350 protein-coding genes, 2 tRNA genes and 4 pseudogenes are annotated in these 368615 nt (G+C 64.5%); 144 read left to right on the forward strand and 212 right to left on the reverse strand.

Annotated elements, in window-relative coordinates; translation table 11 throughout:
- Positions 1–78: 78 nt before the first annotated feature.
- From AC1RDS_RS01755 to surE, 24 genes are all read right to left on the reverse strand, one after another.
- On the reverse strand, positions 79–267 hold the full coding sequence (locus AC1RDS_RS01755; RefSeq protein ID WP_492226647.1) for a hypothetical protein: 189 nt from the start codon (positions 265–267) through the stop codon (positions 79–81).
- Positions 268–371: 104 nt separating this feature from the next.
- Complete coding sequence (locus AC1RDS_RS01760; RefSeq protein WP_287877661.1) at positions 372–896, reverse strand: phosphoribosyltransferase; 525 nt, start codon at positions 894–896, stop codon at positions 372–374.
- A 52-nt stretch (positions 897–948) separates the two neighbouring features.
- Positions 949–2322, reverse strand: coding sequence for an adenylosuccinate synthase (locus AC1RDS_RS01765; RefSeq protein WP_348683546.1), 1374 nt, complete (start codon positions 2320–2322; stop codon positions 949–951).
- Positions 2323–2334: 12 nt separating this feature from the next.
- Positions 2335–3498: an ATP phosphoribosyltransferase regulatory subunit gene (locus AC1RDS_RS01770; protein WP_348683548.1), complete on the reverse strand. Its 1164-nt coding sequence runs from the start codon at positions 3496–3498 to the stop codon at positions 2335–2337.
- Between the two features lie 91 nt (positions 3499–3589).
- On the reverse strand, positions 3590–3775 hold the full coding sequence (locus tag AC1RDS_RS01775) for a DUF2065 domain-containing protein (RefSeq protein ID WP_026436286.1): 186 nt from the start codon (positions 3773–3775) through the stop codon (positions 3590–3592).
- Positions 3776–3793: 18 nt separating this feature from the next.
- Positions 3794–4702 (reverse strand): protease modulator HflC, encoded by a 909-nt coding sequence (hflC, locus tag AC1RDS_RS01780; RefSeq protein ID WP_287877668.1) that lies wholly within the window; start codon positions 4700–4702, stop codon positions 3794–3796.
- A gap of 9 nt (positions 4703–4711) precedes the next feature.
- Positions 4712–6076: an FtsH protease activity modulator HflK gene (gene hflK / locus AC1RDS_RS01785; RefSeq protein WP_348683552.1), complete on the reverse strand. Its 1365-nt coding sequence runs from the start codon at positions 6074–6076 to the stop codon at positions 4712–4714.
- Positions 6077–6129: 53 nt separating this feature from the next.
- Complete coding sequence (gene hflX / locus AC1RDS_RS01790; RefSeq protein WP_492226693.1) at positions 6130–7266, reverse strand: GTPase HflX; 1137 nt, start codon at positions 7264–7266, stop codon at positions 6130–6132.
- Between the two features lie 99 nt (positions 7267–7365).
- The gene (gene hfq / locus AC1RDS_RS01795; protein ID WP_005795570.1) at positions 7366–7620 is read right to left on the reverse strand and encodes an RNA chaperone Hfq; all 255 of its coding nucleotides are present in this window, start codon (positions 7618–7620) and stop codon (positions 7366–7368) included.
- A 104-nt stretch (positions 7621–7724) separates the two neighbouring features.
- Positions 7725–9068 (reverse strand): ribosome biogenesis GTPase Der, encoded by a 1344-nt coding sequence (der, locus tag AC1RDS_RS01800; protein ID WP_092700766.1) that lies wholly within the window; start codon positions 9066–9068, stop codon positions 7725–7727.
- A 13-nt stretch (positions 9069–9081) separates the two neighbouring features.
- Positions 9082–10248: an outer membrane protein assembly factor BamB gene (gene bamB, locus AC1RDS_RS01805; protein ID WP_092700769.1), complete on the reverse strand. Its 1167-nt coding sequence runs from the start codon at positions 10246–10248 to the stop codon at positions 9082–9084.
- A complete protein-coding gene (locus tag AC1RDS_RS01810) occupies positions 10245–10931 on the reverse strand; it encodes a YfgM family protein (protein ID WP_092700772.1) in 687 nt (228 codons plus the stop codon). Before AC1RDS_RS01810 ends, bamB begins: the two co-directional genes overlap by 4 nt.
- Positions 10932–10949: 18 nt before the next feature.
- Positions 10950–12215, reverse strand: a complete 1266-nt coding sequence (gene hisS, locus AC1RDS_RS01815) for a histidine--tRNA ligase (protein WP_244273747.1) — start codon at positions 12213–12215, stop codon at positions 10950–10952.
- A gap of 149 nt (positions 12216–12364) precedes the next feature.
- Entirely contained in the window at positions 12365–13636 is a 1272-nt protein-coding gene (ispG, locus tag AC1RDS_RS01820; protein ID WP_092700778.1) for a flavodoxin-dependent (E)-4-hydroxy-3-methylbut-2-enyl-diphosphate synthase, read from the reverse strand.
- A gap of 8 nt (positions 13637–13644) precedes the next feature.
- The gene (locus AC1RDS_RS01825; RefSeq protein WP_244273745.1) at positions 13645–14577 is read right to left on the reverse strand and encodes a helix-turn-helix domain-containing protein; all 933 of its coding nucleotides are present in this window, start codon (positions 14575–14577) and stop codon (positions 13645–13647) included.
- Positions 14570–15406 (reverse strand): type IV pilus biogenesis/stability protein PilW, encoded by an 837-nt coding sequence (pilW, locus tag AC1RDS_RS01830; protein ID WP_092700782.1) that lies wholly within the window; start codon positions 15404–15406, stop codon positions 14570–14572. The genes AC1RDS_RS01825 and pilW overlap by 8 nt, the downstream gene beginning before the upstream one ends.
- Before the next feature lie 26 nt (positions 15407–15432).
- Positions 15433–16554 carry a dual-specificity RNA methyltransferase RlmN gene (gene rlmN, locus AC1RDS_RS01835; RefSeq protein ID WP_348683558.1) on the reverse strand — a complete coding sequence of 374 codons (1122 nt, stop codon included), beginning with the start codon at positions 16552–16554 and terminating at the stop codon, positions 15433–15435.
- Between the two features lie 84 nt (positions 16555–16638).
- A complete protein-coding gene (ndk, locus tag AC1RDS_RS01840) occupies positions 16639–17064 on the reverse strand; it encodes a nucleoside-diphosphate kinase (RefSeq protein WP_092700787.1) in 426 nt (141 codons plus the stop codon).
- 86 nt (positions 17065–17150) lie between these two features.
- A complete protein-coding gene (locus AC1RDS_RS01845) occupies positions 17151–18662 on the reverse strand; it encodes a pseudouridine synthase (protein WP_431603998.1) in 1512 nt (503 codons plus the stop codon).
- A complete protein-coding gene (gene scpB, locus AC1RDS_RS01850) occupies positions 18659–19399 on the reverse strand; it encodes an SMC-Scp complex subunit ScpB (protein ID WP_092700790.1) in 741 nt (246 codons plus the stop codon). The genes AC1RDS_RS01845 and scpB overlap by 4 nt, the downstream gene beginning before the upstream one ends.
- A gap of 153 nt (positions 19400–19552) precedes the next feature.
- Positions 19553–20548, reverse strand: a complete 996-nt coding sequence (locus AC1RDS_RS01855) for an RluA family pseudouridine synthase (RefSeq protein ID WP_348683655.1) — start codon at positions 20546–20548, stop codon at positions 19553–19555.
- Positions 20549–20628: 80 nt separating this feature from the next.
- Positions 20629–21489 (reverse strand): peptidoglycan DD-metalloendopeptidase family protein, encoded by an 861-nt coding sequence (locus tag AC1RDS_RS01860; protein WP_092700794.1) that lies wholly within the window; start codon positions 21487–21489, stop codon positions 20629–20631.
- An 11-nt stretch (positions 21490–21500) separates the two neighbouring features.
- Entirely contained in the window at positions 21501–22265 is a 765-nt protein-coding gene (locus AC1RDS_RS01865; protein WP_026436304.1) for a protein-L-isoaspartate(D-aspartate) O-methyltransferase, read from the reverse strand.
- Positions 22265–23047 carry a 5'/3'-nucleotidase SurE gene (gene surE, locus AC1RDS_RS01870; RefSeq protein WP_348683561.1) on the reverse strand — a complete coding sequence of 261 codons (783 nt, stop codon included), beginning with the start codon at positions 23045–23047 and terminating at the stop codon, positions 22265–22267. Before surE ends, AC1RDS_RS01865 begins: the two co-directional genes overlap by 1 nt.
- Before the next feature lie 126 nt (positions 23048–23173).
- Between surE and AC1RDS_RS01875 the strand changes: the two genes are divergently transcribed.
- The 4 genes from AC1RDS_RS01875 to AC1RDS_RS01890 all read left to right on the forward strand — a co-directional run bounded on the left by AC1RDS_RS01875 (position 23174) and on the right by AC1RDS_RS01890 (position 29125).
- Positions 23174–24148, forward strand: a complete 975-nt coding sequence (locus AC1RDS_RS01875; RefSeq protein WP_348683563.1) for an NADPH:quinone oxidoreductase family protein — start codon at positions 23174–23176, stop codon at positions 24146–24148.
- A gap of 233 nt (positions 24149–24381) precedes the next feature.
- Positions 24382–25956, forward strand: coding sequence for an alkaline phosphatase D family protein (locus AC1RDS_RS01880; RefSeq protein WP_092700803.1), 1575 nt, complete (start codon positions 24382–24384; stop codon positions 25954–25956).
- 162 nt (positions 25957–26118) lie between these two features.
- Complete coding sequence (locus AC1RDS_RS01885) at positions 26119–27954, forward strand: gamma-glutamyltransferase family protein (RefSeq protein WP_348683564.1); 1836 nt, start codon at positions 26119–26121, stop codon at positions 27952–27954.
- A gap of 124 nt (positions 27955–28078) precedes the next feature.
- Positions 28079–29125: an Ldh family oxidoreductase gene (locus AC1RDS_RS01890; protein WP_348683566.1), complete on the forward strand. Its 1047-nt coding sequence runs from the start codon at positions 28079–28081 to the stop codon at positions 29123–29125.
- Between the two features lie 24 nt (positions 29126–29149).
- On the opposite strand, the gene bioD is transcribed toward AC1RDS_RS01890, so the two are convergent.
- The 6 genes from bioD to AC1RDS_RS01920 form a co-directional block, all read right to left on the reverse strand.
- Positions 29150–29839 carry a dethiobiotin synthase gene (gene bioD / locus AC1RDS_RS01895; protein WP_348683568.1) on the reverse strand — a complete coding sequence of 230 codons (690 nt, stop codon included), beginning with the start codon at positions 29837–29839 and terminating at the stop codon, positions 29150–29152.
- Entirely contained in the window at positions 29836–31053 is a 1218-nt protein-coding gene (gene bioF, locus AC1RDS_RS01900) for an 8-amino-7-oxononanoate synthase (RefSeq protein ID WP_348683570.1), read from the reverse strand. Before bioF ends, bioD begins: the two co-directional genes overlap by 4 nt.
- The gene (gene bioA, locus AC1RDS_RS01905) at positions 31043–32359 is read right to left on the reverse strand and encodes an adenosylmethionine--8-amino-7-oxononanoate transaminase (RefSeq protein WP_092697017.1); all 1317 of its coding nucleotides are present in this window, start codon (positions 32357–32359) and stop codon (positions 31043–31045) included. Before bioA ends, bioF begins: the two co-directional genes overlap by 11 nt.
- Before the next feature lie 224 nt (positions 32360–32583).
- A complete protein-coding gene (locus AC1RDS_RS01910) occupies positions 32584–34230 on the reverse strand; it encodes an acyl-CoA synthetase (protein ID WP_348683572.1) in 1647 nt (548 codons plus the stop codon).
- A 46-nt stretch (positions 34231–34276) separates the two neighbouring features.
- A complete protein-coding gene (locus tag AC1RDS_RS01915; protein WP_492226648.1) occupies positions 34277–35977 on the reverse strand; it encodes a diguanylate cyclase domain-containing protein in 1701 nt (566 codons plus the stop codon).
- Between the two features lie 3 nt (positions 35978–35980).
- Positions 35981–37054 (reverse strand): ABC transporter substrate-binding protein, encoded by a 1074-nt coding sequence (locus tag AC1RDS_RS01920; protein ID WP_244273606.1) that lies wholly within the window; start codon positions 37052–37054, stop codon positions 35981–35983.
- Between the two features lie 65 nt (positions 37055–37119).
- Between AC1RDS_RS01920 and dnaG the strand changes: the two genes are divergently transcribed.
- Positions 37120–39090: a DNA primase gene (dnaG, locus tag AC1RDS_RS01925; protein ID WP_092697020.1), complete on the forward strand. Its 1971-nt coding sequence runs from the start codon at positions 37120–37122 to the stop codon at positions 39088–39090.
- Between the two features lie 265 nt (positions 39091–39355).
- Positions 39356–41719 (forward strand): RNA polymerase sigma factor RpoD, encoded by a 2364-nt coding sequence (rpoD, locus tag AC1RDS_RS01930; protein ID WP_092697021.1) that lies wholly within the window; start codon positions 39356–39358, stop codon positions 41717–41719.
- Positions 41720–42006: 287 nt separating this feature from the next.
- Here the strand turns inward: rpoD and AC1RDS_RS01935 are convergent, their stop codons facing one another.
- The 3 genes from AC1RDS_RS01935 to AC1RDS_RS01945 all read right to left on the reverse strand — a co-directional run bounded on the left by AC1RDS_RS01935 (position 42007) and on the right by AC1RDS_RS01945 (position 45293).
- The gene (locus AC1RDS_RS01935; RefSeq protein ID WP_092697022.1) at positions 42007–43026 is read right to left on the reverse strand and encodes a tripartite tricarboxylate transporter substrate binding protein; all 1020 of its coding nucleotides are present in this window, start codon (positions 43024–43026) and stop codon (positions 42007–42009) included.
- A 69-nt stretch (positions 43027–43095) separates the two neighbouring features.
- Positions 43096–44307, reverse strand: a complete 1212-nt coding sequence (locus tag AC1RDS_RS01940; RefSeq protein ID WP_287877708.1) for a CaiB/BaiF CoA transferase family protein — start codon at positions 44305–44307, stop codon at positions 43096–43098.
- A gap of 23 nt (positions 44308–44330) precedes the next feature.
- On the reverse strand, positions 44331–45293 hold the full coding sequence (locus tag AC1RDS_RS01945; RefSeq protein WP_287877768.1) for a hydroxymethylglutaryl-CoA lyase: 963 nt from the start codon (positions 45291–45293) through the stop codon (positions 44331–44333).
- 123 nt (positions 45294–45416) lie between these two features.
- Here AC1RDS_RS01945 and AC1RDS_RS01950 point away from each other — a divergent pair, with 123 nt between their 5' ends.
- The 3 genes from AC1RDS_RS01950 (at position 45417) to AC1RDS_RS01960 (ending at position 47414) form a co-directional block, all read left to right on the forward strand.
- Positions 45417–46331, forward strand: a complete 915-nt coding sequence (locus AC1RDS_RS01950) for a LysR family transcriptional regulator (RefSeq protein ID WP_092697023.1) — start codon at positions 45417–45419, stop codon at positions 46329–46331.
- 281 nt (positions 46332–46612) lie between these two features.
- Positions 46613–46921 (forward strand): winged helix-turn-helix transcriptional regulator, encoded by a 309-nt coding sequence (locus AC1RDS_RS01955; protein ID WP_024814563.1) that lies wholly within the window; start codon positions 46613–46615, stop codon positions 46919–46921.
- 136 nt (positions 46922–47057) lie between these two features.
- On the forward strand, positions 47058–47414 hold the full coding sequence (locus AC1RDS_RS01960; protein WP_092697024.1) for an FKBP-type peptidyl-prolyl cis-trans isomerase: 357 nt from the start codon (positions 47058–47060) through the stop codon (positions 47412–47414).
- A gap of 87 nt (positions 47415–47501) precedes the next feature.
- Here the strand turns inward: AC1RDS_RS01960 and AC1RDS_RS01965 are convergent, their stop codons facing one another.
- From AC1RDS_RS01965 to ppsA, 4 genes are all read right to left on the reverse strand, one after another.
- Entirely contained in the window at positions 47502–47984 is a 483-nt protein-coding gene (locus AC1RDS_RS01965) for a hypothetical protein (RefSeq protein ID WP_092697025.1), read from the reverse strand.
- Positions 47985–48153: 169 nt separating this feature from the next.
- Entirely contained in the window at positions 48154–50253 is a 2100-nt protein-coding gene (locus AC1RDS_RS01970; RefSeq protein WP_092697026.1) for a VC_2705 family sodium/solute symporter, read from the reverse strand.
- On the reverse strand, positions 50246–50569 hold the full coding sequence (locus AC1RDS_RS01975) for a DUF4212 domain-containing protein (protein WP_348683658.1): 324 nt from the start codon (positions 50567–50569) through the stop codon (positions 50246–50248). Before AC1RDS_RS01975 ends, AC1RDS_RS01970 begins: the two co-directional genes overlap by 8 nt.
- Before the next feature lie 50 nt (positions 50570–50619).
- Positions 50620–53010 (reverse strand): phosphoenolpyruvate synthase, encoded by a 2391-nt coding sequence (gene ppsA / locus AC1RDS_RS01980; protein ID WP_348683580.1) that lies wholly within the window; start codon positions 53008–53010, stop codon positions 50620–50622.
- A 191-nt stretch (positions 53011–53201) separates the two neighbouring features.
- Between ppsA and ppsR the strand changes: the two genes are divergently transcribed.
- Positions 53202–54023, forward strand: a complete 822-nt coding sequence (ppsR, locus tag AC1RDS_RS01985) for a posphoenolpyruvate synthetase regulatory kinase/phosphorylase PpsR (RefSeq protein WP_092697029.1) — start codon at positions 53202–53204, stop codon at positions 54021–54023.
- Between the two features lie 182 nt (positions 54024–54205).
- Here the strand turns inward: ppsR and AC1RDS_RS01990 are convergent, their stop codons facing one another.
- Positions 54206–55105 (reverse strand): LysR family transcriptional regulator, encoded by a 900-nt coding sequence (locus AC1RDS_RS01990; RefSeq protein ID WP_092697030.1) that lies wholly within the window; start codon positions 55103–55105, stop codon positions 54206–54208.
- 104 nt (positions 55106–55209) lie between these two features.
- Between AC1RDS_RS01990 and AC1RDS_RS01995 the strand changes: the two genes are divergently transcribed.
- The 3 genes from AC1RDS_RS01995 (at position 55210) to AC1RDS_RS02005 (ending at position 58270) form a co-directional block, all read left to right on the forward strand.
- Positions 55210–56184, forward strand: coding sequence for a Bug family tripartite tricarboxylate transporter substrate binding protein (locus AC1RDS_RS01995; RefSeq protein WP_092697031.1), 975 nt, complete (start codon positions 55210–55212; stop codon positions 56182–56184).
- A gap of 44 nt (positions 56185–56228) precedes the next feature.
- The gene (locus AC1RDS_RS02000) at positions 56229–57068 is read left to right on the forward strand and encodes a substrate-binding domain-containing protein (protein ID WP_092697032.1); all 840 of its coding nucleotides are present in this window, start codon (positions 56229–56231) and stop codon (positions 57066–57068) included.
- A gap of 140 nt (positions 57069–57208) precedes the next feature.
- Positions 57209–58270, forward strand: a complete 1062-nt coding sequence (locus tag AC1RDS_RS02005; RefSeq protein ID WP_348683584.1) for a porin — start codon at positions 57209–57211, stop codon at positions 58268–58270.
- Between the two features lie 127 nt (positions 58271–58397).
- On the opposite strand, the gene ahpF is transcribed toward AC1RDS_RS02005, so the two are convergent.
- Complete coding sequence (gene ahpF, locus AC1RDS_RS02010; RefSeq protein WP_348683586.1) at positions 58398–59966, reverse strand: alkyl hydroperoxide reductase subunit F; 1569 nt, start codon at positions 59964–59966, stop codon at positions 58398–58400.
- 170 nt (positions 59967–60136) lie between these two features.
- Positions 60137–60700, reverse strand: a complete 564-nt coding sequence (gene ahpC, locus AC1RDS_RS02015) for an alkyl hydroperoxide reductase subunit C (RefSeq protein ID WP_026436333.1) — start codon at positions 60698–60700, stop codon at positions 60137–60139.
- Positions 60701–60923: 223 nt separating this feature from the next.
- On the opposite strand from ahpC, the gene bfr reads away from it, so the two are divergent.
- Positions 60924–61400 (forward strand): bacterioferritin, encoded by a 477-nt coding sequence (bfr, locus tag AC1RDS_RS02020; RefSeq protein WP_026436334.1) that lies wholly within the window; start codon positions 60924–60926, stop codon positions 61398–61400.
- Between the two features lie 160 nt (positions 61401–61560).
- Here the strand turns inward: bfr and AC1RDS_RS02025 are convergent, their stop codons facing one another.
- On the reverse strand, positions 61561–63477 hold the full coding sequence (locus tag AC1RDS_RS02025) for a B12-binding domain-containing radical SAM protein (protein ID WP_244273607.1): 1917 nt from the start codon (positions 63475–63477) through the stop codon (positions 61561–61563).
- A gap of 435 nt (positions 63478–63912) precedes the next feature.
- Between AC1RDS_RS02025 and AC1RDS_RS02030 the strand changes: the two genes are divergently transcribed.
- The 5 genes from AC1RDS_RS02030 to AC1RDS_RS02050 all read left to right on the forward strand — a co-directional run bounded on the left by AC1RDS_RS02030 (position 63913) and on the right by AC1RDS_RS02050 (position 68864).
- A complete protein-coding gene (locus AC1RDS_RS02030; RefSeq protein WP_348683588.1) occupies positions 63913–65100 on the forward strand; it encodes a PepSY-associated TM helix domain-containing protein in 1188 nt (395 codons plus the stop codon).
- Positions 65097–65354: a hypothetical protein gene (locus tag AC1RDS_RS02035; protein WP_348683590.1), complete on the forward strand. Its 258-nt coding sequence runs from the start codon at positions 65097–65099 to the stop codon at positions 65352–65354. The genes AC1RDS_RS02030 and AC1RDS_RS02035 overlap by 4 nt, the downstream gene beginning before the upstream one ends.
- A 5-nt stretch (positions 65355–65359) precedes the next feature.
- Positions 65360–67600 (forward strand): TonB-dependent receptor, encoded by a 2241-nt coding sequence (locus AC1RDS_RS02040; RefSeq protein WP_348683591.1) that lies wholly within the window; start codon positions 65360–65362, stop codon positions 67598–67600.
- A gap of 204 nt (positions 67601–67804) precedes the next feature.
- Complete coding sequence (locus AC1RDS_RS02045) at positions 67805–68287, forward strand: hypothetical protein (protein ID WP_092697039.1); 483 nt, start codon at positions 67805–67807, stop codon at positions 68285–68287.
- A 256-nt stretch (positions 68288–68543) separates the two neighbouring features.
- A complete protein-coding gene (locus AC1RDS_RS02050; RefSeq protein WP_348683593.1) occupies positions 68544–68864 on the forward strand; it encodes a VF530 family protein in 321 nt (106 codons plus the stop codon).
- Between the two features lie 49 nt (positions 68865–68913).
- Here AC1RDS_RS02050 and AC1RDS_RS02055 read toward each other — a convergent pair whose 3' ends face one another.
- From AC1RDS_RS02055 to AC1RDS_RS02065, 3 genes are all read right to left on the reverse strand, one after another.
- Positions 68914–69873, reverse strand: a complete 960-nt coding sequence (locus AC1RDS_RS02055) for an alpha-E domain-containing protein (RefSeq protein WP_348683595.1) — start codon at positions 69871–69873, stop codon at positions 68914–68916.
- The gene (locus tag AC1RDS_RS02060; RefSeq protein ID WP_348683597.1) at positions 69867–71330 is read right to left on the reverse strand and encodes a circularly permuted type 2 ATP-grasp protein; all 1464 of its coding nucleotides are present in this window, start codon (positions 71328–71330) and stop codon (positions 69867–69869) included. Before AC1RDS_RS02060 ends, AC1RDS_RS02055 begins: the two co-directional genes overlap by 7 nt.
- Positions 71331–71438: 108 nt before the next feature.
- Positions 71439–73880: a DNA internalization-related competence protein ComEC/Rec2 gene (locus AC1RDS_RS02065; protein ID WP_348683660.1), complete on the reverse strand. Its 2442-nt coding sequence runs from the start codon at positions 73878–73880 to the stop codon at positions 71439–71441.
- 250 nt (positions 73881–74130) lie between these two features.
- On the opposite strand from AC1RDS_RS02065, the gene AC1RDS_RS02070 reads away from it, so the two are divergent.
- A complete protein-coding gene (locus AC1RDS_RS02070) occupies positions 74131–74589 on the forward strand; it encodes a RidA family protein (RefSeq protein WP_026436342.1) in 459 nt (152 codons plus the stop codon).
- A 340-nt stretch (positions 74590–74929) separates the two neighbouring features.
- Here the strand turns inward: AC1RDS_RS02070 and parC are convergent, their stop codons facing one another.
- Genes parC through AC1RDS_RS02085 form a run of 3 tightly spaced genes read right to left on the reverse strand, consistent with a single transcriptional unit; the run spans position 74930 to position 80120 of the window.
- Positions 74930–77284 carry a DNA topoisomerase IV subunit A gene (gene parC / locus AC1RDS_RS02075; protein ID WP_092697042.1) on the reverse strand — a complete coding sequence of 785 codons (2355 nt, stop codon included), beginning with the start codon at positions 77282–77284 and terminating at the stop codon, positions 74930–74932.
- Between the two features lie 15 nt (positions 77285–77299).
- Positions 77300–78106, reverse strand: coding sequence for a lytic transglycosylase domain-containing protein (locus AC1RDS_RS02080; RefSeq protein WP_348683662.1), 807 nt, complete (start codon positions 78104–78106; stop codon positions 77300–77302).
- A gap of 31 nt (positions 78107–78137) precedes the next feature.
- Complete coding sequence (locus tag AC1RDS_RS02085; protein ID WP_287877740.1) at positions 78138–80120, reverse strand: DNA topoisomerase IV subunit B; 1983 nt, start codon at positions 80118–80120, stop codon at positions 78138–78140.
- Positions 80121–80242: 122 nt separating this feature from the next.
- Here AC1RDS_RS02085 and AC1RDS_RS02090 point away from each other — a divergent pair, with 122 nt between their 5' ends.
- The 6 genes from AC1RDS_RS02090 (at position 80243) to AC1RDS_RS02115 (ending at position 85143) form a co-directional block, all read left to right on the forward strand.
- The gene (locus AC1RDS_RS02090; protein WP_092697044.1) at positions 80243–81460 is read left to right on the forward strand and encodes an MFS transporter; all 1218 of its coding nucleotides are present in this window, start codon (positions 80243–80245) and stop codon (positions 81458–81460) included.
- 29 nt (positions 81461–81489) lie between these two features.
- Positions 81490–81645 carry a hypothetical protein gene (locus AC1RDS_RS02095; protein WP_159433762.1) on the forward strand — a complete coding sequence of 52 codons (156 nt, stop codon included), beginning with the start codon at positions 81490–81492 and terminating at the stop codon, positions 81643–81645.
- 77 nt (positions 81646–81722) lie between these two features.
- Positions 81723–82274: a class I SAM-dependent methyltransferase gene (locus tag AC1RDS_RS02100; protein WP_092697045.1), complete on the forward strand. Its 552-nt coding sequence runs from the start codon at positions 81723–81725 to the stop codon at positions 82272–82274.
- A gap of 34 nt (positions 82275–82308) precedes the next feature.
- On the forward strand, positions 82309–83205 hold the full coding sequence (dapA, locus tag AC1RDS_RS02105; RefSeq protein ID WP_092697046.1) for a 4-hydroxy-tetrahydrodipicolinate synthase: 897 nt from the start codon (positions 82309–82311) through the stop codon (positions 83203–83205).
- A 43-nt stretch (positions 83206–83248) separates the two neighbouring features.
- Positions 83249–84340, forward strand: coding sequence for an NlpB/DapX family lipoprotein (gene bamC, locus AC1RDS_RS02110; protein ID WP_092697047.1), 1092 nt, complete (start codon positions 83249–83251; stop codon positions 84338–84340).
- Positions 84341–84354: 14 nt separating this feature from the next.
- On the forward strand, positions 84355–85143 hold the full coding sequence (locus AC1RDS_RS02115) for an MBL fold metallo-hydrolase (RefSeq protein WP_092697048.1): 789 nt from the start codon (positions 84355–84357) through the stop codon (positions 85141–85143).
- 174 nt (positions 85144–85317) lie between these two features.
- Here the strand turns inward: AC1RDS_RS02115 and AC1RDS_RS02120 are convergent, their stop codons facing one another.
- From AC1RDS_RS02120 to AC1RDS_RS02130, 3 genes are all read right to left on the reverse strand, one after another.
- Positions 85318–85611 carry a hypothetical protein gene (locus tag AC1RDS_RS02120; protein WP_092697049.1) on the reverse strand — a complete coding sequence of 98 codons (294 nt, stop codon included), beginning with the start codon at positions 85609–85611 and terminating at the stop codon, positions 85318–85320.
- 199 nt (positions 85612–85810) lie between these two features.
- The gene (locus AC1RDS_RS02125) at positions 85811–86329 is read right to left on the reverse strand and encodes a hypothetical protein (protein WP_092697050.1); all 519 of its coding nucleotides are present in this window, start codon (positions 86327–86329) and stop codon (positions 85811–85813) included.
- On the reverse strand, positions 86326–87465 hold the full coding sequence (locus AC1RDS_RS02130) for a cupin domain-containing protein (RefSeq protein ID WP_287877754.1): 1140 nt from the start codon (positions 87463–87465) through the stop codon (positions 86326–86328). Before AC1RDS_RS02130 ends, AC1RDS_RS02125 begins: the two co-directional genes overlap by 4 nt.
- 54 nt (positions 87466–87519) lie before the next feature.
- Between AC1RDS_RS02130 and AC1RDS_RS02135 the strand changes: the two genes are divergently transcribed.
- Positions 87520–88044 (forward strand): FKBP-type peptidyl-prolyl cis-trans isomerase, encoded by a 525-nt coding sequence (locus tag AC1RDS_RS02135; RefSeq protein WP_287877756.1) that lies wholly within the window; start codon positions 87520–87522, stop codon positions 88042–88044.
- A 43-nt stretch (positions 88045–88087) separates the two neighbouring features.
- Here AC1RDS_RS02135 and AC1RDS_RS02140 read toward each other — a convergent pair whose 3' ends face one another.
- The 3 genes from AC1RDS_RS02140 to coaBC all read right to left on the reverse strand — a co-directional run bounded on the left by AC1RDS_RS02140 (position 88088) and on the right by coaBC (position 90610).
- Positions 88088–88618: an outer membrane lipoprotein gene (locus tag AC1RDS_RS02140; RefSeq protein ID WP_287877758.1), complete on the reverse strand. Its 531-nt coding sequence runs from the start codon at positions 88616–88618 to the stop codon at positions 88088–88090.
- A 207-nt stretch (positions 88619–88825) separates the two neighbouring features.
- Entirely contained in the window at positions 88826–89272 is a 447-nt protein-coding gene (dut, locus tag AC1RDS_RS02145) for a dUTP diphosphatase (RefSeq protein WP_092697053.1), read from the reverse strand.
- A gap of 120 nt (positions 89273–89392) precedes the next feature.
- Positions 89393–90610 (reverse strand): bifunctional phosphopantothenoylcysteine decarboxylase/phosphopantothenate--cysteine ligase CoaBC, encoded by a 1218-nt coding sequence (gene coaBC, locus AC1RDS_RS02150; RefSeq protein WP_348683604.1) that lies wholly within the window; start codon positions 90608–90610, stop codon positions 89393–89395.
- A 91-nt stretch (positions 90611–90701) separates the two neighbouring features.
- Here coaBC and pyrG point away from each other — a divergent pair, with 91 nt between their 5' ends.
- From pyrG to AC1RDS_RS02175, 5 genes are all read left to right on the forward strand, one after another.
- Positions 90702–92360, forward strand: coding sequence for a CTP synthase (gene pyrG, locus AC1RDS_RS02155; RefSeq protein WP_092697055.1), 1659 nt, complete (start codon positions 90702–90704; stop codon positions 92358–92360).
- 11 nt (positions 92361–92371) lie between these two features.
- Positions 92372–93229, forward strand: a complete 858-nt coding sequence (gene kdsA / locus AC1RDS_RS02160; RefSeq protein WP_092697056.1) for a 3-deoxy-8-phosphooctulonate synthase — start codon at positions 92372–92374, stop codon at positions 93227–93229.
- Between the two features lie 97 nt (positions 93230–93326).
- Complete coding sequence (gene eno, locus AC1RDS_RS02165; protein WP_092697057.1) at positions 93327–94613, forward strand: phosphopyruvate hydratase; 1287 nt, start codon at positions 93327–93329, stop codon at positions 94611–94613.
- Between the two features lie 123 nt (positions 94614–94736).
- Positions 94737–95015 (forward strand): septum formation initiator family protein, encoded by a 279-nt coding sequence (locus tag AC1RDS_RS02170; RefSeq protein ID WP_026436361.1) that lies wholly within the window; start codon positions 94737–94739, stop codon positions 95013–95015.
- Positions 95016–95032: 17 nt separating this feature from the next.
- Entirely contained in the window at positions 95033–95572 is a 540-nt protein-coding gene (locus AC1RDS_RS02175) for a hypothetical protein (protein ID WP_348683606.1), read from the forward strand.
- Here the strand turns inward: AC1RDS_RS02175 and hslO are convergent.
- Positions 95538–96530, reverse strand: coding sequence for an Hsp33 family molecular chaperone HslO (gene hslO, locus AC1RDS_RS02180; protein WP_092697059.1), 993 nt, complete (start codon positions 96528–96530; stop codon positions 95538–95540). The genes AC1RDS_RS02175 and hslO overlap by 35 nt on opposite strands.
- 37 nt (positions 96531–96567) lie before the next feature.
- Positions 96568–97092, reverse strand: a complete 525-nt coding sequence (locus tag AC1RDS_RS02185) for a gamma carbonic anhydrase family protein (RefSeq protein ID WP_092697060.1) — start codon at positions 97090–97092, stop codon at positions 96568–96570.
- Between the two features lie 84 nt (positions 97093–97176).
- Here AC1RDS_RS02185 and AC1RDS_RS02190 point away from each other — a divergent pair, with 84 nt between their 5' ends.
- Together AC1RDS_RS02190 and AC1RDS_RS02195 are read left to right on the forward strand one after the other, a co-directional pair.
- Positions 97177–97980 carry a ferritin-like domain-containing protein gene (locus AC1RDS_RS02190; protein WP_348683609.1) on the forward strand — a complete coding sequence of 268 codons (804 nt, stop codon included), beginning with the start codon at positions 97177–97179 and terminating at the stop codon, positions 97978–97980.
- 415 nt (positions 97981–98395) lie between these two features.
- The gene (locus AC1RDS_RS02195; protein WP_348683611.1) at positions 98396–99679 is read left to right on the forward strand and encodes an EAL and HDOD domain-containing protein; all 1284 of its coding nucleotides are present in this window, start codon (positions 98396–98398) and stop codon (positions 99677–99679) included.
- 50 nt (positions 99680–99729) lie between these two features.
- Here AC1RDS_RS02195 and AC1RDS_RS02200 read toward each other — a convergent pair whose 3' ends face one another.
- The 3 genes from AC1RDS_RS02200 to AC1RDS_RS02210 all read right to left on the reverse strand — a co-directional run bounded on the left by AC1RDS_RS02200 (position 99730) and on the right by AC1RDS_RS02210 (position 102728).
- A complete protein-coding gene (locus AC1RDS_RS02200; protein WP_492226649.1) occupies positions 99730–100716 on the reverse strand; it encodes a Bug family tripartite tricarboxylate transporter substrate binding protein in 987 nt (328 codons plus the stop codon).
- Between the two features lie 69 nt (positions 100717–100785).
- Positions 100786–101685 (reverse strand): site-specific tyrosine recombinase XerD, encoded by a 900-nt coding sequence (gene xerD / locus AC1RDS_RS02205; protein ID WP_092697064.1) that lies wholly within the window; start codon positions 101683–101685, stop codon positions 100786–100788.
- An 80-nt stretch (positions 101686–101765) separates the two neighbouring features.
- Positions 101766–102728 (reverse strand): tripartite tricarboxylate transporter substrate binding protein BugE, encoded by a 963-nt coding sequence (locus AC1RDS_RS02210; protein ID WP_092697065.1) that lies wholly within the window; start codon positions 102726–102728, stop codon positions 101766–101768.
- 124 nt (positions 102729–102852) lie between these two features.
- On the opposite strand from AC1RDS_RS02210, the gene AC1RDS_RS02215 reads away from it, so the two are divergent.
- Positions 102853–103758 (forward strand): AEC family transporter, encoded by a 906-nt coding sequence (locus tag AC1RDS_RS02215; protein ID WP_348688370.1) that lies wholly within the window; start codon positions 102853–102855, stop codon positions 103756–103758.
- A gap of 142 nt (positions 103759–103900) precedes the next feature.
- Here the strand turns inward: AC1RDS_RS02215 and queG are convergent, their stop codons facing one another.
- Positions 103901–104980 carry a tRNA epoxyqueuosine(34) reductase QueG gene (gene queG / locus AC1RDS_RS02220; RefSeq protein ID WP_492226650.1) on the reverse strand — a complete coding sequence of 360 codons (1080 nt, stop codon included), beginning with the start codon at positions 104978–104980 and terminating at the stop codon, positions 103901–103903.
- On the opposite strand from queG, the gene tsaE reads away from it, so the two are divergent.
- The 4 genes from tsaE (at position 104963) to AC1RDS_RS02240 (ending at position 107775) form a co-directional block, all read left to right on the forward strand.
- The gene (gene tsaE, locus AC1RDS_RS02225; RefSeq protein ID WP_431604000.1) at positions 104963–105490 is read left to right on the forward strand and encodes a tRNA (adenosine(37)-N6)-threonylcarbamoyltransferase complex ATPase subunit type 1 TsaE; all 528 of its coding nucleotides are present in this window, start codon (positions 104963–104965) and stop codon (positions 105488–105490) included. The two genes, queG and tsaE, sit on opposite strands and share 18 nt — an antisense overlap.
- Positions 105487–106968 (forward strand): N-acetylmuramoyl-L-alanine amidase, encoded by a 1482-nt coding sequence (locus tag AC1RDS_RS02230; RefSeq protein ID WP_492226651.1) that lies wholly within the window; start codon positions 105487–105489, stop codon positions 106966–106968. Before tsaE ends, AC1RDS_RS02230 begins: the two co-directional genes overlap by 4 nt.
- Before the next feature lie 37 nt (positions 106969–107005).
- Positions 107006–107338 carry a cupin domain-containing protein gene (locus tag AC1RDS_RS02235; RefSeq protein ID WP_094098366.1) on the forward strand — a complete coding sequence of 111 codons (333 nt, stop codon included), beginning with the start codon at positions 107006–107008 and terminating at the stop codon, positions 107336–107338.
- A 197-nt stretch (positions 107339–107535) separates the two neighbouring features.
- A complete protein-coding gene (locus AC1RDS_RS02240; protein ID WP_094098367.1) occupies positions 107536–107775 on the forward strand; it encodes a YMGG-like glycine zipper-containing protein in 240 nt (79 codons plus the stop codon).
- A gap of 68 nt (positions 107776–107843) precedes the next feature.
- Here the strand turns inward: AC1RDS_RS02240 and AC1RDS_RS02245 are convergent, their stop codons facing one another.
- Positions 107844–108491 (reverse strand): DedA family protein, encoded by a 648-nt coding sequence (locus AC1RDS_RS02245; protein ID WP_094098368.1) that lies wholly within the window; start codon positions 108489–108491, stop codon positions 107844–107846.
- A 94-nt stretch (positions 108492–108585) separates the two neighbouring features.
- On the opposite strand from AC1RDS_RS02245, the gene mutL reads away from it, so the two are divergent.
- From mutL to AC1RDS_RS02280, 7 genes are all read left to right on the forward strand, one after another.
- A complete protein-coding gene (gene mutL / locus AC1RDS_RS02250) occupies positions 108586–110565 on the forward strand; it encodes a DNA mismatch repair endonuclease MutL (protein ID WP_492226652.1) in 1980 nt (659 codons plus the stop codon).
- 100 nt (positions 110566–110665) lie between these two features.
- On the forward strand, positions 110666–111328 hold the full coding sequence (locus tag AC1RDS_RS02255) for a response regulator (RefSeq protein ID WP_114655391.1): 663 nt from the start codon (positions 110666–110668) through the stop codon (positions 111326–111328).
- Positions 111325–112710: a sensor histidine kinase gene (locus AC1RDS_RS02260; protein WP_348683621.1), complete on the forward strand. Its 1386-nt coding sequence runs from the start codon at positions 111325–111327 to the stop codon at positions 112708–112710. Before AC1RDS_RS02255 ends, AC1RDS_RS02260 begins: the two co-directional genes overlap by 4 nt.
- Positions 112711–112847: 137 nt before the next feature.
- Positions 112848–114014 carry an efflux RND transporter periplasmic adaptor subunit gene (locus AC1RDS_RS02265; protein ID WP_492226653.1) on the forward strand — a complete coding sequence of 389 codons (1167 nt, stop codon included), beginning with the start codon at positions 112848–112850 and terminating at the stop codon, positions 114012–114014.
- Positions 114014–117079 carry an efflux RND transporter permease subunit gene (locus AC1RDS_RS02270; protein WP_492226654.1) on the forward strand — a complete coding sequence of 1022 codons (3066 nt, stop codon included), beginning with the start codon at positions 114014–114016 and terminating at the stop codon, positions 117077–117079. Before AC1RDS_RS02265 ends, AC1RDS_RS02270 begins: the two co-directional genes overlap by 1 nt.
- Complete coding sequence (locus tag AC1RDS_RS02275; protein ID WP_111865392.1) at positions 117076–117432, forward strand: DUF3240 family protein; 357 nt, start codon at positions 117076–117078, stop codon at positions 117430–117432. The genes AC1RDS_RS02270 and AC1RDS_RS02275 overlap by 4 nt, the downstream gene beginning before the upstream one ends.
- Entirely contained in the window at positions 117429–118757 is a 1329-nt protein-coding gene (locus AC1RDS_RS02280) for a TolC family protein (RefSeq protein ID WP_492226655.1), read from the forward strand. The genes AC1RDS_RS02275 and AC1RDS_RS02280 overlap by 4 nt, the downstream gene beginning before the upstream one ends.
- Before the next feature lie 207 nt (positions 118758–118964).
- On the opposite strand, the pseudogene AC1RDS_RS02285 reads toward AC1RDS_RS02280, so the two are convergent.
- Positions 118965–119375, reverse strand: a pseudogene (locus AC1RDS_RS02285) (glycerophosphodiester phosphodiesterase family protein); the annotation flags it as partial.
- 446 nt (positions 119376–119821) lie between these two features.
- Here AC1RDS_RS02285 and gdhA point away from each other — a divergent pair.
- From gdhA to AC1RDS_RS02315, 6 genes are all read left to right on the forward strand, one after another.
- The gene (gene gdhA, locus AC1RDS_RS02290; protein ID WP_492226656.1) at positions 119822–121165 is read left to right on the forward strand and encodes an NADP-specific glutamate dehydrogenase; all 1344 of its coding nucleotides are present in this window, start codon (positions 119822–119824) and stop codon (positions 121163–121165) included.
- A gap of 120 nt (positions 121166–121285) precedes the next feature.
- Entirely contained in the window at positions 121286–122419 is a 1134-nt protein-coding gene (locus AC1RDS_RS02295) for a PilT/PilU family type 4a pilus ATPase (protein ID WP_492226657.1), read from the forward strand.
- A complete protein-coding gene (locus AC1RDS_RS02300) occupies positions 122416–124845 on the forward strand; it encodes a GspE/PulE family protein (RefSeq protein ID WP_492226658.1) in 2430 nt (809 codons plus the stop codon). Before AC1RDS_RS02295 ends, AC1RDS_RS02300 begins: the two co-directional genes overlap by 4 nt.
- Positions 124846–124850: 5 nt before the next feature.
- Positions 124851–126083 carry a multidrug effflux MFS transporter gene (locus AC1RDS_RS02305; protein ID WP_492226659.1) on the forward strand — a complete coding sequence of 411 codons (1233 nt, stop codon included), beginning with the start codon at positions 124851–124853 and terminating at the stop codon, positions 126081–126083.
- Entirely contained in the window at positions 126080–127081 is a 1002-nt protein-coding gene (gene miaA / locus AC1RDS_RS02310) for a tRNA (adenosine(37)-N6)-dimethylallyltransferase MiaA (protein WP_492226660.1), read from the forward strand. The genes AC1RDS_RS02305 and miaA overlap by 4 nt, the downstream gene beginning before the upstream one ends.
- On the forward strand, positions 127078–127731 hold the full coding sequence (locus AC1RDS_RS02315) for an ABC transporter ATP-binding protein (protein WP_094098375.1): 654 nt from the start codon (positions 127078–127080) through the stop codon (positions 127729–127731). Before miaA ends, AC1RDS_RS02315 begins: the two co-directional genes overlap by 4 nt.
- A gap of 26 nt (positions 127732–127757) precedes the next feature.
- Here the strand turns inward: AC1RDS_RS02315 and AC1RDS_RS02320 are convergent, their stop codons facing one another.
- The gene (locus AC1RDS_RS02320) at positions 127758–128186 is read right to left on the reverse strand and encodes an Hsp20/alpha crystallin family protein (RefSeq protein WP_086912959.1); all 429 of its coding nucleotides are present in this window, start codon (positions 128184–128186) and stop codon (positions 127758–127760) included.
- A 164-nt stretch (positions 128187–128350) separates the two neighbouring features.
- Here AC1RDS_RS02320 and AC1RDS_RS02325 point away from each other — a divergent pair, with 164 nt between their 5' ends.
- Both AC1RDS_RS02325 and AC1RDS_RS02330 read left to right on the forward strand, forming a co-directional pair.
- Positions 128351–130993, forward strand: coding sequence for an ABC transporter permease (locus tag AC1RDS_RS02325; protein WP_094098376.1), 2643 nt, complete (start codon positions 128351–128353; stop codon positions 130991–130993).
- A gap of 186 nt (positions 130994–131179) precedes the next feature.
- Complete coding sequence (locus AC1RDS_RS02330; protein WP_094099186.1) at positions 131180–132310, forward strand: lipocalin-like domain-containing protein; 1131 nt, start codon at positions 131180–131182, stop codon at positions 132308–132310.
- A gap of 49 nt (positions 132311–132359) precedes the next feature.
- On the opposite strand, the gene AC1RDS_RS02335 is transcribed toward AC1RDS_RS02330, so the two are convergent.
- Genes AC1RDS_RS02335 through AC1RDS_RS02355 form a run of 5 tightly spaced genes read right to left on the reverse strand, consistent with a single transcriptional unit; the run spans position 132360 to position 137046 of the window.
- Entirely contained in the window at positions 132360–133355 is a 996-nt protein-coding gene (locus AC1RDS_RS02335) for a branched-chain amino acid ABC transporter permease (protein ID WP_094098377.1), read from the reverse strand.
- A 12-nt stretch (positions 133356–133367) separates the two neighbouring features.
- The gene (locus AC1RDS_RS02340; protein WP_092697083.1) at positions 133368–134252 is read right to left on the reverse strand and encodes a branched-chain amino acid ABC transporter permease; all 885 of its coding nucleotides are present in this window, start codon (positions 134250–134252) and stop codon (positions 133368–133370) included.
- Positions 134253–134289: 37 nt separating this feature from the next.
- Entirely contained in the window at positions 134290–135489 is a 1200-nt protein-coding gene (locus tag AC1RDS_RS02345) for an ABC transporter substrate-binding protein (protein ID WP_092697084.1), read from the reverse strand.
- 59 nt (positions 135490–135548) lie between these two features.
- A complete protein-coding gene (locus tag AC1RDS_RS02350) occupies positions 135549–136274 on the reverse strand; it encodes an ABC transporter ATP-binding protein (protein ID WP_092697085.1) in 726 nt (241 codons plus the stop codon).
- Position 136275: 1 nt separating this feature from the next.
- Positions 136276–137046 (reverse strand): ABC transporter ATP-binding protein, encoded by a 771-nt coding sequence (locus AC1RDS_RS02355; protein WP_024814489.1) that lies wholly within the window; start codon positions 137044–137046, stop codon positions 136276–136278.
- Positions 137047–137301: 255 nt separating this feature from the next.
- Between AC1RDS_RS02355 and AC1RDS_RS02360 the strand changes: the two genes are divergently transcribed.
- Positions 137302–139116: an ABC transporter transmembrane domain-containing protein gene (locus AC1RDS_RS02360; protein ID WP_348683634.1), complete on the forward strand. Its 1815-nt coding sequence runs from the start codon at positions 137302–137304 to the stop codon at positions 139114–139116.
- A 47-nt stretch (positions 139117–139163) separates the two neighbouring features.
- Here AC1RDS_RS02360 and AC1RDS_RS02365 read toward each other — a convergent pair whose 3' ends face one another.
- The 23 genes from AC1RDS_RS02365 to AC1RDS_RS02475 all read right to left on the reverse strand — a co-directional run bounded on the left by AC1RDS_RS02365 (position 139164) and on the right by AC1RDS_RS02475 (position 160957).
- Positions 139164–139634 (reverse strand): DUF1178 family protein, encoded by a 471-nt coding sequence (locus AC1RDS_RS02365; RefSeq protein WP_348683636.1) that lies wholly within the window; start codon positions 139632–139634, stop codon positions 139164–139166.
- 24 nt (positions 139635–139658) lie between these two features.
- Positions 139659–139964 carry a DUF2818 family protein gene (locus AC1RDS_RS02370; protein WP_092697088.1) on the reverse strand — a complete coding sequence of 102 codons (306 nt, stop codon included), beginning with the start codon at positions 139962–139964 and terminating at the stop codon, positions 139659–139661.
- Positions 139965–139983: 19 nt separating this feature from the next.
- Positions 139984–141477 carry an NADH-quinone oxidoreductase subunit NuoN gene (nuoN, locus tag AC1RDS_RS02375; protein ID WP_092697089.1) on the reverse strand — a complete coding sequence of 498 codons (1494 nt, stop codon included), beginning with the start codon at positions 141475–141477 and terminating at the stop codon, positions 139984–139986.
- Positions 141478–141501: 24 nt separating this feature from the next.
- The gene (locus AC1RDS_RS02380) at positions 141502–142977 is read right to left on the reverse strand and encodes an NADH-quinone oxidoreductase subunit M (RefSeq protein WP_092697090.1); all 1476 of its coding nucleotides are present in this window, start codon (positions 142975–142977) and stop codon (positions 141502–141504) included.
- Positions 142978–142990: 13 nt separating this feature from the next.
- Positions 142991–145030 carry an NADH-quinone oxidoreductase subunit L gene (nuoL, locus tag AC1RDS_RS02385; protein ID WP_287875919.1) on the reverse strand — a complete coding sequence of 680 codons (2040 nt, stop codon included), beginning with the start codon at positions 145028–145030 and terminating at the stop codon, positions 142991–142993.
- Positions 145031–145058: 28 nt separating this feature from the next.
- Positions 145059–145367, reverse strand: a complete 309-nt coding sequence (nuoK, locus tag AC1RDS_RS02390; protein ID WP_287875917.1) for an NADH-quinone oxidoreductase subunit NuoK — start codon at positions 145365–145367, stop codon at positions 145059–145061.
- On the reverse strand, positions 145364–146032 hold the full coding sequence (locus tag AC1RDS_RS02395; RefSeq protein WP_287875915.1) for an NADH-quinone oxidoreductase subunit J: 669 nt from the start codon (positions 146030–146032) through the stop codon (positions 145364–145366). The genes nuoK and AC1RDS_RS02395 overlap by 4 nt, the downstream gene beginning before the upstream one ends.
- Before the next feature lie 52 nt (positions 146033–146084).
- Positions 146085–146597 (reverse strand): NADH-quinone oxidoreductase subunit NuoI, encoded by a 513-nt coding sequence (gene nuoI, locus AC1RDS_RS02400; protein ID WP_092697092.1) that lies wholly within the window; start codon positions 146595–146597, stop codon positions 146085–146087.
- A 12-nt stretch (positions 146598–146609) separates the two neighbouring features.
- Positions 146610–147692, reverse strand: coding sequence for an NADH-quinone oxidoreductase subunit NuoH (nuoH, locus tag AC1RDS_RS02405; RefSeq protein WP_092697093.1), 1083 nt, complete (start codon positions 147690–147692; stop codon positions 146610–146612).
- Complete coding sequence (gene nuoG, locus AC1RDS_RS02410; protein ID WP_092697094.1) at positions 147689–149824, reverse strand: NADH-quinone oxidoreductase subunit NuoG; 2136 nt, start codon at positions 149822–149824, stop codon at positions 147689–147691. The genes nuoH and nuoG overlap by 4 nt, the downstream gene beginning before the upstream one ends.
- A gap of 15 nt (positions 149825–149839) precedes the next feature.
- Positions 149840–151195 carry an NADH-quinone oxidoreductase subunit NuoF gene (nuoF, locus tag AC1RDS_RS02415; protein ID WP_092697095.1) on the reverse strand — a complete coding sequence of 452 codons (1356 nt, stop codon included), beginning with the start codon at positions 151193–151195 and terminating at the stop codon, positions 149840–149842.
- On the reverse strand, positions 151192–151683 hold the full coding sequence (locus tag AC1RDS_RS02420; RefSeq protein ID WP_092697096.1) for an NADH-quinone oxidoreductase subunit NuoE family protein: 492 nt from the start codon (positions 151681–151683) through the stop codon (positions 151192–151194). The genes nuoF and AC1RDS_RS02420 overlap by 4 nt, the downstream gene beginning before the upstream one ends.
- Complete coding sequence (locus AC1RDS_RS02425; RefSeq protein ID WP_092697097.1) at positions 151680–152933, reverse strand: NADH-quinone oxidoreductase subunit D; 1254 nt, start codon at positions 152931–152933, stop codon at positions 151680–151682. Before AC1RDS_RS02425 ends, AC1RDS_RS02420 begins: the two co-directional genes overlap by 4 nt.
- A 27-nt stretch (positions 152934–152960) precedes the next feature.
- On the reverse strand, positions 152961–153569 hold the full coding sequence (locus tag AC1RDS_RS02430; protein ID WP_092697216.1) for an NADH-quinone oxidoreductase subunit C: 609 nt from the start codon (positions 153567–153569) through the stop codon (positions 152961–152963).
- A 10-nt stretch (positions 153570–153579) separates the two neighbouring features.
- Positions 153580–154059, reverse strand: coding sequence for a NuoB/complex I 20 kDa subunit family protein (locus tag AC1RDS_RS02435; RefSeq protein WP_007849129.1), 480 nt, complete (start codon positions 154057–154059; stop codon positions 153580–153582).
- Between the two features lie 24 nt (positions 154060–154083).
- Entirely contained in the window at positions 154084–154443 is a 360-nt protein-coding gene (locus tag AC1RDS_RS02440) for an NADH-quinone oxidoreductase subunit A (RefSeq protein ID WP_287875892.1), read from the reverse strand.
- A 73-nt stretch (positions 154444–154516) separates the two neighbouring features.
- Positions 154517–154601, reverse strand: a tRNA-Leu gene (locus AC1RDS_RS02445).
- A gap of 113 nt (positions 154602–154714) precedes the next feature.
- A complete protein-coding gene (gene secG / locus AC1RDS_RS02450; protein ID WP_287875890.1) occupies positions 154715–155101 on the reverse strand; it encodes a preprotein translocase subunit SecG in 387 nt (128 codons plus the stop codon).
- A 41-nt stretch (positions 155102–155142) separates the two neighbouring features.
- Positions 155143–155886, reverse strand: a complete 744-nt coding sequence (gene tpiA / locus AC1RDS_RS02455) for a triose-phosphate isomerase (RefSeq protein ID WP_092697099.1) — start codon at positions 155884–155886, stop codon at positions 155143–155145.
- Positions 155883–156875 (reverse strand): NAD(P)H-quinone oxidoreductase, encoded by a 993-nt coding sequence (locus AC1RDS_RS02460; RefSeq protein ID WP_092697100.1) that lies wholly within the window; start codon positions 156873–156875, stop codon positions 155883–155885. The genes tpiA and AC1RDS_RS02460 overlap by 4 nt, the downstream gene beginning before the upstream one ends.
- A 91-nt stretch (positions 156876–156966) precedes the next feature.
- Positions 156967–159213 carry a polyribonucleotide nucleotidyltransferase gene (gene pnp / locus AC1RDS_RS02465; protein ID WP_287875885.1) on the reverse strand — a complete coding sequence of 749 codons (2247 nt, stop codon included), beginning with the start codon at positions 159211–159213 and terminating at the stop codon, positions 156967–156969.
- 207 nt (positions 159214–159420) lie between these two features.
- Positions 159421–159687 carry a 30S ribosomal protein S15 gene (gene rpsO, locus AC1RDS_RS02470; RefSeq protein ID WP_034712472.1) on the reverse strand — a complete coding sequence of 89 codons (267 nt, stop codon included), beginning with the start codon at positions 159685–159687 and terminating at the stop codon, positions 159421–159423.
- 112 nt (positions 159688–159799) lie between these two features.
- A complete protein-coding gene (locus tag AC1RDS_RS02475) occupies positions 159800–160957 on the reverse strand; it encodes a pyridoxal phosphate-dependent aminotransferase (RefSeq protein WP_092697102.1) in 1158 nt (385 codons plus the stop codon).
- 89 nt (positions 160958–161046) lie between these two features.
- On the opposite strand from AC1RDS_RS02475, the gene AC1RDS_RS02480 reads away from it, so the two are divergent.
- From AC1RDS_RS02480 to ribD, 8 genes are all read left to right on the forward strand, one after another.
- Positions 161047–161337 (forward strand): hypothetical protein, encoded by a 291-nt coding sequence (locus tag AC1RDS_RS02480; RefSeq protein ID WP_431604001.1) that lies wholly within the window; start codon positions 161047–161049, stop codon positions 161335–161337.
- A gap of 130 nt (positions 161338–161467) precedes the next feature.
- Positions 161468–162049 carry a GspH/FimT family pseudopilin gene (locus tag AC1RDS_RS02485; protein WP_348683641.1) on the forward strand — a complete coding sequence of 194 codons (582 nt, stop codon included), beginning with the start codon at positions 161468–161470 and terminating at the stop codon, positions 162047–162049.
- A 112-nt stretch (positions 162050–162161) separates the two neighbouring features.
- The gene (locus tag AC1RDS_RS02490; protein ID WP_348683643.1) at positions 162162–162647 is read left to right on the forward strand and encodes a type IV pilin protein; all 486 of its coding nucleotides are present in this window, start codon (positions 162162–162164) and stop codon (positions 162645–162647) included.
- On the forward strand, positions 162644–163162 hold the full coding sequence (locus tag AC1RDS_RS02495; protein ID WP_348683645.1) for a GspH/FimT family pseudopilin: 519 nt from the start codon (positions 162644–162646) through the stop codon (positions 163160–163162). The genes AC1RDS_RS02490 and AC1RDS_RS02495 overlap by 4 nt, the downstream gene beginning before the upstream one ends.
- Complete coding sequence (locus AC1RDS_RS02500; RefSeq protein WP_348683647.1) at positions 163156–163872, forward strand: prepilin-type N-terminal cleavage/methylation domain-containing protein; 717 nt, start codon at positions 163156–163158, stop codon at positions 163870–163872. Before AC1RDS_RS02495 ends, AC1RDS_RS02500 begins: the two co-directional genes overlap by 7 nt.
- A complete protein-coding gene (locus AC1RDS_RS02505) occupies positions 163872–165212 on the forward strand; it encodes a pilus assembly PilX N-terminal domain-containing protein (protein WP_081679658.1) in 1341 nt (446 codons plus the stop codon). The genes AC1RDS_RS02500 and AC1RDS_RS02505 overlap by 1 nt, the downstream gene beginning before the upstream one ends.
- Positions 165212–166795 carry a PilV family protein gene (locus AC1RDS_RS02510; protein ID WP_155885253.1) on the forward strand — a complete coding sequence of 528 codons (1584 nt, stop codon included), beginning with the start codon at positions 165212–165214 and terminating at the stop codon, positions 166793–166795. Before AC1RDS_RS02505 ends, AC1RDS_RS02510 begins: the two co-directional genes overlap by 1 nt.
- A gap of 124 nt (positions 166796–166919) precedes the next feature.
- Positions 166920–168026 (forward strand): bifunctional diaminohydroxyphosphoribosylaminopyrimidine deaminase/5-amino-6-(5-phosphoribosylamino)uracil reductase RibD, encoded by a 1107-nt coding sequence (gene ribD, locus AC1RDS_RS02515; RefSeq protein WP_287875865.1) that lies wholly within the window; start codon positions 166920–166922, stop codon positions 168024–168026.
- 43 nt (positions 168027–168069) lie between these two features.
- Here ribD and selD read toward each other — a convergent pair whose 3' ends face one another.
- Positions 168070–169134 (reverse strand): selenide, water dikinase SelD, encoded by a 1065-nt coding sequence (selD, locus tag AC1RDS_RS02520; RefSeq protein WP_287875863.1) that lies wholly within the window; start codon positions 169132–169134, stop codon positions 168070–168072.
- Between the two features lie 57 nt (positions 169135–169191).
- On the opposite strand from selD, the gene mnmH reads away from it, so the two are divergent.
- From mnmH to AC1RDS_RS02535, 3 genes are all read left to right on the forward strand, one after another.
- Positions 169192–170241, forward strand: coding sequence for a tRNA 2-selenouridine(34) synthase MnmH (mnmH, locus tag AC1RDS_RS02525; RefSeq protein ID WP_287875860.1), 1050 nt, complete (start codon positions 169192–169194; stop codon positions 170239–170241).
- A 254-nt stretch (positions 170242–170495) separates the two neighbouring features.
- Positions 170496–171698 carry an ammonium transporter gene (locus AC1RDS_RS02530; RefSeq protein WP_287875857.1) on the forward strand — a complete coding sequence of 401 codons (1203 nt, stop codon included), beginning with the start codon at positions 170496–170498 and terminating at the stop codon, positions 171696–171698.
- A gap of 162 nt (positions 171699–171860) precedes the next feature.
- Positions 171861–173753 (forward strand): phospholipase D family protein, encoded by a 1893-nt coding sequence (locus AC1RDS_RS02535; RefSeq protein ID WP_348683650.1) that lies wholly within the window; start codon positions 171861–171863, stop codon positions 173751–173753.
- Positions 173754–173760: 7 nt separating this feature from the next.
- Here the strand turns inward: AC1RDS_RS02535 and AC1RDS_RS02540 are convergent, their stop codons facing one another.
- Positions 173761–174714, reverse strand: a complete 954-nt coding sequence (locus AC1RDS_RS02540) for a tRNA dihydrouridine synthase (protein WP_287875852.1) — start codon at positions 174712–174714, stop codon at positions 173761–173763.
- 393 nt (positions 174715–175107) lie between these two features.
- Here AC1RDS_RS02540 and AC1RDS_RS02545 point away from each other — a divergent pair, with 393 nt between their 5' ends.
- Positions 175108–175623: a hypothetical protein gene (locus AC1RDS_RS02545; protein ID WP_092697114.1), complete on the forward strand. Its 516-nt coding sequence runs from the start codon at positions 175108–175110 to the stop codon at positions 175621–175623.
- 40 nt (positions 175624–175663) lie between these two features.
- On the opposite strand, the gene AC1RDS_RS02550 is transcribed toward AC1RDS_RS02545, so the two are convergent.
- The 3 genes from AC1RDS_RS02550 to AC1RDS_RS02560 all read right to left on the reverse strand — a co-directional run bounded on the left by AC1RDS_RS02550 (position 175664) and on the right by AC1RDS_RS02560 (position 177965).
- Complete coding sequence (locus AC1RDS_RS02550; RefSeq protein ID WP_287875849.1) at positions 175664–176812, reverse strand: methyltransferase; 1149 nt, start codon at positions 176810–176812, stop codon at positions 175664–175666.
- Between the two features lie 9 nt (positions 176813–176821).
- Entirely contained in the window at positions 176822–177340 is a 519-nt protein-coding gene (locus AC1RDS_RS02555) for a GNAT family N-acetyltransferase (protein WP_024814453.1), read from the reverse strand.
- Between the two features lie 121 nt (positions 177341–177461).
- Complete coding sequence (locus tag AC1RDS_RS02560) at positions 177462–177965, reverse strand: hypothetical protein (RefSeq protein ID WP_492226661.1); 504 nt, start codon at positions 177963–177965, stop codon at positions 177462–177464.
- Positions 177966–178182: 217 nt separating this feature from the next.
- Between AC1RDS_RS02560 and AC1RDS_RS02565 the strand changes: the two genes are divergently transcribed.
- Together AC1RDS_RS02565 and AC1RDS_RS02570 are read left to right on the forward strand one after the other, a co-directional pair.
- Entirely contained in the window at positions 178183–178833 is a 651-nt protein-coding gene (locus tag AC1RDS_RS02565; protein ID WP_348683195.1) for a response regulator, read from the forward strand.
- Entirely contained in the window at positions 178820–180670 is a 1851-nt protein-coding gene (locus AC1RDS_RS02570; RefSeq protein ID WP_287875836.1) for a hybrid sensor histidine kinase/response regulator, read from the forward strand. Before AC1RDS_RS02565 ends, AC1RDS_RS02570 begins: the two co-directional genes overlap by 14 nt.
- Here the strand turns inward: AC1RDS_RS02570 and AC1RDS_RS02575 are convergent.
- The 5 genes from AC1RDS_RS02575 to AC1RDS_RS02595 form a co-directional block, all read right to left on the reverse strand.
- Positions 180642–182090, reverse strand: a complete 1449-nt coding sequence (locus tag AC1RDS_RS02575; protein WP_287875834.1) for a coniferyl aldehyde dehydrogenase — start codon at positions 182088–182090, stop codon at positions 180642–180644. The genes AC1RDS_RS02570 and AC1RDS_RS02575 overlap by 29 nt on opposite strands.
- 60 nt (positions 182091–182150) lie before the next feature.
- On the reverse strand, positions 182151–182492 hold the full coding sequence (locus tag AC1RDS_RS02580; RefSeq protein WP_287875832.1) for a hypothetical protein: 342 nt from the start codon (positions 182490–182492) through the stop codon (positions 182151–182153).
- 105 nt (positions 182493–182597) lie between these two features.
- Complete coding sequence (clpB, locus tag AC1RDS_RS02585; RefSeq protein WP_287875830.1) at positions 182598–185204, reverse strand: ATP-dependent chaperone ClpB; 2607 nt, start codon at positions 185202–185204, stop codon at positions 182598–182600.
- Positions 185205–185413: 209 nt separating this feature from the next.
- Positions 185414–185890: a molybdenum cofactor biosynthesis protein MoaE gene (locus tag AC1RDS_RS02590; RefSeq protein ID WP_092697121.1), complete on the reverse strand. Its 477-nt coding sequence runs from the start codon at positions 185888–185890 to the stop codon at positions 185414–185416.
- Positions 185891–185916: 26 nt separating this feature from the next.
- The gene (locus AC1RDS_RS02595; RefSeq protein WP_026436456.1) at positions 185917–186147 is read right to left on the reverse strand and encodes a hypothetical protein; all 231 of its coding nucleotides are present in this window, start codon (positions 186145–186147) and stop codon (positions 185917–185919) included.
- 74 nt (positions 186148–186221) lie between these two features.
- Between AC1RDS_RS02595 and AC1RDS_RS02600 the strand changes: the two genes are divergently transcribed.
- Both AC1RDS_RS02600 and AC1RDS_RS02605 read left to right on the forward strand, forming a co-directional pair.
- On the forward strand, positions 186222–186476 hold the full coding sequence (locus tag AC1RDS_RS02600; RefSeq protein ID WP_287875827.1) for a hypothetical protein: 255 nt from the start codon (positions 186222–186224) through the stop codon (positions 186474–186476).
- 9 nt (positions 186477–186485) lie between these two features.
- Positions 186486–186821, forward strand: a complete 336-nt coding sequence (locus tag AC1RDS_RS02605; RefSeq protein ID WP_287875824.1) for a hypothetical protein — start codon at positions 186486–186488, stop codon at positions 186819–186821.
- A 51-nt stretch (positions 186822–186872) separates the two neighbouring features.
- Here the strand turns inward: AC1RDS_RS02605 and AC1RDS_RS02610 are convergent, their stop codons facing one another.
- The 7 genes from AC1RDS_RS02610 to AC1RDS_RS02640 form a co-directional block, all read right to left on the reverse strand.
- Positions 186873–187199: a c-type cytochrome gene (locus AC1RDS_RS02610; protein WP_287875821.1), complete on the reverse strand. Its 327-nt coding sequence runs from the start codon at positions 187197–187199 to the stop codon at positions 186873–186875.
- A gap of 264 nt (positions 187200–187463) precedes the next feature.
- Positions 187464–187718, reverse strand: coding sequence for a molybdopterin converting factor subunit 1 (moaD, locus tag AC1RDS_RS02615; protein ID WP_287875818.1), 255 nt, complete (start codon positions 187716–187718; stop codon positions 187464–187466).
- Between the two features lie 79 nt (positions 187719–187797).
- On the reverse strand, positions 187798–189015 hold the full coding sequence (locus tag AC1RDS_RS02620) for a molybdopterin molybdotransferase MoeA (RefSeq protein ID WP_431603993.1): 1218 nt from the start codon (positions 189013–189015) through the stop codon (positions 187798–187800).
- Positions 189012–189581, reverse strand: coding sequence for a molybdopterin-guanine dinucleotide biosynthesis protein B (mobB, locus tag AC1RDS_RS02625; protein WP_348683190.1), 570 nt, complete (start codon positions 189579–189581; stop codon positions 189012–189014). The genes AC1RDS_RS02620 and mobB overlap by 4 nt, the downstream gene beginning before the upstream one ends.
- 109 nt (positions 189582–189690) lie before the next feature.
- Positions 189691–191121 (reverse strand): threonine synthase, encoded by a 1431-nt coding sequence (gene thrC / locus AC1RDS_RS02630; protein WP_092697127.1) that lies wholly within the window; start codon positions 191119–191121, stop codon positions 189691–189693.
- Between the two features lie 13 nt (positions 191122–191134).
- Positions 191135–192496: a homoserine dehydrogenase gene (locus AC1RDS_RS02635; RefSeq protein WP_092697128.1), complete on the reverse strand. Its 1362-nt coding sequence runs from the start codon at positions 192494–192496 to the stop codon at positions 191135–191137.
- 69 nt (positions 192497–192565) lie between these two features.
- A complete protein-coding gene (locus tag AC1RDS_RS02640; RefSeq protein WP_092697129.1) occupies positions 192566–193795 on the reverse strand; it encodes a pyridoxal phosphate-dependent aminotransferase in 1230 nt (409 codons plus the stop codon).
- A gap of 158 nt (positions 193796–193953) precedes the next feature.
- Here AC1RDS_RS02640 and AC1RDS_RS02645 point away from each other — a divergent pair, with 158 nt between their 5' ends.
- The 4 genes from AC1RDS_RS02645 (at position 193954) to AC1RDS_RS02660 (ending at position 197290) form a co-directional block, all read left to right on the forward strand.
- Complete coding sequence (locus AC1RDS_RS02645; RefSeq protein ID WP_092697130.1) at positions 193954–194334, forward strand: Mth938-like domain-containing protein; 381 nt, start codon at positions 193954–193956, stop codon at positions 194332–194334.
- Positions 194335–194469: 135 nt separating this feature from the next.
- Positions 194470–194955, forward strand: coding sequence for a peroxiredoxin (locus AC1RDS_RS02650; RefSeq protein ID WP_026436445.1), 486 nt, complete (start codon positions 194470–194472; stop codon positions 194953–194955).
- A gap of 182 nt (positions 194956–195137) precedes the next feature.
- Positions 195138–196901, forward strand: coding sequence for a PhoH family protein (locus AC1RDS_RS02655; RefSeq protein ID WP_348683187.1), 1764 nt, complete (start codon positions 195138–195140; stop codon positions 196899–196901).
- 2 nt (positions 196902–196903) lie between these two features.
- Entirely contained in the window at positions 196904–197290 is a 387-nt protein-coding gene (locus AC1RDS_RS02660) for a hypothetical protein (protein WP_348683185.1), read from the forward strand.
- Positions 197291–197366: 76 nt separating this feature from the next.
- On the opposite strand, the gene dnaB is transcribed toward AC1RDS_RS02660, so the two are convergent.
- The 5 genes from dnaB to rpsF form a co-directional block, all read right to left on the reverse strand.
- A complete protein-coding gene (gene dnaB / locus AC1RDS_RS02665) occupies positions 197367–198785 on the reverse strand; it encodes a replicative DNA helicase (RefSeq protein ID WP_092697133.1) in 1419 nt (472 codons plus the stop codon).
- Between the two features lie 179 nt (positions 198786–198964).
- Complete coding sequence (rplI, locus tag AC1RDS_RS02670) at positions 198965–199417, reverse strand: 50S ribosomal protein L9 (RefSeq protein WP_026436441.1); 453 nt, start codon at positions 199415–199417, stop codon at positions 198965–198967.
- A gap of 12 nt (positions 199418–199429) precedes the next feature.
- A complete protein-coding gene (rpsR, locus tag AC1RDS_RS02675) occupies positions 199430–199711 on the reverse strand; it encodes a 30S ribosomal protein S18 (RefSeq protein WP_005795932.1) in 282 nt (93 codons plus the stop codon).
- Positions 199712–199728: 17 nt separating this feature from the next.
- Positions 199729–200019, reverse strand: a complete 291-nt coding sequence (gene priB / locus AC1RDS_RS02680) for a primosomal replication protein N (RefSeq protein ID WP_092697134.1) — start codon at positions 200017–200019, stop codon at positions 199729–199731.
- 19 nt (positions 200020–200038) lie between these two features.
- Positions 200039–200416, reverse strand: a complete 378-nt coding sequence (rpsF, locus tag AC1RDS_RS02685; RefSeq protein WP_026436440.1) for a 30S ribosomal protein S6 — start codon at positions 200414–200416, stop codon at positions 200039–200041.
- 229 nt (positions 200417–200645) lie between these two features.
- On the opposite strand from rpsF, the gene grpE reads away from it, so the two are divergent.
- The 16 genes from grpE to accD all read left to right on the forward strand — a co-directional run bounded on the left by grpE (position 200646) and on the right by accD (position 219562).
- Entirely contained in the window at positions 200646–201197 is a 552-nt protein-coding gene (gene grpE / locus AC1RDS_RS02690; protein ID WP_348683182.1) for a nucleotide exchange factor GrpE, read from the forward strand.
- Positions 201198–201278: 81 nt separating this feature from the next.
- The gene (dnaK, locus tag AC1RDS_RS02695; RefSeq protein ID WP_026436438.1) at positions 201279–203225 is read left to right on the forward strand and encodes a molecular chaperone DnaK; all 1947 of its coding nucleotides are present in this window, start codon (positions 201279–201281) and stop codon (positions 203223–203225) included.
- Between the two features lie 87 nt (positions 203226–203312).
- Positions 203313–204458, forward strand: a complete 1146-nt coding sequence (gene dnaJ / locus AC1RDS_RS02700) for a molecular chaperone DnaJ (protein ID WP_026436437.1) — start codon at positions 203313–203315, stop codon at positions 204456–204458.
- Positions 204459–204676: 218 nt separating this feature from the next.
- Complete coding sequence (locus AC1RDS_RS02705; RefSeq protein ID WP_026436436.1) at positions 204677–206041, forward strand: MBL fold metallo-hydrolase; 1365 nt, start codon at positions 204677–204679, stop codon at positions 206039–206041.
- 140 nt (positions 206042–206181) lie between these two features.
- Positions 206182–207108 (forward strand): LysR family transcriptional regulator, encoded by a 927-nt coding sequence (locus AC1RDS_RS02710; protein WP_092697136.1) that lies wholly within the window; start codon positions 206182–206184, stop codon positions 207106–207108.
- A gap of 48 nt (positions 207109–207156) precedes the next feature.
- Positions 207157–208578: a 3-isopropylmalate dehydratase large subunit gene (gene leuC, locus AC1RDS_RS02715; protein WP_026436434.1), complete on the forward strand. Its 1422-nt coding sequence runs from the start codon at positions 207157–207159 to the stop codon at positions 208576–208578.
- A gap of 11 nt (positions 208579–208589) precedes the next feature.
- Positions 208590–208715 carry an entericidin A/B family lipoprotein gene (locus AC1RDS_RS02720; RefSeq protein ID WP_026436433.1) on the forward strand — a complete coding sequence of 42 codons (126 nt, stop codon included), beginning with the start codon at positions 208590–208592 and terminating at the stop codon, positions 208713–208715.
- 11 nt (positions 208716–208726) lie between these two features.
- Positions 208727–209377 carry a 3-isopropylmalate dehydratase small subunit gene (gene leuD, locus AC1RDS_RS02725; RefSeq protein ID WP_026436432.1) on the forward strand — a complete coding sequence of 217 codons (651 nt, stop codon included), beginning with the start codon at positions 208727–208729 and terminating at the stop codon, positions 209375–209377.
- Between the two features lie 90 nt (positions 209378–209467).
- A complete protein-coding gene (leuB, locus tag AC1RDS_RS02730; protein WP_026436431.1) occupies positions 209468–210538 on the forward strand; it encodes a 3-isopropylmalate dehydrogenase in 1071 nt (356 codons plus the stop codon).
- A 313-nt stretch (positions 210539–210851) separates the two neighbouring features.
- Positions 210852–212009 carry an aspartate-semialdehyde dehydrogenase gene (gene asd / locus AC1RDS_RS02735; protein WP_026436430.1) on the forward strand — a complete coding sequence of 386 codons (1158 nt, stop codon included), beginning with the start codon at positions 210852–210854 and terminating at the stop codon, positions 212007–212009.
- Positions 212010–212296: 287 nt separating this feature from the next.
- Complete coding sequence (locus AC1RDS_RS02740; RefSeq protein WP_026436429.1) at positions 212297–214819, forward strand: motility hub landmark protein FimV; 2523 nt, start codon at positions 212297–212299, stop codon at positions 214817–214819.
- 62 nt (positions 214820–214881) lie between these two features.
- On the forward strand, positions 214882–215688 hold the full coding sequence (gene truA / locus AC1RDS_RS02745; RefSeq protein ID WP_034712444.1) for a tRNA pseudouridine(38-40) synthase TruA: 807 nt from the start codon (positions 214882–214884) through the stop codon (positions 215686–215688).
- Positions 215685–216446: a phosphoribosylanthranilate isomerase gene (locus tag AC1RDS_RS02750; RefSeq protein ID WP_051248881.1), complete on the forward strand. Its 762-nt coding sequence runs from the start codon at positions 215685–215687 to the stop codon at positions 216444–216446. Before truA ends, AC1RDS_RS02750 begins: the two co-directional genes overlap by 4 nt.
- A complete protein-coding gene (gene trpB, locus AC1RDS_RS02755; RefSeq protein WP_026436426.1) occupies positions 216424–217701 on the forward strand; it encodes a tryptophan synthase subunit beta in 1278 nt (425 codons plus the stop codon). Before AC1RDS_RS02750 ends, trpB begins: the two co-directional genes overlap by 23 nt.
- Complete coding sequence (trpA, locus tag AC1RDS_RS02760) at positions 217698–218519, forward strand: tryptophan synthase subunit alpha (protein ID WP_026436425.1); 822 nt, start codon at positions 217698–217700, stop codon at positions 218517–218519. Before trpB ends, trpA begins: the two co-directional genes overlap by 4 nt.
- 170 nt (positions 218520–218689) lie before the next feature.
- A complete protein-coding gene (gene accD, locus AC1RDS_RS02765; RefSeq protein WP_026436424.1) occupies positions 218690–219562 on the forward strand; it encodes an acetyl-CoA carboxylase, carboxyltransferase subunit beta in 873 nt (290 codons plus the stop codon).
- Positions 219563–219660: 98 nt separating this feature from the next.
- Here accD and AC1RDS_RS02770 read toward each other — a convergent pair whose 3' ends face one another.
- The gene (locus tag AC1RDS_RS02770; protein ID WP_026436423.1) at positions 219661–220212 is read right to left on the reverse strand and encodes a YggT family protein; all 552 of its coding nucleotides are present in this window, start codon (positions 220210–220212) and stop codon (positions 219661–219663) included.
- A 77-nt stretch (positions 220213–220289) separates the two neighbouring features.
- Between AC1RDS_RS02770 and AC1RDS_RS02775 the strand changes: the two genes are divergently transcribed.
- The 3 genes from AC1RDS_RS02775 (at position 220290) to AC1RDS_RS02785 (ending at position 223350) form a co-directional block, all read left to right on the forward strand.
- Entirely contained in the window at positions 220290–220928 is a 639-nt protein-coding gene (locus AC1RDS_RS02775) for an LON peptidase substrate-binding domain-containing protein (RefSeq protein ID WP_026436422.1), read from the forward strand.
- Positions 220929–221122: 194 nt separating this feature from the next.
- Complete coding sequence (gene lysS / locus AC1RDS_RS02780) at positions 221123–222667, forward strand: lysine--tRNA ligase (protein WP_026436421.1); 1545 nt, start codon at positions 221123–221125, stop codon at positions 222665–222667.
- A 20-nt stretch (positions 222668–222687) separates the two neighbouring features.
- Positions 222688–223350 carry a mechanosensitive ion channel family protein gene (locus tag AC1RDS_RS02785; RefSeq protein WP_348683176.1) on the forward strand — a complete coding sequence of 221 codons (663 nt, stop codon included), beginning with the start codon at positions 222688–222690 and terminating at the stop codon, positions 223348–223350.
- 15 nt (positions 223351–223365) lie between these two features.
- Here AC1RDS_RS02785 and nagZ read toward each other — a convergent pair whose 3' ends face one another.
- From nagZ to AC1RDS_RS02885, 20 genes are all read right to left on the reverse strand, one after another.
- Entirely contained in the window at positions 223366–224457 is a 1092-nt protein-coding gene (nagZ, locus tag AC1RDS_RS02790; RefSeq protein WP_348683175.1) for a beta-N-acetylhexosaminidase, read from the reverse strand.
- A 69-nt stretch (positions 224458–224526) separates the two neighbouring features.
- The gene (gene acpS / locus AC1RDS_RS02795) at positions 224527–224928 is read right to left on the reverse strand and encodes a holo-ACP synthase (RefSeq protein WP_348683173.1); all 402 of its coding nucleotides are present in this window, start codon (positions 224926–224928) and stop codon (positions 224527–224529) included.
- Positions 224929–224987: 59 nt separating this feature from the next.
- On the reverse strand, positions 224988–225764 hold the full coding sequence (locus AC1RDS_RS02800; protein WP_348683171.1) for a pyridoxine 5'-phosphate synthase: 777 nt from the start codon (positions 225762–225764) through the stop codon (positions 224988–224990).
- A 2-nt stretch (positions 225765–225766) separates the two neighbouring features.
- Positions 225767–226531: a DNA repair protein RecO gene (gene recO / locus AC1RDS_RS02805; RefSeq protein ID WP_348683169.1), complete on the reverse strand. Its 765-nt coding sequence runs from the start codon at positions 226529–226531 to the stop codon at positions 225767–225769.
- A gap of 12 nt (positions 226532–226543) precedes the next feature.
- Positions 226544–227548 (reverse strand): GTPase Era, encoded by a 1005-nt coding sequence (gene era / locus AC1RDS_RS02810; RefSeq protein ID WP_287875720.1) that lies wholly within the window; start codon positions 227546–227548, stop codon positions 226544–226546.
- The gene (rnc, locus tag AC1RDS_RS02815) at positions 227545–228228 is read right to left on the reverse strand and encodes a ribonuclease III (protein WP_092697145.1); all 684 of its coding nucleotides are present in this window, start codon (positions 228226–228228) and stop codon (positions 227545–227547) included. The genes era and rnc overlap by 4 nt, the downstream gene beginning before the upstream one ends.
- Positions 228229–228591 (reverse strand): DUF4845 domain-containing protein, encoded by a 363-nt coding sequence (locus tag AC1RDS_RS02820; RefSeq protein WP_092697146.1) that lies wholly within the window; start codon positions 228589–228591, stop codon positions 228229–228231. It lies immediately after the preceding gene.
- A 35-nt stretch (positions 228592–228626) separates the two neighbouring features.
- On the reverse strand, positions 228627–229601 hold the full coding sequence (gene lepB, locus AC1RDS_RS02825) for a signal peptidase I (protein ID WP_287875714.1): 975 nt from the start codon (positions 229599–229601) through the stop codon (positions 228627–228629).
- Positions 229601–231409: a translation elongation factor 4 gene (lepA, locus tag AC1RDS_RS02830; protein ID WP_026436411.1), complete on the reverse strand. Its 1809-nt coding sequence runs from the start codon at positions 231407–231409 to the stop codon at positions 229601–229603. The genes lepB and lepA overlap by 1 nt, the downstream gene beginning before the upstream one ends.
- Before the next feature lie 511 nt (positions 231410–231920).
- Positions 231921–233333: a DegQ family serine endoprotease gene (locus AC1RDS_RS02835; RefSeq protein ID WP_431603994.1), complete on the reverse strand. Its 1413-nt coding sequence runs from the start codon at positions 233331–233333 to the stop codon at positions 231921–231923.
- 336 nt (positions 233334–233669) lie between these two features.
- Complete coding sequence (locus AC1RDS_RS02840; protein ID WP_287875949.1) at positions 233670–234293, reverse strand: sigma-E factor negative regulatory protein; 624 nt, start codon at positions 234291–234293, stop codon at positions 233670–233672.
- A 69-nt stretch (positions 234294–234362) separates the two neighbouring features.
- The gene (gene rpoE, locus AC1RDS_RS02845) at positions 234363–234989 is read right to left on the reverse strand and encodes an RNA polymerase sigma factor RpoE (protein ID WP_092697222.1); all 627 of its coding nucleotides are present in this window, start codon (positions 234987–234989) and stop codon (positions 234363–234365) included.
- Between the two features lie 637 nt (positions 234990–235626).
- Positions 235627–236871 carry a beta-ketoacyl-ACP synthase II gene (fabF, locus tag AC1RDS_RS02850; RefSeq protein ID WP_092697150.1) on the reverse strand — a complete coding sequence of 415 codons (1245 nt, stop codon included), beginning with the start codon at positions 236869–236871 and terminating at the stop codon, positions 235627–235629.
- A gap of 47 nt (positions 236872–236918) precedes the next feature.
- Entirely contained in the window at positions 236919–237158 is a 240-nt protein-coding gene (acpP, locus tag AC1RDS_RS02855) for an acyl carrier protein (RefSeq protein WP_003058049.1), read from the reverse strand.
- Between the two features lie 103 nt (positions 237159–237261).
- On the reverse strand, positions 237262–238008 hold the full coding sequence (gene fabG, locus AC1RDS_RS02860; RefSeq protein WP_092697151.1) for a 3-oxoacyl-ACP reductase FabG: 747 nt from the start codon (positions 238006–238008) through the stop codon (positions 237262–237264).
- Positions 238005–238955 carry an ACP S-malonyltransferase gene (gene fabD, locus AC1RDS_RS02865; protein WP_092697152.1) on the reverse strand — a complete coding sequence of 317 codons (951 nt, stop codon included), beginning with the start codon at positions 238953–238955 and terminating at the stop codon, positions 238005–238007. The genes fabG and fabD overlap by 4 nt, the downstream gene beginning before the upstream one ends.
- A gap of 57 nt (positions 238956–239012) precedes the next feature.
- Positions 239013–239990 carry a beta-ketoacyl-ACP synthase III gene (locus AC1RDS_RS02870; RefSeq protein WP_348683165.1) on the reverse strand — a complete coding sequence of 326 codons (978 nt, stop codon included), beginning with the start codon at positions 239988–239990 and terminating at the stop codon, positions 239013–239015.
- Positions 239990–241042, reverse strand: a complete 1053-nt coding sequence (gene plsX, locus AC1RDS_RS02875) for a phosphate acyltransferase PlsX (RefSeq protein ID WP_287875699.1) — start codon at positions 241040–241042, stop codon at positions 239990–239992. Before plsX ends, AC1RDS_RS02870 begins: the two co-directional genes overlap by 1 nt.
- A gap of 108 nt (positions 241043–241150) precedes the next feature.
- Positions 241151–241333 carry a 50S ribosomal protein L32 gene (gene rpmF, locus AC1RDS_RS02880; protein WP_005794249.1) on the reverse strand — a complete coding sequence of 61 codons (183 nt, stop codon included), beginning with the start codon at positions 241331–241333 and terminating at the stop codon, positions 241151–241153.
- A 100-nt stretch (positions 241334–241433) separates the two neighbouring features.
- Positions 241434–241985 carry a YceD family protein gene (locus AC1RDS_RS02885; RefSeq protein WP_026436402.1) on the reverse strand — a complete coding sequence of 184 codons (552 nt, stop codon included), beginning with the start codon at positions 241983–241985 and terminating at the stop codon, positions 241434–241436.
- A gap of 25 nt (positions 241986–242010) precedes the next feature.
- Between AC1RDS_RS02885 and AC1RDS_RS02890 the strand changes: the two genes are divergently transcribed.
- Together AC1RDS_RS02890 and AC1RDS_RS02895 are read left to right on the forward strand one after the other, a co-directional pair.
- Positions 242011–242610: a Maf family nucleotide pyrophosphatase gene (locus AC1RDS_RS02890; protein ID WP_092697155.1), complete on the forward strand. Its 600-nt coding sequence runs from the start codon at positions 242011–242013 to the stop codon at positions 242608–242610.
- Complete coding sequence (locus tag AC1RDS_RS02895) at positions 242607–243422, forward strand: SAM-dependent methyltransferase (protein WP_092697156.1); 816 nt, start codon at positions 242607–242609, stop codon at positions 243420–243422. Before AC1RDS_RS02890 ends, AC1RDS_RS02895 begins: the two co-directional genes overlap by 4 nt.
- Positions 243423–243548: 126 nt before the next feature.
- Here AC1RDS_RS02895 and AC1RDS_RS02900 read toward each other — a convergent pair whose 3' ends face one another.
- The 4 genes from AC1RDS_RS02900 to AC1RDS_RS02915 are packed head-to-tail and all read right to left on the reverse strand — an operon-like array spanning position 243549 to position 246708.
- The gene (locus AC1RDS_RS02900) at positions 243549–244598 is read right to left on the reverse strand and encodes a S49 family peptidase (protein WP_092697157.1); all 1050 of its coding nucleotides are present in this window, start codon (positions 244596–244598) and stop codon (positions 243549–243551) included.
- Positions 244599–244601: 3 nt separating this feature from the next.
- Positions 244602–244979 carry a Rieske (2Fe-2S) protein gene (locus AC1RDS_RS02905; protein WP_348683159.1) on the reverse strand — a complete coding sequence of 126 codons (378 nt, stop codon included), beginning with the start codon at positions 244977–244979 and terminating at the stop codon, positions 244602–244604.
- A 39-nt stretch (positions 244980–245018) separates the two neighbouring features.
- Positions 245019–245690 (reverse strand): HAD family hydrolase, encoded by a 672-nt coding sequence (locus AC1RDS_RS02910; protein ID WP_092697159.1) that lies wholly within the window; start codon positions 245688–245690, stop codon positions 245019–245021.
- Positions 245691–245697: 7 nt separating this feature from the next.
- Positions 245698–246708, reverse strand: coding sequence for an RluA family pseudouridine synthase (locus AC1RDS_RS02915; protein WP_348683157.1), 1011 nt, complete (start codon positions 246706–246708; stop codon positions 245698–245700).
- Positions 246709–247291: 583 nt separating this feature from the next.
- On the opposite strand from AC1RDS_RS02915, the gene AC1RDS_RS02920 reads away from it, so the two are divergent.
- From AC1RDS_RS02920 to queF, 4 genes are all read left to right on the forward strand, one after another.
- Positions 247292–250330 (forward strand): Rne/Rng family ribonuclease, encoded by a 3039-nt coding sequence (locus AC1RDS_RS02920; RefSeq protein ID WP_348683156.1) that lies wholly within the window; start codon positions 247292–247294, stop codon positions 250328–250330.
- Between the two features lie 119 nt (positions 250331–250449).
- Positions 250450–251235: a peroxide stress protein YaaA gene (gene yaaA / locus AC1RDS_RS02925; RefSeq protein ID WP_092697162.1), complete on the forward strand. Its 786-nt coding sequence runs from the start codon at positions 250450–250452 to the stop codon at positions 251233–251235.
- 36 nt (positions 251236–251271) lie between these two features.
- Positions 251272–252183 (forward strand): 2OG-Fe(II) oxygenase, encoded by a 912-nt coding sequence (locus AC1RDS_RS02930; protein ID WP_348683154.1) that lies wholly within the window; start codon positions 251272–251274, stop codon positions 252181–252183.
- 66 nt (positions 252184–252249) lie between these two features.
- Positions 252250–253095, forward strand: coding sequence for an NADPH-dependent 7-cyano-7-deazaguanine reductase QueF (gene queF, locus AC1RDS_RS02935; protein ID WP_348683152.1), 846 nt, complete (start codon positions 252250–252252; stop codon positions 253093–253095).
- Between the two features lie 12 nt (positions 253096–253107).
- Here the strand turns inward: queF and AC1RDS_RS02940 are convergent, their stop codons facing one another.
- From AC1RDS_RS02940 to AC1RDS_RS02950, 3 genes are all read right to left on the reverse strand, one after another.
- Entirely contained in the window at positions 253108–253374 is a 267-nt protein-coding gene (locus AC1RDS_RS02940) for a hypothetical protein (protein ID WP_092697165.1), read from the reverse strand.
- Between the two features lie 116 nt (positions 253375–253490).
- Positions 253491–254696: a Y-family DNA polymerase gene (locus AC1RDS_RS02945; RefSeq protein WP_348683198.1), complete on the reverse strand. Its 1206-nt coding sequence runs from the start codon at positions 254694–254696 to the stop codon at positions 253491–253493.
- Positions 254697–254834: 138 nt separating this feature from the next.
- Positions 254835–255782, reverse strand: a complete 948-nt coding sequence (locus AC1RDS_RS02950) for a DMT family transporter (protein ID WP_492226662.1) — start codon at positions 255780–255782, stop codon at positions 254835–254837.
- Positions 255783–255865: 83 nt separating this feature from the next.
- On the opposite strand from AC1RDS_RS02950, the gene AC1RDS_RS02955 reads away from it, so the two are divergent.
- Positions 255866–256747, forward strand: a complete 882-nt coding sequence (locus AC1RDS_RS02955) for a LysR family transcriptional regulator (protein WP_092697167.1) — start codon at positions 255866–255868, stop codon at positions 256745–256747.
- A gap of 13 nt (positions 256748–256760) precedes the next feature.
- Here AC1RDS_RS02955 and AC1RDS_RS02960 read toward each other — a convergent pair whose 3' ends face one another.
- From AC1RDS_RS02960 to amaB, 5 genes are all read right to left on the reverse strand, one after another.
- Positions 256761–258446 (reverse strand): thiamine pyrophosphate-binding protein, encoded by a 1686-nt coding sequence (locus AC1RDS_RS02960; RefSeq protein WP_092697168.1) that lies wholly within the window; start codon positions 258444–258446, stop codon positions 256761–256763.
- A gap of 27 nt (positions 258447–258473) precedes the next feature.
- Positions 258474–259700, reverse strand: a complete 1227-nt coding sequence (locus AC1RDS_RS02965) for a pyridoxal phosphate-dependent aminotransferase (RefSeq protein WP_092697169.1) — start codon at positions 259698–259700, stop codon at positions 258474–258476.
- A complete protein-coding gene (locus AC1RDS_RS02970) occupies positions 259697–260614 on the reverse strand; it encodes an amino acid ABC transporter substrate-binding protein (RefSeq protein WP_092697170.1) in 918 nt (305 codons plus the stop codon). The genes AC1RDS_RS02965 and AC1RDS_RS02970 overlap by 4 nt, the downstream gene beginning before the upstream one ends.
- A gap of 50 nt (positions 260615–260664) precedes the next feature.
- Entirely contained in the window at positions 260665–261855 is a 1191-nt protein-coding gene (locus AC1RDS_RS02975) for an NAD(P)/FAD-dependent oxidoreductase (RefSeq protein WP_348683149.1), read from the reverse strand.
- Positions 261856–261999: 144 nt separating this feature from the next.
- The gene (gene amaB / locus AC1RDS_RS02980) at positions 262000–263547 is read right to left on the reverse strand and encodes an L-piperidine-6-carboxylate dehydrogenase (RefSeq protein WP_287875631.1); all 1548 of its coding nucleotides are present in this window, start codon (positions 263545–263547) and stop codon (positions 262000–262002) included.
- 250 nt (positions 263548–263797) lie between these two features.
- On the opposite strand from amaB, the gene AC1RDS_RS02985 reads away from it, so the two are divergent.
- On the forward strand, positions 263798–264715 hold the full coding sequence (locus AC1RDS_RS02985) for a LysR family transcriptional regulator (RefSeq protein WP_287875628.1): 918 nt from the start codon (positions 263798–263800) through the stop codon (positions 264713–264715).
- A gap of 131 nt (positions 264716–264846) precedes the next feature.
- Here AC1RDS_RS02985 and AC1RDS_RS02990 read toward each other — a convergent pair whose 3' ends face one another.
- The 5 genes from AC1RDS_RS02990 to argH form a co-directional block, all read right to left on the reverse strand.
- A complete protein-coding gene (locus AC1RDS_RS02990) occupies positions 264847–266010 on the reverse strand; it encodes an alpha-hydroxy acid oxidase (RefSeq protein ID WP_348683147.1) in 1164 nt (387 codons plus the stop codon).
- Positions 266011–266199: 189 nt separating this feature from the next.
- Positions 266200–268476 (reverse strand): diguanylate cyclase domain-containing protein, encoded by a 2277-nt coding sequence (locus AC1RDS_RS02995; protein WP_287875625.1) that lies wholly within the window; start codon positions 268474–268476, stop codon positions 266200–266202.
- 21 nt (positions 268477–268497) lie between these two features.
- Positions 268498–268674, reverse strand: a complete 177-nt coding sequence (locus AC1RDS_RS03000) for a biosynthetic peptidoglycan transglycosylase (RefSeq protein ID WP_159433765.1) — start codon at positions 268672–268674, stop codon at positions 268498–268500.
- A 126-nt stretch (positions 268675–268800) separates the two neighbouring features.
- Positions 268801–269784: a Bug family tripartite tricarboxylate transporter substrate binding protein gene (locus AC1RDS_RS03005; protein ID WP_092697176.1), complete on the reverse strand. Its 984-nt coding sequence runs from the start codon at positions 269782–269784 to the stop codon at positions 268801–268803.
- Positions 269785–269939: 155 nt separating this feature from the next.
- Entirely contained in the window at positions 269940–271400 is a 1461-nt protein-coding gene (gene argH / locus AC1RDS_RS03010) for an argininosuccinate lyase (protein ID WP_287875620.1), read from the reverse strand.
- A 51-nt stretch (positions 271401–271451) separates the two neighbouring features.
- Here argH and AC1RDS_RS03015 point away from each other — a divergent pair, with 51 nt between their 5' ends.
- Together AC1RDS_RS03015 and AC1RDS_RS03020 are read left to right on the forward strand one after the other, a co-directional pair.
- Entirely contained in the window at positions 271452–272600 is a 1149-nt protein-coding gene (locus tag AC1RDS_RS03015; protein ID WP_287875618.1) for a sensor histidine kinase, read from the forward strand.
- Positions 272597–273346 carry a LytR/AlgR family response regulator transcription factor gene (locus AC1RDS_RS03020; protein WP_026435897.1) on the forward strand — a complete coding sequence of 250 codons (750 nt, stop codon included), beginning with the start codon at positions 272597–272599 and terminating at the stop codon, positions 273344–273346. Before AC1RDS_RS03015 ends, AC1RDS_RS03020 begins: the two co-directional genes overlap by 4 nt.
- 87 nt (positions 273347–273433) lie before the next feature.
- Here AC1RDS_RS03020 and AC1RDS_RS03025 read toward each other — a convergent pair whose 3' ends face one another.
- Together AC1RDS_RS03025 and AC1RDS_RS03030 are read right to left on the reverse strand one after the other, a co-directional pair.
- Positions 273434–274312 (reverse strand): ZIP family metal transporter, encoded by an 879-nt coding sequence (locus AC1RDS_RS03025; protein WP_348683144.1) that lies wholly within the window; start codon positions 274310–274312, stop codon positions 273434–273436.
- Between the two features lie 43 nt (positions 274313–274355).
- Positions 274356–274517 (reverse strand): hypothetical protein, encoded by a 162-nt coding sequence (locus AC1RDS_RS03030; protein ID WP_431603992.1) that lies wholly within the window; start codon positions 274515–274517, stop codon positions 274356–274358.
- A 176-nt stretch (positions 274518–274693) separates the two neighbouring features.
- Between AC1RDS_RS03030 and AC1RDS_RS03035 the strand changes: the two genes are divergently transcribed.
- On the forward strand, positions 274694–275584 hold the full coding sequence (locus AC1RDS_RS03035) for an NAD-dependent epimerase/dehydratase family protein (RefSeq protein WP_348683142.1): 891 nt from the start codon (positions 274694–274696) through the stop codon (positions 275582–275584).
- A gap of 81 nt (positions 275585–275665) precedes the next feature.
- On the opposite strand, the gene AC1RDS_RS03040 is transcribed toward AC1RDS_RS03035, so the two are convergent.
- The 6 genes from AC1RDS_RS03040 to polA form a co-directional block, all read right to left on the reverse strand.
- Entirely contained in the window at positions 275666–276166 is a 501-nt protein-coding gene (locus AC1RDS_RS03040) for a flavodoxin family protein (RefSeq protein ID WP_348683140.1), read from the reverse strand.
- 4 nt (positions 276167–276170) lie between these two features.
- Positions 276171–276803, reverse strand: a complete 633-nt coding sequence (locus AC1RDS_RS03045; protein ID WP_348683138.1) for a glutathione S-transferase family protein — start codon at positions 276801–276803, stop codon at positions 276171–276173.
- Positions 276804–276931: 128 nt separating this feature from the next.
- Positions 276932–277807 (reverse strand): glutathione-dependent disulfide-bond oxidoreductase, encoded by an 876-nt coding sequence (gene yghU / locus AC1RDS_RS03050; RefSeq protein WP_348683136.1) that lies wholly within the window; start codon positions 277805–277807, stop codon positions 276932–276934.
- Positions 277808–278035: 228 nt separating this feature from the next.
- Positions 278036–278341 carry an AzlD domain-containing protein gene (locus AC1RDS_RS03055; RefSeq protein ID WP_348683135.1) on the reverse strand — a complete coding sequence of 102 codons (306 nt, stop codon included), beginning with the start codon at positions 278339–278341 and terminating at the stop codon, positions 278036–278038.
- Positions 278338–279060 carry an AzlC family ABC transporter permease gene (locus tag AC1RDS_RS03060; protein ID WP_348683133.1) on the reverse strand — a complete coding sequence of 241 codons (723 nt, stop codon included), beginning with the start codon at positions 279058–279060 and terminating at the stop codon, positions 278338–278340. The genes AC1RDS_RS03055 and AC1RDS_RS03060 overlap by 4 nt, the downstream gene beginning before the upstream one ends.
- 241 nt (positions 279061–279301) lie before the next feature.
- Positions 279302–282094, reverse strand: a complete 2793-nt coding sequence (gene polA, locus AC1RDS_RS03065; protein WP_348683131.1) for a DNA polymerase I — start codon at positions 282092–282094, stop codon at positions 279302–279304.
- A gap of 158 nt (positions 282095–282252) precedes the next feature.
- Between polA and AC1RDS_RS03070 the strand changes: the two genes are divergently transcribed.
- From AC1RDS_RS03070 to AC1RDS_RS03085, 4 genes are all read left to right on the forward strand, one after another.
- On the forward strand, positions 282253–282672 hold the full coding sequence (locus AC1RDS_RS03070; RefSeq protein WP_092697226.1) for a hypothetical protein: 420 nt from the start codon (positions 282253–282255) through the stop codon (positions 282670–282672).
- 119 nt (positions 282673–282791) lie between these two features.
- Positions 282792–283151, forward strand: a complete 360-nt coding sequence (locus AC1RDS_RS03075) for a hypothetical protein (protein ID WP_348683129.1) — start codon at positions 282792–282794, stop codon at positions 283149–283151.
- A 56-nt stretch (positions 283152–283207) separates the two neighbouring features.
- A complete protein-coding gene (locus AC1RDS_RS03080) occupies positions 283208–284158 on the forward strand; it encodes a homoserine kinase (protein ID WP_092697187.1) in 951 nt (316 codons plus the stop codon).
- Positions 284159–284259: 101 nt separating this feature from the next.
- Positions 284260–285102 carry a BPSS1780 family membrane protein gene (locus tag AC1RDS_RS03085; protein WP_348683127.1) on the forward strand — a complete coding sequence of 281 codons (843 nt, stop codon included), beginning with the start codon at positions 284260–284262 and terminating at the stop codon, positions 285100–285102.
- A 200-nt stretch (positions 285103–285302) separates the two neighbouring features.
- Here the strand turns inward: AC1RDS_RS03085 and AC1RDS_RS03090 are convergent, their stop codons facing one another.
- Genes AC1RDS_RS03090 through AC1RDS_RS03110 form a run of 5 tightly spaced genes read right to left on the reverse strand, consistent with a single transcriptional unit; the run spans position 285303 to position 288311 of the window.
- Positions 285303–285752 (reverse strand): phage virion morphogenesis protein, encoded by a 450-nt coding sequence (locus tag AC1RDS_RS03090; RefSeq protein ID WP_348683126.1) that lies wholly within the window; start codon positions 285750–285752, stop codon positions 285303–285305.
- A 3-nt stretch (positions 285753–285755) separates the two neighbouring features.
- Positions 285756–286628, reverse strand: a complete 873-nt coding sequence (locus tag AC1RDS_RS03095; protein ID WP_348683124.1) for a phage head morphogenesis protein — start codon at positions 286626–286628, stop codon at positions 285756–285758.
- Positions 286629–286632: 4 nt separating this feature from the next.
- Entirely contained in the window at positions 286633–287508 is an 876-nt protein-coding gene (locus AC1RDS_RS03100; RefSeq protein WP_348683123.1) for a phage portal protein family protein, read from the reverse strand.
- Between the two features lie 2 nt (positions 287509–287510).
- Positions 287511–288083, reverse strand: a complete 573-nt coding sequence (locus tag AC1RDS_RS03105) for a phage protein Gp27 family protein (protein ID WP_348683122.1) — start codon at positions 288081–288083, stop codon at positions 287511–287513.
- Positions 288084–288086: 3 nt separating this feature from the next.
- Entirely contained in the window at positions 288087–288311 is a 225-nt protein-coding gene (locus AC1RDS_RS03110) for a hypothetical protein (RefSeq protein ID WP_492226663.1), read from the reverse strand.
- 1 nt (position 288312) lies between these two features.
- Between AC1RDS_RS03110 and AC1RDS_RS03115 the strand changes: the two genes are divergently transcribed.
- The 8 genes from AC1RDS_RS03115 to AC1RDS_RS03150 are packed head-to-tail and all read left to right on the forward strand — an operon-like array spanning position 288313 to position 299009.
- Positions 288313–289947 carry a hypothetical protein gene (locus tag AC1RDS_RS03115; protein ID WP_348683119.1) on the forward strand — a complete coding sequence of 545 codons (1635 nt, stop codon included), beginning with the start codon at positions 288313–288315 and terminating at the stop codon, positions 289945–289947.
- Positions 289944–290342, forward strand: a complete 399-nt coding sequence (locus tag AC1RDS_RS03120; RefSeq protein WP_348683118.1) for a hypothetical protein — start codon at positions 289944–289946, stop codon at positions 290340–290342. The genes AC1RDS_RS03115 and AC1RDS_RS03120 overlap by 4 nt, the downstream gene beginning before the upstream one ends.
- A 4-nt stretch (positions 290343–290346) precedes the next feature.
- On the forward strand, positions 290347–293928 hold the full coding sequence (locus tag AC1RDS_RS03125) for a hypothetical protein (protein WP_348683116.1): 3582 nt from the start codon (positions 290347–290349) through the stop codon (positions 293926–293928).
- 18 nt (positions 293929–293946) lie between these two features.
- Entirely contained in the window at positions 293947–295125 is a 1179-nt protein-coding gene (locus tag AC1RDS_RS03130; RefSeq protein WP_348683114.1) for a hypothetical protein, read from the forward strand.
- Positions 295126–295128: 3 nt separating this feature from the next.
- Positions 295129–296493 (forward strand): hypothetical protein, encoded by a 1365-nt coding sequence (locus AC1RDS_RS03135; protein ID WP_348683112.1) that lies wholly within the window; start codon positions 295129–295131, stop codon positions 296491–296493.
- Entirely contained in the window at positions 296490–296897 is a 408-nt protein-coding gene (locus AC1RDS_RS03140; protein ID WP_348683110.1) for a hypothetical protein, read from the forward strand. The genes AC1RDS_RS03135 and AC1RDS_RS03140 overlap by 4 nt, the downstream gene beginning before the upstream one ends.
- A gap of 2 nt (positions 296898–296899) precedes the next feature.
- Positions 296900–298795 carry a hypothetical protein gene (locus tag AC1RDS_RS03145; RefSeq protein ID WP_348683109.1) on the forward strand — a complete coding sequence of 632 codons (1896 nt, stop codon included), beginning with the start codon at positions 296900–296902 and terminating at the stop codon, positions 298793–298795.
- Complete coding sequence (locus AC1RDS_RS03150; RefSeq protein ID WP_348683107.1) at positions 298788–299009, forward strand: hypothetical protein; 222 nt, start codon at positions 298788–298790, stop codon at positions 299007–299009. Before AC1RDS_RS03145 ends, AC1RDS_RS03150 begins: the two co-directional genes overlap by 8 nt.
- A gap of 313 nt (positions 299010–299322) precedes the next feature.
- On the opposite strand, the gene AC1RDS_RS03155 is transcribed toward AC1RDS_RS03150, so the two are convergent.
- The 3 genes from AC1RDS_RS03155 to AC1RDS_RS03165 all read right to left on the reverse strand — a co-directional run bounded on the left by AC1RDS_RS03155 (position 299323) and on the right by AC1RDS_RS03165 (position 305396).
- The gene (locus AC1RDS_RS03155; protein WP_348683106.1) at positions 299323–301533 is read right to left on the reverse strand and encodes a PhoX family protein; all 2211 of its coding nucleotides are present in this window, start codon (positions 301531–301533) and stop codon (positions 299323–299325) included.
- Positions 301534–301776: 243 nt separating this feature from the next.
- Entirely contained in the window at positions 301777–302916 is a 1140-nt protein-coding gene (locus AC1RDS_RS03160) for an FUSC family protein (protein ID WP_348683104.1), read from the reverse strand.
- Positions 302917–302942: 26 nt separating this feature from the next.
- Complete coding sequence (locus tag AC1RDS_RS03165) at positions 302943–305396, reverse strand: UvrD-helicase domain-containing protein (RefSeq protein WP_348683102.1); 2454 nt, start codon at positions 305394–305396, stop codon at positions 302943–302945.
- 31 nt (positions 305397–305427) lie between these two features.
- On the opposite strand from AC1RDS_RS03165, the gene AC1RDS_RS03170 reads away from it, so the two are divergent.
- From AC1RDS_RS03170 to AC1RDS_RS03185, 4 genes are all read left to right on the forward strand, one after another.
- Positions 305428–306183, forward strand: a complete 756-nt coding sequence (locus tag AC1RDS_RS03170) for a hypothetical protein (protein ID WP_348683100.1) — start codon at positions 305428–305430, stop codon at positions 306181–306183.
- 167 nt (positions 306184–306350) lie between these two features.
- Positions 306351–307328, forward strand: coding sequence for a GMP reductase (locus AC1RDS_RS03175; RefSeq protein WP_287875590.1), 978 nt, complete (start codon positions 306351–306353; stop codon positions 307326–307328).
- 107 nt (positions 307329–307435) lie between these two features.
- Complete coding sequence (locus tag AC1RDS_RS03180; RefSeq protein WP_092697193.1) at positions 307436–308323, forward strand: NAD(P)-dependent oxidoreductase; 888 nt, start codon at positions 307436–307438, stop codon at positions 308321–308323.
- 83 nt (positions 308324–308406) lie between these two features.
- Positions 308407–308482: transfer RNA gene (locus AC1RDS_RS03185), tRNA-Lys, on the forward strand.
- Positions 308483–308681: 199 nt separating this feature from the next.
- Here AC1RDS_RS03185 and AC1RDS_RS03190 read toward each other — a convergent pair.
- The 3 genes from AC1RDS_RS03190 to AC1RDS_RS03200 all read right to left on the reverse strand — a co-directional run bounded on the left by AC1RDS_RS03190 (position 308682) and on the right by AC1RDS_RS03200 (position 312583).
- Complete coding sequence (locus AC1RDS_RS03190; protein WP_492226664.1) at positions 308682–309518, reverse strand: KilA-N domain-containing protein; 837 nt, start codon at positions 309516–309518, stop codon at positions 308682–308684.
- 855 nt (positions 309519–310373) lie between these two features.
- Entirely contained in the window at positions 310374–311474 is a 1101-nt protein-coding gene (locus tag AC1RDS_RS03195) for a hypothetical protein (RefSeq protein WP_492226665.1), read from the reverse strand.
- 158 nt (positions 311475–311632) lie between these two features.
- Positions 311633–312583 carry a metallophosphoesterase gene (locus AC1RDS_RS03200; protein ID WP_492226666.1) on the reverse strand — a complete coding sequence of 317 codons (951 nt, stop codon included), beginning with the start codon at positions 312581–312583 and terminating at the stop codon, positions 311633–311635.
- A gap of 79 nt (positions 312584–312662) precedes the next feature.
- Between AC1RDS_RS03200 and AC1RDS_RS03205 the strand changes: the two genes are divergently transcribed.
- Together AC1RDS_RS03205 and AC1RDS_RS03210 are read left to right on the forward strand one after the other, a co-directional pair.
- Entirely contained in the window at positions 312663–313367 is a 705-nt protein-coding gene (locus AC1RDS_RS03205; protein ID WP_492226667.1) for an NUDIX hydrolase, read from the forward strand.
- A 291-nt stretch (positions 313368–313658) separates the two neighbouring features.
- Complete coding sequence (locus AC1RDS_RS03210) at positions 313659–314000, forward strand: EAL domain-containing protein (RefSeq protein ID WP_492226694.1); 342 nt, start codon at positions 313659–313661, stop codon at positions 313998–314000.
- 253 nt (positions 314001–314253) lie between these two features.
- Here AC1RDS_RS03210 and AC1RDS_RS03215 read toward each other — a convergent pair.
- The 5 genes and pseudogenes from AC1RDS_RS03215 to AC1RDS_RS03235 all read right to left on the reverse strand — a co-directional run.
- Positions 314254–314430 (reverse strand): annotated as a pseudogene (locus tag AC1RDS_RS03215) (IS5/IS1182 family transposase); the annotation flags it as partial.
- Between the two features lie 64 nt (positions 314431–314494).
- Positions 314495–315454: an NAD(P)H-dependent flavin oxidoreductase gene (locus AC1RDS_RS03220; protein ID WP_492226668.1), complete on the reverse strand. Its 960-nt coding sequence runs from the start codon at positions 315452–315454 to the stop codon at positions 314495–314497.
- Positions 315455–315485: 31 nt separating this feature from the next.
- Positions 315486–316637 carry an acyl-CoA dehydrogenase family protein gene (locus AC1RDS_RS03225; RefSeq protein WP_492226669.1) on the reverse strand — a complete coding sequence of 384 codons (1152 nt, stop codon included), beginning with the start codon at positions 316635–316637 and terminating at the stop codon, positions 315486–315488.
- Positions 316638–316649: 12 nt separating this feature from the next.
- Positions 316650–317435, reverse strand: a complete 786-nt coding sequence (locus tag AC1RDS_RS03230; RefSeq protein WP_492226670.1) for an enoyl-CoA hydratase-related protein — start codon at positions 317433–317435, stop codon at positions 316650–316652.
- A gap of 13 nt (positions 317436–317448) precedes the next feature.
- Positions 317449–318216, reverse strand: coding sequence for an SDR family oxidoreductase (locus AC1RDS_RS03235; RefSeq protein WP_492226671.1), 768 nt, complete (start codon positions 318214–318216; stop codon positions 317449–317451).
- Positions 318217–318339: 123 nt separating this feature from the next.
- On the opposite strand from AC1RDS_RS03235, the gene AC1RDS_RS03240 reads away from it, so the two are divergent.
- The gene (locus AC1RDS_RS03240) at positions 318340–319017 is read left to right on the forward strand and encodes a TetR/AcrR family transcriptional regulator (protein ID WP_492226672.1); all 678 of its coding nucleotides are present in this window, start codon (positions 318340–318342) and stop codon (positions 319015–319017) included.
- Between the two features lie 12 nt (positions 319018–319029).
- On the opposite strand, the gene AC1RDS_RS03245 is transcribed toward AC1RDS_RS03240, so the two are convergent.
- The 7 genes from AC1RDS_RS03245 to AC1RDS_RS03275 all read right to left on the reverse strand — a co-directional run bounded on the left by AC1RDS_RS03245 (position 319030) and on the right by AC1RDS_RS03275 (position 326432).
- Positions 319030–320250, reverse strand: coding sequence for a CaiB/BaiF CoA transferase family protein (locus AC1RDS_RS03245; RefSeq protein ID WP_492226673.1), 1221 nt, complete (start codon positions 320248–320250; stop codon positions 319030–319032).
- Positions 320251–320276: 26 nt separating this feature from the next.
- Positions 320277–321047: an enoyl-CoA hydratase/isomerase family protein gene (locus AC1RDS_RS03250; RefSeq protein WP_492226674.1), complete on the reverse strand. Its 771-nt coding sequence runs from the start codon at positions 321045–321047 to the stop codon at positions 320277–320279.
- Positions 321048–321050: 3 nt separating this feature from the next.
- Entirely contained in the window at positions 321051–322202 is a 1152-nt protein-coding gene (locus AC1RDS_RS03255) for an acyl-CoA dehydrogenase family protein (protein ID WP_492226675.1), read from the reverse strand.
- A gap of 30 nt (positions 322203–322232) precedes the next feature.
- Complete coding sequence (locus tag AC1RDS_RS03260; protein WP_492226676.1) at positions 322233–323411, reverse strand: acyl-CoA dehydrogenase family protein; 1179 nt, start codon at positions 323409–323411, stop codon at positions 322233–322235.
- Between the two features lie 6 nt (positions 323412–323417).
- Positions 323418–324395 (reverse strand): Bug family tripartite tricarboxylate transporter substrate binding protein, encoded by a 978-nt coding sequence (locus tag AC1RDS_RS03265; protein WP_492226677.1) that lies wholly within the window; start codon positions 324393–324395, stop codon positions 323418–323420.
- A gap of 66 nt (positions 324396–324461) precedes the next feature.
- Positions 324462–325247: an enoyl-CoA hydratase/isomerase family protein gene (locus AC1RDS_RS03270; RefSeq protein ID WP_492226678.1), complete on the reverse strand. Its 786-nt coding sequence runs from the start codon at positions 325245–325247 to the stop codon at positions 324462–324464.
- 3 nt (positions 325248–325250) lie between these two features.
- Entirely contained in the window at positions 325251–326432 is a 1182-nt protein-coding gene (locus AC1RDS_RS03275; protein WP_492226679.1) for an acyl-CoA dehydrogenase family protein, read from the reverse strand.
- A 162-nt stretch (positions 326433–326594) separates the two neighbouring features.
- Between AC1RDS_RS03275 and AC1RDS_RS03280 the strand changes: the two genes are divergently transcribed.
- The 5 genes and pseudogenes from AC1RDS_RS03280 to AC1RDS_RS03300 all read left to right on the forward strand — a co-directional run.
- A complete protein-coding gene (locus tag AC1RDS_RS03280; protein WP_492226680.1) occupies positions 326595–327368 on the forward strand; it encodes an enoyl-CoA hydratase/isomerase family protein in 774 nt (257 codons plus the stop codon).
- Positions 327369–327659: 291 nt separating this feature from the next.
- A pseudogene (locus AC1RDS_RS03285) lies at positions 327660–328184 on the forward strand (IS5 family transposase); the annotation flags it as partial.
- Positions 328163–328318, forward strand: a complete 156-nt coding sequence (locus tag AC1RDS_RS03290) for a DUF4113 domain-containing protein (protein WP_492226681.1) — start codon at positions 328163–328165, stop codon at positions 328316–328318. The pseudogene AC1RDS_RS03285 and the gene AC1RDS_RS03290, both read left to right, overlap by 22 nt.
- A complete protein-coding gene (locus tag AC1RDS_RS03295; protein ID WP_492226682.1) occupies positions 328288–328473 on the forward strand; it encodes a DDE-type integrase/transposase/recombinase in 186 nt (61 codons plus the stop codon). Before AC1RDS_RS03290 ends, AC1RDS_RS03295 begins: the two co-directional genes overlap by 31 nt.
- A gap of 18 nt (positions 328474–328491) precedes the next feature.
- A pseudogene (locus AC1RDS_RS03300) lies at positions 328492–328659 on the forward strand (integrase core domain-containing protein); the annotation flags it as partial.
- A 50-nt stretch (positions 328660–328709) separates the two neighbouring features.
- Here AC1RDS_RS03300 and AC1RDS_RS03305 read toward each other — a convergent pair.
- From AC1RDS_RS03305 to AC1RDS_RS03350, 10 genes are all read right to left on the reverse strand, one after another.
- Complete coding sequence (locus AC1RDS_RS03305) at positions 328710–328985, reverse strand: hypothetical protein (protein WP_492226683.1); 276 nt, start codon at positions 328983–328985, stop codon at positions 328710–328712.
- On the reverse strand, positions 328982–329407 hold the full coding sequence (locus AC1RDS_RS03310; protein WP_492226684.1) for a DUF5681 domain-containing protein: 426 nt from the start codon (positions 329405–329407) through the stop codon (positions 328982–328984). Before AC1RDS_RS03310 ends, AC1RDS_RS03305 begins: the two co-directional genes overlap by 4 nt.
- Positions 329408–329477: 70 nt before the next feature.
- Positions 329478–330443, reverse strand: a complete 966-nt coding sequence (locus AC1RDS_RS03315) for a DnaB-like helicase C-terminal domain-containing protein (protein ID WP_492226685.1) — start codon at positions 330441–330443, stop codon at positions 329478–329480.
- On the reverse strand, positions 330431–330772 hold the full coding sequence (locus AC1RDS_RS03320; protein WP_492226686.1) for a hypothetical protein: 342 nt from the start codon (positions 330770–330772) through the stop codon (positions 330431–330433). Before AC1RDS_RS03320 ends, AC1RDS_RS03315 begins: the two co-directional genes overlap by 13 nt.
- Complete coding sequence (locus AC1RDS_RS03325; RefSeq protein WP_492226687.1) at positions 330769–331521, reverse strand: LvrA C-terminal domain-related protein; 753 nt, start codon at positions 331519–331521, stop codon at positions 330769–330771. Before AC1RDS_RS03325 ends, AC1RDS_RS03320 begins: the two co-directional genes overlap by 4 nt.
- The gene (locus tag AC1RDS_RS03330) at positions 331521–331775 is read right to left on the reverse strand and encodes a hypothetical protein (protein ID WP_492226688.1); all 255 of its coding nucleotides are present in this window, start codon (positions 331773–331775) and stop codon (positions 331521–331523) included. The genes AC1RDS_RS03325 and AC1RDS_RS03330 overlap by 1 nt, the downstream gene beginning before the upstream one ends.
- A 247-nt stretch (positions 331776–332022) precedes the next feature.
- Positions 332023–332412, reverse strand: coding sequence for a hypothetical protein (locus AC1RDS_RS03335; protein ID WP_492226689.1), 390 nt, complete (start codon positions 332410–332412; stop codon positions 332023–332025).
- Positions 332412–332651 carry a hypothetical protein gene (locus tag AC1RDS_RS03340; protein WP_492226690.1) on the reverse strand — a complete coding sequence of 80 codons (240 nt, stop codon included), beginning with the start codon at positions 332649–332651 and terminating at the stop codon, positions 332412–332414. Before AC1RDS_RS03340 ends, AC1RDS_RS03335 begins: the two co-directional genes overlap by 1 nt.
- Before the next feature lie 123 nt (positions 332652–332774).
- Complete coding sequence (locus tag AC1RDS_RS03345; RefSeq protein ID WP_492226691.1) at positions 332775–333542, reverse strand: hypothetical protein; 768 nt, start codon at positions 333540–333542, stop codon at positions 332775–332777.
- 109 nt (positions 333543–333651) lie between these two features.
- Positions 333652–334977, reverse strand: coding sequence for a tyrosine-type recombinase/integrase (locus AC1RDS_RS03350; protein ID WP_492226692.1), 1326 nt, complete (start codon positions 334975–334977; stop codon positions 333652–333654).
- 443 nt (positions 334978–335420) lie between these two features.
- Between AC1RDS_RS03350 and AC1RDS_RS03355 the strand changes: the two genes are divergently transcribed.
- Positions 335421–336656, forward strand: coding sequence for a multidrug effflux MFS transporter (locus AC1RDS_RS03355; RefSeq protein WP_092697194.1), 1236 nt, complete (start codon positions 335421–335423; stop codon positions 336654–336656).
- A gap of 272 nt (positions 336657–336928) precedes the next feature.
- Here AC1RDS_RS03355 and AC1RDS_RS03360 read toward each other — a convergent pair whose 3' ends face one another.
- Both AC1RDS_RS03360 and orn read right to left on the reverse strand, forming a co-directional pair.
- Entirely contained in the window at positions 336929–338815 is a 1887-nt protein-coding gene (locus tag AC1RDS_RS03360) for a DEAD/DEAH box helicase (protein WP_026435879.1), read from the reverse strand.
- Positions 338816–339135: 320 nt separating this feature from the next.
- Positions 339136–339714 carry an oligoribonuclease gene (orn, locus tag AC1RDS_RS03365; RefSeq protein WP_026435878.1) on the reverse strand — a complete coding sequence of 193 codons (579 nt, stop codon included), beginning with the start codon at positions 339712–339714 and terminating at the stop codon, positions 339136–339138.
- Between the two features lie 38 nt (positions 339715–339752).
- On the opposite strand from orn, the gene AC1RDS_RS03370 reads away from it, so the two are divergent.
- Genes AC1RDS_RS03370 through rsgA form a run of 3 tightly spaced genes read left to right on the forward strand, consistent with a single transcriptional unit; the run spans position 339753 to position 342355 of the window.
- Positions 339753–341060 carry a M48 family metallopeptidase gene (locus AC1RDS_RS03370; RefSeq protein ID WP_026435877.1) on the forward strand — a complete coding sequence of 436 codons (1308 nt, stop codon included), beginning with the start codon at positions 339753–339755 and terminating at the stop codon, positions 341058–341060.
- Positions 341057–341392 carry a 4a-hydroxytetrahydrobiopterin dehydratase gene (locus tag AC1RDS_RS03375; RefSeq protein ID WP_026435876.1) on the forward strand — a complete coding sequence of 112 codons (336 nt, stop codon included), beginning with the start codon at positions 341057–341059 and terminating at the stop codon, positions 341390–341392. Before AC1RDS_RS03370 ends, AC1RDS_RS03375 begins: the two co-directional genes overlap by 4 nt.
- A gap of 18 nt (positions 341393–341410) precedes the next feature.
- Positions 341411–342355: a ribosome small subunit-dependent GTPase A gene (rsgA, locus tag AC1RDS_RS03380; RefSeq protein ID WP_026435875.1), complete on the forward strand. Its 945-nt coding sequence runs from the start codon at positions 341411–341413 to the stop codon at positions 342353–342355.
- 41 nt (positions 342356–342396) lie between these two features.
- Here rsgA and AC1RDS_RS03385 read toward each other — a convergent pair whose 3' ends face one another.
- The 6 genes from AC1RDS_RS03385 to rpsP all read right to left on the reverse strand — a co-directional run bounded on the left by AC1RDS_RS03385 (position 342397) and on the right by rpsP (position 346466).
- Positions 342397–343383, reverse strand: a complete 987-nt coding sequence (locus tag AC1RDS_RS03385; protein ID WP_026435874.1) for a CobD/CbiB family protein — start codon at positions 343381–343383, stop codon at positions 342397–342399.
- Positions 343384–343441: 58 nt separating this feature from the next.
- Positions 343442–344161, reverse strand: a complete 720-nt coding sequence (locus tag AC1RDS_RS03390) for a CoA pyrophosphatase (RefSeq protein ID WP_026435873.1) — start codon at positions 344159–344161, stop codon at positions 343442–343444.
- 94 nt (positions 344162–344255) lie between these two features.
- Positions 344256–344642, reverse strand: a complete 387-nt coding sequence (gene rplS, locus AC1RDS_RS03395; protein WP_026435872.1) for a 50S ribosomal protein L19 — start codon at positions 344640–344642, stop codon at positions 344256–344258.
- Between the two features lie 140 nt (positions 344643–344782).
- Positions 344783–345541, reverse strand: coding sequence for a tRNA (guanosine(37)-N1)-methyltransferase TrmD (trmD, locus tag AC1RDS_RS03400; protein ID WP_092697199.1), 759 nt, complete (start codon positions 345539–345541; stop codon positions 344783–344785).
- A 29-nt stretch (positions 345542–345570) separates the two neighbouring features.
- Complete coding sequence (gene rimM, locus AC1RDS_RS03405; protein WP_026435870.1) at positions 345571–346140, reverse strand: ribosome maturation factor RimM; 570 nt, start codon at positions 346138–346140, stop codon at positions 345571–345573.
- A 74-nt stretch (positions 346141–346214) separates the two neighbouring features.
- Positions 346215–346466 carry a 30S ribosomal protein S16 gene (gene rpsP / locus AC1RDS_RS03410; protein WP_010463504.1) on the reverse strand — a complete coding sequence of 84 codons (252 nt, stop codon included), beginning with the start codon at positions 346464–346466 and terminating at the stop codon, positions 346215–346217.
- Positions 346467–346610: 144 nt separating this feature from the next.
- Here rpsP and AC1RDS_RS03415 point away from each other — a divergent pair, with 144 nt between their 5' ends.
- Both AC1RDS_RS03415 and AC1RDS_RS03420 read left to right on the forward strand, forming a co-directional pair.
- The gene (locus tag AC1RDS_RS03415; RefSeq protein WP_092697201.1) at positions 346611–347132 is read left to right on the forward strand and encodes a GNAT family N-acetyltransferase; all 522 of its coding nucleotides are present in this window, start codon (positions 346611–346613) and stop codon (positions 347130–347132) included.
- Positions 347133–347223: 91 nt separating this feature from the next.
- Entirely contained in the window at positions 347224–347670 is a 447-nt protein-coding gene (locus AC1RDS_RS03420; RefSeq protein ID WP_092697202.1) for a TM2 domain-containing protein, read from the forward strand.
- Positions 347671–347749: 79 nt separating this feature from the next.
- On the opposite strand, the gene AC1RDS_RS03425 is transcribed toward AC1RDS_RS03420, so the two are convergent.
- The 8 genes from AC1RDS_RS03425 to AC1RDS_RS03460 form a co-directional block, all read right to left on the reverse strand.
- Positions 347750–348760 (reverse strand): inorganic phosphate transporter, encoded by a 1011-nt coding sequence (locus AC1RDS_RS03425; protein WP_026435867.1) that lies wholly within the window; start codon positions 348758–348760, stop codon positions 347750–347752.
- A gap of 18 nt (positions 348761–348778) precedes the next feature.
- Positions 348779–349426 (reverse strand): DUF47 domain-containing protein, encoded by a 648-nt coding sequence (locus tag AC1RDS_RS03430; RefSeq protein ID WP_026435866.1) that lies wholly within the window; start codon positions 349424–349426, stop codon positions 348779–348781.
- Positions 349427–349591: 165 nt separating this feature from the next.
- Positions 349592–349954: a DMT family protein gene (locus AC1RDS_RS03435; RefSeq protein WP_026435865.1), complete on the reverse strand. Its 363-nt coding sequence runs from the start codon at positions 349952–349954 to the stop codon at positions 349592–349594.
- Positions 349955–350137: 183 nt separating this feature from the next.
- A complete protein-coding gene (locus AC1RDS_RS03440; RefSeq protein ID WP_026435864.1) occupies positions 350138–350866 on the reverse strand; it encodes an ABC transporter ATP-binding protein in 729 nt (242 codons plus the stop codon).
- Positions 350867–350868: 2 nt separating this feature from the next.
- Positions 350869–351651: an ABC transporter ATP-binding protein gene (locus tag AC1RDS_RS03445; RefSeq protein ID WP_092697203.1), complete on the reverse strand. Its 783-nt coding sequence runs from the start codon at positions 351649–351651 to the stop codon at positions 350869–350871.
- A 22-nt stretch (positions 351652–351673) separates the two neighbouring features.
- On the reverse strand, positions 351674–352750 hold the full coding sequence (locus AC1RDS_RS03450; RefSeq protein ID WP_026435862.1) for an ABC transporter permease subunit: 1077 nt from the start codon (positions 352748–352750) through the stop codon (positions 351674–351676).
- 12 nt (positions 352751–352762) lie between these two features.
- Positions 352763–353692, reverse strand: a complete 930-nt coding sequence (locus AC1RDS_RS03455) for a branched-chain amino acid ABC transporter permease (protein WP_026435861.1) — start codon at positions 353690–353692, stop codon at positions 352763–352765.
- 313 nt (positions 353693–354005) lie between these two features.
- Positions 354006–355319: a replication-associated recombination protein A gene (locus AC1RDS_RS03460; RefSeq protein WP_092697204.1), complete on the reverse strand. Its 1314-nt coding sequence runs from the start codon at positions 355317–355319 to the stop codon at positions 354006–354008.
- Between the two features lie 102 nt (positions 355320–355421).
- Between AC1RDS_RS03460 and AC1RDS_RS03465 the strand changes: the two genes are divergently transcribed.
- Positions 355422–355817 (forward strand): DUF488 domain-containing protein, encoded by a 396-nt coding sequence (locus AC1RDS_RS03465; RefSeq protein ID WP_092697205.1) that lies wholly within the window; start codon positions 355422–355424, stop codon positions 355815–355817.
- A gap of 120 nt (positions 355818–355937) precedes the next feature.
- Positions 355938–356558 (forward strand): uracil-DNA glycosylase family protein, encoded by a 621-nt coding sequence (locus AC1RDS_RS03470; RefSeq protein WP_348683093.1) that lies wholly within the window; start codon positions 355938–355940, stop codon positions 356556–356558.
- A gap of 42 nt (positions 356559–356600) precedes the next feature.
- Here AC1RDS_RS03470 and lolA read toward each other — a convergent pair whose 3' ends face one another.
- Both lolA and AC1RDS_RS03480 read right to left on the reverse strand, forming a co-directional pair.
- A complete protein-coding gene (gene lolA, locus AC1RDS_RS03475) occupies positions 356601–357233 on the reverse strand; it encodes an outer membrane lipoprotein periplasmic chaperone LolA (RefSeq protein ID WP_026435857.1) in 633 nt (210 codons plus the stop codon).
- 38 nt (positions 357234–357271) lie between these two features.
- Positions 357272–359605 (reverse strand): DNA translocase FtsK, encoded by a 2334-nt coding sequence (locus tag AC1RDS_RS03480; RefSeq protein ID WP_026435856.1) that lies wholly within the window; start codon positions 359603–359605, stop codon positions 357272–357274.
- A gap of 323 nt (positions 359606–359928) precedes the next feature.
- Here AC1RDS_RS03480 and trxB point away from each other — a divergent pair, with 323 nt between their 5' ends.
- From trxB to rpmG, 3 genes are all read left to right on the forward strand, one after another.
- Positions 359929–360882: a thioredoxin-disulfide reductase gene (gene trxB, locus AC1RDS_RS03485; protein WP_026435855.1), complete on the forward strand. Its 954-nt coding sequence runs from the start codon at positions 359929–359931 to the stop codon at positions 360880–360882.
- Positions 360883–361143: 261 nt separating this feature from the next.
- Positions 361144–361377, forward strand: coding sequence for a 50S ribosomal protein L28 (gene rpmB, locus AC1RDS_RS03490; protein WP_010463481.1), 234 nt, complete (start codon positions 361144–361146; stop codon positions 361375–361377).
- An 11-nt stretch (positions 361378–361388) separates the two neighbouring features.
- Positions 361389–361559 (forward strand): 50S ribosomal protein L33, encoded by a 171-nt coding sequence (gene rpmG, locus AC1RDS_RS03495; protein WP_008904999.1) that lies wholly within the window; start codon positions 361389–361391, stop codon positions 361557–361559.
- A 127-nt stretch (positions 361560–361686) separates the two neighbouring features.
- On the opposite strand, the gene AC1RDS_RS03500 is transcribed toward rpmG, so the two are convergent.
- Complete coding sequence (locus AC1RDS_RS03500) at positions 361687–362901, reverse strand: DesA family fatty acid desaturase (RefSeq protein WP_026435854.1); 1215 nt, start codon at positions 362899–362901, stop codon at positions 361687–361689.
- Positions 362902–362981: 80 nt separating this feature from the next.
- Complete coding sequence (locus AC1RDS_RS03505; RefSeq protein WP_026435853.1) at positions 362982–364256, reverse strand: RsmB/NOP family class I SAM-dependent RNA methyltransferase; 1275 nt, start codon at positions 364254–364256, stop codon at positions 362982–362984.
- 186 nt (positions 364257–364442) lie between these two features.
- Between AC1RDS_RS03505 and AC1RDS_RS03510 the strand changes: the two genes are divergently transcribed.
- Positions 364443–364703, forward strand: a complete 261-nt coding sequence (locus AC1RDS_RS03510) for a DUF1653 domain-containing protein (RefSeq protein ID WP_026435852.1) — start codon at positions 364443–364445, stop codon at positions 364701–364703.
- Positions 364704–364724: 21 nt separating this feature from the next.
- On the opposite strand, the gene purN is transcribed toward AC1RDS_RS03510, so the two are convergent.
- Positions 364725–365306, reverse strand: a complete 582-nt coding sequence (gene purN / locus AC1RDS_RS03515; RefSeq protein WP_026435851.1) for a phosphoribosylglycinamide formyltransferase — start codon at positions 365304–365306, stop codon at positions 364725–364727.
- 20 nt (positions 365307–365326) lie between these two features.
- Here purN and AC1RDS_RS03520 point away from each other — a divergent pair, with 20 nt between their 5' ends.
- From AC1RDS_RS03520 to AC1RDS_RS03530, 3 genes are all read left to right on the forward strand, one after another.
- Positions 365327–366028, forward strand: a complete 702-nt coding sequence (locus AC1RDS_RS03520; RefSeq protein WP_026435850.1) for a YceH family protein — start codon at positions 365327–365329, stop codon at positions 366026–366028.
- A 46-nt stretch (positions 366029–366074) separates the two neighbouring features.
- Positions 366075–367256 (forward strand): acyl-CoA dehydrogenase family protein, encoded by a 1182-nt coding sequence (locus AC1RDS_RS03525; RefSeq protein ID WP_026435849.1) that lies wholly within the window; start codon positions 366075–366077, stop codon positions 367254–367256.
- Positions 367257–367385: 129 nt separating this feature from the next.
- Entirely contained in the window at positions 367386–368501 is a 1116-nt protein-coding gene (locus tag AC1RDS_RS03530; RefSeq protein WP_026435848.1) for an acyl-CoA dehydrogenase family protein, read from the forward strand.
- Positions 368502–368615 lie beyond the last annotated feature (114 nt).

A 368615-nucleotide genomic window follows, 5' to 3' on the forward strand; every position in this document is an offset into this window, starting at 1 on the left:
GCCATCAAACGCCCACGCTTATCGGCTGTATGTTTTTAATGAACCAGATCACAAAGCGCCAAAGCTGCTTCATCATCCTCACTCCGCTGCGATCAGCAGAGCCTCAAATTCTAGCACGGTTTTTAAAGAACCGTCAAACTTTCGAAAACTTTCTCCCTCCAGATCCCAGCCGCTTGCAGCAACCAGATCCACCGAGCGAAGCCTTGAATTATATACCGGGTTTTTACCCAGACCAACCCAAAACCATCTTCTTTTTTTCCTCTGCATCCAGAGCCCTCACGAAGAGAGCTCACGGCAGCGAAGCCATAGACTATAGCACGGAAATGAGGCGGAAATTTCCCGCCCACAGTGCACTCAGCAATACCAACCCATCACACCTTCCACTTCTCCAGCAGTTTGTCGGGTCCCAAGGCGTCGTAGCCTTCAAAGGGCTGATGGATCCATGGATTGGTTGGCAGGAACTCCACCGAATAGTCTGGCGTGAAGGTTGACATGCCCTTGGTCCAGATGACCGCACTGCGCAATTCCGAGATGGGGGCATAGTTCGTCTTCAACATGTCCATCACCGCGTGCAGCGTGTGGCCAGAATCTGCCAGATCGTCCACCAACAACACACGTCCGGCTATTTCACCTTTGGGTGTAGTGATGAAACGTGCGATATCCAGATGCCCTTGAACCGTGCCCGCTTCAGCTCGGTAAGAACTCGTAGACATGATTGCCAAAGGCTTGTCAAAGATGCGACTCAGGATGTCTCCTGGACGCAAACCACCACGGGCCAGACAGAGGATGGTCTCAAACTCCCATCCAGATTGATGGACCTTGAGCGCCAGCTTCTCGATGAGATTGTGGTACTCGTCATAGCTTACGTAAAGGTGTTTGCCGTCTTCCGTCAACATACTTGCTCCTGAATCAATAGCTGGCAACGCTTTAAATTTAACTATCCAGGGGCTATGCCACGTAGGGATGGCGCATCAGGATGGTGTGGTCACGATCCGGACTGGTAGAGACCATGGCAATTGGCACGCCGGTGACTTCAGCGATACGCTCCAAGTATTGCCGTGCACTCAATGGCAGCTTGGCATAGTCCGTCACGCCAACCGTGGACTCACTCCAACCTGGCAACGTCTCATAAACGGGCTGGCAACGCGAAATGTCATCCGCTCCCATCGGCAGCAGGTCGATCAGCTCGCCGTCAAGTTCATAACCGGTGCACAGCTTCAACTCCGACAGGCCATCCAGTACGTCCAGCTTCGTGATGCAGAGGCCTGACAGGCCATTGACCTGCGCGCTGCGCTTGAGCAATGCAGCGTCAAACCATCCGCAACGACGACTGCGCCCAGTCGTTACACCCTTCTCCGCCCCCACCGTGCTCATGTGGTAACCCGGCGTGCCGGGCTTCTCCCAGTCCAGTTCGGTAGGGAAGGGACCGCCTCCCACGCGTGTGCAGTAAGCCTTGGTAATGCCGAGGATGTAATGCAGCATGCCGGGCCCGACACCAGAGCCCGCCGCAGCGTTGCCTGCAACGCAGTTGCTGGAGGTCACATAGGGATAGGTACCATGGTCCACGTCGAGCAAGGTACCCTGCGCACCTTCAAACAGCAGATTTGCGCCCGACTCGTGCGCATTGTTGAGCTCCCGCGAAACGTCCGCCATCATGGGCTTGAGCAACTCGGCATGGCGCATGGCTTCGGCGTAGACTGCATCGAACTGCACTTCACCGTCGCGCATATAGGGCTGAAGAGCATCACCAAAAACGAACTTGCCAGATCCCAGGAAAGTCGCCAGCACGTGGTTATGCAAAGAGAGCAGTTCGCGCAATTTCACAGCAAACCGCTCTGGGTACTTGAGATCCTGGACCCGCAGGGCACGGCGGGCAATCTTGTCCTCATAAGCGGGGCCAATTCCCCGGCCCGTAGTGCCGATTTTCTCCGTACCGCCTTGCTCGCGGGCGGCCTCTCGGGCAACATCCAGCGCCGCATGAAATGGCAAGATCAGCGGGCAGGCCTCACTGATGCGCAAGCGCGAGCGCACCTCGACACCGGCTTTCTCAAGCCCCTCGATTTCCTCGAAAAGCTTGGCAGCAGACAGCACCACCCCGTTGCCGATGTAGCACTTGACTCCAGGCCGCATGATGCCACTGGGGATCAGATGCAACGCAGTCTTCACGCCGTTGATCACCAACGTGTGCCCTGCGTTGTGCCCTCCCTGAAAACGGACAACGCCCTGTGCGCTTTCCGTCAACCAGTCCACCAGCTTTCCTTTGCCCTCGTCACCCCACTGGGTACCGACCACGACCACATTGCGACCTTTGGTTGCTTTCATCTCAAACCCAATTCAATTGTCAATTGCTTCAATAGCTTGCACGACCCATTGACCCGAGGCCAGAACCAGCTCTCGATCGCAATGGAACTCATCAACTTCGCTTTCGTGCCCCGGCAGCACGCAAACCACGGTTTCACCACGATTGCGCAGCGCCGAAATGGCCGCATGAACATCGCCCGAATCGCCCCAGGGCGCACGAATGGCAGCCTTCAGTGCGCGCGGGGACACCACGCCGACCACCTGCTTGATGTCAAGGCTGAACCCAGCGGCAGGCCGGTTGCGCCCAAATACGGCACCCACTTCGTCATAGCGACCACCGCGCACCAGGGCATCGCTGGCTCCGGGAGCATAGATGGCAAAGCGCGCCCCACTGTAATAGGCATAACCCCGCAAATCGGCCAGATCAAAAGTGACACGAACCCCCTCGAGGCGGGATGCCAACAACTTCAAGTTGGATAGCAGTTCGCGCACACCAGGTGTGCGCTTGAGGGCCTGTTCTGCCTCAACCAAAATACTTTCATCGCCATAGAGTTGCAACAACGCCAGCAACCCCTCGCGCGATGCCACGGGAAAATCGCGGGCCAGAAAAGCCAACTCGCCGGCATCCTTGGTGGCCAAGGCTGCGTGAATGGCCTGAAGCAGGTTGCCATCCACCGTCACGCCTGCAAGCAAGCTACGAACGATCCGAACATCGGCAAGATCCACGGTGGTGTCCTGCACATTGGCGACCCGCAAGCAATGCAGCGCCAGCAGCAGCGCCTCAAGGTCTGCCTCCAGCCCGGCATGGCCATAGATTTCTGCACCGAACTGCAGCGGCTCGCGCGTCGCATGGGGACGGTCAGGCCGCGTGTGCACCACCGGGCCGCAGTAGCAGAGTCGGGTGACCCCCTTACGATTGAGCAGATGCGCATCGATGCGGGCAACCTGGGGTGTGGTGTCGGCACGCAACCCCAAGGATCGGCCTGAGAGCTGATCCACCAACTTGAAAGTCTGCAGACCGAGTGCCTCACCGGTTCCCGTCAGCAGAGACTCCAGGTGCTCCAGCAGCGGCGGCATGACAAGCTCATAGCCATAGCAACGGGCCGTATCAAGCAGCCCGCGACGCAATTCTTCGATGTGCCGCGCTTCGGACGGCAAGACATCGGCAATATGATCCGGCAGGACCCAAGCAGACATGGAAATGGGAAGGCTGTTAAAAACGTGATTCTACCGGCAGCGGTGAAACACACCGAGCGCGGCCATGGTCGCGGGATTGAGGTCCGCAGAATCAGACCAGCAGCATGGCGATGCCAGAAACGATGCACAGCAGTGCAAAAAACCGAATCTGGCCGTCGCGCAGCTGCACCATCTGCGTAAAGACACGGCGCCAGCCGGCAGGTGACACGAACGGCAAAAGCCCCTCGATCACCAACACCAACGCCAGCGCGGTCCAGAGACTATCGTTCAATTCCACGTGGCTTGGCCGGTGGCGTTACTTGCGCGCCGGCTGGACTGCAGGGGAAGCAGACCCGCCTCGAAAAGCCTTGAAAAAATCAGATGAGGACGGGTCCAGCACCATGACGTCGCTCTTCTTGCTGAAGCTGGCCTTGTAGGCTTCCAGGCTGCGATAGAACTGGGCAAATTGAGGATCACGGCCAAACGATTCGGCATAGATGCGTGCCGCCTCGGCATCCCCTTCACCCTTGACCTTTTGTGCATCGCGATAAGCATTTGCAATGGTGATCTCGCGCTGACGATCGGCATCGGCACGAATCTTCTCCCCCTCCGCCGCCCCCGTCGAACGCAGCTCATTGGCCACGCGCTTACGCTCTGCCTCCATCCGGCGATAAACGGATTCGGTGATCGCCTCGACGTAGTCCACCCGGGTGATGCGAACATCCACCACATCCACCCCCCACGGTTTGGCGCCGCGGACGGTTTCCAGGACTTCGCGCTTCACATCGGCCATCAGGTTCTCGCGCTTGAGCGACAACAGTTCCTTGACCGTCCGCTTGTTGATTTCCTCCTGAAACGCATTGCGCACCACCCGATTGAGCTGCATGGCCCCAGCAGTCTCATCCAGACCAACGTTGCGGATGTATTCGGTGGGTTCAGAAATTCTCCAGCGCACATACCAGTCAATGACCACACGCTGCTTCTCAGCCGTCAGCATGGGCTCGGTGTCAGTGCTGTCGAGGGTCAACAACCGCTTGTCAATATAGGACACGTTCTGAAAAGGTGGCGGCAACTTGAAGTTCAGCCCTGGTTCCGTAATGACCTCCTTGATCTGCCCCAAGGCATACAAGATGCCAAACTGGCGCTGATCCACGACGAAGAGCATCGAGCTCATCAATGCGAGCACTACCAAGACGGTAGAAGCAATAAATCCAACTCTGTTCACAAGATGCTCCTAGCGGGTTTCGCGGTCACGCGTACGACTGCTGTCACGCGTACGGGAATCGTTCGGCAAACTGCCAGCCGGTGCCGACGGAGGCACCGCCAAGGCCCCGCCAGCGCCGGGAGTCTCGACCGAACCGGATGATTGCGAGACACCCTGCATGATCTTGTCCAACGGCAGATAGAGCAGGTTGGATCCCTGCCGCGACTCCACCAGCACCTTGGTCACGTTGCCGTAAATCTGCTGCATGGACTCCAGATACATGCGGTCGCGCGTAACCTGTGGGGCTTTCTGATATTCCGCCAGAACGGAAGAAAACCGTTGCGCATCGCCCTGTGCCTGGGCCACGATGCGGGCCTTGTATGCAGCCGCCTCTTCCTTCAACCGGGAAGCTGAACCGACTGCACGAGGAACCACATCGTTGGCATAGGCCTCGGCTTCATTTTTCGCCCGCTCCCTTTCCTGTCCGGCCTTCAACACATCATCAAACGAGGCCTGCACCTGCTCTGGCGGACGCACGCCCCCCTGCTGCAGATTGATGCCGACCACCTCCACACCCACCTTGTAACGGTCGAGTATGGTCTGCATCAGCGCGCGCACCCGCGGCGCAATCTGATCGCGCTCTTCGGCCAGGGCGGTATCCATGCGCATCTTGCCCACCACTTCACGCACGGCCGTCTCCGCCGCCTGCACCACCGCATCTGCCGGATTCTTGCTCTCGAAGAGCCAAGCCCTGGCATCGCTCAGGCGGTACTGAACGGCGAACTTGATTTCGACAATGTTTTCATCTTCAGTCAGCATGGCCGACTCACGCAGGCCCGTGCTCTTGATCACATTGTCCCGCCCCACATCGGCAGAGCGAATCTGGGTCACAAAAACCAGTTCGTGGCGTTCAATCGGATAGGGAAGGCGCCAGTTAAAACCCGCCCCCTTGGTGCTTTGGTACTTGCCAAAGCGCGTGATGACTGCCTGCTGGCCTTCCTGGACAATGAAGATGCCGGTTCCCATCCAGATCACAAACACAATGCCGGCGATAAGACCAATGCCCATGCCCGCATTCTTCATATCCGGCTGAAAACCACCACCATTGCCGCCACCAGGGCCCCGAGATCCACCGCTCTTGTTGCCGAACAGCCCACCCAGCTTGCGATTGAGGTCGCGCCACAATTCGTCCAGATCAGGTGGCTGCCCCTTGGATCCAGAGTCGCGCCCACTGCCGCCTCCCGAAGGCTGCACAGGGGGACGCTCGGGCTCAGGACGGTTGCCATCCTCGGCCTTGTCCTCGCCACGCCCCCATCGGGGATCGTTCAAATTGAACATCCCACGGATGCGGTCTGGGAGCATTGCCCAGCGTGGGTTACGGTCTTGAAAATTCATGCGCAAAGTCTCTGGTTCTCTGGTGATATCGATGCAACCGGCATTGTGCCCAATCAGGGTGCCTGGGTCGGGAATTCAGCGAGATCGACTGGGGTCATGTCGGCTTGGACTGCAAGCACGGTCTGGGCCAATTTTTGCCGAAGTACATCAAGACCTTCTCCGCTGCGCGCACTGACAAACAGGCGGTCCACAGGTCGGCCATCCAGTTCGTACATATCCTGCAACAAGGCGGGACGCTGCTCCGGCGCAATGGCATCGAGCTTGTTGAATACCAGCAACTGGGCAATGTCGGCAGCGCCAATTTCGTGCAGTACCCGTTGAACTTGATCGATCTGCTCGGGGAAGTTGGGATTGGACGCGTCCACGACATGCAACAGCAAGTCCGCATCCACCGCCTCTTGCAGCGTGGCCTGGAAGGCATCCACCAGTCCGTGTGGCAAGTCGCGAATAAAGCCGACGGTATCTGACAGCGACACGGATCTACCAGCCTCCCCCAGATACAACTGCCGTGTCGTGGTATCCAACGTGGCGAACAGCTGATCGGCGGCATACGCCCTCGCCTTCACCAAGGCATTGAACAAGGTGGATTTTCCGGCGTTGGTGTAACCCACCAAGGAAATATTGAAAGTATCACGCCGCTCTCGCTGGCGTCGCTGCGTCGAGCGCTGGCGCTTCACCTTGACCAGGCGTTCCTTGGTCCGCTTGACCGCGTCGCTGATCATGCGACGATCCAGCTCAATCTGGGTTTCGCCCGGCCCCCCGCGCGCACCAATCCCACCACGCTGACGCTCCAGGTGCGACCAGCGCCGAACCAGTCGAGTGCTCAGGTATTGCAGACGCGCCAATTCCACCTGCAGCTTGCCCTCGTGGCTTCGGGCCCGTTGGGCAAAAATTTCAAGGATCAGCAGCGTCCGGTCGTTGACAGGCAACTCAAGGTGGCGCTCCAGATTGCGCTGCTGTGCGGGACTCAATGCCTGATCAAAGAGCACCTCCACTGCACCATGCATCTGTGCGAGCATGCGGATCTCATCCGCCTTGCCCGAACCGACAAACAGCGCAGCATCGGGCGCCTTGCGCTTGCAGGTCAGCCGTGCAACAGGCTCCAGCCCGGCAGTCTGCGCCAGCAGCCCCAACTCCTCAAGGCTGGCATCAAAATGAGGCAGACCAAAATCGACTCCCACCAGAAGCACTGGAGTACGTGGAGCATTGATCGAATCAGAGGAACTCAAATGAACCGGCCCATCTTCGTGGCTGGTCTTTGTTGACCGGCCGTGCAGCACCGCGCCCAATCAGGCGCCGCTGTTTTCAGCATCCGGGGTGTCTGCTGTTGAAAAATTGACCGCACGTCCCGGCACAATCGTGGAAATGGCGTGCTTGTAGACCATCTGGGTCACCGTGTTGCGCAGCAGCACCACGTACTGGTCAAACGACTCAATTTGCCCCTGCAGCTTGATGCCATTCACCAGATAAATGGATACGGGCACGTGCTCCTTGCGCAGAGCGTTCAGGAAAGGATCTTGCAGAAGTTGGCCTTTATTGCTCACGATATTCTCCGTGTTCAAGTGTTGTTGTAAACCATCACCTTACCACAGCACGCACTGCGGCAAAGTGGATGCCACAGAATCCCTCTGGCACCCACGTTCTTGACTTAACTGTCGTCTTTGTCAGCGAAGGGGTTGTGAGATGTCTTCATTTCTATGCGCAGCGGTGTTCCCACCAAATCGAATTCCTTGCGGAAACGCCCTTCCAGGAAACGCTTGAAAGCATCCGTCACATGTTCCAGGGAATTCCCGTGGATCACAATCACCGGCGGATTCATGCCCCCCTGGTGTGCGTATCGCATCTTGGGGCGGAACATGCCCGCGCGCTTCGGTGCTTGAAACTGCACCGCCTCCAGCAGCACACGCGTCAGTACCGGCGTAGACATCTTGCAGGTCGCCGCTTTGTGCGCCTGGGCGATAGAAGCCCACAAGGGACCCAAGCCTTGTCGCTTTTTGGCAGAAATGAAATGTATAGCTGCAAACTTCAAGAACGTCAGCCGGGTTTCAATGGACCGCTCAAGCAATTGGCGCTGGTAGTCATCAACGGCATCCCACTTGTTGACGGCCAGAACCACCGCCCGCCCACTCTCAAGGATGTACCCAGCAATATGCGCGTCCTGGTCTGTGACTCCCTGGGTGGCATCCAGCAACAGCAGCACTACATTTGCCGATTCGATCGCCTGCAGGGTCTTGACCACCGAGAACTTCTCGATAGCCTCGAACACTTTCCCCTTGCGACGCAATCCGGCAGTGTCGACCAATTCGAACCGTTGTCCATTGCGCTCAAAAGGCACCGTAATGGCATCGCGCGTGGTGCCCGGCATGTCAAAGGCAACCAGACGCTCTTCACCCAGCCACGTATTGATCAGGGTTGACTTGCCCACGTTGGGGCGGCCGGCCACCGCCAGCTTTATCGTACTTTTATCTAGGTCCTGATCGGTATCGTCAGGCTCCGGCAGATGAAGCGGCTCCAGGGCCAGATCCACCAGCCCACGAATCCCCTGACCATGGGCCGCGGACACCGGGTAAACGTCACCCAGGCCCAATTCGTAGAACTCTGCCAGCTGAACGCCCTGCACCATACCCTCGGCCTTGTTCGCCACCAAAACACACGGTTTGCCAAGCCTGCGAAGATAATTTGCGATATCGTGGTCCTGCGCTGAAACACCCGCGCGTGCGTCCACCACAAAGATCACCACATCGGCTTCCGCCACAGCCTGCTGCGTTTGCTTGGCCATCTCGCGATAGATGCCGCTGGATGCGTCCGGCTCGAACCCCCCGGTGTCGATCACGATGTACTCGTGCTTGCCTTGCTTGCCGTTGCCGTAGTGCCTGTCGCGCGTCAACCCGGCAAAGTCGGCCACGATGGCATCTCTCGACTTTGTGAGGCGATTGAACAACGTGGATTTCCCGACGTTCGGACGCCCCACGAGGGCGATAACTGGCTTCATTGAAAATAACCCATCAATCAGGACGGAAGCCATATATCCCGCCATTGCGGGTGACAGCCACCAAGGTATCCGCAGCAACAACCGGAGCGGCGGCGATGCCGGAGGCATCTGTGGTCAATCGATTCAACGGGCCGCCATCATCGCGAGACAGCAGATGCAAGAGCCCGGCATCATCCCCTACAACAACCGACCGCCCCAAAAGCAGCGGCGCCGTCAGCTTTCGAAACTTGAGCCGATCCGATGTCCAGGCACGCGTGCCATCGGCTCGGCGCCAGGCAAGCACCACACCATTGCTCTCAGTTCCAAAAATGAGTTCACCGTTGCCGTGAATACCCTCTGTTCCCGCCGCAAGCTGCGTCCAAGCCACGATGCCACGCGCCGTATTCACGCACCCCACGGATGCTTGAAATGCGCGCGCGCAGACACTATCGCCGACACGTGAAACACGACCGACCAAGTCCACGAGACGCTCCACATCGTTCGTACCACGGGCACTGGCCAGAGGGGCTTCCCATCGCACACTGCCATTGTCCGGATTGAGGCCCACCAATCGGCCCGACAATCCGACCACCAGCGTATCACCGACCGCCAGGAGCACCCCGGATTGACGCAATACCAAGGGCTCTCCGGGACGGGACTGGGTCCACAAACGCCCCCCCGTCGCAGCATCATAGGCAGCAACCGACCGGTCGGCAGACAACACAAAAATGCGGTTTCCCGCCACCAGCGGAGCAGTAAAGGTTTGTGTCTGCAAAGGCTTGCGCCATAGCTCGCGCCCTGCCTCCATTGAGACCAGCATGTTGCTGCGGGAAACAACGGCAGTCCATTTGCCGTCGCTGCCCACCCCCGCCGACAAGGGTTCACCCAGTGAGGCACGCCAGAGATCCGCCCCCGATCGGGCATCCAGAGCAACCACCACGCCATCCGCCGATGCGACGGTCACTACATGGCCAGCAGCGTGAACATCCAGAGGCAGCCCTGCAACGCTACCGATGCGCGCCGTCCAAACCTGGCGAACGCCCAGAACGGGAACATTGGGGCCAAGATCCGCAGGCACGGGCTTGGAACTGCCACCCCAGAGCGAGCAACCACTCAGCACTGCCCCTGCCAAAAGCACGGATGCCACATGCTTGACACGCAAGATCGACAACGGAGAAAGCGAGGGTAAAACAAATCTCATTTTTTGACCTTGTCGGATGTAACGGCCACGGCGACAGCGTCTTGAGGATGAACTCCCAATGCGTTGAGCTTGACCTCCACCAGGCGGCGGTACTCCACGCGATCGTCAAAAGCCTTGAATGCGCGGCTGTACTCGGCAATGGCTTGCTCCTGCTTTCCCTGCAGCAGCAAGATATCACCCTTGCGATCAGCGACCACCGCATCGAACTCGGCCGGAAATGCTCCCGAGACTTGCTTGAGTGCTCCATCCAGATCCTTCTGATCCATGAGCACGCTGGACAGGCGCAACCTGGCAATCGCCTTGTAGCCATCATCACCGGCATTTTCGACGACCCAGGTTAAAGCGTCCTTCGCCCCCGTAGCGTTGCTGGCATCGAGCATGGATTTGGCAAGCACCAGCCCTGCCTGCGCAGTCTGCGTCGTTCCTGCATATTTAGAGCGTAGATCACCAAGCGCCTGCTCCATGCGAGCCTGGTCGCCGGCGCGGGAAGCCACATCGACTGCATCAAAAAGTGCCGCGGCCTGCGTTGACTGGCGATTCTGCCAATACTGGTAACCATTCCAGGCGGCGAGAGAGCCAAATACCAGCAGCACCAGGGAACTGATCAATGTTCCCCAGGTGTTCCAGAAATGCTTGAGTTGATCAAGTTGTTCTTGTTCTTCGAGATCGAGATGATTGGCCATGAATATGCTTGCTTGAAATTAACTGGAAAATTGCAGGGTGCTGGCCCATTCGGACACACTATCCAGGCAGTGCTCCGTCTGCGCACCACTGCCATCTCGCAATGACTTGCACAAAACCATGCCGCGCGCCAGCTCATCCGATCCAAAAACGAGCGCATGCCGGGCGCCACTGGCGTCTGCCTTCTTGAACTGGGATTTCATGCTTCCCATGCCTTCACCCGACGCAGGGGCACCATGCATCTGTACGCTGACACCGTGCGCCCGCAAGCGCTCCAGCGTCGCAATGGCCACCGGCAAAGCGGCCGCATCCGGAATGACCGCGTAAACATCCGGGGTCACCGGTGGAATGGCGCTGCCCTGTTCCTTAAGAAGTTCCAGCACACGCTCGACCCCAAGGGCCCAGCCAACAGCAGGCGCGGCCTTGCCTCCTATCTGCTCAATAAGATAGTCGTATCGTCCGCCACCACAAATAGTGCCCTGGGAACCCAACTGGTCCGTGACAAACTCAAACACCGTCAGATTGTAGTAATCCATGCCACGCACCAAACGTGGATTGACCCGCCAGGAAACGCCATTCGCATCCAAAATGGCCTTGACCACGTTGAAGTGCTGCAAAGACGCTTCACCGAGAAAATCAATCAACCGCGGTGCCGCTTCCACGATCTGCTGCATCGCCGGGTTCTTGGTGTCCAGAATCCGCAACGGGTTGCTATGCAGTCGCCGTCGTGCCTCGTCATCCAGAGCATCGACATGGCGTTCCAGATAGGCAATCAAAGCGGCCCGGTGGGCCTTGCGTTCGTCCGGTTGGCCCAGACTGTTGATCTCCAGGCGCACATTGTGAAGACCCAGCTCTTTCCATAATGCATTGGCCAACAGAATCAATTCTGCATCCAGTTCCCCACCGGGAAATCCGAGCGCTTCCGCCCCGATCTGATGAAACTGGCGATACCGCCCCCGCTGGGGACGCTCGTGGCGGAACATGGGGCCCATGTAGTACAAACGCTTGCCACCGTCGTACAGCATGGAGTGTTCAGCAACAGCGCGAACGACTCCGGCCGTCGCCTCCGGCCGCAAGGTCAATTGCTCGCCATTCAAGCGGTCCTCAAAGGAATACATTTCCTTTTCGACGATATCGGTGACTTCCCCCAGCCCACGAACGAACAGCGACGTCGGCTCGACAATCGGCGTGCGAATATTGCGATAGGCATACCGCTCCATGAGCGAACGCACCTTGCTCTCCAGCCATTCCCACCGTGCGGAGTCGGGCGGCAAGATGTCGTTCATGCCTTTGACAGCGGTTAGCTTTTCAAGCTTCGACACAGGGGTTCCTTTTTCAGTACGCACTGCGGTATTTTCTTTATGGAGATGGAAGGATAAGAAACAGGGCGCGCCAAGGACCTGCAGGCCAACCGCGCCGGAACCGCGCTCACAAACTACGCGGTCGAAGACACTGCCCCGAACCGCTTCTCGATGTAGTTTTCGACGATCTGGTGGAATTCATTGGCGATGTTGTCGCCACGCAGGGTGAGGGCTTTTTCCCCATCAATGAACACCGGGGCAGCAGGTGCTTCACCGGTACCGGGAAGGCTTATGCCGACATCAGCGTGCTTGCTTTCACCCGGGCCATTCACGATGCACCCCATGACCGCAATCTTCAGATTTTCCACACCGGGATAACGCACGCGCCACACAGGCATCTGCGCGCGAAGGAAATCATCAATCTGTTTGGCAAGATCCTGGAAAGTGGTGCTGGTCGTACGGCCGCAACCAGGGCATGCCGTCACGCTGGGGACGAAAATCCGCAGACCCAGTGACTGCAGGATCTCCGATGCCACCACAACCTCCTGCGTCCGCGCTTCACCCGGTTGGGGGGTGAGCGAGACGCGAATGGTGTCGCCGATGCCCTCCTGCAGCAAGATCGACAACGCGGTGGTAGATGCCACGGTTCCCTTGGTACCCATGCCCGCTTCCGTGAGCCCCAGATGCAGCGCATAGTCGCAACGGCGCGCCAATTCACGGTAAACCGAGATCAGATCCTGAACGCCACTGACCTTGCACGAGAGGATGATCTGATTGCCGTCCAAGCCCATGTCTTCGGCACGACGCGCGGACTCCACGGCTGAAGTGATCAGGGCCTCGTACATCACCTGGCGCGCATCCCATGGTTGGGAGCGACGGCTGTTGGCATCCATCAGGCTTGCCAGAAGTTCCTGGTCAAGACTGCCCCAATTGACACCAATACGAACCGGCTTGCTCCACCGCATTGCCGCTTCGATCATTTGACCGAACTGGCGATCACGCTTGTCTCCCTTGCCGACGTTGCCCGGATTGATGCGGTACTTCGACAATGCCTGGGCACAATCCGGGAAATCTGTCAAAAGCCGATGGCCGTTGTAATGAAAGTCGCCGACCAGGGGAACGCTCTCCCCCATGCGATCCAGTTGTTCCCGGATATAGGGGACCGCTGCCGCAGCCTCCGGCGTGTTGACGGTAATCCGAACAAACTCGGACCCCGCCTGGGCCAGTTCCTTCACCTGGATAGCTGTGCCGATAGCATCCACCGTATCCGTATTGGTCATGGACTGGACGCGCACAGGAGCATCGCCGCCCACTGTGACGACACGAGATCCCCACACCACCCTCGCCTGCCTGGAGCGCCGAAGGGCAGGTGTTGACACGGCGATCGGCGCTGTATTGGTATCCATTGTTTCCACTATCTCACCTCGAAGCGAGCGACATTCTCACGGGACACGGAGCCCAGCTCATAAGGCTTGCCACGCACAAAAACCTCGGTAGCATCCGCTCGTCCGATGACTACCGCCAGAGGCAGCGCACCCGACACAGAAACCAGCTCGTCGGGTGCCAAATTGCGCTGAAATACCACGGCACCTGTCGCATCCCGAACCTGTATCCACGACTCTCTGCGCGCCTTGAAGGCAAGCACACCAGCAGGTGTATCGACAGCAGACGCGGGAACAGCAGATGCTTCAGCGGAAGACATGGCAGGAACAGGTGGTGCTTCCTCCGCCGACTCCTTGGAGTCACCGGCAAAAGCCGTGACCTCCACGCCAGAAGTGGCACTCGCCGGCGCGGAAACTGCAGTGGCTGGGCGCTCCTGCGCCACATCCACCGCAGGTGTGGAAATCACGGCATCTGGCGCTGGTTGCTTGAACAATGCCAGCAGGTCAGCTTCAAGGCTGCGGGGCAAGAAAATCATCAGCGCTGCCCCGATCAGCAGCATGCCCACCGCCCACACCAGCGTTTTCGAGCGTGGAACGACAAACGGCGTAGACGATGATTTGCTTCGGAAGCCCTTGACGGTCGCATTCAGCCCCCCGTCATTGTTGGACAGCCTGGGACTTTCTCCTTGAGGGAGAAGCGCCAGAACCGGCTCAGGGTTGATCTTCAGGGTACGGCAAATGCTGGACGCCAAAGCCCGCACAAATACGATGTCCGGGAGTGCAGAAAAATCATCCGCCTCCAGGGCTTCGAGCTTTCCCACAGGAACCTTCGTGGCTCCCGCCAGAGCAGCAATATGCACTCCGGCAGCTTCCCGGGCCTCCCGCAACAACGCGCCCGCCGTCACCCCTCGCGCATATTGGTCATGCGATTCAGACCCCGACTGCTCGCCCATCAACTCACTCATTGAATGCCCCGCGTTCATACGCGCCCCACTCGCGCGACTCAGGGAACCGCTTGCGCAACTGGTCTGCAAGCTGCCGCGCGGCCACCGTGTCCCCCAAGGCACGCTCCACCTTGATCCCGAGCCACAAAGATTCCGAGTTGGCATATTCGCTGTTGTTCAGGCGCCGAATGTAAAACTGCGCACGACTCAACTCATTGCGTCGCAGCAGCAACGCAGACAGGTGGTACCCCACCACGGGATTTGCAGCATCCAGTTCATAGGCCTTGATCAGGGACTGCTCGGCTTCTGCATACTGTGCTGCACCCACCTGGCACAGTCCTCTGGCCATCAGCGTCTTGCCGCGGGCAGCATATGCAGGGTTGTCCAGCGCACGGACAAACTGCTGATCCGCTTCTGCATATTTTTTCTGCTGGCATAAAAGCCAGCCAAAGTTATGCAACAAATTGGGGTCGCCTGGACGCAATGCCTGCGCCCGGCGAAAGCTTTCTTCCGCCTGGGCGAAATCGTTGAGCCGCAAATAGATAAGACCACGCAGGTTGTAGGCGTCCGCATAGTTGGCATCAGCCGCAAGCGACTGCTTGACCTCGTCCAGGGCCACGGCAGTTTGCCCCATCTCGAAATAATTCGATGCCAGCTCCAGGCGAATTCGTGCACGGCGCCTTGCATCAGGTTCGTCGGACGGTGTCACCAGATCCGCAGTGGAGTCCGAAGCAGAGGCGCCCCCATTGGCCGCACAGCCGCCAAGAGCAAAACAAAAGCCCAGGACACCACAAGCCATCAGCATCCAGTGCCGATATTGCCGCCAGCGACCACCAGTCGATCCCACCATGTAGCGCTTCCTTGATAAGTAGCGACCTAAGTCACCTGTTTGAGCACGATTGTGCGTTGCTTTGCCATACGCTCCACCACACGTGTGCGGTCTTGCACATCGCCTGCCAATTGACCGCAGGCAGCATCGATATCATCCCCGCGCGTCTTGCGCACTGTCGTGACAATGCCCGCTTCGCTCAGCACCTTTGCGAAGATTGCCACCTGTGCCTGGGAAGAACGCTTGAGCCCTGATGCCGGAAATGGATTGAACGGAATCAGATTGAATTTGCAGTGGATCGCCCTGCCAATCGATGGCTTGACCAGTTCAATCAGTTGATGGGCATGCTCGATCTGGTCGTTCACCCCATCCAGCATGCAATATTCAAATGTGATGAAGTCCCTTGGCGCATGCTCGAGATAACGGTGACACGCCTCCAGCAACTCCTGGATCGGGTACTTGCGGTTTATCGGCACCAGATAATCGCGCAAGGCATCACTGGGCGCGTGCAAGGACACAGCCAAGGCCACAGGACAGTCCTGCGACAATCGATCCATCATGGGAACGACACCCGAAGTAGACACCGTTACACGCCTGCGCGACAGGCCATAACCATGGTCATCGAGCATGACCCTCAACGCCGGCACAAGGGCCGCATAGTTTTGTAGCGGCTCCCCCATCCCCATCATCACCACATTGGTAATGATGCGGGAAGAAGAGCCAAAGCGGGTGCGCAAGGCGTGCTCGGCAAACCACAACTGCGCAACGATCTCACCCGTGGTGAGATTGCGGCTGAAGCCTTGATGGCCTGTCGAGCAAAATCGGCACCCTACTGCACAACCGGCCTGCGACGATACGCAGAGTGTTCCCCGATCATCTTCAGGAATGAACACGGATTCGACGGCATTGCCGCCACCCACGTCAAACAACCATTTGACCGTGCCATCAGCCGAAACATGTTCACTGATGACTGGCAGGGCCTGCACATGAGCACAGCCCTTCAACTTGGTCCGCAATGCAACGGCCAGATCGCTCATGCCGTCAAAATCGCTGGCGCCCCGCTGGTGAATCCAGCGGAAAAGCTGTGTCGCACGAAAACGCTTTTCCCCGAGCTGACCACAAAAACCGATCAACCCATCCAAGTCAAAATCCAGAAGGTTGGTTGTCATGGCAGCCGCGCCCTCAGTCGGTCGCAACTGTCCCCAGCACTTGATTTCTCCAGCGAGACCAGAACGAGTGTGGGGACAATCATGTCAGCGCGAGTAGACGTTCATGCCGGCGAAGAAGAAGGCGATTTCCACTTGAGCGGTCTCAGGGGCATCGGAACCATGCACGGCATTGGCATCAATGCTGTCTGCAAAATCAGCGCGAATGGTGCCGGCCTCGGCCTTCTTCGGATCCGTTGCACCCATCAATTCGCGATTCTTCAGGATCGCGTTCTCACCTTCCAGCGCCTGAATCATGACGGGGCCGGAGATCATGAAATCCACCAGATCCTTGAAGAAAGGACGTGCCTTGTGCACAGCATAGAACTGCTCAGCTTCCAAGCGGGAGAGGTGGGCCATGCGGGCAGCGACAACCTTGAGGCCGGCGGCTTCAAAGCGGGCATAAATCTGGCCAATGACATTCTTGGCAACTGCGTCGGGCTTGATGATGGAGAGAGTACGTTCGATAGCCATATTGATTTCCTGGTGTGATGTTGCTGTGATTTTTGCCCATAGGGCAAAGCTTTTGATTCTAACCGGGCAAGAAAACGCCGGCAGGTCTAGCGATTGCCTCCGCGACGGGATCCACCACCCATACGGCGCTGATCCTGACGGTGGCGCGACAGACTGTCTACACCAATGTAGCCCACCGATGTTTTCATGGGATCGGGTTGTGCACTCCCGCGCTGGCGATCCGGGTTGCCGCCGCGCACCCCCGGATCATCCGATCGACGAGGCCCCTGGCCGCGCGCCTTGCCCCCTCCGCCACCGGCACCTGCAGAACGCTTGCGAGCATCGCCCACGCGTTGCTGCCCCCCACGTCCGCGCCCCCTGTTGCCGCGCTCTGCGCCGCCAATGCCTTCCTCGCCACCCACTCCTCTGGCTTCTGAGCGTCCCGCCCCGGCAGCCTGCACCAGGGCGCGGATGTCGCTCTCATCGAGTTCCAGCCAGGCCCCCCGCTTAAGCCCACGGGGCAAGACCATTGCTCCATACCGGATCCGGATCAGGCGGCTGACCGCATGGCCCACGGCCTCCAGCATGCGACGCACCTCGCGATTGCGCCCCTCGGAGATGGTGACGCGATACCAGCAGTTGGAACCCTCCCCACCGCCGTCCTCGATCGAGCCAAACGCGGCCATGCCGTCGTCCAGCCGGACACCATCCAGCAATTGCTGTTTTTCTTCGTTGCTCAAGGCACCCAGAACGCGTACGGCATATTCCCGCTCCAATCCGAATCGGGGATGCATCAGCTTGTTGGCCAACTCACCCGAACTCGTGAACAAAAGCAGCCCCTCTGTATTCAGATCCAGTCGACCGACCGACTGCCATTTCCCCTGCTGCAACCGGGGAAGCTTGCGGAACACGGTCGGACGGTTTTGTGGATCATCGTGGGAAACCACCTCCCCGACGGGCTTGTGATACGCGATGACACGCGCCGGCGGAGGATCGATGCGGTAACGAATCGGCTTGCCGTTCACCTTCACCTGATCGCCAAACTGCACGCGCTGACCGATGTGTGCCGGCTCGTTGTTCACCGAAATTCTTCCCTCGAGAATCAACTGCTCCATCTCGAGGCGAGAACCCAACCCTGCCTGTGCCAGCACCTTGTGAAGCTTGGGTGTTTCTGCCTGGGGCAATAAAACGCGCTTGGGGGCCACGTCCTCGCTGTTGACCTCGTCGGCATCGAAACGCCCGGAAATGACGTCTTCGAACTGGTAGCCACCCGCCGCAGAGGGGGGGGATCGCTTGCCGCGCCCAGCGCCTCCCGCGTGGCGCGGATTTGCCGGGGGCCTGGTGCCGGTCTCGCTGTGATCTTCCATCACTGGCGATTCCGCAACCTGAAACGCCACTTCCGCGCTCTTCAGCGGGACCGACAACACCGCAGCAGGCTCCGGTTCCACCGATTCTTTGGCGAGCGCAGCATGGGCCGCCACTGCCTCGACGGCACCATCCGCTGGCACCGCTTTCTTGCGAGAGGTTTTTCGTGCCGCAGATTTTTTCTGCAGCATTGCCGCCTCGGAATTCTCCATCTCATGCGGCATGTTCTGTACATCGGAAGTGGAATCGTTCATAAATTATTTCCCGAGACACCCCCGGGGGCATCCTCTTGTTCATCGTGGAGATTGGTCTCCACACTTGGCCTGGCCTGCATCTCCTGCAACGCTTCCTGGCGCTCCAGCCCCGGCAACTGATCGCTCACCGACGAAAAAACCTCGGGGATGCCGCCTCCATCCATCTCCAAAGCTCCCTGCAGGCTGGCTGCCGAGGCCATTGCCTCCAGTACCGAGGCACTGCCGGTGGGATCATCCAGTACAGGCAACTGATCCAGTGACTGCAAGCCCAGATCATCCAAAAACTGGCGCGTGGTCGCAAACAACGCAGGCCGGCCCACTGTTTCGCGGTGGCCAATGACCTCCACCCAACCCCGGTCCTCCAGCTGCTTGACGATCAGGCTGTTGACGGTGACCCCCCGAATGTCCTCAATATCCCCACGCGTCACAGGCTGACGGTACGCGATGATGGCCAGTGTCTCCAGCGTGGCACGCGAATAGCGCGGAGGTTTTTCCGGATGCAGCTTGTCCAGGTATTCACGCATCTCGGGACGGCTTTGAAATCGCCACCCGGAGGCCACCTGCACCAGTTCAACGCCCCGCAATGCCCAGTCCTGCTGGAGTTCCTGCAACAGGACTTTCAGCGTGTCCGCCCCCAGTGCATCATCAAAAAGTACACGCAGCTCCCGTACCGCCATGGGCTGCGCAGCGCAGATCAGGGCGGTTTCGAGGACCCGTTTGGCATCCACCGTATTCATGGTTCAGCGATTCCGGGAAAAATTGGGCCACACAGCGTTTGCAGGCACTACACCAACTGCAGGAGTCGATCCATGGTGCACCAGAAAGACACTCTGGAACAAAGCACCGCGCGGCGGGAAACCGCCTTCGGGCGAATGCGGTCGGGCAGACCGTCAGGGCGGATTGTAGCCCAGCCCCCACTGGGACAGCGCCTGCTCCATATCGGGCGGCAACGGCGCCTGGAACTCAAGCGCAAGGCCTGAGACCGGATGCTGGAAACACAGCCGGTAAGCGTGCAGTGCCTGACGCTCCAACCCCGCAGCGGGAGCCCCACCATAAAGAACGTCCGCCACCAGGGGGTGCCCTATGGATGCCATGTGCACCCGAATCTGATGCGTGCGTCCCGTATGCAAGGTGCACTCCACCCAGCAACCCATGTCGTTGCCCGCAAGCCATCGCACATCGGTGCGCGCGGGTTTGCCGGCATGGCTGTCCAGATTGACCACGGCCATGCGCAAACGGTTGCGTGGGTCGCGCCCTATGGCGGCCTGCACCGTGCGGTTGCGAGGCCCCGTCCAGGGCCGGTGCGCCAGCGCAAGGTACTGCCGGTGCACGGTGCGCTGCGCAATCATGCGCACAAGTGTGTCCATCGTTGCCCGATCCCGGGCAACCACCATCAGGCCACTGGTGTCCTTGTCCAGCCGGTGCACGATGCCAGCGCGGGGCACCAGATGCGCCTTTTCGTCGCGTGCCAGCAACCCGTTCAGCAAAGTTCCGCCCCAGTTGCCCGGGGCGGGGTGAACCACCAGTCCCGCCGGCTTGTTGATCACGAGCAGATGTTCGTCCTCATAAACCACGTCGATAGGTAGCGATTGCGGTCGAAACGCCTGGCTCTGCAGCGTCGGGCGCAGCTCGATCACGAGCGGATCGCCCGCCTTCACCCGCGCAGCAGCCTTGGTCGCCGTATGACCACTCAGGGAAACAAGCCCCTGCGACAGGAGCTGCTGGAGATAGCTGCGGGAAAATTCGGGCACGAGCTCGACCAGCGCACGGTCCAGGCGTGCGCCATGCTGGGCGACGCCCACCTCCAGATGGCGCAGTTCGGATTCGGCCTCGGCAAGGCCACTGAATTCGTCCGAGAAGCCTGCGTCCTCCGCACTCTCTGGCAACCCATCTCCCTGCGCGATTACCAACGCCGGTTTTTTGTTCGATCCCCCCTTGTGGAGCGCATCAGACACAGCAGACAAGCTCAGCGCGCCGGCAGGTAGCGGACAGGGTCCACGGGTTTGCCCTGGCGGCGAATCTCGAAATGAAGCTTCACGCGATCAGCATCCGTGCTGCCCATCTCCGCGATTTTCTGCCCGCGCCGCACGGTCTGGTCTTCCTTGACCAGCAACGCCTGGTTGTGTGCATAGGCCGTCAGGAAGGTGTTGTTGTGCTTCAGGATGACGAGATTGCCGTACCCCCGCAAACCGGCGCCCGCATAGACCACCCGCCCGTCGGCTGCGGCGAGAACCGGGTCACCGGCTTTGCCTGCAATATCGAAGCCCTTGTTACGGGCCTCATCAAACCCCGCCAGCAGGGAGCCAGAGGCCGGCCAGATGAAAGGAACATCATCCTCCGACGAGGCGGCTGCATGCGCAGGCGCAGGGACGGGTGCTGGCACGGGCGCTGCAGTGCTGGCGGCCGGCCTGGGCGCACTGGCGGCCGAAGAAGGGGTGACAGCTGCGGAGGCAACAGGACGCGTCACCACGCCCGTCTCTGCGACGGCAGCCGAGGGCGGCACGACGCGCAGCACCTGCCCCACTTCGATCAGATTGGCATTGTCCAGGTTGTTCCAGCGTGCAATGTCTTTCCAGCCCTGACCATTTTCAAGGCCGATGCGAATCAGCGTATCCCCTGCCTTGACAGTGTAATAACCCGGTTTTCCAGCGTTCTCGGCGCCCGGCAAGGGCTTGGCGGATGCAACAACCACCCCGGGAGAGGAGGATGCCGAAGACGCTCCACGGTCCTCCACAGGAGCCTTCGTCATCCGGGTTCCGCAGCCGACAAGCACCAGCGCCGTCAACACGGCGGAAACACCAACGACATGACTACGCGATACCAACATAAGCATTCCCTTCAGGCAATCCCCGATTTTAGGGGGACAAAATGAACCGGCTCGAGAACGCTTTGTTTCAATCCGTGCGCGGTTTTGTCGATCACAAGCAACACTTGCTGGCCACCGGCAAGCGCCATGGGCGCAACGAGGCGCCCTCCCACGGCCAACTGGTCGCACCAGGCCTGCGGCACTGCCTCGCCACCGGCCGCCGCAATGATGGCCGCATAGGGCGCACCCTTGGCATAACCCTGCATGCCATCGCCAAACAGCAAATGCACGTTGGCCAGCCGCAGGTGGCGCAGGTTGTCACGGGCCTTTTCGTGCAGGCCGCGCAGCCGCTCGACCGAATACACCTCGCGTGCAACATGGCTGAGCACCGCGGCCTGGTAACCGCAACCGGTGCCAATTTCCAGCACCCGACCCAGCCCGCCAGCGCGCGCGCCGTCGGCCCCCAAAAGCAGCTCGCACATGCGTCCCACCACGCTCGGCTTGGAGATGGTCTGGGCCAGGCCAATGGGCAGACTGGTGTCTTCGTACGCCTGGTTCACCAGCGCACTGTCGACAAAGCGGTGCCGCTCCACAGTGGACATGGCCTGAAGCACCACCGGCGAGGAAATACCGCCTGCAGCAAGCTTTTGCACCATGCGGGCGCGCACCGCTGCCGAGTCCAACCCGACCCCCTGGGGCGCTGCGGGGGCACTGGCGCGCATCGGCATGGGTGCGACTCTGGAGGGAGCCCCCCCCGAACCATCCAGGCGCGCAGGAAAACCGGGCCTGCGCTGCATCACCATTGCGGGGCCGCTGGTCCAGCAGCCACCAGGCGGGACGCGGTTTGCGCCCAATAGCCAAGATTGTCATGGTCCGTCAGGTCCACTTTCAAGGGAGTGACCGACACATGCCCCTGGGCCGTGGCGTGAAAATCGGTACCCTCGGCGTCGTCCTTGGCCGCGCCAGCCCCGCCAATCCAGTACATCACCTCCCCGCGCGGGCTTTCCTGGACGATCACGCGCTCGGCCGCATGGCGGCGCCCCAGTCGGCACAGCTTCAGGGGGCGCAACGCCTGCAGCGGCATGTTCGGGATATTGATATTGAGCAGCCAGGGCGCTTCGGCCACCAGGTTCTGCGCCACCATCTGCGCAACGATTTCGCGGGTTTTGTGCGCCGCCGCCTCGATCTCGCCCCAGCCCTTGTCCACCTGCGAAATCGCCATGGCCGGAATGCCGAAAAGATACCCCTCCATGGCAGCACCGACCGTGCCCGAGTAGATGGTGTCGTCACCCATGTTGGCGCCGTTGTTGATGCCGGACACCACCAGATCGGGGCGGTAGCCGAGCAGCCCCGTGAGGGCGATGTGCACGCAGTCGGCCGGCGTGCCATTGACGTAGCGAAAGCCGTTGGCGGCCTGGTGCACATACAGCGGCGAATGCAGGGTCAGGGCGTTCGACTTGGCACTGTTGTTGTGCTCGGGCGCCACCACCTCGACGTCTGCGATGGTCTTGAGCGCGTCATACAAGGCCACGATGCCCGGTGCCTGGTAGCCGTCGTCGTTGGATAGGAGAATCTTCATGGTCACTGTGCGGGGTTGCAACGGATTGTAGGTGGCACCCAGCCAGGATGCGCCCGTCGCTCGTGGGACATCGCACGCCCTTGGGCCACCCCTATCATGCAGGCCACCATTGACAGGAGACATCCCATGCACGCTTGGCTTTGCACCAACCCCACCGGCGTTGACGCGCTCGCCTGGACCGAACTGCCCACGCCCACGCCCCAAGCGGGCGAGGTGCTCATCGAGATCAAGGCGGCCAGCCTGAACTTTCCCGATCTGCTGATCGTGCAGAACAAATACCAGATGAAGCCGCCTCTGCCCTTCGTGCCGGGCTCCGAATACGCGGGCGTGGTGCAGGCGGTGGGCGAAGGCGTCACGCACTTGAAAGTCGGCCAGAACGTGGCCTGCCTCTCGGGAACGGGCGGCTTTGGCACGCACACCATCGCTCCGGCGACCCTGTGCATGCCCCTGCCAGAGGGTTTCTCGTATGTGGATGCCGCCGCCTTCATCATGATCTACGCGACCTCGCACCATGCGCTGGTGGACCGGGCCCAGCTCAAGGCCGGCGAGACGGTGCTGGTGTTGGGCGCCGCAGGCGGTGTGGGCACCGCCGCCATCCAGATCGCCAAGGCCATGGGCGCGCGCGTGATCGCGGCGGCCTCCAGTGCCGAAAAATGTGCGCTGTGCACGTCCATCGGCGCCGACGCCACTATCAACTACAGCCAGGAAAACCTGCGGGACGCGATCAAGGCCCTGACCGGCGGCAAGGGGCCGGACGTAATCTACGACCCCGTGGGCGGTGATTTCGCCGAGCCGGCCTTCCGCTCCATCGCGTGGCGCGGCCGCTACCTGGTGGTGGGCTTTGCCTCGGGCCCCATTCCGGCGCTGCCGTTCAACCTGGCGCTGCTCAAGGGCGCCTCCATCGTGGGGGTGTTCTGGGGCGACTTTGCCAGGCGCGAGCCCCAGGCCAATGCCGCCATGATGGTCGAGCTGGCCCAGTGGTACGGCCAGGGCAAGATCAAGCCCGTGATCGACCGCACCATGCCCATGGCCGAGCTGCCCGCAGCCTACGCCCACATGGGCTCGCGCGGCGTGATGGGCAAGCTGGTCATGGTCAACTGATGAATCACCAGACCAGGGGACTGCACGAAAAATTGCCGGCATCCGCCACCCGGCCTTTCCGGAAGGGCCGCTGCAGCACATTCTGATTCAGCGCCTGCTGGCCCCGCTGGGCGAGAGCGAAACCAGCACCGCGGCCCTTCAGCGCGCCAACAAGAGCATGTACCTGGCCAAGCGCTCGGGCAAGAACCGCGTCATGGCCGCCTGAACCCGCCCCACACCACCCACCCGCTGCCATGACACCCCTGCAACGCCGCGCCTTCCTGCAGTACGCCAGCGGGGCCGCCGCCGCCGGCACCCTGCCCCGCTGGGCCTGGAGCAACAGCCCGGTGCAGCACGACCCCTTTGCGCTGGGCGTGGCCAGCGGCGATCCCACATCGGAGGGCGTGGTGCTCTGGACGCGGCTGCAGCCCACGCCAGACCACCCATTCACTGCGCAGCTCACCGTGCACTGGGAACTGGCCGACGACCCGGCCTTTCGGCACATCGTGCAACGCGGCCAGGCCACGGCGCTGCCGGCCCTGGGCCACAGCGTGCATGTGGAGGTGACCGGCCTCGCCCCGGCGCGCTGGTACCACTACCGCTTCATGCTGGGCGATGCCGTCAGCGCCTCGGGCCGAACCCGCACCGCGCCCGCGGCCGACGCCCTGGACGCCCATCTGCGCATCGCCTTTGCGTCGTGCCAGCGCTGGGAACACGGCCACTACGCCGCCTGGCGCCACCTGTGCGCCGACCAGCCCGACCTGGTGCTGTTCCTGGGCGACTACATCTACGAATACGCGACGCCCCCCATCACGACAGGGCTGGCCCGCGTGCACGCGCTGCGGTACGCCAGCACCCTGGCCGACTTCCGCGACCGCTACGCACTGCACAAGAGCGACCCCGCCCTGCAGGCGGCCCATGCCGCGTGCCCCTGGGCCGTCACCTGGGACGACCACGAGGTGCAGAACGACTACGCCAGCGCCCAAGGCAAGGGCAGCCAGGGCGATCCTGCAGCCTTCCTGGCCCTGCGCAGCGCCGCCTGGCAGGCGTTCTACGAAAACATGCCGCTGCGCGCCGCCAGCCTGGCGTCGCCCGACTTCGGCACGCTGCAGGTGTACCGGCGCCTGCGCTGGGGCCGGCTGGCGAACGTGCATCTGCTCGACACCCGCCAGCACCGCTCCTGGCAGGCCTGCCGGGCGACTGACACGGGCGGTGCTGCTGCCGTGCGCCCCCAGGACTGCGCAGCCCTGGCCGACCCGCAGCGCAGCCTGCTGGGCGCCACCCAGGAGCAGTGGCTGGATGCAGGCCTGGCCGCCGACGCCCGGCACGACCGCACCCGCTGGAGCGTGATGGCCCAGCAAACCCTGTTCTCGCCCCGCCGCTACCCCTCGGGCGTCGTTTCCACCGACAGCTGGGACGGCTACCCCGGCGCCCGCGCGCGCCTGTTGCAGTCGCTGGCCCGCCACGCGCCACGCAACAGCGTGCTGCTGGGGGGCGACATCCACCAGAACTACGTCTGCAAGGTCCAGTCCGAGGCGGCGGGCGGCCAGCCATCCAGCCCGGAGGTGATCGCCAGCGAGTTCTGCGGCACCTCGATCAGCTCGCGCGCGGGCACCACGCAGGACAAGGTCGATGCCATTGCCCGCCACAACCCGCATGTGCTGCTGGCGCGCAGCGACCAGCGCGGCTACGGCCTGGCCGACATCACCCCGCAGCGCTGGACCACCACCCTGCGCGTGGTGGACGACCCGCTGCGCGCCGACAGCGGCGCATCCACGCAGGCACGCTTTGTGGTGGAAGACGGGCGGGCGGGGCCAGTGCCAGCCTGAACCACGGCGCTCATTAATTAATAGCTTCTTGCGCAACCCTATCAGGAGCCGCAAGCCAAAAACACTCATCATCTGCGCGTCTGTTCCGTAATGTAATAACGGCGCCGGCCGGCGCGGCAGCCCGGTACCATGGGTTTTCCGCCCACCCAAGGAGATCCCAGGATGCCCAAGCCCCCCGCCCTCCGCCTCGTGCTGATTGCCGCCGCTGCCGTGCTGGCCGCTTGCAGCAGCGCTCCTCCGCTGGCCTACACCGTTCCGGACCAGCCCGAAGGCTCGTCGGGCTACACCGACAAACCGGGCTGGGCCGCCGAGAAGTTCGCCGTGGCTGCCGCCAACCCGCTGGCTACCGACGCGGGCTACCAGGTGCTCAAGGCTGGTGGTTCGGCCATCGACGCGGCCATTGCCGTGCAGATGGTGCTGACGCTGGTCGAGCCCCAGTCGAGCGGCATTGGCGGTGGCGCCTTCCTGCTGCACGCCGCAGGCGCCCGGGTCGAAGCCTATGACGGGCGCGAAACCGCACCGGCGGCGGCCACCGACAAGCTCTTCCTCGGTGTGGACGGCAAACCCCTGCCCTTCAACGATGCCGTGGTGGGCGGGCGCTCGGTGGGCGTGCCGGGCACGGTGCGCATGCTGGAGCTGGCCCACAAGGAACATGGCAAGCTGGCCTGGGCCCAGCTGTTCCAGCCCGCCATCCAGCTGGCCGAGGGCGGCTTCAAGGTCAGCGCGCGGCTCAACGCGCTGCTGGCCAACGACAAGTTCCTGGCGCAAGACCCCGTGGCCGCCGCCTATTTCTACGACGCCGCAGGCAAGCCCTGGCCCGTGGGCCATGTACTGAAGAACCCCGAGCTGGCCGCCGTGCTGCGGGCCATTGCACGGCAGGGTTCCAAGGCCCTGCATGAGGGCGACGTGGCCCAGGCCATCGTGGCCAAGGTGCGCAAGCATCCCACCAACCCGGGCCCGCTCAGCCTGGCCGACCTGGCCGGCTACCAGCCCAAGAAGCGCGAAGCCCTGTGCACCAGTTACCAGGTCGCGCCCCACGACTACCGCGTGTGCGGTTTTCCGCCACCGAGCTCGGGGGCCATCGCCATCGGCCAGATCCTGGGCATCCTCAGGAACACCGACGCGGCCGCGCTGCCCCTGCAAGAGGGCCTGCGCGGCCCGGCGCCCGGTGCCGACTGGCTGCACCTGTACACCGAAGCAGCGCGCCTGGCCTTCGCCGACCGCGCGCAATACGTGGCCGACCCCGATTTCGTGCAACCCCCCGGCGGCAGCTGGATGAGCCTGCTGGAGCCCGGCTACCTGGCCCAACGCGCCAAACGCATTGGCACGCAGAGCATGAAGGTGGCACAGCCCGGCACCCCGGGCAGCGTGCGCACCAGCCATGCCCCCATGCCCGACCAGCCTGAATACGGCACCAGCCACATCAGCATCGTCGACGCCTTCGGCAACGCCGTGGCCATGACCACCACCATCGAGGACCAGTTCGGTTCGCGCCAGATGGTCACGACCAACGCCGCGCGCCCTGGCGGCTTTCTGCTCAACAACGAGCTCACCGACTTCAGCTTTGCCCCCACCGATGCACAGAGCCAGCCCATTGCCAATCGCGTGCAGCCGGGCAAGCGCCCGCGCTCGTCCATGGCGCCCACGCTGGTGTTCGACCAAGCCAGCGGCGAACTGCTGATGAGCGGCGGCAGCCCCGGCGGCGCGGCCATCATCCACTACACGGCCAAGACGCTGTATGGCGTGCTCAACTGGGGGTTGATGCCCCAGCAGGCCATCAACCTGCCCAACTTCGGTTCGTTCAACGGCCCCAGCCTGCTGGAGGAAAACCGCTTCCCGCCCGCCACCGTGGAGGCCCTGCGCGCCCGCGGCGCCGAGGTGCGCGAGATGAACATGACCAGCGGCCTGCAGGCCATCACGCGCGGCCAGGTGCATGGCAAGAAGATGTGGCTGGGCGGTGCCGACCCACGGCGCGAAGGCGTGATGATGGGCGACTGAAAGCAATCAGCATTCAAAGAGGCTCTAGCGATTACCCATAAGCGCAAGATGCGACTCAAAACATAGCAAAAAAATCCGTAGACAACCGCCACGACCATGGCGGGCTGCCTCCACCACCCTGCCCATGCCCCACACCACCGCCCCCGCCACCCAGCACATTGCCTTTGCCGAACTGCAAGACCTGCTCACCCAGATCTTTCTGCGCCACGGTACCTCGCCCGAAGTGGCGGCGATCCTGGCGGCCAACTGCGCCAGCGCGCAGCGCGACGGCGCCGCCAGCCACGGCATCTTCCGCATCCCCGGCTACCTGTCCACGCTGGCCAGCGGCTGGGTCAACGGGCGGGCCGTGCCGCAGGTGCAAGACGTGGCGCCCGGCTATGTGGCGGTCGATGCCGGCAACGGCTTCGCCCAGCCGGCCCTGCAGGCCGCGCGCAGCCTGCTGATCGAGAAGGCGCGCCACAACGGCATTGCGCTGCTGGCCATCCGCAACTCGCACCACTTCGCCGCGCTCTGGCCCGATGTGGAGCCGTTTGCACGCGAAGGGCTGGTGGCGCTGGCCTTTGTCAACAGCATGGCCTGCGTGGTGCCCACGGGCGGGCACAAGGCCTTGTTCGGCACCAACCCCATCGCCTTCGCCGCGCCGCGCGCGGGGGGCGACCCGCTGGTGTTTGACCTGGCCACCAGCGCCATCGCCCACGGCGACGTGCAGATCGCCGCGCGCGCAGGCCACCGCTTGCCCGAGGACTATGGCGTGGACCGCCATGGCCAGCCCACGCGCGACCCTGCCGCCGTCCTCGATGGCGGCGCGCTGCTGCCGTTTGGCGGCTACAAGGGTTCGGCCCTGTCGATGATGGTCGAGCTGCTGGCCGCGGCGCTCACGGGCGGCAACTTCTCGTTTGAGTTTGACTGGTCGCAGCATCCCGGCGCCAAGACGCCCTGGACAGGCGAGCTGCTGATCGTGATCGACCCATCGAAGGGCGCCGGCCACTCTTTCGCGCAGCGCACCGAAATCCTGGTGCGGCACATGCGCGCCGCCGGCCAGGACCGCCAGCCCGGCGACCGCCGCTACCAGCAGCGTGCGCAATCCGATCGCCATGGCATTGCGATCGGCTGCGAGGAACTGGCCCGGCTGCACGGCCTGGCCGCGGCGCCGCTGCCGCCGGCCGGTTAAGCGCCAGACCCGTCTGCCTGTCGGCTATGGCGCCTGCAGCAACGCCAGCGCCTGCGGCAGATGGGCCGCGATGGCCGGCGCACTGGGGTCTGGCAGGCGGGGCACATGGCCCAGGAATGGCGCCACAAGGCCTTCCTCCAGCGCAGCCAGGTTGTCGGCCACATGGGGCATGGCCGCGTCCACGGTGTTGGCCACCCAGCCGGCCAGGCGCAGGCCGCGTGCGCGCACGGCCTCGGCCGTGAGCAGCGCATGGTTGATGCAGCCCAGGCGCAGGCCCACCACCAGCACCACCGGCAGCCCCAGGTCCACGGCCAGGTCGGCAGTGTCCCAGCCGGGAACGAGCGGCACACGGAAACCACCCACGCCTTCGACAAAGGCCATGTCGGCCCGCGCCGCCACGCCGCGCACGGCGGCCAGCAAGGCGTCGCGGGCAATGGTGCGGCCCTCCAGGCGGGCGGCAATGTGCGGTGCGCAGGGCGTGCGCAGCTGCAGCGGACCCACTTCGTCATCGCGCAGGCCCATGTTGCTGGCCGCACGCAGGCGCAGCACGTCTTCGTTGACCCAGCGGCCGTCCACACAATCCTGCCCCGCCGCCAGCGGCTTGATGGCGGCGGCGCGCAGACCCGCCTGCGCCGCCAGGTGCGTGAGCGCGGCGGTGATGGCGGTTTTGCCGATTTCGGTGTCGGTACCAGTGACAAAAAAACCGCGCGTCATGCCAGCTCCTTAGCGGCCTCGGCCAGCGCCGCCAGCAGGCGGTCGATGTCGGCCGCGGTGTGGGTGCCGCACAACGTGATGCGCAGGCGCGCCGTACCCGGCGCCACGGTGGGCGGGCGGATGGCCGGCACGCGCAGGCCGGCGCGGTCGAGCACGGCCGCCACGCGCAGCGCGGCGGCGTTCTCGCCGATGATGAGCGGCTGGATGGGGGTGTCTGAAGCCACCAGCCGCCAGCCCAGTTGGGGATGGCGCGCCAGCAGGTCACCCACCCCGGCGCGCAGCTGCGCCTGCAGGCGCACGAGATTGGCGCGGCGCTGCGCGCCCTCGTCACCGGCCATCAGCGCCAGGCTTTGCAGCAGCGCATGCGCCACGGCGGGCGGCGCGGCGGTGGTGAAGATGTAGGCCCGCGCGGCCTGGATCAGGTATTGGATGACGGTAGGGTGCGCGGCCACGAAGGCACCGGCCACACCGGCCGCCTTGCCCAGCGTGCCGACCATGATCAGCCGCTCGCTGCGCAGACCAAAGTGCGCCAGCGTGCCGCGCCCCTGCGGCCCCAGCACGCCAAAGCCGTGGGCGTCATCCACCACCAGCCAGGCGTCGTGCCGTTCGGCCAACGCCAGCAGTTTGTCGAGCGGGGCCACGTCGCCGTCCATGCTGAACACCGCGTCGGTGACGATCAGCTTGATGCGGGCCGTGCAGGCGCCCAGCAGCGCGTCGAGCTGGGGCACGTCGCAATGCGCATAGCGCTGCACCGGCGCCTTGGCCAGGCGCGCGCCGTCGATCAGCGAGGCGTGGTTGAGTTCTTCCGAGAAGATCACCGCATCGGCATCACCCAGGGCCGTGAGCACTGCCAGGTTGGCCATGAAGCCGGTGCAGAAGAACAGCGCCTCGGCGTTCGGGATGGCGGGCGCCACGGCCGCCGCCAGGGCGCGCTCCAGCGCCGCATGCGCGCTGGAGTGCCCGCTGATGAGGTGCGACGAGCCCGAGCCTGCGCCATACAGTCGCGCGCCCTCGGCCAGGGCCTCGGCCAGCGCGGGATGGGCGGCCAGGCCCAGGTAGTCGTTGCTGCAGAACATCAGCAGCTCGCGGGATTGCCCATCGGCGCCGCGCACGCGCTGCACCGGCGCGGTGGCGCTCTCGGCCTCGCGCAGCACGCGCGTCAGATCCTTGGCGGCGATGGCCTGCAGCTTCTGGTTCAGGTGGTCAAGCAGCATCCAACACCTCCGCCAGCGTGGCCATCACGGCCTGGAACAAAAACTGCGCCGTGGGCGCGTCAATAAGGTAGGGCGGCATCAGGTAGACGGTGCCGCCAATGGGGCGGATCAGCAGCTCGTGCGCGCGCGCCGCCAGGTGAAAGCGCTCGGCAAACCGCTCACCGGGCTCGCGCACGTCGAACGCCAGGATCATGCCGCGCTGGCGCAAATGGGCCACGCGCGGGTCGCTGGCCAGCGGCGCGAAGGCCTCGGCCAGCAGCCGGGCCTGCGCGCGGTTCTTCTCCAGCACCTGGTCGGCTGCGAAGCGGTCGAGCACGGCATTGGCCGCCGCGCAGGCCAGCGCATTGCCGGTGTACGAATGCGAGTGCAGAAAGCCGCGCCCCACCTGCTCGCTCCAGAAGCTCTGGTACACCGTTTCGGTGGTCAGCACCAGCGACAGCGGCAGCGTACCGCCGCTGATGCCCTTGGACAGCGTGATGAAGTCGGGCCAGCCGCACTCGCCCTGCTCGAACGCAAAGAAGGTGCCGCTGCGCCCGCAGCCCACCGCGATCTCATCGGCGATCAGGTGGATTTCGAACTCGTCGCACAGCGCCCGCACGGCGCGCAGGTACGAGGGCTCGTGCATCGCCATGCCGGCGGCGCACTGCACCAGCGGCTCGATGATGAGGGCGGCCACATGGCCGCGCCGCTCTGCCAGCACGCGGCGCAGATCGGCCAGCGCGCGGGCCTCGGCGTCCGGGTCCTGGCGTGCATCGGGCGACTCGACGATGTGGGCGCGCATCAGCAGCGGGTCGTAGGCATCGCGGAACACTGCCACGTCGGTCACGGCCAGCGCGCCGATGGTTTCGCCGTGGTAGCCGTTGCGCAGGCAGACGAACTCGCGCTTGTCCGCCAGGCCCCGGTTGCGCCACGAATGAAAGCTCATCTTCAGCGCGATCTCGACCGCCGAGGCGCCGTCGCTGGCAAAGAAGGCGTGGCCCAGCGCGCCACCCGTCAGGGCCGCGAGTTTTTCGGCCAGCTCGACCGCGGGCGCATGGGTGCAGCCTGCCAGCATGACATGGGGCAGGGTTTCGAGCTGGTGCGTGATGGCGGCGCGGATGCCGGCATCCGAGTGCCCGAACAGGTTCACCCACCAGGAGCTGTTGGCGTCGAAATAGCGCCGGCCTTCCAGGTCGAAAAGCCAGGGGCCTTCACCCCGGGCGATGGCCAGCGGCGGCGTGACGGCGGCACGCGCCATCTGGGTACAGGGGTGCCACAGCGCAGCAAGGCTGCGCGCGGCGAGATCGGGGGAGTGCAGGGACGTCAATCAACAACTCGCTCGCCCGGGCTTGCGGGCAGGGATGGGACGAAAAAACCGCGGCAAGTATCGCACCCGGCTTGGCTGCAGGGGATGCCGCCAGATCTGCCCACCACTGCCGACTGCCCGGCATTGGAGGAAAAATGGCTTCAACGCTTGTTCAGAAGGCGCCAATAGCTATGAAAACGGAGCACCTTCGAATGCCCCTGCCGTGGCTGGCCGCCGTGCAATGGTCAGACGTCGATGGCCGCGGCCGAGCCCGCCTGCTTGCGCAGCTCGAACTTCTGGATCTTGCCCGTGGCGGTTTTGGGGATGTCGCCAAACACCACGGCGCGCGGCACCTTGAAGCCGGCCAGGTGCTTCTTGCAGTGCTGCACGATGTCTTCGACCGTGGTCTGTGCGCCCGCCTTCAATTCGACGAAGGCGCAGGGCGTTTCGCCCCACCTGGCGTCGGGCTTGGCCACCACAGCGGCGGCCAGCACGTCGGGGTGGCGGTAGAGCACGTCCTCGACCTCGATGGACGAGATGTTCTCGCCGCCCGAGATGATGATGTCCTTGCTGCGGTCCTTGATCTTGATGTAGCCGTCGGGGTACTGCACGGCCAGGTCGCCGCTGTGGAACCAGCCGCCGGCAAAGGCTTCCTCGGTGGCCTTGGGGTTCTTGAGGTAGCCCTTCATGGCGATGTTGCCCCGGAACATGATCTCGCCCATGGTCTCGCCATCCCAGGGCACGGGTTGCAGGGTTTCGGGGTCGAGCACCCGGGCTGCGCGCTGCAGGTGGTAGCGCACGCCCTGGCGGGCGTTGAGGCGGGCGCGCTCGCCGATATCGAGGTCGTTCCAGGCTTCGTGCCGGGCGCACACCGTGGCCGGGCCATAGACCTCGGTCAGGCCGTAGACATGGGTCAGGTCGAAGCCCATCTTCTCCATGCCCTCGATCATGGAAGCCGGTGGCGCGGCGCCGGCCACCATGGCCTTCACGCCGGCAGGCACACCCTCCTTCATTGCGGCCGGCGCGTTCACCAGCAGGCCGTGCACGATGGGCGCGCCGCAGTAGTGCGTGACACCATGGTTGCGGATGGCATCGAAGATGGCCTGCGCCTCCACGCGGCGCAGGCACACGTTGACGCCTGCGCGCGCCGCCACCGTCCACGGAAAACACCAGCCGTTGCAGTGGAACATGGGCAACGTCCACAGGTAGACGGCGTGCTTGGGCATGTCCCACTCCAGCACGTTGCTGATGGCATTGGTGGCCGCGCCCCGGTGGTGGTAGACCACGCCCTTCGGGTTGCCGGTGGTGCCGCTGGTGTAGTTGAGCGCGATGGCATCCCACTCATCGGTGGGCAGCTCCCAGGCGAATTGCGGGTCGCCGCCGGCCAGAAATTCCTCGTAGGTGGTGGTGCCGAGTTTCTGGCTGGCGGGGCCGTAGACAGCGTCCTCCACGTCGATCAGCAGCAGCGGCGCCGGGTTCTGGCGCAGCGCCAGGGCCTTGGCCATGACGCCGGCGAATTCGGGGTCCACGATCACCGCCCTGGCCTCGCCGTGGTCGAGCATGAAGGCGATGGCCTCGGGATCGAGGCGCGTGTTCAGGGCATTGAGCACGGCGCCCGCCATGGGCACACCAAAGTGCGCCTCGACCATGGGCGGCGTGTTGGGCAACATGACGGCCACGGTGTCGTTCTTGCCTATGCCGGCGCGCTGCAGGCTGCTGGCCAGCTGGCGGCAGCGCGCATAGGTCTGCGCCCAGGTCTGGCGCAGGCTGCCGTGCACGATGGCCAGGCGGTCGGGGTAAACCTCGGCGGTGCGCTCGATGAAGCCCAGCGGCGACAGGGGCGCGAAGTTGGCTTCAGTGCGGGGCAGGTGCTGGTCGTAGATGGAGGTCATTGCGCTTCACAAGGAAAAAATGAACAGGAGCTAGACAGGCCACGCCTCAGGGGTGGTTGCTGCGGCTTTGCTTGACACGGTACATGGCCGCATCCGCGCTGGCCAGCAGCGATTGTGCGTCGGGCGCATCGCGTGGGAAAAGGCTCATGCCGATGCTGGCGCGCACCCGCAGCGATTTTCCGAACAGTTCCAGCGTTTGCCCAAAGGCCTGCTGCAGTTTCTCGGCAATCTGAAGCGCAGCTTCTTCGGTATCGACGTTCTCGCACAGCACGGTGAACTCGTCGCCTGCCAGGCGAGCCACCGTATCGGCCTGGCGCACGGCCGAGACGATGGCACGGCCCGTGGCCTGCAGCACCTCATCGCCCGCTGCATGGCCCAGGGCGTCGTTGATGGACTTGAAATCGTCCAGGTCCACAAAGAACAGCGCACACGCCCGTCCGCTGCGCCTTGAGAGCTCCAGCGCCTGCGCCAGGCGCTGCTCGAACATGCGCCGGTTGGGCAGCCCGGTGAGGAGATCGTGATGGGCCAGGTGCGCCATGCTGTCCCGGCTGGCGTTGAGTTCGGCGATCTGGCGGGTGATCTGCTGCTCCATGTCGCTCAGGCTGCGCGCCAGTTCACCCACCTCGTCCTGCCGCTCGACCGGCAGGGCACCGTGGGGCTCTCCCCGCGAAAAGGCGCGGGCCGCGCGCACCATGGTCTGCAGGGGCCTGGTCACCGCCCGGGACACCAGCGCGGCCAGCAGCATGCCCACCGCGCTCAGGACCAGCAGCATCTTGAGGATGCCGCGCCCCAGCTCGAGCACTTCGTCCTGCACCACGGCCATGGGCTGCGAGAGCCCCGCCACCAGGAAGCGGTCTTCGTCCGAATCCCCGACGGGCAAGCGGGTGAACGAGAACACGCGCGGTTCGGCACCATCCGCCTGCGCGTCCATCATGAGTTCGTGGGTGCGCCCTTCGATGATCTGCGCCACCGGCGCCAGGGTGTCCTGCAGAAGGATGCGTTGGCCACGATCGAAACCGAAGGTCTGGGTCGGATCGGGGTGCACCAGAATGTCGCCCCAGCGGTTGCACAGGTAAAACCCATAGTTCTCGGGCAGGCTTTTCCTGAAGTAGGCCAGGGAGGGGCTGGCCGCCACGCGCACTACCACCACGGCCTCGACGGTCCCCCAGCGCACCACGGGCGATGCCATGTTGAAGATGGGTTGCTGCTGCTCTTCGGTGGCATCGCCTTCGTGGTTGATGCCGAACTCGCTGAAGTACACCGCGCCCGAACGCAGCTTGAGGGTTTCGAAAACAAAGGGGAAATGGGCTTTTTCCTGCAGCGCGGCCTGGGGCGCCTCCACCAGGTCATCGCCCAGCCGGTCAACCCGCAGCAGCTCCAGGCCATGGTCGCGGGCACTGATGAGCCGGATCTGCAGGTACGAGGGGTGCGCAGCCAGGCTCGCCTTGAACACTTCGGCCAGCAGGCGGCGGTCGCGCACAGAAGGTGCATGCGGCGGCTGCGCCGTGCGCGGCTCGGTGGCCACGGCCGCCGCGGCCGCCAGCAAGGTGGCATCGCGCGCCACGGCCGAAAAACCGGCTTCGAGGTGGCGCGTCAGCACCTGCGTGGTGGCCAGCAGCGAGCGCTCGGCCCGCTCACGCAGCAGGTCGCGCGCGGCAGCATAGGTGTAGTAGCCCGCCAGCACCGCAGCCAGTACGCTGAAGGAGGCCAGAATCCAGCCCAGGCGCGACGCGATGCCCCAGCGCATGGCTCAGAACCCCTCGGGGCGCTCGCCCGATACGATGCGCCGCCAGAGCCGGGTGCGCTGCCCTTCGCTCTCCACCGGCTCCAGCCACACTATCGGGCTCGCCGCAGCGCCCGCCGCGCCGCCGGGAGGCTCCTGCAAGGTGTTGGCCAGCCCCTGGCGCCGGGTCAGTACACCGCTCACCGCCGGCTCAAGCATGTAGTCGATCCACCGGGCTGCCAGTGCGGGCTGGGCAGAGCGGCGCGTGATGGCCCAGCAGTCGAGCCAGGCCAGGGCCCCTTCCTTCGGGATGACATAGCCCACGTCGAGCCCCGCGTCGCGCAGCAGCTTGAGTTGCTGCTGGCCATAGTTGGCATGCATCACCGCGATGCGGTGGCGGCGGAACAGCTCCACCGACTCCTCGGGCACCGAATAGAACGACAGCACGTTGCGGCGAAGCGCCACCAGGTCGCGGGCCAGACCGCCGAACCGCGCCGCATCGATGTGAAAGGGCGCCAGCCCCCGGCGCTGGGCGGCCAGCGAGAAACTGTGGCTGCTACCGTCGAACGCCAGCACCCGCCCCTGCCAACGCGGATCCCACAGCACGTTCAGCGAGTCTGGCGGCACGCCGAACTGCCGACGGTCGTAGATCAGGCCCATTTCGGAATAGGTGTAGGGCAGCGCATACACGGCCCCTTCGCTGGTGATGCCGGGAATCGATGCCAGTTGCCGAAACCGGGGCAACTGGCGCCCGGCATTGGCAATGTCCTTCATCGGCAGCGGAATGAGGCGCTTTTGCGCGACCAGGCTGGCGATCTCGACCGTGTTGGCGGCCACTACGTCGTAGCCTGGGCCTGCCGGATCGGCCAGCTTGGCACGCAGGCTGTCGTCCGAGCCCACGGTGGTGATTTCGACGCGCACGGCATGGCGCTTTTCAAAGGCGGCCACCACATCGGCGTCGGCGTACCCGGGCCATGACAGGACGCGCAGCACCGGCGCCCCCGACGCGCACAGCGGCAGCCAGGCAACGGCTGCCGCGCGCAGCCACACGCCCAGCCGCGCTGCGGCACTGCGTGTCCACGGGGTCCCCGTTGTTGCCATGGAGATGTCTCGGCTTCGCCAAATGTTAACGAGTGTAACCACACTTTGCGCAGACAATAAGCCCCGTGTCGATTCCCCAATCTTTCATTCAGGAACTGCTTTCGCGCGTGGACGTGGTGGACATCGTGGGCCGCTACGTGCAGCTCAAGAAGGGCGGCGCCAATTTCATGGGGCTGTGCCCCTTCCACGGCGAGAAATCGCCCTCCTTCAGCGTCAGCCCCGCCAAACAGTTCTATCACTGCTTTGGCTGCGGCAAGAACGGCAACGCCATCAGTTTTCTCATGGAGCACGCCGGCATGGGCTTCATCGAGGCCGTGCAGGACCTGGCCCAGCAGGTGGGGCTGCAGGTGCCCGACGATGACATCTCGCCGCAGGAAAAAGAGCGCGCCGCCGCTGCCCGGCAAAAGCAGGCCACGCTGACCGATGTGCTGGAAAAAGCCGCCGAGGCCTATCGCCGGCAGTTGCGCATATCGCCCCGGGCCGTGGCGTATTTCAAGGGACGCGGGGTGTCGGGTGCGGTAGCCAAGCGCTATGGTCTGGGCTATGCCCCCGAAGGCTGGCGCAGCCTGGCCAGTGTTTTTCCGCACTACGACGACCCGCTGCTCGAAGAAAGCGGGCTGGTCATCGTCAATGACGAAGATGGCGGCAAGCGCTACGACCGCTTCCGTGACCGGGTGATGTTTCCCATCCGCAACGTCAAGGGCGAGTGCATCGGCTTTGGCGGCCGGGTGCTGGGCGATGACAAACCCAAGTACCTCAACTCGCCCGAAACCCCGGTGTTCCACAAGGGCCGCGAACTCTATGGCCTGTTCGAGGCCCGCGCCGCCATTCGCGAACAGGGTTTTGCGCTGGTCACCGAGGGCTACATGGATGTGGTGGCCCTGGCGCAGTTGGGATTCCCCAACGCCGTGGCCACGCTGGGCACGGCCTGCACACCCGAGCATGTGCAAAAGCTGCTGCGCTTTACCGACGCGGTGGTGTTCAGCTTTGACGGCGATGCCGCGGGCCGCCGGGCGGCCCGCAAGGCGCTCGACGGTGCCCTGCCCCATGCCAGCGACACGCGCAGCATCAAGTTTCTGTTCCTGCCGCCCGAGCACGATCCCGACAGCTTTGTGCGCGCGCACGGCTCCGATGCCTTTGCCCGCCACATTGGCGATGCGGTGCCTTTGAGCCGCTTCCTGATCGAAGCCGCCAGCGAAAGCTGCGACCTGGGCACGGCAGAAGGCCGCGCCCACATGGCGAGCAATGCCCGCCCCCTGTGGAGCGCGCTGCCCGAGGGGGTGCTGCGGCGCCAGGTGCTCACCGAACTGGCACAGCTGGCCCAACTGGAAGCCCACGACCTGTCCGACCTCTGGAGCAAGACCGCCGCCCAGGAGGCAGCACGCCACCCTGGCACCGTGGCCTCGCACCGCCATGCCGCCACCCCCACGGACGAGCCCCCGTGGGGCGCGCCTGCCGATGCCGGCTGGCAATCACCCGGCGGCTACGACTCGCCCCCGAAGCCACCCTTTCGCAAGGGGGGCGACTGGAAAGGCGGCAGCTGGAAAAAAAAGGACGCCGCGCCCTGGCCGCCCCAGCCACGCCTGCCACGCACGCCCACCGCCAGCCGGGCAGACCACGCCGCACGGCTGCTGTTGTCGCACATGGCGTTTCTGGAAGAGTTGACGCACGACGACCACGCGGCGCTGTGTGCCCAGCCTGCCCCGCATGGCCCGCTGTTCAGCTGGCTGGAAGGACAGTTCCACGAGCATGGGCCGCAGGCCTGGGCCTTGCTGCGGGAAAGCCTGCGGGGCAACCCCTGTGAAGCCCTGGCGGTGAAGGTCATGACCGGCTCGCACGCGCAGACCGAGGGCGATCTGCACGAATTGCGGCTGGAACTGCGGGATCTTCTGAACCGCATGCTGATCGAAGACATCAACGCCCAGCAAAAAAACCTGATCCTGCAGGCGGCGCAAGACCCCACGGCACTGGAGCGCTACCGCGCGCTGGAACAGCGGCGCAACGTACTGCAAGGCATATTGCCCCGCACCCCTTGAAATACCGGACAGTCGGTATAATGTAGGGTTTTTCGGCAAGAGCGACAGCAGCACCTCCGAGCCGGGCCACCGTGACAAACGCGCACCTATGCGCTGATGGGCCCACTTATCGCAAGGACTGCACACCAAATGTTCGCCCAGACATCTTGCCCCTGAGGGCCTCCCCTCAAAACGTGAAGCCACCCCAGCTTTGCGTTGCCACCCGCGCCGGGACCTGAGGCGCTTGCGTTTTCTTTGTGTCCGTTTTTGATTCTGAGGTTGTTCCATGCCCGCTCAAAAGTCCGCGAAGCCGCCCAAGTCCGCTCCAGGCACCGCCGCAAAGGCTGTCTCCAAAACCGCTGCCACAGCACCGGCCCAAGCCGCGCCCCGCAAGGCCGTTGCTGCGGCCCCTGCCGCGGCTGCCAAGAAAGTGAAAACCGTGCCCGTGAAAAGTTCTGCCGAGCTGACCAAAGCTGCCGATGAATTGCTGAAGAAGAAGCCTGCCCGCGCCGCAGCCGCCGCGTCCGACGGTGACGAGGCCCCCAAGAAACGCCCTGGCCGTCCGGCCAAGGCCGCAGATAGCGCCGAGGCCAAGACCCCCGCCAAGCGCGGTCGCAAACCCAAGGCAGCAGCGGGCGAAGTGGGCAGTGACGACGCAGACCTGTCGGATATCGAAGCCGACCTCGAAGGCGAAGTGGAGGCGGAGGCCGCCCCCACGGCCGAAAAGGTCAAACCCCTGCGCATGAAGATCAGCAAGGCGAAGGAACGCGCCTTGATGAAGGAATTCGGCCTGGACGAAACCGTCCTGTCCGAAGAAGACATGGCCAAGCGCCGTGCGCGCCTGAAGACCCTGATCAAGCTGGGCAAGACGCGCGGCTACCTCACGCACGTTGAAATCTCCGACCACCTGCCCGACAAGCTCGTGGATGCCGAAACCCTCGAAGCCGTCATCACCACGCTGAACGACCTGGGCGTGGCGGTGTACGAGCAGACGCCCGACGCCGAAGCACTGATCATCACGGACAACGCCCCCGCTGGCGCCACCGAGGAAGAAGCCGAAGAGGCCGCCGAAGCCGCCCTGTCCACCGTGGACAGCGAGTTCGGCCGCACCACCGACCCCGTGCGCATGTACATGCGCGAAATGGGCACGGTGGAACTGCTCACGCGCGAAGGTGAAATCGAGATCGCCAAGCGCATCGAAGGCGGCCTGATGGCCATGATGGAGGCGATCAGCGCATCGCCCGCCACCATCGCCGAAATCTTGAACATGGGCGAGGAGATCCGCGAAGGCAAGGTTGTCATCTCGACCATCGTGGACGGTTTCTCCAACCCCAACGAGGCCGACGACTATGTGGCCGAAGAAGACTTCGACGAATTCGACGAAGCCGATGACGACGACGGCAAGGGCGGCTCCAAGGCCCTGACCAAGAAGCTCGAAGAACTCAAGAAGCAGGCGCTGGAGCGCTTTGACAAGCTGCGCGAGCTGTTCGAGAAGGTCCACCAGATCTATGACAAGGAAGGCTACGGCACGCCCGCGTATGTCAAGGCCCAGGCGGCCCTGTCGCAGGAGCTGATGACCATCCGCTTCACGGCCAAGACCATCGAGAAGCTGTGCGACATGGTGCGCGGCCAGGTGGACGATGTGCGCAAGAAAGAACGCGAACTGCGCCGCATCATCGTGGACAAGTGCGGCATGCCCCAGGAAACCTTCATCAAGGACTTTCCGCCCAACCTGCTCAACCTCAAGTGGGTGGAAAAGCAGGCCGCTGCCGGCAAGCCCTGGTCGGCCATCATGGCGCGCAACATCCCGCCCATCCAGGACCTGCAGCAAAAGCTGACCGACCTGCAATCGCGCGTGGTCGTGCCGCTGGTCGAGCTCAAGGGCATCAACAAGCGCATGAACGAGGGCGAAGCCACCTCGCGCGATGCCAAGAAGGAAATGATCGAGGCCAACCTGCGCCTGGTGATCTCGATTGCCAAGAAGTACACCAACCGCGGCCTGCAGTTCCTCGATCTGATCCAGGAAGGCAACATCGGCCTGATGAAGGCGGTGGACAAGTTCGAATACCGCCGGGGCTACAAGTTCTCGACCTACGCCACCTGGTGGATCCGCCAGGCGATCACAAGGAGCATTGCCGACCAGGCGCGCACCATCCGCATCCCGGTGCACATGATCGAGACCATCAACAAGATGAACCGCATCAGCCGCCAGCACCTGCAGGAGTTCGGCTTTGAACCCGATGCGTCCATCCTGGCGGCCAAGATGGAGATCCCCGAGGACAAGATCCGCAAGATCATGAAGATCGCCAAGGAGCCGATCTCCATGGAAACGCCGATCGGCGACGACGACGACAGCCACCTGGGCGACTTCATCGAGGACGGCGCCAACACCGCCCCCATCGAAGCCGCCATGCAGGCTGGCCTGCGCGATGTGGTCAAGGACATCCTGGATGGCCTCACGCCGCGCGAAGCCAAGGTGCTGCGCATGCGCTTCGGTATCGAGATGACCAGCGACCACACGCTGGAAGAAGTGGGCAAGCAGTTCGACGTGACGCGCGAACGCATCCGCCAGATCGAGGCCAAGGCGCTGCGCAAGCTCAAGCACCCCAGCCGCTCGGACAAGCTGCGCAGCTTCATCGATTCGCTGTAATACGGTCTCGCATTCAAGCGGATAACTAGGCGGGAAGCCGCAGACAGTGCTCTAGCACGGCAAGGCGAACCAACGAAGTTATACGTTTGAAGGCAAAACCGTATCAGCCGTACCACCACAGCCCTGGCAACAGGGTGTGCCTTCAGGCGCCCCGGCCACCACTGTGGTGCCGGGGCGTCATGTTTTGGGAGCGACACAGCGCTGTGTACAGGTCCTGCCAGAGATTCCCCATGAAAGGCCTTTGGCGCTTGATGGATGAGCGCCATCAGTCCTATAAAAAGGAGCAGTCAGTCCAGCTTGAGCCCTGACTGCTTCACCAGCCGGGCCATGCGGCCAATCTCGCTGCGAAAGAATGCCGCCGTGGCGTCTGGCGGGGGGCTTTGCAGCTGGTAACCCTGTGCCAGCAAGGCATCGCGCACCTCCGGCGTGGCCACCGCGCTGCGCACCCCATGGTAGGCGCGCTCCACCTCGGCCTTGGGCAGACCGGCCGGCCCGACCACGGCCACCCAGCCGTCGAGCACGTAGTGGGACAGCCCCTGCTCGGCCATCGTCGGCAGATCGGGCAGCAGCGGTGAGCGGACGCTGGACGACAACCCGATGGCCCGCAGCGCGCCCGCCTTCACATGGGGCGCGGCAACGGCAATGGCAATGAACGCCATCTGAATCTGCCCACCCAGCACATCGGCGGTCAGCGGCCCCATGCCCCGGTAGGGAATGTGCTTGATGTCCACCTGGGCCTCGTGCACGAACATCTCGGCGGCCAGGTGCAGGATGGTGCCGTTTCCGGACGATCCGTAGTTCAGCGCGCCGGGTTGGGCCTTGGCCAGGGCGATGAGTTCGCGCAAGTTCCTGGCCGCCACCGATGGATGGGCCACCAGCACGAACGGCGTGGCGCCGATCATGGTGATGGGCGTGATGTCGTCCACGGCATCGTAGGGAATGTTCTTGAACACACTGGGGTTCACCACATGGTTGTTGGACACCATGCCCAACACCGAACCATCCTTGGGCGCCTTGACGATCATCGAGGTGCCCGTGATGCCACCCGCACCGGGATAGTTTTCCACCACCACGGGCCGCGCCAGCGCCTTGCCCAGGCTGGGGCCCAGCACGCGGGCCACACCGTCCACCCCCGAGCCCGCGCTAACGGGCAGCACCATGCGCAGCGGTTTGTCAGACCCTTGGGCCCAGGTCAGCGCCGGGGCCACGGCGCCGGCCACCGCGGCCGCCAGCAGCGTGCGGCGCGCAATGCCGTCTCGATGGAAGGAAGGAGGAAAAAGGCTGTGCGCCGGTGGCTGTGTCGTCATGGTTGTCTCCATCGTTGTCATTGGAATGCTGTCGCACGGGCCCGTGCATGGCCCTGGCGCCGAGGCAGCTCAGGCCACTGCCCCCTGGGCTTGCAGGGCCTGGACCTGATCGGGCGTGTAACCCAGCTGCTCCATCAGCTCGGCCGTGTGCTGCCCCAGCACGGGCGGCTGCAGGCGCACTCCCAGCCGCTGGCCGTCCATGCGCAAGGGGAACAATGTGGTGCGCGCCGTCTGCCCTGCCCGCTCGCCGTCGGGCAAGGTGATATCGGCCAGGCCTCCGGTGGCTTGGAGGTGCGGGTCATCGAATAGCTGCTCAGGCCGCAGGATGGGCGCAAACGGCAGGCCGTTTTTCTCGAAGATGGCTGCCAGCTCGGCAGCGCTGTGCCCGGCCAGGCGCTGGCGCAACGCTGGCATCAGCGTGGGGCGTGCGCGCACGCGGTCGTTGTTGGTGGCCAGCAGCGGGTCGGCCTTGAGGTCTGCAAACCCCATGGCGTCACAAAAGGTGACCCACTGCGCGTCGCTCACGGCGGCCAGGAAGATCTGCTCATCGTCTTTCACGCTGAAGACGTCGTACAGCGCCCATGACGAGATGCGGTCGGGCATGGGTGCCGCAGGCTGGCCGGTAACGGCGTACTGCATCATGTGCTGGCCGACCAGGAACACGTTGTTCTCGAACAGGGCCGAGTCCACCTCCTGCCCGCGCCCGGTGATGCCGCGCTGCATCAGGGCCGCCATGGCACCGATGGCGCCGAACATGCCTCCCATGATGTCGTTGACGCTGGTGCCGGCGCGCAGGGGATCGCCGGGGCGGCCCGTCATGTAGGCCAGGCCGCCCATCATCTGCACCACCTCGTCCAGCGCCGTGCGGTGCTCGTAGGGGCCGGGCAGAAAACCGGTGTGGTTCACATAGATGAGGCGCGGGTTGAGCTGGCTCAGTGCGGCGTAGTCCAACCCGTATTTGGTCATCACACCGGGCTTGAAGTTCTGCGCGACCACGTCGGCCGAGGCCGCCAGCCGGCGCGCCGCCTCCAGCCCCTCGGGGCTGCGCAGGTCGAGCGCAATGCTCTTCTTGTTGCGGTTGAACATGGGGAAGAAACCCGCGCCCGCGCCCAGCAGGTGGCGGGTGCGGTCGCCCTCCACGGGCTCGACCTTGATGACCTCGGCCCCCAGGTCGGCCAGCACCATGCCGCAGGTGGGGCCCATGACCATGTGGGTGAACTCCACCACGCGCAGGCCTTCGAGCGGCAGGCGGGGAGATGGTGCGGGTTGTGTGTCGTTCATGTTCAGCGCATTCATAAGGAAAATCAGGCCGCCTGCAGCGCGACGGGTGCGGCATTCTGCGGCAGCCCCGCCTGCCACAGCGCGCCATGCAGCGTTTCGCCCGCCAGCCACCCCGCCACGCGCTGGCGCAGGGCCAGCAGCGCAGCCACGTCGATGCCGGTGGCCACGCCCATGCGCTCCAGCATGAAGGTCAGGTCTTCGGTGGCGACGTTCCCGCTGGCGCCGGGGGCGTGGGGGCAGCCGCCGATGCCGGCCAGGCAGGCATCGAACCGGCCAATACCTGTCTGCCAGGCCGCGTAGACATTGGCCAGGCCCATGCCGCGGGTGTCGTGGAAATGGGCGCACCACAGGCGCTCGCCGACCAGGGCGCGGGCCTTCTCGAACAGGCGCCGCACGCTGGCCGGGTCGGCATAGCCCACGGTGTCGGCCAGACTCACGCGGTCGGCACCGGCGTCAAGCAGGGCTTGCATCAGGCGCAGCACCTCACCCTCGGCCACCTCGCCCTGCAGCGTGCAGCCAAAGGCCGTACCCACGCCGCCCTCGATCAGCGTGCGGCTGCCGGCAGCGTCGCGCGCAGCGCGGATGCGCGCCACCTCGGCCACCACCTCGTCGGGCGTCTTGCGCAGGTTGGCCAGGCTGTGGGCGTGGCTGGCGGACAGCGGCACGATCATGAGATCGGCCCCGCACTCCAGCGCACGTTCGGCCCCCTTGAAATTGGGTACCAGCACCGAGGCCAGCAGGCCCGGCAGGGTTTTGGCGTGGGCCAGCACTTCGGCGGTATCGGCCAGTTGCGGCAGCAGGCGGGCGGGCACGAACGAGCCCACCTCGATCTCGCGCTGGCCGGCCGCGTAGGCGGCATCGATCCATGCGAGCTTGCGCGCGGTGGGCAGCACCGTGGCAATGCTCTGCAGGCCATCGCGCAACCCGACCTCGCGGACAACCGCCCGGGCAGAGCCAGAGGCCAAAGAAGAAGTCGATGATGGGATGTGGCTCACACTAAGTCTCCAGGCAGACGGGGTTGTGGGATTCTAGAAATTCCCACAAGAATCAGAAAATACATTTTGGAATCCTTATGATTCCCAAATGGAATATCAAAAAGCACTGCCCCCATGCGCCACCTGGACCTGCTGACCCTGCGGCTGTTTGCCGCCGTCTGCGAGCAGCGCAGCATCGCCCGCGTGGCCGAGCAGGAGTCCATCGTGGGCTCCGCCATCAGCAAGCGCCTGGCACAACTCGAAGACACCGTGGGCACACCCCTGCTGGTGCGCAAGCGGCGTGGCGTGGTGCCCACCCCGGCGGGTGAAACCCTGCTGGAGCATGCCCGCACCATGCTGGCCAGCATGGGCCAGATCGAGCGCGACATGGCGGCGTATGCCACCGGCATCCGGGGCCATGTGCGCATGCTGGTGACGGCCTCGGTGATGGCCGAGTCGCTGGCCGACGATGTGGCCGCCTTTTTGCAGCACCCGGCCCACCGCGACATCCAGGTGAGCATGGAGGAGCGCGTGAGCCCGGACGTGGTGCAGGGCATTCACGAGGGCAGCGCATCCATCGGCATCTGCTGGGATGCCGCCGACCTCTCGGGACTGGAAACCTGCGCCTACCGCAGCGACCACCTGGCCATCGTGGCCCATGAGTCCCACCCGGTGGCGCAGGCGGCCAGTGTCTGTTTCGCGGAGGTGCTGGGGTACGAATTCGTCAGCATGCCGGCCCTCAGCGCCGTCCAGGTGCTGCTGGCGCGCGCCGCTGCCGTGGAAGGCAAGACCCTGGCACACCGGGTGCTGGTGTCCAATTTCGACGCAGCCCTGCGGGTGGTGAGCGCCAACCTGGCCATCAGCGTGGTGCCGCGCGAGGTGGCCGAGCCCTTTGCCAGGACAGCCGCAGTGCGCATCGTTCCACTGGGCGACGCCTGGGCCCGCCGGAGCTTTGCCGTCTGCTACCGCAGCAGCCAGGCGTTGACCCCCTGCGCGCGCCTGCTGGTGGACCACCTGGCGCGCGCGGGCCACGCCGGCATCCCGTACTGAGGGCCCCGGAGGCCCGCCGCACCAGCGAAAGCAGCCCGGACGCGTACCATTTCAGGCCGCCGACCCGCCCCGTCGACCCGGTTCCGGCTTCGTGGCCCGCATGCAACACTTTAAAATGATTTGGGGCTTTCCTGAAGGTTGGATCATGTGTACTGTGCCTTTTGAGCTACCAAACTTGTAGCAAAAGAGGTTACGCGCTATAGTCGCAGCGCTCCCTCGGACGTGGTGCCTGTCGCGCCGCCCCGAACTTTGACCCACCACTCGCGCGAGGAGAAACATCCATGAGCTCCAAAGAGAATGCCGCCATCAACCAGCTGTTTGAACGGCTCGAATGCCGTTATGCACTGCGCGTGCTCTGGGCCTTGCGGGATGGCCACCCCCAGACCTTCCGTCTGCTGCAAGACAGCGTGGGCGGCATCACACCCAACACGCTGAACACCCGCATCAAGGAATTGCGCGAGGCCGGCTTTGTCGACCATGGCAGCGACGGCTACACCGTCACCCCCTCGGGCGCCGATCTGCTCAAGCGCCTGTCCGACGTGCAGGCTTTTGCCACCCGCTGGGTGGCGGGCCGTGCCAAGAAGGCCTGAAGCAGCGTCCATCCGCCGAGCCGGGTGGCCCCGCCCGCTCGCCAAGCCTTCGCTAGAATATGGAATAAATGGCTGCCAACGCTCTACAAAAATGCATTGGCAGCTATATTTTTAATAGCATTCAAGGAATTTCATCATGGCACTGACCACCACTGCATCCGGCCTGCAATACGAAGACACCGTCGTCGGCGAAGGCGCCGAAGCCACCAAGGGCCAGAACGTCTCGGTGCACTATACCGGCTGGCTGTACAACAACGGAGAGCAAGGTGCCAAGTTCGACTCCAGCCGCGATCGCAACGACCCCTTCGCCTTCTCGCTGGGCGCCGGCATGGTCATCAAGGGCTGGGACGAGGGGGTGCAGGGCATGAAGATCGGTGGCCAGCGCACCCTGATCATTCCCGCTGCACTGGGCTATGGCGCGCGCGGCGCCGGTGGGGTGATTCCTCCCAATGCCACGCTGAAATTCGATGTGGAACTGCTGGGCGTGCGCTGAAGCAGCACCCCGCCCTTTCACTTCAGCAAGCGGCCCGCGAGGCCGCTTTTTTGATTCCGCCCGTTGAAACCTGACCCAAGAGCAGCATCAGCTGAACAAGGCTTTTTCCAGCCGGGCAAATTTGGCATCGCCGACGGCATCCCGGATCTTGGGAGCCAATGCCGCCAGGTCATCAAAACTGCCCGCCCCCTCCACGGCCAGATTTAAGCGAAAACCGCGCAAACCCAAGCCAGCGGTCAATTCGGTGGCAATGAGGTAGGCGGCCTGGTAGCGCTCTGTATCAGACCGGCCACTGACCTCGTCCGACAACTCCAGCGACGACGAGATGCCATCACCGCCTGCCAACGACAACCCGGTAACCGCCAGCCCGGTGATCGGCTCCAGCAGCCCTTGCGCCAACATGGTCTGCACGTCTTCCTGGGTGATCCCCATCCCAGCAGTGGCTGCAAGCACGTCACGGGTCGTTCGTTTGCCATCAAACAAAATGAAAGCGGTGCGCTGGCGAGATGTCAGCCCCCCTTGCCTGTCTTTCAGAGACTCCTGACCCGCTTGCGTTTTAACCAGTACCATGTGCCTCCTTCAAAGGTGGGATGACACGGCACCGGCGGTGCGTGCAATCTTTTGAAACAGTCTCGCAGGTTTGCCGCGTTTTGACATCGGGGGTTTCCATCAAGCAGGCACCTCGACAAACCGGCAATGGCCGCCGGCCAGGCCTTCACCGTGCGCAGGCAACTGGCCCTCACATCTCGGAGCGCACCACGGGCAGCGCGGGAGCCGGTCGCGTGATGCGGCTCACCACGGCGGCCACGATCAGCCCCGCAGGCACTCCAAACACCCCCGCAGAAATGGGTTGGATGCCAAACCACAGGCCATCCGCGAGCAGCCAGCCCACCCATGCGCGCATGGCGGCAACATGCGAAAGCATGTAGTACACCGCAACGCCCAGCCCGGCGAGCATGCCGGCCACCGCGCCCTGGCGCGTGGTGCCACGCCAAAAGATGCCCAGCACCATTACCGGCACAAAAGCCGATGCCGCCAGGGAAAACGATGCCGAAACGAGCGGCAGAATTTCGGCCGGCTTGAGCGCCGCCACGAATGCCGCCGCCAGCGCCACGGACAGCAAGGTGAACTTGGTCAGGATGACGCGCTGCTCGGGCGATGCCTCCCTGGGGGCGCCGCGGTAATAGAGGTCGCGCACCAGCGCATTGCTGATGGTCAGCAGCAGCCCATCGGCCGTGGACAGCGCCGCAGCCAGCCCGCCCGCCGCCACCAGGCCCGACACCACATAGGGCAGCCCCCCCAGCTCCGGCGTGGCCAGCATGATGAGATCGGCCCCCAGGCGGATCTCGCCAAACTGCACCAGGCCGTCGCCGTTCACGTCTTCCACCGACAGCAGCGACGCATCCACGCGCGCCCATTGCGCCATCCAGCTGGGCAAGGTATCGAAGCTGCTGCCCACCAGGTTCTGCATGACCTCGAACTTCACCAGCACCGCCAGCGCCGGCGCGCTGAGGTACAGCAAGGCAATGAAGAAAAGCGACCAGGCCACCGATGAGCGTGCAGCCGCCACGGTGGGGGAGGTGTAGTAACGGGTCAGCAGATGCGGCAGCCCCGCCGTGCCCACCATCAGGCAGAACATCAGTGCCAGAAAATTGCGCCGGGTGAGTTCATACTCCTGCCGCTCGTGCGGCGAGCCGTCAGGGTTGCCCGCATAGGCCTGGCTGTGCAGCGGCAGCCCCCCCAGGGGCCGGGCACGCTCGTAGTTTTCGCGCATCTCACGCGTCCAGCGCTCGCGTGCCGATACCGCATCGCGCGGCAGTGCGACCAGTTCCCGGCTGGCAGAAACGATCAGGCCCACATCGGCATTCTGGTCGCGCAGGGTACGAACACGCTCACGCGCCTTTTCGCGCTCACGCTCCAACGCACCTTCAACGTCCTTGAGGCGCGCCTCGTAGTCCTGGGCCCGCCGCAAATAGGCCACCACCACCTGGTGCTCTGCCGGCGAATCGAGCAGGCGTTCCTCCAGATCGGCAATCTTGCCCAGTTGCGTGCCATAGACCAGCGGTGCCAGCGGGTTGCCCAGCTGCTTGTAGGCCAGCCACGACACGGGGATCAGGAAAGCCAGCAGCAGCACCACATATTGCGCCACCTGCGTCCAGGTGATGGCGCGCATGCCCCCCAGGAACGAGCACAGCAGCACGCCCCCCAGCCCCAGCATGATGCCGATCTCGAACTGCACCCCCGTAAGGCGCGAGGCAATCAGGCCCACACCGTAGATCTGGGCCACCACATAGGTGAAGGAGCACAGCACCGCCGCCAGCGCCGCAATGATGCGCGGCCAGCGGCCACCAAAGCGCACATGGAAAAAGTCGGGCACCGTGTAGAGACCCATCGCACGCAGATGGGGGGCGATCAGCATGGCCACAAGGCAGAAACCGCCAGTCCAGCCCAGCAGGTAGGCCAGCCCACCGGCCTGGCCGCGTGTGCCAGAAAAGCCCTGCAGGTACAGCGCACCCGACAGGCTGATGAACGAGGCCGCGCTCATCCAGTCGGCCGCCGCTGCCATGCCGTTGTACACCGGCGGAATCCGCCGCCCCGCCACGTAATACTCTTCGGGATCGGTGGTGCGCCCGTACACCCCGATGCCGGCATAGACCATCACCGTGAGAAACAGGAAGATCGGACCGATCCAGTGCCGCGACAGCCCCTGCTGCTCGGCCCAGGCCATCAGAATCAGAAACGCCGCCACCCCCACCACATACAGGGCAAAGATGCGGTGCAGGCGCCACAGGTAGGCCTTGTCATCGCCCCCTTGTCCCGCGCCCCCGGGCTCAACCATGGGATGGGGCCCGCTCGGTGGTTAGCGCGGCCATCCGCGCGGCGTCCTGGCGCTCAAACCGGTTCATGGCCCAGCAATAGACCACCACGATGGCAATGAACATCAGCACCGCACCCTGTGCAGCAATCCAGTGGCCCAGCGGCCAGCCTGCCACGACGAACGCTTGCAGATCGCGGGCGAAGTAGGCGGCCACGAAAGACACCAGCGCCCACGCCAGCAGCAGCCCCCCCTTGAGCCAGAGGTGGCGCACATCGTGCATGTCTGGCGGGAAGGGGCCCGCCAGTTCGGGTTCGTGGATTTTTTTCAGGGGCTGCATCCAGGGCGTGCTCGCATACCGCGGGTCGGACAAGGGCAGCCCCTGCGCACTCAGCGTGCCAGCTGCTGCCAGGTGGCGATCACGCTGTCAGGATTGAGCGAAATCGACGAGATGCCTTCCCTGGCCAGCCACTGCGCAAAGTCCGGGTGGTCGCTGGGGCCCTGGCCGCAGATGCCGATGTACTTGCCCTGGGCCAGGCAGGCCTTGATGACCTGGTGGATCAGCGCCTCGACAGCCGGGTCGCGCTCGTCAAAGTCCTGCGCCAGCAGCTCCAGACCCGAGTCGCGGTCCAGGCCCAGGGTGAGCTGGGTCAGGTCGTTGGAGCCGATGGAGAAACCATCGAAGAACTCCAGGAAGCGTTCGGCCAGGATGGCGTTGCTGGGCACCTCGCACATCATGATGACCTTGAGGTCGTCCTTGCCACGCTGCAGGCCGTGGGTGGCCAGCAGCTTGGTCACGCGCTCAGCCTGGCCCAGCGTGCGGACAAACGGCACCATCACCTGCACGTTGGTCAGGCCCATGTCGTTGCGCACTCGCTTCAGGGCTTCGCATTCCATCGCAAAGGCTTCGCCGAAGTCCTCGCTGATGTAGCGGGCCGCACCGCGGAAGCCCAGCATCGGGTTCTCTTCCTCGGGCTCGTAGCGGCTGCCGCCAATGAGCTTGCGGTATTCATTGGACTTGAAGTCCGACAAGCGCACGATCACGGGCTTGGGCCAGAAGGCGGCGGCAATGGTGGCCACGCCTTCGGCCACCTTGTCCACGTAGAACGCGCGCGGGCTGGCATGGCCCCGGGCCACGGATTCGACGGCCTTCTTCAGGTCGGCATCGATCTGGGGGTAGTCCAGGATGGCCTTGGGGTGCACCCCAATATTGTTGTTGATGATGAACTCCAGCCGCGCCAGGCCCACGCCTTGGTTGGGCAGCAGGGCAAAGTCAAAGGCCAGCTGGGGGTTGCCCACGTTCATCATGATCTTGGTCTGGATGGCAGGCATCTCGCCGCGCTGCACTTCGGTCACCTCGGTTTCGAGCAGGCCGTCGTAGATGCGGCCGGTGTCGCCCTCGGAGCAGCTCACCGTGACCAGCGTGCCATCCTTCAGGCGCTCGGTGGCGTCGCCGCAGCCCACCACGGCCGGAATGCCCAGTTCGCGCGCGATGATGGCGGCGTGGCAGGTGCGGCCGCCCCGGTTGGTGACGATGGCGCTGGCGCGCTTCATCACGGGCTCCCAGTTGGGGTCGGTCATGTCGGTGACCAGCACGTCGCCGGGCTGCACCTTGTCCATCTCGGAAATGTGGTGCACCAGACGCACGGGGCCGGTGCCGATCTTCTGGCCAATGGCGCGGCCCTCGGCCAGCACGGCGCCGTGGCCCTTGAGCTTGTAGCGCAACTCGACCTGGCCCTTGGCCTGACTCTTCACTGTTTCAGGGCGGGCCTGCAGGATGTAGAGCTGGCCGTCGGTGCCGTCCTTGCCCCATTCGATGTCCATGGGGCGGCCATAGTGCTGCTCGATGACCACGGCATAGTGCGCGAGTTGCTCGACATCGGCATCGGTGAGCGAATAGCGGTTGCGCTGCTCGGTGGGCACGTCGGTGGTCTTGATGAGCTTGCCGCTCTGCGCCTTTTCATCGGGCGTGGCAAACACCATCTGGATCAGCTTGCTGCCCAGGTTGCGACGGATCACTGCCTTCTTGCCCGCCTTGAGCATGGGCTTGTGCACATAGAACTCGTCAGGGTTCACGGCGCCCTGCACCACGGTTTCACCCAGGCCGTAGCTGCTGGTGATGAACACCACGTCTTCAAAGCCGCTCTCAGTGTCGATGGTGAACATCACGCCGGCGGCGCCCAGGTCGGAGCGCACCATGCGCTGCACGCCGGCCGACAGGGCCACCACATCGTGCGCAAAACCCTTGTGCACGCGGTAGCTGATGGCGCGGTCGTTGTAGAGGCTGGCGAACACCTCCTTCATCTTGTGCAGCACTGCGTCGATGCCATGCACGTTCAGGAAGGTTTCCTGCTGGCCGGCAAACGATGCGTCGGGCAGATCCTCGGCCGTGGCGGACGAGCGCACGGCAAAGCTGGCTTCGGGATTGCCTTCGGACAGGGTGGCAAAAGCCTCGGCAATGGCCTTTTGCAGATCGGCAGGGAAAGGCTGGGCCTCGACCATGGCACGGATCTCGGCGCCCACGGCAGCCAGGGCGCGCACGTCTTCGGTGTCGAGCGCTGCCAGCTTGGCGCTGATGCGGTCGGCCAGGCCCTCAAAGGCCAAAAATTCGCGGAACGCGTGGGCCGTGGTGGCAAAGCCCGTAGGCACCCGCACGCCATGGGGCAACTGCGAGATCATTTCGCCGAGGGAGGCGTTTTTGCCGCCTACCGCCTCGACGTCGGTCATTCTCAGGTTTTCAAACGGTACGACCAGGGCGGTCGGGCTGAAAAGTGCAGACATGGGAAAGCTCCAGAAGTTAAAACCGGGTCTGCGCGCCCGCCCGACAGGAGCAGGGAGGGAGCGGCCATGCACGGGCTGCAGCTTTCTGGTTGTGGTTGTGGGCCGACCGGGTGCATGGTGAGAATTGGATAATTGACGCAATTGTAGGCGGGCCGCACCGGCAACCGCCCGACGCTCTTGAAAAGGCCCCCATGCACTCGCGCACCGTATTCTTTGTGTCGGACGGCACCGGCATCACCGCCGAAACGTTCGGCAACGCCATCCTGGCCCAGTTCGAACTGGTGCCGCGCCGCGTGCGCCTGCCCTTCGTGGACACCGAGGACAAGGCCCATCAGGCGGTGCGCCAGATCAACCACACCGCCGAGCTGGAAGGCAAGAAGCCCATCGTCTTCACCACGCTCGTGAACATGGAGGTGCTCAAGGTCATCCAGGAGGGCTGCAAGGGCATGCTGCTCGACATGTTTGGCACCTTCGTGCACCCGCTGGAAGAAGAACTGGGTGTCAAGTCGCACCACCGGGTGGGCCGTTTCAGCGATGTGAGCCGCAGCAAGGAATACACCGACCGCATCGAGGCCATCAACTTCAGCCTGGCGCACGACGACGGCCAGAGCCACCGCGACCTGGCCGGCGCCGACGTGATCCTGGTGGGCGTGAGCCGCAGCGGCAAGACCCCCACCAGCCTGTACCTGGCCATGCAGCATGGCCTGAAGGCTGCCAACTACCCGCTGATCCCCGAAGATTTTGACCGCCGCCAGCTGCCGCCCGCGCTGATGGAGTTTCGCAAGAAGATCTTCGGCCTGACGATCAGCCCCGAGCGGCTGTCCGAGATCCGCAGCGAGCGCCGCCCCGACTCGCGCTACGCCAGCCTGCAGAACTGCCGCCACGAGGTGGCCGAAGCCGAGGCCATGATGCGCCGCGCCGGCATCCGCTGGCTGTCCACCACCACCAAATCCATTGAAGAGATCGCCACCACCATCCTGCAGGAGCTGCAGCCGGACCGGCTGGTGTATTGATGCGGCCGTGCGCGGGTCCCCGAGCTGCGCCGCGCAGCCGCCCGGCATGGCCGAACGGCGGCGCAATGCACCACGCGTGTGAGCCCCGGGCCGGGCAGTGGGTCCACCGTCTTTCACCCGATGGACCGGCTGCCCCGGGCCCCATCGGCGCACCCGCCCCCGTGTCGCGCCCCGCGCGCCCTTCAACCACCTGAATGCAGCTGGACCAGGCGTTGGCGCAAGGCTTCTGCAGCGGGAGCCAGCACGCGGTCGCGCCGCTGCAGCAATCCCAAGGTACGCCAGAGGTCGGGTTCTATCAGCGGCACGCCGCACACCTGGGGGTGCTCCGCCGGTAGCGCCAGTTGCGGCAGCACGGCCAGGCCCAGCCCGGCTTCCACCAGGGCCAGCGCTCCGGCAACATGATTGCACTCGTACCAAGCGACAGGTTGCTGGGGCAGATCGGCCGTGGCCTGGTCCAGGAGCAGCCGGTTGCTGCTGTCACGCGAGACCGACACCAAGCGCTGCCCCGCCAGTTCAGCCCATGCCACCTCCTTGCGCCCGGCCCAGCGGTGACCCCGCTGCATGGCCAGGACGTAGCGCTCGCGCATCAGTGCCTCGAAACGCAGTGCCGACTCCTGGCTGCCGGTAAAGCTCAGCCCGAAATCGGCGTCTCCCCGCACCACAGCATCGAGCACCTGGTTGGCGCTTTCGTCGATGACGTGCACCTGGACCTCCGGCTGCGCCACCGCGAAGGCCCGTAGAACACGGGGCAGCAGATGGCTCGCCACCGACGGAATGCAGGCGATCGCCACCCGCCCGCGGCGCAGATGGACCTGGTCATTCACGCGCTGCACCGCTTCATCCAGGCCCGCCAGGGCCGTGCGCGCCTCGTGCAGAAACTCCTGCCCCACCGCCGTCAATTCCACGCTGCGGGTCGTGCGCTCCAGCAACCGGACACCCAGAGCCGCTTCCAGCCGCTCGACGCGGCGGCTGAGGGCCGGCGGCGACAGGCACAGGGCTTCTGCCGCCAGGCGAAAGCTCGCCTTCTCTGCAGTGACCACGAATGCCTGCAGTTCACCCAGATCGAATTTGATGCGCAACATGCAATAGTCCTGTCATAAATTGCAATTCACAGATTATTGCGTCCTACCTAGACTGGCGTCCTTTCGCAAGGCCGACCGTGCATCGGCCACTTCTGGAATCCACCATGCAACGACGCTCCCTGATCGTGGCCGCCGCCCTGGCCACATGCCTCCCCCTGGTCCACACCGCCTCCCAGGCCCAGGACTTTCCTCCCAAGAAGCCCGTGACCCTGGTGGTCGGCTTTGCCGCCGGCGGTTCAGCGGACATCGCGGCGCGGTTGATCGCCAAGAAGCTGGGCGAGAACATCGGCCAGAGCGTGGTGGTGGACAACAAGCCCGGCGCGGGGGGCAACCTGGCCCACGCCCAGGTCGCCACGGGCCCGTCGGATGGCTCGGTGTTGCTGTTCGGCTCCATTGGCCCGCTCAGCATCGCCCCCCATTTCATGAGCGTCCGCTACGACCCGCTCAAGGATCTGGCGCCCATCACCATGGGCGTGAGCTTCCCCAACGTGCTGGTGGTGCCCGCCAGCACCGGCATCAAGACCCTGGGCGAATTCGTGGCCAAGGCCAGGCGCGAGCCGGGCAAGTTCGACTTTGCCTCCACCGGCCCCGGTTCGGCGGCGCACCTGGCCGGTGAACTGCTCAACGACGTCGCCAAGATCGACACTGTGCACGTGCCCTACAAGGGCGGCGCCCCTGCGCTGCAGGATGTCCTGGGAGGGCGTGTGACCGCGTTCTATGCAGCGCCCCCCACCGCCCTGCCCCACATCGAGTCGGGCAAGCTCATTCCATTGGCCACCACTGGACTGACGCGTCCTGCCTATCTGCCCAACGTACCCACGGTGGCAGAGAGCTTTCCGGGCTTCAACGCCACGAACTGGTATGCATTCGTGGCTTCGGCCAAGACACCCAAGCCCCTGCTGGACCGCTGGAATGTCGAACTGGTGAAGGTGCTCAACACCCCCGAAGTGCGCGAGAACATGCTCAAGCATGGCCAGACCGCATCGCCCAGCACCCGCGATGAGCTGGGCAAATTCATCGCCGCCGAATACAGCAAGTGGGGCCGCATCATCCACGAGCGCAAGATAACCGCCGACTGACATAGCGGCCCGCAACCCCTACGACATCAATCAGGAGACATGACATGCAAACCTTCAAGCCAGACACTGTGAGCCCCATCGAAATGCCCCGCCGCCGGGTGCTGAGCGCCCTGCTCGGCGCCGCGTTGAGCCTGGGCCTGGCCCTGGGAGCGGCAACGCCCTCCAGCGCCCAGGCGGCAGAAATCCGCGTCGTCACCTCGGGCGGTTTCTCCGCTGCCTACGACCAGCTGATTCCCCTGTACGAGCAGGCCACCGGCCACAAGGTGGTCACTGCACGGGGCGCTTCGATGGGCAAGGCACCCGACTCCATCCCCAGCCGCTTCGCCCGCGGCGAGCAGTTCGACATCGTCATCCTGGCCGACTCGGGGCTGGAGGCCCTGGTGGCGCAGGGCAAGGTGCAGCCCGGCAGCCGCGTGGACCTGGCCCGTTCCATGATCGGCATGAGCGTGCGCAAGGGCACGCCCAAGCCCGACATCAGCACCGTGGAAGCCCTCAAGCAGACCCTGCTGAACGCCAGGTCGATCGCCTATTCCGCCAGCGCCAGCGGAACCTACCTCTCGAACGAACTGTTCCCGCGCCTGGGTGTGGCCGAGCAGATCAAGGACAAGGCCACCAAGATCTACAGCGAGCGCGTGGGCGCGGTGGTGTTGCGTGGCGACGCCGAGATCGGCTTCCAGCAGGTCAGCGAGCTGCTGCCCTTCAAAGAGCTGGAGTTCGTCGGACCGCTGCCGGACGAAGTCCAGCAGCGCGTTTTCTTCTCGGCGGGCGTGGCCGCGGGCGCAGAGAACCCCGACGCGGCGCGGCATCTGATCCGTTTCCTGGCAGCACCGGCGGCAGCCCCCATCGTGCGCAGCACCGGCATGGAGCCTGCGGCCGCCCGCTGACACTGCGTCGACAGCGCTTCAGCCCCTTGCTCCGCGCGCCGGGCGTGCGCACCGGCAGCGCTCGCCCAACGACCTCCCCCCACTGCACCGCCCTCCGGGTGCGGCGCACCGCCGCGCCCCTCACAACGACAAGGAGACCCATGAAACCCCAACACCTGGCATGGCTGGCCGCACTGGCCACACCCGCGCTCACCCTGGCGCAGGGCAGCACCACCCTGTACGGCATAGCCGATACCGGCGTGCGCCGCACCGCCGGCATGACCGCCGCCAATGCACCCAGCACCGCCTCTGCGACCAGCCTGGCCAGCGGCGTCAACAACACCAGCCGCTTCGGATTCCGGGGCCGCGAAGAACTGGGGGGCGGTCTCTATGCACTCTTCAACTTCGAAACCGGTCTGAACATCGACAGCGGCAGCACCGCCAACGCCAAGTTCTTCGACCGCGCCGCCATCGTCGGCCTGGGCGGCGCCTGGGGCCAGGTCACGGCGGGCCGGCAGACCAACTTGCTGGCCGATGCCGTGAGCCCCGTTGACGCGGCGGGCATGCGCTTCGCTTCGTTCAACCCCAACATCGCCACGGCGGCCTTGAGCAGCCATGGCCTGGGCGTTGAATATGGCACGGCAGGTTCTTCCAGCGGCTCTTACCGGCTGGACAACGCCCTCAAATACACAGGCCGGTTCGGGCCCGTCACCGCACGCGCCATGTACAGCTTCGGAGAAAACGCCGGGAGCACCTCGGCCCAGTCCTCGGCAGGAGCGGGCCTCGCCTATGCCGCAGGGGATTGGACCGTCTCGGGCGCCGTCCAGCGCTTCAAAACGGCAGGCAACCTGTCGTTGCAGGCCTTCACGCTGGGCGCCGCCTACCAGCTGGGCAGCGTGCGCCTGGCCGCCAACACCGCGCGCAGCGAAGCCGACACGTCCACCACGGCGCGCACGGAACAGCGGGTGCAGTCAGCGGGGGCGACATGGTCGGTGACCGGTGCGGTGGACCTCACCGCCGCCGTGTACCGCCTGGACCGGCAGCGAACCGGCAAGCGGGAAGACGGCTACACCCGGGCCCTCCTGTTTGCCGAGTACAAGCTTTCGCGCCGCACCAAACTGTATGCAGAGCTGGACCGCACCCAGTGGCGCGACGGCTTCCAGGGCGCCGCCAACAGGGACCGCGCCACCGGCATCACCACCGGCGTGCTGCACACCTTCTGACCGGGCTCCAGACCCGGGCATTCAGAGCAAAAAAACGGCGGGACTGCTCCTCACAGCCCCGCCGCTTCCAACGGGATGGCTTCCCGCGCTCACCACATAAGCGCTACCGGCCGATTTCTTCTGAAAATCAAGCTGGCACGCTGGTGCGGATCAAATGATCGAACGCGCTCAGCGCGGCTGTGGCGCCGGCGCCTGCAGCAATCACGATCTGCTTGTAGGGCACCGTGGTGCAGTCACCCGCGGCAAACACGCCGGGCACGTTGGTCTGGCCCTTGGCATCGATCTCGATCTCGCCAAACTTGCTCAAGGCCACCGTGCCCTTGAGCCAGTCGGTGTTGGGCACCAGGCCGATCTGCACGAACACGCCGGCCAAAGGCACCAGATGTTCTTCGCCCGTGGCGCGGTCCTTGAATTTGAGGCCGTTGACCTTGCCGTCGGCGCCCGTGATTTCGGTGGTCTGCGCGTTGGTGTGGATAGTGACGTTGGGCAGGCTTTGGAGCTTTTTGACCAGCACGGCGTCGGCCTTGAGCTGGTCGGCAAACTCCACCAGCGTGACGTGCGCCACGATGCCGGCCAGGTCGATGGCGGCCTCGACACCCGAATTGCCGCCGCCAATCACCGCCGTGCGCTTGCCCTTGAACAGCGGGCCGTCGCAGTGCGGGCAGTAGGCCACGCCCTTGTTCTTGTACTCGGCTTCGCCGGGCACGTTGACGTTGCGCCAGCGCGCGCCGGTGGACAGGATCACGCTCTTGGCCTTGAGCGAGCCGCCGTTGGCCAGTTGCACCTCGATCAGCCCGCCCGGCTGCGTGGCCGGAATCAGCCTGTCGGCGCGCTGCAGGTTCATGATGTCCACGTCGTAGGCGCGGGTGTGGGCCTCCAGCGCGGCGGCAAACTTGGGGCCGTCGGTCTCGATCACCGAAATGTAGTTCTCGATGCCCAGCGTGTCGTTGACCTGGCCGCCAAAGCGCTCGGCGGCCACGCCGGTGCGGATGCCCTTGCGGGCGGCGTACACGGCGGCGGCGGCGCCAGCGGGGCCGCCGCCAATGATGAGCATGTCGTAGGGGGCCTTGGCCGACAGCTTGGCCGCGTCACGCGCGGCGGCTCCGGTGTCGAGCTTGGCCACGATCTCCTCCACCGTCATGCGGCCCGAGGCGAATTCCTGGCCGTTCAGGTACACCATGGGCACGGCCATGATGCCGCGCTCGGTTACTTCCTGCTGGAAGGCGCCGCCTTCGATGACCGTGGTCTTGACCTGGGGGTTGAGGATGGCCATGAGCGCCAGCGCCTGCACCACGTCGGGGCAGTTGTGGCAGGTCAGGCTCATGTAGACCTCGAAGTTGAAGTCGCCTTCCAGGGCCTGGATCTGCTCGATCACGTCCGCCTCGACCTTGGGGGGGTGGCCGCCCGTCCACAGCAGGGCCAGCACGAGGGACGTGAACTCATGGCCCAGCGGCAGGCCGGCAAAGCGCAGCTGGCTGGTGCTGCCCGTGCGCTGCAGCGTGAACGAGGGCTTGCGGGCATCGTTGCCGTCGGTGCGCAGCGTGATCTTGTCGCTGCGCAGCGACTGGATGGTTTGCAGCAACTCCAGCATCTCGCGGGAGGTGTCGCTGTCGTTCAGGGATGCCACCAGCTCGAACGGCTGCTGCACGCGTTCCAGGTATGCCGAAAGTTGGGTCTTGAGTTGTTCGTCGAGCATGGTGGTGTCCTTGTAGATTCGAGTGGCAGAGGGTGTGTGCTCAAGGCGCTTGTGGCGCCGCCCGCACAAAAAACGGACGTAAAAAAGCCGGACGGCATGGCGCGGGCGCCACAGCGTGGTCCGGCTTGGGAGCGCCTCCCAGGCGCTCCGCCGTCAAACAGTCTTGTGGCTTAGATCTTGCCGACCAGGTCCAGCGATGGAGCGATGGTCTTTGCGCCTTCGTTCCACTTGGCGGGGCAGACTTCGCCGGGGTGGGCGGCGGTGTACTGGGCAGCCTTGAGCTTGCGCAGGGTTTCCTTCACGTCGCGGGCGATTTCGTTGGAATGCACTTCCATGGTCTTGATCACGCCATCGGGGTTGATGATGAAGGTGCCGCGCAGCGCCAAGCCTTCTTCGGCAATGTGCACATCAAAAGCGTTGGTCAGCTGGTGCGTGGGGTCGCCCACCAGCGGGAACTGGGCCTTGCCCACGGCGGGCGAGGTTTCGTGCCACACCTTGTGCGAGAAATGCGTATCGGTGGTGACGATGTACACCTCGGTGCCAGCCTTCTGGAATTCAGCGTAGTGCTCGGCAGCGTCTTCCACTTCGGTGGGGCAGTTGAAGGTGAATGCGGCGGGCATGAAGATCACGACCGACCACTTGCCCTTCAGGCTCTCTTCGGTCACGGTGATGAACTTGCCGTTGTGAAAGGCTTCGGTCTTGAAGGGCTGAACTTGGGTGTTGATCAGGGACATTGCTGCTTCCTTGGTGGTTGGTTGACTGAACAGGACTGAAGTCTAGGCTTTTCAAACAAATCAATCCAATTAATTGAATTCATTGAATCAATTGGTTATTGCTATTTTATGACAAGGCCGCAGGCTGCTTCGCCACCCCGCCGCTCCTCGCAGGGGCTTGTGTTGCGCGCGTGCTGCCGGGCCGCGACAATCATTGCCGGAACAACCCACCAAGGAAACCACCATGAAGGGCGACACACAGGTCATTGGCCATCTGCAGGCCCAGCTCAAGAACGAGCTCACGGCCATCAACCAGTACTTTCTGCACTACCGCATGCTCAAGCACTGGGGTTTTGACAAGCTGGCCAAGAAGGAATATTCCGAATCCATCGGCGAGATGAAGCACGCCGACTGGCTGATGGACCGCATCTTCGTACTCGACGGCCTGCCCAACCTGCAGGACCTGGCCAAGATCCAGGTGGGCGAAGATGTGCCCGAAATCCTGGCCTGCGACCTGCGCGCCGAACAAGGCGCCCAGGCCACCATCAAGGACGGCATCGCCCACTGCGAAACGGTGCGCGACTATGTCTCGCGCGACCTGCTGCAAAAGATCCTGGACGACACCGAGGAACACATCGACTTCCTCGAAACCCAGATCGACCTGATAGCCAAGGTGGGCCTGCCCAACTACCTGCAGTCGCAGATGGGTGAAGTGGAGTGACGCTGCGCCGGCGTTGCTGATGCGACGCCTTGGTGCGCCCACACGCCCCGCGTTTCAAGTGCTGCAGGCCCACAGCGCTTGCGGATCAGGCGCAAGCGGCTATCGAAAAAGCGCATTGCCGAGACAGGGCGCCGGATCGGCGCACCCGCCCGCAGTCCGGTCACCGGCGCTCGCGCAGTGCCCGCTCGATGCGGTTGCGTTGCACGGTGGTCTTGGGCACCTTGAAGGGGAACCAGCTGCGCACGTCCTCTTCGAGCCCGATGCCGTGCATGTAGTTGTAGATAGCCTTCTTGAGCGCGCCGCCCAGGGCGTCGTGGTCCACGCCCGTGGGGTCGTGAAAGCCGATGTCGTTCTTGGCAAAGCTCACCGGCGGCAGCGGCTGCAGGGTCACGCCAAAGTCTTCGGGGTGCTGGCCCACCGGTGAGTGCACGGTGCAGGCAAAGCGGTGGAAAAAGCCGCTTTGAATACAGCCATTGGCAAACAGCTGGCGCACGTATTCCAGCGCATCCACGGTGTCCTGCACCGTCTGCGTGGGAAAGCCATACATCAGGTAGGCGTGCACCAGAATGCCGGCTTCGGTGAAGGCCCGCGTCACGCGCGCCACCTGGTCCACCGACACGCCTTTTTTCATGAGATTCAGCAGCCGATCGGACGCCACTTCCAGCCCGCCCGAGATGGCGATGCAGCCGCTGTCGGCCAGCAGGTTGCACAGCTCGGGGCTGAAGGTTTTTTCGAATCGGATATTGCCCCACCATGAGATGCCGGCATTGCGTGCGATGAGCTCGGTGGCCAGCGCCTTCAGGGCCTTGGGCGGCGCCGCTTCGTCCACGAAGTGAAAGCCGGTCTGCCCGGTTTCGCGCACGATGGATTCGATGCGGTCGGCCAGCACGGTGGCCGAGGCGCCTTCGTAGCGGCCGATGTAGTCCAGGCTCACGTCGCAGAAGCTGCACTTCTTCCAGTAGCAGCCATGGGCCACGGTGAGCTTGTTCCAGCGACCGTCGCTCCACAGCCGGTGCATGGGGTTGAGCATGTCGAGCAGCGAGAGGTAGCGGTCCAGCGGCAGGCCGTCCCAGGTGGGCGTGCCCACTTCGGCGAACGCCACGTCAGGTTCATGCAGGTTGATGTAGCGCACCGCGCCGGTCTCGACCTCGCGCACAAAGGTGCGCACCAGCCGCTGGCGGCCGCGCTGGCCCTGCAGATGTTCCAGCAGCGCCAGCAGAGGGCGCTCGCCCGCATCCAGCGTCACGTAGTCGAAGTGGTCGAACACGCGCGGCTCGGTCAGCTCGCGCAGTTCGGTATTGACGAAGCCACCGCCCAGCACCGTGACGATGTGCGGGTGGTGTGCCTTGATGGTCTGGGCAATGCGGAAAGCCGCATAGGCGGAGCCGGGGAACGGCACCGACAGCAGCACCACGGTGGGCGCGTGGCGCTGCACGGCAGCCAGCGTCAGATCGCGCAGGGTGTCATCCACCAGGTTGGGCGGCGCGGCCAGCGCCTGCGCCAGCGGCTCGAAGGTGGGCTGGCTGCCCGCCAGCGACTCGGCATAGCGCACGAATTCAAAGCGCGGGTCGACCGCATCGCGCAGCACATCGGCCAGGTCGTTCAGGTACAGCGTGGCCAGGTGCTTGGCGCGGTCGTGCAGGCCCAGGGCGCCAAAGGCCCAGCCCAGCGGGTCGCCGCCCTCGTCATCCACGTACACATCCAGTGACGCAAAGCGCGGCCCCTCGGGCAAAAAGTTGCGCCCCACGATGCGGTGCGCCAGGGTTGAATCACGCCCCTGCAAAAAAGCGATGGCGGGCGCGATGGTGGCCACGTAGCGATCGCGCTGCGCCACAAAGCTCTGCACCGCAGGGCTGTGCCTTGGCGCGGGCAATGCGTCCACCTGCGCCGCCACCGCGCGCAGGCCTGCGGGCGACAGCAGTTGCAGCACCAGAGCCAGCGCCAGGTCTTCCTGCACCGCCGCCACCCCGCGCGAACGCAGGAACCCCGTGAGGTATGCGGTGGACGGATACGGGGTGTTGAGCTGCGTCATCGGCGGGATGACGGACAGGACACGAAGGGCAGGCTGGGCAGGCATGGGGGATGGACAGGGTGGCCGCCAGTGCGTGGCGGGTGCGGAAGCGGGTGCTGATTATCGGCGCCCTCACCCAACGACGCCGCCAGGCCCCGCAAGCCATGGCATCCCGTGCGGAAACAGGGCCGAGCCACGGCGCCTCTCGTGCGCCAACACGGGCGGCCGCAGCCAGGCCGTTGCTTGTTTGCTACGCCACGACAATACAAATGAGATCAATTATCATTTGTATCGTAAAATTCGGTTTCCGCAAGCCACAGCCGCCCCGGCTGGAGCCAGCACCCACCCTGCCGAGACTTTTCGGGTTGCCTGGCTTGAACCACTCCATTGCCCCCACGGACCTTCGGTCTGCATCCCTGCCAGCCCGCGATCGGGCCGTGCAGGCGCGGGCAAGGGATTCGCGCAAGTGTCCGCCAAACCGTTAGCGCAAACCGCCCCGCCATGCTTTCTCCCGTCGCCATCCGTCGCTGGTCCTGGGTCCATCAATGGTCCAGCCTGGTGTGTACCGTGTTCATGCTGCTGCTGTGCCTCACGGGCCTGCCGCTGGTTTTTCACCACGAAATCGGGCACCTGCTGGACACCGAGGTCGAGACGCCGGCCATGCCCGCCAACACGCCGCGAGCCAGCCTCGACCAGGTGCTGGCCGCCGCACAGGCACTGCACCCGCAGCGCGTGGTGCAGTTCGCATCACAACCCGAGGACGGCGATGCGCTCTGGTTCGTCACCCTCACCCCCACGCCCGCGCCCACCGACGACTTCAAGTCGATCGCCGTGGACGCCCGCACGGGTGCCGTGCTGTCCGAGCGGCCGGTGGGCGAAGGCTTCATGCATGTGATGTTCCGCCTGCATGTGGATTTGTTCGCGGGGCTGGCGGGCAAGCTCTTCCTGGGGCTGATGGGCTTGCTGCTGCTCGTGGCCATCGTCACGGGCGTGGTGCTGTATGCGCCGTTCATGCGCAAGCTGCGCTTTGGCGAGGTGCGGCAGCACCGGTCCACCCGTGTGAAATGGCTCGACCTGCACAACCTGCTGGGCATCGTCACGCTGACATGGGCGCTGGTGGTGGGCGCCACGGGCATGGTCAACACGTGGGCTGATCTGGTCATCCAATACTGGCAGCACGACCAGCTGTCGGCATTGCTCAAGCCGTATGAAGGCCAGCCCATCGTGCCCGCCATCGAGCGCGGCCCGCTCCAGCACTCGCTGGAGGCGGCACAAGCCAAGGCGCCGGGCACCAGGCTGTCGTTCATTGCGTTCCCGGGCACATCGTTTTCCAGCCCGCACCACAACACGTTCTTCCTGCGCGGCAACACGCCCCTTACCTCGCGCCTGCTGCAGCCGGTGCTGGTGGATGCGCGCACGGCGCAGGTCACCGCGGCCCCCCAATTGCCTTGGTATGTGACGGCGCTGCTGGTCTCGCAGCCTCTGCACTTTGGCGACTACGGCGGCATGCCGATGAAGATTATCTGGGCGCTGCTGGACATTGCCACCATCGCGGTGCTGGGCAGCGGCCTGTACCTGTGGGTGCGCCGCAAGGCCCCGGCTGCGGCAACGCAGACCCCGTCCACGCCGCCCGGCAAGGGCCAGCCCCTGGTGGCCACGGCACTCACCCACGGCAAGCACACGGCATGAAAAAGTCGTCCTTTCTCGCCATGTGGGGTTGGCCCCTGGCCCTGGCCGTCTTGTCGGCCTCGGGTCTTGCAAGCGCCCTGGTGTCCGACACCTGGGGCGACTGGTGGTCCTGGCTGGGCCTGGGCCTGCCTGTGGCCGTAATGGGCTGGCACGCCTGGCCCCGTTCACGTGCCCTGCCCGCCCCGGTCGCTCCTGCATCGCATCACCGCTGCGGCGCCGACAACGCTTGCACACCTCACTCAACCCACCGCTGATCACCATGCGCAATTTCCACCTCTCTTCGCCATCCCGCAAACGCCCGGTCTTCGCCCCGACTCCCGCCGCCATCGCTGCCGCCATGCTGTGCGTGCTGGCGCTGCCCTCGGCGCAGGCCCAGACAGCGTCCACCACCACCGCGAACGACGACAAGACCTTGTCCACCGTCACGGTGAACGCCAGCGCCGACGCATCGGCCCAGGGCCTGTCGCCCGCCTACGCCGGCGGCCAGGTGGCACGCGGCGGCCGCGCGGGCGTTCTGGGCACGCGCGACGCCATGGAGACGCCGTTCTCCATCACCAGCTACACCAACGAACTCCTCCAGGACCGCCACGCCCGCAGCGTGGGCGATGTGCTGCAAAACGACCCCACCGTGCGCGTGGCGCGGGGCTTTGGCAATTTCCAGGAGGCCTACTTCATTCGCGGCTTCATCCTGGATTCGGACGACACCGCCTACAACGGCCTGTACAGCCTGCTGCCGCGCCAGTACATCGCCACCGAACTGTTCGAGCGTGTGGAAGTGCTGCGGGGCGCCTCGGCGTTTCTGAGCGGCGCCAGCCCCGGTGGTGGCGGCATTGGCGGCAGCATCAACCTGCTGCCCAAGCGTGCCCCCAATGAGCCGTTGAACCGCGTGACCTTTGGCGTGGGCAGCGGCGGCCAGACCCAGGTGGCGGCCGACATCGCTCGCCGCTTCGGTCCGGACGGCAGCACCGGCATCCGCGTGAACGCAGCCTCGCACCAGGGCGGTACCGCCGTGAACGACGAAGACGCCCGGCTCGGCCTGCTGGCCGTGGGCCTGGACTGGCGCAGCCGCGACGTGCGCCTGTCGGGTGACATCGGCTGGCAGGACCACAAGCTCCAGCGCACCCGCACCAACGTGACCCTGGGCCCCTCCGTCGCCAGCGTGCCCGCGGCGCCCGACAACCAGACCAATTTCGCCCAGCCCTGGAGCTATTCCAACGAGCGCGACACCTTCGGCACGCTGCGCGGCGAATGGGACATCAGCACCAGCGTGACCGCCTGGGCCGCAGCCGGTGCGCGCCGCAGCGAAGAAGCCAACGCGCTGGCCAACCTCACCGTCAACAATGCCGCGACGGGCGCCGCCACCACCTACCGCTTCGATAACACCCGCAAGGACAGCGTGAACACCGGTGAACTCGGCCTGCGCGGCAATCTGCAGGCGGGCGGCGTGGGGCATGAATGGGTGGCGGTGGCCTCGGCATTCAGCGCCGAGAAGAAAAACGCCTACGCCATGGACTACGCCAACACCCAGGCCACCAACCTGTACGGCCCCGTGGCCACCAGCCTGCCCGCCTTCAGCGCCAACGCCTTCCGGGGCGGCGATCTGTCCAACCCGCTGCGCACCGGCATCACGCGCCTGACCAGCTTTGCCGTGGGCGACACCCTTGCGCTCATGGACCAGCGCCTGCTGCTCACGGCCGGCCTGCGCCACCAGAAGATCGACATCGGCAACTACGCCTATGGCACCGCCGCACTCACCGACCGCTACGAGCAAAGCCGCACCAGCCCGCTGCTGGCTGGCGTGTTCAAGCTGGACAAGAGCGTGTCGCTTTACGCCAACTACGTCGAGGGCCTGAGCCAGGGGCAAACCGCGCCCAGCACCGCCGCCAACCGGGGTGACATGCTGGCACCCTACGTCTCCAGGCAAAAGGAAGTGGGCGTGAAATACGACGGCGGCCGCGTGGGCGGCAGCCTGGCCTTCTTCAGCACCGACAAGCCCCGCGCCTACCTGGACAGCAACAACGTCTTTGGCACCAACGGCAAAGACCGCCACCAGGGCCTGGAGCTGGCCGTGCAGGGCGAGGCCACCAAGGGCCTGCGGCTGCTGGGCGGCCTGACCTGGCTGGACGCCAAGCAGCAGACCACCGGCTCGGCCACGACCGATGGCAAGCGCGTGATCGGCGTGCCCAAGCTGCAAGCCAACCTGGGCGCCGAATGGGATGTACCCGGCGCGCCCGGCCTGGCCCTGGACGGCCGCGTGGTGCACACCGGCGCCAGCTATGCCAACGCCACCAACACCCTGCGCGTGTCCGGCTGGAACCGCCTGGACGTGGGCGCCCGCTACCTCACCGAAGTGCAAGGCCGCCTCGTCACGCTGCGTGCCCGCATCGACAACCTGACCAACCGCAACTACTGGGCGTCCGCCGGTGGCTACCCCGGCCAGGGCTACCTGGTGGTGGGTGCGCCGCGCACGTTGTCGATCAGCGCCAGCGTGGATTTCTGACGCGGCCTGCCCATTGGACTATTCTTGTTGAATAGGGGCGCCTCCCGGACGATCATATGGTCGCCTGTGGAACAGGTCCGGGGGCTCCTGATACCACGGCTTCATGGCTGTTGAACCGGTGGGTCTTGAGCACATCGGTGATGCGCCCAGCCACCACATCGATAGACTTCACATGGCCCATGGTCGCCAGTATGCTGGCAGCGTATGGCTACCGTGAAAGAAAACGACATGATGGCTTTATTGCGCAGAACGGTTGTGGGCTTATGGATCGTGTTCGCTGGAATCGGCGTGACATGGGCAGAAGATATAGCTGCCACAGTGGAGCCACCTGTTGTGAAGGCGCAAGAGCCGGAGGCATTTCTGGTGGTGCTCAATATCAGCGGCCCCACTTTGCTGGCCAGCAACCAGGACATCACAGACAACGGAAAGGAACTGGTCAGCCTGCCGCGCAACACATACAAGCGTTTGAGCATCGCGCCTGGCCCGCATGAATTCCGATTCAAACCTTTTCCGTCCGGCAAGCGTGTCGCCCATCTGGAAGCGCAGGCGAGCAACACGTATTACCTGGTGGTGGGCTACAGCCCTGGCAAGTCGTGGGCCTTTCCGCTGGGGGGCGACCCCATGACCATCAAGGTCGTGAGCGAAGAAGATGCGACGCCATTGATGAAGGAAATGATTGCTCAATGATTCGCTCTTGAGGCCAGCATGACCAACGTGCGCCCCAACCCGCGCGGCCGCCTGAGCGTGAACCGGGAACGGCGGGAGCGGGGTTGATCACCCCTCCGGGTCTGGCAGATTTTCACGCACGCTGCCCCGATATCTGGAACGCCCAAGCATCCCCTGGACATCGAACCGGGCTGCTCAATTGCTCCAGAACGGGCCCCTGCTGCAGTGCGTCACATGCGCCAGCGCCATGTTCTGCATTCGCCTTATGCTTGCGGCCATGAATGCCCCAGCGCCCCTCCCCATCCCGGACCCCGACAAGCCCGCAGCCGACATCGCGGCGCCTCCCGGTGCGCGCCCCACCCAGGCCCACAACCCCTTGCATGGCGTGACGCTGGAAGCCATGGTGGTGGCACTGGCCGACTATTTTGGCTGGCAGGGGCTGGGCGAGCGCATCCCGGTGCGCTGCTTCCAAAGCGACCCCAGCGTGTCATCGAGCCTGAAATTCCTGCGCAAGACGCCCTGGGCGCGCGCCAAGGTCGAGAGTCTTTATCTCTTCATGCTGCGCGAGCAGCGGCGCAACGCGCAAGACACCCCCTGAAGCTCCCGGCGCAAACACTGGCGCCTGGGGAGTGGCGGAACCGGATGCCTCAATCGGCTGCCGCCACCAGAAAGTCGCGGCTGATCCCCCCGCCCAGGTCATTCACCCGGTCCAGAAACTGCGTGAGATAGGCGTGCAGGCCGGTGGCCAGGATTTCGTCGATGCGCCCGTATTGCAGGTCTGCCAGCAGCCGCCCGGCACAGCGCTGCGTCTCGGCGGATTGCCCGTTGGCCACCATGGCCAGGTTGTCCACCACCTCGCGCAGGCTGGCATGCAGCGAGCGCGGCATGTCGCGGCGCAGGATCAGCAGGTCGGCCACCCGCCCCGGCGTGATCACGTCGCGGTAGACCTTGCGGTACACCTCGAAGGCGGACACGCTGCGCAGGATGGCGCTCCAGTGGTAGAAGTCCTTTTCCTGGTTGCGCTCGCTGGCGCGGCCGAAAAAATCGCTCTCGACCGCATGGAACTTCACGTCCAGCAGCCGCGCCGTGTTGTCGGCCCTCTCCAGGAAGGTGCCCAGGCGCAGGAAATGAAAGGCCTCGTCCTGCAGCATGGTGCCCAGCGTGACCCCGCGCGAGAGGTGCGAGCGGTACTTGACCCACTCGAAGAACTGCGCAGGATCGCGCTCGAAGGCGCCGCCTTCGAGCTGCCGGGCCAGTTCCAGCCAGGTCTGGTTCTGCGTTTCCCAGACTTCCGTGGTGAGTGCCCCGCGCACCGCCCGCGCGTTCTCGCGCGCTGCCCGCAGGCACGACAGGATGGAGGACGGGTTGTTGCCATCGCACACCATGAATTCGAGCACCTTGGCGGGGGCGACCTCCCCATGCTTTGCGGTGTAGGCCGGAATCAGTTCGCTGATCGACAGCAAGCCCAGCCAGCCCTCCTGGGCAACAGCGGTGGACTGCGGCAGCAGCGATGTCTCGTAGCTCACATTGAGCATGCGGGCGGTGTTCTCCGCCCGCTCGGTATAGCGAGACATCCAGAACAAGTGGTCGGCAGTGCGGCTCAGCATGTTTCCTCCCCTTCCTGTCCCAGTACCCAGGTGTCCTTGGTGCCGCCGCCTTGCGACGAGTTGACGACCAGCGAGCCCTCCTGCAGCGCCACGCGCGTGAGGCCGCCGGCCACCATCTGCACATCGCGCCCGCTGAGGACGAAGGGGCGCAGATCGATGTGGCGCGGAGCGATGCCGCTGTCCACATAGGTCGGGCAGGTGGACAGGCTGAGCGTGGGCTGGGCGATGTAGCCCGCCGGATTGGCCAGCAGGGCGCGGCGAAAGTCCGTGATTTCTGCCTGCGTGGCGGCTGGGCCGATGAGCATGCCGTAGCCCCCGGCGCCATGCACTTCCTTCACCACCAGCTCGGGCAGGTGCGCCAGCACATGCCGCAGATCGTCGGGCTTGCGGCACATCCAGGTGGGCACGTTTTGCAGGATCGGCTCTTCCCCCAGGTAAAAGCGGATCATTTCGGGCACATAGGGGTAGACCGATTTGTCATCGGCCACGCCCGTCCCCACGGCATTGCAGATGCCCACGTTGCCCGCGCGGTAGGCGTCCATGAGGCCGGCGCAGCCCAGCGTGGAGTTGCGGCGAAACACCTGCGGATCGAGGAAATCGTCGTCCACGCGCCGGTAGATCACATCCACACGCCGCAGGCCGCGCGTGGTGCGCATGTACACAAACCGGTCCTTGACCACCAGGTCCTGCCCCTCCAGCAGTTCCACCCCCATCTGCTGCGCCAGAAAGGCATGTTCGAAATAAGCGCTGTTGTGCATGCCGGGCGTGAGCACCACCACCGTGGGCGCGGCCACCGTGGGCGGGGCGCTGGCCCGCAGGGTTTCGAGCAGCAGGTCGGGGTAATGCGCCACCGGGGCCACCGCATGCGCGCTGAACAGCTCGGGAAAAAGCCGCATCATCATCTTGCGGTTTTCCAGCATGTAGGAGACACCCGAGGGCACACGCAGGTTGTCTTCGAGCACGTAGTACACGCCATCGCCCCGGGCGTCGGCGGCCCGCACGATGTCGATGCCGGCAATGTGCGCATAAATGTTGCGAGGCACCTGCACACCCACCATCTCGGGGCGGTATTGGGCGTTGTTCAGCACCAGGTCGCTCGGAACAACGCCGGCGCGCAGGATGTCCTGGCCGTGGTACAGGTCATGGATGAAGCGGTTGAGCGCCGTGACCCGCTGCACCAGGCCGCGCTGCACCTGCGTCCATTCATGCTCCGGAATGATGCGGGGAATCAGGTCGAACGGAATGAGCCGCTCGCTGCCCGCGCCACTCTCGTCCTTGGCGCCGTAGACCGCAAACGTGATGCCCACGCGCCGGAAGATCATTTCGGCCTCGGCGCGCCGGGCCTGCATGGCGTCTGCCGGCTGGCGCGCGAGCCATTGGCCATAGCGCTTGTAGTGCTCGCGCACATCGCTGCCGTCAAAGGGCAGCATGGCGTACATCTCGTCGAATTTCTGCATCGGCGGGCCTCCTGGAAACCAGGATAGCAAGTTGCGCACCCACCACCTCTGTTCCATGACAAACCATGCAACCAGACCGCCCGCGCAGGCGTCGGCGCCTGACGCCGGTCAGGGTGCGAGGGTGTGCTGCCAGTAGCGCCGCCCGGTATCCCGCTCGCAGCGCACCTGCCGGGGCTGCAGCGACTGCCAGGTGGCCGCACCGCAGCGCGCGGACTCCACCACCCGGATCTGCCGCTCCTGGTAGCGCCCCAGCACCTCGGGAGCCGGGTGGCCAAAGCGGTTGCGGTAACCGGCCTGCACCAGGGCGGTGCGCGGCTGGACAGCGTCCAGAAACGGCGCGCTCGACGACGTCTTGCTGCCATGGTGCGGCACCAGCAGCAGATCGGCGGCCAGCGGTGCGGCGCCCGCCACCAGGGCCTGCTCCTGGGCCTGCTCGATATCCCCGGCCAGCAAGGCCACGGCGGGCTGCGGCCCCTGCGTTGCGATGCGCAACACGCAACTGGCAGCATTGGTGCGTGCGGCGCCCGTGGCGCGGGCGCCGTCGCCCACCGCCGGGTGCAGCACCTCGAAGGCCACGCCGTCCCAATCCCAGCGCTGACCCGCCACACAGGGCGTGACCGGGCGCAACGCCTGCAAGCCATGCTCGGCCTCGATCGATCCCGTCACGGCGGCCTGGGGTTGCTGGGCCAGCACGGCCGCCGCGCCGCCCGTGTGGTCGGAATCGCGGTGGCTCAGCATGAGCAGGTCCACCCGCTCGCCTAAAGCGCGCAGCAGCGGCACCAGCACCCTGTGGCCCGCGTCGCTTTCACGGCTGAAGCGGGGGCCGGCGTCGTACAGCAGCGCATGGGTGGCGGTGCGCACCAGCACGGCATTGCCCTGGCCGATATCGGTCGCGAGCACCTCAAACTCGCCCGGCGCAGGCCGCGCCGGTTGCCACCACAACGCGGGCACCAGCAGCGGCAGCGCCAGCGCGCGCACCGCCCAGGGCAGGCGCATGGCCAGCACGGCGCCGCCCATCACGGCCGCCACGCCCGCCCACAGCGGCGCCATCGGCACAAACGCTACCGCAAAAGGCCAGGCCGCCAGCCATTGCAGGAAAACAGCCAGGGGCTGAACCGCCCACGCGGCCAGGCTCCACAGCGGCGCCCACAAGACGCCCGCGAGCGCCAACGGAGTCACCACCAGCGTGACCCACGGAATGGCCAGCAAGTTGGCCGCAAACCCCACCAGCGACACCTGGCCAAACAGCAGCAGTGTGAGCGGCGTCAGTGCCAGCGTGACGACCCACTGCTCTCTCAAAAGTGCATAGAAATGGGCTCTAGCGCCCGTACCATCATCGCCACCGGCTATCGGATCCGTCGCAAAAAGCACCGCCACAGCGACAAAACTCAGCCAGAATCCCGCCTGCCACAGCGCCCAAGGGTCCGCCACAACCACCACAGCGCAGGCCAGCAGCCACACCTGCGGCCAAGGCCAGCGGCGCCCGCTCAGGCGCAGCGCGGCAATGGTGGCCAGCATCAGCACGGTGCGCTGCGCGGGCACGCCCCAGCCACTGAAGAGCGCATAGCCAGCGGCCAGCAGGACACCCGCCAGCAGCGCCGCAGAGGGCGCCGGCAGCGCCAGGCACCAGCGCGGCACACGGCACCACAGCCACCGCACCACCAGTGCCGCCAGCCAGGCAAACAGGGTGATGTGCAGGCCCGAAATACTCATCAGGTGCGCCACGCCGGTGGCGCGGAACACATCCCAATCGGCACGGTCAATCGCGCGCTGGTCGCCCGTGACCAACGCTGCCACCACTCCCGCAACACGCCCTGGGCCCTCGTCGCCAGCAGCGGCATGGCCGGCGAGGCGGGTCACGATGGCGTCCCGCACGGCCTGGCGCGCGCGCTCGACAGGGTGCCGCCAGGTGCTGCCCAGCCGCACCGGCGGCACATCCTTCGCGCCGGTGCGCACATAGCCCGTGGCCTGCACGCCCTGCTCCCACATCCAGAGTTCGAAGTCGAACCCATGGGGGTTGCGCGCACCGTGGGGGGCTTTCAGACGCACCGTCATTTCCCAGCGCTCGCCGGCCCGCAGTGGTGGCGGCTGCCGCCCTGCATCGGCAGGCTGCGCCCACCCCTGCGCCGGCTCGCCGTACCACGACACATCCACCAACGGCGGCAGCTTCACCACCGTGCCTTGCCACAAGGCAGACTCGATCTCCAGGCGCAGGCGCACACCCGCTTCATTCACCTGCGGCATGGTGGCGACCACGCCGGTCACGCGCAGGTCGCGCCCCTCCAGCCCCGGTGCCAGCGCATGGGACGCATAGGCACCGGCACGCAGCCCACACAGCGCAAACAAGGCCAGTGCCCCCGCACAGGCCGCAAAGCCCAAGGCCCACCACCGGGCCACGCGCCGCCCGGCAGCCAGGCGATACGCCACCCGCAATACCCTGTGCGAGCCACTGAGGAGCCACGCCACAACCGCCAGGGCCAGCATCACCCCATAGGCCCGCCCATTCCAGAGCAGGGGCTGCTGCAACTGCAGCGCCGCACCCACCAGCATCCCCAGCAAGCACGCCGGCAAGCGCCAAGCGCTCCGCGCGAAACTCTCCTCTGGCGGATGGGGCGCAGCAGGACGGATGGCGCAGGGCGCAATGGGTGGCATGGGCACATGCTAAACCCACCTTCCATCGCAGAAATGGGCGGTTTTCGCGCAGGCTTGTGCAACACTGGCGCCCTCTGCACCGAAATCCAGGCGCCGCACTCTATTGCACGCCTGACCGGACTTTCCCTTCACCCCTCCGAGGAAAACCATGAGCGTTTACGACAAGCTGAAAGAACTCCAGATCACCCTGCCCCCCGTGTCGGTGCCTGCGGCCGCCTATGTGCCTTATGTGCAGACCGGCAACCTGGTGTTCCTGAGCGGCCATATCGCACGCAAGGACGGCAAGCCCTGGGCCGCCCAGTTTGGCCGCGACATCACCACCGAAGAAGGCAAGGCCGCCGCCCGGGCCGTGGCGATCGACCTGATGGGCACGCTGCACGCAGCCTGCGGGGGGGACCTCAACCGCGTCCAGCGCATCGTGAAGGTGATGAGCCTGGTCAACTCCACCGGCGACTTCACCGAACAGCACCTGGTGACCAATGGCGCCAGTGAGCTGCTGGGCCAGGTCTTTGGTGAAAAAGGGGTGCACGCCCGCAGCGCCTTTGGCGTGGCGCAGATTCCCATGGGAGCGTGTGTGGAAATCGAATTGATCGCCGAACTGGCCTGAAAGACGGAGCGTACTGTGATCAGTCCGCGCCAAAAGGCACTCATACGGTCTCGCATTCAAGCGGATAACTAGGCGGGAAGCCGCAGACAGTGCTCTAGCACGGCAAGGCGAACCAACTATCGTTTACGTTTGAAGGCAAAACCGTATCAGCCGCCAGGAGCCGCCGCCAGGCTGCTCGCCTGATGGGCGCTGCTGGCACTTTGCTGGACGGTGCTGGTGAACGGCTCCATGGCGACCGCCGCTGCCTGCAGGGTGCCGGAACCCGCGCTTTTGTTTTTCTGCAACCCCCGAGCGCTCCCGTTGGGCGTCCCATTCCGGCGAAAAAGCCGGCGCACAGCCACTATTCGACGCGCGTCACGGATGCGGGCTTGAAGCCTAAATCTGCGACCTTGCCCTTGCGCCCCCGTGCGGCGCGGGCATTGTTGAGCGAGCGGATTTCCAGCGTTTCTTCCCGCGCCTTGCCGCCCCGCCCCACACCCTCGATGCGGATGCTGCGCGTGTAAGCGGCAGCCCCCGCCAGCTGGTCTTTGGGCTCCAGGTCGATCAGCACCAGGCCGCGGCCACCGTTGGCCATGGTCTTGAGTTCGCTGATCTCGAACGTCAGGATACGCCCCCCCGCCGAGGCGCAGGCCACATGCGTGGCGGCGGGCAGCGGCTGTCCCCCGGTGCTGCCCGCCGCATGGGAAGGAGGGCACACGCTCTCGCCATCACCCAGGGTCATGAAGGACTTGCCACCCTTCTGGCGCGACACCAGGTTTTCCACACTGGCCAGAAAGCCATAGCCACCCGAATTCGACAACAGCAAGGTGGCGCTGGCCGGGCCGGCGAAGTAATGCAGCAGCTGCGTACCCGATTCCAGCTCGATCAGGGTGGTCACAGGCTGCCCGTCACCTCGCCCGCCGGGCAGTTGCGCCACCGGCACCGAATAGACGCGGCCATTGCTGCCAAACACGATGAGCGGGTCCACGGTGCGGCATTCGAACGTGGCGTAGAGCCCGTCACCCGCCTTGAAGGCAAAGCTGGCCGCCTCGTGGCCATGGCCGTTGCGGGCACGCACCCAGCCCTTTTGCGAGACGACCACCGTCACCGGCTCGTCCACCACCTTGACTTCGGCCACGGCCTTCTTCTCGGCCTGGATGAGTGTGCGGCGCGCATCGGCAAAGGTCTTGGCATCCTGCTCGATCTCCTTGGCCATGGTGCGGCGCAGCGAGCCGGGGTTGTTCAGAATGTCTTCGAGCTTGCCCTGGCTTTCGCGCAGTTCTTTCAGCTCCTGCTCGATCTTGATGGCTTCGAGGCGCGCCAGCTGGCGCAGGCGGATTTCGAGAATGTCCTCGGCCTGCCGGTCGCTCAGGCTGAAGCGCGCGATCAGCGCGGCCTTGGGTTCCTCGGCCGCGCGGATGATGGCGATCACCTCGTCGATGTTGAGCAGCACGGTCTGCCGCCCTTCGAGGATGTGGATGCGGTCCAGCACCTTGGCCAGCCGGTGCTGGCTGCGGCGGGTGATGGTGGTCTGGCGGAACGCAATCCACTCCTCCAGCATCACGCGCAGCGACTTCTGCACCGGCTTGCCATCGAGCCCCACCATGGTGAGGTTGATGGGGGCCGAGGTCTCCAGGCTGGTGTGGGCCAGCAATGCGGTGATCAGCTCCTGCTGCGGCGTCTTGCCCGTCTTGGGCTCGAACACCAGGCGCACGGGGGCATCCTTGCTGGATTCGTCGCGCACCACGTCCAGCACGGCCAGCATGCTGGCCTTGAGCTGCGTCTGGTCCTGGCTCAGTGCCTTCTTGCCCGCCTTGACCTTGGGGTTGGTGATTTCCTCGATCTCTTCGAGCACGCGCTGCGTGCTCACGCCGGGCGGCAGCTCATTGACTACCAACTGCCATTGGCCACGGGCCAGTTCTTCGATCTTCCAGCGCGCCCGCACCTTGAGGCTGCCGCGGCCCGTGCGGTAGGCGTCGGCAATGTCGCCCGCGCTGCTGATGATCTGGCCGCCGCCCGGGTAGTCGGGCCCGGGCACCAGGGCCAGCAGCTCTTCCTGGCTGAGCGAAGGCGTCTTGATGAGCGCGATGCAGGCGTCGGCAATCTCGCGCAGGTTGTGGCTCGGGATCTCGGTGGCCAGGCCCACGGCGATGCCGCTGGCGCCATTGAGCAGCGCGAACGGCAGACGCGCGGGCAGCTGGCGGGGTTCTTCCGTGCTGCCGTCGTAGTTGGGCATGAAATCCACGGTGCCTTCGTCGATCTCGTCAAGCAGCAGGCTGGTGATGCGCGACAGGCGCGCCTCGGTGTAGCGCATGGCGGCGGCGCCATCCCCGTCGCGGCTGCCGAAGTTGCCCTGGCCGTCGATCAGCGGGTAGCGCTGGGCAAAGTCCTGCGCCATGCGCACCAGTGCGTCGTAGGCCGACTGGTCGCCATGGGGGTGAAAGCGCCCCAGCACATCGCCCACCACGCGGGCACTCTTGACGGGCTTGGCCGCCGTGCTGCGCGTGGGGCCGCTGTAGCCCAGGCCCATGCGGTCCATCGAGTACAGGATGCGCCGCTGCACGGGCTTGAGGCCGTCGCACACATCGGGCAGCGCGCGGCCCTTGACGACGGACAACGCATATTCCAGATAGGCGCGCTGGGCATAGCCCGCCAGATCCAGGGAGTCACCCCCGTCGCCAGCGGTGGTGAAATCGAGAGTGGGTTGATCGCTCATTCGTTCGGGTTCGGTTCAATCACGTTCTGGTGCGAAGTCACGCGTGTCTGGAAGCTTGTCCCGGCCCACGGCGCCGCCCGGGAGCTCCATGCGCACGCGGCCCGGAGCAGCGCGCTGGGCCAGCACGGTCGTTGGCGGCTTGAGCTGGGCATACAGGCCAAGCACGGTGCGCACATAGTTCTGGGTTTCCTTGAAGGCCGGAATCTGGTTGCCCGCCTTTTTCACCGCGCCCTCGCCCGCGTTGTAGGCGGCCAGGGCCAGGTCCATGCGGCCGGGAAACAGATCGAGCAGGTAGCGCAGATAACGGGTGCCGGCAGACACATTCACGGCCGGGTCGACGAGTTTCTGCGCCACGGTCCGGCGGGCGTCCGCCGCCACGCCGAAGCGTCCCGCCGTGGCCGGCATCACCTGCATCAGGCCAATGGCGCCCTTGGGCGAGACGGCGCCGGCGTCAAACCCCGATTCGGTGGCAATCAGGGCCTGCAGCAATTCATAGTCCACCCCCTGGTGGCTGGCCGATGCGCGCAGGTGGTGCCTCACGCGCTGGTAGTCGGGCGAGATGTCAAAAAACGCCAGCAAACGCGCACTGGCCGCGGGCAGCGCCCCCGGCACAGGCCGCACCGCACCCTGCGGCCCATCGCTCGATGAATCGAATTGCGTGCCGCGAAAGAACAGCTGGTAACGCGCATCCGTCTGCTCTGCGGCGAAGTGGGTCACGCCGCGTTCGTCCACAAAGGCCCACAGGTCTGCATGCGCCGGTTGTTGCGCTATCCATAGCAGCAGCACAGCCAGAAAGCGCAAAAGGCCTGAAGAACGATGCATCATGGACATGGCAAGTACCGGCAATGCGTGGTCAGATATCCACTTCCACTGCATCGCCATGCAGCTCCATCAGCTCGCGCCGCGAAGCGGCCTCGCCCTTGCCCATGAGCTTGGTGATGAGCCCTTCCGTGGCAGAGAAATCCGTGCCCCCCAGCTGCACGGGCAGCAGGCGGCGCGTGTCGGGGTTGAGCGTGGTTTCCCACAGCTGCTCGGCATTCATCTCGCCCAGGCCCTTGAAGCGGCTGATCTGGCATTTTTCGCGCGGCACGCCGTCTTTCGCGCATTTGTCGAGAATGGCGGTGAGCTCGCCTTCATCGAGCGCATACATCTTGGCCGCGGGCTTCTTGCCGCGCGCGGGAACATCCACGCGAAACAGCGGCGGGCGCGCCACATAGATATGGCCGGCCTCGATGAGCTTGGGGAAATGCCGGAAAAACAGCGTGAGCAGCAGCACCTGGATGTGCGAGCCATCCACGTCCGCATCACTGAGGATGCACACCTTGCCGTAGCGCAGGCCCGACAGGTCGGGTGAATCGTTGGGTCCGTGCGGGTCCACCCCCATGGCCACCGAGATGTCGTGGATCTCGTTGTTGGCAAACAGCCGGTCGCGCTCCACCTCCCAGGTGTTGAGCACCTTGCCGCGCAGCGGCAGCACGGCCTGGTTTTCCTTGTCGCGGCCCATCTTGGCGCTGCCACCGGCCGAGTCACCCTCGACCAGGAACACCTCGTTGTAGGCGATGTCGCGGCTTTCGCAATCGGTGAGTTTGCCGGGTAGCACAGCCACGCCCGAGCCCTTGCGCTTTTCCACCTTCTGGCCGGCCTTCTGGCGCGTCTGCGCGGCCTTGATGGCGAGTTCGGCCAGCTTCTTGCCGTATTCGACATGCTGGTTGAGCCAGAGTTCGAGCGCGGGGCGCACAAAGCCGCTCACCAGCCGCACCGCATCGCGCGAGTTCAGGCGCTCCTTGATCTGGCCCTGGAACTGGGGGTCCAGCACCTTGGCACTGAGCACATAGCTGGCGCGTGCAAACACATCTTCGGGCATCAGCTTCACGCCCTTGGGCAAAAGACTGTGCAGCTCGATGAAGCTCTTGACGGCGTTGAACAGGCCATCGCGCAGGCCACTCTCGTGCGTGCCGCCGGCGCTGGTGGGAATCAGGTTGACGTAGCTTTCGCGCACGGGCTGGCCGTCTTCGGTGAAGGCCACGCACCACGAGGCGCCCTCGCCCTCGGCAAAGTTGTCGTTGCCACTATCGGCAAAGCCCTCGCCCTCGAAGAGCGGGATCACCGGGTCGCCGTTGAGCGTCTGCTGCAGGTAGTCGCGCAGGCCGCCCTTGTATTGCCAGGTTTGCGTGTCCCGCGTCTTCTCGTTGACGAGCGAGACCGACACGCCCGGCATCAGCACCGCCTTGCTGCGCAGCAGGTGGGTGAGCTCGCCCAACGGCAGGGTGCTCGATTCAAAGTATCTGGCATCGGGCCACACGCGCACCGAGGTGCCCTGCTTGCGCTCGCCGGCCTCCAGGGGACGGGCCACCAGGGGCTCGATCACGTCACCCGCCGAGAACACCAGGCGCGCCACCTGCCCTTCGCGGTGGCTGCAGGCTTCCAGGCGCGTGGCCAGGGCGTTGGTGACGCTCACGCCCACGCCATGCAAGCCGCCCGAGAAGCTGTACGCGCCGCCCTTGCCCTTGTCAAATTTGCCGCCAGCGTGCAGGCGGGTGAAGACCAGCTCGATCACCGGGGCCTTTTCCTCGGGGTGCAGGCCAAACGGAATGCCACGCCCATCGTCCTCGACGCCCACCGAACCATCAGCGTGCAGCGTGACCTTGATCTTCTTGCCATAGCCGGCCAACGCCTCGTCGGCGGCGTTGTCGAGCACCTCCTGGATGATGTGCAGGGGGTTGTCGGTGCGGGTGTACATGCCCGGGCGTTGCTTGACAGGCTCCAGCCCCTTGAGCACACGGATCGAACCCTCGGAATATTCGCTGGCGGACACAGAAGACGGTTTGGCAGACATGGGGCGGATTGTAGTGCCGCAGCCGTGCATGAACTGGATGAATACCCAGTCATGGAATCCCACACCGTCCCAGGTCATGCAGGTGTCAGGCAGATGCGTGCGGTATTCGCTACATTCCCCGCATGCCTACGAATCCTCCCAAACTGTCCATGTTCCAGGTGCTGGCCTGCGGTGCCGCCATCGTGACGTTGTCCATGGGCATCCGCCACGGCTTCGGGCTATGGCTGCAACCCGTCACCCAGGAAATGGGCTGGACGCGGCAGTCGTTTGCGCTGGCCATTGCCATCCAGAATCTGTCCTGGGGCCTGATCGGCATTTTTGTTGGCATGGTGGCCGACCGTTTTGGCGCCTTTCGCGTGCTGGTGGGCGGCGCGGCGCTCTATGGCCTGGGTCTGGCCGGCATGGCGCTGTCTCCCACGCCCACCCTGTTTGCGCTGACTGCGGGTGTGCTAATCGGCGCGGCCCAGGCCGGCACCACCTACGCCGTGATCTACGGGGTGCTGGGCCGCCAGATCGCACCCGAAAGGCGTTCCTGGGCCATGGGCGTGGCGGCGGCGGCCGGCTCGTTCGGGCAGTTTCTGATGGTGCCGGTGGAGGGCTGGCTGATTGCCAGCCTGGGCTGGCAGCAGGCGCTGCTGGCACTGGCGCTGATGGTGCTGCTCATCGTTCCGCTGGCTTTCGGCCTGCGCGAGCCCGGATTTCACGGATCGGCACCCGCTCGACGCGACCAGACCATTGCCCAGGCGCTGGGCGAGGCGTTCCGCTACCCCAGCTTCCTGCTGCTGACGGCGGGGTATTTCGTATGCGGCTTCCAGGTGGTCTTCATTGGCGTGCACATGCCAAGCTACCTGCGCGACCATGGGCTCTCGCCCCAGGTGGCCAGCTATTCACTGGCGCTGATCGGGCTGTTCAATGTGTTCGGCACCTACATTGCGGGCACGCTGGGCCAGCACATGCCCAAGCGCAGGATTTTGGCCTTCATCTACTTTGCGCGGGCTGTGGTCATCACCGTTTTTCTGCTGGTGCCCCTGTCGCCGCTGTCGGTGTATGTGTTTTCCGCCGTGATGGGGGCACTGTGGCTGTCCACCGTGCCCCCCACCAATGCCACCATTGCGCAGATTTTTGGCGTGCAGCACCTGTCCATGCTGGGCGGTTTTGTCTTTTTCAGCCACCAGGTCGGCAGCTTCATGGGCGTGTGGCTGGGCGGGTACCTGTATGACCGCACGGGCAGCTACGATGTGGTGTGGTACATCGCGATCGGGTTGGGAATTTTTGCGGGACTGGTGAATCTTCCCGTCAAGGAAGCTCCCATCCGCCGCGCCGCGCCGCTGCCCGCCTGACCACACCCGTTCCTCCGCACAATCCGTCCATGGCCCTGCACAACCCCACTCCACGCCTTGCATTCCGCACTGCCCGGCTGCTGGGCTGGGTGGTCGCTGTGCTGGCCTTGCTGGCGGTGTTTGCGCTGTACACCGCGCCAGGCTTCATGGTCATGCTGTCAGACCAGCTCTGGGCATGTTTCTGAGAATTTCAAACCTTCTAGGCCACGAGCGCTCATGAATCAATCGCCAGCAGCTCTTATTGCAATAGCAAACATTTCCCATGCACGGCACTGAAGCCCCTTCAGACTGGGTGCGCCGCTGGTCTCCCCTGGCCCCGCCGGGCAGCGCGGTGCTGGACGTGGCCTGCGGCGCGGGCCGCCACCTGCGGTGGATGCACGAACGCGGCCACCCCACGGTGGGCGTGGACCGCTCCGCCGATGCCGTGGCCGCCTGCGCGGCCTGGGGCGAGATCCACTGCGCCGACATCGAAGCGGGTCCCTGGCCCTTTGCCGGCCGACAGTTTGGTGCGGTGATCGTCACCAACTACCTCTGGCGCCCGCTGCTGCCCCTTCTGGTGGACAGCGTGGCCCCCGGCGGCGTGCTGATCTATGAAACCTTCGCCAGCGGCAACGAAACCGTGGGCCGCCCTGCGCGCGCCGACTTTCTGCTGCGCCCCGGAGAGCTGCTGGCCGCCTGCGCGCGCCTGCGCACCATTGCCTACGAAGACGGTTTTGTGGACGCCCCCGCGCGTTTCGTGCAACGCATTGCGGCCGTGCGCGAAATCGAGCACCCAGGCCAGCCCGTCCGATACCGCCTGGACCTTCCGGTCTAGTTAGAATGCCCTTTTACCGTTTACCACTGCGGACATGACCTCTTCTTCCGTGCCCCTTACCGGCAGCATCGTCGCCCTTGTCACCCCCATGCACGAGGACGGTAGCGTGGACTACCCTGCCCTGCGCAAACTGATCGACTGGCACATCGCCGAGGGGACCGACTGCATCGGCGTGGTGGGCACCACGGGTGAATCGCCCACGGTCAACGTCGAAGAACACTGCGAAATCATCCGCGTGTCTGTGGAGCAAGCGGCCAAGCGCGTGCCCATCATGGCCGGCTGCGGCGCCAACTCCACCGCCGAGGCCATCGAGCTGGCCAAGTTTGCCCGCGGTGTGGGGGCCGACAGCCAGCTGCAGGTCGTGCCCTACTACAACAAGCCCACGCAAGAAGGCCAGTTCCAGCATTTCAAGGCGATTGCAGAGGCCACGGGCGACCTGCCCATCGTGCTCTACAACGTGCCCGGCCGCTCGGTGGCCGATATGCAGCACGACACCGTGCTGCGCCTGGCCCAGGTGCCCGGCATCATCGGCATCAAGGAAGCCACGGGCAACATCGAACGCGCCCAGTGGCTGATCCGCGACCTGCCCAAGGGCTTTGCCGTGTATTCGGGCGATGACCCCACCGCTGTCGCCCTGATGCTGTGCGGCGGCCACGGCAACATCAGCGTGACCGCCAACGTGGCGCCCCGCCTGATGCACGAGCTGTGCGTTGCAGCACTGGCCGGCAATGCACGGCGCGCCATGGAAATCCAGTTCCAGCTGATGCCGGTGCACAAAAACCTGTTCATCGAAGCCAACCCCATCCCCGTCAAATGGGCCATGGCCCGCATGGGTCTGTGCGCAGGCACCATGCGCCTGCCCATGACGCCCCTGAGCCAGGGCAACGAATCCACGGTCGAAGCAGCCCTGCGCGCCAGCGGCCTTCTGTAAGCCGCCCGTCCCCCGACACTTGAGACACTCTGAGGATTTCCGCGTGAATCACACCGCACGACTGGGCCTGCTGGGCCTTGCCATGGTCCTGTCCGCCTGCTCCGTCCTGGAAAGCGACAAGATCGACTACAAAAGCGCCACCCAGGGGGCCACGCTGGAAGTGCCGCCCGATCTGACACAACTGTCGCGGGACAACCGCTACGCGGTGCCCGGCACGACCGTCTCTGCGGCAGCATTCCAGGCAGGCCAGAGCGCGAAAACATCGAACACATCCACCGCAGCAGCCACCAAAATTGGCGACGTGCGCATCGAACGCAATGGCAACCAGCGCTGGTTGGTGATCGACCGACCGGCCGACCAACTGTGGGAGCCCGTGCGTGAATACTGGCTGGAGAATGGTTTCAACCTGGTTGTCGATCAGGCCGACTTGGGCATTCTGGAAACCGACTGGGCGGAAAACCGCGCCAAGCTGCCGCAGGACGTGATCCGCGCCACCCTCGGCAAGGTTTTTGATTCGCTGTATTCCACCGGCGAACGTGACAAGTTCCGCACACGCCTGGAGCGCAATGCCGCAGGCGGCACCGAAATCTATGTCACCCACCGCGGCATGGTGGAGGTGTACACCAGCGCGGCCAAGGACAGCACCGTCTGGCAGCCCCGCGCCGCCGATCCCGAACTCGAAACCGAATTCCTGCGCCGCCTCATGGTCAAGCTCGGTGTGAGCCAGGAGCAATCCAAGGCGGTGGCGGCAGCGCCCGCACTGAAGGCGGCCACGGTGCGCATGGCCTCGGTGAACAACGTTCCCGTGGTGCAGATGGACGAGGGCTTTGATCGCGCATGGCGCCGGGTAGGCTTGGCCCTGGATCGCACCGGTTTCACCGTGGAAGACCGCAACCGCAATGACGGTCTGTACTTTGTGCGTTATGTCGCTCCAGGAACCGACAAAAAGGAGCCCGGCTTCTTCAACAAGCTGCTGGGCGGCGGCTCTGCCGCAACACCACCGCTCAAGTACCAGGTGGTGGTGCGCAGCCAGGGCGACGCCACCACGGTTTCCGTGCTGAACGAGGCCGGCGCTCCCGAATCGTCTGCCAACGCCGAGCGCATCCTGCGCGTGCTGGCAGACGACCTGAAATAAGAGCCTGACTGCCAATGCTGCGCTTTCGCAGCTTGGGCAGCGGCAGCTCAGGCAACGCCACTGTGGTGGAGGCAGGCGACGGATCACAGATTCGCCGCCTGCTGGTGGATTGCGGCTTCGGCATCCGGCAGCTGGCCACGCGGCTTGGCGCTGCGGGTCTGGGCATCGACCAGATCGATGCCATTTTCATCACGCACGAACATGCCGACCATGTGGGTTGCGCCAAAGCTTTGGCGTTGCGACACCGTATTCCCGTATGGATGAGCGCCGGCACCCACGCGGCACTGGGTTTTCCCGATCTGGATGGGCTGCTGCAGGTGGCCTACGACATGGCGCCGATCGACCTCGGTACCCTGTGCGCATTGCCCTTCACCGTGCCACACGATGCACGGGAACCGCTGCAATTGCGCTGCACCGATGGCGCCTCTCACCTGGGTCTGCTCACCGACCTGGGCCACGCCAGCAGCCATGTGCTGCAGCAACTGCAGGGTTGCCACGCACTTTTGCTGGAAGCCAACCATGATCCGGACATGCTCGAGGCATCCGGCTACCCCGCCTTTCTCAAGCGGCGCATCGGCGGCGAGCACGGACATCTGGCCAACCATGCGGCCGCCAGTATCCTGACGGCCGTTCGGCACGCAAGCCTGAATCGGGTGGTGGCGGCCCACCTCAGCGCTCAGAACAACCAGCCCTGGCTGGCACAACAGGCGCTGGCGCAGGCGCTGGACTGGCCGGCTCAGGCTGTGGACGTTGCCTCGGCCGTCGCAGGCACTGAATGGATCGACGTCACGCTGTCCCGCTAAGCGATGGATTCACACCCATCAGGCGGTTGGCGGGCAATACACACACCACTGTTGCGGGAATAGCCCCCCTGAACACGGAGGCCACCCACAAAAAAGCCCCGCACCTGCAGAGGTCGGGGCTTTCGGCTTCAGACACTCCAGCAAAGCTGGAAACCTCTGAAATCGTTTCTGGCTTTACTTGGCAGCAGAAGCGGCGTTGGTGGCTGCAGTAGCAGCAGCATCCACAGCAGCCTTGGCATCGGATGCGGCAGTGGCGGCTGCGTCCACAGCGGTCTGGGCGCCAGTGGCGGCCGTGGCGGCAGCGTCAGCAGCAGCCTTGGCAGCGTCTACAGGAGCAGATGCGTCAGCGGCGGGAGCCGGAGCTTCCACAGGAGCTGGGGCAGGAGCAGCAACGGGCTCTTCTTTCTTGCCACAAGCGGCAAGGGCAGCAGCAGCGATCAGAGTAGCCAGAACGAGGGATTTCTTCATTTCAATTTTCCTAAATAGACAGACAAAGAACCGGAATTGCCACCACGATCAGCTTCGACATCTGTTGACGCGTTGGTGGAATGCATTTGCATGCGTTTCAGCGCAGTCGGAAATTATATTGGGGATTCGTCAATACCGACTAACACTGACTGAGCGCAAGCAATGCATTCAATCTTTCAGATACACATCAGTATTAACGCTACAAGCCCAAAGTGGTTGACGGAAAGCCAGGAGAACTTTTACTCCGCAGCCACTCATTGAGCGATTCACGCAGCAAAACGCGCCGATCCGGTTCGAACCCGCTGACCCCCACACAGTGCAAGGGATCAATCCGGTGCAGCACCCAGGCGGGAGACCACAAAACACTGGGAAGGTCCAGCGGATCTGCCGACGGGCTGCGCCGGCAGGTAATGATGTGATCCCAGGTGCCGCGCCAGCGCACAAAGCGCGCATGCCGCCGAATCACCTCATCAAACGTGCAGGCCAGCATGGTGAATCGCCGGCCACTGCGCGCCCACTGCTGCAATGACTCGATCACGGCGAGTTCACCCAACGGCCAGTCATGGAAATTGGCATCACTCACCACGATCTCCGTCCAGCCGTCGCGGGCAGCCGTAGCCAGACCATTGCGCACCAACTGCATGAAGGCATCCCGACCGCTGAACCGCCCCGAAGGCAAGTCAGGCAGCGCAGGAGCTGAGGGCGCCGCATCGGTCATGGGGTTTCCTTGGCCTCTTGACAGGCATGGGCCCAGCCGGCGTCGCACCAGGCAGACAACAGCTCCAGGGCATCGTCACTCGCACGCGCCAGATCGCGGCTTTGCAGCCGGCGCTGATCCGCCAGGCGCCGCATCAGCGTGGCGTCACGGCCTGCCGCACGATAGCTTTCGCCATTGATGAAAACGTGGTGCGCGTCATACATCATGCGGGTGCGCCGATCCAGCGCAACGCCCTCCAGCATCACCCCTGCGTCATTCGCCTCGAACCACACGCTGGGCTTGGGCTCGGTCAGGTACTCCCCCAGCGCGCGCTCCAGCACCAGTGGCTCGCTCAACGCGCGTTGCAGGGCCTCGCGGGCAAAGTCGTGCAGCCGATCCGGGATGGCGGCAGGCTGCTCCACCGCTTCCTGGCCCGCGTCGCGGTACAGCACGGGCGCGTCCTCCTCGCCCGCATCTTCCGCCACCCGCGTCAGGAGTTCCTGGGCCAGCTCTGCACGGGCCGGAGCACGGAACCCGATCGAGTAGGTCATGCACTCCCCTTCGGCGACACCGTCATGGGCATACCTGGGCGGAAGGTACAGCATGTCCCCGGGTTCCAGCACAAACTCCTGCTCGGGCTCGAACTGCGCCAGCACTTTCAGTGGAATATCGTCCCGCAGGCTCAGGTCTTTCTGGCGCCCGATGCGCCAGCGGCGGCGCCCGTGGGCCTGCAGCAAAAATACATCGTAACTGTCAAAATGCGGGCCCACGCCTCCACCGTCACTGGCGTAGCTGATCATCAGATCATCGAGCCGCGCCTCCGGAACAAAACGGAATTGCTGCATGAGGGCATGCACCTGGTCGTTGTGCAGATCGACGCCCTGCACCAGCAAGGTCCAGTCAGGCTGCTGGAGGACAGGCAATGCACGGCGCGAAAACGGTCCGTGGCGCAGCTTCCAGACATCCTTGACCTTTTGCACCAGCCGGGATTCCACACCCTCCTGTGCAGCCAGGGCAAAGAGACCGGCACGCAACACGGGCGGCTTGAATCCGGGGATGGCCTGGCGTACCAGCAAGGGCTTTCTCTGCCAGTGCCGCTGCATGAATTGCGTGGGGGTCAGGCCACCAAGGAGGGTGAGGGGTTGCTGGCTATCCATGAATACCTGTCCGCCCCATGACAGGGCCATTGATCAAACTGCGACAATTCTCCTATGGAAATTACCCAACAATGCGTGGTCGCACTGACGTGGACCCTGAAAGACACCCTCGGCGAAGAACTCGACGTGCTCGATGACCCTGTCGAATTCCTGGTGGGCGGCGATGACCTGCTGCAACGGATAGAGGAAGCCCTGCAAGGCCACGGCCCTGGCGCCACACTTGCGCTCCACCTCGAACCCGAGGATGCCTTTGGCGACTTCGACGATCAATTGCTGTTCCTGGAATCCCGCAACCTCTTCCCCCCCGAAATCGAAGAAGGCATGACGTTCGACGGCAGCGCGCTGCCGGAAGGCGTCAACCCTTCCGCACCCCGCAGCGGGCTCTACACCGTGACGGAAATCTATCCAGACCATGTGGTACTGGACGGAAACCACCCTCTTGCCGGCATTGCACTGCGGCTGCAACTCACGGTGCGGGGGGTGCGCGAAGCCACCGAAGACGAGATTGGCAAAGGCACTGCAGGCACGGGCTTCTTTCGGATTCAGCCCCAGGCGCCTGGCAACTCGCTGCTGCATTGAATGCCACGGCGGCCGGCTGCGGCCGCCGTGGTGTGCCTGCTATTTACAGCCGGGAAATCTGGCCGTTGTAGAGACGCACCCGGTCACCAGGGCGCAGATCGCCCGGATGGCTCACGTCATAGGAACGATAGCCCCCCTGGTCGAGCTGAATCGAGATGCGGTAGCCCTGTACCTCTGCGCCACCGGCATCGCGGTTGCGCCCTTCGATGGCATTGCCTGCCAATGCGCCACCGACCGCGCCCACCGCTGTGGCGGCAGTGCGGCCCGAGCCCCCACCCACCTGGTTGCCCAGCACCCCGCCCACCACGGCGCCCAGCACGGCACCGACACCGGTGGTCTGCCCCTGGCTGCGCGCCTGCAGCACTTCAATGTTGGCCACACGTCCATACTCGGTGCCCATGGGCTGGTTCGAATAGACCGGCGCATTGCTCTGGTAACCCCCGGAGGAATATCCGCCCGAAGGGTATTGGGTTGGGTATTGCGAGGGGTAAGGCTGCTGCGGCGCACATGCGGCCAGCGCTCCCAGCAAAAGGGCAGAGCCTGCCAGCGTGGCGAAACGTGTGATCTTGCGCATAGGGGTTCTCCTTGAAATATTCCAGTGGTGGCAGGCCGTGGTGAAGTCATTGCCCCTGGCCACCCGGTGAATCGATTGAAGCATGGACCCGAGGTTCCCCGGGACGGTGAAGTACGAACGCAAAGGTCGGCCTGGAGCTCTGCACCGCGTAGGAATGCGCCGACACACCGATGGTACAAAAACGGCCCCAGGGCCACCCGTCGCCACTCACCCCTTGCCGGTGGAGCCGTAGCCGCCCTCGCCGCGCGTGGTGGCCTCGAACTCGGTCACCACATTGAACCGCGCCTGCACCACAGGAACAATCACCAGCTGGGCCAACCGCTCCATGGGCTCCAGCGTGAAGGGCACCGTGCTGCGATTCCAGGCACTGACCATGAGCTGCCCCTGGTAATCGCTGTCGATCAGACCCACCAGATTGCCCAGAACGATGCCATGCTTGTGCCCCAGCCCCGAGCGGGGCAGGATCAGCGCAGCGTAACCGGGGTCTCGGATGAACACGGCGATGCCCGTGGGCACCAGATGCCAGGCATTGGGGGCCAGCACCAGGGGCGCATCCAGGCAGGCCCGCAGGTCCAGGCCCGCGCTGCCCGGCGTGGCATAGGCCGGCAACTGTTCGGCCATGCGCGGATCGAGAATCTTGACGTCAATCTTCACTTCTTGCTTTCTGATGCGTAGTGGTGGGAGTGCGGGAACATTCGGCGCCCGTCCGTGAGCGCTCGCCCCGCATGAGGGCCACAGTGCCGGCGGCGCGCGCCACGGCCTGCGCTTGCGGATTCACTCGGGAGGCAGGCGCCGGGCGATCTCGGCAATCAGCTGTTGGGCCAGTACACGCTTGGAGGCCCGGGGCAGCTCGCGATGCCCCTGCGCATCCACCAGCAGCAGGGCATTGTCGTCCTGCCCGAAGGTGGCGGGGCCGATATTGCCCACCAGCAGCGGCACGCCCTTGCGCTGGCGCTTGGCCGTGGCGTGCTGCAGCAGATCGTGGCTTTCGGCCGCGAACCCGACGCAATACAGGTCGCCCACCAGCGCATGCTGCGACCTGGCCACGGTCGCTAGGATGTCGGCGTTTTCAACAAAACCCAGCACCGGCATCTGGCCCGGGCCATCCTTCTTGATCTTCTGGGTGGAGGGCATGGCAGGCCGCCAGTCGGCCACTGCCGCTGTCGCGATGAAAACGGAAGCTGCCTGCGCACGCTGTTCAACCGCCGCAAGCATTTCCTGTGCCGATTGCACATCCACGCGGTGCACACCACGGGGCGTTGGCAGATGCACGGGTCCCGCGACCAAAGCGACCTCGGCGCCCGCCTCCCGGGCGGCACGCGCAATGGCAAAGCCCATCTTGCCGCTCGACAGATTGGTAATGCCGCGCACCGGATCGATCGCTTCGAAGGTCGGGCCCGCCGTGATCAGCACCTTGCGGCCCGACAGCAGCTTGGGCGCAAAAAAAGCCACCAGCTCGTCCAGCAGCTCCAGGGGTTCGAGCATGCGCCCGTCGCCCGTCTCACCGCAGGCCTGGTCGCCATGGCCCACGCCCAGCACCACGGCGCCATCCTGTGCCACCTGGGCCAGGTTGCGCTGGGTGGCCGGGTGGGCCCACATCTCGCGGTTCATGGCCGGCGCCAGCAGCAGCGGCACGCGCCCCGTGGGCCGCGCCAGGCACAGCAGGCTCAGCAATTCATCGGCCCGCCCCTGTGCCAGGCGCGCCACGAAATCGGCGCTGCACGGCGCAATCACAATGGCATCGGCCTCGCGGCTCAGGTTGATGTGGGGCATGTTGTTGGCCTCGCGCGTGTCCCACTGCGAGCCATAGACCGGCCGCCCCGACAAGGCCTGCATGGTCACCGGCGTGATGAATTGCTCCGCCGCCTCGGTCATCACCACCTGCACGGTGGCACCCTCCTTGATGAGCTGGCGGCACAAGTCAGCCGCCTTGTAGCAAGCCACGCCCCCGCTCAGACCCAGAACAATGTGTTTGCCAGCAAGCTCATTCATGGACGCGAATTTAGCAGACGGCAGAAGGCCCCGCCGTCCCCGCTTGCCGGGGGGCCATCTATAATCCCGATTTCCCACCACCAAAAAAGACATGACCAAATTTGTCTTCGTCACCGGCGGTGTGGTGTCTTCCCTCGGTAAGGGAATCGCCTCAGCCTCCCTTGCCGCGATCCTCGAATCGCGGGGACTCAAAGTCACCCTCATCAAGCTTGACCCCTACATCAACGTAGATCCGGGCACCATGTCGCCGTTCCAGCACGGCGAGGTTTTCGTGACCGACGACGGCGCGGAAACCGACCTCGATCTGGGCCACTACGAGCGTTTCATTGAAACGCGCATGAAGAAGTCCAACAACTTCACCACCGGCAAGATTTACCAGTCGGTGCTCGAAAAAGAGCGCCGTGGCGACTACCTGGGCAAGACCGTGCAGGTCATCCCGCATGTCACCAACGAAATCCAGGAATACATCAAGCGCGGTGCCGGCATTGGCACCGAGGATGCGGTGGACGTGGCCATTTGCGAAGTGGGTGGCACCGTGGGCGATATCGAATCGCTGCCGTTCCTTGAAGCCGTGCGCCAGTTGAGCCTCAAGCTGGGCCCCAACAACTCGGCTTTTGTGCACCTCACCTACCTGCCCTGGATTGCCGCGGCCGGCGAGCTCAAGACCAAGCCCACGCAGCACACCGTGCAGGAGCTGCGCAAGATCGGCATCCAGCCCGACGCCCTGCTGTGCCGTGCACAGAAGCCGGTGCCCGAAGAAGAGCGCGAGAAGATTTCGCTGTTCACCAACGTGCCCGAATGGGGTGTGATCAGCATGTGGGATGTGGACACCATCTACAAGGTGCCCCGCATGCTGCACGAGCAGGGCCTCGATGGCCTGATCTGCGACAAGCTGCGCCTGAACACCCCGCCCACCAGCCTCAAGCGCTGGGACGAGCTGGTGTATGAAACCGAACACCCCCGGGGCGAAGTCACCATCGCCATGGTAGGCAAGTACGTGGATCTGTCGGACAGCTACAAGTCCGTCAACGAGGCACTGCGCCACGCGGGCATGAAGAACCATGTGCGCGTGAAGATCGAGCACCTGGACTCCGAAACCATCGACCACGCCAACGCCGCTGAAAAACTGGCCCGGTACGACGCGATTCTGGTCCCCGGCGGCTTCGGCAGCCGCGGAGTGGAAGGCAAGATCAGCACGGCCCAGTTTGCCCGCGAGCACAAAGTGCCCTACCTGGGCATCTGCCTGGGGATGCAGGTGGCCACCATCGAATACGCGCGCCATGTGGCGGGCCTGGCCAACGCCAACAGCACCGAGTTCGATCCCACAACGCCCCACCCCGTGATCGCCCTGATCACCGAGTGGAAGGATGCGGACGGTACCATCAAAAAACGCGACGAAAACTCGGACCTGGGCGGCACCATGCGCCTGGGCGCGCAAAGCTCGGATGTGCAAAAGGGCTCACTGGCCCACAGCATCTACGGCGACGTGGTGACCGAGCGCCACCGCCACCGTTACGAAGCCAACGTGAACTACCTGGACCAGCTGCGCAAGGCGGGCCTGGTGATTTCAGCCCTGACGCAGCGCGAGCAGCTCACCGAAATCGTCGAGTTGCCCAGCGCTGTGCATCCCTGGTTCATCGGCGTGCAGTTCCACCCCGAGTTCAAGTCAACGCCCTGGAACGGCCACCCGCTGTTCAACGCCTTCATCGAGGCGGCCGTGGAACACCAGAAGCAAGCGGCGCAAGCCTGAGGGAAACTACCATGCAACTGTGCGGATTCAACGTCGGCCTCGACCAGCGCTTCTTCCTGATCGCGGGCACCTGCTCCATCGAAGGCCTGCAGATGTCGCTGGACGTTGCCGGCCAGCTCAAGGAGGCCTGCACTGCGCTGGGCATTCCCCTGATCTACAAAGGCTCGTTCGACAAGGCCAACCGCTCGTCTGGCACAAGCCAGCGCGGCGTGGGCCTGGAAGCGGGCCTGAAGATCCTGGACGAGGTGCGCCGCCAGTTGCAGCTGCCCATCTTGACCGATGTGCACGACGCATCCCAGGTGGCCGAGGTGGCCAGCGTGGTCGATGTGCTGCAAACGCCCGCCTTCCTGTGCCGCCAGACGGATTTCATCCGCGCCGTGGCGCAAAGCGGCAAGCCGGTGAACATCAAGAAGGGCCAGTTCCTCGCGCCCTGGGACATGAAGAACGTCATCGACAAGGCCCGCGCGGCTGCGGCGGAGGTGGGCCTGTCGGAAGACCGCTTCCTCGCCTGCGAGCGCGGCGTGAGCTTTGGCTACAACAACCTCGTGGCCGACATGGCCAGCCTGGCCGAAATGCGCAAGTCCGGCGCGCCCGTGGTGTTCGACGTGACCCACTCGGTGCAAAAACCCGGCGGCCTGGGCGCCGTGAGCGGCGGCGCCCGCGACATGGTGCCGGTGCTGGCCCGCGCCGGTGTGGCTGTGGGCGTGGCGGGCCTGTTCATGGAAACCCACCCCAAGCCGGCCGAGGCCTGGTCGGACGGGCCGAACGCCGTGCCGCTCAAGCACATGAGGGCCCTGCTGGAAACCCTGGTGGCGCTGGACGACGTGACCAAGAAGAGCGGGTTCCTTGAGAACCACTTCGACGCCTGATTGGCAGTATATTTTTGGTAGCTAGAAGCGATTACCCCATAAGCGCTACAGGCCAAGATGGCCTGAAAAATTTTAAACTTCCCATCCAAGGAAAACCATGAGTGCCATTGTTGACATCGTAGGCCGCGAAGTGCTGGACAGCCGCGGCAACCCCACCGTCGAATGCGACGTGCTGCTTGAGTCGGGCGTGATGGGCCGTGCCGCCGTGCCCTCGGGCGCATCCACCGGCTCGCGCGAAGCCATCGAGCTGCGCGACGGCGACAAGAGCCGCTACCTGGGCAAGGGCGTGCTCAAGGCCGTGGAACACATCAACACCGAAATCTCCGAAGCCGTGCTGGGCCTGGACGCTTCGGAGCAAGGCTTTCTGGACAAGACCCTGATCGACCTCGACGGCACCGAGAACAAGAGCCGCCTGGGCGCCAACGCCATGCTGGCCGTGTCGATGGCCGTGGCCCGCGCTGCGGCCGAAGAATCGGGCCTGCCGCTGTACCGCTACCTGGGCGGCATGGGCAGCATGCAACTGCCCGTGCCCATGATGAACGTCATCAACGGCGGTGCGCACGCCAACAACAGCCTGGACCTGCAGGAATTCATGATCATCCCCGTGGGTGCACCGAGCTTTCGCGAGGCCGTGCGCTGGGGCGCCGAGGTGTTCCACGCGCTGAAAAAGATCATCCACGACAAGGGCATGAGCACCGCCGTGGGCGACGAAGGCGGCTTTGCGCCATCGGTGGAAAACCACGAAGCGGCCATCCAGCTCATTCTGCAGGCCATCGAAGCCGCCGGCTACACGGCAGGCGAGCAGATTGCCCTGGGCCTCGATTGCGCGGCCAGCGAGTTCTACAAGGACGGCATGTATGTGCTCGAAGGTGAAGGCGGCCTGAAGCTCACCGCCCAGCAATGGACCGACATGCTGGCATCATGGTGCGACAAGTACCCCATCATCAGCGTCGAAGACGGCATGCACGAAGGCGACTGGGACGGCTGGAAGATCCTGACCGAACGCCTGGGCAAGAACGTGCAGTTGGTGGGCGACGACCTGTTCGTCACCAACACCAGGATCCTGAACGAAGGCATCGACAAGGGCATCGGCAATTCGATCCTCATCAAGATCAACCAGATCGGCACCCTGACCGAAACCTTCGCCGCCATCGAGATGGCCAAGCGCGCCGGCTACACCGCCGTGATCTCGCACCGCTCGGGTGAAACCGAAGACAGCACCATCGCCGACATCGCCGTAGGCACCAATGCCGGCCAGATCAAGACCGGCTCGCTGTCGCGTTCGGACCGTATCGCCAAATACAACCAGCTGCTGCGCATCGAAGAAGACCTGGGTGAAATCGCCCACTACCCTGGCCGCGCTGCGTTCTACAACCTGCGCTGAAGCATGCCAAGCGCCTGGCTCCGCTGCGCTCGCCCCACGGCCCCCGTACGCCCTGTGGCGGTGGGGCAGTGGCTGGGTGCAACGGATGGCACACACCTCCTTTCCAGGCGTACCATTTAAGCCATGGTGTCCCGTCTGGTTCCCGTTGTCCTGCTGGCCCTGCTGGCAGCCCTGCACGCCCAGCTCTGGCTGGGGCGGGGCAGCATTCCGCGCGTGCAGGAGATGCAGCGCCAGCTGGCCACGCAGACAGCCGCCAACGACCAGGCCCGCCAGGCCAACGAACGCCTGAACTCCGAGGTGCACGACCTCAAGGAGGGGCTGGACATGGTGGAAGAAAAGGCACGCAGCGAGCTGGGCATGGTCAAGCCCAACGAGGTCTACGTGCAATACACACCCCGCTGAACCGCCAGGCCGTCATCTTGCCTGCGCCGCAGACCATTGCCCTGCTGGGGGCCCCCGGCACCGGCACGGCCGAACTGGCCGAGGCCCTGAACCTCCGTCTCGCCGATGCCGCGCTCACGGCCCAGGCCATTGCACTGGCAGATGCCCCGCATCTGCCCGACGCGATGCGCCACACCCTGCACGGCGCCGCCATCACCTTGCTGATGGGCCTGGACGCGCCCTGCCCCGCACCCGAGCAAGCGCGGCGCGAGGCTTTCGACGCACGCCTGCGCGCCCTGCTGACAGATGCGGCCGTGCGCTACCAGGTGGTGTACGGCCAGGGGGCCCAACGCATCGACAATGCATTGCACGCTATTGAAGCCGTAGCAACAAAAGCACGATCAAAAAGCGCAAGAAACCAGCTTGACGACAAGCCCATGCGCCTGCGCGCCTGGGATTGCGAGAAATGCAGCGACCCCGACTGCGAGCACCGCCTGTTCAGCAACCTTGCCGGCCGGGGCACTGCCAAGCGCATCGCAGGGCTTACTGGATTCCGGGAGACACCGGAGGCTGGCTGACGGCCGGCGAGACAAAGATCTGCGCCGCATCCACCGCGTCGAAGCGGTACTGCTGCCCACAGAATTCGCAGCCCACCTCGACATCGTCGCGCTCGGCCAGAATGCTCTCGATCTCGTCCCGGCCCAGGTTGCGCAGCATGTTGCCCACGCGTTCGCGGCTGCAACTGCAGGCAAAGCGGGGCCCGGTTTCACCCTGCTGCGGCTCGAAACGCAGCAGCTTTTCTTCCCAGAAGAGGCGGCGCAGGATGGTGTCCACATCCAGGGTCAGCAGTTCCTCCCGGGTCAGGCTCGATGCCAGGTGGGCAATGCGGTTGTAGTCCTCGTTGCGGCCGATCTGGTCTTCATTCTCGCGGTGCGTCAGGCCTGCCGCCAGGTTGCCCTCACCCTTGAGGGGCATGCGCTGGATCAGCAGGCCGGCCGCCACGGTGTCGTTGGCCGCCAGCACCAGCACGGTATCGAGTTGCTCGGACTGCAGCATGTAGTGCTGCAGCACATCCGACAGGCGCTCAAGCTTTTCATGCTGATCGCCATGCAATGGCACCACGCCCTGGTAGGGTTGCTGGCCCGGGTGGCGGTCCTTGGGGTCGAGCGTGATGGCGCAGCGCCCGCCGCCCGCCACATTGAGCATCTGGCTCAGGCGCGCACCGTCGGCCACGGGGCCGTTGACCGTGGCGGTGGCACGCAGGCTCAGGTCGGACTGCACCTCGGCCACGGCCAGCTTGACCGGGCCGTCGCCAAACACCTGCAGCACCAGTGCACCGTTGAACTTGATGTTCGACTGCATCAGCACGCCGGCAGCGGCCATTTCGCCCAGCAGCTCGCGCACAGGCGCGGGATAGGGGCCGGTGGCGGTGTTGCTGGCGCGGCGCTGCAGGATGTCGGTCCAGGCCTCGGTCAGGCGCACCAGCATGCCGCGCACGGGCATGCCATCGAAAAGAAACTTGTGGAGTTCAGACACGCAGGGGATTCCCGGAGAAATAAATCGGCAGCGGCATTCAGCCGATTCTGTGCAGGCCGTTTTGAAAGCGGCGTGCGTTGTCCATGTAGTGCCGGGCACTCTGGCGCAAGCCCTCGATCTGCTCGGGGCTGAGTTCGCGCACGGCTCGGGCAGGGCTGCCGATGATCATGGAACCATCCGGAAACTCCTTGCCCTCGGTCACCAGCGCGCCCGCGCCCACCAGGCAGTTCTTGCCGATCCTGGCGCCGTTGAGCACGATGGCGCCGATGCCGATCAGTGTTTCGTCGCCAATGGTGCAGCCGTGCAGCATGACCTGGTGGCCCACGGTCACGCGCTCACCCACCACCAGCGGCTTGCCGAAGTCGGCATGCAGCACGCTCGCGTCCTGGATGTTGGAACCCGCACCGATGGTGATGGCCTCCGTATCGCCGCGCACCACGGTGCCAAACCATACGCTGGCGTCCTCGCCCAGCGTGACGTTGCCGATCACCTGCGCACTGTCGGCCACCCAGGCCGAATCCGCCACACGGGGAGCCGCGCCATCCAGTTCGTAAATCGCCATGCACCATACTCCGTAAAAATGGATCTGCCTGTGGGTGACAGAGCATGTGCTCTGGCCCGCAGTGCAGGGCCTAGAATTGTAAGGATGGAGCTTCGCCAACGTGCACTGCAGGTCTTGTGCCTCTCAGACCCAGAACAAAAAACGGCCGCAGCAATTGATCTTCATGCGCAAGCAGCTACGTTTTCAATAGCAAAACAAACCCCCACTGTCCCGGTGGATGCCTGCGCCCTGCCCGGCCATCCCGAGCGCCCGGCATTGCTGCGTCACACCGAGGTCGCTCGCCGCTCCCCGGCCACGGCCGAAGGCCGCGCCGTTCTCATCCACGCCATCGCGCACATCGAGTTCAACGCCATCAACCTGGCCCTCGATGCGGTCTGGCGTTTTGACGGCATGCCGCAGGCCTATTACCTCGACTGGTTGCGCGTGGCGGCCGAAGAGGCCAGGCACTTTCGGCTGCTGCGCGACCACCTGCGCCGACAGGGCCATGACTACGGCGATTTCCCGGCCCACCAGGGCCTGTGGACCATGTGCGAGAAGACCCAGCACGACATCGTGGCCCGCATGGCCCTGGTGCCGCGCACCATGGAAGCGCGCGGGCTCGATGCCACGCCGCAAATACAGCGCAAGCTGCGCCAGGTGGGCACGCCCGATGCCCTGGCAGCCGCAGGCATCCTCGACACCATCCTGCACGATGAGGTGGGCCACGTCGCCATTGGCAACCACTGGTACCGCTGGCTGTGCGCGCGCCAGGGGCTGGACCCCGAAACCCTGTACGGCGAGCTGGTGCGCCAGTACGAGGCGCCGCGGCTCAAGCCACCGTTCAACGAGGCCGCGCGCCGCAGCGCGGGCTTTACCGAAGCCGAATTGCTGTGGTTGCAGCAGGGCTGATCGAACCACCCCGATCACCGGTTTTTCCACCATCGCCAGAGGCCGCATCTGCCCTCCTGCGCGGTCACCGAAGCGCTGGTGGGCAAGAAGCCCATCTTTGTCAATGGCACCCACGAAAGCCTGACGGGGGCCACCTCGAATGGGTGGACCCCGACAAGGTCATGCTCGAAATATCCCCTGTACCACACCGCTGGCGCCGAGGTGGCAATTCGTTCCTGGGATACTGGTTCGCCCGCCCCGCGCTCACCGAGGCCCAACCGCTCCCGGCCTCGCAGGCCGGCATCACCCGTGCATCAACCTGGCCCATCTGCAGGCACTCGCCTGGGCGGACCAGCGCACGGATTGATCTCCCGGGCAACGGCCCCGGTCTAGAATGCCCCGGAACCTCTCCCGCAACCCCTGACCAGCGACACCCATGTCGAGCACCCACGAACAAGACATCCCGGCAGCCGCAGTCACCGCATCCGATGGCACAGAGAACGAAAATCTGGCCATCATCGCGCGCCAGGCCATCGTGGATGCCAACCGTGCGGTCTATGGCTACGAGCTGTTCGACCGCACCACGGCATCGAACTCCCACACCGCCGCCAGCGATGCCGCACTGCTGTTCAACGCCCTGTCGCATGCCGGCACCGAAGCCCTGGTCGGCAAGAAAACGGTGTTCATCAACTGCACGCACGAAAGCCTGGCAGGCGGTCATCTGGAGCTCATCCACCCCGACAAGGTGGTGCTGGAGGTTCCCCCGCTTGCCGATAGCGCCACGGCCGAGGACATCGAAGCCCGGGTTGCCACGCTGGACGCCCTGCGCACCCGCGGTTTCCGGCTGGCCTTCGACCAGAACGTGCTCAAGCCCAGCTACGTCTCGTGGTTGCCGCTGGCAGGCTTCATCAAGCTGGACATGCAGGCCTTCCAACCCGAACTGGCGGGCCCGCTGGTCAAATTTGCCAGTATCCACAGCCAGGCCACGCTGGTGGCGGAGAAAGTGGAAACCTCCGAGCAGTATCAGCTGATGGCGGACCTGGGGGTCCAGCTGTTCCAGGGCTACTGGTTCGCCAAGCCCTCGCTGGTCAAGGCCACCACCATCCGCCCCTCCCGGGCGACCATCATCCAGTTGATCAACCTGGTGCACAAACAGGCCAGCACCGCTGAAATTGAAGACCTGCTCAAGAAAGACCCCACGCTATCTTTCAACCTGCTGCGCTTCATCAACTCCTCGGGTTTTGGCCTGTCGTGCGAGGTCACCTCGTTCCGCCATGCGGTCATGATCCTGGGGCTCAAAAAACTGTTCCGCTGGGCCGCCTTGCTCATGACCACCTCGCGCGCGGGTGGCGCGCCGCCAGCCATAGGCACCACGGCGGTAGTGCGGGGCCGGCTCATGGAACTGCTGGCGGCCGAACTGCTGACCCCCGAAGAATGCGACAACGCCTTTGTCGTGGGCGTTTTCTCGCTGCTCGATGTGATGCTGGGCGTGCCGCTCGAAAAAGCCCTCGCCTCGGTGGCATTGCCAGAGCCCGTGACGGATGCGCTGCTGCATGGCACGGGCGTGTTTGCGCCGTTTCTTGAACTCACGCAGGCCTGCGAAAGCGGCGACGAAGTGGCATTCGCCAAGGCAGCAGAGGCCCTGCACCTGTCCAACCGCCAAGTCAACTGGGCCCACCTGCAGGCCCTGACCTGGGCCGAGAGCCTGGGCGAAGAGTAATCCGGCGGCAGCGCCGCCCGGACGGAACCGCAGCGGCTTGAGCCCCGGGCTCAGTTGCCCTGGATACCTGCACTGCGGATGATGCGGGCGTTGTTCTCGGATTCCAGCGCGATCTGGCGGGCAAACTCGGCCGCCGTTCCACCCGTCGGCACGTTGTCGGTGGCATCGAGCTTGTTGCGGATGTCGGGCTGCGCCAGCGCCTTGTTCAGCTCGGCATTGAGCCGGGCCAGCACGGCGGCAGGGGTTTGCGCCGGCGCATAGATGCCGAACAGCGACGACATGTTCGCGGCCGGCAGCCCCAGCTCCGCCAGCGTGGGCACATCGGGCAGGCTGTCGAGCCGTGCGGGCGCGCCCACCGCCAGGGCCTTGAGCTTGCCCGACTTCACATGCTGCAGCACGGCCGGGCCGGCATTGGTGGAAAGCACCTCGAACTGCCCGCCGAGCGCATCGTTCATCTGCTGGCCACCCCCTTTGTAAGGCACGTGGGTGATCTGCACCTGGGCGCTGGCCATGATCTGCTCCAGCATGATGTGGCCCAGCGAGGCCGGGCCCGAGGTGGTCCAGCGAATCTCGCCAGGTTTGGCGCGCGCGGTGGCCAGCAGATCGCGGAAGTCGCGCGCCTTGCTGGCGGGCGTGCCCAGCAGCAGCACCGGCGAATACATCACGCGGACCACGGGGGCGATGTCCTTTTTCGGATCAAAGGGCGACTTGCCCAGGTGCGGGTTGAGCGCCAGCGGACTGATGGAGGCAAAGCCCAGGGTGTAGCCGTCAGGGGCGGCCTTGGCCACCGCATCCACGCCAATGCTGCCGCTGGCGCCGGCCTTGTTTTCAATCACCACCGGGGTGCCCAGCTGCACTGCCAGCTTGTCTGCCAGTGCGCGCGCCACCGTGTCGCTCACCCCTCCCGCGGGGTAGGCCACCACGATGCGGATGGGTTTGGCAGGCCAGGCTGCCGCTTGCGACTGGGCGTGGCCCAGGGGCGCCAGGGCGCTCAGGCACAGAGAGGCCAGCAGGCGGCGACGGCTTTGGAATGGCATTGCGGGGCTTTCAAAAATCGGGAAAAGAGCGATTTTCGCGCAGATCACGGGGCTGCGCCCGCGCACTTTTCACCCCCGTGGATGGTGGCGTTCGTGCAGCGCCTTCAGGCGCTCGCGCGCCACATGGGTGTAGATGGTGGTGGTGGAGATATCGACATGGCCGAGCAGCAGCTGCACCACCCGCAGGTCTGCGCCATGGTTGAGCAGATGGGTGGCAAAGGCATGGCGCAGCGTATGCGGCGACAGCGGCACCGTGATGCCCGCCACCGCGGCCCATTTCTTGACGATCATCCAGAAACTCACGCGCGTCATGCCGGCGCCGCGCTGGGTGACAAACAGGTCCTCGGTCTGCTGGCCGCCCAGGATCACGCCACGCGATTCCTGCAGGTAGCGCTCGATCCATAGCCGGGCCTCCTCGCCAAACGGCACCAGACGTTCCTTGCTGCCCTTGCCCATCACCCGCAGCACGCCTTCATTCAGGCCGAGTTGAAAGGTCTTGAGCGTGACCAGCTCGGTCACGCGCAGGCCGCTGGCGTACATCAGCTCCAGCATGGTGCGGTCGCGCAGGCCCAGCGGGGTGCCCACGTCGGGGGCGTTCAGCAGGGCCTCGACCTGCGCCTGCGACAGGGTTTTGGGCACGCGCAGCGGCTGGCGCGCCGCCTCCAGCCGCACCGTGGGATCGGCGCGGATGCGCCGCTCGCGCAGCGCCCAGTGGAAATAACGCCGCAGCACCGTCAGGCGCCGGTTGGCCGACGTGGCCCGCGTCTGGGCATGGCGCTCGGCAAAATAGGCCTGCAGGTGGTGCTCGGCCGTGCCATCCAGCGCCAGCGCGGGCTGCTGCTGCGCCAGCCAGGTGGCATACAGCGTGAGGTCACGTCGGTAGGCCGCCAGCGTATTGCGCGCCAGGCCATCCTCCAGCCACAGGGCATCCACAAAGGTATCGATGGCGGTCAGGCTGGCGGCAAGCATGTAAGAACCTGTTCAAAAAACCATAGCACGTAAAAAAGCCGCCCGGGGGTGCGGGCGGCTACAGGGGGCAAGGTGGGGGATTATTCCAGCGTGAGTTTCTGCTTGGCCACCACGTCCTTGTAGACCGCGTACTCGGCCTTGATCTGCGCGCTGAACTGCTCCGGCGTGTTGCCCACGATGAGCGAGCCCGTGTCTTCGATGCGTTTCTTCACGGCCGGATCTTCCAGCGCCTTGCGCACGGCGGCATTGACCTTGTCGACGATATCCTTGGGCAGCCCCTTGGGGCCCACGATGCCGTAGTAGGCCATGCGGTTCACCGGCTCCAGGCCCAGCTCCTTGAAGGTGGGCACATTGGGCAAGGCCGCCACGCGCTGGGGTGCGGCCACCACGATGGGCACCAGGCGGTTCTCCTTGATGAAAGGCAGCGCCGAAGGCAGGTTGTCAAAGATCATGGGCACCTGGCCGGCCACGGTGTCGTTCAGTGCGGGGCCTGCACCGCGGTAGGGGATGTGGGTCACGAAGGTGCCCGAGAGGTTCTTGTACAGCTCCATCTGCAGGTGGCCGATGCCGCCCGTGCCCGACGAGGCATACGAGTATTTTCCAGGCGACTTCTTGACCTCGGCCACGAACGACTTGTAGTCCTTGGCTGCGAAGCTGGGGTGCACCGCAATGATGTTGGGCGTGGCCGCGATGTTGATGATGGGCGTGAAATCGGTCAGCGGGTTGTACGGCGTCTTGGGGTTGATGGCCGGGTTGGCCGCCGTGGTGGACACCGTGGCCACGCCGAGCGTGTAGCCATCGGGTGCCGACTTGGCCGTCTCGTTGGCGCCCACGATGCCGCCGCCGCCCGACTTGTTTTCCACGATCACGCTCTGGCCCAGCGCACGGCCCAGCGGGTCGGCAATGACGCGGGCGATGATGTCGGTGGTGCCACCGGGTGCAAAGGGCACCTGCAGCTTGATGATCTTGGTGGGATAGCCCTGGGCCGCGGCGGTGCCAGCAGCGGCCGCGAGGGTGAGAGCGAGCCATTGACGACGATGCATTCAGTTCTCCTTTGTGAGGGTGACAGACCGGCCAATGGTATGCGCAATACGTGTACGCCTCGCCCATGGATTCCCCATAGGGGCTAACCCGCAGCCAACGGCCCCATCAGGTATTCTCGGCGCCGTGAATTACGCCCAGCTCCTTCTCCCCGACTTCACCCTCATCCTCTTTGGCTACCTGGTCTGCCGCTACACCGCCCTGAACCGTTCGGTCTGGCAGCCGGTGGAGAGCCTGGTGTACTACCTGCTGTTTCCCGTGCTGCTGTTCCAGTCCATCGTGAAAAGCCCGGTGGACGTTCGGGCCGCCTCCGGCCTGATCGGCGCGGGGGTGCTGTCGGGCCTGGCCGGCATTGCACTGGCCTACAGCCTGCCGCACTGGCCCTGGCTCGGCAAGCGGCTGGACGCCCGTGACCATGCGGCCAGCGCCCAGGTGGCGTTCCGCTTCAATTCCTTCATCGGCCTGGCGCTGGCCGAGCGGCTGGCCGGGGCGCAAGGCCTGCTGATGATTGCCGTGCTGATCGGTGTCTGCGTGCCCCTGTTCAACGTGGCGGCCGTGTGGCCCATGGCACGCCACGGCCAGCACGGCTTTGCACGCGAGCTGCTGCGCAACCCGCTCATCGTCGCCACCGCATCGGGACTGGTGGCCAACCTGCTGGGCTTTCGCATCCCCGTGTGGCTGGAACCCACCGTGAGCCGCATCAGCGCTGCCTCGCTGGCGTTGGGGCTGATGGCAGCAGGCGCGGGCATGCAGTTCGGCCTGCTCACGCGCAGCAAGATGCTGAGCACCGCCGTGCTGTCCATCCGCCACCTGGCGCAGCCGCTCATTGCCTTCGGCATGGCGCGCCTGTTCGAGCTCAACCCGGTGCAGACCACCGTGCTGCTGGCTTTTTCCGCCCTGCCCACCGCGTCCACCTGCTACGTGCTGGCGGCGCGCATGGGCTACAACGGGCCCTATGTGGCAGGTCTGGTGACGCTTTCGACCCTGCTGGGCATGGTCAGCCTGCCCTTTGCGCTGGGGTTTTTGCGATGAATGTCCAGGCATGCACACCCGACTCACGCCGCCCCAGCCCCCGCACGCCGGCACGCTGCCAACCACGGTGCTACTGGCCAAGGAATGAAATTCCCGTTTTGATAGCTGCCAGCGCTGACCCGACCAGCGCCAGCGGCACTTGTCATTCAAGCCCCAGCGCCCAGGCCACATGCTCGCGCACCAGTGCGCTGGCGTCCTCGGCCCGCGACTGCAGCGCCGCACGCAAGGCCTCGTCGCCCGTGGCGTGCAGCGCGTTGCCCAGCGCCACGGCCACGTTGCGCAGCCAGCGCTCATGGCCGATGCGGCGGATGGGGCCGCCCTCGGTCATGCGCAAAAAGGTGGCCTCGTCCCAGGCAAACAGGTGCACCAGCTGCTGGCCGGCCAGCCCCTTGCGCTCGTCAAAATCCGGCAGGCGGCTGACCTGGGCGAACTTGTTCCAGGGGCAGATCAGCTGGCAGTCGTCGCAACCATAGATGCGGTTGCCCATCAGCGGGCGCAGCTCCACAGGGATCGGCCCCGCGTGCTCGATGGTGAGGTACGAGATGCAGCGCCGCGCATCCAGCCGGTGCGGCGCAATGATGGCCTGCGTGGGGCACACATCGATACAGGCGCTGCAGCTACCGCAGTGCGCGCTGACAGGCTCGCTCGGCGGCAGGGCCATGTCCACGTAGATCTCGCCCAGAAAAAACATCGAACCCGCCTCGCGGTTGAGCACCAGCGTGTGCTTGCCGCGCCAGCCCTGGCCGCTGCGCGAGGCCAGTTCGGCCTCCAGCACCGGCGCCGAATCGGTGAACACGCGGTGGCCGAAAGGGCCTATGGCCTCGGCAATGCGGTCGCTGAGCTTTTGCAGGCGCGCGCGCAGCACCTTGTGGTAGTCGCGCCCCCGGGCATACACCGACACAATGCCCTCCTCGGGGCGTGAAAGGCGTGCCAGCTCGATGGCCTGCCAGCCCTCGGGCGCCTGCACTGGCGTAACGCGCGGCAGGTAGTCCATGCGCGCGGTGATCACGCTCACGGTGCCCGGCACCAGTTCGGCCGGGCGGGCGCGCTTGAGGCCGTGCGCCGCCATGTAATGCATGTCGCCATGGAACCCTTGCGCCAGCCATTGCATCAACCCGGGCTCGGACGCGGACAAATCCACCCCCGCCACGCCAATTTGGGAAAATCCCAGTTCGCGGGCCCAATCCCGCAATTGAGGAACGAGTTGACTGTTGCACCACATATCGGCCGGATTGTAGAAACTGCCACCGCCGAGGCTCCCGCCAACACCCCGCGCGTGCTGACCTGGCACAGCGAGGACGACACGGCAGCCTTTGCCCGCGCCCTGGCAGCACAGCCCCTGCTGGCCAATGCCTTCCTCACGCTGCATGGCGACCTGGGCGCCGGCAAGACCACCCTGGTGCGCCACCTGCTGCGCGCCCTGGGCGTGCAGGGGCGCATCAAGAGCCCCACCTACGCCGTGGTCGAGCCGCACGAAGCCCCGGGCCTGGCGATCTGGCACTTTGACTTCTACCGCTTTGACGACCCGCGCGAATGGGAAGATGCGGGTTTCCGGGATATTTTTGCCAGCCCGGGCCTCAAGCTGGCAGAATGGCCAGAGAAGGCTGCAGCACTTACCCCGCCTGCGGACCTTGCTATACACATTGAAGCAATTGATGACACCGAAAGGCAAGTCACGCTGCATGCCCCCACCCCCCTGGGCCGCAGCCTGCTGCAAGGAATGACCGCATGACCCCTGCCACCGGCCAGCCACGGCCTGCAAAGCCTTCCGTCCCATCGCGCCGCACCGTGCTGCAGGCCGGCAGCCTGGTGCTGCTGCTGGGCACGCAGCAGATAGCGCGGGGCGCCACGATCGTGGCGGTGCGCGTGTGGCCCGCGCCCGAGTATTCGCGCGTCACCATCGAATCCGATGGGCAACTGACCACCAAGCAGTTGTTCGTCACCACCCCACCCCGCCTGGCAGTGGACATCGAAGGCATCGACCTCAGCCCCGAGTTGCGCGAACTGGTGGCCAAGGTCAAGGCCGACGACCCCAACATTGCCGGCATCCGCGTGGGCCAGAACACACCAGGGGTGGTGCGCCTGGTGATCGACCTCAAGCAAGCCGCCATGCCCCAGGTCTTCACGCTGACGCCCGTGGCCGCCTACGGCCACCGGCTGGTGCTGGACCTGTACCCTGCACAGCCCGTGGACCCGCTGGAAGCCCTGATTGCCGAGCGCCTGCGGGATACACCTGCTGCCCCGGCTGTGGCCACAGCGCCCGCCGGCACCCGGGCAGGCGGGGCGCCACACGCCACCGCCACCGCCGCAGCCTCGCCCTCTGCCGAGACAGACCCCCTGGGCGAGCTGATGACCCAGCGCGCCACGCGTGCGCTGCCACCCGAAGCGCCCCCGGCCGTGGTCACCGCCACGGCCCCCGTCCCGGCACAGCCCACCACACCGCCGACACGCAGCACTGGCAGCTCCCGGGCCAGTACCCAGCAGACCGACCGCATCATCATCGTGGCGCTGGACCCCGGCCATGGCGGCGAAGACCCCGGCGCCATCGGTCCGGCCGGCACCCGCGAGAAAGACGTGGTGCTGCGCGTGGCCCACTTGCTGCGCGACCGCATCAACGCCACCACCGTGGGCGGCAACCCCATGCGCGCCTACCTTACGCGCGATGGCGACTACTTCGTGCCGCTGGGCACCCGTGTCGAGAAAGCGCGGCGCGTGCAGGCCGACCTGTTTGTCAGCATCCACGCCGACGCCTTCACCACGCCCGCAGCGCGCGGTGCCAGCGTGTTTGCACTGAGCCAGGGCGGCGCCTCCAGCACCGCTGCGCGCTGGCTGGCGAACAAGGAAAACCAGGCCGACCTGGTGGGTGGCCTGAACGTGCAGTCGAAAGACCGGCATGTGCAGCGCGCCCTGCTCGACATGAGCACCACGGCGCAGATCAACGACAGCCTCAAGCTCGGCACGGTGCTGCTGGGCGAGATCGGCAATGTGGGCAAGCTGCACAAGCCCCGGGTAGAGCAGGCGGGCTTTGCCGTGCTCAAGGCCCCCGACATTCCGAGCGTGCTGGTCGAGACCGCCTTCATCAGCAACCCCGAGGAAGAAGCGCGCCTGCGCAGCACCGCCTACCAGGTGCAACTGGCGGATGCGCTGATGCGCGGCATCACGCGCTATTTCGCCAAGAACCCGCCGCTGGCGCGCAGCCGGTCAGTGTAGGGATGATCCGTTGACACGGCTGCACAGGGAGACCCCCATGGCACTCACCCACACCCCTTCTGGCCAGGTCGTCAGTGTGCTTCCACTGGGCGATGGCCTTGCACAGGCCACCTCCAGCGCCATCCTCAAGGCGGGCCAGCTGGAAGTCATGCGCGTGGTGCTGCGCGCCGGCAAGAGCATGCGCGAGCACCACACCCCCGGTGAAGTGACCGTGCAGTGCATTGAAGGCGCCGTGGAGTTCAAGGCCGGCAGCACCACGCACATGCTGCGTGCGGGCGATCTGGTGCACCTGCAGCCGCGGGCCCTGCACGCCCTGACGGCCGTGGAGGACGCCTCGCTGCTGGTCACCATCTGCCTGGCCCCGGGCTGACGAACCAGCGCGCCCCAATGGGCACACTGGGCTCCGGGCCGCGCTCACCGTCCCCTTGTCCTACACCGGCTGGCCGGTGCTTCCTACAGCGCCAGATTCGATGGCGCGCGATAGTGGGCTTGTGCCCCGTGGCGGCTCTGACTGCGATGTCAGCCCCCCGGTTGTGCCACACATCAACAAAGCCAAAGGATCCCTCAATGAACGTCCGTCTTACCGTTATCGCTTCTGTCGTTTGCGCTGCCACCCTCGCCCTGGGCGGCTGCGCCTCCAATCCTTCCAGTGCCCAGATCGGCACCGGCGTCGGCGCCGTCGTGGGCGGGGTTGCCGGCAATGCCGTGCTTGGCGGAACGCTGGGCACCGTGGGCGGTGCCGCAGCCGGCGCCCTCATCGGCAATGAAATCGGCAAAGACCGCGATCAAAGCCAGCCCCGCCGTTAATCCATCGGCCTGACAAGAAAAAGTGCCTGGCGCGGAATGATTCCGCGCCAGGCACTTTTTTTTGTCTGTCAGGCCGCGTTGGGTTTGCGGCCGGCGCGCCAGGCGCCAAAGATCGCGATCAGCCCGGGAACAAGAATCAGGGCCCAGATGATCTTGTCCAGGTTTTCCTTCACCCAGGCAAAGTTGCCAAAGAAATACCCGGCAGAGCAGATCCCCAGCACCCACAGCAGGGCTCCGCCCACGTTGAAGGCCGTGAACTTGCCGCGCCCCATCTGCGCCACGCCGGCCACGAACGGGGCAAAGGTGCGAATGAACGGCATGAAGCGCGCAATCACGATGGTGATGCCGCCATAGCGCTCGTAAAAATCATGGGCCTGGTTGAACGCCCGACGGTTGAACCAGCGCGAGTCTTCCCACTGGAACACCTTGGGGCCGAAATACCGGCCAATCGAGTAGTTGCACTGGTCGCCCAGGATCGCCGCCGCAATCAGCACGGCGCAGGCCAGCGGAAAACTCATCATCCCCGCCCCGCACAGCGCGCCCACGATGAACAACAGCGAGTCGCCTGGCAAAAAGGGCATGACCACCAGCCCGGTTTCCACAAACACGATCAGAAACAGCAGGGCATACACCCAGGCCCCATAACTGGCGACAAAGGCTTCGAGGTATTTGTCGACATGCAGGATGAAGTCGATCAGAAAAGACACAAATTCCATGGGGGTTCCGGCAAAACGAGGCAGCGCGCATTATCCCCACCGCCCGGCGCCGCCCGCCCGATGCCCCTGCAAGGCCCCGCCCTAAAATCGCCCGGTGAACGACACCTTGCCCTCCCCAAAGCCCCGCCGCCCCATCCGCGACCTGCCCGACGAGCTCATCAGCCAGATCGCCGCTGGCGAGGTGGTGGAGCGCCCGGCCTCCGTGGTGCGTGAACTGGTGGACAACGCGCTCGACTCGGGCGCCACGCAAATCACCGTGCGCCTGCTAGCGGGCGGCGTGCGGCTGATCGCCGTCGAAGACGACGGCTGCGGCATTCCCCAGGATGAGCTGCCCATCGCCCTGCGCCGCCACGCCACCAGCAAGATCACCAGCCTGAGCGATCTGGAAACCGTGGCCACCATGGGTTTTCGGGGCGAAGCGCTGGCGGCCATCGGCTCGGTGTCGGAAATGGCGCTGCTATCGCGCCCCGCGCACCAGCCGGGCGCCTTTTTGCTCGATGCCCGCAGCGGCGAGCTGCGCCCGGTGGCACGCGGCACCGGCACCACGGTGGAGGTGAAAGAGCTGTTTTTCTCCACCCCCGCGCGCCGCAAGTTCTTGAAGACCGACGCCACCGAGCTGGCCCACTGCATCGAATCGGTGCGCCGCCACGCGCTGGCGCGGCCCGATGTGGGCTTTGCCATCTGGCACGAGGGCAAGCTGGTGGAGCAGTGGCGCGCCACCTTCGTGCCCGGCGACGCCCACCTGCAGGACGCCCTGGCGCGCCGCCTGGCCGACGTGCTGGGCGAAGACTTCGTGGCGCAGTCGGTGGCCGTGCAGCACCGCGCCGGCCCCGTCACCGTCACGGGCCGCGCAGGCCTGCCCGACGCCGCCCGCTCGCGCGCCGACCAGCAATACTGCTATGTCAACGGCCGCTTCGTGCGCGACAAGGTGCTCACGCACGCGGCGCGCAGCGCCTACGAAGACGTGCTGCATGGCCACAAGCAGCCGGTGTATGCGCTGTATGTGGAGATCGACCCGGCCCGTGTGGACGTGAACGTGCACCCCACCAAGATCGAGGTGCGCTTTCGTGACAGCCGCGAGGTGCACCAGGCCGTGCGCCACGCGGTCGAAAACGCGCTGGCCGCCCCGCGCGCCGCAGCGCTCGCCGCCGGGACCGCTGCCGCCCCCGAAACAGATACCGCCCCCGGTGGCGCCGACGATTTCAAGCCAAAACAGCCGCTAGCGCATATTTGGCAAGCGCAAGCAGCTATCAAATTTGAAGAACGGGGCCACCATGTGGCTGACCTGCAGGCCCTATGGGGGCCCAGGAAAGAAACGGTTCCTGCTGGCAATGCAGGCGTTGCCTTCATCAACCCGGGCCCGGTGGCGCCAGGCACGGGCCCGGGCGCGGCGAGCGGCACAGCGCAGCCCGCCTATCGCGCACCGACAACGGCGGATGCGGCTGGGTCTGCGGGCCGCGATAGCGACGAAGCCACCTGGCCGCTGGGCCGCGCGGTGGCCCAGCTCCACGGCGTGTACATCCTGGCCGAGAACGCAAAGGGCCTGGTGGTGGTGGACATGCACGCCGCCCACGAACGCATCGTCTATGAGCGCCTGAAGGCCCAGGTGGACAGCGGCGCCCGCATAGCCAGCCAGCCGCTGCTGATTCCTGCCACCTTTGCCGCCACGCCCGAAGAAGTAGCTACCGCCGAAGCGTCGGCCGAGGTGCTGGCCACGCTGGGCCTGGAGGTGGTGCCCTTCTCGCCCAAGACCTTGGCCGTGCGCGCCGTGCCCACCACCCTGGCCACAGCGTCAGGGTTTGGCGACCCGGTGGAGCTGGCCCGCAGCGTGCTGGCCGAGCTCGCCGCCCATGACGCCAGCACCGTGGTGCAGCGCGCGCGCAATGACATCCTGGGCACCATGGCTTGCCACGGCGCCGTGCGGGCCAACCGCAAGCTCACCATCGACGAGATGAACGCGCTGCTGCGGCAGATGGAAACCACCGACCGGTCGGACCAGTGCAACCATGGCCGCCCCACCTGGCGGCAGCTGTCGATGCGCGAGCTGGACGCCCTGTTTTTGCGGGGCCGGTAAGCACGGCGGCTTCAGCCTGCCTTCAGGTCGCTGCGGCACCATGCGGGGCGCTAGCCCCGCTCTGCGGTGGCTGGTCCGATCACGACCTCGGGAGACCCCTTTGCGCATACTGCTGATTGAAGACGATGCCCCGCTGGCAGGGGCGCTGATGGCCTTCCTGAACGCCCGCGGCTTCGTGTGCGAATGCGCTGGCAGCCTGGCCAGTGCTCGTGCCCTGCTGCCCGCGGCGCACTGGGCGGCCGTGCTGCTCGACTGGCAACTGCCAGACGGCGAAGGTCTGGCGCTGCTGCCCCAGCTGCGCCGCGCCCTGCCGGACAGCGCGGTGATCATGCTCACCGCACGCGACCAGATCACCGACCGCATCCGCGGCCTCGATGCCGGCGCCGACGACTACCTCGTCAAGCCCTATGACCCCGACGAGCTGCTGGCGCGGCTGCGTGCCGTGGAACGCCGCCGCAGCGGAGCGGGCAGCGCGGTGCTGCAGCTGCAGGGTTTGTCGATCGACCTTGCACGCATGGTGGTCCTGCTCGACGGACACCCGGTGGAGTTGACGGCCAAGGAATGGGCCCTGCTGCGCGTGATGGCCCTGCGGCCCGACCGGATCCACACCCGCGAGAGCCTGCAGGATGCGCTGTACGGCCTGGATGCCGATGCCAGCAGCAACACGCTGGAGGTCTTCATCAGCAACCTGCGCCGCAAGATCGGCCGCGACCGCATCCAGACGCTGCGCGGGCTGGGCTACAAACTCAACACCAGCGCATGACCATGGCCCGCGCCCGGCATAGCCTTTCCCGCGCCCTGACCCGGGCCCTGCTGCCCTGGATCGCCATGCTCTGGGTGGCCACCAGTGCCGCCGTGGGCTGGTACATGCAGCACGAACTCACCGAACAGCTCGATGCGGGCCTGGTCGAGAGCGCCGAGCGCCTGCTGGACCTGGCGGCGCACGACGCGCGCAACCACCAAAACCCCTCAGAGCGCGATGGCACGCTGTATCGGCTGGAAGTTCCCCACAGCAACCTGAGCGGGGCCCACCACGATGTGCTGTTGTACCAGGTGGTCAATGACCGCAACGAGCTGCTGCTGCGTTCGGCAGACGCCCCGCTCACCCCACTGCCGGTGCCCTTGAACACGGGCTTTTTCGATACGCCCAAACTTCGCACTTACACGCTGGCACATCCATCGCTTCCTATGTTCATCCATGTAGGCGACCCGTTGGCACACCGTAGCGCCGCACGCACCCAGGTCCTGCTCGGGCTGCTGGTGCCGCTGCTGGTCATCCTGCCCCTGCTGGGGCTGCTGATCCGCGCCGTCACGCAGCGCGCGCTGGCGCCCGCAGGCACGCTGGCGGCCGAGTTGCAGCTGCGCGACGGCAACCACCTGGCCGCCTTGCCCGGCCAGGGCCTGCCCGACGAGCTGCAGACCATTGTGGACAGCGCCAACCACCTGCTCGCCCGCCTGTCCGACGCGCTCGATACCGAGCGCGCCCTGGCCGCCAATGCCGCTCACGAATTGCGCACCCCGCTTGCCGCCGTGCGCCTGAACCTGCAGACCGCCCTGGGGCATGTGCCCACCGGCATGGCTTATTCCGACATCCAGGGCGCGTTGCAGTCACTGGATCGCCTCAGCCGTCGCTGCGAGAAGCTGCTGCAGCTCTCGCGCGCCGGATCGGGCGCGGCGCTGGCGCAGGGCCGCGTCAACCTCGGACAGGTCGCTGCAGCCGTGGCGCAGGAGTTCTGGTCGGATGGCACCTTGCTGCAGCGCCTGCAACTGGTGCTGCCCGAAGACGATGACGTGTGGGTGCGCGGCGACTTCGACGCCCTCGCCATTGCCCTGCGCAATCTGGTGGAAAACGCGGTGCGCTACGCCCCCCATGGCCCCATCGTGCTGGAGGTGGCGCTACCGGCCACCTGCAGCGTGCGCGACAGCGGGCCAGGCCTCACCACAGAGCAGCTCGGGCTGTTGCAGCAGCGCCATTACCGCGAAGGGCACACTGCCAGCGCGCTGTACACGCCTGGTTATGGCCTGGGGCTGTCCATCGTGACCACCATCGTGGCGCGCCAGGGCGGCACCTGCACACTGCACTCGCCCCCACCCGGTCATGGCACGGGACTGCAAGTGGATTTGCACCTGCGCGCCGACCGCTGACCGCCGGGAACGCCCTTCTCCATTCCGAAGGTGGACAGACGGCCAGGCGGCTGACGGCAGGAGTTCATGCTCCCTTCAGGTAGGCACGGTATCGTTCATCCGAACTCGCTGCCCCAGCGACGAAAGGTTGACATCCCATGCCCCTGCACTCCCGCGCACACGCGCCCACACGCCCCATTTTTCGCAACCCACTCAGCGCAGCCATTTTGTGCTTTTGCGCCTCTCTGAGCGTGGCGGCAGGCCCTGCGGCCAGCCCCTCGGCACCTGCCAGCCACCCGGCGATCGCCTGGACCGCCGCACAGGCTCAAGCGGCTGGCGTGGCCACGCAGGTGGTGGGCAGCAGTGGCGCGGGTGCCGCTGCCGGCCTGGTGCTGCAAGGCACCGTGGAACTGCCCCCGCAGGCCACAGAGCTGCTCAGCACCCCCGTGGCCGGCGTGGTGCAGCAGGTGCTGGTGGGCGCTGGCCAGAAGGTCAGGGCCGGCGAAGCCGTGGCCCGCCTGTTGAGCCCCGAGCTGGTGGCATGGCAGCGCGATCTGCTCCAGGCCCAGGCCCAGGCGCGGCTGGCGGCCAGCAAGCTCGAACGCGACGAAAAACTGCACGCTGAGGGCATCATTGCCGGGTTGCGTGTACAGGAAAGCCGCACCCAGAACGAACTGGCCCAACTGGCTCTGCGCGAGCGCCGTCAGGCCCTGCAAATGGCTGGCGCCAGCACCACCAGCACCACGCTGCAGCCGGGCCTGACCCTGCGTGCCAGTGCGGCGGGCACGGTGCTGGAAGTCACCGCCACCCCCGGCCAGCGCCTGGATGCCGGGATGCCCGTGGCCAAGGTGGCGCGCGGCGGCCAATGGTCCATTGCCCTGCAGGCCACACCCGATCAGGCCCACAACCTGCGCACGGGCGACCTTCTTGCCGTGCAGGGCTGCAAGGCACCCGCACGCCTGGCCGCCATCGTGCCGCAGGTGAGCGCGGGCAACCAGGCCGTGCAGATGCGGGCCGACTTCACCGCGGCCGAAGACTGCCTGCGCGCCAATCAGTTCGTGCAGGTCACCGTGGCCGGGCGCACCGACACCCAGGCGGCAGGCAACCTCAGCCTGCCGGCCCAAGCCGTGGTACGCCACGAGGGGAAGGCCTATGTGTTCGTGCAAACCCCCCAGGGGTTTGTGCCCACGGCGGTGGTGCTGGGCACCGAGGGGGCGGGCCAGACGCTGGTGCGCTCGGGCGTGAAAGCGGGTGACGTGGTCGCCGTGCAAGGCCTGGCCGCGCTCAAGGGAGCGTGGCAGGGCATCGGCGGCGGAGCCCAATGATGCTGTCACGCCTGATTGCCTTTTCACTCTCGCAACGCCTGCTGATGGGCATCCTGTCGCTGGCGCTGCTGGCCGCCGGTGTCATGGCCTTGCGCAACCTGCCAATCGACGCGTTTCCCGACGTATCGACCACCCAGGTCAAGATCATCCTCAAGGCCCCCGGCATGACTCCCGCCGAGGTCGAGGCACGCATCGTGGCCCCCATCGAGCAAGAACTGCTGGGCATACCCAGCCAGGTCATGCTGCGCTCGCAAAGCAAGTACGCCATTGCCGACATCACGCTCGACTTTGCCGATGGCACCGACATCTACTGGGCCCGCCAGCAGGTCAGCGAACGCCTGTCGGGCGTCATGGGCGACCTGCCGCCCGGCCTGTCGGGTGGGCTGGCGCCCATCACCACGCCGCTGGGCGAGATGTTCATGTTCAAGGTCGATGGCGATGCCAGCCTGGCGGAGCGGCGCAAGCTGCTGGACACCGTCATCCGCCCCCGCCTGCGCGGCATTCCTGGCGTAGCCGACGTGAACACGCTGGGCGGCGAGGTTCAGACCTTTGAGGTGGTGCCCGATGTGGCGGCGCTGGCCGCCCGCCGGGTGTCGCTGCAGCAGCTGCAGGATGCCCTGGCCGCCAACAACCGCAACGATGGCGCCGGTCGCCTGTCGAGCGGCGAAGAATCACTGCTGGTGCGCAGCGACGGCAGCATCCGCAGCCTGGACGATGTGCGCACCATTGCGGTGATCCAGCGCAACGGCGAAGCGGTGCGCGTGGGTGATGTGGCCACGGTGCAACTGGGCGCGCTGACGCGTTATGGCAGCGTTACCCAGGACGGCAAGGGCGAGGCCGTGGAGGGACTGGTGCTGGGCCTGCGCGGCGCCAACGCGCAAAAACTGGTGCGCGATGTCAAGGCCCAAATCGCCGAACTGGAACCCACCCTGCCCCCGGGCGTAAAGATCGTGCCGTTTTACGACCGGGGCAACCTGGTCGAACGCGCCGTCTCTACGGTCACCAAGGCCCTGGGCGAAGCGATTGTGCTGGTGCTGGTGCTGCTGCTGCTGTTTCTGGGCAACCTGCGCGCGGCGCTGGTGGTGGCCCTGATCCTGCCCTTGTCGGCCCTGGCCACCTTCGTGCTGATGCAGCAATGGGGGCTGTCGGCCAACCTGATGTCGCTCGGCGGCCTGGCCATTGCCATTGGCATGCTGGTGGATGCGGCCGTGGTGGTGGTGGAGAACATCGAGGCGCGGCAGGCCGAAACCGGCATATCGCGCCTACACAACCTTTACCGCGCCACGCAGGAAGTGGCCACGCCGGTGAGTGCGGGCGTGGTGGTGATCATGATCGTGTTTCTGCCGCTGCTGACCCTGCAGGGGCTGGAGGGCAAGCTGTTTGGCCCGGTCGCGCTGACCATCGTGTTTGCGCTGGGCGCCTCGCTGTTGCTGTCGCTCACGGTGATCCCGGTGCTGGCATCGGTGGCCCTGCGAACGGGTCACCATGCCGCACCCTGGCTGGTGCGCAAGCTCGAAGCGGGCTATGCCCCGCTGCTCGATGCCGCGCTGCGCCACTCCCGCGTGGTGGTGGTGGCCTCGGTCCTGGCACTGGCGGGCGCGCTGGCACTGTTTCCGCTGATCGGCAAATCGTTCATGCCGTCGCTGGATGAAGGCGACATCATCATGCAGGTGGAAAAGCTCCCCTCCATTCACCTGGCGCAGTCGGTGGCCACCGATCTGGCACTGCAGCGGCGCATCCTGGAAGCGGTTCCTGAGGTCAAGAACATCGTTGCGCGGGTCGGTTCCGATGAACTCGGCCTCGATCCCATGGGGCTCAACGAAACAGACAGCTTTCTGGTGTTGCAGCCCCGCGAGCAATGGCGCTTCAAGACCAAGGAAGAACTCATCGACGCCATCCGGCAGGCTGGCGAGGCGATTCCGGGCGTGAACCTGAGCTTCACCCAACCCATTGAAATGCGCACCTCGGAGATGCTGTCGGGCGTGCGGGGCGACCTGGCGGTCAAGATCTTTGGCCCCGATACCCAAGAGCTGGCGCGCCTGGCCGGTGAAATCGTCCAGACCCTGCAAGCGCTGCCGGGCAGCGAGGATGTGATCACCGCGCAAAACGGCGGCGTGCAGTACTACCGCATCGACATCGACCGCCAAGCGGCAGGACGCCTGGGCATGACGGTGGACCAGATCCAGAACGACCTGCGCGCCCTGGTCGAAGGACAGAAAGTGGGCGTGGTGATGCAGCAGGCGCGCCGTGTGCCGCTGGTGGTGCGTGGCAGCGAGGACCTGCGCATCTCACCCCAGCAGTTTGCCCAGCTGCGCCTTCCGACGCCCGATGGACAGGCCGTGGCGCTGAGCCAGCTGGCCCGGCTGGAGGTGACCGATGGCCCGGTCAAGATTGAGCGCGAGCAGTCGTCACGCATGTCGGTCGTGCGCGCCAATGTGCGGGGCCGGGATCTGGTGGGTTTCGTGGCCGATGCCCAGGCAGCCGTGGCCCAGAAGGTGCCCCTGCCTGCGGGCTACCGCATCACCTGGGGCGGCCAGTTCGAAAACCAGCAGCGCGCTGCTGCCCGCCTGGGGCTGGTGGTGCCCGTGGCACTGGCCCTGATTGTGGGCGTGCTGTTTGCCACACTGGGCAGCCTGCGCCAGGCCGTGCTGGTGTTTGCCAATATCCCGCTCGCTTTGGTGGGCGGCGTCGTGGCGCTGGTCATTTCGGGTGAATACCTGTCGGTGCCGGCATCGGTGGGCTTCATTGCGCTGATGGGTATCGCCGTGCTCAACGGACTGGTGATGGTGACTTGCTTCAACCAGCTGTCGGCACGCGGCATGCCCATCCAGGAAGTAGTGCGCCAGGGCGCTCTGCGCCGCCTGCGCCCGGTGCTCATGACGGCCAGCATCACGGCCCTAGGGCTGATTCCGCTGCTGCTAGCCACCGGTCCGGGCTCGGAGATCCAGCGCCCGCTGGCGATTGTGGTGATTGGCGGGCTCGTCAGCTCCACACTGCTCACGCTGGTGCTGCTGCCCATTCTGTACCGCCGTTTCTCGGCCCCCCAACCCCAGCTGGCCTCATGAATACGCCTACCCTCACTCCCACCCCGCCATCCCGCAGTACGCCCGATTGCCTGCTCACATTGGCCGTGCCCAAGGCCCTCGAAGAGGAGATCCTCGACGCACTCCTGTCGCTGCCCACACTGGCACCCGGTTTCACGGTCGTGCCCGGGCAAGGCATCGGCCGGCATGTGGAGCTGGCATCGACCATGGAACAGGTGCAGGGCCGTGCCCGCCGCGTGTTGGTGCAAGTGGCCATGGAGCAGGCCCAGGTACAGCCCCTGATCGACACCCTGCGGGCGGCATTGCCCAGCCCCCAGGTCGCCTACTGGGTGGTTCCGTTATTGACTTTTGGAAGATTTGGAGACCTGCCATGACGCGATTGCAACCTCGTTCCCCGCTCGCCATGCTGCGGCGCACCGCTGCGGCGGTGTGCCTGGCCTGGGCCGGCGCCGCAGGGCTGAGCGTGGCGATGGCCCAGACGCCTCCCGCGCTCACCCTGCCGCCCGTGCTGCCACCCGCAGAGACGGTGATGCAGGTGCTATCGCAACTGCCTCAGGTGCGCGTGGCCAGCGCGGGCGTTCCCCTGGCCCAGGCGCGAAACCAGCGCCTGGAAGCGGGGCCCCACGACTGGGTGGCCAAGGCGGGCACCAACCGGCGCACCGAACGCCAGGGCCCCAGTTTTTCCGAAGCCGATGTGGCCCTGGAGACTGGGCTACGCTGGCCCGCCAAGGCCGCCGCAGACCGGCAACTGGGCGCCACCGAAATCCAGTTGGGCGAGCTAGCCCTGGCCGACGCCTGGCACGAGGCCGCGCGCGGCCTGATGGCGGCATGGTTTGATGCTCTGCGCGACATGCGCACCGCCTCCGTACTTCAGGACCAGGCCCGGCTGGTCACCCAGCAAATGGCCAGTACCGAGCGGCGCGTGGCGGCTGGCGAGGCCGCCACACTGGAGCTGCTGGCAGCCCAGGCCGAAGCCGCCCGGATAGACGCCCTGGCTGCACGGGCGCAAGGGCAACTGCAGGTGCGGCTGCAGACACTGGAGCGCCTGTACCCGGGCCTGCCAAAACCCGTGGACATGGCCCCCACCGGCAGCCCAGCCGGGACGACCACCTCGGCCGCCGCAGATTTCACGGCCGCCGAGTGGGCCTCCAAAATTCTGGACGACAACCACGAGCTGGAACTGGCACAGGCCAAAGCGCAACAGGCCCGCCAGCAGGCACAACGCACCGCGCTGGAACGGCATGGCGACCCCACCGTAGGCGTGCGGGCCAGCCGCGAGCGCGGCGGGCAGGAGCGCGTGCTGGGCGTTTACGTGTCGATCCCCCTGGGCAACGCCGGGCGCAGGGCCGATGCACAGGCAGCACTGGCACAGGCCGAAATGGCCGAACAGGAGCTGGCGCAAAAGCGGGTGCGCATAGAAGCCGAAGCTTGGCGCACCGCCAGTGAACTGGAGCAGACCCGCCACACTCGGGTGCAACTGCAACGCGCACAGCGGCAAATCGAGCGCAGCGCCCAGCTGCAGGCACGCGCCTACACGCTGGGCGAGAGCCCGCTGGCGGATCTGCTGCTGGCACGGCGCAATGCACTCGAAGCCCAACTGGCCGCCGATTCGGCAGCGCTGGATGAAATGCAGTCCCATGCCCGGCTGCTGCTGGATTCGCACAGCCTCTGGAGGGCGCCCGGTGCCCACGGACACTGACATCGCCCGCATGCCATCGGCAAGCGGGCGACCATGTCACAACCGCCCCGATGCTGACGGGCACCTGCGGCGAGTCAGGTGGACGTTATTTTTGTGAACAAACCGCAGCAGGCGCTTTATTCATAAGCACTGAATGCTTTTATTTTCATAGCAATCCAGCGGCGCACGGCTGCGCTCAGCCCTGCGGACAATCGGACAACGACCTGATCAACGGTTGCGTGCCGCGACGGCGTGGTCCGCAAAGTCGCTAAATACGCCATCCACGCCCAGCTGGTAGAACAGCTGGTATTCGGCCTTGGGGTCACCCTTGAAATCCGATGCCAGGCGCTTGGCCTCGCTGCGGAAGGTGTAGGCATGCACGAACAGGCCGGCGGCGTGGGCGTTCTTCACCACCTCTGTGGGCGCCATCATCACGCGGTCGCGTTCGTCGATCTTGCCGTCACCATTGAGGTCTTCCGGCTTGCCATCGTGGTTGGCGTCCACCTGCCTGGAAGGGATGAGATGTGGCTTCCATGGGCCTACGCCGTCGGCATAGGTCTTCACTTCCTTCAGCCCCGCGGGGGTGAGCAGGCTGGCAAAGGTGCGTGCATCGCCCGCCACGGCCAAGTCATAAGACCGGTGACGTCTTCGTGGTGATGCCCTACCTGACCAGGATGGTCAGCCGCCTGTCTTCCAGCTTCAGGCCCAGATTGACGTGGTGGGTGGCCGATCACCAACGGCCCGTCGCCGCTGAGCGTGGGGTCATTCGACTCACCGCTGCCGCTGCACGCCACCAGCGCGGCGGCCACTGGCGGCAGCAGAACGGCGGCATTTGCGGCTTGTTGTTGATGCATGTCGTCCAGCCCTCTCGTAGGTTGTTGAAGCGGACCGCTGTGGTACGGCATGGAGACAAACGCCTGACGTACACGCACCAAAATCGACCATCAGAACGCACCAAAAACTGGCAACACACGCAAGCAATGCCCCAACACCGTGCGCTGCCATGCATGAGCGCATGTCTTTTTGACATAATTCGATGCTGCAACGCCGCATTCTTCGTTTTTTTGCACAGAAAGCCCTTTTTCATGAAGTACGACTCCGTAGACAGCTTCCTCGCGCAGGTCGCACAGCGCAACCCTGGCCAACCTGAATTTCTGCAGGCTGTCACCGAAGTCATGGAAAGCCTGTGGCCCTTCATCGAAAAACACCCCCGCTACGCCGAGCACGGCCTGCTGGAGCGGCTGGTGGAACCCGAGCGGGTGGTGATGTTCCGCGTGTCGTGGGTGGACGACCATGGCAGCGTGCAGGTCAACCGCGGCTACCGCATCCAGCACAGCATGGCCATTGGTCCCTACAAGGGCGGCCTGCGTTTTCACCCCTCGGTGAACCTGTCGGTGCTCAAGTTCCTGGGGTTCGAACAGACCTTCAAGAACGCGCTGACCACGCTGCCCATGGGCGGCGGCAAGGGCGGCTCCGATTTCGACCCCAAGGGCAAGAGCCCCGGCGAAGTGATGCGTTTTTGCCAGGCCTTTGTGTCGGAACTGTTCCGCCATGTCGGCGCCGACACCGATGTGCCGGCCGGTGACATTGGCGTGGGAGGCCGCGAGGTGGGCTACATGGCCGGCATGTACAAGAAGCTCAGCAACCGTGCCGACTGCGTGTTCACGGGCAAGGGCCTGTCGTTTGGCGGCTCGCTGATCCGCCCCGAGGCCACCGGCTACGGCACCGTTTACTTTGCGCAAGAGATGCTCAAGACCCGTGGCCAGTCGTTTGACGGCAAAACAGTGTCGGTGTCCGGATCGGGCAACGTGGCGCAGTACGCCGTGGAAAAGGCCATGGCCCTGGGGGCCAAGGTGGTGTCGGTGTCCGACTCGAGCGGCACGGTGTACGACAAGGACGGCTTCACGGCCGAAAAGCTGGCCATCCTGATGGAAGTGAAGAACCACAAATACGGCCGCGTCAACGACTACGCCCAGCTGGTGGGCGCAGAGTTCCAGGCCGGCAAGACGCCATGGCATATCCCCGTGGACGTGGCCCTGCCCTGCGCCACGCAAAACGAGCTCAACGCTGCCGATGCCGCCACCCTGATCAAGAACGGCGTGCTGTGCGTGGCCGAAGGCGCCAACATGCCTTCCACCATCGAAGCCGCCAAGGCGTTTGAAGCCGCTGGCGTGCTGTACGCACCCGGCAAGGCCTCGAATGCCGGTGGCGTGGCCACCTCGGGCCTGGAAATGAGCCAGAACGCGGCCCGCCTGAGCTGGCCCGCCGAAGAAGTGGACGCGCGCCTTCTGCAGATCATGCAGGGCATCCATGCCGCCTGCCTGAAATACGGCCAGCGCGCCGATGGATCGATCAGCTACATCGACGGTGCCAACATCGCCGGTTTTGTGAAGGTGGCCGACGCCATGCTGGCACAGGGCGTGGTGTAAGCCACCCACGCGCATTCGCGCACCCAACCCAAGGGGCTTCGGCCCCTTTTTTATTGCTCGGGGGTGATGGCAGGCTATGCTCCCATTCGATACAAATTGCCACGAATCACGGGACTCACAGTGGAAATATTCAGCTTTCTGAACGCCATGGTCGAAAAGGGCGGTTCCGACCTGTTCTTCAGCGTGGGTGCGCCCGTCAACCTCAAGATTGAGGGCGTCACGCATCCGCTGAAAATGCCTGCGCTGCACCCCGGGCAGGTCAAGCAGCTGGCCTATTCGGTCATGAACGAAAAGCAGATCAGCGAGTTCGAGGCCAGGATGGAGATGAACCTCTCCATCTCGGCCGAAAACCTGGGGCGCTTTCGGGTGAATGTGTTTGTACAGCGTGGCGAGACCGGCATGGTGATTCGCTACATCAAGAACAAGATTCCGCCGCTGGCCGCGCTGGGCCTGCCGCCGATCCTTGAAAAACTCGTGCTGCGCAAGCGCGGGCTGGTGCTGGTAACCGGGGCCACGGGCTCGGGCAAGTCCACCACGCTGGCCTCGATGATCAACTACCGCAATGAAAACGTGACGGGGCACATTCTCACCATCGAGGACCCGCTGGAGTTTCTGCATGCCCACAAGCGTTCGGTGGTGGACCAGCGCGAAGTTGGCATCGACACCCTGTCATACGAAGAGGCTCTCAAGAACGCGCTACGCGAAGCACCCGATGTGATCATGATCGGCGAAATCCGCGACCGCAACACCATGAAACAGGCCATTGCCTATGCGGAAACCGGCCACCTGTGCCTGTCCACGCTGCACGCCAACAACGCCAACCAGGCGATGGAACGGGTCATCAATTTCTTCCCCGAAGACGCCCACCACCAGCTGCTCATCGACCTGAGCCTGAACCTGGCGGGCGTGGTGTCGCAGCGGCTGATTCCGGGCCTGCACGAAAAGCTGGTGCCGGCGGTCGAAGTGATGCTCAACTCGCCCTACATCGCCGATTTGATCGCCAAGGGAGAGTTCTCGGGCATCAAGGAGACCATGGGGCGCAGCACCGAAATCGGCATGTGCACCTTCGACCAGGCGTTGTACGCGCTCTACACGGACGGACGGATTTCGCTGGAGGAGGCGCTGCACAATGCCGATTCGCGCACCGATCTTGCGCTGCGCGTGCGCCTCTCGGCGGGCATCAGCACCGCAGATGCCGGGGATCTTTCCATCGACACATCGTCTCCCATGCAATCGGCATCCCGCCTCTCATGAGTTACCCATCGCGCATGCAGCACTGGCCGTTTCCGCCGTTTTTCCGCGACGGCCGGCCCGCAGACGCGATCACGCAGGCCGAGGCCATTCTTTTCACCACCCATGGTGAAACGCGGCATGGTGTGCTGGAGCGGTTCGAGCCGGATGCGCAACGCGCCACCCTGGCCCTCAACAATGGGCAAGGCACTCTTGATCTGCACTTTTCCACCATCAAGAGCATCCAGCTGATGCCCCCAATTGCGCTGACGGCCGACGAGGAGCTCACTGCAAGCTACCGGACGGCTGGTGGCCACGAGGTCAACACGGCATCGCGCCCCTTCACCGTTCATTTTGCGGATGGAGAGCACTTGCGCGGCGACACCAAGGGCTTTGTGAAGACCCGTCACGGCCTTTTCTTCTTTCTGATCACAGACTCCGGCCATTGCGTACGGATCTTCATCCCCGCCACGGCACTGCAGAGCTACCAGGTAGGCGGTCTGCTGGGCCAGCACCTGATCCGCTCCCAATTGGTCAGTGCGGCCACGGTGCAACAGGCGCTGACCGAACAGGAGCGACGGCGCAACGAAGCACAACCGGGCACAGCGGCGGCAGCAGGCCCCATCCGGGATCCGCAGCAGCTCACCGAACAGGTCGCGAAAATCGGCAGCTTCGTGCCGATGCGGCTGGGCGATCTCCTGATCAACCAGGGCATGGTGAACGACAACCAAATGCGCGAAGCCCTGGGACTAATGAAGCGGAACAAGCGGCACCTGCTGGGCAACATTCTGGTCGAGATGGGAGTGTTGAGCCGAGCCCAGCTGACCGATGCGGTGGCCGAACAGTTCAGCATTCCCCAGGTGGCGCTCGACGGGTTTGTGATCCCGCCTGAGGTTCTGCGCCTGGTGCCCAAGGAATACGCGGTAGAGCACCAGGTGCTCCCCCTCCTGGTGAGTGACAAGAGCCTCGTGGTGGCCGTGGAGAGCCCGGTGGACGCAGACTACCTCGACGAACTGCGCTTTTCGGCACAAAAGCAGGTGGTCCCGGTCATTGCGAACCCTGAGGAGCTGTCCAAGCGCATCACGTTCGAGTATTCGAAGGTCGACATGGACGGCCCCGATCTGTCCATCGAAGAAGAGTTGCGACAACTTTCCCAGCGGCTCAGTGCCAATGACACGGCCCCCGGCCGTGGGGATCTGCAAAGGCAGGTGTCAGACAACGACAGTCTCGTGGTCCGCCTGGTCAACAAGACCATCTTGGACGCGCAGGCGCGCGGGGCCTCCGACATCCACATCGAAGCCTACCCCGAAGAACAGCCTACGCTGATCCGTTTGCGCGTGGACGGTGATCTGATGGAGTACATGCGCATACCGTTCGTGCTGCGTGCTGCCTTGCTGTCGCGCATCAAGATCATGGCCAACCTCGATATTTCCGAGCACCGCCTGCCGCAGGACGGAAAGATCGACTTTTCGCGCTTCGGCCACAGCAAGCTGGAATTGCGGGTGGCCGTGCTGCCCACCACCAACGGGCTGGAAGACATCGTGATGCGCCTGCTGGCATCGTCCAAGCCCATTGCTCTGGACAAGCTGGGCATGGATGGACAGCTGGTCGAGCAGCTGCAAAAGATGGTGCATCGCAGCTACGGGCTCATTTTGGTGTGCGGCCCCACGGGCTCGGGCAAGACCACCACCCTGCACTCGCTCATGGCCGAGGTGAACCACCCGGACACCAAGATCTGGACAGCCGAGGACCCCATTGAAATCACGCACCAGGGACTGCGCCAGATCCAGATGCACCCGCGCATCGGGCTCACCTTTGCGGCCGCCATGCGGGCCTTTCTGCGGGCTGATCCGGATGTGATAATGGTGGGCGAAATGCGCGACAGCGAAACCGCGCATATCGCCATTGAAGCATCGCTCACCGGCCACATGGTGATGTCCACCCTGCACACCAACAGCGCCCCGGAAAGCGTGATCCGCATGCTGGACATGGGGCTCGATCCTTTCAATTTTGCCGACGCCCTGGTGGGCGTGCTGAGCCAGCGCCTGGCACGCCGCCTGTGCCCTGCCTGCAAACAGCCCTACACCCCCACATGCGAGGAGTTGAAGCAGCTGGCCCGCGACTATGCCTCAGGAACCCGACTCGATCCCGAGCGGGTGCTCGGCGACTGGCAACAACGCTTCGTGCCCTCGGGCCAGTCGGACTGGGTGTTGTACAAGGCGCAGGGGTGCAGCCATTGCGACCACACCGGCTACAAGGGCCGCGTAGGCATTTACGAGCTGATGGCTGCATCGCCCGAGATCAAAAAGCTCATCCAGACACGCGCCCCCGTGGACCAGTTATTCGAGGCCGCCACTGCGCAGGGCATGTTGCGCCTGCTCCAGTATGGATTTCTCAAGGTGCTGGAGGGCGTGACCGACCAGCGCAGCGTTCGCGGCGCTTGCTCCTGATGCCCATGTCTGCCACCTCCAACACCGCAGCGCCAACGGCTGCCCCCATCCACCCCGGCCTGGCCGTACTTGTGCTGGCGCTGCTGCTGGGCCTGCAGCCGGTCACCACCGACCTGTATCTGCCCGCGCTGCCAACCATCAAGGCGCAACTGCAGGCCAGCATGGCGCAATCGCAGCTCACACTCACGGCGTTGCTGCTGGCGTTTGGCTGCTCGCAACTGGTGTGGGGGCCGCTGTCGGACCGCTGGGGGCGCCGCCCCATCCTGCTGATAGGGCTGGTGGCCTACGTGCTGGCCGCGCTGGGCTGCGCGCTGGCGCAATCGATGGAAGCGCTGATCTTCTGGCGCACCGTGCAGGGCGCCGCCATGGGCGCCGGCGTGATGGGCGCGCGCGCCGTGGTGCGCGACCTGTATGCCCCGGTGGAAGGGGCGCACGCCATGTCGCGCGCCCTCACGGGCCTGGGCATCATTGCCTGCCTGAGCCCGCCGCTGGGCGGTCTGCTGGCGGGCCACCTAGGCTGGCGCGCCACGATGGCAGCGCTGGGCTGTTTTGGCGGCTTGGCGCTGCTGCTGATCCTGCTGCGTTTTGAAGAAACCCTGGCCCGCCCCAACCCGCTGGCGCTGCACCCCACACACTTGCTGCGCACCTGGGTGCAGATCCTGCGCCACCCCACGTTTCTGGCTTTTTCGGCCACCACCACGTTCACCTATGCAGGCCTGTTCACCTACCTGGCAGCCTCGTCGTTCACCTTCATCCAGGTGCTGGGCTGGAGCCCCACGGCCTATGGCCTGCTGCTGTCGTGCAACGCGGCGATGTACATCACCGGCACGGTGCTTTGCCGACGCCTGCTGGTGCGCTGGGGGCTGCGCCGCAGCATGGCGCTGGCCGGACTGCTGAGCGCCACGGGCGGCACGCTGATGGGCGTGGCTGCCCTGGCAGGCGTGCAAAGCGGCTGGGCCTATGCCCTGCCCTTTCTGCTGTACCAGATCGCGCATGGCATCCACATGCCCTGCAGCCAGAGCGGCGCCGTGGGCCCCTTTCCAAAAGCCGCCGGCACAGCCGCCGCGCTGAACGGCTTTGTCATGATGCTGGTGGCGTTTGGCATGGGCCACTGGCTGGGCCAGCGCATGGACGGCACGGTGCTGCCGCTTGCCCTGGGCGTGTGGTTCTGGAGCCTGTGCCTCGCGCTCGCCGCCTGGACGCTGGTGCAGCAATTCGGGGAGCCGGCCAAGGCATGAACACACCGCTGCCCACCATCGCCATCGCGGGGCCCACGGCCTCGGGCAAGACGGCCGGCGCCCTGGCATTGGCCGCCGTGCTGGCGCCGCGCCTGCCGGTCGAGATCATCAGCGTAGATTCGGCCCTGGTCTACCGGGGCATGGACATTGGCACCGCCAAGCCCACGCGCGCCGAGCTGGCCGCCGTGCCCCACCACCTGATCGACATCCGCGACCCGTTGCAGGCCTATAGCGCGGCCGAGTTCGTGCAGGACGCCCAGCGGCTCATCGGCGAGATCCGCGCGCGCGGCGCCCTGCCCCTGCTGGTGGGCGGCACCATGCTGTATTTCAAGGCCTTGTTCGATGGCATTGACGACATGCCCCCCGCCGACCCTGCCGTGCGCGCGCGGCTGGAGGCCCAGGCCGCGGAACAAGGCTGGCCTGCCCTGCACGCCGAACTGGCCCGCGTGGACCCCGCTACAGCCGCCCGCCTGGCGCCCGCCGACAGCCAGCGCATCCAGCGCGCGCTGGAGGTGTGGCATGTCTCCGGTCAGCCCATCTCGCACTTTCACACTACAAAAAAGAGAGCTACTAGCGCAGACCCCATAAGCGCTACGGCCATTTTTTCCCTTGAACCCGACCACCGCGCCTGGCTGCACGAGCGCATCGCCCTGCGCTTTGACGCCATGCTGGCGGAAGGCTTTGTAGACGAAGTGCGCCAGTTGCGCGCCCGCGGCGACCTGCACCCCGACCTGCCCTCCATGCGTTGCGTGGGCTACCGCCAGGCCTGGGAGGCACTGGACGCCCAGGCCGCTGCCGGCCCCGCATCGCCGCTCGACCTGGCCGGCCTGCGCGAGCGTGGCATTGCCGCCACCCGCCAGTTGGCCAAACGCCAGATCACCTGGCTGCGCAGCATGCCACAGCGCCACGCCATTGCCTGCGACCAGCCCGATGCCACCGGCCGCCTGGTGCAGGCCATGCTGCAGCGCCTGGAGCGCACGGAGCACGCCGCACCATGAGCAGCGTTCTACACGTCGAGGCCCTGGCCAAGCATTACGGCGGCACGCCGGTGTTTGCCAACGTGCAGTTCACCGTGCAGTCGGGCGAGTTTGTGGCCATCGTGGGCGATTCGGGCGTGGGCAAATCCACCCTGCTCAACTGCCTGGCGGGGCTAGACCGGTGGGACGCGGGGCGCATCAAGCACGGCGGCACCGACCTGGCGCCGCTGGATGAAACGCAACGCGCCCTCTGGCGGCGCGCCCATGTGGGGTTTGTGTTCCAAGCCTTTCATGTGCTGCCGCATCTCGATGTGGCGCAGAACGTGGCCTTGCCGCTGATGCTGCTGGGCCGCACCGAGCCCGATCGGGTGCAGCACATGCTGGCGGCCGTGGGCCTGGCCGGCCTGGGCGAACGCCTGCCGCAGCAACTGAGCGGTGGCCAACTGCAGCGCGTGGCCATTGCCCGCGCGCTGGTGCACCGCCCCGCCCTGCTGCTGGCCGACGAGCCCACGGGCAACCTCGACCCCACCACCGCCGCGCGCGTGATGGACCTGCTGCTCGCTCAGACGCGCGAGCATGGCGCCTCGTTGGTGCTGGTCACGCACTCGGACACCGCCGCCGCGCGCGCCGACCGGCGGCTGCGCCTCACCGCCGACGGCATCGCCGGCTGAGCAGCCCGCCAGCCGCCGCCCAGCGCTTATTCGATCGAAAGCCGCTGCGCGCTGCCGCCCTGCTTCTTGGGCAGCGTGAGCGTCAGCACGCCGTTGTCGTATTTGGCCTTGGCCTGGGCGGCATCCACATCCACAGGCAACTGAAAGCTGCGCGCCACCGAGCCGAAATAGCGCTCGGAGCGCAGCACCTTCTCGCCCTCGGTCTTCTGGTCATGCTGGCGCACCTCGGCGCGCAGGCTGACCACATTGCCGTCGATCGAGACCTGAATGTCTTCCTTGGGCACGCCCGGCACCTCGGCCTGCACGGTGTAGCCGCCATCGGTTTCCTTCACGTCCACCTTGATCTGCGTGGGCGATGGCACGCCTTCGCCATGCAGTGGGCGCACATAAAAGCCGGGGGCGATGTCCTTGAAGAAGTCATCGAACAAACTGCCACGGGTAACCAGAGAATTCATGGTGAAGCTCCTGAACGTGAGGGTTGGACAACCGGGCCGGCAAGGAAGCGCTGGCCCCGTTCCCAAAATACGCGCTGCCTTGCCTTATTTCAAGAGCCAGACCGGCAGGGTTTGATCTGCATCAACAGCCTGCCTTGCCGACGCTGCGCCGTCACAATCGGGTCATGCTTGCTCTGCTTCGCACCTTCTCCTGGCAGGAGCTGCGCCACCACCCCTGGCGCAGCGCCGCAGCGGTGGCTGCCGTGATGCTGGGCGTTGCGCTGGCGTTTGCCGTGCATGTGATCAACAGCTCGGCCCTGGACGAGTTCTCGCAGGCCGTGCGCGCGGTGAACGGCCAGCCCGATCTGGAGCTGCGTGCCATGCAGGGCCCGCTGCCCGAAGCACTGTATGGGCAGCTGGCCAACCACCCGCAGGTGCTGCGCGCCAGCCCATGGCTGGAGCTTTCCACGCTGGCCCAGGCGAACCCATCGGAAGCGACACCGCAGGGCACCTCACCCGCCCCGGCGCGCGTGGTGCTGCGGGTGGTGGGCGCGGATGCGCTGCTGCTGCCTGCCGTGGCGCCGGCGCTCATGCCGCGCGCCTTCGCAGGCAGCGAACGGCTGGCCATGCTGGCGCCGGCCACGGTGTTTCTCAACGCGGCGGCCTTGCAGGCGCTGGGCTTGGCGACGAACGGCAGTGGCGCGGCAACGCTGCGGCTGCACACGGGCCTGCCAACTTCAACGTCGTACACGGTGCGCGTGGCCGGCACCGTGGCTGCGGGCGGTGCGCCGCTGGCCGTGATGGACATCGGCGCCGCGCAAGACCTGTGGGGCCAGGCAGGGCGCCTGACCCGCATCGACCTGCAACTGCAACCGGGCACCGACCGCGCCGCGTTCCAGCAGGCGCTGCGGTCAATGCCCGGCTGGCCGGCCAACACCATGCTGGCCGAGCCTGGCGATGCAGTGCAGCGCATTGGCAACCTGTCGCGCGCCTACCGCGTCAACCTCACCGTGCTGGCGCTGGTGGCCCTGTTCACGGGGGCGTTTCTGGTGTTTTCGGTGCTGGCCCTCAGCGTGGCGCAGCGCGCGCCCCAGTTTGCGTTGCTGGCGGTGCTGGGCGCCACGCCACGCCAGCGTCTGGCGCTGGTGCTGGCCGAGTCGGCCCTGCTGGGGCTGGTGGGCAGTGTCGCCGGCATTGCGCTGGGCACGGCACTGGCGGCCACCGCGCTGCAACTGCTGGGGGGCGACCTGGGGGGTGGCTACTTTGCCGGCGTGCAGCCATCGCTGCAATGGAGTACCCCGGCAGCGCTGCTCTATGGCACGCTGGGCGTGGCCGCCGCGCTGGTGGGCGGCTGGTGGCCCGCCCAGTCGGCCCGCCATTTGCCGCCCGCGCAAACGCTCAAGGGCCTGGGCGCCGCAGCCGGTCGGGGCTCTGGTGCCACGGTCGGTATTATTTTGATAGCTGGTGGCGCTTTACTGGCAAGCGCTCCACCCATTTTTGGCATTGCACTGGCCGCTTACTTCGCCATTGGTCTGCTGCTGGTGGGCGGCATTGCCTTGCTGCCGTGGGGCATGGCCTGGCTGCTGCAGCGCCTGCGCCCGCTGGTGGCCGGCCGTCTGATGCTGGTGCTGCCCCTGGAGCGCGCGCGCCGCATGCGGGGCACGGCTGCCATCGCCGTGGGCGGCGTGGTGGCCAGCCTGAGCCTGGCCGTGGCACTGACGGTGATGGTGGCCAGCTTTCGCGGTTCGGTCACCGAGTGGCTCGATGCGGTGCTGCCGTCCCCGCTGTATGTGCGCTCGGCCCTGAGCGCGGCGGGGGGCGAGGCAGCCTTGTTGCCCCCCGGGTTCGACGAGGCCGTGGCGCAGCTGCCCGGTGTGGCCCGCGTGCAGCCCCTGCGCGCCAGCCCGCTGCAGCTGGACGCCAAGCGCCCCGCCCTCACGCTGCTGAGCCGCCCGCTGGCCGGCGACCCGGCCCGCTGGCTACCCCTGGTGGGCGCGGCGCTGCCGGTGCCCGCAGGCCGCACGGGCGTCTACATCAGCGAAGCGGTGGTAGACCTGTATGGCCTGAAGCCCGGCATGGAGTGGCCTGCACTTTCAAGGTCTTTCAGCCCTCTGGCGCAAGAAGGACAATCGCAAGCAGCTATATTTTTCATAGCAGGCGTATGGCGCGACTATGTTCGCCAGTCGGGCGCCGTGGCCATGGACCGCACCGACTACCTGCGCCTGACGGGCGATGCGCGTGCCAGCGACCTGGCGCTGTGGCCGCGCGATGGCACTGACCTGGCGCAGTTGCAGCAGGCGATTCGTGCGCTGGCCGCGCCTGGTGCTGCAACAGAGGCAGAAATGGGTGCGGGCGCAGCAGGGCTGGAGTTCGTCTCGTCCGGCGACATCCGCGAGCGCTCGTTGCGCATCTTCGACCGCAGCTTCGCCGTCACCTACTGGCTGCAGGCCGTGGCCATTGGCATCGGCCTGTTTGGCGTGGCGGCCAGCTTCAGCGCGCAGGTGCTGGCGCGGCGCAAAGAGTTCGGCCTGCTGGCCCACCTGGGCCTCACCCGCCGGCAGATCCTGGCCGTGGTGGCCGGTGAAGGCGCGGCATGGACCGGCGTGGGCGCGGCCGTGGGCGTGCTGCTGGGCCTGGCCGTGGCGTTGGTGCTGGTGCATGTGGTCAACCCGCAAAGCTTTCACTGGACCATGGAGCTGCGCGTGCCCGCTGCCCGCCTGCTGGCACTGTGCGCCGCCGTGGTGGCTTCGGGCACCCTCACCGCCTGGCTGGCGGGCCGGGCGGCAGCGGGACAGGATGCGGTGCTGGCGGTAAAGGAAGACTGGTAGCGCCAGCCAGGCGCCCCCCCGTCAGCCCGGTGCATCGGCGGCGCAGCCATTGGGCCACAATCGACACCATGCCTGCGCAGTCCCACACGTTCGACACCATCGGGTTGACCCGCTCTGGGGGCTATTGCACCGCCACCGGCCAGCGCCTGGATGCCCGGCAACCCTGACGCGCCCACCGCACCTGCCATGTCCTTCCCATCGCCTCCATCACTGTGCACCCGCCGCCAATGGCTTGCGCTGACCTTGGGAGCGGGTCCAGCGATTGCGCATGCGCTGCCAGCCCGGGCGCTCAACTTTCCGCGCGACCATGGCAGCCACCCCGATCTGCACACCGAATGGTGGTACCTCACGGGCCATGCGCAGGCGGCAGGCCGGTTGTGGGGGTTTCAGGTGACGTTCTTTCGCTCGCGCGTGGACACCACGCAAGGCCTGCAGTCGGCCTTTGCCGCCAAGCAGCTGCTGTTTGCCCACGCGGCCCTGACCGACGTGAAAGGCCAGCGCCTGCACCACGACCAGCGTATCGCCCGCGCTGGCTTTGGCGTGGCGCAGGCCAGCGAGGCCGACACGGCCGTCCGGTTGCGCGACTGGTCACTTGCCCGAGCCGCACTGCCCTCCAATAACTCCTCTGCCGGCAGCCGGTACACGGCGCGGGTCGAGGGCGAAGGTTTCGGGCTGGACCTGCAATGCGATACCGCACAGCCACCGCTGCTGCAGGGCCGCCAGGGCCTGTCGCGCAAAGGCCCCGAAACCAGCCAGGCCAGCTACTACTACAGCCAGCCGCAACTGGCGGTGAGCGGCGCCATCGTGCTGAATGGACGGCGCATGGGCATTGAAGGCGACACCACCAACAGCAACCCATTTGCCAACCGCGCCTGGCTGGACCATGAATGGAGCGATGCGCTGATGCACCCCGAGGCCGTGGGCTGGGACTGGATCGGCATGAACCTGCACGATGGCAGCGCGCTCACCGCGTTTCGGCTGCGGCGTGCCGACGGCTCTGCGCTGTGGGCTGGCGGCTCGTTTCGCCCGGCCGGGCGGCCAACCCAGGTGTTTGCCGACAACACCGTGGCGTTTGTCGCGCAACGCCACTGGACCAGCCCCTCGAGCGGCGCCCGCTACCCGGTGCAATGGCGGGTGGAAACCCCCGCCGGCCAGTTTGGCGTGCAAGCCTTGGTGGACAACCAGGAGCTCGACAGCAGCGGCTCCACCGGGGCGATTTACTGGGAAGGCCTGTCAGAGTTGCGCAATGGGGCGGGCGCGGTGATCGGCCGGGGCTATCTGGAGATGACGGGATACAAAAAGCCGCTGCGCTTGTGAGGCGCAGCAGCTTCTATCAAACCGGCCAAAAAAGGCGACTCAGCGAAACTCAGCCCTTGCTGCCTTCCTTGCGACGAACCAGCCAGGCAATGATCTCGCCCATGATGCCGCGGCGGAATGCCAGCACGCAGATCACAAAAATCAGGCCCGTCACCATGGTGACCGACTCACCCAGCGTGTTGAACCACTCGACGCTGGTCAGCGTGGCCAGGAATTGGCCGATCTCGCCGAGCTTGTTCTCCAGCAACACCACCACGGCCGAGCCCACCAGCGGCCCCGACAGGGTGCCCAAACCGCCCACGAGCGTCATGAGCACCACGTGGCCCGATGCCGTCCAGTGCACATCGCTCAGTGTGGCAAAGCCAAGCACCAGGGTTTTGAGCGAGCCGGCCAGCCCCGACAGCGCAGCAGAAAGCACAAACGCCAGCAGCTTGAAGCGGTTGGTGTCGTAGCCCAGCGAAATGGCGCGTGGCTCGTTTTCCTTGATGGCCTTGAGCACCTGGCCGTAGGGCGAGTGCACGGTGCGCACGATCAGCAAGAACGCAGCCACCACAACCACCAGCACCACGTAATACATGGTCATGTCATTTTGCAGGTCGATCAGGCCAAACAGCTTGCCGCGCGGCACGCCTTGCAGACCGTCCTCACCACCGGTGAAGGGCATCTGCAGGCAGATGAAGAACAGCATCTGCGCCAGCGCCAGCGTAATCATCGTGGAGTAGATGCCTACGCGGCGAATGGCGAAGAAGCCAACGACCAAGCCCAGCAGCGCACCGCTGACCGTGCCCAGCAACAGGCCGACTTCGGGAGTAAATCCCCACACCTTCATGGACTGGCCCGCCACATAGGCCGAGCCGCCCAAAAAGGCCGCATGGCCGAAGGACAACATGCCGGTGTAGCCGAGCAGCAGGTTGAAGGCCGAGGCAAACAGTGCAAAGCACATCAGCTTCATCACGAACACCGGGTAGGCGCCGAGCAACGGGGCCACCAGCAGGCCGATGAACAACAGGCCGTAGCCGATAGCGGAAAGGTTCTTGGAATTCATGTGGGCAGCCCCTTATTTTTCTTTGCCGAACAGGCCGGCGGGGCGAATCAGGAGAACGATGACCATGATGACGAACACCACGGTTGACGAGGCTTCGGGATAGAACACCTTGGTGAACCCTTCGACGATGCCAAGGCCCAGACCGGTGAGGATGGAGCCCATGATGGAGCCCATGCCGCCGATCACCACCACGGCAAACACCACGATGATGAGGTTCTGCCCCATTAGCGGCGACACCTGGTACACCGGCGCGGCCAGCACACCGGCAAAGGCGGCCAGTGCAGCACCAAACGCATAGGTCAGCGTGATCATCAGCGGCACGTTGACGCCGAACGCTTCCACCAGGCGCGGGTTTTCTGTGCCCGCACGCAGGTAGGCGCCCAGCTTGGTCTTCTCGATCACGTACCAGGTGGCAATGCACACCGTAATCGATGCCACCACCACCCAGGCACGGTAGTTGGGCATGATCATGAAGCCCAGGTTGGTGGCGCCTTCGAGCAACTCGGGCGTGTCGTAACCCAGGCCCGAGACGCCATAGATCGAGCGAAAGACACCCTCGATCAGCAGCGTCAGGCCCAGTGTGAGCAGCAGGCCATACAGATGGTCCAGCTTGTAGATCCAGCGCAGCAGCAGCCGCTCGATCACCACCCCGAACACCCCCACCACCAGCGGCGCCAGCACCAGCATCAACCAGTAGTTGATGCCAAAGTAGTTCATGGCCATCCAGGTAATCACAGCCCCCAGCATGAACAGCGCACCGTGCGCAAAGTTGATGACGTTGAGCAGGCCGAAAATCACGGCCAACCCGAGGCTGAGGATTGCGTAAAACGAACCATTGACCAGCCCCAAAAGGAGCTGGCTCAAGAGGCCCGGCAATGAGACACCAAAAATTTCCATGGCAGGCGGCAGGTGGGAAGAGGTTCAGGTTAGCGGGTTATTTCCAGAGCGCGCACTTGCTGTCGGCCTTGGTGGTGAACACCTGGTCACCCGGGATTTTCTTGATGATGTTCAGGTAGTCCCAGGGCTTCTTGGAGTCGGCCAGGGCCTTCACCTGCACCAGGTACATCTCATGGACCATGCGGCCGTCAGGGCGAATCACACCGCCCTTGGCGTAGAAGTCGTTGATGGGCGTCTTCTTCATGTATTCCATGACCTTGTCGGCGTCCGTGCTCTTGACCGCTGCCACCGCCTTCAGGTAGGTGGTGGTGGCAGAGTAGTCAGCAGCCTGAACGTCGGTAGGCATGCGCTTCATCTTGGCAAAGTAGCGGTCAGCAAACTTGCGCGACTCGTCGTCCTTGTCCCAGTACCAGCTCGTGGTGTGCAGCAGGCCTTCGGTGTTCTTCAGACCCAGGCTGTGGATATCGCTCAGGAAAACCAGCAGGCCGGCCGTCTTCATGCTCTTGTTGATACCGAATTCCTTGGCGGCCTTGATGGAATTGATGGTGTCACCACCCGCGTTGGCCAGCCCCAGGATCTGGGCCTTGGAGTTTTGCGCCTGGAGCAGGAACGAAGAGAAGTCGGAGGCATTCAGGGGATGGCGCACTGCACCTGCGACCGTGCCGCCCTTGGCCTTGACCACGGCCGTGGTGTCGTTTTCCAGCGAATGGCCGAACGCATAGTCGGCCGTCAGAAAGAACCAGCTCTTGCCGCCGCTGTCCACCACCGCACCGCCTGTGCCCTTGGCCAGAGCCACGGTGTCGTAGGCGTAGTGCACGGTGTAGGGAGTGCATTGCTCGTTGGTCAATGCAGAGCTGCCAGCGCCGTTGTTGAAGTAGACGCGCTTTTTCTCCTGCGCCACCTTGGCAGTCGCCAGGGCGGTGCCGGAGTTGGTGCCGCCGAAGACCATGGTGACACCTTGCGTGTCAATCCATTCACGGGCTTTCGAAGCGGCAATGTCGGCCTTGTTCTGGTGGTCGGCCGTGAGCAGCTCGATGGGCTGCCCCAGCACCTTGCCACCGAAGTCATCGATGGCCATCTGGATGGCGGTTGCGCCGCCCTTGCCTTCCACGTCCGAATACAGGCTGGACATGTCGGTGATGAAACCGATCTTGACTTTCTCCTGCGCATGGACGGCCGAAGTGGCCAAGCCGGCTGCGCCCAGCATCAGTGCCAATGCTTTGAGTTTGCTTTTCATGGATGTCTCCTGTTGTGGTGAGAGGGATTGCGAAAAACGGGACGTAGCGGCCTGGCCGCTCAGACACCGAGAAGGTCGTTGAGCACCGGCATTTTTTCTTCCAGCTCGCTGGCACCGAATTTCTCGACGATGCGGCCGTGCTCCATGACATAGAAGCGGTCGGCCAGTGGCGCGGCAAAGCGGAAATTCTGCTCGACCATGACCACGGTGTAGCCGCGCTCGCGCAGCGTGATGATCATGCGGGCCAGCGCCTGCACGATGACGGGGGCCAGGCCTTCGGAGATTTCGTCCAGCAGCAGCAGCTTGGCACCGGTGCGCAAAATGCGTGCTACCGCCAGCATCTGCTGCTCACCGCCCGACAGGCGGGTGCCCTGGCTGTTGCGGCGTTCGGCCAGGTTGGGAAACATGGCGTAAATTTCATCGATCGACATGCCCGGCGTCCCCGTCTTGAGGACGGGCGGCAGCAGCAGGTTTTCTTCGCACGACAGGCTGGAGAAAATGCCCCGCTCTTCGGGGCAATAGCCCACACCCAGATGCGCGATGCGGTGCGTTGACATGTGGATGGTCTCCACACCATTGATCTTCACGGAGCCCTTGCGCGCCCCGGTGAGGCCCATGACGGCCCGCATGGTGGTGGTGCGCCCGGCGCCATTGCGCCCGAGCAAGGTCACCACTTCGCCGGGCTGCACCACGATGTCCACGCCGTGCAGCACATGCGACTCGCCGTACCAGGCTTCGAGGTTGCGGATTTCGAGCGCGGGGGTATTGGAGGCAGTGGTCGCCATTTCAGTGGGCTCCCTGCAGTTGGCCGTCGGTCGTGCCCATGTAGGCTTCCATCACTTGGGGGTTGTTCGATACTTCGGCGTAAGGCCCCTCGGCCAGCACGGCGCCACGCTGCAGCACCGTGATGCAGTCGGCAATGGTGGACACCACCTTCATGTTGTGCTCCACCATCAGGATGGTCCGGCCAGCCGACACTTTCTTGATGAGCTGCGTCACACGGTCCACATCCTCATGGCCCATGCCCTGCGTGGGCTCGTCGAGCAGCATGAGCTCGGGCTCCATGGCCAGCGTGGTGGCGATTTCCAGGGCGCGCTTGCGGCCATAGGGCAGATTCACCGTGAGCTCATCGGCCAGGTCTTCCAGCCCCACTTCGGTAAGGAGTTCCATGGCGCGGGCATCGAGCTGGCGCAGGCTGCGCTCGCTGCGCCAGAAGTGAAAGGCCGTGCCCAACTTGCGCTGCAGCCCGATGCGCACGTTTTCCAGCAGCGTCAGGTGCGGGAACACCGCCGAGATCTGGAACGAACGGATCACGCCACGGCGTGCGATCTCTGCGGGCTTTTCACGGGTGATGTCCTGACCGTTGAACCGGATCAGACCCGAGGTCGGCTCCAGAAATTTGGTCAGCAAGTTGAAGCAGGTGGTCTTGCCGGCACCATTGGGCCCGATCAGGGCGTGGATGGAGCCGCGGCGCACCGACAAGGTCACATTGCTGACCGCGGTGAAGCCCTTGAACTCTTTGGTCAGGCTTTGGGTTTCAAGAATGACGTCGCTCATTGCGCCTTGATCGCTCCATGGGGATGCTGAGGAAAGAGCCTTGCCACAAGGTCTCCGTGGGTTCTTATGTTGCATCGCATCGTAAGTCCCGACGTGGGGATGCAGATACTGGGACAAATGCCTATGTATAAATGCCTACGCCCTGCGTGCCCCTTGCCTCGCGAGGCCCGCAGCGCACGGCGTGCTCCACCCACTCCAGAAAAAGGGCTGCATACCCCGGGCGCAACGCCCCTCGGCGCAGCCTACACTGGCCCGATGGCAACACCCTCCCCCCTGCATGCGCGAGGCGCTCCGCGCTCCCTGTCGGGCCTGCTTCCTTTTCTACGGCCCTACCGCGCCCGCATTGGCCTTTCGCTGGTCTTTCTGGTGCTGGCAGCCGTTGCCACGCTGGCCTTTCCCCTGGCATTGCGCAACCTGATCGATGGTGGGCTGCTGGCATCGGACCACGGCAACCAGACGATGGCGCTGCGCGGGCATTTTCAGGCGCTGTTTGCCGTCGCCATTGCCCTGGGCATTTTTTCAGCCGCACGCTTTTACATGGTGAGCTGGCTGGGCGAACGGGTGACCGCGGATCTGCGCAATGCCGTGTACAGCCATGTGCTTGAGCAAAGCCCGCAATTCTTTGAAACCACGCAGACTGGCGAGGTGCTGTCGCGGCTGACGACCGACACCACCCTGGTCCAGACCGTGGTGGGTTCGTCACTTTCGATGGGGCTGCGCAATGCCGTCATGGGCGCGGGCGCACTGGTGATGCTGGTGTGGACCAATCCCTACGTGATGTCGGTGGTGCTTCTGCTCTTGGTGCTGGTGGTCTTGCCCAGCATGTGGATAGGACGGCGCGTGCGGCGCCTCTCGCGCGACAGCCAGGACCGCGTGGCCGACTCCAGCGCCATCGCGGCCGAGGTGCTGAACGCCGTGCCAGTGGTGCAAAGCTATACGGCCGAAGCGCGCGAATCCTTGCGTTTCGCCGACGCTACCGAAAACGCCTTTCAGGCTGCCGTGCGCCGAACGCGTGCGCGCGCCTTCCTCGTGGCATTCATCATCATTGCCAACGCAGGCCTGCTGCTATGGGGTTTCTACCGGGGTACGCAGGCGGTGCTGGACGGGCACATGACAGCGGGCCACCTGGGGCAGACGGTGGTGTACGTCATCTTGCTGGCGGGTGCCGTGGCGGTACTGGGAGAGGTCTACGGCGACCTGCTGCGCGCCGCAGGAGCCACGGAGCGCCTGATGGAACTGATCGCCAGCAAATCCCCCGTCACGGAGCCCGTGCTGCCCCGGCCGCTGCCAACGGGAGTCCGGGGGCTGAGCGTGGATTTTGAAGCGGTGAATTTCCACTACCCCTCCCGGCCCGATCAGCCGGCCCTGCAGGCCTTCACACTCCACCTCGAACCGGGTGAGACTGTCGCCCTGGTAGGCGCCAGCGGAGCCGGGAAAACCACGGTGTTTCAGTTGCTCCAGCGCTTCTACGACATCGACCAGCACCCGGACGAAGCTTCGCATGGGCGCATTGCGGTCAATGGCGTGGACATCCGGCAACTGGGACTCCAGCAATTGCGTGCCCACATTGGCACGGTGCCCCAGGACGCGGTGATCTTCTCGGCGTCTGCCTTTGACAATATCCGGTACGGTCGCCCCGATGCTTCAACGGATGAGGTGATCGCCGCGGCACGGGCGGCTTTTGCCCACGACTTCATTGAAGCACTACCCGAGGGGTATTCCACCTTTCTCGGAGAGCGCGGCGTTCGCCTTTCCGGCGGGCAACGCCAACGGATCTCGATTGCACGTGCGCTGCTGAAGAATCCCCCCTTGCTGCTGCTGGACGAAGCCACCAGCGCACTGGATGCGGAAAGCGAGCGCATGGTGCAGGCCGCCCTCGACTCTGCGATGCAGCGGCACACCGGCCAGCGGACCACCCTGGTCATTGCACACCGCCTGGCCACGGTGCAAAACGCCGACCGGATCGCGGTGCTGGAAAACGGCCGCATCGTCGAACAGGGAACCCATGCCGCGCTGCTCACCCAGGGCGGCGCCTATGCCCGCCTGGCAGCGATGCAATTCACGGCGTGATCGATCAGCATCGACATCGGCCATGTCGATTCACCCGGACCAGAGCCTTATTGCAAGGTTTCCTTGGCCGCTTCAGGCAACAGCAGCGGCAGCACCGCAATGCCCTCATCGAGCAACTGCAATGTCTCTTGGTGTGAAGCCTGGCCTCGTATGGCCCGCTCCTCGACCTCGCCGCGGTGGATGCGCCGGGCCTCTTGCGCAAACTGTGGGCCCACGTCTTCCGTATGGGCCATGACTTTGCGCGCCAGCGACAACCAGGCAGCCTGCAGATCCACACCAGATACTTCAGCAGGGTTGCGGTCAGCAGAGGCGTCCGCAACCGGTGCAACAGGCTCGACCGTCGGTTGCCGGGCGCCCAGATTCAGCCTGGGGGCGCTCAGCCTTTTGGCGATGTGGGAGTCCGAGCACATCGGGCATTGCACGAGTGCCTCACGCAACTGCCGCTGAAACTCATCCTCGGACGAGAACCACCCCTCAAAGACATGGCCCTGCCCACAATGCAGGTCAAGCACCTTCATGCCAGCAAGCTCTCAACCGCCGCATCAGCCGTGGCGGCGCAGCAGATAGCGGTAAACAAAACCGGGAAATGCCAGCGTGAGGAAAAGGGTGCCCGTGACGGCATAGAACTCCCACCCCTGCGGAGCAATCTGTCCGGCACGGCGCTCCAGCAAGAGGGCCATGCCTCCCACCAGGAAATACAGCGCCACCAGTTCCACCAGCCGCACCGGCAAAGACTTCTTTGGCTGCTTCAACGGACCGATCACCATCAGCCTGTGGTTGATAAACGGAAGATTGGCCGCGAAGAATGCAGCAACGATGATGAGCCAGATAGCGCCAGTTTGCGACACGGAAATACCCTGCTCGAACTCAGGTCGCCAGGGCCCGCACGATGGCATCGGCACACAAGGCCATCAAGCCACCAGGCAGCAAACCCAGTCCCAGTACCAGCGCGCCATTGACAGTCAAGACAACCCGAACATCCAAGGGTGCGGATACGCTGGTCGCCGTCAGGGGCGCATCAAAATACATCACCTTGACAACGCGCAAATAGTAGAAAGCACCGATCAGGGACATCACGACGGCAAACACGGCCAGCGCAATATAGAGCCCTTGCCCCGATGCCACCAATGCCTGCAATACCGACAACTTGGCGTAAAAACCCACCAGTGGCGGAATGCCCGCCATGGAGAACAGGCAGACGGCCATCACGCCGGCATACAGCGGACTGCGCTGGTTCAGGCCCGCCAGATCCGCAATCTCTTCGCTTTCAAAGCCTTCGCGGGCCAGCAACAGGATCACGCCAAACGCAGCCAGGGTGGTCAGAACATAGCTCACCACGTAAAACATGGCGGAACTGTAGGCACTCTCCACAGCGGCGGCATCCACATTGCCGTTGATCACACCCGACAACAGGCCCAGCAAGACAAAGCCCATCTGTGCAATGGTGGAGTAAGCCAGCATGCGCTTCAGATTGGTCTGCGCAATGGCGGCCAGGTTACCCACCAGCAGCGAGCCAATGGCCAGCACCGCAAGCATCTGCTGCCAATCGATGGCCAGGGGCAGCAACCCATCCACCAGCAGCCGGATGGCGATCGCAAATGCGGCGAGCTTGGGCGCGCCACCGATCATCAGTGTCACGGCCGTGGGCGCACCCTGGTAAACATCGGGAATCCACATGTGGAACGGCACCACACCCAGCTTGAAAGCCAGGCCTGCGACCACGAAGACCAGTCCGAACACCAGCACCTGGTGCCGGATCTGGCCGGAATTGACGGCCTTGAACACTTGCCCGATATCGAGCGATCCCGTGGCGCCATACAGCATCGACAGACCATAAAGCAGGAAACCGCTGGCCATGGCACCGAGCACGAAATACTTCATGGCGGCCTCAGTGGCCGTTGCGTTGTCCCGGCGCAATGCCACCAGGGTGTAACTGGACAGGGTCAGCAGCTCCAGGCCCAGGTAGATCACCAGAAAGTTGTTGCCGGAGATCATGATGGACATGCCCAGCAACGCCAGCATCGACAGGGTGAAAAATTCACCACCACGCAACATGTCACGATCGGCAGCGTAAGGGCGCCCGTAGACCAGCGTCACCATCATGGCCACGGTGGCGAAACATTTGAGCCAGTTGCCCATGGCATCACTGACGACCATGTTGCCGAAACCGTAGAACGTGTTTCCGCTGCTGGCATACAGCCCCTGCAGGGCGGCAACCACGGCCAGCGTGAGCATGGTGAGGACATAAGTACCGGTACGGCGTGGGCTGCGGACCCCCAGGTCCACCAGCATGATCACGCAGGCCATGACCAGCAGCACGATCTCGGGGTAAACGGCAAGCCAGCTGATGTTGTCAATCATCTCGAATCTCTCAGTTCAGTCTGGTCAGTTCAGCTTGGACAGGGCCACATGCTTGAGCAACTCCGCCACAGAGGTGTCCATCACGTCGGTGAAGGGGCGTGGATAAAGGCCCATCGCCAGCACGGCAATCGCCAGCAGCGACATCACGAGGAATTCACGGCTGTTGATATCGGAGAGCTCCTTGACGTGATCGTTGGCAACAGGGCCCAGATAGACCCGCTTGAACATCCAGAGCGTATAAGCGGCGCCAAAGATCAACGCCGTGGCGGCTGCGCCACCGATCCAGAAATTGGCTTTCACCGCACCCAGGATCACCATCCACTCGCCCACGAATCCGGCGGTTCCCGGCAGTCCGCAATTGGCCATGGCAAACAGCAAGGCAAATGCCGTGAAGTTCGGCATGGTATTGACGACGCCACCATAAGCAGAAATTTCGCGGGAATGCACCCGGTCGTACAGCACGCCAATCGAAAGGAACATGGCACCGGAGACAAAGCCATGCGCAATCATTTGCACCAGACCGCCCGAAACACCCAGATCATTGAAGATGAAGAAACCGAGCGTGACAAAACCCATGTGCGCCACGGAGGAGTAAGCCACCAGCTTTTTCATGTCCTTCTGGACCAGTGCCACCAGGCCCACATAAATCACGGCCACCAGGGACAGCGCAATCATGAGCCAAGCCCATTCGCGCGACGCATCCGGCGCAATCGGCATGGAGAAACGCAGAAAACCGTAGGCTCCCAGCTTCAACATGATGGCCGCCAGAACAGCGGAGCCACCGGTGGGGGCTTCCACGTGCACGTCGGGCAGCCAGGTGTGGACCGGCCACATGGGTACCTTGACCGCAAACGCGGCGAAGAAAGCAAAGAAAAGCAGCGTCTGCGCGGTGGCGCTGAGCGGCAACTGGTGCCATGCAGCGATGTCGAAACTGCCACCCGACTGGTTGTACAGGAAGATGAGCGCAATCAACATCAACAGCGAGCCGAGCAGCGTGTAGAGGAAGAACTTGAACGCCGCGTAGATCTTGTTGGGCCCGCCCCAGATACCGATGATCAGGTACATCGGAATCAGGGTTGCCTCAAAGAACACGTAGAACAACAGGCCGTCAAGGGCGCAGAACACACCGATCATCAACCCCGAAAGGATCAGAAAGGCACCCATGTACTGGTTGACGCGCTCGGTGATCGACTCCCAGGATGCGATCACCACGATGACCGTGATAAACGCGGTAAGTGGCACAAACCAGAAGGAAATGCCATCCACACCCAGGTGGTAATGGACATTGAAACGCTCAATCCAGGTGGTCTTTTCGACAAACTGCATGGCCGCAGTACCCAGCTTGAAGCCATCGTACAGAGGCAGCGTTACCAACAAGCCGATGATGGCGCCAATCAGCGCGACCCAGCGGACGGCACGGGCGTGTTCATCCCGCCCGACCGCCAGCAGCAGAACACCAAAGACGATTGGCGTCCAGATTGCAAGACTCAACAGACCCATTTTGTTCTTTTCCTTATTTGATGAGCTGCAGGAAATAGTCGCGCCAGACAAACCAGGTCATCAGCGCAAACACGCCCAGAATCATCACCAGGGCATAGTGGAAGATGAACCCGGTCTGCATCCAGCGCACCACGCCGGAAATCCAGCCCACCAGCTTCCACGATCCATTGACCAGGGCACCATCAATGATGGCGCGGTCTCCCACTTTCCACAGACCCGAGCCGAGGGCGCGTGCACCACGCGCCAGGATGTTCTCGTTGAGCCAGTCCAGGTAGTACTTGTTTTCCAGCAGCGCATAGAGCGGCTGCACGCGTGCCTTGATGGCCGTGGGCAAAGCGGGATTGACCATGTACATGTAGTAGGACAACGCCACACCCGCCAGCGCCAGCCAGAACGGGGCCGTCTGCAATCCATGCAGGGCCATGGCCATGGGACCGTGGAAGATTTCGGCCAGTTTGGCCATGGCGGGATGCTTGACTGCATCCACAAAAATCACGTCCTTGAAGAAGTCGCCAAACAGCATGGGCTGGATGAACATGAAACCCACCACGACAGACGGGATAGCCAGGAGAACCAGCGGTACCGTGACCACCCATGGCGATTCGTGGGGCTCATGGTGCTCGCCATGACCATGTCCATGATCGTCCGCATGGTGCGCATCTGGATTCTGGTCAAAGCGTTCCTTGCCATGGAACACCAGGAAATACATGCGGAACGAATAGAACGCCGTGATGAAGACACCTGCCAATACGGCAAAGTGGGCAAACCCAGCAGCTGGCAGGTGGCTGAAATGGACGGCCTCGATGATGCTGTCCTTGGAATAGAAACCCGAGAACAGGGGTGTGCCGATCAGCGCCAGCGAACCGAGCAGCGAAGTAATCCAGGTGATGGGCATGTACTTGCGCACGCCGCCCATCCAGCGGATGTCCTGGTTGTGGTGCATGCCCATGATGACCGAACCAGCGCCCAGGAACAAAAGCGCCTTGAAGAACGCGTGGGTCATCAGGTGGAACACGGCCACCGAGTAGGCCGAGGCCCCCAGGGCCACCGTCATGTAGCCGAGTTGCGACAAGGTGGAATAAGCCACCACGCGCTTGATGTCATTCTGGATGATGCCCAGAAAGCCCATGAACAGGGCCGTGATGGCGCCAATGACCAGAATGAAATTGAGCGCCGTATCCGACAGTTCAAACAGCGGCGACATGCGGGCCACCATGAAAATGCCGGCCGTCACCATGGTTGCCGCGTGAATCAGAGCGGAAATGGGGGTTGGACCCTCCATCGAATCGGGCAGCCACACATGCAATGGAAACTGGGCGCTTTTGCCCATGGCACCAATGAACAGGCAGATACAGATGACCGTGATGAGCATCCAGTCGGTTCCCGGGAAGGACAGACCACCCAGTTCAGCCGTTTTGCCAAACACCTCGCCGTAATTGAGGGTGCCGGTATATGCCGCTATCAATCCAATGCCCAGAATGAATCCGAAGTCACCCACACGATTGACCAGGAAGGCCTTCATGTTGGCGAAGATGGCAGAGGGCTTGTTGAACCAGAAACCAATCAGGAGGTACGAGACCAGACCCACCGCTTCCCAGCCAAAGAAAAGCTGCAACAGGTTGTTGCTCATGACCAGCATGAGCATGGAGAACGTGAACAGCGAAATGTAGGCAAAGAAACGGTTGTAGCCGTCGTCCTCTTCCATGTAGCCGATGGTGTAGATATGCACCATGAGCGACACGAAAGTCACCACCACCATCATCATGGCGGTAAGACTGTCGATGAGGAAGCCGACTTCCATCTTGAGCCCGCCCACGACCATCCAGGTGTAGAGCGTCTCATTGAAGCGTGCGCCATCCAGAGCCACGCTCTTGAGCGTCATGGCCGACAGGATGAAGGCCACCAGCACACCCAGGATGGTCAGCGTGTGGCTGAGGCGTCGGCCGATCCAGTTGCCACCAAAGGTGGTGCCAAGGATGCCGGCCAGCAAGGCGCCCGCCAGCGGCGCCAGCGGAACCGCCAGAAGCGTTGAAGCAGAAAGGGTTTGACTCATTCTTGAGAACCTTGGGAATGCGTGCGACTCAACCCTTGAGGGTGTTGAGGTCGTCCGCGTTGATGCTGGTCTTGTTGCGGAACAGCAGCACCAGAATGGCCAGACCGATGGCCGACTCGGCCGCAGCCACCGTCAGGATGAAAAACACGAAAACCTGGCCGTGCATGTCGCCCAGATAGTGCGAGAACGCCACGAAGTTCATATTGACCGCAAGCAACATCAATTCGATCGCCATCAGCAAAACGATCAGGTTCTTGCGATTCAGGAAAATACCGATCACGGCAAGGGCGAACAACATGGCGCCCAGTGAAAGAAAGTGGCCCAGCGTCAATGTCATGCTTTTTTCTCCTCGCCCGCAGGCTCACTGGCGACTTCGGGGGCGGGTTTCTGGGTTGCCGCCAGCTTCACCACCTGCAGACGATCACGCGCCCGCACCCTGATCTGCGTCGAGGGGTCGATCGCCTTGGTGTCCTTGCGCTGACGCAGCGTCAAGGCAATGGCGGCAATCATGGCCACCAGCAAAATGACGGCGGCAATTTCCACGGGATACAGATATTCCGTATAGAGCAATTTGCCCAGCGCCTTGGCGTTGGAGTAGGGAACCACCTGCCCCGCCGCATCCAGCACGACCGCGACGGCCTTGGGTTCATCCATGCCCCGAAAGCCACCCATGAGAACTGCCGCCATTTCCAGGGCGATCATGGCGCCCACGAAGGCGGCCAGCGGAAAATGCTTCCAGAAACCCTTGCGTATCGTATCGATGTGGATATCCAGCATCATCACCACGAACAGGAAAAGCACCATGACCGCCCCCAGATACACCAGGACCAGCACGATGGCGAGAAACTCCGCCTTGAGCAGCAACCAGATCGCAGCAGCCTGAGAGAAGGCCAGGATCAGGTTCAGCACCGCATGCACGGGATTGCGCGCGGTAATCACCCGGAATGCTGCGAACAGCAGCACCACCGAGAAGAGATAGAAAAAACCAGTCTTGGCGTCCATGAATCGGTTCTTTGTAGAAAGTCTGGCCTAAGGAACTCGCATCAGTACCGCATTAGCGGTACTTGGCGTCAGCGGCCTTGGCCGCAGCGATTTCACCTTCGTAGCGGTCACCCACCGCCAAAAGCATGTCTTTGGTGAAATACAGATCGCCCCGCTTCTCCCCGTGGTATTCGAGGATGTGCGTTTCAACGATCGAGTCCACCGGGCAGCTCTCTTCGCAAAATCCACAGAAGATGCATTTGGTCAGGTCGATGTCGTAACGCGTCGTGCGGCGCGATCCATCCTCACGCACATCCGACTCGATGGTGATGGCCATCGCAGGGCAGACAGCTTCACACAGTTTGCAGGCAATGCAACGCTCTTCACCGTTGTCATAGCGGCGCAATGCATGCAGCCCCCGGAAACGCGGCGACAAAGGCGTTTTTTCCTCGGGGAACTGCACCGTCACCTTGCGGCGAAAGGCGTAGCGTCCGGTCAGGGCCATGCCCTTGACCAGCTCCACCAACATGAAGCTCTTGAGAAAGTCTTTGAACGAAAAAGGTGCAGCAGCAGCAACAGCAGTCATTTGTGTCCCCGCTTATTTCCAGATATTCCACGGCGAGAGCAACCACCCGCCAACAATGAGCAGCCACACCAGCGTGACCGGAATGAAGATTTTCCAGCCCAGACGCATGATCTGGTCGTACCGGAAACGGGGGAAAGTCGCCCGGATCCAGATAAACATCGACACCACGGCAAAGGTCTTCAGACCCAGCCAGATCCAGCCCGGAATCCAGTTGAACAGCGCGCTGTCAATGGGAGACAACCAGCCACCGAGGAACATCAGCGCGGCCAGAATGGACACCAGCCACATGCTGGCGTATTCGGCCAGGAAGAAAATGGCAAAACCCATGCCCGAATACTCAACCATGTGTCCCGCCACAATCTCGGCCTCTCCCTCCACCACGTCAAACGGGTGGCGGTTGGTTTCTGCCACGCCGGAGATCAGGTACACCAGGAAAATCGGCAGCAGGGGCAACCAGTTCCACGACAGGAAACCCAAACCCTTGTCGGCGGCCATGCCACGCCCCTGCCCCATCACGATTTCGGTCAGGTTCATGCTGCCAGACACCATGATCACCACCAGGAAGCAAAAGCCCATGGCGATTTCATAGCTGACCATCTGCGCCGAAGCCCGCAATGCTCCCAGAAAGGCGTACTTCGAATTGGACGCCCACCCGGCAATGATCACGCCATAGACTTCGATGGAAGTAATGGCCATCACCAGCAGCAGGCCCGCATTCACATTGGCCAGAGCGACGTCTGGGCCAAAGGGAATCGCCACCCAGGCCGCCAGTGCGGGCATGATGGCCATGACCGGCCCCAGCACAAAGAGGCCTTTGCTCGCCGCGGTAGGCTGGATGATTTCCTTGGTCAGCAGCTTCAAGGCGTCCGCAATCGGCTGCAGCAGTCCGAAGGGGCCGACCCGGTTGGGACCATGGCGAACCTGCATGAAGCCCAGCAGCTTGCGCTCCCACAGCGTCAGGTAGGCAACCGCACCCATCAGCGGCGCCAGGATCACCACAATTTTCAGCAGGATCCAGAGTACGGGCCAGACGATGGCAGTCCACCAGCCATAGCTCAACAGGTTCAAACCTGCGTTGTGGATTGCATCAATCATGCCGCGACTCCTTCCTGCGCACGACGTGCATCCGCCGTCAGTTGCAACGAAGTGGCCCGTCGCACCAGTCCGTCCAGCTGGTAGATGGACGCCACGACCGGCTCACCCACTGCAGAGTTGGCAGCCTGTGGCAGCATGGCCTGGGCGTTATTCAACAGCGCAGATGACACCGTTGCCGTGCCACCTGCCGGAGTGCCGGTCGCCTTGGCAAGCACATCCTGGGACGTCTCGAAATCAAAACCCGGAACGTTCAGCAGATTGGCCAGCACCCGCAGCACCTTCCAGGCAGGCCGGGTTTCACCCAACGGCCGGACGACTGCATGGAAACTCTGCAAACGGCCTTCGGCGTTCACAAAGCTGCCCGATGTCTCGGTAAATGGTGCAATCGGCAGCAAGACATCGCTGAAAGCCATGTTGGCCTTGAACGGGCTCAGCGTGACCACCATATCGGTCTTGGCAAGCGCCTGACAAGCGGCTTCACCACCGGCCGCATCAAAGGCGGGCTCGGTATTCAGCAGGATGGCAGCTTTCAGGCTTCCACCAAGCATCTGGCCGGCATTCTGACCACCGTTGACAGGCATGGCACCGGCAAACTGTGCTCCCACCGTGTTGGCAGCCTCCGTGAGGTAACCCACCGTGGCGCCCGCCTGTTCACCGATCCACTGCGCCAGCGCCAGCAAGCGGCTGGCATGTGCATGGTGCGCAGCTGCGTTCCCGAGCAAGATGGCCTTGCGCTCGCCACCCAGCAGGGAACGGGCGATGGCCAAAGCCGAGCCGTCCACCGGAGCGGTCCCATCGGGAGCCGGTATGCCTTTTTCCTGGGCAATGGCGGCGGCAACGCTGGCGAGCGCCTGTTCCCATGCGCCGGACTGCTGCACCAGCGTGTGTGCCACGGGCATGGCCCAGTCATAAACTTCAGAATTGATGGCACTGACCGCACAACCATGGCGCGCTGCCTGGCGAATACGCTGTGCAAACAGCGGATGGTCCTTGCGCAGGTTGGAGCCGACCACCAGCACACGCTGCAAAGTGGAAAGCGATGCGATGGAGGTGCCCAGCCAGCGAATTCCGGCTGGTGCCGGGAATTCGGCATTGCGCAGCCGGTAGTCGATGTTCTCGCTGCCCAGTCCACGCACCAGGGAGCCTGCCAGATACAGCTCTTCCAGCGTGCTGTGCGGGCTCACCAGGGCGCCAATAGCGCCAGCGCCATGGTCGTTGCGAACGCAGCGCAAACCGTTGGCGACATATTCGAGTGCCGTCTGCCAGTCCACCTCTTGCCAGGTGCCGCCCTGCTTGAGCATGGGCCGGGTCAGGCGTTCGTCGCCGTTGAGCGCTTCATACGAAAAGCGGTCGCGGTCCGCAATCCAGCATTCGTTGACCTCTTCGTTCTCAAACGGAACGACGCGCATGACCTTGTGATTCTTCACCTGGACAATGAGGTTGGCGCCGGTGGAGTCATGGGGGCTGACCGACTTGCGGCGCGAAAGCTCCCAGGTGCGGGCGCTGTAGCGGAAAGGCTTGCTGGTCAACGCACCCACCGGGCAGATGTCGATCATGTTGCCCGAGAGCTCGGAATCGATCGTTTCGCCCGTCACGGTGGTAATCTCGGAGTGTTCACCCCGATGGATCATGCCCAGTTCCATGACGCCAGCCACTTCCTGGCCGAAGCGCACACAGCGGGTGCAGTGGATGCAACGGCTCATCTCCTCCATGGAGATCAGCGGGCCCACATCCTTGTGGAGCACCACGCGTTTTTCCTCTTCGTAACGCGACGAGGAAGCACCATAGCCAACGGCCAGATCCTGCAGCTGGCATTCCCCGCCCTGGTCGCAGATGGGGCAATCGAGCGGGTGATTGATGAGCAGAAACTCCATCACCGACTTCTGCGCCTGAATGGCTTTGTCGGTCTTGGTGCGCACGATCATGCCTTGCGTCACCGGAGTGGCGCATGCAGGCATGGGCTTGGGCGCTTTTTCGACGTCCACGAGGCACATGCGGCAATTGGCCGCAATCGACAATTTCTTGTGATAGCAGAAGTGGGGAATGTAGGTGCCAGCCTTTTCGGCAGCATGCATCACCATGGAGCCCTCGGTGACTTCTACCTTCTGACCGTCCAGTTCAATTTCAACCATATGCTTTTCTCGCGATCAGGCAGAGGGCGCAGCCTGAGGGGTCTTGTTCCGGATCAACGCTTCGAACTCGGGGCGGAAGTGCTTGATCATGGCGCGCACAGGCATTGCCGCAGCATCGCCCAGGGCGCAGATGGTGCGTCCCATGATGTTGCTGGCCACGGAATCGAGCACCTCCATGTCGGCAGGACGACCCTCACCACGATGGATGCGGTCCACCAGACGCCAGAGCCAGCCCGTGCCTTCGCGGCATGGCGTGCACTGTCCGCACGACTCATGCATGTAGAAATAGGACAGGCGCTTGAGGGACTCCACCATGCAGCGCGAATCGTCCATGACGATGACGGCACCCGAACCCAGCATGGAGCCGGCCTTGGCAATGGAGTCATAGTCCATGGTGCATTCCATGATGATGGATGCCGGCAACACGGGTGACGACGAGCCGCCAGGAATCACGGCCTTGAGCTGGCGCCCCGTCCGTACACCACCCGCCAATTCGAGGAGCTTGGCAAACGGCGTGCCCATGGGCACCTCGTAATTGCCGGGACGCTCCACATCGCCACTGACCGAGAAGATCTTGGTACCACCGTTGTTGGGCTTGCCGCAGGCAAGGTAGGCTGCGCCACCGTTGCGGATGATCCACGGCACCGCCGCAAAGGTTTCGGTGTTGTTGATGGTCGTGGGCTTGCCATAGAGGCCGAAGCTGGCCGGGAATGGCGGCTTGAAGCGGGGCTGCCCCTTCTTGCCTTCCAGCGATTCGAGCAAGGCCGTTTCTTCGCCGCAGATGTACGCGCCAAACCCGTGGTGCGCATGCAGCTGAAAACTAAAGCCGCTGCCCAGGATGCCGTTGCCCAGATAACCCGCAGCGCGCGCCTCTTCCAGCGCGGCCTCGAAGCGCTCGTAGACCTGGAAGATTTCACCGTGGATGTAGTTGTAGCCCACGCTGATACCCATCGCGTAGGCAGCAATGATCATGCCCTCGATCACGATGTGCGGGTTGTACATCAGGATGTCGCGGTCCTTGCAAGTACCTGGCTCACCCTCGTCCGAGTTGCACACCAGGTACTTCTGCCCGGGGAACTGCCGTGGCATGAAGCTCCACTTCAGGCCGGTGGGAAAACCCGCACCGCCACGACCCCGCAGACCGGACTCCTTCACGGTCGCAATCACCTGGTCCTGCGTGAGCCCCTCACCACCATCCTTGCCCAGGATGGCGCGCAGCGCCTGGTAGCCACCACGCGCTTCATAGTCCTTGATACCCCAGTTGGAGCCATTCAGGTCGGCGTAGATCTGGGGCGCAATGTGGCGGTCATGGAAGCAGGTTTCGACACCTGCCGCCTGGAATTGTGCAAGCACCTGGGCAGCCGTCGTCATTGCTTGGCCTCCACTGCACGCAGGCTGTCAACCAGTTGGTCGAGCTTGTCATTGCCCATGAAGCTGCACATGTTGCGGTCGTTCACCAGCATCACGGGCGCATCGGCGCAGGCACCGAGGCACTCGCATTGCTGCAGGGTGAACAGGCCGTCCGACGTGGTTTCCCCCATGGAAATGCCCAGCTTGTGCTCAAGGTGCTCCAGCGCCTTGCCGCCGTCACGCAACAGGCATGGCAGATTGGTGCAGACGTTGAGCTTGTACTTGCCCACCGCCTGCTGGTTGTACATGTTGTAGAAGGTGGTGACTTCGTGCACGGCGATCTGCGGCATGCCGAGGTACTCGGCAATACCCGCTTCACTGGCTTCGCTGACATGGCCCTGCTCCTGCTGCACGATGGACAGGCAGGCCATCACGGCCGACTGCTTCTGCTCCGGCGGGTACTTGGCCACTTCTCGCGCGAATCGCGCTTTGGTCGCTTCGGTAATCATCGATCAATCTCTCCGAACACGATATCCATGGTCCCAATGATGGCCACGGCGTCCGCAATCATGTGGCCCCGGGCCATTTCATCCAGCGTGGCCAGATGCGCAAAACCGGGGGCACGGATCTTCAGGCGATAGGGTTTGTTGGCACCATCGCTCACCAGATAGATGCCAAATTCCCCCTTGGGATGCTCCACTGCCGCATAGGCTTCGCCCTCGGGAACATGGAACCCTTCAGTGAACAGCTTGAAATGGTGGATCAGCTCTTCCATGTTGGATTTCATGGATTCGCGATCAGGCGGTGCAATCTTGTGGTTGTCGGTGATCACTGGCCCCGGGTTGGCACGCAGCCAGTCCACACATTGCTTGATGATGCGGTTGGACTCGCGCATTTCCTGCATGCGCACCAGATAGCGGTCATAGCAGTCGCCCGTCTTGCCCACAGGCACGTCGAAGTCCATGCGGTCGTAAACGTCGTAGGGCTGCGTCTTGCGCAAATCCCACGCAATGCCGGAGCCGCGCAGCATGGGACCGGTCATCCCCAGATTCAGCGCCCGCTCGGGCGTCACCACGCCGATACCCACGGTGCGCTGCTTCCAGATGCGGTTGTCGGTGAGCAGGGTTTCGTACTCGTCCACACAACCCGGGAAGCGCTGGGTGAAGTCGTCAATGAAATCAAGCATCGAACCCTGGCGGTTCTTGTTCATGGCCTCCAGGGCCTTGGCATTCTTGATCTTGCTGACCTTGTACTGCGGCATGCTGTCCGGCAGATCACGGTACACACCGCCGGGCCGGAAATACGCCGCATGCATGCGCGCACCGGACACGGCTTCGTACATGTCAAACAGGTCTTCGCGCTCGCGGAAGGTGTAGATCAGGATGGTGGAGCTGCCGCAATCGTTGCCATGCGAGCCGAGCCACATCAGGTGGTTCAGCAGACGCGTGATTTCAGCAAACATCACACGGATGTACTGCGCGCGCAGCGGCACTTCGATGCCCAGCAGTTTTTCAATCGCCAGGCAGTAGGCATGCTCGTTGCACATCATCGAGACGTAATCGAGCCGGTCCATGTAAGGCAGCGACTGGATATAGGTCTTGTGCTCGGCCAGCTTTTCGGTAGCCCGGTGCAGCAGACCAATATGCGGGTCGGCGCGCTGCACCACTTCGCCATCGAGCTCCAGCACCAGACGCAGCACACCGTGCGCGGCCGGGTGCTGCGGACCAAAATTCAGGGAATAGTTCTTGATTTCCGCCATGATGGATCACGTGAGACGCCCAGCGGCTCAGTGCAGGCCTCCGTACTTGTCTTCGCGAATAATGCGGGGCGTGATTTCCCGAGGCTCGATGGACACGGGCTCATAGACCACGCGCCGCTGCTCGGTGTCGTAGCGCATTTCCACATGCCCGGACAGCGGAAAATCCTTGCGGAAGGGGTGGCCGATGAAGCCATAGTCGGTCAGGATGCGGCGCAGGTCGCTGTGGCCATCGAACACGATGCCGAACAGGTCAAAGGCCTCGCGCTCGTACCAGTTGGCCGAGTTCCACAGATCGGACACCGACGCCACCACCGGAAAATCATCGTCCGGGCAGAACACCTTGACGCGCACGCGCTGGTTCAGGCTGACGGACAGCAGGTGCGACACCACGCCATAGCGGGCACCCTCGTTCACGGCGTCGGCATAGGCAGAATAGTCCACGCCACACAGGTCGATGAGCTGCTCGAAGCGGCAACCCTCGGCATCGCGCAACACGCGCATGGCATCCAGGTAATCAGCAGCAGCCACCACCACCGTGACTTCGTCCAGGGCCACCGTGATTTGGAGCGCCCGGGCGCCCAGGGCCGCAGCAATGTTGTCTTGGAGTTTTTCCGGCCGAATGGCAACAGCAGTCATCATCAACCCTTCAGACACGAGCAATGGTGTTGGTGCGGCGGATCTTCTGCTGCAACTGGATGATGCCGTAGATCAACGCTTCGGCCGTGGGCGGGCAGCCAGGCACATACACGTCCACCGGCACGATGCGGTCACAGCCACGCACCACGGAATAGCTGTAGTGGTAGTAGCCACCGCCATTGGCGCACGACCCCATCGACAGAACCCAGCGCGGCTCCGACATCTGGTCATACACCTTGCGCAAAGCCGGTGCCATCTTGTTGCAAAGCGTGCCGGCAACAATCATCAGATCGGACTGTCGCGGGCTGGCGCGGAACACCTCGGCACCAAAGCGCCCGATGTCGTAGCGCGCAGCGGCGGCATGCATCATCTCGACCGCGCAGCATGCCAGACCAAAGGTCATGGGCCACAGGGATCCGGTCTTGGCCCAGTTCACCACGGAGTCGTAGCTCGTGGTGATGAAGCCTTCCTTCATCACGCCTTCAATCATTGCATCAGTCCTTGTGAAGCCCGCTCATTCCCAGTTCAGGGCGCCTTTTTTCCACTCGTAGGCAAAACCCACGACCAGGATGGCCAGGAAGATCACCACGGCGACAAAGCCGGTAATCCCTACCTCCTGCAGCGACACGGCCCAGGGAAACAGGAAGGCGATTTCCAGATCGAACAGGATGAAAAGAATGGCCACGAGGTAGTAGCGCACATCGAATTTCATGCGCGCATCCTCGAAGGCTTCGAAGCCACATTCGTAAGGGGAGTTCTTCGCCGTGTCCGGGCGATTGGGGCCCAGCACATACCCCAGGGCCAGGGGAACGACACCTACGGCGATGCCGACCAAGATAAACAAAAGGACGGGGAGGTACTGTTCGAGGTTCATCTGGAGGATGTGCTCACCGCTGTGGCCTTGCCCGTCAGAACCCTGGCCGGGTCATGCAGGCAGGCCTTTGTTTTGGTGCCGTCGGCGAGACTCGAACTCGCACAGCTTTCGCCACTACCCCCTCAAGATAGCGTGTCTACCAATTTCACCACGACGGCTGATTTTTCATCTGGATGGCATGAGGAACCTTGCGGTTTTGGCTTTCCAGACAATCCGGAATTCTACTCCGGAAAAACCCTGCTCCGGAGCCAGAAAACCAATTTAGTGCAGTTTATTTCGTCGGGATCTGCGCTGCACCCGAGGCGGGCGCTGCAGGCGCAGGAACCACCGCATTCGATCCTGCCGTCGCAGGCGCTTCCACCGAAGCCGCGGGAACCACTGCAGCCGGCGTTTCCAGCACGCTGCCCGAACTGGCGGGACGCACATTGCCAAAATAAGCCAGCGCCAGCGTCGCCACGAAGAACACCGTGGCCAGCACGCCCGTGGTGCGCGAAAGGAAGTTGGCACTACCACTGGCACCAAACAGGCTACCCGAGGAGCCGCTGCCAAAAGCGGCCCCCATGTCGGCACCCTTGCCATGCTGGACCAGGATCAGGCCAATCATGCCCAGCGCCGTCAGCATCTGCACACCCAAAATCACATTCACAAGCACATTCATTCTCTGTTCACTCCTGATTTAATCGCTGCCAGCGCAATCCCTTATTGGGCGGCAGCAATAATTTGCAAAAAGTCTTGGGCCTTCAATGCCGCACCGCCCACCAGGCCGCCGTCGATATCTGCTTGCGCCAGCAACTGCGCTGCATTGGCGGCGTTCATGCTGCCGCCGTACAGCAGGCGAATGCGGTCCGCATGTTCACTGGCGGCGGCCAACTGGGCCCGCAGCACGGCGTGCACCTGCTGGGCCTGCTCTGGCGAAGCCGTGCGCCCGGTTCCAATGGCCCAGACGGGCTCATAGGCCACCACGATTTCGCTGATGCAATGGCCGTTGAGATGGATCACCGCCGCCAGCTGGCGCTTCACGACCACCTCGGTCTGGCCAGCCTCCCGCTCGGCCAGGGTTTCACCCACGCAAACAATGGGCGTGATGCCCAGCGCCAGCGCCCGCTGCGCCTTGACGGCCACCACGGTATCGCTCTCGCCGTGGTACTGGCGGCGCTCGGAGTGCCCCACCAGCACATAGCGCACACCGAATTCCTTGAGCATGGCTGCCGAGGTTTCGCCCGTGTAGGCGCCCGCCTCATGCACCGAGACATCCTGCGCAGCCAGCGCCAGCGCCGACCCCGCCGCGATGCCCGCCACCTGCGCCAGATAAGGTGCCGGCACCGCCACCGCCACGTCGCAGGCGGGTTGCCCCATGCCAGCGATCAGGGCGCGCACCAGCGCGTCGTTGGCAGCCAGGCTGCCATTCATCTTCCAGTTGCCTGCGATGAGTTTCTTTTTCATGATGACCACGTCAAAACAATCTTGCCGATGTGCCGGTTGGACTCCATCAGCGCATGGGCCTGCGCGGCATCCGCCGCAGCGAAAGTGCTGTGAATGACCGGGCGGACCGTGCCCGCCGCGATCAGGGGCCAGACATGCTCACGCAGCGCGCGCGCAATGGCACCCTTGAACGCCACCGGGCGCGGCCGCAAGGTCGAACCCGTGATGGTCAACCGGCGCCGCAGCACCAGCCCCGCGTTGAACGCACTCTTGACCCCGCCCTGCACGGCGATGATGACCAGGCGACCGTCCTCGGCCAGGCACTCCACCTCGCGCGCCACATAGTCGCCGGCGACCATGTCCAGCACCACATCCACGCCCTTGCCGGCGGTGATGCGCTTGGCCTCCTCGACAAAGTCCTGCGTCCTGTAGTTGATGGCATGGTGCGCGCCCAGCGCCAGGCAGGCCGCACATTTTTCATCGCTGCCCGCCGTCACGATCACCGTGGCACCCAAGGCGCGCGCCAGCTGGATGGCCGTGACGCCAATGCCGCTGGTGCCGCCCTGCACCAGCAGGGTTTCGCCCGGCTGCAGGCGTCCGCGGTCGAACACATTGCTCCATACCGTGAAGAAGGTTTCGGGCAAAGAGGCCGCCTCGATGTCGCTGAGCCCGGCGGGCACCGGCAGGCACTGCTCGACCGGCGCCACGCACCACTCGGCATAGCCGCCACCAGCCACCAGCGCGCAAACGCGGTCGCCCACCTTCAAACCGGCCTTGGACAGAGCGACAGCATCGCCGCTTTCCACAACACCCGCCACTTCCAGCCCCGGAAGGTCGGAAGTACCCGGTGGCGGCGCGTAATGGCCCAGACGCTGCAACACGTCGGGCCGGTTGATGCCACTCGCACTGACGCGGATCAGCAACTCGCCCGTCCCCGCCTGGGGCATGGGGCGCTCGCCCAGGCGCAACACCTCTGGAGCACCAAAGGCCGTGATTTCTACAGCGCGCATACCGGAACCCTTCGCACGTCCATCTGAATGATTTTGACCTCCAGCACTTGTGCAACAAGTGCCAGAAGCTCCTATATCAACAGCAGATCAATCAACCGTTCAGCTGGCCCGCGCTGCCTTCGGAAGACACCGCTTGCTGCTGCTGTTGCTGCTGCTCGGCGGGCTGGCGATCACGGCCACCATCGCGGCGCTCGCCACCGCGGTCACCCCGCTCGGCCGGAGCCGGACGATCACTGCCGCCGGCTGGACGTTCGGCCAGGGCCTTCATCGACAGCTTGACGCGGCCCTTTTCGTCGGTCTCCATGACCTTGACCTTGACGATCTGGCCTTCGGTCAGGTAGTCGCCCACGCGCTCGACGCGCTCGTGCGCAATCTGGCTGATGTGCAGCAGTCCGTCCTTGCCGGGCAGCAGGTTGATCAGCGCGCCGAAGTCCAGGATCTTGGTGACCGGGCCTTCGTAGATCTTGCCGATTTCGACTTCGGCCGTGATCTGCTCGATGCGGCGCTTGGCTTCGTCGGCCTTGGCGTTGTCGGTGGCGGCGATGGTGATGGTGCCGTCTTCCTCGATGTTGATCTGGCAGCCGGTTTCTTCGGTCAGCGCACGGATCACGGCGCCGCCCTTGCCGATCACGTCACGGATCTTCTCGGGGTTGATCTTCATGGTGTAGAGCTTGGGCGCGAAGTTGCTCACCTCGGTCTTGGCTTCGCCCATGGCTTCCTGCATCTTGCCCAGGATGTGCACGCGCGCTTCCTTGGCCTGAGCCAGTGCCACCTGCATGATTTCCTTGGTGATGCCCTGGATCTTGATGTCCATCTGCAGCGCCGTGATACCGGCGGTGGTGCCTGCCACCTTGAAGTCCATGTCGCCCAGGTGATCTTCATCGCCCAGGATGTCGGTCAGCACGGCAAAGCGGTTGTCTTCCTTGATCAGGCCCATGGCGATACCGGCCACATGCGCCTTCATGGGTACGCCCGCGTCCATCATCGACAGGCAGCCGCCGCAGACCGAAGCCATCGACGAGGAGCCATTGGATTCGGTGATTTCCGACACCACGCGCATGGTGTAGGGGAACTCTTCCTTCGTTGGCAGCACGGCGACCAGCGCGCGCTTGGCCAGGCGGCCGTGGCCGATTTCGCGGCGCTTGGTGCTACCCATGCGGCCCACTTCGCCGGTGGCGAAGGGAGGCATGTTGTAGTGCATCATGAAGCGGTCTTCATACTCGCCAGCCAGCGCGTCGATGCGCTGCGCATCGCGCTCGGTGCCCAGCGTGGTCACCACCAGCGCCTGGGTCTCGCCACGCGTGAACAGGCTGGAACCGTGGGCGCGGGGCAGCACGCTGCTGCGGATTTCGATGGGGCGCACGGTGCGCGTGTCGCGGCCATCGATGCGGGGCTCGCCCGCCAGGATCTGGCTGCGCACGATGCGCGCTTCGATGTCGAACAGCATGCCTTCGACCTTGACGCTGTCGAACACGACACCGGCTTCCTTCAGGTCGGCCATGACCACGGCATAGGCCTCGCGGCAGGCGTGCGTGCGGGCCTGCTTGTTGCGGATCTGGTAGGCAGCGCGCAGCTTGCCTTCGGCCAGCTCGGTCACCTTGGCGATGAGCGATTCGTCCTTGGCGGGGGCTTTCCAGTCCCACACGGGCTTGCCGGCCTCGCGCACCAGCTCGTGAATGGCGTTGATGGCCACATTGCCTTGCTGGTGACCGAACACCACGGCACCCAGCATGATTTCTTCGGACAGTTGCTGCGCCTCGGATTCGACCATCAGCACGGCCGCTTCGGTACCGGCCACGACCAGGTCCATCTGCGAGCTCTTGCGCGCCGTCTGGCCGGGGTTGAGCACGTATTCACCGTTGATGTAGCCCACGCGCGCAGCGCCGATCGGGCCATTGAATGGGATGCCCGAGATGGCCAGCGCGGCGCTGGTGGCAATCAGGGCGGCAATGTCGGCGTCCACTTCGGGGTTCAGCGACACCGTGTGGATGACCACATGCACGTCGTTGTAGAAACCTTCGGGGAACAGCGGGCGGATCGGGCGGTCGATCAGGCGGCTGGTCAGGGTCTCGTGCTCGCTGGGCTTGGCTTCGCGCTTGAAGAAGCTGCCGGGGATCTTGCCAGCGGCGTAGGTCTTCTCGATGTAGTCCACCGTCAGCGGGAAAAAGTCCTGCCCCGCCTTGGCCACCTTGGAGGCCACCACGGTGGCCAGCACCACGGTGTCGTCGATGTTCACCAGCACGGCGCCGCCGGCCTGGCGGGCGATTTCGCCCGTTTCCATGATGACGGTCTTGTCACCCCATTGGAAAGATTTGGTGACCTTGTTGAAAATGCTCATGTTCAGCTCCTGTTTTAATAGCTGGCAGCGTTCTGCCAGATTGGCTTGGAGAGCAATTCAGAACACGATGCCATTCCAGTGAACCTGCCCGCCACCCGCGTGGTGCAAGGCCATTGGAATGACACAGCTTCGCTCTGTTTTGCGGCTCCGAAGTAAAAAACGCCTGAGCTAGCGGACTAACCCAGGCGTTTTGGCATGCAAATCAGATTACTTGCGCAGACCCAGCTTGGCGATCAGCGCGGTGTAGCGGTCGGCGTCCTTGGCCTTGAGGTAATCCAGCAGCTTGCGGCGACGGCTCACCATGCGCAGCAGGCCACGGCGACCATGGTGGTCCTTGGCATGCGTCTTGAAGTGGGGCATCAGTTCGTTGATGCGGGCGGTGAGCAGGGCCACTTGCACTTCTGGGCTGCCCGTATCGTTGGCAGCGCGTGCATTGGCCTTGACGACTTCGGCCTTGATGGAGGATGCGATCATTGATTTTTCCTTGATGAAGACCTGCAGCAAAGCCACAGGCCAATAGTTTTTACTTGCGCCTGCGGCTGGAACGGCCATGGGCGTGCGTCTTGCACCGTGCAAAACCTGCGGATTATAACCCGAGCCAGTTTTTGAGTCGCTCCACCCCCTGCACCAGGCGCTGCGGGTCCTTGGAGGCAAAACACCAGCGCAGCCAGCCCTGGGCCTCCTCGCCAAAGGCATTGCCGGGCGCCAGGCCCAGCCCCGCCTCGGCCACCAGGCGCTTGGCCGTGGCCAGCGAGTCGCCATGCCCAGGCAGGCGAAAGAATGCATACATCCCACCGCGTGCGCTGGCCACCTCCACGCCGGGCAGGGCCTGCAAAAGCGGCACCAGGGTGTCACGGCACTGCTTCAGGTGCGCCACCACGCGCGGCGTGATCGCGTCCGCATGCTGCAGCGCCGCAATACCAGCCCGCTGGGTGAACACGCTGGCACACGAGGTATTGAACTCGACCAGCTTGCCCATGTGGTGCGTCATGGAGGGCGGCATCACCAGCCAGCCCAGGCGCCAGCCTGTCATCAAAAAACTCTTGGAAAAACTGTGCACCACCACCAGGCGGTCCTCGGGCTCGGCCAGGTCCAGGAAACTGGGGGCACAGCCGTTGGCCGTGGGCTCGTAATACAGGCGTTCATACACCTCGTCGGCCAGGATCCAGGTGCCCGTGGTGCGGCAATGCGCCAAAATGCCTTGCTGCTCCTGCGCCGTCAGGGTCCAGCCCGTGGGGTTGTTGGGCGCGTTCACCACCAGCAATTTCGTGGCCGGCGTGATGGCGGCCAGCAATTCAGCCATGTCCAGCGCCCAGGCACCGCCCGGCTGGGGGCGCAGTGAAACACAGCGCAAATCCGCCCCCATGATCAAGGGCTGCGCCGTGAGATTGGGCCACACAGGTGTGACCGCCACCACCTCATCGCCTGCGTCCACCAACGCCTGCACCGCCAGCATCAGCGCATTGACGCCACCCGACGTGATGGCAATGCGGTCGGCACCCACCGGCCGGTGCAGCCGGCTGGTATAGGCCGCCACTTCGGCGCGCAACTCTGGCAAGCCCAGGTTGTGGGCATAAAACGTTTCCCCCCGCTGCAGCGAATCGATGGCTGCCTGGCGCACCACATCGGGCGTACCCTCGTCACTCTCGCCAAACCAGAAGGCCAGCACATCGCTGCGCCCCATGCCAGCGTTGGCCACTTCACGGATACGGGATTCTTCGAGGTTCAGCAGGGCGTGGCGCATGGCAGGATGGACGTGGAGAATGTCAAAGCCGCATCGTACGGGATGCCGGCCGCGAACCACCCGATCCACCCGACAGCCATGGAGCACGCATGTCCCTCAACCATTGCAACAAAGTCCCGCCAAGCCCCTGGGAGAGCGCCCTCCTGTGCGTCTGCATGGCACTGGGCCTGATGACCCCCTCCTTTGGCGTACAGGCAGCGTCCAAAAAGAACGCCGCAGAAACCGTCGCCAGCGAATCCGTCAAAAAGAAGGGTTCAGTGAAGGTGAAGCACCAGCGCAGCGCGTCGGAAGAAAGCACCGCCGAGCGCGACCGGCGCCTGTACCGGGAATGCAAGGGGTTGCCCAATGCAGGGGCGTGCCTGGGGTACACCCGGCGCTAAAGCACGGCCCTAAAAGCATGCTCACCACCTGAGCATGCGCAAAACCGTTGCACCACGGTAGCCAAAGACACAGTAAATCCATAGCATGCGCTGCAGGCCTCGCAACACCCCCATACAGGAAGTCGCCGCCATGCCGTTGAACCGCCAAACCACCCGCCGCCCCGCGCTTGCGGCCAGTGCCAAAACCAGCCGGCTCCAAGGCTTCAGCCTGGTAGAGGTGATGATCGTGCTCAGCATCGTGGCCATCCTCATGGGGCTGGCCGCTCCGGCATTTCAGGGGCTACAGGAATTGCGCCGCCTTGAAGGCCACGCCGCAGAGCTGGCCACAGACATCCAGCACATCCGCAGCGAGGCCGTGACCAAAAACCGGCAAATGCACCTGCGCTTTGGGTCTGACGCGGCAGGCACTTGTTATTTATTGCACAGCGGCAACACCGGCACCTGCACCTGCACCAGCGCCGGGGCCGCGCAATGCACCGACCCCGCCAACTCGCCCGTGAAAAGCGTGGGCCTGGCTTCCAGGGAGGGCGTGCGCCTGCAGGCCAATGTCACCACCATGCTGTTCGACCCGGTTCGCGGCACTACAACCCCAGCAGGATCGGTCAACCTGATCGCCGACAGCGGCAAAACCATCCGGCATGTGGTCAACATCATGGGGCGTACCAGAACCTGCTCGCCCCAGGGCAGCGTCAGCGGCTACACCACTTGCTGAAGCCAGCGGCCACCCGTCAGCCAACCAGGAAACCCGATAGGCGGCCCGGCACAATCGACCAACGGCACATTCGAAACATTTTTTTCGAAACCTTACGCGGCAAAATGGGGGCATGAAAACCTCTATCGCACCACAGGTACGTCGCCAATCCCCCAAGCCCAATGGGTTCACGCTGATCGAACTGATGATCGTCGTGGCGGTTGTGGGCATTCTTGCAGCCGTCGCTTACCCTTCGTACGCCGAATATGTCAGAAAAAGCCGCAGGTCGGATGCCATGGCAGCTATTTCCAAAGTCCAGCAGGCTCAAGAAAGATGGCGCGCTAATAACGCCAGTTATAGCGCCGACGTTAGCTCTTCGCCCACGGGCTTGAAGTTGGTATCTAACGCCACCGTAGCGTCAAGCTACAACCTCCCCTCCGGCTACTACTCAATTGGGATCAGCGGCCAGTCGGCCACCGGATACACCGTTACAGCAACGGCTATAGGCGCCCAAGCCAGTGATGCCAAGTGCACCACGCTAACTGCGACTTTGGCAAATGGCACTATTACCTATGGAAAAACTGGGACAGGTACAGTAGAAACCTGCTGGAACCAATGAAGCGCCCTATTAAAAATCCCAACGCCAAGGGATTCACACTCATTGAGTTGTTGATATCTGTGGCAATGATTGCAATCATTGCGTCTCTTGCAGCACCATCATTTACTACCATGATAGCCACGCAAAGAATCAAAGGTTTGGCAAATGAAATAATGACAGACCTATCTTTTGCAAAAATGGAGTCCGTACAGAAAAATCAATGTATTGCCGTTGATTTCAGTGCACAAGGCTACACCATAACTCAGTTGACTACATGCACCACAACGACAGGGGCAACGATTAAGACCGTCAACAACATTTCGGCCAGCAACAATTCTTTCTCCCCTTCTTCAGGCACCACCTATTTGGGAATAAAGTTTGAACCTGTCAGAACCACTGCGACCATTACCGGCACGGATCTTGTCATATCCAATACCAACGCAAGCACGCGCTCATTAAAAATAGTGGCAAACACAATGGGTCGAGCAGAAATATGCAGCCCAAGTGCAACCATCACAGGATTCAAACCATGCTAAAAAACCCGCTGAAACGCTCCAGACAGAAAGGGTTTAGTCTGGTAGAGAGCATGGTAGGCATCACGCTGGGATTATTTGTAGTGACCGGCGCTTTGGTGCTCATGTCAACTATGACAAAAAATAATCGCGACCTGATGATGGAAACCCGATTGGTTCAAGACTTGCGCACCAGCTCTGATCTGGTCGCAAGAGACATCCGCCGCGCAGGATACTGGGCAAGTGCCGCAGATGGTGTTTATGTACCACCTAGTGCAGGCAGCCCGGTGGCTGCTGCGTCCTTACCTCAAAATCCCCATCAAAATCTTATTCCTGGCAGTTGCGATACTTCAACTCTGCCAACCCCAGTCAGTTCGCCAGCATCTGGTACTGCGCTTACCGCCATGTGTTATTACATAGATGCGGGAATGTATGGCTTTAAGCTAGATGCAACGACGGGTGTTTTGTATGCGTTTGTTGCAGGCAATACCCCGCAAGCGCTCAGCGATCCCAACACCGTCAAAATTACCCAATTCAACCTGATTGCTTCACCTTTGCAAATATCCCTACCTGGCAATTGTGCAGCAGCCTCAGTTCCCAACCCACCTCAAGTGGTTGTTCGCCAATTTGAAGTGGAATTGCGTGGGCATCCACCATCAGACCCTACGTTGGTTCGCGGCGTAAGAACCAAGGCAAGAGTTCGAAATGATGCAGTCAGCGGGAGTTGCAGTTAATGAATAATCACACCAACAGGCAGATTCTTTGCATGCCTGGAAAAAATCAGCACAGATATGAACGCGGAGCAGCATCTGTTGTCGTGGTTGCATTACTTCTTCTGATCATGGCCATCGTGGTCGCTTTTGCCAATCGAACCATAATTTTTGAGCAAAAAACATCGGCCAATCAGTACCGTGCCACGCTGGCCTTCGAAGCTGCTGAAGCGGGTCTTGCATGGGCTCAGGCAATGCTCAACGAGCAAAAATATATTACTACAGCCTGTACGGAGACCACAACACCGGGTAATGAAAGATTTAAAAATCGTTATCTTAATATCCAACCAGATACCACTATAGAGTTTACATACGTTAACTCTGTCACTCCACCAGCACCCATAGCTGCTTGCATTTACAACCAAGCAGGCGGCAGCATGAATTGCAGTTGCCCTGTACGGGCAGGCCCCTACCCCAACCCACCCATACTTCCTCCTACAAATACGCCGAACACACCCAACCCCTCCGTACCCACAGCAGGCTCAGGATATAACCTACGGTTTGATATTTCTTTCGAAAGCAACACAAGAACAGGAACGGTGAACATTATTTCTCAAGGCTGCACGTTACCATCTGGCGCTGCAGCATGCGCTGGCGGCGACGCCAGTGCAACCGTCAGAGCAACCTTGGGCCAAATCTCTGGATTAGCGACTCCGCCAGCCTCACCACTTACCGCACGAGGCAATGTCAGCATTGGAAACGCCGCCCTAGGCGTCAGCAATCCAGACCCTAACACCAACGGCGTCACGATCAATTCTGGCGGCACCATAGACGCCGCAAGCGCGATAATTACCACCGTACCGGGCACACCGCCCAAAGCGACGCTGGTAGGGAATGATGCTTCTTTGCGGGATAAAACGGAGGACAACTTATTCTCCTCATTTTTTGGCATGAGCAAAGACGCATACAAGAGCTTAAGCTACGTATTACCGTGTACCGCATGCACTGATACTGATTTAATTGCCGCCTACAATGCAGGCGAAAGGCAAATCTGGGTACCAGGCTCAATGACCATCAATGCGAACTCTACAATCGGAACATCCACAGATCCTTTTGTCATGGTCGTTGACGGTGCGGTCAATATCAGTGGTGGCCCTCAAATTTCCGCCGTAATCTACTCCACCGCTGCCACCTGGAACTCCACTGGCGGTGGCAGCGCATTGTTTCGCGGCGCCATCATTTCCGAAGGCGACTACACCGGCAACGGCACCCCGAATTATTACTATGACCCAGAAGTCATGAGAAAAATTCGATCAAGTGCAAAATCATTTGCGCAAGTACCTGGCAGCTGGAGGGATTTTTAATGATTAGAATAAATAAAAGCAGCCATGGCAAGCATGGCATCACCACCCAACAGCGCGGTATCGCACTGATTGAAGCCATGGTGGCGTTGCTGATAGTTTCTCTTGGCGCACTCGGCTTGGTAGGAATGCATTTATTCCTGAACCGCAATGCCGACGTCGCCAAGCAACGCAGCGAGGCAGCCAGGCTGGCGCAGGCCCAGATGGAAGAAATGCGCGTTTACAGGACCATAGGAACAAGTTCTGATGCATTGTTCTGGACAAATATCATTAAAAATGACACAAGCGCTGCCCCTGTAACAACCGGTACGGCCAGCAATCCATACACCTCCAATACGACTTACGCTCTACAGCGCAGCGTCCCTGCTTCAGACCCGTCCGCCGGCAAATACAAGGAAGTTCAGGTACGGGTCACTTGGCTGGACCGCAGCGGTGAAAATCAAGCTATTGTTTTTAGAAGCGTGATGAATGGAGTTGATCCGTCCACCGCGGTATCGCTATCGCTTGTCCCCAACGGTTCCAATGTGCGCGACACCTTGGGTCGTAACGTGAGCATCCCCATTCCATCGAAAAATCTTGGCGATGGCACCAGCGTTTTCAAACCCCGCTCGGACGGTGCTACCGCCATTGTTTTTGACAACACTACCGGATTGATCAAAAAAATATGCAACAGAATAACATCAACAACACGGACCGCACAAATCACACTTTCAGATGTCGCCAGTTGCGATTCCCAAACCGGCTACTTGTTAAGCGGTTATATACGTTTTAAGGATGGAAGTTTCAACACCAATTTCGATCCAGTGAGTGCCAATGATCCCGTACCAACCAAAACTACTTGGGAGGTTGGCATGACCATGAATGATGTTGCGCCAGCGACCGGAAAACAAGGTTTGCTGTCCCTTTTGGCAAAAACTTCACCTGCCTGGACGAGCAACATTTCTAAAAATAAATACTCGACCCTACCCACCTGTTTTGCCGAACCATTAAAAACCATATCATTCACGGCATCGGTCAACTACAGCTTCACCAATGATGGCGCTACAACCTCCTCGACGAGCACCAAGGTCTATTTAACCGTGCCGGTGGGAACTGAATTAACACCAGCAGCCATTGCCGAACACACTACATACCCGCAAACCGCCATTTCAAATATCGTCGATCAGAACGAGCGCTTTATTGGTTACTCTTGTATTATTTATCCTATTGACTTGGACAACAATCCATTAACAGCAAATGCATGGACCGGCTTAACCAAGTTGATCGTCACAGGTACAGACACAGCTGCCAGCGCCTCTATAGGCACTACTTACAAGGTATGCCGATTCAGCGCAGACTACAACCTTAACGGCTATGTTTGGACGCCAGCAACACCATTACCTGACACAGCAACCACTGAGAGTGTCGATAAAATTGACAACGAGGAGCATCCCTATGCCTACCTCAATGTGCAAAGATCTCTCAGTAATCAGAATTTTCTGGTGATTGCTGGAAATCAAAATTGCCCATCGGGTTCCGCTGTCGAGGTGAATGGCACTGGCAGTGAGGTTTATACAGACACCACGACCGTATTGCACCAACCTTAATTATAAAAAGCGAGCAGCTGATTGCGTGCGCACCCCAGACTTGACCCTGCGTGGCGCACGCAACACAAAAATCATCGTTACAAAATGCCAAGGCCCATAGCGCCTGCATTACCATCACCGCGCAATGACTACACCAGCGCACTTCACCTCCCAAGCGCTTGGGCTCGCCGCCCAGGCGCTTTTTCTTTCCAACCCCAACCCCCGCGTGGGCTGCGTGCTGGTGGCGCCCGATGGCCGGGTGATTGGCCAGGGTTTCACCCAGCAGGCCGGTGGCCCGCACGCTGAAGTGGTGGCGCTGCGCGATGCGGCGGCTGCCGGGCAGGATGTGCGGGGCGCCACGGCCTACGTCACGCTGGAACCTTGCGCCCACCAGGGCCGCACGGGGCCTTGCTGCGACGCGCTGGTGGTGGCGGGCATTGGCAAGGTGGTGGCCTCCATTGCCGACCCCAACCCCCTGGTGGCCGGCCAGGGTTTTGCGCGGCTACGCGCTGCGGGCGTGGCGGTGGAGGTGGGGCCGGGTGCAGCCGAGTCGCGCGAACTCAACATCGGGTTTTTCAGCCGCATGGTGCGGGGCATACCCTGGGTACGCCTCAAGGCGGCGGCGTCACTCGACGGCACCACGGCATTGCACAACGGCACCAGCCAGTGGATCACCTCACCCTCTGCGCGCGCCGATGGCCATGCCTGGCGCGCGCGGGCCTGCGCGGTGCTCACAGGCATTGGCACGGTGCTGGACGACAACCCGCGCCTGAATGTGCGCGAGGTGCCAACCCCACGCCAGCCGCATGTGGTGGTGGTGGACAGCCAGTTGCAAACCCCGCCGGATGCGCGCCTTTTCATGGCCGGCCGCACTTGCATGATCTACGCAGCCACCCAGAATGATGGCAAAAAGGCCGCACTGGAAGCGCGTGGCGCCACGGTGGTTTATTTACCCAACCCACAAGGCAAAGTGAGCTTGCCCGCCATGCTGCGCGACCTGGCCCGGCGCGGCGTGAACGAGCTGCATGTGGAAGCCGGCAACAAGCTCAATGGCTCGTTCGTGCGCGAAGGGCTGGTGGACGAGATGCTGGTGTACCTGGCGCCCACCTTGCTGGGACCAGGCCTGGGCATGGCCCATGTAGGTCCGTTCGATACCTTGGCGCAAGGCCTGGCCATGGATTTCACTTCGGTAGAGCGGGTGGGGCCGGACATCCGCCTCGTGGCCCGCGTGCGCGGGCGCGACGCTTTTTAAGCGTAGCGGTGCAGGGCCTTGGGGCCTGCACCGCCTGCCCGGCTCACCGGCAAACCAGCTGGCTGCCCTGCCCTGGCGCCCGCACCTGCATGCCACCGATGGCGGCAGCCGCTGCAAAGCCGGCCTGATGAAAAGTGTCGAGCACGCGCGCCAGCGCATCAGGGCTGCAGCTCACCAGCAGGCCGCCGCTGGTCTGGGGGTCGGTCAGCAGGTGGCGCTGCCATTCGGGTGCACCGGGCGCCCAGGCCACATCGGCGCCATAGGCGGCCCCGTTGCGTGCCGAGGCCCCCGTGACCACGCCCTCGGCCGCAAACCGCGCCGCGGCCTCAATGATCGGCACCTGGGCCAGCTCCACCTGGGCTGAAAGCCCCGAGCCCCGGCACACCTCCAGCAGGTGGCCTGCCAAGCCGAAACCGGTGACATCGGTCATGGCGTGCACGCCATCCAGCGCACCCAGGGCAATGCCCACCCGGTTGAGCTGTGTGGTGTAGCGCAGCATGTCGGCGTAGCCGGCAGCATCCAGCAGGCCTTTTTTCAGTGCCGCCGAGAGAATGCCCACCCCCAGCGGCTTGCCCAGCACCAGCACATCGCCCGCCTGCGCGTCGGCATTGCGGCGCACGCGCTGCGGGTGCACCAGGCCCAAACCCACCAGGCCATAGATGGGTTCGAGCACGTCGATCGAATGCCCGCCCGCGATGGGGATGCCGGCGTCGCGGCACACGGCGGCTCCGCCTTCCAGCACACGGCCAATCACTTCGGGCGGCAGCTGGGCAATGGGCATGCCCACCAGGGCCAGCGCCATGATGGGTGTGCCGCCCATGGCGTAGATGTCGGACAGCGCATTGGTGGCGGCAATGCGGCCAAAGTCATAGGGGTCGTCAACGATGGGGGTGAAGAAATCGGTGGTGGCCACCAGCGCCTGGCTATCGTTCAGGCGGTAAACGGCCGCATCGTCGCTGGTTTCGGTACCCACCAGCAGTTCGGGCGGGACGATGCCCTGCGGTGCGCGTGCCAAAATCTCCTGCAGCAGGCCCGGCGCTATCTTGCAACCGCAACCGCCGCCGTGCGAGAACTGGGTAAGACGAATGGGTTTTGAATCAACAGTCATGGTGCGCGCGATTGTGCCAGCCGGCCGCCGGCCCGCGCGGGGCAAGGGCCTGGCGCCATGAGCCACCGCGGTCCCGTGCGCGTGGCGGATCGCCATGCATTTCACACCCTGATCGATGCGCGCTCGCCCGCCGAATACGCACTCGACCATATTCCCGGCGCCATCAACTGCCCGGTGCTCGACGATGACGAGCGCCGCATCGTCGGCACCATCTACAAGCAGCAAGGCGCCTTTGAGGCGCGGCGCGTGGGCGGCGCCATGGTGGCAGCCAACCTGGCGCGGCATTTGCAAACGCAGTTTGCCGACCAGCCCGCCAGCTGGAAACCCCTGGTGTACTGCTGGCGCGGCGGCATGCGCAGCGGCTCGATGGTGACCTGGCTGCGCCTGGTGGGCTGGGACGCCCAGCAGCTGGCCGGTGGCTACAAGGCGTGGCGCCGCCATGTGATAGACCGGCTGGCCGAACTGGCGCCGCAGCTGCCCCTGCGTGTGATCTGCGGCCCCACCGGCAGCGCCAAGACGCGCGTGCTGCAGGCCCTGGCCGCGCGCGGCGCGCAGGTGCTCGATCTGGAGGCCTGCGCCCGCCACCGGGGATCGGTGCTGGGCGCCTGGCCGGGGGTGGAGCAGCCCTCGCAAACCGCCTTCGAGACCACCCTGCTGCATGCACTGGAGCCCCTGGATCTGCAGCGCACCATCTATGTCGAGGCCGAAAGCAGCAAGATCGGCCGCCTGGCGGTGCCCCAGCCCCTGGTGCAGCGGTTGCGCGCCAGCCCCTGCATCGAGATCGCCGCCAGTGTGCCGGCGCGGCTGGATTTTCTGCTGCGCGACTACGCCAACCTGGGCGACGACCCGGTCCTGCTGGCCCGCCAGCTGGGTTTGCTCAAGGAGTTGCACGGCAAGCAGGTGATTGCACGCTGGCAGGACTGGGCCGCAGCAGGTGCGCTGGCCCCGCTGTTTGCCGAGCTGGTGGCCTTGCACTACGACCCGCTCTATGCCCGCTCGCAAAGCACGCACCTGCACCAGTGGGCCACGCGGCACAGCCTGGCCAGCGACGATCTTTCTGCGGCCGGCATTGATGCCCTGGCCGAGCAGCTGCTGGCGCTGGGTTGACTTCCCCGGCACCGGGCTGTGCTACAGCCTCCACTGGCCATCAAAAAAGATCGCCTTTCGCGCTTGCCAGTAAAGCGCCATAGCCATTTTTCATCATTGTTTTTGCGCTTGCCTCAAGCAATGCCCCATGATGGGGCGAACCGGCGGTGCACCTCCATGGTTTTTTTGGCGCGTTTATTGCTTAATTTTGGTGCAAGTCTGGCGCCTGCGTCCGGATTGCACCAGAACAGATCAATTCAGAGCACGAGGAAGTTATGAATGCACACCAACAGGGCGGCGATGCCTTGTTCATATTGCTGGGCGCCATCATGGTGCTGGCCATGCACGCCGGTTTTGCGTTTCTGGAGCTAGGCACCGTGCGCAAAAAGAACCAGGTCAATGCCCTGGTCAAGATCCTGGTGGATTTTTCGGTGTCCACGGTGGTGTATTTCTTGGTGGGCTACGGCGTGGCCTATGGCACGCATTTCTTGGTGGGCGCGGAGACGCTGGCCCAGCAAAACGGCTTTGCACTGGTGAAGTTCTTTTTCCTGCTCACCTTCGCGGCGGCGATTCCGGCCATTGTGTCGGGCGGCATTGCAGAGCGTGCCAAGTTCTGGCCCCAACTGCTGGCAACAGCCGCCATCGTTGGCTTTGTGTACCCGTTTTTTGAAGGTATCGCCTGGAACGAGCATTTCGGCATCCAGGCTGGCATTGCCGCCCTGACCGGCGCCGCCTTCCATGACTTTGCCGGCTCGGTGGTGGTGCACGCCGTGGGTGGCTGGATTGCCCTGCCCGCCGTTCTGCTGCTGGGGTCACGCGCCAACCGCTACCGCAAGGATGGCGCCATCTCGGCCCATCCACCCTCCAACATCCCTTTTCTGGCGCTGGGTGCGTGGGTGCTGGTGGTGGGTTGGTTTGGTTTCAATGTGATGAGCGCGCAAACGCTGGACAAGCTGTCGGGGCTGGTAGCGGTCAACTCGCTGATGGCCATGGTGGGCGGCACGCTGGCCGCGCTGGTGCTGGGCAAGAACGACCCCGGCTTCGTGCACAACGGCCCGCTGGCCGGCCTGGTGGCTGTTTGCGCGGGTTCCGACCTGATGCACCCGCTGGGTGCGCTGGTGGTGGGCGGCGTGGCCGGCAGCATCTTTGTGGTGATGTTCACCCTCACCCAGAACCGCTGGAAGATCGACGATGTGCTGGGCGTGTGGCCCCTGCACGGGCTGTGCGGCACCTGGGGCGGCATTGCCGCAGGCATTTTCGGCAGCAAGGCCTTGGGTGGGCTGGGCGGTGTCAGCCTGTGGGCGCAACTCATGGGAACGGCCATGGGCGTGGTGTGGGCGCTGCTGGGCGGTGCACTGGTGTATGGTGTGCTGAAGGCCACGCTGGGCCTGCGGTTATCGCAGGAAGAGGAGTTCGACGGTGCCGACCTGTCGATCCACAAGATCAGCGCAACGCCGGACCGCGAAGTGAGCTGGTAAGCCTGCAGCCGCCAGGGCCCGGATGCGCCGTGCCCCGAGAGCTTGGTTTGGTGTGTTGAAACGACGGCGCCACGTCTGACATCCACCGGGCGCGCGGCCCGCTACGCTGGGGCGCACCCCGTTGGGAGTGCCCGCCACCGATTCACGCCGCTACGCCCGCCCATGACCCTCGCCCTTGTTTTCGGTTTTCTTCCCGCGCTGCTGCGCCGGCACCTGCCGCCATGGTGGGCTGCCCTGCTCATTCTTGCGCTGAGCGGTTGCGCCGAATTGCCCAAGAATGTGCAGCGCCCTGTTTCCACGGCGCTCGAAGCCACCGCCGGCACCGCACTGGCCACGCTGGTGAACGAGCGCCGCGCTGCGGCAAATGCGCGCTTTGAATCAGGCTTTGTGCTGCTGGCCGGCCCCCAGGCGGCCTATGGCAGCCGCCTGGCCCTGGTGGAAGCGGCGCAGAAAACGCTGGACCTGCAGTACTACGCCATCCACGCCGACGCCAGCACCGAGCGGCTGCTGCTGGGTGTGATCGCCGCCGCCCGGCGCGGCGTGCGCGTGCGCGTGCTGCTGGACGACTTTCACAGCACCGGAAAAGACGCACAGGTGATGCGCCTGGCCTTCGAACCCAATATCGAAATGCGCATGTTCAACCCGGTGGCGGGCGCCCGCAACTCCACCGTGTGGCGCATGGTCAGTGCCTTGGGCGATTTTTCGCGGGTGCAGCAGCGCATGCACAACAAGCTCTTCATCGCCGACAACACCATGGGCGTGGCCGGCGGGCGCAACCTGGGCGATGCCTATTTCGGCCACGACACATCGGGCAACTTTGTCGACCTCGATGTGCTGGCGGCCGGCCCCATCGTGCAGGATCTGTCGCGCAGCTTCGACAGCTACTGGAACAACGAGCGCGCTTACCCTGTGCAGTCGCTGATCACGCCCAAAGAGCTGGACGCCCTGCGCTCGTCGCTGGCCACCACCGACCAGGAGCCAGGCACCCACGCCGGACCTACCCCGGTGCGCGCGGCCGCCTCCAGCCCGTTGGCCGCGGCTTCCACCCCGGTGGCACCCGACGCCGACACGGCCGCCAGCCAGGCCCGGCGCAGCCGGGTCTGGGACCAGCAGCCGCTCGACTTGAAGGCCGCACGCTTGGTGTGGGCCCCCGCCGTGGTGCTGGTGGACAAGCCAGCCAAGATTCCGGCCGAGTCCTCCGCCGCCATTCAGCCGCTGTTGCCCCAGCCCGCCACGCCCTCGCCGGGCATCACGGTGGCGAAGGCGGTGGCCCAGCAGCGCAACGCCAAAGCCCCCCGCCCCGGCAATGCCGCCGATGCGCCCGCCGGCGATGTCGCAGGCGCAGCACAGAGTGCTTCGGCTGACGATCTGGACGGCGGGGAAGACACGGTGGTGGACGGCCTGCTGCAGCTCATGGGCCAGGCCCGCAGCGACCTGCTCATCGTTTCACCCTATTTCGTGCCCGGGCCCGAGATCACCGCCGCCTTTGCCGCAGCGCGGGCCCGGGGCGTGCGGGTGCGTGTGCTGACCAATTCGCTGGCGTCGAATGACGCGCCCATCGCCCATGTCGGCTACGCGCGCCACCGCAAGGCGCTGCTGGCCATGGGCGTCGAGCTGTACGAGATGCACAGCGAGGCTACCGACCTGCGCCGGGCCTTCAGCGCCACGGGCGGCAGTGGTGGCAGTGGTGGCAGTGGTGGCAGTGGTGGCAGCACCGGGTCTTCGCGCGCCATGCTCCACTCCAAGCTGCTGATCATGGACAACCGGCTGCTGGCCGTTGGCTCCATGAACCTGGACATGCGCTCGCAAAAGCACAACACCGAGATCGCGCTGCTGATCCGCAGCACCATGCTGGCACGCCAGGCCGGCACCAGCATCGAGCAGGCGCTGCGCACGGCCGCATGGCAAGTGGAGCAGCAGGCCGGCGGTGGCCTGGTCTGGCGGGCGCCGCAAGGCAGCAAGCTGCCGGACGCCACCGCCGATCCCGACACCAGCCTGCCGCTGCGGCTGATCCTGTGGCTGCTGGGGCCGCTGGCCCCCGACCATCTGCTGTAGCCCGGCCTCAAGGCTGCAAGCCAGCCACCCAGGCGGTGATGGCGCGCTGATCGGTCATGGTGCGCACCTGCTGAAAGGCCTGCTCGGCCTGCGGGTAGCGGCGGCGCAGCAGATTGAGCCATTGCTTGAGCCGGCCGGCCCGCTGGCGTGGCTCCAGGTCGTTGCACACCAGTTGCCAGAACGCTGCCAGCTGCGGCAGCAATGCCGGCCACTCCACCGGGTCGGTGCCGGACTGGCCCCGGTCTGCAGCGCGGATGGCGCGGGCCAGGCCGGGGTCGGCCACCATGCCACGGCCCAGCATGAGGGCGTCGCAGCCCGACACCGCGCGGCAGCGCTGTGCATCGGCCACGGTCCAGATCTCGCCATTGGCCACCACGGGGATGTGCACGGCCGCGCGGATGGCCGGAATCTGCTCCCAGTAAGCGGGCGGGCGGTAGCCATCGGCCTTGGTGCGCGCGTGCACCACCAGCTCGCTGGCGCCACCGGCTTGCATGGCCTGCGCACACTCGCGCGCCAGGCTCGCATCGTTGAAGCCCAGGCGCATCTTGGCCGACACCGGCAGGTGGGCCGGCACGGCGCGGCGCACGGCGGCCACCAGCGTGGCAATGCGCTCGGGCTCCTGCAGCAGCGCCGCGCCGCCGCCGTGGCGGTTGACCACTTTGGCCGGGCAGCCAAAGTTCAGGTCGATCCCCTCGGGCCCCAGCGCGGCCAGGTGGGCCGCGTTGTCGGCCATGCACGCCGGGTCGGAGCCGAGCAGCTGCGCGCGCACCGGCACGCCCGCCAGCGTGCGCCCGCCATGGCGCAGCTCGGGCAGGTAGCGCAGAAACACCTTGTCGGGCAGCACGGTGCCGGTGACGCGGATGAACTCGGACACGCAGCGGTCCACGCCGCCCACGCGGGTCAGTACATCGCGCAGCACAAAATCCAGAAGCCCCTCCATGGGGGCGAGCAGCAGGGTCATGGGACGATCCACCCGCCAGGGCGGGTCGGAGGATTTTCAGAGGAAATTGACAGCAAAACAGGCCATTGCGCCTATGTAGAAAGCGTCAAAAGCTACTATAAATATAGCAAAGCAACACCCCGCCGAAGGCCGCGGCAGAGCCCGCCATTGTGCGGCAGCCCGGCGCGGAGCCCGGCCGGCCGGCCATGCCGGGCACTAGGCACTAGGCACTAGGCACTAGGCACTAGGCACTAGGCACTAGGCACTAGGCACTGGGCACTGGGCACTGGGCACTGGGCACTGGGCACTGGGCACTGGGCACTGGGCACTGGGCACTGGGCACTGGGCAGGTCATGACAGCGTCATCGCGCGCTGCTGGAATGCGTGCACTCCCCTTCCGTGATCCGCGCGCCCATGTTGCTCCAACGAACCGAAAAAGCCCGCCGTGAACTCTCGCCCGGCGTTCGCACCCTGAGCCTGCGTGAACGCTCGCTGCTGTTGCTGGCGGACGGCAGGCCCCTGGCCGAACTGCAGGCCATGTACAACGGAATCGGCGCGCAGATGGTGGAGCACCTGCTGCACGAGGGCTACCTCACCGATCTGGCCACCACCGACGCCACAGGCACTGCCGCCCCCGCGCCACCAGCGCCCCCCGAGCCGACCGAAGCCCTGCGCTCCCTGGCGGGCACGCGCATGTACCTGTTCGATCTGTCCGAGCGCCTGTTTGCCCGCCGCGACCCCGATCTGGCCCGCGCCTACCACGCGGCCCTGCGCGCAGCGCGCGACCGCCAGAGCATGCTGGAAGTGGGCGAATCCCTGATCGCCGAGGTGGCCAAGGTGGCCGGTCAGGAGCGCGCCCACGGCATCCGCGAACGCCTGGAGCAGCTGCAGCCGCCAGAACGCGCGCTGTCGGCCGCCATGAGCGACTGAGCGGGCAGCGCAGCCCCGTCACCCCATCGGTTGGGATCGATCAGGCCGCCGCCAGACGCCACAGGGAGGTGACTTCCGCCGCGCGGGCCGCGTGCAGGGCATCGCTCGCGTCGACCGCCTTGGCGTGGCGCGGGCGCATGTCCGCGCGGCCCAGCACCTGCAGGCCGGCCGCGGCGATCCAGCCCAGCAGCTGTTCGCGCGAGCGCAAGCCCAGGTGCTCGGCCAGGTCCGACAGAATCAGCCAGCCCTCGCCGCCAGGCTCCAGGTGATCGGCCAGCCCCGCCAGAAAGCCCCGCAGCATGCGGCTACCCTCGTCGTACACGGCATGTTCAATGGGCGAGCTGGGGCGTGCAGGCACCCACGGCGGATTGCACACCACCAGCGGTGCGCGCCCGGCGGGGAACAGGTCCACCGGCTGCAGCTCGACCTGCGGCAGCACGCCCAGGCGCTGCAGGTTGTCACGGGCACAGGCCAGCGCGCGCGGCGCGTTCTCGGTGGCCACCACGCGCTGCACGCCGCGGCGCACCAGCAGGGCCGACAGCACGCCCGTGCCCACGCCGATGTCAAAGGCCAGCGCCTTGGACGGCAGGGTTGCGGCTGCCACCAGGTCCACATATTCGCCGCGCACGGGCGAAAACACCCCGTAATGCGGATGGATGCGGTTGTTCGGCGCGGCGCCCAGCGCGGGCACCTCCACGCCCTTCTTGCGCCACTCGTGCGCTCCCACCAGGCCCAGCAGCTCGCGCAGCGAGGCCACCGAGCGCTCGCCCGTAGCCGGACCCCAGGCTTCGGTGCAAGGCTGGCGCAGGTCGGGCGCACGGCGCAGCGCAATGCCGTAATCACCCTCCAGCGGGATCAGCAAGGCCGACAGCACGCGTGCGCGCTGGGCCTGCGCCTGGCGGTGCAGGTGAAACACCTCGGCCGCCGTGGCTGCCGCTATCTTCTGGGCGGCCTTGGCCGTCGCCTTGGGTGGCTTGCGGTCCACCCGCCGCATGAGGGCCTGCAGCAGCATGCGGGCGTTCTGGAAGTCGCCCTGCCACAGCAGGCCGGTGCCTTCACAGGCGAGCCGATAGGCCGTGTCGGCAGGCAGCGTGTCATCGGCCACCACCACGCGGCGCGGTGCAGCCGCCCCGCTTTCGGAGCGCCAGCGGGCTTCGTGGGTCTGGCCCGAGTCGCTCCAGGAGATCATGGGATGGCCTTAGTTGATGGGGCGCTTGAGGCGCACTTCCTCGATCTTCACGCCGCCCACCACGGCCGTCTTGGCGGTGGAGAGTTCGCGCTTGAAGCCGGCCATTTCATGGAAGCGGATGGCGCGTTCGTTGCGCAGGGGCACCCATGCGGTCACGTTGGTGCAGCCTTCTTCGTGCAGGCCGTCGCGGGCAGCGTCCCACAAGGCCAGGCCTACGCCCTGGTTCCAATGGGTGGGCGCCGCGTAGATGGCCCAGATTTCACCGGTGGTGGGGCGGGATTTTTCATCGCGCGAGCGGTCATAGCCGACAAAACCGACGATCTTTTCACCATCGATGGCGACCTGCACCTGGGGTTCGCAATACTCGATGGCCTCGCGCCAGTAGGCTTGGCGCTTTTCGACCGACATGGATTTCAACTGCTCGTCTGGCACCAGACCTTTGTAAGCCTCTTGGGCGGATACGGTGTGGATCTGTGCAATGGCTTTGGCATCGCGAAGCGTGGCGGGACGAACCTGGATACTGGACATGGAAAAACCGAACGAAAACAGGGAGTGGAAAAACAAAAAGGACCGGCATTGTCGCCGAAACGCTTTTTCACCCTGCACCGCCGGTTAATCCGGGGGCCCGCACAGGCCCCTGCACCCGCCCTCAGGCAAGCGCCAGCGCAGCCGCGCGCGCACCCTGCGCCAGGGCCCGCTTGTTGCGCGGACGCGGCACTTTCACGGCCGGCGGCACCCCGTTGATGGCGCCCAGGCCCAGCACCAGCGTCACACTGAGCGAGGCGTCCTCGCGTTCATCCGGTGCGTAGGGGCGATAGCTGCCGTTGCCGGGGCCATGGCTGCGCTGCACGGCATGGAACACCATGCGTGCTCCCTCGCGGCTGGTACCCAGGGGCACCACGCGCAAACGCGCGCCGTGATCGAGGGTCAGGCCCATGTGGCCGGGCCGGTTGATCAGGTCGGTGCGGATGGCGCGCCAGGTCTGCCCGTCGTCCAGCGAAAACTGCCAGGTGCCCGCCTGCGTATCCAGGTATTCAATGACCACGCCGACCGATGGAAGCAGATGGGGGCAGTTTTCCTGGACCAGCCGGGCAACGGTGTTGCCCCCCACGCCAGCACCCGCAACCGTTGCCACGGCGCGCGGCTGGGCCATGTGTGGGTGGGTTGCGGAAGCTCCGGCGGCAAAATGCAAAGCACTGGCACTCATGATGAACCTCTTTTTGGACAACCAGGACAGGATCGGTGGTACGTTGCGGCCCAGCTGCGAGCCCTCACAACGCCTGGACCAAAGTCTAGAAAGCGCACGCCGGTGCGTCCATCGCACAAATGGACTAGGCCCACGCCCGGGCGTTGTGCGCAATACTCGCCACATGCCCGCCAGCCTGCTGCTTGTTGACGACCACACCCTGTTTCGCACCGGGCTGCGCCTGATCGTGCAGGACCATCCCGCGGTGGCCTGCATTTCCGAGGCCGGCACGGTGGCCGAGGCCTGCGCGCTGCAGCTGGACGACGCGGACCTGGTGCTGCTGGATATCCAGATGCCCGGCATGAGCGGCCTGGACGGCCTGCGCCTGTTGCGCCAGGCCTGCCCCCGGGCGCGCATCGTGCTGGTATCCGCCAGCGTGGCACCCGACGCCGTGTACGAGGCCCGCATGCGCGGCGCCGACGGCTTCCTGCCCAAGTCGGCCAGCGGCGAGGACATTCTGGAGGCGATCACCTGCGCCCTGTCGGGCGCGCCCTGCTTCCCCCCCAACAGCGGCAACGCCGCCACCACCCGTGCCCCGGCCGCGCCCTCGCTGACGGCACGCCAGCTCGATGTGCTCGCGCTGCTGTGCACCGGCAAGCCCAACAAGGTGATTGCGCGCGACCTGGGGCTGAGCGAGAACACGGTGCGCGTGCATGTGGCCGCCATCTTTGCGCAGCTGGGCGTCAACAGCCGCAGCGCAGCCTTGCTGGCGGCGCAGCGGCTGGGCCTGTCGCTGCCGCCACTGCAGACGCTGCCTGACCATGACGCCGGCTGAAGCGCTGGGCATCGCGTTGCGCTGGCCCTGGCCGTCGCTGCGCTGGGAGCGCGATGATGTCCTGCGCGAGCAGGTCGCATTGCTGCGGCAGAACTTTCCCATGACCCTGCTGGCCTCGCTGGCCACGGCACTGGGCACCCTGTGGGTAATGGGCGGCGGGGTCGACGGGCAGGCGCTCGCCGCCTGGCTGGTCTCGCACCTGCTGGTGGTGGCGGGGGTCTATCTCGCGCTGCGCAGCATGGACCCAACCCACGCACCGGCCCGCCCGTCGGCCTACAAGCTGATGGCCTGCATGGCCTGCATGGGGCTGAGCTGGGGCAGCCTGGGCCTGGTGGTGATGCAATGGGGCAACGCCGACAGCGTGATCTATGCGATCGGCATCATCAGCACGGTGTCATCCGGCGCCCTGGGGCTGGGGGCGCCGCTGTACCGCGCCTACCTCACCTACCTGAGCTGCGCCATCGGCGGCGTGCTGCTGGCCATTGCCATGGCGGGCGGGCCGGTGCTGTGGCCGGCGCTGGTTCTCACGCTGGTGTACTACGGCCTGACCTGCATGCAGGCCAGCACCACCGACACGGCCACCCGCCGCAGCATTGCCCTGAAGCTGGAAAACGTGCGCCTGGTGGGCGAGTTGCGTGCCGAATCCCAGCGCGCCCTGGCGGCCCAGAAGACTGCCGAAAAGGCCGACCGCGACAAATCCCGCTTCCTGGCGGCAGCCAGCCACGACCTGCGCCAGCCCCTGCATGCCATGGGCCTGTTTCTGGAGAGCCTGCAGCGCAGCCCCCTGAACGAGCACCAGCAGACGGTGCTGGACCATGCCCATGCCGCATCCAGCGCCGCGGCAGAAATGCTCACCACCTTGCTCGACTACTCACGGCTGGAGGCGGGTGTGGTCAAGGTACGCCCGGCGGCATTTGCCGTGCAGCCCCTGCTCACGGCCCTGGAGCAGGAGTTTGGCGTGCAGGCCGACAACGCGCGCCTCGTGTACCGCACGCGCGAGACTTCGGCGGCCGTCCACGCCGACCGCGCGCTGGTCGGCCTGGTGATGCGCAACTTCATCTCCAATGCGCTGCGCTACACCGCCCGGGGCGGCGTGCTGATTGCATGCCGCCGGCGCGGCCAGCGCGTGGCCCTGGAGGTGTGGGACACCGGGGTCGGCATTCCCCAGCACCAGTGGGATGACATTTTTCAGGAGTTCCTCCAGCTCGACAATCCGGAACGCGACCGGCGCAAGGGACTGGGTCTGGGCCTGGCCATCGTGCACCGGCTGGTGCGCGAGATGGGCACCACGGTCGAGCTGCACTCGCAGCCGGGCCGGGGCTCGGTGTTTCGCCTCTGGCTGGATGCGTGGGACGGCGCACTGGAAGATGAAGCCGCGCCACCACCCGACGACCACAGCCTGGAGGGCCTGCATGTGCTGGCCATCGACGACGACGAAGCGGTGCTCCTGGGCATGCAGTCGCTGCTGCAAAGCTGGGGCTGCCGCTGCACCGTGGCCGGATCGGGGGCGGAAGCGCTCGCGCGCCTGGGCGAACGCCGGCCGGATCTCATCATCACGGACTTCCGGCTGCGCCACGAGGAAACCGGCAAGCAGGTGCTGCAGGCCCTGCGCACCCGTCTGGGCATTGCGGTGCCGGCCATCATCATGACGGGCGACACTTCGCCCCAGCGCCTGCGCGATGCGCAAAGCACCTCGGCGCTGCTATTGCACAAGCCCGTGTCCACCGGCCAGCTGCGCGAGGCCATGGTGCAGCTGCTGGCCCAGGGCCAGGAGCGCCCCGCCACCCGAGGCACATTGACAGCGGCGCTTACAGCCAGCGGCGCAACAGCCCCATGATGCGGTCGAACCGCGGGCCGTACGGCGGATAGAGCAGCGAACCCATGGCCCAGCGCGACTGCACCAGCACCGACTTCTGGTGGCAAAAGCGCAGGAAACCCTGCTCGCCGTGGTAGGCGCCCCAGCCGCTGTCGCCCACGCCGCCAAAGGGCAGGTTGTCGTGGGCGAAGTGCATGAGCGTGTCGTTCACCGTGACACCGCCACTCACGGTACGGCGCAGCACATCGCGCTGCACCGCTTCACTGCGGCCAAACCAGTACAGCGCCAGTGGGCGGGGCCCCGCATTGATGTGGGTGATGGCATCGTCCAGCCGGTCGTACGAGATCACGGGCAGGATGGGGCCAAAAATCTCCTCCTGCATCAGGCCCATGCCCGACGTGGCGCCAAACACCAGCGAGGGCGCCATCTGGCGGCTGGCCCCGTCGCCCAGTGTGCCCACGGTGGCGGCCACAGGCTTGCCTGCGGTGGGATCGATGGTGTGCACCTCTGCGCCCTGCGTCTGGGCCTGCTGCAGCAGGGTGCGCAGCCGCGCATAGTAGCGCGGCGTGATGATGGAGGCGTAATCGGGGTTGCCCTCGATGCTGGGAAACAGGCGCGCCACCGCGGCCTGGTAGGCCTGCAAAAACTCGGCCTCGCGCCCGCGGGGCAGCAGCACGTAATCGGGGGCAATGCAGGTCTGGCCCGCATTGAGCAGCTTGCCGTGGGCAATCTTGAGCGCGGCGTCCTGCATGTCGCAATCGGCGTCCACGATGCACGGCGACTTGCCCCCCAACTCCAGCGAGGTGGGCGTCAGGTTCTGCGCTGCCGCCTGCGCCACCTTGCGCCCCACCGCGGTGGAGCCAGTGAACACCAGGTGATCAAACGGCAGTGAGGCCACCAGTTGCGCCGTGGCCGCATCGCCCTGTACCACGCAAAACTCATCCGCCGCAAAGAACTGCGCCACCAGCAGGGCCAGCTGTGCCGATGTGTGAGGCGTGAGCTCGCTGGGCTTGAGCATGACGCGGTTGCCCGCCGCCAGCGCCGTGATGGCGGGCGCCAGCGCCAGTTGCACGGGGTAGTTCCAGGGAGAAATCACACCCACCACGCCCAGGGGCTGGCGCGCGACCCAGCCCCGCGCAGGCTGCAAAAAGAAGGGCGTGCGCACCCTCTGGGGTTTCATCCAGCGCGCCAGGTAGCGCAAGGTGTGCGACAGCAAGGTGCGCAGCACGAAAAAATCGGCCATCTCGGTCAACCGCGGCGAGCGCATGCCGAAGTCGGCCTGCACGGCGGCGACCAGCACGGGGCCGTGCTCGTCGAGCATCTTCTGCATGCGCAGCAAGCGCTCGCGGCGGACCAGCAGGGGCACGTCAATGTGCTCGCGGCTGGCCTGGTGTTGCAGATTGAATTGGGCGCGGATGTCGTCAGGTGTCATGGCAGCCATCATAGAAGACGGCCCCCCTGCCTGAAACGTAAGAACCTGTGCCTTGCCAGCTTGCCGGCTTTACCGCAAATCGGCTGGTTCGCGCGGTTCGCGCGGCTCCACGTCCACCACCTCGCCGGCCCCCGGCAGCACGCCCGCGCGGCGCGAGGGCGTACCGGCAGCGGGCGCGGTGGACCAGCGCTCGGTGGAGCGGTACACCGTGCGCCAACCCGTGCGCGGGTCCACCCGCATGGTCCAGGGCACAACGGGCCGGCCGGTAAGGCGCGCCCAGACCGCCCGCAGCCCCCACGCCAGTGCGAGCACCAGCACAGCGGCCAGCAGGCTCAGAAACATCACCAGCCCGGCCACCACCACCACGGCCCGGATGAGCCAGCGGGTCAGGCCCACCACAAAATCATTCAAACAACCTCCTCAGGCATCCACCAGTTCTTTGCATTCAATAGGCCATCAGCGCTTATTTACAAAGCGCCAATAGCTATTTTATTTATAGCGCCCTGATTCCATCCATCACGCCGACGCGAATGCGCCGAAGTGAAAGACGCCGGGCTCCCGCACCGGATCGACATCGACCGGGATCACGCTCTTGGGCGGGAAGCGCCCTTCCAGCAGCAGTTTGGACAGCGGGTTCTCGATGCGCTGCTGGATCGCCCGCTTGAGCGGCCGCGCACCAAACACCGGATCGAACCCCACCTTGGCCAGCTCTGCCAAGGCGGCGTCAGACACCTGCAACTCCAGGTCCATCTTCGCCAGCCGGGTTTGCAGCAACTGCAGCTGGATCTTGGCGATCGATGCAATGTGCTGCGCATCGAGCGCATGGAACACCACGGTCTCGTCGATGCGGTTCAAGAACTCGGGGCGGAAATGGTTCTTGAGCTCGCCCCAGACCGCATCCTTGATGTCCTGCGAGTCCTGCCCCACCATGGCCTGGATCAGATGCGAGCCGATGTTGCTCGTCATCACGATCACCGTGTTCTTGAAGTCCACGGTGCGGCCCTGGCCATCGGTCAGGCGGCCATCGTCCAGCACCTGCAGCAGCACGTTGAACACGTCGGGGTGGGCCTTTTCCACCTCGTCGAGCAGCAGCACGCTGTAGGGCTTGCGGCGCACGGCCTCGGTGAGGTAGCCGCCCTCCTCGTAGCCTACGTAGCCGGGCGGCGCGCCGATCAGGCGGGCCACGGAATGCTTTTCCATGAACTCGCTCATGTCGATGCGGATCAGGTGCTCCTCGCTGTCGAACAGGAAGCCCGCCAGCGCCTTGCACAGCTCGGTCTTGCCCACGCCCGTGGGGCCGAGAAACAGGAACGAGCCCGTGGGACGATTCGGATCGCTCAGGCCCGAGCGCGAACGGCGGATGGCGTTGGCCACGGCGGCAATGGCCTCCTGCTGGCCCACCACGCGCTCGTGCAGCTTGGCTTCCATCTGCAGCAACTTGTCTTTTTCGCCCTGCATCATCTTGGCCACGGGGATGCCGGTGGCGCGGCTCACCACCTCGGCGATTTCCTCAGCGCCCACCTGGGTGCGCAGCAAACGGTTGGCCTGGGCCGCACCGTCCTTGCCTTCTTCCTTGGCCTGGGCTTCCTTGAGCTGCTTTTCCAGATCGGGCAGCTTGCCGTATTGCAGCTCGGCCACCTTGTTGAAGTCACCCTTGCGCTTCAATTCCTCGATCTGCAGCTTGACCTGCTCGACCTGCTCGCGCACCTGCTGGCTGCCCTGGGCCTGGGCCTTTTCGGATTGCCAGATTTCGTCGAGGTCGGCGATCTCTTTTTGCAGGGAGGCGATTTCTTCCTCGATCAGCTCAAAGCGCTTTTGCGAGGCCTCGTCTTTTTCACGCTTGACGGCTTCGCGCTCGATCTGCAACTGGATCAGGCGCCGGTCCAATTTGTCCATGACCTCGGGCTTGGAATCGAGCTCGATCTTGATCTTGCTGGCCGCCTCGTCAATCAGGTCGATCGCCTTGTCGGGCAGGAAGCGGTCGGTGATGTAGCGGTGCGAGAGTTCCGCCGCAGCCACGATGGCCGGGTCGGTGATCTCCACGCCGTGGTGCACCTCGTACTTTTCCTGCAGGCCGCGCAGGATGGCAATGGTGGCCTCCACCGTGGGCTCGCCCACCAGGATTTTCTGGAAGCGCCGTTCCAGCGCCGCGTCTTTCTCGATGTACTTGCGGTACTCGTCGAGCGTGGTCGCGCCCACGCAGTGCAGCTCGCCGCGCGCGAGCGCCGGCTTGAGCATGTTGCCGGCGTCCATCGCGCCCTCGGCCTTGCCCGCCCCCACCATGGTGTGCAGTTCGTCGATGAAGACGATGGTCTGGCCCTCGTCCTTGGCCAGCTCGTTGAGCACGGTTTTCAGGCGTTCCTCGAACTCACCGCGGAACTTGGCACCGGCCAGCAGCGCCGCCATGTCGAGCGACAGCACGCGCTTGCCCTTGAGCGATTCGGGCACCTCGCCGGCCACGATGCGCTGGGCCAGCCCCTCGACGATGGCCGTCTTGCCCACGCCGGGCTCGCCGATGAGCACGGGGTTGTTCTTGGTGCGGCGCTGCAGCACCTGGATGGCACGGCGGATCTCATCGTCGCGGCCGATCACCGGGTCGAGCTTGCCGATGCGGGCGCGCTCGGTCAGGTCGATACAGTATTTCTTCAAGGCCTCGCGCTGGCCCTCGGCCTCGGCGCTGTCCATCTTCTGGCCGCCGCGCACGGCGTCAATGGCGGCCTCCAGGCTCTTGCGCGTGAGGCCGTTTTCCTTGGCGATGCGCGCGGCCTCGCCCTTGCTGTCGATCACGGCCAGCAAAAACAGCTCGCTGGCGATGAACTGGTCGCCGCGCTTGATGGCCTCCTTCTCGGTGGCCTGCAGCACGCGGCCCAGCTCGGGCCCGACCTGCACCTGGTCCTGGCCCTGCACCTGGGGCAGGCGCTTAACGGCCGCTTCGGCCGCTGCCAGCAGGCCGGGCACATTGACGCCCGCCCGCTGCAGCAGCGCCTTGGGGCCGTCGTCCTGCTGGAGCATGGCCACGAGCATGTGCACGGGCTCGATGTAGGCGTGGTCGTTGCCCAGCGCAATGCTCTGGGCATCGCTCAGGGCTTCATGGAACTTGGTGGTGAATTTGTCGAGACGCATGGGTCAATGTCCTCCGAATTGCAGAGCACTTGGGGCAGGGGCTGCCTGATTTCAAGGCAGTGCCCTGCCTGCCGGTTGCGCTGTGTCAATGCACCATTCAGAAGCCATCGCCCCTGAAAACTACTTTTTTGATAGCTGCCAGCGCTTTACCAATCGCCATCAAAGGCCAATTTCATCCAAATTCTCCATGTCGAACAACGCCCAGGGCTTCAGGCATTGCTCGCCGTGATGCCCCAGCGTGCCAGGGCGGCGTCGTCGCTCACGCGCGCATCCACCCAGCGTGCGCCCTGGGGCGTTTCTTCCTTCTTCCAGAACGGTGCCTGGGTCTTGAGGTAGTCCATCAGGAACTCGCAGGCCTGAAAACTCTGGCCCCGGTGCGCGCTGGTTACGGCCACCAGCACGATCTGGTCGAGCGGCTGGAGCAGCCCGACGCGGTGGATCACGCGGGCACCCAGGATGTCGAAACGCCGCAAGGCCTCGTCCACCATGGCTTCGATGGATTTCTCGGTCATGCCGGGGTAATGCTCCAGCTCCATGGACGACACCGCGTCCCCCTCGTTCCTGTCGCGCACCGTGCCAATGAAACTGCATACCGCACCCACGCCCTTGTTCTCCCGGCGCAGAGCGGCGATTTCACAGGACAGGTCGAAGTCCTCGGTCTGGATGGAAACGCGGGGCAGGTTCATGGCAAAACGACTTTCATGCGACAGATTCACGGCGAGCGGTGCAGCCGGGGTGCGGCCAGCAATGCGCGCTCTTCCTCCACCACCTTGTTCAGTTGCGCGAGCGCGGGCGAGGGCGGCAATTGGGCCAGCAGGGTTTGCAGGCGCGTGACATCCGCCACGGTGGGGGCCACCTTGATCTGCGCGATGGCGGCGGGCAGGTTGCCGCCCCGCACCAGCGCCAGCACCTTGGCGGGCCATTCACTTTTATTGCGTGCCATAGATTGTGAAACAGGTTTGTCTGTACGATTCGCCCGCACTGTACCCGCACTGCAACCCCCTGCACCTGATTACCATGGCCACCCAAACGATTCAGACCGATCTGTACAAGCTCTATCCGTCCCCGCGCAACACGGTCCGCGATGTGTTCGAGTGCCAAGTCTTCGTACCCCACCCCTACGCCATCATCGACCTGGCGGCCATGGAACTGGCCGGCAAGACCACGCTGTTTGCCGCCTGCCGCCTGTCGGACATGAAGATGGGGCAACTGGTCACGTTCGCGCTGGCGGCCGACCAGGCCAAATTCGAGCGCCTGTTCACCCCCGACTGAACCGTGCCCATGGACGACGACAACCAGATCCACGTGCCGCCCTCCTTCCTGGCGGTGTACACCGACGCCCGCGGGCGCCTCACCGGAAAGGCCGATGAAGTGCGCAGCCGCTACGAGCTGTGCGAAGACCTGGCGGGCCACCTGGTGGAACACGCCCAGACGCTGTACCACGTGCAGGCGCCCTCCGAGGCCGAGATCCTGCGGCGCATCCATGCGGGGCTGTGCACGGCGGAATCGGGTGTGTCAGTGCCCGAAGCCACCTGGATCGTCACCCGGCTGGCCGAGTTGCTGGCGTGGCAGTGCCCTGAACTGGCCCCGGCGAAGGATGCAACGGTGAGCGACTGACGGGTGGCGCCGCCACGCCATCCCAGCGCCCCAGGTTGCTGCGTGCAGCGATCAGAGCGACAGAATCCATTTGACGAGCTGTTTGGCCTCAGCCTCACTGACCAAGGGCCGCTCGGAATCGTCGGGCATCTTGGCGATGCCCCAATGCCGACCGCTCCCGCCGTCACTGCCCTTCCGAATGGTGGCCACCAAGGTTTTCTCGGCACTCCGATCACCTTTCCACCGAACCGCAATCTTCTGGAATGCAGGGCCCGCGCCATCCTTGGTGATCGAGTGACACTGCATGCATTGTTTTTCGTCAGCGAGCTGGGGGTTGGCCCACGCAGAAAAGCCCATACCCAGCAAACCTGCGACGACGAGGAGGTGGAACGTCTTCATAAATATCCCCTTGCGGTTTGGCGACATGCCACATGCAAGATATTCCTGACGCAACCGCACGTCAATTGGCCCGCAACCAAATGCCATCGCAGTATTGACATACGTCAAAACAACCCAGGGGTATACGCAGGCCGACTTTCGGGGGCGGCGGCCGCTAGCAGACTGCAGGCCATGGTGCACCCGGATACCGCCCACACCATTCAACGGCGGCACAGTGCCGAAACACAGCCGGTCTGGCCGATCCGGCTCCCCCGGCTACCCCGGCTACCCCCCCGTCACGGGCGGGAAAAACGCCACCTCGGCGCCATCGACCAGAGCCGCCGACTCTTCGCTCAAGGCCTGGTTGAGCGCCATGCGCACCGCACGGCCACGTGCAAGGCTGGTGGCATGGGCACCACCGCGGGCAATGAGCTCGTCGCGCAACGCGCCCAAGGTGGTGGCCGTGGTTTGCACCGACTCTTGCCCCGCGCCGATGGCCTCGCGGATGGAGGCGAAATAGCGCACTGTGATCTTTTTCATCGCTGGGCCGCCCCAAGATGAAAAGCGGCCCCCTCGGGGGGCAGCGAGCGCACGAAGTGGGAAGCGTGGGGGCACATGTTCATGACAGCAACTCCGAAAACGCGATGAACCGCACCATGTCGCCCGGTGCGATCGTCTGGCCGGCCGGGTTGTCCACCACGCCATCGCCCCAGGCGGCCGAGGTGAGTACGCCCGAGCTCTGGTTGTCGAACAGGTCCAGCCCGCCCGTGGCGTTGTGCCGCACGCGCAGGAATTCGCGGCGTTTGTCGCCCTTGGGCCAGGTGAAATCAGCGCGGACAGCCATGGATTGGGGCGCAACATCCTGCACGCCCTGCAGCCGCAGCACAAATGGCCGCACCAGCAGCGCGAAGGTCAGAAAACTCGACACCGGGTTGCCGGGCAGGCCCATGAAGTGCGCTGCACCCACGCGGCCATAGGCGAACGGCTTGCCGGGTTTCATGGCGATCTGCCACAGATCGAGCGTGCCCAGCGATTCGACGGCGGGCTTGATGTGGTCTTCCTCGCCCACGCTCACGCCGCCGCTGGTCAGGATCAGGTCGTGTGCGTTACTGGCTTGGCGCAAGGCGGCTATGGTGGCGTCGCGTCGGTCGGGCACGATGCCAAAGTCGGTCACCTCGCAGCCCAGGCGCAGCAGCATGGCGCGCAGAAAGAAACGGTTGCTGTTGTAGATGGCGCCGGGGCGCATCTGCTCGGGCGGCACGTCGCCGGGCATGACCAGTTCATCGCCGGTGGAGAACAGTGCCACGCGCGGGCGGCGGGCCACCTGCAGTTGCGCCAGGCCGATGCTGGCGGCCAGGCCCAGCTCGGCCGGGCTCAGGCGGGTGCCGGCCTGCAGCACCACGGCACCGCGCGTGATGTCTTCGCCGGCACGGCGAATCCACTGGCCCGGGCGGGGCACGGCGTTGACGCGCACACTGCCATCATCGAGCGCTTCGCAGTCTTCCTGCATCAGGATGGCATCGGCGCCTGCAGGCACGGGCGCACCGGTGAAGATGCGCGCAGCGGTGCCGGGCTGCAGCGGCTCGCCCGCGCTGCCGGCGGCAATGCGCTGCGACACAGGCAGCGCAAGGCCCATCGCCACGACATCGGCGCAGCGCACGGCATAGCCGTCCATGGCGCTGTTGTCGTTGGGAGGCACCTGCAGCACCGAGGAGCAACCCTGCGCCAGCACGCGGCCGTCGGCATCAAAGGTGGTGACAGTGTCGGTGCCCGCCAGCGGTGTGGCGTGGCCCAGCAGCTCGGCCAGCGCCTCATCCAGCGGTTTCAGGGGTTTCATTGGGGGACGCATGGCAACAGGTCTCCGTGCAGGTCCCACCGGTAGTCAAAGCGGTCGGCATGCTGCAGCAGCCAGTCCACCACCTGATCGGGGGCATTGAGGTCGAGCACGGGCCGTTGCGTGGGTACGGGCAGGTTGTGCGGGGCGTCGGTGGCGATGGCGACCACAAAGTCGTCGTCGGGGTACCGCACGGGCTTGGCCGCGCGGCCGGGCTCGGGTGCGCGCCAGACTTCGATCTTGAGCAGATCGCTGTCCTTGAAGCCCTCCACCAGCACCCAGTCCACGCCCTGGTACAGCTCTGCCAGCAGGTGGTGCACGCTGAGCGTGGCGGGCTGTTCGAACTCGCGCACCAGCATCAGGCGCTTGTCGGAGGCGGCCACCACTTCGAAGGCCCCGGCTTCGCGGTGGCGGTAAGTGTCCTTGCCAGGGTGGTCGATGTCGAAACTGTGGTGGGCATGCTTGACCACCGACACCCGCAGTCCCCGCAGGCGCAGCTCGGGGATGAGCTGCTCGACCAGCGTGGTCTTGCCACTGCCAGAGAAACCGGCAAAGCCTACAACCTTCATCCAATGCTCCTGTGAATAGCTATGCTATTTATAGCTGCCAGCGCTTATCAGAAAATCGCCAGGGGCATTTTTTACTCAAAACCCTGATATCCCGCACTTCCGACAGGGATCACTGGCAATGCCGCTCGATGTAGGCCTTGACCCGTTCCACATCGGCCGGCATGACCTGAACACGCTTGGGCAATGCCTCGATGCCGGCAAACCTGGCGGGCCGCTCGGGCGCATGGCCCAGGGCCTCCTGGATGGTTTCGGCAAACTTGATGGGCAGCGCCGTCTCCAGCACGATCATCGGCACCGCCGGGTCGCCCCGGTGCTCGCGCGCCACCTTCACGCCATCGGCGGTGTGGGTATCGATGGTCACGCCAAAGCGGTGGTAGGTGTCCTTGATCGTGGCCAGGCGGTCGGCGTGCGTGCTCCTGCCGCTTTCAAAGCCGTATTTGGCGGCGGCATCGGCAAACAGCGGGTCGGCGCTCAGATCGAAGCGGCCATAGGTCTGCAAGGCAGCGCTGAACAAGGCCTTGGTGCGCTGGCCATTGCGCCCCAGCAGGTCAAAAATGAAACGCTCGAAGTTGCTGGCCTTGCTGATGTCCATCGAGGGGCTCGACGTTTCGTGCGTGTCGGCACTGCCGCGCACACGGTACACGCCGGTGCGAAAGAACTCGTCGAGCACATCGTTTTCGTTGGTGGCCACCACCAGCCTGGCAATCGGCAGGCCCATGCAGCGCGCCACATGGCCGGCGCAGATGTTGCCAAAGTTGCCGCTGGGCACGGTGAAGCTGACCTTCTGGTCGTTCGTTTCCGTGGCCTGGATGTAGCCCGCGAAGTAGTACACCACCTGCGCCAAGAGGCGCGCCCAGTTGATGGAGTTGACCGTGCCGATCTTGTACTGGCGCTTGAAGTTAAGGTCATTGCTGACCGCCTTGACGATGTCCTGGCAGTCGTCGAACACGCCTTCGATGGCGATGTTGTGGATGTTCTCGTCCTGCAGGCTGAACATCTGCGCCTGCTGGAACGCGCTCATGCGGCCGTGCGGACTGGTCATGAAGACGCGCACGCCCTCTTTGCCGCGCATGGCATATTCGGCCGCGCTGCCGGTGTCGCCGCTGGTGGCGCCCAGGATGTTGAGCTCTTCGCCCCGGCGCTTGAGTTCATATTCGAACAGATTGCCCAGCAGCTGCATGGCTATGTCCTTGAATGCCAGCGTGGGGCCATTGGACAGGGCTTCGAGCCACAGGCCGTCTTCGAGGTGGCGCAGGGGCACGATCTCGCCCGTGCCGAAGACTTCGGCGGTGTACGTCTTGGCGCACAGGGCTTTCAGGTCGGCGGCGGGAATGTCGTCGATGTACAGCGACAGGATCTGGAACGCCAGCTCGGCGTAGCCTTGGCTTTGGTACGCCTTGCGCAGGCGCGTGAGGGCGGCATCGTCGATCTGCGGGTAATGCTCGGGCAGGTACAGCCCGCCATCGGGCGCCAGGCCTTCAAGCAGGATGTCGCAGAAATGCTTGCGGTCGGGATGGCCGCGCGTGGACAGGTACAGCATGGCAATCTCGCTCTTAATTCAGCTCTTCCTTGCGGATGCGCGTGATGGGGGCCAGCACCGTGGGGAGCTGCTGCATCTGGGCGATGGCATCGTTCATGGTGCCTTCGCGCGTGTCGTGCGTGAGGATGATGAGGTCGGTTTGCGTGGAGCCCTCGCCGCCCACCTCGTCGGCCTCGCGCTGCAGCACGGCGTCGATGCTGATGCCGGCGCCAGCCAGGATGCCGGTGACCTTGGCCAGCACGCCGGCCTGGTCGGCTACGCGCAGGCGCAGGTAGTAGCTGGTGACCACTTCACTCATGGGCAGCACCGGCAGCTCGCTCATGGCCTGGTCGAGGGTGTGGGGCTGGAAAGCCAGGTGCGGCACGCGATTGAGCGGGTCCACGGTGTGCAGGCGGGTGATGTCCACCAGGTCTGCAATCACGGCACTGGCCGTGGGCTCGGAGCCCGCGCCCTTGCCGTAGTACAGCGTGGCACCCACGGCGTCGCCCTGCACCACCACGGCGTTCATAGCGCCTTCCACGTTGGCAATCAGGCGCTTGGCAGGCACCAGGCTGGGGTGTACGCGCAGCTCGATGCCCCCGACGGCTTTGCCGGTGGCATCGGTTCTTTCCACGCGCTTGGTGATGCCCAGCAGCTTGATGCGGTAGCCCAGCTGCTCGGCGTACTTGATGTCGGTGGCGCTGAGCTGGGTGATGCCTTCGACATAGGCCTTGTCGAACTGCACCGGTATGCCAAAGGCAATGGCACTCATGATGGTGGCCTTGTGCGCGGCGTCCACGCCCTCGATGTCGAAGGTGGGGTCGGCCTCGGCGTAGCCCAGGCGCTGCGCTTCCTTCAGCACCACGGCAAAGTCCAGGCCCTTGTCGCGCATCTCCGACAGGATGAAGTTGGTGGTGCCGTTGATGATGCCGGCCAGCCACTGGATGCGGTTGGCGGTGAGGCCCTCCCGCAGCGCCTTGATGATGGGGATCCCCCCGGCCACGGCGGCTTCAAACGCCACCATCACGCCCTTGGCCGATGCGGCGGCGAAGATCTCGGTGCCGTGCACGGCCAGCAGCGCCTTGTTGGCGGTGACCACATGCTTGCCGGCGGCAATCGCCTCGAGCACCAGCGCCTTGGCCACACCGTAGCCGCCGATCAGCTCGATGACGATGTCGATGTCGGGATTGGCAATGACGGCGCGCGCGTCGTTCACCACCTGCACGCCCTCGCCCACCACTTTTCTGGCGCGCTCCACGTCGAGGTCGGCCACCATGGCGATCTCGATGCCCCGGCCGGCGCGGCGGCGGATTTCTTCCTGGTTGCGGTGCAGCACGTTGAAGACGCCGCTGCCGACGGTGCCAATGCCCAGCAGGCCTACTTGGATCGGTTTCATGAAAAATTTACCAGTCAAAATGATTGCAGCGCTTTACCCATCAGCGCAAGCAGCTATCAAAAAAGAGTCTCAGTTGGTGCCAGACCGCTTGCGGTACTGCTCCAGGAAGCGCGCCACGCGGCCAATGGCCTCGCGCAGGTCATCCTCGTGCGGCAAAAACACGATGCGGAAATGGTCGGGCCAGGCCCAGTTGAAGCCCGTGCCCTGCACCAGCATGACCTTGGTTTCCTGCAGCAATTCCAGGAAGAACTGCTGGTCGTCCTTGATTGGATAAATCTCCGGATCGAGGCGCGGAAACATGTACAGGGCAGCCTGCGGCTTCACGCAGGTGACCCCCGGAATGGCGGTGATGAGCTGGTAGGCCAGGTCGCGCTGCTTGCGCAGGCGCCCGCCCTCGCCCACCAGCTCGTTGATGCTCTGGTAGCCGCCCAGCGCGGTCTGCACGGCCCACTGGCCAGGCACATTGGCGCACAGGCGCATGTTCGAGAGCATGTTCAGGCCCTCGATGTAATCGCGGGCGGGCTTCTTGTCGCCCGACACCACGAGCCAGCCGGCGCGGTAACCGCACGAGCGGTAGCTCTTGGACAGCGAGTTGAAGGTGAGCGTGAGCACATCTTCGCTCAGCGAGCCAATGGCCGTGTGCTTGGCGCCGTCGTACAGCACCTTGTCGTACACCTCGTCGGCAAAGATCACCAGGCCATGCTCGCGGGCGATGGCCACAATGCCCTTGAGCAGCGCGTCGGAGTACAGCGCGCCCGTGGGGTTGTTGGGGTTGATGACGACGATGCCCTTGGTGCGGGGCGTGACCTTCGCGCGGATGTCATCGAGGTCGGGCATCCAGCCATTGGCTTCATCGCACAGGTAATGCACGGGCGTACCGCCCGACAGGCTGGCCGCCGCCGTCCACAGCGGGTAGTCGGGCGAGGGCAGCAGCAGTTCGTCACCGGTGTCGAGCAGCGCATTGGTGGCCATGACGATGAGTTCGCTGGCACCGTTGCCCAGGTAGATGTCGTCCAGCGTGACGCCCTTGATGCCCTGCTTCTGTGTCTCGTGCATCACGGCCTTGCGCGCCGCAAAGATGCCCTTGCTGTCCGAATAGCCTGCCGAATTGGGCAGGTTGCGGATCATGTCCTGCTGGATTTCCTCGGGGGCATCGAAGCCGAACACGGCCAGGTTGCCGATGTTGAGCTTGATGATCTTGTGACCGTCCTCCTCCATCTGCCGGGCCGCGTCCATGATGGGCCCCCGGATGTCGTAGCAGACGTTGGCGAGCTTGGCGGATTTGTGGACGGTTTTCATGGGCTGACGTTGGAATGCGATGGAGCCAGAGACCTGACAGCGCCCCGGGCGCTTTGGCGAAACCTATAATTTGACCACAGATCGCCGGCGACCCCGAGGCCACAACGCCCCCCGTAAAGCCCCAACCCACGGCCCGCGCCCACCCACCCCGTCCTTGCATGAAATTCCAGCCCGAACCTTCCACCGCGCAGACCATCCGTGCCTACGGCCCCGGCTGGATCGGTGTGGATACGGAAAAGATCACCACCAGCATCATCCTGGGTTCGGGCGGCCTGCGCCTGGCCTGGCCATGCACCCGCTTTGAAGACCTGACACCCGAGCATTTCGCCCAGCTGGCCACCCTGGAGGCGGAACTGATCGTCTTTGGCAGCGGCACACGCAACCGCTTTCCGCCACCCGCCTGGCTGCAGCCGCTGATGGCCCGGCGACTGGGCCTTGAAACCATGGACACCCCCGCTGCCTGCCGCACCTACAACATTCTTGCCAGCGAAGGCCGCAACGTGGTGGCGGCGCTCATTCTGGAAGCGCCAGGGTCTTAGGGGGCGGGGTGGCAGCTTGGTTCTCGGGCGTTTTCAGGGTAAAATCTCGGGTTGCGGTCGGGGGCACCACCAAAAGCAATAACACCCCAGCTCCCCCGGCTTTTCAACGACTACATCCTGAGAGATTGAAGTGCCATGGCGATCGTTGTCAACAAACCCCTCCCTGAATTTGAAGCCAACGCGACTGGTGGAATCAAGGTGTCCAACACCTCCCACCTCGGCCAGATTGTGATTCTGTACTTCTACCCCAAGGACAACACCCCTGGATGCACCACGGAAGCCATGCAGTTCCGTGACCGGTACAAGGACTTCGTCAAGGCGGGTGCAGCCGTTTTCGGCGTATCGCGCGACAACATGAAGTCGCACGACGAGTTCAAGGAAAAGCTGGAGCTGCCGTTTGAGCTGATCGCCGACACCGAAGAAAAGATGTGCCACATGTTCGGCGTGGTCAAGAACAAGATCATGTACGGCAAGAAGGTCAAGGGCATCGAGCGCAGCACCTTCCTGATCGGACCCGATGGCATTCTGCACAACGAATGGCGCGGTCTCAAGGTGCCGGGCCACGTGGACGAAGTGCTCAAGGCCGTCAAGACCATCAAGGCCCTGAAAAAGGCCGCCTGAAATTCACCGTTGCAAGCCTGCCGACACGGACTGCGGACGCCTTCCGCAATCCGACACGGTGAATGGGCATAATGGTTCGATGCTTCTGAAATCAGCAACGCTTTTTTCTCCCTCCAAAGCCGCCTTGGTCTCCAGGCGGCTTTTTGCTTTCTGAACACCCCACTGCCCGAGACCCCGCCACCATGCCCCTGCCCCCCGCCCCCAGCCGGCGCGCCGCCCTCCTCGCGCCCGAAGCCTACAAAGCAAGCGCCCGCGCCCGCCCCGTCGAAAATCTGCTTCCCGACCCAGAGACAGTGGCCGTCCCCGCCAGCCGGAGTGGACGCAAGAGCGCACGCAACGATGGGGCGCCCATCGAAATGGGCGCGGCCCCTGCCCTGATCCAGGTCGAGACCCGGTCGCGCACGCCGGAACCCGCACGCCCGCCCGCCGCGGCCCCTGCGCCCGCTGCGCGCAGCTCTGCCAGCACACGCGGCTCGCGCAGCCCCGGCAGCAAGACCACTGCCAGCGCGCCCGCAGCAGCCGGTGCTTCCCGCAGCAAAAAGGCGGCACCGCAGGGCCCTGCGAAGCTGTTCGTGCTGGACACCAACGTGCTGCTGCACGATCCGACCAGCCTGTTCCGCTTTGAGGAACACGACATCTTCCTGCCCATGATCGTGCTGGAAGAGCTGGATGGCCACAAGAAGGGCATGACCGAAGTGGCCCGCAACGGCCGCCAGACCAGCCGCACCCTGGATGCCCTGGCGGGCGTGCAAGGCGCCGACATTGCGCACGGACTCAAGCTCGACTCCACAGGCCAGCGCGCTGCAGGCGGCCACCTGTTCTTTCAGACGGCCCCGCTCGATTACAGCCTGCCCACCAGCCTGCCGCAAGGCAAGGCCGACAACCAGATCCTGGGCGTGGTGGAAGCGCTACGCAAGCTGCACGCCCCGCGCGAAGTGGTGCTGGTGTCCAAGGACATCAACATGCGCGTCAAGGCGCGCGCCCTGGGCCTGAACGCCGAGGACTACCAGAATGACAAGACGCTGGAAGACGGCGACCTGCTCTACTCTGGCGTGCTGGCCCTGCCCCCCGACTTCTGGGCCAAGAGCGGCAAGAACGTGGAAAGCTGGCAAAGCGGCGCGAGCACCTATTACCGCATTGGCGGCCCGATCGTGCCGCAGCTGATGATCAACCAGTTTGTGTACTTCGAGGCTCCGGGCGAGCCCAGCATGTTTGCCCGGGTCAGCGAGATCCGCGAGAAAACCGCGGTGCTGCAGACGCTCAAGGACTATGGCTCGACCAAGCATGCGGTGTGGGGCGTGACCACGCGCAACCGCGAGCAGAACTACGCCATGAATCTGCTCATGGACCCCGAGGTCGATTTCGTCACACTGACCGGCACGGCCGGCACCGGCAAGACCCTGCTGGCCCTGGCCGCGGGCCTGACCCAGGTGCTGGACGACCGCCGCTACACCGAAATCATCATGACCCGCGCCACCGTGAGCGTGGGCGAGGACATCGGCTTTCTGCCCGGCACCGAAGAGGAAAAAATGGGCCCCTGGATGGGCGCGCTCGACGACAACCTCGAATTCCTGGCCAAGGGCGATGGCGGCAACGCGGGAGAGTGGGGCCGCGCCGCCACCAACGAGCTCATCCGCAGCCGCATCAAGATCAAGAGCATGAACTTCATGCGCGGGCGCACCTTCCTGAACAAGTACGTGATCATCGACGAGGCGCAGAACCTGACGCCCAAGCAGATGAAGACGCTGATCACCCGCGCCGGTCCCGGCACCAAGATCATCTGCATGGGCAACCTGGCGCAGATCGACACGCCCTACCTCACAGAAGGCTCGTCGGGCCTGACCTACGCCGTGGACCGCTTCAAGGGCTGGCCGCACAGCGGCCACATCACGCTGGCGCGCGGCGAGCGTTCACGCCTGGCGGACTTTGCCAGCGAGGTGCTGTAACCATGGCGGTGGGCTGGGTTACCGCCCTCAAGCTGGTTCCCTGGGGCGATGTCCTGGAGGCAACGCCCCAGATCCTGCAGGCAGCCAAGAAGCTGCTGGGCACCACGCGCCAAGGTACTGCGGATGCCGCTGTAGGCAAACTGGCGGCTGCGGACGGCACAGCCGCTCCCCCGGTCGCCCTGCAACTGCAGCAGTTGCGCGAGCGCGTGGCGCGGCTCGAACTGGAGCAGCAGGAATCAGCCCTGTTGATCCAGTCCCTGGCCGAACAGCATGCGCAGGTGGTGCAGGCGGTCGAGGCACTGCGCCTGCGCAACCGGCGCCTCACGGTAGCCGTCGCCATACTGGGGGCGTTGTGCGTGGGCCTGCTGGTGTGGGCTCTGCGGCCATAGCATCGCTCGCAGCACCCAACCGCTTCTACTTTGATAGCCGCTAGCGCTTATGCATAAGCGCTAGCGGCTATTTTCATTAGAAATCGTCGCCCGACCCCATCGCCAGGCTTTCGAAGCGCGTCTGCGACTTCTGGAAGAACAGCTTCACGGTGCCGGTGGGGCCATTGCGCTGCTTGCCAATGATGACCTCGGCCACATTCGGCTCCTTGCTGTCCTTGTTGTAGTAGTCGTCGCGGTAGATGAACATGATGATGTCCGCATCCTGCTCGATGGCGCCCGACTCGCGCAAATCACTCATCATGGGGCGCTTGTCGGTACGCTGCTCCACCGAACGGTTGAGCTGCGACAACGCGATCACCGGGCACTGCAGCTCCTTGGCCAGCATCTTCAGGCCGCGCGAGATTTCGCCCAGCTCGGTGGCCCGGTTCTCGCCCTGCGAGCCGCTGGAGCCGCTCATCAGCTGCAGATAGTCCACCACGATCAGGCCCAGCTTGCCGCACTGGCGCGCCAGGCGCCGCGCATTGGCGCGCAGCTCCGACGGCGTCAGGCCCGGTGTTTCATCGATGTGCAGCGACACGGTGCGCAGTTTTTCGATGGCCTCGGTCAGGCGCGGCCATTCCTCGTCGGAGAGCTTGCCGGTGCGCAGGTTGCCCTGGTTGATGCGGCCAATCGAGCCCACGATACGCACGGCCAGCTGCGCGGCGCCCATTTCCATCGAGAAAATGGCCACGGGCAGGCCTTCGTTCAGCGCCACATGCTCGGCAATGTTCACGGCAAACGCTGTCTTGCCCATGGATGGACGCGCCGCCAGCACCACCATGTCGCCGGCCTGCAGACCCGAGGTCATGCGGTCGAGGTCGATGAACCCGGTGGGCACGCCGGTGATGTCGTTCGGGTTGTCGGCCATCTCCTGCACGCGGTCGAGCAGGTCCACCACCAGCGTGTCCATGGCCTGAAAGCCCTGCTTCATCCGCGAGCCTTCCTCGCCGATGTTGAAGATCTTCTGCTCGGCCTCGTCCAGGATCTTATCGACCGGACGCCCCTGCGGATTGAACGCATTGGTGGCGATCTCGTCGCTGGCCGTGACCAGCTTGCGCAGGATGGCGCGCTCGCGCACGATCTCGGCGTAGCGCCGGATGTTGCTCGCGCTCGGCACATACTGCGCCAGATTGTTCAGGTACCCCAGGCCACCGATTTCCTCGGCCTTGCCCAGCCCCTGGAGCTGCTCGTACACCGTGATCACGTCGGCGGGCTTGCTGCCATTGATCAGACCGCCGATGGCGGCATAGATCAGCTTGTGCTCGTAGCGATAAAAGTCGCCATCCTTGAGCAGGTCGCCCACGCGGTCCCAGGCGTTGTTGTCCAGCAGCAGCCCACCGAGCACACTCGATTCCGCCTCGATCGAGTGCGGTGGCACGCGCAACTGGGCAATTTCGCGATCCGGCAGGGGTGGAGCAAAACCGTGGTCTTCGAGCGGGGGAAAAACAGCGGACATGGGGTTCCTTGGGACAGGCGTTCAATGCTAGCGCAGAGCAGCCTGGCGGGATGGGGACAAGCCTGTGGATAACCAGGTGACAGACTGTGGATGGCCCTGTATGGGCGTACCGCACCAAAAACAAAAGCCGCCCGAGGGCGGCTTTTGCACAACGTCACGAAATGACGACGGGGCGACGATCAGGCGGTTTCGCCGTAGACCGACACGTTGACTTCCACCACCACATCGGTGTGCAGAGCCACGCTGACAGCCGTTTCGCTGACAACCTTGATAGGGCCGTTGGGCAGGCGAACCTGGGCCTTCACAACCTTGTAGCCTTGCTTGTTCAGCTCTTCGGCGATGTCATGGTTGGTCACGGAACCGAACAGACGGCCGTCCACGCCCGCCTTTTGCGTCAGCTTGACGGTGGTACCGGCCAGCTTTTCGCCTTCAGCCTGGGCTTGTGCCAGCTTGGCAGCGGCTGCCTTTTCGAGTTCGGCGCGCTTGGCTTCGAACTCGGCCTTGTTGGCTTCGGTGGCGCGGCGTGCACGGCCCGAAGGAATCAGGAAGTTGCGGGCGTAGCCGTCTTTCACCTTGACGATTTCGCCGAGGTTGCCGAGGTTCACAACCTTGTCGAGCAGAATGATTTGCATGGGTTGTGCTCCTTAGATCTTGTGCTGGTCGCTGTAAGGCACCAGGGCCAGGAAGCGGGCGCGCTTGATGGCGGTGTTCAGCTGGCGCTGGAAAATGGCGCGCGTGCCGGTCAGGCGTGCGGGAATGATCTTGCCGTTTTCGGCGATGAAATCGCGCAGCGTGTCGACATCCTTGTAGTCGATTTCCTCAACACCGGTCACCGTGAAGCGGCAAAAGCGCTTGCGCTTGAACAGCAGGGACTGGGTGTTGCGCTTTGGGCGCTTGTCTTTGTTGAACTTCTTGAACGTGGCCATTGCGGACCCCTTGAAAATTAATTTTGTTGAATATCCTGGATGTGGAGCACTGCGTTCTTGCCATTGCGCGGTGTGGCCAGAAATCCACTGAAAGTCCAGAGACTTCCGATGTTCTGCCGGGCCAACCGTTCGGCCATTGCACCAAAGGCAACGGCTTTCATGGCAGCCTTGACGTCCCGGGGCTGGCCTGCTTCGGTTTGCTGGGACTCGTGTTCGAGTCGCAGGGCGATGGCAGGCAATCCAGCGGGGGTGTAGCGCAGGGCCTCGGCCTCAGCGATACATGCAGTCAAGACAACGCGGTTTTCCACTCCCGTGAGGGCTGGAAGATCAGCGGTCGTTGGCCGCTGCGTACTCGGCCTGGCTGACCTTGCGGGCTTCTTCGCGCTCGACGGTCTTCATCATCGAAGACGGGCCGGTCTCGGCCTTCTTCTTCTGAACCGTCAGGTGGCGCAGCACGGCGTCGTTGAACTTGAAGGCGTGCTCCAGTTCAGCCATCACGGCCTGGTCGGCTTCGATGTTCACGCACAGGTAGTGGGCCTTGGCCAGCTTGTTGATCAGGTACGCCAGTTGACGGCGGCCCCAGTCTTCCACGCGGTGCACCTTGCCACCGCCAGCGGTGATCATGCCCTTGTAGCGCTCCAGCATGGCTGGAACTTGTTCGCTTTGATCCGGATGGATCAACAAAATGATTTCGTAATGACGCATGCATACTCCTTTTGGGTAAGACCACCCACTGCGTCTCGAAGTGGTGTGGCAAGGCAAAGCCGGCAATTATAACCAGCATGTTTGCGCTTGTACACTCCCGGCCTGATCCATGCGTTCCTTCGGTGTCAGCGGACATGGATAAAGCGCCCTGGCGCTGCCGCAGGCCTTGAAATACGGGCCACCCGCCCCATCCTTGTCGCGTATCCGTACGTTTCATAAAAATTCCGACATGCCAGATAACAGCCAGTCCTCCACCCTCCCAAGCAATCCCGCCCCCGAAGAAGCCGAGGCCGCCATGGCCGCCAACGCTTCTGATGAAATGGCCCGCCTGCAGGGCGAGCTGGCCGAACTCAAGGCCAAGAGCGCCGATCTGGCCGACCAGTTCCTGCGCGCCAAGGCCGAGGCAGAGAACGCCCGCCGCCGCGCGGAAGACGATGTCTCCAAGGCCCGCAAGTTCGGCATCGAGAGCTTTGCCGAAAGCCTGCTGCCCGTCTGCGACAGCCTGGACGCCGCCCTGGCCATCCAGAACGCCACGGCCCAGCAACTGCGCGAAGGATCCGACGCCACGCTGCGCCAGCTGCAAGCCGCCCTGGAACGCAACAAGGTGCAGGCCATCAACCCGGCCGCCGGCGACAAGTTCGATCCGCACCAGCACCAGGCCATCAGCGTGGTGCCGGCCGAGCAGGAGGCGAACACCGTGGTGGCCGTGCTGCAAAAAGGCTATGTGATCGCCGAGCGCGTGCTGCGCCCCGCCCTGGTGACCGTGGCCGCCGCCAAATAATTTCACGGAACCAGCTTGAAGCCCTTCAAGTTATCCACAAGTTACTAGCTATCCAACCATTCCAACATTGCGGAGAAGAACATGGGAAAAATCATCGGTATCGACCTGGGCACCACCAACAGCTGCGTGTCCGTCATGGAAGGCAACACCACGCGCGTGATCGAGAACTCGGAAGGTGCCCGCACCACGCCGTCGATCGTGGCCTACCAGGAAGATGGTGAAGTGCTGGTCGGCGCCTCGGCCAAGCGCCAGGCCGTGACCAACCCCAAGAACACGCTGTACGCCATCAAGCGCCTGATCGGCCGCAAGTTCACCGAGAAGGAGGTGCAAAAGGACATCGACCTGATGCCCTACAAGATCACGGCCGCCGACAACGGCGACGCCTGGGTGGAAGTGCGCGGCAACAAGATCTCGGCCCAGCAGGTCAGCGCCGACATTCTGCGCAAGATGAAGAAGACCGCCGAAGACTACCTGGGCGAGCCCGTCACCGAAGCCGTGATCACCGTGCCCGCCTACTTCAACGATGCCCAGCGCCAGGCCACCAAGGACGCCGGCCGCATCGCCGGCCTGGAAGTCAAGCGCATCATCAACGAGCCCACCGCTGCAGCCCTGGCCTTCGGTCTGGACAAGCAGGAAAAGGGCGACCGCAAGATCGCCGTGTACGACCTCGGTGGCGGCACGTTCGACGTGTCCATCATCGAAATCGCTGACGTCGATGGCGAAAAGCAGTTCGAAGTGCTGTCAACCAACGGCGACACCTTCCTGGGTGGCGAAGACTTCGACCAGCGCATCATCGACTACATCATTGCCGAGTTCAAGAAAGAGCAAGGCGTGGACCTGTCCAAGGACGTGCTGGCCCTGCAGCGCCTGAAGGAAGCCGCCGAAAAGGCCAAGATCGAGCTGTCCAACAGCGCGCAGACCGACATCAACCTGCCCTACATCACGGCCGATGCCTCGGGCCCCAAGCACCTGAACATCAAGCTCACGCGTGCCAAGCTCGAAGCCCTGGTGGAAGAGCTGATCGAGCGCACCATCGCCCCCTGCCGCACCGCCATGAAGGACGCCGGCATCAGCGTGTCCGACATCAACGACGTGATCCTGGTCGGCGGCATGACGCGCATGCCCAAGGTGCAGGAGAAGGTCAAGGAATACTTCGGCAAGGAACCCCGCAAGGACGTGAACCCTGACGAAGCCGTGGCCGTGGGCGCGGCCATCCAGGGCCAGGTGCTGTCGGGCGACCGCAAGGACGTGCTGCTGCTGGACGTGACGCCATTGAGCCTGGGCATCGAGACTCTGGGCGGCGTGATGACCAAGATGATCACGAAGAACACGACCATCCCCACCAAGTTCGCTCAGACCTTCTCCACCGCCGACGACAACCAGCCGGCCGTGACCATCAAGGTCTACCAGGGCGAGCGCGAGATGGCCAGCGGCAACAAGCTGCTGGGCGAGTTCAACCTGGAAGGCATTCCACCTGCATCGCGCGGCACGCCGCAGATCGAGGTGTCGTTCGACATCGACGCCAACGGCATCCTGCACGTGGGCGCCAAGGACAAGGGCACAGGCAAGGAAAACAAGATCACCATCAAGGCGAACTCCGGCCTGTCCGAGGACGAGATCCAAAAGATGGTCAAGGACGCCGAGCTGAACGCCGCCGACGACAAGAAGAAGCTCGAACTGATCCAGGCCCGCAACCAGGGCGAGGCTGCCGTGCACAGCGTGAACAAGAGCCTGGCCGAGCATGGCGACAAGCTCGACGCCGGCGAAAAGGATGCGATCACCGCTGCGGTCAAGGCACTGGAAGAAGCGCTCAAGGGCGAGGACAAGGACGCCATCGACGCCAAGACCACGGCGCTGATGGCTGCCAGCCAGAAGCTGGGCGAGAAGATGTACGCCGAGACCCAGGCTGCGCAGGCCGCCCAGGCAGCCGGTGGCGCGGACGCGGCAGGCGCATCGGCGTCGTCGGGCAAGGCCGCGGACGACGACAACGTGGTCGACGCCGAAGTGAAGGAAGTCAAGAAGGGCTAAAGCAGCCCTTGCTGACCCGAGCCGCCGCGCCGGCCCCTTTCCAGGGTGCCTGCGCGGCGTTCCTCTTCCAACCAGGCTGATTCATCCATGTCCAAAAGAGACTATTACGAGGTCCTCGGCGTTCCCAAGAACGCCTCCGAGGACGAAATCAAGAAGGCCTATCGCAAGCTGGCGATGAAGCACCACCCTGACCGCAACCAGGGGGATAGCGCCAAGGGCGCCGAGGAGAAATTCAAGGAGGCCAAAGAGGCCTACGAGATGCTTTCCGATGCCCAGAAGCGCGCGGCCTACGACCAGTACGGCCACGCTGGCGTGGACCCGAACATGCGCGGCCCCGGTGGCCCCGGTGCGGAAGGGTTTGGCGGCTTCGCCGAGGCCTTCGGCGACATCTTCGGTGACATGTTCGGCCAGCAGGGCGGACGCGGGCGTGGTGCGGGCGGCCGTCAGGTGTACCGCGGCAGCGACCTCAGCTACGCCATGGAAATCACCCTCGAAGAAGCCGCGCGCGGCAAGGATGCACAGATCCGCATTCCATCGTGGGAAAGCTGCGACACCTGCCACGGCAGCGGCGCCAAGCCCGGCACCAGCGCCAAGACCTGCACCACCTGCAGCGGAAGCGGCACAGTGCAGATGCGCCAGGGTTTCTTCAGCGTGCAGCAGACCTGCCCGCACTGCCGCGGCACGGGCAAGATCATTCCCGAGCCCTGCACGTCCTGCCACGGCCAGGGCCAGCTCAAGAAGCAAAAGACGCTGGAAGTGAAGATTCCGGCCGGCATCGACGACGGCATGCGCATCCGCAGCACCGGCAACGGCGAGCCGGGCACCAACGGCGGCCCGCCGGGTGATCTGTACATCGAGATCCGCCTGAAGAAGCACGACATCTTCGAGCGCGATGGCGACGACCTGCACTGCCAGGTGCCGGTGAGCTTCATCACCGCGGCACTCGGTGGCGAGATCGAGGTGCCCACGCTCGCCGGCAAGGCCGCCATCGACATCCCCGAAGGCACGCAGGCCGGCAAGCAGTTCCGACTGCGCGGCAAGGGCATCAAGGGCGTGCGCGCCAGCTACCCCGGCGACCTGTATTGCCACATCACGGTGGAAACACCCGTCAAGCTGACCGAGCACCAGCGCAAGCTGCTGCGCGAGCTGGATGAATCGCTGAAGAAGGGTGGCGGCCGCCACTCGCCCAGCGGCGAGAGCTGGACCGACCGGCTGAAGAACTTCTTCAGCTGAACGCGTGGCGCCGCATCGGGCGCCGGCCATGGCACACCAGGCTGCCCCGCACCGCGCGGGGCAGCCTTTTTTCTTGCGCCCGCGTTCCTGCCGCGCGTCCTCCCGCAATCTTTGCCAGCGCAGCTTGATCTGAATCACCTTTCGACCCGCTCCACCCCGAGAAGTCAGCCAGCACAGGCCGCTACGATGGCAGCCATCGGCATGCATGGAGGATCGCAATGGAAGTCAACATCACCTTTCTGGGCGGCGCGGGCACCGTCACCGGCTCCAAATACCTGGTGCGCCACAACGGCCACAGCATGCTGGTCGATTGCGGCCTGTTCCAGGGCTACAAGCAGCTGCGCCTGCGCAACTGGCAGCCCCTGCCCCTCACGCCCCACCAGATCGATGCCGTGGTGCTGACCCACGCGCACCTGGACCACAGCGGCTACCTGCCCCTGCTGGCACGCGATGGCTATACCAAGGCCATCCACTGCACGCCCGGCACGCGCGACCTGTGCGCCATCCTGCTGCCCGACAGCGGGCACCTGCAGGAAGAAGACGCCGCCTTCCTGAACCGCCACCAGCTCTCGCAGCACGCACCGGCGCTGCCGCTGTACACCCGGCTGGATGCGCAGCACTGCATGAAGCAGTTCCGCCCCCACGCGTTCCACAAGGCCTTCGAGCCCATTCCCGGCTGGCGCGTGACCTTCACGCCGGCCGGACATATCCTGGGCGCGGCCAGCGTGCTGCTGGAAGTGGGCGGGCGACGCATCCTGTTCTCGGGCGATCTGGGCCGGCCCGATGACCTGCTCATGAACCCGCCCGAGGCTCCGCCGCAGGCCGACACCGTGCTGGTCGAAGCCACTTATGGCGACCGCCAGCACCCGCAGGAAGACATCCTGCAAGAGCTGGCCCCCGCCCTGCAACGCCTGGCCCAGCGCGGCGGCGTGGCCGTGGTGCCGGTGTTTGCCGTGGGCCGGGCGCAGGCCGTGCTGCACGCCATCAACCTGCTCAAGAAGCAGGGCAGCATTGCGCGGTCGCTGCCGGTGTTTCTGGACAGCCCCATGGCCGTGAGCACCACCGGGCTGTTCGCGCACCACACGGGCGAGCACCGGCTGACCAGGCACGAGGCCGATGCCCTCGCGCACTGCGCCACCATGGTGCAGACCACCGACGAATCGAAGGCCCTGGCGCGCCGCCACGGGCCCATGGTGATCCTGTCGGCCAGCGGCATGGCCACGGGGGGGCGCGTGCTGCACCACCTGGCCCTGTACGCGGGCGACCACCGCAACATGGTCATCATCACCGGCTACCAGGCGCCGGGCACGCGCGGCGCGCGCATCGCCAGCGGCGAAAAGACCACGCGCATCCACGGGCAGGACATTGATGTGCGCGCCGAGGTGGTGCAGCTCACGTCCGCCTCGGCCCATGCCGACGCCAACCAGACGCTGGCCTGGCTGCGCAGCATGGGGCACGCGCCCGACCGGGTGTTTGTGGTGCACGGCGAGATGGGCGCGGCCGACATGCTGCGCCAGCGCATCGAACATGAGCTGCGCTGGCGCGCCACGGTGCCCGAGCATGGCAGCACGCTCCCTGCCTGAAGGTGCGGGATCAGCATCTCATCAACTGGATGAATCCGCCTCTTGCACGATGAATGCCATCGCATTCAGCGATGGCAACAAACAATAATTGAGCTGAGAATACACAGTCTTCTCGAAACAAGAAGACTACACCCCATCCCATGAAAAGCTCCGAGCGCAGTTTTGCGCGCCGTATCGACCTCACCTCGCTGCAACTGTTTGTGGCGGTGTGCGAGCTCGGCAGCATCGGCCGCGCGGCGGAGCGCGAGTTCATTGCCGCCTCGGCCGTCAGCAAGCGGCTGTCCGACCTGGAGACCGCCGTCGACACCGCCCTGCTCTATCGCCACAGCCGGGGCGTGACGCTCACGCCTGCCGGCGAGAGCCTGCTGCACCATGCGCGCACCGTGCTGTTTGGCCTGGAGCGCATGCAGGGCGAACTCAGCGAATACGCCGAAGGCGTGCGCGGCCATGTGCGCATGCATGCCAACATCTCGGCCATCGTGCAGTTTCTGCCCGAGGACCTGGGCGCTTTTGCGCGCGCCCACAGCCAGGTCAAGATTGATCTTCAGGAACACTTGAGCAGCGATGTGCTGCACGCCGTGCAGGAAGGCGCGGCCGACTTGGGGCTGTGCAACACCGGCGGCCCCGCCGCCGCCGATCTGCAAAGCCGCCCTTACCGCACCGACCGTCTGGTGCTGGTTGTGCCTGCAGCGCACGCCCTGTCTGCGCAAGAAGCGATCCATTTTGAAGAAGTGCTGGACTGGGACATTGTCGGCCTGCATGCCAACAGCAGCATCAGCCTGGCCATGCGCGCTGCTGCGGCGGCGGCCGGCCGGCCCCTGCGCCAGCGCATCCAGGTCACCGGGCTCGACGCCATGTGCCGCATGATCGACAACGGCCTGGGCGTGGGCCTGCTCCCCGACCGGGCCTTTGCCCTCATGCAGGGTGTGGGCCGCCTGCAGGCCGTGCCCCTGGCCGACCCCTGGGCACGGCGCGAACTGCGCCTGGTGGCCCGCGATTTCGACGCCCTGCCCGTGACGGCCCGGCTGCTCGTGGAACACCTGGCACCCCCACGCGCGGCACTTTGACGCACCCCTAAAATCCAACCACCCCACCTGAAAGTAGAAAGCCACGCCATGGGACGCACCCTGTACGACAAGATCTGGGACGAGCATGTCGTCCACACCGAAGAGGACGGCACCTCCATCCTCTACATCGACCGCCATCTGGTGCACGAGGTCACCAGCCCCCAGGCCTTTGAAGGCCTGCGCGAGGCCGGCCGCAAGGTCTGGCGCATGAGTTCCATCGTGGGCACGGCCGACCACAACACGCCCACCACCGGCTGGGAGCGCGGCTACGACGGCATTGCCGATCCCATCAGCAAGGAGCAGATCACCACGCTGAACGACAACATGGCGCAGATCACGCCAGCGGCGTTCTTCCCCTTCATGCACAAGCGCCAGGGCATCGTCCACGTGATCGGCCCCGAAAACGGCGCCACCCTGCCCGGCATGACCGTGGTCTGCGGCGACAGCCACACCAGCACCCATGGCGCGTTTGGTGCGCTGGCCCACGGCATCGGCACCTCCGAGGTCGAGCACGTGATGGCGACCCAGACCCTGCTGGCCAAGAAGGCCAAGAACATGCTGGTGCAGGTGGACGGCCAGCTGGCCAAAGGCGTGACCCCCAAGGACGTGGTGCTGGCCATCATCGGCAAGATCGGCACGGCCGGCGGCACGGGCTACACCATCGAATTTGCCGGCTCGGTGTTCCGCGCCATGAGCATGGAAGGCCGCATGACCGTGTGCAACATGGCCATCGAAGGCGGCGCGCGCGCGGGCCTGGTGGCGGTGGACGACAAGACCATCGAATACGTCAAGGGCCGCCCCCTGTCGCCCACGGGCGTGGAGTGGGACCAGGCCGTGGCCTACTGGAAGACGCTGCACTCGGATGCCGACGCGGTGTTCGACACCGTCGTCAAGCTCGACGCCGCCACCATAGTGCCCCAAGTCACCTGGGGCACCTCACCCGAGATGGTGCTGGGCGTGGACGCCCGCGTGCCCGACCCGGACAAGGAAAAGGACGCCAACAAGCGCGGCGCCATCGAGCGCGCTCTCACCTACATGGGCCTGCAACCGGGCAAGGCGATCAACGACATCACCATCGACAAGGTGTTCATCGGCTCGTGCACCAACAGCCGTATCGAAGACATGCGCGAAGCCGCCGCCGTGGTGAAGAACCTGGGCCGCAAGGTCGCCAGCAACGTCAAGCTGGCGATGGTGGTGCCCGGCTCGGGCCTGGTCAAGGAACAGGCCGAGCGCGAAGGCCTGGACAAGATCTTTGTCGCCGCGGGCTTTGAATGGCGCGAGCCCGGCTGCAGCATGTGCCTGGCCATGAACGCCGACCGGCTGGAGCCCGGTGAGCGCTGCGCCAGCACCAGCAACCGCAACTTCGAAGGCCGCCAGGGTGCTGGTGGTCGCACCCACTTGGTGAGCCCCGCCATGGCCGCAGCGGCTGCCGTGCACGGTCATTTTGTGGACATTCGCCAATTCGCCTGAAGGAGACCGCCATGAAGAAGATCGCCACCCTTATCGCCCTGTCCGCCGCTTTCCTGCTGGCTGGATGCAACACCGTCAAAGGCGTGGGCCAGGACATCGAACGCGCAGGCAGCGCCATCGAACGCGCCGCCAAGTAACAAAGAACGCCATGCAGAAATTCACTTTGCTCAAGGGGATCGTCGCCCCCATGGACCGCGAGAACGTCGATACCGACGCCATCATTCCCAAGCAGTTCCTCAAGTCGATCAAGAAGACCGGCTTTGGTGTGAACCTGTTTGACGAATGGCGCTACCTGGACCACGGCGAGCCCGGCCAGGACCCCGCCAGCCGCCAACCCAACCCCGACTTCGTGCTCAACCAGCCTCGCTACCAGGGCGCCTCCATCCTGCTGGCGCGCAAGAACTTCGGCTGCGGCTCCAGCCGCGAGCACGCGCCCTGGGCGCTGGACCAGTACGGCTTTCGCGCCGTGATCGCGCCGAGCTTTGCCGACATCTTCTTCAACAACTGCTTCAAGAACGGCCTTCTGCCCATCGTGCTGCCCGAAGCCACGGTGGCCCAGCTGTTCGACGAAGTGGCCGCCTTCCCCGGCTACCAGCTCACCATCGACCTGGAGCGCCAGGTCATCGTGCGTCCCCAAGGCGAAGAAATCGCGTTCGAGGTGCAGGCCTTCCGCAAGTACTGCCTGCTCAACGGTTTTGACGACATCGGCCTGACCCTGCGCCAGTCCGACAAGATCAAGGCCTTTGAAGCCCAGCGCCTGGCCACCAAGCCCTGGCTCGCGCACACCATGGTGTCGTGAGACCGCGCAGGCATCGAAAATTTCAGTCAAACTGGCATCTAGCGCTTTAATCATAAGCACTGAAAGCTATCAAAAGTAAAGCATCCGACAATGAAAATCGCAGTTCTACCAGGTGACGGCATCGGTACCGAAATCGTGGCCGAGGCCGTCAAGGTTCTCAAGGCGCTCGACCTGAAGTTCGAGATGGAGTCCGCCCTGGTCGGCGGCGTGGCCTATGACGCCCACGGACACCCCCTGCCCGAGTCCACCCTCCAGCTCGCCAAGGAAGCCGACGCCATCCTGTTTGGCGCCGTGGGCGACTGGAAGTACGACAAGCTCGACCGACCCCTGCGCCCCGAGCAGGCCATCCTGGGCCTGCGCAAGCACCTGGGCCTGTTCGCCAACTTCCGCCCCGCCATCTGCTACGAGCAACTGGTGGACGCTTCCAGCCTCAAGCCCGAGCTGATCGCCGGGCTGGACATCCTCATCATCCGCGAGTTGACCGGCGACATCTACTTCGGCCAGCCGCGTGGACGCCGCGTGGCCACCGACGGCCACTTCCCCGGTGCCGAGGAAGCCTTCGACACCATGCGCTACAGCCGACCCGAGATCGAGCGCATCGCCCACGTCGCCTTCCAGGCCGCGCGCAAGCGGAGCAAGAAGGTCACCAGCGTGGACAAGGCCAACGTGCTGGAGACCTTCCAGTTCTGGAAGGACGTGATGACCGAGGTGGGCCAGCAATACCCCGACGTGGAACTGCAGCACATGTACGTTGACAACGCCGCCATGCAGCTCGTGAAGGCCCCCAAGGCGTTTGACGTGGTGGTCACCGGCAACATGTTTGGCGACATCCTGTCGGACGAAGCCTCCATGCTCACCGGTTCCATCGGCATGCTGCCCTCCGCATCGCTCAACAGCAAAAACCAGGGGCTGTACGAGCCCAGCCATGGCAGCGCCCCCGACATCGCCGGCAAGGGCGTGGCCAATCCGCTGGCCACCATCCTCTCGGCCGCGATGATGCTGCGCTTCAGCCTGAACCAGGAGGAAGCCGCCCAACGCATCGAGGCCGCCGTGCAAAAGGTGCTGGCCCAGGGCCTGCGCACGCCCGACATCTACAGCGAAGGCACCACCAAGGTAGGCACGGCGCAAATGGGGGATGCGGTGGTGAAGGCGCTGGGATAAATAAGCCCCGCGGACACGACGCCAGGGCGGCCCCGTGCCGCCCTTTCGCTTTTTTCGGACCTCGCGGCGGCGCCCCGCAAACGGGCGTCAAGCCACCATCCGCTACAATCCGAACCATGTTTGTCGCCCGCCCGTTCGCCCTGAACACAGCATCCGCCGCCCTGGCCGGTGTGGCTGCGCGCGCAATCACCACCAAAACCACGACCATTAAGGGCTGATCCAGCTCCGGTTCGTCGTGCGCCCTCCCTGGCCAGACGAGCCGGGGCAAAACAGCCAGGTCTGGCACTGTTTCTTACTTTGAAAGGGCGTTGAAATGAGCAAGTTGGTAGGTTTGGTCGGCTGGCGCGGCATGGTCGGCTCGGTGTTGATGGACCGCATGGTGCAGGAGAAGGATTTCGATCTGATCGAGCCCCTGTTCTTCTCCACCTCCAACGCCGGCGGCAAAGCCCCTGCACAAGCCAAGAACGAAACCACGCTGCAGGATGCGTTCAACATCGACGCCCTCAAGCGCTGCGACATCATCCTCACCGCCCAGGGCGGTGACTACACCAACGAGGTGTATCCCAAGCTGCGCGCAGCCGGCTGGAATGGCCACTGGATCGACGCCGCATCCTCCCTGCGCATGGAGAAGAACGCGGTCATCGTGCTCGACCCGGTGAACATGCCCGTCATCCAGAACGCGCTGGCGAACGGCGGCAAGGACTGGATCGGCGGCAACTGCACCGTCAGCTGCATGCTGATGGGCGTGGGCGCGCTGTACAAGGCCGGCCTTGTCGAATGGATGAGCACCCAGACCTACCAGGCCGCCAGCGGCGGCGGCGCCCAGCACATGCGCGAGCTGCTCACGCAGTACGGCACGCTGAACGCCGAGGTGACGGACCTGCTCCATGATCCCAAGAGTGCCATCCTGGAGATCGACCGCAAGGTCATCGCCAAGCAGCGCAGCCTCACCGCCGCTGAGACCGCCAATTTCGGCGTGCCGCTGGGCGGCAGCCTGATCCCCTGGATCGACAAGGACCTGGGCATCGGCAAGAGCCAGGACGAGCCTGGCTGGGGCACATCCAAGGAAGAATGGAAGGGCATGGCCGAGACGAACAAGATCCTCGGCATGGGCGAAGGCTTCAACTCGGCCGCCATCCCGGTCGATGGCTTCTGCGTGCGCGTGGGCGCCATGCGCTGCCACAGCCAGGCCCTGACCTTCAAGCTCAGGAAGAATGTGCCTGTGGCCGACATCGAAGCCATGATTGCGGCCGACAACCAGTGGGTGAAGGTGGTACCCAACACCCGCGAGGCGACCATCCAGGACCTGACCCCCGTGGCCGTGACCGGCACCATGACGATCCCCGTGGGCCGCATCCGCAAGCTGGCCATGGGCCCCGAGTACGTGGGCGCCTTCACTGTCGGTGATCAATTGCTGTGGGGCGCGGCAGAGCCTCTGCGCCGCATGTTGTGCATCCTCCTGAGCGCCTGAACCAGACAGATCCCGCAAGCGCGCACGGCCTCGCCGCTGCGCGCTTTTTCTTGTCCGCCCGGCCAGAAACACCCGGTTACGCTACGTTGGCAATTGACAACAAGGAAATACGCCAAAACCGGGCACCAACACCCCGCACAAAGCTTCCACGCTACCTCAGCTTGTCAGTGCAAAACATTGATGCTATGGTGCTTTTTACATATTTTCACGCGCCGGGGCGGGATCAGACCATGAGAAGAACCACGCCGCTCGACCGGGCCGCACAACCACCACTTTTGATGGCACACATGCATCGTTGGAAATTTTCTGTCCTGGCCGCTGCGGCCGTCGCATTGACCGGCTTCCATGCCGACGATGCTTCTGCCTTAGCTCTGGGTCGCATCACGGTGCAGTCTGCTCTTGGTGAGCCGCTGCGCGCCGAAATCGAACTCCCCCAAATCACCCCGGAAGAGGCTGACACCCTGCGCGCCACCACCGCTTCGCCCGAAGTGTTTCGCGCCCAGGGCATGGAGTTCAATCCGGCGGTGACCAACCTGCGCGTGCAACTGCAGCGACGTGCCAATGGCACTGCCGTGTTGCGCCTGTCCAGTGACCGCCCCGTCAACGACCCCTTTGTTGACCTGGTTCTAGACGCCTCGTGGAGCAGTGGCCACATCGTGCGCAACTACACCATGCTGTTTGATCCCCCGGCATCGCGCCGCGCAGCACCTGCCGTCACTGCGGCAGCGCAAGCCTCAGCGCCCACCGCTCAGGCACGGGGCGGCTCTGCAGCGGCAACCGCACGCGCATCGGCTCCCGCTGCACCCCGCAGCACCGCTGCAGCCGGCCCACGCCCAGCGCCTGCCAATGGTGTCACCGTTCAGGCGGGAGACACGGCTGGCCGCCTCGCCAATGCTTACCGCCCCGCCAGCGTATCGCTGGATCAGATGCTCGTGGCACTGCTGCGCGCCAACCCGGACGCATTCATCCAGGGCAATGTCAACCGGGTCAAGGCCGGAGCTGTGCTGCAAATGCCTGACGAGGCTTCCGCACTGGCAACGCCACCGGCCGAAGCCCGCCAGATCCTGGCGGCACAAAGCCGGGATTTCAACGATTTCCGCCGCAAACTCGCTGCGGCAGCCCCCGCGACCAAGGTGGCGGCCGCAGAGCGCTCTGCCAGCGGCACCGTACAAACCCGCATCGAAGACAAGAAGCCCGCAACGGCAGCGCCTGACAAGCTGACCCTGTCCAAGGGGTCCATCACGGGCCAGAAGGCGGCAGAAGACCAGCTGGCCAAGGACAAGCAGGCCAGCGAATCCTCGGCCCGGATGGCCGAACTGTCCAAGAACATCAACGAGTTGAACCAGCTCAGCGCGGCGTCTGCGCCAGTTGCCGAACCTGCAGCTGCTGCCTCCAGCACACCCGGCCTGGTTGCCGTGGCCACGCCGGCATCGCTGCCCAGCCAGCCAGCCGCCTCCGAGCCAGCGGCCGTTGCGGCCTCCCCTGCGGCCAGCATGCCCGCTGCAGCCGAAGCAGCCGCCTCGGATCCCGCCGTGCCAGCGGAAGCCGCTGCACCGGCATCCGCTCCTGCGCCAGCACCTGTGCCCAAGCCCGCACCCGTGCCTATGCCAGCCATCGAAACGAGCTTTCTTTCGGGCCTGATGGAAGACCCCCTGGTGCCTGCTGGGGGACTGCTCGCATTGATCGCCCTGGGGGGTTACGGTGCCTACCGCGTGGTCCAACGGCGCCGTGCCAACGCCGGTGTTGACAGTTCATTCATGGATAGCCGTGCACAACCCGACTCCTTTTTTGGCGCCAGCGGCGGCCAGCAAGTGGACACGGCCAACAGCCAGATGAGCACTGGCTCGTCCATGGCCTACTCCCCCAGCCAGCTGGATGCCGGTGGTGACGTGGATCCAGTGGCCGAAGCCGATGTGTACCTGGCATACGGCCGCGACCTCCAGGCCGAAGAAATCCTCAAGGAAGCGATTCGCCACAACCCGGCCCGCGTATCGATACGGGTCAAGCTGGCCGAGATTTACGCCAAACGACAGGATCGCAAGGCCCTGGAGGCCGTGGCAGGCGACGTATTCCAGCTCACACAGGGGGAAGGCCCGGACTGGACGCGTGTGACCGATCTGGGGCGCGATCTGGACCAGGAAAACCCGCTGTACCAGCCTGGCGGTCGCCCTGGTGCGCCAAATGGCGATGCCTTGGCCACACCCGCCGCCAGTGCGGCGAGCGCCGCGATGGCCGTGGCGTCCGCGGCAGCAACGCTGCCACCCGATCTCGACCTGGATCTGGATTTCCTCCAGGACGCTCGGACCAAGGCACCAGCTGCCGCAACCCACGAAGGTGACACCGCATCGGCCGGACTTCCACCACTGGATCTGCCCACGTTGCCGCATGCCGCTGAGCCAGCCGTGGCAGCAACCCCTGCCATCACGCCACCTCCCATGGCAGACCTGGATTTTCCAGCCACCGACGACCTCGCCATGCTCACGTCCGGGGCCATGCCGACAACGGCCAGCCTCCCGGCAGCCACCCCGCACACGGCCCCGATGGAGTTTGACCTGGGCGATCTGACGCTGGACTTGGGCACACCATCCAAACCTGTCACCGCGCCCGTATCGGCCGCGGCACCGGCCTTGGCTGACAGCGGCGTCGATGCGGCGGCAGACGATCCATTGGCAACCAAACTGGCACTGGCGCAGGAGTTCAATGCCATCGGCGATACAGACGGCGCCCGAACCCTGATCGAAGAAGTGGTCGCCGAGTCCTCGGGAGCGCTCAAGGCCCGCGCCCAGCGGCTGCTGACCGACCTGGGCTGATGCGCCCGGTCGATTCCACCGCACCGCATAACCCGACCCCGGGCCACCTATCCAGGGTGGCCATGGGGGTCGGCTACAACGGCCAGCGCTACAGCGGCTGGCAAAGCCAGCTCTCTGGCAACACCATCCAGGATCACCTCGAAGCGGCCCTGAGCCGCTTCGCTACGCAGCGGATCAGCACCCTGTGTGCGGGCCGCACCGATGCGGGGGTGCACGGCCTCATGCAGGTCGTCCACTTTGATACCCCGCTGCACCGCCCGGCGGCATCGTGGGTACGCGGCACCAACACCTTTCTGCCAGCGGATATCGCCGTGCAATGGGCCCAGCCAGTGCCCGCTGGCTTTCATTCGCGCGGGAGCGCCATTGCACGGCGCTACGCCTATGTGCTGCTCCAGTCTCCCGTACGCCCCAGCGTCGATGCGGGCCGCGTGGGCTGGGTCTTTCACCCGCTCGACCATGCTGCCATGCAGCAGGCGGCGCAACAGCTACTAGGCGAACACGACTTCACCTCGTTCCGGGCTTCGGCTTGCCAGGCCAAGTCGCCCGTCAAGACCCTGCAACGGATCGCCATCACCCGCACGCCAGCCAACGGGGCAGGGCCGTCTGACGGCTTTGCGCCCTGCTACTGGCGTTTCGAGTTCGAAGCCAATGCCTTCCTGCACCACATGATCCGCAACATCATGGGCTGCCTGATCGCTGTGGGCCAGGGCAAGAAACCGCCGCAATGGATCGGTGAAGTGCTGGCCGCGCGCTCACGCAACGCGGCAGCGCCCACCTTTTCACCCGACGGCCTGTATTTTCAAGGCCCGGTTTACGAACCCCATTGGGGCCTGCCCAGCCGCACGGCTGCGTATGATTGGCTGCCATGAGCAGCCTGCCACCTGAAAAAACATCCACTTCCCCCTGCATTCGCACCCGCATCAAGATCTGCGGGCTGACACGCGAACAGGACGTTGACGCAGCGGTCGCCGCGGGTGTGGATGCCATCGGCTTCGTGATGTACCCGGCAAGCCCCCGGGCCGTCACCCCGCAAAGGGCTGCCGCGCTGGCCTCCCGCCTGCCCCCGTTCGTTACGCCTGTGCTGCTGTTTGTCAACGAGACCGCTTCCAATATCCTAGCTGCCAGCACTTTACTGGCGGGCGCTACCATTCAGTTTCATGGTGACGAGTCCCCTGCGGACTGCCTGGCTGCCACCCTCGGGGGCGCCCGTCCGTTTCTGCGCGCTGCCCGCATTCCCCTTGGCGATGGTGCCGAACGCTTCGACCTCGTAAAATACGCACAGGATTTTTCACGCGCCCAAGCCATCCTGCTCGACGCCCATGTCGACGGCTATGGCGGCGGCGGCAAGGCATTCAATTGGTCACTCCTTCCACCAAGCGTCAACTCTCATCTCGTTTTGTCTGGTGGACTCACGCCTGCAAACGTGATCGATGGCATTTTGCAAGTCCGCCCGCGAGGCCTCTCGCTGGCGGTTGACGTCAGTTCCGGCGTCGAGGCCGATGGCCCCGATGGCAAACCCATCAAGGGCATCAAGGACGCCAAAAAAATCCAACGCTTCGTTGCCGCCGTGCGTGCGGCCGATGCCCAACTTGCAAAGACCCCCCATGAATTCCTATCAGCAACCTGATGCTTCCGGCCATTTCGGCCCCTACGGCGGCAGTTTTGTCAGCGAAACCCTGACCCATGCCATCCAGGAGCTGCGCGACGCCTACGCCCGCTACCAGAACGACCCCGAGTTTCTGGCCGAGTTCGAGTACGAACTCAAGCACTTCGTGGGCCGCCCCTCGCCCATCTACCACGCAGCCCGCACCAGCCGCGAAATGGGCGGCGCGCAGATCTACCTCAAGCGCGAAGACCTGAACCACACTGGCGCGCACAAGATCAACAACGTCATCGGCCAGGCCATGCTGGCCAAGCGCATGGGCAAGCCGCGCGTCATTGCCGAAACCGGCGCCGGCCAGCATGGCGTGGCCACCGCCACCATCTGCGCACGCTATGGCCTGGAATGCGTGGTGTACATGGGCAGCGAGGACGTCAAGCGCCAAAGCCCCAACGTCTTTCGCATGAAGCTGCTGGGCGCCACCGTGGTGCCCGTGGAATCGGGCAGCAAGACACTGAAGGATGCACTGAACGAAGCCATGCGCGACTGGGTGGCCAATGTGGACAACACCTTCTACATCATCGGCACCGTGGCCGGGCCCCATCCCTACCCAATGATGGTGCGCGACTTCCAGAGCGTGATCGGCAAGGAATCCATCGAACAGATGCCCGCCATGCTGGCCGACCAGAAGCTGCCAGCCCGGCAACCCGATGCGGTGATTGCCTGCGTGGGTGGCGGCAGCAATGCCATGGGCATCTTCCACCCCTACATTCCGTTCGAGAACACCCGCTTGATTGGCGTGGAGGCGGCCGGAGAAGGACTGGAGTCGGGCAAGCACTCGGCCTCGCTGCAAAAAGGCAGCGCCGGGGTGCTGCATGGCAACCGCACCTTCATCCTGCAGGACGACAACGGCCAGATCACCGAAACCCACAGCATCAGCGCAGGCCTGGACTACCCCGGCGTGGGACCTGAGCACGCCTGGCTGCAGGAAATCGGCCGCGCCGAATATGTCGGCATCACCGACAAGGAAGCCCTGGAAGCCTTTCACTACCTGTGCCGCACCGAGGGCATCATCCCTGCGCTGGAGTCCAGCCATGCCGTGGCCTATGCCCTGAAGCTGGCCAAAACCATGCGCCCTGACCAGTCCATCCTCGTGAACCTGTCAGGCCGGGGCGACAAGGACATAGGCACTGTGGCCGACCTGTCCGGCGAAGATTTTTACGACCGCCCCTCCATGCGCGGCCTGTCCGTCAAGGGCGCTGTGGGAGACGCCAAGCCATGAGCCGCATCCAGACCACTTTCAACCAACTGCAAGCCCAGGGCCGCAAGGCGCTGATCCCCTACGTCACGGCCGGGTTCCCGTTTGCGGACATCACCCCCTCGCTCATGCACGGCATGGTGGAAGCCGGTGCCGACGTGATCGAGCTGGGCGTGCCGTTTTCCGACCCCATGGCCGACGGCCCGGTCATCCAGAAGGCGGGTGAAAAAGCCCTGGGCATGGGTGTTGGCATGGTGCAGGTGCTGGAGCATGTGCGCGAATTCCGCCAACGCAACACCACCACCCCCGTGGTGCTGATGGGCTACGCCAACCCGGTCGAGCGCTACGACCAAAAGCACGCCACGACAAAGGCAGGCAGCGCCTTTGTGCGCGATGCCGCCGAGGCCGGGGTGGACGGCGTGCTCATCGTGGACTACCCGCCCGAGGAATGCGAGGCCTTTGCAGCCGATCTGCGCGCCCACGGCATGGACCTGATCTTTCTGCTGGCACCCACCAGTACCGACGAGCGCATGGCCCAGGTGGCCCGCGTGGCCAGCGGTTATGTGTACTACGTGTCGCTCAAGGGCGTCACAGGCTCTGGCGCTTTGGACACGGCGGCCGTGGAGCAGATGCTGCCCCGCATCCGCCAGCATGTGCACATCCCTGTGGGTGTGGGCTTTGGCATCCGGGATGCCGCTACGGCCCAGGCGATCGGCCAAGTGGCCGATGCGGTAGTGATCGGCAGTCGCATCATCCAGCTGATTGAAGACCAGGAGCACGCCAAGGTGGTCCCCATCACGATCGACTTCCTGCGCGGTATCCGGAAAGCGCTCGACGCATAATAGAGGGCAACCCCCTGAGCGGCTTCGCCGCTTCCCCCTTCTCTCGCGCTGCGCGCGGGAAGGGGGACGCTCCCAGCGCTGCGGGGCGGCCCTTGCGCGGGAGCCCTGGTCTGGGCAGCGCCCGTTTCAAGGCCGCTCCGCAACTGGCCCATCTATACAGAGGAATACGCATGTCCTGGCTTGAAAAACTTCTGCCCTCCAAGATCCAGCAAACCGACCCCACCGAGCGCCGCCAGGTGCCCGAGGGGCTGTGGATCAAGTGCCCGAGCTGCGAAACAGTGCTCTACAAGGCCGATCTGGAACAAAACCAGAACGTCTGCCCCCACTGCAGCCACCACCACCGCATCGGTGCACGCGCACGGCTGAATGCCTTCCTGGACCCCGAAGGCCGTTACGAAATCGGCCAGGAAGTTCTGCCGGTCGATGCACTCAAGTTCAAGGACAGCCGCAAATACCCCGAGCGCCTGAAAGAAGCGCTGGAACACACGGGCGAAACCGACGCCCTCATCGTCATGGGCGGTGCGGTCAAGAGCGTCAATGTGGTGGTCGCCTGCTTCGAGTTCGACTTCATGGGCGGCTCCATGGGCTCGGTAGTGGGGGAGCGCTTCGTGCGCGGCGTCGAAGCCGCCATCGAACAGAAGGTCCCCTTCATCTGCTTTACCGCCACCGGCGGCGCGCGCATGCAGGAAGGCCTGCTCTCGCTCATGCAGATGGCCAAGACCAATGCGGCGCTAACCCACCTCGCCAAGAAGGGCCTGCCCTACATCAGCGTGCTGACCGACCCGACCATGGGCGGTGTGAGCGCCGGCTTTGCATTTGTGGGCGACATCGTGATCGCCGAGCCCAAGGCCCTGATCGGCTTTGCCGGGCCGCGCGTGATCGAGTCCACCGTGCGTGTGACCTTGCCCGAAGGCTTCCAGCGCGCCGAGTTCCTGCAGACCAAGGGGGCCGTCGATCTCATCTGCGACCGCCGCGAGCTGCGCAACACCGTGGCCAGCAGCCTGGCCATGCTGCAACGCCTGCCAGCCGACGCCGTTGTGTAAGCCGGCTCAGCGTCGGTTTTGCGCAGTAGCTATTCATTGAATAGCTACTAGCGCTTGTCCCATAAACGCCAGCAGCCAATCTGCCACAAAACCCGCTATCACCCCTGCATGACGCCCGCCTGCAGGTGCCCCAGGACGATCATGGCAACCTGCAAGAGCACCAGCACGGCCAGCGGCGAGAGATCCACCCCACCGACCAGCGGAATGATGCGCTGAAACGGCCGCAGCACCGGTGCGCACAAACGCGCCACCACATCGGCAATGGGCGAACGGGTCTGCATCCATGACATGACCGCATGGACAATCAGCAAACCGATCAGGCCCGAGATGGCCACCCGCACCAGACCAAAAAGCGCCAGCCACGGCAGCCAGGCCCAGGCGGACCCCGCCCCCAAAATCAGCCACAGCAGGAAATACTGGACCAATTGCAACAAGGCGGCCGCGACCAGGCTGGAGAGATCCCAGCGGCCCACCGGGGCAATCACGCGCCGCAGCGGCATGACCAGCCAGTCGGTGAGAGCAAACACCAGCCCGCCGATCGGATTCGAGAACGGCACACGCTGCCACTGCATGTACAGACGCAACAGGCAGGCCCCGGTCAGCAGGCCACCGATGACATCGAGCAGGAAAGAGGCGATCTGGTAGAGCATGGATGAGACAAATTGGATGGAATCGCGTGCGAAAGCGGACTGCTGCATGGGATGATAGCGACCGCAGATCCCCGCCCATGACACAACCCCTCACCCTGTCATCCCTTCCGCTGTTCCCGCTCCATTCCGTGCTGTTTCCTGGCGGAGTGCTGGCGTTGCGCGTGTTCGAGGTGCGCTACCTCGACATGGTGCGCAAATGCCACCACGCTGGCGCCCCCTTTGGTGTCGTGGCGCTCACGCAGGGCCACGAGGTCCGGCAGGCGGGTGCGCCAGAGGAAGGGTTCCACGACATCGGCACCCTGGCCGTGATCGAAAGAATCGACTATCCGCAGCCCGGGCTGATCACCCTGCTGTGCCGCGGCAGCCAGCGTTTTCGCATCACAGAGCGTAGCCATTTGCCCCATGGCCTGTGGATTGGCAATGTGGAGCAACTGGCCGCCGACCTGCCTGTGCCCATTCCCGACGATCTTCTGCCCACCGTAACCACCCTGGCCCAGGTGCTGGCATCCCTGCGCGAGCGTGACACCGAGGCCGCCACGGCCATCCACCCCACCCCCGAACAGCTGGCCGACTGCGGCTGGGTTGCCAACCGCTGGTGCGAGCTGCTGCCCATCCCCCTCAAGCTCAAGCAGCAGCTGATGGAACTGGACAATCCGCTGGTGCGGCTGGAGCTGGTGGGGGATGTGCTGGAGCGGACGGGGATTGCGCCGCCATAGACGAATGCCCTAAAACCGGTATTTATTGCGCCAAGTTCTGGAATGGCCACGCTCGGCACCACACCCTATACCGACATGACGTAACGGACGTGTTGCCAGCGCTGCCCGGATCCCGTCGATAGCCCATAAAATCAACGGTTTGGCTGGCATCGGCCCGTCCAGTCCTTTATTCACGCCCCGCATCCACGGCTCCTATGTCTGACCAGAATCACGCCCCAGCCCCCCAAGACGAAAACCAGCTCATCGCCGAGCGCCGCGACAAGCTGCGCGCACTGCGCGAGGCCCATGCACAGGGCGGGGGCGTCACGTTCCCCAATGACTTCAAGCCGGCGCACCACGCGGCCACGCTGCAGGACCAGCACGCCAGCAAGGACGCTGCATCGCTTGAAACCCACGCCGTTCATGTGAGCGTTGCCGGGCGCATGATGCTCAAGCGCGTGATGGGCAAGGCCAGCTTTGCTACCGTGCAAGATGGCTCGCTGGGCGAAACCGGCGGGCGCATCCAGCTCTACATCACGCGCGATGCGCTGGGCGAAGAACTGTATGCAGCCTTCAAGCACTGGGACCTGGGCGACATCATCGGCGCCGAAGGCACGCTGATGAAGACCAAGACCGGCGAGCTGTCGGTCAAGGTGACCACCCTGCGCCTGCTGACCAAGAGCCTGCGCCCCATGCCGGACAAGTTCCACGGCGTGGCCGACCAGGAGGTCAAATACCGCCAGCGCTATGTCGATCTGATGACCGACGAGCAGGCGCGCAAGCGCTTCGTGGCACGCAGCAAGGCCGTGAGCGGCATCCGCGACTTCATGGTGCAGCACGGCTTCCTGGAGGTCGAGACGCCCATGCTGCACCCGATTCCGGGCGGCGCCAATGCCAAGCCTTTCGTCACGCACCACAATGCGCTGGAACAGGAGATGTACCTGCGCATCGCGCCCGAGCTGTTCCTCAAACGCCTGCTGGTGGGCGGCTTCGAGCGCGTGTTCGAGATCAACCGCAACTTCCGCAACGAAGGCATCTCGGTGCGCCACAACCCCGAGTTCACCATGATGGAGTTCTATGCGGCCTACTGGAACTACCAGGACCTCATGGGCTTTACCGAGCAGCTCGTGCGCGACGCGGCCCTCAAGGCCACGGGTACGCTGCAGCTCAGCTACCAGGGCCGCGAGGTCGACCTGGCCCAGCCCTTTGCGCGCCTGACCATCCGCGAGGCCATCTTCCAGCACACCGAGGCTGGAGCCCATGTGGACGATGCGGCATGGCTCATCAGCGCCCTCAAGAAGCTGGGCATGTCGGAAGAAAAGAACCAGCTTTCCGGGCGCACTCTGGCCAGCCTGCAGGTGCTCTACTTCGAGGAAACGGTGGAAGACAAGCTGTGGCAGCCCACCTTCATCATGGAGCACCCCACCGAGATCTCGCCGCTGGCCCGTGCCAACGACACGCGCCCCGAGGTCACCGAGCGCTTTGAGCTGTACATCACCGGCCGCGAATTCGGCAACGGTTTCAGCGAGCTCAACGACGCCGAAGACCAGGCCGCGCGCTTCCACGCCCAGGTGGCGGCCAAGGACAGCGGCGACGACGAGGCCATGTACTACGACCACGACTTCGTGCGCGCGCTCGAATACGGCATGCCGCCCGCCGGCGGCTGCGGCATCGGCATCGACCGACTGATGATGCTGCTGACCGACAGCCCCAGCATCCGTGACGTGATCCTGTTCCCGGCCCTGCGGCGCGAGTCCTGAGGCGGCCACCGCACCGCTCGATGGCCGCATCCCGATTGCAGTTGCTGAAGGCCCACCTTCCCGAGTGGGTGCAGGACTGGCTCGACGTCATTGTTCCGGGCGCGCAGATCCTGCTGATCCTTGTGGCTGCCTGGGCGCTGCAACGCCTGCTGCGCCGCGTTCTGGCACGCGCGAGCGTGCGCTTCCAGTTTCCCGAGGAACTCCTGGCTCCCATCAAGGGGCTGGTCCGCTGGACCATTGTGGCCAGCGCCTTGCTGCTGGTGCTGGAGCGGCTGGGTGTGTCGGCCACCGTGCTGTGGACGGCTTTCACCGGCTTTGCCACGGTGGGCGCCGTGGCGTTCTTTGCGGCCTGGAGCGTGCTGTCCAACCTGTTCTGTGCGCTGCTCATCTTCACCGCGCGGCCTTTTCGCGTGGGCGACTACATCGAGGTGCTGGACACCGCCGAGAAGCCCGGTGCCAAGGGCCGGGTGGTGGACATCAATCTGCTCTACACCACGCTGGAAGACCACAGTGCAACCCCAGGCCAGGCGGCCTGGCTGCAGATTCCGAACGCCCTGATCTTCCAGCGCGTGGTGCGCCGCTTCCAGGAGGCGCCGCCACTGGACACGGCCGCACCGGAGCCGGCCGTGGCAGCCGCCAGCCCGCCAACCCCCTTACCCGCCAGCGCCGTCCCGGCACCGTAGTGCGGGCTCACACCCTCAAGGCAGCAAATCCAGCGCCTGCAGATAGGCGGGCTGGTACATCAGCTCATCCCAGGCCTGGGGCAGGGTTTCGGGCAGCAAGGCCAGGCGGCGTGATTCGCTGTCCACGCTGGGCTGCCAGCGGCCCTGGGCGCGGGCCTCGTCCAGGCCGGCGAGGAGTTCGTCCACCGCCCGGCCATCGCCCACGCTCTGGTTGCACAGCAGCACCAGGTCGCAGCCGGCGGCCAGCGCTGCAATGGCGGCATCGGTGTAGCTGACCACCTGGCCGTCCAAACGGCGGGCGCCTTCCATGCTGAGGTCGTCGCTGAAGATCGCACCGTCAAAGCGCATCTGGCGGCGCAGGATGTCCTGCAGCCAGCGCTGCGAGAACCCCGCCGGGCGGCTGTCCACCTTGGGGTAGATCACATGCGCCGGCATCACGCTGGTGAGCGTGCTGCTGAGCCAGGGGTACGGCGCGGCGTCGTCGGCCAGAATGGCCTGGAGGCTGCGTTTATCGACTGGCACCTCGGTGTGCGAGTCGGCCCGGACGAAGCCGTGGCCGGGAAAATGCTTGCCGCAGTTGGCCATGCCCGCCTGCAGCAGGCCGTGCATGAGGCTCTTGGCCAGCAGGGCCACAACGCGCGGGTCGCGGTGGAAAGAACGGTCACCAATCACGCCGCTTTCACCCCAATCGAGGTCCAGCACGGGCGTAAAGCTGAAGTCCACGCCGCAGGCGCGCAGCTCGGCGCCCAGCACGTAGCCCGCTGCCGTGGCGGCGTTGGTGGCGCGCAATGCACCGCTGCCGGGCAAGGTCTTGGCGCCCTTGCCGTCATTCATCCACAGCTCGCCAAAAGCGTGCATGGGCGGCAGGTGCGTGAAGCCATCGGTGCGAAAGCGCTGCACGCGGCCGCCTTCGTGGTCCACGCAGATCAGCAGGTCGTCGCGCACGGCCTTGATGGCGGCGGTGAGCTGCAGCAGCTGTGCGCGGTTTTCCCAATTGCGGGCAAACAGGATGACACCGCCCGTCAGCGGGTGGGCCAGGCGGCGGCGGTCGGCGGCGGTCAACGCTGTGCCTGCCACGTCGAGGATCAGGGGGGCGTGTTCGGTCATCGGGCTTCCAATCATCAATTTGCTATCTAAAAAATAGCTGCTTGCGCTTATTAAACAAGCACTACAGAGCTATCTGGTTTGGATTTTTTCGACCACGCAAAAGCTGACGGCGTAGTCGGTCTCGTCGGTCACGCTCAGGTGCGCCTGCAGACCCTTGGCGTCGAACCACTCCTTGAGGGCGCCGTGCAGCACGATCACCGGCTGGCCGCTGGGCAGAGATCCCACCTCACACGCACGCCAGGTCATGGGCATGTGCATGCCCAGTCCGACGGCCTTGCTGAAGGCTTCCTTGGCGGAAAAGCGCGTGGCCAGGTAGCGCACGCCGCGCTCGGGCCAGCGCGCGCTGCGCGCGCGCCAGGTGGCCAGCTCGCCATCGGCCAGCACTTTCTCGGCAAAGCGCTCGCCGTGGCGCTCCAGGCTGGCCGCGATGCGGCGCACGTCGCAGATGTCGGTGCCAATGCCGTAGATCATGTTTTTTTGAACGGAATATGCCGATAGCGCTTATTCAGAAAGCGCTGAAAGCTATCAAATCAGGAGTTACTGGTGAACGCAAAACCCGCCTCGATGCAGCCCAGGTACGCCTGTACCGTGGCGCCATAGCCCAGCTCCAGCGCGTCGGCGATAAGGGCATGGCCAATCGATACCTCCAGCACGCCGGGCACCTCGCGCACAAAGGCGGCGAGGTTGTCGCGGTTCAGGTCGTGGCCGGCGTTCACACCCAGGCCTGCATCCAGCGCGGCCTGTGCCGCAGCCGCGTAACGTTTCAGTTCGATGGATTGCCGCGTCGTGCCCCAGGCAGCGGCATAGGGCTCGGTGTACAGCTCCACGCGGTCGGCACCCACCGCCCTGGCAGCGGCCATCTGCTCAGGAATCGGGTCCATGAACAGGCTCACGCGCACACCCATTGCCTTGCATTCGGCCACCAGCGGCGCCAGGCGCCCGGCATCCTGCGGAAAGCTCCAGCCATGGTCGCTGGTGAACTGGTCTTCGCTGTCGGGCACAAAGGTGGCCTGGTGGGGTCGCACCTGGCGGATGAAGTCCATCAGGTTCTGCGACGGATTGCCCTCGATGTTGTATTCGCGGCCCGGCCAGGCTTTCATCAATGCGGCCAGTTCGAACACGTCCTGGCTGCGGATGTGCCGCTCATCGGGCCGGGGGTGCACCGTGATGCCCTGGGCACCGGCCTGCAGGCACAGCTCGGCCGCGCGCGTGACACTGGGGATGCCCAGGTGGCGCGTGTTGCGCACCAGGGCCACCTTGTTGACGTTGACCGACAGGGCGGTGCGTTGCGGAGCGTGTAAAGGCATGGTCATAAGGACTGCAGGTCGATCATGAGCTGGCGGGTGCGCAGCGTGGGGCTGCCACAATGGTATTGCAGCAGGGCGCGCAGCTGGGGTTTGAGTTCTGCGGCCACCGGCACACAGGCGCGCAAGGTGGCGGTGTAGCTGGCGGCATCATCGAGCGCACGTTGCAGGGCCTGCCACTGGCGGCCAGGCAACCCTGCGCGGTCGGCATCGGACGAAATGCGCAGGCCGCCTTCGGGCACCAGCGTGTAGCGCGCGGTGGCCTGCAGCGGCGCAAATGTCATGGTCTGGGCATCCAGGCTGGGCAGCAGGCCGATCTCGCGCAGCAGCAGCAGCTCGAAGCTGCGCAAAACCGGCTCCAGCGCATCGCCATGCTCGCTGGCCAGCACACGCACCACGCCCGCGTAGGCGTCGAACAGCGCGGCGTGCGGGTCGGCCCGGGCCAGCAGGCGCAGCAGCAATTCGTTGAGGTACAGGCCCGACAGCAGCGCATCGCCCGTGGGCATCACATGGCCACCCACCCACTCGGCGCCCTTCAAGGTGTGGATGTCGGCCGTGCCATCTCCCGCCAGGGTGTAGGTCACCAGCAGCGGCTGCAGCGGCAGCAGCACGGGGCGGAAGTTGGAGCTGGGTTTCTTGGCCCCCTTGGCCACCAGGGCCACGCGCCCCTGGCGGCGGCAGAACACTTCCAGGATCAGGCTGGACTCGCTCCAGTCGTAGCTGTGCAGCACGAAGGCGGGTTCATCGGAAATGCGCTTGGCGGCAGCCACGGAAGCCCGGGATTATTCGTAGCCAAAAGAGCGCACCCGCGCTTCATCGTCGGCCCAGCCCGAACGCACCTTGACCCACAGCTCCAGGAACACCTTGGCGTCCATGAGCTTTTCCAGCTCCTGGCGGGCTTCGGTGCCGATGCGCTTGAGGCGCTCGCCCTTGTCGCCGATGACCATCATCTTGTGGTTGTCGCGCTCGACCACGATGGTGGCGGCGATCTTCACCAGGCGCTTGTGCGCCTTGCTGGCTTCTTCTTCAAACTTGTCGATGACCACGGTGGAGGTGTAGGGCAGCTCGTCGCCCGTGAAGCGGAACAGCTTCTCGCGCACGGTCTCGGAGGCCAGGAACTTTTCGCTGCGGTCGGTCAGCTCGTCTTCGGCATACCACCAGGCCTGCTCGGGCAGGTATTTGGCGCAGATGCCAAACATCCGTTCGATGTCGCCCTTGTTCTTGGCCGACATGGGCACGTACTCGGCAAACGGGTGGCGCTCCTGCATGCTCTTGAGCCAGGGCGCCAGTTCGGCACGGCGGTGCACCATGTCGAGCTTGTTGGCCACCAGCAGCGTGGGGATGCCGGGCTTGAACAGGCTCAAGACCTTGGCGTCGGCCAGCGTGAAGTGGCCGGCCTCGACCACGAACAGGATCAGGTCCACATCGCCGATCGCGCCCATCACGGTCTTGTTCAGCGACTTGTTGAGCGCCGTGGCATGGCGGGTCTGGAACCCGGGCGTGTCGACAAAGATGAACTGCGTCTGCTCGCGGGTGCGGATGCCGGTGATGCGGTGGCGCGTGGTCTGTGCCTTGCGCGAGGTGATGCTGATCTTCTGGCCTACCAGGGCATTGAGCAGCGTGGACTTGCCCACGTTGGGCTTGCCCACGATGGCAATCACGCCACAGCGCTGGCCCGGCACGGCGGCCGGCGCACCGGCGGCGGCCAGCATGGCTTCGAGGTCATTTTGCACGGGGGCGCTTTCAGCACCAGCGCTGTCAGCTACATCCTTGGTAGCATCATTCATACATTCTTCGCTTTCAGTGTGGCCAGCATGGCGGCGGCGGCGGCCTGTTCGCCGGCACGGCGCGAACCGCCGATGCCACGTTCGGTCAGACCCAACTCGGTGATTTCGCACTCCACGTCAAAGGTCTGGCGGTGCGCCGCCCCTACCGTGGCCACCACGCTGTAGTGCGGCAGCTTCATTTTGCGACCCTGGAGCCACTCCTGCAACGCGGTTTTGGGGTCCTTGGCGGCGGCCTGCATCTGGGGGTTGATCTCCACCCCCTGGAATAGGCGGTGCACCAGCGCTTCGGCGCTGGCGTAACCGGCATCCAGGTACACGGCGCCAATCAGTGCTTCGAGGGCGTCCGCCAGGATGGAGGGCCGTTGCTGGCCACCGGATTTGGACTCACCCTCCCCCAGGCGCAGCACGTCGGACACCTGCAGGCGCAGTGCCAGCTGGTGCAGGGTGTCCTGCTTGACAAGGTTGGCGCGCACGCGCGACAGGTCGCCCTCGGGCAGATCGCTCAGACGCTGGTACAGCAGGCTGGCCACGGCCAGATTGAGCACCGAGTCCCCGAGAAACTCCAGGCGCTCGTTGTGGTCCGCCGAAAAACTGCGGTGCGTGACGGCGCGCTGCAGCAGCGAGGCGTTGGAGAACTGGTGCTGCAGACGACTCTGCAGCGCGAGAAGTGCCGGCTGCACCTAGTTGGTCTGCCCATCAAAGCGATACACCAGGTAGGCTGGACCTGCCAGGGGTATCTCGCGCGCATATTTGAAGGACACCACCACTTTCTCACCCCGCTTGGTGATTTCGAGGTCCGAACCCTTGAGCGAATTGATGTCGTCAATGGCTGCGGCGCGGTCGAAGGCGGCACGAATCGCAGGCACTGTGCTTTCGGTCTTGGCCTTCTCGATGGCTTTTTTGGCGGCGACGTATTCCAGGAAGATCGGAATGGACTGCCCGCCAATGGCAAAGGCAGCCACGGCAAACAGACCGACAAAGATCAGCCCGAAAAACGACAGACCGCGCTGACGCGACCGGCTGGCTGTGCGATGCATGCTCATGCTTTTACTCCCTCGTTGTTCTGTGTCTGACGTCTTCAATGGAACGAACCAATCCGCTTGAGGTTGCCAAAATTCATCCAGACAAAGAATGCCTTGCCGACGATGTTGGCCTCTGGCACAAAACCCCAATAGCGTGAATCCAGCGAATTATCGCGGTTGTCGCCCATCATGAAATAGTGCCCCTGCGGCACCTTGCACACGACCCCTTCCACGCTGTAGCGGCAGTTCTCGCGGTAGGTGAAATTGCTGGCCCCCTGCACAAAGGCGGGTACATCGGGGTTGTTCAGCAGCCGGTGCGGCTGGTCACCCAGCTGCTCTTCGTACTGCTTGAAGTAACGCATGGCGTCTTCATCCAAGAAATCGGGCATGGCCGTGGTTTCCACCGGCTTGCCATTCACGGTCAGGCGCTTGTTGAGGTAGGCCACCTCATCGCCGGGCACGCCCACCACGCGCTTGATGTAATCCAGGCTGGGCTGTGGCGGGTAGCGAAACACCATCACATCACCACGCGCTGGTGGCGTACCTTCTGTCACTTTGGTGTGGATCACGGGCAGCCGGACGCCGTAGGTGAACTTGTTGACCAAGATGAGGTCGCCCACCAGCAGTGTCGGAATCATGGAGCCCGACGGAATCTTGAAGGGCTCGAACAGAAACGAGCGCAGCAGGAACACCGCGGCGATCACCGGAAACAAACCAGCGGTCCAGTCCAGCCACCAGGGCTGCATCAGAATGCGGCCCTTGGCCTCCTGCACGTCCATGTCCACCTTCTGGATGCCCATGCGGTCGAGTTCCGCGCGGCGCTGCACGGCCGCATCCTCGACGGCCTGGGCCGCGCGGCGCCGGCGCGGCAGGAAAACCAGACGCTCCGCCAGCCAGTAGGCCCCGGTGACCACGGTGGCCAGGAACAGCAGCAAGGCAAAGTTGCCCTCGATTGCCCCCGTGTACCAGGCACCGATATAGCCCACGAACGCGGCGAGCACCATCGAAGTCAGAATTTGCATGAACTGCATCAATCTTCCACCTGCAAAATGGCGAGGAATGCCTCCTGGGGCACCTCGACCGAGCCAATCTGTTTCATGCGCTTCTTGCCTGCCTTCTGCTTTTCAAGCAGCTTGCGTTTGCGGCTGACGTCGCCACCGTAGCATTTTGCCAGCACGTTCTTGCGCAAGGCCTTGATGGTTTCGCGCGCAATGATGTTGGCGCCAATGGCCGCCTGGATGGCCACGTCGTACATCTGGCGGCTGATGATTTCGCGCATCTTGGCCACCACGGCGCGGCCGCGGTACTGCGACTGCGAACGGTGCACGATGATGGACAGCGCGTCCACCTTGTCGCCATTGAGCAGGATATCGACCTTCACCACATCCGACGCGCGGTACTCCTTGAACTCGTAGTCCATCGAGGCATAGCCGCGCGACACCGATTTGAGCTTGTCGAAGAAGTCGAGCACGATCTCGCCGAGCGGCATCTCGTAGGTCAGCATGACCTGGCGCCCGTGGTAGGCCATGTTCATCTGCACGCCGCGCTTCTGGTTGGCCAGCGTCATCACCGGGCCCACGTAGTCCTGGGGCATGTACAGGTGCACGGTGACAATGGGCTCGCGGATTTCTTCCAGGCGCCCCTGGTCGGGCATCTTGGAAGGGTTTTCGACCATGATGACTTCACCGTCGGCCCGCACCACCTGGTAGACCACGCTGGGCGCGGTAGTGATGAGATCCTGGTCGAACTCGCGCTCCAGGCGCTCCTGCACGATCTCCATGTGCAGGAGGCCCAGGAAGCCGCAGCGGAAACCAAAACCCAGGGCCTGACTGACTTCGGGCTCGTAATGCAGCGAGGCATCATTGAGCTTGAGCTTTTCGAGTGCATCGCGCAGCGAGTCGTACTCGCTGGCTTCGGTGGGGTACAGCCCGGCGAACACCTGGGGCTGGATTTCCTTGAAGCCGGGCAGCGCCTCGGCCGCAGGACCTGCATTGTTGGGCAGCTTTTTTTCGAGCGTGATCGTGTCGCCCACCTTGGCCGCCTGCAGCTCCTTGATGCCGGCGATGATGTAGCCCACCTGGCCGGCATCGAGCGAGTTGCGCGGCTCGTTGGCGGGCGTGAACACACCGAGGTTGTCGGCGTTGTACACCGCGCCACTGGCCATCATCTTGATGCGCTCGCCCTTGAGCAGGCGGCCATCGACCACGCGCACCAGCATCACCACGCCCACATAGCTGTCGAACCAGCTGTCGATGATCATCGCGCGCAGGGGGCCCGTGGCGTTGCCCTTGGGTGCGGGCACCTTGGCAACGATGGCCTCGAGGATCTCGTCAATGCCCATGCCGGTCTTGGCAGAACACGGGATGGCATCGGTGGCGTCGATACCGATCACATCCTCGATCTCGGCCTTGGCGTTGTCGGGATCAGCATTGGGCAGATCCATCTTGTTGAGCACCGGCACCACCTCCACACCGAGGTCGAGCGCCGTGTAGCAATTGGCCACGGTCTGTGCCTCCACGCCTTGCGAGGCATCGACCACCAGCAAGGCACCTTCGCACGCGGACAGTGAACGGCTCACTTCATAGGAGAAGTCCACATGCCCCGGCGTGTCGATCAGATTGAGGTTGTAGACCTGCCCGTCTTGCGCCTTGTAGTGCAACGCAGCCGTCTGCGCCTTGATGGTGATCCCGCGCTCTTTCTCGATGTCCATCGAGTCAAGTACCTGCGCCTCCATGTCGCGATCGGCAAGCCCGCCGCACCGCTGGATCAGGCGATCGGCCAACGTCGATTTGCCATGGTCGATGTGGGCAATGATGGAAAAATTTCTGATGTGTTTCATCAACGGGAAACGTCAAATAATTGAATTGAAACGGCGCGGACAAGAAAAAAGGGCGCGTCGAATGGCGACGCGCCCTGAACCAACAATCATTGGCAACTGCGAAGGTTGGAGCTTCATTGTAGGCAAAAAGCCTGCACCAATGACCTCACCCCCCCCACAGGCGAGGCGCGTTGCCGCAGTGCAACAAGCATTTTACACACAGCTTATTCACAGCCAGCATCCGAACAACATGGGACAACTTGTGGGTTAGCTGTGGATCAGCTGTGCATGGGTCATCCTCATTCCACCATATGGCCGCAGCGTCGGCCGATATGTCGATATGTGTAGAACGGAGGTCTGCATTCTATCCAATATGATCGATGGACAGATCGACCCAGTTCGCGTGAGCCAACCTCACATAGCCAAAAAATAGACGCCAGAGCACCCTCGCCGGCCATACCGGGCACGGGAAATCCCGAAAAAATGCCCGGGATTTCTCTGCCAGTGCAGTCAGCGCAACCTCAATGCAGGTTCATTTGGCAGGGCGGATCAGGGCGTATTGGGCCCATTCTCCGCGCCGGTACAGCACATTGATAGGCTTGCTCTTGTCCACCTTGGCGAGGGCCGCCTCGAAATCCTTGACTCCGCTGATTTCGGTGTTGGCGATGGAAAGGATGATGTCGCCTTCGCGCAGACCGGCACGGGCAGCGGCATCGGTGGCAGCATTCACCACCACGCCACCTCGGATCTTCAGTTCTTTCTTTTGCGCGTCGGTCAGAGGGCTCACTGACAATCCCACCAGCTGTGCGGCCGCCGAGGCCTTGGGCTTTTCTTCCCGTTCGGCGGTTTTGCTGGCCGGCTTGTCGCTGTCGATCTCCGCGATGGTGATGCCCAGGTCCTTGGCGCTGCCACGGCGAAACACCGTGACCGTGCTTTTCGTTCCAGGCTTGGTATTGCCCACCATGCGTGGAAGATCCGCGAGCTTGTCGATCGGCTTGCCGTCAAACCGGGTAATGATGTCGCCGGCCTCGATGCCCGCCTTGTCGGCCGGAGAACCCGCCTCCACGCCCGTCACCAGGGCTCCCGATGCCTTGCCAAGGCCGATGGATTCAGCAACATCCTTGGTGACCTGCCCCACCTGGACGCCAATGCGCCCGCGCGTGACCCGGCCCGTTGCACGCAACTGATCGCTCACGCGGATGGCCTCGTCCATGGGAATGGCAAACGAGATGCCCATGAAACCACCCGACCGCGAATAGATCTGGCTGTTGATCCCCACCACCTCGCCACGCATGTTGATCAGCGGCCCGCCCGAGTTGCCGGGGTTGATGGCCACGTCGGTCTGAATGAATGGCAAATAGTCCCCCGTGTCCCGCTGCTTGGCGCTCACGATGCCGGCAGTGACCGTGCTCTCCAGGCCAAACGGCGAACCGATCGCCATCACCCATTCGCCCACCTTCAGGCGACTGACATCCCCCACCTTCACGGCAGGAAGCCCCGTGGCTTCGATCTTGACCACAGCCACATCGGTGCGCTTGTCGGCGCCCACGATCTTGGCCTTGAACTCCCGCTTGTCCGTCAGGGTGACGATGACCTCATCAGCCCCCTCCACCACATGCGCATTGGTCATCACATAACCGTCGGCGGTCAGGATGAATCCCGACCCTACACCCCGGGGCTGCTCCTCTTCGGGCTGAGGACGCTGGGGCCGCTGCTGCCGTGGCATGTTGGGAATGGGCACGCCAAAACGCTTGAAGAACTCCAGCATGTCCTCATCCATGCCGTTCGTGTTGGCGCGGGCCGACACCTTCTCGGAAGTCCGGATGTTCACCACAGAAGGCCCCACCTGCTCCACCAGTTCGGTGAAGTCCGGCAAGCCACGCGACACGGCAGATTGCGCGTGGGCTGCGCCATGGGGCACAGCCGCCAGACTTGCCGCCCCCATCAGCACGCCTGCCAGTGCATAGGAGTGCAGTTTTTTCCAATCGATCCTGAGCATCATCGACCTTTCTTCAATTGTGGCAATCGTTACGAACAGAGGCTGTATGACTGTGAAGGAAACCGGGGTGACTTGGTTCCCCGCACCGCACGCTCCGTCCTTTCCAGCGGGTGCTTTTCCGGCGCTGTCAGCGCCGTTTCCCAGGTTTCGGGCAATGGCGGGAACAGGCTGAACGCACCGCGAATGTCTTTTTGAACAACTTTTAAAAAGGGCAGAAAGGTGCGCTCCGCTGCATCGCGATGGAAACAAACCACCCCCCGAACAGAATCGGCCGCCAGAGCATCAGCGTGGAGGCGCCTCAAAAGTGGCGTTGCGAAGGAATCCTGCAGGCATCTGCAAAGCAGAGGTGTTTCCAAATTGCCGGTGTGCTGCCAGAAGCTCATCCAGCCGCGGGTCGCGAATCATGACTTGCTGCCCATCGGCTCCCGCGACGGCAACCGCAGGTGCCACCGGCTGGGCTGGCGCAGGGGCTGCGGCCAGTTGTGCACCGGCAGAGGTCGATTGCGCCCCTTGAATCCCTGCCAAAGCACTCCAGCCAATGGCCGCCACAGCGGCCAACGAAGCAAATCCAGCCGCCATCTTCCAGCGGAACACCGACGCATTGGCAGCAACCGCCGTTTCTGCGCGCACGACCTGCTCCACCGCAGGTGCGGCTTCGGGCAGACGCCCGTGCATGGGCTCTTGCGCCAACTGCTCTCGAACGCGCATCACCATCGAATGATTGCCCTGCTGGTGCAGCGCCAGCTCTGGAGAACGCAGGACATCCCCCACCAGATGGTAGAGCTGCCAGGTGGCCTGGCCCTCGGCCTGCGCAGCGAACTCCAAGGCCTGCGCCAACTCGTCGCCCTGTAATTGCCCGTCGGCCAACGCCGACAACTGTTCGCGATTCATCCAATCTGTGGTCATAGCATCACCTGCCCATCTCGTCCTTAACCCAAGCACCCGCGCTTGCACGCGAATCCCAAAGAAACTGCATCACCAGCGCTTGCCCGACTGGTTCTCCAGCAACGGGCGCACGCGCGCAGAAATCGCCTCGCGCGCCCGAAAAATCCGTGACCGCACTGTTCCGATGGGGCATTCCATCGCTGCGGCGATCTCTTCGTACGTCAAGCCTTCTATCTCACGCAAGGTCACGGCCTGCCGCAGATCCTCCGGCAAAGCCTCCATGGCCGCATTCACAGCCGCCGCAATTTCCTGGGCCGCAAGAATGGTTTCGGGCGTTTCTTCGGAAGTTAGTTCGTGTCCCAGGCGGGAAGTTTCATCTTCTTCGTCACTGCCCCGCAGGGCGTTTTCCGAGATGACAGGATTGCGCTTCATGTCCATCAGCGCCTTTTTGGCGGTGTTCACGGCAATCCGGTACAGCCAGGTATAGAACTGCGCGTCGCCCCGAAACTGGTGCAGCGCCCGGTAGGCGCGGATGAAGGTTTCCTGGGCGATATCGGGGACGAGGTCAGAATCCCGCACCATGCGGCCAATCAGGCGCTCAATGCGCCTCTGGTATTTGATGACCAGTAATTCGTAGGCACGCTGGTCACCCGCAACCGTACGCTCCACCAGTTGGAGGTCGCTGTCTGCGGGGGCGGTGGGGAGTGTTACGGTCATTGTCACTTTGAATTTACGCGTCCGTGCGGCGCGCTGCGGCAGGTTCACCAACCCCTGGGGCATCCGGCCTGGGGCGCGAATATACCGCACGCCGCAGATCGCCCCATCGGTCGGGAACGCTCTGGCGTTCAAGCCACAACCAGGTGCTGCGTCCATCGGGGCCATCCAGGCAAACCCAGAGTTGACTCTGGAGATCCAGCCGCACCCAGAGGACTCCCTCCAGTGGATGTGCCGGCTTGCCCCGCTGGTCGATCTCCAGGCGCCATTGCAAACCGTCCCACTGCAGCAGCCCGCGAACGCGGTGCCGCCAGAAATGCCATACCGAACCAGCAGCGTACAACCAGAAAGAAATGGCCACGGACAGCCGCACTACCGAGTGACCAGCCCCCTGCAGGAGCCAGTTCAACAAAGCAGCACCGCCCACACCCAGCAGGGCCAGCAACCCCCAAAGCAACACCAGCCCCCGTCCAACGGGATATTGAACCGGTGGTGCAGAAAAATGGGACGAAGCGCGGCGCATGGTCAGCGCCACTCGACGGAATACGGGCAAGCAAACCGGCCCTGCGGACGGGCCGCGGCATGGCAGACCGCCACGTTCAAGGCTGTCACCAGCAAGGCCTGGCGACAGCAAGCGGCATCAAAAGCGCTTGAAGACCAGCGTGCCGTTGGTTCCGCCAAAGCCAAAGTTGTTCTTGACGGCCACGTCCATCCGCATGTCACGCGCCGTGTTCGCGCAAAAGTCCAGGTCGCATTCGGGATCCTGGTTGAAGAGGTTGATCGTCGGCGGCACCTTCTGGTGGTGCAACGCCAGCACGGTGAACACACTTTCAATCCCGCCCGCGCCACCGAGCAGGTGACCCGTCATGGACTTGGTGGAGCTGACCACGGTCTTGTAGGCATGTGCACCCAAGGCCGCCTTGATGGCGTTGGTCTCGTTGAGATCGCCCAGCGGTGTGGACGTGCCATGCGCGTTGAGATAGTCCACCTGATCAGGATTGATACCCGCATTGTGCATGGCGCTCAGCATGGCGCGGCGTGGACCGTCCATGTTGGGAGCGGTCATGTGACCGGCATCGGCACTCATGCCGAAGCCGCTCAGTTCGGCATAGATTTTGGCTCCGCGCGCCTTGGCATGCTCGTACTCTTCGAGCACCATGACACCGGCGCCCTCGCCCAGCACAAAACCGTCACGGTCTTTGTCCCAGGGGCGCGAAGCCGTCTGGGGGTCGTCGTTGCGCGTGGAAAGTGCGCGCATGGCCGCAAAGCCACCCACGCCCAGGGGCGACACGGTAGCCTCGGTGCCACCCGCCACGGCCACGTCGGCATCGCCGTATTCGATCATGCGACCCGCCTGGCCAATGCAGTGCAGGCCCGTGGTGCAGGCGGTCACCACCGACAGATTGGGTCCCTTGAAGCCAAACCGCATGGAAACATGCCCTGCCACCATGTTGATGATGGAAGCGGGCACAAAAAATGGGGTGATGCGCCGAGGTCCCCGGCTGGCCAGCTCGGCATGGGTGTTCTCGATCAGCGGCAGGCCGCCGATACCCGAGCCGATCACGCAGGCGATGCGTGTGGCCAGGTCGTCGTGCAGCGCCTCCCCTGTGGGCAAGCCTGCATCCTGCACCGCCTGGGCCGCCGCAGCGATGCCGAAATGGATGAAAGCGTCCATCGCGCGCGCATCCTTGGCGCTGATGTACGACTCCAGATCAAATCCCTTGACCTCGCCTGCAATCTTGCAGGCAAAGTTCGACGTATCGAACTTGGTGATGAGATCAATGCCGGACTTGCCGGCCAGGACGTTGGCCCAGGAATCCGCCACCGTGTTACCCACGGGACTGACACACCCCAGGCCGGTCACGACAACGCGACGACGGCTCATGCGTAAAACCTTCTGCTGATCGCTCAAGTCAGGCGCTGAAAGCCCGCTCAGGCCTTCTGGTGGGTGTTGGCGTAGTCGATGGCGTTCTGCACCGTCGTGATCTTCTCTGCATCTTCGTCAGGGATCTCGATGCCGAATTCGTCTTCGAGTGCCATCACGAGTTCGACGGTATCCAGGGAGTCAGCGCCGAGGTCGGCCACAAAGGCTTTCTCGTTGGTGACCTGGGACTCTTCAACGCCGAGTTGTTCAGCAATGATTTTTTTGACGCGTGCTTCGATATCGCTCATGGTTTCCCTCTGGGGGTTGTGAATAGATCCGCGATTCTAGCCGCTTGAGGAAAGCCCCCAAGTCAACCCGTCGCACGGATGAACCGACGTTAACTCTCAATAATTACATGTACATGCCGCCATTGACGTGCAATTCCTGCCCCGTCACATAGCCTGCCTCGCGCGATGCCAGGTAGGCGACCGCATGGGCGATGTCGGCAGGCTTGCCCATGCAGCCCAACGGGATCTGTGCGTTGAGGGCTTTTTGCTGCTCTTCGGGCAGGCTGGCCGTCATGTCGGTTGCTATGAAACCCGGTGCCACGCAGTTGACCGTGATGCTGCGGCTACCCAGTTCGCGGGCCAGTGCACGCGTCATGCCGGCCACACCGGCCTTGGCGGCTGCATAGTTGGCCTGGCCCGGGTTGCCCGATGCACCCACCACGCTGGTGATGCTGATGATGCGCCCGAAGCGCTGCTTCATCATGGGACGAATGGCGGCACGGCTCACTCGGAAGACCGCCTTGAGGTTGGTGTCCAGCACGGCGTCCCAGTCGTCATCCTTCATGCGCATGGCCAGGGTATCGCGCGTGATGCCGGCATTGTTCACCAGCACATGCAGGCCGCCCTGCTGCTTGACGATGGAGTCCATCAGCGCCTCGATGGCCGCGCCATCGTTGACGTTCAGATTGGCGCCCCGGCAGCCCGGGTAGGCCGACAGGGCCTGGCTGATGCGCCCGGCGCCTTCATCGGTGGTGGCTGTGCCCACCACCTGGTAGCCGCGCGCGGCAAGCTCCAGCGCAATCGCCGCGCCAATGCCGCGCGATGCGCCGGTCACCAGCGCCACTTGCGCTTCAGATGCAGATTGCGTCATGCCAACAACTCCCGGGTTTCGGCCAATGTAGCCGGATCAAACAGTGCCGCGCCGACCAGTTCGGGGTCGATGCGCTTGGTCAGGCCCGCCAGCACCTTGCCGGGGCCGCATTCGATGAGATGGGTGATGCCGCGTGCCTTGAGCGCCTGCACGCACTCGACCCAGCGCACCGGGCCGAAGGCCTGGCGGTACAGCGCATCCCGGATGGCATCCGCGTCTTGTTGCACGGCCACGTCCACATTGTTGAGCACCGGAATCTGCGGAGCGCCCAACACCACATCGGCCAGCGCCATGCGCAGCTTCTCTGCAGCAGGCTTCATCAGGCTGGAATGGAACGGCGCCGACACGGGCAGTGGCAACGCACGCTTGGCACCCGCCGCCTTGAGCAGTTCGCAGGCCTTGTCGACACCCGCCTTGGTGCCCGCGATCACGGTCTGGACCGGATCGTTGAAATTCACGGCTTCGACCACTTCTGCCGATCCCGCACCAAAGGATGCCGCCGCCTCGGAGCAACCAGCGATGACACGGGCGGCCTCCATGCCCAGAATGGCCGCCATGGCCCCCGTGCCTACCGGCACGGCTTCCTGCATGGCAGCAGCGCGCAGACGCACCAGCGGTGCCGCCTGCGCCAGCGTCAGTACGCCCGCAGCCACCAGCGCCGAATACTCACCCAGCGAATGCCCGGCCACGGCCAGCGGCGTGGCTCCGCCCTCGGCGCGCCAGACGCGCCACGCGGCCACCCCGGCCACCAGCATGACCGGCTGCGTGTTGGTCGTCAGGGCCAGCGCCTCCTTGGGGCCTTCATGAATCAACCGTCCCAGGTCTTCACCCAGGGCATCGGAGGCTTCTTGAAGCGTCTGGGCCACCACCGGGTGATCGCCCCAGGCGTCCAGCATGCCCACGGACTGCGAGCCCTGCCCCGGAAAGACAAATGCAAAAGATTTCATACCACCAGATGTTTATAAGACATATGCCTCAAGCGCTTACCCATCATGCGCAAGCAGCTACAGCTTCAGGAGCACCGCACCCCAGGTGAAACCGCCCCCCACGCCTTCGAGCAGCAGGGTCTCGCCCTTCTGGACCTGGCCCGCGCGCACCGCATGGTCCAGCGCCAGCGGAATGGAGGCCGCAGACGTGTTGCCATGCTGGTCCACCGTCACCACCACCTTGTCCATGGACAGCTTCAGTTTCCGGGCCGTGCTTTGCATGATGCGGATATTGGCCTGGTGCGGAATCAGCCAGTCGATGTCGGCATCGGTCAGGTTCGCCTTGGCCAGGGTGGCGCGGGCAGCTTTGTCCAGCACGCCCACCGCCAGCTTGAACACGGCCTGGCCGTCCATCTTCAAGAGCGGATGGCCCAGCACCTCGCCGCCCGAGACGCCGCCCGGCACACACAGAATATCGACATACCGGCCATCGGCATGGAGTTCGCTGGCCAGGATGCCGGGCGTCTCCGACGCCTCCAGCACCACCGCGCCCGCGCCATCGCCAAACAGCACACAGGTCGTGCGGTCCTTGAAATCCAGAATGCGGCTGAAGACCTCGGCGCCCACCACCAGCGCACGCCTGGCGGCTCCGCTCTGGATCATGGCATCGGCCACCGTGAGGGCATAGACAAAGCCGCTGCACACGGCCTGCACGTCAAACGCAGGGCAACCGTTGGCACCCAGCTTGTTTTGCAATATGCAGGCCGTCGAGGGGAACACCATGTCCGGCGTGGAGGTGGCAACGATGATCAGGTCGATGTCCTGCGGCTGGCAGCCGGCAGCCTCCAGGGCCTTGCGCGCAGCCTCCAGGGCCAGATCGCTGCTGGTCACGTCGGGGGCGGCGAAGTGGCGCGCCCGGATTCCGGTGCGCTCCACGATCCATTCGTCAGAGGTCTGGATACCGCTCAGTGCCAGTTCGGCCACCAGATCGGCGTTGGTCACGCGGCGCGGCGGCAGGTAGCTGCCGGTGCCGGTAATGCGGGAATAGCGTCTCATCAATGTGTTGTCGCCGCGGCACCGGGCATTGGCTGGGCAATGGCGGGCGCCAGCAGGGGCGCCGCATGCGCAATCCGGGTCCGGACACGATCGAGCAGGTTGTTGCGGGCTGCATCATACGCCCGGTTCAACGCCTGCTCGAAGGCCATGGCATCAGCCGAGCCGTGGCTCTTGAACACCAGCCCCCGCAGGCCCAACAGCGCCGCGCCGTTGTAGCGGCGGTAATCGATGCGCTTCATCAGCGCTTTCAGCACGGGATAGGCGACGATGGCAGCAGCTTTCGTCAAAATGCTGCGCGAAAACTCCTGCTTGAGCCCACCCACCACCATGGTTGCCACACCTTCGGCGGACTTCAGTGCCACGTTGCCCACAAAACCGTCACACACCACGATGTCCACGGTTCCCTTGAAGATGTCGTTGCCCTCGACATTGCCATAAAAATTCAGATCACCCGAATTGGCAGCAGATCGAAGCAACTCACCCGCTTTCTTGATGACTTCACTGCCCTTGATGATCTCTTCACCGATATTGAGCAGGCCCACGGTCGGCTCATCGGCATCTTTCAGCACGGAGACCAGCGCAGAGCCCATGACAGCAAACTGCAGCAGGTGTTCGGCCGAGCAGTCCACATTGGCCCCCAGGTCGAGCACCGTGGTGGCGCCACCCTGGGCATTGGGCATCTGGGTGGCGATGGCCGGACGGTCTATGCCATCGAGCGTCTTGAGGATGTAGCGGGCAATGGCCATCAAGGCCCCCGTATTGCCGGCGGAAACCGCAGCGGCCGCCGTGCCGTCCTTCACCTGCTGGATGGCAACGCGCATGGACGAGTCCTTCTTGCGGCGCAGTGCAATCTCCACCGGGTCGTCCATGGCGACCACTTCGGAAGCCGGCACCACGGTGGCTCGCTCATGCGAGAACGACTGCAGACTGTCCTTCAGACCGACCAGCAGCAGATGGGCATCAGGATGATGTTGGAGGAACTGACGGCACGCCGCGAGCGTGACGCGGGGGCCATGGTCGCCCCCCATGCAGTCAACAGCCAGTGTGATCATGGGCGACTTGTCCAGCCAGCAAGGCTGGTCGAAAGATAAATGCAGTGGTCAAAACAAAGGCCCGTGCTACAGCAAGAGTAGCAACGGGCCTTGCGGGGAAGGCTGATGTCAGGCTTCAGATTTGTTCTTCAGCACCTGGCGACCACGGTAGAAGCCGTTGGGGCTGATGTGGTGGCGCAGATGGGTTTCACCGGTGGTCGGTTCCACGGCAATGCCCGGCACGTTCAGGGCATTGTGCGAGCGGTGCATGCCGCGCTTGGAAGGGGACTTTTTGTTTTGCTGAACGGCCATGATGGCTCCTGGTCTTGAATAGGGTTGGTAAAAACGCGATCAGCCCATTAAAGACACGAGGGGATTCGCGTGAAGCCCTCGATTATATCCCAAACGCCAATTATTGTCCCTTTTCTTCTTTGCGCAGGCTCGCCAGCGCAGCAAAGGGATTGGGTTTTTCGGCGCTGGCGGCCTCGAAATCGTCGTCGCTGGAGGCCAGCGGCACGGCCGTTGGGCATTCATCGTGCCGCGGCACCACGGGCAGGGCCATCAGCAGTTCATCCTCGATGAGCTCGCGCAGGTCGAACTCGCGGCTCAGTGCCAGCAGATCCTCCTCGCTCTCGTCGTCCAGCGCCTCGGCCGTGGCCTCATCGGCCACGAAGCGAAAGGAGCGCTCCACAGCCAGGGGCACATCCACCGGCGTCAGGCACCGCTGGCACTCCATGGGAAAGGTCGCCTGCACCTGCACATGCAGCCACACCTGCACGATTCCACCCAGTGCGGTGCGCAACTCGCCAGTGGCCGTCCAGTCCACGCGCAGATCAGGGTGCAGGCTCTTGGCCTCCTGGGACAGCCGCTCGTATTTCAGCAGCGAATCGTGCCCGGACAGCTGCCCGCCCGCCTGCGCGAAAGCCTTGACATCGAGCCGGTCGGGGGAGAATTCCTTGGTCATGGCGGCAGTGTAAGAGAATCGGCCGATGCATCCATCCCACACCCCGCAACGCCCACTGGTATTGGGCTCGACATCGCGCTACCGCCATGGGCTGCTGTCGCGGCTGAACCTGCCTTTCACGGTGACAGCCCCCGCAGTGGACGAAACCCCGCTGACCGCCGAAACACCCCGCGCCCTGGCCTTGCGCCTGGCACTGGCCAAGGCCCACGCAGTGGCCCGCCAGCACCCGCAGGCGGTGGTGATCGGCTCCGACCAGGTGGCCGACCTGGGCGGCCACCCGCTGGGCAAGCCAGGCACGCACGAACGAGCGGTGGCCCAGCTGCGCCAGATGCGCGGCCAGACCGTGATCTTTCAGACAGCCGTGGCCGTGGTCTGCGCCGCCACCGGGTTCGAGCAGGTGGACCTGGCGCCGGTCGAGGTGCGCTTTCGCCAGTTGTCGGACGATGAAATCGAGCGCTACCTGCGCGCCGAAGAGCCCTACGACTGCGCGGGCAGCGCCAAGAGCGAAGGCCTGGGCATTGCGCTGCTTGACGCCATCGTGAACGACGATCCCACCGCCCTGATCGGCCTGCCGCTGATCCGCACCTGCCGCATGCTGCGCGCCGCGGGCCTGGTGTTGCCATGAGCACGCGCCCCACGCCCCCGGCAGACACGCCTGCCTACACCGCCACCAACGGCACGCTGTACCTGGTGCCCGCGCCGCTCGACTTCGGCTGCGACACCCAGGCGCCCCTGCAGGACGCCCTGCCCGACGGCACCCTGAAAACGGCCGCCCGCCTGACGCACTGGATCTGCGAAAACGCCAAGAGCACGCGCGCCTACCTCAAGCGCATCGAGCCCCTGCACCCGCTGGCCGCCTCGCTGCAACAGCAAACCATCACCGAGCTGCCGCGCGAAGTCCACAAGAAAGGCGACCACGGCGCCAAGGGCTCGGCCCCGTTCGACGCCCGGCCGTTGCTGGCCGCAGCCCTGGTGGGGCATGACATGGGCCTGATCAGCGAAGCGGGCATGCCCGCCGTGGCGGACCCGGGCTCGTCCGTGGTGCGCGCGGCGCACGACCTGGGCATTCCGGTGGTGCCGCTGGTGGGCCCCGTCTCGCTGCTGCTGGCGCTGGCCGCCAGCGGCCTGAACGGCCAGAATTTCGCCTTTACCGGCTACCTGCCGCAAGACGCGCAGGAGCGCATCCAGCGCATCCGCGAGCTGGAATCGCTGGCACTCAAGACGGGGCAGACGCAGCTCTTCATCGAAACACCTTACCGCAACGCGGCGCTCTGGCAGGCCCTGGTGCAGACGCTGCAGCCGCACACCCGGCTGGCACTGGCAGGGGGGCTGACACTGCCCCAGGTGCAGATCCGCAGCCAGCTGGTGCGCCAGTGGCGCCAGCAGGCCATCCCCATCGACAACCGCACGCCGGTGGTATTTGCCTTCGGCCGTTAGCCGTAGCGGCCCGGGAATACCATCTATTCGATAGCCATCAGCGCTTACAAAATAAGCACTGGAGGCATTTTTCTATCCAATTTTCGGCCCTGCGCCGCCTCCAGGCAAAACCCGGGGCCGCGGCGTTCAATGCAATTGCGGAGCGGCAGTGTTTGCCAGGGCCTTGGCCGCGCCCACGCCCATCGCCGCGCCAAAACGCTTGGCCAGGCGCTCGGCCACATTTTCACGGCGGGTGTAGTCGATGATGTCTTCAGCCTTGACCACTTCGCGCGCCACGAAGTCGAGGCTGCCCAGTTTGTCGGCCAGGCCCATCTCGATGGCCTGCTGGCCCGTCCAGAACAGGCCGCTGAAGGTTTCGGGCGTGGGCTTGAGGCGGTCACCCCGGCCGGCCTTCACGACGCTGATGAATTGCTGATGGATCTGGTCGAGCATGGTGAGGGCGTAGGCACGCTGCTTTTCGGTCTGCGGACTGAACGGATCCAGGAAACCCTTGTTCTCGCCTGCGGTGAGCAGGCGCCGCTCCACGCCCAGTTTCTCCATGGTGCCGGTAAAGCCGAAGCCGTCCATCAGCACGCCGATGCTGCCGACGATGCTGGCCTTGTCGACAAAGATCTCGTCGGCAGCCGCCGCGATGTAGTAAGCGGCCGAGGCGCAGGTCTCTTCCACCACGGCATACACGGGCTTGTTGTGCTTGGCCTTCAGGCGCACGATTTCATCGTTGATCATGCCCGCCTGCACCGGGCTGCCGCCGGGGGAGTTGATCAGCAGCACCAGCGCCTGCGAGCCCTCGTCCTCCAGTGCGCTGCGCATGGCGGCCACCACCAGTTCGGCGCTGGCTTCGGCGCCCGAGGCGATTTCACCCTTGATGTCCACCACCGCCGTGTGGGGCGCCGACTTGCTGGGGCCGCTGGTGCTCTGGTACAGGGCCGCCCAGGCCACCAGCAGCGCCACCAGCAGCCAGGTCAGGCGAAAGAAGATCTTCCATCGGCGGGCGCTGCGCTGCTCGTTGAGAGCAGCGAAGGCCAGTTTTTCCAGCGTGGCACGCTCCCAACCGGGTTCACGCGATGCAGCGCTCACTTTTGCTGCCGAATTTGTAGCTGGTTGCGCCCACAGATCGGTCGCTTGCGCTGGATTTTGCCCAGAACCCGTGGGTTCGGTGCGGGTGGTGTCGGTCATGGGTCAGAACTCAACAGGTTGCAGGTTGTAGGCAGTATGCCAGTGCACCACCCCGTCCACTTCGGACAAGGCGATCTTCACCAGCCCGCCGCGGCAGGGGCCGCCCGCGCAGGCGCCGGTGTCCGGCCGGTAGGCCGCGCCATGGGTGGCGCACAGCAGCCACTGGCCAGTGTCATCAAAAAAACGGTCGGGCTGGTAGTCCATCTCCATGGCCACATGGGTGCAGCGGTTCAGGAAGGCATGGGGCCGCCCCTCGAAGCGGATGGCAAAGGCCCGGCAGGTCTGCCCGACGTACACCACATCAAAGGGCACGGCCAGGTGGCGCTCCTGGAGATCGGCGCTGCTGCACAGCGCAATGGCGACGGAATCAGCGGTGGTCATGGGCGGCAGACAAGCAAGGATCTCGCAACGGCAGGCCCATCAGGCGTTGGACAGCAGCCAGTCGTGCAGCTCGCGCACCGAGTGGGCCACATGCAAGGGGTTCAGCACCTCAAAGGCTTCGGGCTCGTGGGCGCCGTAACTCACGCCCACGCTGGCGCATCCAGCCGACAGCGCCATCTGCAGGTCGTGGGTGGTGTCGCCGATCATCAGCAAACGCTCGGGCGCGACATCCAGCTCGGCCATCAGCTCCTGCAGCATCAGGGGATGGGGCTTGCCAGCGGTTTCGTCGGCGGTACGGGAACTGTCGAACACGCCCTTGAGCTGCACCGAGTGCAACGCCTCGTCCAGGCCCCGGCGGCTTTTTCCGGTGGCCACGGCCAGCAGGTGGCCCTGCGCCCGCAGGTCGGCCAGCAGCGGCAACACGCCGGCAAAAAGGTTCAGGTCGTCCTGGTGCTGCAGATAGTGGAAACGGTAGCGGTTGCCCAGCTCGGGGTATTTTTCGGGCGGAACATCGGGTGCCGCATGGGCCAGCGCCTGCGTGAGGGCCATCCCGATCACATAGGCGGCCGCCTGGTCGGTGGGCACGGCGCCGCCCACGTCGCGCACCGCCTCCTGGATGCTGCGCACGATGATGGCGGTGGAATCAAACAGGGTGCCATCCCAGTCAAAGGCGATCAGGTCAAAGCGGCGCGGGCGGATGGTAGGGCGCATGGGGCAATCAGGCGGTGGGGACGAAATCGGCAAGTTCCGGTGGCAACTCGGCATTCAGCAGCACGCGTTCGCCAGTGGTCGGGTGGGTGAACTGTAACCGCCAGGCATGAAGGAACATGCGCCGCATCCCCAGCTTCTGCAGGCGTTTGTTCAGGTCAAAGTCGCCATATTTGTCATCCCCCACGATGGGATGGCCTTGGGCTGCCAGGTGCACTCGGATCTGGTGGGTGCGACCGGTCTTGATGGTGACCTCCAGCAGGCTCATGGCGGGCAGGCCCTGCGCCGCGCGGGCGGGCAGCGTCTGCCGCACCTTGACCAGCGTGATGGAGCGCATGCCGTCGGGGTCGTCGGCCGTGGTCACACGCACCCGGCGCTCGCCGTCGGCCTGCAGGTATTTGTGCAGCGGCTGGTCGATCACCTTCTTGTTGGCCGGCCAGCCCCCCGTCACCAGCGCCAGATAGGTCTTGCCGGTTTCACGTTCGCGGAACTGGTCTTGCAGGTGAGTGAGCGCTGACCGCTTCTTGGCCACCAACAAAATGCCCGAGGTCTCACGGTCGAGCCGGTGCACCAGCTCCAGAAACCGGGCCTGCGGCCGCGCCTGGCGCAGTTGCTCGATCACGCCAAAACTCACGCCGCTGCCACCATGCACGGCCACGCCGGCGGGCTTGTCCAGGGCGATCAGGTGCTCGTCTTCGAGCAGAATGGGAAATTCGCGCGCCGGCGCGGGCCGCTCGGCCTTCTCGGCCACCTTGTCGGAAATGCGCACGGGCGGCAGGCGCACCACATCGCCCGCCTCCACACGGGTGTCGGCATTGACCCGGCCCTTGTTGATGCGCACTTCGCCACTGCGGATGATGCGATAGACATGGGTTTTGGGCACGCCTTTGAGCTGGCGCAGCAGGAAATTGTCGAGGCGCTGGCCAGCGGAGTCTTCGTCGACCTCCACCAGGCGCGCCGCAGGAGCGGGAGCGCCGGGAGTACGGTCGGATGGTGGTTTGCCCCCTATAATGTGTTTCACCTGCGCGTCAATGTGTAAGTGGTTGATTTGTCTGGAGTTTAGTCCACACAGCCCTTGCATCTGCGCAGGCAGGTCGATGCCAGCGGGCGTCGTACAGGTAGATTGCAGGCCAGATGCCTGCAGTGGCCCGTACACCGCACGGCGGGCTGACAGATTGAAACACTGATACGGAATCCCCCAAGCTGGCAGATTCGCCCCACCAGGGCACCGTCTGCCAGCGGATCGAAGCGAGCATGTGGTTGCTGATGGCATGGATATTGACTCTCTGGCGGTGGTGCTTGCCCCCGCTTTTGGGCGTCATATCGCCTCTAGCGCTCATTCTGCCTGCGCAAAAAGCTATTACTTCAATAGCAAAACTGCGCCCACTCCCACTCGCCCCCATCCACCCGCCCTTGCCGCCCCCGCTGAGCTAGCGCTCGACGGCCCTGCGGCATCCCCGGCAATTCCCTTCGTTTCAATGCGTCAGTCCAGGCATTCACAGCTCCGGTAGAGCTTGTTATTGGTTTGGAACTGCGGGTGGCAGCCCGCGCAGCCCTGCTGGCTGCGCCGCTGCCCACCGCAAAACACGCAAAGGAATCGCATCATGAAGCGGATGCTCATCAACGCCACGCAGCCCGAAGAACGGCGCCTGGCCATCGTCGACGGACAAAAGCTCCTCGACTACGAGATCGAGATCGAAGGGCGCGAACAGCGCAAGGGCAACATCTACAAGGCCGTTGTCACGCGTGTCGAGCCTTCTCTGGAAGCCTGCTTCGTCGACTACGGCGAAGACCGCCACGGCTTTTTGCCATTCAAGGAAATCTCGCGCAGCTACTTCGCCCCCGGTGTCTCGCCCAGCCAGGCGCGCATCAATGAAGTGATCAAGGAAGGCCAGGAACTGCTGGTCCAGGTCGAGAAGGAAGAGCGCGGCAACAAGGGCGCCGCCCTGACTACCTTTGTCTCGCTGGCCGGCCGCTACGTGGTGCTGATGCCCAACAACCCTCGTGGCGGTGGCGTTTCGCGCCGCATCGAGGGTGAGGACCGCGCCGAGCTCAAGGAGGCGATGGACCAGCTCGAATACCCGAACGGGATGAGCATCATCGCCCGCACCGCCGGCATCGGCCGCAGCGCGCCTGAACTGCAGTGGGACCTGAACTACCTGCTCAAGCTCTGGAACGCCATCGACGGCGCCGCCAAGGGCGGCAAGGGCGCCTTCCTGATCTACCAGGAATCGAGCCTGGTGATCCGCGCCATCCGCGACTACTTCAACAACGACATCGGTGACATCCTCATCGATACCGACGACATCTACGAACAGGCACAGCAGTTCATGGCGCACGTCATGCCCGAGCATGCCGCCCGCGTGAAGCGCTACCGCGACGACGCCGCCCTGTTCAGCCGCTTCCAGATCGAGCACCAGATCGAGTCGGCCTACGCCCGCACCGTGCAGCTGCCCTCGGGCGGCGCCATCGTGATCGACCACACCGAAGCGCTGGTCAGCGTGGATGTGAACTCGGCCCGCGCCATCAAGGGCGGCGACATCGAGGAAACCGCCACCCGCACCAACCTGGAAGCCGCCGACGAAGTGGCCCGCCAGATGCGCCTGCGCGACCTGGGCGGCCTGATCGTGATCGACTTCATCGACATGGAAGAGTCGAAGAACCGCCGCGAAGTGGAAAACCGCCTGCGCGACGCGCTGCGCCAGGACCGCGCCCGCGTGCAGTTCGGCACCATCAGCAAGTTCGGCCTGATGGAAATGAGCCGCCAGCGCCTCAAGCCAGCCCTCTCCGAAGGCTCGTCCATCCCCTGCCCCCGTTGCGGCGGCTCGGGCCACATCCGCGACACCGAATCGTCGGCGCTGCAGATCCTGCGCATCATCCAGGAAGAGTCCATGAAGGACAACACGGCCGCCGTGCATTGCCAGGTGCCGGTGGAAGTGGCTTCGTTCCTGCTGAATGAAAAGCGCACCGAGATCGCCAAAATCGAACTCAAGCAGCGCGTAGCCGTGCTGATGGTGCCCAACAAGACGCTGGAAACCCCCAACTACCGCCTGGAGCGCCTGAAGCACGACGACCCACGCCTGGACCACATCGAAGCCAGCTACAAGCTCGCCGAGGAAGTGGAAGACCCCACCGCCGTGACGCGCCGCTCGCAAGAGCCCACCAACAAGCAGACCCCGGTGATCAAGGGCGTGCTGCCCGACGCACCCGCCCCCGTGGCCGAGCCCCGCCCCGAAATCGCCGCACGCCCACCGCGCGCCGGCCAGCGCCCTGCCACGGCCGCCCCGGCACAAACCGCCCCGGTTGCTGCGAAGCCACAGGAACAGGGCTTCTTCGGTTGGCTCAAGAGCCTGTTTGGCATGGGTGACAGCCCGGCACCCGCACCGGTGGTGGCTCCCGCTCCCGCTGCTGAAGCCGGCACACGCGGCGAACCCCGCCGTGAAGGTCGCAACGGCGAAGGCCGCGGCCGCCGTGGTGGCCGCGATGGCAACCGGGACGGCCAGCGCGACGGAGCACCCCGTGACGGCAACCGCGAAGGCACCGGTGAAGGCCGTGGCCGCCGTGGTGAGCGCTCGGCCGAAGGCCGGGCACCGCGCGATGGCGAAGGCCGTCCGCCCCGTGGTGAAGGAGAAGGCCGCAATGGACGCGAAGGCCGTGAGGGCCGTGAGGGCGGCCGAGGCCGCCGCGATGCCGAGCCCCGCAACAACGCCATCGCTGCCGACACCGACAACACCGCCGCCCAGACCGCCATCCAGGCGCAGGTGACCGGTCCGAACGGCAATGGCGCCGAAGCGGCCGGCAACCCGCCCCGTGGCGAGCGCGGCCCCCGCCGTGAGCGCGGCGAAGGCCAAGGTCGCCGGGAACGTGGCGAGCGCGCCCCCCGCGCGGCCGAAGCCCCGCGGGATACCGGCGTCCCCGCCGCCGACTTTGCGGATACCGCCCCGCTGGCATCGCTGCCCGATCTGGACCTGACCGGCAACGACACCGCACCGGCCAGCGACGACCGCCGCGAGCGCCGCTCGCGCGACCGTTATGGCCGCGACCGGCGTGAGCGTGGCGAGCGCGCTCCCCGCGACACGGTGGAGCCGACGGCACCCGCACGGATGGAGTTGGATTCGCCGGCCGCAGTGGCTGCCCCGGCCGCCGAAGCCCCGCCAGAGCCCGCACGCCGCAGTTACTTTGATACTGCCCCGGCAGCCCAGGCACCGGCACAGGAGCCCGCTCCCACGCTGACGCCTGCCCCTGCCCCTGCGCCTGCCCCTGCCCCTGCCCCTGCGCCAGCAACCGCAGCGCCGGCACCCATGGCCGCCGCGCCCGCGCCGGTGGCCGCACCCGCACCGGTGGCCGCACCGGTCCCTGCTGCAGCGCCTGCCACCCAGGGCATGCCACGCGTCCAGGGCTTCACGCTGCCGCTCGATGCCCTGCAGCAGGTGGCTGCCGCATCCGGATTGCAATGGGTGAACTCGGACGCTGAAAAGATCGCCGCCGTGCAGGCAGCGATTGCAGCCGAGCCACAGCCCATCCGTGTGCCACGCGAGCGTCCGCCCGCCGTGGTGCTGGACGAAGGCCCGCTGGTGCTGGTGGAAACCCGCCGCGACCTGTCGGCCATGACGCTGCCTTTTGAGCAGCCCCCGGCTGCCTGATGCAGTCACCAAGAAGGCGGCCCAGGCCGCCTTCTTTCATTGGGGCCCCTGGTGCCTCCGTCTGCTCCGTTTCGTTGACCGCCTTCCTTTCCAAGATCCCCGGACCACCACGCCCCACCATGCTGTTCCTGCTGTCTCCCGCCAAATCGCTCGACTACGAAACGCCTCTGCCAGCGGGACTGCCACACACCCTGCCACAGTTCGTGCCGCAGTCCACGCAGCTGATCGAGGTGCTGCGCCAGAAATCGCCGCAGGACATCGCCTCGCTGATGGGCCTGAGTGACGCGCTCGCCGCCCTGAACGTGGCGCGCTACCAGGTCTGGCAACCGAAATTCACCGCCACCAACGCGCGCCAGGCGCTGCTGGCCTTCAACGGCGACGTATACGAAGGCCTGCAGGCCCGCACACTCACTGCGCCCGACCTGGACTGGGCGCAGCACCACCTGGCCATCCTCAGCGGCCTGTACGGCGTGTTGCGCCCGCTGGACTGGATGCAGCCCTACCGGCTGGAGATGGGCACGCGCCTGGCCACCGATGCGGGCAGCAACCTCTACCAGTTCTGGGGCCGCCAGATTGCCGAACACCTCAACCACCGCCTGCAATCCGACACCACGCCCGTGCTGGTCAACCTGGCCTCGCAAGAGTATTTCAAGGCCGTGGACCGCAAGGCGCTCAAGGCGCGCGTCATCGAATGCGTGTTCGAGGACTGGAAGGGCGGTGCCTACAAGATCATCAGCTTTTATGCCAAGCGCGCACGCGGTCTGATGGCGCGCCATGCCATCACGCAGCGCGTCGCCACCCCGCACCAGCTGCAGGCATTCGATCTGGAAGGCTACGCCTTCGCTCCGGCCTCGTCAGAACCCGAGCGCCTGGTGTTCCGGCGCAAGACCGCGCCCACCGCGTAAATCCGCACGAGACCACGCCCCTGTCGAAGGACCGCCATGGCATCGCGTTCTGACCAGCGCCCGCACACCACCGCTGCAAGCCCCCAGCGCAGCCGCGCCGCACGGCAGGCCATCACACCCGAGCTGCGCCGCTGGATCAGCGCTCAGGCCCAGGCCGGCCACACGGCACCCGTGATGCTGCAGTCCCTGCGCGATGCGGGCTGGAACGAGGCCTTGGCCACCGATGTTCTGCAGATCACGCTGCAGGAACACCTGGACGCCATGGCCACCCCCAAGGGCCCTCCGGCAGCGCCACGGGTGCCTGAACCCCGGCTGCATGACTCCCCTGCCGTGGTGGATTGCGGCGACCGCACCGCGCAGGTGCTGCTGACCATGGCCCAGCCGCGCATCGTGGTGTTTGGCAACCTGCTCTCGCCCGAGGAGTGCGACGCCCTGATCGCTGGCGCCACGCCGCGCATGGCCCGCTCGCTCACGGTGGCCACGCAGACGGGTGGCGAGGAAGTCAACGACGACCGCACCAGCGACGGCATGTTCTTCCAGCGTGGCGAGAGTCCGCTGATAGCGCGCATCGAAGCACGCATTGCCCGCCTGCTGCACTGGCCCGTCGGGAACGGCGAGGGCCTGCAGGTGCTGCACTACCGCCCCGGGGCCGAATACAAGCCGCATTACGACTATTTCGACCCCGGCGAGCCCGGCACCCCCACCATCGTGCGGCGCGGCGGGCAGCGCTTGGGCACGCTGGTGATGTACCTGAACACGCCCGAGAAAGGCGGCGCCACCATCTTTCCGGAAGCGCAGATCGAGGTGGCGCCGCAGCGCGGCAATGCCGTGTTCTTCAGCTACGCGCGCCCTGACCCGTCCACCCGCACGCTGCATGGCGGCGCGCCGGTGATCGCGGGCGACAAGTGGATCGCCACCAAGTGGCTGCGCGAACGGGAATTCAAGTAAGAACAGGTTGCAGCGCTTATAGATAAAGCGCTAACAGCTATTCATTAAATAGCAAAAGGATTCACCATGACCACACCGGAAAAATCCCAGCTGGGCAAGGCATCGGCGTACGCCGACCAGTACGACGCCTCGCTGCTGTTTCCCATACCGCGCGCGGGCAAACGCACCGAGATCGGCATTGCGGGCGCAGCGCCCTTCTTCGGGGCCGACCTGTGGACGGCCTTCGAGCTGTCGTGGCTGAATGCACGCGGCAAACCGCAGGTGGCACTGGCGCACATCACCGTCCCCTGCGAAACGCCCAACATCGTCGAGAGCAAGTCGTTCAAGCTCTACCTCAACAGCTTCAACAACACGCGCTTTGCCGACGCAGCCGAGGTGCAGGCGCGCATCCGCGCCGACATCAGCGAGGCCGTGTGGCGCGGCGCCGAGCACCCCGCCACCGTGGGGGTCAAGCTGTTGCTGCCCGAGCTGTTCGACCGCGAGCCCGTGCACGAACTCGATGGCCTGAGCCTGGACCGCCTGGATGTGGAATGCACGCGCTACCTGCCGGCACCCGAATTGCTGACGGCCGAGTTCAACGAGGCGCCCGTGACCGAGACGCTGACCAGCAACCTGCTCAAGAGCAATTGCCTGGTCACGGGCCAGCCCGACTGGGGCAGCGTGCAGATTGCCTACAGCGGCCCGCAGATCGACCAGGAGGGGCTGCTGCAATACATCGTGAGCTTTCGCAACCACAACGAATTCCACGAACAATGCGTGGAGCGCATCTTCATGGACATCTGGACGCGCTGCCAACCCATCAAGCTCACGGTATATGCCCGCTACACGCGCCGCGGCGGCCTGGATATCAACCCGCTGCGCACCAGCCACCCGCAGGGCCTGCCGCGCAACGTGCGCACCGCCCGCCAGTAAGGCTCTAAAGCATCATCCCGGCACATCGATCCAGTCGCACCGCAAGGTGTGGTGCAAGTGCGCACGCGTGCGCCAGGTCACATACAGGCTGGGTGCAAAAATGCCGATCACGCACACCGGCACGGTGTACGGCTCGCCCAAGGCGCAGATGGGGAACCAGCCCACCCAGCCCAGCACCCATAGTGTCAGCACCAGGTCCCAGAGGTGGTACTCCAGCGGGTGGTCTGCCTTGTGCGCAACATGCCACTGCTTGATGCGTTGCAGCTCGTTCAGGGTCACGGTGATCTCCCGAGAAACGGGAAAATCACTGTAAGTTTTCAGTAAGAATTCGTCAAGAAATACCGACCACCTCCCGGCGCAGGCGTGGCCGTTCCCAGCGGTGGAGCCCAGCTGGATCAAAACAGCGGCGCGGTGTGCGGATCTGCCTTGCGCGCGGGGCGGCTGCTGGCGGAAACGGGCTCGCTGCCTGCCAGCGGGTGCTCGGACAGGCGCACCAGCGCCCCCACCCGCACGCCCAGCAGCCGCAGACGCTGGTCCAGCGGCACGCGCTTGAGGCACAGCCCGGCCACGCGGCGGATGGTGGCTGCGTCGTGCGTGGGTTCCGCAATGGTCTGATCGCGCGTGGCCATCCTGAAGTCGTCATAGCGCAGCTTGATGCCAATGGTTTTGCCCACGTAGCCCTTGCGCTGCAGGTCCTCGGCCACGCGCTGGCACAGGTCGGAGAAGATGCGCGAGAGCTCGGCCTTGTCGCGCACGGCGTGCAGGTCGCGCTCGAACGTGGTCTCGCGGCTCATGCTCACGGGCTCGCTCTCGGTCACCACGGGGCTGTCGTCCTGGCCCCAGGCCACACGGTGCATCCAGGCGCCGGTCGATTTGCCGAAATGGCCCATCAGCCATTGCGCATCCTGTGCCGCCAGCTGGCCGATGGTCTCGATACCCAGCCGCGCCAGCTTCTCGCCCGCCTTGGGGCCGATGCCATTGATCTTGCGCACATGCAGTGGCCAGATGCGGGCTTGCAGGTCCTCTGCGTAAACGATGGAGATCCCGTTGGGCTTGTTGAACTCGCTGGCCATCTTGGCCAGCAGGCGGTTGGGTGCCACGCCGATCGAGCAGGTCAGGCCCGTGGCGTCAAAAATGCTTTTCTGGATGAGGCGGGCCAGCACACGCCCGCCCTCGCGCTGGCCACCGGGCACATCGGTGAAGTCGATATAGACCTCGTCCACGCCCCGGTCCTGCATCACCGGCGCGATCTCGGTGATGGTCCGCTTGAACAGGCGCGAGTATTTGCGCACCTCGTCAAAGTCCACCGGCAGCACGATGGCCTGCGGGCACAGCCGTGCGGCCTTCATCATGCCCATGGCCGAGCCCACGCCAAACTGGCGCGCGGCATAGGTGGCAGTGGTGATCACACCCCGGCCCACGTAATCCTTGAGCAAGGGGAAATCGGCCACGGGAATAAAGCGCGGCTCACGCGGCTCCGTGCCATCCGGGCTTTGCAGCAGCCAATCATCCACCTTGCGCCGCCCGCCGCCAATCACCACCGGCAGGCCCTTGAGCTGCGGGTAGCGCAGCAACTCGACGGATGCAAAGAACGCATCCATGTCCAGGTGGGCGATGCGGCGCAGCTTGCCGCCTGAGGCAGGCTGTGCGGGCGGAAGGTCGGCAGGTAAATCGGTCTCGACGGCGGTCACACCCGGTATTGTGCGCGGCGGCCTGCCATCCAGGGCCTTGCGGCCATCCTACCGCCGGCCACGCGCCACACGCTCCCCCACCCCGATGAAGCCCAGCATCAGCAACACCCCCACCAGTTGCAAGGCACCCAGGGCTTGCTGAAAGTAGGCCCAATCGACCACGATGGCGACCACGGGGTAGGCAAACTGCAGCACCGCCACCCGGGCCGTTGGCATCCGGGCCATGCCTGCATACATCAGGGTGTAGGCGAGCCCGGTGTGGATCAGCCCCAGTCCGGCCAGCCATGCCCATGAGGCGCCCCAGGCGGGCCAGCCTTGCTCTGCGGGTGCGACCCACAGCACCACCGAGCCCAGCGCGCATTGCCACCAGGCCAGGGTGCCCACGGGCAAGGCCTGAAGGCGTTTGGCCACCACCGTCACCACAGCGGTACACAGCGCACCCACCAGGCACAGGGCTACCCCCTGCCAGTAGCCAGGCGCCTGCCCACCACCCGGCGCGGCCAGCCCCTCGGCCACACCTGTTGCCAGCACCAGGCCCGCCATGGCACCCAGCACCGACAGCACACGCTGGCGTGGCATGGTCTCCTTCAGCCACCACACCCCCAGCAGCAGCACCCACAACGGCTGCACATGGAACAGCACCACCGCCACCCCGGTAGGCACCTGCTGGATGGCCGTGAAAAACAGCCACCAGCTCGTCAGCATGAGCCCGCCGAGCAGCAGCACCCAGGGCAACGCAGCCCAGCCCACCCAGAGCCCGCGCCACAGTCCACGCAAGGGCCTGCGCCAGACCAGCCACAGCGTGAGCCCCAGCAGGCCCAAGGCGCACCGGAACCAGGTCAGGGTCGCCGGATCTGCCTGGGCCTCATGCACGAACACGCCAATGCTGCCCAGCAGGGCATTGCCCAGGACAAAGGGCAAACCCCCCTGGTACGCGGGAGTGGCACGGACAACGGCTGCGGGTGCGCCAGAAGCGCAAGAAGAGGGCTTTTGCATGCCCGCAGTGTGGCCGCCAGCAGTCACCACGAAAAGCGCATAATTTATGCAAACATCATTCGATAATCGAATTCATTCAAACCATGGGCTACCGCGACCTGCAACTCGATTGGCTCCAATGCCTGGTGGCCGTGGTGGATGCGGGCTCGCTCTCGGGCGCCACGCTGGAGGTGCACCGCTCCCAGTCCGCCGTGAGCATGCAGCTGAAAAAACTCGAAGACGCCGTGGGCCACCGCTTGCTGGAGCGCGACGCACGCAAGCAGCACCTGACACCCGAGGGTGAAACCCTGCTGGGCTACGCGCGCCGCATCCTGGCGCTGCATGCCGAAGCCCATGACGCACTGAGCGGTGATGCGCTCACAGGCCGCGTGCGGCTGGGTGTGCCCGATGACTACGCCGCCCGCTACCTCACGCCCGTACTCAAGCGCTTTGCGCCCCGGCACAGCGGGGTGGAGATCGAGCTCGATTGCGAGCAGTCCACCGCACTCATCCCGCGCGTGGCCAGCGGCGACCTGGACCTGGCCCTCATCTCGCGCGACCACGCGCGCCGTGGCACGCTGCTGTTCCACGAGCCCATGGTGTGGGTGGGCTCGGCGCAGTTCGAGTTATGGCGGCGCGACCCGCTGCCCATTGCGGTGTACGAGTCGGCCAGCCTGGCGCGGCGCGGCGCCATCCACGCGCTGGCACAGCAGGGGCGCCGCTACAAGGTGGTCTATCACAGCTCCAGCCTGGCCGGGCAGATTGCGGCCGTCGAAAGCGGCCTGGCCGTGGCCGCCCTCACCCACTGCAGCGTGCCGCCGCAGCTGCAGGTGCTGGGCACCGAGCATGGTCTGGGCCCTCTGGCGCCCATGGAGGTGGCCGTGTACCGCAGCCGCGCATCGCGCGGTGCGAAGGCGGTGGACAGCCTGCAGAGCCTGCTGGTGCAGACCCTGAGGCAATCGGGTAGCGCCCGCACCGCGCCGTAAAAGCCCGAGACCCTTAGTTCTTCGCTAGCGCTGCGCTGCGCAGGCCCTGCAGCGTGCCCGTGGGCGTGATCGCCTCGGGGTCGATCAGGCAGTGCAGCACGCTGGGCAGGCCGCTGGCGCGGGCGCGGGCCAGGGCAGGGGCGAATTCTGCCGTCCGCTCCACGCGCTCGCCGTGGCCGCCAAAGGCCTGGGCGTAGGCCTTGAAGTCGGGGTTCTGGAGCTGCGTGGCGCTGATGCGGCCGGGGTACTCGCGCTCCTGGTGCATGCGGATGGTGCCGTACATGGCGTTGTCGAGCAGCACCACGATGAGGGGCAGACCATATTGCACGGCGGTCGCAAACTCTTGCCCGTGCATCAGAAAGTCGCCATCGCCCGCGAACACCACCACCTCGCGCTGGGGCCACAGGCGCTTGGCGCCCACGCCCGCGGGCAGGCCATAGCCCATCGACCCGCTGGTGGGCGCGAGCTGGCTCGCGTAGGTGGTAAACGGCCAGAAGCGGTGCACCCAGGTGGCAAAGTTGCCAGCGCCGTTGCAGAAGATGGTGTCGGCGGGCAGCACTTCCTTGAGGTGCTGCATCACCTGGCCCATCTGGAGGTTGCCGGGGATGCGGATGGGCGCCGTATCGCTCCAGGCCAGGTATTCGGCATGGGCGGCCTCTGTGTGGGCCTTCCAAGGCACGGCGGCCGTGGGGCGCACCGTATTGAGCGCCGCAGCAAACGCCTGGGGCGTGGCGTGGATGGCCTGCGTGGGGCGGTAGAGCTTGCCCAGTTCATGGGCATCGGCATGCACATGCACCAGGGGCTGCGCGGGCCTGGGGATGTTGAACAGCTCGTAGCCCTGCGATGGCACCTCCGACAAGCGGCCGCCCACCACCAGCACCAGGTCGGACGCCTTGATGCGCGCCAGCAGCTTGGGGTTGACGCCCAGGCCCAGATCGCCGCCATAGCAGGCATGTGTGGCCGGGAACAGCATCTGGCGACGGAACGAGCAGTACACAGGAATGGACCACGCTTCGGCAAACGCGGTGAACTCGCGCACCGCCTGCTCAGACCAGCGGCTGCCGCCCAGGATCGCCACGGGGCTTTGGGCGGCTTGCAGGCGCTGCGCCAACTCGGCCATCTGCGCAGCGCCAGGGTGGGTCTCCGTCACCTGGTAGGGCAGCGCATCGGCCACGGTGGCGGCCTCGGTCAGCATGTCTTCGGGCAGCGCCACCACCACCGGGCCGGGGCGGCCCGAGGTGGCCACATGGAAGGCGCGCGAGACCAGCTCGGGCACACGCGCCGGATCGTCGATCTGCACCACCCACTTGGCCATGGTGCCGAAGACCGCGCTGTAATCGAGCTCCTGAAACGCCTCGCGCCCCATCGCGCCGCGCGCCACCTGGCCCACGAACAGGATCATGGGGGTCGAGTCCTGGTGCGCGATGTGAATGCCCGCCGAAGCATTGGTGGCACCCGGACCGCGCGTCACAAAGCAGATACCGGGCTGGCCGGTCAGCTTGCCCTGGGCCTCAGCCATCATGGCCGCACCGCCCTCCTGGCGGCAGACGGTGACGGCGATGTGGGCATCGTGGAGCGCATCGAGCACGGCCAGGTAGCTTTCGCCGGGCACGCAGAACAGCTGCTGCACGCCGTGGAGGAGGAGCTGATCGACCAGGATCTGGCCGCCGGTGCGGGAAGTGAGGAACGTTGAGTTCATGGCTACGGTAACGGATCAAAAAGTAATTCAGAACAGTGCCTGGCAGGCGCGCTGGATGCGCGCGCAGGCCTCTTGCAAATCGGCGGTAGGGGCGGCGTACGAGATGCGGAAGTATGGCGCGAGCCCCAGCACCCCGCCGGGCACCACGGCGACATGGTGTTCGCGCAGCAGGTAAGCACAAAAGTCGGCATCGGTGCGCAGCAGCATGCCGCCCGGTGTGGTGCGGCCCAGCACGCCTTCGCAGCTGGCAAAGGTGTAGAACGCGCCCTCGGGCACACGGCAGCGCAGGCCGGGTGAGGCGTTGAGCGCGGCCAAGACCAGGTCGCGCCGGTCCTGGAACGCTTGGCAGCGCTCGCGCACCACGTCTTGCGGCCCGGTCAGCGCCGCCACGGCCGCCGCCTGGCTGATGGACGAGGGGCAGGATGTGGCCTGGCTCTGCACCACGGCCATGGCCGCGATCAGCGCCTTGGGGCCTGCGCCATAGCCGATACGCCAACCCGTCATGGCGTAAGCCTTGGAGACGCCATTCACCGTCAGCGTGCGGTCGCGCAGCGAGGGCAGCACGGCGGCGGGCGTGGCAAACGCACGGCCGTCGTACAGGATGTGTTCGTAGATGTCGTCCGCCAGCAGCCACACCTGCGGGTGGCTCTCCACCACCTCCAGCACCGGGCGCAGCTGCTCGGCGCTGTAGGCCGCGCCGCTGGGGTTGGACGGCGAGTTGATGAACACCCAGCGCGTGCGCGGCGTGATGGCAGCCTCCAGCTGCTCGGGCGTGATGCGAAAGCCGTTGGCCTCGGTGCAGGGCACCACCACCGGCACACCGCCTGCAATCAACACCATGTCGGCGTACGAAGTCCAATATGGCGCGGGCAGGATCACCTCGTCGCCGGGGTTCACCGAGGCCATCAGCGCGTTGTAGAGGATCTGCTTGGCGCCCGCGCCGGCGGTGATTTCGTTCAGCGCAAAGTCCAGGCCGTTGTCGTGCTTGAACTTGTGCTGAATGGCGGCTTTCAGTTCAACCGTGCCATCCAGCACCGTGTAGTGCGTCTCCCCCCGCACCATGGCCTGCTGGGCGGCTTCCAGGATGTGGACAGGTGTATCGAAGTCAGGCTCGCCCAAGCCCAGCACGATGACGGGCTGGCCCTGGCGCTTGAGCTGGTGGGCCTCTTGCGTCAGGCGCACGATTGCGGAGACGCCGATGGCACCCACGCGGTCGGCCGTGCGAAAGGCTGTGGCGGGGAGGGGAGCGTTCATTGCTGGTAGGTCTCGAGGGGCTTGTCGTTGGGCGCGGCAAACAGCTGGCGCAGCGTGGTGCCCAGCGGCAGGTTGAGGCTCATGTTCTTGGGCGGAATGGGGGTCACGAACCACTTGGCGTAGATCTTTTCCATCTCGCCGGTTTGCATGAGCTTGGTGAGCACACCGTCCACCGCCGCCTTGAAGGTGGGGTCGTCCTTGCGGAACAGCAGCGCAATCGGCTCGGCGCCCAGCGGCTCTCCCACGATGCGGTAGGCCGAAGGGTCCTTGGAGTTGGCGATCATCCCGGCCAGCAGGTTGTCGTCGAGCACAAACGCATCGGCACGGCCGGTCTCCAGCAGCAAGAAGCTCTCGTGGTGATCCTTGCCCAGCACGGTCTTGATGGGGGCGCCCAGCGTGCGCTCTTGCCTGCGCAGCAGCTGCACGGCGGTCGTACCCGTGGAGGCCGCAATGGTGCGATTGCCCAATTGGCTGACGGATTGGAGGTCCGAATCCTTGCGCACGGCCATGCGCACTTCACTCACGTAAGTGGTCACGGCAAAGGCCACCTGCTGCTGGCGCGCGGTGTTGTTGGTGGTGGGGCCGCAGCCGATGTCCAGCGTGCCGTTCTGCACCAGCGGCAGCGTGTTCTGTGCCGTCACGGCCATGTATTCGAGCTTGGCCTGGGGCACGATTTCCTTGAGCACCCGCTCGCACAGCTCGACGTGGTAGCCCACGTATTTTTCGTTCGCGCCCAACGCATAGGCCATGGGCGGCGAGGTCTCGCGCACGCCCAGCACCACCTTGCCCGACGCCTTGATCTTGTCGAGCGTGCTGGTCGCCGGGGCCTGGGCATGTGCCGGGGCCCATGCCATGCATGCGAGTGCCAGCCCTGCGGTCAGCGCAGTGAGCGTTGCCTTGCGGAAAGATGCCATGTCGTTGTCTCCTTGTGTGTGGTGGATGGCAGGTTGAGAAAGAGCGAAACTCAGATCACGTTCTTTTCGAGCAGCGGCTGTTGGCGCGCAAGGCGCTCGATGGACAGCGGCGACAAATCCAGGCTGTGGTAGCGGCCGGTCAGCATCCACTCGGCCAGGCCGCGCCCCACGGCCGGGCTCTGCTGCAGGCCATGACCCGAGAAGCCGTTGGCGAACACCAGGTTGTCGCAGGCGGTGTGCAGGCCCAACAGCGCGTTGTGGTCGAAGGTGTTCATCTCGTAGTAGCCTGCCCAGGCGCCCTGCATGCGCAGCGCCTCAAAGCCGGGGATGCGCCCTGCCAGCGTAGGCCAGATGTGTTCCTCGAACGCGGCGTACTCGGGCTCCAGCGGGGCAAAGTCGGCATCGTTGTCTGCGTCGGGCGCAAAGCCGCAGATGAAGCCCTTGCCCTCGGGCCGCAGCCAGATGCCGCTGGTGTCGATCAGCAGCGGGCAACCCGGCAGCGCTGCCGGGCTGGCGAGGTTGAACACCGTGCGGCGCTTGCCCACCACGGGCAGGTCAATGCCCGCCCAGCCCGCAATGGCAGCCGCCCACGGGCCGCCCGCGTTCACGACATAGCGGCAGGGCAGCACGGTGCCGCTGTGCAGGCGCACGGCGTTCACATGCTGCACGCCATCGCTGGCGGCCAGGTCGAGGCCCACCGCCTCGTCGGCCACGTAGCGCACACCCTGGCGCTGCGCCTTCTTGCGCAATGCCGTGAGCAGCAGGTAGCCGTCAAACCAGCCCTCGCCCGACAGGCCCAGCGAGCCCAGCGCTACATCCTGCAGCGCCAGCCACGGAAAATGCTCGGCCAGCTGCTGCGGGCTCAGCAGCGCCACATCGGCGCCATGCCGCTTCTGCAGCGCATGGTTCTCGCGCAGCGTGGCCGCGCCCGCCTGGGTGGCCAGGTACAGGTAGCCGCCTTCGTGCAGGCCGATGTCGGGCGCGTCGCCATGGCAGGCCAACAGCTGGCCCACGTTGCGCAGGAAGCCGATACCAAACGCCGAGATCTGGATGTTGATGTCGGTGGAGAACTGCTGGCGGATGGAACTGGCCGACAGCGCCGACGAGGCGCGCGCATAGGTCGGGTCGCGCTCGACCACCACAACGTCGCAGCCCGGTTGCTGCAACGTGAGGAAGTACGCAATGGCGCTGCCGATGGCGCCGCCGCCGATGATGACGATAGATGAGGAATCAGTGGTCATGAATACCATTCATACACTGCATGGAAGTGAGCCTAGCGGGCTTCATCACTGGCGCTGTGCAAGTCAGCAGCCGCCACGCAAGGGCCGCCCCGCCGCGCTGGCGGCGCCCCCCCTGGGGGAAGGCGCCGCAGGCGACTCAGGGGGTTACACATCAAACTTCACGCCCTGCGCCAGCGGCAGCGCAGTGGAGTAGTTGATGGTGTTGGTCGCCCGGCGCATGTAGGCCTTCCAGCTGTCCGAGCCCGCTTCGCGCCCGCCGCCCGTTTCCTTCTCGCCACCAAACGCGCCGCCAATCTCGGCGCCGCTGGGGCCGATGTTGACGTTGGCAATGCCGCAGTCCGAGCCCGAGGCGGACATGAACTGCTCGGCCTCGCGCAGGTTGAGTGTGAAGATGGACGACGACAGCCCAGCCCCCGCCGCGTTGTTCATGGCAATGGCTTCATCCAGCGTGCTGTAGCGGGTGACGTACAGGATGGGCGCAAAGGTCTCCTGCAGCGCGGGGCCTTCGTGCCTTGGCAGTTCCACCAGCGCAGGGCGCACGTAGTACGCATCCGCACCACCAAGGCCTTCCACACGGCCGCCGCCGTACACCGTGGCGCCCAGCGTGCGGCTCTGCGCCAGGGCCTTCTGCATGCCGTCAAAGGCCATGCGGTCGATCAGCGGGCCTACCAGCGTGCCGGGCGTGCGCGGGTCGCCCACCTGCACGTTGGCGTACACCTTGACCAGCTGGGGCACCAGTTGGTCGTAAATGCTTTCGTGCACAAACAGGCGGCGCAGCGTGGTGCAGCGCTGGCCCGCCGTGCCCATGGCGGCAAACGCAATGCCGCGCAGGGCCAAATCCAGGTCGGCCGTAGGTGCCACGATGGCCGCGTTGTTGCCACCCAGCTCCAGGATGCCGCGCGCAAACCGCGCTGCCAGGCGCGGGCCCACGGCACGGCCCATGGCGGTGGAGCCCGTGGCCGACAGCACGGGCACGCGGGCGTCATCCACCAGCACCTCGCCCATGTCGCGCCGGCCCACGATCAGTTCCAGCAGGCCCTCGGGCGCGTCGCTGCCCGTCTCACGTTTGAAGCGGGCGATGGCACGCTGCGCAATCGCGTGCGTGGCCAGCGCCGTGAGCGGGGTTTTCTCGGACGGCTTCCACACCACCGAATCGCCACACACCAGCGCCAGCGCCGCATTCCACGACCACACAGCGACCGGAAAGTTGAAGGCCGAGATCACGCCGCACACGCCCAGCGGGTGCCAGGTTTCCATCATGCGGTGGCCGGGGCGCTCGGTGGCAATCGTCAGGCCGTACAGCTGGCGCGACAGGCCCACGGCAAAGTCGCAGATGTCGATCATCTCCTGCACCTCGCCCAGACCTTCGGACGGGATCTTGCCCGCCTCGATGGTCACCAGCAGGCCCAGGTCGGCCTTGGCCGCGCGCAGCTCCTCGCCCAGCAGGCGCACCAGCTCGCCCCGGCGCGGTGCGGGCACATTGCGCCACGCCTGGAAGGCCGCATGCGCGCGGCCGATGGCGGCGGTGGCGTCGGAAGGGCTCTGCTGCAGCACCTGGGCCAGCACCTCGCCCGTGATGGGTGAGCGCGCAGCCAGCGTGCCGCCCATGTAGGCCGCACGGGGCACGCCCAGGCGCTGCAGCAGTGGATCGACTTCGGGCACAAGGGAAGCGGCGGCAAGGGTTGCAGGCATGGCGGCTCGCAAAAGTGAAAAGGGTACGGAAAAACAGCACAGCGCAAGAGAACCCACGCAATGAATGCGCCAATATCCGCCAATACCACCACAATGGATAGCAAAAAAATGGAACTACTTGATCACAATCGAGAATGAAGTGTCTGAAAACTGCAGAGCTGCCAGCGCATGCCCTTGCCCTATAAGCACTGCGACTCAAAACAGTCACAGACGGCCAACACCCATCATTCCCCCGACGCATGATCCACGCATGACCCTGCTGCGCCGCACCTTCCTGCCCTCCACTGCCGACCTGCTGGCCTTTGAGGCCGCAGCACGCCACCAGAGCGTGTCCCGCGCGGCAGAGGAGCTGCACCTCACGCAAAGCGCCGTGTCGCGCCAGATCCGTCAGCTCGAAGAGCAGATCGGCACCGCCCTCTTCCACCGCGTGCGCCAGCGCATGGTGCTGACGGACGCGGGCCGCGTCTATGCCGCCGACGTGCAAAACGTGCTGCAACAACTGTCGGCCAGCACGCAAAAAGCCATGGCTTTTTCCAGCACCGACGGCCTGCTCAACCTGGCCGTGCTGCCCACGCTGGGCACGCGCTGGCTCATCCCGCGCCTGGGGCGTTTCATGGCGCTGCACCCCGAGGCCATGGTCAACTTCTCGGCCCGCACCGAGCCCTTTGACTTTGCGGGCACGCCGTTCGACGCCGCCATCCACTTCGGCGCGCCGCACTGGGCCGGCGCCGTGTGCGAATACCTGATGCACGAAGAAACCGTGCCCGTGTGCAGCCCCACCTACCGCGACCGCCACGGCATCAAAACCCCGCAAGACCTGACGCGCGTGGTGCTGCTGCAGCAAAGCACCCGCCCCACGCAATGGGCCGAATGGTTCGCGCTGGTGGGCGCCCCCACGGCGCTGGCCCTGCGCGGCCCGCAGTCTGAGCACTTCGCCATGATTGCCCAGGCCGCTGTGTCGCACCTGGGCGCGGCGCTGCTGCCGCGCTTTTTGATCGAGCAGGAACTGGCGGCAGGGAGTCTGGTGGAGCTGTCAGACCAGGTGCTGACGAGCACCGATGCGTATTACCTCGTCTACCCCGAGGCGCGGGCGCAGACGCCGTTGGTGAAAGCGTTCAGGGATTGGGTCGTGGGGGAGTGTGCGGGGCAGCGGCAGGGGTCGCGCTAACCCACCGCGCTTACCACCCGCCGTTACCCGCCATGCCCATGCTGCGCGCGAGCAAGATCCTGTGGACGCGTGCCACGCTCAAACGCCTGCCTGCATCGGTGGCGGCCACCCGGTGATGAGTCGGCCTGGACTCAGGCGATGGGATAGGTGCCCGGCAGCAGGATGCCACGGTCCACCGTATCGATGTCCGTATGGCCGCAGAACGCCATGGTGATATCGAGCTCCTTCTGGATGATCTCCAGCGCCCGGGTCACGCCCGCCTCGCCATAGGCGCCCAGGCCATACAGGAAGCTGCGGCCGATCAATGTGCCGCGCGCGCCCAGGGCGCGAGCCTTGAGCACATCCTGGCCGCTGCGGATACCGCCGTCCATCCACACCTCGATGTCCTTGCCCACCGCCTCGGCGATGGCCGGCAGCGCGGCAATCGCCGAGGGCGCACCGTCGAGCTGGCGGCCGCCGTGGTTGCTGACGATAAGCGCATCGGCCCCGCTGTTGGCGGCCAGGCGCGCGTCTTCGGCGTCCATGATGCCCTTGAGGATCAGCTTGCCGCCCCAGCGCTTCTTGATCCACTCCACGTCGCCCCAGTTGAGCTGCGGATCGAACTGCTCGGCCGTCCAGGACGACAGGGAAGACAGGTCGCCCACGCCCTTGGCATGGCCCACGATGTTGCCAAAGCTGCGCCGCTTCGTGCCCAGCATGCCCAGGCACCAGTGCGGCTTGGTCGCCAGGTTGATGAGGTTCGTGAGCGTGGGCTTCGGCGGCGACGAGAGGCCGTTCTTGATGTCCTTGTGGCGCTGGCCGAGGATCTGCAGATCGAGCGTGAGCTGCAGCGCCGAGCAGCCGGCGGCCTTGGCGCGGTCGATAAGGCGTTCGATGAAATCGCGGTCGCGCATGACATACAGCTGGAACCAGAAGCCGGGGCCGGCATGCTGGGCCACGTCTTCGATGGAGCAGATGCTCATGGTCGAGAGCGTGAACGGTATGCCGAAAGCCTTGGCCGCGCGCGCGCCCAGGATCTCGCCATCGGCATGCTGCATGCCCGTGAGGCCCGTGGGCGCAATCGCCACCGGCATGGCCACGTCCTGGCCGATCATGGTGGTGCGGGTGCTGCGCCCTTCCATGTTCACTGCCACGCGCTGGCGCAGCTTGATGCCCTGGAAATCGGCAGTATTGGAACGGTAGGTCCCCTCGGTGTACGAGCCCGAATCGGCATAGTCATAGAACATGCGCGGCACACGGCACTGGGCCACGACACGCAGGTCTTCGATGCAGGTAACTTTGGACAGATTGGGCACGCGGACACTCCAGGTAACAGATGGGTTGGCGTCGAATGGTAGGCCGCGGCACAGGCCAGGGCCATCAAATTTATTTGCGCAGCCTTGCAACAAATTTCGCGCCAGCCAGCCAGTGGCGCGGCACTCCAGCACAAAATTTCACCAAAAACGATCTACGGCACTTGTACAGCAAGCGCTAAAAGCTCTCATTCAAGGGGCAAACGGCGCAGCGCCGCTTTCTTGCACCACCCGCACGGGCTCGGCATCCGCGCCCGCATACAGGCGAAACTGCCGCCGGCCGGCCTGTTTGGCAGCATACATGGCCGCGTCGGCATGGCGCGACAGCGCTTTGAAGTTGTCGCCGTGCTGGGGAAACAGGGCAATGCCGCCGCTCAGCCCCACCGACAGCACCCGGCCGTTGAGCACATAGGGCACACTGCATGCCGCCTCGATCTTGCGCGCCACATGGCAGACCTGCTCGGCAGCGTCGATGCCCGGCAGCAACACCACGAATTCGTCGCCGCCCTGGCGGCACACGGTGTCGGAGGCCCGCACGGCGCCCGTGAGGCGCTGCGCGATCTGCACCAGCAATTCGTCGCCCACATCGTGGCCCAGCGTATCGTTGACCTGCTTGAAGCCATCGAGATCGATGTACATCACGGCCAACGATGTCTGGTCGCGCTGCGCATGGATCAGCGCCTGGCGGGCCCGGTCCTGCAGCAGCACACGGTTGGGCAGGTCGGTGAGCGCGTCGTATTGCGCCAGGTGGACCATGCGCTCGGCCATGGCCACGGCGTCGGTCACATCGCGCAGCACGGTGACGGCACCGGTGATCTGGCCATGGCGGTCGGTGATGGGACTGGCCGTTTCCTCCACATCAAAGCGCTGGCCGCTGGTGCGGTGCAGCACCACGCCGCGCGTGGGTTCCACAGGCTTTTGCCCGTGCAGTGCCTGGCGCAGCGGACTGGGCTGGGGCACTTGCCCGTCGGGGGTGTGCAGGTGAATCACATCGTCCACCGAGCGGCCGACGGCGTCAAACCTCTGCCAGCCCGTGAGGCGCTGGGCCACGGGGTTCAGGTAGGTGACCAGGCCCTGCGCATCGGTGCAGACCACAGCATCGCCAATGGACTTGAGCGTCAGGTGCATGCGCTCTTTCTCTTCGAACAGCGCGTCTTCCATGCGCTTGCGCTCGGTGATGTCGGTCACCTGCACAAAGATGCCGCGCACCTGGTCGCCCTCCATGTCGGGCACATAGGAGGCGATGGCGTAGCGTGCGCCCCCCTTGGGGTCCACGATGGTGCGCTCGAACAACTGCGCATGCCCCTGCAGCGCCTGCTCCAGATACGGCCGGTTCTTCTCGTAAAGCGCCTCGCCCAGCAGCTCACGGATGTGCCGGCCACGCATCTGGTCGGGCGCCTGCCCAAACCACTCCACATAGGCATGGTTGGCAAAGCGGTTGTGCAGGTTGCTGTCCCAGTAGCCGATCATGGACGGCAGGTTGTTCAGGATGGTGCGCAGGTCGTGCTCGGCCTGCGCCAGCTGGCCGCTGACCTGCTGGCGGCGGCGCAACTCGCGTGCAAACAGCCACGCCAGCCCCGCACAAGCCACCATCAACACCAGGGCAAAGCCGCCCAGCAGCCAGGCGCTGCGGTACCAGCCGGCATAGATGGACGCCACCGACTGGGCCACACTCACCATCAGCGGGTAGTCGCCCACATGCTGGAAGGCGTAGAGACGCTCGACGTTGCCATGCGCTGCCCGCCCGGTGAAAACGCCGCTGCGGGCGGACTGAAAGACACGAATGTTGGGCATACCCGCCAGACTGCGGCCCACCGCGTCGTCACTGAAGGGGAAACGCACAATCAGAACGCCATCGGACCGAAAGAGGTTCAGGCTGCCATCCGGCCCCAGGTTCAGCGCGTTGAACAGTTTCTGAAAGTGCTCCAGCTGGATGGTGCCCGTCACCACCCCCGCCAACTGGCCCGAAGAGTCATAGAAAGCGCGGCTGACGGGCAGGCTGTACTGGCCGGACAGGCGCGCACGCACCGGCGCCCCCACAAACAGCCCTGTGTGGGCCCCGCCGTCGAACACCTGCACATAGTCACGGTCGCCAAAATTGGCCTGGCGTGGCTTCTCGAATTCCGAGTCGATCACCACATTGCCCGCCCGGTCCAGCACCAGGATGGAGCCGATACCCTGCACGCGCAGCGAGTTGTCGAACAGCGCGCGTTGGCGCATTGCCGGGGGCAAAGCCATCACCTGGGGATCGGTCACGCCCTCCACCACCCCTTGCATCGACTGGTCAAAAGACTCCATCGTGCGGGCGATGTTCTCGCTCAGTGTGCGAGCCAGGTTGACGTTGGTGCGCTGGGCGTTGCGCCAGGCTTCTTCGTGCAGCGCCCAGATGCTGCGGGCAAACAGTCCGCCAATGCCCAGAGACAACAGCAGGGCCAGCAGGATCAGACGGGAAGAGACAGACAGGCGCACAAGGGGTCTGCAAATGAACTTTTACAATTGTATGCACTGGCCTGGCGCGGACGGGCGGACAGGCCGCAGCGTGCTGCGCCCATCCTCCAGCGGCTTGCCATTCATGCGCCACGCCAGTTCGCTGCGAAACGGCACGCGGTTGAGGTAGGCCTGCAGGATCCGGTTCTTGCGCCATTCCAGCACCTGGGCAGCGACCAAGGCGGCGCGCCAATCGCTGCATTGCAAGCGCTTACGAGAACCACGGCACCTGCCTGCATCGCACGCCCAGGGCTTCGGGCACCTTGCGCGGGCCGAAGATGGCGTGAAGGGCCGCGTTCGCGCCGCCTATTGCGGCACAAACCCGCTGGCCTTGATGATCTGGCGCCAGGTGTCGGTGTAGGCGTGTTCGCGCGCGGCCAGTTGCTGCGGCGTCATGAAGCCCACCGTGAGGCCCATGGCGGTGAGGCGCTCGCGTACCTCGGGTTCGCCCACCACCGTGGCCAGCGCCACGGCGAACTGGTTGAGGAATTTCTGCGACGTCCCGACCGGGGCATAGAAGCCGTAATACGGCAGGTCGGCAAAACCCTTGAGGCCCAGTTCGTCCAACGTGGGCACCTGGGGCATGGCCGCCTGGCGCCTGGTGCCCAGCACCGCCACCACGCGCAGCTTGCCGGCCTTGTGGTTTTCCATGAAGTCCTGCACCGAGCCCACGCCCGCGCCAATCTGGTTGCCCAGCATGTCGGCCATCATGGGTGCCGCGCCCCGGTAGGGTGCCGACACCAGATCGAGCTGGAATTTCTCGCCCACCAGCTTCACCAGAAATTCTGGCGTGGAGGCCGGCGCCGGAATGCCCACGGCGCCCTTGCCGCCCTGCGTACGCACCCATTGCACGTATTCGTCAAAGTTTTTGGCCGGGGTGCCGCCCGACACGGCAAAGGCATTCACAAAGGTGGCAAAGCCGGCCACAGGCACGAAGTCATGGTCGGGCTGGTAGCCGGGGTTTTTCACCACCAGCGGCAGGATGGAGATGGTGTGGTCGTGCGTCAGAAACACCGTGGTGCCGTCCGGCGGCGAAGCCTTGAGCACCTGCGCGGCAATCTGCCCGCCGGCGCCGGGCCGGTTTTCCACCACCACCGGCACGCCCAGCGCGTCCTTGAGCCGTTCGGACAGCGTGCGCGCAATGGCATCGGTGCCGCCGCCCGGTGGAAAGCCCACCAGGATGCGCACCGGCTTGGCCGGTTGGGCCAGGCCGGTGGACAGGGCCAGCGCCGCCGCCAGGGCAGCCAGGCCGCGCAGGGCAAGCGACATCAGGGGGCAACGCAAAGTCATATCCAACTCCTCAGGAAAATACCGGGCGGAGAACGCGGCAAGACGGGATGAAGCGCAGGATGCACCTGGCTTCACGCGCACTCAAACGCTATTGAATAAAAAGCGTATTGCGCAATACCCCAGAGCGCCATTGCCACATCTCATTCAAAAACCGGTCATGCAGCCAGGCGTGCCTGGTGGCGGGCGATCTGCGCACGCACCTGGGCAGGCGCAGTGCCGCCCAGCGTGTTGCGCGCATTGAGCGAACCACGCAGGCTCAAGCACTCGTACACATCCTTTTCGATCTGCGGGTGAAAGCCCTGCAGCACGGCCAGGGGCAGCTCCGACAGGTCGCAGGCGTGGGTGGTGGCGGCCTTCACGGCGTGGGCCACGGTTTCGTGGGCATCGCGGAACGGCAGGCCCTTCTTCACCAGGTAGTCGGCCAGGTCCGTGGCGGTGGCGTAGCCCTTGAGCGCGGCCTGCTCCATGGCGGTCGCGTTGACGGTGATGCCGCCCTCCTTGTTGCCCGTGGCGGGGTTGGGCTGGCCGCCCACCATCTCGGCGAAGATGCGCAGCGTGTCCTTCAGCGTATCGACGGTGTCGAACAGCGGTTCCTTGTCTTCCTGGTTGTCCTTGTTGTAGGCCAGGGGCTGGCCCTTCATCAGCGTGATCAGGCCCATGAGGTGGCCCACCACGCGGCCGGTCTTGCCGCGCGCGAGTTCGGGCACGTCGGGGTTCTTCTTCTGCGGCATGATCGAACTGCCCGTGGTGAAGCGGTCGGAGATCTTGATGAAGCCGAAGTTCTGGCTCATCCAGATGATGAGTTCCTCGGACAGGCGGCTCACATGCACCATGCACAGGCTGGCGGCGGCGGTGAATTCGATGGCGAAGTCGCGGTCGCTCACGGCGTCCAGGCTGTTCTGGCACACGCCCTCCATGCCCAGGGTCTTGGCCACGCGCTCGCGGTCCAGCGGATAGGTGGTGCCGGCCAGGGCCGCGCTGCCCAGGGGCAGCACGTTGGTGCGGCGGCGCACATCGGCCATGCGCTCGGCGTCGCGCTGGAACATTTCCACATAGGCCAGCATGTGGTGGCCAAAGCTCACAGGCTGCGCCACCTGCAGGTGGGTGAAACCGGGCAGGATCACCTCGACGTTCTGCGCGGCCACATCGACCAGCGCCACCTGCAGTTCTTTCAGCAGATCGCCAATCAGGTCGATCTCGCCGCGCAGCCACAGGCGCACGTCGGTGGCCACCTGGTCGTTGCGGCTGCGGCCGGTGTGCAGGCGCTTGCCGGCATCGCCCACCAGCTGCGTCAGGCGGGCCTCGATGTTCAGGTGCACGTCTTCCAGGTCGAGCTTCCACTCGAAGGCGCCGGATGCGATTTCCTCTTTGATCTGCGCCATGCCGCGCTGGATGCTGGCGTGGTCGTCAGCGCTGATGATGCCCTGCACGGCCAGCATGTCGGCATGCGCGAGGCTGCCCGCGATATCGGCCTGCCACAGGCGCTTGTCGAAGAACACGCTGGAGGTGTAGCGCTTGACCAGATCGCTCATGGGCTCGGAAAACAGCGCCGACCAGGCCTGGGCCTTGGTGTCGAGCTGGTTGTGGGAGGGGGTCGTGGCTTGGCTGGTGGGCATGGCAGGGCAATAATCCGGTGGAACTGACACCCGGAACACCCGGATGCCGCAATGCAAAACAAGCAAATTTTATCGACCCAGCCCCTGGACCTGGAATTGACGCCCGCAAAGCCACGCCTGCTGGGCAAAGTGCAGCGGGCGCTGGTGTTCGATGCCTGCCATGTGGGCGTGGTGCTGCGCGCCGTGCTGTTTGTGGAAATCGTGCTCGGCGTGGGCGCCATGTATGGCGCCAGCACACCGCTGGAGTGGCTGGCCCGCGTATCGCTGCTCACTGGCGGCGCCCTGCCCGCCACGCTGGTCTGGCTGATAGCCGCCTGCAGCCTCAAGACCCTGCTGCAGCGCCTGGACACGAACGGGCAATTTGCGGCGGGCGTGGCGCTGGGCACCCTGGCGGGGCTGTATGCCTGCGCCATGCTGGCCCTGGTGGGCATGGCGGAGCAGCCGCCCTGGCTGGCCAGCGCGGCCAGCGGCGCACTGCTGTCGGCGGCGCTGGTGGCGGCGCTGGTGATGCGCGCTCGCGGGCGCACCCCGGCGGCCACCACGGCGCGCCTGACCGAGCTGCAGTCACGCATCCGGCCGCACTTTCTGTTCAACACCCTCAACAGCGCCATCGCCCTGGTGCGCGACGAGCCGGCCAAGGCCGAGTCGCTGCTGGAAGACCTGTCGGACCTGTTCCGCGTGGCGCTGATCGAACAAGGCGAATCGACCACATTGGCGGAAGAAATCACGCTGGCACGCCGCTACCTGGCCATCGAAGAGGTGCGCTTTGGCCAACGCCTGCAGGTGCAATGGAACCTGGACCCGCGCACCGACAACGCCCGCCTGCCCCCCCTGCTGCTGCAGCCGCTGGTGGAAAACGCCGTCAAGCACGGCGTGGAACCCAGCGCCCGCGGCGGCAAGCTGCGCGTGCTGACCGAGCTGCGCGGCAGCCGCGTGGTGGTGCGCATCACCAACACCCTGCCCTCCCGGGTAGGCAAAAACGGCGAGGGCGACGACCCCGCCACCAGGGGCCACGGCATTGCACTCGACAATGTGCGCGCCCGCCTGGCGCTGCTGCACGATGTGCAGGGCGCGTTCAGTGCAGGCGTGCAGGATGGCCTGTACCAGGTGCGCATCACCCTGCCGGCCCCCGGCGCGCACCAGCGCACCGCGCCTGCCCAGGCAGCCCGAACCCTCACCCCGCGCCGCTCCCATCCATGAACATCCTCATCGTTGACGACGAAGCCCTGGCCCGCGGCCGACTGCGCACCCTGCTGGGCGATTGCCGGGACACCGTGCCATGCACCGTGGACGAAGCAGCCAACACGGGTGAGGCCCTGGCGCAGCTCACCCCCACCGGCGGGCGGGCGTTCGATCTGGTGCTGCTGGACATCCACATGCCCGGCCAAGACGGCCTGTGCCTGGCCCACGCCCTGCGGGCGCTGGCGTACCCCCCGGCCGTGGTGTTCGTGACCGCCCACGCCGACCACGCCGTGAGCGCGTTCGAACTCGACGCCGTGGACTACCTCACCAAGCCCGTGCGGCGCGAACGCCTGCTGCAGGCCCTGGCCAAGGCCCAGCGCAACATCCGCAGCCCCGCACCGGTGGCAGCACCCGGCGTGCCAGAAGGCGAAACCCTGCTGATACAGGACCGGGGCCGCACCGAGCGCCTGTCGCTGGCCGAGGTGCTGTATTTCAAGGCCGAGCAAAAATATGTGACCGTGCGCACCGCCACGCGCAGCTACATCATGGATGGCTCGCTGAGTGAACTGGAGGCCAAGTTCGCCCCGCGCTACCTGCGCATCCACCGCAATGCGCTGGTGGCACGCCGCGCCGTGCGTGCGCTGGAAAAGCACTACGACCCCGAGGAAGGCGAAGGCTGGGCCGTGCGCCTGCAGGGGCTGACCGAGCTGCTGATGGTGTCGCGCCGCCAGGTGGCGGCCGTGCGCGAGGAGCTGGCGGGCTGAGGCCTGCCGTCCATTCAGCGTTTTTAGCCTTGAGCGCTTATACAGAATGCGTCAAATGCTATTTTTTCAATAGCAAAACACCTGCACTCAGTGCAAATGTGACGCACTGCTGACCAGCATGACCAGCCCCATGCCTACCAGCAGCCAGACGATCTGGGTCAGCGTTTCGGGCGCCGAGAGGCGCTTTTGCAGCTGCGGAATCAGGTCGGCCAGGGCCACATAGACAAAGCTGCTCGACGCCACGACCAGAAAATACGGCAGCCAGTCGTGCAGCTGCCCCACCAGAAAATACCCCACCAGCCCACCCAGCGCCGTGACGGCGCCGGCCAGCGACACCTTGACCAGCGCCATGCGCCGGTTCGGACTGGTCTGGCGCAGCACCACGAGATCACCCATGTGGTGGGGCACCTCGTGGGCCAGCACGGAAAACGCAGCAATCACCCCCAGCCGCATATCGGCCATGAAGGCCGAGGCAATCAGGATGCCGTCGCCAAAGCAATGCACGCTGTCGCCGGTGAGCACGGCCCAGCCCCCGGCCTTGGGGCCGTGGTGGTGGGAATGGGCGTGGTCATGGTCATGCCCCTGTGCATGGGCATGGGCACGCCCCTGCTGCGCAGCCACCGCATGGTCATGACCTGTCGTGCCATGCCCGCTGGCGGGCAGCGCCCCATGGCTGTGCTCGTGGCCGTGGTGCCACAGCTCGGCCTTGTCGAGCAGAAAGAAAAACACCAGGCCCACCAGCAGCGTGGCGAACAGGTCGTGGGCGTCCGCATGGCTTTCAAACGCCTCGGGCAGCAGGTGCATGAAGGCCGTGGCCAGCAAGGCGCCCGCCGCCAGGCTGAGCAGGCGCTGCGGCCCCACGCTGCCGCCACCGCCTCGCAGCCCTGCGCCCATGAGCAGCGCTGCCACCCATACGCTACCGATACCTGCCGCCAGGGTGGCCAGAATGATTGCTGCCAAAGTCATAGCTATTTGTGCTTTTTGTATATGCCCCAGGGGCATTTTTTGATCAAGATCCGGTGCCTGATGCACCCCGAAAGAAGCCTCCCCCCGCTGCGGCCGGGGTGGCTGGTGCGCGGTAGTCGGCATGCAACGCGTGCGGCGCGCCGGGGTACACCACGAACTGCAAAACCCTGACGACGGCCATGCCGCCGGCCAAGGCAATTTTCATCTTAGCAACCGTGTCAAGAGGGATGCCGGTGTTTTTTCACCGCCAAGGCGAAGATTGGCGAAAACCCAGGCAGCGGCCCAGGGCAAATGGGGCCTGCGCCCCCGCGCTGCATGGCCGGGCAAAAAATCGCAAACCGGTCTATTGTCAAGCTCTCCGCAATTTTCGGGCGCCGCACCATGCACATCCTTCTCACCGGCTCCACCGGCTTCATCGGCCACACCCTGCAAGCGGCGCTGCAGCGCGCGGGCCACACCGTGCACGGTGGCGTGTCGCCGCGCCAGCGCACGCTGCAGCCCGGCCAGGTGCCCATGAACTTTGCCCGCGACACCACGGCCACCGCCTGGCTGCCGCGCCTGGCGGGCATCGACGCCGTGGTCAACGCGGTGGGTGTGCTGCGCGACACGCGAGCGCGCCCCATCGACGCCGTGCACCGCGATACGCCCATCGCCCTGTTCGACGCCTGCGCCCAGGCCGGCGTGCAGCGCGTGGTGCATATCTCGGCGCTGGGCATTGAAGGCAGCAGCACCCGCTACGCCCAGACCAAGCGGGCGGCCGAAGCGCACCTGCAGGCACTGGCAGCGCAAGGAAAATTGCGCCCTGCCATCCTGCGCCCCAGCGTGGTGTTTGGCAAAGGTGGCGGCAGCAGCGCCCTGTTCATGAATCTGGCGCGCCTGCCGGTGGCGCTGTTCCCCGGCCCGGTGCTGGAGGCGCGCGTGCAGCCGGTGTCGGTGCACGACCTGGCCGCCGCCGTGGTCGCCCTGCTGGGCTCGGCGCTTCAGCAAACCGGCACCATCGACTGCACCGGCCCCGAGGCGCTGACCATGGGCGCCTTCATCGCCAGCCTGCGCCAGCAACTGGGCCACCGCCCCGCCACCGTGCTGCGCCTGCCCCAGCCGCTCACCACCTTGAGCGCGAAGCTGGGCGATGCCGTGCCGCAGTCGCCCTGGTGCAGCGAAACCCTGGCCATGCTGGGCAGCGACAACGTGGGCCACCCGGCGGCGTTCGAGCAGCTGCTGGGAAGAAAAGGCGTGCATTACAGCCAGCTGGTGGCCACGGCGTGGCGCTGAGGTGGTGCCCCATGGATTCAGATCAAAACGACCTCTGGCGCCTTCTGGACAAGCGCCACCCGCTATCAACCCGATAGCCCATCAAAACACCCCCAGCACCAGCCCCGTCGCCAGGGCCTCGCCCAGCGCCCGGCAGCGCGCCAGGTCTTGCTCCCCGATCTGCTTGGGCGCCAGGATGGCCTCGGGCGTCTGCGCGTGGGTGCACACGATCAGCGGCTCGGCCACGGCCTTGAGGCGCCAGCCGGTGGCGATGCGCTCGATCTGGCGCGCCGCGTTGCTGCCGTCACTGCCCGCGCAAACCAGGCTGGCGTAGGGACGGCCGTTGACCTGGTCGAGCACCCCGTAATAGCTGCGGTCAAAAAAATCCTTGAGCTGCCCGCTCATCGCCGCCAGATTCTCGGGCGTGGCAAACACATAACCCTGCGCCGCCAGCACATCGGCCGGCCCGGCCTGCGCGGCGTGCAGCAAGCGCACCTCACAGCCCGCCTCAGACGCAGCACCCACGCGCGCCGCCTCGGCCATCTGGCGCGTGCCACCCGTCAGCGAGTGGTAAACGATCAGCAGGGTCTTGGCATCGCTCATGGGATCAAAGCGACATGGATGGCCTGCCCGCCATGGCCGCGCGCCAGCGCTGCAGGTGCGGGTGCTCATCGCCGGGCTTTTGCTTGACCACGCGTGCAAAGTCCACCGCCACCACGGCCGTGATGTCGGCCACGCTGAAGCGGTTGGCGGCCACAAAGTCGCGGCCCTCCAGGCGGTCGTTCAGCAGCGTGAAAAACTGCGCCACGCGCAGCAGCCCGCGCTCGGCCAGCGCGGGAATTTGCGGGTAGTTCACCGCGCCCGGCAGCGCCCGGTTGGCCATGGCGGGCGCGCTGTTGCGCAGCGCCTCGGCAATGGCCAGCAGGCCCTCGAACTCCACGCGCCAGTTCCAGCTGGCGATCTCGGCCTTTTCCGTGGGTGTCTCGCCCAGCAGCGGCGGGTTGGGATAGCGCGCTTCCAGGTACGCCGCAATGGCCGCGTTGTCGGTCAGCAGCAAGCCATCGTCGGTGCGCAAGGCCGGCACCGTGCACTGCGGGTTGATGCGCCGATAGGCCTCGCCCAGCTGTTCGCCGCTGCGCAGGTCCACCTGCACGGTGTCGTGGGCAATGCCTTTTTCGGCCAGCAGGATGCGGGCCCGGCGTGGGCTGGGCGCGGTGGCGCAGTCGTACAGGGTGATCATGGCAACTTCTCCTTCAGTGCGTTGCGACGGTTGTGCATTCAAGCGGATAACTAGGCGGGAAGCCGCAGACAGTGCTGTAGCACGGCAAGGCGAACCAATGACGTTATACGGTGGAAGGCAAATCCGTATCAGGCGGCAGGCGCCAGCTTGTCCAGGGTCTTGGTGTCGAAATCGCTGGCGTCATGGCGCTCATGCAGCTGGCTGGCCGGCTCGCCCCAGGTGCGGTTGACCTTGCGGCCACGCTGCACGGCCGGGCGCTGGGCAATCTGGTTGGCCCAGCGCACCACATGGGTGTATTCCTGCACCTGCAAAAATTCGCCCGCCTCGTAGAGCTGCCCCTTGGCCAGCGCGCCATACCAGGGCCAGGCCGCAATATCGGCCACCGTGTAGGCATCGCCCGCAAGGTATTCGTGCGCGGCCAGGCGCTGGTTGAGCACATCCATCTGGCGCTTGACCTCCATGGCGTAGCGGTTGATGGGGTACTCGTACTTCTCGGGCGCGTAGGCATAAAAGTGCCCGAAGCCGCCCCCCAGAAACGGCGCACTGCCCATCTGCCAGAACAGCCACGACAGGCACTCGGCCCGCTGGACGGGCTCCTTGGGCACAAAGGCGCCAAACTTTTCCGCCAGGTACAGCAGGATGGCGCCGGATTCAAACACCCGCACCGGCACTGGCCCGCTGCGGTCCATCAGGGCCGGAATCTTCGAATTGGGGTTCACGGCGACGAAACCGCTGCTGAACTGCGCGCCCTCCTGGATGGGAACCAGCCAGGCGTCGTACTCGGCACCGCCGTGGCCCAGCGCCAGCAGCTCCTCCAGCATGACAGTCACCTTGACGCCGTTGGGCGTGGCCAGGGAATACAGCTGCAACGGGTGGCGGCCGACCGGCAGCTCCTTGTCGTGCGTGGCGCCAGCGATGGGCCGGTTGATGCTGGCGAACTTGCCGCCGCTTTCCTTGTTCCATTGCCAGATGGCGGGCGGGGTGTAGGGGGTGGTGTCAGACATGCAGGGACTCCGAGGAGAAGGCAGGTGGGGACGGTGGCTGGATGGCCAGTTACTGGATAAGTTTACCGATGCGGTCTGCGATCTGCTTTCCCTGCCCCCTACTTCATCATCCGAAAAGCTGCCTGGCGTGCGCCCACGCCTATGGTGTCCGGTGGAATGGCGGCTACTTCAGTCCTGCGATCCATGAAAGCGGGCAGGTGAGGTGATCTATTGGGGTGAGGCACGCCTTCACCCCCACCACCGCACCGCCCCCGCCGCAGCCGCCCCCAGCACCACCACCAGCAAAAACGGCAGGCGCAGCCACAAGGCCAGCGCGGCCGCAGCCAGGGCTGCCAGCCGCGCATCCAGCACCAAAGCGGTACCTGAAGCAAAGGTGTTCATCACCGTCAGCGCCGACAGCAGGGCCACGGTGATGGCACCCGCCACGCGGGCCATGCGGGGGTTTTGCAGCCAGCGGGCGGGCACGGCGTAGCCCGCGAGCTTGGTGAGGTAGGTGACGGCGCAGGCCAGCACGATGGCGGTCCAGAGCGTCATGGCGCCCCCTCCCTGCGGACAGGCGGTACATCCGGGCTGCGCACCCACCAGCCCCAGGCGGCACCCACCACAGCGGCCAGCAAAATGGGCAGGCCGGGTGGCAGCAGCGGCACGGCCAGGGCAGTGGCCACGCCGCACAGCACGGCCAGGGCCACGGGCTCGCGCTGGCGCAGGCGCGGCCACAGCAGGGCCAGGAAGGCCGCGACGGCGGCGCCATCCAGGCCCCAGCGGCGCGGGTCGCCCAGGGCGTCGCCGAGCACGGCGCCGAGCAGGGTGAACAGGTTCCAGAGCACGAACACGCCGATGCCGGCTGTCCAGAAGCCGCGCCGCTGCTCCGCAGGTTCGGTTTGGCCCGAGGCCGTGGCGGCGGATTCGTCGATGGTGAGCTGCGCGGCCACGGCCTTGCGCCAGCCGGTGGGGGCGACCATGCCGTTCATCTGCATGCCATAGACGGCGTTGCGCACGCCCAGCAGCGCGGCAGCGCCCAGCGCGGCAGAACCCGCACCACCGCCCGCGATGACGCCGATGAAGGCGAACTGCGAGCCGCCGGTGAACATGAGCAGGCTGAGCGCCATGGCCTGCCACACGGTGAGGCCGGTCGCCACGGCCAGCGCGCCGAACGAGATGCCGTAGAGGCCGGTGGCGGCGGAGATGGACAGGCCCATGCGCATGGCGGGGGTCCAGGTGGAGGGGCGCAGAGTGGGTGGGGGGGCGTTCATTTGCTTCTATTTTGATAGCATGTGGTGCTTACTGGATAAGCACTGGCAGCCGAAAACATTTAAAAATTCGATAGAGCGACAGATGAATGGCCGGGACGTCTGGGGGCTTGGTAATGCCGCGCCTTGTGGTCCGGCATGGGCGCCTTCCGTACCAGCGCCCCCGCGCAAGGGCCGCCCCGCCGCGCTGGGGGCGTCCCCCCCGGGGGGAAGGCGCGAAGCGACTCAGGGGGCTTTATGTCCTTCAATGCGCCTTGTCCCAGTTGGGCCCCACGCCCACCTCGGCCAGCAGGGGCACCTTGAGGTCGGCCACGCCGGCCATCAGGCGCGGGAGGTGGCTTTTGAGCCAGTCCACCTCGCCCTCGGGCAGCTCGAACACGAGTTCGTCGTGCACCTGCAGGATCATTTTGATGGCGGGCTTTTCGGCGTCCAGCACCTGCTGCACCTTGACCATGGCCATCTTGATGAGGTCGGCCGCCGTGCCCTGCATGGGGGCATTGATGGCGGCGCGCTCGGCGCCGGCGCGGCGCGGGCCGTTGGGGGAGTTGATTTCGGGCAGGTACAGGCGGCGGCCGAATACCGTCTCGACATAGCCCATGGACTTGGCGGCGGCCTTGGTGTCGTCCATGTACTGCTTCACGCCGGGGTAGCGCTGGAAGTAGCGGTCGATGTAGGCGGCGGCGGCCTTGGTCTCTATCCCCAGGTTCTTGGCCAGGCCGAAGCTGCTCATGCCGTAGATCAGTCCGAAGTTGATGACCTTGGCGTAGCGGCGCTGCTCGCTGGTGACCTGGCCCACCTCCACGCCGAACACCTCGGCCGCGGTGGCGCGGTGCACGTCCAGCCCGGCATGGAAGGCATGCAAGAGCGCGTGGTCGCCGCTGAGGTGGGCCATGATGCGCAGTTCGATCTGGCTGTAGTCGGCGCTGGCGATCACGCAGCCGGCGGGCGCCACGAAGGCTTCGCGCACGCGCCGGCCCTCGGCCGTGCGGATGGGGATGTTCTGCAGGTTGGGGTCGTTGCTCGACAGCCGTCCGGTCACCGCCACGGCCTGCGCGTAGTGCGTGTGCACGCGGCCGGTGCGCGGCAGGGCCAGTTGCGCCAGTTTGTCGGTGTAGGTGCCCTTGAGCTTGACCAGGCTGCGATGCTCCAACAGCTTGGCGGGCAGGGGGTAGTCCTCTGCGAGCTTTTCCAGCACCTCCTCGTCGGTGCTGCGCGCGCCGGTGGCGGTCTTCTTCACCACGGGCATGCCCAGCTTGTCGAAGAAGATTTCGCCCAGCTGCTTGGGGCTGCTGAGGTTGAAGGGCTGGCCGGCGATGGCGTAGGCCTCGGTTTCGAGCTGCACGATGCGCTGGCCCAGCTCGTGGCTTTGCGCGGCCAGCGTGGGGGCATCAATCAATACGCCGTTGCGCTCGATACGGTAGAGCGCCTCGCTGCTGGCGATTTCCAGTTCGTAGATGGCGCGCAGTTTGTCGTCAGCCTGCAGCAGCGGCCACAGCGCCAGGTGCACGTCCAGCGTCTGGTCGGAGTCTTCGCACGAGTAGGCCGCGGCCTTGTCCACCGGCACCTGGGCGAACGGGATCTGGTGCGCGCCCTTGCCGCACAGGTCTTCGTAGCTGATGCCGGTACGGCCGGTGTGGCGCTCGGCCAGGCTGGTGAGGTTGTGCGGCTTGTGCACTTCGAGGACGTAGCTTTGCAGCATGGTGTCGTGCACATAGCCCTGCACCTCGATGCCGTGGTTGGCAAAAACATGGCGGTCGTACTTGATGTGCTGGCCCAGCTTGTGGCGCTTGGCATCTTGCAGCCACGGCTGGAGGCGCGCCAGCACCTCGGCCAACGGCAATTGCACGGGCGCATCGGGCCCGGCATGGGCCAGCGGAATGTAGGCCGCCTCGCCAGGCTGCACACTGAACGAGATGCCGACGATTTCAGCGCGCATTTCGTCGAGCGAAGTGGTTTCGGTGTCCAGCGCCACCAGCTCGGCTTTCATCAGGCGCTGCAGCCAGTGGTCGAAGTCGGTCCAGTTGAGGATGGTGTCGTACACCACAGCGCGCTGCTGCGCGGCCTCGGCCACGGGGCTGGCGGAATGGTCGGCGAACAGGTCGCCACTTTCGCCCGGCATGGCGACCACGGTAGCGGGGGCGGCGGCCGGTGCGTCGCCACCCAGCGCGCGCGCCAGGCCCTTGAAGCCGTATTGTTCGTAGAAGTCCTTGAGCCGGGACGTGTCGGGCGTGCCGATGGTGATGGCATCCAGCCGGGGCAGGCCCTCGACCCAGCCGTCGAGGTCGCAGTCGGTCTTGATGGTCAGCAGCTGGCGGCCCATGGGTAGCCAGCCGAGCGCCTTGCGCAGGTTCTCGCCGGCCACGCCCTTGATCTTGTCGGCGCTCTCCACCACGGCATCGAGCGAGCCATATTCCTGCAGCCACTTGGCCGCCGTCTTGGGGCCGACCTTTTCCACGCCGGGCACGTTGTCCACCTGGTCGCCCACCAGCGTCTGAAAATCCACCATCAGCCGCGCGGGCACGCCGAACTCGGCCTCCACGCCGGCCAGGTCGCGGCGCTTGCCGTTCATGGTGTCGATGATGGTGATGTGCTCATTCACCAGCTGCGCCAGGTCCTTGTCACCGCTGCTCACGATCACCTCGATGCCCTGGCGCGCGGCCGTCACGGCCAGCGTGCCGATCACGTCGTCGGCCTCCACGCCGGGCACATCCAGCACCTTCCAGCCCAGCAGGCGCACCACCTCGTGAATGGGCGAAATCTGCGCTCGCAGGTCGTCCGGCATGGGGCTGCGCTGCTGCTTGTAGGCGGGGTAGATGGCATCGCGGAAGGTGGGGCCCTTGGCGTCGAAAACGCAGGCGGCGTAGTCGGCATGCACCTCCTTGCGCAGCGCCTGCATCATGTTGATCATGCCGCGGATGGCGCCCGTGGCGGGGCTGGCCGGGTCGCCCGGCACGGCGCGCAGGTCGGGCATGGCATGGAAGGCGCGGTAGAGGTAGCTGGAGCCATCCACCAGCAGCAGGGTCTTTTTGTCGCTCATGCGGCGATTGTCACAGCAAGCCGCTGCCAACGGGCGCCCACGCGCACCGGCATGCCTCGGCCCTCGGCCCAGAGCATGGAAACCGGCAAAATAGCCCCTTTCCCAGGCACGGCGCCATGCCGCAAGGCTGCGGCGTCTCCATTGAAAAAGGTCAACCCATGAAAAAACTGCTGGCGTTGCTGGTCGGCGCGGCGTGCACGCTGGCAATGGCGGACACGGAATTCAAGAACGTGCCGGTACCGCTGCAAAAGGCCCTGCGCGGGAACGCGCTCAAGACGGTGCAACTGGACAACGGCGTGCTGCGGCTGCAAATGGACAAGCCGGCCGTCACCGAACTGGTGTATGCGACCTTCGTCTTCCACAACATCTGCGCCGAGCAATGGCACAACCCGGAGCAGTTCGCCCAACTGGCCCTGAAGCGGGTGGAACTGCTCAACGCCACAGGCGCCCAGGGCTTCGCCTTTGACGCCCGGGGCGATGTCTGCGAGCAGATGGGGCAGCTGGGCAAGAACTTCCGCACCTTCATCGGCCAGCGTACCGTGCCGTGCGAGGCCGGCACCTGCCCCAAACATCCCTGAGCGGTTTTCAGACAGCACTCTGGCGCGCTTGCCACGGGCGGGCAGCCGTGCGCCTCCCCCCGCTGGGCGGCACCAGGCCATGCGCCGCCTTGCCGGCACGCCCCGCCTACAATGGCGCCATGCGCGCTGTTCACCTCTTTTTGCTGCTGGGCCTGACCGCCAGCCCCCTGCTGGCCCAGACTCCCCCTTCAATTGCCCCTCAAGGCAATGCAGACAAGCGCGAGCAGCTCCCGAGTCCAGAGAAACTGGACGGCCGCAAGAACCAGCGCACCGAACGCATTCGCGTGGAAGACGAGGGCAGCCGCGTGGACGAACTGCGCGTGGGCGGCCAGACCCAGAGCATCACCGTTCAACCCAAGACGGGCAACATGCCCGAATACGAAGTGCAGTCTCCCGACGGAGCGCGCAGCCGGGCCGGCAGCCGCAACGGCGCCGAAACCAACACCGCCCCGCGCGTCTGGAACGTCATCAAGTTCTGACACCGCGCGCTGGCTGCCTCCCTTTTCTATTTCCTATCCCGTATCTGCGCTGAGCGATGGCCGTTTTTACCGAAGTCTCGACGAATGAGGCGCGCGAACTGCTGCGCCGTTTGCAACTGGGTGACCTGGTGGCGCTGCGCGGCATCGAGGGTGGCATCGAGAACACCAACTACTTTCTCACCAGCGACCAGGGCGAATTCGTGCTCACGCTGTTCGAGCGGCTCACCGCCGAGCAGCTGCCGTTCTATCTGCACCTGATGAAGCACCTGGCCCACCACGGCATGCCGGTGCCCGATCCGCAAGCCGACCAGAACGGCGACATCCTGCACACCGTGTGCGGCAAGCCTGCGGCCGTGGTGAACAAGCTGCGCGGCAAGAGCCAGCTGACGCCGCAGCCCGTGCACTGCGCGGCCGTGGGCACCCTGCTGGCGCGCATGCACCTGGCGGGGCGCGATTTTGACCGGCACCAGCCCAACCTGCGCGGCCTGCCCTGGTGGAATGAAACCGTGCCCGTGGTGCTGCCCCACATCGGCCCGCAGCAGGCCGCCTTGCTGCGCTCCGAGCTGGCCTACCAGAACCATGTGGCCGCATCATCGGCCTACGCGGCGCTGCCGCGCGGCCCGGTGCATGCCGACCTGTTCCGCGACAACGTGATGTTCGATGGCGAAGAGCTCACGGGCTGCTTCGACTTTTATTTCGCGGGCGTGGACACCTGGCTGTTCGACCTGGCCGTCTGCCTGAACGACTGGTGCATCGACTTGGCGCAGGGCACCCATGACGCCGCCCGCGCCACCCGCATGCTCGACGCCTACCAGGCCGTGCGCCCCCTGACGGCGGCCGAACGCGAGTTGCTGCCCGCCATGCTGCGGGCGGGCGCCCTGCGCTTCTGGATTTCGCGTCTGTGGGATTTCTACCTGCCCCGCGAGGCCGCGATGCTCACCCCGCACGACCCCACGCATTTCGAACGCGTTCTGCAAGGCCGCATCGCGCACCCGGTGCACGCCTGAATCCCTTCAACCCGGTGTCTTTGGGGGCGCTGGGTTAAATTCGCCGGTGCTGCCCCGCCACCCAGGGCCCTGGGCCCTCTCCTGATTGTCAAACCCTCTCCATGAAACTCCACATCGTCCCCGCACGCACCGGCCTGGAATGGGTCAAGCTTGGCATCCGGGCGTTCTGGCGGCAACCCATGGCGCTCGCGGCCCTGTTCTTCATGACCATGGCTGCCATGTCCCTGGCCACCATGATTCCGCTGGTCGGCCCCGCCGTGGCGCTGGCCCTGCTGCCCTCGGCCACGCTGGCCATGATGGTGGCCGCCGCCGAGGCCGTGCAGGGCCGCTTTCCCACGCCTGCCGTGCTGCTGGTGGCCTTTCGCACCGGGCGCCAGCGCCTGCGCGACATGCTGGTGCTGGGCGCCCTGTATGCGGTGGGGTTTCTCGCGGTGATGGGCCTTTCAGCGCTGATTGACGGCGGCCAGTTCGCGCAGGTGTACCTGGGCGGTGCTCCCCTCACCCGCGAGATGGCCGAGACGCCCGCTTTCCAGGGCGCCATGTGGCTTGCGATGCTGCTGTACCTGCCCTTGTCGCTGCTGTTCTGGCATGCGCCCGGCCTGGTGCACTGGCATGGCGTGCCGCCGGTGAAAAGCCTGTTCTTCAGCATCGTGGCCTGCCTGCGCAATTTCGGCGCCTTCATGGTCTATGGCGTGGCCTGGATGGGCGTGTTCCTGCTGGGCGGTCTGGTCGTCAGCCTGGTGGCGGGCCTGCTGGCCGTGGGCGGCCTCACCGCCGTGGTGGGCGGCATCATGGTCGGCGCGGCCATGATGATGGCGGCCATGTTCTTCACGTCGGTGGTGTTCACGTTCCGCGACTGTTTTGAGCCGCCCGAAAAATCCGGGCCGCAGGCACTGCACAGCCCAGTGTCCGACTCCACGCCGGGGCCTGACGGCACGGTGTGACAAATACCGGGCAACGCAGCCTGCTGTCGTAGCTGAGGGGAGTTGAGATAAAGAAAGAGTGGGCGGCGCGATAAATCGGGATTTTCGGGGCTATCGCGGGATGGAGTGGGACGGGCCTTTGAAAATCTCTTTCCCAACATGAAAACCAGCACCAAAGTAGAAAAAGCGCCGTTTTGGGCGCTTTTTGCATTTTGCCGCAGCTAGTTGCCCAGGTCGCTCAACCAAACGTCCAGGATGTCCAGCACCGCCGCCTCGTCGTCCGGGCTCAGTGTGCCTGCATCAGGATCGGCAAACAGCAACCCGCGCCGTGGCATGTGCTTGGTGCCCCACTCATGGAACGCCGCGTAGGGCTGGCCGAAGCCCACGCGCACGCTGGTGGCGTCGGCCTGGTGGCTCAAGCTGGAAAGCATGTCGCCGTAGCGGTCCAGCAAGCGCCGGTTGCCGTCTTCTGGGTAGTTGTCCACCGTGGACTGTGCCCACGGCGACCAGGCATTGCCGGATGGGTCGGTGCGGCTCTCAAAGCGGCCGCTGATGCGGCTTTCCAACTCCATGCCGATGCTTTGCATCACCGGCGTGAGGTCGCTCATGCCACGGTAGATAGCGTCCAGGCTGGAGCGAAAGGCCTTGTCATCGACGGTGATCGCCAGCATGGATCAGTCCTTTTTGAAGCCGTCGCGGCGGGCCGCATCGGCCAGTCCGGGGGCGGCGCCGCGCAGCTTGCCGTCCACCAGTTGCTGCAGTGCCTGCTGGCGGGCAAGGCCGGGGTTGTAGGCAAAACCGGGGTCTATTCCCTCGGGGACCTGGGTCACCTCGCCCGAGCGCGGGTTGACGTATTCGCGCATCTTCACCTCGGGCGCCTGCTTGTTCAGGGGCTTGCGCACGGTGGGGGCGTCCTGCTCGTATTCCGCGCCAGGACGGTCCAGCGTGTAGCCCTTGTCATAGTCGCGCTGGCTCATGCTCATGACGCGGCAGCGGCAGCGCCAGCCATTGGGCGGCCAGTGGGTCTTCCAAAAGGCGTCGTCCACTGGAAGCGTCAGGTTGTCCCAGGCGCGATGGCTCGCACGCACGCGCTCGTCCTGCTTGGTGATGTAGCGCACATAGGGATGGGTGCGCTTGCTGCGCTCCACGCGCTCCCACAGGCCGGTGGCGTAGGCCTGGCGCGTGTTGGTGTCGTAGATCAGGCGCAGACGCGCCGAATCGAACTTGGTCAGCTTGATCTCGCCATCGGCCGGGTCGGTTACTGCCTTGGTTCCCCACCAGCCGGCATCCGTCAGCAGCTGCTCAGCGTCCCGCATCCAGTCTTTGCGGCTCAGATCGCCCTCCACCGACTTGACGATGGCATCGTGCAGCGCCTGTAGCAAATCCAGCCGCGTGAGGCGGCTCACCGTGAACTGGTGGCCATGCTCGTCCTGCCACACATCCTGCCAGGCATAGCTGCGCGTGAGCTTGTTGCGTTCCATCAGCCAGGCCACGGCCTCGGCAGGGGTCAGCTTTTGCAGATCGGCGAAATCGGTAGCGGCAGACATGGCCTTACCCGTTCGCCATGCCTGCGTCGCCCGCCAGGCGCGCGGCAAAAGCCACGCGGGTCAGCGAGGTGGCCAGTTCGTCGGCATTGAGCTGGGGCAGCAGCTCCGGCAGGCGCGCGAGCAGCTCGGCCGCCGACTGGCCACGCGCGGCCGCGTCGGCCAGCAAGGCACGGATCGGGTCCACCAGCGGGTCCATGGCCGGGCGCCACTGCGCCTGCTCGGCGTCAATCAGGGCGTCAAGGGCATCGGGCTGCGCTGGGCCAGGTGCAGCCTCGGCAAAGCTCGCGGGCGTTGTCGTTTGGCCGATGGGCAGCATGCCCCCGTGGCGGGCCTCGCGCACCAGCTGGTTGAAAAAGCTGTGCGATCCCCGGTGCGTGCTGATCAGCTCCATGCTGCCGCCCCAGGTGATACCGGGGTAGGCAATCGCCCACATCTTGCGTTGCTCGCGGTGCAGTGCAAACTCATCCAGCACCCGGCTGCCGCGCTTGCCGGCCTGGGCGTCCGGGTTGCTCGACATGCTGTGAATGCGGCGGCCACTGGCGAACTGCAGCACATAGGCGCTGTGCTTCTTCTCTGCATCCAGCACCACCTCGCCCAGGTCCTTGGCCGCCATGCCCATGATGCCGGCCCACAGCTTGCAGTCTTCAATGAAGAGACGGGCCTGGATATCGTCGCGGCTGCTCACCCACTCGTCAAAGCGGGCGCCCTGGGCAGAGGCGCGCTCGTCAGCACCATAGGCGGTAGACCAGCTGATGCCGATCTGGCGCGACTTCTCCATCAGTTTGATGCGCGACTCATCCTGAATCCACTGGGACTGAAACGGCAAAAAGATCGCCTCGCGATCCTTCGGAATGCACTTGGCGCGGCCTTTGATGATCATGGCTACACGATCCCCAACGCTTCGCGGATTTTTGCTTTGGTGTCGGCCGTCACGCCGCCCTTGTTGGGCATGGCCTCCAGCGCCGCACGCTGCTCTTCCAGCAGTTTCTTGCGTGCCGCCTCCTCGGTCTCGGCCTGAAACTTCTTCAGGTTCACGCTGCTGCGCGTCAGCGTGGCAATGTTCTTCGCCGCCGAGCTCAGCATGGCAACCCGATCCTCCGCATTGGCCTGCGGATCATCCGCCTCCTGCAGCGCCAGGATCGCCTCGAACAGTTCGGTCTGCACCAGGGCCGTCAGCGCCTCGCTGCGGGCATCCTTGTCGTCGCCCGCCTGCGCCTGGATCATCTTGGCCGCCTCGGTGCTGGCCCGAATGGCCGACAGGCGCCGCTCCAGCTTTTGCCCATAGCGGCCCATGGCAGAGCGGCTGGGCAAATCCCCCGCTTTCGAGGCCACCGGGTAGCGCTCCTGCAGGTCCGCGATCAACTCATCCAGCGTCACGCTGCCCGTGGCCAGCATGGCGCTGATGTAGGCCTTGATCTCCGGGTCCAGCCGGTCAATGCTGCTTTTGCGGCCCATGGGTCAGACCTTTGGCGGGCGCGCGATGCCCGGCTCCACCGGCACCGTGTACTCCGCAATGTCGATGCCATAGCGCGTCAGGTCAGCACTCACCTGGCCCAGCGGATCGGTGAACACCTTGGCCAGGTCGCGGCTCTCCAGATAGTCCAGCTCGCGGCGCACCTCCATCTCGGTGGCATCGGGGTACCGTGCGCTGCTCGGCACCTGGATCGGGGAGAGCGCGGCCAAGTTGGCGGGCTACAAGGACCGAACGGAGGAGCTGGCCCGTGCCGACAAGATGCACGCAGAGATCGCCAAAGAGGCGGCGGCTGACCGTGCCCGGCTGGCGGCATCCATCCAGGCGGCCACCGACAAGCAATTCGAGCTGTCAAAAGCAGCGCGGGCAGGTGTCGCCGAGTTCGAGAAGCTGACCAAGGAAGGTGCCAGCTCTGCGGAGGCGATCAAGAAGGTCGGTGAATCGTTCGACCTGGGCAAGATTCAGGGGGTCAAGGATTTTTCTGCCGTGCTGGACAAGCTGTCGGCCGACGGGAAGGTCTCGGCGACCGAGTTTGAGGCGGCGTGGGCGCAAGCCCTCAATGGCAAGGATCTCGCGCAATTTGAAGTGATGGCGCGGGCGGCGTTCTCCGGCGCTGCCCGCGAAGGCGAGCGCGTAGCCCAGATGATGGACGCGGTCGTGCGCGAATCGGTCAAGCGAACCGGTCTTGATTTTGATGTGCTGCAAGGCAAGATTGGCGCCGCGTCACGCAGCGCCATCAATGACGTGGATGCGCTGATCGGCGGCCTCGACAAGCTCCAGGAGCAGGGGGTTGACACTGGGCGGGCGCTCACCGCCAGCCTGTCGAAAGCCATCGCTTCGGCAGACAGCGAAAAGGCGCTGGAGGCCATTCGCGCAAAAATTGAGCAGGTGCGCGCGCAGCTGGGAGACAAGATCGCGGACGGCCTGCTCGACCAGGCCAAAGACAAGGCCAATGCGCTCAAGGATGCGCTGGATGCCGCCACGCCTGGCATCACCAGCGTGCGCGAGGCCATGAAGACGCTGGGCATCACCAGCGATGAATCGCTGAAGAAAACCGCCGCCACCGCCAAGGATGCCTACGACACGCTGGCATCCAGCGGCACCGCCAGCGCACGCGAGCTGGGCGCAGCCTTCAAGAAGGCGGCTGAGGATGCTATTGCCGCCAACAACGGCGTGGCACCCAGCTGGGTCGAGTCACAGGCCGCCGCCCGTGGCTACGCGGTAGAGGTGGACGCCGCGGGCAAAACCACCCTGCGCGCCATGGGTGAGTCAAAAACAGCCGTGGCCGGCGTGGGCACCGCCGTGCGCGATGTGTCGGCCTCCCTCAAGCAAATGGGCATCGATGCGGCAACAGCCAGCCAGGAAGTTAAAGACCTGGCCGCCGCCGGGCAAATGCTGGCCGCCGCAGAGCAGGCCCGCCGCGACGCCTACAACAAAGACCTCGAAGCCAGCAAGTTCATGAACCGGGGCAACATGACCCCGGTGGATGCCGTGCCCACCTTCAACACCCGGGCCGAGGCCGATGCCTGGAAGGCCGCGTGGGACGCGCAATACGCCAAAGACAACCCCTTCACGACAAAGACAGACGGTTTCGGACGCCAAACCACCCTGGCCGAGTGGAATGCCGAGGTGTCTGCCATGGAAAATCGCAACGCCATGAAATCCGCCAACGGCGGCACCAGCCCGGCACTCACCAACACGTCACCCACGCCCGGCACCACCACCGGCACCACGGTGAACATCACGGTCGAAGGCACCCGCCGCAGCATCAATACCGACGCGGCCGGCGCACGCGACCTGCAAGAGCTGATCCGCCAGCTCACCGCAGCCAAGGGCGCCGCCATATGAGCATCACCCTGACCTACAGCGGCACCACCGCCACGCTGAGCGATCGACTGATCTGGACCAACGAATACGACTGGAGCCCGGTGGACCAGGCCACGGCCTACAGCACCACCGGCGCGCTGCTGGTGGATGTGGCCGTGAAGCTGGCGGGCCAGCCCATCACGCTCGACGGCAACAGCACCAACGCCTGGATCACCCGCGCACTGTGCGACACGCTCAAGGCCTGGGCGGCGCTGCCCGGTATCGAGCTCGACCTGGTGCTGCGCGGCACCACACACAGGGTGATGTTTGACCACGCGCAAGGCGGTTTCAGTGCGCAGCCCATTTGGCGCCTGGCAGATGGCGAGATCACGCAAGAGCTGCTGTACCTGCCCACCTTCAAGTTTATGAAAGTCTGACCCCATGCCCATCCTCACCGGCGACATCAAGCTCGTAGCCAGCCAGACCATGGCCGACGTGCCCGAGGGCGGCGGCGCCCCCACGTCCACCGTCATCGTCGATGCGGCCTCCAACGCCATCTTCCCCGACATCAGCGAACTCGACCGCGCCGGTGGCCGCGTCAATCTGCGCAAGGTCCATGTGTCGGTGCAGACGGCCGACACCGACGCCTATCTAGGCGCCAACGTCATCGTGGCCGAGCCGCCGAGCGACCCGAACGTCAGCGTCACGCTTTTTTCGACGGAGGACGTTTTCGACCGCCGCGACGCCGCACAGTCACGGGTGGAGGCGTATCTGAACAAGGGCCCTGAATGGGCGGGCTACTTGTACGAAAACCACATCGCCGGCCAGCGCGTGATTCAGATATTCCAGCGCACCAGCGAGGCCCTGCCCACTGTCGGCAGGACCCTGGTCCTCACCGCCAACGAGGGCGCTGGCGATCAGAAAGAGCAGTATGTTCGCGCGACAAAAGTCGCATCGGTGGAGCGCACCTTCACCGACGATCAAGGCGACTACAAGGCCAACATCGTCACACTGGACCTCAGTGATTCCTTGCGTGCCGACATGCCCGGCTCGCCCGCATCGCGCTATTTCAAGCGCCTTTCCACGGGCACCAAGGTGCGCGACACCGTGGTGGCCGACGCCGGCTCCTACACCGGCGTGGTGCCACTCACGCAGGCCGCCGCGCTGGGCGACTTCACCATCAAAGGCGCATCGGTCTATACCCAACTTGTGCCCAGCGCGCAGACCGAAACGCCGCTCAGCGACATCCGCATGAATGGCCTGTCGGCGGCGCTGGCCGCCACCGGCGGGCCGCTCACCCGCACGCTCACGCTCGGCTTCACCACCACCCAGCAGATGCACGTGGGCGCCCCCATTTACCCCGGCTCGCTGACCATCGTGCGCGATGGCATCACCCTGACGGACTTGGGTGGCACCCTGGTCAACGCCGGCGCACAGGTGGGCACCGTGGATTACGGCAACGGCATCGCCGCGCTGACCACCGCCGTTTTTGGCGCAGCGACAGGCACGCACCAAGTCACGTTCACGCCCGCTGAACTGCCCGAAATGGTGTCGGAGCAATCCATCGTGCCCATCACCGTCGAGGGCCGCAGCCTGAGCTACGCCTTTACCCTGGGCACGCCGCCGCTGCCGGGCACCACCAACATCGCCTATCTGGCGCAAGGCCGCTGGTACACCCTGCGCGACGATGGCAGCGGCCGCCTCGCAGGCAACGACTCCACCCACGGCGCCGGCACGGTCAACCACACCACGGGCTCGGTGGTCGTCACCCTGGGCGCCTTGCCCGACGTGGGCAGCGCCCTGGTGGTGCAGTCCTACTCTGCGCTGCAGCAATACCCTGCCCCCAACGCGCCGCTGCTCAACGGCGGCAAGGCATACATCCCCATCAACACCGATGGCCTGATGAGCGAAGAAAGCGGCAGCAAGGCCATCGCCCCCGGCTCGGCCACCGTGGGCTGGAGCTACAACGGCACCAAGACCGCCACCGACGACGGCCTGGGCAACCTGACCGGCGACGCCACCGGCACCATCGACTACTCGGCCGGCGTGGTGCGCATCAGCCCCAACGTGCTGCCCCCACCGGGCACGCCGCTGCTGTTGGACACCACCATCAACACCGGCATGTCTGCCGTGGTGAACCTGAGTTCTGGCAGCATTGGCGCCACCAACATCACCCCCGGCAGCGTGCGCTTTTCGGTCATCGTTGGGCGCACCTACACTTGGGAGATATACAGCGGTTACCAGTCGGGGCAACAGGACTCCGCAGAGGTGTGGAGTGTTTACGACCGGGGCGGCAAACTCTACATAGTCCCCAGCATCTACTCGGCGGCGCCGGTGGAGTGCGGCACGATCACCTACACCACCGGCGCCTTCACGCTTGCCGTCCCTACCAACCTCGCCCCGGTAGGCACGGGTCCGAGGATCAACACGTACAGTTACTACACAACGTCTTATACGTTCTGGGTGTTTTACTCCGGCACCAAAAGCTCCAGCACGGCGGCGTCGCTGGACCAGTCCACCACGATTTACTACGCCAACACCACGCCCAATGCCGACTCCGTGGGCGGCATCGCCAGCGAACTGCGCATCAGCACCTCCATGCTTCCCAACCGCGTGCTGCGTGGCGCCGGCTTCAGGCTGGGGGCCGACACCTACCTGCAGATGTCCGGTGACACGCTCATGGCAAACCCATCGCCCACCACCGGGGGTGGCACCCAGGTGGGCTCTGTCGCAAGCACCATTGGCCGGGTAACCATGGTCGATTGGACTGCGGGCGCAGCGTCCACGGTGCAGGATTGGCGCGGCCTGCTGGTGCCGCCCGCCGAGGGCGTTGCCTCGCCGTTCACGGCTTTTCAGACGGTGTTTCGCACCGCGACCGCGCCCCTGCGGCCCGGCAGCCTGTCGGTGCTGGGCACCCTGCAGGACGGCACCACGTTCAACCTCACCGCCGGGGTGGACGGCAAGATCGACGGCACGCGCGTCAAGGGCCTGGTCGATTACGAGTTTGGCCTGGTGCGCCTGTTTTTTGTGGACCCCAACGGCCCGGCCGCCATGAACGTGGACCTGTCGGCGTTGGGCATTGCCGGGCTCACCAGCATGCCGGCCGACCTGGCCATGCTGGGCAGCCTGCGCTACAACGCCGTGGCCTACAGCTACCTGCCGTTGGATGCCGACCTGCTCGGCATCGACCCGGTGCGACTGCCCAGTGATGGGCGCGTGCCGATCTTTCGCCCCGGCGGCTTCGCCGTGGTGGGCCACACCGGCAAGGTCACCGCCACGGTGGCCAACGCGCAGACCATCGACTGCGGCCGCGTGCGGCTGTCGCGGGTGCGCGTCATCGGGGCCGACGGTACGGTCATCAACGCGGGCTACACCGCCGACCTGGAGGCAGGAACTGTCACCTTCAGCGACGTGACCGGCTACAGCCAGCCCGTCACCATCGAGCACCGCATCGAGGACATGGCCATGGTGCGCGATGTGCAGATCAGCGGCGAGATCAGCTTTACCCGCGCCCTCACGCACACCTACCCGGTGCCCGGCTCCCACGTCTCCAGCGCCCTCATGGTGGGCGACCTCCAGGCCCGCGTTTCGGTGCTGTTCGACCAGGCCACCTGGGACAGTGCCACCTGGGCGGACGCGGTGACGGGCGCCGCCGCCGTGGCCACCTACAACGACATCCTGGCCCCCCTCGTCGTCACCAACGCCGGCGCCAGCACCGAGCGCTGGGCCGTGCGCTTTACCAACACCACGGCGTTTGACGTGATCGGCGAGCATGTCGGCGTCATCGCCAGCGGCAACACCGCCACCGACTGCGCGCCCGTCAACCCCGCCACGGGCAGCCCCTATTTCACGCTCAAGGCCACCGGCTGGGGCGCGGGCTGGACGGCCGGCAACGTGCTGCGATTTAACACCGTGGGCGCGCTGTTCCCGGTGTGGATGGTCCGCACCATCCAGCAAGGCCCCGAAACCGTCATCAACGACCAGTTCGCCGTGCTCGTGCGCGGCGATGTGAACCGCCCTTAATCCCAGGAGCCCAGCAACATGGCGACCTTTCCCGTCAAACATTTCCACAGCGCCATGCCCGGCGCACCCGTGCTGTCCGGCACGGCCGGCGCGCTCATCGCCGTGCTCGATGCCTGCCTGCTCAACGGCTTTGGCCTGCAGACAGCAACGTCCGTGGTCATCAGCGGCGGCATCGCCACGGCCACGCTGCCCGCAGCGCCCGCAGCGGCCAAGGACTCGATCATTTTGGTGGCCGGCGCCACGCCGGCCGGGCTCAATGGCGAGCAGCGCGTGACCAGCACGGCCAGCAACAGCGTGGCGTGGGCCACCACCGAGGCCGATGGCACGGCCACCGGCACCATCAGCATCAAGCTGGCGCCGTTGGGCTGGGCCAAGGCGTTCACCGCCACCAACATCGCGGCCTACAAGGCGTCCGATGTGGCATCCACCGGCATGCTGCTGCGCGTGGACGATTCCGGCACCACCAACGCCCGCGTGGTGGGCTACGAGGCCATGACCGACGCCAACACGGGGGTGGCGCCGTTCCCTCTGGCCTCCCAAATCTCTGGCGGGGGGTATTGGAGCAAAAGCTGGCAGGCCAACGCCACCGCACGGCCCTGGTTTGTGGCGGGGGACAGCCGCGCGTTTTTCCTGTGCGTGGCACCGGGCGGCTACAGCACCAATTACACCGTGCACCAGTTCGGAGACTTTGTTTCCAACAAGTCCGGCGACGCCTACGGCTGCGCGCTGGCGTGCAATGCTGGCGACCGAACGGATACCGCCTCTATCGCGGAGTGCCTTGGCTACAGCAGCAAGGCCGGCGCCAATGCGTACATTGCCAGGGCGTCCAATGCGCTCGGCGGGTCTGTCGGGGCGGTGCATGTGGGTGCAATGCACATCAGCAACGGCGACGCCTACTCTGGAAATCCAGCCTATGGCCCGTTCGCGTACCCCAACAACGCGGACAACGGACTGCTTTTCTGCAAGCTGCTCGTGCAGTCGGGTGGCGGTTTGCGCGGCACGTTTCCTGGCGTCCACCACGTCCCGCAGAACGCGCAAGACGCCTTCGTTACCGGGGACACGGTGGCCCCGACCGACCCCGTGCTGGCGGGCCGCACCCTGCGCGCGCTGCGTGTGGGGGCGAGCGGCAATTCGTGGGGCACCACAAGCACGTATTACGGCGCGGTGTTTTTCGACATCACCGGCCCTTGGAGATAAGCCGTGGCTGCAGCACGCTATTGGCGCCTGTGCGGGGTGGACTCCTGGGGTATGGGCGACCTCGTTTTGAGCGAGGTGCAATTGCACGATTCGGCGGGGCGGGCAGACGGTGCCGCCCCGCTCACCTGTACTATCGCCCCCGCTACCGGGGCCGTGGCCGACCTCCAGGATGGGCTTTTGTCATCCGATGTCACATGGCCGCGCGCCAGCTACGCCGCATCGGGGTTCGGCCTGACCTGGGATTTTGGCGTGGACGTGGACATTACCGCTGCGGTGTTCGGGTCGGGCGCGGTGCAGGCGGGGTTTATCGAGAGCGCCACCCTGATGCGGTCCAGCGACGGCAGTGCCTGGACTACGGTGGTCGCGTGGGCGGGCATCTTGTTTCCCGGACCACGGGCCACCACCACCACGTCCACGACCGTCGGTGTCGTCGCTGCCACCGAGACCTTTGCCAGCGACCCGGCGGGCCAGTACACCAACACGCTGGGCAGCAACAGTGTCACCTGGGATTCGGCGGCGCAAGCGCTCAACGTGAGCGGTGGCGTGCAGCAAAACTTCACCAAACTCAACATGCTCCCGGCGCTGGACACGTCGGTGGACGCGTTTGTCGAGATGGAGGTGAAATTCGTCTCGGACCCCGGCAACCGAAAGCACTTCGGGTTCTTCCTGGGCGACGCGACGGCCAATGGCTACCGTCTGACGGGCCTGGACAACACGACCTGGATGGTGGCGCGGTGGTTGAATGGCGTTGAGCAAGCGCCCAATTTAAGCGCCGCCTATACCGGCCCCCTGCCCGCGTTCGTGATAGGGTCCACATACCTGCTGCGCGCCAGCCGCACGGCGGGCGGGGCGTTTTCTATCTCCGTGGGCGGGGTCTTGTGTTATACGACAGCGGCGGACACCGTCTACACCAATCTGACGGCGGGGATATTTTGCTATGGCAGCGCCGTGCAGGTGCTGGAGGTGCGGCAGGGCGCGCTTGTGCCCAGCGGAACCGGGGCGGCACAGGCGCGCGCGTCCACCATCCCACAGTCGGCGGCGGCTCCTGGCCTGCCCGCCACCACGGGCGTCACCTTGCAAAACCACAACGGCACGCTGCGCGACATGTACTTTGGCGGCCGAGGCCGGGTGCGCGGCACCGTCAAGGAAAAAGGCACGCCCGACGCCCCCGTGTACCGCCGCGTGCGCCTGGGGCGCGAGCGCGATGGCATGGTGATCCGCGAGCAGTGGAGCGACCCCACCACCGGTGCCTACGACTTCCAGTACGTGGATGAGTTGCAGCAGTACACCGTTGCCGCCTACGACCACCTGCGCAACTACCGCGCCGTCATCGCCGACAACATCACGCCGGAGATCATGCCCTCATGACCATTGCCCTGGCCGCAGCCGCCAATGATGCGCGCCTGGCCGCGCTGGCCGCCCACCTTGACACCGGCGCGGGTGTGGCCCGCGTGCGCGTGTACGGCGGTGTACGCCCCGCCATCACCGACGCGCCCGCCAGCGCGCTGATCGTGGAGCTGCCCTTGCTCAAGCCCAGCGCCACACTCGACGCCGGGCAACTCACGCTCTTGCCCGGCGCCGCCCAGCTCAACTTAATCAGCGACACCGCAGTGTGGGCGCGCATCGTCAACGGCGCGGGCGACACCGTGCTCGACTGCGATGTGAGTGCCCCCGACGGCCCCGGCGAGCTGTGGCTTAGCGCGGGCGGCGCCGCCGGCCTGGTGCTGTTCGAGGGTGGCGAAACCTCGCTGGCCAGCGGCGTGCTGGGCTGAGCATGGCATCGGCAGACCTGCTCTTTTCCAGCCCCCCGCTGGCGGGTTCGCCGGCCGACCTGGTGTTTGGCGCCACCGATGTGGCGGTCGTGCCCCCCGCCAGCGCCACGCTCCACGGCGCACTGCCCGCGCTCACCCTGCGGGCACGCCTGCGCGACATCCGCGCACTGGCATTCACCGGCGCCTTGCCCTCGATCACCCTGCGCGCGGCAGCAACCTACGTCAGCCGGGCCGCGCGCCCCACCGTTGGGCAGGTGCTCCAGCCCTGGCAGATCGCCACGCACGGCGAGGGCGGCATACAGAGCCCAATGCAGCGCACGGGAGCGTCACCGGCGGGCATGCAAACCCGCTGGACGCCGGGCACACCCACGGCGGGCAGCGCCGCCATGCCCCACACCGAGGCGCAGCGCTATGCGGCCTTCCGCCGCGCGCTGTTCGAGGGTGCTGCCCGGCTGGGCACACCCCCCACGACCGCCCCGCACCAGGACGCCAGCCGCTCCGCGCGCATCAGCCTGCGCACCGGCCAGCAGCAAGGCACCCCCGCCCACGGCGCGCCCCTGGGCCTGCCCCACCAGGACGGGCTGCGCGACCGCCGGCAGACGCTTGCCCAGGCATGGCAAGAGGCGCTGCGCCACCTGCAGGCCGGCAACACCGGCAAGGTCCAGACCGGCCAGCGTGCCGGCATCGGCTGGCAGGGGCCGTTTCAGCAGGCCATGCGCCCCGGCGCCGGCCGCAGCGTGTTGGCGCCTACCGTGCCGCCGTTTGACCCTTGCTACCTGCCCAGCGGCCACCTGCTTTTTGCCGACCCGTGGACGGGCGGCGCAGGGCTGGTTTTTGTGTGCGAGCGGCATGGCACTGGGCCAGACCCTGAACCCGGCGCCACGGTGGTGGTGCCTGTCAGAAAGGTTTATGTGACGATCAACACCATCACCCTGCACCGCGTTGACACCGGCGCCGAGCTGCGCGCCTACGGGTTCAGCATGTCGCTCGACTATCAATCGTGGACCTGGTCCTGGAGCGCCTCGCTGCACAACGACGCGGCCGCCCACCTGGGCCGCGATGCCGCTGGCGACCCCGCAGAGCTGGCTGTGCTGGTCAACAGTGTGCCTTTTAGGCTGCGCCTGGAGCGCACCGGCCGCGACCGGCGCTTTGGCGGCACACGCTGGGCCGTCTCCGGGCGGGGCAAGGCATCAGTGCTGGGCTCCGACGAGGCGCCACGGCAGTCCTTTCAGAACACGTCGGACCGCACAGCGCAGCAGCTCATGGCCGACGTGCTCACGGTCAACGGCGTACCCCTGGGCTGGACGGTGGAGTGGGGCCTGGCGGACTGGCTGGTGCCCGCTGGCGCCTGGGCCATGCAAGGCAGCTACATCGACGCCATCAACGACATTGCGGGTGCCGTGGGCGGCTATGTGCAGCCCCACGCCACCGCCGCCACGCTGCGCGTGCTGCCGCGCTACCCGCTGGCACCCTGGCAGTGGGGCACCATCGCACCCGATCTCGAGATACCGGCCAATGCCGCCGAGGTCGAGGGCATTCAATACATCGAGAAACCCGCCTACAACCGCGTGTACATCGGCGGTGTGGGCGCGGGTGTGTTCGGCCCCTTCACGCGGGCAGGCACGGCAGGCAACGTGCTGGCGCCACCGGTCAACCACGCCCTCATCACCCATGCGGACGCCCACCGCCAGCGCGGCATCGCTGAGATCTCGGACACCGGCAAGCAGCAGCGCGTCACGCTCAGCATGCAGGTGTTGCCAGAAACCGGCGTCATCACGCCCGGCAAGTTCTTGCGCTACCTGGGCGACACCCCGGTGCTGGGCATCGTGCGAAAAACCGCCATCGACTGGAGCCTTCCGCGCCTGCGCCAAACCGTGGAGATCGAAACCCATGTCTAACCTCTACCGCGAATTCATGGCGCTCATGCCCGCGCGCCCGCTGGAAGTGGGCGATGTCACCGCCATCAATGGCAGCGTGGCCACCATCACGCTGCCCGGTGGCGGTGTGATCCACGCCCGTGGCGCCGCAACGGTGGGCCAGCGTGTCTTCGTGCGCGACGGCGCGATCGAGGGACAGGCCCCGGCCCTGACGTATGTCCAGGGCGAAGCGTAAAGGCGGTTGACCTGGTCTGTTGCAGCCGACTGTCTTAGTTTTCTGCAATTCCTTTGCGCTTGGCAAAAGTACACTGACTTTTATTTATCGCAGCGGCGCGGCTTCAAATATTGCGGCGCGCTTCACGTAGCACCCATCTCTGCGGGGAAACCCACGCTCCGTGACGACCACGCGCGTGTCACCTCGCACCTCCGAGCCCCTACCGGGCGCTTGCCAGCGCCCGCGCCACAGTAAAAAGGCCCACCGACCCGGAGTTGCCAGCCATCTGGCAACCCCAGGCCGGCGGGCCGGCAGGGGATGAAGTTGCAATCGCTCAGGTGCCGATCTTGCCGCCGTCATTCTTGGTGATGACGATGGTGGCCGAGCGGGGGCGTTTGCCTGCACCATAGCCAGCGTTGGACGGCCACTGGCTGGTGTACTTGGTCGGATCGGCCACATCGGCCATCTTGGTAGTTTCGCCCGGGTGCTGGATGTTCACGAAGATCGCCTTGCCGTCCGGCGTTTCGGTCAGGCCGGTGATCTCGCAGCCCTTGGGGCCGACCAGGAAACGCTTGAGGGTGTTCTCCGTGGCGGCCTTGCCCACGGGCGTGATGATGTCCAGCTTGCTGCCATCGGCCTTGGTGTAGCTCAGCGTCTTCTTGGCGCCGTCGCCCACGCTGCCGGGCACGGCGGCCAGCATCATGCAGTTGGTGACATCGGTGTAGGCGCCGTCGTCGGTCTGGATCCAGCAGATGCCGGTAGCCTTGCTGAACACCAGGCCGTCGGGGCTGGAGAAGTCCTGGTCTGCAGTCAATGCCGAGATATTGACCAATGCCTTGTCCGCACCGGATTCCGCGCCGAACAGGTACACGTCCCAGCTGAAGCTGGAGACCGAAGAGCCTTCCTTCAGGCGCACCAGGTGACCGTTGGGGTTGCCGTTCTGCGCGCTGGTGCCCTTCATGTCGGTGTAGGCACGGGGATTGGCAGCGTCGGGCAGGTACTGACCGCTGGCGGGGTTGATGCTGCGGTTGCTGTTGTTGGTCAGCGTGAAGTAGATCTCGCCGTTGGCGGGGTTCACGGCGTTCCACTCTGGACGATCCATCTTGGTGGCGCCCACGGCGTCGGCAGCTAGGCGGGTGTTGATGGCGATGTCTGCCGCATCGGCAAAGCTGTAGGTGGTGTAACCCGAAATTGCCGTATTGGTCAGCGCGAGTTCGATCCAGGTGCCCGTGCCATCGGCGTTGAACTTGGCCACATAGAGCTTACCGCTGTCCATGTACTTGTCACCCACGGCCATGCGGTCGGCGGCGTTGGCATCGGCCGCGCTCCACAGCGCGGTGGAGACAAACTTGTAGATGTATTCGCCGCGCGAATCGTCGCCCATGTAGACGGTCAGCGGCTTGCCGGCTTCCACCTTGCCAAACGCTGCGCTCTCGTGTGCAAAGCGGCCCAGCGCGGTGCGCTTCTTGGCCAGGCGGGTCTTGTCATAGGCGTCGATTTCGACGATGTAACCCATGCCGTTCATCTCGTTGCGATAGTCATCGCTGCCATTGGCCGACACACCGGTCTTGCTGTTGTTCCAGCGCTGGTATTTGTCGTCGATACCGCCCGTTTCCCAGCCGTGGCGCGATGCGGCACCCTGGCTGCGGCCATAGCGCTTGAGCGACGTGACGCTCTTGTCGTTGCCACGCGCTGCGTCGTCGGTCGCGCTGCGGGTGAAGTAGCCAAACCAGTTTTCCTCGCCGGTCAGGAACGTGCCCCACGGCGTCTTGCCGGTACCGCAGTTGTTCAGCGTGCCACGGGTCCTGGTGCCGTCGGTCGAGTACTTGGTGACCAGTTGCGCGTGGCCACGGGCGGGGCCGGCAATTTCGATGGGGCTCAGGGAAGTCAGGCGGAAATTCAGCGCAGAGGCGGGCACATAGCCCCACTTGTCCGCCGTCTTGGCCACTTCGATCACGGCGATGCCGTGGATATCGGTTTCCTTGTCCACTTCAGCCGCAGGGCGTGGCAGAGTCGAGGTGCCGCCATTGGCATGCAGGAAGAAGGACGACAGCTTTTCGTCCGTGGTGGCTTCGTGGTTGATGGCCAGCAGACCGCGCTCGGTGGCGCTGTCGTTGCGCTTGCCGTCGGCACCCAGGCCAAACCACTCCATGCCGTCATGGTGGTCACCGGCACGCTTGTCGAAATCACCATCGGTGCCGTCGTTCTTGTAGGCGGCAACGCCTGCGGCCAGGGGGTCGCCCAGTGCAAACAGCACGCTGGCGGTATAGCCTGCGGGCACAGCCACCGTGTCGGCCAGGCTCTTGGGTACAGCGCCGAAGCCCAGCAGCTTGGCTTCTGCAATGGGATCATCGCTGCCGCCACAGGCCGTCACGCCAAAACCACCGAGCACGGCTGTGCCCACCGTACCCACGCTGCCACGCAGCAAACCACGGCGCGACAGACGGGCGCCCAGCACGGCATCAAACGTAGGGTTTGCAGAGGTGTTGGAGTTTTCGTTGTTGAAGTCAATCGCCTGTTCGGGCGCATCCACGCGGTGGTTCATCGGGGTTCCTTGGGTTGTGGGTTGCAAAACCACTGGAGCGTAAGAACCCTTCACGACAACTTCGTGACGCTTGCAAGGCACTTTGATGGCAAGCCCATGCACAGCGCTTGAGCGGCCATAACAGCACCGCAGCCAGAATGCACGGCACTGGGCCGACCCGCTTTGAACGCCTGCCGCTATTGTGCTGATCGCTGCGTTCTTTGCATCCAACGTCCTGCTTGGCGTGCAATGCAGCCCCTGCTATCAGCGCCCGGCTGCATTCTTGCTGCGGTGCTCATGCAGGTACACCCGGTCGTCCACGCTGGAGAAAATCACGGCAAACACGATGCCCAGCGCCGCGCCCAGAATGGTGTCCAGCACGCGCTCGACCGGCATGCTCGCGGCCACGGCCGGCGATGCCAGGTAGGTCATGAGCAGCGCCATGGGCGTCACGGTGATCTGGCCCAGGGCGTAGTTGTAGCCAATGACCACCTCGGTCAGAAACTGGAACACCACGATGGCCGCCACCACCATCCAGAACGAGGGTTGCTGCGCCAGCATGGCCCAGACAATGAACGAGCCCACGATGGTGCCCGCCATGCGCTGCAGCGCGCGGTTCATGGTGATGTGCAGGTGCCCGCCCTGCAACACCGACACCGCACCGATCGCCGCCCATGCCGGGTGCTGCCAGCCGGCCATATAGGCGATCCAGGCGGCCAGTGCGGCGCAGGCCGTGATACGCCCGGCGGCAATCCACTGGTGCGACCAGGGGGCCACATGTGCGGGCGGCAAGCGCAGCGCCTTGAGTTCAGGGGCACGCCACCGGTCGGTCACCAGACAGGTCAACACGGCCACCACGCCGCCGGCCAGGGTAGCCAGCACCCGGGCCAGAACCTCTGCGCCACTGCCCACGGGGTGGTAGGCCGCCCCGGCGGCAAACACGATGATCACCGCCCCGGGACCGCCCAGCCCCCACCACGACACCGCTACGGTGGCCGCGCCGGCCACCAGGGCCAGCGCGAACGCCATCATCCACGGTGGCGCGCCCGCCCACGATGCGAGCGAAGGCACCAGCACCCCCAGCGCCAGCAGCAGCGCGCAGATCACAACGATGCGCATGCGCCGCTCCACCGTGGCAAAGCGCCCGAACAGGGCCGCCAGCGCGCCCAGCGAGGCAAAACCCACCAGCTGGGGCCAGGGCGAGAAATACGTGGCCACGATGGCTAGCAACACCGCCAGCGCGGCCTGAAAGCCGGCAATCGCAAAGATACGCGGCGAAGGCGGCGCGCCGATGGTCATGCTCTCCCGCCACTGCGCCGGGCTGACGAGGTGGCGCGCCGAGCTGCCGTGCGAGGCGCCGCGACGGCGTCGGGATCTCGTTGCAGATGCGTTTTTATCGGTCATAGGTGCTCCATCGTGGGCAACGGGGTTCACTCCACCACCGTCAGCTTGGCCACCGACAGCGCCAGCCACTTGGTGCCGTGGCGCGGAAAATTGACCTGCGCGCGCGCGTCGTCGCCCTGGCCTTCGATGGCCAGCACCTTGCCTTCGCCGAACTTGGTGTGGAACACGTTGGTGCCCGCGCGCAGGCCATGCGAAGGCGCGGCTTTCTGCACCGGCACCGGTGGGCTGGCGAAGGTTTCTGGCTTGAAACCCAATGAGTTTCTGGCACTGGCTGGATAGGTGCCTCCAGCTCCTGAATTGGGAGCATACGAGCCAAAACCCTGCTGCCTGGGCGTGATCCACTTGAGGGCGCCCTCGGGCAGTTCGTCGAAAAAGCGGCTCTTGATGTTGTAGCGCGTCTGGCCATGCAGCATACGCGTCTGCGAGTGGCTCAGGTACAGGCGCTTGCGCGCGCGGGTGATGGCCACGTACATCAGGCGGCGCTCTTCCTCCAGGCCATCACGGTCACTGGCGGAGTTCTCGTGGGGGAACAGGCCCTCCTCCATGCCGCCGATGAACACGCCGTCAAACTCCAGGCCCTTGCTGGCGTGCACGGTCATGAGCTGCACGGCGTCCTGCCCGGCCTGGGCCTGGTTGTCGCCCGCTTCGAGAGCGGCATGGGTCAGGAACGCGGCCAGGGGCGAGAGGGTTTCGCCGGTGTCGGCATCCACCATGCCGGGCACGGGGGGTTTCAGGGGTTCGTCGAGCACTGGCGCATTCGGGTCCAGCCCTTGGCTCACGGCACTTTGGGTGAGCGGCGTGCCATGCTCGTCCAGCGGCAAGGCCACCGCATCGCGGCCAAAGCCTTCCTGCGTGACAAAGCTCTCGGCGGCGTTGACGAGTTCTTCCAGATTTTCGATGCGGTCCGCGCCTTCCTTCTCGGTGCGGAAGTGCTCCACCAGCCCCGTGGATTCGAGCATCTGCTCGATGATGCCGCGCAGGTTCAGGCCCTGGGTCTGCTCGCGCAGCACGTCCACCATGGCCACAAACGCGCCCAGGTTGGCGCCCGCCTTGCCGGGCACGGCGCTCACCGCGTCATGCAGCGAGCAGCCCGCGGCGCGGGCCGCGTCCTGCAGCACCTCGATGCTGCGCACACCAATGCCCCGCGGCGGAAAGTTGACCACGCGCGTGAAGCTGGTGTCGTCGTGCGGGTTCTCCAAGAGGCGCAGGTAGGCCAGCGCGTGCTTGATTTCGGCGCGCTCGAAAAACCGCAGGCCGCCGTACACGCGGTAGGGCACGCTGGCATTGAACAGCGCCGATTCGATCACCCGGCTTTGTGCATTGCTGCGGTAGAGCACGGCGATTTCCTTGCGCTCAAAGCCGTCGTTGCGCACCAGCTGCTTGATCTCGTCCACCATCCACTGCGCCTCGGCCAGGTCGGAGCTGGCCTCGTACACGCGCACGGGCTCGCCGGCGCCCTGCGTGGTGCGCAGGTTCTTGCCCAGGCGGCGGCTGTTGTGGCTGATGAGGGCGTTGGCCGAGTCGAGGATGTTGCTGTAGCTGCGGTAGTTCTGCTCCAGCTTGATTTGCTGCTTTACATCGAATTCGCGCACGAAGTCGGTCATGTTGCCCACGCGCGCGCCGCGGAAGGCGTAGATGCTCTGGTCGTCGTCGCCCACGGCGATCACGCTGCCGCGCGCTTCATAGCGCCCATCCACCTCGTTGCCCGCCAGTTGCTTGAGCCAGGCGTACTGCAGCCTGTTGGTGTCCTGGAACTCATCGACCAGGATGTGCTGGAAGCGGCGCTGGTAGTGCTCGCGTATGGGGTCATTGTCGCGCAGCAGCTCGTAAGAGCGCAGCATCAGCTCGCCAAAGTCCACCACGCCTTCGCGCTGGCATTGTTCTTCGTACAGCTGGTAGATCTCGACCTTGCGGCGCGCATCGCTGTCATTTGTCTGCACGTCGCCGGGGCGCAGGCCTTCTTCCTTGCAGTTGGCAATGAAATAGGCCAGCTGCTTGGGCGGAAAGCGCTCATCGTCCACGTTGTGCTGCTTGCACAGGCGCTTGATGGCCGAGAGCTGGTCTTGCGTGTCGAGGATCTGGAACGACTGCGGCAGCCCCGCCGCCTTGTGGTGCGCGCGCAGCAGCCGGTTGCACAGGCCGTGGAAGGTGCCGATCCACATGCCGCGCACGTTGACGGGCAGCATGGCCGACAGGCGCGCCACCATCTCCTTGGCGGCCTTGTTGGTGAAGGTCACGGCCAAGATGCCGCCGGGCGTGGCGTAGCCGTTTTGCAGCAGCCAGGCGATGCGGGTGGTCAGCACCCGGGTCTTGCCCGAGCCCGCCCCCGCCAGGATGAGCGCATGGCCTGCGGGCAGCGTGACGGCAGCCAGTTGCTCGTCGTTCAGGTTGGCCAGGAGGGGTGATGCGGCCGGGGCCGCACCGGCGTGTGGGGGCACCAGAGGTTCTGGCGCGCCGGAAAACGGGTCTTGTGGGAACATGGGGCCATTGTAGAAAGCACCCCGCCCATCCATGAGAAACCTGGCCGTCACCCTGACCGCCCTGCTGGCACTGCACAGCCCCCCGCTGGCGGCGCAGGCCAGTTGCAGCAGCGACGGCGCACCGCCCCCCATGGCCTTGTTTGAACGCTTCATCAGCGCCGACTGCGAGGCCTGCTGGAGTGATCCCGCCACGCCGGCGCCCGGTTCGGGCGCGCTGGTGCTGGACTGGATCGTGCCCGGCACCCTGGGCGACGATGCACCGCTGTCGGCCGCCGCCAGCGCGGATGCCCTGGGCCGTTTGCAGGCGCTCGGGCGCCAGGTGCCTGCCACCACCGATGTGCACACCGCACCGGTAGCGGGCGCATCCTCTGGGCGGCTGCGCGTGGCGCATGGCATGGCCGTCAACGACTACCTGGGCACCTCCATCGCATTCACGCCGGTGCGGGCGGCCGCTGGGCGCAACGCGCCATCGGCCCCGTGGCGCTTTTTCCTACTGCTGGTGGAAACCGTGCCTGCAGGTACCGAGGGCTCGCCCGTGGCCCGGAATATTGCCCGTAACCTGCTCCAGGGCCTATGGAATCAGCGCGAGCAGCCATCACCAGCAGACCCAAAGCGCTGGATGGAGGCACGCCCCATGCGCATCCCCGAAGGCGCCCGGCCCGAACGCCTGCGCGTGGTGGGCTGGGTGCAGGATGCGCAAGGGCGGGTTGTGGCTGCGGCGCAGTCGCACTGCGGGGCGCAGCCGGGCGGCCAGCAGGGCCATGACGGAAATCCCGCGCGCGGGTAGAATCAATCACCGGGCCCAAGTTTCTTGCAGCCCGGTTTTTTGTGCCTGCGCACCGCAGGGCCCGGTGCAGCCACCACGCCAGCACCCACGAAGCCGGTTTTCAAGCCAAGCGCCCATCGCGCCGGAAATCCTTCCGCCGCGACCCTTTCACAGGAGCTTGGAATCTCATGGAAATCTTCGACTACGACAACGTTCTTTTGCTGCCGCGCAAATGCCGCGTGGAAAGCCGCTCGGAATGCGACGCCAGCGTGGAACTGGGCGGCCGCTCATTCCGCATCCCGGTGGTGCCGGCCAACATGAAGACGGTAGTGGACGAAAAGATCTGCACATGGATGGCACAGAACGGCTACTTCTATGTCATGCACCGGTTTGATCTGGACAACCTGCAGTTCGTGCGCGACATGCACGCCAAGGGTTGCTACGCATCGATCTCGCTGGGCGTCAAAAAACCCGATTACGACACCGTGGACCAGCTGGCGGCCGAGGGGCTGTGCCCCGAATACATCACCATCGACATCGCCCACGGCCATGCCGACACGGTGAAGGCCATGATCGGCTACCTCAAGGAAAAACTGCCCCGGGCCTTTGTGATCGCCGGCAACGTGGCCACGCCCGAAGCCATCATCGACCTGGAGAACTGGGGCGCCGATGCCACCAAGGTGGGCGTGGGCCCAGGCAAGGTGTGCATCACCAAGCTCAAGACGGGCTTTGGCACCGGCGGCTGGCAGCTGAGCGCGCTCAAGTGGTGCGCGCGCGTGGCCACCAAGCCCATCATCGCCGACGGCGGCATCCGCAGCCATGGCGACATCGCCAAGAGCATCCGCTTTGGCGCCACCATGGTGATGATCGGCTCGCTGTTCGCGGGCCACGAAGAATCACCCGGCAAGACCGTGGAGGTGGACGGCGAGCTTTTCAAGGAGTACTACGGCTCGGCCAGCGATTTCAACAAGGGTGAATACAAGCACGTGGAAGGCAAGCGCATCCTGGAACCCATCAAGGGCAAGCTGGCCGAGACGCTGATCGAGATGGAGCAGGACGTGCAAAGCTCCATCAGCTACGCGGGCGGCACCCGGCTGATGGACGTGCGCAAGGTGAACTATGTGATCCTGGGTGGCGACAATGCGGGCGAACATCTGCTGATGTAGGCCACGCGGCGGGCGCGTGCAAGGCGGCACTGCAAGCTCGCTGACAGGGAGCGTCAGCGAAAAAGACCATGATGGCGGCACAAAAGTAGCTGCCCAAGGATGCGCCCATGACCACCACCACACCGCTTCGCATTGCTGTTCTCGGCATTGGCATGATGGGTCTGCCCATGGCCCGGCGCCTGTGCGCGGCGGGCCACCAGGTGCACGCCTGGAACCGCACCCGCGCCAAGGCCGATCCGCTGGCATCCGTGGGCGCCACGGTGCACGACGCCCCTGCGGATGCAGTCCGCAGCGCCGACTTCGTCATCAGCCTGCTGGAAAACGGCCCCGCAGTGGACCAGGTGCTGTTCGCAATGGGCACGGCAAAGGCCATGCGTGTGGGCACCCTGTTCATCGACATGGCATCGATACAGCCCCGGGAAGCCCGCGACCACGCGGCCCGCCTCGATGAAATGGGGCTGGCCCATCTCGATGCACCAGTGTCCGGCGGCACGGTGGGCGCCGAGAACGGTACGCTGGCCATCATGGCCGGCGGCCGGGCGCAGGATTTTGCGCGCGCACAGCCCCTCTTCGCCATTTTTGGCCGCGCCACCCATGTGGGGCCCCATGGTGCCGGCCAGCTGGCCAAGCTGGCCAACCAGATGATCGTGGGCATCACCATCGGTGCGGTGGCAGAAGCACTGCTGTTTGCCGCCAAGGGTGGTGCCGACATGGCCAAGGTGCGGGAAGCCATCGGCGGCGGCTTTGCCGACAGCCGGATTCTTCAGTTGCACGGCCAGCGCATGGTGGACCGCGACTTTGCACCACGCGGGCGCATGACGGTGCAGCTCAAGGATCTGGACAACGCCCTGATCACCGCCCGTGAAATCGGTTTCGACGCCCCCATCACCACGCTGTTCGAGGCGCTGTACAAGGACGGCATCGAGCACGGACTGGGCCAGCTGGACCACAGCGGCCTGTTTGTGGAGCTGGCGAGTCGCAACGCCATGCAATAATTTTTTCGTTCCGCCTTGTCAGCACCAGAAAAAATGGTGCATAATTCGAGGCTCAGCAGCAATGCTGAAAGATTAAATAGTTTGGGTTCTTAGCTCAGTTGGTAGAGCAGCGGACTCTTAATCCGTAGGTCGAGTGTTCGAGTCACTCAGGACCCACCAGACTAGCCCGCACGGGCACACGAAACCCTGCTATCACATCGGTAGCAGGGTTTTTTGTTTTTGTCTTTCGCTCGTCTGATGTAAGGGCGGATGTAAGACGATTTCGGGAATGCCGCCCCGCAAATCGCAGGCGCAAAAAAACCGCCTCGATGGGCGGTTGTGATGTGGCGAACCTCACTATCCGCGCAATGCGATCCTGTCAGGTTTTCGGTAGTCGCCGGACTGCAGGCATGTTTGACGCAGGCGCCTGAGCGATACGTAGTAGTTGATCAAGCATGGGTAGTGCACCTGGGTCGCGCTCCTTGAAGTACCCCGCTGCGCGCTGCGGCATCCAGGTATCGTTGATGTAGTTGCGAAACGCGACAAGAAACTCGATGGGATAGAGCTTGGCTTCGACGCTCGGACGATTCTCAAACTCGTGCACGTAGGTCGACAACGAGTCTGTGTCAATGCGAAGTTCGTCCCTCAAAAACTTACAGAACATCCGGCCCTGGGAGATATCCGGCATTAACTTTTCTGGCATCGTGTACCCCCGCACTTCAAGTGGGGCGATCAGCGTGTTCGTCATCTCTTGCAAGATTGAAAAGTGAGTGTTTGGGATCTTGCCCAAGTTCAGCATATGGCGGCGCAGGTGATAGGGGAGCTTAGCCTCACGAGGCTGCTGATCTCCATTCATCCAGTCGTAGACCCACTCAGAAACCTGCACTGCAAACTCAGCAGAAAGCCACTGCGCGAGATGAATTGCAACTTTGGGGTGAACCCAAGTGCTTGTGAAACCTTCTGACGACGTAAGTTGTTGAATTAAAAGCGAAACGCTAATTCGCGTTTTGGCTTCTAAGGCCCTCAGGAAGTTGCCCGTGGTCTCATTGCGCACGTAGTTGTGCCAGCGTTTCCCAGCCGCTGCGCACAATGCCGTTGCATTGATGTAGCCGTCGTCGGCGCGCTGCTGCACGATGGCGTTTTCGACCTGATGAGTGATAAGGGAGAGGGAATATTGATGAGACGGCATGGCGCTCCTTTCGAGCGTGAAAACCATGCAGCACTGAAATACACAAATTTGATGCAAAACGCATAAACAAGTGTATAATCGCGAGCTGCACAAGAAAGCTGGAGTGGGATCTTTCCTAGGGACACACCACAACTGCGACGATTGCCTAAGGTCGCCGACCATTCCGAAGGGAGTGGTCGGTTTTCTTTTGGCAAAGCGAATTGTAATCTTGCTTCGTATCCGGTTGAAATCACAACACGGTAGTGCAGGCCAGCAAAGGCCTGGATCGATCCACAGTTGTTTGTTTGACTGATCGCCGCCACTCCCACAACTTGGCTTGGACTCGATCACCCTCAGCCCGCGCAGCGGATACAGGCGCCCTTATCCATTCGCACGGCAGGGGCTTGTGACAGTAGTGGTGACAGCCAACACTTGGGAAACTGTTCACTCTTGCCAAAAGGCCGAGGTGCTCGCCAGATAGACCGTGGGTGCGCGATCGTCAGACAAATGGCTCGCGACGCCTGTGAAGATATGCCCGTCGAAGCACTCGGTATCCATTCATTCTTTCTGACGGTGCCTATGTACAAGACATTTTCAGCATCCGGAATCGAGATACGGAACTACGCCAATGGATCGAAGGTGGCAAACTGCTTTGGTAGCGGCACCGTCACTTCCAACCGGTCTGGCAGAAGCATCTCATCAAGCCAGTTCGCCACGTGCATCAGTCAAAAAGTTGTCTGCAACAACATCTTCCATCAAGGATGGTCGCGTCTTGGAATACACGCTAACAGGCCGCTGCATGACCAATGAGACCATTCAGCCGCAAAAGCGCCACCTTGAATCGATACGTAAGGGTTGAACCCTGAAACCAGGCCAGCGGTGGAGGTTGGCACGCCACTATGCTCAGTCGGGCCATTTCTGAATCTGGTTGCCGTTAACCAAAGCCGCCTCACCCAGGTCCACCAGCCGGATCCAGTGGCCACGAACAGCCGCCGGCGCGAGGGCCAACAACTGGCGCAAGGACAAGGTCATCGCATCCACCCAGCCGCGGTTTACCTTGAGCCCCAGGTCGTGGTTGTCGGTGCGCAGGCGCATGAGGCCGTCCTTGATCTCTAAGGCCACCTGGACATCAATTGGTGGCCCTACCAGACAGTCATCCACTGCATATGCCTGGCGCAACCAGCGCAATGCCTGCCGGAAACTTACCCCGTCCAAATCGGCATGAGGGAATCCAGCTTTCAAGGCCCGCAGGTCGCGCTGATGCTGGCGGTACACCCAGCCCAGTTCCAGTTGCTGCGGAATCAGCCGGTTGCCGAACACGCTTTCCCATAACTCCAGCACGGCCTGAATCATTCGACCCCGAGGCCAGTCATTCAACACCAGCGCCTCCGGGCAGTTCCAACTACGCACCTTGTGGGCGTAAGCGACAAACCGCCAATCGTTGAACATGCCTTTGGAGGCGGACATGTTGATCTCAACGCCTTCAAAGACAGACCGCCACTCATACACGTCTTCGTAACCACCCGACGTAGGCGAAAAATCCAGTTCGCGTAGCACCTGTTCCACGCCCACCACCTCGTTGGCGAAGTTCAACACCGCCCCTTCATAGGCCAGGTGCATGGCCCGCTCAAAGACAGGTGACTCCATCGCTTCGTCACCGACCAAATCGCGTACCTGTTGCACAGCTTTTTCGACATTACCTTGCTCTTGCTGCGCAACGACAAGCTCCATGTCAGCCACGGCCAGTTGGCTGACCGGGCGAAGGCATTTGTCCGCCACTATGATTTCCTGGCGCGCCTGGCCGTCGATCATGGCCGGCTCGGCTGTCAGCAAAACCTGCCATGCAAACACGGGATTTCGGGCATTCAACAATGCCTGGACCCAGCCTACGGGATGTCGAACGATGGCCAGCCGTCCATCTGGACTTCCAGCAATCCCGTGCAGAGAAGCCAACATGCCCACGCGCCCCACCGCGTTTTCAGGTATCCCTATCTTGCCGTCCATGTTGCGCCCCTAAAAGATCAATACCTGCTGCCGTTTGCCACCTGCTTGTCGTCGTGGGCTCCCCAGCTGGTGCGCTGGAGTATCGCCACCATGCCGGGGAACACGATGGCGTTGTTTGGACTGGGTATTTCTGCCATCGGTTGCCTCCAAAAGTTCGATCAGCCCACCGGAATCCAGACCAACTTGTCGTTGGAAAGCTCGGCCTCGCCGTCCCATCTGTAGGCCACCAGGGGACCGTTTGCCGCTGCTGACCAGTCCAGACAAGCCAGCTTGGAGCTTTCGATCACTGGATGGCCGCTGAACCAGTGGTGGCCAACGAAGATCGGAGAACCCTCGATCGCACTGATCACCAGTTCCGCGGGCCACTCCAGCCCCTTGAGCTGTTCTTCCTGGCCCTTGGGCACGATCGCCACCTCGTGGATCTCCTTGGCCCATTCACGCCAGTTGGCGATCCGCACGTTGCGGTGCCTGTGGCCGGCCTTGTCCAGAATGAAGCCACCATCCGGCAACGGGAGCTCCAGGCCGCAGGTCAGCAGTTCCCGCGCCCACTTGATCCGGGAGCTTCCGTCATAGGCGGCAATGAGAAGGTTGTCATCCAGTGCACGGCCATCGTTCCACCCAGCATCCTTGAGCACCTGGACTGCTTCATCGTCCCAGCAGCCGTGTACCGCCCGAAAGCCACCGAGGTCCAGGAATGGGGGGAGGGTCTTGAACCATTCCACCCAGGCCATGTGCTCCTTGGAGCCTTCGCCGACCTGCGCCAGGAATTCGGCGTGCCGCAATCGATTCTTTTGGCACTTGCTGGAATCACCGCGGTTAGGACGCAGACACTCGCCCTCGGCCGCAGGGTCGGCGGTGGCGAATCCGATCGCGTTGAACTCGTGGTTGCCCATGATCGCGCGGGCATCACCAGAATCGATCATGCTGCGGGCGATCTCCAGCACCCGCATTTGCTCAGGCCCGCGGTCGATCAGATCACCCAGAAAAATTGCCTGCCGCCCCGCCGGTGCCTTGTATCTGCGGCCGCAGGGCATGTAGCCCATCTTCAGCAGCAGGGCTTCGAGCTTGGTGGCGTGGCCGTGGATGTCGCCGATGAGGTCATACGCCATATTTGAGTCATTCATGCTCGGCTCTTTCTAAGTTGCGTCATGCAATTAACTATAGGCGACTTAAATGCATAATGCAACTATGCAAAAAACCCATCACCTCAAAAGCATCATCGAGTCTGATCGATCGCCGACTAAGCAGCACCCCATGCCGTTCGTGCGGGTGGAGCTGGTGGTGCTCTGCGTGGTGGGAGATCGCCTGCATGTGTTGCTAAGCCATCGCGAGGGGGCGCCCTACAAGGGCAAATGGGGGCTGCCTGGGGGCGTATTGCGGATTGATCTGGACGGCTCACTGGAAGCTGCCGCACAACGGGTGGCGCAAGAGCGCCTGAACATGAGCTTGCCCAACTTGGATCAGGTCGCGGCGGTAGGGGGCGCCGATCGAGATCCTCGCGCCCCCTGGGCCATGAGCGTGGTCTACCGCAGCCTGGTGCAAGCTGATCTGGGTGCCACACCGGGCAAGCGGGTGCAGGCGCTGGCCTGGAGAAACGTGACCGATGTGATGCAGGCACCGGATTTGGCCTTTGACCATGCCAGTTTAGTTGCCAAGGCAGTGGAAGAAACCCGGCGGGAAGTTCGTGAACTGCGCTTTCAGACAGGATGGCTACCGGAAGAATTTACCTTGAGTGAACTTCAAGCGTTAAGCGAGGCGGTCTTGGCAGGACCGCTGGACAAGGTGACGTTCCGGCGGCGAATAGTGGCGTCAGGCTGTGCGTTCGCCCTGGAAGGAAAAATGAAGATGAGTGGGGCACATAGACCGGCGCAACTTTATTCGCTTGCAGGTTGATTTAGCAGCGATAGATGGCGGGCCGGGCGGGCATCGTTGAGGAAGTCGGCCTACCCCGCGCCGCAATGGCCGTATCGCTGACTGGTTTAACGGAAAAGATACCCAGCGCAACGTGCTGTATGAGGATAAGGCGCAGATTGCCGAGGGGGTGACGGGCAGATTGGACCCCAGAAACGCAAATCCCACCTTTAAGGGGTGGGATCTCGTGTCGGCCAAGGGCTCTATCAACACCGTTGAGCCCAATGCTAGGGCGGCTACTGCTTCGATCTCCAACAAAACAATCATTGCAGCATTCGGCGCCCCCATCAGCCGTTGTGTTGTACAGGTTTGCCCCGAGCATCCTCTTCCAACGCCATCCATAAGTACGGGGTAGGCGACGACAAACTCAAGCTCGAAATCACCGAGAGCTCCCTGCAGGACAACATCCAGGCCACCATCGAGAAGATGCGTGAGCTGCGCCAGCAGGGCGTTTGTTTCGCGATCGATGACTTTGGCACCGGGTACTCCTCCCTGTCCTCGCTGCGCAATCTGCCGATTCAGATCGTCAAGATCGATCGCTCGTTTGTCCGTGACATCGACTGCGATTCCAAAGATGCCGCGATTGCTCGGACGATCCTGCATCTGACTGCCTGATCCGTCAGCGCGGCGCACCACCAGACTACAACGCTGATTTGAAGGAGAGCCTGCACAAAGCGTATTGATGAAATGACGGTCAAACCGGGTTGGGAAATTCCGATGAATCGCCAGTACCTTGAGTACATCCCGGAGATAGGAACCCCAGCCGCGAATTGCCATCATGGGCAGCAGCGACCACTGCACCAACAGCCCGGATGTAAGGCAGCAAACCCTTCAGACCATCACAACGCAAAAAGCTTACTCTCCTTGGGCGGACCATGTAAGGCGATTCAAACGGCTGCTGGCCCCGGCGCCCATTCTCGGGTGCGTAGGGCTCAATCAGACAGACCAGTTCAGCCCAGGGGACTACCAGTTCCATAGCATCGAGGAATTCGCGCTTGCGTGTGCGCTTGGTAGTATTGCTCAGGCCCAGGCTGCTTTGCTTCATGCAGGTATTGTCTAGGCTTCAAACCCGCCCAATCAAATCACGCAGGAATTCGTGCAGAAGTTCCCTAGAGCAGTCGCGACCTGGCGGAGCGGTACTCCGCCTCCAGTCGGTCGACCAAAGCGGCTACATCGGGCACGTCCTGGATGGTGCCGATACCCTGCCCCGCACCCCAGATGTCTTTCCATGCTTTGACGCCTTGCGTGTCCACCTGCGGCATACCCGTGCGTGCGACCTCAGTCGCGGGGAGGTAATCCGGGTCCAGCCCGGCGGCAGAGATGCTCTCGCGCAGATAGTTACCGTGCACGCCCGTGAAATAATCAGTGTAAATCACGTCCGCCGCCTTGCCGCGCACGATCGCCTGCTTGTACTCCTCGCGCGCATGCGATTCGCGCGTAGCGATGAACCGCGTGCCCATGTAGGCATAGTCGGCGCCCATGGCCTGGGCGGCAAGGATTCCGGAACCGGTGGTGATTGCGCCTGACAGCACGAGCGGACCGTCATACACCGAGCGAATCTCGTTAACCAGTGCGATCGGGTTGATGCGCCCCGCATGCCCGCCTGCACCTCCGGCCACCAGGATAAGTCCGTCGACGCCGGCTTCGAGTGCCTTCATGGCATGGCGGAAGTTCACGACGTCGTGCAGGATGACGCCACCGTAGCGATGGATCTCCTGCACCACCTCGTTCGGCGCGCGCAGACTGGTAATGGTGATGGGCACCTGCAGGCGTACGCAGGTTTCAACGTCGCGGTAAGCCCGCTCGTTGCCCGGGCTCAGCACCTGGTTGACGGCGAACGGAGCGACGACCTGGCCGGGATGTTCGCGCTGGTATGCATCCAGCTCCTGCCGGATATCCACGATCCATCGTTCCAACTCGCTCTCTGGGCGTGCGTTGAGGGCAGGAAACGAACCAACTAGGCCGGCCTTGCACTGTGCCTTAACCAGCTCGGGAAAAGACACGAGGAACATGGGCGAACAGATCACGGGCAGCCGAGTGCGGCCCTCGAGCATGGGAATGACTGCCATGAATACCTTGCGAAGGAGGAAAGGACGGCCCTTAGCGGGGGAAAATGTGATTGGCGATCGCGTTCTTCTGCGTCTGCGTAGTGCCGCCGGTGATGGTCAACATGCGGACGTCGCGGAACATGCGCTCGAGCGGCAACAGCCCGAAGTAGCCATAGCCGCCGAACATCTGCTGGCAGTTGATCACCGCCTTCTGCGCCATCTCCGTCGCGTAGACCTTGGCCACCGACGACAGGCACGGGTCCGCCTTGCCGGCATCCACAGCCGCCAACGCGCGGTAGCAAAGGCCGCGTGCTGCCTCGATCTCGATCCACATGTCAGCCATCATCCATCGTAAGCCCTGCATGTCCGCAAGCCGCTGGCCAAACTGCTTTCGAACCATCATGTAGTCGCGCGCCATTTCGAAGGCGCCTTCCGCGACGCCCAGCGCCATCACACCCATGCCGACCCGCGTCGCGTTGTAGACGGCAAGTGTCTGCACGAAGCCCTTCGAATTTTCCGCGCTACCCATAGTGACCACATTCCCGACGGGCACCCGCACGTTGTCGAAGAACAGCTCGTTCTCGCTCGCGCCTCGCACGCCCATCTTGTGCTTGATCTTGTGGACCTGTAGCCCTGGGCTGCCTTTTTCAACCAGCAGCGTGCCGACACCCCTGGCCCCCTTGGAGGGCTCGAACCGGGCGTAGACTAAGTGCAGGTCCGCTCGGTCGCCGTATGTCGTAAAAACCTTCTGCCCGTTGACAACGTAGTCATCCCCATCCCGCACTGCCGACGTTGTGATGGCAGCGCCGTCGGATCCGGCTTCCGGCTCTGTCCAGGCAATGCTGCACTCCAGCTCGCCGCTGATGAACTTCGGCATGAGCCGATTGCGCAGCGGTTCCGGCGCGCAGGTGGCAACAATGCGCGGCGAGACGTTCTGCTCATGAACGATCAGCGCCGTCGCCAGGTCTACCTTGGCGATCTCTTCGATCACGAGGTAGGTGTCGACTAGCCCCAGCCCTGAGCCCCCATGAGCCTCGTCGATGCTGAGCCCGAGATAGCCCAGCTCGCACAGGAGCTTCTTGTTCTCTTCCGGGAATTCCTCGTTACGGTCCCAGCGCTCCGCCTTGCCCCGGAAGACCTCGGTCGCCAGCTTGCGGGCGGCGTCGCGCATTTCGACCTGCTGGGGTGTAAGTTCAAAGTCCATGATGTGCCTCGCTCAGGATTTCAGCTTGCCGCGGAAGTCGGGCTTGCGCTTCTCCAGGAACGCCTGCACGCCTTCCTTGGACTCCTCGGTCTGGTAAAATAGGGCCAACGCCTCAAAGCCAAGGTTGCCGATGCCTCGGATGGAATCGGAGTCTTGGTTGAATGAGCGTTTCGCGATCGCCAATGCGGTCGGGCTCTTCTCGAGGATCTCGCGGCACCAGAGATCCACTTCGATGTCCAGGTCCTCAGCCGGCACGACTTTATTAACCCAGCCCATGCGCTCTGCCTCGACGGCGGAATAGCGCCGGCAGAGATACCAGACTTCCCGCGCCTTCTTCTCGCCAATGACTCGCGCTAGCAGTGCTGTCCCCCAGCCCGGGTCGACCGAGCCCACTTTTGGGCCCACCTGCCCCAACATGGCTGTGTCGGCGGCGATGGCGAGGTCGCACACAGTCACAAGCACATTGCCGCCACCGATGGCAAAGCCGTTGACCCGGGCGATCACGGGCTTGCGGCAGTCGCGGATCGCACTCTGCATTTCCTCCACCGGAAGCCCGATCACGCCGCGGCCGCCGTAGCTGCCTTCGTGGCTCGACTGATCGCCGCCGGTGCAAAACGCCTTCTGACCCGCGCCGGTGATCACCACGACGCCGATGGCGCGATCATGGTCTGCATCCCTCATGGCCGCGATGATTTCCTCGCAAGTCTGGGCGCGAAACGCGTTGTAGACCGTCGGCCGGTTGATGGTGATCCGCGCAACGCCGTCGCGCTTCTCGTACAGGATATCTTCGTAGTTCATGTAGTGTCCCAGGTTATCCGTGCATCGTGAGACCGCCAGAGATGCTGAGCACCTGGCCGGTCATGAAAGCTGCCTCGTCCGACAGCATCAGCGCGAGCATCCCCGCGTAGTCCTCGGGTTCGCCCAAACGCTTGAGCGGAATGGCGCGCTTGAGTCCCTCGGCAATCTTGGCGCCAGCCTCGCCGGCGCCAGTAAAGCTCTGGAGAATCGGCGTGTCTGTCGGACCAGGGCACAGCGCGTTGAGGGTCACTCCATTACGCGCCAACTCGCGTGCCATGGTCTTGGTGAATGCGATGATGCCGCCCTTGCACGCGGAGTAGACTGCTTCTCCCGACGACCCAACGCGGCCCGCATCGGATGCCACGTTCGCCACGCGCCCGAAACCACGCGCCGCCATGCCCTTGAGCACCACGTGGTGCATGGTTAGCGGACCGTATAGGTTGATGTGCACGACCTTGTCCCAAAACGCACGGTCGGTGTTGAGGAAGTTGCTGACCGCGTCCCAGCCTGCGATGTTGGCGAGACCTTCGACCGGTCCGAAGCGCTGCTCGAACTCTGCATGAGCGGACTCGACGGCCGACAGATCGGAGATGTCCAACTGCCATGCCGCTGCTCGGCCCCCAACTTCGTTGATGCTGTCGGCGGTGTGCGTGGCACCTTCGCCATTCAGGTCGAAGATCCCGACCACACATCCTTCGGCCCCCAACCGCAAGGCCGCGGCCCGCCCGATACCGCTTGCGCCACCCGTGAGGATTACCCGGCGATCCTTTAAACCCTTCATGTTTGTCTCCTCCAGCCCATCTGCGGGGGCTGCGAAATTAGTCTAACATACGTTAGGCAGATTGGAAGCGCGATGTGCAATAATCCCCCCCTATCGGCCATGCGGCGGGCGGAATCTACTCGAATGGCTACAAGTATCAAAATAGCGCGGGAGCGCAAGACAGTGCCGTCGACCGCGGGGCGCAAGCGCACGGCCAGAAAGGCCGTGCCGGCAGCCAAGGCAAAGTCCTCAACGCGCTCGATCATCCTGCAACACGCTGCTCGCCTGCTGCGCGAGAACGGCTACGCGGCGGTATCGCTGCGCCAGATTGCGGCCGAGGCGAACATCAAGGCCGGGAGTATCTATTACCACTTCGAGTCGAAGGAAGAGATCCTGCACCACGTGCTGGAAGAAGGTCTGCGGGTCATCGTCCAGGAAGTAAACAAGGCCGTGGCGCAGCTGCCTGCGGGCACGCCCTTTCGCGAGCGGCTACGCGCCGTGATCCGCAGCCATCTGCACGGTTTGCTCCAGGTGGGCGACTTTTCCTCGGCCAACATTCGCATCTACGGGCAGGTGCCGCCCGACGTACGCAAGCGGCACCACGTGGCACGGCGCGCCTTTGCCGACTGGTGGGACGGGTTCCTGGAGCAAGCGGTCGCCGAAGGATCTCTGCGGTCGAACCTAGACCTGAGCATCATTCGGGTGTTCATTGTCGGCGCGCTGAACTGGACAGTGGAGTGGTACGACCCCGAGAAGGGATCGTTCGACAAGCTGGCCGATCAGCTGTACACGATCATTGCCGACGGGTTGGTCAGCGATTGATCGCACCGGTGCTTAGATGATGCCTTTGCGCTGGAGGGCGGCGAGCTCTTCGCCGGTCTTCCCCAGCAGCTCGCCCAGCACTTCGGCCGTGTGTTGTCCCAGCCGGGGAGGCGCGGCCCGGTAGGTGACGGGCGTCTCCGACAAGTGGATCGGATTACCGACGGATGCCATGCTGGCGCCATGGCCGGTTGGAATGTCGACACGCATGCCCCGGTGCACGAGCTGCGGGTGTTCGAAGACTTGTCGGTAGTCGTTGATGCGGCCGTTGGGCACATCGTGGGCGCTCAGGCGCTCCAGCCAGTGCTCCGACGGCAGGGTCAGCATGGTGCGTTCCATTTCCGGGATCAGTTCCAGACGGTGCGTGATGCGTCCCGGCGCCGTGCTGAAGCGCGCGTCGGCGCCGAGGTCCGGCCGCTCGATCGCCACGCAGAACCGCTGCCACTGACCGTCGTTGCCGGCCGCGACGATGATGTGCCCGTTCGAAGTGCGGAACACCTGATACGGCACCATCACCGCGTGCGCGTTGCCATAACGGCGCGGCACGCTACCGGTGAGCAGGTGCGTCGCCGCATGGTTGGCACCCATCGCGGCGATGCAATCGAGCAGAGCGATGTCAATATACTGCCCCGTGCCTGATGCATGCCGGTGGTTCAGCGCAGCGAGGACCGCAATGCTCGCATACATGCCGGTCATCAGGTCGGTTACGGCAACCCCCACTTTCTGCGGCCCGCCGCCCGGCTTGTCGTCGGCCTCGCCGGTCACGCTCATCAGCCCCCCCTCGCCCTGGAAGACGAAGTCGTAGCCCGGGCGGTCCGCATACGGGCCGTCCTGGCCGTAACCGGTGATGGAACAATAGACTAGGCGCGGGTTGATCTCGCGGAGCGAGGAGTAGTCGAGCCCATAGCGCGCGAGGTCGCCCACTTTGTAGTTCTCCACCACCACGTCGGCGCGAAGCGCAAGTTCGCGCACCAGGGCCTGACCTTCCTCGCTGGCGATGTCGACCGAGATCGACTTCTTGTTGCGGTTGGCTGCGGTGTAGTAAGTGGAGTCCGCGCGCGCTCCTTCGGCCGCCGTCACCCACGGCGGGCCCCAGTGCCGCGTGTCGTCGCCCGCTTGCGGCCGCTCCACCTTGACCACGTCGGCGCCCAGGTCAGCCAGCATCTGCGTGCACCAGGGGCCGGCGAGGATGCGGGTCAAGTCGAGGACGAAGATTCCTGAAAGTGCGCCTGTCATCTGGAGTCCTAAGTGGGTGGCTGCACTCAGTTCCCGCGGAACTGGGGCACCGTCTTGTTCCTAAACGCGTCGACGGCGTTCACATGGTCCTCGGACTGCATGATGACCGCCTCCGCCGACGCTTCAAGTTCGAGGAATTCCTCGAGGTTCATTGACAGACCGCGCGCAAGCAAGGCCTTGTCGAGGCCAAAGGCCCGGGTGGGTCCGGCCGCCAGCCGCTCGGCCAGGCCCATGGCCTCGTCCATCAAGATCTCGGGAGAAAACACCGCCCGCACGATGCCGAGCTGCTTCGCGTGCTCCGCGTCGATCACGTCGGCCAGCAGCACCATTTCCTTGGCGCGCTGCGTGCCAACGATGCGCGCCAGCAGGTAGAGCCCTCCACCGTCCGGGATCATCCCGACTTTGCTGTAGCTCTGGCAGAAACGGGCGGTGCTGGAAGCGAGGATGACGTCGCCCAGCAGGGCGACGTTGAAGCCGACCCCGAACGCCACGCCATTCACCGCGACGACCACGGGCTTCTCAAGCCCGTACAGCGCCAGCGTAACGCGGTGCTGCTGCCGCAGCCGGTCACGCATCGCAAGGGCGCCGGTGCTGCCGAAGGTCTTGATGTCGCCGCCCGAACAGAAGGCGTCGCCAGCGCCGGTGATGACCAGCGCACGAATCGAATCGTCGTCCCGCACCTGGTACACCACACGTTCCATTTCGCGCCGCATATCGGGCGTCAACGCATTGCGCGCCGCCGTGTTGTCCAGCGTCATCACGGCGACACTGCCGCGTAGCTCCAGGGTGATCGGCATCGGCTATCGCGGGCTCAGACCCATCTGGCGCGCGATCAGGTTGCGCTGCATCTGGGAGGTGCCGGCGGCGATCGTCGTCGATCGCGCGTCACGGAAATGCCGCTGCATGTCAAACTCCATGATGTAGCCGTAGCCACCCATGATCTGCATGCCGTTGTTGGCAGCCTTGACGTAGGTTTCGGACGCGATGAGCTTGGCCATTGACAGCGTCTTGAGCGCGTCGCGCCCGATGCTCATCTCCCAGGCGGCCTTGAGCATCAGCATGCGTGCGGCCTCCACCTCGGCCTGCATGTCGGCCAGCATGTGTGCAATGGCCTGGAAGTCGCCAATCGCCTGGCCGAACTGCTTGCGCTCCTTGGCGTATTGCAGCGCCAGATCGACGGTGGCCTGCGCGGCGCCGCAGTAGCCCGCGGTTGTCATCATACGTTCGAGCTGCAGCCCTGACAGCATGTAGTTCCAGCCGCAGTTGACCTCGCCCACCAGGCGATCCTTCGGGACGCGGACGTTGTCGAAAAAGATTTCGTACGTGCCTATCGAGCGGCGGCCGAGCGTGTCGAGCTTGCGCAGTTGAATTCCAGGCGTCGTGTTGTCCACCAGGAATAGCGAGATCCCTTGCTTATACGGCACGCTGGCGTCCGTCTTCGCATACACCGAGATTACAGCATCGCGTGCGCCGGAGCCGGTGGAAAACACCTTCTGGCCGTTCAGCACCCACGCATCACCATCGAGCCGCGCGGTCGTCCGCATTGCGCCCGCATCCGAACCCGCTCCCGGCTCCGTCATGGCTATGGACATGCGGATCTCGCCCTTGATCAGTTTCGGGATGAAGTACTGCTTCTGTTCCTCGCTCGCGTTGTGCAGCAGGTTCATGCCATTGAAGACGCTGGTGCCGTAGCCGCCGAGGTAGTCGTAGCTGGTGCGCCCAATCTCCTCCGACACCGCGACGAAGTCCATGATGTTGCCGCCCAGGCCGCCGTACGCCTCGGGGAACGCCATGGCGACGAGGCCGAGGTCGACGAAGCCCTGGTACACCTCGTACGGGTAGCGTCCTTCGCGGTCTGTGGCGCGCACGTACTCGGGCGTCGCGACTTCGTCGAGCATGCGGCGCACGCTGGTGCGCAATATGCGCTGCTCTTCGCTGTATTCGAAATCCATGTCCTGTCCTTGTTTGTATCTGGGAGAGTGTCAGCTGCGTCGCTGGTCGAAGCTGCGACCGTAGACCAGTGAGGCCACCGTGTTGCGCAGGATCTCGACGGTGCCGCCACCCAACGCGAAGCCGCGGGAGTCGCGCACCATCCGCTCCAGCGGGAACTCGCGCGTGTAGCCATAGTGGCCGTGAATCTGCAGCGCCTCGTTGGTGACTCGCTGCACCATCTCGTTGGCGTAAAGCTTGGCGTAAGTCGCCTCGAGCGCGCGCGGAAAGCCGCCTTCCAGCCGGGTTGTGGCGTGCCGGACCATGAGGCGGGCCGCGTGGAGCTGGGTCGCCATGTCGGCTATCTTCCATTGGATTCCTTGGAACTCGCAGATCGGCCGGCCGAACTGGGTGCGTTCACTCGAGTAGGCCACCGCCAAGTCGAACGCGGCCTGGGCGACGCCCAGGCACATGGCCGCGTTGCCGACCCGCTCGGGACCGAAAGAGTTCATCAACAGGCGGAAGCTTTTGGTCGAGCCCAAGTCACCCGGCACGAGCACGTCTTCTTTCGCCACCCGGCAGTTGTCAAAGAACAGCTCCACCTCCCCGACGCCGCGGCCACCCATCTTGGGAGCGGCATGCCCGATTTCAAAGCCCGGCGCGCCCTTCTCGACGATCAGAGCGCCGATGCCATTGGCGCCAGTGGTCTTGCCAAAGCGGGCGAACACCAAAACGTGAGTGGCTTGTGCGCCCCCCGTGCAAAACGCCTTCTGGCCGCTCAGGATGTAGTCGTCGCCGTCTTCGGTTGCAGACGTCGACAGGTCGGTGACAGCGGAGCCGGCGCCCGGCTCGCTGATCCCGATGCCAAACATGTATTCTCCGCTCACGCACTTGGGCAGCCACCGCGCCTTCTGCTCTGGAGTTCCGAGTATCTCGATCGCCCGAGAGGGACCGTTGAGCGCCAGTTGGCAGATCAACCCTGTGTTGAAACAGACCCGGGAGATCTCTTCCAAAAACACGCAGGCATGCGCGATGGTGGCGCCCGAACCTCCGTACTCCTGCGGAATGACTAGGCCCAGGTAACCCAGGCGCGCGAGCAAGTCGCGGTTTTCGGCCGGAAACTCCTCCTGTTCATCCCAGTGGGCGGCCTTGCCGGCGAGCGCCTCCGTGGCGAACTTGCGCACGGCGGACCGGAACTCCTCGAGTTCGGAATCGGAAACTTCTTGCTCCATCTGCAATTACTCCACCTTCACGCCGGTCTCGCGAACGACCTTGCCAAAACGATCGTAGTCCCTGCGAATGACTGCGGCGAATTCTTCGGGGGTGCTGCCCACGATGTTGAAACCGCGGCCGCGCACCCGTTCAGCCATGGCTGGCTCCTTCAGGATGCTGGCGATCGTCTCACTCAACTTCTTGACTATGAGCGGCGGCGTGTTGGCCGGCGCGAGTACGCCGATCCATACTGACAAGTCCATCCCCGTGACATTGGCCTCCTGGAAGGTCGGCACATCCGGCATAGACGCCAGACGGGTGTGCGAGGTGACGCCCAGGCCGCGCAGGGCGCCGCTTTTCACGTGAGGCGCTGCCACCGGTACATCGGCAAACAGGATGGGAACCTGGCCGGCGACGACGTCGTTGACGGCGAGCGAGCTGCCACGATAAGGCACGTGCACCAACGTGGCACCGCTCTGCTGTTGGAACATCTGGCCGGTGAGGTGTCCGGCACCACCGTTGCCGGAGGACGCGAAGCTGTACTTCTCTGGATTCGCCTTGATCAGGGCAATCAGCTCGGTGAGGTTCTTCGCCGGCACCTTCGGATTGACGAATACGCCCATTGGCAAATCCGTCATGATGGACACAGGAGCGAAGTCCTTGATCGCGTCGAAAGGCAGGTTCTTGTAGACGTGCGGGTTGATCGAGTGGCTGGAGTTGACCAGCAGGATCGTGTAGCCATCTGCAGGGGAGGTCGCCAACATGGCGGAGCCGATGCTGCCGGCGCCTCCGGGTCGGTTCTCGACGACTACCGGCTGGCCCCAGCGCTCGCTGAGCTTCTGGGCGACATCGCGCGCGAGCACTTCTGTGCTGCCGCCTGCCGGAATGGGGGCTATGAATCGGATCGTCCGGGTTGGGTACTCCTGGGCCTGTGCGGACAGCGCGATCAACGCGGCGACGCCGGCCAGGGCGCCGGTTCGCAGGACTTGCATCAAACTAGACATGTTGTCTCCTTCTATAAATCTGTTGACACGCTCGTCTTGTGACTGGCGCCCGTGCGGTGCCACCGGTCAGAGACCCTTAAACGAAGGCTTTCGCTTGTCCAGGAACGCTCGCACGCCCTCCGCGTGGTCCTGGGTCTGGATCAACTGGTTCTGGACGTGCGATTCGAATTCGAGGAACTGGTCGAGATCGCAGCCGCCGGTCGCCAGGAACAGCCGCTTGGTCATTCCTAGCGCCAGCCCGGCAGCTTCGGCCAGTTCGCGCGCGAGCGCATCGGCTCGCTCGTGAAGCGCGGCGCCATCCACAAGTTCGGTGATCAACCCGAGGCGGAACGCCTCTTCACCACCCACGAGGCGGGCCGTCATGGTGAGCTCCTTGGCCCGCAGGACGCCAACATACTGGGTAAGCATGTAGACGCTGCCACCGTCAGGCACAAGCCCGATCTTGCGAAATACCTGCCCGAAGCGCGCGGCCGGCGAGGCCAGGATGAAATCTGCTGCCAGTGCCAGGCTCCAGCCGATACCGGTCGCTGCCCCCGCGACGGCGGCGATGACGGGCTTTTCCATGTGCACGATGGCCTTGATGATCTGGTGCGCACCGTGCAGCCGCTGCCGGCCGATCGGGATGGTGGGCTCGGACATGCTGGTGACGTCGGCGCCGGAGCAGAAGGCTTTGTCGGTTCCACGCAACACCACCACCCGCACTGCATCGTTCTGCGCGCAGTGTTGCAGCCGCTCCAGCAGCGCGTTCTTCATGTCTTGGCTGAGTGCGTTGAGTCGCTCAGGGCGATCGAGGGTGATCGTGGCCACACCAGCCACTTGTTCGAATCGCACCGTCATCTGCTGGTGTTCCATACTTCACCTCGCGGCCGCAGCCGCCCTGGTTTTTCCCGCGTACTGCACAGCGATGCGGCCGACTTTCTCACGGGCGATGATCAACTTCATCACGGGCGCCGGCCCATCGCCGATCTCCAGTCCCATGACATCACGCATGCGCTGTTGGTGCGGCAGGTCCATAGACCACCCGTAGTGACCGAAGCTGAGCAGACACTGGTGGATCACGTCGAACGCGGTCTTGGGCGCGAACCACTTGACCATCGCCGCTTCGGCGGTGTGCGGCCGCCCGGCATCCCTCAACTGCAGCCCGTGGTAGCAAAGCTCGCGGGCGGCAGCAATCAGCGTCTCGCCCTCTGACAGCGGAAAGCTCACCCCCTGATACTGAGCCAGCGGCGCGCCAAAGGCTTCCCTGTCCTTCACGTAGGCCCAAGCTTCGTCCAGGGACGCCTGCGCAGCGCCGATGCATTGCAGTGCGATCAGGATACGGCTGTAGTCGAAGCCGCGCATCACCTGTGTGAAGCCGGTCCCTTCCACGCCCAGCAGATACGCCGCAGGCACACGCACATCGTCCAGGAAGAGCGAGCCGCGGCCGACAATCTTGCTGCCCACGTCGTCGAAGGCAGTACGGCTGATGCCGGGGAGGTGTAGCGGGACGAGGAAGGCACTGACTCCGCCCGCGCCTTCCTCGATGGACCCGGTGCGCGCGAAGACGACGGCGGCATCGGCCTGGTCGGCGAAGCTGATTGACGTCTTCTCGCCGCTCAGCACGTAATCACCGCCGTCGCGGTACGCCCGCAACTGCAGGTTGGCGGCGTCGGAGCCTCCGCGCGGCTCAGTCAGGCCCAAGGCGATGATCGCCTCGCCGCTGACGATGCGTGGCACCCAGTGCGCCGCCAGCGCACTCGTGGCGTTGCGAACGATAATGCTGCCCATGAGGGATGCCATCAGCTGCACGTAGCTGACGTTGAAATCGCCATAGGCGAGTTGCTCCATCAGCATCCCCGTGGTAACGCTGTCGGAACCGAGGCCGCCGTACTCCTGCGGCAGATCAACGCCGATGAACCCGAGCCGCCCCATCTCGAGTACGAGCGCGCGGTCGAGGCGGCCTGAGCGCTCGCGGGCCTGGTAATCCGGCAACAGACGCTCAACTGAAAAGCGGCGCACTGCCTCTCGCATCGCGTGTTGGTCATCGCTAAAAAACATCTGCTACTCCGGCCACGTTGATTGCTTGCAACGACCGTTCGGCTCTGCCAAAATCTGCCTAACGTTCGTTCGATGAAACTTATGCTACCCCAGTTCATCGGACCCTATATAGGGGAAAGTACCGAGCATCGGAAGCCCCATCAAATCTGCATGGAGACACCCTTGGAAGTCCCACACACCCTGATCGAGAAGACCGGTCCACTAGCCACTATTACCTTAAATAGGCCGCACAAAGCAAATGCGCTTTCCGTGGCGATGCGCGCGTCACTTGAGGAGCGGCTGAAAGACGTGGCAGTTGACGAGACGATCGACGTCGTGCTGATCCAGGCGGAAGGGCAAAGTTTTTGCGGTGGTCTCGACCTTCAAGACCTGCCGGACAATCCCTCGAGCTGGCGCGAGCGCGTGCTCGCAGCGCAGATGAACCACCTGGCCGTCGTGCACAGCCCCAAGGTTGTGATTGCAGCCGTGCAAGGCGCAGTTGTCGGTGGGGGGGCGTCGCTGGCACTGTCGGCCGACATTCTGGTGATGTCGACCGACGCGAAGTTTTCTTTTCCCTTCCTGCGCCTCGGCATCATTCCGGACGGGGGCAGTAGCTACTTCCTGCAGGCCAAGCTGGGCGTGCCCATCGCGCTGGACTTGCTCCTCACCGCCGGGACACTCGGCGCCGAGGAAGCAGCGCGCCTCGGTCTGACCCGGCGCGTCGTTCCGGCCAGCGAACTGCGGACCAGCGCCGCTGCGCTGGCGCAGGAGCTAGCACGATTACCCCGCGAGGCGCGCATGCTTACCAAGTCCCTGTGCCGCAGATTTTGGGCGCCGGGCCTCGAGGACTATCTCGCGCACGAAGCCGACGCATTTGCCTTTTCTGCATCCACGCCTGGCCACCGTACGGCGATGCAACATGTGAAGCGAGCGTCATCGCGCAAGGGCGCCCCGTGAAGGCTGGTGGTTGTCGTTCGCGCTTGCAGCATCTCCATGCACGTCGTCTTGGGCACTGACCTTGCCCCTGTTTCGTGTAGCTCTTAACCCACGGTGTTGCCGCGGGTGCCGGATTGACCATATCTGTCCAGATGTGCCGATGGGGATGTGGCCACCGGGCGACGGCTTAGAACTCTCACCGGAACTACGTTTGGGACAAGCAACCAATGGTCAATGCTGAATAAGGGAAATCCTGCAAAACCTCTCTGCCTGTTTGATAGACGTCAGCAGCCAATGGCATCCTCGTAGCCCATGAAGCAAAGCAGCCTGGATCTGAACCTGAGCACCAAGAGAACCCGCAAGCAGGAGCTGCTGGCCCAGATGGAGCTGGTGGTTCCCTGGGCTGCGTTGGTCGACCTCATTGCCCCGTATTACCCAGAAGGCAAGAACGGGCGCCCGCCCTTTGCCCTGGAGACCATGCTGCGCATCCACTGCATGCAGCAATGGTTCAGCTTGTCGGATCTGGGCATGGAAGAAGCCTTCTTTGACACCCCGCTCTACCGGGAGTTTGCCCAGCTCGATGCCCATGGACGCCTGCCAGACGAGAGCACCATCTTGAGGTTCCGTCATCGGCTGGAAAAGCACAAACTGGCCGACCAGATTCTGGTCACAGTCAATGAACTTCTGGCAGCCCAGGGCCTGCTGCTCAAAGCGGGCACAGCCGTGGACGCCACCTTGATCGCAGCGCCCAGCTCCACCAAGAACAAGGACAAAAAGCGCGACCCGCAGATGCACTCAAGCCAAAAGGGCAACGAGTGGCACTTTGGCATGAAGGCTGCAGGCAACTGGCCAGCGCGGGACTGGAGGGGGATGGCCGGTCGTGGGCTATGCGCCAGGAACGCAGGACGCCGGGTTACACCACGGAGTGGGATGGGATGGGATGGGTTGGCGGTGGTGCGGGCTTGAGGTAGGTCACCCGCAGGCGGTACGTACAGACAGCGGCCCCGAGTTCACAAGCCGGGCGTTCATGGCCTGGGCACAGGCTCATGGCATTCGCCACATCCTGACCCAGCCAGGACGCCCCATGCAGAACGGATACATCGAGAGTTCCGTGACGAGCACCTGAACGAATCCTGGTTTCAGACCGCTGCATCAGGCCAGGATAGTGGTGGTGGCATGGTGTCCGGACTACAACGAGATCAGGCCGCACAGCAGACTGAGGCGCAAGCTACCGGCTCGATTCGTCGAGCTGGATTTCCAGCTCGCTGACGGTGCAGCTCAATCCCTATCAACCCATAGCCCTGTAGATTAATCTTGAACACCGCATTTCCACTTTTGATTGGTATGGCAACAGGGGGCAGGTCATTTCATCCAGGCCGAGCGCATGGCATCGCTTATGGCCTTGGGGCTTACGGCTCCTGGCCTCTCCCCTTCGTGTCCTCCCAGCGCACACAGCACGATTACATCAAAAGAGTTTGCCTTGGCCTCAGCCAACTCCTTTTCAAAGTCGTTCATCGCCTGCCGCCCCATTTCAGGGGTGGGCCTCCCCAGGAGAACCACCGTCTTCAAAGGTTTTGGCTTCACGGCATCAAGCTCGTTTTTTAGCCTTGCAATCTCCTTGCGGATCTGTTGAGTCATCGCTTGGCATCCTTCAGTTGTGTGAGCTCGTCGCGCAGGGCCTGAAGTTGCGCGGCAATGTCGGTGGTCTCCAACGACCGGCGCTGTGCGTCGATCAGGTTGGACATGGCCTGCCCCTCACTGGGCAACAGTTCACCTGAGGCCACGGCCTGCAGCACATGAGCCTGCGCCTTGCTGCAGTCCTCAGGACAGTCGATCTTGGGGAGCTTCAAGTCCAGAGGCTCCTCCTTCAGTGGTGGCAGGATGCGCTCCATCACTATGCGCATGGCCTGCATGTCGCCGGCCTTGGCATAAGCCACCACCATGGTGATCAGATCCTCCGCATGAGGCAGCAGCTTTGCGCGTAACGCGCCCCGGCGATCCGGCACACCCTTGGGGCGCCCGGCCGGATTACCCGACTGTCCTTTTTGAAACTTCGCCATCTCTGCTAACTTTCTGATCCAGTTCAGGCAGCGACAGTTGGCACCACCACGAGCTCACATGTGGCCCACGTCATAGATCCTCAGGATGGCGAAACATCACCAAGGGGCTTGCGTCTGCGGACGCGACAAATTGCTGGCTTGCCCGGTCGTACCAAAGGCCGATGGAGCCCTCCCAGTCGCCGTTGCGTTGCTTGTCGCAGATCAGCAGGGCGTCGGGCTCTTTGTCGTCCACCGTCTTGCCTTCTTCGGTCTTGCGCTCCTTGGCCTTGTTGCGCCACACGCTGATAACGTTGTCCACCTGGTCGGTGATCGCGCCGGAACCCTTGTAGTCGTACTTGTTTGGCTTGTGGTCCTCGGTCGGTGGCTTCTTGATGTGGTGCACCAGGTGGATGTGCATTGAGTAGTCACGGGCAATGCACGTCAACTCGTCAACAAACGATTTCTGTCCGTTGTAGTCATCCTCGCCCTGCACGCACTTCATGAGGCTGTCCACGAAAAACTGGGTGATGCCCTTTTCCTTCGCGCAGTAGCGCACCACGGCGGCCACCTGATTTGCCGTCACGGTTCCCTGCTGGTCATAGAGCCACAGACGGCCATCTGTCCAGTCGCGGAACTGCTCGTACAGGTCCACCAGCGCGGCCTGTGCCTCCGGGCTACCGGCGAAAGCCGGGTCCATCGGGTTCTGTCCCGACCACTGGCGCCCCATGCGCTCCAGCGACTTGATGGGCTTCATTTCAAAGCTGGCCAGGCCGACTTTTTCATCCTGGGCGCACAAGCTCAGGCCCACTTGACCCGTTACCAAGCTTTTACCGTTGCCGTTCGCCCCACCCCAGCACGTCACCTCACCAGGGCGGAACTGGATAAGGCTATGGGTCTTGCGCCAGGGCATCAGTGCACGGTGAGCCTTGACCGGGTTGCGGATGCGGTCAATCAGCTCCTGCACGTACTGGCCGGCAGGCTTGATCTTTTGCTGCGCGTCGGTTTCGCGCTCATAGGCGGCGAAGTCGATTTCATCGGGGGTTATCAGGTAGGCCATGCAAGAAGTCCTTGGGTGTCGTCAATGCGCCCAACCACTGCTACGGGGTGGCCCCAGTGGTTCGGCTTGGCGGTGAGGGTGTTGGTGATGACGCGCCTTGCGAACGCTGCGCAGCTCACAGCGATGCGGCTGGCGCGGTCCGCGTCGAATGACGTGACGATCACCGTCAGGCCCACGGTGAAACGCCAGTCCTGCAGTTCAGGGACATCGGCCGGCGCCATCACCACAGTGGATGCGTCGGGGTAGCGAACCGGGTGGTCCTCGATCCGCACCAAGTCGGGCGCGTAGCCCTGGCGGCGAACCTTGATGATTGCGTCCTGGCCAGTCATACAAACATCCCCAGGCTGCTTTGCTCGCGGCTCGTCATCGCATTACCTGGCAACTCGTCCTGCCAGCGCCCCTGCGTCAACCACGTCGCTGGGTTGGGTATGAACTGTCCGCCGTCTTTGATCCAGGCCTGAGACTCGCGCTGAGCTGAGACTGCTGCCAGCATTGTCGCCAACAGGGCGTCATCAGGCTTGCGCTTGGCAAATGCTTTTCGAGCGTCGTCTATGCCGACCTTTTTCGGGTAAGCCTGCCAAAATTCATCAAAACCATGCGGCGATGCTTTTGCGCTTGCTCCTCTTGCCGGCTTCGCTGACGCGTCATCTATTCCTTCCTTTCCCTTCCCTTCCCTTCCTACCTGTGCGTGCACATCTAGATTTGCACCAGAGCTGACGCGTGAATTGCGCGTGCCGACACGTGCCTTACGCGTGGTGATCGCGACAGGCTCAGGGAGTTGTGACGCGCTCTCGCGTGGGTTGATATGCTGGTGCGCGCGAAATGCTGGGATCACCGCGTAGCCTTCGCCGTAGAGCGTGACAAGGCCGCGATCAACAATCTCTTTGCACAGTGCTTTGATGTCGCAATCGTCTGCGGGCAGATAGCGCAGCTTGAATGTGAGCGGCTTCCACACCAGGCGGCCTTCCTTGTCTGCTTCGCACCAAAGTGCGATGTAGAGTAATCGCGCCAAGGGGGACAACGACACTATGTCTTCGCTCGTGAAGAACTCAGGCTTGATGGTTCGGATTCGTGCCATCAGCGCCGCCTGTTCAGTTCGTGAAACAGGCCCGCCTCAATGACCGCCACCAGGGCGGCAGCCATGCCTTTGGCGACCCGCTCGCCTTTGTTGGGCGCGCAGTAGATCTCCAGCAGCGCGTTTTCAAGGAGCTTGGCCCGCTCTTGCTGGCTGGCGACTTGGAAAAACGCCTCCAGGGTGCGCTCACCCATCTTGAACCCTGCCATTTCGGCCAGGTCACCAGGTTGTAGGCTGTACTCGAGGGTCATCGCCACGCCCCACGTGCTCTGTATGCATTGCGCTCCTCGAGCTGGCGGCCATACAACGCAAACCGTGCGCAGCTCACACAGGTGTAGCGCGGGCTGGCAACACGCCCGGGCCCGCATCGACAACCCATTGCGTCTGCCGCACCCAGAATGTTGGAATTCACTTGTCTGCTCTGACTTGCCCCATAGTCACCGGCCGACTGCCCATCGGCGCGGTGGACCAATCTCAAGGTTTGTCGCAAGCGCGTGACGACGCTCATTCATGCACTCCCTCGAACTTGGGCAGGTTCGCAACGCCCACCTCCAGCACGCTGACCACAGCCACTGCAAAGCCACCGGCAGCGCTGTCGAAGTGTTCCAACTTGCCCAGGGCATACAGCTTGTCGCGTAGAGCGCGGAATGCTTCTGCCTGGGGGTGGTCACGCAGCGCCAGCAGTTCGTTTAGCAGCTCGCCGCCCAAAGCGGCCCCTGCACGTTCCGAGGCATCATCTGCAATGGAGTGCTCGATCAGCGCAGCACCTAAGGCGGGCAGGGCATCGGGGCCGATGGACGGAGAAACGGTGGCACCTTCGCTGCTGCAGGCGGTCATCAGGTCATCGCCCAAGACGATTCCGTGGCCGTCCGGATGGGAGTAAGTGGTGGCCATCATTGCGCCACCCCGCACAGTTCTTTTACCGACTTGGTAGGCCAGTTAAGGCGGCGCCCAATCCGAAGTGGTCTGATAGGCCCCGATTCCTTGCAGGCGTACAGCCACGCGGTTTGTTCTGCCAGATTGGTATAGAAACAAAATTCCTTGGTGGTCAGGTTTGGCTTCGTTACCTGCTCCAGCGGGGGGAATTCGCTTTGCTTGTGTCCCGGCTCGTTCGGGGCTCGCTGTGCTTTCATGGTTCACCTTTCTGCCGCCTTGACCGGGTTGTCTTGGCTGGCTGGAGGTGAATTGCAAAAGCTCCGATATTTCCCGACAAATCCCCGAAGAAAACCCGATATTCGGGTTTCGTGTGAGTGGTCTCAGCTTCGATTTCGAGTGACAGCCCCCCACCCCAACGCCATGGGTAGCGTTGGCGCAGCCTGCCTTATCTTGCCCTTGCTGACTGCCCATTCGCTGGCCTTAGGCGCGTGCCAATAGCCGTGCTTCCCAGCGTGCGCCGCAGCCTTCAGCCCGTTTCGCGAGGCTTCGTTTATGTCAGCCGCGATTGAAGGCCATCCATGTTGAAACGCTGCAATCAATGCATCTTTTTTCATAGGCAAACTTTGCGTGCCCGGCGCCTTGCTGGCGATGTCTGCCACGGGCGCGGACGTTGCACCATGCTCTGGCGGGATTTCGCCATAAACAACGGCGCGGGCAAGCTCTGCAGCCCTGGGACTGCGCTGCGCAATCTCTGCAATCAGTTCGTCTGTTTCGTTGGCGCCGTTTTCTCCTTCTCCATCGCAGCAAATTCGCTCAGAGAAAACACGACCAGCTCGCTCGTCCAGCTCCAGCAACTGGGTGGCGGTGAATGGGAACGGCAGTATTGCCCCGCCGTCTTTGAGCGTGTAGATGTAAATGGCGCCTGCCTTTTTGCGTACCAGCTCGTCCGGCCGAAACCCTGTGATGACCTCAAAATTCATTGGTTCTTCGGGTTCACCTAGGACTCGCATCCATAACCCTTTGTCGTCGGCGAGATAAAGCACATGCCCGCTTGCAGCTTCGAACCGCCAGGGAAAAGGCGCATCGTCGTCAGTGGGGGTGAAGGGCAGAAACGGCTGAAGGTCGGACAGGTAGTAATTTTCCGGCATTTGGTGGGATCCTTCTCGCGCCCTTCATAAAGACGCCCCAGTAGGTCGGTGAAGGTGTCCGACTTTTCGGCCCGGATTCGAAGCGGGCCTAGCTGGGACAAAAACTGAATTACGCGGCTTGCACCACGCGAAGCGCACCGGGCACGACTTGGGCGTCAAACTTCACCCCGGCCTGCTCCAATATCCACGCCTCTATGCGCTCATGGTGCACGCGCAGCAGGTCAAGCGGGCGCACGGTGTAGTGCTTTTCGGCGGTTGCGCTGGGCTTGTGGCCCATGATTTGAGCCACCACACCGGCGGGTATTTCGAGCCACTCAGTGAGGCTCTTAAACGAACGGCGCAGGCCATGCAGGGTAAGCCCCTCGATAGCGGCCACAGCACAGGCGGCATTGTGTGGGGCTCTCGGGATGCTCAGGGTCTGCCCTTCGGTGTCCTTGCCCCGTGCGGTGCTGGAGAACACCCAGTCACTGCGGCGCGGCAAGGAGTGCAGCAGGTGCGACACATAGGGCGTCAGGGGGATGGTGCGCTCTCCTTCCACCTTGTCGCGAATGGTCAGGCCCTTCCACTTGGTGTTGACGTCCTCCCATCGCAGCCCCAGCACCTCGCCCGGCCTTGCGCCTGTCAGCACCAGCACTTGCAAGTAAGCGGCGGCGATAGGGTTCTGTACCTGTTGAACGGCAGAAAACCACGCGGGCAATTGTTCTTTCAGCAGTGCATCCTGCTTCACCCCGGCTTTGCCCAATGCCTCGCGGGCCTTCTTGGTCTTGGCAGGGTTCACGCTGGGCAGCACTGGCGCATATTCCGGCTGCTCTGCGCACCAGCTCAAAAAGGCTTTCAGGCAGCGCCATGCAAGGCGGGCAGACGTTGGCCGGGTTTGTGCCTCGCGTGCTGCCCATGCCTCGATAACGGGCGCTGTCAGGTCACGCAGCGCAAGCCCCATCAGCGGATGCAATGGCCCGGCGACGGTCTTACCACGGCCACGGGTGCCACGCTTGGAAACCTCGCCCCCGGCTTGTACCAGCTTCACATGGTCGGCATGGTGCCGTGCTCCCCAATGCGGGCGGCGGGCCTCAATGTAAATAGCCCACACCTCGCCCACGGTAACGGCTTGGACGGCGGCGGCGGCTTGCTTTTCAGCATGGACGGCCAATGCTTCGCGTTTCAGGTCGCGGGGGTCTTTGCCTTCATCAATCAGGCGTTGCAGTTCGCGTGCCTTGGCTTGCGCGTCTGGAATGCTCCAGGCGGCGGGGCTCCCGATGGTTATGCGCAGGTCTTTGCCTTGGTACACACCTTGGAACACGTAGGCAGGCTTCCCGGCTGGCGTTGCCCTCAGTCCAAGCCCCGGCGCGGTCACGTCCCACATGAAAGCCTGCTTCTTGTCAGGCGGGCACTTGAACCCAGAAACCCGACCAGCAGTGAATGCAATCTTTGCCATGTGGTGCCCCTTTTGGACTTACATCGGGCAGGATGTAAGGGCGGATGTAAGACTATTTCCTAAAATTCAGCCTACTTCAATCAAGGAACAAAAGCAAAAATTACACCTAAGTCATTGATTTACATAGATTGTATCTAGGATAGTCAAGGATGGCAAAAGATAATTTAGCCAGACTCTTAATCCGTAGGTCGAGTGTTCGAGTCACTCAGGACCCACCAAACTGGAAAGCCCCGCCTTCTTCAAGATGGCGGGGCTTTTTTATTTACCGGGTCTGCCAGGTCGACTGCATCGGCACGCGATGCGCCTGCACTCGCCCCATGGATGGACCCAGCTGCTGCGCCACCCCCAGGTGAAATCGCTCGTTGATAATGGACCGGCCCGGCACCGATCATGACGCCCCCGTCGTTTCCGGCCCCCTCTCGATCCATTGACTCCACCACTCCATGAACCCACAAGCCCGCCTGCTTTGGCCTGCACCCCAATGGGCGCTGGCCGTGCTGCTGGCTGTGCTGGGCATGCTCGGACCCTTTTCGATCGATACCTACCTTCCCGCGTTCTCGGGCATTGCTTCTGCCCTGGGAGCCACGCCGGTGGAGATGCAGCAGACGCTGTCTGCCTATCTGTTCGGCTTTGCCTTCATGAATCTGTTTCATGGCGCGCTGGCGGATAGCTTTGGCCGCAGACCTGTCGTATTGACCGGTATTGCGATGTTCACGCTGGCATCGGCCGGCTGCGCGCTTTCTCAGACCATTGGACAACTGGTGGTCTTCCGCGCGCTGCAGGGCCTGTCTACCGGCGCCGGCATCGTGGTGTCGCGCGCTGTCATTCGCGACATGTTTCCGCCCGCCCAGGCGCAGAAGGTCATGAGCCAGGTCACCATCTACTTCGGTGTCGCGCCAGCCATTGCCCCGATCGTTGGCGGCTGGCTGTTTGTGCATCTGGGCTGGCACAGCATCTTCTGGTTCCTGACATTGGTGGGTGTGGCGCTCTGGATCGCCAACCTGCGCTTCCTGCCCGAAACCCTGCAAGCGGACCAGCGCCAGCCCTTCAACATACCGCACCTCCTGCGGGGATACTGGGAACTGGGTTCGAGCATGCGTTTTCTCCTGCTGGCCCTCGCCAGCGGTGTGCCATTCAATGGCATGTTTTTGTATGTGCTGTCGGCCCCCGCCTTTCTGAGCGGCCACCTGGGGCTGGCACCTACCCAGTTTTTCTGGTTCTTTGGCCTGACCATCTGCGGCATCATGGGCGGCGCATGGCTGAGCGGTCGGCTGGCAGGACGCATTGCGCCCAAGCGGCAGATACGGCATGGCTTCGCGATCATGTGCGTGGTTGCGGTTGCCAATGTGGTCGCGAATACCGTTTTTGCAGCGCATGCGAGCTGGGCACTCCTACCCGTCGCCCTGTTCGCTTTTGGCTGGGCATTGATGGTGCCGGTGGTCACCCTGCTGGTACTGGATCTGCACCCGCACCGACGTGGCATGGCATCGTCCTTGCAAGCATTTGTGGGCTCTGCCGCCAATGGCGTGGTGGCCGGCGTGGTGGCCCCATTGGTGATGCACTCCACGGTATGGCTGGCTGTGGCGTCGCTGATGATGATGGGCGTCGGCATGCTGGCCTGGATCTGCGTGCACCATCGCTGGCCCGAGATTGGACGCAGCACCCCCGGGCATGGTTGACGGCACTGGCATGCTCCACTGCCAGCTGCCCTTCCACAATCGACCGGAATATCCCGCCCCCTTGAACGACCCACGACACAGATGACGCACCCAACCGGGCTCGACACAGATCGATGAAATGGGATCGATGAAATAGCCCAGTTGCTGCGCACGACCGATGCGTTCATGGCGCGCATCGGCCGGACCACCGCCACCGATGGCGAACAAAAAAGGGCTGACTCCTTGCGGAGCCAGCCCTTTTGAACGCTTGTCAGTGCGTCTGAGCAGCCAAATCAGCGTGCAGGGCGCGCAGGGCGCTTGCGGGCATCATGGGGAGCAAAAGGCTTGCCACCACCAGCGCCGGCTGGCTTGGAGAAAGCAGGCTTGCGGGGAGCGAAATCACCGCGGGGTGCGCCGGCGTCGCCACGGGGGGCAAAGCCACCACGGCCCGCATCGCCAAAGCCGGGCTTGCGGCCGTAGCCCTCGCTGTCGCGACGGGGGGCGCCGAAGCCGCCACGGTCATCACGGCCGGCATAGCCGCCGTTGCCACCCTGGTAGCCATCCCGGGGAGCGGAAGCACCACGGTTGTCGCTGCCACGGCCAGCGAAACCGCCGCCAAAGCCACCCCCGAAACCGCCACGGTCATTGCCACCGCGTGCGGGACCGCCAAAGCGGCCACGCGACGGGTTGTCACGGTTGTCGTAAGAACGGCCCGGGGCGCCACGGCCACCACCGAAATCGCCACCGCGTGGCGCCTGGGGCGAGCGCTGCGAAGGCTCCATGCCGGCAATGACGTCCGACTTGAACTGCTGGCGGCTGTAGCTTTCGATGTCGAAGATCTTGCGGCGATCGCGGAACTCGGCAAAGGTGATCGCCAGGCCATCGCGACCGGCACGGCCCGTGCGGCCAATGCGGTGGGTGTAATCCTCGGCCTTCATGGGCAGGCCGAAGTTGAACACGTGGGTGATGGTGGGCACGTCGATGCCGCGGGCCGCCACATCGGTGGCCACCAGGATCTGCACCTGGCCAGCGCGCAGCGCCATCAAGCGGCGGTTGCGCAAGCCCTGGCTCAGGGCGCCGTGCAGTGCCACGGCCGAGAAGCCTTCTTGCTGCAAGTCATTGGCCAGGCCGTCGCACTCCACCTGGGTGCTGGCAAACACGATGGCCTGGTTGATGGTGGTGTCGCGCAACCAGTGGTCCAGCAGCTTGCGCTTGTGCTGGGCGTTGTCGGCCCAGTACAGCACCTGCTTGATGTTGGCGTGCTTCTCTTGCGGAGAATCGATGGTCACCTTCTGCACGGACGAGCCGCCGTCGTGCATCACGCGCATGGCCAGTTGCTGGATGCGGGGTGCAAAGGTGGCACTGAACATCATGGTCTGCTTGCGCTGGCTGGTCAGCTGGTTCAGTTCGGCCAGGTCGTCCGAGAAGCCCAGGTCGAGCATGCGGTCAGCTTCGTCAACCACCAGGAACTGCACCTTGTCGAGCTTGATCTGCATCGAGCGCTGCAGGTCCAGCAGGCGGCCGGGGGTGGCGACCACGAGGTTGGCGTTCTGCAGCTTGGCGATCTGCAGCTGGTAAGGCATGCCACCCACCACGTTGGCCACGCGCAGGCCGCGGCAGTGCTTGACGAGGTCGATGGCGTCGTGCGCGACCTGCTGCGCCAGTTCACGCGTGGGGCACAGGATCAGGGCGCCAGGGGTGGCGGCCTTGAAATTGCGCGAGTTGGTGGGGTCCTTGCGCTTGGCGCGCTTGGGAGCGGGCTCGCCCCGGGCAGCGGCTTCGGCCACAGCACGCTCGAAGGCGGCGCGTTCTTCGGCTTCGGCCTCGGCCTGTTGCTGGATCAGCGTGTTCAGCACGGGCAGCAGGAAAGCAGCGGTCTTGCCGGAACCGGTCTGGCTGGAGACCATCAGGTCGATGAACTTGGTGGCGTCGTTGCCACCACCCATGGCCAGAGGAATGGCCTTGCGCTGCACGCTGGTAGGCTGGGTGTAGCCCAGATCGGCCACAGCTTGCACCAGTTCAGGCGCCAGTCCCAACTCGATGAAACCATTGGGCTCGGCAGTGACAGCCTCGCTGGTGGATTCCACAGAAGATTCAAGGGTAGGCTGCACGGCAATATCGGCAGCAATAGAAGTATCGGCAGGCGCGAAATCGCCCTGCACCAAAGAGGTGTCGGTCATGAATTTTTCTCTCACGAAGACGTTCGCAGGCGTAACCCGCGATGGCTTCGTCAATGGTTAAAAAACATCAACCATCAAACGAAACCTGCATGCGCTCTGGGCGGCATGCGGGTGGGCGTTGTTCGCCAGTCCTGCGCTGTCTGAGACAGCCGGCTGGCAAGCCCGGTGTGTGAGGGGAGATGCACAATCTGCGTACAGTTTCCTGCGCAGCCAGCGATTGTCGCACAGTTAAGGGTTTCCCCGCAAGCCCTCTTTGAATTGCACCCGCATGCCGGGCCATCAAACTGTCACTCGCCCGGCAATGCGGCGCCCGGCCGTCGTCAGACGGACAGCAGGTTCTTGCGATAGTGCGCCAGTTCGTCGATGCTCTCGTGCACATCGGCCAGCGCGGTGTGCTTTTGCGCCTTCTTGAAGCTGCTGTAGGCCTCGGGCTTCCAGCGCCTGGCCAGTTCCTTGAGGGTGCTCACGTCCACATTGCGGTAGTGAAAGAAGCGCTCCAGCTTTGGCATGTAGCGCACCAGAAAGCGCCGGTCCTGGCCGATGCTGTTGCCGCACATGGGCACCGTGCCCTTGGGCACGTAACGGGCCAGGAAATCCAGGATCTGCTGCTCGGCCTCGGCCTCGGTCACCGTAGAGGCCTTCACCTTGTCGATCAGGCCGCTACGGCCATGCGTGCCCTTGTTCCAGGCATCCATCCTGTTCAGCAGTTCATCCGCCTGGTGAATGGCCAGCACCGGGCCTTCGATGCGGGGCTCCAGCTGGGGGCCGGTCACGATCACGGCAATCTCCAGCAGGCGGTCGGTATCGGGCTCCAGGCCGGTCATTTCGCAGTCCAGCCAGACCAGGTTCTGGTCCGATTTGGAAAGCACGGGGGGTACGGGGTTGTTGGCTTCAGACATGGCGCGCATTGTCGCTGATGGCCTAAACTCGCCCCCTCATGCCCACGCCCGACGCTTTTTCGCCCTCCACCGCACTCACATTCGCCTTTGCTGCGATCGTCTGCGCTGGCCTGCTGCTCAAATTCTGGCTAGCCTCCCGCCAGATTCGCCATGTGGCCGAGCACCGGTCCAGCGTGCCCGAGGCCTTTGCCACGCGCATTGCGCTGGCCGCCCACCAGAAGGCCGCCGACTACACCATCACCAAGGCACGTTTTGGCCTGCTGGAGATGGCGCTCGGCGCCGCTGTCTTGCTGGGCTGGACGCTGCTGGGCGGCCTGGACGCCCTGAACCAGGCGCTGCTGGGCGCCCTGGGTGGCGGCATGGTGCAGCAACTGGCCCTGCTGGGGGCCTTCGTGGTCATCAGTGCCGCCATCGACCTGCCGGTAACGCTGTACCAGACCTTCGTGATCGAGCAGCGTTTCGGCTTCAACAAGATGACGCTGGCCCTGTGGCTGGCCGATCTGGCCAAATCGGCCCTCGTGGGCACCCTCATCGGTCTGCCCATTGCAGCGCTGATCCTGTGGCTGATGGGCGCTGCCGGGCCCTTGTGGTGGCTGTGGGCCTGGGGCCTGTGGATGGGCTTGAACCTGCTGCTGATGGTGCTGTACCCCACCTTCATCGCGCCGCTGTTCAACAAGTTCCAGCCGCTCGAAGATGAATCGCTCAAGGCCCGCGTCACGGCGCTGATGCAACGTTGCGGCTTTGCGGCCAAAGGGCTGTTCGTCATGGATGGCAGCCGCCGCAGCGCCCATGCCAATGCCTATTTCACCGGCTTTGGCGCCGCCAAGCGCGTCGTTTTCTATGACACCCTGCTGCGCCAGCTCTCCCCGGGCGAAGTCGAAGCCGTGCTGGCCCATGAGCTCGGGCACTTCAAGCACCGCCATATCCTCCAGCGCGTGGCGAGCCTGTTTGCCCTGAGCCTGGTCGGTTTTGCCCTGCTCGGCTGGCTGTCCACCCAGGTGTGGTTTTATACCGGGCTGGGCGTGCGCCCCAATATCTCGCTGGACCTGTCCGTGGCTGCCGCGCCCAACGATGCGCTGGCCCTGCTGCTGTTCCTGCTGGCGGTGCCTGTTTTCACGCTGTTCATTGCGCCCCTGTTTGCCCAGTTGTCGCGCCGCCACGAATTTGAAGCCGACGCGTATGCGGCATCCCAGGCCAGCGGTGCCGATCTTTCTTCGGCGCTGCTCAAACTTTACGAAGACAACGCCTCCACACTCACCCCCGACCCGGTGTATGTGAAGTTCTACTACTCGCATCCGCCCGCTTCCGAGCGGCTGGCCCGCATGCCCTCACCTGCCCGACCATGACATCGATGTTAAAGAAAAAAGACTGGTCAGCGCTTACCCGCCGTGCGCTGACAGCCACAGAAATTGTGGCCAATCTGGCCAAGATCGAGGGCTGGTCCCTGAGCGGCGATGGCGCCCAGGTGGCCATCGAAAAGACCTTTCATTTCGCCAACTACTACGAGACCATCTCGTTCGTGAATGCCGTGGCCTTCGTGGCCAACGCGCAAGACCACCACCCCGATCTGTCGGTGCACTACAACCGTTGTGTGGTGCGCCTCAACACCCACGACGTGCAGGGCATCTCCGCCACCGACTTCGATTGCGCAGCCCGATTCGACGCCCTGCTGGCATGAACCCTGCCAATCGTCCGCATGACTGAACGCAGCGCCCTGATGGAAGGTTTTGTGGTGGCCGGCCACGGGCGCCACTGCATGGTGGAAACCGCCGATGGGCAGCGCCGCATCTGCCATCCGCGGGGCAAGAAGAACCAGGCCGTGGTGGGCGACCGGGTGCTGTGGCAAGCCCCTCCACAGGGCCAGGGCGAGGAAGGCACCATCGAAAAGGTGCTGGAGCGGCGCAACCTGTTCTACCGCCAGGACGAGATCCGCACCAAGTCCTTCGCCGCCAATCTCGACCAGATCCTGATCCTGATCGCAGCCGAACCGGTGTTCTCGGAAAGCCAGTTGGCCCGCGCATTGATCGCCGCAGAAGCAGCTGGCATCAAGCCCCTGATCGCGCTCAACAAGAGCGATCTGGTGGAGCCCTTTGCCCGCGCCTGGGAGCGCCTGCTGCCTTACCGCCACATGGGGGGCGGGCACCACTATGGCGTGCTGCCGCTGTCGTTGTCGATGTCGGGCGACGTGGACCGCGCCTTGCTCATGCAACACCTGCAGGGCAAGACCACGCTGGTGCTGGGTCCCTCGGGGTCAGGCAAGAGCACGCTGATCAACCTGCTGGTGCCGGGCGCCAGCGTGCTGACAGGCGAGATTTCACAGGCACTGAACTCGGGCAAGCACACCACCACCAGCACCAACTGGTACTGGGTGGACAGCGCCCGCACCACCGCCCTAATTGATTCGCCGGGTTTTCAGGAGTTCGGCCTGCAGCACATCGCTCCCATGCAACTCGCATCCTGCATGCCCGACATCGCCGTCCACGCCACCGACTGCAAGTTCTACAACTGCAGCCATCTGCACGAACCGGGTTGCGGCGTGATTACAGCACTCGAAAAGAATGCCAGCGCAGAGGGAATCAGCGCAAATCGCTATAAGATTTATAGCGATTTATTCGCCGAATTGAGCCACACGCGCTACTGAATCACACCCCACACCTCGGCCACCTGGCCAGGGGACGGCCATCAGCCCAGCAAGCGCGCCAGGGTCAGCAGCGCCAGCAGCAGCATCCACACCACCACCGAGCGCCAGACCAGGCCCACCACGCTGCGCAGATGCACCACCTCCGGCTCGCGACCGGGGGTGCTGTCGCTGTCGCCCATGTCGGCCTCGATTTCCAGTCCCTGGGGTGTCTTCGGATCGGCGCGGGCAGGCAGGGCCTCGCCGCCCAGCTGCACATTGATGGCGCCTGCGGTGGCGGCCAGCACCACGCCGTCGTTGTCACTGGGAAAGCGCTGCGCATGAAAACGCCAACCCTCGATGGCCTCCTCAAAACTGCCCACCACCGCAAAGCTCAAGGCCGTCATGCGCACGGGCAACCAGTCCACCAGGGTCCAGGCCTGGGCCGAGGCTTGCTGCAATGCCGCGCTGGCGGGCTGGACGCCAGTACGTTCCTTGTACTGCCAATAGCGCGAGACAAATTCTGCCAGCCGGTACAGCACCGCACCCGTGGGCCCCAGACCCAGCGCTGCCAGCACGGAAAACCACGCCAGCACGCCGAACACATGGCGGTGCGCCGACAGTACCGAATATTCGATCACATGGCGCACGATCTCGCTGCGCGGGAGCGCGCCGACATCCACCTGCTGCCAGTCGGCCAGGCGCTCGCGCGCCCGGTCTTCATCGCCCTCCTCCAGCGCATCGCGGATGCCGGTGAAATGGTGGCTGAACTGGCGAAAGCCCAGCGTGACATACAGCACCGCCACACTCCACACCACCGCAAACGGCCAGCCCAACCCCAGCAGCAGCAACCAGTGGACAGCCAGTGTGACCAGCGCCGGCACCAGCACGGCCAGGCTCCAGGCCACCCAGCCGTGGTGAGGCTTGCCCGCGTCGAAATTGCGGCTGACCGACAGAGCCCACGCGCGCAGTCCCGCGTGGATGGGGTTGGTGCGGGCCAGAGGGCGGGCCTGCTCGATCAGCAGAGCGAACAGGATGGCAAAGAAACTCATGGAGGGCAATGATACTGGGGCTGCGCGCCTTTGGATCATGCGGGCGCCGGCCCCTCCATCACGCCTGCATGAATCGATAGAAATTGCGCAGCATGCCGGCAGTAGCGCCCCAGATAAACCGGTTTTTGGTGCCATCCTGGTAAGGCATGGAGAACCATTCCCGGTGCACGCCTTGCCACTCGAAAACATGGCGCTGGTGATGGGCAGGATTGAGCAGGAACGCCAGCGGCACCTCGAACACATCCGCCACCTCGTAGGGGTTGGGATGCAGCACGCAGTCCGGTTGCACCAGCGCCACCACCGGCGTGATGATGAATGAGGAGCCGGTGACATAGGTGGGCAGCACGCCCAGCACCTCGACAAAGCGCCGCGCCAGCCCGACCTCTTCCTCGGCCTCGCGCAAAGCCGTGTCGGACGTGGAGACATCTTCTGGATCTGCCCGCCCACCCGGAAAGGCCACCTGGCCCGAATGGGTGGAAAGATGGGCCGTGCGCTCCGTCAGCAGCACCATGGGCTGTTCGCGCAGCACGATGGGCACCAGCACGGACGCGTGGGCCGGCTCGCGATGCATGAACTTCTTTTCCAGCACCACCTCGGGCGTCCATACAGGCGGGTGGGCAAAACGCGCCCGCAGGGCCTGCGGCGTCTGCGCCTGCACCGGCACTGCGGGCAGGTGCCCATCCACGCCCACCACCGGGACGGCACGCGGGTCGAAATCAGGCAGCGCCGAAAGCGACGCCGGGTTGGCCGATGGAACAGGGGCGGATGAGGGATTCACGACAAGCCTGGAACGCAGACCCAAGGGGGCCGCAAAAAACAAAAAGCCGCTACAGGCGATGCTGTAGCGGCTCCGGTCAGGGATGGCCTGTGCCTTATGCGGCGACGGGTGCAGCCACCTTGGCGCGCGAAGGCAGCTTTTCCTTGATACGTGCCGACTTGCCGCTGCGTTCACGCAGGTAGTACAGCTTGGCGCGGCGCACGTCGCCACGGCGCTTGACTTCAATGCCGGCGATCAGCGGGCTGTAGGTCTGGAACGTACGCTCCACGCCTTCGCCGCTGGAGATCTTGCGCACGGTGAAGCCGCTGTTCAGGCCGCGATTGCGCTTGGCAATCACCACGCCTTCGTAGGCCTGCACGCGCTTGCGCGTGCCTTCGACCACGTTCACGCTCACGATGACCGTGTCGCCAGGGGCGAACACGGGAATGGTCTTGTTCAAGCGGGCGATTTCTTCCGCTTCCAGGGTCTGGATCAGGTTCATTTGGGTATCCAACGATCTTGTCCGCGCCAAAAATGGCAGCGTCGGGATTGACGATTCAGGGTTTCGCGGCAGGCTTTGCAAGCAAAGCCACTGGGCAAAACGGCCGGCCAGAGGATCGAAAAGCCTTTGATTATAGCAATTCAACCCAGCTTGGCCAAGACCGCCTCATCGGCGGGCGCCAGGCGCCCTGCCTTGCGTGCGACATCGATCAGGTCGGGACGGTGCTTTGCCGTGGTGGCCAGGCGCTGATCACGGCGCCAGCGCTCAATCTGCGCGTGGTGCCCGGACATCAGCGGCGCGGGCACCGGGCGACCCTGCCATTCGTCGGGGCGGGTGTAGTGGGGGCAATCGAGCAGGCCGTCGAGCGCCGGGTTGAAACTGTCGAGCTGGTGGCTGCCCTCGTCATGGAGCACCCCTGGCTGCAGCCGCGCCACGGCATCGAGCAAGGCCATGGCCGCAATTTCACCGCCCGAGAGCACGAAGTCACCCAAACTCATCTGCAGATCGACATGGGCGTCGACGAAGCGCTGGTCGATCCCTTCATAACGCCCGCACAGCAACACAGCGCCAGCGCTGGCAGACCAGCGCTCCACCGCGGCATGGTTGAGCGATTCGCCGATGGGCGAAAAAAGCACCAGCGGCGCCTGGCCGTCTTGCGGCTCGCCACGCTCCGCCCGGATGGCTGCAAGGCACCGCGCCAGCGGCTCGGCCAGCATCACCATGCCCGGGCCGCCGCCAAACGGGCGGTCGTCCACTCGCCGGTAGTTGCCCTCGGCATGGTCGCGCGGGTTCCACAGATGCACATCGACCTGTCCGCTGGCATAGGCGCGGCGGGTCACGCCGCTCACCAGGAAAGGCGCAAACAGCTCGGGGAACAAGGTGATGATGTCAAAGCGCATGGTGCGCGGCGTGCCAGAGCGCAGGCCGGTCAGTAGTCAGGCTGCCAGTCGACCGTGATGCGCTTTTCGGGCAGATCCACCTTGTCGACAAACGCCGACACGAAGGGAATCATGCGCTCCCGGGCCTTGCCGTCCTGCTCGTAGGCCAGCACCAGCACGGTCTGCGGGCCGGTGGACATCAGCTCCTGCACCTGCCCCAGCGCCACGCCTTCACGGTTGAGGACCTGAAGGCCGATCAAGTCAACCCAGTAATACTCGTCCTGCGTGGTGACGGGAAAGCTCGACCGCGGCACGAAGATGCGCGCACCCCGCAAGGCCTCTGCGGCATCGCGGTCATCGATGCCCTGCGCCCAGGCCACCACCGTGTCGGAATGGTCCTTGGCCTGGCGGATCGGCAACAGCACCGTGCCAGAAAACGTCTTGGCACCGCGCTCGGACGGCTGCAGATACCAGTGCTTGGCGGCAAACAGCGCCTCGGGCGTGGTGCTGTGCGACACCACCTTGAACCAGCCCTTGACGCCCCAGGCATCGGCAATGCGCCCGACCTCGACGGCATCGGCAGGGAGTACGGCGGATTCGAGCGACAGGGGTGCAGCCATGGTGTGTCTCGTGCAAAAAGAAAAGGGCGGGTTCCGCCGGGCAAGCCCACGGAACCCGCCCTTTTCGGGGAGCTTTAAGCAGCCTTCTTGGCGGCTTGCTTGATCAGGCGGTCCACCGTGGGCGAGGACTGGGCGCCCACGCTCTGCCAGTAGGTCAGGCGGTCTTGCACGATGCGCAGACCTTCTTCGGTTTCCTTGGCGGTGGGGTTGTAGAAGCCGATGCGCTCGATGAAGCGGCCATCACGGCGCACGCGCTTGTCGGCAACGACGATGTTGAAGAAAGGACGGCCCTTGGAGCCGCCGCGGGAGAGTCGAATGACGACCATGATTTATCCTTCGGGTGGTGAACTCCGGCAACATTTGCCCGGAGCCACAGTGTTCGCAACCATATTCGCAACGCTTGAGACACGCGACATGGCCACCCGGCCAGCGACACGCTGCAAAGCCCGCGATTATATCTATTTGTTCCCATGTCCACCATCCGCCCCAGCACAGACCGCGATATTCCCGCCATCACCGCCATTTACCAGCACCATGTGCTGCACGGCACAGGCACGTTCGAGATCGATCCCCCCTCCGAAGCCGACATGGCAGGCCGCCGCGCCGACGTGCTGGCCAAGGGCCTGCCCTGGCTGGTGGCCGAGAAAGAGGGCCAGGTGCTGGGCTTCGCCTACGCCAACTGGTTCAAACCACGCCCGGCCTACCGTTTCTCGGCCGAAGACTCCATTTACGTGGCCGACAGCGCGCGCGGCATGGGCGTGGGGCGCAAGCTGCTGGCCGCACTGGCGATGCAGGCCGAGGCCGCCGGCGTGCGCAAGCTGCTGGCCGTGATCGGCGATTCGGCCAACGCGGGTTCGATCGGATTGCACCGCGCGCTGGGCTTCACCGACGTGGGCGTCATGCGTTCGGTGGGCTGGAAGTTCGGCGCCTGGCGCGACATCGTGCTGATGGAAAAACCCCTGGGCGCGGGTGACACCACATCCCCGGAATAATGCCGCGCATGAACCATAACCCCCACGCTCCCCACTTCGTCTGCTCACTTCCCCCCGAGGGGGCCGCTTTTCATCTTGGGGCGGCCTGGCAATGAAAAACAAAACCGTGGCGGCCTGGCTCGCCTTCTTGGGGGGTCCTCTGGGCCTGCACCGCTTCTATCTGCATGGCCTCTCCGACATGCTCGGCTGGCTGCTGCCCATTCCCACCGCCCTGGGCCTGTACGGCATCCAGCGCGTGCAGGCGCTGGGGCAGGACGATCACACCAGCTGGATACTGATACCGCTGCTCGGATTCACCATTGCAGGCTGCGCACTCCAGGCCATTCTGTATGGCCTGACGCCCCCCGAGAAATGGAATGCCCGCTTCAATGCGGCGGCCGCGCCGGATGCGCCTGCCGGCCGCACCCGCTGGGCCACCATTTTTGCCATCGGACTGGCGCTGATGATAGGCACCACCGTGCTGATGGCCAGCCTGGCCTTCAGCTTTCAGCGCTATTTCGAGTACCAGATCGAGGAAGCACGCAAGATCTCGCAGTAAGCACCGATTTCAAGCAAAAAGAGCTGCCAGCGCCTGATTGGGAAGCGCTGGCAGCTCTTTTTTAATAGCGTTTGCGACCTCAGTACAACTGCAGGCTGACCCAGTAAGCCATGGCAGCAACGAACGCACTGGCCGGAATGGTCAACACCCAGGCCCAGATGATGTTGCCCGCCACACCCCAGCGCACCGCGCTGGCGCGCTGCGTGGAGCCCACGCCGACAATCGCCCCGGTGATGGTGTGAGTGGTGGACACCGGAATCCCCAGCGCGGTCGCCAGGAACAGGGTCAAGGCCCCGCCGGTTTCGGCACAGAAACCGCCCACGGGCTTGAGCTTGGTGATTTTCTGCCCCATCGTTTTCACGATGCGCCAGCCGCCGAACATGGTCCCGAGGCCGATGGCCAGGTAACAGCTCACGATGGTCCAGGTGGGCGGAGAGGCATCCGCAGCCGACGCATAGCCGGTGGCGATCAGCAGCAGCCAGATGATACCGATGGTCTTTTGCGCGTCATTGCCGCCATGCCCCAGGCTGTAGGCGCCGGCGGACACCAGCTGCAGGCGACGGAACCACTTGTCCACTTTATTGGGACGGGTGCGCCGGAACAACCACGCCACCAGCACCATCATCGCCGAGCCGAGCAGAAACCCCAGCAGCGGCGACACAAAAATGAAGGCCACCGTCTTGAGGATGCCTGCGGACACCAGCGAGCCCGCCCCCGCCTTGGCAATGACCGCGCCCACGATACCGCCGATCAGCGCATGCGACGAACTGCTGGGAATGCCGTAATACCAAGTGACCACGTTCCAGGTGATGGCGCCCACCAGCGCGCCGAACACTACATGGGTATCGACCACACCCGGCTGGACGATGCCCTTGCCCACCGTGGCCGCCACGCTCAGGTGGAAGACAAAAATGGCCACCACGTTGAAAAACGCGGCAAACAGCACGGCCTGGGCCGGCTTGAGCACACCGGTGGAGACCACCGTGGCAATCGAATTGGCGGCGTCATGGAACCCGTTCATGAAGTCGAACAGGATGGCCAGCGCCACGAGCAAGACCACAACCCACAGGGCCGTCTGTACGGTTTGCATGGTGATGGGCCCTGCGGATCAGGAGTTTTCGAGGACGATGCCCTCGATGCAATTGGCCACGTCCTCGCACTTGTCGGTGATGGTCTCCAGCAGCTCGTAGATGGCCTTGAGCTTGATCACCTCGCGCACATCCGGCTCTTCACGGAACAGCTTGCTCATGGCGCTGCGCATCACGCGATCGGCATCGCTTTCGAGCCGGTCGATCTCTTCGCAGGTCTTGAGGGCGGCTTCGGCCACGGCCGGGTCGGCAATCGTGCCAAGCAGCTTGACCGCATCGCGCAGGCGTTCGCAGCATTTCACGCTGAGGTCGGTGAGGCGCGTGATTTCCTCGGTCATGTGGTGCACGTCATACAGCGCCATGGTCTCGGCCGAGTCCTGGATCAGATCGGCCACGTCGTCCATGGTGTTGATGAGCGTGTGAATCTGCTCACGGTCAATGGGCGTGATGAAGGTCTTGTGGATCAGGCGATTGACGTCCTGGGTAACGCGGTCGGCGGCACGCTCGGCGTTGTCCACATCCTCGTTGTACTTGTCGCGCAGGTGCAGATCGCTGTAGTTGGCCACCAGTTGCGAAAAGGCCCTGGCGGCCTCGACGATGCGATCCGCATGCTGGTTGAACATCTCGAAAAAATTGCCTTCGCGCGGCAACAGCTTGCCAAACAGCATGAGGGGGAGCTCCTGGTGCGGAATCGGAATAAAAAATGGTCATATACCGCCTGTTCATGACAGGCGAGTGACCTATTTGTGACTTTGAAAACCCGCGAAGTTTAACCGCCCGCCGCTTCTCGCCGGGCGCCCACCTCGCACCCAAGCGGCGCGAAGCGCCCCCAATCACCCGCTGCGGAAGATGAAATACACCGCGCCGACCATGCACAGACCTGCCCAAAGGTAGTCCCACTTGAGGGGCTGGTCGAGATAGAACACCGCAAACGGCACAAACACCGACAGCGTGATGACCTCTTGCAGGATCTTGAGCTGCCCCACATTGAACTGGGTGTAGCCAATGCGGTTGGCAGGCACCTGCAGCAGGTACTCGAACAGCGCAATGCCCCAGCTGACCAGCGCAGCCACGTACCAGGGCGATGTCGCCAGGTTCTTCAGGTGGCCATACCAGGCAAAGGTCATGAAGACGTTGCTGGCCACCAGCAACACGATGGTTTGCAGGCTGACGGGAAGCGATTGCAGAGAGTTCATGGACACCATGCCACAGAGCAGCCAACACGAAAACACAAGCCAGATATGGTTTTATCCCTTGCCGGATAAACGCCACGAGCTATCCATCGTGGAATATTCCACACCCGGCACAGGATCAACAAAAAAGGCACTGCAGCCAGTGCAGTGCCTTTGGAATAACGCCTGCACCCGCAGGCACCACGCTCACTCGCCCAGATAGGCGGCGCGCACGCGCGGGTCGCTCAGCAGTTCCTGGCCGGGGCCGGTCATGGTGATGAGGCCCGACTCCATGACGTAGCCACGGTCGGCAATGGCGAGGGCCCGGCTGGCGTTCTGCTCCACCAGCAAGATGGTCACTCCCAGGGCGTACACGTCGCGCACCACCTCGAAGATCTTGTCCACCATGATGGGCGACAGGCCCATGGAGGGCTCGTCGAGCAGCAGCACCTTGGGCTGGCTCATCAGCGCCCGGCCCATGGCCAGCATCTGCTGCTCACCACCGCTCATGGTGCCGGCCAGCTGGTCCTTGCGCTCACGCAGGCGCGGGAAGATGGAGAACATCTTCTCGATATCGGCCGCGATGCCCGCCTTGTCGTTGCGGATGTAGGCGCCCATCTGCAGGTTTTCGGTGATGGTCATGCGCGCAAACACGCCGCGGCCTTCCGGCACCATGACCAGGCCCTTCTTCACCAGGTCCCAGGCGCCCTTGCCCCTGATGCTCTCGCCCAGGTATTCGATGTCGCCATCGTTGATGGGCAACGTGCCGGTAATGGCCTTCATGGTGGTGGTCTTGCCGGCGCCATTCGACCCGATCAGCGACACCAGTTCGCCCTCACGCACTTCGAAGTCCACGCCCTTGACGGCCTGGATACCGCCGTAGGCCACCTTCAGGCCCTTGACCTGCAGCAGTACCTTGTTGGATTTTTCGGCCATTCTCAATGTCCTCCGGTGCCCAGATAGGCCTCAATCACTTTTTCGTTCTTCTGCACTTCGGCCGGGTTGCCCTCGGCGATCTGCTTGCCGTAATCGAGCACCGTCACGCGGTCGCACAGGCCCATCACCAGCTTCACATCGTGCTCGATCAGCAAGATGGTGCGGTTGTCGTTGCGGATGCGGTCGATCAGCTCGCGCAGCTGCACCTTCTCGGTGGCGTTCATGCCGGCGGCGGGCTCATCGAGCGCAATCAGCTGCGGGTCGGTGGCAAGCGCACGGGCAATCTCCAGGCGGCGCTGGTCGCCATACGACAGCGTGCGCGCCTTGTAGTCGGCGAACTTGCCGATGCCCACGTAGTCCAGCAGTTCCTGGGCACGCTTGGCAATCGCGGCTTCTTCTTCCTTGAAGCCCTTGGTGCGCAGCACCGCGCCCAGCAGGCCGGACTTGGTGCGAATGTGGCGGCCCACCATCACGTTCTCCAGGGCCGTCATTTCGGCGAACAGGCGAATGTTCTGGAAGGTGCGGGCGATGCCAGCCTTGGCCACTTCGTGCACGGCCGTGGGCTCGTAGGGCTTGCCGGCCAGCTCGAAGCTGCCGCTGTCGGGCGTGTACAGGCCGGTGATCACGTTGAAGAACGTGGTCTTGCCCGCGCCGTTGGGGCCGATCAGGCCATAGACCTGGCCGCGCTGGATGGTGATGCCCACGTCGGACAGGGCCTGCAGGCCGCCGAAACGCTTGGAAATGCCGGCGACCTTCAGCACCACATCATTGGATTTCTCTGTCATTGCGAACTTTCGGTGGAGTGCTTCAGGTCTTTTGCGTCAGGCTCTTGCCGTGCTCGGGCGTTGGCCACAGGCCGCGGGGGCGCAGCAGCATGATGATGATCATGGCCAGGGCAATCAGCAGCTGGCGCAGGATGGCGGAGTCGATGCGGCCGTCGGTCATGGCCTGCAGCGGGCCGGCCACGTAGCGCAGGACCTCGGGCAGGGCCGACAGCAGCACGGCGCCCAGGATCACGCCGGGGATGTGGCCAATACCGCCCAGCACCACCATGGCGACGATCATGACCGACTCCATCAGGCTGAACGACTCGGGCGACACGAAGCCCTGGAAGGCTCCGAACATGGAACCCGCCACACCACCAAACGAGGCGCCCATGCCAAAGGCGAGCAGCTTCATGTTGCGGGTGTTGATGCCCATGGCCTTGGCGGCAATTTCGTCTTCGCGGATCGCCATCCAGGCACGACCGATGCGCGAGTCCTGCAGGCGGTAGCAAATCACCACGCTGACGACCACCAGTACCAGGAACAGGTAGTAGTAGAGCGTGACGGAGTTGATGTCAAAGCCGAACAATTCGAGCCGCTTGCCCAGATCCAGTCCGAAGATCTTGACCGAGTCGATCTGGCCCATGCCCTTGGGGCCGTTGGTCAGGTTGACGGGATGGTCCAGGTTGTTCAGGAAGATGCGGATGATTTCACCGAAGCCCAGGGTCACGATGGCCAGGTAATCGCCGCGCAGCTTGAGCGTGGGCGCCCCGAGCAAGGCGCCGAAGAACGCCGCCACCAGCGCCGCCAGCGGTATCACCAGCCACAGCGAGGTGTGCAACCCGTTCGGGAACATGGCGGCAAACGCCGCGAAATTGTCTGCCAGGTGCGGCGACGCCATCAGGGCAAACAGGTAGGCACCCACGGCGTAGAACGCCACATAGCCCAGGTCGAGCAGGCCGGCGTAGCCCACCACGATGTTCAGGCCCAGCGCCAGCAGCACATACAGCAGGGCCAGGTCGGCAATGCGCACCCAGGCGTTGCCGAAGGATTGCAGGATCAGTGGCAGCACCAGCAGCGCCACGGCGCCGATGATCCAGTTGGTTTTGGTGTTCTTCATGGCAATAGGTCCTCAGGCGCGGTCGGCCACGCGTTCACCCAGCAGGCCCGAGGGGCGCAGCGTCAGGATGATGATGAGCACGATGAACGCAAAGATGTCGGTGTAGTGGCTGCCCAGCAGGCCGCCCGTGAGCGCGCCGATGTAGCCCGAGCCGATGGCCTCGATCAGGCCCAGCAGGATGCCGCCCACCACGGCACCGGCCAGGTTGCCGATGCCGCCGAACACCGCCGCCGTGAAGGCCTTGAGTCCCGGCAGGAAACCCATGGTGTGCTGCGCCGTGCCGTAGTTGGATGCATACATGATGCCGGCGATGGCCGCCAGAACGGCACCGATGATGAAGGTGGCCGAGATCACCATGTCAGGCTTCACGCCCATGAGCGAAGCCACACGGGGGTTTTCTGCCGTGGCGCGCATGGCACGGCCTAATTTGGTGTAGTTCACCAGGTACATCAGCGCAGCCAGGGCCACCACGGTCACGCCCAGAATCAGGATCTGGGTGGAGGTGATGACGGCCCCGCCCACCTGGAACGGCGTGGCCGGCAGCAAAGTGGGATAGGACTTGTAATTGGGCTTCCAGATGATCATGGCCAGCGTCTGCAGCAGGATCGACATGCCGATGGCCGTGATCAGCGGCGCCAGACGCGGGCTGCTGCGCAGCGGTTTGTAGGCCACCTTCTCGATCGTGAAATTGAGCGCGGCGGCCACCACGCAGGCAATGATGGTGGCCAGCAGCAGAATGAGCCAGCCCGGTGCTCCCGGCATGGCCTCCTGCATGAGTCCGATACAGCTCCAACTGGTGAGAGCGCCGACCATGAGCACTTCGCCATGGGCAAAATTGATCAGCTGAATAATGCCGTACACCATGGTGTAGCCCAAGGCTATCAAGGCGTACATGCTGCCGAGAACCAGACCGTTGATGATCTGCTGCAGCAAAATGTCCATAAGAGAAGTCCTTCGTTTGTGACGTACCCACCGCTTTGGCACCGAAATCGGTACAGCCTTGTGGGCCCGACTGCCATGTAGCAAAAAACCCGCCAGGAATGCAGCTGTGCGGGTTTGAGGACGCGATTGTAGCGAGTAGTTTTCGGCCGTCCGGGCCTTGTCTGGCGGGGTTTTCCCTTGGGTTTGGGATCCATCAGCCGGGGACGCAACGCATAAGAAAGATTGATGGATCTATCTCAAAAACGGAGTAAATGGATTGCCGGCGGCAGGCCGGGCCGGACGCACCGCTCGGCGGCCCGGTCGGTACTGTGACTCAGGGGTTTTCCGGGTCCGCGCTGGCAGCCGCATTGCGCACCCGCAGGTCCCGCAGCTTTTGCGCGATCTTGATTTCCAGGCCCCGCTCCACCGGCTGATAGAAGCCCGGTTCCGCCATGCCTTCGGGCAGGTAACGTTCGCCAGCGGCAAAACCGCCCTCCTCGTCATGGGCGTAGCGGTAACCCTTGCCGTAGTCGAGCGCCTTCATGAGCTGGGTGGGCGCATTGCGCAGGTGCATGGGCACGGGGCGCGTACCGTCTTGCTTCACATGGGCGCGCGCGGCGTTGTATGCCTTGTACACGGCGTTCGATTTGGGCGCCACGGCGAGGTAGATCACGCACTCGGCCAGCGCCAGCTCGCCCTCCGGGCTGCCCAGGCGCTCGTACACCTCGCTGGCGTCGAGCGCCAGGCGCAGCGCGCGCGGGTCGGCCAGGCCCACATCCTCGGCCGCCATGCGCACCAGGCGGCGCGCCATATAGCGCGGATCGGCGCCGCCGTCGAGCATGCGCACCAGCCAGTACAGCGCGGCGTCGGGGTCGGAGCCGCGCACCGACTTGTGCAGCGCGCTGATGGTGTCGTAGAACTGCTCTCCGCCCTTGTCGTAGCGGCGCATGCGCTCGCCCAGCACGCGGACCACCCAGGCGTCGGTGATCTCGGCCAGCTGCTCCTGGGCGGCCGCCATGGACAGCGTCTCCAGCGTGTTGAGCAGGCGGCGGGCATCGCCATCGGCGTAGGCCACCAGCCGTTCTATTGCTTCGTTTTCAATAGCTGGAAGCGCTTGCTCCTTCTGCGCCAGAGCCACAATTTTTTTCAAATCCGCGATGGACAGCGGTTGCAGCACATACACCGCCGCACGCGACAGCAGGGCCGAGTTGACCTCGAACGACGGATTCTCGGTGGTGGCGCCGATGAAGGTGAACAGCCCGCTCTCGACATGCGGCAAAAACGCGTCCTGCTGGCTCTTGTTGAAGCGGTGCACCTCATCCACAAAGACGATGGTGCGCTGCTGCATGAGGCCGCCCTTGGCCGCCTCGGCACGCTCCACCGCCTCGCGGATGTCCTTGACCCCGCCCAGCACGGCACTGATGCTGATGAACTGCGCATCGAACGCGTCGGCCATCAGGCGCGCAATGGTCGTCTTGCCCACACCGGGCGGGCCCCAGAGGATGCAGCTGTGCGGCCGGCCCGACTCGAACGCCAGGCGCAGCGGCATGCCCGGCCCCAGCACATGCTGCTGGCCGATGACTTCGGAGAGCTGGTGCGGGCGCAGGCGCTCGGCCAGGGGCTGGTGGGAGACGGCGGGCGGTTTCACGTTCGGCGAGGGGGCTGACTTCAATGGTAGCCGGCATTCCGGCCAATGACCGCCGGCTTCTAGAATGACCCGCATCGCGTCCGCAGCCCCCGGAGGATTTCCATGCCCGTGCGCATCGTTCAACTCGGCAGCCCTCGTGCCCCCGGCGAGGGCACCCGCATCGGCACCGTGCGCCGCCCGCCGCGCGGTGTGCCCAAGGAGCAGTTCGCGGCGCAGGACTGGTACGACGTCTGGTACCCCAACCTGGCACCGAGCCCCGAAACCGTCAAGCAGGCCCAGGCCGCCACCACGCCCCAGGAATGGGCGGCCTTCGCGCGCAAGTACCGCGCCGAGATGGCCACGCCCGAGAACCGCCACACCCTGGCGCTCCTGGCCCGGATGTCGCAGGACGCGAACTTCTCGGTCGGTTGCTACTGCGAGGACGAGGCCCACTGCCATCGCTCGGTATTGCGCCAACTGCTGGCCGAGGCCGGAGCACGGATATCCAATCCCCCCTGAGCCGCTTCGCGCCTTCCCCCCAGGGGGACGCCGCCAGCGCGGCGGGGCGGCCCTTGCGCGGCGTCTGCTGGCCTGGGCCACGCCGGTTTCGTATGCAGCGCCGCGCCATGAGTCACTGAGATGCACCCAAAAGACCAAGAACCGCTCGACGCCCTGCTCGCCCGCGTGCGCGCCTGCCACCTCTGCGCGGGGCACCTGCCGCTCGGGCCGCGCCCGGTGCTGCAGGCGCATGCAGATGCACGCATCCTCATCGCGGGCCAGGCGCCGGGCCGCAAGGTGCATGCCTCGGGCGTGCCTTTCGACGACGCCAGCGGTGAACGCCTGCGCCTATGGATGGGCATCTCGCGCGAGACCTTCTACGACCCGCGCCAGGTAGCGATACTGCCCATGGGTTTTTGCTACCCTGGCCGGGGCACATCGGGCGACCTGCCGCCGCGCCCCGAATGCGCACCGGCCTGGCGCCAACCGCTGCTGGACCGTCTGCCGCAGGTGCGGCTCACTCTCGCGATCGGCCTGTACGCCCTGGCCTGGCACCTGCCCGCCCGCAAGGGCCAGCCGCTGGCGGAGGCAGTACAGAGCACCTGCGCACGGCCGGATGCGCCCGTCCTGGCCCTGCCCCATCCGAGCCCGCGCAACAATGGCTGGCTCAAGCGCCACCCGTGGTTCGAGATCGCGCTGCAGCCCCTGGTACGGGCACGCGTGGCGGCCGTGCTGGCCACTCAGGACGAAAAACGACTCTAGCGGTTGATAAATAAGCGCCAGAAGCTCTCAAAACAAAAGCGTTTACTGCTTGAGCACATCCGCCCCTGCTGGCGGCTTGAACTGGAAGGTGCCCGGCGGCAGCGCGGCATTGGTCTGCATGCCCGTGAAGCGGATGGCTGAACGCTGGCCAAAGCTGTCCAGGATGTCGAGCGCGGCCAGTTGCTCGCCCGAAAAACCCACGCGCACGCTCTGCAACTGGCCGTCCTTGGCCTTGGGGCGGGCCAGCACCCATTGCAGGCCATCCTGGTCAGGGGCCGCTTCGAGCGTGAACTCGGCCTTCAGCGCCGACAGGTCGGGCGCCGAGGCCACCAGGGCCGCGGGCGTGCTGCCCAGGGCCTGGGCCTGGGTGCGCTGTGTCACCTGGTTCAGGTCGGCGTCGTACAACCACAGCGTCTGCCCATCAGCCACGATGGTCTGCTCAAAAGGCTTCTTGTAGATGAACTTGAAGCGCCCCGGCCGCTGGAACTCGAAGCTGCCGCTGCTGGTTTTGGTGCGCGCGGCCTGGCCGTCCTTCGGGGGCGAGGTGACGACCTGGGTGAAATCGGCGCGACCCGTCTGGCTGCCCTTCATGAAGGACTCCAGGCTTTTCAGGCCGTCAGCGCTTGCCAGTTGTGCACCAGTAGCTATCAAGAAAGTAGCAATCAATTTCTTCAACGGAAACTCCTGTCAGGGGGCAGAAAGCCCGTTCGCGGTCACTCGCTGCGGGTCGGCACCAGCACTTCGCGCTGGCCGCTGGTGGTCAGTCCGCTCACCAGGCCCGCCTTTTCCATGTCTTCGAGCAGCCGCGCCGAACGGTTGTAGCCAATGCGCAGCTTGCGCTGCACGTAGGAGATGCTGGCCTTGCGGTCCTTGAGCACCACTTCGACGGCCTGGTCGTACATGGGGTCTTTCTCGCCCCCATCGCCGCCGCCGTCCCCTGACAGATCACCGTCGCCGTCCACAGTTCCGCCTTCGAGCACGCCATCGATGTAGTCCGGCTCCCCTTGTTGCTTGAGGTAACTGACGACACGGTGCACTTCCTCGTCCGATACGAAGGCCCCATGCACACGGATCGGCAGGCCGGTGCCGCTGGCCATGTAGAGCATGTCACCCATGCCCAGCAGGGCTTCGGCGCCCATCTGGTCGAGGATGGTGCGGCTGTCGATCTTGGAGCCTACCGAGAACGCGATGCGGGTGGGAATATTGGCCTTGATCAGGCCGGTGATCACATCCACGCTGGGGCGCTGCGTGGCCAGGATCAGGTGGATGCCGGCGGCGCGCGCCTTTTGCGCCAGGCGGGCGATCAGCTCTTCGATCTTCTTGCCCACCACCATCATCAGGTCGGCCAGCTCGTCGATGATGACCACGATGTGCGGCAGGCGCTGCAGCGGCTCGGGCTCCTCGGGCGTGAGGCTGAAAGGGTTGTAGATGAACTCCTCGCGCGCCATGGCCTCGTCGATCTTGGTGTTGTAACCGGCCAGGTTGCGCACACCCAGCTTGCTCATGAGCTTGTAGCGGCGCTCCATCTCGCCCACGCACCAGTTCAGGCCGTGCGCGGCCTGCTTCATGTCGGTGACCACGGGGGCCAGCAGGTGCGGAATGCCTTCGTACACCGACATTTCCAGCATCTTGGGGTCGATCATCAAGAGGCGCACATCGCGCGCCTCGGCCTTGTACAAAAGCGAAAGGATCATCGCGTTGATCCCCACCGACTTGCCCGAGCCCGTGGTACCGGCCACCAGCACGTGTGGCATCTTGGCCAGGTCGGCCACCACCGGGTTGCCCACGATGTCCTTGCCCAGGCCCATGGTGAGCATGCTCTTGGCCTCGTGGTAGACCTGCGAGCCCAGGATTTCGGACAGGCGGATGGATTGGCGCTTGGCGTTGGGCAGCTCCAGCGCCATGTAGTTCTTGCCCGGGATGGTCTCCACCACGCGGATCGAGACCAGGCTGAGGGAGCGCGCCAGGTCCTTGGCCAGGCCGACGATCTGCGAACCTTTCACGCCGGTGGCGGGCTCGATCTCGTAACGCGTGATCACGGGGCCGGGCATGGCCGCGACCACGCGCACTTCCACGCCGAAGTCCTTGAGCTTCTTCTCGATGAGGCGGCTGGTCATCTCCAGCGTCTCGGGCGCCACGGTTTCCTGGCGCTGCAATGCGCTGTCGAGCAGATCCACCAGCGGCAGCTTGCTGTCGGGCATTTCGGTGAACAGGGGTTTTTGCCGCTCTTTCACCACGCGGGCGCTCTGCGGCACATCCACCAGCACCGGCTCGATGATCTGCACCGGCTGCGGGTGGTGTTCTTCGCTTTCGGTGCGTTCCTCCAGCACCACCACCGCGCGCTCACGCGCAGCCTTGCGGCCCACGGCCACATCCTTGGCCACTTCGCGCTGGGCGCGGCGCGACTGAACCAGGGCATCAATCCGCGCACCCAGCACCTCGGCCACATGCCCCCAGGAAAAGCGGAACACCAGCGCCACCCCCAGCACCAGCAGCACGATGCCCAGCAGGCCCGAGCCGGTAAAGCCCAGCCATTTCACGCTGGCAGGCCCCACAAGGTAGCCCAGCACGCCACCGGCATGCCCCGGCAGCAAGGCTTCGAGCCGGTACAGGCGCGACCATTCGAGCGCGGTGCTGGCGCCCATCAGCAGCACCAGCCCCCCCCAGAACAGGGAGCGCCGCACGGCAGGGCTGACGGTGCCCGCCGCCGCTTCGCCACCACGCATCCACCGCGCCAGCGAGGCAATCCAGGCTCGCACCCCTGCCGCCACACACCACCACACCGAAAATCCCAGTGCGAAATAGCTGCCATCGGCCAGCCAGGCACCAAAACGCCCCGCCCAGTTGGCCACCAGTGGGTCGCCGCGCGTGCCCGAAGTGGACCAGGCAGCGTCCTGTGCGGAATAGCTGACCAGGGCCAGCAGCCAGAAAACCAGCGCCAAAAGGCCCACGACCAGGCCTATTTCGTGGCCAAAGCGGGCCGCACCGGTGCGAGGCGCAGACTTGGCCGAAGAAGATGCATTCAGGGTATTGAGGGAGTAGGTCATAAGCGTGCCGGACAAGCTTACCCCATGCACGGCGGGGCTTGCCCCACCCCCCGCCGCCACGCTGCCACACCGCCACGCACGCTCACACTCTGTAACGCAAGTGACGCTATCTTGCTGTTTTGCCGCGACCACATGGCAGCCAGGACCCCGTCCCCCTTGATCCGGCAAGCAGTATCACCAGGGCTTTTCCATGGGTTCTTACAATCGCGCTGATTGATAAGGCGTCACCAGAAAAAGCCGCGCGCGGTGGATACTTCATAGCTGATTCCGCATTTTTTCAACAGCAGCTGCCTTGAGGCAACTGCACCACACAGGTTTTGTCCATGTCCTCCACCCAACACGCGAAAGTTCTGATCCTCGGCTCCGGCCCTGCAGGCTACACGGCGGCCGTCTATGCGGCACGCGCCAACCTGAACCCGGTGCTCATCACCGGCATCGCGCAGGGCGGCCAGCTCATGACCACCACCGAGGTGGACAACTGGCCCGCCGATGTGCACGGCGTGCAGGGCCCCGACCTGATGCAGCGCTTTCTGGAGCACGCCGAGCGCTTCAAGACGCAGATCATCTTTGACCACATCAACAAGGTTGATTTCAGCCAGCGCCCCTTCACGCTCACGGGCGACAGCGGCACCTACACCTGCGACTCGCTGATCATCGCCACCGGCGCATCGGCCAAATACCTGGGCCTGCCCTCGGAAGAGGCCTTCATGGGCAAGGGCGTGTCAGGCTGCGCCACCTGCGACGGTTTCTTTTACCGTGACCAGGACGTGTGCGTGGTGGGCGGCGGCAACACGGCCGTGGAAGAAGCCCTGTACCTGTCCAACATCGCCCGCAAGGTGACGCTGGTGCACCGGCGCGACAAGTTCAAGGCCGAGCCCATCCTCGTGGACAAGCTCAACGAGAAAGTGGCGGCCGGCAAGATCGAACTCAAGGTGTTCCACACCCTGGACCAGGTGCTGGGTGACAACACCGGCGTGACCGGCATCCGCATCAAGAGCACGCTCGACGGCAGCACCCAGGACATCGCACTGCAGGGCTGCTTCATTGCCATCGGCCACGCGCCCAACACCGAGATCTTCCAGGGCCAGCTGACCATGGAAAACGGCTATATCGTCACGCAGGGCGGGCTCAAGGGCTTTGCCACCCAGACCAGCGTGCCCGGCATCTTTGCCGCGGGCGACGTGCAGGACCATGTCTACCGCCAGGCCATCACCAGCGCCGGCACGGGTTGCATGGCGGCACTCGATGCCCAGCGCTTCCTGGAACAGGAAGCTTGACGAGGCGAAGGCCCCCACGCTCCGCCGCCGCGCGGGCCGCTGCCCCCGGGGGCTTTTTTGTCTTGGGGCGGCCCGGCGACAAAAACTGGGCATCAGGCTATAATCTGCGGCTTTGCTGAATTCGGCCCGCTTTGCGGCACCCCGAAACAGCAAATCGGGTTACCGCCACCCTTTCTGGCGAGGTGAGGCCGCAAGCCATCCTGGGCAAACAAACAGCCCAGGGCTCAGCGAACGGCCGTTTATCAGTATCGGAGTGTCCTCATGGCACGCGTCTGCGACGTAACGGGCAAGAAGCCCATGACGGGGAACAATGTTTCCCACGCCAACAACAAAACCAAGCGCCGGTTCCTGCCGAACCTGCAATACCGCCGTTTCTGGGTCGAGACCGAAAACCGCTGGGTGCGCCTGCGTGTTTCGAGCGCTGCCCTGCGTTTGATCGACAAGAACGGTATCGACTCGGTGCTCGCAGACCTGCGTGCCCGTGGCCAGGCTTAAGGAGTAGCACCATGGCAAGCAAAGGCGGACGCGACAAGATCAAGCTGGAATCCACTGCGGGTACCGGCCACTTCTACACCACGACCAAGAACAAGAAGACCATGCCCGAGAAGATGCTGATCATGAAATTTGATCCCAAGGCTCGCAAGCATGTGGAATACAAGGAAATGAAGCTGAAGTAATCCAGCCTCAGGTCTTTCGGAAAAACCGCCCCGCCGCAAGGTTGGGCGGTTTTTTCATGCCCGCAGGCGGGTGCAGGCCACGGGCGTGGCAAGGAACCTGCATGCAGCTCAGGCGCTGGGCTGGCACTCAGGCCTGCGCCGCACGCAGGCGCATCGAAAAATCACGCAGCACGGCAATGCCGCTGTCCTCGGCCCGGCGGCACCAGGCCTGCAGGTCCGCCGTGAGCTGCTCGCGCGAGTGCGAAGTGTTGAGCCACAGCTGGCGCAGTTCTTCGCGCATGGAGATCATCTTGTCGAGCACCGGTGATGCGGCGCGCACCTGGGCCAATTGCGGCAGAACCACGGCAGGCACCTTCTCGACATCCCGGTGCAGCCAGCGCATGGCGACGTTCAGCACCGATGCATCGGCCTGGCGCGCCTGCAATGCGGCCATTTCGGCCTTGCAGGCCTGGCGCACACCGCGCGCATAGGCGGCCATGACCTCGTAGCGGTTGGCAATCAGGGCCTCCAGTGTCTTTGCATCGGCCACGGGTTTCACATCGCCCAGTTGCAATCGGGGTGGCACCTTCTTGACCGTGGCCCAGCCGATCGCCTGCATCAGGCGGATGTAGGCCCAGCCAATGTCCAACTCATAGGGCTTGATCGAGAACCTGGCCGACGTCGGATAGGTGTGGTGGTTGTTGTGCAGCTCCTCGCCACCAATGAGGATGCCCCAGGGCGAGAGATTGGTGCTGGCGTCCTGCGCCTCGAAGTTGCGGTAGCCCCAGTAGTGGCCCACGCCGTTGACCACGCCAGCCGCCCAGAAGGGAATCCAGGCCATCTGCACCGCCCACACGGCTGCGCCGAGCGCGCCAAACAGGGCCAGATCCAGGACCAGCATGAGCGCCACCCCCTGCCAGCGCAAGCGGCTGTATAGATTGCGCTCGATCCAGTCATTGGGCGTGCCGTGGCCGAACTTCTGGATCGTTTCCATATTCGTCGACTCGGCGCGGTACAGCTCGGCGCCACGCCACATCACGGTGCCAAGGCCGCGTGTCTGGGGGCTGTGGGGATCGTCCACGGTTTCGCATCTGGCGTGGTGCTTGCGGTGGATGGCCACCCATTCCCGGGTGACCATGCCCGTGGCTATCCACAGCCAGAAACGGAAAAAATGCGCTGGAATGGGATGCAGGTCCAGCGCACGGTGCGCCTGGGCGCGGTGCAGGAAAATCGTGACCGCGGCAATGGTGATGTGGGTGGTGGCCAGGGTGTACAGCACGATCTGCCACCAGGCCAGGCCCCACAAGCCATGGGCCAGCCAATCCATGGCGGCGTTCAGGGCCACCCCATCCGGCAACAGCATGTTCAAGACTCCTTGTTTCCCATACCCCATCCACCACGCCCCACGGCCGCTGGTGCGGAAATACCGCGTCCCGCTGCGGTTCAGCCCTTTTTGACCCAGACCGCCGCGAAAAATCCGTCGGTCTGGTGGACATGGGGCCACAAACGCAAATAACCACTGCCGGTATCACCACCGCTGCACAGCCCCCTGGCGCCCTCCACCTTGAGTTGCTCCAGCAATTCACCGGCGTCCAGCAGGCGGAAGTCCGTGTGCGCGGCGCTGAAAGCCTCGGCAATGGCCTCATTTTCCTGCGGCAGGATGCTGCAGGTGGCATACACCAGCCGTCCGCCCGGCTTGAGCAGGCGGGCGGCGCTGTCCAGAATGGCCGTTTGCTTGACCACCAGTTCGTCCACCGCCTTGGGCGACTGGCGCCACTTGAGATCGGGGTTGCGGCGCAGCGTGCCCAGGCCCGAGCAGGGTGCGTCCACCAGCACGCGGTCGATCTTGCCGGCCAGGCGCTTGATGCGCTCGTCCCGCTCGTGGGCGATGGCTGCCGGGTGCACATTCGACAGGCCGCTGCGCGCCAGCCGCGGCTTGAGCGCATCGAGCCGGTGGGCCGACACGTCAAACGCATACAGGCGGCCGGTGCTGCGCATGCTGGCGCCAATGGCCAGCGTCTTGCCGCCCGCGCCCGCGCAAAAATCCACCACCATCTCGCCGCGCTTGGCGTCCAGCAGCAGGGCCAGCAACTGCGAGCCCTCGTCCTGCACCTCGATGGCGCCGCGCGTGAACGCATCGAGCTTGGTCAGCGCAGGCTTGTCGTCCACGCGCAGGCCCCAGGGCGAATACGGCGCGGGATGCGCCTTGATACCGGCCTTGGCCAGCTCCTTTTGCACATCGGCGCGCTTGTCCTTGAGCGCATTGACACGCAGGTCCAGTGGCGCGCTCTGTGCCAGGCTCTCCACCAGCGGCCAGAAACCCTCCCCCAGCTGGTCCTTGAGGGGCTTGACCAGCCATTCGGGCAGGTTGTGGCGATGGCGCTCCATCAGGTCATCCACTGTGACCGCATCACACTGGTCCAGCCAGTTCTTCTCCTGATCGGTCAGCGCGCTCTTGAGAAAATCGCGCGGGCCATGAAAGCCGAGGATGGCCAGGCGGCGCTCCTTGGGGCCCGAGCCCGAGGGCGCCATGTGGTCGAACAGCAGCTTCTTGCGCAGCACGGTGTAAACCGTCTCGGCCAGCGTGGCACGTTCGCGGGGGCCCAGGCCCCGGTTATCGCGGAAGAATCGTGACACCACCGCGTCGGCGGGGTGTTCAAACGTAAGGGTGAGCCTGACAAGTTCGGCGCAGGCGTCGAGAAGGACTTTGGGATGCATGCCCCGATTGTCCCACCGACACCCTGATCGGTGCATGCACCTCACCCCGAGACGCAGCGGCACAGCGGCCCTTCTGCGTCAGCCGGCACTGCCGCAGCCGCCTGCGGGACGGCTCGTTGCGAGCGCACCAGGCGCGCACAATCTGCGCCTCCCCTCTGTACTGCTCTGATTCACCGCCCTTCCCCCATGACCGACGAAGACCTGCCCGCACTCATCCGCACGCCACCTGGCCTCTACCGCCACTACAAGGGAATGCTCTATCAGGTGATCGACACCGTGCGCCACAGCGAGACGCTGGAGCCCATGACGCTGTACCGCGCGCTTTACGGCCAGCGGGGCCTGTGGGTGCGCCCTGCAGCCATGTTTCTGGAAAACGTTTCGGTGGATGGGCAGTTGCGGCCCCGCTTTGAGCGCTGCAGCGATGCGACCCCTGACATGGAGAGCTGACCCTCCGTTGCGCCAACGCAGTTACAAGGCTTGCACCAGCGCCCGCACAGCGCGCGGGTAGATCACATGTTCCTGGGTGAGCACACGCGCCGCCAGCGTATCGGCCGTGTCCCCCGGCAGCACAGGCACCACGGCCTGGTCCAGGATCGGGCCCACGTCCAGTTCGGCCGTCACCTGGTGCACCGTCACACCGGCAAACCTGCAGCCCGCATCAATGGCGCGCTGGTGCGTGTGCAGCCCGGTGAAAGCCGGCAGCAGCGAGGGGTGGATGTTGATGAGCCGCCCCGCGTAATGCGCCACAAAACCCGGCGTGAGGATGCGCATGAACCCGGCCAGCACCACCAGGGCGGGCTGATGGCGGTCGATGGTGGCGGCCAGTTCGGCGTCAAAGGCCTCGCGGCTGGCAAAGGCCTTGTGGTCCAGCACCTCGGTGGCAATGCCCTGCGCGCGGGCAAAAACCAGCCCGCCGGCATCGGCTTTGTTGCTGACCACGGCGGCCACGCGCGCGCCATAGCGCTGCTCCCAGTTTTCCTGCTGCGCGGTTCGGACGATGGTGGCCATGTTGGAGCCGCCGCCAGAGATCAAAATCACAATGTTTTTCATTGCCTGCAATTATCCCCGCCATGCCGTTCGACCCTCGTACCCGCCCCCTCACACCCCAAGAAGCCCGCGTGCTCGCCACCCTGATGGAGAAGGCCCGCACCGTGCCCGACAGCTACCCCATGTCGCTCAACGGCCTGCTGACCGGCTGCAACCAGAAGACCAGCCGCGACCCGGTGATGCAGCTGAGCGATGCCCAGGCGCAGGAAGCGTTGGATTCGCTCAAGCTGCTGAGCCTGGCGTTCGAGAGCAGCGGCAACCGCACCACCCGCTGGGAGCACAACTTCCAGCGCGGCGTGGGCGTGCCCGAGCAGTCGGCGGTGCTGCTGGGCCTCTTGATGCTGCGCGGCCCGCAGACGGCGGGCGAGCTGCGCATCAACGCCGAGCGCTGGTACCGCTTTGCCGACATCTCCTCGGTAGAAGCCTTTCTGGACGAACTGCAGGAGCGCAGCGCCGAAAAAGGCGGCCCGCTGGTCGTGCAGCTGCCCCGCGCGCCCGGCGCCCGTGAGCAGCGCTGGGCGCATTTGATGTGCGGGCCCGTGGACACCACCCCCAGCCATGTGCCCGCAGGCAGTGTGGGCTCAGCCCCGTCGCCCGCCCTGCAGGCCCGTGTGGATGCCCTGGAGGCCGAAGTGGCCATCCTCCGAAATACCGTGCAGCGGCTGTGTTCCGAACTGGGCATTTCCCCTGACTTCAGTCCAATGTCGCCACCCGGACAGGAGTGAAACGAACGCCCGTGCTACAACAGCGGAATCATTTGGAGACAAACCGATGGATCTCGCATTCACACCCGAAGAACAGGCCTTCCGCGAAGAAGTTCGCGCATGGGTTCACGCCCACCTGCCCAAGGAAATTTCCCACAAGGTGCACAACGCCCTGCGCCTGACCCGCACCGACATGCAGGGTTGGGCCAAGATTTTGGGCCAAAAGGGCTGGCTCGGTTTTGGCTGGCCGAAGGAGTTTGGCGGCCCCGGCTGGACGGCCGTGCAAAAGCACCTGTTTGAAGAAGAATGCGCCCTCGCCGGCGCACCCCGCATCATCCCCTTCGGCCCCGTGATGGTAGCCCCGGTGATCATGGCGTTTGGCAATGCCGAGCAGCAAAAGCGCTTCTTGCCCGGCATCGCCAGCGGCGAAGTGTGGTGGAGCCAGGGCTACAGCGAACCGGGCTCGGGCTCGGACCTGGCCAGCGTCAAGACCCGCGCCGAGCGCGTGGGCGACAAATACATCGTCAACGGCCAGAAGACCTGGACCACGCTGGGCCAGCACGGCGACTGGATGTTCAACCTGGTGCGCACCAGTACCGAGGGCAAGCCGCAGACCGGCATCTCCTTCCTGCTGCTGGACATGAAGTCCAAGGGCGTGACCGTGCGCCCCATCAAGCTGCTGGACGGCGAGTGTGAAGTCAATGAAGTGTTCTTCGACAACGTCGAGGTGCCTGCCGAGAACCTGATCGGTGAAGAGAACAAGGGCTGGACCTACGCCAAGCACCTGCTGAGCCACGAGCGCACCAACATCGCCGACGTGAACCGCAGCAAGCGCGAGCTGGAGCGCCTGAAGCGCATCGCCCGGGCCGAAGGCGTGTGGGAGGACCAACGTTTCCGCGACCAGATCGCGCTGCTGGAAGTGGACATCGTGGCGCTGGAAATGCTGGTGCTGCGCGTGCTATCCAACGAGAAGTCGGGCAAGAACTCGCTCGACATCGCCGGCCTGCTCAAGATCAAGGGCAGCGAGATCCAGCAGCGCTACGCCGAGCTGATGATGCTGGCCGCAGGCCCCTTTGCCATGCCCTTCATCGAAGAAGCCATGGAAGCCGGCTGGCAGGGCAACTTCCCCGGCGGCGTCACCGCCAACGCGCCGCTGGCATCCACTTACTTCAACCTGCGCAAGACCACCATCTACGGTGGCTCGAACGAGGTCCAACGCAACATCGTGGCGCAGACCGTTCTGGGCTGACGCCCAGTACGGTCCGCGCCTTGCGCGACAGAACTGCTCCCCCGTGCCCCCTCCGGGAGGGGGTTCCCGATAGAGCTTCGCTGGTTGTTGAGGGCGCCACGGCGCCACAACCAGCACAAGGAGAGACACATGGATTTCGATTTTTCTGACGACCAGGAACAGCTGCGCGACGCCGTGCGCAAGTGGGTGGACAAGGGCTACACGTTCGAGCGCCGCCGCGCTGCCGTAGCCGCGGGTGGTTTTGACCGCGCCGCCTGGAACGAACTGGCCGAGCTGGGCCTGACCGCACTCACCGTGCCCGAAGCGCACGACGGCATGGGCCAGGGCGCGATCGACGCCATGGTGGTGGCCGAAGAACTGGGCCGCGGCATTGTGCTGGAGCCCATTGCCCAGGCCTTCATCGCCTGCAGCGTGCTGTCGCACTACGCACCGGCCGACATGCAATCGGCCTGGCTGCCCCGCGTGGCCAGCGGCGAGGCGCTGGTGGTACTGGCGCAGCAGGAGCGCAAGGCGCGCTACCGCCTGGATGTTTGCGAGGCCAAAGCGGCTCCGGCGCAATCAGGCTATGCGGTAACAGCTACTAAAAGCGTAGTACCCGCTGGCGACAAGGCGGACGCCTTCATCGTGCCCGCACAGCTCAACGGCAAGATCGCCCTCTTCCTGGTCGAGCGCACTGCGAGCGGCGTGACCACGCAGGGTTACGTCACGCAAGATGGCAGCCGCGCCGCCGAAGTGCAGCTGAGCAATGCCCCCGCCACGCTCATCACCACCGATGGCCTGGCCGCGCTGGAGCTGGCCGTGGACACCGGCATCGCCGCCACCTGCGCCGAAGCCGTGGGCGTGATGGGCAAGACCGTCGCCATCACCGTCGAATACATGAACCAGCGCAAGCAGTTCGGCGTGTTCATTGCCAGCTTCCAGGCGCTGCGCCACCGCGTGGCCGACATGAAGATGCAGCTGGAGCTGGCCCGCTCGATGAGCTACTACGCCAGCCTCAAGCTCGGCGCGCCCGCGGACGAACGCCGCCGCGCCATGGCCCGCGCCAAGGTGCAGCTGGGCCAGTCCATGCGCTTCGTGGGCCAGCAGGCCGTGCAACTGCATGGTGGCATCGGCGTGACGGACGAATACATCGTGAGCCACTACTTCAAGAAGCTCACCCAACTCGAAGTGGCTTTTGGCGACACGCTGCACCACCTGGGTGAAGTGTCGGCGCGCATGCAGGACACCGCGGGTGTGTTTGCCTGAGGCCAGGTTCCCGCCGCCCGAAAAACCGCCTTCGGGCCAATGCCAGTCAGTTAAGCTTGGCTTGATCTGATTGGCAGTAAAAAGGGAACGTGTTTCACGTTCCCTTTTTATTTT

Source organism: Acidovorax sp. GW823-FHT02H02 (assembly GCF_058797075.1).

Excerpts from the sequence above, each read along its gene's own strand:
- AC1RDS_RS01920 (WP_244273606.1), bottom strand. The coding sequence starts at position 37,054 with ATGGCAACAACGGGGACCCCGTGGACACGCAGTGCCGCAGCGCGGCTG.
- AC1RDS_RS02170 (WP_026436361.1), top strand. The coding sequence starts at position 94,737 with ATGGTGTCCCGTCTGGTTCCCGTTGTCCTGCTGGCCCTGCTGGCAGCC.
- AC1RDS_RS02600 (WP_287875827.1), top strand. The coding sequence starts at position 186,222 with ATGGCCACCCAAACGATTCAGACCGATCTGTACAAGCTCTATCCGTCC.
- AC1RDS_RS03205 (WP_492226667.1), top strand. The coding sequence starts at position 312,663 with ATGCAAAAAACCCATCACCTCAAAAGCATCATCGAGTCTGATCGATCG.
- AC1RDS_RS02315 (WP_094098375.1), top strand. The coding sequence starts at position 127,078 with ATGAGCAGCGTTCTACACGTCGAGGCCCTGGCCAAGCATTACGGCGGC.
- AC1RDS_RS02195 (WP_348683611.1), top strand. The coding sequence starts at position 98,396 with ATGTCGAGCACCCACGAACAAGACATCCCGGCAGCCGCAGTCACCGCA.
- moaD (WP_287875818.1), bottom strand. The coding sequence starts at position 187,718 with ATGAAAAAGATCACAGTGCGCTATTTCGCCTCCATCCGCGAGGCCATC.
- AC1RDS_RS03525 (WP_026435849.1), top strand. The coding sequence starts at position 366,075 with ATGGATCTCGCATTCACACCCGAAGAACAGGCCTTCCGCGAAGAAGTT.
- AC1RDS_RS02320 (WP_086912959.1), bottom strand. The coding sequence starts at position 128,186 with ATGAATTCTCTGGTTACCCGTGGCAGTTTGTTCGATGACTTCTTCAAG.
- AC1RDS_RS02280 (WP_492226655.1), top strand. The coding sequence starts at position 117,429 with ATGACGCGATTGCAACCTCGTTCCCCGCTCGCCATGCTGCGGCGCACC.
- bfr (WP_026436334.1), top strand. The coding sequence starts at position 60,924 with ATGAAGGGCGACACACAGGTCATTGGCCATCTGCAGGCCCAGCTCAAG.
- AC1RDS_RS02355 (WP_024814489.1), bottom strand. The coding sequence starts at position 137,046 with ATGAGCGACGTCATTCTTGAAACCCAAAGCCTGACCAAAGAGTTCAAG.
- AC1RDS_RS02120 (WP_092697049.1), bottom strand. The coding sequence starts at position 85,611 with ATGAAGAAATCCCTCGTTCTGGCTACTCTGATCGCTGCTGCTGCCCTT.
- mnmH (WP_287875860.1), top strand. The coding sequence starts at position 169,192 with ATGAGCCACCGCGGTCCCGTGCGCGTGGCGGATCGCCATGCATTTCAC.
- AC1RDS_RS03425 (WP_026435867.1), bottom strand. The coding sequence starts at position 348,760 with ATGCAAACCGTACAGACGGCCCTGTGGGTTGTGGTCTTGCTCGTGGCG.
- AC1RDS_RS02870 (WP_348683165.1), bottom strand. The coding sequence starts at position 239,990 with ATGAGACGCTATTCCCGCATTACCGGCACCGGCAGCTACCTGCCGCCG.
- AC1RDS_RS02305 (WP_492226659.1), top strand. The coding sequence starts at position 124,851 with ATGTCTGCCACCTCCAACACCGCAGCGCCAACGGCTGCCCCCATCCAC.
- AC1RDS_RS02345 (WP_092697084.1), bottom strand. The coding sequence starts at position 135,489 with ATGAAAAGCAAACTCAAAGCATTGGCACTGATGCTGGGCGCAGCCGGC.
- AC1RDS_RS02055 (WP_348683595.1), bottom strand. The coding sequence starts at position 69,873 with ATGCTGAGCCGCACTGCCGACCACTTGTTCTGGATGTCTCGCTATACC.
- amaB (WP_287875631.1), bottom strand. The coding sequence starts at position 263,547 with ATGCCTGCAACCCTTGCCGCCGCTTCCCTTGTGCCCGAAGTCGATCCA.
- argH (WP_287875620.1), bottom strand. The coding sequence starts at position 271,400 with ATGCCCACCAGCCAAGCCACGACCCCCTCCCACAACCAGCTCGACACC.
- bamB (WP_092700769.1), bottom strand. The coding sequence starts at position 10,248 with ATGAGATTTGTTTTACCCTCGCTTTCTCCGTTGTCGATCTTGCGTGTC.
- AC1RDS_RS01865 (WP_026436304.1), bottom strand. The coding sequence starts at position 22,265 with ATGCAGCGCAGGCCCGGTTTTCCTGCGCGCCTGGATGGTTCGGGGGGG.
- AC1RDS_RS03075 (WP_348683129.1), top strand. The coding sequence starts at position 282,792 with ATGCGCGCTGTTCACCTCTTTTTGCTGCTGGGCCTGACCGCCAGCCCC.
- AC1RDS_RS03125 (WP_348683116.1), top strand. The coding sequence starts at position 290,347 with ATGCCCATCCTCACCGGCGACATCAAGCTCGTAGCCAGCCAGACCATG.
- AC1RDS_RS02510 (WP_155885253.1), top strand. The coding sequence starts at position 165,212 with ATGATTAGAATAAATAAAAGCAGCCATGGCAAGCATGGCATCACCACC.
- AC1RDS_RS02045 (WP_092697039.1), top strand. The coding sequence starts at position 67,805 with ATGGCTACCGTGAAAGAAAACGACATGATGGCTTTATTGCGCAGAACG.
- AC1RDS_RS03265 (WP_492226677.1), bottom strand. The coding sequence starts at position 324,395 with ATGTCTAGTTTGATGCAAGTCCTGCGAACCGGCGCCCTGGCCGGCGTC.
- ahpC (WP_026436333.1), bottom strand. The coding sequence starts at position 60,700 with ATGTCCCTGATCAACACCCAAGTTCAGCCCTTCAAGACCGAAGCCTTT.
- AC1RDS_RS03355 (WP_092697194.1), top strand. The coding sequence starts at position 335,421 with ATGAACCCACAAGCCCGCCTGCTTTGGCCTGCACCCCAATGGGCGCTG.
- lepA (WP_026436411.1), bottom strand. The coding sequence starts at position 231,409 with ATGAAACACATCAGAAATTTTTCCATCATTGCCCACATCGACCATGGC.
- ppsR (WP_092697029.1), top strand. The coding sequence starts at position 53,202 with ATGCACTCGCGCACCGTATTCTTTGTGTCGGACGGCACCGGCATCACC.
- AC1RDS_RS02720 (WP_026436433.1), top strand. The coding sequence starts at position 208,590 with ATGAAGAAGATCGCCACCCTTATCGCCCTGTCCGCCGCTTTCCTGCTG.
- AC1RDS_RS02605 (WP_287875824.1), top strand. The coding sequence starts at position 186,486 with ATGGACGACGACAACCAGATCCACGTGCCGCCCTCCTTCCTGGCGGTG.
- dnaK (WP_026436438.1), top strand. The coding sequence starts at position 201,279 with ATGGGAAAAATCATCGGTATCGACCTGGGCACCACCAACAGCTGCGTG.
- trpB (WP_026436426.1), top strand. The coding sequence starts at position 216,424 with ATGAATTCCTATCAGCAACCTGATGCTTCCGGCCATTTCGGCCCCTAC.
- orn (WP_026435878.1), bottom strand. The coding sequence starts at position 339,714 with ATGTCTGAAGCCAACAACCCCGTACCCCCCGTGCTTTCCAAATCGGAC.
- AC1RDS_RS02425 (WP_092697097.1), bottom strand. The coding sequence starts at position 152,933 with ATGGCGGAAATCAAGAACTATTCCCTGAATTTTGGTCCGCAGCACCCG.
- pilW (WP_092700782.1), bottom strand. The coding sequence starts at position 15,406 with ATGGTGGGATCGACTGGTGGTCGCTGGCGGCAATATCGGCACTGGATG.
- coaBC (WP_348683604.1), bottom strand. The coding sequence starts at position 90,610 with ATGAATGAGCTTGCTGGCAAACACATTGTTCTGGGTCTGAGCGGGGGC.
- AC1RDS_RS03325 (WP_492226687.1), bottom strand. The coding sequence starts at position 331,521 with ATGGCACGAATCCGAACCATCAAGCCTGAGTTCTTCACGAGCGAAGAC.
- nuoH (WP_092697093.1), bottom strand. The coding sequence starts at position 147,692 with ATGATTGATGCAATCCACAACGCAGGTTTGAACCTGTTGAGCTATGGC.
- AC1RDS_RS02560 (WP_492226661.1), bottom strand. The coding sequence starts at position 177,965 with ATGGCCCAGCCGCGCGCCGTGGCAACGGTTGCGGGTGCTGGCGTGGGG.
- AC1RDS_RS02885 (WP_026436402.1), bottom strand. The coding sequence starts at position 241,985 with ATGACCAAGGAATTCTCCCCCGACCGGCTCGATGTCAAGGCTTTCGCG.
- AC1RDS_RS01845 (WP_431603998.1), bottom strand. The coding sequence starts at position 18,662 with ATGAACGATTCCACTTCCGATGTACAGAACATGCCGCATGAGATGGAG.
- AC1RDS_RS02140 (WP_287877758.1), bottom strand. The coding sequence starts at position 88,618 with ATGCGCAAGATCACACGTTTCGCCACGCTGGCAGGCTCTGCCCTTTTG.
- scpB (WP_092700790.1), bottom strand. The coding sequence starts at position 19,399 with ATGAATACGGTGGATGCCAAACGGGTCCTCGAAACCGCCCTGATCTGC.
- kdsA (WP_092697056.1), top strand. The coding sequence starts at position 92,372 with ATGCAACTGTGCGGATTCAACGTCGGCCTCGACCAGCGCTTCTTCCTG.
- AC1RDS_RS02040 (WP_348683591.1), top strand. The coding sequence starts at position 65,360 with ATGCGCAATTTCCACCTCTCTTCGCCATCCCGCAAACGCCCGGTCTTC.
- plsX (WP_287875699.1), bottom strand. The coding sequence starts at position 241,042 with ATGATCACACTGGCTGTTGACTGCATGGGGGGCGACCATGGCCCCCGC.
- AC1RDS_RS03005 (WP_092697176.1), bottom strand. The coding sequence starts at position 269,784 with ATGACTTTGCGTTGCCCCCTGATGTCGCTTGCCCTGCGCGGCCTGGCT.
- rplI (WP_026436441.1), bottom strand. The coding sequence starts at position 199,417 with ATGCAAATCATTCTGCTCGACAAGGTTGTGAACCTCGGCAACCTCGGC.
- AC1RDS_RS03170 (WP_348683100.1), top strand. The coding sequence starts at position 305,428 with ATGAGAAACCTGGCCGTCACCCTGACCGCCCTGCTGGCACTGCACAGC.
- AC1RDS_RS02070 (WP_026436342.1), top strand. The coding sequence starts at position 74,131 with ATGAGCGTTTACGACAAGCTGAAAGAACTCCAGATCACCCTGCCCCCC.
- AC1RDS_RS02570 (WP_287875836.1), top strand. The coding sequence starts at position 178,820 with ATGACGCCGGCTGAAGCGCTGGGCATCGCGTTGCGCTGGCCCTGGCCG.
- AC1RDS_RS02835 (WP_431603994.1), bottom strand. The coding sequence starts at position 233,333 with ATGGGGGCGGCAAGTCTGGCGGCTGTGCCCCATGGCGCAGCCCACGCG.
- queG (WP_492226650.1), bottom strand. The coding sequence starts at position 104,980 with ATGTGGTGCAACAGTCAACTCGTTCCTCAATTGCGGGATTGGGCCCGC.
- AC1RDS_RS03275 (WP_492226679.1), bottom strand. The coding sequence starts at position 326,432 with ATGTTTTTTAGCGATGACCAACACGCGATGCGAGAGGCAGTGCGCCGC.
- AC1RDS_RS01915 (WP_492226648.1), bottom strand. The coding sequence starts at position 35,977 with ATGCGCTGGGGCATCGCGTCGCGCCTGGGCTGGATTCTGGCCTCCTTC.
- AC1RDS_RS03440 (WP_026435864.1), bottom strand. The coding sequence starts at position 350,866 with ATGGCCGAAAAATCCAACAAGGTACTGCTGCAGGTCAAGGGCCTGAAG.
- AC1RDS_RS03235 (WP_492226671.1), bottom strand. The coding sequence starts at position 318,216 with ATGAAGGGTTTAAAGGATCGCCGGGTAATCCTCACGGGTGGCGCAAGC.
- AC1RDS_RS02900 (WP_092697157.1), bottom strand. The coding sequence starts at position 244,598 with ATGACCGACACCACCCGCACCGAACCCACGGGTTCTGGGCAAAATCCA.
- ppsA (WP_348683580.1), bottom strand. The coding sequence starts at position 53,010 with ATGTCTGCACTTTTCAGCCCGACCGCCCTGGTCGTACCGTTTGAAAAC.
- AC1RDS_RS02490 (WP_348683643.1), top strand. The coding sequence starts at position 162,162 with ATGAAAACCTCTATCGCACCACAGGTACGTCGCCAATCCCCCAAGCCC.
- nuoN (WP_092697089.1), bottom strand. The coding sequence starts at position 141,477 with ATGATTGACAACATCAGCTGGCTTGCCGTTTACCCCGAGATCGTGCTG.
- AC1RDS_RS03150 (WP_348683107.1), top strand. The coding sequence starts at position 298,788 with ATGTCTAACCTCTACCGCGAATTCATGGCGCTCATGCCCGCGCGCCCG.
- AC1RDS_RS03090 (WP_348683126.1), bottom strand. The coding sequence starts at position 285,752 with ATGCTGGCGATCACCGTCGATGACAAGGCCTTTCGCTCCAGCCTGGAC.
- AC1RDS_RS03200 (WP_492226666.1), bottom strand. The coding sequence starts at position 312,583 with ATGGCGTATGACCTCATCGGCGACATCCACGGCCACGCCACCAAGCTC.
- AC1RDS_RS02960 (WP_092697168.1), bottom strand. The coding sequence starts at position 258,446 with ATGAACTCAACGTTCCTCACTTCCCGCACCGGCGGCCAGATCCTGGTC.
- AC1RDS_RS03260 (WP_492226676.1), bottom strand. The coding sequence starts at position 323,411 with ATGGAGCAAGAAGTTTCCGATTCCGAACTCGAGGAGTTCCGGTCCGCC.
- AC1RDS_RS02775 (WP_026436422.1), top strand. The coding sequence starts at position 220,290 with ATGACACAACCCCTCACCCTGTCATCCCTTCCGCTGTTCCCGCTCCAT.
- ispG (WP_092700778.1), bottom strand. The coding sequence starts at position 13,636 with ATGGATACCAATACAGCGCCGATCGCCGTGTCAACACCTGCCCTTCGG.
- AC1RDS_RS01935 (WP_092697022.1), bottom strand. The coding sequence starts at position 43,026 with ATGACGACACAGCCACCGGCGCACAGCCTTTTTCCTCCTTCCTTCCAT.
- AC1RDS_RS02035 (WP_348683590.1), top strand. The coding sequence starts at position 65,097 with ATGAAAAAGTCGTCCTTTCTCGCCATGTGGGGTTGGCCCCTGGCCCTG.
- AC1RDS_RS02475 (WP_092697102.1), bottom strand. The coding sequence starts at position 160,957 with ATGCGCCACGCCCTGCTGAACCTCGAAGAATCCCGTATCCGTGAAGTG.
- AC1RDS_RS01885 (WP_348683564.1), top strand. The coding sequence starts at position 26,119 with ATGCCCAAGCCCCCCGCCCTCCGCCTCGTGCTGATTGCCGCCGCTGCC.
- AC1RDS_RS02495 (WP_348683645.1), top strand. The coding sequence starts at position 162,644 with ATGAAGCGCCCTATTAAAAATCCCAACGCCAAGGGATTCACACTCATT.
- AC1RDS_RS02480 (WP_431604001.1), top strand. The coding sequence starts at position 161,047 with ATGTCCCTCAACCATTGCAACAAAGTCCCGCCAAGCCCCTGGGAGAGC.
- AC1RDS_RS02185 (WP_092697060.1), bottom strand. The coding sequence starts at position 97,092 with ATGGCGATTTACGAACTGGATGGCGCGGCTCCCCGTGTGGCGGATTCG.
- ahpF (WP_348683586.1), bottom strand. The coding sequence starts at position 59,966 with ATGCTCGACGAACAACTCAAGACCCAACTTTCGGCATACCTGGAACGC.
- nuoL (WP_287875919.1), bottom strand. The coding sequence starts at position 145,030 with ATGAGTCAAACCCTTTCTGCTTCAACGCTTCTGGCGGTTCCGCTGGCG.
- hisS (WP_244273747.1), bottom strand. The coding sequence starts at position 12,215 with ATGAACGACATCTTGCCGCCCGACTCCGCACGGTGGGAATGGCTGGAG.
- AC1RDS_RS03095 (WP_348683124.1), bottom strand. The coding sequence starts at position 286,628 with ATGTCTGCCGCTACCGATTTCGCCGATCTGCAAAAGCTGACCCCTGCC.
- AC1RDS_RS02365 (WP_348683636.1), bottom strand. The coding sequence starts at position 139,634 with ATGAAGGTGCTTGACCTGCATTGTGGGCAGGGCCATGTCTTTGAGGGG.
- AC1RDS_RS03360 (WP_026435879.1), bottom strand. The coding sequence starts at position 338,815 with ATGACCGACACCTCTTTGGTGCAGGGCGATTTCGCGCCTGCCGATACT.
- AC1RDS_RS02500 (WP_348683647.1), top strand. The coding sequence starts at position 163,156 with ATGCTAAAAAACCCGCTGAAACGCTCCAGACAGAAAGGGTTTAGTCTG.
- fabD (WP_092697152.1), bottom strand. The coding sequence starts at position 238,955 with ATGAAATCTTTTGCATTTGTCTTTCCGGGGCAGGGCTCGCAGTCCGTG.
- AC1RDS_RS02595 (WP_026436456.1), bottom strand. The coding sequence starts at position 186,147 with ATGGCACGCAATAAAAGTGAATGGCCCGCCAAGGTGCTGGCGCTGGTG.
- AC1RDS_RS03080 (WP_092697187.1), top strand. The coding sequence starts at position 283,208 with ATGGCCGTTTTTACCGAAGTCTCGACGAATGAGGCGCGCGAACTGCTG.
- rpmB (WP_010463481.1), top strand. The coding sequence starts at position 361,144 with ATGGCACGCGTCTGCGACGTAACGGGCAAGAAGCCCATGACGGGGAAC.
- AC1RDS_RS02230 (WP_492226651.1), top strand. The coding sequence starts at position 105,487 with ATGACCCCTGCCACCGGCCAGCCACGGCCTGCAAAGCCTTCCGTCCCA.
- AC1RDS_RS01995 (WP_092697031.1), top strand. The coding sequence starts at position 55,210 with ATGCAACGACGCTCCCTGATCGTGGCCGCCGCCCTGGCCACATGCCTC.
- polA (WP_348683131.1), bottom strand. The coding sequence starts at position 282,094 with ATGAGCGACAAAAAGACCCTGCTGCTGGTGGATGGCTCCAGCTACCTC.
- AC1RDS_RS02955 (WP_092697167.1), top strand. The coding sequence starts at position 255,866 with ATGGGCTACCGCGACCTGCAACTCGATTGGCTCCAATGCCTGGTGGCC.
- rlmN (WP_348683558.1), bottom strand. The coding sequence starts at position 16,554 with ATGACAACCAACCTTCTGGATTTTGACTTGGATGGGTTGATCGGTTTT.
- AC1RDS_RS03100 (WP_348683123.1), bottom strand. The coding sequence starts at position 287,508 with ATGATCATCAAAGGCCGCGCCAAGTGCATTCCGAAGGATCGCGAGGCG.
- AC1RDS_RS02705 (WP_026436436.1), top strand. The coding sequence starts at position 204,677 with ATGGAAGTCAACATCACCTTTCTGGGCGGCGCGGGCACCGTCACCGGC.
- parC (WP_092697042.1), bottom strand. The coding sequence starts at position 77,284 with ATGAGCGATCAACCCACTCTCGATTTCACCACCGCTGGCGACGGGGGT.
- rpmG (WP_008904999.1), top strand. The coding sequence starts at position 361,389 with ATGGCAAGCAAAGGCGGACGCGACAAGATCAAGCTGGAATCCACTGCG.
- AC1RDS_RS03430 (WP_026435866.1), bottom strand. The coding sequence starts at position 349,426 with ATGCTGTTTGGCAAGCTGTTGCCGCGCGAAGGCAATTTTTTCGAGATG.
- AC1RDS_RS02100 (WP_092697045.1), top strand. The coding sequence starts at position 81,723 with ATGCACGGCACTGAAGCCCCTTCAGACTGGGTGCGCCGCTGGTCTCCC.
- AC1RDS_RS02645 (WP_092697130.1), top strand. The coding sequence starts at position 193,954 with ATGAAATTCCAGCCCGAACCTTCCACCGCGCAGACCATCCGTGCCTAC.
- truA (WP_034712444.1), top strand. The coding sequence starts at position 214,882 with ATGGGGGTCGGCTACAACGGCCAGCGCTACAGCGGCTGGCAAAGCCAG.
- AC1RDS_RS01890 (WP_348683566.1), top strand. The coding sequence starts at position 28,079 with ATGCCCCACACCACCGCCCCCGCCACCCAGCACATTGCCTTTGCCGAA.
- fabF (WP_092697150.1), bottom strand. The coding sequence starts at position 236,871 with ATGAGCCGTCGTCGCGTTGTCGTGACCGGCCTGGGGTGTGTCAGTCCC.
- AC1RDS_RS02565 (WP_348683195.1), top strand. The coding sequence starts at position 178,183 with ATGCCCGCCAGCCTGCTGCTTGTTGACGACCACACCCTGTTTCGCACC.
- selD (WP_287875863.1), bottom strand. The coding sequence starts at position 169,134 with ATGACTGTTGATTCAAAACCCATTCGTCTTACCCAGTTCTCGCACGGC.
- AC1RDS_RS01760 (WP_287877661.1), bottom strand. The coding sequence starts at position 896 with ATGTTGACGGAAGACGGCAAACACCTTTACGTAAGCTATGACGAGTAC.
- AC1RDS_RS02555 (WP_024814453.1), bottom strand. The coding sequence starts at position 177,340 with ATGTCCAGTATCCAGGTTCGTCCCGCCACGCTTCGCGATGCCAAAGCC.
- AC1RDS_RS02650 (WP_026436445.1), top strand. The coding sequence starts at position 194,470 with ATGGCGATCGTTGTCAACAAACCCCTCCCTGAATTTGAAGCCAACGCG.
- AC1RDS_RS02270 (WP_492226654.1), top strand. The coding sequence starts at position 114,014 with ATGCTGTCACGCCTGATTGCCTTTTCACTCTCGCAACGCCTGCTGATG.
- bioD (WP_348683568.1), bottom strand. The coding sequence starts at position 29,839 with ATGACGCGCGGTTTTTTTGTCACTGGTACCGACACCGAAATCGGCAAA.
- AC1RDS_RS02030 (WP_348683588.1), top strand. The coding sequence starts at position 63,913 with ATGCTTTCTCCCGTCGCCATCCGTCGCTGGTCCTGGGTCCATCAATGG.
- AC1RDS_RS03385 (WP_026435874.1), bottom strand. The coding sequence starts at position 343,383 with ATGAGTTTCTTTGCCATCCTGTTCGCTCTGCTGATCGAGCAGGCCCGC.
- AC1RDS_RS02360 (WP_348683634.1), top strand. The coding sequence starts at position 137,302 with ATGGCAACACCCTCCCCCCTGCATGCGCGAGGCGCTCCGCGCTCCCTG.
- AC1RDS_RS02025 (WP_244273607.1), bottom strand. The coding sequence starts at position 63,477 with ATGCCTGCCCAGCCTGCCCTTCGTGTCCTGTCCGTCATCCCGCCGATG.
- leuD (WP_026436432.1), top strand. The coding sequence starts at position 208,727 with ATGCAGAAATTCACTTTGCTCAAGGGGATCGTCGCCCCCATGGACCGC.
- AC1RDS_RS02710 (WP_092697136.1), top strand. The coding sequence starts at position 206,182 with ATGAAAAGCTCCGAGCGCAGTTTTGCGCGCCGTATCGACCTCACCTCG.
- AC1RDS_RS02660 (WP_348683185.1), top strand. The coding sequence starts at position 196,904 with ATGGCGGTGGGCTGGGTTACCGCCCTCAAGCTGGTTCCCTGGGGCGAT.
- AC1RDS_RS03375 (WP_026435876.1), top strand. The coding sequence starts at position 341,057 with ATGACATCGATGTTAAAGAAAAAAGACTGGTCAGCGCTTACCCGCCGT.
- AC1RDS_RS03480 (WP_026435856.1), bottom strand. The coding sequence starts at position 359,605 with ATGACCTACTCCCTCAATACCCTGAATGCATCTTCTTCGGCCAAGTCT.
- AC1RDS_RS02050 (WP_348683593.1), top strand. The coding sequence starts at position 68,544 with ATGAATGCCCCAGCGCCCCTCCCCATCCCGGACCCCGACAAGCCCGCA.
- AC1RDS_RS01860 (WP_092700794.1), bottom strand. The coding sequence starts at position 21,489 with ATGTTGGTATCGCGTAGTCATGTCGTTGGTGTTTCCGCCGTGTTGACG.
- pyrG (WP_092697055.1), top strand. The coding sequence starts at position 90,702 with ATGACCAAATTTGTCTTCGTCACCGGCGGTGTGGTGTCTTCCCTCGGT.
- AC1RDS_RS03245 (WP_492226673.1), bottom strand. The coding sequence starts at position 320,250 with ATGACAGGCGCACTTTCAGGAATCTTCGTCCTCGACTTGACCCGCATC.
- AC1RDS_RS03015 (WP_287875618.1), top strand. The coding sequence starts at position 271,452 with ATGCAAAACAAGCAAATTTTATCGACCCAGCCCCTGGACCTGGAATTG.
- AC1RDS_RS03085 (WP_348683127.1), top strand. The coding sequence starts at position 284,260 with ATGAAACTCCACATCGTCCCCGCACGCACCGGCCTGGAATGGGTCAAG.
- AC1RDS_RS02380 (WP_092697090.1), bottom strand. The coding sequence starts at position 142,977 with ATGGGTCTGTTGAGTCTTGCAATCTGGACGCCAATCGTCTTTGGTGTT.
- AC1RDS_RS03195 (WP_492226665.1), bottom strand. The coding sequence starts at position 311,474 with ATGGACGGCAAGATAGGGATACCTGAAAACGCGGTGGGGCGCGTGGGC.
- AC1RDS_RS02000 (WP_092697032.1), top strand. The coding sequence starts at position 56,229 with ATGCAAACCTTCAAGCCAGACACTGTGAGCCCCATCGAAATGCCCCGC.
- AC1RDS_RS03230 (WP_492226670.1), bottom strand. The coding sequence starts at position 317,435 with ATGAACTACGAAGATATCCTGTACGAGAAGCGCGACGGCGTTGCGCGG.
- AC1RDS_RS03145 (WP_348683109.1), top strand. The coding sequence starts at position 296,900 with ATGGCATCGGCAGACCTGCTCTTTTCCAGCCCCCCGCTGGCGGGTTCG.
- AC1RDS_RS02085 (WP_287877740.1), bottom strand. The coding sequence starts at position 80,120 with ATGTCTGCCAAACCGTCTTCTGTGTCCGCCAGCGAATATTCCGAGGGT.
- AC1RDS_RS02905 (WP_348683159.1), bottom strand. The coding sequence starts at position 244,979 with ATGACCACCGCTGATTCCGTCGCCATTGCGCTGTGCAGCAGCGCCGAT.
- bioF (WP_348683570.1), bottom strand. The coding sequence starts at position 31,053 with ATGCTGCTTGACCACCTGAACCAGAAGCTGCAGGCCATCGCCGCCAAG.
- AC1RDS_RS02970 (WP_092697170.1), bottom strand. The coding sequence starts at position 260,614 with ATGGCATCTTTCCGCAAGGCAACGCTCACTGCGCTGACCGCAGGGCTG.
- rpsR (WP_005795932.1), bottom strand. The coding sequence starts at position 199,711 with ATGGCCACGTTCAAGAAGTTCAACAAAGACAAGCGCCCAAAGCGCAAC.
- AC1RDS_RS02235 (WP_094098366.1), top strand. The coding sequence starts at position 107,006 with ATGGCACTCACCCACACCCCTTCTGGCCAGGTCGTCAGTGTGCTTCCA.
- leuC (WP_026436434.1), top strand. The coding sequence starts at position 207,157 with ATGGGACGCACCCTGTACGACAAGATCTGGGACGAGCATGTCGTCCAC.
- AC1RDS_RS02200 (WP_492226649.1), bottom strand. The coding sequence starts at position 100,716 with ATGCCATTCCAAAGCCGTCGCCGCCTGCTGGCCTCTCTGTGCCTGAGC.
- AC1RDS_RS03305 (WP_492226683.1), bottom strand. The coding sequence starts at position 328,985 with ATGACTCAACAGATCCGCAAGGAGATTGCAAGGCTAAAAAACGAGCTT.
- AC1RDS_RS03030 (WP_431603992.1), bottom strand. The coding sequence starts at position 274,517 with ATGAAAATTGCCTTGGCCGGCGGCATGGCCGTCGTCAGGGTTTTGCAG.
- xerD (WP_092697064.1), bottom strand. The coding sequence starts at position 101,685 with ATGCTTGCCGCCAGCCTGACCGCCATCGATACCTTTGTGGATGCCCTG.
- AC1RDS_RS02335 (WP_094098377.1), bottom strand. The coding sequence starts at position 133,355 with ATGAATTCCAAGAACCTTTCCGCTATCGGCTACGGCCTGTTGTTCATC.
- AC1RDS_RS03500 (WP_026435854.1), bottom strand. The coding sequence starts at position 362,901 with ATGCTGTTGCCGGATGGGGTGGCCCTGAACGCCGCCATGGATTGGCTG.
- lysS (WP_026436421.1), top strand. The coding sequence starts at position 221,123 with ATGTCTGACCAGAATCACGCCCCAGCCCCCCAAGACGAAAACCAGCTC.
- AC1RDS_RS03255 (WP_492226675.1), bottom strand. The coding sequence starts at position 322,202 with ATGGATTTCGAATACAGCGAAGAGCAGCGCATATTGCGCACCAGCGTG.
- ndk (WP_092700787.1), bottom strand. The coding sequence starts at position 17,064 with ATGGCTATCGAACGTACTCTCTCCATCATCAAGCCCGACGCAGTTGCC.
- AC1RDS_RS02840 (WP_287875949.1), bottom strand. The coding sequence starts at position 234,293 with ATGACCACAGATTGGATGAATCGCGAACAGTTGTCGGCGTTGGCCGAC.
- dnaJ (WP_026436437.1), top strand. The coding sequence starts at position 203,313 with ATGTCCAAAAGAGACTATTACGAGGTCCTCGGCGTTCCCAAGAACGCC.
- era (WP_287875720.1), bottom strand. The coding sequence starts at position 227,548 with ATGAATGATGCTACCAAGGATGTAGCTGACAGCGCTGGTGCTGAAAGC.
- AC1RDS_RS03045 (WP_348683138.1), bottom strand. The coding sequence starts at position 276,803 with ATGATCACCCTGTACGACTGCGCCACCGCGCCCAGCCCACGCCGGGCC.
- AC1RDS_RS03190 (WP_492226664.1), bottom strand. The coding sequence starts at position 309,518 with ATGGTTTTCACGCTCGAAAGGAGCGCCATGCCGTCTCATCAATATTCC.
- AC1RDS_RS02190 (WP_348683609.1), top strand. The coding sequence starts at position 97,177 with ATGGAGCTTCGCCAACGTGCACTGCAGGTCTTGTGCCTCTCAGACCCA.
- AC1RDS_RS02590 (WP_092697121.1), bottom strand. The coding sequence starts at position 185,890 with ATGAACCTGCCCCGCGTTTCCATCCAGACCGAGGACTTCGACCTGTCC.
- AC1RDS_RS03055 (WP_348683135.1), bottom strand. The coding sequence starts at position 278,341 with ATGACGCTCTGGACCGCCATCGTGCTGGCCTGCGCCGTCACCTACCTC.
- AC1RDS_RS03340 (WP_492226690.1), bottom strand. The coding sequence starts at position 332,651 with ATGAAAGCACAGCGAGCCCCGAACGAGCCGGGACACAAGCAAAGCGAA.
- rpsP (WP_010463504.1), bottom strand. The coding sequence starts at position 346,466 with ATGGTCGTCATTCGACTCTCCCGCGGCGGCTCCAAGGGCCGTCCTTTC.
- AC1RDS_RS03370 (WP_026435877.1), top strand. The coding sequence starts at position 339,753 with ATGCCCACGCCCGACGCTTTTTCGCCCTCCACCGCACTCACATTCGCC.
- AC1RDS_RS02080 (WP_348683662.1), bottom strand. The coding sequence starts at position 78,106 with ATGCATCGTTCTTCAGGCCTTTTGCGCTTTCTGGCTGTGCTGCTGCTA.
- AC1RDS_RS02785 (WP_348683176.1), top strand. The coding sequence starts at position 222,688 with ATGGCCGCATCCCGATTGCAGTTGCTGAAGGCCCACCTTCCCGAGTGG.
- AC1RDS_RS02920 (WP_348683156.1), top strand. The coding sequence starts at position 247,292 with ATGAAGCGGATGCTCATCAACGCCACGCAGCCCGAAGAACGGCGCCTG.
- AC1RDS_RS02540 (WP_287875852.1), bottom strand. The coding sequence starts at position 174,714 with ATGACCCTGCTGCTCGCCCCCATGGAGGGGCTTCTGGATTTTGTGCTG.
- AC1RDS_RS03520 (WP_026435850.1), top strand. The coding sequence starts at position 365,327 with ATGCCGTTCGACCCTCGTACCCGCCCCCTCACACCCCAAGAAGCCCGC.
- AC1RDS_RS02245 (WP_094098368.1), bottom strand. The coding sequence starts at position 108,491 with ATGGAATTTGTGTCTTTTCTGATCGACTTCATCCTGCATGTCGACAAA.
- queF (WP_348683152.1), top strand. The coding sequence starts at position 252,250 with ATGACCACACCGGAAAAATCCCAGCTGGGCAAGGCATCGGCGTACGCC.
- AC1RDS_RS02090 (WP_092697044.1), top strand. The coding sequence starts at position 80,243 with ATGCCTACGAATCCTCCCAAACTGTCCATGTTCCAGGTGCTGGCCTGC.
- AC1RDS_RS02820 (WP_092697146.1), bottom strand. The coding sequence starts at position 228,591 with ATGAGCATGCATCGCACAGCCAGCCGGTCGCGTCAGCGCGGTCTGTCG.
- purN (WP_026435851.1), bottom strand. The coding sequence starts at position 365,306 with ATGAAAAACATTGTGATTTTGATCTCTGGCGGCGGCTCCAACATGGCC.
- dapA (WP_092697046.1), top strand. The coding sequence starts at position 82,309 with ATGACCTCTTCTTCCGTGCCCCTTACCGGCAGCATCGTCGCCCTTGTC.
- AC1RDS_RS02545 (WP_092697114.1), top strand. The coding sequence starts at position 175,108 with ATGTTGCTCCAACGAACCGAAAAAGCCCGCCGTGAACTCTCGCCCGGC.
- rpsO (WP_034712472.1), bottom strand. The coding sequence starts at position 159,687 with ATGATCGCATCCTCCATCAAGGCCGAAGTCGTCAAGGCCAATGCACGC.
- AC1RDS_RS01765 (WP_348683546.1), bottom strand. The coding sequence starts at position 2,322 with ATGAAAGCAACCAAAGGTCGCAATGTGGTCGTGGTCGGTACCCAGTGG.
- rpoD (WP_092697021.1), top strand. The coding sequence starts at position 39,356 with ATGCCCGCTCAAAAGTCCGCGAAGCCGCCCAAGTCCGCTCCAGGCACC.
- AC1RDS_RS02060 (WP_348683597.1), bottom strand. The coding sequence starts at position 71,330 with ATGCAGAAATTCGACGAGATGTACGCCATGCTGCCCTTTGACGGCAGC.
- AC1RDS_RS03415 (WP_092697201.1), top strand. The coding sequence starts at position 346,611 with ATGTCCACCATCCGCCCCAGCACAGACCGCGATATTCCCGCCATCACC.
- nuoI (WP_092697092.1), bottom strand. The coding sequence starts at position 146,597 with ATGACTGCTGTTGCTGCTGCTGCACCTTTTTCGTTCAAAGACTTTCTC.
- AC1RDS_RS03020 (WP_026435897.1), top strand. The coding sequence starts at position 272,597 with ATGAACATCCTCATCGTTGACGACGAAGCCCTGGCCCGCGGCCGACTG.
- AC1RDS_RS03505 (WP_026435853.1), bottom strand. The coding sequence starts at position 364,256 with ATGCATCCCAAAGTCCTTCTCGACGCCTGCGCCGAACTTGTCAGGCTC.
- AC1RDS_RS01955 (WP_024814563.1), top strand. The coding sequence starts at position 46,613 with ATGAGCTCCAAAGAGAATGCCGCCATCAACCAGCTGTTTGAACGGCTC.
- rsgA (WP_026435875.1), top strand. The coding sequence starts at position 341,411 with ATGACTGAACGCAGCGCCCTGATGGAAGGTTTTGTGGTGGCCGGCCAC.
- AC1RDS_RS02325 (WP_094098376.1), top strand. The coding sequence starts at position 128,351 with ATGCTTGCTCTGCTTCGCACCTTCTCCTGGCAGGAGCTGCGCCACCAC.
- AC1RDS_RS02265 (WP_492226653.1), top strand. The coding sequence starts at position 112,848 with ATGCCCCTGCACTCCCGCGCACACGCGCCCACACGCCCCATTTTTCGC.
- AC1RDS_RS02095 (WP_159433762.1), top strand. The coding sequence starts at position 81,490 with ATGGCCCTGCACAACCCCACTCCACGCCTTGCATTCCGCACTGCCCGG.
- yghU (WP_348683136.1), bottom strand. The coding sequence starts at position 277,807 with ATGTCTGACACCACCCCCTACACCCCGCCCGCCATCTGGCAATGGAAC.
- trxB (WP_026435855.1), top strand. The coding sequence starts at position 359,929 with ATGTCCTCCACCCAACACGCGAAAGTTCTGATCCTCGGCTCCGGCCCT.
- gdhA (WP_492226656.1), top strand. The coding sequence starts at position 119,822 with ATGAAGTACGACTCCGTAGACAGCTTCCTCGCGCAGGTCGCACAGCGC.
- secG (WP_287875890.1), bottom strand. The coding sequence starts at position 155,101 with ATGAATGTGCTTGTGAATGTGATTTTGGGTGTGCAGATGCTGACGGCG.
- AC1RDS_RS02985 (WP_287875628.1), top strand. The coding sequence starts at position 263,798 with ATGACCCTGCTGCGCCGCACCTTCCTGCCCTCCACTGCCGACCTGCTG.
- nagZ (WP_348683175.1), bottom strand. The coding sequence starts at position 224,457 with ATGACCGAACACGCCCCCCTGATCCTCGACGTGGCAGGCACAGCGTTG.
- AC1RDS_RS03295 (WP_492226682.1), top strand. The coding sequence starts at position 328,288 with ATGGGTTGGCGGTGGTGCGGGCTTGAGGTAGGTCACCCGCAGGCGGTA.
- AC1RDS_RS02770 (WP_026436423.1), bottom strand. The coding sequence starts at position 220,212 with ATGCTCTACCAGATCGCCTCTTTCCTGCTCGATGTCATCGGTGGCCTG.
- leuB (WP_026436431.1), top strand. The coding sequence starts at position 209,468 with ATGAAAATCGCAGTTCTACCAGGTGACGGCATCGGTACCGAAATCGTG.
- AC1RDS_RS02210 (WP_092697065.1), bottom strand. The coding sequence starts at position 102,728 with ATGCATCGTCGTCAATGGCTCGCTCTCACCCTCGCGGCCGCTGCTGGC.
- AC1RDS_RS03250 (WP_492226674.1), bottom strand. The coding sequence starts at position 321,047 with ATGCCGATCACCCTGGAGCTACGCGGCAGTGTCGCCGTGATGACGCTG.
- surE (WP_348683561.1), bottom strand. The coding sequence starts at position 23,047 with ATGAAGATTCTCCTATCCAACGACGACGGCTACCAGGCACCGGGCATC.
- AC1RDS_RS02800 (WP_348683171.1), bottom strand. The coding sequence starts at position 225,764 with ATGCCTTTACACGCTCCGCAACGCACCGCCCTGTCGGTCAACGTCAAC.
- rpmF (WP_005794249.1), bottom strand. The coding sequence starts at position 241,333 with ATGGCCGTTCAGCAAAACAAAAAGTCCCCTTCCAAGCGCGGCATGCAC.
- thrC (WP_092697127.1), bottom strand. The coding sequence starts at position 191,121 with ATGCTGTACCTGTCCACGCGCGGCCATCCCGACCGCAAGCATTTCTGC.
- AC1RDS_RS02340 (WP_092697083.1), bottom strand. The coding sequence starts at position 134,252 with ATGGAAATTTTTGGTGTCTCATTGCCGGGCCTCTTGAGCCAGCTCCTT.
- AC1RDS_RS02260 (WP_348683621.1), top strand. The coding sequence starts at position 111,325 with ATGACCATGGCCCGCGCCCGGCATAGCCTTTCCCGCGCCCTGACCCGG.
- AC1RDS_RS02430 (WP_092697216.1), bottom strand. The coding sequence starts at position 153,569 with ATGACTGCTGTTGCCATTCGGCCGGAAAAACTCCAAGACAACATTGCT.
- AC1RDS_RS02655 (WP_348683187.1), top strand. The coding sequence starts at position 195,138 with ATGCCCCTGCCCCCCGCCCCCAGCCGGCGCGCCGCCCTCCTCGCGCCC.
- AC1RDS_RS01755 (WP_492226647.1), bottom strand. The coding sequence starts at position 267 with ATGCAGAGGAAAAAAAGAAGATGGTTTTGGGTTGGTCTGGGTAAAAAC.
- AC1RDS_RS03180 (WP_092697193.1), top strand. The coding sequence starts at position 307,436 with ATGACCACCACCACACCGCTTCGCATTGCTGTTCTCGGCATTGGCATG.
- AC1RDS_RS02485 (WP_348683641.1), top strand. The coding sequence starts at position 161,468 with ATGCCGTTGAACCGCCAAACCACCCGCCGCCCCGCGCTTGCGGCCAGT.
- AC1RDS_RS02575 (WP_287875834.1), bottom strand. The coding sequence starts at position 182,090 with ATGGCTGCCATGACACCTGACGACATCCGCGCCCAATTCAATCTGCAA.
- AC1RDS_RS01975 (WP_348683658.1), bottom strand. The coding sequence starts at position 50,569 with ATGCAGCCCCTGAAAAAAATCCACGAACCCGAACTGGCGGGCCCCTTC.
- AC1RDS_RS01940 (WP_287877708.1), bottom strand. The coding sequence starts at position 44,307 with ATGAACGACACACAACCCGCACCATCTCCCCGCCTGCCGCTCGAAGGC.
- AC1RDS_RS02435 (WP_007849129.1), bottom strand. The coding sequence starts at position 154,059 with ATGATTGAAGGCGTGATGAAGGAAGGCTTCATCACCACGAGCTACGAC.
- AC1RDS_RS03510 (WP_026435852.1), top strand. The coding sequence starts at position 364,443 with ATGACCGACGAAGACCTGCCCGCACTCATCCGCACGCCACCTGGCCTC.
- clpB (WP_287875830.1), bottom strand. The coding sequence starts at position 185,204 with ATGCGTCTCGACAAATTCACCACCAAGTTCCATGAAGCCCTGAGCGAT.
- AC1RDS_RS02135 (WP_287877756.1), top strand. The coding sequence starts at position 87,520 with ATGGAAATTACCCAACAATGCGTGGTCGCACTGACGTGGACCCTGAAA.
- AC1RDS_RS03070 (WP_092697226.1), top strand. The coding sequence starts at position 282,253 with ATGAAAAAACTGCTGGCGTTGCTGGTCGGCGCGGCGTGCACGCTGGCA.
- accD (WP_026436424.1), top strand. The coding sequence starts at position 218,690 with ATGTCCTGGCTTGAAAAACTTCTGCCCTCCAAGATCCAGCAAACCGAC.
- grpE (WP_348683182.1), top strand. The coding sequence starts at position 200,646 with ATGCCAGATAACAGCCAGTCCTCCACCCTCCCAAGCAATCCCGCCCCC.
- AC1RDS_RS03130 (WP_348683114.1), top strand. The coding sequence starts at position 293,947 with ATGGCGACCTTTCCCGTCAAACATTTCCACAGCGCCATGCCCGGCGCA.
- AC1RDS_RS03140 (WP_348683110.1), top strand. The coding sequence starts at position 296,490 with ATGACCATTGCCCTGGCCGCAGCCGCCAATGATGCGCGCCTGGCCGCG.
- AC1RDS_RS03420 (WP_092697202.1), top strand. The coding sequence starts at position 347,224 with ATGAAAAACAAAACCGTGGCGGCCTGGCTCGCCTTCTTGGGGGGTCCT.
- dnaB (WP_092697133.1), bottom strand. The coding sequence starts at position 198,785 with ATGTCCGCTGTTTTTCCCCCGCTCGAAGACCACGGTTTTGCTCCACCC.
- pnp (WP_287875885.1), bottom strand. The coding sequence starts at position 159,213 with ATGAGCATTTTCAACAAGGTCACCAAATCTTTCCAATGGGGTGACAAG.
- AC1RDS_RS02890 (WP_092697155.1), top strand. The coding sequence starts at position 242,011 with ATGCATCCATCCCACACCCCGCAACGCCCACTGGTATTGGGCTCGACA.
- AC1RDS_RS03470 (WP_348683093.1), top strand. The coding sequence starts at position 355,938 with ATGCACCCAAAAGACCAAGAACCGCTCGACGCCCTGCTCGCCCGCGTG.
- AC1RDS_RS03450 (WP_026435862.1), bottom strand. The coding sequence starts at position 352,750 with ATGAAGAACACCAAAACCAACTGGATCATCGGCGCCGTGGCGCTGCTG.
- AC1RDS_RS02640 (WP_092697129.1), bottom strand. The coding sequence starts at position 193,795 with ATGAAAACCGTCCACAAATCCGCCAAGCTCGCCAACGTCTGCTACGAC.
- AC1RDS_RS03120 (WP_348683118.1), top strand. The coding sequence starts at position 289,944 with ATGAGCATCACCCTGACCTACAGCGGCACCACCGCCACGCTGAGCGAT.
- fabG (WP_092697151.1), bottom strand. The coding sequence starts at position 238,008 with ATGACGCAATCTGCATCTGAAGCGCAAGTGGCGCTGGTGACCGGCGCA.
- AC1RDS_RS03435 (WP_026435865.1), bottom strand. The coding sequence starts at position 349,954 with ATGAACTCTCTGCAATCGCTTCCCGTCAGCCTGCAAACCATCGTGTTG.
- AC1RDS_RS01770 (WP_348683548.1), bottom strand. The coding sequence starts at position 3,498 with ATGTCTGCTTGGGTCCTGCCGGATCATATTGCCGATGTCTTGCCGTCC.
- acpP (WP_003058049.1), bottom strand. The coding sequence starts at position 237,158 with ATGAGCGATATCGAAGCACGCGTCAAAAAAATCATTGCTGAACAACTC.
- AC1RDS_RS01965 (WP_092697025.1), bottom strand. The coding sequence starts at position 47,984 with ATGGTACTGGTTAAAACGCAAGCGGGTCAGGAGTCTCTGAAAGACAGG.
- eno (WP_092697057.1), top strand. The coding sequence starts at position 93,327 with ATGAGTGCCATTGTTGACATCGTAGGCCGCGAAGTGCTGGACAGCCGC.
- rplS (WP_026435872.1), bottom strand. The coding sequence starts at position 344,642 with ATGAACCTGATCCAGACCCTGGAAGCGGAAGAAATCGCCCGCTTGAAC.
- AC1RDS_RS03105 (WP_348683122.1), bottom strand. The coding sequence starts at position 288,083 with ATGGGCCGCAAAAGCAGCATTGACCGGCTGGACCCGGAGATCAAGGCC.
- AC1RDS_RS01990 (WP_092697030.1), bottom strand. The coding sequence starts at position 55,105 with ATGTTGCGCATCAAATTCGATCTGGGTGAACTGCAGGCATTCGTGGTC.
- AC1RDS_RS03345 (WP_492226691.1), bottom strand. The coding sequence starts at position 333,542 with ATGCCGGAAAATTACTACCTGTCCGACCTTCAGCCGTTTCTGCCCTTC.
- AC1RDS_RS03465 (WP_092697205.1), top strand. The coding sequence starts at position 355,422 with ATGCCCGTGCGCATCGTTCAACTCGGCAGCCCTCGTGCCCCCGGCGAG.
- AC1RDS_RS02635 (WP_092697128.1), bottom strand. The coding sequence starts at position 192,496 with ATGAAACCGATCCAAGTAGGCCTGCTGGGCATTGGCACCGTCGGCAGC.
- AC1RDS_RS03175 (WP_287875590.1), top strand. The coding sequence starts at position 306,351 with ATGGAAATCTTCGACTACGACAACGTTCTTTTGCTGCCGCGCAAATGC.
- AC1RDS_RS03240 (WP_492226672.1), top strand. The coding sequence starts at position 318,340 with ATGGCTACAAGTATCAAAATAGCGCGGGAGCGCAAGACAGTGCCGTCG.
- acpS (WP_348683173.1), bottom strand. The coding sequence starts at position 224,928 with ATGATCTACGGCATTGGCACCGACATCTGCGACGTGCGCCGCATCGCG.
- AC1RDS_RS02620 (WP_431603993.1), bottom strand. The coding sequence starts at position 189,015 with ATGAAACCCCTGAAACCGCTGGATGAGGCGCTGGCCGAGCTGCTGGGC.
- AC1RDS_RS01875 (WP_348683563.1), top strand. The coding sequence starts at position 23,174 with ATGCACGCTTGGCTTTGCACCAACCCCACCGGCGTTGACGCGCTCGCC.
- AC1RDS_RS03315 (WP_492226685.1), bottom strand. The coding sequence starts at position 330,443 with ATGGCCTACCTGATAACCCCCGATGAAATCGACTTCGCCGCCTATGAG.
- AC1RDS_RS03350 (WP_492226692.1), bottom strand. The coding sequence starts at position 334,977 with ATGGCAAAGATTGCATTCACTGCTGGTCGGGTTTCTGGGTTCAAGTGC.
- AC1RDS_RS02350 (WP_092697085.1), bottom strand. The coding sequence starts at position 136,274 with ATGGCGACCACTGCCTCCAATACCCCCGCGCTCGAAATCCGCAACCTC.
- AC1RDS_RS03445 (WP_092697203.1), bottom strand. The coding sequence starts at position 351,651 with ATGACAGAGAAATCCAATGATGTGGTGCTGAAGGTCGCCGGCATTTCC.
- nuoG (WP_092697094.1), bottom strand. The coding sequence starts at position 149,824 with ATGGTTGAAATTGAACTGGACGGTCAGAAGGTAGAAGTCACCGAGGGC.
- AC1RDS_RS03530 (WP_026435848.1), top strand. The coding sequence starts at position 367,386 with ATGGATTTCGATTTTTCTGACGACCAGGAACAGCTGCGCGACGCCGTG.
- AC1RDS_RS02275 (WP_111865392.1), top strand. The coding sequence starts at position 117,076 with ATGAATACGCCTACCCTCACTCCCACCCCGCCATCCCGCAGTACGCCC.
- lepB (WP_287875714.1), bottom strand. The coding sequence starts at position 229,601 with ATGCAGTTCATGCAAATTCTGACTTCGATGGTGCTCGCCGCGTTCGTG.
- AC1RDS_RS01910 (WP_348683572.1), bottom strand. The coding sequence starts at position 34,230 with ATGACCTCCATCTACGACCAGCACCTGCCCCGCACTGAAGCCAACTTC.
- AC1RDS_RS03040 (WP_348683140.1), bottom strand. The coding sequence starts at position 276,166 with ATGAGCGATGCCAAGACCCTGCTGATCGTTTACCACTCGCTGACGGGT.
- AC1RDS_RS02005 (WP_348683584.1), top strand. The coding sequence starts at position 57,209 with ATGAAACCCCAACACCTGGCATGGCTGGCCGCACTGGCCACACCCGCG.
- AC1RDS_RS02975 (WP_348683149.1), bottom strand. The coding sequence starts at position 261,855 with ATGACCACTGATTCCTCATCTATCGTCATCATCGGCGGCGGCGCCATC.
- AC1RDS_RS02420 (WP_092697096.1), bottom strand. The coding sequence starts at position 151,683 with ATGATTACCGAAGCGACCAAAGCGCGATTCGCGCGAGAAGTGGCCAAG.
- AC1RDS_RS02910 (WP_092697159.1), bottom strand. The coding sequence starts at position 245,690 with ATGCGCCCTACCATCCGCCCGCGCCGCTTTGACCTGATCGCCTTTGAC.
- AC1RDS_RS03165 (WP_348683102.1), bottom strand. The coding sequence starts at position 305,396 with ATGTTCCCACAAGACCCGTTTTCCGGCGCGCCAGAACCTCTGGTGCCC.
- AC1RDS_RS01970 (WP_092697026.1), bottom strand. The coding sequence starts at position 50,253 with ATGGTTGAGCCCGGGGGCGCGGGACAAGGGGGCGATGACAAGGCCTAC.
- rpoE (WP_092697222.1), bottom strand. The coding sequence starts at position 234,989 with ATGACCGTAACACTCCCCACCGCCCCCGCAGACAGCGACCTCCAACTG.
- AC1RDS_RS01950 (WP_092697023.1), top strand. The coding sequence starts at position 45,417 with ATGCGCCACCTGGACCTGCTGACCCTGCGGCTGTTTGCCGCCGTCTGC.
- AC1RDS_RS02240 (WP_094098367.1), top strand. The coding sequence starts at position 107,536 with ATGAACGTCCGTCTTACCGTTATCGCTTCTGTCGTTTGCGCTGCCACC.
- AC1RDS_RS02395 (WP_287875915.1), bottom strand. The coding sequence starts at position 146,032 with ATGGACGCCAAGACTGGTTTTTTCTATCTCTTCTCGGTGGTGCTGCTG.
- AC1RDS_RS02065 (WP_348683660.1), bottom strand. The coding sequence starts at position 73,880 with ATGCTGGTGGGTGCGGCGCTGCAGTTGCAGCAGCCCCTGCTCTGGAAT.
- AC1RDS_RS03310 (WP_492226684.1), bottom strand. The coding sequence starts at position 329,407 with ATGGCGAAGTTTCAAAAAGGACAGTCGGGTAATCCGGCCGGGCGCCCC.
- mobB (WP_348683190.1), bottom strand. The coding sequence starts at position 189,581 with ATGAAGGTTGTAGGCTTTGCCGGTTTCTCTGGCAGTGGCAAGACCACG.
- AC1RDS_RS03155 (WP_348683106.1), bottom strand. The coding sequence starts at position 301,533 with ATGAACCACCGCGTGGATGCGCCCGAACAGGCGATTGACTTCAACAAC.
- AC1RDS_RS02550 (WP_287875849.1), bottom strand. The coding sequence starts at position 176,812 with ATGATCTCCTGGAGCGACTCGGGCCAGACCCACGAAGCCCGCTGGCGC.
- AC1RDS_RS03160 (WP_348683104.1), bottom strand. The coding sequence starts at position 302,916 with ATGACCGATAAAAACGCATCTGCAACGAGATCCCGACGCCGTCGCGGC.
- AC1RDS_RS03220 (WP_492226668.1), bottom strand. The coding sequence starts at position 315,454 with ATGGCAGTCATTCCCATGCTCGAGGGCCGCACTCGGCTGCCCGTGATC.
- AC1RDS_RS02965 (WP_092697169.1), bottom strand. The coding sequence starts at position 259,700 with ATGAACGCTCCCCTCCCCGCCACAGCCTTTCGCACGGCCGACCGCGTG.
- rpsF (WP_026436440.1), bottom strand. The coding sequence starts at position 200,416 with ATGCGTCATTACGAAATCATTTTGTTGATCCATCCGGATCAAAGCGAA.
- AC1RDS_RS02930 (WP_348683154.1), top strand. The coding sequence starts at position 251,272 with ATGGCATCGCGTTCTGACCAGCGCCCGCACACCACCGCTGCAAGCCCC.
- nuoK (WP_287875917.1), bottom strand. The coding sequence starts at position 145,367 with ATGACATTGACGCTGGGCCACTTTCTTTCACTGGGCGCCATGTTGTTC.
- trmD (WP_092697199.1), bottom strand. The coding sequence starts at position 345,541 with ATGCGCTTTGACATCATCACCTTGTTCCCCGAGCTGTTTGCGCCTTTC.
- nuoF (WP_092697095.1), bottom strand. The coding sequence starts at position 151,195 with ATGACGACGGCTGCCCAGGTGCTTGCACAATTCCAGGCGGCAGGTGTC.
- AC1RDS_RS01825 (WP_244273745.1), bottom strand. The coding sequence starts at position 14,577 with ATGAGTGAGTTGATGGGCGAGCAGTCGGGGTCTGAATCGCATGACCAA.
- rimM (WP_026435870.1), bottom strand. The coding sequence starts at position 346,140 with ATGGCTGCACCCCTGTCGCTCGAATCCGCCGTACTCCCTGCCGATGCC.
- tpiA (WP_092697099.1), bottom strand. The coding sequence starts at position 155,886 with ATGAAAAAGAAACTCATCGCAGGCAACTGGAAGATGAATGGCAGCCTG.
- AC1RDS_RS01810 (WP_092700772.1), bottom strand. The coding sequence starts at position 10,931 with ATGGCCAATCATCTCGATCTCGAAGAACAAGAACAACTTGATCAACTC.
- AC1RDS_RS01960 (WP_092697024.1), top strand. The coding sequence starts at position 47,058 with ATGGCACTGACCACCACTGCATCCGGCCTGCAATACGAAGACACCGTC.
- asd (WP_026436430.1), top strand. The coding sequence starts at position 210,852 with ATGAGCAAGTTGGTAGGTTTGGTCGGCTGGCGCGGCATGGTCGGCTCG.
- AC1RDS_RS02300 (WP_492226658.1), top strand. The coding sequence starts at position 122,416 with ATGAGTTACCCATCGCGCATGCAGCACTGGCCGTTTCCGCCGTTTTTC.
- AC1RDS_RS02125 (WP_092697050.1), bottom strand. The coding sequence starts at position 86,329 with ATGACCGATGCGGCGCCCTCAGCTCCTGCGCTGCCTGACTTGCCTTCG.
- AC1RDS_RS03060 (WP_348683133.1), bottom strand. The coding sequence starts at position 279,060 with ATGAACGCCCCCCCACCCACTCTGCGCCCCTCCACCTGGACCCCCGCC.
- AC1RDS_RS03025 (WP_348683144.1), bottom strand. The coding sequence starts at position 274,312 with ATGACTTTGGCAGCAATCATTCTGGCCACCCTGGCGGCAGGTATCGGT.
- AC1RDS_RS02130 (WP_287877754.1), bottom strand. The coding sequence starts at position 87,465 with ATGGATAGCCAGCAACCCCTCACCCTCCTTGGTGGCCTGACCCCCACG.
- AC1RDS_RS02750 (WP_051248881.1), top strand. The coding sequence starts at position 215,685 with ATGAGCAGCCTGCCACCTGAAAAAACATCCACTTCCCCCTGCATTCGC.
- AC1RDS_RS02330 (WP_094099186.1), top strand. The coding sequence starts at position 131,180 with ATGTCCTTCCCATCGCCTCCATCACTGTGCACCCGCCGCCAATGGCTT.
- AC1RDS_RS03320 (WP_492226686.1), bottom strand. The coding sequence starts at position 330,772 with ATGACTGGCCAGGACGCAATCATCAAGGTTCGCCGCCAGGGCTACGCG.
- AC1RDS_RS02610 (WP_287875821.1), bottom strand. The coding sequence starts at position 187,199 with ATGAAGACGTTCCACCTCCTCGTCGTCGCAGGTTTGCTGGGTATGGGC.
- AC1RDS_RS02535 (WP_348683650.1), top strand. The coding sequence starts at position 171,861 with ATGACCCTCGCCCTTGTTTTCGGTTTTCTTCCCGCGCTGCTGCGCCGG.
- ribD (WP_287875865.1), top strand. The coding sequence starts at position 166,920 with ATGACTACACCAGCGCACTTCACCTCCCAAGCGCTTGGGCTCGCCGCC.
- yaaA (WP_092697162.1), top strand. The coding sequence starts at position 250,450 with ATGCTGTTCCTGCTGTCTCCCGCCAAATCGCTCGACTACGAAACGCCT.
- AC1RDS_RS03270 (WP_492226678.1), bottom strand. The coding sequence starts at position 325,247 with ATGGAACACCAGCAGATGACGGTGCGATTCGAACAAGTGGCTGGTGTG.
- AC1RDS_RS03335 (WP_492226689.1), bottom strand. The coding sequence starts at position 332,412 with ATGGCCACCACTTACTCCCATCCGGACGGCCACGGAATCGTCTTGGGC.
- AC1RDS_RS03455 (WP_026435861.1), bottom strand. The coding sequence starts at position 353,692 with ATGGACATTTTGCTGCAGCAGATCATCAACGGTCTGGTTCTCGGCAGC.
- hflK (WP_348683552.1), bottom strand. The coding sequence starts at position 6,076 with ATGAATTTTCAAGACCGTAACCCACGCTGGGCAATGCTCCCAGACCGC.
- AC1RDS_RS02505 (WP_081679658.1), top strand. The coding sequence starts at position 163,872 with ATGAATAATCACACCAACAGGCAGATTCTTTGCATGCCTGGAAAAAAT.
- miaA (WP_492226660.1), top strand. The coding sequence starts at position 126,080 with ATGAACACACCGCTGCCCACCATCGCCATCGCGGGGCCCACGGCCTCG.
- AC1RDS_RS02740 (WP_026436429.1), top strand. The coding sequence starts at position 212,297 with ATGCATCGTTGGAAATTTTCTGTCCTGGCCGCTGCGGCCGTCGCATTG.
- AC1RDS_RS02945 (WP_348683198.1), bottom strand. The coding sequence starts at position 254,696 with ATGGATGCGTTCTTTGCATCCGTCGAGTTGCTGCGCTACCCGCAGCTC.
- AC1RDS_RS03225 (WP_492226669.1), bottom strand. The coding sequence starts at position 316,637 with ATGGACTTTGAACTTACACCCCAGCAGGTCGAAATGCGCGACGCCGCC.
- trpA (WP_026436425.1), top strand. The coding sequence starts at position 217,698 with ATGAGCCGCATCCAGACCACTTTCAACCAACTGCAAGCCCAGGGCCGC.
- AC1RDS_RS02460 (WP_092697100.1), bottom strand. The coding sequence starts at position 156,875 with ATGCGCGCTGTAGAAATCACGGCCTTTGGTGCTCCAGAGGTGTTGCGC.
- AC1RDS_RS02440 (WP_287875892.1), bottom strand. The coding sequence starts at position 154,443 with ATGAACCTCGAACAGTACCTCCCCGTCCTTTTGTTTATCTTGGTCGGC.
- AC1RDS_RS02950 (WP_492226662.1), bottom strand. The coding sequence starts at position 255,782 with ATGCAAAAGCCCTCTTCTTGCGCTTCTGGCGCACCCGCAGCCGTTGTC.
- AC1RDS_RS02895 (WP_092697156.1), top strand. The coding sequence starts at position 242,607 with ATGAGCACGCGCCCCACGCCCCCGGCAGACACGCCTGCCTACACCGCC.
- AC1RDS_RS03035 (WP_348683142.1), top strand. The coding sequence starts at position 274,694 with ATGCACATCCTTCTCACCGGCTCCACCGGCTTCATCGGCCACACCCTG.
- der (WP_092700766.1), bottom strand. The coding sequence starts at position 9,068 with ATGAAGCCAGTTATCGCCCTCGTGGGGCGTCCGAACGTCGGGAAATCC.
- AC1RDS_RS01880 (WP_092700803.1), top strand. The coding sequence starts at position 24,382 with ATGACACCCCTGCAACGCCGCGCCTTCCTGCAGTACGCCAGCGGGGCC.
- AC1RDS_RS02530 (WP_287875857.1), top strand. The coding sequence starts at position 170,496 with ATGAATGCACACCAACAGGGCGGCGATGCCTTGTTCATATTGCTGGGC.
- AC1RDS_RS02115 (WP_092697048.1), top strand. The coding sequence starts at position 84,355 with ATGCTGCGCTTTCGCAGCTTGGGCAGCGGCAGCTCAGGCAACGCCACT.